373 protein-coding genes, 5 tRNA genes, 3 rRNA genes, 13 pseudogenes and 2 riboswitches (2 of these 396 cut by a window edge) are annotated in these 461,373 nt (G+C 70.2%); of the genes and pseudogenes, 125 read left to right on the plus strand and 269 right to left on the minus strand.

What is annotated here, in order from left to right; all coding sequences use genetic code 11:
• A protein-coding gene (locus tag KQY30_RS13470; RefSeq protein ID WP_217307038.1) for a transcriptional regulator crosses the window boundary here: on the plus strand, window positions 1-1,497 show its 3' portion. Its footprint begins 18 nt before the window's first position; 1,497 of the gene's 1,515 nt are visible here — the last part of the coding sequence; its start codon lies off the left edge, out of view; it ends in the stop codon at window positions 1,495-1,497.
• Between the two features lie 177 nt (window positions 1,498-1,674).
• Here KQY30_RS13470 and sucD read toward each other — a convergent pair whose 3' ends face one another.
• From sucD to KQY30_RS13500, 6 genes are all read right to left on the minus strand, one after another.
• A complete protein-coding gene (sucD, locus tag KQY30_RS13475; RefSeq protein WP_046500959.1) occupies window positions 1,675-2,559 on the minus strand; it encodes a succinate--CoA ligase subunit alpha in 885 nt (294 codons plus the stop codon).
• 46 nt (window positions 2,560-2,605) lie between these two features.
• On the minus strand, window positions 2,606-3,781 hold the full coding sequence (gene sucC / locus KQY30_RS13480; RefSeq protein WP_217307039.1) for an ADP-forming succinate--CoA ligase subunit beta: 1,176 nt from the start codon (window positions 3,779-3,781) through the stop codon (window positions 2,606-2,608).
• 205 nt (window positions 3,782-3,986) lie between these two features.
• Window positions 3,987-5,120: a VWA domain-containing protein gene (locus KQY30_RS13485; protein WP_217307040.1), complete on the minus strand. Its 1,134-nt coding sequence runs from the start codon at window positions 5,118-5,120 to the stop codon at window positions 3,987-3,989.
• Window positions 5,121-5,246: 126 nt separating this feature from the next.
• Window positions 5,247-7,610, minus strand: a complete 2,364-nt coding sequence (locus tag KQY30_RS13490) for a DUF5682 family protein (protein WP_217311036.1) — start codon at window positions 7,608-7,610, stop codon at window positions 5,247-5,249.
• Between the two features lie 83 nt (window positions 7,611-7,693).
• A complete protein-coding gene (locus KQY30_RS13495) occupies window positions 7,694-8,815 on the minus strand; it encodes an AAA family ATPase (RefSeq protein ID WP_217307041.1) in 1,122 nt (373 codons plus the stop codon).
• A 177-nt stretch (window positions 8,816-8,992) separates the two neighbouring features.
• On the minus strand, window positions 8,993-9,412 hold the full coding sequence (locus KQY30_RS13500) for a hypothetical protein (RefSeq protein ID WP_217307042.1): 420 nt from the start codon (window positions 9,410-9,412) through the stop codon (window positions 8,993-8,995).
• A 168-nt stretch (window positions 9,413-9,580) separates the two neighbouring features.
• Here KQY30_RS13500 and KQY30_RS13505 point away from each other — a divergent pair.
• Window positions 9,581-10,937 (plus strand): annotated as a pseudogene (locus tag KQY30_RS13505) (SWIM zinc finger family protein).
• A 160-nt stretch (window positions 10,938-11,097) separates the two neighbouring features.
• Window positions 11,098-12,741, plus strand: coding sequence for a DUF5691 domain-containing protein (locus KQY30_RS13510; protein ID WP_217311037.1), 1,644 nt, complete (start codon window positions 11,098-11,100; stop codon window positions 12,739-12,741).
• Between the two features lie 69 nt (window positions 12,742-12,810).
• On the opposite strand, the gene KQY30_RS13515 is transcribed toward KQY30_RS13510, so the two are convergent.
• On the minus strand, window positions 12,811-13,224 hold the full coding sequence (locus tag KQY30_RS13515; protein WP_217307043.1) for a cobalamin B12-binding domain-containing protein: 414 nt from the start codon (window positions 13,222-13,224) through the stop codon (window positions 12,811-12,813).
• A 481-nt stretch (window positions 13,225-13,705) separates the two neighbouring features.
• Here KQY30_RS13515 and KQY30_RS13520 point away from each other — a divergent pair, with 481 nt between their 5' ends.
• Together KQY30_RS13520 and KQY30_RS13525 are read left to right on the plus strand one after the other, a co-directional pair.
• Window positions 13,706-14,602 (plus strand): triacylglycerol lipase, encoded by an 897-nt coding sequence (locus KQY30_RS13520; RefSeq protein WP_217307044.1) that lies wholly within the window; start codon window positions 13,706-13,708, stop codon window positions 14,600-14,602.
• 348 nt (window positions 14,603-14,950) lie between these two features.
• A complete protein-coding gene (locus KQY30_RS13525) occupies window positions 14,951-16,756 on the plus strand; it encodes a M23 family metallopeptidase (protein WP_254407114.1) in 1,806 nt (601 codons plus the stop codon).
• A gap of 116 nt (window positions 16,757-16,872) precedes the next feature.
• On the opposite strand, the gene pcrA is transcribed toward KQY30_RS13525, so the two are convergent.
• Window positions 16,873-19,377: a DNA helicase PcrA gene (gene pcrA / locus KQY30_RS13530; RefSeq protein ID WP_217307046.1), complete on the minus strand. Its 2,505-nt coding sequence runs from the start codon at window positions 19,375-19,377 to the stop codon at window positions 16,873-16,875.
• Window positions 19,378-19,755: 378 nt separating this feature from the next.
• Here pcrA and KQY30_RS13535 point away from each other — a divergent pair, with 378 nt between their 5' ends.
• The gene (locus KQY30_RS13535; protein WP_217307047.1) at window positions 19,756-20,967 is read left to right on the plus strand and encodes a C40 family peptidase; all 1,212 of its coding nucleotides are present in this window, start codon (window positions 19,756-19,758) and stop codon (window positions 20,965-20,967) included.
• 31 nt (window positions 20,968-20,998) lie between these two features.
• Here the strand turns inward: KQY30_RS13535 and KQY30_RS13540 are convergent, their stop codons facing one another.
• Window positions 20,999-21,352 carry a hypothetical protein gene (locus tag KQY30_RS13540; protein ID WP_217307048.1) on the minus strand — a complete coding sequence of 118 codons (354 nt, stop codon included), beginning with the start codon at window positions 21,350-21,352 and terminating at the stop codon, window positions 20,999-21,001.
• Window positions 21,353-21,602: 250 nt separating this feature from the next.
• On the opposite strand from KQY30_RS13540, the gene KQY30_RS13545 reads away from it, so the two are divergent.
• Together KQY30_RS13545 and KQY30_RS13550 are read left to right on the plus strand one after the other, a co-directional pair.
• On the plus strand, window positions 21,603-22,664 hold the full coding sequence (locus KQY30_RS13545; RefSeq protein WP_217307049.1) for an NlpC/P60 family protein: 1,062 nt from the start codon (window positions 21,603-21,605) through the stop codon (window positions 22,662-22,664).
• A 194-nt stretch (window positions 22,665-22,858) separates the two neighbouring features.
• The gene (locus tag KQY30_RS13550; RefSeq protein ID WP_217307050.1) at window positions 22,859-23,236 is read left to right on the plus strand and encodes a hypothetical protein; all 378 of its coding nucleotides are present in this window, start codon (window positions 22,859-22,861) and stop codon (window positions 23,234-23,236) included.
• Window positions 23,237-23,332: 96 nt separating this feature from the next.
• Here the strand turns inward: KQY30_RS13550 and KQY30_RS13555 are convergent, their stop codons facing one another.
• A complete protein-coding gene (locus KQY30_RS13555; protein WP_217307051.1) occupies window positions 23,333-24,058 on the minus strand; it encodes a response regulator transcription factor in 726 nt (241 codons plus the stop codon).
• Window positions 24,059-24,138: 80 nt separating this feature from the next.
• The gene (locus tag KQY30_RS13560) at window positions 24,139-25,449 is read right to left on the minus strand and encodes an ATP-binding protein (RefSeq protein WP_217307052.1); all 1,311 of its coding nucleotides are present in this window, start codon (window positions 25,447-25,449) and stop codon (window positions 24,139-24,141) included.
• A 314-nt stretch (window positions 25,450-25,763) separates the two neighbouring features.
• On the opposite strand from KQY30_RS13560, the gene KQY30_RS13565 reads away from it, so the two are divergent.
• Window positions 25,764-27,269, plus strand: a complete 1,506-nt coding sequence (locus KQY30_RS13565; RefSeq protein WP_217307053.1) for a PspC domain-containing protein — start codon at window positions 25,764-25,766, stop codon at window positions 27,267-27,269.
• A gap of 183 nt (window positions 27,270-27,452) precedes the next feature.
• On the opposite strand, the gene KQY30_RS13570 is transcribed toward KQY30_RS13565, so the two are convergent.
• From KQY30_RS13570 to guaA, 3 genes are all read right to left on the minus strand, one after another.
• Window positions 27,453-27,968: a DoxX family protein gene (locus KQY30_RS13570; RefSeq protein WP_217307054.1), complete on the minus strand. Its 516-nt coding sequence runs from the start codon at window positions 27,966-27,968 to the stop codon at window positions 27,453-27,455.
• 252 nt (window positions 27,969-28,220) lie between these two features.
• Entirely contained in the window at window positions 28,221-29,486 is a 1,266-nt protein-coding gene (locus KQY30_RS13575) for a hypothetical protein (protein WP_217307055.1), read from the minus strand.
• A 322-nt stretch (window positions 29,487-29,808) separates the two neighbouring features.
• Complete coding sequence (guaA, locus tag KQY30_RS13580) at window positions 29,809-31,392, minus strand: glutamine-hydrolyzing GMP synthase (protein ID WP_217307056.1); 1,584 nt, start codon at window positions 31,390-31,392, stop codon at window positions 29,809-29,811.
• Between the two features lie 436 nt (window positions 31,393-31,828).
• On the opposite strand from guaA, the gene KQY30_RS13585 reads away from it, so the two are divergent.
• Complete coding sequence (locus tag KQY30_RS13585; protein WP_367997478.1) at window positions 31,829-32,191, plus strand: chorismate mutase; 363 nt, start codon at window positions 31,829-31,831, stop codon at window positions 32,189-32,191.
• Window positions 32,192-32,684: 493 nt separating this feature from the next.
• On the opposite strand, the gene KQY30_RS13590 is transcribed toward KQY30_RS13585, so the two are convergent.
• The 8 genes and pseudogenes from KQY30_RS13590 to KQY30_RS13625 form a co-directional block, all read right to left on the minus strand.
• Window positions 32,685-34,481, minus strand: a complete 1,797-nt coding sequence (locus KQY30_RS13590) for a GMC family oxidoreductase (protein WP_217311038.1) — start codon at window positions 34,479-34,481, stop codon at window positions 32,685-32,687.
• A gap of 179 nt (window positions 34,482-34,660) precedes the next feature.
• Complete coding sequence (locus KQY30_RS13595) at window positions 34,661-36,361, minus strand: succinic semialdehyde dehydrogenase (protein ID WP_217307058.1); 1,701 nt, start codon at window positions 36,359-36,361, stop codon at window positions 34,661-34,663.
• 83 nt (window positions 36,362-36,444) lie between these two features.
• Window positions 36,445-38,130, minus strand: a complete 1,686-nt coding sequence (locus tag KQY30_RS13600) for a serine/threonine-protein kinase (RefSeq protein ID WP_217307059.1) — start codon at window positions 38,128-38,130, stop codon at window positions 36,445-36,447.
• Window positions 38,131-38,229: 99 nt separating this feature from the next.
• Complete coding sequence (locus tag KQY30_RS13605) at window positions 38,230-39,894, minus strand: serine/threonine-protein kinase (RefSeq protein ID WP_217311039.1); 1,665 nt, start codon at window positions 39,892-39,894, stop codon at window positions 38,230-38,232.
• 232 nt (window positions 39,895-40,126) lie between these two features.
• Window positions 40,127-41,824, minus strand: coding sequence for a serine/threonine-protein kinase (locus tag KQY30_RS13610; protein WP_302185364.1), 1,698 nt, complete (start codon window positions 41,822-41,824; stop codon window positions 40,127-40,129).
• Between the two features lie 268 nt (window positions 41,825-42,092).
• Window positions 42,093-45,475 (minus strand): annotated as a pseudogene (locus KQY30_RS37420) (serine/threonine protein kinase).
• A gap of 296 nt (window positions 45,476-45,771) precedes the next feature.
• The gene (locus KQY30_RS13620) at window positions 45,772-47,694 is read right to left on the minus strand and encodes a serine/threonine-protein kinase (protein WP_217307060.1); all 1,923 of its coding nucleotides are present in this window, start codon (window positions 47,692-47,694) and stop codon (window positions 45,772-45,774) included.
• Window positions 47,695-47,948: 254 nt separating this feature from the next.
• Window positions 47,949-49,655: a glycerol-3-phosphate dehydrogenase/oxidase gene (locus KQY30_RS13625; protein WP_217307061.1), complete on the minus strand. Its 1,707-nt coding sequence runs from the start codon at window positions 49,653-49,655 to the stop codon at window positions 47,949-47,951.
• 309 nt (window positions 49,656-49,964) lie between these two features.
• Here KQY30_RS13625 and KQY30_RS13630 point away from each other — a divergent pair, with 309 nt between their 5' ends.
• The 3 genes from KQY30_RS13630 to KQY30_RS13640 are packed head-to-tail and all read left to right on the plus strand — an operon-like array spanning window position 49,965 to window position 51,798.
• Window positions 49,965-51,227, plus strand: a complete 1,263-nt coding sequence (locus KQY30_RS13630) for a nucleotide sugar dehydrogenase (RefSeq protein WP_217307062.1) — start codon at window positions 49,965-49,967, stop codon at window positions 51,225-51,227.
• Window positions 51,228-51,283: 56 nt separating this feature from the next.
• Window positions 51,284-51,484 (plus strand): hypothetical protein, encoded by a 201-nt coding sequence (locus tag KQY30_RS13635; RefSeq protein WP_217307063.1) that lies wholly within the window; start codon window positions 51,284-51,286, stop codon window positions 51,482-51,484.
• The gene (locus tag KQY30_RS13640; RefSeq protein WP_302185315.1) at window positions 51,481-51,798 is read left to right on the plus strand and encodes a type II toxin-antitoxin system PemK/MazF family toxin; all 318 of its coding nucleotides are present in this window, start codon (window positions 51,481-51,483) and stop codon (window positions 51,796-51,798) included. The genes KQY30_RS13635 and KQY30_RS13640 overlap by 4 nt, the downstream gene beginning before the upstream one ends.
• A 108-nt stretch (window positions 51,799-51,906) precedes the next feature.
• Here KQY30_RS13640 and KQY30_RS13645 read toward each other — a convergent pair whose 3' ends face one another.
• From KQY30_RS13645 to KQY30_RS13660, 4 genes are all read right to left on the minus strand, one after another.
• Window positions 51,907-53,031 (minus strand): GuaB3 family IMP dehydrogenase-related protein, encoded by a 1,125-nt coding sequence (locus tag KQY30_RS13645; RefSeq protein WP_046500678.1) that lies wholly within the window; start codon window positions 53,029-53,031, stop codon window positions 51,907-51,909.
• Window positions 53,032-53,208: 177 nt separating this feature from the next.
• On the minus strand, window positions 53,209-54,711 hold the full coding sequence (gene guaB, locus KQY30_RS13650) for an IMP dehydrogenase (protein WP_217307064.1): 1,503 nt from the start codon (window positions 54,709-54,711) through the stop codon (window positions 53,209-53,211).
• 175 nt (window positions 54,712-54,886) lie between these two features.
• On the minus strand, window positions 54,887-55,462 hold the full coding sequence (locus KQY30_RS13655; protein WP_030351487.1) for a sigma-70 family RNA polymerase sigma factor: 576 nt from the start codon (window positions 55,460-55,462) through the stop codon (window positions 54,887-54,889).
• 391 nt (window positions 55,463-55,853) lie between these two features.
• Entirely contained in the window at window positions 55,854-56,465 is a 612-nt protein-coding gene (locus KQY30_RS13660) for a response regulator transcription factor (protein ID WP_003948568.1), read from the minus strand.
• Window positions 56,466-56,902: 437 nt separating this feature from the next.
• Here KQY30_RS13660 and KQY30_RS13665 point away from each other — a divergent pair, with 437 nt between their 5' ends.
• Window positions 56,903-57,289 (plus strand): WhiB family transcriptional regulator, encoded by a 387-nt coding sequence (locus KQY30_RS13665; RefSeq protein ID WP_217307065.1) that lies wholly within the window; start codon window positions 56,903-56,905, stop codon window positions 57,287-57,289.
• Window positions 57,290-57,386: 97 nt separating this feature from the next.
• On the opposite strand, the gene KQY30_RS13670 is transcribed toward KQY30_RS13665, so the two are convergent.
• On the minus strand, window positions 57,387-58,277 hold the full coding sequence (locus tag KQY30_RS13670; protein WP_217307066.1) for a LysR family transcriptional regulator: 891 nt from the start codon (window positions 58,275-58,277) through the stop codon (window positions 57,387-57,389).
• A 149-nt stretch (window positions 58,278-58,426) separates the two neighbouring features.
• Between KQY30_RS13670 and KQY30_RS13675 the strand changes: the two genes are divergently transcribed.
• The 3 genes from KQY30_RS13675 (at window position 58,427) to KQY30_RS13685 (ending at window position 61,653) form a co-directional block, all read left to right on the plus strand.
• Window positions 58,427-59,101, plus strand: a complete 675-nt coding sequence (locus tag KQY30_RS13675; protein ID WP_217307067.1) for an MOSC domain-containing protein — start codon at window positions 58,427-58,429, stop codon at window positions 59,099-59,101.
• A 242-nt stretch (window positions 59,102-59,343) separates the two neighbouring features.
• Window positions 59,344-60,858, plus strand: a complete 1,515-nt coding sequence (locus KQY30_RS13680; RefSeq protein WP_217307068.1) for a multicopper oxidase family protein — start codon at window positions 59,344-59,346, stop codon at window positions 60,856-60,858.
• 21 nt (window positions 60,859-60,879) lie between these two features.
• Window positions 60,880-61,653, plus strand: a complete 774-nt coding sequence (locus KQY30_RS13685; protein ID WP_217307069.1) for an SDR family oxidoreductase — start codon at window positions 60,880-60,882, stop codon at window positions 61,651-61,653.
• A 247-nt stretch (window positions 61,654-61,900) separates the two neighbouring features.
• On the opposite strand, the gene groL is transcribed toward KQY30_RS13685, so the two are convergent.
• The 4 genes from groL to KQY30_RS13705 form a co-directional block, all read right to left on the minus strand.
• Entirely contained in the window at window positions 61,901-63,526 is a 1,626-nt protein-coding gene (groL, locus tag KQY30_RS13690; RefSeq protein WP_217307070.1) for a chaperonin GroEL, read from the minus strand.
• Between the two features lie 99 nt (window positions 63,527-63,625).
• Entirely contained in the window at window positions 63,626-63,934 is a 309-nt protein-coding gene (groES, locus tag KQY30_RS13695; protein ID WP_023539274.1) for a co-chaperone GroES, read from the minus strand.
• Window positions 63,935-64,216: 282 nt separating this feature from the next.
• Window positions 64,217-64,645: a hypothetical protein gene (locus KQY30_RS13700; RefSeq protein WP_217307071.1), complete on the minus strand. Its 429-nt coding sequence runs from the start codon at window positions 64,643-64,645 to the stop codon at window positions 64,217-64,219.
• A 16-nt stretch (window positions 64,646-64,661) separates the two neighbouring features.
• A complete protein-coding gene (locus KQY30_RS13705) occupies window positions 64,662-65,558 on the minus strand; it encodes a polysaccharide deacetylase family protein (RefSeq protein ID WP_254407591.1) in 897 nt (298 codons plus the stop codon).
• Between the two features lie 263 nt (window positions 65,559-65,821).
• On the opposite strand from KQY30_RS13705, the gene KQY30_RS13710 reads away from it, so the two are divergent.
• The gene (locus tag KQY30_RS13710) at window positions 65,822-67,180 is read left to right on the plus strand and encodes a class I SAM-dependent methyltransferase (protein WP_217307072.1); all 1,359 of its coding nucleotides are present in this window, start codon (window positions 65,822-65,824) and stop codon (window positions 67,178-67,180) included.
• 97 nt (window positions 67,181-67,277) lie between these two features.
• Here the strand turns inward: KQY30_RS13710 and KQY30_RS13715 are convergent, their stop codons facing one another.
• Window positions 67,278-67,643 (minus strand): hypothetical protein, encoded by a 366-nt coding sequence (locus KQY30_RS13715; RefSeq protein ID WP_217307073.1) that lies wholly within the window; start codon window positions 67,641-67,643, stop codon window positions 67,278-67,280.
• Between the two features lie 98 nt (window positions 67,644-67,741).
• Entirely contained in the window at window positions 67,742-68,428 is a 687-nt protein-coding gene (locus KQY30_RS13720; RefSeq protein WP_217307074.1) for a hypothetical protein, read from the minus strand.
• 92 nt (window positions 68,429-68,520) lie between these two features.
• Between KQY30_RS13720 and KQY30_RS13725 the strand changes: the two genes are divergently transcribed.
• The 3 genes from KQY30_RS13725 (at window position 68,521) to helR (ending at window position 71,895) form a co-directional block, all read left to right on the plus strand.
• Window positions 68,521-69,039 carry a potassium channel family protein gene (locus KQY30_RS13725; protein ID WP_217307075.1) on the plus strand — a complete coding sequence of 173 codons (519 nt, stop codon included), beginning with the start codon at window positions 68,521-68,523 and terminating at the stop codon, window positions 69,037-69,039.
• Window positions 69,040-69,055: 16 nt separating this feature from the next.
• Window positions 69,056-69,583, plus strand: coding sequence for a transmembrane transport protein (locus KQY30_RS13730; RefSeq protein ID WP_254407118.1), 528 nt, complete (start codon window positions 69,056-69,058; stop codon window positions 69,581-69,583).
• Window positions 69,584-69,702: 119 nt separating this feature from the next.
• Window positions 69,703-71,895, plus strand: coding sequence for an RNA polymerase recycling motor ATPase HelR (gene helR, locus KQY30_RS36415; RefSeq protein WP_254407119.1), 2,193 nt, complete (start codon window positions 69,703-69,705; stop codon window positions 71,893-71,895).
• A gap of 128 nt (window positions 71,896-72,023) precedes the next feature.
• On the opposite strand, the gene KQY30_RS13740 is transcribed toward helR, so the two are convergent.
• The 5 genes from KQY30_RS13740 to tsaB form a co-directional block, all read right to left on the minus strand.
• Entirely contained in the window at window positions 72,024-72,380 is a 357-nt protein-coding gene (locus KQY30_RS13740; RefSeq protein WP_217307076.1) for a YciI family protein, read from the minus strand.
• A 113-nt stretch (window positions 72,381-72,493) separates the two neighbouring features.
• Complete coding sequence (locus tag KQY30_RS13745; RefSeq protein WP_217307077.1) at window positions 72,494-72,745, minus strand: hypothetical protein; 252 nt, start codon at window positions 72,743-72,745, stop codon at window positions 72,494-72,496.
• Window positions 72,742-73,956 (minus strand): tRNA (adenosine(37)-N6)-threonylcarbamoyltransferase complex transferase subunit TsaD, encoded by a 1,215-nt coding sequence (tsaD, locus tag KQY30_RS13750; RefSeq protein ID WP_217307078.1) that lies wholly within the window; start codon window positions 73,954-73,956, stop codon window positions 72,742-72,744. The genes KQY30_RS13745 and tsaD overlap by 4 nt, the downstream gene beginning before the upstream one ends.
• 105 nt (window positions 73,957-74,061) lie before the next feature.
• Entirely contained in the window at window positions 74,062-74,568 is a 507-nt protein-coding gene (locus tag KQY30_RS13755; RefSeq protein ID WP_217311044.1) for a GNAT family N-acetyltransferase, read from the minus strand.
• Window positions 74,569-74,651: 83 nt separating this feature from the next.
• The gene (gene tsaB / locus KQY30_RS13760) at window positions 74,652-75,365 is read right to left on the minus strand and encodes a tRNA (adenosine(37)-N6)-threonylcarbamoyltransferase complex dimerization subunit type 1 TsaB (protein ID WP_217307079.1); all 714 of its coding nucleotides are present in this window, start codon (window positions 75,363-75,365) and stop codon (window positions 74,652-74,654) included.
• A 103-nt stretch (window positions 75,366-75,468) separates the two neighbouring features.
• Here tsaB and KQY30_RS13765 point away from each other — a divergent pair, with 103 nt between their 5' ends.
• A complete protein-coding gene (locus KQY30_RS13765) occupies window positions 75,469-76,023 on the plus strand; it encodes a L,D-transpeptidase (RefSeq protein WP_217307080.1) in 555 nt (184 codons plus the stop codon).
• Window positions 76,024-76,076: 53 nt separating this feature from the next.
• Here KQY30_RS13765 and KQY30_RS13770 read toward each other — a convergent pair whose 3' ends face one another.
• The 7 genes from KQY30_RS13770 to glmS all read right to left on the minus strand — a co-directional run bounded on the left by KQY30_RS13770 (window position 76,077) and on the right by glmS (window position 83,525).
• Entirely contained in the window at window positions 76,077-76,280 is a 204-nt protein-coding gene (locus KQY30_RS13770; protein ID WP_217307081.1) for a hypothetical protein, read from the minus strand.
• A gap of 191 nt (window positions 76,281-76,471) precedes the next feature.
• Window positions 76,472-77,110: a tRNA (adenosine(37)-N6)-threonylcarbamoyltransferase complex ATPase subunit type 1 TsaE gene (gene tsaE, locus KQY30_RS13775; RefSeq protein ID WP_254407120.1), complete on the minus strand. Its 639-nt coding sequence runs from the start codon at window positions 77,108-77,110 to the stop codon at window positions 76,472-76,474.
• The gene (locus KQY30_RS13780; RefSeq protein ID WP_254407592.1) at window positions 77,082-78,332 is read right to left on the minus strand and encodes an alpha/beta fold hydrolase; all 1,251 of its coding nucleotides are present in this window, start codon (window positions 78,330-78,332) and stop codon (window positions 77,082-77,084) included. The genes tsaE and KQY30_RS13780 overlap by 29 nt, the downstream gene beginning before the upstream one ends.
• Before the next feature lie 151 nt (window positions 78,333-78,483).
• Window positions 78,484-79,644, minus strand: a complete 1,161-nt coding sequence (alr, locus tag KQY30_RS13785) for an alanine racemase (RefSeq protein WP_254407121.1) — start codon at window positions 79,642-79,644, stop codon at window positions 78,484-78,486.
• Between the two features lie 99 nt (window positions 79,645-79,743).
• The gene (locus KQY30_RS13790; protein ID WP_217307083.1) at window positions 79,744-81,234 is read right to left on the minus strand and encodes an NAD(P)H-hydrate dehydratase; all 1,491 of its coding nucleotides are present in this window, start codon (window positions 81,232-81,234) and stop codon (window positions 79,744-79,746) included.
• A 4-nt stretch (window positions 81,235-81,238) separates the two neighbouring features.
• Window positions 81,239-81,607 (minus strand): holo-ACP synthase, encoded by a 369-nt coding sequence (locus KQY30_RS13795; protein WP_046507169.1) that lies wholly within the window; start codon window positions 81,605-81,607, stop codon window positions 81,239-81,241.
• Between the two features lie 70 nt (window positions 81,608-81,677).
• On the minus strand, window positions 81,678-83,525 hold the full coding sequence (glmS, locus tag KQY30_RS13800) for a glutamine--fructose-6-phosphate transaminase (isomerizing) (protein ID WP_217307084.1): 1,848 nt from the start codon (window positions 83,523-83,525) through the stop codon (window positions 81,678-81,680).
• A 59-nt stretch (window positions 83,526-83,584) separates the two neighbouring features.
• Between glmS and coaA the strand changes: the two genes are divergently transcribed.
• Window positions 83,585-84,580 (plus strand): type I pantothenate kinase, encoded by a 996-nt coding sequence (gene coaA, locus KQY30_RS13805; protein WP_217307085.1) that lies wholly within the window; start codon window positions 83,585-83,587, stop codon window positions 84,578-84,580.
• A 70-nt stretch (window positions 84,581-84,650) separates the two neighbouring features.
• Entirely contained in the window at window positions 84,651-85,661 is a 1,011-nt protein-coding gene (locus KQY30_RS13810) for a DUF389 domain-containing protein (protein ID WP_217307086.1), read from the plus strand.
• A gap of 201 nt (window positions 85,662-85,862) precedes the next feature.
• Here the strand turns inward: KQY30_RS13810 and glmM are convergent, their stop codons facing one another.
• The 4 genes from glmM to KQY30_RS13830 form a co-directional block, all read right to left on the minus strand.
• Window positions 85,863-87,221 carry a phosphoglucosamine mutase gene (gene glmM / locus KQY30_RS13815; RefSeq protein WP_217307087.1) on the minus strand — a complete coding sequence of 453 codons (1,359 nt, stop codon included), beginning with the start codon at window positions 87,219-87,221 and terminating at the stop codon, window positions 85,863-85,865.
• Window positions 87,222-87,370: 149 nt separating this feature from the next.
• Window positions 87,371-87,898 carry a 30S ribosomal protein S9 gene (gene rpsI / locus KQY30_RS13820; protein WP_046507155.1) on the minus strand — a complete coding sequence of 176 codons (528 nt, stop codon included), beginning with the start codon at window positions 87,896-87,898 and terminating at the stop codon, window positions 87,371-87,373.
• A gap of 42 nt (window positions 87,899-87,940) precedes the next feature.
• Window positions 87,941-88,384, minus strand: coding sequence for a 50S ribosomal protein L13 (gene rplM / locus KQY30_RS13825; protein WP_046507153.1), 444 nt, complete (start codon window positions 88,382-88,384; stop codon window positions 87,941-87,943).
• A gap of 311 nt (window positions 88,385-88,695) precedes the next feature.
• Window positions 88,696-90,324 (minus strand): ABC-F family ATP-binding cassette domain-containing protein, encoded by a 1,629-nt coding sequence (locus KQY30_RS13830; protein WP_217307088.1) that lies wholly within the window; start codon window positions 90,322-90,324, stop codon window positions 88,696-88,698.
• A gap of 167 nt (window positions 90,325-90,491) precedes the next feature.
• Between KQY30_RS13830 and KQY30_RS13835 the strand changes: the two genes are divergently transcribed.
• The 3 genes from KQY30_RS13835 (at window position 90,492) to KQY30_RS13845 (ending at window position 95,872) form a co-directional block, all read left to right on the plus strand.
• Complete coding sequence (locus tag KQY30_RS13835; RefSeq protein WP_217307089.1) at window positions 90,492-91,364, plus strand: hypothetical protein; 873 nt, start codon at window positions 90,492-90,494, stop codon at window positions 91,362-91,364.
• A gap of 286 nt (window positions 91,365-91,650) precedes the next feature.
• The gene (locus KQY30_RS13840; RefSeq protein WP_217307090.1) at window positions 91,651-92,739 is read left to right on the plus strand and encodes a sugar phosphate nucleotidyltransferase; all 1,089 of its coding nucleotides are present in this window, start codon (window positions 91,651-91,653) and stop codon (window positions 92,737-92,739) included.
• 22 nt (window positions 92,740-92,761) lie between these two features.
• Entirely contained in the window at window positions 92,762-95,872 is a 3,111-nt protein-coding gene (locus tag KQY30_RS13845; RefSeq protein WP_217307091.1) for a glycosyltransferase, read from the plus strand.
• Window positions 95,873-95,935: 63 nt separating this feature from the next.
• Here KQY30_RS13845 and truA read toward each other — a convergent pair whose 3' ends face one another.
• The 31 genes from truA to rpsJ all read right to left on the minus strand — a co-directional run bounded on the left by truA (window position 95,936) and on the right by rpsJ (window position 113,229).
• Window positions 95,936-96,799: a tRNA pseudouridine(38-40) synthase TruA gene (gene truA / locus KQY30_RS13850; RefSeq protein WP_217307092.1), complete on the minus strand. Its 864-nt coding sequence runs from the start codon at window positions 96,797-96,799 to the stop codon at window positions 95,936-95,938.
• Between the two features lie 80 nt (window positions 96,800-96,879).
• The gene (gene rplQ, locus KQY30_RS13855) at window positions 96,880-97,392 is read right to left on the minus strand and encodes a 50S ribosomal protein L17 (RefSeq protein ID WP_217307093.1); all 513 of its coding nucleotides are present in this window, start codon (window positions 97,390-97,392) and stop codon (window positions 96,880-96,882) included.
• A 201-nt stretch (window positions 97,393-97,593) separates the two neighbouring features.
• The gene (locus tag KQY30_RS13860; RefSeq protein WP_003956430.1) at window positions 97,594-98,616 is read right to left on the minus strand and encodes a DNA-directed RNA polymerase subunit alpha; all 1,023 of its coding nucleotides are present in this window, start codon (window positions 98,614-98,616) and stop codon (window positions 97,594-97,596) included.
• 141 nt (window positions 98,617-98,757) lie between these two features.
• A complete protein-coding gene (gene rpsK / locus KQY30_RS13865; protein WP_003956432.1) occupies window positions 98,758-99,162 on the minus strand; it encodes a 30S ribosomal protein S11 in 405 nt (134 codons plus the stop codon).
• Window positions 99,163-99,229: 67 nt separating this feature from the next.
• Entirely contained in the window at window positions 99,230-99,610 is a 381-nt protein-coding gene (gene rpsM, locus KQY30_RS13870; protein WP_217307094.1) for a 30S ribosomal protein S13, read from the minus strand.
• A gap of 174 nt (window positions 99,611-99,784) precedes the next feature.
• Window positions 99,785-99,898, minus strand: coding sequence for a 50S ribosomal protein L36 (rpmJ, locus tag KQY30_RS13875; protein WP_003956441.1), 114 nt, complete (start codon window positions 99,896-99,898; stop codon window positions 99,785-99,787).
• A gap of 57 nt (window positions 99,899-99,955) precedes the next feature.
• Entirely contained in the window at window positions 99,956-100,177 is a 222-nt protein-coding gene (infA, locus tag KQY30_RS13880; protein WP_003956442.1) for a translation initiation factor IF-1, read from the minus strand.
• A gap of 196 nt (window positions 100,178-100,373) precedes the next feature.
• Window positions 100,374-101,210: a type I methionyl aminopeptidase gene (map, locus tag KQY30_RS13885; protein ID WP_217307095.1), complete on the minus strand. Its 837-nt coding sequence runs from the start codon at window positions 101,208-101,210 to the stop codon at window positions 100,374-100,376.
• 134 nt (window positions 101,211-101,344) lie between these two features.
• On the minus strand, window positions 101,345-102,010 hold the full coding sequence (locus KQY30_RS13890) for an adenylate kinase (protein ID WP_217307096.1): 666 nt from the start codon (window positions 102,008-102,010) through the stop codon (window positions 101,345-101,347).
• The gene (gene secY / locus KQY30_RS13895; protein ID WP_046504664.1) at window positions 102,010-103,329 is read right to left on the minus strand and encodes a preprotein translocase subunit SecY; all 1,320 of its coding nucleotides are present in this window, start codon (window positions 103,327-103,329) and stop codon (window positions 102,010-102,012) included. Before secY ends, KQY30_RS13890 begins: the two co-directional genes overlap by 1 nt.
• Window positions 103,330-103,508: 179 nt before the next feature.
• Complete coding sequence (rplO, locus tag KQY30_RS13900) at window positions 103,509-103,964, minus strand: 50S ribosomal protein L15 (protein ID WP_217307097.1); 456 nt, start codon at window positions 103,962-103,964, stop codon at window positions 103,509-103,511.
• A 1-nt stretch (window position 103,965) separates the two neighbouring features.
• Window positions 103,966-104,148, minus strand: coding sequence for a 50S ribosomal protein L30 (gene rpmD, locus KQY30_RS13905; RefSeq protein ID WP_217307098.1), 183 nt, complete (start codon window positions 104,146-104,148; stop codon window positions 103,966-103,968).
• On the minus strand, window positions 104,148-104,753 hold the full coding sequence (gene rpsE / locus KQY30_RS13910; protein WP_217307099.1) for a 30S ribosomal protein S5: 606 nt from the start codon (window positions 104,751-104,753) through the stop codon (window positions 104,148-104,150). Before rpsE ends, rpmD begins: the two co-directional genes overlap by 1 nt.
• 46 nt (window positions 104,754-104,799) lie before the next feature.
• A complete protein-coding gene (rplR, locus tag KQY30_RS13915; protein WP_217307100.1) occupies window positions 104,800-105,183 on the minus strand; it encodes a 50S ribosomal protein L18 in 384 nt (127 codons plus the stop codon).
• A 3-nt stretch (window positions 105,184-105,186) separates the two neighbouring features.
• Window positions 105,187-105,726: a 50S ribosomal protein L6 gene (gene rplF / locus KQY30_RS13920; RefSeq protein WP_046504651.1), complete on the minus strand. Its 540-nt coding sequence runs from the start codon at window positions 105,724-105,726 to the stop codon at window positions 105,187-105,189.
• A 21-nt stretch (window positions 105,727-105,747) separates the two neighbouring features.
• On the minus strand, window positions 105,748-106,146 hold the full coding sequence (rpsH, locus tag KQY30_RS13925) for a 30S ribosomal protein S8 (RefSeq protein WP_046504649.1): 399 nt from the start codon (window positions 106,144-106,146) through the stop codon (window positions 105,748-105,750).
• 232 nt (window positions 106,147-106,378) lie between these two features.
• Window positions 106,379-106,564, minus strand: coding sequence for a type Z 30S ribosomal protein S14 (locus KQY30_RS13930; RefSeq protein ID WP_003948630.1), 186 nt, complete (start codon window positions 106,562-106,564; stop codon window positions 106,379-106,381).
• A gap of 2 nt (window positions 106,565-106,566) precedes the next feature.
• Window positions 106,567-107,127 (minus strand): 50S ribosomal protein L5, encoded by a 561-nt coding sequence (rplE, locus tag KQY30_RS13935; protein WP_217307101.1) that lies wholly within the window; start codon window positions 107,125-107,127, stop codon window positions 106,567-106,569.
• Window positions 107,127-107,450, minus strand: a complete 324-nt coding sequence (rplX, locus tag KQY30_RS13940; protein ID WP_046504642.1) for a 50S ribosomal protein L24 — start codon at window positions 107,448-107,450, stop codon at window positions 107,127-107,129. The genes rplE and rplX overlap by 1 nt, the downstream gene beginning before the upstream one ends.
• A gap of 2 nt (window positions 107,451-107,452) precedes the next feature.
• Complete coding sequence (rplN, locus tag KQY30_RS13945; protein WP_003974257.1) at window positions 107,453-107,821, minus strand: 50S ribosomal protein L14; 369 nt, start codon at window positions 107,819-107,821, stop codon at window positions 107,453-107,455.
• A 99-nt stretch (window positions 107,822-107,920) separates the two neighbouring features.
• Window positions 107,921-108,205 carry a 30S ribosomal protein S17 gene (gene rpsQ, locus KQY30_RS13950; RefSeq protein WP_046504638.1) on the minus strand — a complete coding sequence of 95 codons (285 nt, stop codon included), beginning with the start codon at window positions 108,203-108,205 and terminating at the stop codon, window positions 107,921-107,923.
• Window positions 108,205-108,429, minus strand: coding sequence for a 50S ribosomal protein L29 (gene rpmC, locus KQY30_RS13955; protein WP_046504635.1), 225 nt, complete (start codon window positions 108,427-108,429; stop codon window positions 108,205-108,207). The genes rpsQ and rpmC overlap by 1 nt, the downstream gene beginning before the upstream one ends.
• On the minus strand, window positions 108,429-108,848 hold the full coding sequence (gene rplP, locus KQY30_RS13960; RefSeq protein ID WP_046504633.1) for a 50S ribosomal protein L16: 420 nt from the start codon (window positions 108,846-108,848) through the stop codon (window positions 108,429-108,431). Before rplP ends, rpmC begins: the two co-directional genes overlap by 1 nt.
• Before the next feature lie 5 nt (window positions 108,849-108,853).
• Window positions 108,854-109,699: a 30S ribosomal protein S3 gene (rpsC, locus tag KQY30_RS13965; protein WP_217307102.1), complete on the minus strand. Its 846-nt coding sequence runs from the start codon at window positions 109,697-109,699 to the stop codon at window positions 108,854-108,856.
• Entirely contained in the window at window positions 109,699-110,046 is a 348-nt protein-coding gene (gene rplV / locus KQY30_RS13970; RefSeq protein ID WP_004571827.1) for a 50S ribosomal protein L22, read from the minus strand. The genes rpsC and rplV overlap by 1 nt, the downstream gene beginning before the upstream one ends.
• Before the next feature lie 41 nt (window positions 110,047-110,087).
• Window positions 110,088-110,369, minus strand: a complete 282-nt coding sequence (gene rpsS, locus KQY30_RS13975) for a 30S ribosomal protein S19 (RefSeq protein ID WP_030742199.1) — start codon at window positions 110,367-110,369, stop codon at window positions 110,088-110,090.
• A 14-nt stretch (window positions 110,370-110,383) separates the two neighbouring features.
• The gene (gene rplB, locus KQY30_RS13980; RefSeq protein ID WP_217307103.1) at window positions 110,384-111,220 is read right to left on the minus strand and encodes a 50S ribosomal protein L2; all 837 of its coding nucleotides are present in this window, start codon (window positions 111,218-111,220) and stop codon (window positions 110,384-110,386) included.
• A gap of 47 nt (window positions 111,221-111,267) precedes the next feature.
• The gene (gene rplW, locus KQY30_RS13985) at window positions 111,268-111,585 is read right to left on the minus strand and encodes a 50S ribosomal protein L23 (protein ID WP_046504624.1); all 318 of its coding nucleotides are present in this window, start codon (window positions 111,583-111,585) and stop codon (window positions 111,268-111,270) included.
• On the minus strand, window positions 111,585-112,253 hold the full coding sequence (rplD, locus tag KQY30_RS13990; RefSeq protein ID WP_217307104.1) for a 50S ribosomal protein L4: 669 nt from the start codon (window positions 112,251-112,253) through the stop codon (window positions 111,585-111,587). The genes rplW and rplD overlap by 1 nt, the downstream gene beginning before the upstream one ends.
• Before the next feature lie 8 nt (window positions 112,254-112,261).
• Window positions 112,262-112,906 carry a 50S ribosomal protein L3 gene (rplC, locus tag KQY30_RS13995; RefSeq protein WP_030351433.1) on the minus strand — a complete coding sequence of 215 codons (645 nt, stop codon included), beginning with the start codon at window positions 112,904-112,906 and terminating at the stop codon, window positions 112,262-112,264.
• A gap of 14 nt (window positions 112,907-112,920) precedes the next feature.
• The gene (rpsJ, locus tag KQY30_RS14000; RefSeq protein ID WP_003948644.1) at window positions 112,921-113,229 is read right to left on the minus strand and encodes a 30S ribosomal protein S10; all 309 of its coding nucleotides are present in this window, start codon (window positions 113,227-113,229) and stop codon (window positions 112,921-112,923) included.
• A gap of 605 nt (window positions 113,230-113,834) precedes the next feature.
• On the opposite strand from rpsJ, the gene KQY30_RS14005 reads away from it, so the two are divergent.
• Window positions 113,835-115,145, plus strand: coding sequence for a ThuA domain-containing protein (locus KQY30_RS14005; RefSeq protein WP_217307105.1), 1,311 nt, complete (start codon window positions 113,835-113,837; stop codon window positions 115,143-115,145).
• Window positions 115,146-115,247: 102 nt separating this feature from the next.
• Here KQY30_RS14005 and KQY30_RS14010 read toward each other — a convergent pair whose 3' ends face one another.
• The 15 genes and pseudogenes from KQY30_RS14010 to KQY30_RS14080 all read right to left on the minus strand — a co-directional run bounded on the left by KQY30_RS14010 (window position 115,248) and on the right by KQY30_RS14080 (window position 136,944).
• Entirely contained in the window at window positions 115,248-118,553 is a 3,306-nt protein-coding gene (locus KQY30_RS14010; protein WP_254407593.1) for a glycosyl hydrolase 115 family protein, read from the minus strand.
• Between the two features lie 295 nt (window positions 118,554-118,848).
• Entirely contained in the window at window positions 118,849-120,042 is a 1,194-nt protein-coding gene (gene tuf / locus KQY30_RS14015) for an elongation factor Tu (RefSeq protein WP_046503245.1), read from the minus strand.
• Window positions 120,043-120,194: 152 nt separating this feature from the next.
• A pseudogene (gene fusA, locus KQY30_RS14020) lies at window positions 120,195-122,320 on the minus strand (elongation factor G).
• 38 nt (window positions 122,321-122,358) lie between these two features.
• A complete protein-coding gene (rpsG, locus tag KQY30_RS14025) occupies window positions 122,359-122,829 on the minus strand; it encodes a 30S ribosomal protein S7 (RefSeq protein WP_030742163.1) in 471 nt (156 codons plus the stop codon).
• Window positions 122,830-122,831: 2 nt separating this feature from the next.
• Window positions 122,832-123,203 (minus strand): 30S ribosomal protein S12, encoded by a 372-nt coding sequence (gene rpsL / locus KQY30_RS14030; protein WP_003948652.1) that lies wholly within the window; start codon window positions 123,201-123,203, stop codon window positions 122,832-122,834.
• Between the two features lie 316 nt (window positions 123,204-123,519).
• The gene (locus tag KQY30_RS14035; RefSeq protein ID WP_217307106.1) at window positions 123,520-127,425 is read right to left on the minus strand and encodes a DNA-directed RNA polymerase subunit beta'; all 3,906 of its coding nucleotides are present in this window, start codon (window positions 127,423-127,425) and stop codon (window positions 123,520-123,522) included.
• 127 nt (window positions 127,426-127,552) lie between these two features.
• A complete protein-coding gene (gene rpoB, locus KQY30_RS14040) occupies window positions 127,553-131,035 on the minus strand; it encodes a DNA-directed RNA polymerase subunit beta (RefSeq protein ID WP_046503214.1) in 3,483 nt (1,160 codons plus the stop codon).
• A gap of 579 nt (window positions 131,036-131,614) precedes the next feature.
• Window positions 131,615-131,998 carry a 50S ribosomal protein L7/L12 gene (rplL, locus tag KQY30_RS14045; protein ID WP_217307107.1) on the minus strand — a complete coding sequence of 128 codons (384 nt, stop codon included), beginning with the start codon at window positions 131,996-131,998 and terminating at the stop codon, window positions 131,615-131,617.
• An 84-nt stretch (window positions 131,999-132,082) separates the two neighbouring features.
• Complete coding sequence (gene rplJ, locus KQY30_RS14050) at window positions 132,083-132,643, minus strand: 50S ribosomal protein L10 (RefSeq protein ID WP_046503206.1); 561 nt, start codon at window positions 132,641-132,643, stop codon at window positions 132,083-132,085.
• Between the two features lie 287 nt (window positions 132,644-132,930).
• A complete protein-coding gene (locus KQY30_RS14055; RefSeq protein ID WP_217307108.1) occupies window positions 132,931-133,875 on the minus strand; it encodes a hypothetical protein in 945 nt (314 codons plus the stop codon).
• Window positions 133,876-134,069: 194 nt separating this feature from the next.
• A complete protein-coding gene (rplA, locus tag KQY30_RS14060) occupies window positions 134,070-134,792 on the minus strand; it encodes a 50S ribosomal protein L1 (protein ID WP_217307109.1) in 723 nt (240 codons plus the stop codon).
• An 85-nt stretch (window positions 134,793-134,877) separates the two neighbouring features.
• Window positions 134,878-135,312, minus strand: a complete 435-nt coding sequence (rplK, locus tag KQY30_RS14065; protein WP_046503201.1) for a 50S ribosomal protein L11 — start codon at window positions 135,310-135,312, stop codon at window positions 134,878-134,880.
• Between the two features lie 211 nt (window positions 135,313-135,523).
• On the minus strand, window positions 135,524-136,405 hold the full coding sequence (gene nusG / locus KQY30_RS14070) for a transcription termination/antitermination protein NusG (RefSeq protein ID WP_217307110.1): 882 nt from the start codon (window positions 136,403-136,405) through the stop codon (window positions 135,524-135,526).
• Window positions 136,406-136,477: 72 nt separating this feature from the next.
• On the minus strand, window positions 136,478-136,762 hold the full coding sequence (gene secE, locus KQY30_RS14075) for a preprotein translocase subunit SecE (RefSeq protein WP_046503197.1): 285 nt from the start codon (window positions 136,760-136,762) through the stop codon (window positions 136,478-136,480).
• 109 nt (window positions 136,763-136,871) lie between these two features.
• A tRNA-Trp gene (locus KQY30_RS14080) sits at window positions 136,872-136,944 on the minus strand.
• 237 nt (window positions 136,945-137,181) lie between these two features.
• Between KQY30_RS14080 and KQY30_RS14085 the strand changes: the two genes are divergently transcribed.
• Window positions 137,182-138,408, plus strand: coding sequence for a pyridoxal phosphate-dependent aminotransferase (locus KQY30_RS14085; RefSeq protein ID WP_217307111.1), 1,227 nt, complete (start codon window positions 137,182-137,184; stop codon window positions 138,406-138,408).
• Between the two features lie 199 nt (window positions 138,409-138,607).
• On the plus strand, window positions 138,608-139,657 hold the full coding sequence (locus tag KQY30_RS14090; RefSeq protein ID WP_217307112.1) for an adenosine deaminase: 1,050 nt from the start codon (window positions 138,608-138,610) through the stop codon (window positions 139,655-139,657).
• 104 nt (window positions 139,658-139,761) lie between these two features.
• Here the strand turns inward: KQY30_RS14090 and KQY30_RS14095 are convergent, their stop codons facing one another.
• The 8 genes from KQY30_RS14095 to KQY30_RS14130 all read right to left on the minus strand — a co-directional run bounded on the left by KQY30_RS14095 (window position 139,762) and on the right by KQY30_RS14130 (window position 144,667).
• The gene (locus tag KQY30_RS14095; RefSeq protein ID WP_217307113.1) at window positions 139,762-140,817 is read right to left on the minus strand and encodes a UDP-N-acetylmuramate dehydrogenase; all 1,056 of its coding nucleotides are present in this window, start codon (window positions 140,815-140,817) and stop codon (window positions 139,762-139,764) included.
• A gap of 71 nt (window positions 140,818-140,888) precedes the next feature.
• Window positions 140,889-142,328 carry a DHA2 family efflux MFS transporter permease subunit gene (locus KQY30_RS14100; RefSeq protein ID WP_217307114.1) on the minus strand — a complete coding sequence of 480 codons (1,440 nt, stop codon included), beginning with the start codon at window positions 142,326-142,328 and terminating at the stop codon, window positions 140,889-140,891.
• Window positions 142,329-142,441: 113 nt separating this feature from the next.
• Window positions 142,442-143,020: a TetR/AcrR family transcriptional regulator gene (locus tag KQY30_RS14105; protein ID WP_217307115.1), complete on the minus strand. Its 579-nt coding sequence runs from the start codon at window positions 143,018-143,020 to the stop codon at window positions 142,442-142,444.
• A 200-nt stretch (window positions 143,021-143,220) separates the two neighbouring features.
• Window positions 143,221-143,649: a MaoC family dehydratase gene (locus tag KQY30_RS14110; protein ID WP_217307116.1), complete on the minus strand. Its 429-nt coding sequence runs from the start codon at window positions 143,647-143,649 to the stop codon at window positions 143,221-143,223.
• Window positions 143,650-143,654: 5 nt separating this feature from the next.
• Window positions 143,655-144,107, minus strand: coding sequence for a MaoC family dehydratase N-terminal domain-containing protein (locus tag KQY30_RS14115; protein ID WP_217307117.1), 453 nt, complete (start codon window positions 144,105-144,107; stop codon window positions 143,655-143,657).
• 108 nt (window positions 144,108-144,215) lie between these two features.
• Window positions 144,216-144,380, minus strand: coding sequence for a 50S ribosomal protein L33 (gene rpmG, locus KQY30_RS14120; protein WP_003956487.1), 165 nt, complete (start codon window positions 144,378-144,380; stop codon window positions 144,216-144,218).
• A 92-nt stretch (window positions 144,381-144,472) separates the two neighbouring features.
• Window positions 144,473-144,545, minus strand: a tRNA-Met gene (locus KQY30_RS14125).
• Window positions 144,546-144,594: 49 nt separating this feature from the next.
• Window positions 144,595-144,667: transfer RNA gene (locus KQY30_RS14130), tRNA-Thr, on the minus strand.
• A gap of 429 nt (window positions 144,668-145,096) precedes the next feature.
• Here KQY30_RS14130 and KQY30_RS14135 point away from each other — a divergent pair.
• A complete protein-coding gene (locus tag KQY30_RS14135) occupies window positions 145,097-146,356 on the plus strand; it encodes an amidohydrolase family protein (protein ID WP_217307118.1) in 1,260 nt (419 codons plus the stop codon).
• 197 nt (window positions 146,357-146,553) lie between these two features.
• Complete coding sequence (locus KQY30_RS14140) at window positions 146,554-147,207, plus strand: SDR family oxidoreductase (RefSeq protein WP_217307119.1); 654 nt, start codon at window positions 146,554-146,556, stop codon at window positions 147,205-147,207.
• A 183-nt stretch (window positions 147,208-147,390) separates the two neighbouring features.
• On the opposite strand, the gene KQY30_RS14145 is transcribed toward KQY30_RS14140, so the two are convergent.
• Window positions 147,391-147,472 (minus strand) — tRNA-Tyr (locus KQY30_RS14145).
• Window positions 147,473-147,713: 241 nt separating this feature from the next.
• Here KQY30_RS14145 and KQY30_RS14150 point away from each other — a divergent pair.
• The 3 genes from KQY30_RS14150 (at window position 147,714) to KQY30_RS14160 (ending at window position 149,482) form a co-directional block, all read left to right on the plus strand.
• The gene (locus tag KQY30_RS14150; RefSeq protein ID WP_046497806.1) at window positions 147,714-148,202 is read left to right on the plus strand and encodes a YajQ family cyclic di-GMP-binding protein; all 489 of its coding nucleotides are present in this window, start codon (window positions 147,714-147,716) and stop codon (window positions 148,200-148,202) included.
• A 120-nt stretch (window positions 148,203-148,322) separates the two neighbouring features.
• A complete protein-coding gene (locus KQY30_RS14155; RefSeq protein WP_217311048.1) occupies window positions 148,323-148,826 on the plus strand; it encodes a methylated-DNA--[protein]-cysteine S-methyltransferase in 504 nt (167 codons plus the stop codon).
• A complete protein-coding gene (locus tag KQY30_RS14160) occupies window positions 148,823-149,482 on the plus strand; it encodes an alpha-ketoglutarate-dependent dioxygenase AlkB (protein WP_217307120.1) in 660 nt (219 codons plus the stop codon). Before KQY30_RS14155 ends, KQY30_RS14160 begins: the two co-directional genes overlap by 4 nt.
• A 16-nt stretch (window positions 149,483-149,498) precedes the next feature.
• Here KQY30_RS14160 and KQY30_RS14165 read toward each other — a convergent pair whose 3' ends face one another.
• The 13 genes and pseudogenes from KQY30_RS14165 to KQY30_RS14225 form a co-directional block, all read right to left on the minus strand.
• Window positions 149,499-149,768: a GlsB/YeaQ/YmgE family stress response membrane protein gene (locus tag KQY30_RS14165; RefSeq protein WP_217307121.1), complete on the minus strand. Its 270-nt coding sequence runs from the start codon at window positions 149,766-149,768 to the stop codon at window positions 149,499-149,501.
• Between the two features lie 252 nt (window positions 149,769-150,020).
• Window positions 150,021-150,413, minus strand: coding sequence for a YccF domain-containing protein (locus tag KQY30_RS14170; protein WP_217307122.1), 393 nt, complete (start codon window positions 150,411-150,413; stop codon window positions 150,021-150,023).
• Window positions 150,410-151,273 (minus strand): zinc metalloprotease HtpX, encoded by an 864-nt coding sequence (gene htpX / locus KQY30_RS14175; RefSeq protein WP_217307123.1) that lies wholly within the window; start codon window positions 151,271-151,273, stop codon window positions 150,410-150,412. The genes KQY30_RS14170 and htpX overlap by 4 nt, the downstream gene beginning before the upstream one ends.
• A gap of 208 nt (window positions 151,274-151,481) precedes the next feature.
• Window positions 151,482-153,041, minus strand: a complete 1,560-nt coding sequence (locus KQY30_RS14180; RefSeq protein WP_254407122.1) for an NADH-quinone oxidoreductase subunit N — start codon at window positions 153,039-153,041, stop codon at window positions 151,482-151,484.
• Entirely contained in the window at window positions 153,038-154,627 is a 1,590-nt protein-coding gene (locus KQY30_RS14185) for a NuoM family protein (protein ID WP_217307124.1), read from the minus strand. Before KQY30_RS14185 ends, KQY30_RS14180 begins: the two co-directional genes overlap by 4 nt.
• A gap of 3 nt (window positions 154,628-154,630) precedes the next feature.
• Window positions 154,631-156,637 carry an NADH-quinone oxidoreductase subunit L gene (locus tag KQY30_RS14190; protein WP_217307125.1) on the minus strand — a complete coding sequence of 669 codons (2,007 nt, stop codon included), beginning with the start codon at window positions 156,635-156,637 and terminating at the stop codon, window positions 154,631-154,633.
• Entirely contained in the window at window positions 156,634-156,987 is a 354-nt protein-coding gene (gene nuoK / locus KQY30_RS14195; protein WP_217307126.1) for an NADH-quinone oxidoreductase subunit NuoK, read from the minus strand. Before nuoK (KQY30_RS14195) ends, KQY30_RS14190 begins: the two co-directional genes overlap by 4 nt.
• Window positions 156,987-157,619 (minus strand): NADH-quinone oxidoreductase subunit J, encoded by a 633-nt coding sequence (locus KQY30_RS14200; RefSeq protein ID WP_217307127.1) that lies wholly within the window; start codon window positions 157,617-157,619, stop codon window positions 156,987-156,989. Before KQY30_RS14200 ends, nuoK (KQY30_RS14195) begins: the two co-directional genes overlap by 1 nt.
• Window positions 157,616-158,143 (minus strand): NADH-quinone oxidoreductase subunit I, encoded by a 528-nt coding sequence (locus tag KQY30_RS14205; RefSeq protein WP_217307128.1) that lies wholly within the window; start codon window positions 158,141-158,143, stop codon window positions 157,616-157,618. The genes KQY30_RS14200 and KQY30_RS14205 overlap by 4 nt, the downstream gene beginning before the upstream one ends.
• Window positions 158,143-159,111, minus strand: a complete 969-nt coding sequence (locus tag KQY30_RS14210; RefSeq protein ID WP_217307129.1) for a complex I subunit 1 family protein — start codon at window positions 159,109-159,111, stop codon at window positions 158,143-158,145. The genes KQY30_RS14205 and KQY30_RS14210 overlap by 1 nt, the downstream gene beginning before the upstream one ends.
• A 260-nt stretch (window positions 159,112-159,371) precedes the next feature.
• Window positions 159,372-160,139, minus strand: a pseudogene (locus tag KQY30_RS14215) (NADH-quinone oxidoreductase subunit C); the annotation flags it as partial.
• Complete coding sequence (locus KQY30_RS14220; protein ID WP_217307131.1) at window positions 160,139-160,798, minus strand: NADH-quinone oxidoreductase subunit B; 660 nt, start codon at window positions 160,796-160,798, stop codon at window positions 160,139-160,141. The gene KQY30_RS14220 and the pseudogene KQY30_RS14215, both read right to left, overlap by 1 nt.
• Entirely contained in the window at window positions 160,789-161,181 is a 393-nt protein-coding gene (locus KQY30_RS14225; protein WP_217307132.1) for an NADH-quinone oxidoreductase subunit A, read from the minus strand. The genes KQY30_RS14220 and KQY30_RS14225 overlap by 10 nt, the downstream gene beginning before the upstream one ends.
• Before the next feature lie 179 nt (window positions 161,182-161,360).
• Here KQY30_RS14225 and KQY30_RS14230 point away from each other — a divergent pair, with 179 nt between their 5' ends.
• From KQY30_RS14230 to KQY30_RS14250, 5 genes are all read left to right on the plus strand, one after another.
• The gene (locus tag KQY30_RS14230; RefSeq protein WP_217307133.1) at window positions 161,361-162,545 is read left to right on the plus strand and encodes a sensor histidine kinase; all 1,185 of its coding nucleotides are present in this window, start codon (window positions 161,361-161,363) and stop codon (window positions 162,543-162,545) included.
• 136 nt (window positions 162,546-162,681) lie between these two features.
• Window positions 162,682-164,088, plus strand: a complete 1,407-nt coding sequence (locus KQY30_RS14235) for a sensor histidine kinase (protein ID WP_217307134.1) — start codon at window positions 162,682-162,684, stop codon at window positions 164,086-164,088.
• A gap of 157 nt (window positions 164,089-164,245) precedes the next feature.
• Complete coding sequence (locus KQY30_RS14240) at window positions 164,246-164,905, plus strand: response regulator transcription factor (protein WP_302185365.1); 660 nt, start codon at window positions 164,246-164,248, stop codon at window positions 164,903-164,905.
• 386 nt (window positions 164,906-165,291) lie between these two features.
• Window positions 165,292-167,259, plus strand: coding sequence for a 2-oxoacid:acceptor oxidoreductase subunit alpha (locus tag KQY30_RS14245; protein ID WP_217307135.1), 1,968 nt, complete (start codon window positions 165,292-165,294; stop codon window positions 167,257-167,259).
• Window positions 167,252-168,310 carry a 2-oxoacid:ferredoxin oxidoreductase subunit beta gene (locus KQY30_RS14250; RefSeq protein WP_217307136.1) on the plus strand — a complete coding sequence of 353 codons (1,059 nt, stop codon included), beginning with the start codon at window positions 167,252-167,254 and terminating at the stop codon, window positions 168,308-168,310. Before KQY30_RS14245 ends, KQY30_RS14250 begins: the two co-directional genes overlap by 8 nt.
• A 77-nt stretch (window positions 168,311-168,387) precedes the next feature.
• On the opposite strand, the gene KQY30_RS14255 is transcribed toward KQY30_RS14250, so the two are convergent.
• Window positions 168,388-168,822 carry a helix-turn-helix domain-containing protein gene (locus tag KQY30_RS14255; protein WP_217307137.1) on the minus strand — a complete coding sequence of 145 codons (435 nt, stop codon included), beginning with the start codon at window positions 168,820-168,822 and terminating at the stop codon, window positions 168,388-168,390.
• Window positions 168,823-168,923: 101 nt separating this feature from the next.
• Here KQY30_RS14255 and KQY30_RS14260 point away from each other — a divergent pair, with 101 nt between their 5' ends.
• Together KQY30_RS14260 and rarD are read left to right on the plus strand one after the other, a co-directional pair.
• Window positions 168,924-169,784, plus strand: coding sequence for an SDR family oxidoreductase (locus KQY30_RS14260; RefSeq protein WP_217307138.1), 861 nt, complete (start codon window positions 168,924-168,926; stop codon window positions 169,782-169,784).
• A gap of 231 nt (window positions 169,785-170,015) precedes the next feature.
• Window positions 170,016-171,053 carry an EamA family transporter RarD gene (gene rarD, locus KQY30_RS14265; protein WP_217307139.1) on the plus strand — a complete coding sequence of 346 codons (1,038 nt, stop codon included), beginning with the start codon at window positions 170,016-170,018 and terminating at the stop codon, window positions 171,051-171,053.
• A 34-nt stretch (window positions 171,054-171,087) separates the two neighbouring features.
• Here rarD and KQY30_RS14270 read toward each other — a convergent pair whose 3' ends face one another.
• Together KQY30_RS14270 and KQY30_RS14275 are read right to left on the minus strand one after the other, a co-directional pair.
• Window positions 171,088-172,008, minus strand: coding sequence for a DUF2637 domain-containing protein (locus tag KQY30_RS14270; RefSeq protein ID WP_217307140.1), 921 nt, complete (start codon window positions 172,006-172,008; stop codon window positions 171,088-171,090).
• Window positions 172,001-172,216, minus strand: coding sequence for a hypothetical protein (locus tag KQY30_RS14275; protein WP_217307141.1), 216 nt, complete (start codon window positions 172,214-172,216; stop codon window positions 172,001-172,003). The genes KQY30_RS14270 and KQY30_RS14275 overlap by 8 nt, the downstream gene beginning before the upstream one ends.
• 584 nt (window positions 172,217-172,800) lie before the next feature.
• On the opposite strand from KQY30_RS14275, the gene KQY30_RS14280 reads away from it, so the two are divergent.
• Together KQY30_RS14280 and KQY30_RS14285 are read left to right on the plus strand one after the other, a co-directional pair.
• Entirely contained in the window at window positions 172,801-173,025 is a 225-nt protein-coding gene (locus KQY30_RS14280; protein ID WP_217307142.1) for a hypothetical protein, read from the plus strand.
• A 242-nt stretch (window positions 173,026-173,267) separates the two neighbouring features.
• Complete coding sequence (locus KQY30_RS14285; RefSeq protein WP_217307143.1) at window positions 173,268-174,644, plus strand: M28 family peptidase; 1,377 nt, start codon at window positions 173,268-173,270, stop codon at window positions 174,642-174,644.
• Between the two features lie 136 nt (window positions 174,645-174,780).
• Here the strand turns inward: KQY30_RS14285 and KQY30_RS14290 are convergent, their stop codons facing one another.
• The 4 genes from KQY30_RS14290 to KQY30_RS14305 all read right to left on the minus strand — a co-directional run bounded on the left by KQY30_RS14290 (window position 174,781) and on the right by KQY30_RS14305 (window position 179,613).
• On the minus strand, window positions 174,781-175,731 hold the full coding sequence (locus tag KQY30_RS14290) for an ABC transporter permease (protein WP_217307144.1): 951 nt from the start codon (window positions 175,729-175,731) through the stop codon (window positions 174,781-174,783).
• Window positions 175,718-176,731: an ABC transporter ATP-binding protein gene (locus KQY30_RS14295; protein ID WP_217307145.1), complete on the minus strand. Its 1,014-nt coding sequence runs from the start codon at window positions 176,729-176,731 to the stop codon at window positions 175,718-175,720. The genes KQY30_RS14290 and KQY30_RS14295 overlap by 14 nt, the downstream gene beginning before the upstream one ends.
• Window positions 176,732-176,953: 222 nt before the next feature.
• Window positions 176,954-178,246 (minus strand): DUF2092 domain-containing protein, encoded by a 1,293-nt coding sequence (locus tag KQY30_RS14300; RefSeq protein ID WP_217307146.1) that lies wholly within the window; start codon window positions 178,244-178,246, stop codon window positions 176,954-176,956.
• A 356-nt stretch (window positions 178,247-178,602) separates the two neighbouring features.
• The gene (locus KQY30_RS14305) at window positions 178,603-179,613 is read right to left on the minus strand and encodes a polyprenyl synthetase family protein (RefSeq protein ID WP_217307147.1); all 1,011 of its coding nucleotides are present in this window, start codon (window positions 179,611-179,613) and stop codon (window positions 178,603-178,605) included.
• A gap of 479 nt (window positions 179,614-180,092) precedes the next feature.
• Between KQY30_RS14305 and fahA the strand changes: the two genes are divergently transcribed.
• Window positions 180,093-181,316, plus strand: coding sequence for a fumarylacetoacetase (fahA, locus tag KQY30_RS14310; protein ID WP_217307148.1), 1,224 nt, complete (start codon window positions 180,093-180,095; stop codon window positions 181,314-181,316).
• Between the two features lie 105 nt (window positions 181,317-181,421).
• On the opposite strand, the gene nuoN is transcribed toward fahA, so the two are convergent.
• The 14 genes from nuoN to KQY30_RS14380 are packed head-to-tail and all read right to left on the minus strand — an operon-like array spanning window position 181,422 to window position 197,346.
• Entirely contained in the window at window positions 181,422-183,074 is a 1,653-nt protein-coding gene (nuoN, locus tag KQY30_RS14315; protein WP_217307149.1) for an NADH-quinone oxidoreductase subunit NuoN, read from the minus strand.
• Window positions 183,071-184,648, minus strand: coding sequence for an NADH-quinone oxidoreductase subunit M (locus tag KQY30_RS14320; RefSeq protein ID WP_217307150.1), 1,578 nt, complete (start codon window positions 184,646-184,648; stop codon window positions 183,071-183,073). Before KQY30_RS14320 ends, nuoN begins: the two co-directional genes overlap by 4 nt.
• 6 nt (window positions 184,649-184,654) lie before the next feature.
• Entirely contained in the window at window positions 184,655-186,550 is a 1,896-nt protein-coding gene (gene nuoL, locus KQY30_RS14325; RefSeq protein ID WP_217307151.1) for an NADH-quinone oxidoreductase subunit L, read from the minus strand.
• Window positions 186,551-186,564: 14 nt separating this feature from the next.
• Window positions 186,565-186,864 (minus strand): NADH-quinone oxidoreductase subunit NuoK, encoded by a 300-nt coding sequence (gene nuoK, locus KQY30_RS14330; RefSeq protein ID WP_046505044.1) that lies wholly within the window; start codon window positions 186,862-186,864, stop codon window positions 186,565-186,567.
• The gene (locus KQY30_RS14335; RefSeq protein ID WP_217307152.1) at window positions 186,861-187,709 is read right to left on the minus strand and encodes an NADH-quinone oxidoreductase subunit J; all 849 of its coding nucleotides are present in this window, start codon (window positions 187,707-187,709) and stop codon (window positions 186,861-186,863) included. Before KQY30_RS14335 ends, nuoK (KQY30_RS14330) begins: the two co-directional genes overlap by 4 nt.
• Window positions 187,706-188,311, minus strand: a complete 606-nt coding sequence (nuoI, locus tag KQY30_RS14340; protein ID WP_217307153.1) for an NADH-quinone oxidoreductase subunit NuoI — start codon at window positions 188,309-188,311, stop codon at window positions 187,706-187,708. The genes KQY30_RS14335 and nuoI overlap by 4 nt, the downstream gene beginning before the upstream one ends.
• Complete coding sequence (gene nuoH, locus KQY30_RS14345) at window positions 188,304-189,704, minus strand: NADH-quinone oxidoreductase subunit NuoH (protein WP_217307154.1); 1,401 nt, start codon at window positions 189,702-189,704, stop codon at window positions 188,304-188,306. The genes nuoI and nuoH overlap by 8 nt, the downstream gene beginning before the upstream one ends.
• Window positions 189,701-192,196, minus strand: a complete 2,496-nt coding sequence (locus tag KQY30_RS14350; protein WP_217307155.1) for an NADH-quinone oxidoreductase subunit G — start codon at window positions 192,194-192,196, stop codon at window positions 189,701-189,703. Before KQY30_RS14350 ends, nuoH begins: the two co-directional genes overlap by 4 nt.
• A complete protein-coding gene (gene nuoF / locus KQY30_RS14355; RefSeq protein WP_046505034.1) occupies window positions 192,193-193,548 on the minus strand; it encodes an NADH-quinone oxidoreductase subunit NuoF in 1,356 nt (451 codons plus the stop codon). Before nuoF ends, KQY30_RS14350 begins: the two co-directional genes overlap by 4 nt.
• The gene (gene nuoE, locus KQY30_RS14360) at window positions 193,548-194,324 is read right to left on the minus strand and encodes an NADH-quinone oxidoreductase subunit NuoE (RefSeq protein ID WP_217311051.1); all 777 of its coding nucleotides are present in this window, start codon (window positions 194,322-194,324) and stop codon (window positions 193,548-193,550) included. The genes nuoF and nuoE overlap by 1 nt, the downstream gene beginning before the upstream one ends.
• A gap of 35 nt (window positions 194,325-194,359) precedes the next feature.
• On the minus strand, window positions 194,360-195,694 hold the full coding sequence (locus KQY30_RS14365) for an NADH-quinone oxidoreductase subunit D (RefSeq protein ID WP_046505031.1): 1,335 nt from the start codon (window positions 195,692-195,694) through the stop codon (window positions 194,360-194,362).
• Complete coding sequence (locus KQY30_RS14370; protein WP_217307156.1) at window positions 195,694-196,416, minus strand: NADH-quinone oxidoreductase subunit C; 723 nt, start codon at window positions 196,414-196,416, stop codon at window positions 195,694-195,696. The genes KQY30_RS14365 and KQY30_RS14370 overlap by 1 nt, the downstream gene beginning before the upstream one ends.
• On the minus strand, window positions 196,413-196,967 hold the full coding sequence (locus KQY30_RS14375) for an NADH-quinone oxidoreductase subunit B family protein (protein WP_046505025.1): 555 nt from the start codon (window positions 196,965-196,967) through the stop codon (window positions 196,413-196,415). Before KQY30_RS14375 ends, KQY30_RS14370 begins: the two co-directional genes overlap by 4 nt.
• 19 nt (window positions 196,968-196,986) lie before the next feature.
• On the minus strand, window positions 196,987-197,346 hold the full coding sequence (locus KQY30_RS14380; protein ID WP_046505070.1) for an NADH-quinone oxidoreductase subunit A: 360 nt from the start codon (window positions 197,344-197,346) through the stop codon (window positions 196,987-196,989).
• 769 nt (window positions 197,347-198,115) lie between these two features.
• On the opposite strand from KQY30_RS14380, the gene KQY30_RS14385 reads away from it, so the two are divergent.
• Together KQY30_RS14385 and KQY30_RS14390 are read left to right on the plus strand one after the other, a co-directional pair.
• Entirely contained in the window at window positions 198,116-198,979 is an 864-nt protein-coding gene (locus tag KQY30_RS14385) for a C40 family peptidase (protein WP_217307157.1), read from the plus strand.
• A gap of 285 nt (window positions 198,980-199,264) precedes the next feature.
• Complete coding sequence (locus KQY30_RS14390) at window positions 199,265-199,813, plus strand: glycoside hydrolase family 25 protein (protein ID WP_217307158.1); 549 nt, start codon at window positions 199,265-199,267, stop codon at window positions 199,811-199,813.
• 33 nt (window positions 199,814-199,846) lie between these two features.
• Here KQY30_RS14390 and KQY30_RS14395 read toward each other — a convergent pair whose 3' ends face one another.
• Complete coding sequence (locus KQY30_RS14395) at window positions 199,847-201,133, minus strand: geranylgeranyl reductase family protein (RefSeq protein ID WP_217307159.1); 1,287 nt, start codon at window positions 201,131-201,133, stop codon at window positions 199,847-199,849.
• Between the two features lie 151 nt (window positions 201,134-201,284).
• On the opposite strand from KQY30_RS14395, the gene KQY30_RS14400 reads away from it, so the two are divergent.
• Window positions 201,285-201,806 (plus strand): GNAT family N-acetyltransferase, encoded by a 522-nt coding sequence (locus tag KQY30_RS14400; RefSeq protein ID WP_217307160.1) that lies wholly within the window; start codon window positions 201,285-201,287, stop codon window positions 201,804-201,806.
• Between the two features lie 167 nt (window positions 201,807-201,973).
• On the opposite strand, the gene KQY30_RS14405 is transcribed toward KQY30_RS14400, so the two are convergent.
• The 5 genes from KQY30_RS14405 to KQY30_RS14425 form a co-directional block, all read right to left on the minus strand.
• Window positions 201,974-202,666 carry a demethylmenaquinone methyltransferase gene (locus KQY30_RS14405; RefSeq protein WP_217307161.1) on the minus strand — a complete coding sequence of 231 codons (693 nt, stop codon included), beginning with the start codon at window positions 202,664-202,666 and terminating at the stop codon, window positions 201,974-201,976.
• A 337-nt stretch (window positions 202,667-203,003) separates the two neighbouring features.
• Window positions 203,004-203,657, minus strand: coding sequence for a hypothetical protein (locus KQY30_RS14410; RefSeq protein ID WP_217307162.1), 654 nt, complete (start codon window positions 203,655-203,657; stop codon window positions 203,004-203,006).
• A 7-nt stretch (window positions 203,658-203,664) separates the two neighbouring features.
• Entirely contained in the window at window positions 203,665-204,879 is a 1,215-nt protein-coding gene (gene mqnC, locus KQY30_RS14415; RefSeq protein ID WP_217307163.1) for a cyclic dehypoxanthinyl futalosine synthase, read from the minus strand.
• 109 nt (window positions 204,880-204,988) lie between these two features.
• The gene (locus KQY30_RS14420) at window positions 204,989-206,803 is read right to left on the minus strand and encodes a serine/threonine-protein kinase (RefSeq protein WP_217307164.1); all 1,815 of its coding nucleotides are present in this window, start codon (window positions 206,801-206,803) and stop codon (window positions 204,989-204,991) included.
• Window positions 206,804-206,892: 89 nt separating this feature from the next.
• The gene (locus KQY30_RS14425) at window positions 206,893-207,762 is read right to left on the minus strand and encodes a menaquinone biosynthetic enzyme MqnA/MqnD family protein (protein ID WP_217311052.1); all 870 of its coding nucleotides are present in this window, start codon (window positions 207,760-207,762) and stop codon (window positions 206,893-206,895) included.
• A 370-nt stretch (window positions 207,763-208,132) separates the two neighbouring features.
• On the opposite strand from KQY30_RS14425, the gene KQY30_RS14430 reads away from it, so the two are divergent.
• Window positions 208,133-208,336, plus strand: coding sequence for a cold-shock protein (locus KQY30_RS14430; protein WP_017948713.1), 204 nt, complete (start codon window positions 208,133-208,135; stop codon window positions 208,334-208,336).
• 227 nt (window positions 208,337-208,563) lie between these two features.
• On the opposite strand, the gene KQY30_RS14435 is transcribed toward KQY30_RS14430, so the two are convergent.
• The 6 genes from KQY30_RS14435 to KQY30_RS14460 form a co-directional block, all read right to left on the minus strand.
• Entirely contained in the window at window positions 208,564-210,567 is a 2,004-nt protein-coding gene (locus tag KQY30_RS14435; RefSeq protein WP_254407594.1) for a long-chain fatty acid--CoA ligase, read from the minus strand.
• Window positions 210,568-210,683: 116 nt separating this feature from the next.
• Window positions 210,684-210,980 carry a DUF4229 domain-containing protein gene (locus KQY30_RS14440; RefSeq protein WP_046499780.1) on the minus strand — a complete coding sequence of 99 codons (297 nt, stop codon included), beginning with the start codon at window positions 210,978-210,980 and terminating at the stop codon, window positions 210,684-210,686.
• A 68-nt stretch (window positions 210,981-211,048) separates the two neighbouring features.
• Entirely contained in the window at window positions 211,049-211,585 is a 537-nt protein-coding gene (locus KQY30_RS14445; RefSeq protein ID WP_217307165.1) for a GNAT family N-acetyltransferase, read from the minus strand.
• Window positions 211,586-211,597: 12 nt separating this feature from the next.
• Window positions 211,598-212,761, minus strand: coding sequence for an aminofutalosine synthase MqnE (gene mqnE / locus KQY30_RS14450; protein ID WP_217311054.1), 1,164 nt, complete (start codon window positions 212,759-212,761; stop codon window positions 211,598-211,600).
• A gap of 143 nt (window positions 212,762-212,904) precedes the next feature.
• Window positions 212,905-213,357, minus strand: coding sequence for an Lrp/AsnC family transcriptional regulator (locus tag KQY30_RS14455; RefSeq protein ID WP_046499778.1), 453 nt, complete (start codon window positions 213,355-213,357; stop codon window positions 212,905-212,907).
• 168 nt (window positions 213,358-213,525) lie between these two features.
• Window positions 213,526-214,230 carry a UbiX family flavin prenyltransferase gene (locus KQY30_RS14460; RefSeq protein ID WP_217307166.1) on the minus strand — a complete coding sequence of 235 codons (705 nt, stop codon included), beginning with the start codon at window positions 214,228-214,230 and terminating at the stop codon, window positions 213,526-213,528.
• A gap of 111 nt (window positions 214,231-214,341) precedes the next feature.
• On the opposite strand from KQY30_RS14460, the gene KQY30_RS14465 reads away from it, so the two are divergent.
• A complete protein-coding gene (locus tag KQY30_RS14465; protein ID WP_217307167.1) occupies window positions 214,342-214,944 on the plus strand; it encodes a rhomboid family intramembrane serine protease in 603 nt (200 codons plus the stop codon).
• Between the two features lie 72 nt (window positions 214,945-215,016).
• Here KQY30_RS14465 and mqnP read toward each other — a convergent pair whose 3' ends face one another.
• Window positions 215,017-215,931, minus strand: coding sequence for a menaquinone biosynthesis prenyltransferase MqnP (gene mqnP / locus KQY30_RS14470; RefSeq protein WP_217307168.1), 915 nt, complete (start codon window positions 215,929-215,931; stop codon window positions 215,017-215,019).
• The gene (locus tag KQY30_RS14475) at window positions 215,928-217,379 is read right to left on the minus strand and encodes a menaquinone biosynthesis decarboxylase (RefSeq protein WP_217307169.1); all 1,452 of its coding nucleotides are present in this window, start codon (window positions 217,377-217,379) and stop codon (window positions 215,928-215,930) included. The genes mqnP and KQY30_RS14475 overlap by 4 nt, the downstream gene beginning before the upstream one ends.
• An 88-nt stretch (window positions 217,380-217,467) precedes the next feature.
• On the opposite strand from KQY30_RS14475, the gene KQY30_RS14480 reads away from it, so the two are divergent.
• On the plus strand, window positions 217,468-217,863 hold the full coding sequence (locus tag KQY30_RS14480; RefSeq protein WP_217307170.1) for a PLD nuclease N-terminal domain-containing protein: 396 nt from the start codon (window positions 217,468-217,470) through the stop codon (window positions 217,861-217,863).
• 151 nt (window positions 217,864-218,014) lie between these two features.
• Here the strand turns inward: KQY30_RS14480 and ccsB are convergent, their stop codons facing one another.
• From ccsB to hemL, 7 genes are all read right to left on the minus strand, one after another.
• The gene (ccsB, locus tag KQY30_RS14485) at window positions 218,015-219,106 is read right to left on the minus strand and encodes a c-type cytochrome biogenesis protein CcsB (protein ID WP_217307171.1); all 1,092 of its coding nucleotides are present in this window, start codon (window positions 219,104-219,106) and stop codon (window positions 218,015-218,017) included.
• Entirely contained in the window at window positions 219,103-220,899 is a 1,797-nt protein-coding gene (locus tag KQY30_RS14490) for a cytochrome c biogenesis protein ResB (RefSeq protein WP_217307172.1), read from the minus strand. Before KQY30_RS14490 ends, ccsB begins: the two co-directional genes overlap by 4 nt.
• 4 nt (window positions 220,900-220,903) lie before the next feature.
• Window positions 220,904-221,641, minus strand: coding sequence for a cytochrome c biogenesis CcdA family protein (locus KQY30_RS14495; RefSeq protein ID WP_217307173.1), 738 nt, complete (start codon window positions 221,639-221,641; stop codon window positions 220,904-220,906).
• 72 nt (window positions 221,642-221,713) lie between these two features.
• Window positions 221,714-222,337, minus strand: coding sequence for a TlpA disulfide reductase family protein (locus KQY30_RS14500; protein ID WP_217307174.1), 624 nt, complete (start codon window positions 222,335-222,337; stop codon window positions 221,714-221,716).
• 107 nt (window positions 222,338-222,444) lie between these two features.
• Window positions 222,445-223,788: a hypothetical protein gene (locus KQY30_RS14505; RefSeq protein ID WP_254407123.1), complete on the minus strand. Its 1,344-nt coding sequence runs from the start codon at window positions 223,786-223,788 to the stop codon at window positions 222,445-222,447.
• 254 nt (window positions 223,789-224,042) lie between these two features.
• Window positions 224,043-224,771, minus strand: a complete 729-nt coding sequence (locus KQY30_RS14510; RefSeq protein WP_217307175.1) for a histidine phosphatase family protein — start codon at window positions 224,769-224,771, stop codon at window positions 224,043-224,045.
• Window positions 224,768-226,114, minus strand: coding sequence for a glutamate-1-semialdehyde 2,1-aminomutase (gene hemL / locus KQY30_RS14515; RefSeq protein ID WP_217311055.1), 1,347 nt, complete (start codon window positions 226,112-226,114; stop codon window positions 224,768-224,770). The genes KQY30_RS14510 and hemL overlap by 4 nt, the downstream gene beginning before the upstream one ends.
• A gap of 116 nt (window positions 226,115-226,230) precedes the next feature.
• Between hemL and KQY30_RS14520 the strand changes: the two genes are divergently transcribed.
• Window positions 226,231-226,815 carry a hypothetical protein gene (locus tag KQY30_RS14520; protein WP_079023189.1) on the plus strand — a complete coding sequence of 195 codons (585 nt, stop codon included), beginning with the start codon at window positions 226,231-226,233 and terminating at the stop codon, window positions 226,813-226,815.
• A gap of 104 nt (window positions 226,816-226,919) precedes the next feature.
• Here KQY30_RS14520 and KQY30_RS37425 read toward each other — a convergent pair whose 3' ends face one another.
• On the minus strand, window positions 226,920-227,078 hold the full coding sequence (locus tag KQY30_RS37425; protein WP_217311056.1) for an excalibur calcium-binding domain-containing protein: 159 nt from the start codon (window positions 227,076-227,078) through the stop codon (window positions 226,920-226,922).
• 166 nt (window positions 227,079-227,244) lie between these two features.
• Between KQY30_RS37425 and KQY30_RS14530 the strand changes: the two genes are divergently transcribed.
• Entirely contained in the window at window positions 227,245-228,930 is a 1,686-nt protein-coding gene (locus tag KQY30_RS14530) for a hypothetical protein (protein ID WP_217307176.1), read from the plus strand.
• Window positions 228,931-229,061: 131 nt separating this feature from the next.
• On the opposite strand, the gene cobN is transcribed toward KQY30_RS14530, so the two are convergent.
• Window positions 229,062-233,213 (minus strand): cobaltochelatase subunit CobN, encoded by a 4,152-nt coding sequence (gene cobN / locus KQY30_RS14535; RefSeq protein WP_367997420.1) that lies wholly within the window; start codon window positions 233,211-233,213, stop codon window positions 229,062-229,064.
• Window positions 233,169-233,324: riboswitch (cobalamin riboswitch) on the minus strand. Its footprint overlaps the gene before it by 45 nt.
• A 324-nt stretch (window positions 233,325-233,648) precedes the next feature.
• On the opposite strand from cobN, the gene KQY30_RS14540 reads away from it, so the two are divergent.
• The 3 genes from KQY30_RS14540 to KQY30_RS14550 all read left to right on the plus strand — a co-directional run bounded on the left by KQY30_RS14540 (window position 233,649) and on the right by KQY30_RS14550 (window position 237,697).
• On the plus strand, window positions 233,649-235,067 hold the full coding sequence (locus KQY30_RS14540; RefSeq protein WP_254407125.1) for a cobalamin biosynthesis protein CobG: 1,419 nt from the start codon (window positions 233,649-233,651) through the stop codon (window positions 235,065-235,067).
• Window positions 235,068-235,349: 282 nt separating this feature from the next.
• Window positions 235,350-236,039, plus strand: coding sequence for a precorrin-8X methylmutase (locus KQY30_RS14545; RefSeq protein ID WP_217311058.1), 690 nt, complete (start codon window positions 235,350-235,352; stop codon window positions 236,037-236,039).
• Window positions 236,040-236,071: 32 nt separating this feature from the next.
• Window positions 236,072-237,697, plus strand: coding sequence for a precorrin-2 C(20)-methyltransferase (locus KQY30_RS14550; protein WP_217307178.1), 1,626 nt, complete (start codon window positions 236,072-236,074; stop codon window positions 237,695-237,697).
• On the opposite strand, the gene KQY30_RS14555 is transcribed toward KQY30_RS14550, so the two are convergent.
• A complete protein-coding gene (locus tag KQY30_RS14555) occupies window positions 237,682-238,494 on the minus strand; it encodes a cobalt-precorrin-6A reductase (protein WP_217307179.1) in 813 nt (270 codons plus the stop codon). The genes KQY30_RS14550 and KQY30_RS14555 overlap by 16 nt on opposite strands.
• A gap of 17 nt (window positions 238,495-238,511) precedes the next feature.
• Here KQY30_RS14555 and KQY30_RS14560 point away from each other — a divergent pair, with 17 nt between their 5' ends.
• A complete protein-coding gene (locus KQY30_RS14560; protein WP_217307180.1) occupies window positions 238,512-239,630 on the plus strand; it encodes a cobalt-precorrin-5B (C(1))-methyltransferase in 1,119 nt (372 codons plus the stop codon).
• Window positions 239,631-239,794: 164 nt separating this feature from the next.
• Here the strand turns inward: KQY30_RS14560 and cobM are convergent, their stop codons facing one another.
• The 4 genes from cobM to KQY30_RS14580 form a co-directional block, all read right to left on the minus strand.
• The gene (gene cobM / locus KQY30_RS14565) at window positions 239,795-240,586 is read right to left on the minus strand and encodes a precorrin-4 C(11)-methyltransferase (RefSeq protein WP_217307181.1); all 792 of its coding nucleotides are present in this window, start codon (window positions 240,584-240,586) and stop codon (window positions 239,795-239,797) included.
• The gene (cbiE, locus tag KQY30_RS14570; RefSeq protein WP_217311059.1) at window positions 240,583-242,217 is read right to left on the minus strand and encodes a precorrin-6y C5,15-methyltransferase (decarboxylating) subunit CbiE; all 1,635 of its coding nucleotides are present in this window, start codon (window positions 242,215-242,217) and stop codon (window positions 240,583-240,585) included. Before cbiE ends, cobM begins: the two co-directional genes overlap by 4 nt.
• Window positions 242,218-242,421: 204 nt before the next feature.
• Window positions 242,422-243,246, minus strand: coding sequence for a CbtA family protein (locus tag KQY30_RS14575; protein ID WP_217307182.1), 825 nt, complete (start codon window positions 243,244-243,246; stop codon window positions 242,422-242,424).
• A 21-nt stretch (window positions 243,247-243,267) separates the two neighbouring features.
• Entirely contained in the window at window positions 243,268-243,504 is a 237-nt protein-coding gene (locus KQY30_RS14580; protein ID WP_217307183.1) for a CbtB-domain containing protein, read from the minus strand.
• A 39-nt stretch (window positions 243,505-243,543) separates the two neighbouring features.
• Window positions 243,544-243,702: riboswitch (cobalamin riboswitch) on the minus strand.
• Window positions 243,703-243,870: 168 nt separating this feature from the next.
• Here KQY30_RS14580 and KQY30_RS14585 point away from each other — a divergent pair.
• Complete coding sequence (locus KQY30_RS14585) at window positions 243,871-244,635, plus strand: histidine phosphatase family protein (RefSeq protein ID WP_254407126.1); 765 nt, start codon at window positions 243,871-243,873, stop codon at window positions 244,633-244,635.
• Between the two features lie 148 nt (window positions 244,636-244,783).
• Here KQY30_RS14585 and KQY30_RS14590 read toward each other — a convergent pair whose 3' ends face one another.
• Window positions 244,784-245,353 carry a TIGR03086 family metal-binding protein gene (locus KQY30_RS14590; protein WP_217307184.1) on the minus strand — a complete coding sequence of 190 codons (570 nt, stop codon included), beginning with the start codon at window positions 245,351-245,353 and terminating at the stop codon, window positions 244,784-244,786.
• Between the two features lie 85 nt (window positions 245,354-245,438).
• On the opposite strand from KQY30_RS14590, the gene KQY30_RS14595 reads away from it, so the two are divergent.
• The 3 genes from KQY30_RS14595 to KQY30_RS14605 all read left to right on the plus strand — a co-directional run bounded on the left by KQY30_RS14595 (window position 245,439) and on the right by KQY30_RS14605 (window position 248,066).
• Window positions 245,439-246,395 (plus strand): helix-turn-helix domain-containing protein, encoded by a 957-nt coding sequence (locus tag KQY30_RS14595; protein WP_217307185.1) that lies wholly within the window; start codon window positions 245,439-245,441, stop codon window positions 246,393-246,395.
• Between the two features lie 141 nt (window positions 246,396-246,536).
• Window positions 246,537-247,070, plus strand: coding sequence for a GNAT family N-acetyltransferase (locus tag KQY30_RS14600; protein ID WP_217307186.1), 534 nt, complete (start codon window positions 246,537-246,539; stop codon window positions 247,068-247,070).
• Between the two features lie 261 nt (window positions 247,071-247,331).
• On the plus strand, window positions 247,332-248,066 hold the full coding sequence (locus KQY30_RS14605; protein ID WP_217307187.1) for a Mut7-C ubiquitin/RNAse domain-containing protein: 735 nt from the start codon (window positions 247,332-247,334) through the stop codon (window positions 248,064-248,066).
• Between the two features lie 36 nt (window positions 248,067-248,102).
• On the opposite strand, the gene KQY30_RS14610 is transcribed toward KQY30_RS14605, so the two are convergent.
• Window positions 248,103-248,645 carry a hypothetical protein gene (locus KQY30_RS14610; protein ID WP_254407127.1) on the minus strand — a complete coding sequence of 181 codons (543 nt, stop codon included), beginning with the start codon at window positions 248,643-248,645 and terminating at the stop codon, window positions 248,103-248,105.
• Window positions 248,646-248,732: 87 nt separating this feature from the next.
• On the opposite strand from KQY30_RS14610, the gene KQY30_RS14615 reads away from it, so the two are divergent.
• Both KQY30_RS14615 and KQY30_RS14620 read left to right on the plus strand, forming a co-directional pair.
• Window positions 248,733-249,083: a YnfA family protein gene (locus KQY30_RS14615; RefSeq protein WP_217307188.1), complete on the plus strand. Its 351-nt coding sequence runs from the start codon at window positions 248,733-248,735 to the stop codon at window positions 249,081-249,083.
• 230 nt (window positions 249,084-249,313) lie between these two features.
• Window positions 249,314-250,087: an SDR family NAD(P)-dependent oxidoreductase gene (locus KQY30_RS14620; protein ID WP_217307189.1), complete on the plus strand. Its 774-nt coding sequence runs from the start codon at window positions 249,314-249,316 to the stop codon at window positions 250,085-250,087.
• A gap of 128 nt (window positions 250,088-250,215) precedes the next feature.
• Here KQY30_RS14620 and KQY30_RS14625 read toward each other — a convergent pair whose 3' ends face one another.
• The gene (locus KQY30_RS14625) at window positions 250,216-251,409 is read right to left on the minus strand and encodes an RtcB family protein (protein WP_217307190.1); all 1,194 of its coding nucleotides are present in this window, start codon (window positions 251,407-251,409) and stop codon (window positions 250,216-250,218) included.
• A gap of 208 nt (window positions 251,410-251,617) precedes the next feature.
• On the opposite strand from KQY30_RS14625, the pseudogene KQY30_RS14630 reads away from it, so the two are divergent.
• From KQY30_RS14630 to KQY30_RS14640, 3 genes and pseudogenes are all read left to right on the plus strand, one after another.
• Window positions 251,618-252,560 (plus strand): annotated as a pseudogene (locus tag KQY30_RS14630) (DUF3558 domain-containing protein).
• A gap of 271 nt (window positions 252,561-252,831) precedes the next feature.
• Window positions 252,832-253,590, plus strand: a complete 759-nt coding sequence (locus tag KQY30_RS14635; RefSeq protein ID WP_217307191.1) for a DUF3558 domain-containing protein — start codon at window positions 252,832-252,834, stop codon at window positions 253,588-253,590.
• Between the two features lie 380 nt (window positions 253,591-253,970).
• A complete protein-coding gene (locus KQY30_RS14640; RefSeq protein ID WP_217307192.1) occupies window positions 253,971-255,599 on the plus strand; it encodes a DUF2637 domain-containing protein in 1,629 nt (542 codons plus the stop codon).
• 108 nt (window positions 255,600-255,707) lie between these two features.
• Here KQY30_RS14640 and lysS read toward each other — a convergent pair whose 3' ends face one another.
• On the minus strand, window positions 255,708-257,528 hold the full coding sequence (lysS, locus tag KQY30_RS14645; protein WP_217307193.1) for a lysine--tRNA ligase: 1,821 nt from the start codon (window positions 257,526-257,528) through the stop codon (window positions 255,708-255,710).
• Between the two features lie 184 nt (window positions 257,529-257,712).
• Between lysS and argS the strand changes: the two genes are divergently transcribed.
• A complete protein-coding gene (gene argS, locus KQY30_RS14650) occupies window positions 257,713-259,536 on the plus strand; it encodes an arginine--tRNA ligase (RefSeq protein ID WP_217307194.1) in 1,824 nt (607 codons plus the stop codon).
• A 142-nt stretch (window positions 259,537-259,678) separates the two neighbouring features.
• On the opposite strand, the gene hemB is transcribed toward argS, so the two are convergent.
• From hemB to KQY30_RS14680, 6 genes are all read right to left on the minus strand, one after another.
• A complete protein-coding gene (gene hemB / locus KQY30_RS14655) occupies window positions 259,679-260,674 on the minus strand; it encodes a porphobilinogen synthase (RefSeq protein WP_217307195.1) in 996 nt (331 codons plus the stop codon).
• Between the two features lie 301 nt (window positions 260,675-260,975).
• Complete coding sequence (locus tag KQY30_RS14660) at window positions 260,976-262,634, minus strand: bifunctional uroporphyrinogen-III C-methyltransferase/uroporphyrinogen-III synthase (protein WP_217307196.1); 1,659 nt, start codon at window positions 262,632-262,634, stop codon at window positions 260,976-260,978.
• Window positions 262,631-263,608, minus strand: a complete 978-nt coding sequence (gene hemC, locus KQY30_RS14665; RefSeq protein WP_217307197.1) for a hydroxymethylbilane synthase — start codon at window positions 263,606-263,608, stop codon at window positions 262,631-262,633. Before hemC ends, KQY30_RS14660 begins: the two co-directional genes overlap by 4 nt.
• The gene (locus KQY30_RS14670) at window positions 263,605-264,960 is read right to left on the minus strand and encodes a glutamyl-tRNA reductase (RefSeq protein WP_217307198.1); all 1,356 of its coding nucleotides are present in this window, start codon (window positions 264,958-264,960) and stop codon (window positions 263,605-263,607) included. Before KQY30_RS14670 ends, hemC begins: the two co-directional genes overlap by 4 nt.
• Entirely contained in the window at window positions 264,957-265,757 is an 801-nt protein-coding gene (locus KQY30_RS14675; protein WP_217307199.1) for a redox-sensing transcriptional repressor Rex, read from the minus strand. The genes KQY30_RS14670 and KQY30_RS14675 overlap by 4 nt, the downstream gene beginning before the upstream one ends.
• 252 nt (window positions 265,758-266,009) lie before the next feature.
• Window positions 266,010-266,354, minus strand: coding sequence for a glutaredoxin family protein (locus KQY30_RS14680; protein WP_217307200.1), 345 nt, complete (start codon window positions 266,352-266,354; stop codon window positions 266,010-266,012).
• A 142-nt stretch (window positions 266,355-266,496) separates the two neighbouring features.
• Between KQY30_RS14680 and KQY30_RS14685 the strand changes: the two genes are divergently transcribed.
• The 3 genes and pseudogenes from KQY30_RS14685 (at window position 266,497) to KQY30_RS14695 (ending at window position 270,230) form a co-directional block, all read left to right on the plus strand.
• Entirely contained in the window at window positions 266,497-267,426 is a 930-nt protein-coding gene (locus KQY30_RS14685) for an HAD family phosphatase (protein ID WP_217307201.1), read from the plus strand.
• 445 nt (window positions 267,427-267,871) lie between these two features.
• A complete protein-coding gene (locus tag KQY30_RS14690; protein ID WP_217307202.1) occupies window positions 267,872-268,666 on the plus strand; it encodes an ECF subfamily RNA polymerase sigma factor, BldN family in 795 nt (264 codons plus the stop codon).
• A 341-nt stretch (window positions 268,667-269,007) separates the two neighbouring features.
• Window positions 269,008-270,230 (plus strand): annotated as a pseudogene (locus KQY30_RS14695) (DUF5667 domain-containing protein).
• Between the two features lie 123 nt (window positions 270,231-270,353).
• Here KQY30_RS14695 and KQY30_RS14700 read toward each other — a convergent pair.
• The 11 genes from KQY30_RS14700 to KQY30_RS14750 form a co-directional block, all read right to left on the minus strand.
• Window positions 270,354-271,475 (minus strand): lysophospholipid acyltransferase family protein, encoded by a 1,122-nt coding sequence (locus tag KQY30_RS14700; RefSeq protein WP_217307203.1) that lies wholly within the window; start codon window positions 271,473-271,475, stop codon window positions 270,354-270,356.
• A gap of 1 nt (window position 271,476) precedes the next feature.
• Window positions 271,477-272,514, minus strand: a complete 1,038-nt coding sequence (locus tag KQY30_RS14705; RefSeq protein ID WP_046496985.1) for an NAD-dependent epimerase/dehydratase family protein — start codon at window positions 272,512-272,514, stop codon at window positions 271,477-271,479.
• A 190-nt stretch (window positions 272,515-272,704) separates the two neighbouring features.
• Window positions 272,705-272,803: an AURKAIP1/COX24 domain-containing protein gene (locus KQY30_RS14710; RefSeq protein WP_003948845.1), complete on the minus strand. Its 99-nt coding sequence runs from the start codon at window positions 272,801-272,803 to the stop codon at window positions 272,705-272,707.
• A gap of 110 nt (window positions 272,804-272,913) precedes the next feature.
• The gene (locus tag KQY30_RS14715) at window positions 272,914-273,126 is read right to left on the minus strand and encodes a helix-turn-helix domain-containing protein (protein WP_014046653.1); all 213 of its coding nucleotides are present in this window, start codon (window positions 273,124-273,126) and stop codon (window positions 272,914-272,916) included.
• Window positions 273,127-273,253: 127 nt separating this feature from the next.
• A complete protein-coding gene (locus tag KQY30_RS14720) occupies window positions 273,254-274,069 on the minus strand; it encodes a phosphatase (RefSeq protein ID WP_217307204.1) in 816 nt (271 codons plus the stop codon).
• Between the two features lie 95 nt (window positions 274,070-274,164).
• On the minus strand, window positions 274,165-275,337 hold the full coding sequence (locus KQY30_RS14725) for an acetoin utilization protein AcuC (RefSeq protein ID WP_217307205.1): 1,173 nt from the start codon (window positions 275,335-275,337) through the stop codon (window positions 274,165-274,167).
• Window positions 275,306-276,574: an MFS transporter gene (locus KQY30_RS14730; protein ID WP_217307206.1), complete on the minus strand. Its 1,269-nt coding sequence runs from the start codon at window positions 276,572-276,574 to the stop codon at window positions 275,306-275,308. The genes KQY30_RS14725 and KQY30_RS14730 overlap by 32 nt, the downstream gene beginning before the upstream one ends.
• Window positions 276,575-276,641: 67 nt before the next feature.
• Complete coding sequence (locus tag KQY30_RS14735; protein WP_217307207.1) at window positions 276,642-277,286, minus strand: HAD family phosphatase; 645 nt, start codon at window positions 277,284-277,286, stop codon at window positions 276,642-276,644.
• Between the two features lie 81 nt (window positions 277,287-277,367).
• Window positions 277,368-277,484: ribosomal RNA gene (rrf, locus tag KQY30_RS14740) — 5S ribosomal RNA — on the minus strand.
• 80 nt (window positions 277,485-277,564) lie between these two features.
• Window positions 277,565-280,687: ribosomal RNA gene (locus KQY30_RS14745) — 23S ribosomal RNA — on the minus strand.
• A 304-nt stretch (window positions 280,688-280,991) separates the two neighbouring features.
• A 16S ribosomal RNA gene (locus KQY30_RS14750) occupies window positions 280,992-282,517 on the minus strand.
• The 16S, 23S and 5S rRNA genes sit together here, the layout of an rRNA operon.
• A gap of 744 nt (window positions 282,518-283,261) precedes the next feature.
• Here KQY30_RS14750 and trpS point away from each other — a divergent pair.
• The gene (gene trpS, locus KQY30_RS14755; protein ID WP_217311062.1) at window positions 283,262-284,260 is read left to right on the plus strand and encodes a tryptophan--tRNA ligase; all 999 of its coding nucleotides are present in this window, start codon (window positions 283,262-283,264) and stop codon (window positions 284,258-284,260) included.
• A 114-nt stretch (window positions 284,261-284,374) separates the two neighbouring features.
• On the opposite strand, the gene proC is transcribed toward trpS, so the two are convergent.
• The 6 genes from proC to KQY30_RS14785 all read right to left on the minus strand — a co-directional run bounded on the left by proC (window position 284,375) and on the right by KQY30_RS14785 (window position 288,945).
• The gene (gene proC / locus KQY30_RS14760) at window positions 284,375-285,184 is read right to left on the minus strand and encodes a pyrroline-5-carboxylate reductase (protein WP_217307208.1); all 810 of its coding nucleotides are present in this window, start codon (window positions 285,182-285,184) and stop codon (window positions 284,375-284,377) included.
• 130 nt (window positions 285,185-285,314) lie between these two features.
• Complete coding sequence (locus KQY30_RS14765) at window positions 285,315-286,109, minus strand: ABC transporter permease (protein ID WP_217307209.1); 795 nt, start codon at window positions 286,107-286,109, stop codon at window positions 285,315-285,317.
• On the minus strand, window positions 286,106-286,876 hold the full coding sequence (locus KQY30_RS14770; RefSeq protein WP_217307210.1) for an ABC transporter ATP-binding protein: 771 nt from the start codon (window positions 286,874-286,876) through the stop codon (window positions 286,106-286,108). The genes KQY30_RS14765 and KQY30_RS14770 overlap by 4 nt, the downstream gene beginning before the upstream one ends.
• 106 nt (window positions 286,877-286,982) lie before the next feature.
• Window positions 286,983-287,729: a class I SAM-dependent methyltransferase gene (locus tag KQY30_RS14775; RefSeq protein WP_217307211.1), complete on the minus strand. Its 747-nt coding sequence runs from the start codon at window positions 287,727-287,729 to the stop codon at window positions 286,983-286,985.
• A gap of 258 nt (window positions 287,730-287,987) precedes the next feature.
• Complete coding sequence (locus KQY30_RS14780; protein ID WP_254407595.1) at window positions 287,988-288,452, minus strand: EamA/RhaT family transporter; 465 nt, start codon at window positions 288,450-288,452, stop codon at window positions 287,988-287,990.
• Window positions 288,453-288,609: 157 nt separating this feature from the next.
• Window positions 288,610-288,945: a peptidase gene (locus tag KQY30_RS14785; protein ID WP_217307212.1), complete on the minus strand. Its 336-nt coding sequence runs from the start codon at window positions 288,943-288,945 to the stop codon at window positions 288,610-288,612.
• A 123-nt stretch (window positions 288,946-289,068) separates the two neighbouring features.
• Between KQY30_RS14785 and KQY30_RS14790 the strand changes: the two genes are divergently transcribed.
• Entirely contained in the window at window positions 289,069-291,417 is a 2,349-nt protein-coding gene (locus tag KQY30_RS14790; protein ID WP_217307213.1) for a protein kinase, read from the plus strand.
• Window positions 291,418-291,559: 142 nt separating this feature from the next.
• Here the strand turns inward: KQY30_RS14790 and ilvD are convergent, their stop codons facing one another.
• The 4 genes from ilvD to KQY30_RS14810 all read right to left on the minus strand — a co-directional run bounded on the left by ilvD (window position 291,560) and on the right by KQY30_RS14810 (window position 296,280).
• Window positions 291,560-293,410 carry a dihydroxy-acid dehydratase gene (gene ilvD / locus KQY30_RS14795; RefSeq protein WP_217307214.1) on the minus strand — a complete coding sequence of 617 codons (1,851 nt, stop codon included), beginning with the start codon at window positions 293,408-293,410 and terminating at the stop codon, window positions 291,560-291,562.
• A 125-nt stretch (window positions 293,411-293,535) separates the two neighbouring features.
• Window positions 293,536-294,147 carry a TetR family transcriptional regulator gene (locus tag KQY30_RS14800; protein WP_217307215.1) on the minus strand — a complete coding sequence of 204 codons (612 nt, stop codon included), beginning with the start codon at window positions 294,145-294,147 and terminating at the stop codon, window positions 293,536-293,538.
• A gap of 49 nt (window positions 294,148-294,196) precedes the next feature.
• Window positions 294,197-295,204, minus strand: coding sequence for a sugar phosphate isomerase/epimerase (locus KQY30_RS14805; RefSeq protein WP_254407128.1), 1,008 nt, complete (start codon window positions 295,202-295,204; stop codon window positions 294,197-294,199).
• A 140-nt stretch (window positions 295,205-295,344) separates the two neighbouring features.
• Window positions 295,345-296,280: a Ppx/GppA phosphatase family protein gene (locus KQY30_RS14810; protein WP_217307216.1), complete on the minus strand. Its 936-nt coding sequence runs from the start codon at window positions 296,278-296,280 to the stop codon at window positions 295,345-295,347.
• Window positions 296,281-296,320: 40 nt separating this feature from the next.
• On the opposite strand from KQY30_RS14810, the gene KQY30_RS14815 reads away from it, so the two are divergent.
• On the plus strand, window positions 296,321-297,160 hold the full coding sequence (locus KQY30_RS14815; protein WP_217307217.1) for a hypothetical protein: 840 nt from the start codon (window positions 296,321-296,323) through the stop codon (window positions 297,158-297,160).
• Between the two features lie 154 nt (window positions 297,161-297,314).
• Here the strand turns inward: KQY30_RS14815 and KQY30_RS14820 are convergent.
• Window positions 297,315-299,245 (minus strand): annotated as a pseudogene (locus tag KQY30_RS14820) (hypothetical protein).
• Window positions 299,246-299,445: 200 nt separating this feature from the next.
• Between KQY30_RS14820 and radA the strand changes: the two are divergent.
• Entirely contained in the window at window positions 299,446-300,855 is a 1,410-nt protein-coding gene (gene radA, locus KQY30_RS14825) for a DNA repair protein RadA (RefSeq protein ID WP_217307219.1), read from the plus strand.
• A 44-nt stretch (window positions 300,856-300,899) separates the two neighbouring features.
• Complete coding sequence (disA, locus tag KQY30_RS14830; RefSeq protein WP_046507681.1) at window positions 300,900-302,024, plus strand: DNA integrity scanning diadenylate cyclase DisA; 1,125 nt, start codon at window positions 300,900-300,902, stop codon at window positions 302,022-302,024.
• Between the two features lie 252 nt (window positions 302,025-302,276).
• Here disA and KQY30_RS14835 read toward each other — a convergent pair whose 3' ends face one another.
• The gene (locus tag KQY30_RS14835) at window positions 302,277-303,230 is read right to left on the minus strand and encodes a hypothetical protein (RefSeq protein ID WP_217307220.1); all 954 of its coding nucleotides are present in this window, start codon (window positions 303,228-303,230) and stop codon (window positions 302,277-302,279) included.
• A gap of 367 nt (window positions 303,231-303,597) precedes the next feature.
• Between KQY30_RS14835 and KQY30_RS14840 the strand changes: the two genes are divergently transcribed.
• The 5 genes from KQY30_RS14840 (at window position 303,598) to cseC (ending at window position 308,306) form a co-directional block, all read left to right on the plus strand.
• Entirely contained in the window at window positions 303,598-304,614 is a 1,017-nt protein-coding gene (locus tag KQY30_RS14840; protein WP_254407130.1) for an A/G-specific adenine glycosylase, read from the plus strand.
• Between the two features lie 203 nt (window positions 304,615-304,817).
• Window positions 304,818-305,513: a SigE family RNA polymerase sigma factor gene (locus tag KQY30_RS14845; protein ID WP_217307221.1), complete on the plus strand. Its 696-nt coding sequence runs from the start codon at window positions 304,818-304,820 to the stop codon at window positions 305,511-305,513.
• A 92-nt stretch (window positions 305,514-305,605) separates the two neighbouring features.
• On the plus strand, window positions 305,606-306,217 hold the full coding sequence (locus KQY30_RS14850; protein WP_217307222.1) for a hypothetical protein: 612 nt from the start codon (window positions 305,606-305,608) through the stop codon (window positions 306,215-306,217).
• Between the two features lie 11 nt (window positions 306,218-306,228).
• Entirely contained in the window at window positions 306,229-306,939 is a 711-nt protein-coding gene (gene cseB / locus KQY30_RS14855) for a two-component system response regulator CseB (protein ID WP_217307223.1), read from the plus strand.
• Window positions 306,940-306,986: 47 nt separating this feature from the next.
• Window positions 306,987-308,306 carry a two-component system sensor histidine kinase CseC gene (gene cseC, locus KQY30_RS14860; protein WP_217307224.1) on the plus strand — a complete coding sequence of 440 codons (1,320 nt, stop codon included), beginning with the start codon at window positions 306,987-306,989 and terminating at the stop codon, window positions 308,304-308,306.
• An 81-nt stretch (window positions 308,307-308,387) separates the two neighbouring features.
• Here cseC and KQY30_RS14865 read toward each other — a convergent pair whose 3' ends face one another.
• The 3 genes from KQY30_RS14865 to KQY30_RS14875 all read right to left on the minus strand — a co-directional run bounded on the left by KQY30_RS14865 (window position 308,388) and on the right by KQY30_RS14875 (window position 311,164).
• Window positions 308,388-308,834 carry a VOC family protein gene (locus tag KQY30_RS14865; protein ID WP_217307225.1) on the minus strand — a complete coding sequence of 149 codons (447 nt, stop codon included), beginning with the start codon at window positions 308,832-308,834 and terminating at the stop codon, window positions 308,388-308,390.
• Between the two features lie 73 nt (window positions 308,835-308,907).
• Window positions 308,908-309,366 (minus strand): helix-turn-helix transcriptional regulator, encoded by a 459-nt coding sequence (locus KQY30_RS14870; RefSeq protein WP_217311065.1) that lies wholly within the window; start codon window positions 309,364-309,366, stop codon window positions 308,908-308,910.
• Between the two features lie 232 nt (window positions 309,367-309,598).
• The gene (locus KQY30_RS14875) at window positions 309,599-311,164 is read right to left on the minus strand and encodes an MDR family MFS transporter (RefSeq protein ID WP_217307226.1); all 1,566 of its coding nucleotides are present in this window, start codon (window positions 311,162-311,164) and stop codon (window positions 309,599-309,601) included.
• A 186-nt stretch (window positions 311,165-311,350) separates the two neighbouring features.
• Between KQY30_RS14875 and KQY30_RS14880 the strand changes: the two genes are divergently transcribed.
• Window positions 311,351-311,929, plus strand: coding sequence for a TetR/AcrR family transcriptional regulator (locus KQY30_RS14880; RefSeq protein ID WP_217307227.1), 579 nt, complete (start codon window positions 311,351-311,353; stop codon window positions 311,927-311,929).
• Here KQY30_RS14880 and KQY30_RS14885 read toward each other — a convergent pair.
• Window positions 311,919-312,575, minus strand: a complete 657-nt coding sequence (locus KQY30_RS14885; protein WP_217307228.1) for a M23 family metallopeptidase — start codon at window positions 312,573-312,575, stop codon at window positions 311,919-311,921. The genes KQY30_RS14880 and KQY30_RS14885 overlap by 11 nt on opposite strands.
• 432 nt (window positions 312,576-313,007) lie before the next feature.
• Entirely contained in the window at window positions 313,008-315,527 is a 2,520-nt protein-coding gene (locus KQY30_RS14890; protein ID WP_217307229.1) for an ATP-dependent Clp protease ATP-binding subunit, read from the minus strand.
• Window positions 315,528-315,960: 433 nt separating this feature from the next.
• Here KQY30_RS14890 and KQY30_RS14895 point away from each other — a divergent pair, with 433 nt between their 5' ends.
• The gene (locus tag KQY30_RS14895; RefSeq protein ID WP_254407131.1) at window positions 315,961-316,629 is read left to right on the plus strand and encodes an SCO3374 family protein; all 669 of its coding nucleotides are present in this window, start codon (window positions 315,961-315,963) and stop codon (window positions 316,627-316,629) included.
• Here KQY30_RS14895 and KQY30_RS14900 read toward each other — a convergent pair.
• From KQY30_RS14900 to KQY30_RS14945, 10 genes and pseudogenes are all read right to left on the minus strand, one after another.
• A complete protein-coding gene (locus KQY30_RS14900) occupies window positions 316,608-316,943 on the minus strand; it encodes an Lsr2 family protein (RefSeq protein WP_217307230.1) in 336 nt (111 codons plus the stop codon). The genes KQY30_RS14895 and KQY30_RS14900 overlap by 22 nt on opposite strands.
• A 144-nt stretch (window positions 316,944-317,087) precedes the next feature.
• Window positions 317,088-317,627 (minus strand): amino-acid N-acetyltransferase, encoded by a 540-nt coding sequence (locus KQY30_RS14905; RefSeq protein WP_217307231.1) that lies wholly within the window; start codon window positions 317,625-317,627, stop codon window positions 317,088-317,090.
• 9 nt (window positions 317,628-317,636) lie between these two features.
• Window positions 317,637-318,116: a BlaI/MecI/CopY family transcriptional regulator gene (locus KQY30_RS14910; RefSeq protein ID WP_254407132.1), complete on the minus strand. Its 480-nt coding sequence runs from the start codon at window positions 318,114-318,116 to the stop codon at window positions 317,637-317,639.
• Window positions 318,117-318,302: 186 nt separating this feature from the next.
• On the minus strand, window positions 318,303-318,488 hold the full coding sequence (locus KQY30_RS14915) for a hypothetical protein (RefSeq protein ID WP_217307232.1): 186 nt from the start codon (window positions 318,486-318,488) through the stop codon (window positions 318,303-318,305).
• A gap of 14 nt (window positions 318,489-318,502) precedes the next feature.
• Window positions 318,503-319,285 carry a hypothetical protein gene (locus tag KQY30_RS14920; protein ID WP_217311067.1) on the minus strand — a complete coding sequence of 261 codons (783 nt, stop codon included), beginning with the start codon at window positions 319,283-319,285 and terminating at the stop codon, window positions 318,503-318,505.
• 188 nt (window positions 319,286-319,473) lie between these two features.
• The gene (locus tag KQY30_RS14925) at window positions 319,474-320,271 is read right to left on the minus strand and encodes a type III pantothenate kinase (RefSeq protein ID WP_046508850.1); all 798 of its coding nucleotides are present in this window, start codon (window positions 320,269-320,271) and stop codon (window positions 319,474-319,476) included.
• Complete coding sequence (gene nadC, locus KQY30_RS14930) at window positions 320,271-321,296, minus strand: carboxylating nicotinate-nucleotide diphosphorylase (RefSeq protein ID WP_217307233.1); 1,026 nt, start codon at window positions 321,294-321,296, stop codon at window positions 320,271-320,273. The genes KQY30_RS14925 and nadC overlap by 1 nt, the downstream gene beginning before the upstream one ends.
• Window positions 321,297-321,415: 119 nt before the next feature.
• Window positions 321,416-323,233: pseudogene (locus KQY30_RS14935) on the minus strand (L-aspartate oxidase); the annotation flags it as partial.
• Window positions 323,230-324,255 (minus strand): pantoate--beta-alanine ligase, encoded by a 1,026-nt coding sequence (panC, locus tag KQY30_RS14940; protein ID WP_217307235.1) that lies wholly within the window; start codon window positions 324,253-324,255, stop codon window positions 323,230-323,232. The pseudogene KQY30_RS14935 and the gene panC, both read right to left, overlap by 4 nt.
• Complete coding sequence (locus KQY30_RS14945) at window positions 324,252-325,205, minus strand: Rossmann-like and DUF2520 domain-containing protein (protein ID WP_217307236.1); 954 nt, start codon at window positions 325,203-325,205, stop codon at window positions 324,252-324,254. The genes panC and KQY30_RS14945 overlap by 4 nt, the downstream gene beginning before the upstream one ends.
• Before the next feature lie 158 nt (window positions 325,206-325,363).
• Between KQY30_RS14945 and KQY30_RS14950 the strand changes: the two genes are divergently transcribed.
• A complete protein-coding gene (locus KQY30_RS14950) occupies window positions 325,364-326,668 on the plus strand; it encodes a low specificity L-threonine aldolase (RefSeq protein ID WP_217307237.1) in 1,305 nt (434 codons plus the stop codon).
• Window positions 326,669-326,794: 126 nt separating this feature from the next.
• Here KQY30_RS14950 and KQY30_RS14955 read toward each other — a convergent pair whose 3' ends face one another.
• Together KQY30_RS14955 and KQY30_RS14960 are read right to left on the minus strand one after the other, a co-directional pair.
• Entirely contained in the window at window positions 326,795-327,466 is a 672-nt protein-coding gene (locus KQY30_RS14955; protein ID WP_217307238.1) for a response regulator transcription factor, read from the minus strand.
• An 81-nt stretch (window positions 327,467-327,547) separates the two neighbouring features.
• Entirely contained in the window at window positions 327,548-328,747 is a 1,200-nt protein-coding gene (locus tag KQY30_RS14960; RefSeq protein WP_217307239.1) for a sensor histidine kinase, read from the minus strand.
• Window positions 328,748-328,908: 161 nt separating this feature from the next.
• Here KQY30_RS14960 and KQY30_RS14965 point away from each other — a divergent pair.
• Window positions 328,909-329,894, plus strand: a pseudogene (locus KQY30_RS14965) (SAM-dependent methyltransferase); the annotation flags it as partial.
• Between the two features lie 115 nt (window positions 329,895-330,009).
• Complete coding sequence (locus KQY30_RS14970; RefSeq protein ID WP_217307240.1) at window positions 330,010-331,161, plus strand: NADH-quinone oxidoreductase subunit D; 1,152 nt, start codon at window positions 330,010-330,012, stop codon at window positions 331,159-331,161.
• A 189-nt stretch (window positions 331,162-331,350) separates the two neighbouring features.
• Here KQY30_RS14970 and KQY30_RS14975 read toward each other — a convergent pair whose 3' ends face one another.
• The 4 genes from KQY30_RS14975 to KQY30_RS14990 all read right to left on the minus strand — a co-directional run bounded on the left by KQY30_RS14975 (window position 331,351) and on the right by KQY30_RS14990 (window position 335,108).
• Complete coding sequence (locus KQY30_RS14975; RefSeq protein ID WP_217307241.1) at window positions 331,351-332,448, minus strand: hypothetical protein; 1,098 nt, start codon at window positions 332,446-332,448, stop codon at window positions 331,351-331,353.
• Between the two features lie 165 nt (window positions 332,449-332,613).
• Window positions 332,614-333,597: an ABC transporter substrate-binding protein gene (locus KQY30_RS14980; protein ID WP_217307242.1), complete on the minus strand. Its 984-nt coding sequence runs from the start codon at window positions 333,595-333,597 to the stop codon at window positions 332,614-332,616.
• A 36-nt stretch (window positions 333,598-333,633) separates the two neighbouring features.
• On the minus strand, window positions 333,634-334,344 hold the full coding sequence (locus KQY30_RS14985; RefSeq protein ID WP_217307243.1) for an ABC transporter permease: 711 nt from the start codon (window positions 334,342-334,344) through the stop codon (window positions 333,634-333,636).
• Window positions 334,345-334,346: 2 nt separating this feature from the next.
• Window positions 334,347-335,108: an ABC transporter permease gene (locus tag KQY30_RS14990; protein ID WP_217307244.1), complete on the minus strand. Its 762-nt coding sequence runs from the start codon at window positions 335,106-335,108 to the stop codon at window positions 334,347-334,349.
• A 154-nt stretch (window positions 335,109-335,262) separates the two neighbouring features.
• Between KQY30_RS14990 and KQY30_RS14995 the strand changes: the two genes are divergently transcribed.
• A complete protein-coding gene (locus KQY30_RS14995) occupies window positions 335,263-336,432 on the plus strand; it encodes an ABC transporter ATP-binding protein (protein ID WP_217307245.1) in 1,170 nt (389 codons plus the stop codon).
• Window positions 336,433-336,529: 97 nt separating this feature from the next.
• On the opposite strand, the gene KQY30_RS15000 is transcribed toward KQY30_RS14995, so the two are convergent.
• A complete protein-coding gene (locus KQY30_RS15000) occupies window positions 336,530-337,642 on the minus strand; it encodes an esterase family protein (protein WP_217307246.1) in 1,113 nt (370 codons plus the stop codon).
• A gap of 210 nt (window positions 337,643-337,852) precedes the next feature.
• Here KQY30_RS15000 and folP point away from each other — a divergent pair, with 210 nt between their 5' ends.
• The 5 genes from folP to KQY30_RS15025 all read left to right on the plus strand — a co-directional run bounded on the left by folP (window position 337,853) and on the right by KQY30_RS15025 (window position 340,886).
• Window positions 337,853-338,716 (plus strand): dihydropteroate synthase, encoded by an 864-nt coding sequence (gene folP / locus KQY30_RS15005; RefSeq protein ID WP_217307247.1) that lies wholly within the window; start codon window positions 337,853-337,855, stop codon window positions 338,714-338,716.
• Window positions 338,713-339,171 (plus strand): nuclear transport factor 2 family protein, encoded by a 459-nt coding sequence (locus tag KQY30_RS15010; protein ID WP_046497667.1) that lies wholly within the window; start codon window positions 338,713-338,715, stop codon window positions 339,169-339,171. The genes folP and KQY30_RS15010 overlap by 4 nt, the downstream gene beginning before the upstream one ends.
• A 191-nt stretch (window positions 339,172-339,362) precedes the next feature.
• The gene (gene folB / locus KQY30_RS15015; RefSeq protein ID WP_217307248.1) at window positions 339,363-339,722 is read left to right on the plus strand and encodes a dihydroneopterin aldolase; all 360 of its coding nucleotides are present in this window, start codon (window positions 339,363-339,365) and stop codon (window positions 339,720-339,722) included.
• Window positions 339,719-340,333, plus strand: a complete 615-nt coding sequence (gene folK, locus KQY30_RS15020) for a 2-amino-4-hydroxy-6-hydroxymethyldihydropteridine diphosphokinase (RefSeq protein ID WP_217307249.1) — start codon at window positions 339,719-339,721, stop codon at window positions 340,331-340,333. Before folB ends, folK begins: the two co-directional genes overlap by 4 nt.
• Window positions 340,334-340,382: 49 nt before the next feature.
• The gene (locus tag KQY30_RS15025) at window positions 340,383-340,886 is read left to right on the plus strand and encodes a DUF3180 domain-containing protein (protein WP_217307250.1); all 504 of its coding nucleotides are present in this window, start codon (window positions 340,383-340,385) and stop codon (window positions 340,884-340,886) included.
• Window positions 340,887-340,935: 49 nt separating this feature from the next.
• On the opposite strand, the gene folE is transcribed toward KQY30_RS15025, so the two are convergent.
• From folE to dacB, 6 genes are all read right to left on the minus strand, one after another.
• Entirely contained in the window at window positions 340,936-341,541 is a 606-nt protein-coding gene (gene folE, locus KQY30_RS15030; protein WP_217307251.1) for a GTP cyclohydrolase I FolE, read from the minus strand.
• A 112-nt stretch (window positions 341,542-341,653) separates the two neighbouring features.
• A complete protein-coding gene (ftsH, locus tag KQY30_RS15035) occupies window positions 341,654-343,681 on the minus strand; it encodes an ATP-dependent zinc metalloprotease FtsH (RefSeq protein ID WP_217307252.1) in 2,028 nt (675 codons plus the stop codon).
• Window positions 343,682-343,910: 229 nt separating this feature from the next.
• Window positions 343,911-344,450 carry a hypoxanthine phosphoribosyltransferase gene (gene hpt, locus KQY30_RS15040; protein WP_217311068.1) on the minus strand — a complete coding sequence of 180 codons (540 nt, stop codon included), beginning with the start codon at window positions 344,448-344,450 and terminating at the stop codon, window positions 343,911-343,913.
• An 89-nt stretch (window positions 344,451-344,539) separates the two neighbouring features.
• A complete protein-coding gene (gene tilS / locus KQY30_RS15045) occupies window positions 344,540-345,583 on the minus strand; it encodes a tRNA lysidine(34) synthetase TilS (RefSeq protein ID WP_217307253.1) in 1,044 nt (347 codons plus the stop codon).
• Window positions 345,584-345,814: 231 nt separating this feature from the next.
• Entirely contained in the window at window positions 345,815-346,942 is a 1,128-nt protein-coding gene (locus tag KQY30_RS15050; protein ID WP_217307254.1) for a zinc-dependent metalloprotease, read from the minus strand.
• A 273-nt stretch (window positions 346,943-347,215) separates the two neighbouring features.
• Entirely contained in the window at window positions 347,216-348,607 is a 1,392-nt protein-coding gene (dacB, locus tag KQY30_RS15055; protein ID WP_217307256.1) for a D-alanyl-D-alanine carboxypeptidase/D-alanyl-D-alanine-endopeptidase, read from the minus strand.
• A 187-nt stretch (window positions 348,608-348,794) separates the two neighbouring features.
• Between dacB and KQY30_RS15060 the strand changes: the two genes are divergently transcribed.
• Together KQY30_RS15060 and KQY30_RS15065 are read left to right on the plus strand one after the other, a co-directional pair.
• Window positions 348,795-349,289 (plus strand): inorganic diphosphatase, encoded by a 495-nt coding sequence (locus KQY30_RS15060; RefSeq protein ID WP_046504875.1) that lies wholly within the window; start codon window positions 348,795-348,797, stop codon window positions 349,287-349,289.
• A 302-nt stretch (window positions 349,290-349,591) separates the two neighbouring features.
• Window positions 349,592-351,139, plus strand: coding sequence for a threonine/serine exporter ThrE family protein (locus tag KQY30_RS15065; protein ID WP_217311069.1), 1,548 nt, complete (start codon window positions 349,592-349,594; stop codon window positions 351,137-351,139).
• A 78-nt stretch (window positions 351,140-351,217) separates the two neighbouring features.
• On the opposite strand, the gene KQY30_RS15070 is transcribed toward KQY30_RS15065, so the two are convergent.
• On the minus strand, window positions 351,218-351,931 hold the full coding sequence (locus KQY30_RS15070; RefSeq protein WP_217307257.1) for a DedA family protein: 714 nt from the start codon (window positions 351,929-351,931) through the stop codon (window positions 351,218-351,220).
• Window positions 351,932-352,162: 231 nt separating this feature from the next.
• Here KQY30_RS15070 and KQY30_RS15075 point away from each other — a divergent pair, with 231 nt between their 5' ends.
• The gene (locus KQY30_RS15075) at window positions 352,163-353,596 is read left to right on the plus strand and encodes a glutamate decarboxylase (protein WP_217307258.1); all 1,434 of its coding nucleotides are present in this window, start codon (window positions 352,163-352,165) and stop codon (window positions 353,594-353,596) included.
• 81 nt (window positions 353,597-353,677) lie between these two features.
• Here KQY30_RS15075 and KQY30_RS15080 read toward each other — a convergent pair whose 3' ends face one another.
• From KQY30_RS15080 to KQY30_RS15100, 5 genes are all read right to left on the minus strand, one after another.
• Complete coding sequence (locus KQY30_RS15080) at window positions 353,678-354,508, minus strand: ABC transporter permease (RefSeq protein WP_217307259.1); 831 nt, start codon at window positions 354,506-354,508, stop codon at window positions 353,678-353,680.
• Window positions 354,505-355,560 carry an ATP-binding cassette domain-containing protein gene (locus KQY30_RS15085; RefSeq protein ID WP_302185316.1) on the minus strand — a complete coding sequence of 352 codons (1,056 nt, stop codon included), beginning with the start codon at window positions 355,558-355,560 and terminating at the stop codon, window positions 354,505-354,507. Before KQY30_RS15085 ends, KQY30_RS15080 begins: the two co-directional genes overlap by 4 nt.
• Window positions 355,561-355,666: 106 nt before the next feature.
• On the minus strand, window positions 355,667-356,308 hold the full coding sequence (locus KQY30_RS15090; protein ID WP_217307260.1) for a PadR family transcriptional regulator: 642 nt from the start codon (window positions 356,306-356,308) through the stop codon (window positions 355,667-355,669).
• 98 nt (window positions 356,309-356,406) lie between these two features.
• Window positions 356,407-357,873, minus strand: coding sequence for an aldehyde dehydrogenase family protein (locus KQY30_RS15095; RefSeq protein ID WP_217307261.1), 1,467 nt, complete (start codon window positions 357,871-357,873; stop codon window positions 356,407-356,409).
• Window positions 357,874-357,927: 54 nt separating this feature from the next.
• Window positions 357,928-358,809, minus strand: coding sequence for a helix-turn-helix transcriptional regulator (locus KQY30_RS15100; protein ID WP_217307262.1), 882 nt, complete (start codon window positions 358,807-358,809; stop codon window positions 357,928-357,930).
• A gap of 316 nt (window positions 358,810-359,125) precedes the next feature.
• Between KQY30_RS15100 and KQY30_RS15105 the strand changes: the two genes are divergently transcribed.
• A complete protein-coding gene (locus tag KQY30_RS15105) occupies window positions 359,126-359,620 on the plus strand; it encodes an ATP-binding protein (protein WP_217307263.1) in 495 nt (164 codons plus the stop codon).
• A gap of 159 nt (window positions 359,621-359,779) precedes the next feature.
• Here KQY30_RS15105 and KQY30_RS15110 read toward each other — a convergent pair whose 3' ends face one another.
• Together KQY30_RS15110 and KQY30_RS15115 are read right to left on the minus strand one after the other, a co-directional pair.
• Window positions 359,780-360,022 carry a DUF397 domain-containing protein gene (locus tag KQY30_RS15110; RefSeq protein ID WP_046504855.1) on the minus strand — a complete coding sequence of 81 codons (243 nt, stop codon included), beginning with the start codon at window positions 360,020-360,022 and terminating at the stop codon, window positions 359,780-359,782.
• A 287-nt stretch (window positions 360,023-360,309) separates the two neighbouring features.
• Window positions 360,310-360,485 (minus strand): annotated as a pseudogene (locus KQY30_RS15115) (30S ribosomal protein S18); the annotation flags it as partial.
• Window positions 360,486-360,547: 62 nt separating this feature from the next.
• On the opposite strand from KQY30_RS15115, the gene KQY30_RS15120 reads away from it, so the two are divergent.
• A complete protein-coding gene (locus tag KQY30_RS15120; RefSeq protein WP_217311071.1) occupies window positions 360,548-361,081 on the plus strand; it encodes a hypothetical protein in 534 nt (177 codons plus the stop codon).
• A gap of 203 nt (window positions 361,082-361,284) precedes the next feature.
• Here KQY30_RS15120 and KQY30_RS15125 read toward each other — a convergent pair whose 3' ends face one another.
• Window positions 361,285-362,496, minus strand: coding sequence for a DUF2786 domain-containing protein (locus tag KQY30_RS15125; RefSeq protein ID WP_217307264.1), 1,212 nt, complete (start codon window positions 362,494-362,496; stop codon window positions 361,285-361,287).
• A gap of 219 nt (window positions 362,497-362,715) precedes the next feature.
• Between KQY30_RS15125 and KQY30_RS15130 the strand changes: the two genes are divergently transcribed.
• Window positions 362,716-363,276: a sugar O-acetyltransferase gene (locus tag KQY30_RS15130; RefSeq protein WP_217307265.1), complete on the plus strand. Its 561-nt coding sequence runs from the start codon at window positions 362,716-362,718 to the stop codon at window positions 363,274-363,276.
• Between the two features lie 97 nt (window positions 363,277-363,373).
• On the opposite strand, the gene KQY30_RS15135 is transcribed toward KQY30_RS15130, so the two are convergent.
• Together KQY30_RS15135 and KQY30_RS15140 are read right to left on the minus strand one after the other, a co-directional pair.
• Window positions 363,374-363,919, minus strand: a complete 546-nt coding sequence (locus tag KQY30_RS15135) for an ATP-binding protein (protein ID WP_217307266.1) — start codon at window positions 363,917-363,919, stop codon at window positions 363,374-363,376.
• 100 nt (window positions 363,920-364,019) lie between these two features.
• A complete protein-coding gene (locus KQY30_RS15140) occupies window positions 364,020-364,934 on the minus strand; it encodes an NADP-dependent oxidoreductase (RefSeq protein ID WP_217307267.1) in 915 nt (304 codons plus the stop codon).
• Between the two features lie 138 nt (window positions 364,935-365,072).
• On the opposite strand from KQY30_RS15140, the gene KQY30_RS15145 reads away from it, so the two are divergent.
• Window positions 365,073-366,788, plus strand: coding sequence for a bifunctional 3'-5' exonuclease/DNA polymerase (locus KQY30_RS15145; protein WP_217307268.1), 1,716 nt, complete (start codon window positions 365,073-365,075; stop codon window positions 366,786-366,788).
• Window positions 366,789-366,859: 71 nt separating this feature from the next.
• Here KQY30_RS15145 and KQY30_RS15150 read toward each other — a convergent pair whose 3' ends face one another.
• A complete protein-coding gene (locus tag KQY30_RS15150; protein WP_217311072.1) occupies window positions 366,860-367,870 on the minus strand; it encodes a zinc-binding alcohol dehydrogenase family protein in 1,011 nt (336 codons plus the stop codon).
• Window positions 367,871-368,115: 245 nt separating this feature from the next.
• On the opposite strand from KQY30_RS15150, the gene KQY30_RS15155 reads away from it, so the two are divergent.
• The 7 genes from KQY30_RS15155 to KQY30_RS15185 all read left to right on the plus strand — a co-directional run bounded on the left by KQY30_RS15155 (window position 368,116) and on the right by KQY30_RS15185 (window position 382,070).
• On the plus strand, window positions 368,116-368,370 hold the full coding sequence (locus KQY30_RS15155; protein ID WP_217307269.1) for a hypothetical protein: 255 nt from the start codon (window positions 368,116-368,118) through the stop codon (window positions 368,368-368,370).
• Window positions 368,371-368,529: 159 nt separating this feature from the next.
• Window positions 368,530-371,682, plus strand: a complete 3,153-nt coding sequence (locus KQY30_RS15160) for a SpoIIE family protein phosphatase (protein ID WP_254407133.1) — start codon at window positions 368,530-368,532, stop codon at window positions 371,680-371,682.
• Window positions 371,683-371,962: 280 nt separating this feature from the next.
• Window positions 371,963-373,303 carry a glycosyltransferase family 2 protein gene (locus KQY30_RS15165; protein ID WP_254407134.1) on the plus strand — a complete coding sequence of 447 codons (1,341 nt, stop codon included), beginning with the start codon at window positions 371,963-371,965 and terminating at the stop codon, window positions 373,301-373,303.
• The gene (locus tag KQY30_RS15170) at window positions 373,300-375,309 is read left to right on the plus strand and encodes a right-handed parallel beta-helix repeat-containing protein (protein WP_217307270.1); all 2,010 of its coding nucleotides are present in this window, start codon (window positions 373,300-373,302) and stop codon (window positions 375,307-375,309) included. The genes KQY30_RS15165 and KQY30_RS15170 overlap by 4 nt, the downstream gene beginning before the upstream one ends.
• Window positions 375,310-375,470: 161 nt before the next feature.
• Window positions 375,471-376,673 carry a right-handed parallel beta-helix repeat-containing protein gene (locus KQY30_RS15175; protein WP_217307272.1) on the plus strand — a complete coding sequence of 401 codons (1,203 nt, stop codon included), beginning with the start codon at window positions 375,471-375,473 and terminating at the stop codon, window positions 376,671-376,673.
• 273 nt (window positions 376,674-376,946) lie between these two features.
• Window positions 376,947-378,275 carry a UDP-glucose/GDP-mannose dehydrogenase family protein gene (locus KQY30_RS15180; protein WP_217307273.1) on the plus strand — a complete coding sequence of 443 codons (1,329 nt, stop codon included), beginning with the start codon at window positions 376,947-376,949 and terminating at the stop codon, window positions 378,273-378,275.
• A 342-nt stretch (window positions 378,276-378,617) separates the two neighbouring features.
• Window positions 378,618-382,070 (plus strand): CARDB domain-containing protein, encoded by a 3,453-nt coding sequence (locus tag KQY30_RS15185; protein ID WP_217307274.1) that lies wholly within the window; start codon window positions 378,618-378,620, stop codon window positions 382,068-382,070.
• Between the two features lie 323 nt (window positions 382,071-382,393).
• Here the strand turns inward: KQY30_RS15185 and KQY30_RS15190 are convergent, their stop codons facing one another.
• Window positions 382,394-382,867, minus strand: a complete 474-nt coding sequence (locus tag KQY30_RS15190) for a hypothetical protein (RefSeq protein WP_217307275.1) — start codon at window positions 382,865-382,867, stop codon at window positions 382,394-382,396.
• 14 nt (window positions 382,868-382,881) lie between these two features.
• Complete coding sequence (locus tag KQY30_RS15195) at window positions 382,882-390,186, minus strand: polymorphic toxin-type HINT domain-containing protein (RefSeq protein ID WP_254407597.1); 7,305 nt, start codon at window positions 390,184-390,186, stop codon at window positions 382,882-382,884.
• Window positions 390,187-390,774: 588 nt separating this feature from the next.
• Between KQY30_RS15195 and KQY30_RS15200 the strand changes: the two genes are divergently transcribed.
• The 5 genes and pseudogenes from KQY30_RS15200 (at window position 390,775) to KQY30_RS15225 (ending at window position 410,134) form a co-directional block, all read left to right on the plus strand.
• Window positions 390,775-394,236: a DNRLRE domain-containing protein gene (locus KQY30_RS15200; RefSeq protein WP_217307277.1), complete on the plus strand. Its 3,462-nt coding sequence runs from the start codon at window positions 390,775-390,777 to the stop codon at window positions 394,234-394,236.
• 303 nt (window positions 394,237-394,539) lie between these two features.
• Complete coding sequence (locus tag KQY30_RS15205; protein WP_302185317.1) at window positions 394,540-398,808, plus strand: amino acid adenylation domain-containing protein; 4,269 nt, start codon at window positions 394,540-394,542, stop codon at window positions 398,806-398,808.
• Window positions 398,808-408,319: pseudogene (locus KQY30_RS36425) on the plus strand (amino acid adenylation domain-containing protein); the annotation flags it as partial. The gene KQY30_RS15205 and the pseudogene KQY30_RS36425, both read left to right, overlap by 1 nt.
• A gap of 150 nt (window positions 408,320-408,469) precedes the next feature.
• Window positions 408,470-409,066, plus strand: a pseudogene (locus KQY30_RS37430) (thioesterase domain-containing protein); the annotation flags it as partial.
• Between the two features lie 171 nt (window positions 409,067-409,237).
• Window positions 409,238-410,134, plus strand: coding sequence for a TauD/TfdA family dioxygenase (locus tag KQY30_RS15225; protein WP_217307279.1), 897 nt, complete (start codon window positions 409,238-409,240; stop codon window positions 410,132-410,134).
• A 103-nt stretch (window positions 410,135-410,237) separates the two neighbouring features.
• On the opposite strand, the gene KQY30_RS15230 is transcribed toward KQY30_RS15225, so the two are convergent.
• Window positions 410,238-412,526, minus strand: a complete 2,289-nt coding sequence (locus tag KQY30_RS15230; RefSeq protein WP_217307280.1) for an N-acetylmuramoyl-L-alanine amidase — start codon at window positions 412,524-412,526, stop codon at window positions 410,238-410,240.
• Window positions 412,527-412,922: 396 nt separating this feature from the next.
• On the opposite strand from KQY30_RS15230, the gene KQY30_RS15235 reads away from it, so the two are divergent.
• From KQY30_RS15235 to KQY30_RS15250, 4 genes are all read left to right on the plus strand, one after another.
• Window positions 412,923-413,465 carry a GNAT family N-acetyltransferase gene (locus KQY30_RS15235; protein WP_217307281.1) on the plus strand — a complete coding sequence of 181 codons (543 nt, stop codon included), beginning with the start codon at window positions 412,923-412,925 and terminating at the stop codon, window positions 413,463-413,465.
• Between the two features lie 103 nt (window positions 413,466-413,568).
• Window positions 413,569-414,345 carry a DUF4232 domain-containing protein gene (locus KQY30_RS15240; protein ID WP_217307282.1) on the plus strand — a complete coding sequence of 259 codons (777 nt, stop codon included), beginning with the start codon at window positions 413,569-413,571 and terminating at the stop codon, window positions 414,343-414,345.
• Window positions 414,346-414,604: 259 nt separating this feature from the next.
• Window positions 414,605-417,367 (plus strand): helix-turn-helix transcriptional regulator, encoded by a 2,763-nt coding sequence (locus KQY30_RS15245; RefSeq protein ID WP_217307283.1) that lies wholly within the window; start codon window positions 414,605-414,607, stop codon window positions 417,365-417,367.
• A gap of 100 nt (window positions 417,368-417,467) precedes the next feature.
• Window positions 417,468-420,248, plus strand: coding sequence for an AAA family ATPase (locus KQY30_RS15250; RefSeq protein ID WP_217307284.1), 2,781 nt, complete (start codon window positions 417,468-417,470; stop codon window positions 420,246-420,248).
• Between the two features lie 123 nt (window positions 420,249-420,371).
• Here the strand turns inward: KQY30_RS15250 and KQY30_RS15255 are convergent, their stop codons facing one another.
• The 14 genes from KQY30_RS15255 to KQY30_RS15320 form a co-directional block, all read right to left on the minus strand.
• A complete protein-coding gene (locus KQY30_RS15255) occupies window positions 420,372-421,226 on the minus strand; it encodes an alpha/beta fold hydrolase (RefSeq protein ID WP_217307285.1) in 855 nt (284 codons plus the stop codon).
• Window positions 421,227-421,309: 83 nt separating this feature from the next.
• A complete protein-coding gene (locus tag KQY30_RS15260) occupies window positions 421,310-421,786 on the minus strand; it encodes a cupin domain-containing protein (protein WP_217307286.1) in 477 nt (158 codons plus the stop codon).
• A gap of 60 nt (window positions 421,787-421,846) precedes the next feature.
• A complete protein-coding gene (locus KQY30_RS15265; protein WP_217307287.1) occupies window positions 421,847-422,896 on the minus strand; it encodes an alpha/beta fold hydrolase in 1,050 nt (349 codons plus the stop codon).
• A gap of 62 nt (window positions 422,897-422,958) precedes the next feature.
• Window positions 422,959-423,765, minus strand: coding sequence for an SDR family NAD(P)-dependent oxidoreductase (locus KQY30_RS15270; RefSeq protein WP_217307288.1), 807 nt, complete (start codon window positions 423,763-423,765; stop codon window positions 422,959-422,961).
• Window positions 423,762-424,571, minus strand: a complete 810-nt coding sequence (locus KQY30_RS15275) for an alpha/beta hydrolase (protein ID WP_217307289.1) — start codon at window positions 424,569-424,571, stop codon at window positions 423,762-423,764. Before KQY30_RS15275 ends, KQY30_RS15270 begins: the two co-directional genes overlap by 4 nt.
• A gap of 69 nt (window positions 424,572-424,640) precedes the next feature.
• On the minus strand, window positions 424,641-425,849 hold the full coding sequence (locus tag KQY30_RS15280) for an MBL fold metallo-hydrolase (RefSeq protein WP_254407135.1): 1,209 nt from the start codon (window positions 425,847-425,849) through the stop codon (window positions 424,641-424,643).
• A 264-nt stretch (window positions 425,850-426,113) separates the two neighbouring features.
• Window positions 426,114-427,874, minus strand: a complete 1,761-nt coding sequence (locus KQY30_RS15285) for a type IV secretory system conjugative DNA transfer family protein (protein ID WP_217307290.1) — start codon at window positions 427,872-427,874, stop codon at window positions 426,114-426,116.
• Entirely contained in the window at window positions 427,871-429,340 is a 1,470-nt protein-coding gene (locus tag KQY30_RS15290; RefSeq protein ID WP_254407600.1) for an ATP/GTP-binding protein, read from the minus strand. The genes KQY30_RS15285 and KQY30_RS15290 overlap by 4 nt, the downstream gene beginning before the upstream one ends.
• A gap of 47 nt (window positions 429,341-429,387) precedes the next feature.
• Window positions 429,388-430,878, minus strand: a complete 1,491-nt coding sequence (locus KQY30_RS15295; protein WP_217307291.1) for an SCO6880 family protein — start codon at window positions 430,876-430,878, stop codon at window positions 429,388-429,390.
• Between the two features lie 228 nt (window positions 430,879-431,106).
• Entirely contained in the window at window positions 431,107-432,237 is a 1,131-nt protein-coding gene (locus KQY30_RS15300) for a hypothetical protein (RefSeq protein WP_217307292.1), read from the minus strand.
• 1 nt (window position 432,238) lies between these two features.
• Window positions 432,239-433,015, minus strand: coding sequence for a hypothetical protein (locus KQY30_RS15305; protein WP_254407136.1), 777 nt, complete (start codon window positions 433,013-433,015; stop codon window positions 432,239-432,241).
• 19 nt (window positions 433,016-433,034) lie between these two features.
• Complete coding sequence (locus KQY30_RS15310; RefSeq protein ID WP_217307293.1) at window positions 433,035-433,298, minus strand: hypothetical protein; 264 nt, start codon at window positions 433,296-433,298, stop codon at window positions 433,035-433,037.
• A 77-nt stretch (window positions 433,299-433,375) separates the two neighbouring features.
• The gene (locus tag KQY30_RS15315) at window positions 433,376-433,651 is read right to left on the minus strand and encodes a hypothetical protein (RefSeq protein WP_217307295.1); all 276 of its coding nucleotides are present in this window, start codon (window positions 433,649-433,651) and stop codon (window positions 433,376-433,378) included.
• The gene (locus KQY30_RS15320) at window positions 433,648-434,259 is read right to left on the minus strand and encodes a DUF6668 family protein (protein ID WP_217307296.1); all 612 of its coding nucleotides are present in this window, start codon (window positions 434,257-434,259) and stop codon (window positions 433,648-433,650) included. Before KQY30_RS15320 ends, KQY30_RS15315 begins: the two co-directional genes overlap by 4 nt.
• Window positions 434,260-434,899: 640 nt before the next feature.
• Between KQY30_RS15320 and KQY30_RS15325 the strand changes: the two genes are divergently transcribed.
• The 7 genes and pseudogenes from KQY30_RS15325 to KQY30_RS15355 all read left to right on the plus strand — a co-directional run bounded on the left by KQY30_RS15325 (window position 434,900) and on the right by KQY30_RS15355 (window position 444,305).
• On the plus strand, window positions 434,900-435,688 hold the full coding sequence (locus KQY30_RS15325) for a lytic transglycosylase domain-containing protein (protein ID WP_254407137.1): 789 nt from the start codon (window positions 434,900-434,902) through the stop codon (window positions 435,686-435,688).
• A gap of 2 nt (window positions 435,689-435,690) precedes the next feature.
• A complete protein-coding gene (locus tag KQY30_RS15330) occupies window positions 435,691-436,713 on the plus strand; it encodes a hypothetical protein (protein WP_217311538.1) in 1,023 nt (340 codons plus the stop codon).
• Between the two features lie 172 nt (window positions 436,714-436,885).
• The gene (locus KQY30_RS15335) at window positions 436,886-437,638 is read left to right on the plus strand and encodes a hypothetical protein (RefSeq protein ID WP_217307297.1); all 753 of its coding nucleotides are present in this window, start codon (window positions 436,886-436,888) and stop codon (window positions 437,636-437,638) included.
• Between the two features lie 441 nt (window positions 437,639-438,079).
• Window positions 438,080-438,597, plus strand: a pseudogene (locus tag KQY30_RS15340) (M23 family metallopeptidase); the annotation flags it as partial.
• A 445-nt stretch (window positions 438,598-439,042) separates the two neighbouring features.
• Window positions 439,043-440,026 (plus strand): hypothetical protein, encoded by a 984-nt coding sequence (locus KQY30_RS15345; RefSeq protein WP_217307298.1) that lies wholly within the window; start codon window positions 439,043-439,045, stop codon window positions 440,024-440,026.
• Between the two features lie 154 nt (window positions 440,027-440,180).
• A complete protein-coding gene (locus KQY30_RS15350; protein ID WP_217307299.1) occupies window positions 440,181-441,206 on the plus strand; it encodes a serine protease in 1,026 nt (341 codons plus the stop codon).
• Between the two features lie 252 nt (window positions 441,207-441,458).
• Window positions 441,459-444,305, plus strand: a complete 2,847-nt coding sequence (locus tag KQY30_RS15355) for a BTAD domain-containing putative transcriptional regulator (protein ID WP_254407138.1) — start codon at window positions 441,459-441,461, stop codon at window positions 444,303-444,305.
• 474 nt (window positions 444,306-444,779) lie between these two features.
• Here the strand turns inward: KQY30_RS15355 and KQY30_RS15360 are convergent, their stop codons facing one another.
• Complete coding sequence (locus KQY30_RS15360) at window positions 444,780-445,217, minus strand: hypothetical protein (protein WP_217307301.1); 438 nt, start codon at window positions 445,215-445,217, stop codon at window positions 444,780-444,782.
• A gap of 326 nt (window positions 445,218-445,543) precedes the next feature.
• Here KQY30_RS15360 and KQY30_RS15365 point away from each other — a divergent pair, with 326 nt between their 5' ends.
• On the plus strand, window positions 445,544-446,533 hold the full coding sequence (locus KQY30_RS15365; protein WP_217307303.1) for a hypothetical protein: 990 nt from the start codon (window positions 445,544-445,546) through the stop codon (window positions 446,531-446,533).
• Between the two features lie 140 nt (window positions 446,534-446,673).
• Here the strand turns inward: KQY30_RS15365 and KQY30_RS15370 are convergent, their stop codons facing one another.
• Both KQY30_RS15370 and KQY30_RS15375 read right to left on the minus strand, forming a co-directional pair.
• Complete coding sequence (locus tag KQY30_RS15370; protein WP_217307304.1) at window positions 446,674-447,720, minus strand: hypothetical protein; 1,047 nt, start codon at window positions 447,718-447,720, stop codon at window positions 446,674-446,676.
• Between the two features lie 103 nt (window positions 447,721-447,823).
• Window positions 447,824-448,723, minus strand: coding sequence for a hypothetical protein (locus tag KQY30_RS15375; protein ID WP_217307306.1), 900 nt, complete (start codon window positions 448,721-448,723; stop codon window positions 447,824-447,826).
• A 347-nt stretch (window positions 448,724-449,070) separates the two neighbouring features.
• Here KQY30_RS15375 and KQY30_RS15380 point away from each other — a divergent pair, with 347 nt between their 5' ends.
• Together KQY30_RS15380 and KQY30_RS15385 are read left to right on the plus strand one after the other, a co-directional pair.
• Complete coding sequence (locus tag KQY30_RS15380; RefSeq protein WP_254407139.1) at window positions 449,071-449,679, plus strand: sigma-70 family RNA polymerase sigma factor; 609 nt, start codon at window positions 449,071-449,073, stop codon at window positions 449,677-449,679.
• A gap of 41 nt (window positions 449,680-449,720) precedes the next feature.
• The gene (locus tag KQY30_RS15385) at window positions 449,721-450,014 is read left to right on the plus strand and encodes a hypothetical protein (RefSeq protein ID WP_217307307.1); all 294 of its coding nucleotides are present in this window, start codon (window positions 449,721-449,723) and stop codon (window positions 450,012-450,014) included.
• Between the two features lie 135 nt (window positions 450,015-450,149).
• On the opposite strand, the gene KQY30_RS15390 is transcribed toward KQY30_RS15385, so the two are convergent.
• Window positions 450,150-450,860: a DUF3379 domain-containing protein gene (locus KQY30_RS15390; RefSeq protein ID WP_217307308.1), complete on the minus strand. Its 711-nt coding sequence runs from the start codon at window positions 450,858-450,860 to the stop codon at window positions 450,150-450,152.
• The gene (locus tag KQY30_RS15395) at window positions 450,857-451,417 is read right to left on the minus strand and encodes a sigma-70 family RNA polymerase sigma factor (RefSeq protein ID WP_217307309.1); all 561 of its coding nucleotides are present in this window, start codon (window positions 451,415-451,417) and stop codon (window positions 450,857-450,859) included. The genes KQY30_RS15390 and KQY30_RS15395 overlap by 4 nt, the downstream gene beginning before the upstream one ends.
• Window positions 451,418-452,124: 707 nt before the next feature.
• Between KQY30_RS15395 and KQY30_RS15400 the strand changes: the two genes are divergently transcribed.
• Window positions 452,125-453,357 carry a peptidoglycan recognition family protein gene (locus tag KQY30_RS15400; protein ID WP_217307310.1) on the plus strand — a complete coding sequence of 411 codons (1,233 nt, stop codon included), beginning with the start codon at window positions 452,125-452,127 and terminating at the stop codon, window positions 453,355-453,357.
• Window positions 453,358-453,383: 26 nt separating this feature from the next.
• Here KQY30_RS15400 and KQY30_RS15405 read toward each other — a convergent pair whose 3' ends face one another.
• From KQY30_RS15405 to KQY30_RS15440, 8 genes are all read right to left on the minus strand, one after another.
• A complete protein-coding gene (locus tag KQY30_RS15405) occupies window positions 453,384-454,610 on the minus strand; it encodes a DUF418 domain-containing protein (RefSeq protein ID WP_217307311.1) in 1,227 nt (408 codons plus the stop codon).
• Between the two features lie 65 nt (window positions 454,611-454,675).
• A complete protein-coding gene (locus KQY30_RS37435) occupies window positions 454,676-455,473 on the minus strand; it encodes a DUF4913 domain-containing protein (protein WP_367997421.1) in 798 nt (265 codons plus the stop codon).
• A 369-nt stretch (window positions 455,474-455,842) separates the two neighbouring features.
• On the minus strand, window positions 455,843-456,463 hold the full coding sequence (locus tag KQY30_RS15415) for a PadR family transcriptional regulator (protein WP_217307312.1): 621 nt from the start codon (window positions 456,461-456,463) through the stop codon (window positions 455,843-455,845).
• A gap of 338 nt (window positions 456,464-456,801) precedes the next feature.
• On the minus strand, window positions 456,802-457,299 hold the full coding sequence (locus KQY30_RS15420; RefSeq protein WP_217307313.1) for a DUF4188 domain-containing protein: 498 nt from the start codon (window positions 457,297-457,299) through the stop codon (window positions 456,802-456,804).
• Between the two features lie 341 nt (window positions 457,300-457,640).
• Window positions 457,641-458,495, minus strand: coding sequence for an alpha/beta fold hydrolase (locus KQY30_RS15425; RefSeq protein WP_217307314.1), 855 nt, complete (start codon window positions 458,493-458,495; stop codon window positions 457,641-457,643).
• 455 nt (window positions 458,496-458,950) lie between these two features.
• Window positions 458,951-459,024 (minus strand) — tRNA-Thr (locus KQY30_RS15430).
• A gap of 97 nt (window positions 459,025-459,121) precedes the next feature.
• Entirely contained in the window at window positions 459,122-460,663 is a 1,542-nt protein-coding gene (locus KQY30_RS15435) for an alpha/beta hydrolase (protein ID WP_217307315.1), read from the minus strand.
• Window positions 460,664-460,804: 141 nt separating this feature from the next.
• Window positions 460,805-461,373: the end of a DNA polymerase III subunit delta' gene (locus tag KQY30_RS15440; RefSeq protein WP_217307316.1), read on the minus strand. The gene runs 637 nt beyond the window's last position; the window shows 569 of its 1,206 coding nt (coding positions 638-1,206); its start codon lies off the right edge, out of view; the stop codon is at window positions 460,805-460,807.

Below are 461,373 nucleotides of genomic sequence, written 5' to 3' on the forward strand. Positions count from 1 at the left end.
CAGAGCACCGCGGACGGCTCCTCCAGCGTCCCGCCGCTGCCTCCGCCCAAGGAGCGCCGCAGACTGCGGGAGTCGAAGTCGATGACCGAGAAGCAGGTCGCGACGGCGGTGGGGGTGTCACGGGCGACGATCCGTTCCTGGGAGGCCGGCCGTACGACTCCGCGCGGGCGCAAGGCGGAGATCTACGCGAAGCTGCTGGCCGCCCTCGGCGCGGAACTGCGGGAGAAGGAAGCACAGACCGAACGGGCGGCGCGCAGGGCGGCCATGGAACGCTCGGCCGCACGGCAGCGGAACACGTCAGCCACATCGTCGGCGTCGTCGTCGGCCTCTTCGGCGGCGTCGGCGCCTTCAGCGGGCTCGGCGGCGTCCGCGCCCCAGGTCCGCCGAAGGGCCGGACCACCGCAGGCATCGCCGTCGGCGCCGGCTTCGCCGGGCTCGCGGTCGCCCTGGCCGACCGTCGGTCCGTCACTCGATCCCTCCCGCGACCGGGCGACGGCCAAGGCGCCCGTGGTGCCCCGGACACCCGCGCGGACCCCGCCGCCCTGGGCCACCGCCGCCCCAGCGCCGGCTCCCGCTCCCGCCTCTTCTTACGCACCCGCGCCCGCTCCTGCCGGGGCCGGCCCCGCAGCGGACACGGGCACCACGGACACCACGGACACCGCCGCCGACACGCCGGACAACGGGCCGCGCACCGCCGACCAGGCCTTCGACGCCCTGTACGCGACCCACGCCCCCGCCCTCGTCTGCCAGGCATATCTACTGACCGGACGACGTGCCCTCTCCCAGGAGTCCGTCGAGCGGGCCTTCCGGCTCGCCTGGCAGCGCTGGCCCGAGGTCGCCGTCGACCGGGACCCGGCGGGCTGGATCCGGGCCGCGGCCCATGAGTACGCCCTGTCGCCATGGCACCGGATGCACCGCCGCAACCGCAAGCGGCCCCGGCCGGTGCCCGGTGAAGGGGACCCCGAGGGCGGGCTGGCGCTCCGCGAGGCGTTGCTGGCCCTGCCTCCGTCGTACCGCCGCGCCCTGCTGCTCTACGACGGTCTCGGCCTCGATCTGCCGGACACCGCGGCCGAGATCGAGGCGAGCACCCCGGCCACCGCGAGCCGGCTGACACACGCCCGCGAGGCGGTCGCCGCGAGAGTGCCCGAATTCGCCGAGATCGCGCTGCTGAACGAGACCCTGAGCGCCCTGACCCGTGCGGTGACCCCGTCGGCGGTCGCTCCGCCCCGCTCCGTGCGGACGGGCTGCGAGCGCCGGGCCAGGTTCTGGACCCGGACGGCCATCGCCTTCACCGCGCTGATCGTGGGAGCGACGAGCTTCACCCTGGCCACCGCTCCGTCGCGGTACGAACCGCCGCTCGCCCCGGGCGAGCAGATCGGCGACGTACCGGTGCCCAGCGGCCCGGAGCGGCTGTCCAAGGAGGACCGGAAGCTGCGCGACAAACTCCGCGGCGAGCCGATGAACGGGCCACCGCGGCTCGTACCGGAGGCGTTCTGACCGCGCTCCGATCGCGCACCCATCGCACTCTGATCGCGTTCTGGCCGTTCTGATCACGCACGACCGGCCTGCGATCGCTGTGCGACTCGGCGGCGACGCGCGTGGGCCCGCACCCCTGACCGAGGTGCGGGCCCACGCGCGTAGTGCCGTACGGAGACGGCGGCGGGGATACGGAGGTCAGCCGGCCAGAATGGCGCGCGCCAGCCCGGCCGTCTCGGTCGGCGTCTTGCCGACCTTCACACCCGCGGCCTCCAGGGCCTCCTTCTTCGCCTGGGCCGTACCGGAGGAGCCGGAGACAATGGCGCCGGCGTGGCCCATGGTCTTGCCCTCGGGCGCGGTGAAGCCCGCGACATAGCCGACGACCGGCTTGGTCACGTTCTTGGCGATGAAGTCGGCCGCACGCTCCTCGGCGTCGCCGCCGATCTCGCCGATCATCACGATCAGATCGGTGTCCGGGTCGGCCTCGAACGCGGCGAGCGCGTCGATGTGCGTCGTACCGATGACCGGGTCGCCACCGATGCCGACGGCCGACGAGAAACCGATGTCGCGCAGCTCGTACATCATCTGGTACGTCAGCGTGCCGGACTTGGAGACCAGACCGATACGGCCGGGCTTGGTGATGTCGCCCGGGATGATGCCGGCGTTGGACTGGCCGGGGGTGATCAGTCCGGGACAGTTCGGACCGATGATGCGCGTCTTGTTGCCCTTGCTGCTGGCGTACGCCCAGAAGGCGGCGGAGTCATGCACCGCGATGCCCTCGGTGATCACCACGGCCAGGCCGATCTCGGCGTCGATCGCCTCGATGACCGCGGCCTTGGCGAAGGCCGGCGGCACGAAGAGAACGGACACATCGGCGCCGGTCTTCTCGATGGCCTCGGCCACGGTGCCGAAGACGGGTACGGAGGTGCCGTCGAAGTCGACGGACGTGCCTGCCTTGCGGGGGTTCACACCGCCGACGATGTTGGTGCCGTCCGCGAGCATGAGCTTGGTGTGCTTCATGCCGGTGGCACCGGTCATCCCCTGGACGATGACCTTGCTTTCCTTGGTGAGGAAGATAGCCATGGGGTTGGAGTCCCTCGTTCTGTGTCGTGTCGGAGACGCGTGAAAGTCAGCGTGCCGCGGCCAGCTCGGCGGCCTTGTCGGCGGCGCCGTCCATCGTGTCCACGCGCTGCACGAGCGGGTGGTCGGCGTCGGAGAGGATCTTGCGACCCAGCTCCGCGTTGTTGCCGTCGAGTCGCACGACCAGCGGCTTCGTGACGTCCTCGCCCTTGGACTTGAGCAGCTCCAGGGCCTGGACGATGCCGTTGGCGACCTCGTCGCACGCGGTGATGCCACCGAAGACATTGACGAACACGGACTTGACGTCCGGGTCGCCGAGGATGATCTCCAGCCCGTTCGCCATGACCTCGGCGGAGGCGCCGCCGCCGATGTCCAGGAAGTTGGCGGGCTTCACACCGTTGTGGGCCTCACCGGCGTACGCGACGACATCCAGGGTCGACATGACCAGACCCGCGCCGTTGCCGATGATGCCGACCTCGCCGTCGAGCTTGACGTAGTTGAGGTTCTTGGCCTTGGCGGCGGCTTCCAGGGGGTTGGCCGCGGCCTTGTCCTCCAGGGCCTCGTGCCCGGGCTGGCGGAAGTCGGCGTTCTCGTCGAGCGAGACCTTGCCGTCCAGCGCGATGATCTTGCCGTCACCGGACTTGATCAGCGGGTTGACCTCGACGAGGAGCGCGTCCTCGGCGATGAAGACGGTCCACAGCTTCTGCAGGACCTCGGCGACCTGGTCCGCGATCTCGGCCGGGAACTTCGCGGCGGCGACGATCTCGGCGGCCTTCTCGGGGGTGCAGCCCTCGTTGGCGTCGACGGGGATCTTCGCGAGCGCGTCGGGGTTCTCCTCCGCGACGACCTCGATCTCCACGCCGCCCTCGACGGAGGCCATGGCCAGGAAGGTGCGGTTGGTGCGGTCGAGCAGGAAGGAGACGTAGTACTCCTCCGCGATGTCGGCGGTCTCGGCCAGCATCACCTGGTGGACCGTGTGGCCCTTGATGTCCATGCCCAGAATCTGGCCGGCCTTCTCGACGGCCTCCGCCGGGTCGGCGGCCAGCTTCACACCGCCGGCCTTGCCCCGGCCGCCCACCTTGACCTGCGCCTTGACAACGGCCTTGCCGCCGAGACGCTCGGTCACCTCGCGGGCCGCCTCAGGCGTCGTGATGACTTCACCGGCCAGCACCGGTACACCGTGCTTGGCGAAGAGGTCCCTCGCCTGGTACTCGAACAGGTCCACGCGTGTCCGTCCCTTGTGTCTTTTAACCGCAGCCTGGTGATCGCGGGTTCGTTGTCTGCGTGGGCGTGCCGCGAAGGGCAACGTGACTGCGCCGTCACAGAGGGAGGCGTACTCGCTGTCCGGTACGCGGCATGTCCGTCTTGCAGGTTATCCCCGTGGGCCATGGCTCCCTAAATCGCAGATCACGCCTGAGCGGTGATACCTGTCACATGAGTGGCGTACCCGGCAGATCACCGTCCGGCACGGGTATCGGGCGCTTCTCGATCGCCGCCGCCATCACCTCCGGGAAGAGGTCCGGCGTACACGCGAACGCCGGTGCGCCCAGGGCCGCGAGGGCCGCCGCGTGCTCCCTGTCGTACGCCGGAGCCCCCTCGTCGGACAGCGCGAGCAGCGCCACGAACTGGACGCCCGAGGCCTTCATGGCCGCGACCCGCTTGAGCATCCCGTCCCGTATCCCGCCCTCGTAGAGATCGCTGATCAGGACGACCACGGTGTCGGCGGGCCGGGTGATCCGTGACTGACAGTAGGCGAGTGCGCGGTTGATGTCGGTGCCGCCGCCGAGCTGGGTGCCGAAGAGGACGTCGACGGGGTCGTCGAGCTGGTCGGTGAGATCGACGACGGCCGTGTCGAAGACGACGAGCCGGGTGGCGATGGAGCGCATCGACGCGAGGACCGCGCCGAAGACCGAGGCGTAGACGACGGACGCGGCCATCGACCCGGACTGGTCGATGCAGAGAACGACCTCCTTCTTCACGGACTGCGACGCGCGGCCGTAGCCGATCAGCCGCTCCGGGACGACCGTGCCGTGCTCGGGCAGGTAGTTCTTGAGGTTGGCGCGGATCGTACGGTCCCAGTCGATGTCCCGGTGGCGCGGGCGGCTGATCCGCGCGGACCGGTCGAGCGCGCCGGACAGGGTCGCCCTCGTACGGGTGGCCAGCCGCTTCTCGATGTCCTGGACCACCTTGCGGACCACCGAGCGGGCGGTCTCCCTGGTGGTCTCGGGCATCGCCTTGTTGAGCGAGAGCAGGGTGCCGACGAGATGGACGTCGGCCTCGACCGCCTCCAGCATCTCCGGTTCGAGCAGCAGCGCGGCAAGACCGAGCCGGTCGATCGCGTCGCGCTGCATGACCTGGACGACGGAGCTGGGGAAGTACGTACGGATGTCCCCGAGCCAGCGCGCGACCGAGGGCGCGGAGGCGCCGAGCCCGGCGGAGCGGTCGGTGCCGCCGCCGCGCTCCTTGCCCGCGCCGTAGAGAGCGGACAGCGCGCCGTCCATCGCCGCGTCCCGGCCGGAGAGCGCGTGCCCCGTGCCGTCGGCGCTCTCCCCGCCGAGCACCATCCGCCAGCGGCGCAGGCGCTCGTCGGCAGAGGAGCCGCGGGCCGGCGCGTCAGCCGTGGTTTCCGCGGTGGTCGGGTCCGGGTCGGTCGTGCCTGCGGTGATGGGGGGGCGTGCCCGTAGCGTTGGTCATTCGGTCACCTCCGTGGGGGCCTGGGCGTGATCCAGGGCTGGTGCGGTTTCCGGAGCGGTGCCGAGGAGCAGATGGAGCACCGGCAGTACGGCGTCGGCGCGCGCCTCGTCGAGTCCGGGGCCAAAACCGGGTGCGGCCGCCTCCTGCTCCACCAGTTCCCCGGCGCCCGGCCCTCGCCGGACCAGCTCGCCCAGCGTCCGGCGGACGCCCGGCTCGTACGCGGAGAAGGTACGGCGGAGCAGCGGGAGCACATCGGTGAAGGAGCCGGGCGACACCGCGGTCAGCCAGCGGTCCATGAGACCGAGCAGGCGCTCGTCGTGGACCAGCAGCAGGCCTCCGCCCGAGGCGCCGCCGACGAAGCCCTCGATCCAGGCGGCGGCGTCGGTGGGCGGGGTGCCGGGTGACAGGGCGAGCCCCATGAGCCGTGCGGCGTCGTCCTCCGCGAGCCGCCCGTCGTCCAGGAGCAGCCGGGCGGCCCGCCCGCGTATCTCCCCCGCCACGGTGTCCCGCTCGGCGAGCGTGCGCAGGACGCCCGCCCAGCGTCCGGCCGGATCGGCGCCCCGGCTGCGGCTGTTGTTCTCCGGGAGGAGGCCGATCGCCGTGTGCACGCTGTCGAGGTGCTTGCGCATCCCGGCGGCGCCGTCCGCGTCGAGCCCGGCGCAGGCGGGCGGCAGGCCGACGCAGATCCGCTCGGCGAGCCCGGCCGCCACATCCCCGAGGGCCGCGGTGCCGGTGGACCGTACGTCTCCGTACCGCAGCGAACGGGCGAGCGCGGGCAGTGCCTGGGCGAGGTGCGCGACATCGGTGTCGAGGGCGGCGCGGTCGGCGAGGGCCCGCATCACCAGCGGCAGGGCATCGGGCAGTTCGGCCAGCAGGCAGCGCTCGGCCAGCGCGGTGACCTCGGCGAGCGCCGTCGCGGACGCGGCCCCCGACTCGGCCCTGGCGGTGGCGGCGGAGAGCACGGTGGTGCCCCATACACCGGCCTCCGCGACCCGTACGTACAGCTCGGGCTCCCAGTGCAGCCGCCAGCTCTCACGGAAGGTGCCGGTGCTCCCGCGCCCGGCGGCGGGCTCGCCCCAGCCGAGGCCGAGCAGCCGCAGCCGGTGCAGCAGTCTGCTGCGCGCGGTGTCGGTCTCCTTGCGCAGATCGAGGTCCACCTGACGCTCCAGCGCCTCGGGCTTGAGCCGCAGGGACTTCTGGAGCCGGGTGAGATCGCGCTGCAGAGGCACGGCGGGCGCGGTGTCCGGGACCTCACCGAGCACATCGCCGACAACGAGCCGGTCCCGGACGAGTTCGAGCGGTACGTCCGATCCCTCGCACATCACGGCCCGTACCGCGTCCATGGTCTCCCCGAGACCCGCCAGCGGACGGCCGCGCATGGCGGCCAGGGTCTCGGCGAGCCGTACCGCCTCGATGACATGCGCCGAGGAGACGGTCCAGTCCTCCTCCCGGAGCAGACCCGCGACCTTGGTGAGCCATCGCTCCACCGGGCGGTCGGGCGCGGCGAAGAGATGTCCGTACCAGCCCGGCGAGTCGATGCCCGCGCCATAGCCGCTGTGCCGGGCGAGCCTGCGGTGGGTCCAGGGCACCCACGTCAACTCGGCCTTGACCTTGGGCAGCCCCTTCAGGAGGGCACGGTCCGCGGCGAGGGTCGTCTTCGCGGTCAGCGCGGGCACATGCCAGGCCCCGCAGACGACCGCCACCCCTCCGTCGCCGAACTCCTTGCGGGCCGCGCGCAGTTGGATACGCATATGGGCCTCGCGGACGAGATCCCGGTGGTGTCCGCCCGCGCCGTACTCCTCGCGCAGCGCGCCCATGGCCTCGGCGACGGCCTCGAACGGCGTGCGGGGATCCTCCGCACGGCCGGGCCCGCGGTGCTCGACGACGTCCTCCCACCAGCGCTCCGGATCGTCGTATCCGGCGGCCTCGGCGAGAACGGCGAGGGGATCGATCCGCAGCCCGTCCGCCTCTTCTTCGCCCCTCTCTTCTGCCTTCTGTTCTGCCTTCTCTTCGGCCTTCTTCTTCTCGGCCGCCTCCTCGGCTTCGGCCGCCTGTGCCAGGGAGTTGGCCGCGGGCAGGTCGATGAACCGCACCGGTACGGCATGAGCGAGCGCCCAGCGGATCGCGACCCACTCCGGCGAGAACTCGGCCAGCGGCCAGAACGCGGCCCGCCCCGGATCGTCCACCGCGTGCGCCAGCAGCGCGACGGGCGGCCGCATCGCCTCGTCCCCGGCGAGCCCCACCAGCGCGTCCCCCTCGGGCGGTCCTTCTATGAGGACGACCCGTGGCTCCGCGGCGTCCAGCGCCGCCCGGACCGCCCGCGCGGAACCGGGACCGTGGTGCCTGACCCCGAGCAGCAGCGGCTCGCGCCGGCCGACATCGGCTGTACCCCCTACCGCACCGGGTGCGGCGCGGGGAGCAGTCCGTACCGGCGTGGGCGCGGTCACGCGGTCACCTCGCGGCAGGCGCGATAGAAGTCCTTCCAGCCGTCGCGCTCGCGGACCACCGTCTCGATGTACTCCTGCCAGATCACCCGGTCCGCCGCCGGGTCACGGACGACCGCGCCGAGGATCCCGGCCGCCACATCGCCCGGCCGCAGCACTCCGTCGCCGAAGTGGGCGGCCAGCGCGAGGCCATGGGTGACCACCGAGATGGCCTCGGCCGTGGAGAGCGTCCCCGAAGGCGACTTGAGCTTCGTACGCCCGTCGGCCGTGAGGCCGTCGCGCAGCTCACGGAAGACCGTCACGACCCGGCGGATCTCGTCGAGCCCCTCGGGTCCGGCGGGCAGATCGAGCGCGCGCCCGATCTGGCCGACGCGCCGCGAGACGATGTCGACCTCGGCCTCGGGCGTGGCGGGCAGCGGCAGGACGACGGTGTTGAAGCGGCGGCGCAGGGCGCTGGAGAGCTCGTTGACCCCGCGGTCGCGGTCATTGGCCGTGGCGATCAGATTGAAACCCCGGACGGCCTGCACCTCCTGGCCCAGTTCGGGAACGGGCAGGGTCTTCTCGGACAGGACCGTGATGAGCGAGTCCTGCACATCGGCGGGGATACGGGTCAGCTCCTCGACCCGCGCGGTCAGCCCCTCGGACATGGCCCGCATCACCGGGCTGGGCACCAGCGCCTCGCGGCTGGGGCCGTGGGCGAGCAGCCGCGCGTAGTTCCAGCCGTACCGCACCGCCTCCTCCGGCGTACCGGCCGTGCCCTGCACCAGCAGTGTGGAGTCACCGCTGACGGCCGCCGCGAGATGTTCGGAGACCCAGGTCTTGGCCGTGCCCGGCACACCGAGCAGCAGCAGCGCCCGGTCGGTGGCGAGGGTGGTGACGGCGACTTCGACGATCCGGCGCGGGCCGACGTACTTCGGGGTGATCACCGTCCCGTCGGGCAGCGTGCCGCCGAGCAGATAGGTGGCCACGGCCCAGGGCGACAGGCGCCAGCGCGCGGGCCGCTGCCGGTCGTCGGCCGCGGCCAGGGCCTTCAGCTCATCGGCGAACGCGTCCTCGGCGTGCGGGCGCAGCACCTCGCCGTCGGTGGTCGCGGCGGCGGCGGTGTTTTCGGGCACGGTCATGGATCCCCCTCCAGATCGGTCGACCGGATGTGGTACCCACCGTGCACCACGCCACTGACAATCGGTCGTTTCCGCAGGCCGGAGCCTGTGGACAAGCCGGATCCGGGCCCCGTGGGCACGGCGGCCGTCCGGCGGGCGCCGGACGGCCGTGCGGGGAGCGGGAGTTCGAGCGGGAACTCAGTCGGCGATCGGGGAGACCGCGACGCAGCCGCCCGCCGTGGCCAGGCCCGCGCCCGTCTCCTGCTTGATGACCTCGCCCTTGTAGATGATCTTGCAGGTGACCTCGGCGCCGGTGATGTCCACGGCGATCGGCATGACCGCGGGCGGCATGATCCCCCGGAGCGTGACCGTCTTCTTCCATGGCAGCGTGGGCTGTTCGACCGTTTCGATCTTGGGCTCCATGGCCTTGCCTCCGCCACCGTGGTAGTCGATCGTGTCGACGCCGTCGCCGGTCACCTCATAGGTGACTTCGTAGGTCTCGTTGACGGCCTTGTCCACCTGGTCGACGGTCTCGGAGCAGGCGGTCAGTCCCAGCGCGAGTCCGGCGGCGGCGAGCGCGCCGACGGCGGCGCGGACGGTGCGAGTGGTGCTGTTCATCGGTGATCCCCCCGGTCGTTCATGTGCCCGCCGGCTCGCGGACACCTCTCGCGACCAATCGTAAAGGAAATGCAAAACCAAAGCGCCGAGGCGTCGCGAAGTCCGGCCCGGCCCCTTGAAATCGCAGGTCAAGGGCGATTGTCAGTGGGGGGTCCTAACGTCGTGGCCATGAATCCAACGGGGGTCCGCTGGACGACGGAACAGGTGCTTGCCCTGGCTCCTGACGACTCGTCGCGCAGAGCGGGGACACGACTGGGCACGGCCGGGCCGTGGTCGGAGGCGGGAGCCGACACCGCGGGGGCCGTGTGGGGGCTGTGCAGGGGCAGCGGGAGCAGGCCGTATCAGACGGTGGTGGACACCACGGGTCCGGCGTACTCGTGCAGTTGCCCCAGCCGGAAGTTCCCGTGCAAGCACGCGCTGGGCCTGCTGCTGCTCCGGGCGTCCGACGAGCGGGCGGTGGGGGAGGCGAAGGCGCCGGGGTGGGCCGAGGAGTGGCTCGAAGGGCGCAGGAGGCGGAGCGAGGAGGGGGACGGACGCCGGAACGGCGGGCGGGGGCGGGGCGGGGAAGCCGGCCGATCCGGAGGCCGCGCGGCGCAGGGCGGAGCGCCGGGCCGCGCGGATCACGGCGGGGACGACGGAGCTGGAGCAGCGGCTGGCGGATCTGCTGCGGGGCGGGCTGGCCGCGGCGGAGCAGTCGGGGTATGGGCTGTGGGAGGAGACGGCGGCCCGGATGGTGGACGCGCAGGCACCCGGACTGGCCAGCCGGGTGCGGGAGTTGGGGGCGATCCCGGGATCGGGGGCGGGCTGGCCGGTGCGGCTGCTGGAGGAGTCCGCGCTCCTGCATCTGCTCAACACGGGCTGGCAGGGGCTCGGCCGGCTGCCCGAGCCGCTGGCGACGACCGTCCGCACCCGGGTCGGGCTGCCGTCGCCCGCCGGGGGTCCGCCGGTCCGGGACCACTGGCTGGTGCTGGCGCAGTGCGACTCCTCGGACGGCAAGCTGATCACCCGTCGTATCCGGCTGTACGGACGGGAGTCGGGGCGGTCGGCGCTGCTCCTGTCCTTCGGGGCGGCGGGCCGGTCCCCGGAACTGGGCCTGCCGGTCGGCCTGGTGATCGACGCGGAGGTCACACCGCATGCGGGCGCGGGGCAGCTACGGGCGGACTGGGGGCAGCAGTTCGGTGTCCCCGGTCCGATCGAGGAGCCGCCGCCCGGCGGATCCACCGTCGAGGCGATGGAGGCGTACGGGGCGGCGCTGCGGGCCGACCCCTGGCTCGACGCGTGGCCGGTGACGCTGCGGGACGTCATCCCGGTGCCCGGCGAGGGGGGCGGCTGGCAACTGGCGGACGCCGACGGCGAGTCCGCGCTGCCCGTCGCGGCCACGGCGCTGGGACGTTCCGGGCTGTGGAAGCTGGCGGCGGTCTCCGGTGGCGGCCCGGTCACGGTGTTCGGCGAGTGCGGGCACCGGGGGTTCCATCCGCTGACGGCCTGGGCCGAGGACATATCGGAGACGGTCCCCCTCACCTGACCGCGCCGCACGCGGTCGCCCGCACACCTTCGGAGGACGCGATGTACGGACGGAGGACCCTGTGAACAGCACAGCCGACGGCACGCTCAGCAACACCCACGCCACAGTCCCGAGCACCCGTCGCACAACGGGCAGTGGCGCCGGATCACCCTGGGAAGACCTGGTCACCTCGGCACTGCTCGGTACGGACCGGCGTACTCCACCGGCCGGGATCATGACACCCGGCCGGGACGCCCCGGTCGCCCTGCTGGACGCCGCCGCGCTCCACACCGTACGGCGCAGGGCCGGCCTGCGCCCCGCGCGCGCCGCCACCCGGCCCGAGCGGGCGCCCCACGACGGCCGGAAGCGGCTGCCCGAACCGGCCGCGAGACGGCTCGCGCAGTTGCTGGCCGACCGGTCGGCGCCCTCGGGCGGCGGCCGTCGCGGTACGGCTCCCGATCTCACCGAGCTGCTCCCCCAGTGGCTGGCCGCCGCCAACGAGCACGGCTATCAGGCGCCCGCGCCCGTACTGCCCGCGCTGCTCGACGCGGCCCGCGCGCGTACCGACCTGCGGCCCGCGGCCCTGGCCTTCGCCGGGCCGCGCGGCCTCTGGCTCGCCCGGCTCAACCCGGAGTGGAAGTTCGCCCTGCGCGGCGGATCCGGCGGGACCCTGCTGCCCGATGTCCGGGACGACGAGGCCGTGCGGCGACTCTGGGAGGAGGGGCTGTTCGCCGAGCGGGTCGCGCTGCTGGCCGCCGTACGGGCCCATGACGGCGAGGCGGCCCGGGCGCTGCTGGCGTCGACGTGGCAGACGGAGCGCGCCGAGGACCGGCTGATGTTCCTGGACTCCCTGCGGACCGGGCTGTCCGGGACGGACGAGCCCTTCCTGGAGCGGGCCCTGTCGGACCGCAGCCGCAATGTCCGTTCCACCGCGGCCGAACTGCTCTCGGCGCTGCCGGAGTCGGCGCTCGCCGGGCGGATGGCGGCACGGGCCGCGACCTGCGTGAGCATGGACCGTACGGGCGGCGGCCAGGTCATCGCGGTCGAGGCCCCGCACGAGTGCGACGCGGACATGCAGCGCGACGGAGTGGTCCCGGCGCCGCCCGCCGGACGGGGTGAACGGTCCTGGTGGCTGGGCCAGTTGGTGGAGGCCGCCCCGCTGAGCACCTGGCCGCGCAGGCTCGGCGGCCGTACGCCGGAGGAGATCGTCGCGCTGCCCGTCCTGGACGACTGGGCGGACGAACTGCACGCGGCCTGGTGCCGGGCGGCCGTCCGGCAGCGGGACGCGCGGTGGGCGGCGGCCCTGCTCGGTACGCCCGTGGCCGCGCGGGCCGCCGGTCCCGGCACTCCGTCCCTGGCGGAGCGGGCGAAGCTGCTGGCGACCCTGCCGGCCGCCGAACGGGCCACCTGGGTGGCCGCGTTCATATCCGCGCACGGTCTGTCGGAGGCGTTCCAGGTCCTCGGCGTCTGCGCGGTGCCCTGGGCGGAGCCGCTCGGCCGGGCGGTGGTCGACGCGCTCGACATCGCCCGGGACGGCGGAAGTTACCCCTGGAGCTTCAGCGGGGTCATGGGACTGGCGGAGCGCTGCCTCGACCCGGCGGCGGCCAGCCGGCTGGAGCTGCTCACGGCGACCCCGGACGAGGGTGAGAACGCGTCGCCGGGCGCGGGCGGCTACTGGTCGGAGGCGTTCCAGCGGCTGGTCTCCACCCTGCGCCTGCGCGCGGCGATGCTGTCGGAGCTGGCCGAGCCGCCGGAGCCGCCACGCATGTCCGCGCGGGCGGCAACAGCGGAGATATCCGAACCACCGGAAGGAGCAAAGCCGTAGCACGGCACGCGCGTGGCATACGCACGGCACGCCTGCGGCGCCCGGTGGCACGCTGCCGGGCGCCCGGTGTCACGCGCCGGTCGGCTGGCGGATATTGGCGTTGACCCAGGTGACGATCGACGTGGTCGTCGCACCGGGGGTGAAGATCTCGGCGACGCCCAGCTCCTTCAGCGGAGGGATGTCCTCCTCGGGGATGATGCCGCCGCCGAAGACCTTGATGTCCTCCGCGTCCCGTTCCTTCAGCAGCTCGATCACCTTCGCGAAGAGGGTGTTGTGGGCGCCGGACAGGATGGACAGGCCGATCGCGTCGGCGTCCTCCTGGATCGCGGTGTCCACGATCTGCTCGGGGGTCTGGTGGAGCCCCGTGTAGATGACCTCCATGCCGGCGTCACGCAGCGCACGCGCGATCACCTTCGCCCCGCGATCGTGGCCGTCGAGACCCGGCTTGGCCACCACCACACGGATCGGACCGGTCACACCCATCGTTGCCTCCACATACCGAATACCGACTGCACATACCGACGACTGCACATACCGACCGACCGGCCATACGGACCGCGCGCACCGACCGTCTGCCACATACCGACTGCGCCGCCATCAGTACGGGTTCCCGCGGCACGGGTTCCCGCGCCCGCGCGGCCCGGAGAGGTGAACGAACGTTATCCACAGCATCCCGCACCCGGCTGTTTCGCGGCGGGCGGCGAGGGGGAAATCACACCTGGGACAAGTTCGCTTTGCGGTGTTCCGGTAGCACTCGGCCCCCGGGCCGGGGCGGACAGCCGCAAGGGGAGCCGCAGAGGAGCCGCCACATGGGCGCGGTTCCACCGGGCCGCCGGTCGGGTGGCGCGGTGGTTCGGCTTGTGCGTCGGCTCCGGCACGTCGGCCGCGGATCCGCCGTGAGCGGCGCCCCATGAGGGCACACGGGGGGCAGAGCCGCCTGCCGGGTGCCGTTCGGAGGTCGGCCATGCAGATCCAGCCGTTCTTTCCGCTGTCGCCGCTCCTGCCTCCGCTGCTGCGTCAGGTGAGCCGCGTACGCGAGGCGTCACCGCCCCCCGCGCTGCTCCGCGCCACCGCGCTCGACCTCGCGATCCTCACCGGGCATCTCGTCCTCTACCCGGCCGGAATCATCCAGGAGCGCCGTGCCGCCCCGCTGCCCCCGGAAGCCCCGCAGGTCCCCGCCGACGGCCGCGAACGGCCCCCTGTCGTACTGCTCCACGGCCTGGTCGACAACCGCTCCGTCTTCGTCATGCTGCGCCGCTCCCTCGCCCGGAACGGCTGGGACCGGCTCATCTCGCTCAACTACTCCCCGCTGACCTTCGACATACGGTCGGCCGCCGAGCTGCTGGGGCAGCACATCGAGGAGATCTGCGTCCGCACCGGCCACCGCCAGGTCGATGTCATCGGGCACAGCATGGGCGGCCTGATCGCCCGTTATTACGCACAGCGACTGGGCGGCGATAGCCGGATCCGTACGCTCGTCACCCTCGGCACGCCCCACGAGGGCACCACCGTCGTACCGTTCGCGGACGCCCACCCGGTGGTGCGGCAGATGCGCCCGGGATCGGGCCTGATCGACGAGCTGCGGCTGCCCGCGCCCGGCTGCCGCACCCGCTTCGTCAGCTTCTGGAGCGACATGGACCAGCTCATGGACCCGGTGGAGACGGCCCGTATCGAACACCCCGATCTGCTCGCGCAGAACGTCCGGGTGAGCGGCCTCGGGCATCTGACCCTGCCGGTCCATCCCGCGGTCGCGGCGGGTGTCCGGCACGTCCTCGAATCCGGTTTTCTGCCCGATCTCGGGTCGGGTATCGACCTCGGCGAGGGTCCGCCCACCACCGAAGGACCCGCGTCCGTCGCCTGACCGCCGGAACCCGCCGGCCGGAACCGACGCACGTAACCCGGCGCCCGACGCCCGGTCCGCGGCCAACCTCCGCGATCGCCACCGCAATCACCACCGCGATCGCCGCCGATCGCCGCCCGCGACCGCACTCGCCACTCGAACACGCTTCGAACGTACGGCCAAGCCTGTGCCCGCAGTCCCCCGAAACACGGCCGAATGCCCGTTTCCGCTGGGCCCAAAACCTGCGGAAGATTGTCGCCGTCGCATACCGCCGGGTACAGTCGCGGCCACTGCTTTCCCTCTGAGGTCCTTCTCCCACAGGACCGGATCTCAGACCCTGGTCCTGCTGCCGAGGCGAGAGAGAAGTTGGTGAACGACCAGCACGCCCACGCCGGGTACGCCGGATACGACGGTTACCAGAACGGCAGCTACACGGCCGACCCGCTCTTCGGCTCCCTGCCGGGCGGTTACGAGGGGACTCCGGCCCACAACGGGCCGTACGAGCAGCAGTACGACACCGGCGGCCAGTGGGACAGCGCCGCGCACCAGCAGCAGGGCGCCGGATACGACGCCTACGCCACGCCGCAGTACGAATCGCAGTACGGGCAGTACGACACGAACGGCCAGTGGGCGGACCCCACCGTCGGCGGCACCGGCTACCAGCAGTCCCCGGACTACCAGCCGTTGGCGGACATCCCGGTCCAGGCGGCCGGGCCGGACGCGACGGGCCAGTGGGACGCCGACGCCTGGAACCAGGCGAATCAGCTCAACGGCACCGGCCACGCCGGGCAGTTCGAAAACGCCCCGCTCGGCCATGCCTCCTTCGAGAACGGCCAGTTCGAGAACGCGCCGTACGGATACGACGCCCTGGGCCAGCCCGTCGCGGCGCCGTTCGCCCCGGCGCAGGCCGCGCAGTTCGAGACCGCGCCCTTCGACGCCCAGCAGTTCGCGGCCGCGCCGCTCGGGTACGAGCCGACCGCGCAGTGGATCGCGCCCACCTTCGACTCCGGGGCGTACGACGCCACCGCGTGGAACTCGGCCGGGACAGCACCGGACCCCGCGCAGGACACGCTCCTCGTGGACGCGGATGTCGCGGGCGTACAGGACCAGTACGGCCACCAGTACGCGGCGGACGGCGCGTACGACGCGCAGGAGCAGTACGCCGCGGACCCGGCCGACCCGTACGACCCGGCTCCGTACGACGCGGACGCCGAGTACGGAGCCCCCGGGCCCGAACCTGAACCCGGTGCGGAGGCCGACTTCGACGCCGAGTCCGTCCATGAGGCCGAGGACGGTATGGACGCGGGCGACGCTCCCGGCTCCGGCGACTTCGTCTCCGAGGCCGACTCGCTGCACATGGCCCCGACCATGACCGTGCCCGCCGTGACCGTGACGCCTCGTCCGGTAGGCCGGTCCGGCGGCGGAAACGGCAGCCGGGGCCGCCGCCGTACCCCCGCCAAGCGCTCCGCGCTTCTCACGGTCGCCGTCCCCTCCGCCTGTGTGATGGGCGTCGCCGGTATCGCCGCCGCCTCCGTCGGCGGACTCGGCGAGGAGGCCCCGGAGGAGACCAGGACCACCGCGACGGCCGCCGACCCGTCCACCGTCAAACCCGTGGCCGCCAACAACAAGCTGGACACCCAGCTCGCCGCGCTCAGCGCCGACGCCCGGGACTTCGGTGACCGGGCCAGCCGTACGCAGGAGCGCATCGACCTCAAGGCGCGGCAGGAGGCCGAGCGCAAGCAGCGCGAGGCCGAGGCGGCGCGCAAGGAGGCCCTGCGCCCCAAGTTCGCGCTGCCGGTCGCGGCACACGGCCTCAGCGCGTACTACGGCCAGGCCGGCATCAACTGGATGTCCGTGCACACCGGGATCGACTTCCCGGTCTCGTACGGCACACCGGTGATGGCGGCGACCGACGGGACCGTACGGACGCAGTACAACAGCGCGTACGGCAACATGGCCATCGTGACCTCGCCCGACGGCACGGAGACGTGGTACTGCCACCTCAGCAGTACGAAGATCCGTTACGGCACGGTCAAGGCCGGCGACGTCATCGCCTATTCGGGGAACTCGGGCAACTCCACCGGTCCGCATCTCCACTTCGAGGTACGGCCCGGCGGCGGCTCTGCGATAGACCCGTTGTCCTGGCTCCGCAGCCACGGCCTGGACCCGACGTAACGAGGCGCGCCGGACGGCGCGGGCCGGAACGGAACCGCCCGCCCCAGCCCCCCGCGCCGGGTGCCACTACAGCTTTTCCGTCCCGCCACAGCTTTCCCTACCGCACGGCAGCGCCGCTACAGCTTTTCCACCGGCGCGTACCTCAGCAGCAGTTGCTTGGGCTTGGGGTCTCCGAAGTCGACCGTCGCCTGTGCGTTCGCCCCCGTACCCGTCACCGCCATGACCGTGCCGAGGCCGAACTGGTCGTGGGTGACCCGGTCTCCGACCGCCAGCGAGATCACCGGCTTGTCGCTCATACGCCGGGTGGCGAAGCCCGAGGCGCCGGACCGCGAGCGCGAGCCGGAGCCGGTTCCGCCCGCCGCCGCGGACAGTGAGGACGCGATCGAGGTGGTCGGCCCCGCCGGGATCTGCGCCCCGGTCCGCTTCCACTCCAGGTGCTGGCCCGGGATCTCCTCCAGGAACCGCGACGGCGGGTTGTACGCGGGCTGCCCCCACGCGCTCCGCATCGACGACCGCGTCAGATAGAGCCGTTCGCGGGCGCGGGTGATGCCGACGTACGCCAGCCGCCGCTCCTCCTCCAGTTCCTTGGTCTGGCCCAGGGCGCGCATGTGCGGGAAGACGCCGTCCTCCATGCCCGACAGGAACACCACGGGGAACTCAAGGCCCTTGGCGGTGTGCAGCGTCATCAGGGTGATGACACCGGAGCCGTCCTCGTCCTCGTCGGGGATCTGGTCGGAGTCGGCGACGAGCGCCACCTGCTCCAGGAATTCGGCGAGCGTGCCCGTCGCGGCCGGGGCAGCCGCCGCGCCCGTGTCGTCGGCCGCCGCTGCCGCCTGGGCGCGCTCCTGCTCGAATTCCAGCGCCACCGCCGCCAGTTCCTGGAGGTTCTCGATACGGGTCTCGTCCTGCGGGTCGGTCGAGGCCTGCAACTCGGCCAGATAACCGGTCCGTTCGAGCACCGCCTCCAGCACCGTCGCGGGCCCGGCGCCCGACTCGACGACCGTGGTCAGCTCCTCCATCAGCGTGTTGAAGCGCTTGACGGCGTTGGCGGAGCGTGCCGCCATGCCGTACGCCTCGTCCACCCGGCGCAGGGCCTGCGGGAAGGTGATCCGCTCCCGCTGCGCGAGGGCGTCGATCATGGCCTCCGCGCGGTCCCCGATGCCTCGCTTGGGGACGTTGAGGATACGGCGCAGCGGGACGTTGTCCTCCGGGTTGGCGAGGACCCGCAGATAGGCCAGCACATCGCGGACCTCCTTGCGCTCGTAGAAGCGCACTCCGCCGACGACCTTGTAGGGCAGGCCGACCCGGATGAAGATCTCCTCGAAGACACGGGACTGCGCGTTCGTACGGTAGAAGACGGCGACATCGCCCGCCTTGGCCTCGCCCGCGTCCGTCAGCCGGTCGATCTCGTCGGCGACGAACTGCGCCTCGTCGTGCTCCGTGTCCGCGACATAGCCGGTGATCCGGGCGCCGGCACCGGCCTTTGTCCACAGATTCTTCGGACGGCGGCTCTCATTGCGCTCGATGACCGCGTTGGCGGCGCTGAGAATCGTCTGCGTGGAGCGGTAGTTCTGCTCCAGCAAAATCGTGGTCGCGTCCGGGTAGTCCTCCTCGAACTGGAGGATGTTACGGATAGTGGCGCCGCGGAAGGCGTAGATCGACTGGTCGGCGTCGCCGACGACACACAGCTCGGCCGGGTCGTGGTCCTCGCCGGACGGGCCCACCAGCTCGCGTACGAGCGTGTACTGGGCGTGGTTCGTGTCCTGGTACTCGTCCACCAGCACATGGCGGAAGCGCCGCCTGTAGTGCTCGGCCACATCCGGGAACGCCTGGAGCAGATGGACGGTGGTCATGATGATGTCGTCAAAGTCCAGCGCGTTGGCCTCGCGCAGCCGCGCCTGGTACATCCGGTACGCCTCGGCGAGCGTCTTCTCGAAGCCGTCGGCGGCCTGTCCCGCGTACGTCTCCTCGTCGATCAGCTCGTTCTTCAGATTCGAGATCTTGGCGCTGAAGGACTTCGGCGGATAGCGCTTGGGGTCGAGGTCCAGATCACGGCAGACCAGGGCCATCAGCCGCTTGGAGTCGGCGGCGTCGTAGATCGAGAACGACGAGGTGAAGCCGAGCCTCTTTGACTCGCGGCGCAGGATACGGACGCAGGCGCTGTGGAAGGTCATCACCCACATGGCGCCGGCGCGCGGGCCGACGAGCTGCTCGACCCGCTCCTTCATCTCGCCCGCGGCCTTGTTGGTGAAGGTGATCGCCAGTATCTGGCCGGGGTGGACGCTGCGGGTGCCCAGCAGATGCGCGATCCGGTGGGTGAGGACCCGGGTCTTGCCGGAACCGGCCCCGGCCACGATGAGCAGGGGCGATCCCGTGTGCACCACGGCCGCGCGCTGCTCCTCGTTCAGCCCTTCGAGCAGCGCGGCGGGGTCCACGACGGTCCGCGGAGAGCCGTCGCGGTGGTATGCGTCGCGCGCCGGGGGCATGTCGTACGCACCCTCGAAGAGATCGTCGGGCACCGCCTCCTGGGCGTGCTCGTCATGGTCCTCGGGCGGCGGCGGGGGCTCGTCGCCGGAGGGCTGGAGGTCCGCCAGGAAGCTGTCGTCAAAGAGGCTGCTCATCGCTTTCCGAGTCTATTGCGCCGCACTGACAGCCCGCGCCCGCCTTGGGAAGACTCCGGCGCGCCCGCCTCGGCAGGACCGCGCCACTCCGAAGTCCGGGCGGACCGCGCCACTCCGAAGTGCGGCGACCGCCCGCTCACACAAGGTGACGAAAATGCCCTCGCGACCCCCGTTCGACCCTTTGCAGCGACCTTCTCGCATCGCATAAGCAAATGGTCACGAAAATGTATCGGGCATATCGCCCATCGTCCTTCACATGAGGACCACAGTTTGGCTAGCGTGCTCGCTCAGGCAGCCCGAACCCCCCAAGGCGATCCGCGCCGAGCGGGCGACCTTTGCTGAAATCGGACATTCCAGAAGGAAGTTCGACGGAAGGAGATGCTGGCCTTGGCGTCGCATCGCAAGTCGCGCACCCGTGGCGGAGTACGCACCAACTCCCCCGCCGTCGGTCTCACGACGGCCGCCCTCGCTTCGGTCACGCTGCTCTCGACGCAGAGCGCGAACGCCGCGCCCGCCGAGCCCAGGCCGTCGGTCGAAGAGGTGCAGAAGAAGGTCGACGACCTGTACCGCCAGGCCGGTGGCGCCACGCAGCAGTACAACAAGGCCAAAGAGGCCACGGAGAAGCAGAAGCGCACGGTCGGCCGGGTGCTGGACGAGGTCGCCAAGCGCGCGGACAAGCTGAACGAGGCCCGCCGTACGCTCGGCGGCTTCGCGTCCGCGCAGTACCGCGAGGGCGGGCTCGGCCAGACCGCCGCGCTGCTGTTCGCCGACAGCCCGCAGGCGTACTTCGAGCAGACGCAGATGATGGACCGGCTGGCGGACCGTCAGCGCGGTGTCCTCGCCGACTACCAGGCACAGCAGGCCGCGGCGGCGAAGGAGCGGGCCCAGGCGGCGAAGAGCCTGGAGTCGCTGACCGCGTCCCAGGCCGCCCTGCGGACCAGCAAGGAGAACGTACAGAAGAAGCTCGGGGCGGCCCGTGCGCTGCTGTCGCGGCTGACCGCCGAGGAGCAGCAGCGGCTGGCGGCGCTGGAGCGCAAGAAGGAGGAAGAGGCCCGCAGAAAGGCCGAGGCGAGAGCCAAGGAGGAGGCCCGCGCGAAGGCCGAGGCCGAGCGGCTGCGCGAGCAGCAGCAGGCCGCGGAGCCGCCTTCGGCCGGTACGGACACGGGCACGGACACCAGCCCTGGTACCGGCACCGGTACGGGCACGGACACCGGCTCCGGCACCTCCGGCGGCGGTTACGCAACCAAGGCCGCCAAGGTCCTCGCCTTCGCACGCGCGCAGATAGGCAAGCCGTACGTCTGGGGCGCGTCGGGACCCAGTTCGTACGACTGCTCCGGTCTGACCCAGGCCGCGTGGCGGGAGGCGGGCGTACAGCTTCCCCGTACCACCTGGGAGCAGGTCGAGGTCGGCACGCGCGTCTCGACCGGGGATCTGCTCCCCGGCGACCTGGTCTTCTTCTACGACGACATCAGCCACGTCGGCATCTACATAGGCGACGGCATGATGATCCACGCCCCCAAGCCGGGCGCGAACGTGCGCGAGGAGTCGATCTACTACATGCCGATCTACGGGAGCGTCCGCCCGGCCTGACAAGGCCCGGGGGCCCGGGCCGGAGCGCCGGTCAGGTCCAGAGCGTCGCGATGAAGATATTGGCGAGCGTCAGGCCGCCGACCGCGCCGAACAGGCCCTTCGGCGCGGTCTCGTCGTCCCGCTTCACATAGACCACGCCCAGGATCACCACCAGGACCGCCAGCTTGATACCGATCTTGATGTTGTTCACGGGGTTGTCGTCGGCCTGGTTGAGGCCCACCAGGGCGACGCCCGTGACCAGCATCGTCAGCGCCCCGTGCAGCATCGCCGGGCTGAACCGGGCCGTGCCGGCGCTCATCGACTTCATCTGGGTCAGAAAGCCGCCGAGCAGCGACGCTATGCCGATGATGTGCAGGGCGACAAAGACATTGATGAGTACGTCCATGGCGGGAGCGTAGCCCGGCCCATATCACCTCTTGGTGGTGAGGTGGGGCTCTCTTTCCCTATCGGCCGGGTCGGACCGGAAGAGCGCGGTTCCGCCGGGACCCGCCCGGTCACAAAGCGGTCCGGAAGTTTCACCTCCAGCCAATAGCGGCCATGCCGTCACCGGGCTGTGACCTCTCGTCCTAGCGTCCCTCTCCGGGCGGCCGACTCGTACCGCCCGACCGCACGGACGTGAGGAAGTGGACGCCCCCGTGGCAGCGCACCGAAAACGCAAGCAGCGCCGGCTCACCGGCCCGACCGGCCGTACCGCCGCCACCTTGGCCATCGCCGGGGCCGCGACCGCCGGCGCGGCCACCCCCGCGCACGGGGAGCCCCGGCTCACCCCCGCCCAGGTCAGGGCGAAGATCGACGGCCTGTACGAGGAGGCCGAGGCGGCGACGGAGCGGTACAACGGCGCCAAGGAGAAGGCGGACGAGGCCCGCGCCTCCCTGACGGAGCTGCGGGACGAGGCGGCCCGCAGGACGGACCGGCTCAACGCCGCGCGCGACGCGCTGGGTTCGGTCGCCGCGGCGCAGTACCGCGGCGGTACGGGCGGCCTCGACCCCGCCGTACAGCTCGCCCTCAGCTCGGGGCCCGACGAGTTCCTGGAGCGAGCGGGGCTCGCCGAACGGGCCGGGGCCCGGCAGGCCGCCATGGTCACCGGGATCCGCAAGGAACTCGCGTCGGTCGCCCAGCTCCGCGACCGCGCCGAGGGACGGCTCGGCGAGTTCGAGGCCCGCCGGGCGGAGCTGGCCCGGCACAAGGCCACCGTCCGGAAGAAGCTCGACTCCGCACAGGCGCTCCTGGACCGGCTCACGGCGCCGGAGCGCGCCCGGTACACGCAGGAGGTCAGGAACAGCCCGTACGGCGCGTACACGGCCCACGCGGGGCGTGCGACGGCCAGGGGCGCGCTGCTCGCGCCCGACTCGCGCGCCGCGGCGGCCGTGGCGTACGCGTACGGGGCGATCGGCAAGCCGTACGCCTGGGGCGCGACCGGGCCCGGCGCGTTCGACTGCTCGGGGCTGACGCAGGCCGCCTGGCGCGCGGCGGGCGTCGCCCTGCCCCGTACCACCTACACGCAGATCAGCGCGGGGCGGCAGATCACGCGCGACCGGCTCGCCCCCGGCGATCTGGTGTTCTTCTTCTCCGGTGTCAGCCATGTCGGCATCTATGTGGGCGGCGGGCAGATGATCCACGCGCCGCGCCCGGGCTCGGCGGTGCGGATGGCACCGGTCGACGAGATGCCGTTCGCGGGCGCGACGCGGCCTGCCTGAGAAGGCCGAAGGCCGCCCGGGTCCGTCCGGGACACCGGCCCCGCCAGTCCCGGACACCTGGGCCGCTGTCCCGGACGTCTGCCCCTCTCTCCCGGACACCGGCCCCGTAACCGGTACGGACCACCCCGGGTGCCCCTTTCCGGCCTTCGCGTCACGATGAGCAGCAGTACGCCGTCGGCCGCGAAAGGGAAGCCGTGAGACGAGCCACCGCCGTCCGAGCCTCGGTCCTCACCGCCGGCGCGCTCTTCGTACTGGCACCGGTCGGTGTCACGCCCAAGGGCTGCGGCGACCTCTCCGGCGGCCGGCTCTGCATCGAGGGCCCGATCGGCGGTGCGGGCCGGTTCACCACGCGGTACGTCCAGCACACGGACCGGCCGGGCACCGCCGTACGCCTCGGCTATCAGCGCAAGGACGACCGGATCGTGGCGTTCCCGGGGTGGTTCGGGACACGGCACACCCGGCACGGCCGCGCCGAGCTGGCCCGTACGCTCGACACCGCGCCGGGCGAGTGCATCCGCGGTCTGATGGAGCACCGCAACCGGACATACATCACCCAGTGGCGCTGCTCCTAGTGGGTGTCTTGCCGATCTTGCCGGGCTCGCGGGGCCCTGCACGCACGCTCGCGGCGTTGTCGTCGGTCGCCAGGACACCACCCGTACGGCCGCCGCTCAGACGAGTCTGCGGGCCGTCGCCCAGCGCGTCAGCTCGTGCCGGTTGGAGAGCTGGAGTTTCCGCAGAACCGCCGAGACATGCGACTCCACGGTCTTCACCGAGATGAAGAGCTGTTTGGCGATCTCCTTGTACGCGTATCCACGCGCGATCAGCCGCAGCACCTCGCGCTCCCGCTGGGTGAGCCGGTCCAGGTCCTCGTCCACCGGCGGCGCGTCCGTCGACGCGAAGGCGTCGAGGACGAACCCGGCGAGCCGCGGCGAGAACACCGCGTCGCCCTCCTGCACCCGGAAGATCGAGTCGACCAGGTCCGTGCCGGTGATCGTCTTGGTCACATAACCACGGGCACCGCCCCTGATCACACCGATGACATCCTCGGCCGCGTCCGAGACCGACAGGGCCAGGAACCGCACCGGGTTCTCGGGCGCCGCCATCATCGGCGCGCAGCGCCGCAGCACCTCCACCCCGCCGCCGCCCGGCAGATGGACATCGAGCAGGACGACCTCGGGGCGGGTCGCCGTGATCACGGTCACCGCCTGGTCCACATCGGCCGCCTCACCGACGACCTCGACACCTGTCTGTTCGGTGCGGCCGATCTCCGCCTGTACTCCCGTACGGAACATCCGGTGGTCGTCGACGAGCACGACCCGTACACGACGGCCGTCCCCGGCCGGGGTCCCGCCGCTGTCCGCCGGACTGCCGTTGGCCTGTACGCCCTCGCTCATGGTCTCTGCCCCTCGTCCTCGTCATTCGGTCCTCGCCGCGCGGTCATTCGGTCCTCGTCGCGCGGCGGGATGCCACGGGTTCATCCGTCCGCCCGTTCCATCTCCAGCTCGACCTCCGTGCCGCCGCCGGGCACCGAACGCAGTCTGGCCGTCCCGCCGTTGCGCTGCATCCGGCCGATGATCGACTCCCGTACGCCCATCCGGTCCGCCGGCACGGCGTCCAGGTCGAACCCGGGGCCGCGGTCCCGTACGGAGAGGAAGACCGTACGGCCCTCCACCTCCGCGAAGACCTGTACCGCGCCCCCATCGCCACCGTACTTGGCGGCGTTGACCATTGCCTCGCGCGCGGCCTGCATCTGTGCCGCCAGTTTCTCGTCGAGCGGGCAGTCGCCGACGACCACGACCTCGATCGGCGCTCCGTGGTGGTCCTCCACCTCGGCCGCCGTCCGTTTCACCGCCTCGGCGAGGGTGGCGGGCTCGTCCTCCTCGTCCTTGCCGCGGCCCTCCGGCCGGTAGAGCCAGGCCCGCAGCTCCCGCTCCTGGGCGCGGGCGAGCCGGCGGACCTCGCCGCCGTCGTCGGCGCTGCGCTGGATCAGGGTGAGGGTGTGCAGCACGGAGTCATGGACATGGGCGGCGACCTCGGCACGCTCCTGCGCGCGGATACGCATCAGCCGCTCCTCGGACAGGTCCTGGGTCATGCGTACGAGCCAGGGCCCGGCGAGCAGGGCGACCCCGGCGACGACGGCGATGGCCCCGGTCAGTACGTTCCCGAACTGGGCTGCCGAGCCGCGCACCACCATGAACACGGCGAGACCGAGGCCGACCAGGGCGACACCGGCGAGGGTGCGCGCGAGCTGGAAGAGCCGGCGGCGGCGGCCGACCTCGGTCCAGCGGGCCCGGCGCGCGTTGTCGGCCTGACGCCATACCAGGACGACGCCCGCACCTATCAGCAGCAGCGGCCAGATGTAGCGGTCGGCGTGGCTGCGGCCGAGATTGACATTGCCGACGAAGATCCCGGCGCCGATCACCAGCGCGATCAGCGCGAAGATCTGGCCCTTGTCGGGCTTGCGCAGCCGGCGTCTGCCGTCGGGGCTGATCTCGAACAGGGTGCGGGGCTCGACCGCCGTGCCGCCGACACCGAGCGGTACGACGATCCAGAAGACGGCGTAGAGCAGGGCGCCCAGGCCCTGCGCCATGAAGAGGCCGAGGAAGACCAGCCGGACCCAGACGACCGGCAGCCCGAGATGCCCGGCGAGCCCGCGCGCCACACCGCCGAGCAGCCGGCCGTCCGCGCTGCGGTACAGCTTGCGCGTCGGCTGCTCGTCCGGCGCGGGGGCGCGGTAGGAAGAGGACGCGGTGGGCGCGGCAGGGCGCGGCGGGGCGGCTGGCATGCCTTCGATGGTCACATGGCGGGGCACGGGGGTACATCAGGGTCGGGCCCCTGAGGCGACCCTGATGCGCGTACCTGACAACTCCGGCCGGTGTACGGCGCGGTGGATGCCTTGCGGGTACGGATCCGGTACGGGGCGGTGAGGCGCGGTACGGGCCGGTCCCCCGGCGGCGCCCGGCGGCCCGCGTGGCATCCCTCCGGAACGACCGGATCACAAACGTCCATGATCCCTGAGGTTGTCCGCCGGCCAATATCAGGGAGAGCCCAGGGTCGGGGTGGCTGGAGGCACGGGATCCGGGCCGTCACCATGGACGTATGACCCAGCCGTCGGCCCAGTCGCCTCCCGACCCGCGCACCGCGCCGCCCGCCGCCGGGCCGTCCTCGCCGGACGCCTCCGCCGCGGGTGCCACAGCCGCGGGCACGTCCGGCGCGGGCAACGGGGGCACGTCCGGTGCCGGCAGCGCGGGCACGTCCGGCGCGGGGGGCGCGGGCCCGGCGGACGACGCCACGGCGCCGCAGCTTCAGCGCAGTCAGCGGCAGAAGGTGATCGCGGGCGTGTGCGGGGGGCTCGGGCGGTACTGCGATGTGGATCCGGTGATCTTCCGGATCGTCATCGGGGTGCTCTCGGTCACCGGCGGCATAGGGCTGATCTTCTACGGCTTCGCCTGGCTGCTGATCCCGCAGGAGGGCCAGGAGGAGAACGAGGCGCGCCGGCTGCTGTCGGGGCGTGTCGACGGCGCCTCGCTGATCGCCGTGCTGATGGCGCTGATCGGCTGCGCGCTGTTCCTGTCGATGCTGGGCAACGACGGCACCCTGGGCTTCGCGGCGATGCTGTCGACGGCCGTCGTGGGCTCCGCGGTGTGGTCGCAGCGCCGCCGTGCCGCCGCACCCCATGGCAGCGTGCTGGACCCGGCGACGGCGCAGGCGGTGGCGGAGGCGCCGCCGGAGACCATGGCGCCGCCGGTCCCGGGCCTGCACTCGTGGTGGCGCGATCCCATCGTCAAGGACGGCACCACGGGCCCGGCCTCCGCGCAGACCTATCTCTGGGGACCGGAGGACACCGAAGCCGATACGGACAGGCGCTGGCAGCCGTGGCACCACATGGGGTGGCACGGCATGGGGTGGCACGGCATGGGGCTCTGGCACCACATGGGCAGGAGCGCTCAGGAGCGACAGGCCCGCCCGTCGGGGCCGCGCGGGATCGGCGGCAGTGTGCTGTTGCTCGCGCTGATGGCGGGCGGCCTCGGCACCGGTCTGTCGTGGCAGAGCCGGCCGTTCGGCACGAGCCTGCAAATAGGCCTGACCGCCGCGCTCGCGGTCTTCGGGCTCGGCCTCGCGGTCAGCGCCTTCCTGGGCCGTACGGGCATCGGGACGGTCTTCCTGACCGTCGTCACCGCCGTGCTGCTCGCGGGCGCGACGGCGGTCCCGAAGAACATCACCACGGAGTGGGGCCGCCAGCACTGGATACCGGTGTCGGAGGCCGCGGTGAAGCCGCGGTACGAACTGGGCTCCGGCGTCGGCACGCTCGACCTGACCCGGCTCACGGTGCCCAGGGGCCGTACGGTCAGCACATCGGCCGAGGTGGGCGCCGGACAGCTCAAGGTGGTCGTACCGCAGGGCGTGACGGTGAAGCTGCGGGCCCAGGCGGGGCTCGGGGATGTGCGGCTGCCCGGGGACCCGCCGAACGACGTGGACATCGCCCCCGACCAGTCGCGGCAGCGCACGCTCACCCCGCGGGCGGGCTCAGCCCCGGCCGGCACGCTCGATCTGAGGCTCGAAGTCGGTCTGGGACAGGTGGAGGTGACCCGTGCAGCGTCATGAGATGCGCCATGAGATGCGTCCCGGCCGGCTGGTGGCGGGACTGTCGGTGCTGGCCGCGGCCGCCGCGTACGGAGGCGACGCGGCGGGCTCCTGGCACACCCCGTGGTACGCGGTGTTCCCTGTGGTGTTCGGCGGCCTGTTCCTCGCCATGTGGGTGGCCGCGGCTGACTACCTCATACGCCGCTACATACGCGGCCGTCGGCTGGCCAGCGCGGAGTCGAGCGAGAACACCGGAGCACCGGCGAGCACTAGCGGCAGCCACGCCATCAGATAGGCGAGGTCGTTGCCGTAGTAGTACGGATCGCTCTGCCAGCTCACGGTCAGCCAGAGGCTCAGGGAGATCACTGCACCGCCGAAGGCGGCGAGCCGGGCCAGCACTCCGAACAGGGTGCCCAGGCCCACGGCGAGTTCACCGATGGCGATGGCATAGCCGAACCCGGCGGGGTTCTTGAGGGCGAGATCGACCAGCGCGGGGATGGCCGAGCTGTCTCTGACCGCCCGCATCATCTCGCCGACCGACCCCGTACCGGTCGACGCGAAGAAGCCGCCCTGGGTCAGCTTGTCGATTCCCGCGTAGATGAAGGTGACGCCCAGGAATATCCGCAGCGGAAGCAGCGCGTAGCGGCCGGCGTTCTCACGCCAGCCGCGGGGCTCACCGCCGAGTTGCCCATAGCTGTCCGTCCGGTAGCCATACGTCATCGCCCGTCCGCCTCTCCCCTGTCCCACACCGCTGCCGCGGGAGCGTATGCCCACGCGGCCCCTCGCCCATGCATACGCAGCAGACGCGCCGGGCGCTCAGTCCTGGCAGGGGATCACGGCCGCGGCCCGGCTTCAAGAGGAAGGACCAATGGCCTGGAAAGGATGACCGGGGCGCAAAGCCAAGGGCAAGGTCAAGGGCAGGGACAGGGGAAGGACAGGGGTCGATGGCCGGGAGGCCTCGGCCGACACCCCTCAGTCCATGACCTCGACGATCACACGGTTGGTCTCGACGCCCGCCGCCGTGACGACCTGCACCTCCACCGAGCCCGGTTCCACCTCCACCGGGACGGGCACGGTGAGGCAGGTGTCCGACGGGTTGGCGAAGCCGCCGGGGACCGGCACCAGGGGGACATGGACATGGACGGAGCCGATCCGAACGACCATCCGGGCCAGCCGGTCCGGAGTGCCGGCGCCGGGCGGTACGAAGCCCGCGCCGCGGATCTCGATGTCGTCGCCGGTACGGATGGGGGCGTCCAGATCGCCCGCCTCCCTGGCCCGTACGACCGACAGCACGAGGGGCCGGCCGCCCTCGGCGTACTTCCCGGTGAAGTAGGTGGCGGCGGAGACCGCGACCAGCAGGGCCAGCGCCCAGGGCAGATCGGGGAGTTGCTCGGGCCGCCGGGCGAGGCGTACGGCGGAGAAAACCAGGGCGGCGGCGTTCACCACGACGTACTGGACATCGGTGAAGCTGCCGCGCCCGCCGTCGTCGCAGAGCAGATCGGCCAGCCGCGGGCGCTCGGCCCGTACCTTCTGGAGCCGCTGGGCCAGGACCCGTACGGCCACCACCCGGCGTACGACCACGGCGATGGCGCACACCACGGCCAGGACGGTCACCATGCCCGCGCCCCGGGCCAGATCGAGCCCGGCGATCAGCTCGTCGCGCCTCTTGTGCCCGGAGGCGCCCGCGAGCTGGAGGGCGAGCACGAGCACGGAGAAGACGACCAGCAGCACCCAGGACGAGGCGACGGTCCGCGAGGTGGACAGCCGGTTGTCCTCACCGATCAGCGGCGCGAGGAGCCCGCCGCGGGCCCGGTGGAATCGGGCCGCCACGGTCAGCAGGGCTCCGACGACCAGCGCGGCGACCAGCCCTGCCGTACGGGCGGCGCTCCAGCCGGCCCCTATCGCGGTCACGGACTGCGCCAGCGCGAGCGCCACGACGGCGCCGCCCACCACGAACAGGGTGTGCCGCCACACCGCGTGGAGCCAGGCGTCGCCCGCCTCGCGGCTGCGTTCGGCCACCGCCCTCGCGGACTGGGTGAGTTCGTCGGACACCCACTGGCGGGAGGCGCTCGCGGAGTACGCGACCGCGGCGGGCAGGCCCTGGCCCGCGGCCAGTTCGTCCCGCTTCGCCAGGAAAGCCGCCACGGCCCGCCGGTGCCCCTCGCGCGCTCCGTGCGGGCAGTCACCGCACATACAGCCCCCGCCGTGCGTACCCTCTCGCGCCACTTGCACCGCCACGCCGTCTGCCGCCTTCCCCGCCCCGCCTGCCCGTGAACTTCCTTGCACCGTCTGGGAATTGTGCCGTACGGACGGAGGTCCGTACGCAGTCGCCCCGGTCGCGGCGGGTGAGAACACGGTTACGGTGTTGACTCACGCGCACCATCGGCACCACGGGCCCCGGCGCCACCGGCACCGGCTCAACCGGCACCAGTCAACCGGCTCAACCAGCTCAACCGGCTCAACCGACGCTCGGCTCAAGCGGCCCGGCCACCCCGGCGGCCCCGCCGCTCCAGGACCCGGCAACCGGCCCCGGCCTCCGGCCGTCATTCCCCGCCCGGGGTCACTCCCACTCGATCGTGCCCGGTGGCTTGCTCGTCACATCGAGGACCACACGGTTGACGTCGGCCACCTCGTTGGTGATCCGGGTCGAGATCCGGGCCAGCACCTCGTACGGCATCCGCGTCCAGTCCGCCGTCATCGCGTCCTCGGACGAGACGGGCCGCAGCACGATCGGGTGGCCGTAGGTCCGTCCGTCGCCCTGGACGCCGACGGACCGTACATCCGCGAGCAGGACCACCGGGCACTGCCAGATGTCCCGGTCGAGACCGGCGGCGGTCAGCTCCTCGCGGGCGATCGCGTCCGCCTCGCGCAGCAGGTCCAGCCGCTCGCGTGTGACCTCGCCGACGATCCGGATCCCGAGGCCGGGCCCCGGGAAGGGCTGGCGGTGGACGATCTCGTCCGGCAGCCCCAGCTCCTGGCCGACCATCCTGACCTCGTCCTTGAACAGCTTGCGCAGCGGTTCGACGAGCTGGAACTCGATGTCGTCGGGGAGCCCGCCGACATTGTGGTGGGACTTGATGTTGGCGGTGCCGGTGCCGCCGCCGGACTCGACGACATCCGGGTAGAGCGTGCCCTGCACCAGGAACGCCACGTCCTCGCCCTCGGCGCCCGCCTCGGCCACGATCTCGGCCTGGGCCTGCTCGAAGACCCGGATGAACTCACGGCCGATGATCTTGCGCTTCTGCTCGGGGTCGGAGACCCCGGCGAGCGCGGTGAGGAAGCGCTCCTGCGCGTCGACGACCTTGAGCTGGACGCCCGTGGCGGCGACGAAGTCCTTCTCGACCTGCTCGGTCTCGCCCTTGCGCATCAGCCCGTGGTCGACATACACACAGGTGAGCTGGGAGCCGATGGCCCGCTGGACCAGCGCGGCGGCCACGGCCGAGTCCACACCGCCCGACAGACCGCAGATGGCGCGCTTGGTGCCGACCCGCTCCCTGACCAGGGCGATCTGTTCGTCCAGCACATTGGCGGTGGTCCAGGTCGGCTCGATGCCCGCGCCCCGGTAGAGGAAGTGCTCCAGGACCTGCTGGCCATGGGTGGAGTGCATGACCTCGGGGTGGTGCTGGACTCCGTACAGCCGCTTCTCGTCGTTCTCGAAGGCCGCCACGGGCACGACATCCGTGGACGCGGTGACGGTGAAGCCCGCGGGCGCGGCGGAACAGGCGTCGCCGTGCGACATCCAGACCGCCTGCTCGGCCGGGGTGCCCTCGAAGAGGGTGGAGCCGGTCTTGGAGACATGCAGCGGGGTACGGCCGTACTCACGCGCCCCGGTGTTGTCGACGGTGCCGCCGAGCGCGGTCGCCATGAGCTGGAAGCCGTAGCACATGCCGAAGACCGGGACACCGGCCTCGAAGAGCGCGCGGTCCACGCTGGGGGCGTTCTCCGCGTACACGGAGGACGGGCCGCCGGAGAGGATGATCGCCTTCGGGTTTCTCGCCAGCATCTCGGCCACGGGCATCGTGGACGGGACGATCTCGCTGTAGACCCGGGCCTCCCGGACGCGACGGGCGATGAGCTGGGCGTACTGCGCACCGAAGTCGACGACGAGGACGACATCGGGGGCGGCGGGGGGCGCTGCTGGCACGGGACGGCCTTCCGGCGGTGAACACGAGCGGGAGTGATTGTCTCGATTCTACCGGGGAGGGCCGATGCCCTCGGTCCACCGGATGCTCCGGGCCCAACAGGGAGGGTTGTTACGGCGAGGGGCCGCTGGTATGGAGAGGGGCCGCGTATGTCCCGCCGGCGGTACGTCTCACCATCCGAACCCCCGTGCTCCGCGCGACGGCGCCCGGTCCATACTGGGCTCATGCGCGAGCAGCTCACCTTCGTCTTTACCTATGGCACCGGCCCGTCCGGCTGCCATGGTCGTGCTGCTTGAGCTGACAAGCGACCTCCCAGGCGCCCCGGGCCGACAAGGCCCGGGGCGCCTGTCGCGTTCGGGCCGGTAGGACCCGTGGGGCGCAGACTCCCCCGACAAGGACCTCACGATGCAGACCAGCCCCACCCCCGACCCGTCCGCCGTGCCTGCCACCGGTGCCACCTCCGACCCGGCCGCCACGCCTGACCCGGCCGCCGCACCTGTCACTGGCACCGCTCCCGCCACGACGGCCGCGGACACCACCGGTGCGCGTACGGACGAGGCCGCCGCGGTGATCGGCGGCGCGCGGGAACGTATCGACGCGCTGGACGACCGGATCATCGGTCTCGTCCAGGAACGGGTGGCGGTCTCGGCCGTCGTCCAGGACGCCCGGATCCGCTCCGGGGGCCGCCGGGTCAGCCTCTCCCGCGAGATGGAGATCCTCAGCCGCTACCGGGACGCCCTCGGCAAGCCGGGCACGGCACTGGCGATGACCCTGCTGGAGCTGAGCCGGGGCCGCATCTGAGTTCGGGCCCGCTCTCACCCGTACGGCGCGTGACCGGGTCCGGAGGGGCTTCGTTGGACCAGGCGTCCGTGCCACCCAGGGGCGGGCTCGCAGAGAAGAGAGCACCACGCGTGGCTCCGCCGGGGCGTGCGACGTACCGCAGATACGTCGTGGGACCTCGTCCCGGCGCCAGTGACCGGCAGGCAGGGGACAGCAGCCCGGTCACCCAACGGCGGTCGGATCCGGGGACGCCCGGGCCCGGCCGCCCCGGTCCTCCGTCCCCTCCTCACCCCGCCCCCTCACCGTTCCGTGACGCGGCGCCTTTGTGACGCAGGCCACTTAAAGATTTCGTGAAGTCGCCTGCAACCATCTCCCCGTGCCGCGGGTCTTGTTTGCGTGAAGACCGGCCCCACCAGTGACATCCGTATCTGGAGGATCTGGAGGGCCTCACGACGGCGCTGCACTCGGAGGGGGGTGCAGCGCCTCTGTGTGTCTCCCGTCCGAACGCCCCGGCTCAGGCGCCCCGCTCCCCCGGCTTCTTCGGCGGCACCGCCGGTATCCCCAGGAACGGCAGTCTCAGCGCGCCGAACGCCTCCGCCGGAACCGCCAACGCCTCCGCCGGAACCGCCGGCGACCTCGGTGCCACCGGCCCGGTCCGTACATACGCCGCGCCCTGCTCCGGCCGGGGGTCCGGCTCGCCCTTGTTCGGCCAGAGGGCCATCGCGCGCTCGGCCTGAGCGGTGATCGTCAGCGACGGATTGACGCCGAGGTTCGCCGAGACCGCCGAGCCGTCGACGACCGAGATCCCGGGGTGTCCGTACAGCCGGTGGTACGGATCGATCACGCCGTCCGCCGCCGTTGCCCCGATCACGCAGCCGCCCAGGAAGTGCGCGGTCAGCGGGGTGCCCATCAGCTCGCCCACATTGCTGCCCGCGAAGCCGTTGATCTCCTCGGCGAGGAGCGTCGCGGCCCGGGTCGCCTCCGGTATCTGCTTCGGGTTGGGCGCGCCGTGCCCCTGGCGCGCGGTGAGCAGCCCCTTGCCCGGGCCGCGCGGCCTGCGGTGCGTCGTCAGCGAGTTGTCCAGCGACTGCATCACCAGACCGATGATGGTCCGCTCCGACCAGCGGCGGTTGGAGAGCGAACGGAGAAGCTGTACGGGATGCCTGGCCGCGTTAGCGAGCCAGGCCCGTATCCGCCGTTCGCTCAGCGGCACTTGGAGGATGGACAGCGCGCCCATCGCGTTCGAGCCCCTGCCGTAGCGGACCGGCTCGATATGCGTCGAGGAGTCGGGGTGGACCGAGGAGGTGATGGCGACGCCCCGGGTGAAGTCGGCCCTGGCGGCGGCGCCGTACCGCCTGCGGTAGCGCCGGTCGTCGGTCTGCGCGCCCACCAGGGCCTCGGAGTTGGTACGGGTCAGCTCACCGAGCCTCGCCGGGATCCGCGGCAGCAGCCCCCGGTCGCGCATGGTGTGCAGCAGGGTCTGCGTACCGTACGTACCGGCCGCGAGCACCACATGGCGGGCGCGCAGGACGGCCGGGCGCCGCTGCCCGCGGCCCCAGGGGCGGGAGTTGGTGGGGACGGTGGTGACGCGGTGGCCGCCGGCCGGGTCCTCCTCCACGGCGATCACCGAGGTCATCGGGTGGATGACCGCTCCGGCGCGCTCGGCGAGATGGAGGTAGTTCTCGGTGAGGGTGTTCTTCGCGCCGTGCCGGCAGCCCGTCATGCACTCGCCGCACTCGGTGCAGGCGCGGCGAGCGGGTCCGGCACCGCCGAAGTACGGATCGCCGACGGACGTGCCCGGCCGGGCCTTCGACGTTCCGTCGGCGTCCTCGCCGTCCCCGAAGAACACCCCGACCGGCGCCGGGTGGAAGCTGTCGCCGGCGCCCATCGCCTCCGCCGCCGCCCTGAGATGGACGTCGGAGGGGGTCGTGGTCGGGTTGAGCCGTACGCCGAGCATCCGGCGCGCCTGGTCGTAGTACGGCCTCAACTCCCGCTGCCAGTCGGTGATGCCGGCCCACTGGGGGTCCTCGAAGAACGCGGCGGGCGGGACGTACAGGGTGTTGGCGTAGTTGAGCGAGCCGCCGCCGACCCCGGCGCCCGCCAGCACCATCACATGCCCGAGCAGATGGACGCGCTGGATGCCGTAGAGGCCGAGGGCCGGGGCCCAGAGGTAGTTCCTGATGTCCCAGGAGTTCTTGGGGAGGGTCTCGGGGGTGAAGCGGCGGCCGGCTTCCAGGACACCGACGCGATAGCCCTTCTCGGTCAGCCGCAGCGCGGAGACCGAGCCGCCGAAGCCGGAGCCGACGACGATCACGTCGTAGTCGAAACCGCGGGCATCGTCGGAGTCGAAGGCGTCGGAGTCGCGGGCATCGTCGGGGTCGGAGGCGTCGGAGTCGCGGGCATCGTCGGGGTCGGAGGCGTCGTCGAAGCCGTCTCCGTCCCGGGCGTCGTCCTGTGCCACTGGCGCGTTCTCGCTCTCCTCGTCGGGAACTACCGCAGCCTCAGGGCCTTCATCGCCCGCAGACCACGGCTCATCAGGGCCGCGTACTTCTCGTCGTCCATCCCGAAGGACGGCGCCATGGGCAGGAGCCGCTGCTGCGCGACGGTCTGGGCCTCGGTGTACTTGAGGATGCCCTCGGCGCCGTGCCGCCGCCCCAGCCCGGAGTCCTTCATGCCGCCCATCGGCGACCGCGCGCTGCCGTACGCCGCCGCGTACCCCTCGTTGATATTGACCGTGCCCGCCCGCAGCCGGGCCGCCACCGCGCGGCCACGGGCGGCGTCCCTGGTCCAGACGCTGGCGTTGAGGCCGTACGGTGTGGCGTTGGCGAGGCGGATCGCCTCGTCCTCGTCGCTGAACCGGTAGACGGACACGACCGGCCCGAAGGTCTCCTCCGTACACACCGCCATCGGCGCCTCGACGCCTTCGAGGACGGTCGGCTCGTAGAAGTACGGTCCGATGTCGGGGCGGGCGGTGCCGCCCGCGAGGACCGTGGCGCCCTTGGCGACGGCCTCGTCCACATGACGTACGACCGTGGCGAGCTGGCGTTCGCCCGCGAGGGAGCCCATGTCGGCGCCGTACGCCAGGGAGTTGCCGAGCCGCATCGCCTTCGTACGGGCGGCGAACCGCGCCAGGAAGACATCGGCCACCGACTCATGGACGTACAACCGCTCGATGGATATGCACAGTTGCCCGGCAGAGGAGAAACAGGCGCGTACCGCGCCCGCCGCCGCCTTCTCCACCTCGGCGTCCCCGAGGACCAGCATGGCGTTCTTGCCGCCCAGTTCGAGCGAGACGCCGACGAGCCGGTCCGCCGCGCCCTTCGCGACCTCGCGGCCGGTACGGGTCGAGCCGGTGAAGGACACGTAGTCGGCGTGCCTGACGATCTCGGGGCCGATCACCGGGCCCTCGCCGAGGACCACATGGAGGACCTCGGGCGGCAGCCCCGCCTCGATCAGCAGGTCACGGCCCCAGAGCGCGGTGAGGGCGGTCTGGGTGTCGGGCTTCAGCACCACGGCGTTGCCGGCGGCCAGCGCGGGCAGGGCGTCGCTGACGGACAGCTCGAACGGGTAGTTCCAGGGCGAGATCTGACCGACGACCCCGCGCGGCTGGCGCAGCTCGGTGACCTTGGTGAGGGCGGGTACCGCGCCCATGTGGCGCTTCGGCCGCAGATACGAGGGGGCCGAGCGCCCGTAGTGGCGGGCGGCGACGGCGACGCCCTGGAGTTCTTCGTGGGCGTGCGACCGGGCCTTGCCGGTTTCGAGCTGGATCAGATCGAGGATCTCGGCCTGGCGGGCCAGGACGAGATCGTGGAAGCGGAGCAGGACGGCGGCCCGCTGCCGTACGGGGACGGCGGCCCAGCCGGGCTGGGCGGTACGGGCCCGCTCGAAGGCGGCGGCGACGTCCTCGGGGGTGGACTCGGGCAGGTCGGCCAGCTTCTGCCCGGTGAAGGGGGCGTGGCCGGCGGTACGCCCGGAGCCGGTGACACCGTGGGTGAGCCGGGCGACCACCTCGGGGGTGACCACATCGGCCGCGGTGCGCGCTCCGGCCGGGGCGGCGGCCACCGGGTTGGTGCCGAGGGTGCCGGGGGCGGGGCCGGTGCCGGAGGTGCCCGGGCTGCCAGGGGTGTCAGGGGTGCCCTTCGGGTCAGGGGCGCTGCCGGAGTGGGCGGCGGGAGCCTGCGAGTCCGTCATGGGGCCGAGGGTAGGCCGCGTGCCGGACTTTGGGTACCCGTCGGTAACACCTTTTCACCGGCCCCTGAGCGGCCGGGCGGTGCCTATCCCTGCTCGGCCTGCCCCTGCTCGATGTCGAGGTGCTCGACCACATTTCCGTACAGTTCCTCGCCGTCCGTCACGGCCGCGCCCTCCGCCGGCATCGCGACCCGCAGCCGCAGATGGACATTGTTCTCCTCGGGGATGACGAGTTCGTGCCAGCGGTAGCGGATCGGGTCGTCGTCCGAATCGCCGTATGCCGTGTAGTCGACGACCGTCTCGAAGCCCGGCCGGCCCTGGTGCTCGACGTTCTTGGTGGTGACCTCGGCGTCCTTGATCTCCGTACCGTTGTCGCCGCCGCGCTCGTAGTGCGACTTCCAGACGTCCGCCTCCGGCGCCAGGATGTCGTCCGTGTTGTCCGCAGTTCGCTGGACCCGTTCCAGATAGATGTAGAACACGCCGCTGGGGTCGCGGTAGGTGACGCCGGTGTCGCTGATGTCCTGGGTGCGCTTGTACTCGTCGGGGACGCCGACCTTCGCGCCGAGGATCTCGTTCTCCGGGCGGATGCCCCAGCCCTCGGGCAGTTCGGCGCCCGCGAACGGCCTGGCGAAGATCAGGAACAGGGCCAGCGCCACCGCGAGCACCCCGCCACCGAATCCGTACCGCGCCGCGCGGCTCCCGTACAGCACGAGCGGCACCCAGGCGGCGGCGCCGGTCGGCCTGCCCGCGCCGGGGCCCCCGGACAGCAGGGTCGCGGCCGGCACGGGGTGCGGCGGCCGGGCCACCGAGTCCAGGACGGCCCGTATCTCCGCCGGGTCCGGCCGCGCCGCCGGATCCTTGCGCAGCAACTGCATCACCAGCGTGCCGAACGGCCCGGACCCGCGGGCGGGCATCTGCGGTTCCGCGGAGAGTACGGCCTGAAGCGTGGCGGGGACGTTGGAGCGGCGGTACGGGGACATGCCCTCCACCGCCGCGTACAGCACCACGCCCAGCGACCACAGGTCCGACTCGGGCCCCGGCCGCTGGCCCAGCACACGTTCGGGCGCGATGAACTCGGGCGAGCCGACGAACGAACCGGTCTCGGTCAGCCCCTGCTCGCCCTCGGTCTGGGCGATGCCGAAATCGCTCAGCACGACCCGGCCGCCGCGGCCCAGCAGGACGTTGTCCGGCTTGACGTCGCGGTGCAGCACGCCCTGTTCATGGGCGGCGGTGAGGCCGTCCAGTACGTCGATTCCGATACGGGCGGCCTCGCGCGGGTCGAGGGTGCCCTCCTGGAGCCGGTCGGCGAGCGACTGGCCGCGCACCAGCTCCATCACGATCCACGGCTTGTCGTCCTCGATCACCACATCGTGCATGGTGACGACGGCGGGGTGGTCGATCCGGGCGGCGGAGCGGGCCTCGCGCTGCATCCGCAGATAGACCCGGTCCCGGTCCCGGTCGCTCAAGTGGTCCGGAACGCGTGGCTCCTTGACCGCCACGTCCCGGTCCACGACCTCGTCGTGCGCGCGCCAGACCGTACCCATGCCGCCGTGCCCGAGGCGGGAGACCAGCCGGTAACGGCCGCCGAGCAGCCGCCCCACCGCCGGATCGGCCACGGTGTGCCCGGGGCCAGCGGTATGGCCGGGGCCCGCCGGGTGGCCGGGGCCTGCCGGGTGGCCGGGGCCCGCGCTCTGCGGCGGGATCCGCGGGGCGTTCGGCGGCTGGAGTTCGTAACTGGTCGGCTCGTTCGCCCGTCCCCCGTTGTTCGTCATGCCCACATCCTTACGAAGAGTGATCGCGGTCGCCACCGCGGAAGCGGAGCAGATGCAGAGCCGTGACAGTGCGCGTACTCGGTGCGGGGCGCACGGCGCTCAGCGCACCGGACTGGGCAGCGGCACACCCGCCGGCGGGGGTACGAAGGAGTCCAGGGCGGTGTCGAAATGGGCCCGCGCCATGTCGAGCCGGCCCAGCGGAGCCGACACCCACACGTCGTACAGCCGTCCGTCCTGGCCCCAGCAGAGGTCGAAGGTGTGGCGCTCGCCCTCCGCCCGCGAGAAACCGCTCCAGGTGAACTCCCAGAGCGCGGCCGGGAATCCATTGTGGGTGGTGGCCGTGACACTGCTGTCGTGGTAGCCGGGGTTGGTGTCCGGGCCGTCGGCGTCGGAGCGGCGCATGGCGGCGAGCGGTCCGCCGGGGACCGGGCCGCGGAAGCGGATGCCGATCCGGAACGCGCCGTCCGCCGACATGTAGAAGATCCGTTCGCCGTCGTGGGAGCGGGTGAAGCCGTCGGGGACGGCGAGGGTGAAGCCCATCGGGTCGTTGACGACGCGATATCCGACAGGAGCGGGCGGAGAGACGGGCGTCCGTACCGTGCCGACCGGCGGAGTGCTGCCGGGGGCCGGGACCGTACCGGCGCCGGAGGCGGTCGTACGGCCGGGGCGCCCGTCCGTACGGTCCACCTGCCCGCCGCCCTCCCTGAGCAGCAGGACCGATACGGCGCCGCCGGCCAGCGCGGCGACCACCGCCCAGGCGACGAGGGCGGTACGGCGGCGGACGCGCGGGGCGTCGGAAACGGCGGGGGCGAAGGTGTCGGCCGGGCGGCGGGGCTCCGGGCCGGGGTGCGCCTTCCGGGACTTCTGGGGCTTCTGGGATCGCCGGGACTTCTGATGCCAGCGGAGCTGCTGATGTTGCTGTGGCTGCGGGGACTGCGGAGACTGCGGAGACTGCGGTTCGGAGTCCGGGTGCGTGGCGGTGGCGAGGTACGCGCGCAGCAGCCGTTCCGCCTCCGCCGCGTCCATCCTGCTCGCCGGATCCCGGTCCAGCAGCCCCCGTACGACGGGCAGCAGCGGCCCGGCGGCCCCGGGCGGCCGGATCTCGGCCTCCACCACCGCGTGCAGCACCCCGGCCAAGGAGTCGCGGTGGAAGGGCGATTCGCCGCTCAGCGTCGCGCACAGCAGCGCGCCGAGCGACCAGAGGTCGGAGGCCGGTCCCGCGACATCGCCGTCCAGTACCCGCTCGGGCGCGGTGTATTCGGGCGAGCCCACGAACGAACCCGGATCGGTGATCGTGGTGGCGCCCACCAGACGCGCGATCCCGAAGTCGGTCAGCACGACCCGCCCGGTGCCCTCCTCCAGCAGCACATTGGCGGGTTTGAGATCGCGGTGCAGCACCCCGAGACCGTGCGCGGCGCGCAGCGCGCCCAGCAGCGCGAGCCCGATCCGCGCCGCCTCGGCCGGACCGACGGGACCCCGCGCCGAGAGCCGGTCGGCGAGGGAACCGCCCTCGACCAGTTCCATGACGATGTACGGGCGGCCGTCCTCCTCCACGACGACGTCATGGACGACGACCACATGCGGATGTTTGACCCGGGCGACGGCACGAGCCTCGCGCAGGGTCGCGGCCCCTTCGCCGTCGTGCGCGGCATGGAGTTCCTTGACGGCCACACGCCGGCCCAGGAGTTCGTCGTCGGCGCGCCATACGACACCCATGCCGCCGCGGCCGAGCCTGCTGCCCAGCCGGTAGCGCCCGGCGATCAGACGGGGGACATGGTCCGAGGCCTGGTGACCGGGCGGCCGATCGACCCGCTGCCCGATCCACTGACCGCTCTGCCGATCGGGCTGCCGATCGCGCTGCCGACCGGGCTGCTGACTGGATGAAACCTGGTGACTGTCCGGGGACTGACTGCCGTCCATGGGATCGTCGGGATTGTCTACGGGCTGACCGCTGTCCGCGGGCTGCCGGTCGTCGGGCAATACCGTCCCCTTCCGCTCACTGGGCGGAATCGCCGTCCGGCGGCTGCCAGCTCCGCAGCACGGCGTCGAACTGCTTCCGCGTCGTGGCCCAGTCTTCCTCAGGACTGGACATATAGATCGCATACTCGGTGCTGTTGTCGTCCGAGTAGTAGATCTGGTCGATCGCGTGGCGCGGGCCAGGGTGCCCCTGCCCCTCCGCCTCGGTCCAGGTGAACTCCCAGAGCGCGGCGTTCGTCTGGTCGCGGAAGGTGTCCGGAGCGAGTTTGATCCGGGTGTACTCCGGCAGCGACTGAAGCGTCTTCTCCATGTTCTGCATGTGCAGATACGGGTTCTCGAAGTCGGGCGGGCTGATGCTGATCCGGATGAGATGGCGGCCGTTGTCCGGGGTGAAGTCGATCTGGTCGCCCTCCATCTGGCGCTCCCAGCCGGGCGGGACACTGAGACTGAAGCCCTCGGGGGCGTCGACACGTACCCAGCCGTCGGTTATGGAGCCGTCGGCCGTGCCCTCCGAGGTGCCGCCGTCCGGGGTCCCGCCCTGACCCGTACCGCCGCTCTGACCCGTACCGCCGTCCGCCGTCTGTCCGTTCGAGGTGCCCCCCTCCCGCGCGCCGTCCGTGCCGTCGTCGTTCCCGCCGAACTTCAGTGCGGCGAAACCGGCGCCGCCGCCGAGGACCGCCGCGGCGACCACGGCCACGACGGCCGTACGCCAGCGACGACGACGGGCGGGACGGACCCGGACGGTGCTCCCCGGCCCCGGAGCGCTGACGGGTGCCGGGGCGGATGCCGCGGCGGGTACCGGTGCGGGTATCTGTGCTGGTATCTGTGCGGACGGGGGCAGTTGCGCGGTGGCCGAGCCCCGCTCCCCGTACGGCACGGCCTGGGTCGGTACGTACGCCTGCGCCTCGTCGGGCCGCCGCCCCTCCAGCACCGCGCGCAGCATCCGCTCGGTCTCGGTCACCCCGGGCCGCGCCGCCGGGTCCTTGCACAGCAGCGCGGTGATCACCGGCGCCAGCGGGCCCGACTGGGCGGGGTGCGGCGGTTCCTCCGCGACCACGGCCTGCATGGTGGAGAGCGGCGAGGTACGGCGGAACGGCGAGGTGCCCTCCACCGCCGAGTAGAGCGTCGCGCCCAGTGACCACAGATCGGAGGCGGGGCCGGGGTCGGCGCCCCGTACCCGCTCGGGCGCCAGATAGTCGATGGAACCGACGAGTTCACCGGTTCTGGTGATCGTCGTATCGCCCTCTATCGCGGCGATGCCGAAGTCCGTGAGCAGCACCCGGCCGTCGCGCGCGAGCAGGACATTGCCCGGCTTCACATCGCGGTGCAGCACCCCGGCGGCGTGGGCGGCCCGCAGGGCGCCGAGCACCTCGATCCCGATCCTGGCGGCCTCGCGGTAGTGGACCGGGCCGGTCCGCTTCGCGGTGTCGGCGAGCGAGGGGCCGTCGACGTACTGCATGACGATCCACGGGCGGCCGTCGTGGTCCAGGACATCGTGGACCGTGACCACTCCGGGGTGGGTGATCCGGGCCGCGGCCCGCGCCTCCTTCTGGGTGCGCTGGTGCAGTACGGCGCGGTCGGCCTCGGAGACATAACGTCCCGCGGTCAACTCCTTGACGGCGACGGTCCGGTGCAGGACCTCGTCGTGTGCGCGCCAGACCTTGCCCATGCCGCCGGCGCCGATGGACTCGGCGAGGCGGTAACGCCCTGCGAGCACCAGCCCGGCGCCGTTGCCCGTACCCGGTCCCGGGCCTCCGTCCGTTCCGGCCCCCGAGCCCGCCCTTGGGTCGGCCCCCGGCCCTGAGCCCGCGGTTGTGCCCGCGCCCGCGCCCGTTCCCTGTGACTGATCCACGTTCCCTGCCCCGTTCCTCGGCACCACAGAGTACGGAGGTGACGGTCGGACACGGAACCTCGGGTGGCGCACGGAAACAGCACTGTGACGCGGGCGGTCCGACCGGGCCGCCCGCGCCCCTGGCCGCGACCGCTCAGCCGGTCACCCGGTAGGCGGTGGTGGCCTGTTGGTAGATCTCGTCGACCTTGTCACGCTGGCTGTCGGGACCGATGACCTGGATGATGTGGTACCGGCCGTCGACAATCATCGCGAGGTTCCGTACGAAGACATCGCGCCCGCTGCTGTCCTGCCAGGTGTACTGGCCCTCGGCCATGGCCTGCCGGCCCACGTCGATCCTGCGCACCCCGGAGGCCGTGGCCCAGGAGGAGTCCCGGAACGGCTGGAGCTCGCGCTCCTTGTCCCGCTGGTACGCCACCGGGTCGCCGCCGTTCTCCGCGACGCTGTCCCGGCCGGGGACCACGATCAGGGTGAAGTCGCCGCCGACATAGCGGACTTGCCCGCTGTCGTTGATGGGCCGGCGCTGCCAGTCCTTGTCGACCCCGATCCGGAAGCCCTCGGAGTCGTCGCGCAGCGCGTATCCCTCGGCGAGTTCGACGGCCGGACCGGTGGCCGGCGGGGCCGAGTCGTCGGGGTCGGAGGGCGCCTCGTCCGTGGGCGTACCGTCCTGGTCCCCGTCGTCCGGGGGCGCCGGCGCGGAGGACGCGCCGGGGGTCGCCTCGCCCACGCTCTGACCCTGCTGACCCGTATCGGCCTTGGGCATGAACATCACGGCGAACACGATCGCCCCGACGACCAGCAGCAGTATCAGCACCAGCAGGACACGGCCCAGGGAACGCGGGCCCCGGCCACCGCCGCCGCCCCGTCCGGAGCCGCCCGCCTGCCCCCGGTCCAGCATGCCCTCCAGCCGGTCGTACGACTCCTCGGACTCGTGCGAGCGCGGGTGCGCGTGGGACTGGACATGGGACTGGGACTGGGCACGGGGCTGGGGGTGGGCACGGGGCTGCTGGTGGCGGGGCTCGGGCGGCTGCTCGGGCTGATACTGGCGCTGCTCGTCGAGCCCGCCGTCGACACCCTTGTCCTTGCGCGGCTCCTTGCCCTTCTTGTGGCGGTGGCGCCCCGCGTCGCCCTTGCGGCCCCAGCGCTTGCGCACCAGTTCGCCGCGGCGGCGCTTTATCGGCAGCTTCGTCTCGTCCGCCGGTATCGGTACGACATCCTGGCCGGCCTCCGGCTCGGGCGCCGACCGGATCAGCGACCGCAGCCAGCCGCGCAGCTCCTCGAAGTCCGGCCGCTCGGTCGGGTCCTGACGCAGCAGCGACTCGACGACGGGACGGAGCGGACCGCACTCCTCGGCGAAGGCGGGCGGCTCGGCGCAGACGAGCTGGACCAGCTCTATGGCGCTTTCCTCGGGGTACGGGGCGTGCCCCTGCACCGCGCGGTAGAGCAGCGCGCCGAGCGCCCAGAGGTCGGTGGCGGGTCCGATGGGCGGCGCGAGCTGCCAGTTCTCATGGACGGGCCCGGCCTGCTCGGGCGCCCACCGCTCGGTGACCGCGCCGACGACGGCGATACGGGCCTGCCGGGCGCGCTCGGCGGCGAGGGGGTGGCGGGCCCGCGATAGGCGGGCACGGCGGCACTCGCCACGACCTCGTCCCACCGCCCGGCCCCGGCACCCTGCCCGGCCACGGCGGGCAGCCGGGCATCCCGCCGGGCGTCGGCCCGCAGTGCGTCACTGGACCCGCCGGGAGCCCAGCCCCCGGATCCGGGCCCGGAGTAGGGGTTCTCACCGCCGCGGGCGACCACGACATCGGCACGGGGCGTCCCGCCGCCGGCGCCGGTCGGCGAGGATGCGGGCCGGCCCGCTGCGTAGGGGTCGCCGGACGGGGGCGTACCCCAACTGCCCTCGGCGGCACGGGGTCCGGGCACCTCGCCGGAGCCAACCGCACCGGAACCACTGGCACCGGAACCACCCGCGCCGGGCGGAAGCGCGGGCGCGTCGGCGCCCGGCCTGGCCGGACCGGGCTCGTCCGGTGCCGTCGACGGGGAGTCCCAGCGGTCGCCCGTGGCCGGGAGGCCGGTCGTCCGGGGCGCTTCGGTCCGGTCCTGGCCGGGGGCCGCGGGCCCCGGCCGGTCCGTACCGCCGCCCTGGGACGGGATGCCCGTCGTGCCCGACACGAAGGGGCCCGGGGAGTTCGGGCCGTACGGGCTGCCGCCCGCGGGGACGGAGCCCGAGGCGTCGTTCCACTGGTTCGGGCCGTCGCGCCAGGTGCCGGCAAGCTGCGCGCGGTACGGCGTGGGCGGGTCGTCGTCCTCGTCGGTGTCCTGGTCCTGCTCCTCGAACGCGCGGGGCTGCGCCCACCAGTCCGGGTCCCGGCCGCCCTCGTGCGGCGGCTCCTGCGGGCCCTGCGGGCCCTGCGGGCTCTCCGGCCCTTGCGGCCCCAGGCCGCCGCCCGTGCCGGGCTCCGGCAGCGGCGGCACCGCGGCGCCGCGCTGGTCCTCGCTGGCACGCGCGGCGGCGCGCGCTCCCGCGCGGTACGCGGCGATCGCTCCGGCGCGCGCGGCCCGGATGTCCCCCGAGGCGGTCCCGCCGGGCAGGGCGGCACGCCCTCCGTACGGAGCGGGTATCCCGGGCGTACCGGTGTGCGGACGCGGCATCGCGCCGGACGTACCGGACGAGGTGCCGTCGCCGTACGGGCTCTCCGCGGCGTGGCCCGTGCCCAGCGCGGGGCGGCCCGGCGCTCCTGGCACCCCTGCCGTCGGCCCCGGGTCGTATCCCAGCGCCCGTGTGGCGTCCTGGGTCTCGGGCCCCGGCAGTCCGTCCGACGGGCCGAACCGCTCGCGCTGCCCGAGCTGTTCCGTACCGCCGGTTCCCTGGCCGGAGACCGACTCGGGTCCCGGGCCGACGCCGGGGGCCGGCCCGTCCGAGTCCGGCGGCTCCGGCACCGGCGCGTATCCGCAGAGCGCCTCCTCCGCCGCGCCGGCCGCGAGCCCGGTCAGCACGACCCGGCCGTCGTCGCAGACGAGCACCGTACGGACGGTGATGTTCCGGTGGGTCCAGCCGTGCGCGTGCACGACCCGCACGGCGGTGAGCACATCGGACGCGATCTCGGCCGCGCGGAACGGATTCAGCGGCTTCTCGGCGAGCAGCGCGGCCAGCGGTCTGGCGGCGACGAGTTCACTGACTATCCACAGCGAGCCGCCGTCCGCGAAGACGTCGAAGACCTGGTCGAGCCGCGGATGGTCCGGGATCTGCGCGGCGCTCTGCGCGGCCTCTATGGCCCGTCGCACCGCCGGATCGCTCGCTCTGCGCGGCGCCCGCCCGGGGACCCGGCGCGGTACGGCGGATCCGTCCGCGTCGACGACCTCGGCCTCCACGACCTCCGGCAACGGCACTTGCCTGACGAGGACTTCCTGCCCGCTGTACGTGTCAAACGCCCGGGTCTCGACGAGTTCGTACTCGTCGGACGGCGGCAGCGGCAGGCGATAGCGGTCGGCCAGCACCCGCCCCGCGTAGTCGTCCACAACGCCTCCCCCACAAACACGCTGTCTCCCGGTCCCGGAGACTCGCGAAACCGCCAATTCCGGTCGTTTACCGGCTCATTGTGGCTGCGTACGGTTCGCGGGTTCTCACGATACGTGGCCGCAGGCGAACATGCCTCAGGGTCGCGGCAACCCGCTGCGGAACGTTTACATCCGGTCCCGGAAAACGGTCACCACAACGGCCTGAATTCCGCGGTCCGTTCAGTCCCTTCGGCCGGTCAGTCCCGGAAGTCCCGACAGGTTCCTGGTCGATCCCCGGGCGGCCCCTCGGCCCCTGGTCAGTCCTTCGGCCGGAACGTCGCGAACGCCGTCTCGCGCAGCGTCCGGCACTCCTGCCCGTCCCACTCGCTCGACCTGCAACTCACCATGATCGAGTAGCCATGCGTCGCGTCGACCTTGAAGCCGCGGTTGAGCACCTTGATCCGCCGGCCGTTCTGATCGCGCTCGAAGCTCCAGTCGGCGACGGTGGGATAGCCCCTGTAGTCGACCTTCTTGATACCGAGAAGCTTGTAGTTGGTGCTGGAGCCGCGGACCGCGGACTCAAGACCCTGCCAGGCGGCCACCGCGTCATCGGTCGGGCTGTCGTTGAAGTCGACCTGGACGCGCGGGAATCCGCCGCTCGCGCTGTATATGCCACCGGAGTTCTGCCCGGCTATGCCGGTTCTCTTGAACCCTTCGGGCATCGCCATCGTGAACCGGAACCGCCCGTCGCTGACCTTGGTGTACCCCGCGGGCAGAGCGCCGCCCCCGCCCTCCTTGCCGCCGGAACCACCGGAGCCACCGGAACCGCCCGAGCCGCCGGAACCACCGGAGTCACCCGACGTGTCGGCGCCCGAACCGGAACCGGAATCCTCGGACTCCTTTCCCGCCGAAGCCGGAGTCTCCCCTTGCCCCTTGCCGTTCTCGGCCGCGCCCTGGTCCGGACCCGTCGCCTTGTCCAAGCCCTTGGCGCCGTCGTCGGCACCGGCCGACGACGCCGTACCGTCCGAACCGTTGTCGGCCGTGTGACTGTCGCCGCCGGTCAGGGCGACGGTCAGGACGGTGGAGATCAGGGCCACCGCGGCAACGATCGCGATGATCACCAGGGTGCGCCGGGGCACCACATCGGTGAGCGACGCCCGCGGCGGCGCGGGCCGCGCGGGATCGGGACGGTGCGCCGCCCCCGCCCCGACAGCCGCCGCACCCGCCCGGTCCGCGCTCGCGTCGCCGGCCGAACGCACCTGTGTCCGGCCGGACTTGTCCTCCACGGGCAGCGGCGGCAGCGGTACGACCCGGGTGGCGTCGGGACCCGGCTCGGGCAGCCCCGGGGCCGGCTCGGGTGCCTCGATGATCTCCTTGAGCAGCGCCCGCGCGCCCGCGTCGTCGAGCCGCTGCGCCGGATCCTTGGCGAGCAGCCCGTAGATGACCTCCTCCAGCGGGCCCGCGTTCTTCGGCGGGTCGAGCGGCTCGGTCATCACCGCGGTCAGGGTGGCGATGGCGGAGCCCTTGTCGTACGGCGGGCAGCCCTCCACCGACGCGTACAGCAGGCCGCCCAGCGACCAGAGGTCGGCGGCGGGCCCCGGCTTGTGGCCGCGGGCGCGCTCCGGCGAGATGTACGAGGGGGCGCCGACGAGCATCCCGGTCGATGTGACCGAGGGGTCGCCCTCGACCTGGGCGATGCCGAAGTCCGTGAGCACCACGCGCCCGTCCTCGGCGATCAGCACATTGGACGGCTTCACATCGCGGTGCAGGATGCCCTCGCGGTGTGCCGAGCGCAGTACGTCGAGGATCGCCAGGCCCACCTCGGCGGCGCGCCTCGGGGTCAGCGTGCCGTCCTCGCGGACCGCCTCGGCGAGCGACTTGCCCTCGATCAGCTCCATGACGATCCAGGGCCGGTCGTCCTCGTCGACGACATCGAAGACCGTGACCGCGCCGTTGTTGCGGATCCGCGCGATCGCCTTGGCCTCGCGCAGGGTTCGCGTGATGAGCCGGCGCTTCTCGTCCTCGTCGATGCTGGAGGGGAAGCGCAGTTCCTTCACCGCGACCGTGCGCCCGAGGGTCTCGTCCAGGGCCCGCCAGACCGTACCCATCCCGCCACGGCCGAGCACCCCGGTGAGCCGGTACCGGCCGGCGAGCAGACGCCCCTCCGGGCTGCCGGCGCTCTTCTCCTTGTCCCGCTGGGGCTCCCGCGCCGTGTCCCGCGACTGCTCCGACTCCGACATGCGTCCCCTCTGCGATCCCTGACCTTGGCCCGCGACTGCCGCCCGCCCGCCCGCGCGGTGCCGTAACGCGCCCTGACAGAGCCTTCATTGTCCCTCACCCCGGGACCGCCGCCGCTCCCGGGTCCTGGGTACATCATGGCCTTGTTCGTACTTGACACAAATGTGCTGGGTGCGCGTGTGCCGGATGGGGACGGAGTGAGTGAAGACACGGCGAGCACGGGTGTTGGCGCATACCCGCCGGTGTTGGCCGGACGTCAGATCGCCACGATGTCCGGTGCGCCGAGCCGGGCCGCGTCCGCCGTCTGGTCGTCCGGCTGCCGCTGAGACTCCCGCTCCGCCTCGACCCTCTTCTCGTAGTACTCCACCTCCCGTTCGATCTTGTCCTTGTCCCAGCCGAGCACCGGCGCCATCAGCTCCGCGCATTCCCGGGCGCTGCGGGTGCCCCGGTCGAAGGTCTCGATGGAGATGCGGGTCCGCCGGGTGAGCACGTCTTCGAGATGGCGCGCTCCTTCGTGCGAGGCCGCGTACACGACCTCGGCGCGCAGATAGTCCTCGGCCCCGCCCAGCGGTTCGCCCAGACCGGGATCGGCGGCGATCATCTCCAGCAGCTCCTCGACCAGCGTCCCGTACCGGTTCAGGAGATGCTCCACGCGCGCCACATGGATACCGGTGCGCGCGGCCATCCTCGCCCGCGCGTTCCACAGGGCGTGATAGCCCTCGGCACCGAGCAGCGGCACATCCTCCGTGACGCACTCCGCCACCCGCAGATCGAGGCCGTGCACCGCCTCGTCCACCGCGTCCTTGGCCATCACCCGGTACGTCGTGTACTTGCCGCCCGCGACGACCACCATGCCGGGCACCGGATGCGCGACGGTGTGCTCGCGCGAGAGCTTGCTGGTGGCGTCCGACTCCCCGGCGAGCAGCGGGCGCAGCCCGGCGTACACCCCCTCGACGTCGTCCCGCGTCAGCGGAACGGACAGCACGGAGTTGACCCGCTCCAGCAGATAGTCGATATCGGCGCTGGAGGCCGCCGGATGGGACTTGTCCAGGTCCCAGTCGGTGTCGGTGGTGCCGACGATCCAGTGGCGGCCCCAGGGGATGACGAACAGCACCGACTTCTCGGTCCGCAGGATCAGCCCGGTCGAGGAGTGGATCCGGTCCTTGGGCACGACGAGATGAATCCCCTTGGAGGCGCGGACATGGAACTGCCCCCGCTCGGCGATCAGCCCCTGGGTGTCGTCCGTCCACACCCCGGTGGCATTGACGATCTGCTTGGCCCGGATCTCGTACTCCCCGCCGGCCTCGACATCCTGCACGCGCGCGCCGACGACCCGCTCGCCCTCCCGCAGAAAGCCGATGACCCGCGCGCCCGAGGCCACTTGGGCGCCATACGTCGCCGCCGTGCGCACCAGCGTCGCCACATAGCGCGCGTCGTCCATCTGCGCGTCGTAGTACTGCAACGCCCCCACCAGCGCGTCCTTCTTCAGACAGGGCGCCACCCGCAGCGCGCGCCGGCGCGAGAGATGACGGTGCACCGGCAGCCCGCGCCCATGCCCCGACGACACCGACATCGCGTCGTACAGCGCGACGCCCGTGCCCGCGTAGAGCCGCTCCCAGCCCTTGTGCTGCAAGGGATACAGAAACGGCACCGGCTTCACGAGATGCGGCGCCAGCTTCTCCAGCAGCAGCCCCCGCTCCTTCAGCGCCTCCCGTACGAGCGCGAAGTCGAGCATCTCCAGATAGCGCAGCCCGCCATGGATCAGCTTGCTGGAACGGCTCGACGTGCCCGCCGCCCAGTCGCGCGCCTCGACCAGCCCGGTCGACAGACCTCTGGTCGCGGCGTCGAGCGCGGTCCCGGCCCCGACCACACCCGCGCCCACCACCAGTACGTCCAGTTCCCGCTCGGCCATCGCCGCGAGCGCCTGGACCCGCTCCGCGGGTCCCAGTGTCGCTGTCCTCACCGCTGCCTCCCGTAGTCCCCCGACTGATCGGGCCCCGTCCGAGCCCCGTCCGATGCGGGCAGGCCCCGACTGATCGGGCTCCCACCATCGATTCTGTCCGCACCACGCGACTTCAGCCACCGGCTGTGGATAACCCCGGTCACACCGGCCGTCACAGGGGAACCGCTCGGTGGAGAAACGGGCGTGCCCGGCCGCGCAATACCACAGAACGGTCATATTTACGCCTAGTCTGACATTGCGCTTCCCCATTCTGTCCACCGGGCTTGCGCTCTCTGTCCACTTCGGCTAAGGGAAGGACGGCCCACCTCCATGCCCGCAGATCTCGCCGTCATCGGACTCGGTCACCTCGGGCTGCCGCTCGCCCAGGCCGCCGCGGCCGCCGGTATCGACACCATCGGCTACGACACCGACCCGCGGCCCGTCGCCGAGCTGGCGGCGGGACATCCGCCCGTCGAGGGCTCGCTCACCGCCTCGGAGATCCGCCGGATGCTCTCGGGGGGCTTCCGGCCGACCACCAACCCGACCGAGCTGGGCCGGGTCCGTACCGCCGTCATCTGCGCCCCCACCCCCCTCGGCGCCGACGGAACCCCGGATCTGAGCGCGGTCGGCGACGCGGCCCGCGCCCTGGCCGCGCGGCTGCGCCCGCACACAACCGTGCTGCTGGAGTCGCCCGCACCGCCCGGCACCACCGAGGGCTTCCTCCGCACCCTCCTCGAAGAGGGCTCGGGCCTGCGCGCCGGGCGCGACTTCCACCTCGCGTACTCCCCCGGCCGGCTCGACCCCGGCAACCGCACCCATGGCTTCGCCAACACCCCCAAGGTGATCGGCGGCCTCACCCCCGCCTGCACCGAATCGGCCGCCACGTTCTACGGGCGGCTGACCGACAAGGTCGTACGGGCGCGCGGCCCGCGCGAGGCCGAGACCGTCAAACTCCTCGAAACCAACTTCCGGCATGTCAACATCGCGCTCGTCAACGAGATGGCCGTGCTCTGCCACGACCTCGGCGTCGACCTCTGGGACGTCATCCGCTGCGCCGAGACCAAGCCCTTCGGCTTCCAGGCGTTCCGGCCGGGACCCGGCGTCGGCGGCCACGGCGTACCCATGGACCCCAGCCATCTGCCGTACGCGGGGAGCACGCCCGGGCATCCGCTGCGCATGGTCGGGCTCGCGCAGGAGATCAACGCACGGATGCCGCGGTACGTCATCCAGCGCTGCGCCGCCCTCCTCAACGAACACGGCAAGTCGGCACGCGGCGCGCGGATCCTGCTCCTCGGCGTCACCTACAAACCGGACCTGGCCGACCAGGAGAGCTCACCGGCCACGGAGATCGCCTGCCGGCTGATGGACCTGGGCGCGACGGTCAGCTATCACGACCCGTACGTCCCGGACTGGCGCGTACGTGAACTCCCCGTGCCCCGCGCGGACTCGCTCTACGAGGCGGCGGCCCAGGCGGACCTGACACTGCTGCTCCAGCACCACCGCACGTACGACCTCCAGGGCCTGGCGGTCAAGGCACAACTCCTGCTGGACACAAGAGGAGCAAGCCCAGCGGGCACAGCACACCGGCTCTGAGCTGCGGGTTGTACATTTGTTGGACAGTTGCCGCACACCAGGCTAGCCTGGACGGCATGGCAGCGACCATAGGGTTCAGGCCCACCGAAGAGGACGAGCGCATCATCCGGACATCGATGCGCGAGGGTGAGCGTACGAGCGATGTCATCCGGCGCGCCCTGCGGCTGCTGGAGCGGGAGTCCTGGCTCGCCCAGGCGCGGACGGACGCCGAGCGGCTGGCCGACGAGGACGTCTCGTCCGACGAGGACGCCTGGTGATCCGCGGCGCCGTCTATCGCGTCGACCTGGGCGACGCGAAGCGCGGGCACGAGCAGCGGGGCAGGCGCTACGGGCTTGTCATGAGCCCGAGTTCGATGCCCTGGAGCGTGGCCACGATCATCCCGACATCCACCAGCGCGCAAGCGGCCGTCTTCCGTCCCGAGCTGGAGATCGCCGGCTCCCTCACCCGCCTGCTCGTCGATCAGATCCGCACCGTAGACGTCGCGTTCATCCACGGAGACCCGGTGCACTTCCTCGACCGGGACGAACTGGCCGAAGTGGAGCACGCGGTCAGCCACTTCCTCGGCCTCTGACGTATACGCGAAAGTGCCCGGACCGGGGCCGTATGCCTGGTCCGGGCACCCTTCCGTACGCACGCGTCCCGTACGCACCCCGTACGCACAGAACCCGCGGCACCGAACTCAGCGGCGGTGCTGGGAGTCCGCCACCGTCACCTCCACCCGCTGGAATTCCTTGAGTTCGCTGTAGCCCGTCGTCGCCATCGCCCGCTTCAGCGCGCCGAAGAAGTTCATCGAGCCGTCCGGGATGTGCGAAGGCCCCGTCAGGACCTCCTCCGTCGTCCCCACGATCCCCAGATCCACCAGCTTGCCGCGCGGCACGTCCTCGTGGACCGCCTCCATGCCCCAGTGGTGCCCCTTGCCCGGCGCGTCCGACGCCCGCGCCAGCGGGGAGCCGATCATCACCGCGTCCGCTCCGCACGCGATCGCCTTGGGCAGGTCGCCGGACCAGCCGACCCCGCCGTCCGCGATGACATGCACGTACCGGCCGCCGGACTCGTCCATGTAGTCCCGGCGGGCCGCCGCCACATCCGCGACGGCCGTGGCCATCGGCACCTGGATGCCCAGCACATTGCGGGTGGTGTGCGCGGCGCCGCCGCCGAAGCCGACCAGCACGCCCGCCGCGCCCGTACGCATCAGATGCAGCGCCGCCGTGTACGTGGCGCAGCCGCCGACGATGACCGGCACATCCAGCTCGTAGATGAACTGCTTCAGGTTCAACGGCTCGGCGGCGCCCGAGACATGCTCCGCGGAGACCGTCGTCCCGCGGATGACGAAGATGTCCACCCCGGCGTCCACCACGGCCTTGGAGAACTGCGCGGTGCGCTGCGGCGAGAGCGCGGCCGCCGTGACCACGCCCGAGTCCCGCACCTCCTTGATGCGCTGCCCGATCAGCTCTTCCTTGACCGGCTCGGCGTAGATCTCCTGGAGCCTGCGGTTGGCGCTCGGCCCGTCGAGACCGGCGATCTCGTCGAGCAGCGGCTGCGGGTCCTCGTACCGGGTCCACAGACCTTCCAGGTTGAGCACACCCAGACCGCCCATCTCACCGATCCGGATGGCGGTCGACGGGGAGACGACCGAGTCCATGGGAGCGGCCAGGAAAGGCAGCTCGAACCGGTAGGCGTCGATCTGCCAGGCGATCGAGACCTCCTTCGGGTCCCGGGTGCGCCGGCTCGGGACGACGGCGATGTCGTCGAAGGCGTACGCCCTGCGGCCGCGCTTGCCGCGCCCGATCTCGATCTCAGTCACGATGTGTGGCCTTTCCCTCTGCGTCTGCGTTGTCCAGTATCCCCGAACCGCCCGGCGCACCCCCGGCGCACCCGCGAGGGGCGGCCCCGGACCGCCGGGACCGCCCCTCGATGTTTGCGCGGTGTGCGTGCGCGCCCAGTCCGTGAGCGCTCAGCCCAGGTCGTCGGCCCTGGACGCTCAGCCCTTGGTGTAGTTCGGTGCCTCGACGGTCATCTGGATGTCGTGCGGGTGGCTCTCCTTGAGCCCCGCCGAGGTGATCCGTACGAACCGGCCGCGCGCCTGGAGCTCGGGCACCGTCCGCCCGCCGACATAGAACATCGACTGCCGCAGCCCGCCGGTGAGCTGGTGGACGACCGCGGAGAGCGGGCCCCGGTAGGGCACCTGGCCCTCGATGCCCTCGGGCACCAGCTTCTCGTCGGACGCCACGCCCTCCTGGAAGTAGCGGTCCTTCGAGTACGAACGCTGCTCGCCGCGGGACTGCATCGCGCCCAGCGAACCCATGCCGCGGTACGACTTGAACTGCTTGCCGTTGATGAACAGCAGTTCACCCGGCGACTCCTCGCACCCCGCGAGCAGCGAGCCCAGCATCACCGTGTCCGCGCCCGCGACCAGCGCCTTGGCGATGTCGCCGCTGTACTGGAGGCCGCCGTCGCCGATGACCGGCACCCCGGCCTCCTTGGCGGCGAGCGAGGCCTCGTAGATCGCGGTGACCTGCGGGACGCCGATCCCGGCGACCACACGCGTCGTACAGATCGAGCCGGGGCCGACCCCGACCTTGATGCCGTCCGCGCCCGAGTCGATCAGCGCCTGGGCACCGTCACGGGTGGCGATATTGCCGCCGATGACATCCACCGAGGAATTGGACTTGATCTTGGCGACCATGTCCCCGACCAGCCGGGAGTGGCCGTGCGCGGTGTCGACGACAATAAAGTCCACACCCGCCTCGATCAGCGCCTGGGCCCGCTCGTACGCGTCGCCCGCGACCCCGACGGCCGCGCCGACCAGCAGCCGGCCGTCCTTGTCCTTGGCCGCGTTCGGGTACTTCTCCGCCTTGACGAAGTCCTTGACCGTGATCAGGCCCTTGAGGACTCCGGCGTCGTCGACCAGCGGCAGCTTCTCGATCTTGTGGCGGCGCAGCAGCTCCATGGCGTCCACACCCGAGATACCGACCTTGCCGGTGACCAGCGGCATCGGTGTCATGACCTCGCGCACCTGGCGCGTACGGTCCGCCTCGAAGGCCATGTCACGGTTGGTGACGATGCCCAGCAGCTTGCCGCCGCGGTCGGTGACCGGGACCCCGCTGATCCGGAACTTGGCGCAGAGCCGGTCGGCCTCGACGAGCGTCGCGTCCGGGTGGACCGTGATCGGGTCGGTCACCATGCCGGACTCGGAGCGCTTCACCAGGTCCACCTGGTTGGCCTGGTCGACGATCGAGAGATTGCGGTGCAGCACCCCGGCGCCGCCCTGCCGCGCCATGGCGATCGCCATCCGGGCCTCGGTGACCTTGTCCATCGCCGCCGAGAGCAGCGGGATGTTCACCTTGACGTTCTTGGAGAGGTACGAGGAGGTGTCGATGACGTCGGGCGACATGTCGGACGCGCCCGGCAGCAGCAGCACGTCGTCGTATGTCAGCCCGAGCGTCGCGAATTTCTCGGGCACTCCGTCGACGTTAGCGGTCATGACACCTTCTCCATATGGCCTTGATCGGTGCGGATGTCCATGCTAACGGGCTTCATGGGCCTCACATTCCACGCCCGTACCGATCCGGACCCCGCCCCGCGCCGATCGGATCGCCGCGAGGCGGCGGGCCGGCCGCCCGTGGACCGCCGGGTGACACCGGCCGGACCGTCCGGGCTCACTGCTCGGCCAGTGCCCGCAGCCTGCTCAGCGCGCGGTGCTGGGCGACCCGGACCGCGCCCGGCGACATCCCCAGCATCTGTCCCGTCTCCTCCGCGGTCAGCCCGACCGCGACCCGCAGCACCAGCAGTTCGCGCTGGTTCTCCGGAAGATTGGCGAGGAGTTTCTTGGCCCACTCGGCGTCGCTGCTGAGCAGCGCCCGCTCCTCGGGCCCCAGGGAGTCGTCGGGGCGCTCGGGCATCTCGTCGGACGGCACGGCCGTGGATCCGGGGTGGCGCATGGCGGCCCGCTGCAGATCGGCGACCTTGTGCCCGGCGATGGCGAAGACGAAGGCCTCGAAGGGTCTGCCGGTGTCGCGGTAGCGCGGCAGCGCCATCAGAACCGCGACACAGACCTCCTGCGCGAGGTCCTCCACGAAGTGCCGTGCGTCGCCGGGCAGCCTGTTCAGCCGCGTACGGCAGTAGCGGAGCGCGAGCGGATGAACACGGGCCAGGAGATCGTGCGTGGCCTGTTCGTCGCCGTCGACGGCACGGTGAACGAGCGCACCGATCACCGTGGTCTCGTCATCGCGCATCGGACCATGGTGCCTTGGCCGCTGCTGATCGGTGGCACCGCGTCCGTAGTTGTGCACCGAAGCGTTATGAGCGGGTGCGGCAGAACTCATCCCCTGCGCCCTCCCCTCGCGCTCGTCCGACTCGTCCCCGAGGAACTCCACACCTCAAGGATGCGGCATCGCGCGGGAAACGGGCGCCCACGGGCGTACGTTGTCCCGCTCCGCCAAGGGCGTGTCCGGCTCGGCCGGGGCCCGGCCCTGCCCGGCTCGGCACCGGATCCGCCCGGTTCCGCCCGGGTCCTGTCCGGCTGGGCCCCGTCCGGCGGGCACGCCCTGGGGCGCGTCGTGTGGATCGGGCCGGACAGGACGTGGACGGGACCCGGCGGCGGGCGGGGAGTGCGGGCCCGCTGCCTCAGCGGACCAGGCCCCAGCGGAAGCCGAGCGCCACCGCGTGCGCGCGGTCCGAGGCGCCGAGCTTCTTGAACAGGCGCCTGGCGTGCGTCTTGACCGTGTCCTCGGAGAGGAACAGCTCACGGCCGATCTCCGCGTTCGACCGGCCGTGGCTCATACCTTCCAGCACCTGGATCTCGCGCGCGGTGAGCGTGGGCGCGGCGCCCATCTCGGCGGAGCGGAGCCGGCGCGGCGCGAGCCGCCAGGTCGGGTCGGCGAGCGCCTGGGTGACGGTGGCGCGCAGTTCGGCGCGCGAGGCGTCCTTGTGCAGATAGCCGCGGGCACCGGCGGCGACCGCGAGCGCGACCCCGTCCAGGTCCTCCGCGACCGTGAGCATGATGATCCGGGCGCCGGGATCGGCCGAGAGCAGCCGCCGGACCGTCTCGACGCCGCCCAGACCGGGCATGCGTACGTCCATCAGAATCAGGTCGGACCGGTCGGCGCCCCAGCGGCGGAGGACTTCCTCCCCGTTGGCCGCGGTCGTCACGCGCTCGACGCCGGGCACGGTCGCGACCGCGCGGCGGAGCGCCTCTCGGGCAAGCGGGGAGTCGTCGCAGACGAGGACGGATGTCATGACCGTCCTCCGCAGCTAGTGCGCGTCACCTTGAGCCTCCAGGCTGGGTACATATCGTCACCTGTGCGATTGACGCCCTCGGACATGTGCCCGAGCGCTCGTTCTCTCAACCGCCTCGCACACTCAACGACGGTCACTCGAAAGAGTTACGGGTCGGACGGTGGAGTTCGGCACTCCCTGTGAGGGGTCGCGCACAGAGGAGAGCGACGGCGCTCTTCCCGGGTTCTCCCGGCTTCACGCAGAGCTAATGCCCCATTTAGCGGCTTTTCTTCACTTTTGCTGGTGTCTGTGGCTAGATTCGCAATGAGTCATATTTACATCTACTTGGATAGTAGATGTACGGTCGTGAGCACCGGTGCGAGTTGCGCGTCGGGCTCGTACCCGGCGTCCACAGCGGCCCGTATCCGCCTCAGCACGGTTTCAAGGGGACATGAGCAATGGCAGATTTCTCCCGCCTTCCCGGACCGAACGCCGATCTGTGGGACTGGCAGCTCCTGGCGGCTTGTCGTGGCGTCGACAGTTCACTCTTCTTCCACCCCGAAGGCGAAAGGGGAGCCGCACGCAGCGCGCGAGAGAACTCGGCGAAAGAGGTGTGCATGCGCTGCCCGGTACGAGCGGAGTGCGCGGCGCACGCGCTGGCGGTGCGCGAACCGTACGGCGTGTGGGGCGGGCTGACCGAGGACGAGCGCGAGGAACTCATGGGGCGAGCCCGCACCCGGCTGATCACGGCGTCGGCCTCGGCCCCCTCGTCGTCGGCCCCCAATTCGGCGCCCCCGTCGGCCAACGGCAGCGGCAGCGGAGCCAACGGCCACTCCGACGATTGACGGAAGCCTGACGAAATCAGCGAAGAAACGTTCCTGCAATCTCGGCTCCCGCTCTCCAGGAGCCCACCGCACTCCTGCCGCTCACGCCCGCGGGGCATCAGCGCGCGGCGGCCAGGACCAGTTGATCCAATGTCGCCGCGACCGCCGGTACGGACGCCAGATCCGGCAGCGTCAGCGCGACGATCTCCCGGCGCACCGACGGCTCGACCGCGAGCGTACGGACCCCCTTGGGGCGTACGGACTCCAGCGCCAGCTCCGGCAGCATCGCCACCCCGAGACCCGCCGCGACCAGCCCGATCACGGCCGGATAGTCGTCCGTGGCGAAATCGATCCGGGGCGTGAACCCCGACTCCTCGCAGGCGTCGACGAGTTGACCACGACAGCGCGGACAGCCCGCGATCCACGGCTCGTCCGCCAGCTCCCCGAGCCGTACCGTCCCCGTGTCCGCGAGCCGGTGCCCGTCGGGGACCACCGCGACGAGCCGGTCCACCAGCAGGGGGCGTACGACCAGGTCGTCCCACTCCCCCGCGGAGCCGCCGTACCGGAACGCCAGCGCCACATCGCAGTCGCCGTCCCGCAGCAGCGCCGCCGAGGCGGGCGGCTCCGCCTCGACGAGCGAGACCCGGGTGCCGGGGTGGGCGGCGCGCAGCGCGGCGAGCGCGGCGGGCACCAGCGTGGAGCTGCCGCTCGGGAACGACACGAGCCTGACCCGGCCCGCCCGCAGCCCCGCGATGGCCGCCATCTCCTCCTCGGCGGCGGTGAGTCCGGCGAGTATGCCCGTCGCGTGCCGTACGAGCACTTCCCCGGCCTCCGTCAGCCGGGTCTCACGGCCGGTACGGACGATCAGCGGGGTGCCCGCGGACGATTCGAGCGTCTTCATCTGCTGGCTGACCGCCGGCTGTGTGCAGCCCAGCTCGCGCGCCGCCGCCGAGAACGAGCCGGTGGCGGCCACGGTGCGCAGTACGCGGAGATGGCGGGCCTCAATCATTTCTTCACCATAAGCGACTCTTTGGGAAGCTGCCAGATAATGGCGGATTAGTTTGAGAAGCATGGGAGTTGGAACACGGGAGTTCCGGGAGTCGGCGGGGCGCGGGAATTCAAAGGGCGCGGCAGAAGACGGCGGATAGCGTGGGGCGTATGAAACTTCTGACCGTGAATGTGGGGCGGCCGAAGGCCGTCGAGTACTCGGACGCACCGGGCGGCCTCACGGGTATCGACAAGCGTCCCGCCGACGGTCCCGTGCGGGTGGCGGATCCCGGTCCCAAGGGCGCGGGCGGCAGCGGGATCGTCGGGGACTCGGTCTGCGATCTGCGCCATCACGGCGGCAATGACCAGGCGGTGTACGCGTTCGCGCGGGAGGATCTCGACTTCTGGGAAAGGGAGTTGGACCGGCCGCTGCCCAACGGGATCTTCGGCGAGAATCTCACCACCTCCGGGATGGACATCACCGGCGCGAGGATCGGGGAGCGCTGGCGGATCGGCCCCGATGTGGTGCTGGAGGCGACGAGCGGCCGGATTCCGTGCCGTACGTTCCAGGGGTGGCTCGGCGAGCGCGGCTGGATCAAGCGGTTCACCGGCCAGGCGGTGACGGGAGCGTATTTCCGGGTCATCACTCCGGGTGAGATCCGTGCGGGCGATCCGATCGAGATCGTCCACCGGCCCGCGCACGAGGTGACGGTGTCCCTGGCCTTCCGTGCCGTCACGACCGAACGGGATCTGCTGCCGCGTCTCCTCGCGGCCGGTGAGGCGCTCCACTCGGAGAAGCTGAAGAAGGCACGCGAGTACGTCGAGCGGTACGGGCAGGGCGTCTGAGACGGGACACTCAAGCGGCCGGCGCGGAACGCCTCAAGCCGTGCCCGGCAGGCGCCCGGCCCTTGCTCGCGGCGACACCCCCTAAGGGTTGGTGCCCGTGGTGAAGTGGCCCTGACCTGGGGCGGGTTGGACGGAATACTTCATGCGTAGGGGATGCCCCTGAGAGTGACGGGCGGGGTCTCGGGGGTGCCTCGGGGGCGCCCCCGATGAAGCGGGACCCGGCCCGCCGGGACGCTCGGATCATGTCTGGGTTCAAGCGTCTCCTCATCATTCTCGTGTCCTTCGGGATCGTCCTGACCGTGGCGGCCGGCGGCGGATTCCTCTGGGTGTACTCCGGCGCCAAGGTCTCCACGGCCGGCCGCGGCACCTTCCGTAACCAGCTCGCCGTACCACCGCTCGCCAAGTCGTCGGTCGGCCCCGACGGCACCCGGGTCTTCGACCTGCGGATGCAGGCCGGCGAGACCGAGTTCACCGCCGGGCAGAAGACCCCGACCTGGGGCTTCAACGGCAGCTATCTGGGGCCCACACTGCGCGCCCAGCGCGGTGAGAAGGTCCGGATACGGGTCAGCAACACGCTGGACGAGGCATCGACCGTGCACTGGCACGGAATGCGGCTGCCCGCGGCGATGGACGGCGGCCCGCACCAGCTGGTCGCCCCCGGAGCGACCTGGTCACCGCACTGGAAGATCGACCAGCAGGCCGCGACGCTGTGGTACCACCCGCATCCGCACGGCGAGACCGAGGACCATGTCCAGCGCGGTCTCGCCGGGATGTTCATCCTCGACGACGCGAAGTCCCTCGGGCTCGGACTGCCCGACACGTACGGGGTCAACGATCTGCCGCTGATCGTCCAGGACGTGAAGTTCGACGGGGCCCGCTTCGACCACGGCCACGGGCTGTTGCAGACCGTCGGCTTCCTCGGGGACCGGACGATGGTGAACGGCACCCTCGACCCGTACCGCGTGGTCGGCGACGAACTCGTACGGCTGCGGCTCCTCAACGCCTCGTCCGCCCGCACCTATGACTTCGGCTTCGACGACGACCGGGAGTTCTCGCTGATCGCCACCGACGGCGGGCTGCTGGAGAAGGCCGCGCCCATGAACCGGATCCAGCTCTCGCCGGGCGAGCGCGCCGAGATCGTGGTACGGGTACGGCCCGGGGAACGCACCGTACTGCGCAGCTACCCGCTCTCCATCGGCCAGGACTTCTACAACCAGCGCTTCAACGGCGGCGACGACACCTTCGACGTACTGGAACTGCGCGCCCAGAAGCGGCTGCGGCACTCGCCGGCGCTGCCCGCCACCCTGGAGAAGCCCGAGATACCGGACGGTTCGCATGCCGCGCGCGGGCGGTTCTTCAACCTCCAGGTGACGGGGATCAACGGCAGGCCCATGAGCATGGGCCGGATCGACGGCACGGTCACACGCGGGGCCACGGAGATCTGGACCGTACGGAACACCAATGGGATGCCGCACAACTTCCATGTCCACGGGGTGCAGTTCAGGGTCCTGTCGGTGAACGGCCACGCACCGGAACCGGCCCTGCGCGGCGCCAAGGACACCGTCTTCCTGCCGGACCGTACGACGGTGAAGCTGGCGATACGGTTCGACGGGCCGGCCGACCCGAATGCCCCGTACATGTACCACTGCCATCTGCTCTACCACGAAGACCAGGGGATGATGGGGCAGTTCGTGGTGGTCGACAAGGGGCAGCGGGCAGGTCGTCCATCTGCCGTCCACGCACATCAGGGCCACTGATCCAGGCACTAACGTGCCCGTATGACGACTGCTTTGATTACGGGCGCGACGGCCGGGATCGGCGCGGCCTTCGCGCGCCGGCTGGCGGCGGACGGGCACAATCTCGTCCTCGTGGCGCGTGACACCGCACGCCTGCGGGACCAGGCCACCGAGCTGCACGACCGGCACGGCATCGAGGCCGAGGTACTGACCGCCGACCTCTCCACCGACAGCGGGATCGCGTCGGTGGAGAGGCGGCTCTCGGACCTCAGACAGTCCGTCGATCTGCTGGTCAACAACGCGGGATTCGGCAACAAGGGCCGTTTCCTCGAAGTCTCCATGGCCGACGAGCTGACCATGCTGAAGGTGCACTGCGAGGCGGTACTGCGGCTCACCTCGGCGGGCGTGGCGGGCATGCGGGAGCGGGGCCGGGGCGGAGTCGTCAATGTGGCGTCCGTGGCCGCGTTCGTACCGCGCGGGACGTACGGCGCCTCGAAGGCCTGGGTGGTGCAGTTCACCCAGGGCGTGTCCCGGGATGTGGCGGGGACGGGGGTACGGCTGATGGTGCTGTGCCCGGGGTTCGTACGGACCGAGTTCCATGAGCGGGCCGGGATGGGCACGGACAACATCCCGGGCTGGATGTGGCTCGACGCGGACCGGGTGGTGGAGGCGGCGCTGGCGGATCTGGCCCGCGGCAAGACGGTGTCCGTACCGGACCCGCGGTACAAGGCGCTGATGGGCGCGGTAAAGCTGGCGCCGCGCGGCCTGCTGGGCGGAGTCACCTCGAAGACGGGCCGCAAGTACGGACCGCAGTAGACGACGCGCCGAGGCCGCCGGCGCACCGGCATGGTCGCGGGGGCGGGGAGCTGAGGCGTGAGACGGTCCGGGACGCGGTGACGCGCACGGGCCCGCGCGTCGGGCACCGGTACGAGGAGCCCCCGGGCCCGCCGACGTGCCGGAGCCCGGGCACCGGTGCGGGCCGGTCGTGGGACGCGCCGAGGCCCGGCGCCCCTGAGCGGGGTGCCGGGCCTCGGTGTGACCGTACGGGCGTACGCGCCGGGTCTCAGTGGCTGTGGCCGTGGCCGCCCTGAGCCGCCTCGGGCTCGTCCTCGGCCGGCTTCTCGACGACCAGCGTCTCGGTCGTGAGCAGCAGCGACGCGATGGACGCGGCGTTCTCCAGCGCCGAACGGGTGACCTTGACCGGGTCGATGACACCGGCCTTCACCAGGTCGACGTACTCGCCGGTCGCGGCGTTGAAGCCGTGGCCCTTGTCCTGCTCCGCCACCTTCGCGGTGATGACGTAGCCCTCGAGGCCCGCGTTCTCCGCGATCCAGCGCAGCGGCTCGACGACGGCGCGGCGGACGACCGCGACACCGGTGGCCTCGTCGCCCTCCTTGCCGAGGTTGCCCTCCAGCACCTTGGCGGCGTGCACCAGAGCGGAGCCACCACCGGAGACGATGCCCTCCTCGACCGCGGCGCGGGTCGCGGAGATGGCGTCCTCCAGACGGTGCTTCTTCTCCTTCAGCTCCACCTCGGTGGCGGCGCCGACCTTGATCACGCACACGCCGCCGGCCAGCTTCGCGAGGCGCTCCTGGAGCTTCTCGCGGTCCCAGTCGGAGTCCGTGGACTCGATCTCGGCCTTGATCTGGTTGACGCGGCCCGCGACGTCCCCGGCGTTGCCGCCGCCGTCGACGATGGTCGTGTCGTCCTTGGAGATGGTGACGCGGCGGGCGGAGCCCAGCACGTCGAGACCGGCCTGGTCGAGCTTGAGGCCGACCTCCTCGGCGATGACGGTCGCACCCGTGAGGGTGGCGATGTCGCCGAGCATGGCCTTGCGGCGGTCACCGAAGCCGGGGGCCTTCACCGCGACCGCGTTGAAGGTGCCACGGATCTTGTTGACGACGAGGGTGGAGAGCGCCTCGCCCTCGACGTCCTCGGCGATGATCAGCAGCGGCTTGGAGCCACCCGCCTGGATGACCTTCTCCAGCAGCGGGAGCAGGTCCTGGATGGAGGAGATCTTGCCCTGGTGGACGAGGATGTACGGGTCGTCGAGGACGGCCTCCATACGCTCCTGGTCGGTCACCATGTACGGCGACAGGTAGCCCTTGTCGAAGGCCATGCCCTCGGTGAAGTCCAGCTCCAGACCGAAGGTGTTGGACTCCTCGACAGTGATGACACCGTCCTTGCCGACCTTGTCCATCGCCTCGGCGATCAGCTCGCCGACCTGCTGGTCCTGCGCGGAGAGCGCGGCCACGGCGGCGATGTCGGACTTGTCGTCGATCGGACGGGCGGTCGAGTGCAGCTCGTCGGAGACGGCCTTGACCGCGGCGTCGATGCCCTTCTTCAGGGCGGCCGGGGACGCGCCCGCGGCCACATTGCGCAGGCCCTCGCGGACCAGCGCCTGGGCCAGCACGGTGGCGGTGGTGGTGCCGTCACCCGCGATGTCGTTGGTCTTGGTCGCCACCTCCTTCACGAGCTGGGCACCGAGGTTCTCGTACGGGTCGTCGATCTCGACCTCACGGGCGATCGTGACACCGTCGTTGGTGATGGTGGGGGCGCCGAACTTCTTGTCGATGACGACATTGCGGCCCTTGGGGCCGATCGTCACCTTGACCGTGTCGGCAAGCTTGTTGACGCCGCGCTCGAGGGCGCGACGGGCGTCCTCGTCGAACTTCAGGATCTTCGCCATGGGAGCTTCTCTGTCCTCTCACATGAACCGCGCCCCTGTCCGCCCGGCAATCGCAGGGCGGCCAGGGGCGCGGTTCACAAGCAAACTCGAACTGGGTGATTACTTCTCGATGATCGCGAGCACGTCGCGAGCCGAGAGGACGAGGTACTCCTCGCCGCTGTACTTCACCTCGGTGCCGCCGTACTTGCTGTACAGAACGACGTCGCCGACGGAAACGTCGAGCGGAAGCCGCTCGCCGTTCTCGAAACGGCCCGGACCGACGGCCAGGACGACGCCCTCCTGGGGCTTCTCCTTGGCGGTGTCCGGGATAACCAGGCCAGAGGCCGTGGTCTGCTCGGCGTCGAGCGGCTGGACCACAATGCGGTCCTCGAGCGGCTTGATGGCAACCTTGGTGCTGGCGGTCGTCACGATCCGACCTCCCCCTTCGGAGATCTCACGGGGTTGACTGTCTGAGGGTGGCGAAAGGGTCGATCCGTCGTCGCGGGTGCCGGACCTGCCAGTCGCGCTTTGGCACTCTCCATGGGGGAGTGCCAGACCCGAGACTATGACCGCGATTAGCACTCGGTCAAGCGGAGTGCCAATACGGCTGCGCGTGGCGGTTCGGTCTCGATAGGAGAACGCCGTCACCAGGGGCTTGATTCCGTACGACTGTACGAACAGCGCACACGCCTGTGGACAACGCGGCGACGTTCACAGCCGTCCCCCGGCGCGCACGCCCGGGCCCCCGGGCCCCGGCTCCGTGTCCGGCCGCTCCGTGTCCGCGCCCCCGGTCCACCGCTCCGTACCGCCCGCGGTCGCCGTTTCCGTACGACCCGCGGACTTTTCCGTACCGCCCGCGGACTCCTCCGTACCGCCCGCCGATCGTTCCGCACCCATGAGCGGCCGTTCTCCGGGGCACATCTCGCGCGGCTGGCGGGCGAGGCGTACGGCTCCTCGCCCGGCCGCGCCCGGTGCGGGGTGCGAGGCGTGCGGGGCGACCTTCTGTGCCGCTTTCTGTGCCGCCTTGCGGCCGAGCCGTTCGATCGGGTCCACCGGGTCGGACGTCTGCGCGCAGCCGGCGGCGACGAGTGCGCCCACCGCCAGTGCTCCGGCCGCCATCAGCCGGTTTCCGAGCTTCATCGGAGCACCTCCCGCCTCATACGTAGTCCTCCAGCCGGCCCACGGAATACCCCTTGTCCGTGATCACCTTCATCACATGCCGGATCATGTCGGGCATGGTGCCCGGCCACTCGTCCTGCCCCCGGAAGTGGGTCAGGATGATGTCCCCGGGGTGGATGTCCTTGTCCCACTCACGCCACTCCATGTGGTCGGGGAACGCCTCCGACGCCCAGATGGGTGCCGCCTTCACACCGCACTCCTTGGCGGCCACGAGGGTGTCGCGGTTGTAGTTGCCGAAGGGCGGCCGGAAGAGCGTGGGACGGTGCCCGTACCGCTTCTGGAGTTTGTCCTGCTGACCGCAGATTTCCCGCTTCTGCTCCTCGTACGACAGGCCCGGCATGTAGGGGTGGTTGAGGGTGTGGTTGTTGAGGGTGACCCCCTGGTCCTGCATCTGCTTGAAGTAGCCGTAGTTGTCCTTGATGACGTAGTCGCTGAGGAAGGCGGAGTACGGGATCTTCAACTCGCTCATCATCCGGAGCAGGTCGGGATCCTTCTCGGAGCCGTCGTCGATGGTCAGGAAGACGACCTTGTCCTTGGTCGGGACGGTGGTGAAGATCGGCGGCAGATTCTCGCTGTCCTCGACCTCGAAGCCCTTGCGGGTGGTGATGACCGGCTTGACGCTCGGCGGTCTGGGCGCCGGCAGCGGGGTGGCGTCGAGCCCCCACTTCTTGGCTGCGATCGCACGGGCGGCCTGATTGCGGCGGAGGTTGTCGGCGTAACCGGCGATCATCCCGGCCGGGGCCTCCTCCTGCGCGTCCGGCCCGCCATGGCCGGGGGCGCCCGGCTGGCCGGGGTGCGCGCCCGCGGGCCTGGGCACCTCGCCGGTGCCGGCGGTGCATCCGCAGACGACCGCGCCGACGAGGAGTGCGGCCAGTACGGCGCGGCCGCGTCTGCCTCGCGCGCGCGGCGCCGCCGCGGCCGTGGCCGTGCTTGCCCCTGCGCTCTGTCCGCCGCTTGTGGCGGCGTCCGCGCCCCGCCTGTCCCCCGTACCGCCCCTGCCTCCCTTCGCCGTCACCCTTGTCATCATTTCTTCGTTTTGTCGTACTAGTTGCATGGTGTCGGATCCTGTCAGCGCGGGGTGCCCGCGCCCGGACGACAGCGCCGCCGGGGCGCCCACCATCGCCCGGCTGGCCCACAATGGACCGGGTGACCGACCGCGCCTCCGCACCCCCGCACACCGCCTCTCACCAGAGCGCCCCTGCCTCCCTCGGCGCCGACTCCCCGCTGCTCGCGCCGCTGCTCTCCGCCGAGGGCCAGGCGCTCCTCGCCGAGCTGCGCGACCACGACCCCGCGGGGGAACTCGCCGTCGCCACCCGGCTGCGCCGCGAGCACCCGGCCGAGCTGGTCTCGGCGGCGCTGACCCAGGCGCGGCTGCGCCAGCGCGCGGTGGCGAAGTTCGGCGCGGAGGACGCGTACCGCATGTACTTCACGCCGAACGGAATCGAACAGGCCACCCGCTCCACCGTCGCCGCCCACCGGGCCGCCCGGTTCCGCGCACTGGCCCCGGAGCGCCGGATCACCGACCTCTGCTGCGGCATCGGCGGCGACGCGATCGAGCTGGCCCGCGCGGGCTTCGCCGTGACGGCCGTCGATCTCGACCCGCTGACCTGCGAGATCGCCGCCGCGAACCTGCGCATGCTGGCTCCGGGCGCGCAGAGCGCGCAGGCCACTTCGGCCACCCGGGGCACTTCGGCCGCTCCGCCCGGTCCGCCGGGTCCGCCCGCTCCGCCCGCGACGGTGACGCGCGCCGATGTCCTGGAGTACGACCTGGCCGGGGCCCGTACCGTCTTCATCGACCCCGCCCGGCGCGGCGGCCGGGGCAGGATCTTCGATCCGGAGGCCTACTCACCGCCACTGTCGTGGGCGGTCGAGGCGGTACGACGGGCCGGCACGGGCGCGGTCAAGATCGCGCCCGGCATTCCGCACGAGCTGATCCCCGACGACTTCGAGGCCGAGTGGATCTCGGACTCCGGGGACGTCAAGGAGGCGGTGCTCTGGTACGACGGCCGCAGCGGAACGTCCGGTTCCGTCACCCCCGGTGCCCGCCGCGCCACCCTGCTCGCCCCCGGCCGACCCACGGTGACCCTCACCGGCCGCGGCCTCCCCGACCCGCCCGTCCGCGCCACCGGCCGTTTCCTCTACGAACCGGACGGCGCCGTCATCCGCGCGCATCTGGTCGCCGAGGTGGCCGAGGAGCTGGAGGGCGGCCTGCTGGACGAGACGATCGCGTACATCACGGCCGACGAGCCGCGCCCCACCCCGTACGCCACCGCCTACGAAATCACCGACGAACTCCCCTTCGGCCTCAAGAAGCTCAAGGCCCTGCTGCGCGAACGCGAAGTCGGGATCCTGACGGTGAAGAAGCGCGGCTCGGCCGTGGAACCGGAGGAACTCCGGCGCCGGCTCAAACTCAAGGGTCCGCACTCGGTGACGGTCTTCCTGACCCGCGTGGCGGGCGCCCCGACGATGCTGCTGGGGCATCCGGTGGAGGCGTGAGAGGCCCGTCCGGGCAGGGGCCAAGGGCGAGGACAAGGGGCGCGGTGGGGCAGGCGCCAGAGGGCCGGTGGGGCAGGCGTGAGACGCCCGGTGGGGCTTACTGGAGGTCGGTCAGGTCGTCCGCGTAGATCTGCGACAGCGGCTGCGGGCCGATGTACTGCTGGCAGTTGCACTGCCTGCGTTCGTAGTGGAGTGGCTTCTTGTTCTCGTCCCACTCCGTCGCCACCTCGACATCCTCATGACACTTGCCCCGTTTGTCATGCTTCGCAAGGTGGTGCGTGCAGCCGCAGACCGGCACCGGGGGCTTGTGGGCCTGCTCCAGGGCCAGCCGTTCCTTCTCCTCAAGCCTCAGAAGCTCGATTCTGCGCTCGTGGCGGGTGCGGAGCGCGGTGCGGCCGGTGTCGGCGATCCAGCCGAAGCCGCCGACGATGAAGAAGACGAATATCCACCAGAGCCATTCCATCCGCCGCCCCTTCACCGTGAATGGCGCATGCGTTCTCCCTTCAGGATAGGACGGACACTCGCGGAACTCAGGACAGGACGGTCACCCGGGGCACCGGCTCAGCGGTGCGCGCCTCCGCCCCAGCGTTCGGGGACCGGGCTGAGGAACCGCCCCGACCAGCTCTGATGCGCGTACGACTGGACGGCGCCCAGCACCCCGGTCGCCAGGACCGTGAGGCCGAGACCCAGCGCGTAGACCGTCTCGCCCACGGTGGGCGAACCGGGTCCAGCGCTGGCGGAGGACCAGGCGGCGGCCGTCGCCCACATCCCCAGCAGGCAGAGCGCCACGGACGGCAGCAGCCACAGCACGCACCGGCGGTGGGCCCGTACGCGTACATCCACCGCGGGGTCCCGGGCGAGGTCGGCCCAGGCCTCCAGGAGCAGCCGTACGGTACGGCCCCGCTCCAGCCAGAAGCCGAGCGCGACCCCGGTGGGTATCAGCAGTAGCGCGGCGAGGAACAGCGCGACCAGACCGGTCACCTGGTTCAGACCGCCCTGTTCGAAACTCTGGATGGCCAGTCCGACGGCGGCCCAGCCGACCACGCCGACCGCGCCCAGCAGCCAGAGCAGCACGAGCCGGCCGATCCCGAGCCGCCGTACGGTCAGCGTGGCCAGGGCGGCGGCCCGGTCCGCGAGCAGCGCTTCGTGGTCGGGCCAGGTACGGAGATGGAGGGGCGGCGGGGGCGGCGGCAGGCGGGTGGCGGCGGAGGCAGCGGAGGGGCTGGTCCTGCTGGTCCTGCTGATCATTGGGCAGAGGGTAGCGGTGCGCAGCGTGGGGCGCCGACGAGGGTGTGTGTCAGGGGCGGGGCCGGCGGCCGACCACGAGTAGCTTCGGGGCCATGCCGCCGATCTCCTTCGCGTACCTGCTGAAACGGCTGCTGAGAGGTGAGCACTGGCAGCGGCTCCATGTGAAGGCCGCCATCTGGGCCGCGCTGCTCCTCGTACTCGTGCTGCTGATCGGCTCCTGGATCATCGTCCCGGTCGAGACCTCGGCGCCCCGCGCGACGATCACGTCCTTCCCGGTCGCGCTGTGGTGGTCCGTCGAGACGGCCACGACGGTCGGTTACGGGGACTTGTATCCGGTCACTCCGTGGGGGCGGGTCATCGCGGGTGTGGTGATGTTCGTGGGCATCTCGGTCTTCAGCATCGTGACCGCGTCGCTGGCGACCTGGTTCGTGAGCAACGCCGTCCACCGGATGCGCCGGCTCGCCCTGGCCGTCGAACACGCCGGGCGCGAGGGGGAGGCGGAGGTCGCGGACGAGCTGCGGGCGATGCATGAGCGCTTCGATCGCCTGGAACGGCTGGTCAGCAGGGCAGGCGGGGGCGGCGGCGGGCGCGAGCGGCGCGACAGCGGCTGAGGGGGCTGTTCAGGCCGTGAACGAGCGGACGTACGGGAGTGGGTCCGGAAGCGGCAACGGGGCCGGCCGAGAGGTGCCGGAGAGCCTGGAGCGGATGCTGGCGGCGGAGGTCTCGCTGCCGTCCCGGATGAGGCATCTCGCGGTGGGGCTGGCGGGCTTGTGCGGGGCGGGGCTGATCACGGTCCTGTGGGCCACGGAGCCGGAGACGCTGCCGGTGCGCACCCAGGCCGCCTTCGGTGGCCTGATCACGGTGGGCCTGGCCTGGGCGGCGTTCGCGGCCCGGGCACTCGGCAGGCGCCGCCCGCTGTACGCCCAGGACCGCGTGGTGGGCGCCGGCCTCGCCCTGACGGCGACGGCCACGACAACGGTCGCGGGAATCGCACTCGCTGCTGTACGAGCCACCCCGGCAGCGGCCCTGAGCACAGGCCTGACGGGGGCACTGCTGACGGCGGTGGCGGGGGCGGCGATGGTACGGGCGAGGGGAAGGCGGAGAGAACTGCTGCGGGTGAGGGGGGAGTTGGAGGGGATGCGGGAGGGGGTGTGAGACCCCCCGCCACCTTCAACCTATAGCGCACCCGGGGGCTTGCGGCAAGGCCCCCGCCGTACCGCAGAATCACTGGCCAAGCCCAGAACCTGCGGAAACGGGAGATTCACGAAGTGCGTGTGCAGTTCAAAGCTGATGACGGGAACTCCCCGGGCACCAGCGCGTTCGACCTCCCCGCCCATCTCTCCCCCAAAGCCGCCACAGCACTGATCGCCGACGACGAGCGGCACTTCGCCGCCATCGCACAGAGCCTTCAGCAGGCGATCGCCGAACTGTCCGGCCGCCTCGACGCCGAGCGCAAGGCGCCCGGCGGCATGGGGCGGCAGGCGATGGACCGGGATGTGGAGATCCACCGGCTGACCGGTCGTCTGCGCGCCCTGCGCCGCTTCGGTTTGGACCTGTGCCTCGGACACATGGTCAGCGCCGACAGCCCCGAGCCGGTGTACGTCGGGCGGCTCGGCCTCACCGACAGCTCGGGGCGCCGGCTGCTGCTCGACTGGCGCTCCCCCGCCGCCGAGCCGTTCTTCGGAGCCACCCACGCCAACCCGATGGGGCTGGCGAGCCGCCGCAGATATCGCTGGACCCGCGGCCGGATCAGCGACTACTGGGACGAGGTGTTCACCGCCGACGGACTCGAAGGGCACGCCGCGCTCGACGACCAGTCCGCCTTCATCGCCAGCCTGGGCGGCAACAGGTCGGCACGGATGCGGGACGTGCTCGGCACCATCCAGGCCGACCAGGACGCCATCATCCGGGCCGGATCCCGTGGCGCTCTCGTCGTCGACGGCGGTCCGGGTACGGGGAAGACCGTCGTCGCTCTGCACCGCTCCGCCTACCTCCTCTACTCCGACCCCCGCCTCGGTCACCGCCGCGGCGGCGTACTGTTCGTCGGTCCGCACCGGCCCTATCTGGCCTATGTGGCCGACGTCCTGCCCAGCCTCGGCGAAGAGGGCGTACAGACCTGCGTCCTACGGGACCTCGTCGCCGAGGGAGCCGCGGCAGCGACCGAGACCGACCCCGACGTGGCCCTCCTGAAGTCGTCCGCGGACATGGTGAAGGCGATCGAGAAGGCCGTCCGGTTCTACGAGGAGCCGCCCGCCAAGGGGATGACGGTCACGACCCACTGGTCCGACATCCGGCTGAGCGCCGACGACTGGGCCGTGGCGTTCGATGCGGCAGAACCTGGTACTCCGCACAACGAGGCGCGCGACCAGGTCTGGGACGAGCTGCTCACGATCCTGGTGGACGCGCACGACGGCGACGTCTCGCCCGACCTGCTCCGCAGGTCACTGCGGCAGAACAGGGAGCTGCTCACGGCCTTCAACCGCGCGTGGCCGCTGCTCGAAGCGGCCGACCTCGTCGGAGACCTCTGGTCGGTCCCCGCCTATCTGCGGATGTGCGCTCCCTGGCTCGGCCCCGACGAGGTCGGGAAGCTACAGCGCAAGGAGGCCCCCCAGGCCTGGACGGTGTCCGACCTGCCTCTCCTTGACGCCGCACGGCAGCGGCTCGGCGACCCGGAGGCGGCCCGACGCAAGCGCCGGAACGAGGCCGTCCTCGCCGCCCAGCGCGAGCACATGACGCGGGTCGTCGACAACCTGATCGACGCCGCGGCCGACTCCGGCGCCGACGGTGACGACGGCGAGGGCCTGGTGACGATGCTGCGCGGCAAGGACGCCGAAGTCAGCCTGGTCGACGAGACAGTACTGCCCACCGCCGAACCGGACCTGCTCGCCGGCCCGTTCGCGCACATCGTCGTGGACGAGGCCCAGGAACTGACCGACGCGGAGTGGCAGATGCTGCTGCTCCGCTGCCCGTCGCGGAGCTTCACCATCGTCGGGGACCGCGCCCAGGCCAGGCACGGGTTCACGGAGTCGTGGCAGGAGCGGCTTGAACGGATCGGCCTCGACCGGATCGACGTGGCCTCCCTGAGCATCAACTACCGGACGCCGCAAGGAATCATGGCGGAAGCCGAGCCGGTCATCCGGGCCGCGCTCCCCGACGCCAATGTGCCGACCTCCATCCGCAGCAGCGACATCCCCGTCGTACACGGATCCGTGTCCGATCTGCACTCGATCCTCGATGACTGGCTCGCCGCACACGCCGACGGAATCGCCTGTGTCATCGGCGATCCCGCGTTCCGGGCGACGTCCCGCGTCCGGTCACTGACGCCGGAGCTGTCGAAGGGGCTTGAGTTCGACCTGGTCGTCCTCATCGACCCGGAGGCGTTCGGCAAGGGCATCGAGGGAGCGGTCGACCGCTATGTCGCGATGACCCGGGCGACCCAGCAACTCGTCATCCTCACGAGCTCCTGACAAGCTCCTGACACCACCCAGGACAACGCGATCGCCGGCCTGACCGCGCCGGACCCCGCCGCACCCGCGTCGGCTCCCGCCGCTCACCCCCGTCGGCCCCGCCGCTCACTCGCGCCGGGCTCCACCGCTCACGGCTCGACGATCTCGCGGAGCTCGGCCGTGATGTCGTACTCCTCCTCGTGGATGTCCACGAACCGCCGGACCCACTCGGCGGCCTGCTCCTTGTCCTTCGCCTGGAGGATCGCGTACCCGCCGACGACCTCCTTGGCCTCGGTGAACGGGCCGTCCGTGACCGTGAGCTCCCCGGCGGTCTGCCGGTACCGCACACCATGGGCGGACGGCGTCAGCCCGGCGGTGTCCAGCAGCACCCCGGCCTTGGTCATCTCCTCGATCAGCTCCCCCATCCGCCGCATCAGCTCAGGACTCGGGCCGCCCGTGGGCGCCTTCTTCTCGTCAGTGCTGATGATGGACAGAAAGCGCGGCATGGTGCCTCCTCAGTAGGACGCGGGCTGTTCCCGCCTCTCACTGATACGTCGAACAGAATCCGCCCCGATCGACACACGCCCGGAACTTCTTCGTCCGGCCCGCCCGCCGCCCGCTACTCCACCGCCTCGAAGCGCCAGCGGTGGACCGGGCGGGCGGTCAGATGCGGAGGGGGGTCGGGAAGTTCGGGGGGCTGGTGGGCGTGGGGGGCGGGCCACCAGGTGATGATCAGAACCCGGTCCTCTGGGGCCCGGAGGAGGTCCTGACGGAGGGGGGTGTGCGGGAGGGGCTGGGAACGGGCCCAGGCCAGGAGTTCCGCGCCGCGGCCAGGGGCCGCCTTCGCCTCCCACATCACGGCCACGGTCATACGTGCCTCGGCCTCATCGAGTACAGGTTCTCCTTGCTCAGCTCATGCAGGTGATCATGTCCGTGCCCGCCATGCCCGTGCCCGCCATCGCCGTGCCCACCGTGGCCGTGCTCGCCACGATCATCACCGCCGTCGTCACGCCCTCCATGGGCGTGCCCGCTGTCGTCGTGCGACGGTACGTGCGGCTCCGTCACCGGCAGCGACGAGTCCGCCGACAGTTGCCAGTCCGACGCCGACCGGTTCCTGGCGACCATTTCCGCGCCCAGTGCCGCCACCATCGCGCCGTTGTCCGTGCACAGGCCCGGCCGCGGGACCCGCAGGCGGATGCCCGCGCGTTCGCAGCGGTCGGCGGCCAGCGCGCGCAGCCGGGAGTTGGCCGCGACGCCGCCGCCGATCATCAGATGGTCCACGCCCTCGTCCTTGCAGGCGCGGACCGCCTTCCGGGTCAGTACGTCGACCACCGCCTCCTGGAAAGAGGCCGCGACATCGCGTACCGGCACCTCCTCGCCCGCGTTCCGCTTCGCCTCGATCCAGCGGGCCACCGCCGTCTTCAGACCGGAGAAGGAGAAGTCGTACGCCGCGTCGCGCGGCCCGGTCAGCCCGCGCGGAAACGCGATCGCCGCCGGATCGCCCTCCCGCGCGAGCCGGTCGATCACCGGACCGCCGGGGAAGCCGAGATGCAGCACCCGCGCGATCTTGTCGAACGCCTCACCCGCCGCGTCGTCGATCGTCGCCCCCATCGGCCGTACATCGCTGGTGATGTCCGGCGCGAGCAGCAGCGACGAGTGTCCGCCGCTCACCAGCAGCGCCATCGTCGGCTCGGGCAGCGGACCGTGTTCGAGCTGGTCGACGCAGATGTGGGAGGCCAGGTGGTTCACGCCGTACAGCGGCTTGCCGAGGGCGTACGCGTACGACTTTGCCGCCGAGACCCCCACCAGCAGCGCCCCCGCCAGGCCGGGGCCGGCGGTCACCGCGATGCCGTCCAGGTCGCGGGCGGAGACACCCGCCTCCTTCAGCGCGCGCTCGATCGTCGGCACCATCGCCTCAAGGTGCGCGCGGGACGCGACCTCGGGCACCACCCCGCCGAAGCGCGCGTGCTCGTCGACGCTCGACGCGATGGCGTCGGCGAGGAGCGTCGTCCCTCGGACGATGCCGACCCCCGTCTCGTCGCAGGACGTCTCGATACCGAGAACGAGAGGTTCGTCAGGCATGGATCTCAGTTCCTCGATGGGTCGTGTGGGCCTGTGGGTCGTATGAGTCGTACGTACGGGTCGGACGGGTCGGACGGGTCCGACGGGTCGGGCAGGTCCGGCGGATCAGCCCGGGACTTCGTCCTGCCGGGCCTTCATATGGAGGCGCATGACGAGCGCGTCGACATTGCCGGGCTGGTAGTAGCCGCGCCGGAAGCCGATCGGCTCGAAGCCGAACCGCTCGTACAGCCGCTGCGCCCGTGGATTGTCGACCCGCACTTCGAGCAGCACCTCCTCGCACTCGAAGGCGGTGGCGTGCCGGAGCAGCTCGGTGAGCAGCCGGGAGCCGAGGCCGGTGCCCCACTGGTCGCGGGCCGCGGCGATGGTCTGTACGTCACCGATGCCACCGGCGGCGGCGAGCCCGGCGTAACCGACGATCCGGCCACCCGGCGCCCCCTCCTCCCGTGCGTCCTCCGCCCCGGCGTCCCGCGTCTCCGCCACCACATAACTGCGGGTGGCCCGCGGACCGCGCGCGTGGGCCAGCTCGGACCAGAACATGCCGGGCGACCAGGCGTCCTCGGGGAAGAGGTCGTGTTCGAGGGCGAGTACGGGCTCGATGTCCCACCAGCGCATCTCGCGCAGGGAGACGGCGGGAGCCGCCGTCGCGCCGGCCGCCTCCGCCACTCGCTTCTCCCCTGCCCCGTCGGTCGCGTCGGTCACTTCGGCGTGACCACCTTGTAGTTCTTGGGCACTTCCGCGTCGGGACGGCGCAGATACAGCGGAAGAGCGGGCAAGAAGCCCTCGCCAGGACCCCCGGCTCCGGCCTCGGTCCCGACCCCGTCCGCCGCCCCTGCCCCGGCCGCCGCCAGCCTCTCCGCCGCCAGCGACGCGAGCGCCGCCGCCGACTGGTGCTCAGGCCCCCGCGCGTCCGGGAAGACCTCCGGGTAGAGCCGTGCCCCGGCCCCGACCGCCGGCACCCCCGCCACCTGCTCGTGCCCGGCGATATCGGCCGGGCGGTCGACCGCGGGCTCGGTCAGGCGCGTACGGGCATCCGCATAGCGCGCCCAGTAGACCTCCTTGCGCCGCGCGTCCGTCGCGACGACGAACGGCCCGTCGAGTCCGGAGGCGTACGCGAGCCCGTCCAGCGTGCAGAGCCCGCGCACCGGCACCCCCAGCACCGAGCCGAAGGTCAGGGCGGTGACCAGCCCCACGCGCAGTCCGGTGTACGGCCCCGGCCCCACCCCCACGACCACATCCGTCACGGCCTCCAGTTTCAGCCCGGCCTCGGCGAGGACCCGGTCGACGGCGGGGAGGAGCAGCTCCCCGTGGCGGCGCGCGTCGACCTGGCTCTCGGCGGCCAGGACGGAGCTGCCGTCGTGGAGAGCGACGGTGACGGCGGGCGTGGCGGTATCAACGGCGAGCAGAAGCACGCAAACAGCCTACGGCTCCGGCGCCCGGGGCACGGCGCCCCGCCCCGTCACTCGGCTGCTGCTACCGTCACCGAGAAGTCATACGTACGAGAGGTGGATCAAGGTGTCCAGGAGCAGCTCGGGAATCGTGGCCGGGCTCACCGCGGCGGCGGTCGCGGTGGTCGGCTTCCTCGCCTACCAGGCGGCCGCGAACGTTCCGAAGGCGGTCGGAAAGCCCGCCGCGCCCTCCGCCTCTCCGTCCGCCCCGGGCGCCGCCGTACCGAAGAAGAAGGACCCGAAGGCGATCCCGCCGGAGTCGGGCACCGGCGCGCGGGTCGTGTACGCGCTGGCCCAGCGGCGGGTGTGGCTGGTGAACCAGAACGAGCAGGCGACCCGGAGCTTCTCCGTCATGCCGAGCACGGTCAGCCCGATGCCCGGTTCGTACCGGGTGACCTCGCGCTCCGGCATGGTCACCGGAACGGACGGGGTACGGGTCGAGCATGTCGTACGGTTCACGACCGTCAACGACGTGACCATCGGATTCGGCTCCGCGGCGGACGGCTCGCTGTCCAAGCCCGATCCGACGCTGAAGACGGGCGGGGTCCGGATGAAGAAGGCGGACGGCAACGCGGTGTGGACGTTCGCGACGGTCGGCTCCCCCGTGGTCGTCGTCCCGTAGCCACCAGCCGGTACGCCCCCGGGTACGGCTCTCCTCAGGGGGTACGGCTCTCCTCAGGCCGCGTCGGGCCGCCGTTCCAGTTTGTCCGCCTCGGTGGCCGTGACCGCCGACGGCTCCCTCGGCGGGGTCGATACGGCAGCGGCAGCCGCGCACGACGCCAGCAGCGCGCTCATGGATACGGACGGTGCCGAAGCCGGGGGCGAGGGTGACCGGGGCGGAGAGGACTGGGGACGCGATTCGCGCTCTGACGCCGACATGGATGCCTCCTGAGGCTCCGGGGGCAGGCGTGGTCAGGTACTAGTTAGGCAGGCCTAACCATGTCTCGATTACCATGTGACCACGCTGGGCATGGCACGCGCAACATTTTGCCGACGTCTTGTCGGAACGTACGGAACGGCTGGCCGAATCGCGGACAAATCCTCCGACGGGGTCAGCGGGAACGGCGGGGTCAGCGGACGAGCGCCCCGAAATCGGTCTCCGACCAGCGGCGTCCGAATCCCGTCAGCGTGACGGTCCGCCGTTCGTCATATCCAGTGGTTTCGCCCGCGCCCCCGGGTACCGCGCCCCCCGGTTCGGTGGTTTCGCCCGCGCCTTCGCCCGGACCACCGGGCTCCGCGCCGCCCACCACCCGGTGGATCATCACGCGCAGCCGGTCGTCCGACAGTTCCTCGACCTTGCCGTCGCCCCACTCCACGACCACCACGGACTCCGGCAGCGAGACATCCAGGTCGAGGTCCTCCATCTCGTCCAGCCCCCCGCCGAGGCGGTACGCGTCCACATGGACCAGCGCGGGTCCGCCGGTCAGCGACGGGTGGACGCGGGCGATCACAAAGGTGGGCGAGGTGACGGCGCCACGGACGCCGAGGCCCTCGCCGAGACCGCGGGTCAGGGTCGTCTTCCCGGCGCCGAGTTCGCCGCTGAGCATCACCAGATCACCGGGGCGCAGCAGGGCCGCGAGCGCGCGCCCCAGCTCCTGCATCCGTTCGGGCGAGTCGATGGTCAGGACCGGGCCGGCGGTCTCCGGGGCTGCGGTGGCGCGGGCGGCTGCTCCGAGGGTGTCAGCCGCCGGGCTGTGCGGTGCTTCCATGTCTGCCAACGTTAGCCTCAGAAGGCATCGCGCCCACCCTTGCCAGCAGGTCGGCGAGCCGGTCCGTGACCACCTCCGGATGCTCCAGCATCACGAGGTGCCCGGCGTCCGGCACGAGCACCAGCTCCGCGTCCGGCAGCAGATCGGCGATGGCCTCGCTGTGCGAGCTGGGGGTGACGAGATCGCTCTCCCCCGCCAGCACCAGGGCCGGAACCTCCAGGAACACCGAGAGCGCCTGCACCTTGTCATGGTCGGTGAAGGCCGGGTAGAACTCCGCGACCACATCGATCGGGGTGCCCTCGATGAGCCGCTCGGCGAACCGTACGACCGCGGGATCCACGTCCTTCGAGCTGAACGAGTACCGCTTGATCAGCCCGGCGAAGAGATCGGCGGTGGCCCGCCGGCCGCGCTCCACCAGCTCCGCCTGGGAGCCGAGCGCCCTGAGCACGCCGGGCAGGACGCGGCGTACGGCGTTGACGCCCGCGACCGGCAGACCGTAGTTGACCTCGCCGAGCCTGCCGCTCGACGTACCGACGAGCGCGATGCCGACGACCCGTTCCCGTACCAGCTCGGGGAACTGGTCGGCCAGGGCCATCATCGTCATCCCGCCCATGGAGTGGCCCACCAGCACCAGCGGGCCTTCGGGCGCCGCCGCGTCGATGACGGCCTTGAGGTCGCGGCCGAGCTGGTCGATGGTGACGGGGACGGCGCCGGGGCCGCTCTGGGAGACGCCGCGGGCTGAGCGACCATGGCTGCGCTGGTCCCAGTGGACGGTACGGACGAGCCCGCGCAGGGCGGCGCGCTGGAAGTGCCAGGAGTCCTGGTTGAGGCAGTAACCATGGCTGAAAACCACGGTCACGGGGGTCGGGGCCTTGCGCCCGAAGAGCCGTCGCCTGCGGGGTCCGGACGAGGTGCCGGCGGCCCCGTTCGCCTCGGGGCCCTCGTCCACCGGCTCGGTGTCCTCGACCTCGTAGTACAGCTCCGTGCCGTCGTCGGCGAGCGCTTTGCCCGGGGCGCCGCGCAGTGCTCCGTACGGTCCCGACGCGTCCAGCGCGAGCCGTGCCCTCCTGCGCATGCCCCGGCCGACGGTCATCCTCTCGATCGCGACACCGGCGGCGGCTCCGGCGGCGATCACGCCTATCGCGGCACCGGCGATACCCGCCTTGCGCCAGTTGCCGGTGACGGCCGCCGTGGCCGCGGTGGCCGCCGAGGCCGTCGCCACCGCGGCCGCCGCCGTCACCGCCGCTTCCCCCGCCGGGCTCTTCTCGCTCACCGTCACTCCTCGTCGTCCAGGGTCCAGGCTTGCCTTCCCCGCCGTGCCGGGCTTCACCCCGGAGAGATCACTCAGGTTGCCGGTGCGCGCCCGCGCCCCGTCATTCGTCCTCGTTCAGATAGACGCGGGGGACGCGGGAACCGATGCGGGTGACGATTTCGTACGCGATGGTGTCCGCGGCCTCGGCCCAGTCCTCGGCGGTCGGCTCGCCCCGGTCACCGGGGCCGAACAGGACGGCGGTGGTGCCCGGTTCGGGGGTGTCCCCGCCGAGGTCGACCACGAACTGGTCCATCGCGACCCGCCCGGCCACCCGCCGCCTGACCCCGCCGACCAGGACGGGCCCGCGGCCCGAGGCGTGCCGGGGGATGCCGTCGGCGTATCCGAGGGGGACGAGCCCGAGGGTGGTCTCGCGCGGGGTGAGGTAGTGGTGGCCGTAGCTGACGCCGTGGCCGCCGGGGACCTGCTTCACCAGCGCGACCGAGGCGGACAGGGTCATGACGGGCCGCAGGCCGAAGTCCTGGGAGGTGCCGACCTGGGGGCTGGGCGAGATGCCGTACATCGCGATGCCCGTCCGTACGAGGTCGAAGTACGACTCGGGGACGGTGAGCGTGGCCGGGGAGTTGGCGATGTGCCGTACCTCGGGCTGGGCGCCCTCCTTCTCGGCGTACGCGACCATCTCGTGGAACGCGTCGAGCTGGGCGGTGATGGAGGGGTGGCCGGGCTCGTCCGCGCAGGCGAAGTGCGACCAGAGGCCGGTGATCCGGACCTCGCCGGCGGCCTGCGCGGCGAGGGCGGCACCGACGAGTTCCGGCCAGTCGGCGGGCTGGCAGCCGTTGCGGCCGAGGCCGGTGTCGGCCTTGAGCTGGATACGGGCGGGGCGGGCGGCCTCGCGGGCTGCGGCGGTGAGTTCGCGCAGGGCCCACATACCGCTGACGGACATGTCGAGATCGGCCTCGATGGCCTCCCGCCACGGGTCGCCCGGGGTCCACAGCCAGCAGAGCACCCGGCTCCGGATGCCCGCGGCGCGCAGGGCGAGCGCCTCGTGGGGGGTGGCGGTGCCCAGCCAGGTGGCCCCGGCGGCGAGCGCGGCGCGGGCGACGGGCAGCATGCCGTGGCCGTACGCGTCGGACTTCACGACCCCCATCAGCGCGGTGCCGTCGCCCACCCGGGCGCGGAGCGCGCGCACATTGGCACGCAGGGCGGCGAGATCGACCTCGGCGCGGGCCCTGAGGTGAGTGGATGTCTGCATCATTCCGGTCATCACGGCCAGTCTCTCAGAGCCCGCGCCCGGCCCCGGTCCGGTGCGGGTGGCGGGCCGACCGGGGGATTCCGGTTCCGGCCGCGCCGGCGGACCGGATCGTCACCCGCGTACGTTCCGCCATGCCTCCGGCAGGCTCCCCGCCACGTCCAGGGCCGAGATCGGCGCGCCCCTCGAAGCCAGCCGCGCCGACAGGCCGTGCATGTAGGCACCCACCGAAGCCGCGTCGCGCGGGGCGAGGCCCGCGGCCAGAAGGGAGGCCGACAGGCCCGAGAGGATGTCGCCGCTGCCCGCCGTGGCGAGCCAGGACGTGCCCGTGGGGTTCACCCGGACCGGAACGTCCTTGTCCGGGGCGGCGATCAGCGTCGTCGAGCCCTTGAGCAGGACCGTCGCGCCGAAGCGGGACGCCAGTTCCCGTACGGCCGTGAGCCGGGACGACTCGACCTCCTCCCGGGGCACGCCCAGCAGCGCGGCGGCCTCGCCCGCGTGCGGGGTGAGCAGGGTCGGCGCCGTACGGCTCCGCACCGTCGCCGCGTCCAGCAGCCGCAGCCCGTCCGCGTCCACCAGGACCGGCACGTCCGAGGCCAGCACCTCCGCCACCCCGTGGCCCCCGCCGGCGTCGGCGCCCTCGCCCAGTCCGGGACCGACCGCCCATGCCTGCACCCGGCCCGCCTTCGACGGCGGTCCCTCGTGCACCAGCGTCTCCGGGAAACGCGCGATCACCGCGCCGCTTCCGGGCCCCACGTACCGTACGGCGCCCGCGCCACCGTGCAGCGCGCCCGCCACGGCCAGCACCGCCGCGCCCGGATAGCGCGCCGAGCCGGCCACGATCCCGACGACCCCGCGCCGGTACTTGTCGCTCTCGGCCGTCGGCGCCGGCAGCAGCCGCGCCACATCGGCGTGCTGGAGCGCCTCGAACTCGGGCACGGCCGGCAGATGCGGTACGAGCCCGATGTCGACGAGCCGTACCGCGCCCGCGTGTTCGCGCGCCGGATCGATCAGCAGGCCCGGCTTGTACGTGCCGAAGGTGACGGTCACATCGGCGCCCACCGCCTCGCCCGCCACCTCCCCGCTGTCCGCCTCCACCCCGCTGGGCAGATCGACGGCCACGACCACCGCGCCCGATTCCCGGGCCGCCCGTGCCACCGGGGCCGCGTCGGCGCGCAGCCCGCCGTGGCCGCCGATGCCGGTGATGCCGTCCAGGACGAGATCGGCGTCGGCCAGGACACCGGAGGCCCGCACACCGGAGGCCGGCGCTCCGGAGGGGTCGTCGGCGACCCGGCCGCCCGCGCGCAGCAGGGCCGCGAGTCCGCCGGCGTGCGCCCGGCCCGGGGCCAGCAGCACGGCCACGACCCCGGCGCCCCTGCGGGCGAGGCGGGCCGCGGCGTACAGGGCGTCACCTCCGTTGTCCCCGCTGCCGACGAGGACGACGACCCGCGCCCCGTACACCCGTCCCCGCAGGTCACCCAGCAGGCCGGCACAGGCGACGGCGAGGCCGTGGGCGGCGCGCTGCATGAGGGTGCCCTCGGGGAGCCGTGCCATCAGCTCCCGTTCGGCGTTTCTGACGGTCTCCACGCTGTAAGCGATACGCATACGGTCAACCCTCCGCGATCACCACGGCCGACGCCACTCCCGCGTCATGGCTGAGCGAGACATGCCAGTTCCGTACGCCCAGTTCGGCGGCGCGGGCCGCGACCGTGCCGAGCACGCGGAGCCGCGGCTGCCCGCTGTTCTCCGTATAGACCTCGGCGTCGGTCCAGCGCAGTCCGCCGGGCGCGCCGAGTGCCTTGGCCACGGCCTCCTTGGCGGCGAACCGCGCCGCCAGGGAGGCCGTACCGCGCCGCTCCCCGCTCGGGAGGTACAACTCCCGCTCGGAGAAGAGGCGTTCGACCAGTTTCGGGGTCCGCAGCAGCGACTCCCCGAACCGGTCGATCTCCGCCACATCGATCCCCACCCCGATGATCACTCGCTCACTCCCGCTCCCCACCGCGCTGTCCGCGGTGCCGACTGCTCCGGGCTGCCCCGGACTTCTCCGCCTACTCCACCGTGACGGACTTGGCCAGGTTCCTCGGCTGGTCGACCTCGTTGCCGCGCGCCGTCGCCAGCTCGCACGCGAACACCTGCAACGGCACAGTCGCGACCAGCGGCTGAAGGAGCGTAGGCGTCGCCGGGATGCGGATGAGATGGTCCGCGTACGGCACCACCGCCTCGTCCCCCTCCTCCGCGATCACGATCGTCCGCGCGCCCCTGGCCCGGATCTCCTGGATGTTCGACACGATCTTGTCGTGCAGGACCGACCGTCCACGAGGCGACGGTACGACCACGACCACCGGCAGGTCCTCCTCGATCAGTGCGATCGGGCCGTGCTTCAGCTCACCGGCCGCGAAGCCCTCGGCGTGCATGTACGCCAGCTCCTTGAGCTTGAGCGCGCCCTCCAGGGCTACCGGATACCCCACATGACGGCCCAGGAACAGGACCGTCCCCTTGTCCGCGAGGGAGCGCGCGAGGGCCCGTACCGGCTCCATCGTCTCCAACACCCGCTCCACCTCGCCCGCGATCTGCGACAGGTCCTTGATGACGGCCCGGATCTCGTCGCCCCACTTCGTGCCGCGCCGCTGGCCCAGATAGAGCGCGAGCAGATAGCAGGCGACGAGCTGGGTCAGGAACGCCTTGGTGGACGCGACCGCGACCTCGGGTCCCGCGTGGGTGTAGAGGACCGCGTCGGACTCCCGCGGAATGGTCGAGCCGTTCGTGTTGCAGACGGCGAGCACCTTCGCGCCCTGCTCGCGGGCGTGCCGCAGCGCCATCAGGGTGTCCATCGTCTCGCCGGACTGCGAGATGGCGATCACCAGGGTGCGCCGGTCCAGGATGGGGTCGCGGTAGCGGAACTCGCTGGCCAGCTCGACCTCGCAGGGCAGCCGGGTCCAGTGCTCGATGGCGTACTTCGCGATCAGCCCGGCGTGGAAGGCCGTACCGCAGGCCACGATGACGACCTTGTCGGCCTCGCGGAGCACCGACTGCGGGATGCGCAGTTCGTCCATGGTCAGCGCGCCCTGGGCGTCGATCCGGCCGAGGAGAGTGTCGGCGACGGCCTTGGGCTGCTCGGCGATCTCCTTGAGCATAAAGTAGTCGTAGCCGCCCTTCTCAGCGGCCGAGGCGTCCCAGTCGATGTGGTACGAGCGGACCTCGGCCGGGTCGCCCGCGAAGTCCGTCACGGTCACCCCGTCCCGGCGCAGTTCCACGACCTGGTCCTGGCCCAGCTCGATCGCGGACCGGGTGTGGGCGATGAACGCGGCGACGTCCGAGGCGAGGAAGGACTCGCCCTGCCCGACACCGACCACCAGCGGCGAGTTGCGACGGGCGCCGACCACCACGTCCGGTTCGTCCGCGTGCACGGCGACGAGGGTGAAGGCGCCCTCCAGACGGCGGCACACCTGCCGCATCGACTCGGCGAGGTCGCCGCTCGACGAGAACGCCTCGGCGAGCAGATGCGAGACGACCTCGGTGTCGGTCTCGGAGCCCAGGTCATGGCCGCGGCCGGCCAGTTCGGCCCGGAGCACGGCGAAGTTCTCGATGATCCCGTTGTGTACGACGGCGACCCGGCCGGCATTGTCGAGATGGGGGTGCGCGTTGGCGTCGGTGGGCGCGCCGTGCGTGGCCCACCGGGTGTGCCCGATGCCGGTGACCCCGGCCGGCAGGGGCCGTTCCACCAGTTCCTTCTCCAGATTGACGAGCTTGCCCGCCTTCTTCGCCGCGGCCAGCCCGCCGTCGGCGAGGACCGCGACTCCGGCGGAGTCGTACCCGCGGTATTCGAGCCGTCTGAGGCCCGCGATGACCACATCAAGCGCCGACTGTCCGCCGACGTAACCCACAATTCCACACATACCGGCACCCTAAGGGGCCCGCCCCCGCGCCCCCCGTAACCGATCCGGGACAATGAAGTGTGATCACATCGTCGCCACACACTGTCCCCCGCCGGGCGGAGCACGGTCCGACCCCGTTCGTGGACCTGAGCCGGGACGAGTGGAGCGCGCTGCGGGAGCGGACGCCGCTGCCGCTGACCGCGGAGGAGGTGGAGCGGCTCCGGGGGCTGGGGGATGTGATCGACCTCGACGAGGTACGGGACGTCTATCTGCCGCTCTCCCGGCTGCTGAATCTCTATGTGCAGGCCACGGCCGGGCTGCGCGGCGCGCTCAACACCTTTCTCGGGGACGCGGGCAACGGGCACGGCGCACAGCGCGGCACCCCCTTCGTCATAGGGGTGGCCGGGAGCGTGGCCGTCGGGAAGTCCACCGTGGCGCGGCTGTTGCAGGCGCTGCTCGCGCGGTGGCCGGAGCATCCCCGGGTCGAACGCGTCACCACGGACGGCTTTCTGCTGCCCATGGCGGAGCTGAAGGCGCGCGGGCTGATGTCGCGCAAGGGCTTCCCCGAGTCGTACGACCGGCGGGCCCTGACCCGGTTCGTCGCCGACATCAAGGCGGGCAAGGACGAGGTCACCGCGCCCGTCTACTCGCATCTCATCTACGACATCGTGCCGGGCGAACGGCTCACCGTACGGCACCCGGACATCCTGATCGTCGAGGGGCTCAATGTCCTCCAGCCCGCCCTGCCCGGCAAGGACGGCAGGACCCGGGTCGGGCTCGCGGACTACTTCGACTTCAGTGTGTACGTGGACGCGCGCGCGGAGGACATCGAGAGCTGGTATCTGAACCGGTTCCGGGCGCTGCGCGCGACCGCGTTCCAGGACCCGTCCTCGTACTTCAGGAAGTACACCCAGGTCTCCGAGGAGGAGGCCCTGGACTACGCCCGTACGATGTGGCGGACCATCAACAAGCCCAATCTCCTGGAGAACGTGGCGCCCACCAGGAGCCGTGCCACCCTGGTGCTGCGCAAGGGTCCTGACCACAAGGTCCAGCGGCTCTCGCTCCGTAAGCTCTGACAGCCCAGAAGGCCCGGAAAGCCCTGAAACGAAACTCCCGAGCGCCCGCGAACCCCGAGGAGCCGTCCGCATGCTGCATCTGCGTCTGCTCGTGCCGGACGACCGTACCGACGAGGTGGTACGGGCCGTCGAGCGCACGGTCGGCACCGCGCATCTCGTCGTCGTCCCCGGCGCCGCGCGCGATCCGCTCGGCGATCTCGTCATGGTCGATGTGGCGCGCGAAGCGTGCGACGGGCTGATCTCGGATCTGCGCGAACTCGGGCTCGACAGGAGCGGCTCCATCTCCGTCGAGAACATCGATCTGTCGCTGTCCGAGCGGGCGGAGAAGGCGGAGGAGGAGGCTCCGGGCGAGGGCGTCGACGCCGTGCTGTGGGAGCAGTTGGAGGATGTCACCCACGAGGAGTCCACGCTCTCCTTCACCTATCTGGCGTTCCTGACCCTGGCGACGATGATCGCGGCCTGCGGTGTGGTGCTGGACAACGCGATCCTGATCGTGGGCGCGATGGCGGTCGGCCCGGAGTTCGGGCCGCTGGCCGGGGTCTGTACGGCGCTGGTGCAGCGCGCCCCGAAGCTGGCGTGGCGCTCGCTGGTCGCGCTGATCGGCGGTTTCGCGGTGGCGATGGCGCTGACGACGGGGTTCGGTCTGCTGATGGACGGCTTCGGGCTCTTCACCCGCTCGATGCTGGAGGCGGAGCGCCCGAACACCTCGTTCATCTGGAACCCGGACCCGTTCTCGCTGGTCGTCGCCGTCCTCGCGGGAATCGCCGGGATGCTCTCGCTGACCTCGTCGCGCTCGGGCGCGCTGGTCGGCGTCGCCATCTCGGTGACCACCGTCCCCGCCGCGGCCAACGCGGCGGTCGCGCTGGGGTACGGGGACTACAACCAGGTCTGGGGCTCCAGCAGCCAGCTCCTGCTGAACCTGGCGGGAATCCTGGTCGCGGGCACGCTCACCCTGATCGCCCAGAAACTGATCTGGGCGAGCCAGCGGGAACGGGTACGGCGGACGGAGGACCGAGCGGACCGCGTCACGGACCGCCAGGCGGACGGGGCGGGCCGGGCGGAGCCCCGTACACGCATATGACCTGGCCCAGGCATCGCACGCGGACCTGACCCCGGCCCGACGCGCCGCACGCGGACCTGATCGCGCTTCGGTACGGGCACCACTTCCGTACGGATACCGCTCCCGCGTGTGTACCGCGGCGGCTCCCGCCGGACCCGGCAGTGCCCGGCCCGGCAGGCAAATCGTTCCTTCCGGAAGGCTCGGCGGCTACGAGCCCGCTCTTCAGCCCAGCGCCGACTTCACCGCGTCCGCCAGGCGGCTCGCGACCGACCTGGCCTGGTCGATGTCCGGGGCCTCGACCATGACACGTACCAGGGGCTCGGTGCCCGAGGGACGGAGGAGGACGCGGCCGGTGGAGCCCAGTTCGGATTCGGCCTCGGACACCGCGGCCGCCAGTTCCGCCGAGGTGTGCACCCGGGTCTTGTCGACATCGGGCACGTTGACGAGCACCTGGGGCAGCCGCCGCATCACGCCCGCGAGGTCCGCGAGGGTACGGCCGGTCGCCGCGACCCGGGCCGCCAGCAGCAGGCCGGTGAGGGTGCCGTCGCCGGTGGTGGCGTGGTCGAGGGCGATGACATGGCCCGACTGCTCGCCACCGAGCGCGTAGCCGTGCTCCTTCATCGACTCCAGTACGTACCGGTCACCGACGGCCGTCTCGACCAGGTGGATGCCCTCGCGCTCCATCGCCAGCTTGAAGCCGAGGTTGGACATGACCGTGCCGACCACCGCGTTTCCGCGCAGGGTGCCCGCCTCGCGCATCGACAGGGCCAGCACCGCGAGGATCTGGTCGCCGTCGACCTCCCGGCCGGACGCGTCCACCGCGAGACAGCGGTCCGCGTCGCCGTCGTGGGCGATGCCGAAGTCCGCGCCGTGCTCGACGACCGCGGCCTTGAGCGGGCCGAGGTGCGTGGAGCCGCAGCCGTCGTTGATGTTCAGCCCGTCCGGCTCGGCGCCGATCGTGATCACCTCGGCACCGGCCCGCGCGAAGGCCTCGGGGGAGACCCGGGCCGCCGCGCCGTGCGCCTCGTCCAGGACGACCTTCAGCCCGTCGAGCCTGTTCGGCAGCACCCCGATGAGATGCGCCACATACCGGTCGAAGCCCTCGTCGTACGTACGGACGCGGCCGACGCCCGCCCCGGTGGGCCGCTCCCAGGGGGCGCCGGTGCGGTGCTGCTCGTACAGCGCCTCGATACGGTCCTCCAGCTCGTCCGCGAGTTTGTGCCCGCCGCGCGCGAAGAACTTGATGCCGTTGTCCGGCATGGCGTTGTGGCTCGCGGACAGCATCACGCCGAGGTCGGCACCCAACGCGCCGGTGAGATACGCCACCGCAGGGGTGGGCAGCACACCGACGCGCAGGACGTCCACTCCCGCGCTGGCGAGTCCGGCCACGACCGCGGCCTCCAGGAACTCGCCGGACGCCCGGGGATCCCGGCCGACCACCGCGGTGGGCCGGTGCCCGTCGAACGTCCCCACCTCGGCGAGCACATGCGCGGCCGCGACCGACAGACCGAGCGCCAGCTCCGCCGTCAGATCGGCGTTGGCGACACCGCGCACACCGTCCGTACCGAAGAGTCGTCCCACAGCTCTCCCTCCGAAAAAAACACGAAAACGCAAAAACACTGATCGTCTGATGCTGTTATACGCCCGAGATCACCAATAAAACGAACGCCCCGGCAGCACGGAGTGCCGCCGGGGCGAACGATTGCCGTAGAGGCGTAACGCAGCAGCGATTAACGCTTGCTGTACTGCGGGGCCTTGCGCGCCTTCTTGAGACCGGCCTTCTTGCGCTCGACGGCACGGTCATCGCGGCTCAGGAAGCCGGCCTTCTTCAGCGGGGCGCGGTTGTTGTCCACGTCCGCCTCGTTCAGCGCGCGGGCCACGCCGAGGCGCAGGGCGCCGGCCTGGCCGGAGACGCCGCCGCCGGCGATCCGGGCGATGACGTCGTAACGGTTGTCCAGTTCGAGCACCTTGAAGGGCTCGTTGACTTCCTGCTGGTGCACCTTGTTGGGGAAGTAGTCCTCAAGGGTGCGCCCGTTGATCTTCCACTTGCCGCTGCCCGGGACGATCCGGACCCGGGCGATGGCGTTCTTGCGGCGGCCCAGGCCGGCCGCCGGCTGCGGGTCGCCGAAGCGCGACGCCAGGGACTCGGAGGTGTACTCGCCCTCGACGGGGGTCTCCGACTCGAAGGTCGTCACCGCGTCGAAGGTCTCCTCGCCGTCGGCGCCTTCGACAGGGTTCTCAACAGTGGTCTCGGCCACGATGCTCCTCAGATTTCTTTTCGTCTTAGGGGGTGGCCGGAATTACTGCGCGACCTGGGTGATCTCGAACGGGACCGGCTGCTGGGCGGCGTGCGGGTGCTGGTCGCCCGCGTAGACCTTCAGCTTCGAGAGCATCTGACGGCCCAGGGTGTTCTTGGGGAGCATGCCCTTGACGGCCTTCTCGACGGCCTTCTCCGGGTTCTTGTCGAGCAGCTCGTCGTAGCGGACGGAACGCAGACCGCCGGGGTAGCCGGAGTGGCGGTAGGCCATCTTCTGGGTCCGCTTGTTGCCGGACAGGTGCACCTTCTCCGCGTTGATGATGATGACGAAGTCACCGGTGTCGACGTGGGGCGCGTAGATCGGCTTGTGCTTGCCCCGGAGAAGGGTTGCGGCGGTGGTCGCCAGACGGCCCAGGACGATGTCCTGCGCGTCGATGATGTGCCACTGGCGCGTCACATCGCCGGGCTTGGGGCTGTACGTACGCACGGTCGTAGCCTTCGCTTCTTCAGTGATGGGGTCTCCCCCGGCCACTAGGGCGCAGGGGACGGTCCTGACAAGGCCACCCGGCGATCACGACAGCCCTGACCTGCATACGGGGACGCAACCCGCTGCCTGTCGCTGGTCATCGGCCCGGTGGACCGGCGTAAGGGCCCCTCGCGTGAGAACGACCAAGCCAATACGCATAACGAACCAGAAGGATACCGTCGGCGCGCCGCACGGGTCAAAACAGGGGTGCCGGAAAAACAAGCCCGTCCGGCGATTGAGGACCGGGGGTCCGGGGGCGGAGCCCCCAGCGGCTACCGCGCCCGGTCCACCCGGCGCTCGTCCCAGACCGGCTCCGGCGTCTCACGGACCACTCCGTCCGCGCCGAAGACCAGGTACCGGTCGAAGGACCGCGCGAACCAGCGGTCGTGCGTCACCGCCAGCACTGTCCCGTCGTACGCCTCCAGCCCCTCCTGAAGCGCCTCCGCCGACTCCAGGTCCAGGTTGTCCGTCGGCTCGTCCAGCAGCAGCGCCGTCGTACCCGCCAGCTCCAGCAGCAGGATCTGGAAGCGCGCCTGCTGCCCGCCGGAGAGCTTCTCGAACGGCTGGTCGCCCTGGCGCTCCAGCTCGTACCGGCGCAGCACGCTCATCGCACCGCCCCGGTCCTTCGCGTGCTCGGTCCACAGGATGTCGACCAGGGTGCGCCCCAGCAGCTCCGGGTGGGCATGGGTCTGGGCGAAGTGTCCGGGTACGACCCGGGCACCCAGTTTCCACACCCCCGAGTGCCGGACGTCCTGCCCGGCGAGCAGCCGCAGGAAGTGGGACTTGCCGGAGCCGTTCGAGCCGAGGACGGCGACCCGCTCCCCGTAGTAGATCTCCAGCGAGAACGGCTTCATCAGACCGGTCAGCTCCAGGCCCTCGCAGGTCAGCGCCCGTACCCCGGTCCGGCCGCCGCGCAGCCGCATCGTGATCTCCTGCTCGCGCGGCGGCTCCGGCGGCGGCCCCGCGTCCTCGAACTTCTTGAAGCGCGTCTGCATCGCCCGGTAGCGCGAGGCCATGTCCGGGCTGATCGCGGCCTGCTGCCGCAGCCGGTGCACCAGCGCCTTCAGCCGGGCGTGCTCCTCGTCCCAGCGCCGCTTCAGCTCCTCGAAGCGGGCGAAGCGCTCCTTGCGCGCCTCGTGGTACGTACCGAAGCCGCCGCCGTGCACCCAGACGTCCGAGCCGGCCGGGCCCGGCTCCACGCTCACGATCTTCTCGGCGGCCCTGGCCAGCAGCTCCCGGTCGTGGGAGACGAAGAGGACCGTCTTACGGGTCTCCTTGAGGCGTTCCTCCAGCCAGCGCTTGCCCGGTACGTCCAGATAGTTGTCCGGCTCGTCGAGGAGCAGTACCTCGTCGGGGCCGCGCAGCAGTGCCTCCAGCACCAGCCGTTTCTGCTCGCCGCCGCTCAGCGTGCGCAGCTCGCGCCACTGCGCCTTCTCGTACGGGACGCCGAGCGCGGCCGTGGTGCACATGTCCCAGACCGTCTCGGCCTCGTAGCCGCGCGCCTCCGCCCAGTCGCTGAGCGCCTGCGCGTACCGCATCTGCGCGGCCTCGTCGTCCACGGTCATGATCGCGTGCTCGGCCGCGTCGACGGCCGCCGCGGCCTCCCTGATCCGCGGCTGGGCGACCGAGACCAGCAGGTCACGGACCGTACGCTCATCGCGCACCGAGCCGACGAACTGCGACATCACGCCGAGCCCGCCGCTGACCGTGACCGTGCCGCCGTGCGGCTCCAGCTCCCCCGCGATCAGCCGGAGCAGTGTCGTCTTGCCCGCGCCGTTGGCGCCGACGAGGGCGACGACGGCGCCCTCCCCGACCCGGAACGAGGCGTCGCCGAGCAGCACCCGTCCGTCGGGGAGGTAGTACTCCAGGTGCGCGGCCTCAAGATGTCCCATGGTGCGCATTGTCGGGGCAGCGGGCCCCTGGGCCCAATCGTTTTCCGGTTCGTGACCGTTCGGCCCGGTCCGCGTTTCCGCCTGCGCTCCTTCCGTGCTCCTTCTGTGCACCTTGGCTGCGGGCTGTTCCCGCTCCGGGGCACAACACCCGTGCGGGCGGCCTTAAACTGCGCGGCATGAGCTTTGGGCAGGGGGGACCCTGGGGCGGCCCCGGTGGCCCCGGACAGGACCCGTACGGAACGCAGACACCGGACTGGGCGGCACTGGCGGACGCCTCCGCCGCCCGTGCCCGCCGCAAGCGCTGGCTGATGATCGGCGGCGGGGTGCTGGCGACCGCCGCGGTCGGCGCGATCGTGGCGACCGCGGTCGTCTCGATGAACGGCGGCGACGACCGGGCCTCGGACAGCGCCGCCACCGAGCTGCCCACCGCCCCCGAGCTGCCGAGCGAGAGCGCGGCGCCGGAGCCGACCTTCTCCTCGGTCGATCCGCTCCCCCCGCCGGACCCGCAGGACTTCATCGCCAGCGCCGACAAGGACAGGGCGCCGCTGAGCGCGGAAACCCTGTTCCCCGGCGGCAAGCTGACGATGGGCGACCGCGTCTACCAGAAGGGCGCGACGGCCCGTACGACCAACTGCGCCGCGGCCGCGCAGGGCGCGCTCGGCTCCATCCTCGCCTCGAACGGCTGCGACCAGGTCATACGCGCCACCTACAGCAAGGACGGGGTGGCGGTGACCGTCGGTGTCGCGGTCTTCGAGAAGGAGGCGCAGGCGCTGAAGGCCAAGGAGGAGGCGGAGGACGGTATCGCCTCGCTCTCCGGGGAGGGCGTCCCGGTCTTCTGCCGGGCTCCCTCGGTCTGCCGCAAGGTCACCAACTCCATAGGCCGGTACGTGTACTTCACGGTCGGCGGCTTCACCAGCGGCAAGGACGTCACCGAGTCGGACAAGAACGTGTACACGACCGGTGACGACATAGCCGAGTTCACCTTCCGGCAGATCCTCGGCCGGGGCCGCGCCCAGGCCTCCGCGGCGGCCACGGCCCCCGCAACCTGACCCACGGCCCCCGCAACCCGACCCCCGGCACAGACATCACGCACAACGGGCCCTAATCGCGCGTATCTTCGCATTCGGCCTTCCCGAACCGCCCACATGTGCCACGATGTGGCTTCTGTCGGCCTCCGCCGAACGGGTACCGGGGGGTGCCTGGCGGCCGGCGGACCAGGCAGAACATCGAAGGCGTTGGGGGGGGACCCGGAGCCGGGCCGGACGCGCGAGGAAGCGTGCCCGGCCGCGCCCATCTGTTCCGCCCCGCCCCGCGGGGGAAGGCGGAGCACACCGTATGACCGAGGCGATCCTTCTCGTCGGTGGCCAGGGGAGCCGACTCCGGCCGCTGACCAGCCACACTCCCAAGCCGCTGCTTCCGGTGGCCGGCGTCCCGTTCCTCGCCCACCAGCTCGCGCGCGCGGCGGCGGCCGGGGTCACCCGGGTCGTCCTCGCCACCTCGTACCTCGCCGAGCTGTTCGAACCGTACTTCGGCGACGGCGCCCGGTTCGGGCTGTGCCTGGAGTACGAGACCGAGGCCGAGCCGCTGGGCACCGGCGGCGCGATCCGCAACGCGGCCCGGCGGCTGCGCGGCGGGCCCGAGGAACCGGTGCTGGTGTTCAACGGGGACATCCTGTCCGGACTGGACATCGCCGCCCTGCGCGAGGGCCACCGTGCGTCCGGCGCGGCGGTCACGCTGCATCTCACACGGGTGTCCGATCCACGCGCCTTCGGCCTGGTGCCGACCGCCCCGGACGGGCGGGTGCTGGCCTTCCTGGAGAAGCCCGAGTCGCCCGAGCAGATCGTCACCGACCAGATCAACGCGGGCTGTTATGTCTTCACCCGCTCCGTCATCGACCGGATCCCGGCGGGCCGGGTGGTGTCCGTGGAGCGCGAGACCTTCCCCGGACTGCTGGCGTCGGGCATCCCCGTCCGGGGCGTGGTGGACGACACGTACTGGCTCGACCTGGGCACCCCGGCGGCCTTCGTCCAGGGCTCCGCCGATCTCGTACGCGGGATCGTGCACTCCCCCGCGCTGCCGGGACCGGCCGGCGAGGCCCTCGTCCTGCCCGGCGCCCGGGTGCATCCGCGGGCGGTGCTGGGCGGCGGGACCGTGATCGGCGAGGGGGCGGAGATCGCCGGGGGTTCGGTGGTCGAGGGCAGCGTCGTGCTGCCGGGCGCCAGGATCGCGGCGGGCGCGTGCGTACGGCGCAGTGTGATCGGCCGGCGGGCCATGGTCGGTGCCGACAGCAGCCTGGACGCGGTGGTCGTCGGGGACGGCGCACGGGTCGGCGCGGGCAACGAACTGCCCGCCGGCCTCCGGATCGACTGCGGGGCCGAGGTGGCGGCCCGCGTAAAGTCTGTGCGGCACGTAGGGAAATGGTGAGCGACGCGAAGGTGTGGGGCGGATGACGGTCAAAGTCACGGTGGTGGTCCCGACGTACAACTCGGGCAGCCATATCGAGCCGCTGGTCGACTCGATGCTCCGGCAGACACTGCCCAGCTCCGAGTTCGAGGTGCTCTTCGTCGACGACGGTTCGACCGACGGCACGCCCGCCCGGCTGGCGGCGCTCACCGCCGAGCACCCCCACTTCCGTATGACCCGCATCCCCAACTCGGGCTGGCCCGGCAAGCCCCGCAATGTCGGTGTGGAACAGGCGAACGGTACGTACGTCCAGTTCGCCGACCACGACGACCGGCTGACGCCCGAGGCGCTGGAGCGGCTGTACGGGATGGCGCACCGCAACGGCTCGGACATCGTGATCGGCAAGGTCGCCAGCAACTTCCGCAGCAGGGGCGTGCCGTACGGCCTGATGAGCCGCACCCGCGAGAGCTGCACGGTGTGGGACGCGCCGCTCATCGACAGCCTCACCCCGCACAAGATGTTCCGTACGGCGTTCCTGCGCGAGCACGGCATCGTGCACCCCGAGGGCCCCTGGATCCTGGAGGACCAGCTCTTCATGGTCCGCGCCTATCTCAAGGCGTCCGTCGTCTCCGTACTCGGCGACTACGTCTGTTACGCGTACTGGGCGCGCGAGGACGCCGAGAACGCGGGCACCTCGGCCATGGACCCGCGGTGGTACTACGGGAATCTCCGCCGGATCATGGCGACCGTCGTCGAGGGCACCGAGCCGGGGGCCCAGCGCGACCGGCTGCTGCGCCGCTTCTACCGGGTGGAGATGCTGCACCGGCTGGGGGTTCCGCCGAGCGGTCTGCTGATCGACCCGCCGTTCCGCGACGATCCGTACGAGGTGGTGCGCGAACTGGCCGAGGAGTTCATGACGGACGGGGTGCACCGGGGGCTGGCCGCCGTACAGCGCACCAGATCCGAGCTGCTCCGGCAGGACAGACCGGCGGAGCTGACCGAGTTCACGCGCCGCCAGACGGATCTGGTGGCCCGCTGCACGGTCGGTGAACCGCGATGGAACCGGAACAGGTTCAAGGCTGCCTTCAGCGCCCGCTTCGAGGGCGGCCCCGACGGCACGGGGCTGCTGCTGGCGCGGCGCGGCGAGCGGTACTTCCTCGCTCCCGCCCTGACCGACGGGATCCTCGCCGAGCCGGTCGAGGTGACCGGGGAACTGAAGAGCTTCCGGGCGGATGTGCTGCTGCACCACACGGAGACCGCGCATGTGTGGGTCGTTCCGTGCGAGACCTCTCTGGTCCTGGAGGAAGAGCCGGAGCCGAGCGACGGCACGGTCCTCGTACGGCCCGTCGTGACCGGCACCTTCGCCGTCGACCCGCTGCGCGCGGCAGGTGGCGCTCCGCTGGGCGAGGGGGTGTGGGAGGTACGGATCCGGCTCATGGGCGCCGGATTCGACCGGTACGCGCGGGTCGGCGAGAGCACCGCGCCCGACGGCATCGGCCTGCCCGCGCCGGAGATCCTCGACGGCCATGAGACCGGCAATGAGACCGGCCATGGGACCGGCCATGAAACCGCCGCCGCGCTGGACGGCGAGGGGCTGGCCCTGACCATGCGCGCCACCGACGCGGCGCCCGGCCCCCGGCCGCCCAAGGTCAGCGTCGTCGTCCCCACCGCCGGGGCCGACCCGGAAGCCGTCGCGTCCACGCTCGCCTCGCTGACCGCCCAGACCCTGCCCGCCCGGGACATCGAGGTGATCCCGGTGGACACGGCCCCGCCCGGCACGGAGCCGCGCAACGCCGGGGCCGACGCCGCCACCGGCTCGTACGTCCTGTTCATGGAGCCGGGCGACCGCCTGACCGCCGACGCCCTGGAGCGCATGTACGCGTACGGCATCGAGCACGACGCCGACATCGTCGCCGGGAAGCCCGCGGGCAAGGGCCGGCCGGTCCCGCGCGAGCTGTTCGTACGGGACCGCCCGCGGGCCACTCTCGCCAAGGACCCGCTGGCCGACAGCCTCACCCCCGACAAGCTCTTCGACCGCGCCTTCCTCACCCGGCACGGCATCCGCTTCCCCGAGGGCTCTCCGCTGTCCGGGCAGGCGTTCACGGCCGAGGCGACGCTGCGGGCGGGGCGTACGGCGGTCCTGGGAAGCCGTGTCTGCTACCAGTACGGGCCGCCCCGCGCCGCCGGCACACCCGTACCGCCCGCGGCGTTCTACGGCGCGCTGAGCGGGCTTCTGGAGCGGACCGACGCACTCACCGGGCCCGGCGCCGCGCGGGACCGGCTGCACCGGCGCTGGCTGCGGGTGGAGATCCTGGACCGGCTGAGCGGCAAGCGGCTGCTCGATCTGGACGACAACGCCCGGCGCGAGCTGTTCTACGAGATCCGCAAGGTCGTCGTGCACCGCGTTTCGCCCACGGCCGTGGCCGGGCTGCCGGTCGCGCGCCGGCTGGCCGTCGGGCTGATCACCGACGACCGTCCCGAGGAGCTGACGGCACTCGCCCGCTGGGACGCCTCGGTCGCCTGCCGGGCCCGTCTGGACGCGCTGTCCTGGGACGAGGAAGGCGCGCTCCGGGTCGCTTTCACCGCCGAGCTCCTCGCCGCGGAGGGCCTCGTGGGCCTCACCACCACAGGCGAAGGCGAACCGGCCCTCAGCCCGGCCGGCCTCTCCCCCGCTCTGCTGGAGCGCTTCGCCCGCGAGCCGCTCACCGGCGGGGCCGCACCCGGCAAGGCCACCGCCGTCCTCGTCCTGCGCGAGCGCGCGGGCGGCGCCGAACACCGCCTGACCACCGGCCTCACCGTCCGCCACGAGGACGGCGCGCTGAGTGTCGCCGGGACCGCGCTCCTCGATCCCGCCACCGCCGTGGACGGGTCACCGCTCGGCGACGGCGTCTGGGACCTGTACGTACGGTTCACCGCGCTCGGCTGGACCAGGACCGCCCGGCTCGGCGCGCTGCGCGGCCCCGACGTCCCCGAGCGGCTCGCGCCCGTACCGCACCCCACCGCGCCGGACCGCCGGATCACGCCGTACTGGACCAATCCCCAGACCGATCTCTCGCTGCGGGTGGCGGTCCCCAAGGCGCCGAAGCCGCCCGAGCCCGCGAAGCCGAAGCCGGGGCTGCTGCGGCGGGTGGCCCGGCGCCTGCGCCGCCCCTGAACCGTCCCCCGGCCGGCAACGGCCAGTCCCTGTCCGGCGGATCTTCGCGGGCCCGGACAGGGCCTAACAGCAGAAAGAACTGCCGCCCAGCGTCCGCTTGTTGCGCGCCTCCCGGTTGCGGGAGGCCAGCAACGCGTCCTCGGGATAGCCGACTTCCTCCAGCGTCAGCCCGTGCGGCCGTACGACATGGACCGCCGAGTCCCGCACCCCTGCCGCCAGCACCTTCGCCGGCCACTCCACCGGCCGGTGCCCGTCGCCCACGAACAGCAGCGCGCCCACCAGCGACCGCACCATGTTGTGGCAGAAGGCATCGGCCCGCACGGTCGCGGTGATCACCCCGTGCGCGTCCCGCTCCCACTCCAGCCGCTGGAGCGTACGGATCGTCGTGGCGCCCTCGCGCCGCTTGCAGTACGCCGCGAAGTCGTGCTCGCCGAGCAGCCCGGCCGACGCCGCGTTCATCGCGGCCACGTCCAACGGCCAGTCGTGCCACAGCACATGACCCCGCAGCAGCGGATCGACACCGCCGGGGTGATCCACCACCCGGTACGCGTACCGCCGCCAGAGCGCCGAGAAGCGGGCGTTGAACCCCGCCGGCGCCTCGGCGACCTTCCAGACCCGGACATCATGGCCCAGCCGCCCCGCGAGCCGCCGCAGCAGCCTCTCCCGGTGCTCGGCCCACACGGACTCCGGCAGATCGACATGCGCGACCTGCCCGCGCGCGTGGACGCCCGCGTCCGTACGTCCGGCCACGGTCAGCTCGTACGTACGCGAGGAGCGGGTCACCGTACGCAGCGCGTCCTCGATCTCGCCCTGGACGGTGCGCCGGCCGGCCTGTTTCGCCCAGCCGGAGAAGTCCTTGCCGTCGTACGAGAGGTCCAGCCGCACCCGTACGAAGCCGGGCTCCGCTCCCTCGATGTCCTCACTCACCTGCTTGTTTCCCCTTCACAGCGGAACGGGCCCGCCCCCACCGCGGGGAGCGGACCCGTCCGTCAGCGTCGTCCGTACGCTCAGGCGTCCTTGGACTCGACCCCGTCGGCCTCGGCCTCGGCCGGCTTGGCGTCCTCGACGGCCTCGGCCGGAGCCTCGTCCTTCTTGAGGGCGTCTTCCTTGACCGCGCGCTTGGTGGCCGCCTCGGCCTCACCGGTCGCCTGCTGCGCCACGGTCAGGGCCTCGACCAGCTCGATGACCGCCATCGGGGCGTTGTCGCCACGACGGTTGCCGATCTTGGTGATACGGGTGTAACCACCGGGGCGGTTCTCGTACCGCGGCGCGATCTCGGTGAAGAGCGTGTGCACCACGCCCTTGTCCGTGATCGAACGGAGCACCAGGCGACGGTTGTGGATGTCGCCCTTCTTCGCCTTGGTGATGAAGCGCTCCGCGACCGGACGCAGGCGGCGGGCCTTGGCCTCGGTCGTGGTGATGCGGCCGTGCTCGAAGAGCGACTTCGCGAGGTTCGCGAGAAGCAGCTTCTCGTGCGCGGCGCTGCCGCCCAGACGGGCGCCCTTGGCGGGCTTCGGCATGGTGTTTCTCCTAGTGTCTGCACCGGCCGTATCAGGTACCGGTGTCAGTGACCGGCGAGCTGCTGCCCACCGGAAGCGTTCACATTCAAGCCCGAGCCCGGGAAATCCAAGCCCCGAGCCCGGCAAAATCAAGCCCGAGCCCGGCAGAACCGAGCCCGTCCGGCGATTGAGGACATAGCCTCAGCCCCGGGCGGCGGGGCCTCAGTACTGCTCGGTCTCCACGAAGCCCGCGTCCGCGTCGTCGTCCGCGCCGAACGCGTCCGCCGCGGCCGTCGGGTCGAATCCGGGCGGGCTGTCCTTGAGCGCCAGCCCCATCCCCGCCAGCTTCGCCTTGACCTCGTCGATCGACTTCGCGCCGAAGTTGCGGATGTCCAGCAGATCCGCCTCGGAGCGCGCCACCAGCTCACCCACGGAGTGGATGCCCTCGCGCTTGAGGCAGTTGTACGACCGGACGGTCAGCTCCAGCTCCTCGATCGGCAGCGCCAGATCCGCGGCGAGCGCGGCGTCCGTCGGCGACGGGCCCATGTCGATGCCCTCGGCGTCGATGTTCAGCTCGCGCGCCAGGCCGAACAGCTCGACCAGGGTCTTGCCCGCGGACGCCATGGCGTCACGCGGCCGCATGGCCTGCTTGGTCTCGACATCGACGATCAGCTTGTCGAAGTCGGTGCGCTGCTCGACTCGGGTGGCCTCGACCTTGTACGTGACCTTGAGCACCGGCGAGTAGATCGAGTCGACCGGGATACGCCCGATCTCCTGGCCCACCTGCTTGTTCTGCACGGCGGAGACATAACCGCGGCCACGCTCGACCGTCAGCTCCATCTCCAGCTTGCCCTTGCCGTTCAGCGTCGCCAGGACGAGGTCCGGGTTGTGGACCTCGACACCGGCCGGCGGGGCGATGTCGGCGGCGGTGACCAGGCCGGGACCCTGCTTGCGCAGGTACATCACGACCGGCTCGTCGTGCTCCGAGGAGACGACGAGCTGCTTGATGTTGAGGATGAGGTCGGTGACGTCCTCCTTGACGCCCGGCACGGTGGTGAACTCGTGCAGGACCCCGTCGATCCGGATGCTGGTGACAGCGGCGCCCGGGATCGAGGAGAGGAGCGTACGGCGGAGCGAGTTGCCGAGCGTGTAGCCGAAGCCCGGCTCCAGCGGCTCGATGACGAACCGCGAGCGGTATTCGTCGACGACCTCTTCGGTCAGCGACGGACGCTGAGCGATAAGCATGCGTGAATCCTTCAGTTGGGGACGCCCGCTATTTGACGTCCTTCGGTACTGCTCCGTTCAAGAGTACGGGCGGCACGGCACGAAAGCGCCGAGCCGCCCATACCGCACATCAGCCTCAGATGCGACCAGCCGCACCCAAGGTCAGACGCGCCTCCGCTTCGGCGGGCGGCAGCCGTTGTGCGGGGTGGGGGTGACGTCCTGGATCGAACCCACCTCCAGGCCGGTGGCCTGGAGCGAGCGGATCGCGGTCTCACGGCCGGAGCCGGGACCCTTCACAAAGACGTCGACCTTGCGCATGCCGTGCTCCTGCGCGCGGCGGGCGGCCGACTCGGCGGCCATCTGCGCGGCGAAGGGGGTGGACTTGCGCGAGCCCTTGAAGCCGACGTGGCCGGCGGAGGCCCAGGAGATCACATTGCCCGAGGGGTCCGTGATCGAGACGATCGTGTTGTTGAACGTGCTCTTGATGTGGGCGTGCCCATGAGCGACGTTCTTCTTTTCCTTGCGGCGCACCTTCTTGGCTGCACCCTGTCGGCCCTTAGGAGGCATGTTTTGACTTCCTGCGAGGAGGTGATCGGTCCTACAGCGAAGACCGCTGATGAGCGTCCGCTGAGGACTACTTCTTGCCCGGCTTCTTCTTGCCGGCGATGGCGCGACGCGGGCCCTTGCGGGTACGGGCGTTGGTGCTGGTGCGCTGGCCGTGCACCGGCAGGCCACGGCGGTGGCGCAGACCCTGGTAGCAGCCGATCTCCACCTTGCGGCGGATGTCGGCGGCGATCTCGCGACGGAGGTCACCCTCGGTCTTGAGGTTGGCGTCGACGTATTCGCGGATCTTGACGAGGTCTTCCTCGGCGAGGTCGCGGACGCGGACATTGGGGTCGATGCCGGTGGCGGCGAGCGTCTCCTTGGACCGGGTGCGCCCGATACCGAAGACATAGGTGAGGGCGACCTCGACGCGCTTCTCGCGCGGAAGGTCAACGCCTGCAAGGCGTGCCATTCATGGCTCCTGTTGATGTTCGGAGGTCTTCCGCAGTGACTGTCCCGGAATCGGTGCGGTCCGGGTCCCCGGCCTCCGCCGGAGGTGTCGGTCCCCTCGTACGGGAACCGGACACTGCGTAATTACGATGTGCTCGCGTCGCGCGAAGTACTGCGAGAGGCAGGCGGTCGTGCGTCAGCCCTGGCGCTGCTTGTGGCGCAGGTTGTCGCAGATGACCATGACCCGGCCGTGACGGCGGATCACCTTGCACTTGTCGCAGATCTTCTTGACGCTCGGCTTGACCTTCATGGGATTGAGGTTCTCCGGGTCAGTGCGAACACCCCGGGAAGGGGTGATCAGCAAGATCTACTTGTATCGGTAGACGATCCGGCCACGCGTCAGGTCGTAGGGAGACAGCTCCACCACGACCCGGTCATCGGGGAGGATCCGGATGTAGTGCATCCGCATCTTGCCGCTGATGTGCGCGAGGACCTTGTGACCGTTCTGGAGCTCCACCTTGAACATGGCGTTCGGGAGGGACTCGATCACGGTGCCCTCAATTTCGATGGCACCTTGCTTCTTGGCCACGCTTCGCCCTTCGAATCGGCTACCTTGATCAACTCCGGCAGCCGCGTAGCCGTAACAGCCGTAACACTCAACAACGGCAAACGAACACACGGGTACACCAGAGCCGACGCGTCAGTCTACGGCAGCACACCCGGAAAGACGAATCCGTGAAGTTTGCCCTGTGGACGAGATCCTTAAGCGGAACCGCGGCCGGCCCTTACGCGAGCGGGTCCGGCGCCGCCGTCACGCCCAGCTCCGCCAGCTTGGCCCTGCCGCCGTCGGGCGCCGTCAGCACCAGCGGGCCCTGCTCGGTGAGTGCCACCGAGTGCTCCCAGTGGGAGGCCCAGGTGCCGTCCGTCGTGATCACCGTCCACTCGTCGGCGAGCACCTCCGTACGGGGCGTGCCCAGCGAGACCATGGGCTCGATCGCCAGACAGAAGCCGGGGACCAGCCGGGGGCCCTTGCCGCGCTTGCGCGAGACGTAGTTCAGCAGATGCGGGTCCATGTGCATCTGCGAGCCGATGCCGTGCCCGCCGTAGTCCTCGATGATCCCGTACTTGCCGCCGCCGGGACGCGGCTGGCGCCGGATGTACGTCTCGATCGCACGGGAGACGTCCACCAGCCGGCCGCCGTTCCTCATCGCGGCGATCCCGGCCCACATCGACTCCTCGGTCACCCGGGACAGCTCGACCAGCTCCGGAGCGTGACCCGAGCCCACGAAGGCCGTGAAGGCCGCGTCGCCGTGCCAGCCGTCGATGATCGCGCCGGCGTCGACGGAGATGATGTCGCCGTCCTTGAGCACGGTCCTGTCGTCCGGGATGCCGTGGACGACGACCTCGTTGACCGAGGTGCAGATGGTCGCGGGGAACCCGCCGTATCCCAGGAAGTTCGACTTGGCGCCGTGCTCGGACAGCACCTTGCGCGCGACCTCGTCCAGATCCCTGGTGGTGGCACCCGGCACCGCGGCCTCGCGGGTGGCCGCGTGCACGGCGGCGACGACCAGTCCCGCCTCGCGCATCTTCGCGATCTGCTCGGGCGTCTTGATCTCCACCATCGTTCTGCCTTCCGCCCGGTGCCCGGACTCGTCATGACCCGTCGAGTGCGGGAGCCACGCTCCCGTACCCGCTCAACACTACGGCCGTGGTGCCCGGGGGACGCCACGGCCGTAAGCCGGCTTGCCTTGCTCGGTCAGGCCTGTGCGGCCCGGTCCTTCTGGAGCGCCTCCATCGCACGCTCGGTCACCTCGGTGACCTTGCCGAGCGCGGAGATCGTCACCACCAGGCCCTGGGCCCGGTAGTGGTCGATGATCGGCTCGGTCTGGGTGTGATAGACCTCCAGCCGGGTCCGTACCGTCTCCTCGGAGTCGTCGTCCCGCTGGTACAGCTCGCCTCCGCAGTGGTCACAGACGCCCTCCTTCTGCGGGGGGCTGTACGTCACGTGAAACACATGCGCGCTGTCGTTGCGGCAGATCCGCCGGCCGGCGATCCGCCGTACGACCTCGTCCTCGGGGACCTCCAGGTCCAGCACCGCGTCCAGCTTCAGGCCCTCGCGCTTGAGCGCCTCGTCCAGCGCCTCCGCCTGCGACACATTCCGTGGGAAACCGTCCAGCAGGAAGCCGTTCACGGCGTCCTGCTGGGCCATCCGGTCCAGCGCCATCGCGATGGTCACCTCGTCGGGCACCAGGTTCCCGGCGTCCATGAACGCCTTCGCCTGCTTGCCCAGCTCGGTGCCCTGGCTGATGTTGGCCCGGAAGAGGTCGCCCGTGGAGATGTGCGGTACCGAGAGGTTCTTGGCAAGGTACGCAGCCTGCGTTCCCTTGCCGGCACCGGGCGGTCCGACGAGGACGATTCGCATCAGCGGAGGAACCCTTCGTAGTTGCGCTGCTGAAGCTGGCTCTCGATCTGCTTCACGGTCTCCAGACCCACACCCACGATGATCAGGATGCTTGTCCCGCCGAACGGGAAGTTCTGGTTCGCGCCTCCGAAGCCCGCCAACGCCATCGTCGGTACAAGAGCGATCAGACCCAGGTACAGCGAGCCCGGCCAGGTGATCCTGTTGAGCACGTAGCTCAGATACTCGGCTGTCGGGCGACCTGCCCGGATACCCGGGATGAACCCACCATACTTCTTCATGTTGTCCGCGACTTCTTCGGGGTTGAAGGAGATCGCCACGTAGAAGAAGGCGAAGAACACGATCAGCAGGAAGTACGTCACGATGTAGTACGGATGGTCACCCTTGACGAAGTGCGCCTCGATCCAGGTCTTCCAGCCCGCGTTCGAGCTGGAGAACTGCGCGACCAGCGCCGGGATGTAGAGCAGCGACGACGCGAAGATGACCGGGATCACACCCGCCTGGTTCACCTTGAGCGGGATGTACGTCGACGTACCGCCGTACGACCGCCGGCCGATCATGCGCTTCGCGTACTGCACGGGGATACGGCGCTGTGCCTGCTCGACGAAGACGACCAGGCCCACCATGACGAAGCCGATCAGGATGACCGTACCGAACTCGATCCAGCCCTTGGCCAGCGTGCCGCTCTGCTTGATGGCCCAGAGCGCGCCCGGGAAACCGGCCGCGATCGAGATGAACATCAGGATGGACATGCCGTTGCCGATACCGCGGTCGGTGATCAGCTCGCCGAGCCACATCACGGCCGCGGTGCCCGCGGTCATGGTGATCACCATGGTGACGGTGACGAAGATCGACTGGTCGGGCACGATCTCCGAGGCGACCGGGCAGCCGCTGAAGAGCGCGCCGCTGCGGGCGGTGGCGACCAGGCCGGTGCCCTGGAGCACGGCGAGGGCGACGGTCAGATAGCGGGTGTACTGAGTGATCTTGGCCTGACCGGACTGCCCCTCCTTCTTGAGGGCCTCCAGCCTGGGGATGACCACGGTCAGGAGCTGGAGGATGATGCTCGCGGTGATGTACGGCATGATGCCGAGCGCGAAGATCGTGATCTGCAGCAGCGCTCCGCCGCTGAACATGTTCACCAGGCCGAACAGGCTGTTATTGCCCTTCTGGGCCGCGTCGACACAGGTCTGGACATTCTCGTAGCTGACACCTGGCACGGGGATGTGCGCCCCGAGCCGGTACAGCACGATGATGCCGAGCGTGAAGAGCAGCTTCTTGCGCAGGTCGGGCGTCTTGAACGCCCGGGCGAACGCGGTGAGCACGGTGCCTCCTGCGACCCCCGCGCTACTGCGTCAAGGGTGACGGTCTTGAGGATCGACGGATAAGGAACAAGCAACAATGCACGCCACCTTACCGGCGACTGTGCCCCCTAGGAACGACCAACCGGGGATGCCTCGTGTGAGAGACATCCCCGGTCGGGTGTTCAAGCCATCGATCCGCCTCAGACGGACTCGGTGACGGTGCCGCCCGCGGCGGCGATCTTCTCCTTGGCGGACCCGGAGACGGCGTCCACCGTCACCGTGAGTGCCACGGAGATCTCGCCCTGGCCGAGGACCTTGACGAGGCTGTTCTTGCGTACCGCGCCCTTGGAGACCAGATCGGCCACCGTGACCTCGCCACCCTCGGGGTAGAGGACGGCGAGCTTCTCCAGGTTCACCACCTGGTACTCGGTGCGGAACGGGTTCTTGAAGCCCTTGAGCTTCGGGAGGCGCATGTGGAGGGGCATCTGGCCACCCTCGAAGCGCTCCGGAACCTGGTAGCGGGCCTTGGTGCCCTTGGTGCCACGACCCGCGGTCTTGCCCTTCGACGCCTCACCACGGCCCACACGGGTCTTCGCGGTCTTGGCGCCCGGGGCAGGACGGAGGTTGTGGACCTTCAGCGGGTTGTTCTCCGCCATGTCAGTCGACCTCCTCAACCGTCACGAGGTGGCGGACGGTGTGCACCATGCCGCGGAACTCGGGACGGTCCTCCTTGACAACCGTGTCGTTCAGGCGCTTGAGCCCGAGCGAGCGCAGGGTGTCGCGGTGGTTCTGCTTGCTGCCGATGTACGACTTCGTCTGCGTGATCCTGAGACGGGCCATTACGCACCCGCTCCCGCACGTGCCCGCAGCAGGGCCGCGGGGGCGACGTCCTCGAGGGGCAGACCGCGGCGGGCCGCGATCTCCTCGGGGCGCTGGAGGTCCTGGAGGGCCGCCACCGTCGCGTGCACGATGTTGATCGCGTTGTCCGAGCCGAGCGACTTCGACAGGATGTCGTGCACGCCCGCGCACTCCAGCACGGCACGCACCGGGCCGCCGGCGATCACGCCGGTACCGGGGGAAGCCGGCTTGAGCAGAACGACGCCCGCGGCCTTCTCGCCCTGGATCGGGTGCGGGATGGTGCCCTGGATACGGGGGACCTTGAAGAAGTGCTTCTTGGCCTCCTCAACGCCCTTGGCGATGGCGGCCGGCACCTCCTTGGCCTTGCCGTAGCCGACACCCACGGTGCCGTCACCGTCGCCCACCACGACCAGCGCGGTGAAGCTGAAGCGACGACCACCCTTCACAACCTTGGCGACACGGTTGATCGCGACGACACGCTCGACGTACGCGGTCTTCTCGGCGGCCGCCGAACCGCCGTCACGGCCCTTCCGGTCCCGCCGCTCGCCGCCACCGGCACCGCTCCCGCGGCGCTGGGGTCCAGCCATTGGATCTACCTCTCTCTGTTACGTCCGCTAGCTCCGGAACCGGGGCCTAGAACTTCAGCCCGGCCTCGCGGGCGGCGTCGGCCAGAGCGGCGATCCGCCCGGCGTACTGGTTGCCACCACGGTCGAACACGACGGCCTCGACACCGGCCGCCTTGGCACGCTCGGCGACCAGCGACCCGACCTGCTTGGCCTGGGTGCTCTTGTCGCCCTCGGTGCCACGGATCGAGGCGTCCAGGGTCGACGCCGACGCGAGCGTGTGGCCCGCGATGTCGTCGATGACCTGGGCCACCATGTGGCGGTTGGAACGCGTCACGACGAGGCGCGGGCGCTCCTGCGTGCCCGAGACCTTCTTGCGGACGCGGATGTGGCGGCGCTTGATGGCAGCGGCCTTGTAGGCCTTGCCCTTGGCGATCTTCACACCGTATGCCATGGCTTACTTACCAGCCTTTCCGACCTTGCGGCGGATGACCTCGCCGGCGTACTTGACGCCCTTGGCCTTGTACGGGTCGGGCTTCCGCAGCTTGCGGATGTTCGCCGCGACCTCGCCGACCTTCTGCTTGTCGATGCCCTCGACGGAGAACTTCGTGGGCGACTCGACCTTGAAGGTGATGCCTTCGGGCGCCTCGATGAGGATCGGGTGGCTGTAGCCCAGGGCGAACTCCAGATTGGAGCCCTTCGCCTGGACGCGGTAACCGACACCGCTGATTTCGAGCGCCTTGACGTATCCCTGGGTCACGCCGGTGATCATGTTCGCCACCAGCGTGCGGGACAGGCCGTGCAGGGCCTTGTTCTGACGCTCGTCGTTGGGGCGCGACACCGTGAGGATGCCGTCCTCGCCCTTGGTGACCTCGATCGGCGCTGCGACGGTGTGCGAGAGGGTGCCCTTGGGACCCTTCACGGCGACCGTACGGCCATCGATGGTGACGTCCACACCAGCGGGAACCTGGATGGGGAGCTTGCCGATTCGCGACATGAGCCTTTCCTCCGTTCCCGACTACCAGACGTAGGCGAGGACTTCCCCACCCACGCCCTTCTTGCTGGCCTGCTGGCCGGTCAGGAGACCGTGGGACGTGGAGATGATCGCCACGCCCAGGCCGCCCAGGACCTTCGGCAGGTTGGTGGACTTCGCGTACACACGCAGACCCGGCTTGGAGATGCGCTTGATGCCGGCGATCGAACGCTCGCGGTTCGGGCCGAACTTCAGCTCCAGGACGAGGTTCTTGCCGACCTCGGCGTCCTCGACCTTCCAGCCGGTGATGAAGCCCTCCTGCTGGAGGATCTCCGCGATATGCGACTTGATCTTGCTGTGCGGCATCACGACTTCGTCGTGGTATGCCGAATTCGCGTTGCGCAGACGCGTGAGCATGTCTGCGATGGGATCAGTCATGGTCATGAATTGGCCTTCGGCCTCTCTCGCCGGGGTTTCCTGTATGCGCCATCCCTCTCCCCGGTGAGTACCGGGACGGGTGCGGTGCGGGGACCTACGGCGTAGTAAGTCTGAATGGACGGCAGGCGCCCAACCCCACAAGCCTACGGCATGCGAGGCAGGGCTCCGGCCGGCCAATTGCTTACCGAGAGCTTCTGGTTGGTTCCCTTACGGGGAATGCGATTCCCCCGCGGGGGAACTACCAGGAGCTCTTGGTGACGCCCGGCAGCTCGCCGCGGTGGGCCATCTCACGAAGGCACACACGGCACAGGCCGAACTTGCGGTAGACGGAGTGGGGACGGCCGCAGCGCTGGCAGCGGGTGTAACCGCGCACACCGAACTTCGGCTTGCGGGCGGCCTTAGCGATCAGAGCCTTCTTCGCCACGGTCAGTTCTCCTTGAACGGGAAGCCGAGGTGACGAAGGAGGGCACGACCCTCGTCGTCGTTGGTCGCCGTGGTGACCACGGTGATGTCCATGCCCCGGACCCGGTCGATCTTGTCCTGGTCGATCTCGTGGAACATGACCTGCTCCGTGAGACCGAAGGTGTAGTTGCCACGGCCGTCGAACTGCTTGGGCGACAGACCGCGGAAGTCACGGATACGCGGCAGCGCGAGCGACAGCGTACGGTCCAGGAACTCCCACATACGGTCCCCGCGGAGGGTGACGTGGCAGCCGATCGGCTGCCCCTCGCGCAGCTTGAACTGCGCGATGGACTTCCGGGCCTTGGTGACGGACGGCTTCTGGCCGGTGATCGTGGTGAGGTCCTTGATGGCACCCTCGATCAGCTTGGAGTCGCGGGCGGCGTCGCCCACACCCATGTTGACCACGATCTTGACGAGGCCGGGGATCTGCATGACGTTCTCGTACGAGAACTGCTCACGCAGCTTGCCGGCGATCTCCTCGCGGTAGCGCAGCTTCAGACGCGGCGCGGTAGTGGTCGCAGTCATCAGATGTCCTCACCGGTCCGCTTGGCAACGCGGATCTTGTTGCCCTCGTCGTCAAAGCGGTAGCCGACGCGGGTGACGACCTTCTTGCCGTCCTTCTCCACGACGAGCTGAACATTGCTGACGTGGATGGGGGCCTCGGTGGTGACGATGCCGCCGGTCTGCGAACCGCGGGCCGTCTGGCCGGCCTTGGTGTGCTTCTTGACCCGGTTGACACCTTCGACGAGGACCCGGTCCTGGCGGGGGTAGGCCACGATGACCTTGCCCTGCTTGCCCTTGTCCTTGCCTGTGATGACCTGAACCAGGTCGCCCTTCTTGATCTTCATGCCTACAGCACCTCCGGCGCGAGCGAGATGATCTTCATGAACTTCTTCTCGCGCAGCTCACGGCCCACCGGGCCGAAGATACGGGTGCCGCGAGGGTCGCCGTCGTTCTTCAGAATGACGGCGGCGTTCTCGTCGAAGCGGATGTACGAGCCGTCCGGACGGCGGCGCTCCTTGACGGTGCGAACGATGACCGCCTTGACGACGTCACCCTTCTTCACGTTGCCACCGGGGATCGCGTCCTTGACGGTGGCGACGATGACGTCACCGATGCCCGCGTAGCGGCGGCCGGAGCCACCGAGAACACGGATGGTGAGAATCTCCTTCGCACCCGTGTTGTCGGCGACACGCAGTCGCGACTCCTGCTGGATCACGTCTATCTCCTGATCGTCTGCCGGTTCCCCGGGGGCCGGTCACTCGGCCCCCGGAGCCTGGCGGAACTGTTCCGAGGAGGAACTCCCCCTCGGAGGGGTTTACTTGGCCTTTTCGAGGATCTCGACGATGCGCCACCGCTTGGTGGCGGACAGCGGCCGGGTCTCCATCAGGAGGACGCGGTCGCCGACGCCGGCGGCGTTCTGCTCGTCGTGCGCCTTGAGCTTGTTCGTACGGCGGATGACCTTGCCGTACAGCGCGTGCTTGACGCGGTCCTCGACAGCGACGACGACGGTCTTGTCCATCTTGTCGCTGACGACCAGGCCCTCGCGGGTCTTGCGGAATCCGCGGTCGGTCGTGGTCTCGGTCACGTTGTTCTCAGTCATCAGGCGCTCTCCACCGTCTCGATGCCCAGCTCGCGCTCACGCATCAGGGTGTAGATCCGCGCGATGTCCTTACGGACGAGCTTCAGCCGCCCATGATTCTCAAGCTGGCCGGTCGCCGCCTGGAAGCGGAGATTGAACAGCTCTTCCTTGGCCTCGCGGAGCTTGTTCACCAGCTCCTCGTCGCCCAGCTCGCGCAGTTCGGACGCCTTGGTCACGGCCGCCATCACGCCTCACCTGCCTCGCGCCGGACGATGCGGCACTTCATCGGAAGCTTGTGAGCAGCGCGGGTAAGCGCCTCACGCGCAATCTTCTCGTTCGGGTAGGACAGTTCGAACATCACCCGGCCGGGCTTGACGTTCGCGATCCACCACTCCGGGGAGCCCTTACCGGAACCCATGCGGGTCTCGGCGGGCTTCTTGGTGAGCGGGCGGTCCGGGTAGATGTTGATCCAGACCTTGCCGCCACGCTTGATGTGGCGGGTCATCGCGATACGGGCGGCCTCGATCTGACGGTTCGTCACATAGGCCGGGGTCAGCGCCTGGATGCCGTACTCGCCGAACGAGACCTGCGTGCCGCCCTTGGACATGCCGCTGCGCTTCGGGTGGTGCTGCTTGCGGTGCTTGACCCTACGGGGGATCAGCATGTCGGTCAGGCCTCCGTTCCACCGGTAGAAGAGGACGTCGCCTCGGCCGGCGCGGCGGTGGCGTCGGCCTTGGGGGCCTCGGCCGCCGGGTTCTGCTGCGGCTTGCGGCCACGGCCGCCACGCTCGCCACCGCGGCCGCCACGGCCGGCGGGACGGTCGTTGCCGCCGCCACGGGCCGGGCGGTTGCCGGCGCGGGCCGCGGCGTTCTCGGCGCGCACCTCGGCGATGTTCTTGACGTCGCCCTTGTAGATCCAGACCTTCACACCGATCCGGCCGAAGGTGGTCTTGGCCTCGAAGAAGCCGTAGTCCACATTGGCGCGGAGCGTGTGCAGGGGCACCCGGCCCTCGCGGTAGAACTCCGAGCGGGACATCTCGGCGCCGCCGAGGCGGCCACCGCACTGGATCTTGATGCCCTTGGCGCCCGCCTTCATCGTCGACTGCATGCTCTTGCGCATGGCACGACGGAAGGAGACACGCGAGGAGAGCTGCTCGGCGACGGCCTGCGCCACGAGCTGCGCGTCCACCTCGGGGTTCTTGACCTCGAGGATGTTGAGCTGGACCTGCTTGCCGGTGAGCTTCTCCAGCTCGCCGCGGATACGGTCGGCCTCCGCGCCGCGGCGGCCGATGACGATGCCCGGACGCGCGGTGTGGATGTCGACACGGACCCGGTCGCGGGTGCGCTCGATCTCGACCTTCGAGATACCGGCCCGCTCCATGCCCTTCGTCATCATGCGACGAATGGCGACGTCTTCCTTGACGTAGTCCTTGTACAGCTTGTCGGCGTACCAGCGGGACTTGAAGTCCGTGGTGATACCGAGCCGGAACCCATGCGGGTTAACCTTCTGGCCCATTACCGGGTTCCTTCCTTGCTGCTGACGACCACGGTGATGTGGCTGGTCCGCTTACGGATCCGGTAGGCACGGCCCTGGGCACGCGGACGGAACCGCTTCAGGGTCGGGCCCTCGTCCACGTACGCCTCGCTGATGACCAGCGAAGAGGCGTCGGTGTGGTCGTAGTTGTGCGCGGCGTTGGCGATGGCGCTGTCCAGCACCTTGCCGACCGGCACGCTCGCGGCCTGCGGGGCGAAACGCAGGACCGCCTGAGCCTCCGTGGCGTCCATGCCACGGATGAGGTCCACCACGCGGCGGGCCTTCATGGGCGTGACGCGGATGTACCGCGCCTGGGCCCTGGCTTCCATGGTTGTCCCTTCGGTGTGAGTCATAGTCGTTCCACCCCGCGTCAGCGGCGCTTCGACTTCCGGTCGTCCTTGACGTGGCCGCGGAAGGTGCGAGTCGGCGAGAACTCGCCGAGCTTGTGGCCGACCATGGACTCGGTGATGAACACCGGGACATGGATCTTGCCGTTGTGCACCGCGATCGTGTGGCCCAGCATGGCCGGGACGATCATCGAGCGACGGGACCAGGTCTTGATGACGTTCTTGGTGCCGGCTTCGTTCTGGACATCCACCTTCTTGATCAGGTGGTCGTCGACGAAGGGCCCCTTCTTGAGACTGCGCGGCATCTGAAAACCCGCTCCTAGCGCTTCTTGTTCGTCTTGCGGCGGCGGACGATGTACTTGTTGCTCGCCTTCTTGGGAGAACGAGTACGACCCTCCTTCTGACCCCACGGGCTGACCGGGTGGCGACCACCGGAGGTCTTGCCCTCACCACCACCGTGCGGGTGGTCGACCGGGTTCATGGCCACACCGCGGACGGTCGGGCGGACGCCCTTCCAGCGCATACGGCCGGCCTTGCCCCAGTTGATGTTCGACTGCTCGGCGTTGCCGACCTCGCCGATGGTGGCGCGGCAGCGGACGTCGACCAGCCGGATCTCACCGGACGGCATACGGAGGTGGGCCATGGCGCCCTCCTTCGCCAGAAGCTGCACGGAGGCACCCGCGGAGCGGGCGAACTTCGCGCCGCCGCCGGGCCGCAGCTCGATGGCGTGGATGGTCGTACCGACCGGGATGTTGCGCAGCGCCAGGTTGTTGCCGGGCTTGATGTCGGCGGTCGGGCCGTTCTCGACACGGGCGCCCTGCGCCAGGCCGCGCGGCGCGATGATGTAGCGCTTCTCGCCGTCGGCGTAGTGCAGCAGCGCGATGCGCGCGGTGCGGTTCGGGTCGTACTCGATGTGCGCGACCTTGGCGGGCACGCCGTCCTTGTCGTGCCGACGGAAGTCGATCACACGGTAGGCGCGCTTGTGGCCACCGCCCTGGTGGCGGACGGTCACACGACCGGCGTTGTTACGGCCGCCCTTGCTGTGCAGCGGGCGGACCAGCGACTTCTCCGGCGTGGACCGCGTGATCTCGACAAAGTCGGCGACGCTGGAGCCACGACGGCCCGGGGTCGTCGGCTTGTACTTGCGGATACCCATTTCTCAGTCCTCGGAAGATTCCGGACTTCTGAACGATCCGTCCTCCGTCAGGAGGCCGGGCCGCCGAAGATGTCGATACGGTCGCCCTCAGCGAGGGTCACGATGGCGCGCTTGGTGTTCGCGCGCTTGCCGAAACCGGTGCGGGTGCGCTTGCGCTTGCCCTGGCGGTTGATCGTGTTGACCCCGGCGACCTTGACCGAGAAGACCGCTTCCACGGCCTGCTTGATCTGGGTCTTGTTGGCGTGGGGCGCGACGATGAACGTGTACTTGTTCTCGTCGAGCAGCGCGTAGCTCTTCTCGGAGACCACGGGCTTGACAAGAATGTCGCGCGGGTCCGTGAAGGTCTTGCTGGTGACCTCGGCCATCAGGCTTCGCTCCCTTCGGTGTCGGTGTCGGCGCTGGTCCGCTGGTCGGCGGGGCCGGACACGAAGGACTCGAAGGCGGCCTGGGTGAAGACCACGTCGTCGGAGACGAGCACGTCGTACGTGTTGAGCTGGCCCGGCGCCAGGATGTGCACCTGGGGCAGGTTGCGGGCGGACAGCCACGCGGCCTCGTCGGCGCGCTCGGCGACCAGGAGCAGGTTCTTGCGCTCCGAGATCTTGCCGAACAGCGTCTTCGCGGCCTTCGTGGACACGTCGCCGTCGACCACGCCGGAGACGACGTGGATACGGGAGTGCCGGGCCCGGTCGGTGAGGGCACCGCGCAGGGCGGCGGCCTTCATCTTCTTCGGGGTCCGCTGCGAGTAGTCACGCGGTACGGGACCGTGCACGACGCCACCGCCGGCGAACTGCGGGGCGCGGGTCGAGCCCTGACGGGCGCGGCCGGTGCCCTTCTGGCGGTACGGCTTCTTGCCACCGCCGCGGACCTCGCCACGGGTCTTGGTCTTGTGCGTGCCCTGCCGGGCGGCCGCGAGCTGGGCGACGACGACCTGGTGGATCAGCGGGATGCTGACCTTGGCGTCGAAGATCTCCGCGGGGAGCTCGACGGTCCCGGTCGTTTCGCCGGCCGGCGAAAGGATGTCAATGGTACTCATCGGTTACCTCAGGCCCCCTTGGCCGCGGTACGGACCAGGACGAGGCCGCCGTTCGGACCGGGGACCGCGCCCTTGATCAGGAGCAGGCCCTTCTCCGCGTCAACGGCGTGAACGGTCAGGTTCTGGGTGGTGACCCGCTCGTTGCCCATGCGGCCCGCCATGCGGAGGCCCTTGAACACCCGGCCGGGGGTGGCGCAGCCACCGATGGAACCGGGAGAGCGGTGCTTGCGCTGGGTGCCGTGACCGGCGCCGAGGCCCTTGAAGTTGTGACGCTTCATGACACCGGCGAAGCCCTTGCCCTTGCTCTTGCCCGTGACGTCGACCTTGACGCCGGACTCGAACGTGGCGGCGGTGATCTCCTGGCCGAGCGTGTACTCGGCGGCGTCGGAGGTGCGCAGCTCCACCAGGTGGCGGCGGGGGGTCACGTCGGCCTTGGCGAAGTGGCCCTTGAGGGGCTTGTTCACCTTGCGCGGGTCGATCTCGCCGAAGGCGATCTGGACCGACTCGTAGCCGTCGGAGTCATTCGTACGGACCTGGGTAACGACACAGGGCCCGGCCTTGACGACGGTCACCGGGACGACACGGTTGTTCTCGTCCCAGACCTGGGTCATGCCGAGCTTCTCGCCCAGGACACCCTTGATCTGCTTAGCCATCTCTTCCGCGCCTCTCAGAGCTTGATCTCGATGTCGACGCCGGCCGGAAGGTCCAGGCGCATCAGCGAGTCAACGGTCTTGGGCGTCGGGTCGAGGATGTCGATCAGGCGCTTGTGCGTGCGCATCTCGAAGTGCTCGCGCGAGTCCTTGTACTTGTGCGGCGACTTGATGACGCAGTACACGTTCTTCTCAGTGGGCAGCGGCACCGGGCCCGCGACCGACGCACCAGTACGCGTCACCGTCTCGACGATCTTCTTCGCCGATGAGTCGATGACCTCGTGGTCGTAGGCCTTGAGCCGGATGCGGATCTTCTGTCCCGCCATGGCTGCTTCGTAGTCCTGTCTCTCGTAACGCTCTGGAACCCTGGTGGCACTGCGCTCTGCTCCGACCCACGCGGTCGGGCGTGTCGCATCCCCTCTATTCAGAACTCCCGAAGGATTTCCCAGCCGAGGGGGTGCGGCCCAAAAGTCCGCGAAGCCGGTCACAGGCCGCATGTGCGTGCACTGACCACCGGGCGCCTGGCCGGGGCCCCGCTGACGCTTCCCGGAAGATTCCCGTACGTCCGTCCCAGCGCTGCCCGTAAGGCAGTTGGGACGACGAGTACTGTGGGACTCGCTTCCGGTCCCCCCGGCGGGAGGCGCGCAGCATCGGCACTCAACCGAGCAACCTGGCTAGTGTGCCACAGCGGCCTGGGCCATAGCCAATCGGGCCGGAAAGCGTACCCCACGGCGATGACGGGCAATCCTCGGCCCGCGCGCGGGGCCGCGCGGACATTGGTCCATACCAGGGCCTTGACGTGGGGTGGGTTCACTTCTTAAATCACGAGCAGGCCACACCTACCGGTCGGGATGTCATATCCATGACAGCTTCACCTCCCCGGCCGGTTCGTGCGCCACCCCCCACCGGCAGAGGAAGGGACCATCCCCCGATGACCAGAGACAGGGTCCGCCTGAGGAGTGCCGGTGTACGGCTCCTCGCGCTGCTCGCCGTACTGCTCGGCCTGACCGCCGCGCCCGCCGCCCAGGGCGCGGTACGGGCCGAGGGCGCCGCCGCCGCGCCCTTCAAGGTGCTGGCGTTCTACAACGGCACCTGGGACGACGCGCACATCAGCTTCGTACGGGAGGCCAACACCTGGTTCCCGCAGCAGGCCGCCGCCAACAACTTCACGTACACGGCGACGAACAACTGGAACCAGCTCACCAGCATCACCAAGGACCAGTACCAGGTGGTGATCTTCCTCGACGACGCACCGCAGACCGCCGCGCAGCGCGCCGGCTTCGAGCGCTACATGCGCGGCGGCGGGGCCTGGTTCGGCTTCCATGTCTCCGCGTTCACCACGAACGCCGGGGGCTGGTCGTGGTACTACAACGACTTCCTCGGCTCGGGGAACTTCCGCTCCAACACCTGGGGCCCGACCACCGCGACGCTCAAGGTCGAGGACCGCACCCACCCCACGACCACCGGCCTGCCGGCGACCTTCACCTCCTCCGTCAGCGAGTGGTACAGCTGGAGCAACGACCTCAGGACCCGGTCGAACATCAAGATCCTGTCCTCGGTCGACCCGGTGAGCTTCCCGCTCGGCACGGACCCCAACCAGTCCTGGTACAGCGGCTATTACCCGATCATGTGGACCAACACGGGCTACCGGATGATCTACTCCAACTTCGGGCACAACGCCATGAACTACGAGACGGGCCAGACGCTCTCGTCCACCTTCGGCAGCGCCACCCAGAACCGGTTCATCCTGGACAGCCTCAAGTGGCTCGGTACGGGCGAGACCGGCAACCCGACGCCGCCGGGACCGATCAACGAGTCCGCCTGGTACGCGCTGGTGAACAGCGGCAACAGCCTGTGCGTGGACGCGCGGGCCGCGGCCACGGCGAACGGCACGGCGATCCAGCAGTACACCTGCAACAACACGCTCGCGCAGCAGTACCAGATCCGCGCCACGGACAGCGGCTTCTCGCGCATCGGACCGCGCGGCAACGCCCAGCAGGCCGTCGACGTCACCGATGTGTCGACCGCCGACAACGCGCCGATCCAGCTCTGGAACTACGCCGGCGGCCTGAACCAGCAGTGGCAGGCGGTCGCCGAGGCATCGGGCCGCTACCACTTCACGGCCCGCCACAGCGGCAAATGCCTGAGCGCCCCACCCACCACCGCCTCCGGCACCCAACTCGTCCAGAGCCCCTGCAACGGCTCGGCGGCCCAGTCGTTCCAACTGATCCAACAGCCCTGACCACCTCCCCCGACCGTTCCGCCGCGCGGCTACGGAGCCTTGCCACTCGTTACCATGAGTGGCAAGGCTCCGCCCGCGCGGCGAGCGGGCCGCCCTGGACCCTCAGCCCGTGCGGAAGCTTTCCGGGGGGCCCAGGTAGGTGGGGTGGAGGCCGCCCGTGTCGATGATCAGGCGTTGGAGGATCACCGTCGGGTCCACCATCCAGAAGACCAGGCGGTGCCGGCCCGGTCTGGGCAGGATGTGCTGGGTCGCCGTGCGGTTGATGTTGTCCGACGTGTTGCGGGCCCACTGCGGGTTCATGAGTCCGTCGTCCGCGCCCGTCGCCGCGATGATGTCGACCGTACGCGGCACCTCGTCGTCGAAGGAGACCGCGTACCGGAGCCCGGCCACCGGCAGTGCCGGGTTGCGGGGCGAGACGTACGCCCACACCGTGACAGGACCGGACGCCAGCAGGCTCAGCTCGTACTCCAGCCGGGGCGAGCCCCCGCCCCGCCTCGGGGTGCGGCTCGCGGCGGTGACCGGGAAAGGTGTCATGCCCGCGCCCGTACGGCCGATGCCCTCGACGCGCTGCCAGCGGACACCGTCGGCCCCGACCGCACGGCTGAAGTGCTCCGCGTCGATGGCCACATGGCCGCCCGCCTCGACGAAGCCGTTGACGCCCGCGAGACCGTCGAGACCCGGCACCCGCCGGTGGTCGACGACCGCGGTGACCGGGACCGCCGTGCCCTCCGGCCCGTACACCACGATCTCCGCCTCGGTCCTGCCGCGCGGCGCCCGTGACCAGTCCACCCGCAGCGCCGCCCGTATCTGCTGGTCGACCCGGCCCCGCGGGCGGTCCACGGTGATCCACGGCACGGACGGCTCGATGCGGTAGCCGAAGGGGCTCAGGCCCCGGTTGAAGACCTCGATGTACGGGTCGGGCCCGGTACGGTACGGGCTGAACTCGGGCAGCACCGCCCGGCTTCCCGCCCCGGGCCACCACTCCTCCGAGCCGTCCACCGCCACGCCCAGCCGCGCCGCCTCCGGCAGTTCGATGCGTCTGACCGCCGGGAACAGCTCGTCGGGCAGGGCGACATTGTCCAGCTCGGGCTGCTGCCAGGGCGCGTTCGGACCGTACCGCTCGATGTCCCCGTACCCGATGTGCGGCTGGGTCTGGAAGCCGCGCCACTTGCCGCCCGCGATCCGGCTGTTGAAACGTTCGGCCAGGGCGAAGTCCTCGGCGAGCCCGGCCTCGGCGGCGGCCGCGCGGTCGTTGGTGGCGGCGCGGCCCTGCCGGGCGTAGAGCAGATTGGTGAACTCGGCCTCGCGCAGCACATACACATTGGCGGTGGCCCGGACCGCGTACCCCGCCAGTTCGTACCACGCGTCCTGGTCCGCCGCCGGCAGCCGCCGGGCGATCCGGTCGGCGTCCCTGGCGAGTTGCCGCCACTCCTCCGTGACCCGCTCCAGCTCGCGGTGGGCGGAGAGCGAGAAGGGCGTGGCCTGGTCGTCATAGACCACCGCCGAAGAATCGGTGGCGGGGTCCTTCGCCGGGTCCAGGGTGATCCTGCGGTTGAGCAGCTCGGGCTTGCGGCGGGACTGGAGCCGGCCGTACGCGGCGAGTACGGAGGCGATCGCGGCGGCCTGCGCCTCGCCGAAGTTCTGCCGCGCGTACCGCCGTTCCCACTCGGGCAGGTCCGCGAGCGTCCAGCGGTCCGGGTTCCAGGCGTAGTCGAGGAAGAACTGGGTCGGCAGCTCATTGCCCTTGAGATCACCCACATTGGTGACCCACAGCCGGTTGTTGCCATACGCGACGGCCTGGTGGAGCTGGTCCCACATGTTCGGCAGGGAGGTGGTGTCGACCCACTTGTAGTTGCGGCCGAGGCCGACATAGTCGAAGTGGTAGTACAGGCCGTAGCCGCCGCTGCGGGCGGGCTCGGCCGGGTCGGGGTGCTTGCGGATATTGCCCCAGTTGTCGTCGGTGAGGACGACGGTGACATCGTCGGGCGCGCGCAGTCCGCGGTCCCAGTAGTGCTGGACCTCCTTGTAGAGGGTCCACACCTGCGGGACGGAGGCGGGAGCGGTAGGGGAGGCTCCTTCGGTACGGGCGGTACGGGAGGCTTCTTCCGTACTGGCGATACGGGCCGTACGAGAGGCCCCCGCTGCGGCCCCCTCACCCCCGGCCTCCCCCAGGACCTCCGCCAGGATCTGCCGCTGCGCCGCGATGATCTCCCGCATCAGCTCGATGCCGTCGCCGTCCGGCAGGCTCGTATCGCCGTTGCCGCGCATGCCGAGCGTGACCACGCCCTCGAAATCCTGGTCGGCCATGCGCCGGATCCCCTCGGCCCAGTACACCTTGATCGCGTCGGCGTTGCGGAGGAAGGACCATTCGCCGGTGCCGCCGTACGGATCGTGTCCGGGGGTGACGATCGCGCCGTCGCTGTCGCGTACGGCGGGCACGGCATGGCGGTTCCACTCCTCGATGCCCCGCATCATCGGAGCCTCGTGGGATGTGCCCATGACAATCCCGTACTCCTTGGCGCGAGCGTGGTTGAGCGGATCGTCCTCGGCGAAGGCCCGCCCCCAGACCGCGGGCCAGAGATAGTTCGCCTTCAGACGCAGCATGACCTCGAAGACCTTGGCGTAGAACCCGGCGTTGAAGCCGCCGGGGTGGCCCTCGGCCTTGCCGGGGCCGAAGAAGGCCGGGGCCCAGGTGCCGAGCGCCGGGTTCTCGTCGTTGATGAAGATCCCTCGGTACTTCACGGCGGGCGTGCCCTGGGTGTGGCGGCCCGGCAGGGCGTAGAGGGCCTCGCGATGGACCGGCCGTACGTCGTCCCACCAGTACCAGGGCGAGACGCCGATCCCGAGGGACACGTCGTACACCCCGAAGATCGTGCCTCGCTGGTCACTGCCGGCCACCACGAACGCGCGGTCCACACCCGGCAGCGGGTCCTCGACCACGGTCTGGAGTGAGGTCTCCCAGGCGCCCTCGATCCCGCTGACATCGAGCTTTCCGGCGGCGATCAGCCCGTCGACCAGCGGGGAGCGCCCGATCGTACCGACGAGGGTGATCTCGCGGTGGCCCCGTGGAACACCGCGCCTGGCGAGTCCGGGGCGTACTCCGGTGACCCGCTCGATGTCGTCCCGCAGATCGCCCACCGCACGGACCACCCCGGGGTGGTCGTCGGCGCTGACCACGAGCGGTGCCGCGTCCCCGGACCGTACGAGCGGGAAGGCGCCGGTCCGCGGGGTGAAGGAGATGTACGCGCCCGGGTCCGTGGGCCGGGCGCCTCCGACTCCGGAGGAGGCCACCGCGGCCGGAGCGGCGAGGCCCGTCGTACCGAGACCGACCGCCGCCCCCGCGCCGATCCCGATCCCGGTGCCGAGAACGGCTCTGCGGCTGGGCTCGCCAGGGACCGCGCTCTCCATGGCACCCATGAATCTCCTCCAGTCGCCGACGCCCTTTGGTGAGTTCTTTGCATACTGGATCGGAGAATTCCCCGAAACAATGGGCGTGCACAACCGAAAGTTTTTCGAAGCCCAAAGCCCAAAGCCCAAAGCCCGAAGCCCGAAGCCCGAAGTCTGACGCCCGAAGTCTGACGCCGACGCCCCAAGCCTCGAAGCCGACCTCCGGCACCGAACCCCCGCCCGGCACGACAAAGGCCCCGCACCACCGTCCTCATCGGGACGGAATGCGGGGCCCTCGCGGACCAGGTCGGTGTAACTACTTGTTGATCTTGGTGACCTGGCCGGCGCCGACGGTCCGGCCACCCTCACGGATGGCGAACTTGAGGCCTTCCTCCATGGCGACCGGCTGGATCAGCTCGACCGTCATGACGGTGTTGTCGCCCGGCATGACCATCTCGGTGCCCTCGGGGAGGGTCACAACGCCGGTCACGTCCGTGGTACGGAAGTAGAACTGCGGGCGGTAGTTGTTGAAGAACGGGGTGTGACGGCCACCCTCGTCCTTCGACAGGATGTAGGCCTGGGCCTCGAAGCTGGTGTGCGGCGTGACCGAACCCGGCTTGATGATGACCTGGCCGCGCTCGACGTCCTCACGCTTGATACCACGCAGGAGCAGACCGACGTTCTCACCGGCCTGGCCCTCGTCGAGCAGCTTGCGGAACATCTCGATGCCGGTGACCGTGGTGGTGGTCTTCTCGGTCTTGATACCGACGATGTCGACGGTCTCGTTGACCTTGAGGACACCACGCTCGATACGACCGGTGACGACGGTGCCACGACCGGTGATCGTGAAGACGTCCTCGATCGGCATCAGGAACGGCTTGTCGACATCGCGCTCGGGCTGCGGGATCGCCTCGTCGACGGCGGCCATCAGGTCGAGGACCGTCTGGCCCCACTCCTTGTCGCCCTCGAGCGCCTTGAGCGCCGAGACCTTGACGACCGGCAGGTCGTCGCCCGGGAACTCGTACTCGGAGAGAAGCTCACGGACCTCGAGCTCGACGAGCTCCATGATCTCCTCGTCGTCCACCATGTCGGCCTTGTTCAGGGCGACAACGATGTACGGCACGCCGACCTGGCGGGCCAGGAGCACGTGCTCCTTGGTCTGCGGCATCGGGCCGTCGGTGGCGGCCACCACGAGGATGGCGCCGTCCATCTGCGCCGCACCCGTGATCATGTTCTTGATGTAGTCCGCGTGACCGGGGCAGTCGACGTGCGCGTAGTGACGCGACTCGGTCTGGTACTCGACGTGCGCGATGGAGATGGTGATACCGCGCTGGCGCTCCTCAGGAGCCTTGTCGATCTGGTCGAAGGCCGAGGCCTCGTTCAGGTCCGGGTACGCGTCATGCAGCACCTTGGTAATGGCGGCCGTGAGGGTCGTCTTACCGTGGTCGATGTGACCGATGGTGCCGATGTTGACGTGCGGCTTAGTCCGCTCGAACTTCGCCTTCGCCACTGGGGTCCTCCTGTGGAGTGGTTCTGTACGCCTTACTCATCGGCGCCAGGTGATCTTTGCTGGGATGCCGGGGCCCGGGGCGTTTCCTCCGTACGCGGTGGAAACGCCCCAGGGCTTGCCGGTGACAAGCCTAAAGCGTGAACTCGGGAGAGTTACTCGCCCTTGGCCTTCGCGATGATCTCCTCGGCGACGTTCCGCGGAACCTCGGCGTAGGAGTCGAACTGCATCGAGTAGCTTGCGCGACCCGAGGTCTTGCTTCGGAGGTCTCCGACGTAGCCGAACATCTCCGAGAGCGGCACCAGGCCCTTGACGACCCGGGCGCCGGCCCGCTCCTCCATGGCCTGGATCTGGCCACGGCGGGAGTTGATGTCGCCGATGACATCGCCCATGTAGTCCTCGGGCGTGGTGACCTCGACGGCCATCATCGGCTCCAGGAGCACGGGGGACGCCTTGCGGGCACCCTCCTTGAACGCCTGCGAACCGGCGATCTTGAACGCCAGCTCGGAGGAGTCGACCTCGTGGTACGCACCGTCGAGCAGCGTGATACGTACGCCGGTCATCTCGTAACCGGCCAGGATGCCGAACTGCATGGCTTCCTGCGCGCCCGCGTCCACCGAAGGGATGTACTCCTTGGGGATACGGCCACCGGTGACCTTGTTCACGAACTCGTACGAGGCGTCGCCGCCCTCGATCGGCTCGATCGAGATCTGCACCTTGGCGAACTGGCCGGTGCCACCGGTCTGCTTCTTGTGGGTGTAGTCCACCCGCTCGACGGCCTTGCGGATCGTCTCACGGTAGGCGACCTGCGGCTTGCCGACGTTCGCCTCGACGCGGAACTCGCGCTTCATGCGGTCGACCAGGACTTCGAGGTGAAGCTCGCCCATACCGCCGATGACGGTCTGGCCGGTCTCCTCGTTGGTGTGCACCTGGAAGGAGGGGTCCTCCTCCGCGAGCCGCTGGATGGCGACACCCAGCTTCTCCTGGTCACCCTTGGACTTGGGCTCGATCGCGACCTCGATGACCGGCGCCGGGAAGTCCATGGACTCCAGGATCACCGGGTTCTTCTCGTCGCAGAGCGTCTCACCGGTGGTGGTCTGCTTCAGGCCCATCACGGCGACGATGTCACCGGCGCCCACGGCCTCGATCTCCTCACGCTTGTTCGCGTGCATACGGTAGATCTTTCCGATGCGCTCCTTGCGGCCCTTCACGGAGTTCAGCACGGCGGTGCCGGACTCCAGACGGCCGGAGTACACCCGGACGAAGGTGAGCTTGCCGAGGTGCGGGTCGCTCATGATCTTGAACGCCAGCGCGGCCAGCGGCTCGTCGTCGGACGGCTTGCGGCGTACGACCTGCTCCGAGTCCTTGATGTCGTGGCCCTCGATGGCCTCGACGTCCAGGGGGAGGGCAGGTAGCGCACCACGGCGTCGAGCAGGGGCTGAACGCCCTTGTTCTTGAACGCGGTTCCGCAGAAGACCGGGGTGACGGTGGTGCCGTCGCCCTTGCCCGACGCGATGGTGATGCGGCGGATCGCCGCGTAGAGCTGCTCCACGGAGGGCTCGACGCCGTCCAGGTACAGCTCCATCAGCTCGTCGTCGTTCTCGGAGACGGTTTCGAGCAGCTTGCCGCGCCACTCCTCCGCCGCCTCGGTGTGCGTGGCCGGGATGTCGACGACGTCGTACATCTCGCCCTTCGCGGCCTCGGCGGACCAGACAAGAGCCTTCATCGTCACGAGGTCGACGACGCCCTTGAAGTCCATCTCGGCACCGATCGGAAGCTGCATGACGATCGGGGTCGCGCCGAGGCGGTCCGAGATCATGTCGACGCAGCGGTGGAACTCCGCGCCGGTCCGGTCGAGCTTGTTGACGAAGCAGATACGGGGCACGCCGTAACGGTCGGCCTGGCGCCACACCGTCTCGGACTGGGGCTCCACACCCGCCACACCGTCGAACACGGTGACCGCGCCGTCGAGGACGCGGAGCGAACGCTCCACCTCGACCGTGAAGTCCACGTGCCCGGGGGTGTCAATGATGTTGATGGTGTGGTCGACGTCCTCGAGCGGCCAGTGGCAGGTGGTCGCGGCGGACGTGATCGTGATGCCGCGCTCCTGCTCCTGCTCCATCCAGTCCATCGTGGCAGCGCCGTCGTGGACCTCACCGATCTTGTAGCTCACACCGGTGTAGAACAGGATGCGCTCGGTGGTCGTCGTCTTGCCCGCGTCGATGTGGGCCATGATCCCGATGTTGCGGACCTTGGCCAGGTCAAGCGAAGTGGTGGCCATGAGGCTCAATCTTCTCTCGGTCTCGATGGGGGTAGCGACTACCAGCGGTAGTGCGCGAAGGCCTTGTTGGACTCGGCCATCTTGTGCGTGTCCTCACGCTTCTTGACCGAGGCGCCGAGACCGTTGGAGGCGTCGAGCAGCTCGTTCATGAGGCGTTCGGTCATGGTCTTCTCGCGGCGGGCGCGGGAGTACCCGACGACCCAGCGGAGTGCGAGGGTGGCGGCGCGACCGGGCTTGACCTCGATCGGCACCTGGTAGGTGGCGCCACCGACACGGCGGGACTTGACCTCAAGCGTCGGCTTGACGTTCTCAAGCGCGCGCTTCAGCGTGATGACCGGGTCGTTGCCGGTCTTCTCGCGGAGACCCTCCATGGCGCCGTACACGATCCGCTCGGCGGTGGAACGCTTGCCGTTGAGCAGGATCTTGTTGATCAGCGAGGTGACAAGAGGAGAACCGTAGACCGGGTCGATGATGACCGGGCGCTTCGGGGCGGGGCCCTTACGAGGCATTCTTACTTCTCCTTCTTGGCGCCGTAGCGGCTGCGGGCCTGCTTGCGGTTCTTGACACCCTGGGTGTCGAGGGAGCCGCGGATGATCTTGTAACGAACACCAGGCAGGTCCTTCACACGGCCACCTCGCACGAGCACGATGGAGTGCTCCTGAAGGTTGTGTCCCTCACCCGGAATGTAGGCCGTGACCTCGATACCGGAGGTCAGACGCACACGCGCGACCTTCCGGAGGGCCGAGTTCGGCTTCTTCGGGGTGGTCGTGAACACACGCGTGCAGACGCCCCGGCGCTGCGGGGAACCCTCGAGCGCGGGCGTCTTGTTCTTCTCGACCTTGTCCTGCCGGCCCTTGCGGACCAGCTGCTGGATCGTAGGCACTACTTCTCCGGTTTCTGTGTGCCGTCAGTACAACTAACCTGGAACGACTCCGACCCACGCGGTCGGGTGTGTCGAATGCTGCATGACCCCGCCGCAAGCGAGGAAAGCGCAGATTACGGTGGCCGATACTCGAACTCGCCATGCGGCTGAAGACACGCACAGGAGCCCAGGCACACCCCAGGCACAAGGTCTGAGCGTACCTACCTCATCGACTCCGGTCAAAACAAATGCCCTGGACCAGACACGCCGTACGCACCCCGCATGCCGGAGGGCGGCCACCCCCTGGGGGATGGCCGCCCTCCAGTGCTCTCACGCCTTACTGGTTGTACGGACCGTAGTCGTAGTCCTCCAGCGGGACGGCCTGGCCGGAGCCGGTGCCGAACGGCGAGTAGTCGATGTCGTCGTAGCCGACGGCCGAGTACATCGCGGCCTTGGCCTCCTCGGTCGGCTCGACCCGGATGTTGCGGTAGCGGGACAGACCCGTACCGGCCGGGATGAGCTTACCGATGATGACGTTCTCCTTGAGGCCGATCAGGGAGTCCGACTTGGCGTTGATCGCCGCGTCGGTGAGGACCCTGGTCGTCTCCTGGAAGGACGCCGCCGACAGCCACGACTCGGTGGCCAGCGAGGCCTTGGTGATACCCATGAGCTGCGGACGGCCGGAGGCCGGGTGGCCGCCCTCCGTCACCACTCGCCGGTTCTCGGTCTCGAACTTCGAGCGCTCCACCAGCTCGCCCGGCAGCAGCTCCGCGTCGCCGGACTCGATGATCGTCACCCGGCGCAGCATCTGCCGGATGATGATCTCGATGTGCTTGTCGTGGATCGACACACCCTGCGAGTTGTAGACCTTCTGGACCTCGCCGACCAGGTGGACCTGGACCGCGCGCTGACCGAGGATCCGCAGCACGTCGTGCGGGTTGGTGGCACCGACGGTGAGCTTCTGGCCCACCTCGACATGGTCGCCCTCCTCCACCAGCAGACGGGCGCGCTTCGAGATCGGGTACGCCGTCTCGTCGCTGCCGTCGTCCGGGGTGACGACCAGCTTCTTGGTCTTCTCCGTCTCCTCGATACGGACGCGGCCGGCCGCCTCCGAGATCGGGGCGACACCCTTGGGCGTACGGGCCTCGAACAGCTCGACCACACGGGGCAGACCCTGGGTGATGTCGTCACCGGCCACACCACCGGTGTGGAAGGTACGCATCGTGAGCTGGGTACCGGGCTCACCGATGGACTGGGCGGCGATGATGCCGACCGCCTCACCGATGTCGACCAGCTTGCCGGTGGCCAGCGAACGGCCGTAGCAGAAGGCACAGGTGCCGACCGCGGACTCACAGGTCAGGACCGAGCGGGTCTTGACCTCCTCGACCCCGGCGTTCACCAGCGCGTCGATCAGGACATCGCCCAGGTCGACATTGGCCGGCGCGATGACCTTGCCGTCGATGACGACGTCCTCGGCGAGCATCCGCGCGTACACGGACGTCTCGACGTCCTCCGTCTTGCGGAGGACCCCGTCGGCGCCCTTGACCGCGATCTTCAGCTTGAGGCCGCGGTCGGTGCCGCAGTCCTCCTCGCGGATGATCACGTCCTGCGAGACGTCCACCAGACGACGGGTCAGATAACCCGAGTCGGCGGTACGCAGGGCGGTGTCGGCCAGACCCTTACGGGCACCGTGCGTGGAGATGAAGTACTCCAGCACGGACAGGCCTTCACGGAAGGACGCCTTGATGGGACGCGGGATCGTCTCGTTCTTGGCGTTGGACACCAGACCACGCATACCGGCGATCTGACGCATCTGCATCATGTTTCCGCGCGCACCCGAGTTGACCATCATGAAGATGGGGTTGGTCTTCGGGAAGTTCGCGTTCATCGCCTCGGCGACCTCATTGGTCGCCTTGGTCCAGATCGTGATCAGTTCCTGGGTGCGCTCCTGCTTGGTGATCAGACCGCGCTCGTACTGCTTCTGGACCTTCTCGTCCTGCGCCTCGTAACCCTGGACGATCGCCTTCTTCGCCTCGGGCACGACCACGTCGGAGATGGCCACGGTGACACCGGAACGGGTCGCCCAGAAGAAGCCCGCCGCCTTCAGGTTGTCGAGCGTCGCCGCCACGATGACCTTGGGGTAGCGCTCGGCCAGATCGTTGACGATCTCGGAGAGCTGCTTCTTGCCCACCGAGTAGTCGACGAACGGGTAGTCCTCGGGCAGCAGCTCGTTGAAGAGCGCGCGGCCCAGGGTCGTACGCAGCCGGAAGCTGTCGCCCTGCTGGTACGTCTCGGCGTCCTCGCCGTCCGCGGGCACCGGCGGGGTCCAGCCGCGCGGCGGGATGGTGCCCACCGGGAAGCGGATGTCGACCTTCGCCTGGAGCGACAGCTCACGGTTGTCGAACGCCATGGTGGCCTCGGCGCTGGAGCCGAAGGACCGGCCCTCGCCCTTGACCTCGCGCTCCTCCTCGTCCGTGGTGAGGAAGAAGAGACCGAGCACCATGTCCTGGGTGGGCATGGTGACCGGACGGCCGTCGGCCGGCTTGAGGATGTTGTTCGAGGACAGCATCAGGATGCGGGCCTCGGCCTGCGCCTCCGCGGAGAGCGGCAGGTGGACGGCCATCTGGTCACCGTCGAAGTCCGCGTTGAACGCGGTGCAGACGAGCGGGTGGATCTGGATGGCCTTGCCCTCGACGAGCTGCGGCTCGAAGGCCTGGATACCGAGGCGGTGCAGGGTCGGCGCACGGTTCAGCAGCACCGGGTGCTCGGCGATGACCTCTTCGAGCACGTCGTACACGACCGTACGGCCGCGCTCGACCATGCGCTTCGCCGACTTGATGTTCTGCGCGTGGTTCAGGTCGACCAGACGCTTCATCACGAACGGCTTGAACAGCTCCAGCGCCATGGCCTTCGGCAGCCCGCACTGGTGCAGCTTGAGCTGCGGGCCGACGACGATCACGGAACGGGCCGAGTAGTCGACGCGCTTGCCCAGCAGGTTCTGGCGGAACCGGCCCTGCTTGCCCTTGAGCATGTCGCTCAGGGACTTCAGCGGGCGGTTGCCGGGACCGGTCACCGGACGGCCGCGGCGGCCGTTGTCGAACAGCGCGTCGACGGCCTCCTGGAGCATGCGCTTCTCGTTGTTCACGATGATCTCGGGGGCACCGAGGTCGAGAAGCCGCTTCAGGCGGTTGTTACGGTTGATCACCCTGCGGTACAGGTCGTTCAGGTCGGAGGTCGCGAAGCGGCCACCGTCGAGCTGCACCATCGGACGCAGGTCCGGCGGGATCACCGGGACGCAGTCCAGCACCATGCCCTTGGGGCTGTTGCTGGTCTGCAGGAACGCGGAGACGACCTTGAGGCGCTTGAGCGCCCGGGTCTTCTTCTGGCCCTTGCCGGTACGGATGATCTCGCGGAGGCGCTCGGCCTCCTCCTCCAGGTCGAAGGACTCCAGGCGCTTCTGGAGCGCGGCGGCGCCCATCGAGCCGTCGAAGTACGTGCCGAAGCGGTCACGCAGCTCGCGGTAGAGCAGCTCGTCGCCCTCCAGGTCCTGGACCTTGAGGTTCTTGAAGCGGTTCCACACCTCGTCGAGACGGTCGATCTCGCGCTGCGCGCGGTCGCGGAGCTGCTTCATCTCGCGCTCGGCGCCCTCGCGCACCTTGCGGCGCACATCGGCCTTGGCGCCCTCGGCCTCCAGCTCGGCCAGGTCGGTCTCGAGCTTCTTGGCGCGGGCTTCCAGGTCGGCGTCGCGGCGGTTCTCGACCTGCTGGCGCTCGACGGAGACATGCGCCTCCAGCGAGGGCAGGTCGCGCGTACGGCGCTCCTCGTCCACGAACGTGATCATGTACGCGGCGAAGTAGATGACCTTCTCCAGGTCCTTCGGCGCGAGGTCGAGCAGGTACCCCAGGCGCGACGGGACGCCCTTGAAGTACCAGATGTGGGTGACGGGCGCGGCCAGCTCAATGTGGCCCATCCGCTCACGGCGCACCTTGGCGCGCGTGACCTCCACGCCACAGCGCTCACAGATGATGCCCTTGAAGCGGACGCGCTTGTACTTGCCGCAGTAGCACTCCCAGTCCCGGGTGGGGCCGAAGATCTTCTCGCAGAAGAGTCCGTCCTTCTCGGGCTTGAGGGTGCGGTAGTTGATGGTCTCCGGCTTCTTCACTTCGCCGTGCGACCAGGTCCGGATGTCGTCCGCGGTGGCGAGGCCGATCCGCAGCTCGTCGAAGAAGTTGACGTCGAGCACTTGTCGTCAATCCCTCTTTCGGGGGTTCGAGCCCCCTCGCGTCAGCGAGAAATATGGGGCACTTCAGCAATGGTCTGATCGGGTCCGGGGAGAGCCGGCCGGATACGGGATCCGGCCGGCCAACCCGTCAGACCTCTTCGACGCTGCTCGGCTCGCGCCGGGACAGGTCGATACCGAGCTCCTCCGCCGCGCGGAAGACGTCCTCGTCCGTGTCGCGCATCTCGATGGACATACCGTCCGAGGACAGCACCTCCACATTGAGGCAGAGCGACTGCATTTCCTTGATGAGCACCTTGAAGGACTCGGGAATACCGGGCTCGGGGATGTTCTCGCCCTTGACGATGGCCTCGTAGACCTTCACGCGGCCGGTCACGTCGTCCGACTTGATCGTCAGCAGCTCCTGGAGGGCGTACGCGGCGCCATAAGCCTCCAGCGCCCACACCTCCATCTCTCCGAAGCGCTGACCGCCGAACTGGGCCTTACCACCCAGCGGCTGCTGGGTGATCATCGAGTACGGGCCGGTCGACCGCGCGTGCAGCTTGTCATCGACCAGGTGGTGGAGCTTGAGGATGTACATGTACCCGACCGAGATCGGGTCCGGGAACGGCTCACCGGAGCGGCCGTCGAACAGGTGCGCCTTGCCGGACGGCTGCACCATCCGGTTGCCGTCGCGGTTGGGGATCGTGGCCTCGAAGAGACCGGAGATCTCGTCCTCGCGGGCGCCGTCGAACACCGGGGTGGCGACATTGGTGCCGGGGGCGACATCGTCGGCGCCGATGGCCTTGAGCCGCTCCATCCACTCCTCGCTGCCCTCGACCTTCCAGCCCTGGCTGGCGAGCCAGCCGAGGTGGATTTCGAGGACCTGCCCCGGGTTCATACGGGACGGCACGCCCAGCGGGTTGAGGATGATGTCGACCGGGGTGCCGTCCTCCAGGAACGGCATGTCCTCGATCGGCAGGATCTTCGAGATGACGCCCTTGTTGCCGTGGCGTCCGGCGAGCTTGTCGCCGTCGGTGATCTTGCGCTTCTGAGCGACGTACACCCGCACGAGCTGGTTCACGCCCGGCGGCAGTTCGTCGCCCTCCTCGCGGTCGAAGACCCGTACGCCGATGACCTTGCCGGTCTCGCCGTGCGGCACCTTCAGCGAGGTGTCACGGACCTCACGGGCCTTCTCACCGAAGATCGCGCGGAGCAGCCGCTCCTCCGGGGTCAGCTCCGTCTCGCCCTTGGGCGTGACCTTGCCGACCAGGATGTCCCCGGCGACGACCTCGGCACCGATCCGGATGATGCCGCGCTCGTCGAGGTCCGCGAGGACCTCCTCGGAGACGTTCGGGATGTCCCGGGTGATCTCCTCGGGGCCGAGCTTGGTGTCCCGGGCGTCGACCTCGTGCTCCTCGATGTGGATCGAGGAGAGGACGTCGTCCTGGACCAGCCGCTGGCTGAGGATGATCGCGTCTTCGTAGTTGTGGCCCTCCCACGGCATGAACGCCACGAGGAGGTTCTTGCCGAGCGCCATCTCGCCGAGCTGGGTGGCCGGACCGTCCGCCAGCACCTGGCTCTCGACGACCCGGTCGCCCTCGTTGACGACGACTTTCTGGTTGACCGAGGTGCCCTGGTTGGAGCGGGAGAACTTGGCGATGCGGTACGTGGTGTACGTGCCGTCGTCGTTGGCCACCGTGATGTAGTCCGCGGAGACCTCCTGGACCACACCCTCCTTCTCCGCCTTGATGACGTCCCCGGCGTCGACCGCGCAGCGGTACTCCATGCCGGTGCCGACGAGCGGGGCCTCGGAGGTGATCAGGGGCACGGCCTGACGCATCATGTTCGCGCCCATGAGGGCACGGTTGGCGTCGTCGTGCTCCAGGAACGGGATCATGGCGGTCGCGACCGACACCATCTGGCGCGGCGAGACATCCATGTAGTCGACGTCGTTGCCGGGAACGTAGTCGACCTCGCCGCCACGGCGGCGGACCAGGACCCGGGGCTCGGTGAAGCGGAGATCCTCGGACAGGGTCGCGTTCGCCTGGGCGATGACGAACCTGTCCTCCTCGTCGGCGGTCAGGTAGTCCACCTCGTCGGTGACCTGGCCGTCGGTGACCTTGCGGTACGGGGTCTCGACGAAACCGAACGCGTTGACCCGGCCATACGAGGCGAGCGAGCCGATCAGACCGATGTTCGGGCCTTCGGGGGTCTCGATCGGGCACATGCGGCCGTAGTGCGACGGGTGCACGTCGCGGACCTCGAAGCCGGCCCGCTCACGGGAGAGACCACCCGGGCCAAGAGCCGACAGACGGCGCTTGTGGGTGAGACCCGACAGCGGGTTGTTCTGGTCCATGAACTGCGAGAGCTGGCTCGTGCCGAAGAACTCCTTGATGGAGGCGACGACCGGCCGGATGTTGATCAGTGTCTGCGGCGTGATCGCCTCGACATCCTGGGTCGTCATGCGCTCGCGCACGACGCGCTCCATCCTCGCCAGACCCGTACGGACCTGGTTCTGGATCAGCTCGCCGACGTTGCGCAGACGGCGGTTGCCGAAGTGGTCGATGTCGTCGGTCTCGACCACGATCGTCGAGCCGTTCTCCCCGACCGTCTCGGTCTCACCGGCGTGCAGCTTGACCAGGTACTTGATGGTCGCGATGACATCGTCGGTGGTGAGCACGCCGGCGTCCAGCGGCTCGTCCGCGCCGAGCTTCTTGTTCACCTTGTACCGGCCGACCTTGGCGAGGTCGTACCGCTTCGGGTTGAAGTAGAGGTTCTCCAGCAGCGTCTGGGCGGCCTCACGCGTCGGGGGCTCGCCCGGGCGCAGCTTGCGGTAGATGTCGAGCAGCGCGTCGTCCTGGCCCTGGGTGTGGTCCTTCTCCAGGGTGGCGCGCATCGACTCGTACTCGCCGAACTCGTCCAGGATCTGCTCGGTCGTCCAGCCGAGAGCCTTGAGGAGGACGGTCACGGACTGCTTGCGCTTGCGGTCGATACGGACACCGACCATGTCGCGCTTGTCGATCTCCATCTCCAGCCAGGCACCCCGGGACGGGATGATCTTGGCGGAGTAGATGTCCTTGTCGGACGTCTTGTCGATCGACGAGTCGAAGTAGACACCCGGCGAGCGGACGAGCTGCGACACCACGACACGCTCGGTGCCGTTGATGACGAAGGTGCCCTTGTTGGTCATGAGCGGGAAGTCGCCCATGAAGACCGTCTGGGACTTGATCTCGCCGGTCTCGTTGTTGGTGAACTCGGCGGTGACGAAGAGCGGGGCGGCGAAGGTGAAGTCGCGCTCCTTGCACTCGTCGATCGAGTTCTTGGAGGGCTCGAAGCGGTGGTCGCGGAAGGTCAGCGACATCGACCCGGAGAAGTCCTCGATCGGGGAGATCTCCTCGAAGATCTCCTCCAGACCGGACTTCCTGGGGACGTCCTGCCCGTTCTCGAGAGCCGCCTCGACACGAGCCTTCCAAGCGGCATTGCCGAGCAGCCAGTCAAAGCTCTCGGTCTGCAGCGCAAGGAGGTTCGGAACCTCGAGGGGCTCCTTGATCTTTGCAAAGGAGATGCGCAGCGGGGCGGTGCTGGCGCCGTTGTTCGTATTCGCGGTCGAGGCGTTGCGCGAGGCGGCCAAGAGGGGGTCCTTCCGAGGGCTCGGACTCACTACGCGCGTACCGGTCCCAAGCTGCGCACGGAGGCAGAAAGCCCAGTTCAGGGCCTTTCAACCACCGATGCTCATACGAGGGGGTGCCCCTGGTGACGGGCAGGGAGCAGCTAACAGGCAGCGCAAAGGGTCAGTGTAGCCACTTGGCACACTGATGTCCAGACCGGGTTTTCCGACACCCTCGTTGTTCTCAACACCCTTGTCTCAACCGCTGAAGCCTTCGCGCCGTAGGCGCACATCGATACTGCCCTCTTCGTCGTCGATCCATGCCTCGGATCCGGATCGATTGTGCCGACGCGTTCCTGAGAATTGCGCGCTGCGTGCGGTTCGTCAAGGCCCCCCACCCCCTGCGGAGCGTTACCGGGCGTACGTGAGAACGGCGATGATCACGATACTCGCCGCCGCCGGAAGAGCAAGGCAGCCCCCACGTGAACGCGGAAGGGCGACCACCCGACTGGGTGATCGCCCTGCGCGTCAACATCGCGCCTCAGGGGCGCCGAGACTGCCTCCGTACGCCCTGGGGGCGGGCGGTGGCGGACTCGTAAGGGGTTACTTGACCTCGACGGAGGCGCCGGCGCCCTTGAGGGACTCGGCGGCCTTCTCGGCGGCCTCCTTGGCGACCTTCTCCAGGACGGGCTTCGGGGCGCCGTCCACGAGGTCCTTGGCCTCCTTCAGACCCAGGGAGGTCAGCTCGCGCACGACCTTGATGACCTGGATCTTCTTCTCGCCCGCACCGGTGAGGATGACGTCGAACTCGTCCTGCTCCTCGACGGCCTCGGCCGGAACACCGGGGACACCGGCGACCGGGGCGGCGACCGCGGCGGCGGCGGTGACGTCGAACTTCTCCTCGAACGCCTTCACGAACGCGGAGAGCTCGATGAGGGTCATGTCCTCGAACTGCGCGAGCAGGTCTTCCTGGCTGAGCTTCGCCATGATGGCGGTCCTTCCACTATGTCGGCTGGTGCCGTACGTACAGTTCCGCGGGCGTACCGGCCCGCTCCGACCGAACGAGCGTGATTACTCGGAGTCGGCCTCGACGGGAGCCGGCGTACCGGCACCGTCCTGCTCTTCCTTCTTGACACGAAGCGCTTCCGCGGTGCGGACGAACTTCGACGGAAGCGCCTGGAAGAGGGAGGCAGCCTGGGACTGCTTGCCCTTCATGGCACCCGCCAGCTTGGAGAGCAGAACCTCGCGGGACTCGAGGTCCGCGAGCTGCTTGATCTCATCGGCGCTGAGCGCCTTGCCGTCAAGGACGCCGCCCTTGATGATGAGATTCGGGTTGTCCTTGGCGAAGTCACGAAGACCCTTCGCCGACTCCACCGGGTCACCGGTGACGAAGGCAACCGCCGTCGGACCCGCGAACAGGTCGTCCAGCGTGCTGATCCCGGCCTCGTTGGCCGCGATCTTGGTCAGCGTGTTCTTCACCACGGCGTACTGGGCGTTCTCACCGAGAGAACGGCGCAGCTCCTTGAGCTGCGCCACGGTGAGACCCCGGTACTCGGTCAGCACGGCGGCGTTCGAGCTGCGGAACTTGTCCGTCAGCTCCGCCACCGCGGCAGCCTTGTCGGGCCTTGCCATGAGCGTCGGCCTCCTTCCGGGTGATGAGGACCGCTCGGAAGGGGCTGGGCACAACGAAACGCCCCGGCGCAGGCGCACGGGGCGTAGCTCGACCGAATGGAATCCGGGAGCTCTCCACAGTCACCTGCGCAGGTCGTCCGCGGCTAGCGGATCCTTCGGCCACCGCGCCCTCGTACGAGCACACGGCAACGACCAGCGGTCTTTGGCTTCCTGGTGAGAGTACGTGAGCGGGGTATCACAAGCAAATCCGTCACGGACCTGCGGTCAGGTCCGTGACGGACCTGAGGTCAGGCGCCCGGGCCCCCGTCGGCGCCCTGCCCCACGGCCGCGAGATCCCCCAGCATCTTGAAGACATCGGCGGTCTGCCCGGCGGGCGGGGCCTGTACGTCGGTCTTCACTCCGTAGTCGGTGTAGCTCGCGGTCACACGCACCGTGCCCTCCGGGGTGTCCATGCCGATGTCCATCTTCACCGGGTAGCTGTCGGCGTTCACCCAGACCTCGGTGTCGTACGCCTTGAGACCGGACTTCTTCATCGCGGCGAGGAGATCCGTCCGCTCCTTCGCGCTGAGGACGGCGAGCGACTTGTTGGACTTGAGCATCTCCTCCAGCGTGAGCCGGCCCTTGTAGTGCTCGGTCGGGATCCCGCCGATCTTCTCGCTGCCGACGTGCTTGAGGCTCGGGGATTCGAGCAGGATGCCCAGTTGCTGCGCCGGGTCCTGGTTCATGTTCTCCAGGCCACCGGCCATCGCCTCGGCGGCCTTCGCGTCACCCGAGGCCTTGGCTATCGCGGCGAAGTCGAGCTTCATCCAGCGCTTGCCGTCCATCTCCTTGGCGCTGGCGGCACCCATGTCCATGTACATGACGTTGTTGATCCACACCATACGGACCTGCTCGGGCCCCTCGGGGTCGGACGCCAGCGCCGTCCCCGACATGGTCACATCCATCACGGTCGGGCCCCAGCCCATCACGCCGGACATCTCGATCGTCCCGGCGTCAGGTCCGGTCCCCGGCGTCTCCATCGTCATGGTGACCCTGGCGGACTTGGCCTCGGCCGTCTTCTTGTAGGCGGCGGCGATCACCTCGGTCGCGGGCGCGGCCTGTGCCTTCACGGCGCCGGTCGTCGCCTTCCCGCCGCCCGCGGCGCTCCCCTCGCTCTGACAGCCGGCGACAGCCACCATCACGGCCACCGCCGTCACCGCCACACCGGCGCGCACCCTTGTCGACTTGCTCATTCCCCACCCCAAGTGTTGTCCCGGGCCACCGGTTCGGTCCGGTTTCCCCTGCCAGCACGCTAACCCACGCCTCTGACAGCTCACACAAATTAATCTCGCAGCTCACACGGCGGAGAGCCGGTCCGCGCGCCTCTGCCGAGGTGCGCGGACCGGCTCTTGCCACGCATACGCGTGCCCCGGGGCTGCCGTCAGTGTCAGACGGCGGCCGGGTCCTCCTCGACGAGGAGGTTACGGGTGCGGTTGGCGTCCAGCGGGATGCCGGGGCCCATCGTCGTGGTGAGGGTCGCCTTCTTGATGTAGCGGCCCTTCGCGGCGGACGGCTTCAGACGGAGGATCTCCTCCAGCGCCGCGGCGTAGTTCTCGACCAGCTTCGTCTCGTCGAAGGAGACCTTGCCGATGATGAAGTGCAGGTTCGAGTGCTTGTCGACGCGGAACTCGATCTTGCCGCCCTTGATGTCGGTCACGGCCTTGGTGACATCAGGGGTGACCGTGCCGGTCTTCGGGTTCGGCATCAGACCACGCGGGCCGAGGACACGGCCGAGACGGCCGACCTTGCCCATGAGGTCCGGGGTGGCGACGACGGCGTCGAAGTCCAGACGGCCCTTCGAGACCTCGTCGATCAGTTCGTCGGCGCCGACGATGTCGGCGCCCGCGGCGCGCGCTGCCTCGGCACGGTCACCGGTCGCGAAGACCAGGACCCGGGCGGTCTTGCCGGTGCCGTGCGGAAGGTTCACGGTGCCACGGACCATCTGGTCGGCCTTGCGCGGGTCGACGCCCAGCCGCATGGCCACCTCGACGGTGCCGTCGAACTTGGTGGTGGTGGTGTCCTTGGCGAGACGGACGGCTTCGAGCGGGGCGTAGCTGCGCTCCCGGTCGATCTTGGCGTCCGCGCCGCGGAGAGCCTTGCTGCGCTTCACTTCTTCTCCTGGTGGTTCTTCATACAAGGGTGGAGGGTGTGGTCCGGGCCGCGCAGGGCCCTGCCACGGGGCGTGACCGGTGGGGTCAGCCCTCGACCGTGATGCCCATGGAACGGGCGGTGCCGGCGATGATCTTCTCGGCGGCGTCCAGGTCGTTCGCGTTCAGGTCGGGCATCTTGGTCGTGGCGATGTCGCGCACCTGGTCGCGGGTGAGCTTCGCGACCTTCTTGACGTGCGGCTCGCCGGAGCCCTTGTCCACACCCGCGGCCTTGAGGATCAGCTTGGCGGCCGGCGGGGTCTTGGTGACGAAGGTGAAGGAACGGTCCTCGTAGACCGTGATCTCCACCGGCACGACCATGCCACGCTGCGACTCGGTCGCGGCGTTGTAGGCCTTGCAGAACTCCATGATGTTGACGCCGTGCTGGCCCAGCGCGGGGCCGACCGGCGGAGCCGGGTTGGCCGCGCCGGCGCTGATCTGGAGCTTGATAAGCCCCGTGACCTTCTTCTTCTTGGGAGGCATGTGCTCTCTCCGGGTCCTAGTGAGAGTTTTCAGCCGGCCATCCGGTCATCCGGTTGGAGGCATACCGCACAACGATAACGGGTATAGGTGCGCGGCTAAAAACCGACAGGTCAGACATCTGCGGAAGCCTGTCTGACCTGGTCGGAAGCTGTGGTTCCAGAAAGCGAGAGGGCCGTCCCGGCGGGCGCGCGGCGCCCGGCCGGTCCCGTGCTCAGTTCTTCTGGATCTGGTCGAAGCTCAGCTCGACCGGGGTCTCGCGGCCGAAGATCTCGACCAGGCCCTTGACCTTCTTCGAGTCGGCATTGATCTCGTTGATGGTCGCCTGGAGCGTGGCGAACGGGCCGTCCGTGACGGTGACCGAGTCGCCGACCTCGAAGTCCAGCACCTGGACCTCGACCTTGCGGGCCGGCATCGGCTTGCCCTCGGCCTCGGCCGCCTCGCGGGCGGCCTTCTCCTCGGCCTCCGGCGCGAGCATCTTGACGATCTCGTCCAGGGTCAGCGGATACGGGTCGTACGCGTTGCCCACGAAGCCGGTGACGCCCGGGGTGTTGCGGACGACGCCCCAGGACTCGTTCGTCAGGTCCATGCGCACCAGGACATAGCCCGGGAGCTTGTTCTGGCGGACGTTCTTCCGCTCGCCGTTCTTGATCTGGACGATCTCTTCCTCGGGGACCTCGGCCTGGTAGATGAAGTCCTCGACGTTCAGCGAGACGGCGCGCTGCTCCAGGTTGGCCTTCACGCGCTTCTCGTAGCCCGCGTAGGTGTGGATCACGTACCACTCGCCGGGCAATCCGCGCAGTTCGTCGCGGAGCGCCGCGATCGGGTCGGCGGGCACATCGGCCGAAGGCTCGGCGTCCGTTCCGTCGGCCCCGGCCTCGTCGTCGGCGTCGTGCGCGTCCTCGGCGGAGTCGTCGTCCGCTCCGGTCTCGTCGTCCTCGACATGGACGGCGGCCTCTTCGGCCGGCTCGCCCGCGGCGACATCAGCGGCTTCGGCCTGGTCTGGCTCGACAGCGTCCGCCGCCTCGACGATGCCGGTTTCGTCCTCTCGGGACTCCTCCGACTCGCTGGCGTCGTTCAGTTTCGGGTCAGACACGGTGGCTGCTTCTTCCTGGCTCAATGGGTGGAACACGCGAAAGGGGCGCCGCGCCGGGCGCCCTCCGCGGGATCAGCCGAAGACGTACTTGATTGCTTGCTGGAAGCCATAGTCAATCACGGTCACCAGACCGATCATGATGACAACGAAGACAATCACCACTGTGGTGTACGTCGTCAGCTGATTGCGAGTCGGCCAGACGACCTTGCGCAGCTCGGCGACGATCTGACGGTAGAAGAGCGCGAGACGGCCCAGAGGACCCTTCTTTCCGCGCTTGCCACCCTTGCGTGGCTTCTTCGACTCCTCGGACTCATCGTCGGCATCAGGCTTGTCGATGGAGCCCACGGCGTCCGTCACGCTCTCTCACCTGATTCCCGGTCGTGGCCGTGCCGCGCCCGGGGGAGCCGCACGGCGATGCGTTGAATATACGTACATGCGCACACAGCCTAGGCGAAGGTGTGTGTAGCAGGGCCGGAGGGACTTGAACCCCCAACCGCTGGTTTTGGAGACCAGTGCTCTACCAATTGAGCTACGACCCTTTGTGTCAACCTCAACCTACCGCATCCGACCGGGTGCACGGAGTGCCTGGTACGGACCTGTCTGCCGAGAGCCAACGACGAGTGAGTGTACGTGGTCCCGGCGCCCGCGTCGAACAGCTTGCGCCGGATCCGTCGAGGACCGGTCCCCGACCGGTCCCGCGGGCAGCTCGTCGCCTGATGTGTCCATCATGGGAAACCTGTGTGCCGACGCGGTTTCGGGTCTGGGACCATGGCCGTATGAGCGCTGCAATCCCACCCACCGAGCGCCGGGTCTCCGCCCGAGTCGGCGCGATCTCCGAGTCCGCGACCCTCGCCGTGGACGCCAAGGCCAAGGCCCTCAAGGCCGCCGGGCGTCCGGTGATCGGCTTCGGCGCCGGCGAGCCCGACTTCCCGACGCCCGGCTATGTCGTCGACGCGGCGGTCGAGGCCTGCCGCAACCCCGCGTACCACCGCTACACCCCGGCCGGCGGGCTCCCCGCGCTGAAGGCCGCCATCGCCGAGAAGACGCTGCGCGACTCCGGCTATGAGATCGAGCCGTCCCAGGTCCTGGTGACCAACGGCGGCAAGCAGGCGATCTACGAAGCGTTCGCGGCCATACTGGACCCGGGCGACGAGGTCATCGTCCCGGCTCCGTACTGGACGACGTACCCCGAGTCGATCCGGCTGGCCGGCGGTGTCCCGGTAGAGGTCGTGGCCGACGAGACCACCGGCTACCGGGTCTCCGTCGAGCAGTTGGAGGCGGCCCGTACGGAGCGTACGAAGGTCGTCCTTTTCGTCTCGCCGTCGAACCCGACGGGCGCGGTCTACAGCCCCGCCGACACCGAGGCCATCGGCCGCTGGGCCGTCGAGCACGGGCTGTGGGTCATGACGGACGAGATCTACGAGCACCTCGTCTACGGGGACGCCGAGTTCACGTCGCTGCCCGCCGTCGTACCGGAGCTGCGCGACAAGTGCATCGTGGTCAACGGGGTGGCGAAGACCTACGCGATGACCGGCTGGCGGGTGGGGTGGGTCATCGGCCCCAAGGATGTCGTCAAGGCCGCGACCAACCTCCAGTCGCACGCCACGTCGAACGTGTCGAATGTCGCGCAGGCCGCGGCGATCGCGGCGGTCTCCGGCGATCTCACCGCCGTCGCCGAGATGCGTGATGCCTTCGACCGGCGCCGCCAGACGATCGTGCGCATGCTCAACGAGATCGACGGCGTGGTCTGTCCGCGGCCCGAGGGCGCCTTCTACGCGTACCCCTCGGTGAAGGGCCTGCTCGGCAAGGAGATCCGGGGCACGCGTCCGCGGACCACGGTCGAGCTGGCCGCGCTGATCCTGGAGGAGGTGGAGGTCGCGGTCGTACCCGGTGAGGCCTTCGGTACCCCCGGCTATCTGCGGCTTTCGTACGCGCTCGGCGACGAGGACCTGGTGGAGGGCATCGCCCGGATCCAGAAGCTGCTCTCCGAGGCCCAGGACTGACTTCGGCCAGGGCCGACATCAGGACCGACATCAGGACCGACGTCACGCGAACTTCGCGCGGACCAGCTCCGGGAAATTCGCGAAAGCTGTGCGAGAACGGGCTCCCGACAAGGACCGGGGGCCCGTTTTTGCGTTCGAGCAAGATCTCGATAGGGGAAAGAGGCTGTCGGCCGGCCCTCACGTGCGGCAGGATCCTGGAATGGAGAGCACCACCCGACCCCGCGATCTCGGTCGTCTGCCCAAGGCCCATCTGCATCTGCACTTCACCGGCTCGATGCGGCCCACGACCCTGCTGGAACTCGCCGAGAAATACGGCGTCCATCTCCCCGACGCGCTGACCAGCGGCGAACCGCCGCGGCTGCGTGCGACCGACGAGCGCGGCTGGTTCCGTTTCCAGCGGCTGTACGACATCGCCCGGTCCTGTCTGCGTACCCCTGAGGACATCCAGCGGCTGGTGCGCGAGGCCGCCGAGGAGGACGTACGGGACGGCTCCGGCTGGCTGGAGATCCAGGTCGACCCCACGTCGTACGCCCCCATGCTCGGCGGGCTGATCCCGGCTCTGGAGATCATCCTGGACGCCGTGGACACGGCCGCCCGGGAGACCGGTCTCGGGATGCGGGTGCTGGTCGCGGCGAACCGGATGAAGCATCCGCTGGAGGCCAGGACCCTGGCGCGGCTCGCCGTGCGGTACGCGGACCGTGGCGTCGTCGGCTTCGGTCTCTCCAACGACGAGCGGCGCGGCATGGCCAGGGACTTCGACCGGGCCTTCGCGATCGCCCGGCACGGTGGACTGCTGGCCGCGCCGCACGGCGGCGAGCTGACCGGGCCCGCGTCCGTACGGGACTGTCTGGACGATCTGCGCGCCGCCCGGATCGGGCACGGCGTCCGGGCGGCGGAGGACCCCCGGTTGCTGCGCAAGCTCGCGGAGCGGGAGGTGACCTGCGAGGTCTGCCCGTCGTCCAATGTGGCGCTGGGGGTGTACGAGAAGCCGGAGGACGTGCCGCTGCGGACGCTGTTCGAGGCCGGGGTGCCGATGGCGCTCGGCGCGGACGACCCGCTGCTGTTCGGCTCCCGGCTGGCGGCCCAGTACGAACTGGCCCGCGCGCACCACGGGTTCAGCGACAACGAACTGGCGGAGCTGGCACGGCAGTCGGTACGGGGCTCGGCGGCGCCGCCGGAGGTACGGGAGAAGCTGCTGGCGGGGATCGACGCCTGGCTCACGGACGAACCCGCGGGGTCCGACGCGTAACCGGTGCCGCGCCGCGCAATCGGTGTCGTCTGTCCGTGTCCTCTTCAGAGGGCCACGGTCTACTTCAGAGGCTCACCGTCTTCTTTAGAGGGCCACGGTCTTCTTTAGAGGGTCACGCCTACCGTCACCGGTTCGTTGACGAGCGTGATCCCGAAGGCCGCGTGGACCCCGGCCACCACTTCCCGGGCCAGCGTGAGCAGATCCTCGGTGGTCGCCCCGCCCCGGTTGGTGAGGGCGAGGGTGTGCTTGCTGGAGATACGGGCCGGGCCCGTGCCGTACCCCTTGGTGAAGCCGGCCTTGTCGATCAGCCAGGCGGCGGAGGTCTTCGTACGCCCCTCCCCCGCCGGGAACGCGGGCGGTGTCACCTCGGCGCCGAGAAGGGCTCTCGCGCGGCCGAGGAACTCGGCGTACTCCTCGTCGGCCAGGACCGGGTTGGTGAAGAAGGAGCCGGCCGACCAGGTGTCGTGGTCCTCCGGGTCCAGCACCATGCCCTTGCCCGCCCGCAGCTTCAGGACGGTGTCCCGGGCGACTGCGGCGGGGACACGGTCGCCGGGTTCGACACCGAGGGCGCGGGCCGTCTCGGCGTACTTGAGCGGGGCGGAGAGCCCGTCGGCGTCCTCCAGCGCGAAGCGGACCCGCAGGACCACATAGCGCTCGGGGTGCTCCTTGAAGCGGCTGTGACGGTACGAGAAGGCGCACTCGGCGCTGGTGAGCGTGACGGGGGCGCGCGTGGCGCGGTCGTAGGCGACGACCTCGGTGATGGTGCTGGACACTTCCTGGCCGTACGCCCCGACGTTCTGGATGGGGGTGGCACCGGCCGATCCGGGGATGCCCGCGAGGCACTCGACGCCGGCCAGGCCCGCTTCGACGGTACGGGCGACCGCGTCGCTCCAGATCTCGCCCGCGGCCAGCTCCAGTGCGGTGCCGTCGAGGGCGAAGCCCCGCGTGGCGATGCGCAGTGCGGTGCCCTCGAATCCGCGGTCCCCGATGACCAGATTGCTGCCGCCGCCGATGATCAGGAGCGGGGTGCCGGCCGCGTCGGCTTGCCGTACGACGTCGATGACCTCGTCGTCGGTGGTGGCCGTGACGAGGCGGGTCGCGGGGCCGCCGAGCCGGAAGGTGGTGAGGGGGGCGAGAGGCGCGTTGTGGAGTTCCTGCACGGGACAAGACTACGGGCCGTCGCAATCGCGGGTGCGATCGCAACGGCCCGTAGGCAGGGCGGTGTGGCGCGTCAGGCAGCGGCGGGCTCGTACTCCTCCACCCCCTTCGCCCCCTCCCCGGCCGGGGCCGTCCGCCGGGCGCGCCGCCCCGGGATGAGCAGGGCGGTCAGCGCCGCGAGCGCCACCGCCCCGGCGCCGATCCAGAGGGCCGGGACGGTGCCGTCGACGAACGCGTCGCCGGACTCGTATCCCCCTCGCGCCGCGAAGACCGCGCCGAGGACCGCGACCCCGAGCGCTCCGCCGACCTCGCGCAGGGCGTTGTTGGCGCCGGAGGCGATGCCCTGTTCCGCGGGGCGGACGCTGGACATGACCAGGCTGGCGGCCGGGGCGAAGTACATGCCCATGCCGATACCGCTGATGATCAGGGCCGGAAGCTGTGCCGAGTAGGCCACCCCCGGCTCGATGACCAGCGCGAACCAGCCGAGCCCGATGGCCTGGAGCGCCAGTCCCGCCGCCACGACGGGACGGCCGCCGATACGGTCGGAGACCACACCGGCGATCGGCGAGACGAGCAGGGGCATCGCCGTCCAGGGGAGCATCCGCAGACCGGCCTCGGTGGGCGAGTAGCCGAGAACGCCCTGGAGGAACTGGCTGAGCAGGAAGATCGAGCCGAACATGCCGAGGAACATCAGCAGGCTCGCCGCGTTGATCCCGGTGAAGGCACGGCTCGCGAAAAGGCGCATGGGGAGCATCGCGTCGGGGCGGCGCAGACCGTGGAACACGAAGGCCACGAGCAGCGCCGTCCCCGCGAACAGGCCGAGCAGCACGGTGTTGCTGGTCCAGCCCTCGGCGTTGGCGTTGACCAGGGCGTAGACGATGCCGAAGAGACCGGTGCTGATCAGGATGGTGCCGGGCATGTCGAGCCGGGCGCCGGGGCCGTGCGATTCCTTGAGGCGCAGCCGGGCGAGCGGCAGCAGGGCCAGGCCTATCGGCACGTTCAGCCAGAAGATCCAGTCCCAGGAGAGATGCTCGGTGAGGCTTCCGCCGACGAGCGGGCCACTGGCGACGGCGAGGCCGGTGATGGCTCCGAAGATCCCGAGGGCCGCGCCGCGCCGTTCCGCGGGTACGGCGGCGGTGAGGAGGGTGAGCGCCAGCGGCATCATGATCGCCGCGCCGACGCCCTGGACGGCACGCGCGGCGATCAGCGCGTCGATTCCGGGCGAGAGGGCTGCGGCGGCGGAGGCGCCGGTGAAGATCGTCAGGCCGGTGAGGAAGAGCCTGCGGCGGCCGAACCGGTCACCGAGGGACGCACCGAACATGAGGAGCACCGCAAAGGTGAGCGTGTACGCGTTGACCGTCCACTCCAGGTCCTCCAGCGCGCCGCCGAGGTCCTCGCGGATGGAGGGCAGGGCCGTGGTGACGACGAGGTTGTCCAGGGCGGCCATGAAGCTGGCGGCACCGGTGACGACAAGGGCCCAGGCGGCGGAGCCGCGGGCTGCTGACTGGGGCATGGCTCTCCCTTTCGGGTTAGTTATTGATTACTAATTTTTTGGGGCAGAAGACTTCTGGGGCAGAAGAACGGGGCGTGCGCGGGCAGGGCCGCGCACGGGCGAGTGAGCGCGGTTCAGCCGTCTGCCGGCCGCTCCGGGTCCACCGGGCGTGCCGAAGGGAAGAACCCGGACCAGACACGGTCCTGAGACGGAAAGCCCAGCGAGACAAGGGTGTTGATCAGCATCCCGTAGGCCAGGAAGTCGGTGGTCGTGTCGACGTCGGCCCCGAGCGCGAGATGGACCATGTCCCAGAGCTCCATCCAGCCGGCCCGTACGGAATCGCCGAAGGCGTGGTCGCCCGCGGCCTCGGCTGCCGCCACCGCGACATACATCTGCATCTGCATGTGCAGCTTTTCCGGGTCCTCGGAGATGAGCTGCTGGTAGGCGGTGGCCATGGAGTGGAGGGCCTCCTCGCCCTCCAGCCCCTCGGACGCCTGCCGGAGGACGCGAGTGGTGTCCGCGAGACTGCGCTGGGCGGCGCCGAGGAAGATGGCCTCTTTGTTGGGGAAGAGCCGGAAGAGGTACGGCTGCGAGACACCGACCCGGCGGGCGATCGCCTCCGTGGAGGTGCCGTTGTACCCGGCGCGGGCGAACTCGGTGATCGCCGCGCGGACGACGCTCTCGCGCCGCTCTTCTGCGCTCATCCTGACCATACGAGAAAGTTATTGAGTACTTACTAACTCTGTCAACCCTCGGTATGGGCGAGGTCCCGGCGTAAGGGGCGCCCGTAATGGCCGGCGCCCCTTACCTACGCGCTGTGATCCTGACGTACGTGGTGTGGTTTTTGCTGCGTACGCGGCGTGATGCCCACCTGCGTGATGTGGGCCCACCTGCGTCGACCTGGTGGCGCCGGTCAGGCCAGCCGTACGACCGCGCGGGACATGCCCAGCACCTTCTGGCCCGCGCTCATGGCCGTCAGGTCCACTCGTACCCTGCCGTCGTCCAGCTTGGCCGCGACCTTGGCGCTGACCTCGACCAGCGCGCCCTTGTCGTCATTGGGCACCACGACGGGCTTGGTGAAGCGGACACCGTACTCGACGACGGCCCCCGGGTCGCCGACCCAGTCGGTCACCACCCGGATCGCCTCGGCCATGGTGAACATGCCGTGCGCGATGACGTCCGGGAGACCGACCTCCTTCGCGAACTTCTCGTTCCAGTGGATCGGGTTGAAGTCCCCCGACGCACCCGCGTACCGCACCAGCGTCGCCCGGGTGACGGGGAAGCTCTGCGCGGGCAGCTCCGTACCGACCTCGACCTCGTCGTAACCGATCTTCGCGGTCATCGGTCTCATGCCTCCCCGGCGGCCCGCGCCACCAGCTTCGTCCACGCGGTCACCACATGCTCGCCGGCCTCGTCGTGCACTTCGCCCCGTACGTCGATGATGTCGTTCCCGGCCAGGGACTTGATCGTCTCGATGGTCGAGGTGACGGACAGCCGGTCCCCCGCCCGTACGGGACGGGTGTACGCGAACTTCTGGTCGCCGTGCACCACCCGGCTGTAGTCAAGGCCCAACTGCGGATCCGCGATGACATCGCCCGCCGCCTTGAAGGTGATCGCGAACACAAACGTCGGCGGGGCGATCAGGTCGCTGTAACCAAGCGCCTTGGCGGCCTCGGGGTCCGTGTACACCGGATTGGGATCGCGCACCGCCTCGGCGAACTCGCGGATCTTCTCCCGGCCGACCTCGTACGGCTCGGTGGGGGGATAGCTCCGCCCCACGAAGGACTGATCGAGCGCCATGGACTCGCTCCCTCCTGATGGATGTGACCACTACATAACGACACGGGGGCCGCCACAAACGACACGAGGCCGTCCCCCAATGGGGACGGCCTCGCAGACGAGCCTGATTCAGCGCGTTTCGCGGTGCGCGGTGTGCGAGTTGCAGCGCGGGCAATGCTTCTTCATCTCAAGACGGTCCGGGTTGTTGCGCCGGTTCTTCTTGGTGATGTAGTTCCGCTCCTTGCACTCCACGCAGGCCAGCGTGATCTTCGGGCGGACGTCGGTGGCAGCCACGTGAGTGCTCCTTGGACGGACAACGGATGAACAGATGAACGCAGAAAAGAGTAGCCGATCGAAGGACCGACCCCACAATCGGCTACTGTGTGTAGCGGTGACCGGACTTGAACCGGTGACACAGCGATTATGAGCCGCTTGCTCTACCGACTGAGCTACACCGCTGCGATGTTGGATCTCCTCGCCCGGACGGGCGAGGATCACCGAACATCTGAGCCCCAATACGGAATCGAACCGTAGACCTTCTCCTTACCATGGAGACGCTCTACCGACTGAGCTATTGGGGCGAGCGATGAAGACATTACACGGTCGATTGCCGTTCGCCCAAATCCGTTTCCCGGCCACTTTCCCGGCTCTGGCCCGGTCTCGCCGTCGTCTCGCCGCTGTGTCACCGCTGCTCCGGTGACGCTGTGTCCGCGGCCACGCAGCGGCCCGTCAGTGGCCCCCTCAACGGCCCCTCAGTGACCCCTCAGCCGCCCGTCGGTGGCTCCTCGGTGGCTCCTCGTTGATCCCTCCCGGCACTTCTCCGGACTCCTGTCCCAGGTGCCCCGACGGCCCCTGGACGCTCATGAGCCACCGGACGGGCGCGCCGGTACGACTATTGCGCTCCTCCTCGAAGCACGGCGGGGCCGCCCCTAGGCTCGACTCACGCTGCGCGGGCTCGCCGCGATGCCCGTACGCCCGAGCCCGCCCAGACAGTCCCGACCAGGAGCCCGATGCCCGACAGCCAGCCGCAGCCGCCCGGCGGCGCCACGGCCGATCCCGCCGCGCTGGTGCTCTGCGGCGCCCGTCTCACCGACGGCCGTACCGTCGACGTACGGCTCAGCGGGGGCCGGATCGAGGCGGTGGGCACGGCCGGCAGCCTCAGCGCGCAGGGCACCCGGGTGGATCTCGCCGGTTATCTGCTGCTCCCCGCCCCCGCGGAACCGCACGCCCACAGCGACACCGCGCTCACCGCGCCCGCCTGCGACGGCCCGGTGTCGTACGCCCCCGAGGACGTCCAGCGCCGCGCCACCGAGGCCACCCTGCTCCAGCTCGGGCACGGCGCGACCGCGCTGCGTTCGCATGTACGGATCGGGGACGCGCAGGAACTCGGCCGGATGGAGGCGGTCCTCCAGGCCCGGCGCTCGCTACGCGGCCTCGGCGATCTGACCGCCGTCGCGGTGCCGCGGCTGCTGACGGGGCTCGCGGGCGCCGACGGGCTCGCGATGCTGCGGGACGCGGTGAAGATGGGCGCGGGGGTGGTGGGCGGCTGCCCCGATCTCGACCCTGATCCGGCGGGTTATGTGGAGGCGGTGCTGGGGGTCGCCGCCGAGCACGGCTGTCCGGTCGATCTGCATACGGACGGTGACAATCCGGCGCGGCTCGCCCGGCTGGCGGCGATGGCGGGCGGCATGCGGCCCGGTGTGACACTCGGGCCGTGCGCGGGGCTGGCCCGGCTGCCGACCGAGGTGGCGGCCCGGTCGGCCGCCCAGTTGGCGGCGGCCGGGGTGACGGTGGTCTGTCTGCCGCAGGGAGGCTGCGGCGGTGTCGAACGCGGCGGTCCCGAGCAGCGGGGCGTCGCCCCCGTGTCCCTGCTGCGCGCGGCCGGGGTCCGGGTCACGGCGGGCAGCGGGGCGCTGCGGGACGTGTCGAATCCCGTGGGGCGCGGAGATCCGCTGGAGGCCGCGTATCTGCTGGCCTCGCAGTCCGGGATGCGGGCGGCGGACGCGTACGACGCGGTGAGCGGGGCGGCTCGGGCGGCGATGGGGCTGCCGGAGGTACGGGTGGAGGCGGGCTTTCCCGCGGAGCTGCTGGCGGTGCGCGGGGAGCGGATCGCGGACACGCTGTCGCTGGCGTACAGCAGGATCGTGATCCACCGGGGGCGGGTGGTGGCGCGGACGAGCGCGGTACGGGAGTACTGCGACACGGCGGCGACGGTCGCGCTGGAACTCCCGCGCCAGGGACGCTCCGACCCGGCGCACGGCGGTCCTTGACGGACGCGGGGACGGCGTCCCGTGGGGAGCGGGGGCGGGGTCTGCGCGGAGGCCGGCGGCAGGTTCGAGGTTCGGTGAGGGGCCGGTGGCAGGGTCCGTGAAGGAGCCGGCGGCAGGGTCTGTGCGAGGGCCGACGGCGGGGGTGGCGCGGCCCGGTCGCTCGGACGGTCATGACCATCCGGCGTACGGTCGTGTCCATGCGAATTGTGATCGCCGGAGGGCATGGTCAGATCGCGCTACGGCTGGAGCGGTTGCTCGCCGGGCGCGGAAACGAGGTCGCGGGGATCATCCGCGACCCGGATCAGGCGGAGGATCTGCGGACCGCGGGCGCCGAACCGGTCGTCCTGGACCTGGAGTCGGCCTCGGTCGAGGAGGTCGCCGCGGTCCTGGAGGGCGCGGACGGCGCGGTGTTCGCGGCGGGCGCGGGCAGCGGGAGCGGCGCGGCGCGCAAGGACACGGTGGACCGCGGCGCGGCGGTCCTCTTCGCGGACGCCGCGGAGCGTGCCGGCGTACGGCGCTATCTCCTCGTCTCCTCGATGGGCGCCGACCCGGATCACCGCGGGGACGCGGTCTTCGACGCGTATCTGCGCGCCAAGGGCAAGGCGGAGGTGTACGTACGGTCCAAGCCGGGCCTCGACTGGACGGTGCTGCGTCCGGGGATGCTGACGAACGACGCGGGCACGGGACTTGTCCTGCTGGCGGAGTCGGTGAAGCGGGGCGCGGTGCCCCGCGACGATGTGGCGGCGGTCCTCGCGGAACTCCTGGACACCCCGGCCACGACGGGCCTCACCCTGGAACTGACCAGCGGGCCGACCTCGGTGACGGAGGCCACGAAGACAGCCGCCCGCTGAGCCGGGGCCGAGCCGCAGGACGCCTTCCTCAACTCCCCGATCGGCCATGCCTGTTCGGCGCCGAGCGGGACCTGCGGGGCGCGGGCCATGACTCGGCCCGTGCAACACCGTCCATGGCCATAGCGCACAAAAATGGCCCCTGGCCTGCGTTTCCGCAGGTCAGGGGCCATCTCTTTTATCGCGTGGCGGCGCCAGGATTCGAACCTGGGTAGGCTAAGCCGACGGATTTACAGTCCGCTCCCATTGGCCACTCGGGCACACCGCCATGGGATGTCGCTGCCGACCGGGTGGGCCGCTGTGAGGCGGTGCTCCGTGGCAACGACGTAAACGATACCCGATGCCCAGGGGTGCTCCGCCACCGGATTGATCAGCGCTCCGGGCGGGTGCGGGTGACTAGGCTTTACGGCAGCGACCGGCGGTGTCCGGCCGCGCAGCGAGCATGCGACGAGCACCCGATGTGCACCCGGTGAGCATCCGGGCCGCACCGATACAAGGAGCCACAGGACATGGCCGACTCCAGTTTCGACATCGTCTCGAAGGTCGAGCGGCAGGAGGTCGACAACGCCCTCAACCAGGCCGCGAAGGAAATCTCTCAGCGTTACGACTTCAAGAACGTCGGAGCCTCCATCGGCTGGTCCGGCGAGAAGATCCTGATGGAGGCGAACTCGGAGGAGCGGGTCAACGCGATCCTCGATGTCTTCCAGTCGAAGCTGATCAAGCGCGGGATCTCCCTGAAGGCGCTGGACGCCGGCGAGCCCCAGCTCTCCGGCAAGGAGTACAAGATCTTCGCCTCGATCGAGGAGGGCATCTCCCAGGACAACGCCAAGAAGGTCGCGAAGATCATCCGCGACCAGGGCCCCAAGGGGGTCAAGGCCCAGGTGCAGGGCGACGAGCTGCGGGTCAGCTCGAAGAGCCGCGACGACCTCCAGACGGTGATCGCACTGCTGAAGGGCCAGGACTTCGACTTCGCCCTCCAGTTCGTGAACTACCGGTGACCATGTGATCCGACCCGCACGGTGGTGTCCGAATTCCGCCAGCTTCGCGGGCTCCGGAGGCAGAGACTCGTCACTGAGGCACCGAAGACCACGGTGCGAGGAGAGGAGCGGGTCATGGCTCTGACCGTGTACACGACGATCGGCAGTCCGCTGGGTGAACTGCTGCTGGTCGGCCGGGAGTCCGCCACCGCCAAGGGCGGTGTCGCGCTCGCCTCGGTCTCCCTGCCCGGGCAGAAGGGCGCGGCCGTCGTGCGGGACGGCTGGGTCCGGGCGCCCGAGGCTTTCGAGGAGATCGCCGGGCAGTTCAGGGCGTACTTCGACGGCACGCTGACGCGGTTCGATCTGGAGTACGCGGACGTCGGCACGGACTTCCAGCGGCGGGTCTGGCGGGCGCTGGACACCATTCCGTACGGCGAGACCGTGACGTACGGGCAGATCGCCGCGCGGGTCGGCTCCTCCGGGGCCGGGGTTCGGGCGGTGGGTACCGCCATCGGGCGGAATCCTCTGCTGGTCGTACGGCCGTGCCACCGCGTGATCGGCGCTGACGGAGCGCTGCGCGGGTACGCCGCCGGTCTGGAGCGCAAGGAGCGCCTCCTCGGCCTGGAGGGTGCTCTCGTGTCATGAGCGGAGAACTGTTCCCGAGGCCACGGGCGGTCATCGCGCCCGGGGCCGTGCATGTCCCCGACTGGCTGTCGGAGGAACGGCAGCGGGAGCTGGTGAGCGCCTGCCGCGAGTGGGCCCGCGGGCCGGTGCCGATCCGGCACACGGTGCTGCCGAGCGGCGGGGTCATGTCCGTACAGACCGTCTGCGTGGGCTGGCACTGGCAGCCGTACACGTACACCCGTACCGCCGGGGATGTGAACGGGGCCCGGGTCGCCGAGTTCCCCGACTGGCTCGTACAACTGGGGCGTGCCGCGGTCACCGAGGCGTACGGCGACCCGGCGGCCGGTGCGGCGTACACCCCGGACACCGCGCTGATCAACTTCTATGAGGGCGGCGCGAAGATGGGGATGCACCAGGACAAGGACGAGAAGTCCGGCGCGCCGGTGGTGTCCCTGAGCATCGGCGACCGTTGTGTCTTCCGCTTCGGCGGTACGGAGAACCGGGGGCGGCCGTACACCGATGTCGAACTCTCCTCCGGCGACCTCTTCGTCTTCGGAGGAGCGTCCCGCTTCGCCTACCACGGCGTGCCCAGGGTCTTCCCCGGTACGGCCGACCCGGCGACCGGCCTGCGCGGCGGACGGCTGAACATCACCCTGCGGGAGACGGGCCTCGGCTGAGGCCTTTCCTGCCGGGTCAGCGGGACCGGGAGTGGCCGAAGAGGAGCCTGTATATGACGAGCAGGACGAGCGCCCCGCCGATGGCGGCGCCCCACGTCGCACCGTCGTAGAAATCCGCGGATATGGGCCGGTCGAGCCACCGGGCCGAGATCCAGCCTCCGATGAAGGCGCCGGCGATACCGATGACCGTCGTGCCGATCAGCCCGCCGGGGTCGCGGCCGGGAAGCAAAATCTTGGCGACGGCTCCGGCGATCAGTCCGAGAATGATCCAGCCGAGAATGCTCATACGCTGAACCTGCCTTTCCTGCTGTTGCCCCTCAGGACGCCGGGGAAGCCGGGCGCGGTTGCGACACGGCCGCCGTGAACGGCGACGGTGGCCCGGCGCACGGCGTACCCAATACACTTCTGCCCCCGCGGGCGCGCAACAGTGGCGGACTTCTGTAACTGCTCGGTCTCGGTCATGAGTTCATGGTGGACCATGGCACGGACAGTCGGCCCGCCCTGTGGACAACTCCGCGCCGCCCGCCCCTGACCTGGGTCAGCGCGTCCCGAACCGCTGGTCGGTGGGCACGATTTCCTTGCCGAGCGGCATCAGCGAGATCGGGATCAGCTTGAAGTTGGCGAGGGCCAGCGGGATTCCGATGATGGACACGCAGAGCGCGATGCCCGTGAGGACATGGCCGAGGGCGAGCCACCAGCCCGCGAGAATCAGCCACAGCACATTGGCGACGCACGACGGCGCCCCGGCGCCGGGCCGCTCGACCGCGGTGTAGCCGAACGGCCACAGCGCGAAGAGTCCGATGCGGAAGGCGGCCACGCCGAACGGGATTCCGATGATCGTGACGCACAGCAGCACGCCCGCCAGCAGATATCCAAGGCACATCCAGAAGCCGCACAGGACGAGCCAAATGATGTTGAGGATTGTCTTCATGGTCGGCGACCTGCCATCTGTTCCAGTCGGGCGATGCGCTCCGCCATCGGCGGGTGCGTCGAGAACAGCTTCGCGAACCCCTGTCCCGGGCGGAAGGGATTCGCGATCATCATGTGGCTGGCGGTCTCGATGCGTGGCTCGGGCGGCAGCGGGAGCTGTCTCGTCCCCGCGTCCAGCTTCCGCAGCGCGCTCGCCAGGGCGAGCGGATCGCCGGTGATCTGCGCGCCCGAGGCATCCGCCTCGTACTCCCGGGACCGGCTCACCGCGAGCTGGATGACCGAGGCCGCAAGGGGTCCCAGGATCATGATCAGGAGAAACCCGACGATGCCGGGCCCGTCATCGTCGTCGGAACGGCCCACCGGGATGAGCCAGGCGAAATTGACCAGGAACATGACGACCGAGGCGAGGGCTCCCGCGACCGAGGAGATCAGGATGTCGCGGTTGTAGACATGGCTCAGTTCATGGCCGAGCACTCCACGCAGCTCGCGCTCGTCGAGTATCTGGAGGATCCCCTCCGTGCAGCAGACCGCGGCGTTACGGGGATTGCGGCCCGTGGCGAAGGCGTTGGGCGCCTGGGTCGGTGAGATGTACAGCCGCGGCATGGGCTGGCGGGCCGCGGTCGACAGCTCGCGGACGATGCGGTAGAGCTGCGGCGCCTCGAACTCGCTGACGGGGCGGGCGCGCATGGCGCGCAGCGACAGCTTGTCGCTGTTCCAGTAGGCGTACGCGTTGGTGCCGATGGCCACGACAAGCGCGACGATCAGGCCCGTACGGCCGAAGACGCTGCCGATCCCGATGATGAGTGCGGACAGTCCCCCGAGGAGTACGGCGGTCCTCAACCCATTGTGCCGGCGGTGCACGGTACGCCCTCCAGGTCGTGCGGCAGGGGAACCCTTTTCTGGTGCTTCTCCACTCTCCAGTGGACCCTTCCGTACTGGTCAACGCCAGGCGAGCGGTGCGGGTTCCCTTGCGCGCGCGGACCCGGGCGTACGCCGTCCGGGTGGTGCGGCACGGAGGAGAGCGGTGTGACGGGACGGGGTTCGTGGTCCCGGTGGTCTTCGGCTGGTCTCAGAACAGGCCGGTGGCGGCGAAGCGCAGCACCAGTTGGGGCGCTCCTGAGAGGGCGAGCGCTGCCACGGCGGTCAGGGCGATGGCCGCGGTGAGTGCTGCCGGGGCGGGGCGTATGACCAGTTCACCCGCCCCTGAGGGCTCGCCGGAGCCGTCACCTGTGGGAGTGCCCTCCGGGGCGCGGAAGAGGGCCGCGGTCCACTGGAGGTAGTAGTAGAGCGCGATCACCACATTGACCGCCATGACGACCGCCAGCCAGCCGAGCCCCGCGTCGACGGCCGTCGAGAAGACGGTGACCTTGGCGAACAGGCCGATGATGCCGGGCGGCAGCCCCGCCAGGCAGAGCAGGAAGAAGCCCATCGCGAGGGCGACGGCCGGTCGCTGGGAGGCGAGGCCCCGGTAGTCGGAGAGGCGGTTCAGCGGCTTCGTACGCGTCACCAGAACGACGACGGCGAAAGCACCCAGGTTGACGATGGCGTACATCAGGGCGTACGCGACGGTCGACCCGATCCGTGCCGTGTCCGCGTAGCCGGCGGCGGCGATCGGCACCAGGAGGTAGCCGGCCTGGCCGACGGACGACCAGGCGAGCAGCCGTACGGCGCCGCCCGCGCGCGTGGCCGACTGGCGCAGCGCCGCGGTGTTTCCGACGGTCATGGTGAGCGCGGCGAGCACCGCGAGGACCGGCCCCCAGACGTGCGCGTACGAGGGGAAACCGACGACGGTCACCAGGATGAGGCCCGAGAAGCCGACCGCCTTGCCGACGACGGAGAGATACGCGGCGATGGGCAGCGGCGCACCCACATAGGTGTCGGGGACCCAGAAGTGGAAGGGGGCCGCGGCCGTCTTGAAGGCGAATCCGACCAGGGTCAGGGCAACGCCCGCCGTGGCGAGGGTGACCAGTTGGGCGGGGACGCCGCCGTCCAGCCGGGCGGCGACCCGAGTGAGGTGGAGGCTGCCCGTCGCGGCGTACACGAAGCTGACGCCCAGGAGCATCACGGCCGTCGCCGTGACCGAGGAGAGGAAGAACTTCAGCGCGGCCTCGGAGGAGCGCCGGTCGCCGCGCCTCAGTCCCACCAGCGCGAAGGCGGGCAGGGAGGCGACTTCGAGTGCGACGACCAGGGTGGCGAGATCGCGCGAGGCGGGCAGCAGGGCCGCGCCGGCCGCGGAGGCGAGCAGCAGAAACCAGTACTCCCCCACGGGGAGTTCCCGGATACCGCTGAGCGAGAGCAGTGCGGTGAGCAGCGCCCCTCCGAGCACCAGCAACTGGATGACCAGCGCGAAGTGGTCGGCGGTGTAGCTGCACACCGTGGGGTCGGCGGGAAGACAGAAGGTTGAGCGGCCACCGTCACGCAGAGGCAGCAGCGTGAGGAGGGCGGCGACGAGACCGGTGACCGTCAGGGCCCCGAGGAGCGGTTTGCGCTGCTCCGGTACGAAGAGATCGGCGACCAGGACGACCAGAGCGGCCACCGCCGTGATGGTGGGGGGCGCGATCGCGAGCCAGTCGATGGACTGGACGAGCCCGGCGGCGCTCGCGATGCTCCCGGCGGCGGCCACGGTCACGACTTGCCTCCTGCGAGAAGCTGCTGCACGGCGGGGTCGGTGAGGCCGAGGAGGGCCGCGGGCCAGAGTCCGGCGAGTACGGTCAGGGCGACGAGCGGGGTCCAGGCGGCGAGTTCGTACGTCCGGACATCGGCGAGGTGCGGCGCTTCCGGCGGTTTGACGCCCATACAGACCCGGCGTACGACGATCAGCAGATACGCGGCGGTGAGCAGGGTGCCGAAGCCCGCGATCACCATGAAGGTGAGGAATGCGGGACGGCTCAGCCCGTCCGCGGGGTCGAAGGCACCGAACATCGTGAGCATCTCGCCCCAGAATCCGGCGAGTCCGGGCAGTCCGAGCGAGGCGACGGCAGCGAACGCGAGCAGACCGCCGAGGCGGGGCGCACGGCCGTAGAGCGCGGCTCCGGTGGCGCCGGCGAGGGTGTCCAGGTCGGCGGTGCCGTACCGGTCCTTGACCGCTCCGACCAGGAAGAACAGCAGGCCGGTGATCAGACCGTGGGCGATGTTGGCGAAGAGCGCGCCGTTGACGCCGGTGGGGGTCATGGTCGCGATGCCGAGCAGGACGAAGCCCATGTGGCCGACGGAAGAGTAGGCGATCAGCCGTTTGAGGTCGCCGCCCGCGCCCTGCCCGGCGAGTGCGAGACAGGCGAGGGATCCGTAAACGATGCCGACGACGGCGAAGGCGGCGAGGTACGGCGCGAAGATCCGCATCCCGTCCGGGGCGATGGGCAGGACAATGCGGACGAAACCGTACGTACCCATCTTGAGCAGTACGCCGGCGAGGAGTACGGAACCGACGGTCGGGGCGGCGGTGTGAGCATCCGGCAGCCACGTGTGCAGCGGCCACATCGGAGTCTTCACAGCGAGCCCGACACCGATCGCCAGAACGGCGATGACCTGCACGGATGTGCTCAGCCCCCGGCCGTTGTCAGTGGCGAGTGCCATCATGTCGAATGTGCCTGCGCGGAGCCCGATGAGCAGCAGGCCGAGCAGCATGACCACGGAACCGAGCAGCGTGTAGAGGATGAACTTCCAGGCGGCGGCCTGCCTGCCGCCGGTGACTCCTTCCGATCCGCCCCAGCGGGCGATCAGGAAGTACATCGGGATCAGCACCATCTCGAAGGCCAGGAAGAAGAGGATCAGATCGAGGACGGCGAACGTCGCCAGGGTGCCGGACTCGAGGACGAGCAGCAGGGCGACGAATGCCTTCGGCGAGGGGCCGACAGGCGGCTTGAAGTAGCTGTAGAGCGCGCAGAGGAAGGTCAGCAGCGCGGTCAGGACCAGAAGGGGGAGTGAGATGCCGTCGATGCCGAGGTGGATCCGGATGTCCAGTGCCGCGATCCAGCTCACGTCCGTCGTGGCCTGCATCCTCGACGGCTGGTCGTGGTCGAAGCCGAGTGCCAGGACGATCGCGGCGATGAGAATCGCGCCGGTCACGGTCACGCCGTGGCGCAGCACGGCTTGGTCGGGGCTCCTGCCCCGCAGTCCGGGCGGGGCCGGGAGGAGCGCGGCCACGGCGCTGATGAGCGGCCCGGCGACGATCAACGCGAGAAGGAACTGCATCACGGACTCACTGATATCGATCACGGCTCACGCTCCGGCGGCGACGAGTACGGCGGCGACGGCCAGGACGACGGAGCCGGCGAGCAGGGCGCTCACATAGGTCTGCACATTGCCGGTCTGCGCGCGGCGTACGGCGGCGCCGAGCCAGCGTGTGCCCGTGCCCGCTCCGCGTACGTAGGTGTCGACGACCTCGCGGTCCAGGAAGCGGACCAACCGGGCGGCGGCCAGGACGGGGCGTACGAACAGGCGGTGGTAAACGGCGTCGAGATGAAAGCCGGTCGCGGCATGCCGGTGGAGCGGGCCCAGCAGCAGCCGGCTGGGGTCGGCCGGGTCGGGGGCCGTCGCGGGCGAGCCGTAGACACGGGTGTGGATCTCCATTGCCTCCACCTCGGCGAGGGCGGGCTCGGCGTCCGGGTGCGCGATGACGGCGTCGATCGGGGTGCGGGCCGCGAGCGCGGTGGTGTGGCGCCAGCAGCCATAGGTGACCAGACCACCGACGAGGACGACTCCGGTGCCGAGGACGGAGGTGGTGAGGTTCGGGGCGAGGCTGTGGCCGTCGAACCATTCGGGGAGATGGCCGACGGCCAGGCCGAGGCCGATGGAGGGGATGGCCAGCACCCAGAGAACGGCGTTCATGGCGAGGGGCTGCTTGCCGTGGTCGGGGGCCTCGGCGCCGCGGCCGCGGAAGGCCAGCAGCCACAGGCGGGTGGCGTAGGCGGCGGTGAGGAGGGCGGTGAGGAGTCCGGCGATCAGTACCGTCCAGCCGGCGGCGCCGGGGCCGTTGCCGTACTCGCCCAGGGCGGCGTGCTCGGCGGCGACGAGGACCGATTCCTTGGAGAAGAAGCCGGCGAAAGGAGGGATCGCGGCGAGGGCGAGCAGGGCGACCGCCATCGTCCAGTAGGCGTCGGGGATGCGCCGGGGAAGGCCGCTCATCCGGGACATGGCGGCCAGTGAGTTGGTGCCGGCGGCATGGATGATCACACCGGCGCCGAGGAAGAGGAGGGCCTTGAAGACGCCGTGCGCGAGGAGGTGGAAGACGGCCGCGTCGCGGTCGCCGACGGCCAGGGCGCCCGACATGTAGCCGAGTTGGCCGATGGTCGAGTAGGCGAGGACCCGCTTGATGTCGTCCTGGGCGAGGGCGGCGAGCGCCGAGCCGACCATGGTGACCGCGGCCAGCGCGCCCAGGACCACCATCGCGGCCGTGGAGGCGGCGAAGACGGGGAGGAGCCGGGCCACGAAGTAGATACCGGCGGCGACCATCGTCGCGGCATGGATCAGCGCGGAGACGGGCGTGGGGCCCGCCATCGCGTCGGGCAGCCAGGTGTGCAGCGGGAACTGGGCGGACTTGCCGGCCACGCCCGCGAGCAGCAACAGCGCGACCAGGGTGGGGTGGTCCAGGCCACCGCTCGTGACGGCGTTCAGGATGCCGGTGATCCGGAACGTACCGGCGTCGGCGGCGAGTGCGAACAGGCCGAACAGGAAGGGGACATCGCCGAGCTTGGTGACCAGGAACGCCTTGAGGGAGGCCGCGCGTGCCTCGGGGGTCTCCCAGTAGTGGCCCACGAGGAAGTACGAGCAGATGCCCATGACCTCCCAGCCGACCAGCAGCACCATCAGATCGCCGGAGTAGACGACCAGCAGCATCGCAGAGGTGAAGAGGGAGACGAGCGCCGCGTACGAGGGGTAGCGGGCGTCGCCGCGCAGATAACCGGTCGAGTAGATCTGCACGCACGACGCGACGACACCGACGAGTACGGCGGCCAGAGCGGCGAAGCCGTCGATGAAGAGGGCGAGGTCGATGGGGACCGAGCCGGTGGGGGTGAACCGGGTCGCGGCTTCCAGCGGCGCCGTACCGCTGCCGGATCCACCGCCCTGGCGGATGGCCACGACGATGGCGAGGGCGGCGGCGGCCAGGGTCGGCAGCACGGCGAGGGGGCGTACGAATCCGGGCGAGGTGCGGCCGAGGAGCAGTCCCGCGACCGCGCCGAGGAACGGAAGCAACGGGACCAGCACGGCGAGGGTCGTGGTGTTCACGCGATGACCTCGGCCTTCTCTGCCGCCGGTGCGTCGGGCTCCGCACGTTCAGCGGTGTCGCGGAGCCGGTCGACGTCCGAGCTGCCGCGGTTGCGGTAGACCATCAGGACGATCGCCAGGCCGATGCCGATCTCCGCGGCGGCGATGGCGATGACGAAGAGGGTGAGCGCCTGGCCGGTGTGCAGGGTGTCGCGGATCCAGACGTCGAAGGCGACGAGATTGAGATTGACGGCGTTGAGCATCAGCTCGACGGACATCAGGACGAGGATCGCGTTGCGGCGGGCGAGCACGCCGTACAGCCCGGTGCAGAACAGGAGGGCCGCGAGCACGGCGGGATAGGCGAGATGCATCAGCGCTGCTCCTTACCGCTGCCGCCGGGGGTGCCGCTGTCTTCGTCGGCCGGGCTGCCGTCCTTCGCCGCGCCGCTGTTCTTGCGGGACAGGACGATCGCGCCGACGAGTGCGGCGAGCAGAAGAACGGAGAGGGCTTCGAAGGGCAGCACCCAGTTCCGGAACAGGAACCGTCCCGACACCTCGGTGGAGCCCTGGGCCGGACCGCCCAGGTCGATCCAGGTCGTACGGAACGCGTCGACGACCACCCAGACCAGGGCGGCCGCCGCGGCGAGGGCCACCGCGAGCGCGACCGGGCGGTTGCCCGAATCGGCGTCCGGGGAGCGGCCGATGGGCGCCTTGGTGAGCATCAGACCGAAGAGCAGGAGGACCACGACGGAACCGATATAGATGAGGACCTGCACCCAGGCGATGAACTCCGCCGTCAGCAGCAGGTATTCGACGGCCAGGCCGCCGAGCGCCATCACCAGCCAGAGGGCCGCGTGCACCAGTTGGCGGGTGGTGACGGTGACTATGGCCGCGCCGAGGGTGACCAGGCCGACCAGCACGAAGGTGATCTCAACGCCGGTCGGTGAGAGGAAGCCGCGTTCTGCCGCCGCGGTGGCGGTCGCCGCGGTCGCCGCGAGGCTCACTCGCCGGCCTCCCGCTTCTCGGCTGTCTTGCGGGCCGCGGTGACCTCTTTCGGCTCCTCCGCGCCCGGGTCCAGCGCGGGTGGCGCCGGCACCGTCCACATCCATTCGCGGAGCCGGTCCCGCTCATGGGTGAGGTCGCGGATGTCCGTCTCCGCGTACTCGAACTCCGGTGACCAGAACAGCGCGTCGAAAGGACACACCTCGATGCAGATACCGCAGTACATGCAGAGCGCGAAGTCGATGGCGAACCGGTCGAGGACATTGCGGCTGCGCTCGCGGCCCCCGGGGACCGCGGCCGGCACGGTCTCCTTGTGGGAGTCGATGTAGATGCACCAGTCGGGGCACTCACGGGCACAGAGCATGCAGACCGTGCAGTTCTCGTCGAACAGCGCGATCACGCCCCGGCTGCGGGGCGGGAGTTCGGGCTGCGTCTCGGGGTACTGCGCGGTGACGGACTTCCTCGTCATCGTCCGCAGGGTGACGGCCAGGCCCTTGGCCAGGCCCGAGCCGGGGATCGGGGACACTAGTCGATCGCCACCTTCACGATGCCGGTGAGCGCGATCTGCGCGAGAGCGAGCGGGATGAGTACGGTCCAGGCGAGCCTCTGGAGCTGGTCCTCGCGCAGCCGCGGATAGCTCACCCGCAGCCAGATGACGGCGAAGGCGAGGACGGCCACCTTGAGGAGCGTCCAGACCCAGCCGAGGCTGTCGGCACCGAACGGGCCGTGCCAGCCGCCGAGGAAGAGGACGGTGGTCAGTGCGCAGAGGATGACGATCCCCGCGTACTCGGCGAGGAGGAACAGGGCGAAGCGCAGACCGGTGTATTCGGTGTAGGCGCCGAAGATGATCTCGGAGTCGGCGACCGGCATGTCGAAGGGCGGGCGCTGGAGTTCGGCGAGGCCCGCCACGAAGAAGACCAGAGCGCCGACGATCTGCCAGGGCAGCCACCACCACTCGAAGGCATCGAGGATGCCGGGGAGCGAGACGGTGCCGGCCGCCATCGCCACCGAGGCGGCGGCGAGCAGCATCGGCAGCTCGTACGCGAGGAGTTGAGCGGCGGTCCGCAGTCCGCCGAGAAGGGAGAACTTGTTGGCCGAGGCCCAGCCCGCCATGAGCGAGCCGAGCACACCGACACCCATCACGGCGAGGACGAAGAAGATGCCCGCGTCCACGACCTGGCCGACCGCGCCCTCGCCGGGGCCGACCGGGATCACAACCAGGACGAGCAGATACGGGAGGAGAGCGACGGCGGGGGCGAGCTGGAAGATACGGCGGTCGGCGTCGGCCGGGACCACATCCTCCTTCTGTACGAACTTCACACCGTCGGCGATGAGCTGCGCCCAGCCGTGGAAGCCGCCCGCGTGCATGGGGCCGAGGCGGCCCTGCATATGGGCCATCACCTTGTGTTCGGTCTGCCCGACCACCAGGGGGAGGACCAGGAACACGGCGAAGACGACGACCAGCCGGAGGGCGACGTCGAGTACGTCGTTCACGCGTCTCCTCCGGAACGGTCGTTCTCGGCGGAGTCACCCTCGGAACCGCCGCTCTCGGGACGGCCGCTTTCAGGACGGCCGCTCTCGGACTGATCGCTCTCCGGGCGGGGCTTGTGCCAAGGGGCGTCCGGGGTGGGCGGTGCGGGCGGTGTCCCGCCCCGCTGGGAAGCGGAGCCCTCCCCCGCGCTGCGCGACCGGCGGGCCGGGCCGGTACCCGGTGTCTCCGCCGGCCCGGTGCCGCTGTCCTCGGCACCGGCGGGGCGGCTCGCCGAGCCTTCCGAGGCGCTCCGCGTACGCCGTACGGGACGGTCACCGGCAGCGCGGGCACCACGGGCCGGCGCTGCGGGGAGCCGGCCCTTGAGGGGGCCCCACTCGTTGGGGTCGGGTACGCCGGGCGGAAGCATCTGGCGGCGCTTGGGGCCGCCGTGTTCGGACTCTCCCGGCTCCTTGGCGCCCGGCCACGCCTTGACGACCCGGGCCGCGAGAACGAAGTCCTTGCGCAGCGGGTGGCCTTCGAAGGTTTCCGGGAGAAGGAGCGGGACCAGGTTCGGGTGGTCGGTGAAGGAGACACCGAACATCTCGTGCGTCTCACGTTCGTGCCAGCCCGCGCCCGCGTAGACGCCGACGGCCGTGGGCAGGACGGCCGCCTCGTGCGGAACGGTCGTACGGACGAGCAGGCGGCGGACCGTACGGCCCGTACCGCCGCCCAGGGCGACGACATGGGCGCAGACGCGGAAGCCCGTGCCCGGTTCGTCGACGGCGCTCAGCCAGTCGAAGTAGGTGCAGCCAAGGCGGTCGCGTGCGGTTTCGAGGGCGGTGATCCAGGAGGTGACGGGGACATCGACCGTGAGCAGGTCGTACGCCCGCTCGGCCGTGGCCTCCTCGCCGAAGATCTCGGCGACGGCCTCGGGGAGCCGGTCGTAAGCGGCAGCCGCGTCCCCGGCGCCGGGACCGCCCGCGCCCTGAGCCTCCCGGTCCCCCTGATCCCGGCCGTCCGTGCCGTCCGGATCCCGTCCGTCGGCGGCCATCAGGCGCCCTCCCCCGGTGTCGGCGGGGCGGGGACCAGGCCGCTGCGCAGCGCGGCGGGCGAGGGCCGGCCGGCCGAGGCGTAGCGCTCGCCGAGCGATTCGCGGGCGATCTTCTCCTGGAGCTTCAGGATCCCCTGGAGCAGCGCCTCGGGCCGGGGCGGACAGCCCGGCACATAGACGTCGACGGGGATGACCTGGTCGACGCCCTTGGTCACGGAGTACGAGTCCCAGTAGGGGCCGCCGCAGTTGGAGCAGGCGCCGAAGGAGATCACGTACTTGGGCTCGGGCATCTGCTCGTACAGCCGCTTCACCGCGGGAGCCATCTTGTCCGTGACCGTGCCCGAGACGACCATCAGATCGGCCTGGCGCGGCCCCGGGGCGAAGGGGATCACCCCGAGCCGGATGAAGTCGTGCCGGGACATGGAAGCGGCGATGAACTCGATCGCGCAGCAGGCGAGACCGAAGTTGAAGACCCAGAGGCTGTAGCGGCGGCCCCAGTTGAGGACCACCTTCATGGGCTTGGGGGCCAGCCGGGAGAGGACCCCCAGCCGTCTGGGCTCCGGCAGCGTCTGAGGCCCGGCGCCGGATCCGGGTGCGGCCCCGGACTCGGACCCGGAAGCGGAATCAGCAGCGAACGCCGAGGCAGGGGTCACGTCCATTCCAGGACGCCCTTCTTCCATGCGTAGAGCAGTCCCACGGCCAGGAAGCCGAGGAAGACGAACATCTCGACCAGCGTCGTGGCACCGTACCCGGGAGCGGCGAAGACGGTCGCCCACGGAAACAGGAAGATCGAGTCGACCGCGAAGATCACATAGAGGAACGCGTAGACGTAGTAGCGGACCTGGGTGTGCGCCCAGCCCTCACCGACCGGATCCACTCCGCACTCGTACGTGAGCAGCTTCTCCGGCGTCGGCACCACCGGCCGCAGCAGCCGGCCCGCGCCGAAGGCCACGGCGACGAACAGCACACCGACGACCGCGAGCAGTCCGACGACCGAGTAGCTCCGGAAGTAGTCCGCCGCGAGAACGGTCGATCCCGACACGTCCGCCCCTCGCTCCCTGACCTCGTAGCAGTTCTTCTCGACGATCTGTACGGACGGGAGTCTAGGCCCTGTTAAAGAGACGGTAAGCAGCCCCGTCTCAGAGAGTGGGGTTATCCCTACTCTCCCCCACCCAGCAACCCCATGGCGTCCGGCATCGCAGGCGTGCAGGCTTGAGCCTTATGACCGTGAGCAACAGCCTCCCCGACGACGACCGGCCGCCCGCCGCGCGCATCGCGTACGACCGGCACACCTGGAAGGAGATCGCACATCTCCTCGCGAACCTTCCGGTCTCGCTGATCGGATTCACCTATGTGATATTCACCGTCTCGACCGGTGCGTCGCTGTCGGTGACGGTGATCGGTCTGCCCTGGCTCGTCGCCGGTCTCACGGGCGCGCGGCTGCTCGGCCGTGCGGAGCGTGCGCGGGCGCGCGCGCTGCTGGGCATACGGATCGAGGAGCCGAGCCCCCTGTTGGGACGCCGGGGCGCGCACCGCTCCGACGGTGTGCTGAGCTGGGTATGGGCGGGGCTCAAGGATCCGGTGGCCTGGCGGACGGTGCTGTACGAATTCATACGGCTGCCCTGGGGCGTGCTGACCTTCGCCGTTACCTTGGTGGGTCTCTTTGTCTTCTGGCCGTTCCTCCCCTTTGTCGTGCGCGGGCTGGCCAATGTCGACCGGGCGATGGTGCGGGGGCTGCTCTCGCCCTCCGACGAGCTGGAGCGGCGGATAGCCGAGCTGGAGTCGGACCGGGGTGTGGTCGTGGACACCGCAGCCGCCGACCTGCGCCGGATCGAACGCGACCTCCACGACGGCGCCCAGGCCCGACTCGTCGCCCTCGCCATGGACCTCGGCCTGGCCAAGGAAAAACTCACCGAAGACCCCGAAGCCGCAGCACGCATGGTCGACGAAGCACACGGCGAAGTAAAAACAGCCCTCCAAGAACTACGCGACCTCGCACGCGGCATCCACCCCGCCGTCCTCACCGACCGCGGACTCGACGCAGCACTCTCCTCCATAGCCGCCCGCTGCACCGTCCCCGTAACCGTCACCGTCGACCTCACCCAACGCCCCGCACCCGCCATCGAAGGCATCGCCTACTTCACCGTCTCCGAACTCCTCCAGAACATCAGCAAACACAGCGGCGCCCGCACCGCGTCCGTCGATGTGTGGCAGGCGGAGAACCGGCTGCTGGTCCAGGTCCAGGACGACGGGCGCGGCGGCGCGCGGCTGGACGGCGGTACGGGCATGTCCGGGCTGGCCGAGCGGCTCGGCGCGGTCGACGGGCTCTTCGTCCTCGACTCACCGGCCGGCGGGCCGACGGTCGTGACGGCGGAGCTGCCGTGGCGGCAGCGCGGCAAGGACTGACCGCACCGCGGCGGGGGTCCCGGGGGTAGGGAAAACCCCAGGGCGAAGACGGAGACCGGCCTCATGGTGCGGGCGCGGCGGCCCCAGCAGCATGGAGATATACGGAAACCGCCCGCTCGCAGAACGGACACCGCCGATGGCCACGGACCACGGATACGGCGACCACGGATATGGCTACGGCCCCGAATCCGCGCATGCGGCCGGCCCTGGCCACGACTACCGATACGGCTATGAACGGGGGCGCGGATCGCGCCGACGGCCCCCGTTTCTCCCTCCCGCCCTGCGCGCGCCCATAGAGGCTCGCACCTGGCGCGAGTTCAGCTATCTGCTGCTCAGCCTGCCGATCAGCACGCTCCTGTTCGGCTACGCGATAACGACGCTCTCGCTCGGTGCCGGCCTGCTCGTGACCTTCATCGGTATTCCGCTGCTGGCGGTGGGGCTGGCCGGCTGCCGCGGCTTCGGCATGGTGGAGCGGGCCCGGGCGCGCAGTCTGCTGCGGCTGGACGTACCCGAGCCCGAGCCCGTACGGGGCAAGAAGAGCGGAGTGATGTCCTGGGTCGGCGCGGTCCTGAAGAGCGGGGTGTCCTGGCGGCATCTGCTCTACGGGGTGCTGCACTTTCCCTGGGCGCTGTTCGGATTCGTGGTGTCGGTGACGTTCTGGACCACCGGGTGGACGCTGTTCCTGTATCCGCTGTGGCACTGGGTGTCCCCCAGGTATCTCGGCCAGCCGGGTATCGCGCTGTACAGCGACGTCGACGGCAATGACTTCTATGTCGACACACCGTTCGAGATCGGTATCACTTCCGCGATCGGGCTGGTGATCGTCCTTGCCTCGCCCTGGGTGATACGCGGCCTGGTGAGCGTGGACCGGCTGATGGTCTCCGGGCTGCTCGGACCGTCCCGGCTGGCCACCCGGGTCTCGGAGCTGGAGTCGGACCGGGGTGTGGTCGTGGACACCGCAGCCGCCGACCTGCGCCGGATCGAACGCGACCTCCACGACGGCGCCCAGGCCCGACTCGTCGCCCTCGCCATGGACCTCGGCCTGGCCAAGGAAAAACTCACCGAAGACCCCGAAGCCGCAGCACGCATGGTCGACGAAGCACACGGCGAAGTAAAAACAGCCCTCCAAGAACTACGCGACCTCGCACGCGGCATCCACCCCGCCGTCCTCACCGACCGCGGACTCGACGCAGCACTCTCCTCCATAGCCGCCCGCTGCACCGTCCCCGTAACCGTCACCGTCGACCTCACCCAACGCCCCGCACCCGCCATCGAAGGCATCGCCTACTTCACCGTCTCCGAACTCCTCCAGAACATCAGCAAGCACTCCCAGGCACGGCGGGCGGCGGTGGAGGTGTGGCAGACGCACGACCGGCTGATGCTCCAGGTCACGGACGACGGCAAGGGCGGCGCGGACACCTCGGCCGGCAGCGGTCTGGCGGGGCTGACCGAGCGGCTGGACGCCGTGGACGGGATTCTGGTCATCGACTCCCCGCCCGGCGGCCCGACCACCGTCACGGCGGAACTGCCCTGGCGAGGGTGAGTCCGACCGTCGGCTTTACCTGGCTGCCCCGGCTGTCGACCGGTTATCCACAGGCTGCGCGAAGCGATCCGAATACTGCGATGCTGGGACGCGCGACAGCAGATGGACGGACGACGGACTTCGACAGTGGGGGCGCGACATGGTCGTGGAGGACAGGGTGCGGGTGGTCATCGCCGAGGACTCGGTGCTGCTCCGGGAGGGCCTGACCCGGCTGCTGACCGACCGCGGCCACAATGTGGTCGCCGGAGTCGGTGACGGGGAAGCGCTGATCAAGACGGTGGGCGAGTTGGCGGACCAGGACGCCCTGCCGGATGTGGTGGTCGCGGATGTGCGGATGCCGCCGACCCACACCGACGAGGGGGTGCGGGCGGCGGTGCGGCTGCGCCGCGATCATCCCGAGATCGGGGTGCTGGTGCTCTCGCAGTATGTGGAGGAGCAGTACGCCACCGAGCTGCTGGCCGGCAGCAGTCGGGGCGTCGGCTATCTGCTCAAGGACCGGGTGGCCGAGGTCCGGGAGTTCGTGGACGCGGTGGTCCGGGTGGCCAGGGGCGGCACCGCGCTGGACCCCGAGGTGGTGGCTCAGCTTCTGGGCCGGAGCCGCAAGCAGGACGTGCTGGCCGGGCTGACCCCCCGGGAGCGGGAGGTCCTCGGTCTGATGGCCGAGGGGCGGACGAATTCGGCGATCGCGAGACAGCTTGTGGTGAGCGACGGCGCGGTCGAGAAGCACGTCAGCAATATCTTCCTGAAGCTGGGGCTGTCCCCGAGTGACGGGGATCACCGGCGGGTTCTGGCCGTGCTGACCTACCTGAGAAACTGACCGCGCCCGGCCCCGTCCCGCCCGCGCTGTCCGCGCTCTGCTCCTCCATACGGCACCGGCGCCCACCGCCGTACACACCCCGCCCTCACCTTCCGCTCACTCCCCTCCACTGCCGCCCCGTCAGATGTGTGGCGGCCCCCACGGCCCGGGCAGGACCAGGCAGGATCCGGCGAGGACCTAGACCCAAAGGATGAGAGCCGAGCGACGGCCATGAAGGACTTCAGGCGCAGACAAAATACGACAGACAGGTACGCCGGTTTATCTCGGACTGGCGTCCACCATACGATCGGTCCGGGGAAGGCGACCCTTACCGACGTAGGGTTGCCACTGGGAGTGCCGGGTGGCCGGCATCTCCCGAGCCGCCGCCTCGAGGGAGGTCCAGTTCAGTGACCAGCCAGGTCAGTAGCCCAGCAGAGCACGCCGATGAGGCCGACGACGCCGGCAGTAGCGTGCGCGCCGCCGGTGATCGGCATGCCTCTCTGTCTGGCGAGAAGTCCGGCGAGAAGGAAGTCCGTCGTCTGGACCGGGTCATCATCCGCTTCGCCGGCGACTCCGGGGACGGAATGCAGCTCACGGGCGACCGGTTCACCTCGGAGACCGCGTCGTTCGGCAACGACCTGTCGACGCTGCCGAACTTCCCGGCCGAGATCCGGGCGCCCGCCGGGACCCTGCCGGGTGTCTCCTCGTTCCAGTTGCACTTCGCCGACCACGACATCCTCACCCCCGGCGACGCGCCGAACGTCCTGGTCGCGATGAACCCCGCCGCGCTCAAGGCGAACATCGGCGATGTGCCGCGCGGCGCGGAAATCATCGTGAACACCGATGAGTTCACCAAGCGTCCGATGGCCAAGGTCGGTTATCTGACCTCGCCGCTGGAGGACGGCTCACTGGACGGGTACCAGGTCCACCCGGTGCCGCTGACGACGCTGACGATCGAGGCGCTCAAGGAGTTCGGGCTCTCCCGCAAGGAGGCCGAGCGCTCGAAGAACATGTTCGCGCTCGGGCTGCTGTCGTGGATGTACCACCGGCCGACCGAGGGCACCGAGAAGTTCCTGCGCGCCAAGTTCGCCAAGAAGCCGCAGATCGCCGAGGCGAATGTGGCCGCGTTCCGCGCCGGGTGGAACTTCGGCGAGACCACCGAGGACTTCGCGGTCAGTTACGAGGTGGCCCCGGCCGGTACGGCCTTCCCGACCGGTACGTACCGCAACATCTCCGGGAATCTGGCCCTGGCGTACGGCCTGATCACCGCGAGTCACCAGGCGGAGCTGCCGCTCTACCTCGGCTCGTACCCGATCACCCCGGCCTCGGACATCCTGCACGAGCTGTCACGGCACAAGAACTTCGGTGTACGGACCTTCCAGGCCGAGGACGAGATCGCCGCCATCGGCGCCGCGCTGGGCGCGTCCTTCGGCGGTTCCCTCGCGGTGACGACCACCTCCGGTCCGGGTGTGGCGCTCAAGTCGGAGACGATCGGGCTCGCGGTCACCCTGGAGCTGCCGCTGCTGGTCGTCGCCATCCAGCGGGGCGGCCCCTCCACCGGTCTGCCGACCAAGACCGAGCAGGCGGACCTCCTTCAGGCGATGTACGGACGCAATGGCGAGGCTCCGGTGCCGGTGATCGCGCCGCAGACTCCGGCGGACTGCTTCGACGCCGCCCTCGAAGCCACCCGGATCGCGCTGACCTACCGCACGCCGGTCTTCCTGCTCTCCGACGGCTATCTGGCCAATGGCTCCGAGCCCTGGCGGATCCCGGAGACCGCGGAACTGCCCGATCTGCGGGTACGGTTCGCGACGGGCCCGAACCATCAACTGGCCGACGGCACCGAGGTGTTCTGGCCGTACAAGCGCGACCCGCAGACCCTGGCCCGCCCCTGGGCGGTGCCCGGCACCCCCGGTCTGGAACACCGCATCGGCGGGATCGAGAAGCAGGACGGCACGGGCAATATCTCGTACGACCCGGCGAACCACGACTTCATGGTGCGCACCCGCCAGGCCAAGATCGACGGCATCCAGGTACCCGATCTGACCGTCGACGACCCGGACGGCGCCCGTACGCTGGTGCTGGGCTGGGGCTCGACCTATGGCCCGATCACCGCCGCCGTCCGCCGGCTGCGCCGGGCCGGCACACCCGTCGCACAGGTGCATCTGCGCCACATCAACCCCTTCCCGCGCAACCTCGGGGAGATCCTGGCGCGTTACGACAAGGTCGTGGTGCCGGAGATGAACCTCGGCCAGCTCGCCGCCCTGCTCCGGGCCAAGTATCTGGTGGACGCGCACTCGTACAATCAGGTCAACGGCATGCCGTTCAAGGCCGAGCAGCTCGCCACCGCTCTCAAGGAGGCCATCGATGTCTGATGCCAACGAGTTGCTGACGCTGGTGCCCAAGGCCGCGGCCAAGCAGACGATGAAGGACTTCAAGTCGGACCAGGAGGTCCGCTGGTGCCCCGGCTGCGGTGACTACGCGGTGCTGGCCGCGGTCCAGGGCTTTATGCCCGAACTGGGCCTGGCCAAGGAGAACATCGTCTTTGTCTCCGGTATCGGCTGCTCCTCCCGCTTCCCGTACTACATGAATACGTACGGGATGCACTCCATCCATGGCCGCGCCCCCGCGATCGCCACCGGACTGGCCACCTCGCGCCGCGATCTGTCGGTCTGGGTGGTCACGGGCGACGGTGACGCGCTCTCCATCGGCGGCAATCACCTGATCCACGCGCTGCGCAGAAATGTCAATCTGAAGATCCTGCTGTTCAACAACCGGATCTACGGACTGACCAAGGGCCAGTACTCCCCGACCTCCGAGCTGGGGAAGATCACCAAGTCGACGCCGATGGGCTCGCTCGACGCGCCCTTCAACCCGGTGTCGCTGGCGATCGGCGCGGAGGCGTCATTCGTGGCCCGTACGGTCGACTCCGACCGCAAGCACCTCACCGAGGTGCTGCGTCAGGCCGCCGACCACCCGGGCACCGCGCTGGTGGAGATCTACCAGAACTGCAATATCTTCAACGACGGCGCCTTCGAGGTGCTGAAGGACAAGCAGCGGGCGGAAGAGGCCGTGATCCGGCTGGAGCACGGGCAGCCGATCCGCTTCGGCGCCGACGGGTCCAAGGGCGTGGTGCGGGACCCGGCCACCGGTGATCTCCAGGTGGTGGCCGTCACGCCCGAGAACGAGTCGCGGGTCCTTGTCCATGACGCGCACGCCGCGAGCCCGACGACGGCGTTCGCGCTGTCGCGACTGGCGGACCCGGACACCCTGCACCACACCCCGATCGGGGTGCTGCGCAGTGTCGAGCGTCCGGTCTACGACACCTTGATGTCGGACCAGCTCGACCAGGCCGTCGAGCGGAACGGCAAGGGCGATCTGGCGACGATGCTCGCGGGCGGCGACACCTGGACCGTCGTCGGCTGAGCCACCGGCCGGGGCTGAGCCGCTGGCGGGTATCCGCCCGGTATCACGACGCCGGTAAACGACAGGGCCCGGATCTCTCAGGAGGTCCGGGCCTTCGCGTATGCCTCGGGGCGCCCGTCGGGCCGGGGCGCCTCGTCGTGCGCCTCATGGGCCTCGTTGTACTTCTCGCGCGCCCCGAACACCTCGTCCAGCCGCTGTTCCACCCAGCGGGCCAGCCCCCACACCTGCTCGGCGGCCTCCCGCCCCAGCGCGGTCAGCGAGTAGTCCACATGCGGCGGGATGACGGGCCGGGCGTCGCGATGGACAAAACCGTCGCGCTCCAGCGTTTTCAGCGTCTGCGCGAGCATCTTCTCGCTGACACCGCCGATCTCGCGCCGCAGTTCGCTGAAGCGGTACGAGCGCTCCAGCAGGGCGGCCAGCACGAGCACGCCCCAGCGGCTCGTGACGTGCTCCAGGACCACCCGGGACGGGCACATCTGCCGGTTGACGTCCGGCATGTTGCTTACGGTCATACCAGTACCTTACTTCAAAGTGGGTACTTTCACTTGGTTAGTGCAGCCCCTAGGGTGAGTGCCAGAGCGCAATGAAATCGCATGAACTGGAGAAATCACCCATGAGCATCGTTGTCACCGGAGCCACCGGACACCTCGGCCGGCTGGTCGTCGAGTCCCTGCTCACCGCCGGCGTCCCGGCCGACGGAATCGTCGCGGGCGTCCGGAACGAGGAGAAGGCGGCGGGTCTGGCGGCACGCGGAATCGAGGTACGGGTCGCCGACTACGACCGTCCCGAGACGCTGGCGGCGGCGTTCCGCGCGGGCGACCGGGTGCTGCTGATCTCCGCGAGCGAGCCCGGCAGGCGCGTACCGCAGCACAGTGCGGTCATCGATGCCGCACGGGCGGCGGGCGTGGCCCAGCTCGCGTACACGGGCGTCCTGGGCGGCCCCGAGGCCGACTTCGACCTGGCCGCCGACCACAAGGAGACCGAGCGGCTGATCCTCGGTTCCGGGCTGCCCTTCACCTTCCTGCGCAATGGCTTCTACACCGAGGTCTACACGGAGAACCTCGCTCCGGTACTGGAGCACAGTGCCGTCGTGGCCAACGCGGGCGAGGGCCGGATCGGCAGCGCCGCCCGCGCGGACTTCGCGGCAGCGGCGGCGGCCGTACTGACCGGTGAGGGGCACCTCAACACGGCGTACGAGCTGAGCGGCGACACGGCGTGGTCGTTCGCCGAGTACGCGGCGGAGCTGTCGCGGCAGACCGGCCGGACCATCCGGTACGACAATGTGCCGGGCGAGGTGCGGCTCGGGATCCTGACCGGCGCGGGGTTGCCCGAGGCGCTGGCCGCGATCCTGGTGGATGTGGACCACGCGGCGGAACGGGGACGGCTCGCCGGCGGTACGGGCGATCTGGCCCGGCTGATCGGCCGCCCGACGACACCGCTCGCCGAGTCGGTCGCCGAGGCGCTCAAGGCCTGACGTACCGTCACCACCCCTTTCGCGACCCGCCCCGCCTCCGTACCGCCTTCCGCGTCGCGCTCGCCCCGGGCCCGTACGTGACCGGGTTCCTGTGCTCGTACCGCGCCCGTACCGTCATGACCGTATGACGGTACGGAAATGACATGCGGCCCCGCCCGGCGCTACTTTCATGGCGGGACGGCGCCGGCGGCGCGGGGCCGCGCGGAGACGGGGCGGGAGCGGGGAGGGCCAGTGAAGGCGGACAGCGAGCAGCGAAGCGGACTGCTGTACGGGATCGGCGCCTACGGGATGTGGGGCTTGGTCCCGCTCTTCTGGCCACTGCTCGAACCGGCCGGCGCGACCGAGATCCTCGCCCACCGGATGGTCTGGTCGCTGGGCGTGGTCGTGATCTGGCTGCTGGCGCTGCGCCACTGGGGCTGGGTCCCCGGGCTGATACGCGAGCCCCGGAAACTGGGGCTCATCGCCGTGGCCGCGGTCACCATCTCCCTCAACTGGGGCTTCTACATCTGGGCGGTCAACAGCGGCCGGGTCGTGGAGGCCTCCCTCGGCTACTTCATCAACCCGCTGGTGACGATCGCCATGGGCGTGCTGCTGCTCAAGGAGCGGCTGCGGCCCGCCCAGTGGACGGCGGTCCTCATCGCCCTCGGCGCCGTGCTGGTCCTGGCGGTGGGGTACGGGCAACCGCCGTGGATCTCGCTGGTGCTGGCGTTCTCGTTCGCGACGTACGGCCTGATCAAGAAGAAGATCAACCTCGGCGGTGTGGAGTCGCTGGCTGCGGAGACCGCGGTCCTGTTCCTGCCCGCGCTCGGCTATCTGATCTGGCAGGGCGCGACCGGTTCCGCCACCTTCGGCCACGAGGGCACGGGCCATATGGCGCTGCTCGCCGCGACGGGCGTGGTCACCGCCCTGCCGCTGGTCTGCTTCGGCGCGGCGGCGATCCGGGTGCCGCTGTCGACGCTGGGGCTGCTGCAGTATCTGGCGCCGGTCTTCCAGTTCCTGCTGGGCGTTCTCTACTTCCATGAGGCGATGCCTCCGGAGCGGTGGGCGGGTTTCTCCCTGGTCTGGCTGGCGCTGGCGGTTCTGACCTGGGACGCGCTGCGGAATGCCCGCCGTACGCGGTCGGAGGCGCTGCGCCTGGCGGCGGCAGCGGCTGCCTCCGCTGCCGCCGCTGCCGCCGCGGAGAACCGCCCGGCACGGGAGCCGGGCGCGGGGCAGGAGAAGGGCGCGGCGCGGGAGCCCTCCCCGAGCCCCCGCGAACCTGCGACCTGACACCTGGCCCGCTCGCGTCCGTCATCGATGCCGGTCATTTCTTGGGTACGGTCCCTCTGCGCGGGACCGAGCGCGGTGTGAGGGTGTGGCGGGGCTCGGGGAAACGCGTCAAGGCGATCTGCCGGATGAACTGGTAAAGGCACGCGCAGGCCGAGATGGGCGGGAGCGCCGCCACCGCGATCCCGGGCAGGGTCTTGGGGGCGGCGCTCACGCACAGCGTCACCGCGACGGACGAGAAGAGCAGCAGGATCAGCCAGGGATGGGTGATCCTGCGGCGGAGCAGCGCGGAACGCAGGATCGAGAACGTCGCCACCAGCCAGGGGCCGAAGACCAGCAGCGGCCACCACCGTGCCAGGCCCGGTGGCGCGACGGTCAGGGCCATCTGTTCGAGCGGCTGGTACGAGACGCTCGCCCCGAGCGCGCTGATGACCGTGACGGCCGCCGCCGTCAGCGTGGACAGCAGCAGACTGAGCACCTTCACCCATGTCCCGGAACCCAGCCGCGGCTCCTTGGGCTTGCGCCGGTTGTGGGACCGCGGGCGCGGTACGCCCATCGGCGGTGGCGGGGCGGCGGCGGCAGGCGCACCGTCTGCCGCCGAGGCGCGCAGAAGCTGGGCCAGCCCCTCTTCGAGACTGATCGTGTCCACGACCGGATCGAATCCGGGCTCCTGGCCGAACCTGGCCTCCGTACCGGGGCCGGCGCCGAGACCGGAAGCGGGGCCGGGGCCGGAGCTGAGGCCAGGGCCTGAACCGGAACCGGAGAGGGAACCGAGACCGGACTCCGGATAGGCGCCGGCCTCGGGAAACGTGACGGATTCCGCATAGGCGCCGGGATCGGGATAGGCACCGTAATCCTGCGGCGAACCGGTCTCCTGCGACAGGCCCGTTCCGAAAGGCTCCCTGGACTCGGCGAAACGGATGTAGTGCGGATCATGGAAATCGGCGTGATCATGCATGGCGCACCTGTCCGGGCCCGCTGTCGGATCCGGAGGCGGCGGCCCGGGGCGCCGGCATGCCGATATGGCTGTGGAAGCCGTCCTCGATACGGTCCATCACCCGCATGAAGTCGTCCAGCAAATCCCCGCAATGGCCTGGTTCCACCAGGTCGGCGCCGTGCACCGGCACTTCCGCGTCACCACCAGGCTCCGCCCTCGTTGGGGACACAACCATGCTTCTGGTAGTGGCGCCCAGGCTCCAACTAATGGGCCAAGAATGCGAATTCGGTGATGTCATACGCAGTAAACGAACGAACACCTTACGACAGTTGCCCGGCAATAGAGTGACCCAAGAACACATGACCATACCGGCGCCTTTCATGGGCGCGGAGTATGCAACAAATACCATCCGCCTAATCGGCCACTCGTATCGATATCGCCCCGATGACGACCGGTCGTGGTCGTATCCGGTCAGGCGCCTGACTGGATCCGGCAGGAAGCGGACATCGTCGGATTCCCAACAGCGGCCGCCGCAGGGGTGGTTCAGACCTCCCGTACCACGCCTGTGACGCACTTCACCCGCAGGGTGGTCAACACGTCAGTCACGGTCACCCCCGGCGACACCTCCGAACGGATGACCGCAGGAACGATTCTTCAGGCGGCCATTCGGGCGCAGGCGGCGTGCACGCGCGGACCGGCCCGAGCGTTGCTGGTTCTGTGTCCCCCCGTCGCACGAGCCACCCGCCGCACGGGCCGCAAAGGGCGCACCGGGCATATGAGCCGTACGAGTCGCACGGGGTCAGGAGACAAGGCATGCAGTACGAAATGCGCGCGCAGTACGCGGACGACTCATCGCCCCGCGACCGGTATCCCCGGCTGGAGGTGTGGCACATGACACGGCTCAACGAGGCGACCGCGCTGTGCGGGCGCGATCTGGACGCCGATGCCCTCACCCAGTCCGAGGAGGCGTGGGGCACCCCCGCCGGACAGCCCCTCTGCCACGCCTGCGGCGCCCTCTACATCCACCAGGTCCCGTAGGACATCCGCCAGGCCCCTGGGCCTGCGCTGTCGGGCCGGACAGGACCTGGCCCGCCCGTCGGCAGCACCCGCGTCCGCACAGCGGACACCCGTGTCCCGATCGCACTCTTGACGGAGAGTCAAGCTCTCACTCACCATTCAGCACGCACAACGCACCAACAGCTCCAACGCCCCACGCCGCAGTCGCCGTGGGGCGTCTTGCACGTTCCGTCCTGTCCCCGTTCGGAATCCGGAGCCCCCACATGAAACTCTCCGTTCCCGGAGTGCGCCGAATACCGGCCGTATCTTCCCGATTCGCCCGAGTCGTCCTGCCCGCCGGGCTGGCCCTCGCCGGACTGGCCGCCGCCACGGCGCCCAGTGCGACCGCGGCGCCCGTGGACTCGCTGAGACCGGCGCAGTCGGCGTCGGCGGCCGTCCTCGCGGCCCCCGACATCCCGCTCGCCAACGTCAAGGCGCATCTGACCCAGCTCTCGTCGATCGCCGCCGCCAACGGCGGCAATCGCGCCCATGGCCGGCCCGGCTATCTGGCGTCCGTCAACTATGTGAAGGGCAAGCTGGACGCGGCCGGGTTCACCACCACCGTCCAGCAGTTCACCTCCAGCGGCGCCACCGGCTACAACCTGATAGCCGACTGGCCGGGCGGTGACCCGAACCAGATCGTCATGGCGGGCTCCCACCTCGACTCGGTCACCGCGGGCGCCGGCATGAACGACAACGGCTCGGGTTCCGCGGCCATCCTGGAGACCGCCCTCGCCGTCTCCCGCGCCCAGCTCCAGCCGGCCAAGCACCTCCGCTTCGCCTGGTGGGGCGCCGAGGAGCTGGGCCTGGTCGGGTCCAGGTACTACGTGACCAACCTGCCGACCGCCGACCGCGCGAAGATCACCGGCTATCTGAACTTCGACATGATCGGCTCCCCGAACCCGGGCTACTTCGTCTACGACGACGACCCGACCATCGAGCAGACCTTCAAGGACTACTACGCGGGCCTCGGTGTCCCGACCGAGATCGAGACCGAGGGCGACGGCCGCTCCGACCACGCCCCGTTCAAGAACGCGGGCGTACCGGTCGGCGGGCTCTTCAGCGGCGCCGACTACATCAAGACCGCGGCCCAGGCCCAGAAGTGGGGCGGCACCTCGGGCCAGGCCTTCGACCGCTGCTACCACTCCTCCTGCGACACCACGGCGAACATCAACGACACCGCGCTCGACCGCAACAGCGACGCCGTCGCCTACGCGGTCTGGGCCCTGTCCGCCGCCCCCGTCCCGCCCACCGGCCCGACCTTCGAGAACCTCACGGACGTCGCCATCCCGGACAACGGCGCCGCCGTCACCTCGGCGGTGACCGTCACCGGCCTTTCGGGCAACGCCCCGCCCACGCTCAGGGTCAGCGTGGACGTCAGGCACACCTGGCGCGGTGATGTGGTCCTCGACCTGGTCGGCCCGAGCGGTACGGCCTACCGGCTCAAGAACTCCAGCAGCAGCGACTCGGCGGACAATGTGATCGCCACGTACACGGTCAACGCGTCGAGCGAGCTCGCCAACGGCACCTGGCGGCTCCGTGCCCAGGACGTCGCCTCCCAGGACACCGGCTACATCAACGGCTGGAGCCTCACCTTCTGAGCCTTGGGCTCACAGCGCCTCACAGCGCCTCAGCCACGCACCGTGCACCGCGCCACCGCATGACCGCGTAACCGCAACCACCGCTGCCCGCCCGGGCCTTGAGCCACCGCCCGGGCGGGCAGCGGCCGTCCACCGCTCAGGCCGTGATGTCCTTCGCGGTGAAGCGGGCCCAGGCCGCCGAGCCGAAGACGGCCGCGTACAGCGCCTGAAGGCCCAGGTTCCTGGCTATCCCGTCCCAGTAGACCGGTTCGCGGAGGAGGTCCGCGAAGGACAGCCAGTAGTGCGGGAAGAGATAGGGCTGTATCGCGTGCAACTGCGGGATCGTGTCCAGGATCTGCGCCGTGATCAGCAGCCCCACGGTCGCCGCCATCGCCGCGATCCCGCTGTTGGTCAGGGTGGAGATGAACAGGCCCAGGGCCGCGAGCCCGGTGAGGGAGGCGGCCACGATCACCGCGATCAGCAGGGCCCGTATCAGCCCGTCCCCGAAGGAGATCCGCGTGCCCGAGATGGTGGTGACCTCGCCCAGCGGGAAGAGCAGCGCTCCGACCGCGAGTGCCGAGGCGGCCACGACCAGGGTGGCGACCAGGCAGAAGGCCATGGTGGAGGCGTACTTGGCGAGCAGCAGCCGGATACGGCCGGACGGCGCGACCAGGAGATAGCGCAGTGTCCCGCCATGCGCCTCGCCCGCGACCGCGTCGCCCGCGATCACTCCGACCGCCATCGGCAGGAACACGGGCAGGGTCGCGGCGAGCGCGGCGAAGACCAGGAACAGGCCGTTGTTGGTGATCTGCGTCAGAAAGGCGGGCCCGCCACCGCCCGGACCGCCGCCGGGGCCGCCGCCCGCTCCCCCGCCGTCACTCGTCTCGATCTTCACCGCGATACCGATGAGGACAGGAACGGCCGCCAACACGCCCAGCAGCGCGAGGGTGCGCCAGCGTCTGAAGGTGGTGGTCAGCTCGGAGCGGAACAGCCCCAGCGTCCACCACAGCCGCACCTCACGGCCCCCCGCGCCGCCCGCCGGTGACTCCGCCCGCGTACTCGCCGCGTCCAGCACCTCCGCGCCCGTCCCGCCCTCAGCCCGCGACATCGAAGCCCTCCCCGGTCAGCGCCACGAAGGCGTCCTCCAGCGAGGCCCGCTCGATCCCGAAGGCCCGCACCCGCACCCCAGCCCCCACCAGCGCGGCATTGAGGTCCGCCGGATCCAGCGGCTCCCCCTCGGCCGTGGGCAGTTCCCCGGTCACCCGGTCGTCCGTCATGACCACATCGGTCACTCCGCGCTCCTTCAGCACCCGCGCGGCCTCGCCCGGGTCGGGGGTGGTGACGGCCAGCCTGCCCCGGGTCCCTGCCGCCAGATCGGCGACCGGGCCCTGGATGATCAGCCGCCCCTGGGCCATCACGGCGGCGTGCGTGCAGACCTGCTCGATCTCGTCCAGGAGGTGCGACGAGAGAAAGACGGTCGTACCGTCCGCGGCCAGTTCCCGCACCAGGGTCCGGATCTCCCGCATGCCCTGCGGGTCCAGCCCGTTCGTGGGCTCGTCGAGCACCAGCAGCCGACGCGGTTGCAGCAGGGCCGCGGCGAGCCCGAGCCGTTGCTTCATACCGAGGGAGTACGCCTTGGCCTTCTTGCCGGCCGCCGCCGTCAGCCCGACCCGGTCCAGGGCCTCGGCCACCCGGGTGAGGCGGGTACGGGGATCGGCGGTCGGATCGGCCGAGTCGTACCGTACGAGATTGTCGCGGCCGGTGAGGAAGCCGTACAGCGCGGGCCCCTCGATCAGCGCCCCCACCTGCGGCAGCACGGCACGGGCCGCGCGCGGCACCGGGCGGCCGAGGAGTGTCGCCGAGCCCGCGGTCGGCTGGATCAGCCCCATCAGCATCCGGATGGTGGTGGTCTTGCCCGAGCCGTTGGGGCCGAGGAAACCGAAGACGCTGCCCGCGGGCACGGTCAGATCGAGGCGGTCGACCGCGAGCTGCCCGCCGCGGAAGCGCTTGGTGAGCCCACGCGTCTCGATCACATGAGGCGCGTGCGGTGCGTGCGGCACGGGCGGCGTGCCCGGATCGCCCGGCACCGCTCCGATGACGGCTGTCATCCCGCTCCCCCTTCCCGCTCCCGTTCTTGTCCCGCTCCCGTTCTCCGGCGGGCGCGCCGCCTGCGGTGCTCCCGCCGGCCTCACTGCTCCCGCCGGCCTCGCCAGCCTCGCCGGTCCGCCGGAGGTGATCCTCGCGCGCCCTTTCGAGACAAGAACGGACCGGCCCCGGTCAGCGTTCCGCCCCGCCGCACACAGTGCGCGACGGGGCGGTCCGCTACGGCGTCACTTGGCCTCGTTGGCCGCCTTGACCAGCACGTCCTTCGTCACGGCACCGACATAGACCTTGCCGTCATCCGTCAACAGAGCGTTGACCAGGCGGGTCTTGTAGACGGTGCCCGAGCCGAACTTGCCGCTGACCTTGTCGCCCAGCGCGTCCAGGAACGACTGCGCCTCGGCCGGCAGGTCGCCCGCCCCCGCCGACGACGCGGCCGCCGAAGGTACGTCCGTACCGCCCGGAGTCGTCAGCTCGTAGACCGCGTTCCAGCCCTTGCCGATGACCTTCTGGCTGCCGGACTCCTTGAAGGCGTCCACATCGCCCTTGGGGATCTCCGGCGCCTCGTGCTCCTCACCCTGCGTCACCTTCGCGCCCTTGGGAGGCGTGAAGTCGAAGGTGGAGGCGGCGGGCTTGGCGAACTCGACCGTGGTGAAGCCGATGTCGAGTACGGCCTTGCCGCCGCTGCTCGGCGTGAGCGTGAACTTGAGCGGGGTGCCGGTCTCCGCGTCGACCGCGATCTTGATCGAGCCGACCGTCGAACCGCTCTGCTTGGGCTTGATCAGGAGCTGGTAGGCGTCCCGCCCGGCGATCCGGGCCGTACCGTCGACGCTCACCGAGGTGGTGTCGCCGGAGGCCTTCAGTGCCTGCTCGGCGAAGTCCTGCGGGGTGGCGGGAGCGCCCTCGGCACCCGCGCCCTTCTCGCCCCACTGGTGCTTCCCCTTGCCCGCGCCCGCGTCCTTCCAGGCGTCCTTCCCCGCGTCCTTCCCGTCGTCCTTGGGGGAAGTCGCGTGGTACGCCTCGTTGGAGGCGCTGTCGTACGCCCAGACCTCGTCGCCGTTGCGGATCAGGCTGTACTCGGCGGCGTCGTCCAGGACCGAGATCCGCTGCTTGTCGGGGCCGTCCGCCGCGATCCGCAACGTGTGCGTACCGGAGGTGAGCTCCATCAGCTTGGCGTTCGGGTCGGCGGTGGAACCGCCCGCGCCCGCGTCGCCCTTGGGCATGAGCGCGCCGCCCGCCGCGCCGCCGAGGCCGCCCAGCGAAGGCAGGCCCAGATCCGTGGTGATCTTCACCGAGCCGGAGAGCTGCTCGGTGTCGGACGCGGCGATCTTCTCGATGAGTTCCTGTGCGCTGATCTTCGGCAGCTCGGGGTCCCCGGTCGCGGCCAGTGCCGGGACGAGCCCGATGGTCGCCGCAGCCACCCCCGCCACCGCGACAGGGACCGCGTAACGCGCCGCCATGCGGCGGCCCGCGCCGGGCTCCCTGTCCTCCTCGGTGGTCTGTGCGCTGTCGTTCGGTGCCATGTGTGCCCTACCTCCGTGGTCGGCGGCCTTCCGTCCTCTGCACGTGTCCACCCCGCGCCGCCATTCTCACCCGAATTGGTCAGGAGTGGTGTTGTCCATCTGACCAAATCGGCCGCCTGTAGGCGTCAGACCCCGGAAGCAACTTCAGGTACTGCTCAGGGATGACATTTCGAGGAGATGCCTCTCGCGGCCCGTAGGGGACGGCCGTTGACCGGCGCGAAGACCCCGCGGGAGCACCGTTACGCGCCGCCGTCACCGCCACCACCTGAGTGATGAGGGGCCGTCAGCCCGCTCGGGGGACAGGCCCGGAGGGCGTCATCCGAACGGACGCGGTCGGCGTCAGAACGCGACCGACGTCAGCCCGCCCGGTGGACCACCGCGTCGCACAGCTCCACCAGCGCCGCCTTCGCGTAGCACTCCGGCAGCGGTGCCAGCGTCGACCGCGCCTCCTCCGCGTACCGCACCGTTTCGCGCCGCGCCTGCTCCAGCGCGGGATGCGCGCGCAGCCGCCGCAGCGCCTCCGCGTGCCGCGCCTCGTCCGCCAGATCGCCGTCCAGCAGCTCGACCAGCGCCAGGTCGTCCGGGAGCCGGTGGGCCTCGGCCTGCGCCCGCAGCAGCAGCACCGGCAGCGTCGGGATGCCCTCGCGCAGGTCCGTGCCGGGGGTCTTGCCGGACTCGTGCGAGTCGCTGGCGACGTCGAGGACATCGTCGGCGAGCTGGAAGGCGACACCGAGCCGCTCGCCGTACTGGGTGAGGATGTCGACGACGGTCTCGTCCGCGCCGGACATCATCGCGCCGAACCGGCCCGAGACCGCGATCAGCGAGCCCGTCTTGCCGCCGATCACATCGAGGTAGTGCGCGACCGGATCGCGTCCGTCGCGCGGCCCGGCCGTCTCCAGGATCTGGCCGGTCACCAGCCGCTCGAACGCCTCCGCCTGGATACGGACGGCCTCGGGGCCCAGGTCCGCCAGGATGTGCGAGGCGCGGGCGAAGAGGAAGTCACCCGTGAGGACGGCGACCGAATTGCCCCAGCGGGCGTTCGCGCTGTCCACCCCGCGGCGGACCGTCCCCTCGTCCATCACATCGTCGTGGTACAGCGTCGCGAGATGGGTCAGCTCGACGACCACGGCCGCGGGGACGACCCCGGGCGCGTACGGGTCGCCGAACTGCGCGGCGAGCATCACCAGCAGCGGCCTGAACCGCTTGCCCCCGGCCCGTACGAGATGCTGAGCGGCCTCCGTGATGAAGAGCACCTCGCTCTTGGTGGCATCGAGCAGCCCCGCCTCGACGGCCGCCAGTCCGGTCTGGACATCGGCCTCAAGAGCCTGGTCCCGCACGCTCAGCCCGAACGGCCCGACGACGGTCACGAGAGGTACTCCTGTCTGCTGACGATCACACGGATTGTCGATGTGTCGCTGTCATCACTCAAGTCAGCGTATCGGGTCGCCTTTCGATCACCATGGGCGCCTTCCCGGCACCGCCGGTATGTTCGGGATCAGTCATACGACCTGGAGCAACGGTTTTGTCCGGAACGGCTGCCGACGCCCAGGCGAACACCGAGCGGCCTCCGCCGGTCGCCGGACTTGCCGCGCCGTACCCCGTCACACGGCCGCACCGCACCCCGCCACCCCGCCTCCGGCACCCCCGGCGACAGGGTGCCCGCCGTGTCCCACGTGCTCTCCACCGGCGCGTACCGACCGCGCCCGGAGGGCTACCGCCGGTACGGTCCGCACACCTCCCCGCCCACCTGGTACTTTCCGGTCGAAGCGGGCTTTTCGCCACTGCCGCGCCGGGGCGGCGTCGACGTAACGTGTCCTGCACCGATCCGGAAAGCGAGGCAGCACCGATGCCCGAGCAGAGCCCGCTCGTACCGGCCGAGGGCGACCCCTTCGGCCCGCACAACCTGCCGTACGGAGTCTTCTCCACGGCCGACGAGCCCGACCGCCGCCGGCTGGGGGTCCGTATCGGCGACCAGGTGCTCGACGCGGGGGCCGCTGCGCACGCCCTGGGCTCCCCGTACGCGGCACTGCTCGACCGGCCCGGCCTCAACCCCCTGATGGCGGCCGGGCGCACGGCCTGGCGCGATGTACGGCGGGCGCTGACCGCGTGGGTCACCGTCCCGGCGCACCGCGCGGACATAGAGCCCCTCCTCCACCCGCTCGGCTCCGTCACCCTGCATCTGCCGTACGAGGTCGCGGACTATGTCGACTTCTACGCGAGCGAGCACCACGCCGCCAACGTGGGGCGGATCTTCCGGCCCGGCGGCGCCGCGCTGACCCCCAACTGGAAGCATCTGCCGATCGGTTACCACGGCCGGGCCGGCACGGTCGTGGTCTCCGGTACGGACGTGGTGCGCCCGTCGGGGCAGCGCAAGGGCCCGGCCGACCCGGTGCCCGTCTTCGGTCCTTCCACGAAACTCGACATCGAGGCGGAGGTCGCCTTCGTCGTCGGCGCGCCCTCGGCGCGGGGCTCCGCGGTCGAGTCGGCCGCCTTCCGCGACCATGTCTTCGGGCTCTCCCTGCTCAACGACTGGTCGGCGCGCGACATCCAGGCGTGGGAGTACGTACCGCTCGGCCCGTTCCTCGGGAAGTCCTTCGCCACCTCCGTATCGGCCTGGGTGACCCCCCTGGAGGCCCTGGACGCGGCCAGGGTGGCGCCCCCGGCCCGTACCGAACCGCTGCTCCCCTATCTGGACGACGCGGACGACGAGGAGCCGGGCGGCTTCGACCTGCGGATCACGGTGTCCCTCAACGGCCGGGTGATCTCGGAGCCGCCGTTCTCGGCGATGTACTGGACGGCCGCCCAGCAGCTCGCCCATATGACGGTCAACGGCGCCTCGCTCCGTACGGGCGACCTCTTCGCGTCCGGTACGGTCAGCGGCCCCGCGCGCGACGAGCGCGGCTCTTTGCTCGAACTCACCTGGAACGGCACCGAGCCGCTCGAACTGCCTGACGGCAAGCGGACGTTCCTGGAGGACGGCGACGAGGTCACCCTCACCGCCTGGGCGCCGGGCCCCGACGGCACCCGGGTCGGGCTGGGCAAGGTGACGGGTCGGGTCGTCTCCGGCTGAGACACGCACAGGGCCCGGCACCTCGGTGAGGTGCCGGGCCCTGCTGTCCGTCCGTACGGACACACACGGAGCCGTACGGAGATGCCCCGGCCGGGGCGGAGAGGCTCAGCGCACAAAGCCCCCGGCCTGGCTCGCCAGATCCAGGAAGTACTGCGGCGCCACGCCCAGCACCAGGGTGACCACCACCCCGACCCCGATGGCCATGGTCGTCAGCGCCGAGGGCACCGCGACCGTCGGGCCCTCGGGCCTCGGCTCGCTGAAGAACATCAGCACGATGACCCGGATGTAGAAGAACGCCGCGATGGCCGAGGCGATCACACCGACCACCACCAGCGCGCCCGCGCCGCCGTCGGCCGCCGCCTTGAACACCGCGAACTTCCCGGAGAAGCCCGAGGTCAGCGGGATACCGGCGAAGGCCAGCAGAAAGACCGCGAAGACCGCCGCCACCAGCGGTGAACGCCGCCCGAGCCCGGCCCACTTGGACAGATGCGTCGCCTCGCCGCCCGCGTCGCGCACCAGCGTGACGACCGCGAACGCGCCGATCGTGACGAAGGAGTACGCCGCCAGATAGAAGAGGACGGACGAGATGCCCTCGGGGGTCGCGGCGATCACACCGGCCAGGATGAAGCCCGCGTGCGCGATGGAGGAGTACGCCAGGAGCCGCTTTATGTCGGTCTGGGTGATCGCGACGATCGCGCCGCCCAGCATGGTGACGATGACCACGGCCCACATCACCGGCCGCCAGTCCCAGCGCAGCCCCGGCAGGACCACGTACAGCAGCCGCAGCAGCGCGCCGAAGGCCGCCACCTTCGTCGCGGCGGCCATGAAGCCGGTGACGGGGGTGGGGGCGCCCTGGTAGACGTCCGGGGTCCACATGTGGAACGGGACCGCGCCGACCTTGAACAGCAGCCCCATCAGGATCAGCGCGCCGCCGATGAGCAGCAGCGCGTCGTTCCCCATGGTGTCGGCGAGCGCCGGGCTGACGTTCTGGACGGTGCCGTCGACGACCTCCGCGATCCGCGCGTACGACACGGAGCCCGCGTAGCCGTACAGCAGGGCGATCCCGAAGAGCAGGAAGGCCGACGAGAAGGCGCCCAGCAGGAAGTACTTCACCGCGGCCTCCTGCGACATCAGCCGCTTGCGGCGGGCGAGGGCGCAGAGGAGATAGAGCGGGAGCGAGAAGACTTCCAGGGCGATGAAGAGTGTCAGCAGATCGTTGGCCGCCGGGAAGACCAGCATGCCCGCGACGGCGAACAGGGCCAGCGGGAACACCTCGGTGGTGGTGAACCCGGCCCTGACCGCGTCCTTCTCGCTGTCGCTGCCGGGCACGGCCGCGGCCTGCGCGGCGAACGAGTCGACCCGGCTGCCGTGCGACTCCGGGTCGAGCCTGCGCTCGGCGAAGGTGAACACGGCGACGACCGAGGCCAGCAGGATCGTGCCCTGGAGGAAGAGCGTCGGGCCGTCGATGGCGATGGCGCCCATGGCCGCGAGGTGCTTCTTGGTCGTGCCGTATCCGCCGGCCGCCAGGGCGACCACCGAGGCGAAGGCGGCGGCCAGGGCGACCAGGGAGAGGAAGAGCTGCGCGTGGTAGCGCCCCTTGCGAGGGATGAACGCCTCGATCAGGATCCCCAGGACCGCGGCGCCCGCCACGATCAGGGTGGGGGCGAGCTGCGCGTATTCGATGGTCGGGGCGGGGATCTTGTCGATCCCGCCCGCCGCCGTCGTTGTCCACAGGCTGTGGACGGCTGTCGCACTCACGGGGCGGCCTCCACCTCGGGCTTGGGGTCGGTCTGCTGTACGTCGGACATCGTGTGCTCCACCGCCGGGTTGACGATCTCGGTGAGCGGCTTCGGATAGACGCCCAGGAACAGGAGCAGCGCGATCAGCGGGGCGACCACCACCAGCTCCCGGACCTTCAGATCGGGCATGCCCTGGACCTCGGCCTTCACCGGTCCGGTCATCGTGCGCTGGTAGAGCACCAGGACATAGAGCGCGGCCAGCACGATGCCGATGGTGGCGATGATGCCGACCACCGGATACCTGCTGAAGGTGCCGACCAGGACCAGGAACTCACTCACGAACGGGGAGAGCCCCGGCAGCGAGAGGGTCGCGAGACCGCCGACCAGGAAGGTGCCCGCGAGGACCGGGGCGACCTTCTGCACCCCGCCGTAGTCCGCGATGAGCCGCGAGCCGCGCCGGGTGATCAGGAAGCCGGCCACCAGCATCAGCGCGGCCGTGGAGATCCCGTGGTTGACCATGTAGAGGGTGGCGCCGGACTGGCCCTGGCTGGTCATGGCGAAGATGCCCATGATGATGAAGCCGAAGTGCGAGATCGAGGCGTAGGCGATCAGCCGCTTCATGTCGCGCTGGCCGACCGCGAGCAGTGCTCCGTACACGATGCTGATCAGCGCCAACACCAGGATCACCGGGGTGGCCCACTTCGACGCCTCCGGGAAGAGCTGGAGGCAGAAGCGCAGCATCGCGAACGTGCCGACCTTGTCGACCACCGCGGTGATCAGGACTGCGACGGGCGCGGTGGACTCGCCCATGGCGTTGGGCAGCCAGGTGTGCAGCGGCCACAGCGGCGCCTTCACGGCGAACGCGAAGAAGAAGCCGAGGAAGAGCCACCGCTCGGTGCTGGTCGCCATCGACAGGGAGCCGCTGGCGCGGGCCTCGGCGATCTCGGAGAGCGAGAAGCTCCCCGCGACCACATACAGCCCGATGACCGCGGCCAGCATGATCAGACCGCCGACCAGGTTGTACAGGAGGAACTTGACGGCAGCGTACGAGCGCTGGGTCGCCGCCGCCTCGTCCCCGCCTGCGTGCGCGCGGTCACCGAAGCCGCCGATGAGGAAGTACATCGGGATGAGCATGGCTTCGAAGAGGATGTAGAAGAGGAAGACGTCGGTGGCCTCGAAGGAGAGGATCACCATCGCCTCGACCATCAGGATCAGCGCGAAGAAGCCCTGGGTCGGCCGCCAGCGGCGGTTCGGGTTCACATCCTCCAGCGGGTCGGCGTCATGCCAGCCGGCCAGGATGACAAAGGGGATCAGCAGCGCGGTCAGGGCGAGGAGCGCCACCCCGATGCCGTCCACGCCCAGTTCGTACCGCACCCCGAAGTCGGAGATCCAGGCGTGCGACTCGGTGAGCTGATAGCGGGCACCGCCCGGCTCGAAGCGGACCACCGCCACGGCGGCCAGCACCAGGGTGGCCAGGGAGAAGAGCAGGGCCAGCCATTTGGCGGCGGAGCGCCGGGCGGCCGGGACGGCCGCCGTGGCGATCGCGCCGACCGCGGGCAGCACCGCCGTGGCCGTCAGAAGGGGGAACGACATATCCGGTTACACCGCCCTCATCAGCAGGGTCGCGGCGATGAGCACTGCCGTACCTCCGAACATCGAGACCGCATAGGTGCGGGCGTAGCCGTTCTGCAGCTTGCGCAGCCGGCCGGAGAGCCCGCCGAACGACGCCGCCGTGCCATTGACCACTCCGTCGACCAGGGTGTGGTCGACATAGACCAGGGAGCGGGTGAGGTGCTCGCCGCCGCGGACCAGGACCACATGGTTGAAGTCGTCCTGGAGCAGATCGCGGCGGGCGGCCCGGGTGAGCAGCGAACCGCGCGGGGCGGTCACCGGAACCGGCTTGCGTCCGTACATCAGCCAGGCCAGGGCGACACCGAGCACCAGGACGACCATGGTGGCGCCGGTCACGGTGGCGGCGCTGATCGGCGCCTCTCCGTGGTGGTATCCGGTGACGGGCTCCAGCCAGTGCACGAACCGGTCGCCGATGGAGAAGAACCCGCCCGCGAAGACCGAACCGACGGCCAGCAGGATCATCGGGATGGTCATGGACCGGGGCGACTCGTGCGGATGCGGCGCGTTCCCGTTCTCGTCGGGCTGCCAGCGCTTCTCGCCGAAGAAGGTCAGCAGCATCACCCGGGTCATGTAGAACGCGGTGATCGCCGCGCCCAGCAGGGTGACGGCGCCGAGGATCCAGCCTTCCGTACCGCCCTTGGCGAAGGCCGCCTCGATGATCTTGTCCTTGGAGAAGAAGCCGGACAGACCGGGGAAGCCGATGATCGCCAGATAGCCCAGGCCGAAGGTCACGAAGGTGACCGGCATGTACTTCCGCAGGCCGCCGTACTTGCGCATGTCGACCTCGTCGTTCATGCCGTGCATGACCGAACCGGCCCCGAGGAACAGCCCGGCCTTGAAGAAGCCGTGCGTCACCAGGTGCATGATCGCGAAGACATAGCCGATCGGGCCGAGGCCCGCCGCCAGGATCATGTAGCCGATCTGGGACATCGTCGAACCGGCGAGGGCCTTCTTGATGTCGTCCTTGGCGCAACCGACGATCGCACCGAAGAGGAGCGTCACCGCGCCGACCACCACGACCACGAGCTGGGCGTCCGGGGCCGCGTTGAAGATCGCTCCGGACCGGGTGATCAGATAGACGCCCGCGGTCACCATCGTCGCCGCGTGGATCAGGGCCGAGACCGGGGTCGGGCCCTCCATCGCGTCACCGAGCCAGGACTGGAGCGGCACCTGCGCCGACTTGCCGCACGCGGCGAGCAGCAGCATCAGACCGATCGCGGTCAGCTTGCCCTCGGTGGCGTCCCCCGTGGACCCCAGGACCGGCCCGAAGGCGAAGGTCCCGAAGGTGGTGAACATCAGCATGATCGCGATCGACAGACCCATGTCGCCGACGCGGTTGACCAGGAAGGCCTTCTTGGCGGCGGTGGCCGCGCTGGGCTTGTGCTGCCAGAACCCGATGAGCAGGTACGAGGCGAGACCGACGCCCTCCCAGCCCATGTACAGCAGCAGATAGTTGTCGGCGAGGACCAGCAGCAGCATCGCCGCCAGGAACAGGTTCAGATAGCCGAAGAAGCGGCGGCGCCGCTCGTCGTGCTCCATGTACCCGATCGAGTAGATGTGGATCAGTGTGCCCACACCGGTGATCAGCAGGACGAAGGTCATCGACAACTGGTCGAGCTGGAAGGCGATGTCCGCCTGGAAGCCCTCGACGGGAATCCAACTGAACAGGTGCTGGTGCAGTGTCCGTCCGTCACCGCTCTTGCCGAGCATGTCGCTGAACAGCACCACGCCGACCACGAAGGACGCGGCCGCCAGCAGTGTGCCGAGCCAGTGGCCCACGCGGTCGAGCCGGCGGCCCCCGCAGAGGAGGACCGCTGCTCCCAGTAGAGGCGCCGCGATGAGCAGCGCGATCAAGTTCTCCACGATTCAGCGACCCCTCAGAGCTTCATCAGGCTGGCGTCGTCGACCGAGGCCGAGTGGCGGGAACGGAACACGGACACGATGATCGCCAGCCCGACCACGACCTCCGCGGCGGCGACGACCATGGTGAAGAAGGCGATGATCTGCCCGTCGAGATTGCCGTGCAGCCGCGAGAAGGTCACGAACGCGAGATTGCAGGCGTTGAGCATCAGCTCGACACACATGAACACCACGATCGCGTTCCGCCGGATCAGCACACCGGCGGCCCCGATGGTGAACAGCAGGGACGCGAGATAGAGGTAGTACACGGGGTTCATGAGTTGACCTCCTCCTCGTCGCGGCCCAGCCGCTCCGCCGACCGCTGCTCCAGGGCCTTGAGGTCCGCGATCGCCTCGTTCGACACATCGCGGATCTGGCCCCGGGCCTTCAGCGTCTTGTTGACCGTCAGCTCGGAGGCCGTGCCGTCGGGCAGCAGCCCGGCGATGTCCACCGCGTTGTGCCGGGCGTAGACACCGGGCGCGGGCAGCGGCGGAAGCTGGGTGCCCTTCCGTACCCGCTCCTCCGCCATCTCCCGCTGCGTCATGGCCCGTTCGGTGCGCTCGCGGTGCGTGAGCAGCATCGCGCCGACGGACGCGGTGATCAGCAGGGCGCCGGTGATCTCGAAGGCGAAGACGTACTTGGTGAAGAGGAGGGCGGCCAGTCCCTCGACATTGCCGCCGGCATTGGCCTGGCCCAGCCCGGTGAAGGAGTTCAGCGAGGCATTGCCGATCCCCGCGATCAGCAGGACGCCGAAGCCGATCCCGCAGAGGGCGGCCAGCCAGCGCTGGCCCTTGAGCGTCTCCTTCAGGGAGTCGGCCGCCGTGACGCCGACCAGCATGACCACGAAAAGGAACAGCATCATGATCGCGCCGGTGTAGACGATGATCTGGACGACGCCCAGGAAGTAGGCGCCGTTGGCCAGATAGAAGACCGCCAGGACGATCATCGTCCCGGCGAGGCTGAGCGCGCTGTGCACGGCTTTCTTCATCAGGATCGTACAGAGCGCGCCGACCACCGCGACGGTGCCGAGGATCCAGAACTGGATGGCCTCGCCCGTCGAGGTGGCCGAAGCGGCGGAGGTGACGGACGCCAGCGAGCCGGCGGAGGCTGCGAGCGTGCTCATGCGCGCGCCTCCTCGTCGGACGGCTTCTCGCCCTTGCTCACCGCGACCTGCCGGACCGTGCCGGGCGCGGCCTCGGTGACCAGGCCCCGGTAGTAGTCCTGTTCGTCCGTGCCGGGGAAGATCGAGTGCGGAGTCTCGACCATTCCTTCCTCAAGCCCCGCGAGGAGCTGCTCCTTCGTATAGATCAGGTTCTCGCGGGAGCTGTCGGCCAGCTCGAAGTCATTGGTCATGGTGAGCGCCCTGGTCGGGCAGGCCTCGATGCACAGTCCGCAGAGGATGCAGCGCGCGTAATTGATCTGGTACACGCGGCCGTACCGCTCACCCGGGGAGTAGCGCTCCTCCTCGGTGTTGTCCGCGCCCTCCACATAGATGGCGTCCGCCGGGCAGGCCCAGGCGCACAGCTCGCAGCCGATGCACTTCTCCAGGCCGTCCGGATGCCGGTTGAGCTGGTGCCGGCCGTGGAAGCGCGGAGCCGTCACCTTCTGCTGTTCCGGATACTGCTCCGTCAGCCGCCTCTTGAACATGGCCTTGAAGGTCACGCCGAAGCCGGCCACCGGATTCCGGGGAGGACGGGGGATGTCCCCGTGCGAAGAGTCAGACACCGTCAGCCTCCTTTCCGTCACTCTCGGTACCGTCACTCACAGTATTGCCCCCGCCACTGACAATGAGTTCGCGCTCGCCCCGCGGCCGCCTGCGCGGTACGGGCGGGAGCGTCTGTCCTGGCAGTGGTGGTACGGGGAATCCGCCTGCCATCGGATCGAAGGCGGGGGGTTCGGGCTCCCTCGCCGCGGCGGCCTTCTCCTGCCTGTCGCGGAAGACGTCCACCACGAAGGAGAGCAGCAGCAGTGCGATGACCGCCCCGCCGACGTACAGCACGATCGACTGGAAGTCGTAGTTCTCGTTCCGCAGGGCCCGGACGGTCGCGACGAGCATCAGCCAGACCACCGAGACCGGGATCAGGACCTTCCAGCCGAGCTTCATGAGCTGGTCGTAGCGGACCCGGGGCAGGGTGCCGCGGAGCCAGATGAAGAAGAACAGGAGGAGCTGGACCTTGACGACGAACCAGAGCATCGGCCACCAGCCGTGGTTCGCGCCCTCCCAGAAGGTGGAGATCGGCCAGGGGGCGCGCCAGCCGCCGAGGAAGAGGGTGGTCGCGACGGCCGAGACGGTCACCATGTTGACGTACTCGGCGAGCATGAACATCGCGAACTTGATCGACGAGTACTCGGTGTTGAAGCCGCCGACCAGGTCGCCCTCGGACTCCGGCATGTCGAAGGGGGCGCGGTTGGTCTCGCCCACCATGGTGACGATGTAGATGATGAAGGAGACCGGCAGCAGCACGATGTACCAGCGGTCGGCCTGGGCCTCGACGATCGCCGACGTCGACATCGAGCCGGAGTAGAGGAAGACCGAGGCGAACGCGGCGCCCATGGCGATCTCGTACGAGATCATCTGCGCGCACGAGCGCAATCCGCCGAGCAGCGGATACGTCGAGCCGGACGACCAGCCGGCGAGGACGATGCCGTAGATCCCGACCGAGGCGACGGCGAGGACGTAGAGCATCGCGATCGGCAGGTCGGTGAGCTGCATCGTGGTGCGGTGGCCGAAGATCGAGATCTCGTTGCCGGACGGGCCGAACGGGATCACGGCGATCGCCATGAAGGCCGGCACCGCGGCGACGATCGGCGCCAGGACATAGACGACCTTGTCCGCGCGCTTGACGATGACGTCTTCCTTCAGCATCAGCTTGATGCCGTCGGCGAGCGACTGGAGCATGCCCCAGGGACCGTGCCGGTTGGGGCCGATCCGGAGCTGCATCCACGCGACGACCTTGCGCTCCCACACGATGGAGAAGAGCACGGTCACCATCAGGAACGCGAAGCAGAAGACCGCCTTGATGGCCACGAGCCACCAGGGGTCGCGGCCGAACATCGACAGGTCCTCGGCGGCGAGGACCGTCTGAGGAGCCGTCGCGAAGTGGGCGAGGGCGGTCATGCGCGCACCTCCGGTGCCGGGTTGGCCGGGCCGATACGGACCAGCGTGCCGGGGCGTGACCCGGTGTCCGCGAGAACACCGCCGCCCGTGGAGTTCAGCGGCAGCCACACGACCCGGTCGGGCATCTCCGTCACCAGCAGCGGCAGAGTGACCGTGCCCGCGGGGCCTGTGACAGCCAGTTCGTCGCCGTCCTTGACGCCCGTCTCGGCGGCCGTCGTGGCGGAGAGCCGGGCGACCGCGGCGTGGCGGGTGCCCGCCAGTGCCTCGTCGCCCTCCTGGAGCCTGCCCAGGTCGAGCAGCAGACGGTGGCCCGCGAGAACGGCCTCGCCGTCGCCGGGGCGCGGCACCGGACGGGACGATTCCAGCGGTTCGGCGGCGCGCTCCCCGTCCCAGCCGCCGAGCCGGTCGAGTTCGGCTCGTACGGCCCTGAGGTCGGGCAGCGCGAGATGCGTGTCCAGCGCGTCCGCCAGCATGTGCAGCACCCGCGCGTCGCTCGGCGCGAGCCGCCGGGTCATCTGCTCGGGCTTGAGCGCGGCCTCGAACGGCCGGGCCCTGCCCTCCCAGTTGAGGAAGGTCCCCGGCTTCTCCGCGACCGCGGCGACCGGGAAGACCACATCGGCCCGCTCGGTGACCTCGCTCGGCCGCAGCTCCAGCGAGACGAGGAAGCCGACCGCGTCCAGCGCCGCGCGCGCCGCCGCCGGGTCCGGCAGGTCCGCGACCTCGACGCCCGCGACGACCAGGGCGCCGAGCTGCCCGGTGGCGGCGGCCTCGATGATCTGGCCGGTGTCGCGCCCGAAGTGGTGCGGCAGTTCGCGTACGCCCCAGACCGCCGCGGTCTCCTCGCGGGCCCGCGGGTCGGTGGCGGGGCGGCCGCCGGGCAGCAGCGCGGGAAGCGCGCCCGCCTCGAGCGCGCCGCGCTCGCCCGCCCGCCGGGGGATCCAGGCCAGCTTGGCGCCGGTCGCGGTGGCGGCCCGCGCCGCGGCCGTGAGCCCGCCGGGAACGGCCGCGAGCCGCTCGCCGACGACGATCACCGCGCCGGACGCCCGCAGCGCCTCGGCGGCGCGGATCCCGTCGCCCTCCAGTCCGGTCTGCGAGGCGAGCGCGTCCAGCCACTCGGTCTCGGTGCCGGGCGCGGCCGGCAGCAGCGTGCCCCCGGCCTTCTCCAGACCGCGGGTGACATGGGTGGCGAGCGAGAAGGTGCGCTGGCCGTGCTTGCGGTGCGCCTTGCGCAGCCGCAGGAAGACCCCGGGCGCCTCCTCCTCGGACTCGAAGCCCACGAGCAGGACCGTCGGCGCCTGCTCCAGCGTGCCGTAGGTCAGGCCCGTACCGTCCAGGTCACGGCCCCGTCCCGCGACATGCGCGGCGAGGAACTCGGCCTCCTCGGCGCTGTGCACGCGCGCGCGGAAGTCGATGTCGTTCGTGTCGAGGGCGATCCGGGCGAACTTGGCGTACGCGTACGAGTCCTCGACGGTGAGCCGGCCGCCCGCCAGCACACCCGCCCGGCCGCGGGCGGCGCCCAGACCGCGGGCCGCGGCCTCCAGCGCCTCGGGCCAGCTCGCCGGTTCCAGGACGCCGTCCTCGTTCCGTACGAGCGGAGTGGTGAGCCGGTCGGGCTTCTGCGCGTAACGGAAGCCGAACCGCCCCTTGTCGCAGATCCACTCCTCGTTGACCTCGGGGTCGTCCGCCGCCATCCGCCGCATGACCTTGCCGCGCCGGTGGTCGGTACGGGTCGCGCAGCCGCCCGCGCAGTGCTCGCAGACACCCGGCGAGGACACCAGGTCGAACGGGCGGGAGCGGAAGCGGTACGCCGCCGAGGTCAGCGCGCCGACCGGGCAGATCTGGATGGTGTTCCCGGAGAAGTACGACTCGAAGGGGTCGCCCTCGCCGGTGCCCACCTGCTGGAGGGCGCCGCGCTCCAGCAGCTCGATCATCGGGTCGCCCGCGATCTGGTTGGAGAACCGGGTGCAGCGCGCGCAGAGCACGCACCGCTCGCGGTCGAGCAGCACCTGGGTGGAGATCGGTACGGGCTTCTCGAAGGTGCGCTTCCTGCCCTCGAAGCGGGTGTCCGGGTCGCCGACCTGCATCGCCTGGTTCTGGAGCGGGCACTCGCCGCCCTTGTCGCAGACCGGGCAGTCCAGCGGGTGGTTGATGAGCAGCAGCTCCATCACCCCGCGCTGGGCCTTCTCGGCGACCGGCGAGGTCAACTGCGACTTGACGACCATGCCGTCGGTGCAGGTGATGGTGCAGGAGGCCATCGGCTTGCGCTGGCCCTCGACCTCGACGATGCACTGCCGGCAGGCGCCGGCCGGGTCGAGGAGCGGATGGTCGCAGAAGCGCGGGATCTCGATGCCGAGCAGCTCGGCGGCGCGGATCACCAGGGTCCCCTTGGGGACGGAGATCTCGATGCCGTCGATCGTCAGCGAGACGAGGTCCTCGGGCGGGACCGGGGCCTCACCGCTCCCGGAGTGGGCGGCCGACGTGGTGACGGTCATGCGTTCACCTCCAGGTGGTTGTCCGCCCAGACGGTCGACTTGGACGGGTCGAAGGGGCAGCCCTTGCCGGTGATGTGCTGCTCGTACTCCTCGCGGAAGTACTTCAGCGAGGAGAAGATCGGGGCGGCGGCGCCGTCGCCGAGGGCGCAGAACGACTTGCCGTTGATGTTGTCGGCGATGTCGTTCAGCTTGTCGAGGTCGGACATCCGGCCCTTGCCCGCCTCGATGTCGCGCAGCAACTGGACGAGCCAGTACGTCCCTTCACGGCACGGCGTGCACTTGCCGCACGACTCGTGCGCGTAGAACTCGGTCCAGCGGGTGACGGCCCGTACGACACACGTGGTCTCGTCGAAGCACTGGAGCGCCTTGGTGCCGAGCATGGAGCCCGCGGCGCCCACGCCCTCGTAGTCCAGCGGGACATCGAGGTGCTCGTCGGTGAACATCGGGGTCGAGGAGCCGCCCGGCGTCCAGAACTTGAGCCGGTGGCCCTTGCGGATGCCGCCGCCCATGTCGAGGAGCTGGCGCAGGGTGAGGCCGAGGGGCCCTTCGTACTGGCCGGGGTTGGTGACATGCCCGCTGAGCGAGTAGAGCGTGAAGCCGGGGGACTTCTCGCTGCCCATGGACCTGAACCAGTCCTTGCCGCGGTGCAGGATGGCGGGAACCGACGCGATCGACTCGACGTTGTTCACCACAGTGGGGCAGGCGTACAGACCCGCGACCGCCGGGAAGGGGGGACGCAGCCGGGGCTGTCCGCGACGGCCCTCCAGGGAGTCCAGCAGCGCGGTCTCCTCGCCGCAGATGTACGCGCCCGCGCCCGCGTGCACGGTGACATCGAGATCGAGTCCGCTGCCCAGGATGTTCTTGCCGAGATAGCCCGCCGCGTAGGCCTCGCGGACCGCTTCGTGCACCCTGCGCAGTACGGGGACGACCTCGCCGCGCAGATAGATGAAGGCGTGCTGCGAGCGGATCGCGTAGCAGGCGATCACGATTCCCTCGATGAGGGAGTGCGGATTGGCGAAGAGAAGGGGGATGTCCTTGCAGGTGCCGGGTTCCGACTCGTCCGCGTTGACGACGAGATAGTGCGGTTTGCCGTCGCCCTGCGGAATGAACTGCCACTTCATTCCGGTGGGGAAGCCGGCGCCACCGCGTCCGCGCAGCCCGGATTCCTTGACGTACGCGATGAGGTCGTCGGGCGCCATCGCGAGAGCCTTCTTCAGGCCCTCGTATCCGTCGTGCCGCTCATAGGTGGCCAGGGTCCAGGATTCGGGCTGGTCCCAGAAGGCGGACAGAACGGGTGCGAGGAGCTTCTCGGGACTCGTCCCGTTCTCGTCCAGCTCGGCTGTCATGGTCATCACTCCCCCTCCTCAGCGGGTCCGGCCGGGTCGGCGGGGTGGTCGGCGGCCGGCGTCTGCGGCGGTGCGTCGTGCGGGGCCTCCGAGTCGCGGGGGCGGACCACGCGCGGCCGGGGCGGCTCGCCCTTGGCCAGCCGCAGTCCGGTCAGCGACGCGGGTCCGGCGCCGCCGGTGGCCTCGACGGCGCCGGGGCGCTCGTCGGGGAAGCCGGCCAGGATGCGCGCGGTCTCCTTGTACGTGCAGAGAGGGGCGCCACGGGTGGGCGCCACGGGACGGCCCTCACGGAGGTCGTCGACGAGCCGCTTGGCGCTCTCGGGCGTCTGGTTGTCGAAGAACTCCCAGTTGACCATCACCACGGGCGCGAAGTCGCAGGCCGCGTTGCACTCGATGTGTTCGAGGGTGACCTTGCCGTCCTCGGTCGTCTCGTTGTTGCCGACGCCGAGGTGCTCCTTCAGCTCGTCGAAGATGGCGTCGCCGCCCATCACCGCACAGAGCGTGTTCGTGCAGACACCGACCTGGTAGTCGCCGCCCGGCTTGCGCCGGTACATGGAGTAGAAGGTGGCGACGGCGGTGACCTCGGCGGTGGTCAGGTCCAGCAGTTCGGCGCAGAAGGCCATGCCCGTACGGGACACATGGCCCTCCTCCGACTGCACGAGGTGCAGCAGCGGGAGCAGCGCGGAGCGCGAGCCGGGGTAGCGGGCGATGATCTCCTTGGCGTCCGCTTCGAGCCTGGCCCGTACATCGGCCGGGTAGTCGGGGGCGGGGAGCTGGGGCATTCCCAGGCTGACCCCGGAGTTGGGCGGTGTGGCGGTCACCGGTCGACGCCTCCCATCACGGGGTCGATGGACGCGACGGCGACGATGACATCGGCGACCTGGCCGCCCTCGCACATGGCCGCCATGGCCTGAAGGTTGGTGAAGGACGGGTCGCGGAAGTGGACCCGGTAGGGGCGCGTGCCCCCGTCGGAGACGACATGCGCGGCCAGCTCGCCCTTGGGCGACTCGACCGCCGCGTACGCCTGTCCCGGCGGGACCCGGAAGCCCTCCGTCACCAGCTTGAAGTGATGGATCAGAGCCTCCATGGACGTGCCCATGATGTTCTTGATGTGGTCGAGCGAGTTGCCCAGACCGTCGGGGCCGAGGGCGAGCTGCGCGGGCCAGGCGATCTTCTTGTCGGCGACCATCACCGGGCCCGGCTCCAGCCGGTCCAGGCACTGTTCGACGATGCGGAGCGACTGGCGCATCTCCTCGAGACGGATGAGGAAACGGCCGTACGAGTCGCAGGAGTCGGCGGTCGGGACGTCGAACTCGAAGGTCTCGTAACCGCAGTACGGGTCGGACCTGCGCAGATCGTGCGGGAGCCCGGCGGAGCGCAGGATCGGGCCGGTGGCGCCCAGCGCCATGCAGCCGGCCAGGTCGAGATAGCCGACGTCCTGCATACGGGCCTTGAAGATCGGGTTGCCGGTGGCCAGCTTGTCGTACTCCGGCAGGTTCTTCCGGAGTGTCTTCACCAGCTCGCGGAGATGGTCGACGGCGCCCGGGGGCAGGTCCTGGGCGAGTCCGCCGGGCCGGATGAACGCGTGGTTCATCCGCAGGCCGGTGATCAGCTCGTAGGCATCGAGAATCAGTTCACGATCGCGGAAGCCGTAGATCATGATCGTGGTCGCGCCCAGCTCCATACCGCCGGTGGCGATGCAGACCAGATGCGAGGAGAGCCGGTTCAGCTCCATCAACAGGACCCGCAGCAGCGTGGCGCGGTCCGGGATGTCGTCCTCGATGCCGAGCAGCTTCTCCACGCCCAGGCAGTACGCCGTCTCGTTGAAGAACGAGGTCAGGTAGTCCATGCGCGTGACGAAGGTGGTGCCCTGCGTCCAGTTGCGGAATTCGAGGTTCTTCTCGATCCCGGTGTGCAGATAGCCGATGCCGCAGCGGGCCTCGGTGACGGTCTCGCCCTCGATCTCCAGGATCAGCCGGAGCACCCCGTGGGTGGAGGGGTGCTGGGGACCCATGTTGACGACGATCCGCTCGTCGTCCGCCTTGGCCGCGGACTGGACGACCTCGTCCCAGTCGCCGCCGGTGACGGTGTAGACCGTGCCCTCGGTGGTCGCCCTGGGGGTGGCGTGCGGGGTTTCGTGGGGTGCAGACATCAGGAGTACGACCTCCGCTGGTCCGGAGCCGGGATCTGGGCGCCCTTGTACTCGACGGCGATACCGCCGAGGGGGTAGTCCTTGCGCTGCGGGAAGCCCTGCCAGTCGTCCGGCATCATGATCCGGGTCAGCGCGGGATGGCCGTCGAAGATCAGGCCGAAGAAGTCGTACGTCTCGCGCTCGTGCCAGTCGTTGGTCGGGTAGACCGCGACCAGGGACGGGACATGCGGGTCGGCGTCCGGCGCGGTGACTTCGAGCCGGATCAGCCGGCCATGGGTGAGCGAGCGCAGATGGTAGACGGCGTGCAGCTCACGGCCCTGGTCACCGGGGAAGTGGACGCCCGAGACCCCGGTGCACAGCTCGAAGCGGAGCGCGGGGTCGTCACGGAGCGTGCGCGCCACTTGTACGAGGTGTTCCCGGGCGATGTGGAAGGTCAGCTCGCCGCGGTCGACGACGGTCTTCACGATGGCGTTCCCGGGGACGAGCCCCTGCTCCTCCAGAGCGCCTTCGAGCTCGTCGGCGATCTCGTCGAAGACACCGCCGGGGCCGCCGTACGGACGGGCCGAGGCGCCCGGCAGGGTCACGGTCCGTACGAGACCGCCGTAGCCGGTGGTGTCGCCGCCGTTGTTGGCGCCGAACATGCCCTTCCGTACGCCGATGACCTCACCGGTGTCGTCGCGGGGGGACGGAACGTTATTTCCGGATCGCTGCTCGTCGCTCACCGCAGCAGCCCCTTCATCTCGATCGTCGGGAGCGCCTTGAGCGCCGCTTCCTCCGCCTCACGGGCCGCTTCCTCGGCGTTGACCCCGAGCTTGGAACTCTGGATCTTCTGGTGGAGCTTGAGGATGGCGTCCATCAGCATCTCGGGGCGCGGCGGGCAGCCGGGCAAATAGATGTCAACAGGGACGATGTGATCAACACCCTGGACAATCGCGTAATTATTGAACATCCCGCCCGAAGACGCACAAACCCCCATGGAAATCACCCACTTGGGGTTGGGCATCTGGTCATAGACCTGCCTCAGGACCGGCGCCATCTTCTGACTCACCCGTCCGGCCACGATCATGAGGTCGGCCTGCCGCGGGGAGCCGCGGAAGACCTCCATGCCGAACCGCGCCAGGTCGTACCGTCCGGCGCCGGTCGTCATCATCTCGATGGCACAGCAGGCGAGGCCGAAGGTGGCGGGGAAGACGGACGACTTCCGCACCCAGCCCGACGCCTGCTCGACAGTGGTGAGCAGAAAACCGCTCGGCAGCTTCTCTTCGAGTCCCATTGGTGCCCCCTTGGCCCCTTTAGTCCCATTCTAGGCCGCCGCGCCGCCATACATAGGCGTAGGCGACGAAGACGGTGAGCACGAAGAGCAGCATCTCCACGAGCCCGAAAATCCCGAGCGCGTCGAAGGTGACGGCCCAGGGGTAAAGGAAGACGATCTCGATGTCGAAGACGATGAAGAGCATCGCCGTCAGGTAGTACTTGATGGGGAAACGGCCGCCGCCCGCCGGTGTGGGCGTGGGCTCGATACCGCACTCGTACGCCTCAAGTTTCGCCCGGTTGTACCGCTTTGGGCCGATAAGCGTGGCCATGACCACGGAGAAGATGGCAAACCCAGCCCCGAGGGCGCCGAGCGCGAGGATCGGCGCGTAGGAATTCACGCTCCTCAGCTCCTTCCAGTCGTCCTTGACCGTTGGACCGCACCGGGCGTTCACCTCGCCGCCCCACCCCCGATCATTGAAGATCGCGTACATGTGAGGCAGTTCACAAGCCCGACTGCCCCGCATCCTATGCCCGGTGGTCTGTGATCTGCGACACGGGGTACAGCAACACCTTTGTGATCTCCACCACCTGACGAACGATCATGAAGTCGGATGAGCGGTGATCTTCGTACGCGAAGCGGCCGGGCCCTCACGAGATGTGACATCCGAGCCCGTTCGCGCTGGTCGGAGGCGTGCGCCACTACCAAGAGATGCACCGTACAGGCAAATTGGCAATGAGATGCCACGGAGTGGTATGGGCCCGGGATCCCCTCGGGCGAGGGAGCCCCGGAAAGCGAAGTGGACACGTGCGCGCGTTCACGAGCAAGCGGGACGGCCCCGCGGGCGCCCTGGCTCGCCCGCGTACGGCGGGCCGCCGGACTCCGTGATCGTTCCGACCGTGGGCGGTGACCATCCTGTGACCTGCACCACTTCACATCACCCCCAACAGAAGCGGGCTTGGCCATGAACGTAAAGGGGTGGTAAGCGGCGGGCAATTCGGACCTTTTCTCGAAAGACCGCGATCAACGCCATGATCGCTCGCGTCCGTTTTGCCCCTTACGGCGTCAATAAGTGTTCCAAGAAAGCGGATTCACAGATTCCGAACGTAACTGTGGCGCAATACACGATGCTTGACGGGAACCAGGTCACTCCTGATAGCGGTGTACTCATGTCCCACACCGCTCACATACCCAGCCACCGGAAACCCCGCCGCGGAGCCTCCAAGAGCTCGCTCCGTGCCGGAGTCGCCGGTGGCGTCCTCAGCACGATCGCGGTGGCCGGTGCCGCCGGGCCGGCGCACGCCGAGCCGGTGACCGAGACCATCGAAATGCCCACGCTCACATCCGGGCTCGCAAGCGCCGTCGCACAGTCCGCCGACGCCACCCAGAGGGTCGCGTTCAACCTTGAGCTGACCGCCCAGGAGAACGCCGCGGCCACCAAGGCCGCGCAGACCGCCAAGACGGCCAAGGCCGAGGCGCAGCGCAAGGCGGAGGCAGCGGCCAAGAAGAAGGCCGCCGAGGCCGCCGCCCGCGCGGAGGCCGCCGCCAAGGCCCGGGCCGACGCCGCCGCACGCGCGTCCCGCACCGCCGAGCGCACCAAGCTCGCCGCGTCCTCGTCGAGCAGCGACTCGGGCTCCGGCACGGCCAGTACGGCCACGAAGAGCGCCACGAAGGCGACGGGCTCCGCGGCTTCGGTCATCGACTTCGTCCAGGCGCAGCTCGGCGACGCGTATGTGATGGGCGCCACGGGCCCCAACACCTGGGACTGCTCCGGCCTGGTGCAGGCCGCGTACAAGCAGATCGGTATCGACCTGCCGCGCGTCTCGCAGGACCAGTCGACGGCCGGCACCCAGGTCTCGCTGAGCAACCTCCAGCCCGGCGACATCCTCTACTGGGGCAGCGCGGGCAGCGCGTACCACACCGCGATCTATGTGGGCGGCGGCGAGTTCATCGGCGCGCAGAACCCCAGCTCCGGTGTGGTCCAGCACGCCCTGGACTGGGACGAGCCGACCGGCGCGGTGCGCGTGCTCTGAGACACACCGGCCGGCACGCCGGTACCCGTACAAGCACGAGTGCGAGTACGTGTACGGGCGCCACGACCGTACGGCGAAGGCCCGCATCCCGCTCGGGGGGTCGCGGGCCTTCGCCGTCGGCTCGGCTCCATGGCCGACCGGAGTTCATGCCGGGGTCGTTCACCGATTCAGCATTCGCACATATCACCGCCGACCCCGTCGTGATGGGTGCCAATCGCTCCTGGGTAGGACAGGCATGAGCGCTTAGCAGCGTTGCCCGACCCCCCACTACAGGAGCCAGCGCACATGACCGTCCATGGGATCGACGTTTCGTCGCATCAAAGTTCGACCTTCAGTACGAGCGGCCTCTCGTTTGTGTTTGTGAAAGCCACCGAGGGGGTCTCGTACATCAATCCGCGGATGGTCCAGCAGGCCGCCCATGGGCGGAAAGCGGGGCTGGTGGTGGGGTTTTACCATTTCCTGCGGCCCGGGGACATGAAGGCGCAGGCGCGGTATTTCGTGGAGGAGTGCGCCAGCGTCGAGAGGGATCCGCTCTTCGCGGACTGGGAGGACACCGGGGTGTCCTGTGCCGAGAAGGACGCGTTCCTCGCGGAGGTGAAGCGGCTGCGCGGGGAGACCCATCGGGTGGGGCTCTACTGCGGGCAGTATTTCTGGCTGCACCGGGACACCACCAGCAATGCCGGCGACGCCCTGTGGATCGCGGACTATGTGACGCCCGGCGAGCCCCGGATCAAAGCCAAGTGGAAGTTCCACCAGTACACCGACAGCCCGGTCGACACGAACGTCGGCGCGTTCGCGGACCGGGCCGCGCTGCGGAAGTGGGCCGAGGGGTAGCTCCTGTCGGCGGCGGATGGTTCCCGCCCCGGCTCAGGCCTTCGGGGCCACCTTCGACAGGCCGTTGATGATCCGGTCCATCGCGTCGCCGCCCGTCGGGTCCGTCAGATTCGCCAGCATCTTCAGCGTGAACTTCATCAGCAGCGGATGCGTCAGCCCGCGCTGGGTCGCCAGCTTCATGATCTTGGGGTTGCCGATCAGCTTCACGAACGCCCGGCCCAGCGTGTAGTAGCCGCCGTAGGTGTCCTTGAGGACCTTCGGGTAGTGGTGCAGGGCCATCTCGCGCTGGGCGGGCGTGGCGCGGGCATGTGCCTGGACGATGACGTCCGCGGCGATCTGGCCCGACTCCATGGCGTACGCGATGCCCTCACCGTTGAACGGGTTGACCAGCCCGCCCGCGTCCCCCACCAGCAACAGCCCGCGCGTGTAGTGCGGCTGGCGGTTGAACGCCATCGGCAGCGCGGCGCCGCGGATCGGCATCGTCATGTTCTCCGGGGTGTAGCCCCAGTCCTCCGGCATCGAGGCGCACCACGCCTTCAGCACCTCGCGCCAGTCCAGCTCCTTGAACGAGGCCGAGGTGTTCAGGACGCCCAGGCCGACATTGGACGTACCGTCGCCCATCCCGAAGATCCAGCCGTACCCCGGCAGCAGCCGGTCCTGGCCCGGGCCACGCCGGTCCCAGAGTTCGAGCCACGACTCCAGATAGTCGTCGTCGTGCCGGGGCGAGGTGAAGTACGTACGGACCGCCACGCCCATCGGCCGGTCCTCGCGCCGGTGCAGGCCCATCGCGAGCGACAGCCGCGTCGAGTTGCCGTCGGCCGCGACGACGAGCGGCGCGTGGAAGGTGACCGGGGTCTTCTCCTCGCCCAGCTTGGCGTGCACACCGGTGATACGGCCCGTGCGCTCGTCGGTGATCGGGGCGCCGACATTGCACCGCTCGTACAGCCGCGCGCCCGCCTTCTGCGCCTGCCGGGCCAACTGCTCGTCGAAGTCGTCCCGCTTGCGGACCAGTCCGTAGTCCGGGTACGAGGCCAGATCCGGCCAGTCGAGCTGGAGCCGCACGCCGCCGCCGATGATCCGCAGCCCCTTGTTGCGCAGCCAGCCCGCCTCTTCCGAGATGTCGATGCCCATCGACACGAGCTGCTTGGTGGCACGCGGGGTGAGCCCGTCGCCGCAGACCTTCTCACGCGGGAACGCCGTCTTCTCCAGCAGCAGGACGTCCAGGCCTGCCTTGGCGAGGTAGTACGCGGTCGTGGAACCGGCGGGACCGGCGCCGACGACGATCACGTCCGCAGTGTTCTCGGAGAGGGGCTCGGTCACGGCGGGTTCTCCCGAAGACTCGAAATTGCGTACCGGACGGCACGGGACATGTGCAGTCTATGGGGGCGCACCGACACCCCCGCCGATGCCTCCGGTGATGCGTCGATGCGTCCGGCGATGCCTCCAGCGAAGGGCTGTCCCTGTGAACGACATGACCACACCGCTTCCCGTCCCCGTGGTGCGGCTCCGGGTCCCCACCGACGAGGACGCCCTGAGCTGGCACCGGGTCTTCGACGATCCCGAGGTGATGGAGTTCCACGGCGGGGTGGCGGCGGAGCTTTCGGTGTACGAGGAGCTGACCGCCCGGCAGCGCAAGCACGACGCCCAACTCGGCTTCTGCTTCTGGACGATGCTGGACGAAAACGGCGAGGTGACCGGCTTCACCGGCGCGCAGCCCTGGCCGCACGAGTCGTTCGGGCCGGTCGGCGAGATCGAGATCGGCTGGCGGCTGGGGCGGGCGCACTGGGGCCGCGGTTACGCGACAGCCGCCGCGCGGGCCACGCTGGAACGGGTACGGGCGGCGGGCGTCGGCCGGGTCGTGGCGATGGTGAACGCGCGCAACGAACGGTCGGTGGCGGTGACGCGGCGGCTGGGGATGGAGCTGGTGGAGACGTACCCGTTCACGGCGCGGGGGGTCGAAGAGCGGGCGTACTGCTTCCGGTTGGAGCTGTAGGCCGCCCGGCTCCGGGGGTGTGGTGCGCGGGGCCGCGCCGCGGGGCCGGGGGCGCGGTGCCGCTGTGCGCGGTGCCGCTGTGCGCGGTGCCGGGGGCGGATCAGTTCGGTTCAGTGCGGTTCGGTTCGGTGCGGTTCAGTGCTGACCGAATTGGCGCCGGGTGCGGATCAGTTGCGTACGCCCCTGTGCAGGGCCACGATCCCGCCCGTCAGATTCCGCCACGCCACCTTGGACCAGCCCGCCGCCTGGAGCCGGGCGGCCAGCGCGGGCTGGTCCGGCCAGGCCCGGATGGACTCGGCGAGATAGACGTACGCGTCGGGGTTGGAGGAGACGGCGCGCGCGGCCGGCGGGAGCGCGCGCATCAGGTACTCGGTGTACACGGTCCTGAACGGCGCCCAAGTCGGATGCGAGAACTCGCAGATCACGATGCGTCCGCCGGGCTTGGTGACGCGGTACAGCTCGCGCAGCGCGCGGTCCGTGTCCTGGACGTTGCGCAGGCCGAAGGAGATCGTCACCGCGTCAAAAACCTCGTCCGCGAACGGCAGCCGGGTCGCGTCGCCCGCCGTGAACGGCATCCAGGGGTGGCGCCGCTTGCCCTCGCGCAGCATGCCCTGGGAGAAGTCGCAGGGGACGACATAGGCGCCGGTGGCGGCGAAGGGCTGGGAGGAGGTGGCGGTGCCGGCGGCGAGGTCGAGGACCTTTTCGGCGGGGCGGGCGTGGACGGCCCTGGCGACGGCCTTGCGCCAGACTCTGTCCTGGCCGAGCGAGAGCACGTCGTTGGTGAGGTCGTAGTTGGCCGCCACGTCGTCGAACATGGAGGCGACTTCGTGCGGCTGCTTGTCCAGGGATGCGCGGGTCACTGGGCCATTGTGTCCCCCACCCCGCCCCTTCCCGAAGCCGGGGGCAAGCCCCCGGACCCCCGTTTTGTCCTCAATCGCCGGACGGGCTGAAAAAGAAAGCGCCGGGCGGGCTGCTGTGTTGTGTCTTCAGTCGCCGGACTGGCTGCTGTGCTCTGTCCTCAATCGCCGGACGGGCTGAAAAGAAGCCCGCCGGGCAGGGCGGGCGGGGGCGGGCGCGCGGGCCCGCGAAGATTCGCCGACACTGCCTGGGCCGTGTCCGGCGGATCCCGTCTGGCGCGCGACGCTTGCGATCACGCGCGCCAGACCCCCGAGCCCGGCAAGATCGGCGAGACGCCCCCTAGCGGCGGCGGTGGAGTAGGCGGCCTGATATGACCGTCGCTATGCAGGTGGTCGCGGCGTGGGTGGGCAGGGTGGGGTACGGGGCGTCCTCCGGCGGCATCGCGAAGATCGCGAAGTCCGCCGGGGTGCCCTCCGTCAGGGGCCGCATGAAGACCTCCCCCGCCGGGCGGTTCCCCGCGAAGGGGTCCAGCGTCGGCGGGCCCGGGGGCTGCTCGTACCGGGGCTCGATGCGCAACCCCGTGCGCGTCACCGCGTCCCGGACCGCCTCGCGCCTCAGCTCCCCCGCCACCGCGACCGTGCCGTGCGCCAGCAGCCGCTGGACCCCGCGGCGCGCGCTCGCGCCCCAGCGAGCCTCCGGCATCTCCAGCGCCGCGAGCGCCTCGCCCGTCAGCGGCTCGGTGCCCAGTGCGCCGGCCTCGCGCGGATCAGGGTGGTACGCCTGCTCCAGCAGCTCAGGGCCGTACGGATTGCGCAGCCCCGGTGTGAGCACGCCCGGCCAGTCCCGGACCCGCGCGCCCGGGCTCGCGGCGGCGAGCTTCTCGTACGGGCCGACGGCTGCGACCGTACGCCCCTCGACCAGCACCGCCCCGCCGGGCACGGGCTCGCGGTCCGCGCCGGGCAGCAGCAGGCCGACGCGGTGAATGACCAGCACAGTCGGCTCAGTTGGCGCTGAGCAGCTTCAGCTCGGGGTGTGCCGTGCCGCCCTCGATCGCCGTCGACGAGATGTGCGAGGCGACACGGTCGTCGACCGGATCGTTCGCCGGGTCGTCGTGCACGACGAGGTGTTCGTACGTCGTGGCGCGCTGCGCCGGCACTCGGCCCGCCTTGCGGATCAGGTCGATGATCTCCAGCCGGTTGGAACGGTGCCTGGCGCCGGCCGACGACACCACGTTCTCCTCCAGCATGATCGAGCCCAGGTCGTCCGCGCCGTAGTGCAGCGAGAGCTGGCCGACCTCCTTGCCCGTGGTCAGCCAGGAGCCCTGGATGTGCGCGACGTTGTCGAGGAAGAGCCGCGCGATCGCGATCATCCGCAGATACTCGAAGAGCGTCGCCTGCGTCCGGCCCTTCAGATGGTTGTTCTCGGGCTGGTAGGTGTACGGGATGAAGGCGCGGAAGCCGCCCGTCCGGTCCTGCACGTCGCGGATCATCCGCAGGTGCTCGATCCGCTCGGCGTTCGTCTCGCCCGTCCCCATGAGCATCGTGGAGGTCGACTCGACACCCAGCCGGTGCGCCGTCTCCATGATCTCCAGCCACCGCTCGCCGGACTCCTTGAGCGGTGCGATCGCCGTACGCGGCCGGGCGGGCAGCAGCTCGGCGCCCGCGCCCGCGAAGGAGTCCAGACCGGCGGCGTGGATGCGCCGGATCGCCTCCTCGGCGGAGACCCCGGAGATCCGGGCCATGTGCTCGACCTCGGAGGCGCCGAGGGAGTGGATGACGAGCTGCGGGAAGGCCTGCTTGATGGCGCTGAAGTGCTCTTCGTAGTACTCGACGCCGTACTCCGGGTGGTGTCCGCCCTGGAACATGATCTGTGTGCCGCCCAGCTCCACGGTCTCCGCGCAGCGGCGCAGGATGTCGTCGAGGCCGCGGCTCCAGCCCTTGCCGGTGTCCTTCGGCGCGGCGTAGAAGGCGCAGAACTTGCAGGCCGTCACACAGACATTCGTGTAGTTGATGTTCCGCTCGATGATGTACGTCGCGATGTGCTCCGTGCCGGCGTATCTGCGGCGGCGTACGGCGTCGGCCGCGGCGCCCAGCGCGTGCAGCGGCGCCGAGCGGTACAGGTCGAGCGCCTCCTCGGGGGTGATACGGCCGCCGACCGCGGCGCGGTCGAGGACGCCAGTGACATGTACGGACGTGGGGTCGGCCTTCTCGGTCACCGGCGGGTCCTTCCCAGAGGGGCTGTGACGCCAAGGAGCTATGACGCCGATCCACCCTACGTCAGGGGTACGACACGCCTCGCGGCCGGCCGTACGGCGCGGGCGCCGCTCAGCGCTTGGTGAGCGTGCCCGTGGGGGTGCCCGCCGCCGCCTCGTCGGACTCGTACAGCACCGTGCCGTCCTCCTTGAGCGTGAAGGTCAGCCCGGCTTCGGCGCCGGTGCACAGGCCCTCGGTACTGGAACCGCTCTCGTCGGTGCGCTCGGTGACTCGGAGCTGGCGGGCCGTGCCCGAGACGAAGGTGCCGATGCTGCGGCACTCGGTGTCGACGCCGAGGATCGAGAAGGTGTACGTCATCCGCACCACGTCCTCGCCCTTCGCGCCCTCGCTGATCACCGCGGTGGCGTCGCCGTGCGTCACCCCGCTGCTCTCCTTGGTCGGCCCTTTCCAGGTGCCGACGAAGGCCGCGGGCACCTCGGTGACCTGCGGGCCCGTGTCCTGGTCCGAGTCCGCGGTGGAGCCGGAGGGCGCGGGCGTGTCCGGCGAGGCCGGATACGAGTCGGCGGGCGCTCCCGAGGAGGCGCCGACGGACGGCCCGGTCGCCGCCGAGTCGTCGGAAGGGGTGTTCCCGCTGCCCGGGAAAAGGTCAAAGAGGAACGCGCTGCCGATCGTCACGGCGGCCAGCGCGCCCGCCACGGTCAGCGCCACGGTGCAGCTCACCCTGCGCCCGCGGCGGCCGGTGCCGCCCGCGCCGGTACCCGTACCGGTCGCCGTGCCGCCCGGGCCCGTACCCGTAGCCGTACCGGTGTCGGTCGTGAAGGAGACGGACAGCCGCCCGTCGTTCGACCGTTGGCCCGGGAGCGAGCCGTTCGGCGCGGGGTCCGTTCCCTGGAGCCCTGCCGGATCGACGGGCGGGCCGAAGACACCGAGCGCCGCTGCGCCGTTCCCCGTACCCCCGCCGTTGCTGCCCAGGGACGGGTTGCTGAACGGTACGGGCCCGGTCTGCACCGGCCCCGCCGCCTCCAGGTCCAGCAGCCGCACCGCCGCCCGGCTCACTTCCTCGACCAGCGGCCCCGGCAGCCAGCCCGCGGCCACCAGCCCGGCGGCGCCCTCCGGCGCCAGCGCACTCGCGACCTCGCGCGGCGCGGGCCTCGCGGACGGGTCCTTGGCGAGGCAGCGCGCGACCAGATCCCGCAGATCGCCCTCCAGGGCGCCCAGCTCGGGCTCCTCGTGCACCACCTTGTAGAGCAGCGCGGCCGAGGAGTCGCCAGGGAAGGGGCTCGCGCCCGTCGCCGCGTACGCGAGGACCGCGCCCAGCGAGAACACATCGGCCGCGCCGGTGACGCCCTTGCCGAGGATCTGCTCCGGCGACATATAGCCCGGCGAGCCCACCGAGACCCCGGTGGAGGTGAGCGAGGCCGTGCCGTCGGTGGCGCGTGCGATACCGAAGTCGATCAGCCGGGGGCCGTCCAGCGCCAGCAGGACGTTCGACGGCTTGACGTCCCGGTGGACGAGCCCCAGCCCGTGGACCGCCACCAGCGCCTCCGCGAGACCCGCGCCCAGCGCCCGTACCGAATGGCCCGGCAGCCGCCCGTGTCCGGCGACCGCCTGGGTCAGCGAGGGGCCCGCCACATAGGCGGTCGCCACCCACGGAACGGCCGCTTCCGGATCGGCGTCCAGCACCGGCGCCGACCAGCGTGGCCCGTCGGGGCCCGTAGCGACGCGCCGCGCCGACTCGACCTCGCGCCGGAAGCGGGCCCGGAACTCCTCGTCCATCGCGAAGTGCGGATGGACGACCTTCACCGCGACCGTACGGCCGCCCGCCGAGCGCGCCAGATAGACCCGGCCCATCCCGCCCGACCCCAGCCGTCCGAGCAACCGGTACGGACCGATGGCCGGCGGCTCACCTGCCTCCAGCGGCTGCATGCCCGTCCCCCCTCGTCATGTCCACGCGCTTGCACTCAGCAGCCTAGGGGGTGGGGGTGGCGAGGGGGTTGAGGAAGGGTGGCGCGGGCTCAGGCGGTGAGCAGTTCTACGTTCACCGTCGCCGGGAATCCGGTCGTCGGGCCGGTCCTGCGCGCGAACTCCCGTACCCCCGCGAGCTGGTCGGGACCGAACCGGAAGTCCAGCGTCGTGAAGTAGCGCTCCAGCAGTTCCGCGTCGAAGGCCTCCCAGCGCGCCGCCTGCTTGGCCACCTTCGCGACCTCCTCCAGGGACAGGTCCCGGGACGCCAGGAACGCCTCATGGACCTTCCGTACGACCACCGGCTCACGCGCCAGATAGTCCTTGCGGGCCGCCCAGACCGCGAAGACGAACGGCAGCCCCGTCCAGTCCTTCCACATCAGCCCCAGATCGTGGACCCGGAGGCCGAGCCGGGGCGCGTCGTGCAGGGAGGCACGGAGCGCGGCGTCGCCGATCAGCACGGCCGCCTCGGCCTCCTGCATCATCAGTCCGAGATCGGGCGGGCAGGTGTAGTACTCGGGCGCGACCTTGTACTGCTCGGCGAGCAGAAGCTGTGCGAGGCGCACGGAGGTGCGCGAGGTGGAGCCGAGGGCGACCCGGGCGCCGTCGAGCTGTTCCAGCGGCACCTGCGAGACGATCACACAGGACATGACAGGGCCGTCGCAGCCGACCGCGAGATCGGGGAATGCGACAAGGTCATCCGCGTTCCGGAGGAATTCGACGAGGGTGACCGGAGCGATATCCAGCTCGCCGCGCACGAGCTGTTCACTGAGCATCTCCGGGGTGTCCTTCGTCAGTTCGAGATCGAGAAGGGTTCCTGTCCTCGCGAGCCCCCAATAGAGCGGGAGGCAGTTCAGGAACTGGATATGGCCGACTCTCGGCCGGCTGCGCGAGTCCGCCGCCACGGGCCCTGTTTCGGCCACGGACTCCCCCACCGGCGCCGCCAAGGGCTCCGTCACGGACCCGGCCGTCTCGGGCACTGTCACCGGCGCTGTCGCCGCCTCTGTGTTTTCCACGGGACTGTCCACAACCGCGAGGCTAGACCCGCGGAGTACGGGCGATGTCCTCGGGGCAGGCCTTCGTCAGCACGTCAGACGCCTATACAAACGTCCGGGTGACGTGATCTTTACCTCTACCGCTGCGCGCGGAGTGCGTGCTAGGCTCGCCGCAAGTTGCAGTTTGGTTTCCCTTGCAGTACAGAGCCTGCGGAGCATGTGACCCGCAGGCTTTTGTAGTTTTCAGACTTCTTTGCAGGTTCTGGAGCAGGGCAACCCTTTGGCCCAAGGAGGGCTTATGGCTACCGGAACCGTCAAGTGGTTCAACGCTGAAAAGGGCTTCGGCTTCATCGCCCAGGACGGCGGCGGCCCGGATGTCTTCGTCCACTACTCCGCGATCAACGCGACCGGCTTCCGCTCCCTCGAGGAGAACCAGGTCGTGAACTTCGACGTCACTCAGGGTCCGAAGGGCCCGCAGGCGGAGAACGTCACCCCGGCCTAGTTGCCCGGGTCGGCGATCGCGAACGACTTACGCAGTACCAAGGAGCTCTGCTTTCCCCACTCGGGTGGGGTAAGCGGAGCTCCTGCCTTTTTCCGGCCCGCCCGGACCGTACGGACTTCCCGGCCGGGTTTTCCCGGCCGGGCGTGTCGGCGGGCCTTTCGATCAGTGCATCGGCAGTACACCGGCGCGCGGCGGTCCGGCAGTCCGCCGCCGCGGTGACGGGCGCGCTACGGCCCGTACAACTTCTCGATCTCCCCGGCGAAGTCCTCCGCGATCGCCCCGCGCCTCAGCTTGAGCGACGGCGTGAGATGGCCTGCGGCCTCGGTGAAGTCCACCGGCAGGACCCGGAACCGGCGGATGGACTCGGCGCGCGAGACCAGCCGGTTGGCCTCGTCGATCGCGCGCTGGATGGCGGCGCGCAGCTCGTGGTCCTCGGCCATGGCGGCGAGCGGGACACCGGGCTTCCGCTTCATCATCCGCCAGTGATCGAGACCGTCCTCTTCGAGGGTGATCAGGGCGGTGATGTACGGACGGTTGTCGCCGAGCACCATGCACTGGCTGACCAGGGGATGGGCCCGCACCCAGTCCTCCAGGGGCGCGGGCATGACGTTCTTGCCGGCCGAGGTGATGATCACGTCCTTCTTGCGGCCGGTGATGGTGAGATAGCCGTCCTCGTCCAGGGAGCCCAGGTCCCCCGTGACGAACCAGCCGTCGTCGGTCCAGGCTCCCCAGTCCTCCCGGTCCCCGCGCTCGGTCAGGTCCCCTCGTACGCCTCGTACGGCCGCCGCGCGCTCCGCGTCCCAGTACCCCGCGCACACCTGCCCCCCGCGCAGCAGCACCTCGCCGTCCGCGGCGATACGTATCGCCGCACCCGGCAGCGGCCAGCCGACCGTGCCGAGGCGGGGCTTGTGCGGCGGGGTGACGGTCGAGGCCGCGGTGGTCTCCGTCAGGCCGTATCCCTCGAAGATCTCGATGCCCGCGCCCGCGTAGAACGCGGCGAGCCGGCGGCCCAGCGGTGAGCCGCCGCAGATCGCGTAGGTGACCTTGCCGCCGAGGGCGGCGCGGATCCGGCGGTAGACCAGCGGGTCGTACAGCGCACGGGCCGTGCGCAGCGCGAACGAGGGCCCGGGTCCTGTGCCGTGCTCCATCGCCTCCACGGCTTCCCCGTACCGCCGGGCGATCTTCGCGGCACGGTCGAACGACGCGGCGCGGCCCAGCTTCTCGGCGGTGGCGCGGCCGGTGTTGAAGACCTTCTCCAGGACATACGGAATGGCCAGCAGGAAGGTCGGCCGGAACCCCGCCAGATCCGCGAGCAGGTCCTGGGTCCTGATGGAGGGCGCGTGTCCGAGCCGTACCCGGGCGCGCAGACAGCCGACTGCGACCATCCGCCCGAAGACATGCGAGAGCGGCAGGAAGAGCAGGGTGGAGGCGGGCTCCTTGCTCACCGTCTTGAAAATCGGGTGGAGAAGCTCGATGGCGTTGTCCACCTCGGCGAAGAAGTTGGCGTGGGTGAGGACGCAGCCCTTGGGGCGTCCGGTGGTCCCCGAGGTGTAGATGAGCGTGGCGGCAGAGTCAGGGGTGAGGGCGGCACGGCGCTCGCTGACCGCCTCGTCCGGGAGGTGTTCGCCCGCGCGGCGCAGGGTGTCGACGGCGCCGGAGTCGAAGGCCCAGAGGTGGGTGAGACCGGGGAGCTGGCCGCGCTCCTGGCCGATCAGCCAGGCCTGCTGGGCGTCCTCCACGGCGCAGGCGACCGCGCCGGAGTCCTGGAGGATCCAGCGGGCCTGGAAGGCGGAGGACGTCGGGTAGATCGGGACGGTGATCAGTCCGGCGGCCCAGGCCGCGAAGTCGAGCAGGGTCCACTCGTAGGTGGTACGGGACATGATCGCGAGGCGGTCGCCGGGGCGCAGGCCGGCCGCGATCAGGCCTTTGGCGACGGCTCGTACCTCGTCGGCGAAGGCGGCGGCGGTGATGTCCTGCCAGCGGACCTTCCCCTTGGCCCCTTTTGCCTTGTTTGCCGCATTCGCCTTTGCCGTACTCGGCGTTGCTGTACTTGCCTTCGCCGTACTCGCCTTCGCTGTACTCGGCCCGCTTGTCTTGCGGCTCAGGACCGCTTCGTCCGGTGCCTCGCGGGCGTTGTCGAAGGGGATGTCGGCGAGCGAGCCGGTGGTCACGGGCGGGACCAGCGGCGCTACGGACACCTCCCTGACGACGCCGTCCTCCCGTACCTTCACGGGCTCGATCAGCGACAGGGGCGGGAACGGCAGACGATCGGGAGCGGCATTGGCATGGGCATCGGCGGGCAAGGAGGGGAACGGCGAGGGCGAAGCGGACACGTGCGGGGCCGCGCCTACTGGGTCGCGCCGTCTTCCTGGGAGCGGTTGGCCTCAAGTTTGGCCTTGGCGCCGTCGACCTTCGTGACAAGCTGCGCGGACATCTCGTCGCGCTGCTTGCGCAGCAGGACCAGGCTGAGGGGCGCCGAGATCACCAGCGCGAGCAGCAGCACCCAGATGAAGTTGGAGTCGCCGAGCCCCTTGGGCAGCAGACCGACCTGGACCAGCCCGGCGACGACCACGAAGCAGCCGACGAAGATGCCGAGGCGCATCACGGTGTAGCGGATCGTGGCGCTTGCCTTCGGAGCGGTCACAACGGCCCTTCTCTCTTTCCGGGATCTTCCTGCCGGGAGTCCTGACCCACCAGTCAAGCACGACCCGTTCAGTGCCGGTTCAGGGGGAGCAGCATCGTGATGTCGTCGCGGTCGTCACCCGGGGCGACCCTGATCGCGTCGGGTACCCGGCCGACTTCCTTGTAGCCGCACGAGGCATAGAACCGTTCGAGTCCCGCGCCGCCCCGGCAGGTGAGCCGGATCGCCTCGATGCCGTCGATGCCACCGGCCGCTTCCGCCGCGGCGGCCAGCAGCTCGCGGCCGTATCCCTTGCCCTGGTGGCGGGGGTGGACCATCACGGTGTAGAGCCAGAGCCAGTGGCGCATCAGCCGGTGGGGGTTGAGTGTGAGGAACGCCGTCGCGGCGACGGCGCCCGCGCCCTCATCGTCATACCCCACCAGCAGCCGGCAGCGGCCCTCGGCCATCGCCGTGAGATGCCTCACCAGATCGGGCCGGATCTCCTCGGCCGTCACCGGGGGGACAAAGCCGACCGCCCCGTCGGCGTTCGACACGTCCGTCCAGAGCGCCAGGACACCGTCGCGCAGGGCGCGGTCCACCGGCGGGTCCAGTTCGAATACGAGCGACATCGGCGTGCCCTCTCAGACCCGCATCGGCTGCGGGGACTCGCGGCGGTCGGGATCCGGCCCCGGGTAGTCGCGGATGATCTCGTACCGGGTGTTCCGCTCGACGGGCCGGAAGCCCGCGTCCCGGATGAGTTCGAGCAGGTCCTCACGGCCGAGCTTGTTGGGCGTGCCGTAATTGTCCGCGTCGTGCGTGATCTTGTACTCGACGACCGAGCCGTCCATGTCGTCCGCGCCGTGCTGGAGCGCCAGTTGGGCAGTCTGGACGCCGTGCATCACCCAGAAGACCTTGACGTGCGGGACGTTGTCGAAGAGCAGCCGGGAGACCGCGAAGGTCTTCAGCGCCTCCGCGCCGGTCGCCATCGACGTACGCGCCTGAAGGCGGTTGCGGATCTTGCCGTCCTTCATGTCGACGAAGTCGTGCTGGTAGCGCAGCGGGATGAAGACCTGGAAACCGCCGGTCTCGTCCTGGAGTTCACGCAGGCGCAGAACGTGGTCGACGCGGTGGCGCGGCTCCTCGATATGCCCGTACAGCATCGTCGACGGGGTCTTGAGCCCCTTGGAGTGCGCGAGGCGGTGGATGCGCGACCAGTCCTCCCAGTGGGTGTTGTGGTCGACGATGTGCTGCCGGACCTCCCAGTCGAAGATCTCGGCGCCGCCGCCGGTGAGCGACTCCAGGCCGGCGTCGATCAGTTCGTCGAGGATCTCGGAGGCGGACAGCCCGGAGATCGTCTCGAAGTGGTGGATCTCGGTGGCGGTGAAGGCCTTGAGGGAGACCTGCGGCAGGGCTTCCTTGAGCGCGCTGAGCGAGCGCGGGTAGTAGCGCCAGGGCAGCGTCGGGTGGAGGCCGTTGACGATGTGCAGCTCGGTGAGGTTCTCCCCCTCCATGGCCTTGGCGAGGCGCACGGCTTCCTCGATGCGCATCGTGTACGCGTCCTTCTCGCCCGGCTTGCGCTGGAACGAGCAGTAGGCGCAGGAGGCGGTGCACACGTTCGTCATGTTGAGGTGGCGGTTGACGTTGAAGTGGACGACATCGCCGTTCTTCCGCGTCCGCACCTTGTGGGCGAGACCGCCGAGCCAGGCCAGGTCGTCCGACTCGTACAGGGCGATGCCGTCCTCGCGAGTCAGCCGCTCACCGGCTTCGACCTTCTGCTCCAGCTCGCGCTTGAGACCCACATCCAGTGCAGATGCAGTCATCAGGCCGCCTCCCATATGTCTGCCAATCGGGCCAGTCGAGCCTACGCCCCCGGTCGGACAGTCCCGACGCGGCCCTCCGCTCGCCGGCCCCGCTCCTCGGCGCCGCGCCGCTTCTCCCGCTCCGGCCCTCACTCCTCCGGGAGTTCACCGACTCTGTTCTCCCACTTCGTGGAGAGAACGATGGTGGTGCGGGTACGGGAGACGCCCTTGGTGCCGCTCAGCCGGCGGATGGTCTTCTCCAGTCCGTCCACGTCGCCCGCGCGCACCTTGAGCATGTACGAGTCGTCGCCCGCGATGAACCAGCAGTCCTCGATCTCCCCCAGATCCCGCATCCGGCGGGCCACGTCCTCGTGGTCGGCGGCGTCGGAGAGCGAGATCCCGATCAGCGCGGTGACGCCGAGGCCCAGCGAGGCCGAGTCGACCGTGGCGCGGTAGCCGGTGATGACGCCGGCCGCTTCGAGCCGGTTGATGCGGTCGGTGACGCTGGGGCCGGAGAGCCCCACGAGCCGACCCAGCTCGGCGTACGAGGCCCTGCCGTTCTCCCTGAGGGCCTGGATGAGCTGCCTATCCACGGCGTCCATATGCCTGAAGCCTTCCATTATTCAGCAATCTCGCAAGCTTATATCTAGAATCTAAGGCATGCAGGGTTGGCGCCCTGCGAATCTTTTGAGCCATCAAGCAAGCCGCCCATAGGCCACCGGCCGGCCGTGGGCATCCCGTCAAGTGGGCATGCCGTCGAGAAGGTCCGGTCAGTCACCGCGAGAGCCGCCCAGCTCTCCCTTCCAGCGGCGGTACAGCCGGTGCTCCACCCCCGCCGCGTCCAGCACCCGCCCGGCGACGAAGTCCACCAGGTCCTGGATGTGCGCCGCCCCGGCGTAGAAAGCGGGAGAGGCGGGCAGCACCACGGCCCCCGCCTCGTCCAGCGCCACGAGATGCTTCAGCGTCTGGCCGTTGAGGGGTGTCTCCCGTACGGCGACGACCAGCGTCCGGCGCTCCTTGAGGGTCACGCTCGCCGCGCGCTGGAGCAGGTCCTTCGAGAGGCCGAGCGCCACTCCGGCCGCACAGGCCGTGGACGCCGGCACGATCAGCATCCCCTGGACGGGGTACGAGCCGGAGGAGGGCCCGGCCGCCAGGTCCCCGGCGGCCCAGTGCCGTACGAGGCCGAGGGCCGCGTCGTCGACGTCCGCGGCGAAGCGGTCGGGTTTGCCGTCCGCGCCACGGGACAGCCAGGCGCGGAGATCGTCCCGCCAGTGCGCGTCCCGGAAGGCGATCCCGGTCTCGTCGAGCAGGGTCAGCCGCGCCGTGCGCGACACCACCAGGTCCACGCTCTCCCCGGCCGCCAGCAGCGCGCGGAGCACGGCCGCGGCGTACGGCGTACCGGACGCACCGGAGACACCGACGACCCAGGGCCGCCGTGAGGGGGGTGGCTGGTCTGCGTACGGTCCGGACTTCACGGATCCGAGCCTATCCGGCACCCTCTGCCGGGAACCGGGTAAGGTGCCCCGTCCGTTCCCCCCGGTGAAGAGCGAGTGAACCGAAGAGGAGACCGCGAACGGGGGGGAATCATGGCCGGTACGGGATCCGGGTGGGCAGGGACCGCGCGGGCGAAGGCCGCCGCCAAGCTGATGGCGGGATGGATCGCCCTGCTGTGGGTGCTCGAACTGGTGGACGTCCTCACCGCGCATTCCCTCGACGGCTACGGCATCGTCCCGCGCGAGCCGTCCGAGCTGGCCGACATCGTCCCGGCGTCCTTCATCCACTTCGGCTTCGCCCATGTCGCGGCGAACACGGTCCCGCTGCTGGTCTTCGGCTTCCTGGCCGCACTCGGCGGCATCCGCCGCTTCCTGGCCGTATGCGCGGTGATCATCGTGGCCGACGGTCTGGGTGTCTGGCTGATATCACCGTCGCACACCAATACCGCGGGCGCGTCCGGACTGATCTTCGGGCTGTTCGGCTATCTCCTGGTCCGCGGCTTCGTCGAGCGCAAGCCCGCCGGCATCGTCGTGGGTCTGGTGATCGGCGCGATATGGGGCAGCTCGATCCTGTTCGGCATATCCCCGGCCAATACGACGGTGAGCTGGCAGGGCCATCTCATCGGCCTGCTCGCGGGCGTCGCCACGGCGTTCATGTTCCGCCGCCCGGCCGCCCGGACGGCGCTCATCCCGTAACGACGCCGCGACATCAGGCCGTTGCGCCGGTGTGCCGGTGTGCCATGTGAGCACCGGCCCCCGGTCATGCCCTCACCCCGTGAGGCCGCGCACCACCAGGTCGAGCAGCGCGCACACGAACAGGGCGATGCCGATGAAGCCATTGACCGTGAAGAACGCCCTGTTGAGCCGGGACAGGTCGTGCGGCTTCACGATCGAGTGCTCGTACAGGAAGGCACCCGCCACGATCACCAGACCGGTCCAGAAGAACACCCCGGCGTCCGTGGCCAGTCCGTACCACACCAGCAGGGCGGTGGTGACGGCATGGCAGGCGCGCGCTCCGTACAGCGCCCCGGGGATACCGAAGCGGGCCGGCACCGACATCACTCCGTGAGCGCGGTCCGCCTGGACGTCCTGGCAGGCGAAGATCAGATCGAAGCCGCCGATCCAGACCCCGACCGCCAGGCCGAGGATCACCGCGTCCCAGGACCAGGTGCCGGTGATCGCGATCCAGGCGCCCACCGGGCCCATGGCCTGCGCGAGTCCGAGAATGGCGTGCGGGAAGTTGGTGAACCTCTTGCCGTACGGATAGACCACCATCGGGATCACGGCGATCGGCGCGAGGGCGAGACAGAGGGGGTTCAGCGCGGCGGCGGCCGCGAGGAAAATCACCACGGCGATCCCCGCACCCGTCCAGGCGGAGCGTACGGACATCGCGCCCGTCACCAACTCCCGCCCCGCCGTGCGCGGATTGCGGGCGTCGATCTCGCGGTCGATGATCCGGTTGCAGGCCATCGCGAAGGTGCGCAGCCCGACCATCGCGACGGTGACCAGCAGCAGCCGGCCCCAGTGGACATTGCCGTCCAGGCCGAACATCGCGGTCAGCGCGGCGATGTATGCGAACGGCAGGGCGAACACCGAGTGCTCGATCATCACCAGCCGCAGGAACGCCCGGGTTTTCCCGCCCGCCCGCGCCGGTTCGGGCCCGAGGACTTCCGCTGCGCTCACAGGCCGTACTCCCTCCACCGGCGGTCGACCTTCGCCGCCGTCTCCGGGTCGGACTCGACCATCTCCGGCCAGCCGCCGTCCCGTGTGTACCCCTCCTCGGGGAGCTTGCGCGTCGCGTCGATCCCCGCCTTGCCGCCCCAGAACTGCTGGTACGACGAGTGGTCGAGATGGTCGACCGGGCCCTCGACGACCGTGAGGTCCCGCGCGTAGTCGGTGTTGCCCAGCGCGCGCCAGGACACCTCGTGCAGATCGTGCACATCGCAGTCCGCGTCGACGACCACGATCAGCTTGGTCAGCGACATCATGTGCGCCCCCCAGATCGCGTGCATCACCTTCTGCGCGTGCTTGGGATACTTCTTGTCGATCGAGACGATCGCACAGTTGTGGAAACCGCCCGACTCGGGGAGGTGGTAGTCCACGATGTCCGGCACGATGATCTTCAGCAGCGGCAGGAAGAACCGTTCCGTCGCCCGTCCCAGCGGCCCGTCCTCCGTCGGCGGCCGGCCGACCACGATCGACTGGAGCAGCGGGCGTCTGCGCATGGTCACACAGTCGATGGTGAGCGCGGGAAAGGGTTCCTGCGGGGTGTAGAAGCCGGTGTGGTCCCCGAACGGGCCCTCCGGAAGCGTCTTTCCGGGCTCCAGCCAGCCCTCGATAACGACTTCGGCGTTGGCCGGGACCTGGAGCGGCACGGTCTTGCAGTCGACCATCTCGATCCGCCGGCCCTGTACGAAGCCCGCGAACAGATACTCGTCGATGTCACCGGGCAGCGGCGCGGTGGAGGCGTACGTCACAGCGGGCGGACAGCCGAACGCGATCGCGACGGGCAGCCGTTCACCGCGGCGGGCGGCCACCTGGTAGTGGTTGCGGCTGTCCTTGTGGATCTGCCAGTGCATGCCGATGGTGCGCCGGTCATGGCGCTGGAGCCGGTAGAGCCCGAGATTGCGGACGCCGGTCTCCGGGTGCTTGGTGTGCGTCAGGCCGAGGTTGAAGAAAGACCCGCCGTCGTGCGGCCAGGTGAAGAGCGCGGGGAGCTGGTCCAGATCGACGTCGTCGCCGGTGAGGACCACTTCCTGGACGGGCGCGTCCTTGATCTTCTTCGGTGGTACGTGCGCCATCGCGCCGAGCTTGCCGAACGCCTCGCGCAGCCCCATGAAGCCCTGGGGAAGCTCCGGTTTGAGCAGTCCGCCGATCTTGTCGCTGATCTCGCCGTACGAGGTGAGGCCGAGCGCCTTGAGGAGCCGGCGGTCCGTGCCGTACACGTTCATGGCCAGCGGCATCGAGGAGCCCCGGACATTCTCGAAGAGCAGGGCGGGGCCGCCGGACTTGTTCACCCGGTCGACAATCTCCCCGACCTCCAGATACGGGTCGACTTCCGCCTTGATGCGCTTGAGGTCGCCCTCGCGCTCCAGCGCCCTGAGCAGCGAGCGAAGATCGTCGTAAGCCATGCGTCCCAGTATCGGCCACCCGGTACCCTGGGCCGGTCACCGGGGCCGTCGCACGGCCCCCAACCGCTCCCGGGGAGTCCGTCCAGCCATGCTCAGGTATCTGCCGTTCCTGCTGGTCCTGGCGCTGTGGATCTATGCCTTCATCGACTGCCTCAACACCCCTGAGGAAGAGGTCAAGGGCCTTCCCAAGGTGGTCTGGGTCATCATCATCCTGCTGTTCGGCGAGGTGCTGGTCGGTCCGGTCGCCTGGCTGGTGGTGGGCAAGGTGCGGCGCGGTCCCGCGGGCGGTTCGACACCGTCCGAGTGGCACCGGAACCAGCGCGGGAAGTGGACGGCGCCGGACGACAATCCGGCGTTCCTGGACTCCCTGAAGGAAGAGAACAAGAAGGACGAGGCCCTGCTCAAGGACTGGGAGGCGGATCTCCGCCGCCGCGAGGAGGAGATCAAGCGCCGCGAGCGGGAGCAGGGCGGCGGCGACAACTGAGTTCCTCACGTACGCGAGTGCGTACGGCAGGTGCCCCGCGCGGAACCGGTCCGCGCGGGGCACCTGTTGTATTGGCAGGCGTACGACTGCCGTAGCACCTGCCGTACGAGCGGGCCTCGGGCGCCCGGTGACGCCGGACGCCCGCGCGGCCTCAGACGCCCGCGTACGAGTGCTTGCCGGTCACGAAGATATTGACGCCGTAGTAGTTGAACAGCCAGCAGCCGAAGGCGATCAGCGCCAGATAGGCGGCCTTGCGGCCCTTCCAGCCGGCGGTGGCGCGGGCGTGCAGATAGCCGGCGTACGCGACCCAGGTGATGAACGACCAGACCTCCTTGGGGTCCCAGCCCCAGTAGCGGCCCCAGGCGTCGCCCGCCCAGATCGCGCCCGCGATGATCGTGAAGGTCCAGAGCGGGAAGACGGCGGCGTTGACGCGGTACGCGAACTTGTCGAGCGTCGTGGAGGCGGGCAGCCGTTCCAGTACGGAGGTGGCGAAGGAGCCGGGCGTGAGGCCGGTGGCGAGCTTCGTCTCGTACCGCTCCCGGAACAGGTAGAGCAGCGTGGCGACCGCGCCGACGTAGAAGACCGCGCCGCAGAAGATCGCCGTGGAGACATGGATCCACAGCCAGTACGAGTGGAGCGCCGGGACCAACTGGTCGCTGTCGGTGTACAGCACGGTGACGGCGAGACCGAGATCGAGCAGGACCGTGGTGATGAGCGGCAGCCCGATCCAGCGGACGTTCTTCTTCAGTGCGAGAAGGACGAGATAGACGGTGACCGCGACGGTGGAGAAGGTGATGTTGAACTCGTACATGTTGCCCCACGGCGCCCGCTGCACGGACAGCGCGCGGGCGACCACACCGGCGGCCTCGACCAGCCAGGCGAGGACGGTGAGGGACACGGCGATCCGGCCGTACAAGTCGCCCTGGGCGTCTCCGCCGTGCGCGCCGGGGCCGTCCGGGATGTTCCTCGTACCGGCCGCGGAGCGGGTGATGATCTTCGGCCGTTCCAGTACGGCTGTCGCGCCGCCTTGCTGCGCGACCTGGATCTCCACCTGGCCCGCCGCGGACTCCTGGGCGCCGCCGGTCAGCGCGGCGGCGGTACGGGCCACCCGGCTGCGGCTGCCGAACAGCCACTCCGCGATATGCGCGAAGAAGGCCAGCGTGTAGACGGCCATGGCCGAGTAGATCAGCACATTGCTGGTCTGTGCCAGGCTCTCATTGGTTGCTGCGGCGGCGAGACTCACTTCTCAGCCCCTTCGGCTTCGACGGTCCGTTCCGCGGAACTGCCCGCGGGATCAGGCGCGGTGGGCGCCTCTGAATGGAGGGTGCCGGCCAGCTCGGCCAGTTCCTCGGGGAGCTTGGCGGACTCGCTGCGGCCGAGTCCGGCCATCTCGACCACGGTGACGCCGTCGGCGCCCCGTACGGCCCGGACCCAGATCCGGCGCCGCTGGATGAAGAGGGAGCCCGCGAGGCCCGCGATGGCGGCGACGGCTCCGGTCAGGGCCCAGGCGTCACCGGGCTGGTGCGAGATCTGGAAGCTCGCCCACTCCTTGACGTCCTTCTCGAAGGTGATCGAGCCGGCGCCGTCGGGCAGGGTGAGCTTCTCGCCGGGCAGCAGGGTCGTCTTCAGAAGGTTGCCCTTCGCGTCCTTGAAGGGCTTCAGCTTCCTGGTGTCCAGTTGGTACACATTCTGCGGAAGCCCGGAGTCGACGCCCAGACTGCCGTGGTACGCGCCGATGTTGAGCACCGGGAAATCGAGCGCGGGGAACTGGGAGAACATCTGCCCCGAGTTCTTGCCGCCGTAGGTCGGTACGAAGAAGGCGGCGAAGCCTAGTTGATCCCTTTTGCCGTTCTTGTCCCGGTAGCCGTCCATCACCTTGATGGCACCGGTGGACGAGACGTTGTTGTCGATGGGCAGCAGCGGGACCGCGCCCTTGAAAACCACCTGACCGCGGCCGTCCCGGACGGTGACGACCGGGGCGTAACCGTGCGAGATCAGATAGACCTTCGAACCCTGCACTTCGAGCGGCTTGTTGACCTCGATCACCGAGGTGCGTTCGGGGCCGCCGGCCGAGGTGGTGTAGCGGACCTTGGCCTCGAAGGTGCGCGGGGTGCCGAGCTGCGGTCCGCTGCGCTCGTACGTCGCCGTGAACGAGTCGAGGCTGAAGGTGAAGGGCGCCAGATCGTCCGTGTTGAAAAGCGAGCCCGACTTGAAGTCGTCGTACTGGGTGAGGGTGTTGGAGAAACCGTCGCCCTCGACGACCAGTTTGCCGCCCTCGGACTTGAAGAGCTGCCCGGTGGCGAAGGCCACCAGCAGCACGATCAGGGCGATGTGGAAGATCAGATTGCCGGCTTCGCGGAGATAGCCCTTCTCGGCGGCGACCGCGTCGCCGGAGATGTGCGTACGGAAGCGGTGCCGCTTGAGTATCGCGAGCGCGGCCTCGCGAGCGGCCTCGGGTGCGGCCGAGGTGCGCCAGGTCGTGTACGCGGGGAGCCGGGTGAGGCGGCGGGGCGCGGCCGGCGGGCGGGAGCGGAGCTGGCCGACGAACTGCCAGGTGCGCGGGACGATACAGCCGATGAGCGAGATGAACAGCAGGATGTAGATCGCGGAGAACCACACCGAGCTGTAGACGTGGAAGAGCTGGAGCTTGTCGTAGATCGGCGCCAGCGTCTCGTGGCGGTCCTTGAAGTCCTGGACCTTGAGTTCGTCGATGCTGGTCTGCGGGATCAGCGAGCCGGGGATGGAGCCGAGGGAGAGGAGGAAGAGCAGGATCAGCGCGACGCGCATGGAGGTGAGCTGGCGCCAGAACCAGCGGAGCCAGCCGATGAGGGAGAGGGTCGGGCCGCCGAGGGCGGTCTCCTCACGGGGGGCGGTGGAGAGCTGGGAGCCGGCGGCGCCGAATTCGCCCGCGTCGTCGCGGGCTTGGCTGTCCGGGGCCGCGGCCGCGTCGTCGCGGGCCGCGGAAGCCTCCGCAGCATCCGCCTTGTCCGTTGTTGTCCCACTGCTCGTGGACGTGTTCGTGGACGCCTTGCTCATGGCACTAGATCCCCACCGTGTAGCCGTCGGACCAGCCCTGCATCTCCTGCACGATGCTGTCCCACGCACCGGTCAGCAGCAGCAGACCGGTCGCGATCATCATCGCGCCACCGATCCGCATCACCCAGGCGTAATGCCGCTTTATCCAGCCGAACGCGCCCAGCGCCCTGCGGAACGCCACCGCCGCGAGGACGAAGGGGACACCGAGGCCCAGACAGTACGCCACGGTCAGTACGGCCCCGCGCCCCGCGCTCGCCTCGTTGAACGCCAGGGCCTGTACGGACGAGATGGTCGGCCCGAGGCAGGGCGTCCAGCCGATCCCGAAGAGCGCGCCCAGCAGCGGCGCGCCCGCGAGGCCGGTCACCGGACTGCGGTGGAAGCGGAATTCGCGCTGGGTGAGCCAGGGCATCAGCCCCAGGAAGAACACGCCCATCAGGATCATCAGCGCGCCGAGCACCTTGGAGAGGATCTCCCGGTGCCCCTGGAGCGTCGCGCCGAAGTAGCCGAAGAGCGCGCCGCCCGAGACGAAGACCGCGGTGAAGCCGATCACGAAGAGTGTGGCGCCGACCACCATCCGGCCACGTCTCGCCTCGGCCAGATCGGTGCCGCTGACGCCGGTGACGTACGACAGATAGCCGGGTACGAGCGGCAGCACACAGGGCGAGAAGAACGAGACGAGCCCGCCGAGCAGGGCGATCGGCAGCGCGAGCAGCAGCGCTCCGCTGTAGACGGTCTCATTCATGTACGGACCGTTCCATCCATGCCGGGGACCGGGGCGAGAACCCCGGGGACCGGGGCGAGAACCTGCACGCGATCACTTCTCCGCGATCAGCGGGTCGATCATCGAGCGCAGCTTCTCCTCGTCCAGCGCCATCAGCGAACGGGCCGCGATCTTCCCGTTCCGGTCGAGCACGACGGTGGAGGGGATGGCCTGCGGGTTGAGACTGCCCTTGGGGAAGCCGTTGACGATCAGCTTGCCCATCGGGTCGTACAGGCTCGGATACGGGACGCCGTAGTCCTTCTCGAAGGCGACCGCGGCGCCCTTGTTGGCGTCGCGGGTGTTGATCCCCACGAACGCGACGCCCTGCGCCTCGGTCTCCTTGGCGGCCTTCGCGAAGTGCTTGGCCTCCTGGCGGCAGGGCCCGCACCAGGAGCCCCAGACGTTCAGAACGACGATCTTGCCCTTGAGGTCGGCGACATCGAGCTTCGTGCCGTCGAGGGTCTCGCCCGCGATCTTGTTGACGGGCTGCCGTTCGGACTTCGCGACGGTGGAGATACCGCCGGTGTTGGTCACGAAGTTGGTGTCGCCCCCGCCACCGGACTTGCCCCCGCCACCGCACGCGGAGAGCGTGAGCGCCGCCGCGACGACGAGGACCGGCGCGAGGGCGGCACGGAACCGGCGGTCGGAGCTGCGTGGGAGGGCGCGGCCTGAGTTCATGTGAAAAGTTTCGCATGGGCGTTTCGGGGATCTTGGGCGCCCCCTGGGTGCCGGCGGGGCCCCATCTCCGGGGCCGTTGCCGGACTGTGTTTCTCGGGCCGCGTTTCTCAGGCCGCCTTTGCCGGGGTGCCCTTCGGTCCGGCATTCGGGGTGCCTTGGGGACTGCCTTTCCGGGCGGGCCGGAGGAAGGTGCTCCAGCCGCCGGCCGGGGACTGACCGACGTCGAGCGTACGGAGCTTGGCGAGTACGGCGGGATCCTGCGCGTCGAGCCAGTCGGTGAACTGGCGGAAGGACACCAGCCGTACGTCCTTCTTGCCCGCCATTCCCTTCAGCGCCTCTTCGACGGCGTCCATATAGATTCCGCCGTTCCACTGCTCGAAGTGGTTGCCTATGAAGAACGGCGCGCGATTCGTCTCGTACGCCCGGCGGAATCCGCCGAGATATGCCTCGGTGGCCTGCTTTCGCCAGCCCGCGTACCGCGATTTCATTCCGTTCGTCGAATTCCGGGACTGGTTGGCGAGCATGTTGTAGTCCATGGAGAGGACTTCGAAACTGTGGCCGGGGAACGGTACGGCCTGAAGCGGGAGATTCCAGACGCCGTGCAGCTTGTCCGGCCATATCTGGGTGCCGCCCGGCGAACTCGCGTCGTAACGCCAGCCCAGTTTCCGTACCGCCGGAAGGAGTTTGTCCTGGCCGAGCAGACAGGGCGTACGGCCGCCGGTCAGTTCCTTGCGGTAGTCGAAGGGCAGCGGGTCGATCTCGGTCCAGCCGCTGTTCGTACGCCACTCGGTGACAAAGGAGACGGCCTGGTCGATCTCGCTGCGCCACTGCCGCGGGGTCCAGCGGTCCACCGATCCCGAGCCGCCGCAGAAGTGCCCGTTGAAGTGGGTGCCGATCTCGTGGCCGTCCAGCCAGGCCCGGCGGAGGCTGGTGAGCGTGTCCTTGATGTGGGCGTCGGTGAGATATCCGATGTCGGAGGCGCCCACGGGATTGTTGGGCGGGCGGTAGAGCGTCTTCTTCGACTCGGGCAGCAGATAGACGCCGGAGAGGAAGAAAGTCATCGCGGCGCCATGGTCCCTGGCGAGTTCGAGAAAGCGGGGAAAGAGTCCGTTGCCGACTTCGCCCGCGCCGTCCCAGGAGAAGATCACGAACTGCGGCGGGGTTTCACCGGGTTCGAGTGGAACGGGCGGGGGCGGCTGATGGGGCTGTTTTCCGGTGTCGGAGGTGGAACCGTCGCCTATGAGCCGGACGTCCTTTCCGGCGGGGCGAGCGGTGGCCGTCGGCTTTCCGCCCGTACCGCCCGTACCACCGCCGTCGCCCGCACCGGAATGGTGCGGTTTCGCGGCGCGGGCGGGACCGGCGGAGCCGGTGGTGCCGCACCCCGCGATTCCGATCGCGGCGGCGGCGCCGATACCGGCTCCGAGCAGATTCCTTCGGCTGATGTCGCGCATACAGGTCCCATCCGCGCTCGACTCGTGCGTACGCCGCTCATACGGGTCCTACAAGCGGCAACACAAGAGATGTCGTGCCGGACACGGAGGTTCCAGGGATTCCAGAACTTGTCACATCTTTACTGACGCACCGGTCACGCACTGATCACACACAGATGATGCGTTGATGATGCGCTGGTGATGCGCTGAAGCAGTCCCGATCACGTACCGATGACGTGCTGTGCGGGGGATATGGCTCTATGCGCCGGGCCGCCTTATGCGCCGAAGGCTTTCGCGCCGCCCTTCACGGGTTTGGCCCCGGCGAGGAGATGCGCGGGGACCAGATCCCGGGCCGGCTCGGTGTAGGCGACCGCGACGATCTTGTCGCCGTGGTACGTGAAGCTCGTCAGGGACGCGAGCGTGCACTGCCGCCGGCGCGGATCGTGCCAGAGCCTGCGCCGCTCGACGAAGCTGCGCACGATCCAGATCGGCAACTGGTGCCCGACACAGACCGCCTCATGCCCACGGGCCGCGTCCCGGGCGGCGTTGAGCGCGCCCATCATCCGTACGACCTGGTCGACGTACGGCTCGCCCCAGGACGGGCGGAAGGGGTTGGTGAGGTACTTCCAGTTGGCGGGCTTGCGCAGTGCGCCGTCGCCGACGCCGAAGGACTTGCCCTCGAAGATGTTCGCCGCCTCGATCAGCCGGTCGTCGGTGTCGACGGTCAGCCCGTGGATCTTGGCGATGGGCGCGGCGGTCTCCTGGGCACGCTCCAGCGGGGAGGCGACGACGTGAGCGATGTCACGGTCGGCGAGATGCTCGGCGACCCGGTCGGCCATGCGGCGGCCCAGGTCGGAGAGGTGGTAGCCGGGGCGGCGGCCGTACAGGACACCGTCGGGGTTGTGGACCTCGCCGTGCCGCATGAGATGGACGACGGTCACTTCGTTCGGCTCGCTCACTCCGTACGGCTCGGTCACTCCGTACGGCTCACTCGACTCGCTCATGAGGTGCTCTCCGGCTTCTCCGGTGCGGTGGCTTCGGCGGCGGCCCTGGCGGCGGCCGGCAGTGCGGCGGCGATGCGCTCGATCGCGCGCTCGTCGTGGGCGGTGGAGACGAACCACGACTCGAAGGAGGACGGTGGCAGATACACGCCATCGGCGAGCAACGAGTGGAAGAACGCTGTGAAGCGGAAGGACTCCTGCTTCTTCGCGTCCTCGTAGTCGCGCACCTCGTCGGCCGTGAAGAAGACGGAGAACATGTTGCTCGCCGACTGCACGCGGTGAGCGACCCCCTCCTTGCCGAGCGCCTCCGTCACCAGCTCCTGGATCCGGAGCGAGACCGCGTCGACCTTCTCGTACGCCGCGTCGTCCAGCAGCCGGAGCTGTGCGAGCCCGGCGGCGGTGGCGACGGGGTTCCCGGAGAGCGTGCCCGCCTGGTAGACGGGCCCCGCGGGGGCGAGCCGCCCCATGACATCGGCCCGGCCGCCGAAGGCCGCGGCCGGGAAGCCGCCGCCCATGACCTTGCCGAAGGTCATCAGGTCGGGCGCGACGCCGTCGATCCCGTACCAGCCGGATCTCGACGTACGGAATCCGGTCATGACCTCGTCGGAGATGAACAGCGCGCCGTCGGCGGCGCAGATCTCCTTGAGCCCGGCGTTGAAGCCGTCCCGTGGCGGTACGACGCCCATGTTGCCCGGCGACGCCTCGGTGATCACACAGGCGATCTCGCCGGGGTGCGCGGCGAAGGCCCGCCGTACCGCGTCCAGATCGTTGTACGGCAGTACGAGGGTGTCGCCGGCCTGGGCACCCGTCACCCCGGGCGTGTCGGGCAGCCCGAAGGTCGCGACCCCGGAGCCGGCGGCGGCGAGCAGCGCGTCGACATGCCCGTGGTAGCAGCCCGCGAACTTGACGATCTTCGCGCGGCCGGTGAACCCGCGGGCGAGCCGGATCGCGGACATGGTCGCCTCGGTGCCGGAGGAGACGAGCCGTACCTGCTCGACGGGCGCGACCCGCGCCACGATCTCCTCGGCGAGCGCGACCTCGCCCTCACCCGGCGTCCCGAAGGACGTACCCCGGGCGACCGCCGCCTGGACCGCTTCGACGACCTCCGGGCGGGAATGTCCGAGGATCATCGGCCCCCAGGAACAGACGAGATCGACATACTCGCGGCCGTCCGCATCGATGAGGTATGGACCGTTACCGGACACCATGAACCGGGGTGTACCGCCCACCGCCCGGAAGGCGCGGACAGGAGAGTTCACGCCGCCGGGTGTCACGACAGCCGCGCGGTCGAAAAGCGTCTGCGAAACTGGGGCGTCATAGTCATAGGGGAAGCTCACGCAATCAATGGTGTCAGAGCCTCGGACGTTCTTGCGGACAGGTGTTTCACCGCACGTTCGTGGGGGAGGTCACTGTCACGATGATCGGGTTGCGCGGCCGGGGCCGCGAGTGGTCGGGTGGAGATATGCATCGCGGTGGCGGACTGGGTGAGGGGACCGACGACCTGGGTCCCGAGCCTGCCCGGCGTGGAAAACACCGACGCCGCGAGCGCGAGGCCCGTGAGCAACCTCCGGGAAGCGAACGACGTCCGGAGAGCAGGAGTGGTGGCCGGGTGGGGGTGACCTACAAGTACTTCGGCGCGCCCGACGGAGCCACGGCGGCCCGCGTCCCGATCTCGATGCGCCCGGAGGAACTGGGCGGCGACGAGTTGGGCATGGGTGGCATGTTCACCAAGATCAAGCCCGAGACGATAGCGGCGATGGTCCTCACGGGCATCCAGGGCATGCCCCTGCACAAGGTCCCGCCGCTGGAACTGGTGGTCCTGCACCCCGACTACGCGGTCGTCAAACTGCCGATGACGGTCGTCGACCCGCTGCGCGGCATCGGCGAGGAATCGGTCGGCGCGGCAGCCTTCATCTGGTCGACGGTCCCGGACCGCGGCGGCCCGAGGGACGCGTACAACGTGTACCAACTGCTGCACGAGTGGCAGGACTTCAGCCACCGGCTGCACGAGGCGGGGCATCAGCCGTACTGCTTGGTGTGGCCGTGAGCTGAGGCGCCCCGGGGCAGGGGCGGCTTTGTCGGTGTGGTCGAACAGCGTTACGCCCCCTCCCTCGGAGGGGGCGTTTGGGTGTGCTGTTCAGGCGGGCCGGGCTATTCGCATCCGACTCCGTCGCCGTCTCTGTCCAGATGAGATCCGTAGCCGCGGCGACGGTGACCCGGACCGTCTTCTTCTTCGTGACCGTGGGCTGAGCAACTCTCGTCCGGGGCCCGGGGTGGTGTCTGTGTGGCGGACGGAATGGTGCCTTCCAGGGTTCATGCGGTCGTCGGGCCGATTCCACTTCCGGCGCCTATGAAACGGCCCTGACCTGCGGAAACTGGGCCCCTCAACTGGGCCCAGGGGCCCTCCGGATGGGCCCGTCACCGTACCTAGGCTGCAGTCGCTCGGGGGATCGGGGACGTGTGGCGAGGAGATGTGATGACGGGCGCCGGCAGGTTGCGCGAATGGCGTGGACGCAGCCATGGGTTGGTCGACCGCACACATCGCGACCGGGGGCAGAGCGGGGCCGAGTACGCCGCCATGGTCGGGGTCGTGTCGCTGGTCGTCGCCGCGATCGTCGGCCTGAGCGTACCCACCGACACCGCGACCGGGCTCAAGACCCAGGTCTGCCGAATACTCCATCCGCTCAGCGGCGCGGACGCCTGTGCCACCGGCGACTTCGCCGACGGCGGGAACGGAGGCGGCGGAGGCGGGGACGGTGGTGGCGGTGGCGGGGACGGCTTCGTCCCCAACGGCGACCCGTTCGAGCCCGCGAGGTGTCTGCTGTCGCAGGACCAGACCAAGACCACCGTCGTCATCCAGATCTTCTTCATCAAGATCAGCAACTCGGAGACGGTCAAGCTCCAGCAGTGGTCGGACGGCACCGTCACCCTGGAACGCGTGACCGAGACCTCGGGCGGCGTCACGGCGAGCATCTCCGCTGGCATTCCCGGTCTCAAGGACTGGGGCGGCAGCGCCAAGCTGAGCGGCACATATCTGGCGGGCAGCGGCAGCGGCGGCCAGTGGCTGTTCAACGGGAACAAGACCGGCAACCCCCAGGCGGACCTGGAAGCCAACCTCGCGGACGCCCAGCAGTTCGCCGAGTACCTCAAGGCCATGGACGACTGCAACAAGACGACCGGCCCCCGCGCCTCCGAACTCGGGATGATCTGCGGCTACCACGCCGGCAAGAAGAAGCCCGACCTCCCGCCCGAGCGCGCACCGGACGTCGACATCACCAAAACCAGCACCGAGGCATCCGGCAACGCCAGCTTCGGCGGGAAGTTCAAGAGCAACGGCAAGAGCGGCAAGGACTCCGGGAAGAGCGACGGCCCCAAGGACCTCGGCAAGATCTCCGGCGAGGTCCTCTCCGGCACCATGACCGAAGACGTCGTCGTCATGCGCCACAACACCGGGATGAACGCCGGAAAGATCACCTTCATCTACACCTTCACCGTCAAGGGCACCGCCGGCGCGGGCGGCCAGGCCACCGGCGAGAGGATGCAGCAGGTGGCCGTGACGTACGACGCCGCCGCCTACGACCAGGAAGAGGCCGACGGCGCCGCGCACCACCCGGAGAAACTGGTCATCACCACCAGCCAGGAGGCCGGGGGCGGCGGCGGCTTCAAGGGCGAGGCAGGCGCCAACGCCGGGCCCGTCACCATTGACGTCGGTGGCGGCGGCGGAAGCTACGAATCGCAGATACACACCGAAACCGCCGAACTCATCCTCGACAACGACGCCGACAGCACCACCGTCGAGGACTGGCTGCGCGGCAACGGCGACCCCGCGAAAAACCCCTTGCCCTCCCCCTCCGACGCCGCCGAAGCACCGGACGACGACGCCAGCCCCCTCGAACGGCTCCTGCACGACAAGGGCAAACTCAGCAAGCTGGACTACAAGGCCAACACCGACTGGTGGAACGCCTCGCTCGGCATCGGTTTCGGTATCTCCGCCGGCCAGTTCACCCTCGGCTTCAAGCTCTTCGGCATCGACATCACCCACGAGAGCAAGACACAGACCATCACCGGCGACCCGACCTACGCCACGGGCCCCACCAGCGGCGGCACCCGCCCCTGGGTCGAATGGAAGAACTGCACCCGGACGAAGCCCATCCCCACCTGACCGGTGGGCGATCGGAGCCCGTAAGGACGGCGGAACGGGAGGTACGGGCGGTACGGCGGGGCCTGCGCGCGAGGTCGCACCGTACCGCCGACCCCGCCGTCCCGCCCGTACCGCGAGAGGGACCCAGTTCCTCAGCCCTCCTCGTCCTCCAACTCCCCCTCTGTTTCGAGGAAGACCTCCCTCAGCGCCTCCAGGACCGCCGGGTCCGGCTTGGCCCACAGGCCTCTCGACTCGGCTTCCAGGAGGCGTTCCGCTATGCCGTGGAGGGCCCAGGGGTTGGCCTGTTGGAGGAAGGCGCGGTTTTCGGGGTCGAGAACATAGGTCTCGGTGAGCTTGTCGTACATCCAGTCGGCGACCACGCCCGTCGTGGCGTCGTACCCGAAGAGGTAGTCGACCGTCGCGGCGAGTTCGAAGGCGCCCTTGTAGCCGTGGCGCCGCATCGCCTCGATCCAGCGGGGGTTGACGACCCGGGCGCGGAAGACGCGGGAGGTCTCCTCGACCAGGGTGCGGGTGCGGACGGTCTCGGGGCGGGTGGAGTCGCCGATGTACGCCTCGGGGGCCGTGCCCTTCAGCGCGCGGACCGTGGCGACCATGCCGCCGTGGTACTGGAAGTAGTCGTCGGAGTCCGCGATGTCGTGCTCGCGGGTGTCGGTGTTCTTGGCGGCGACGGCGATGCGCTTGTACGCGGTCTCCATCTCGTCGCGTGCGGGCCTGCCGTCGAGGCCGCGGCCGTACGCGTAACCGCCCCACACCGTGTAGACCTCCGCGAGATCGGCGTCCGTACGCCAGTCGCGGCTGTCGATGAGCTGGAGGATGCCCGCGCCGTACGTACCGGGCCGGGAGCCGAAGATACGGGTCGTGGCGCGGCGTTCGTCACCGTGCGCCGCGAGGTCGGCCTGGGCGTGGGCGCGGATGTGGTTGGCGTCGGCCGGTTCGTCCAGGGAGGCGGCCAGCCGTACCGCGTCGTCCAGCAGCCCGACCGCGTGCGGGAAGGCGTCACGGAAGAAACCGCTGATGCGGAGGGTGACGTCGATACGGGGACGGCCCAGCTCGGACAGCGCGATCGGCTCCAGGCCGGTGACCCGGCGCGAGGCGTCGTCCCAGACCGGCCGGATCCCCAGCAGGGCGAGGGCCTCGGCGATGTCGTCCCCGGAGGTGCGCATCGCGCTCGTACCCCACAGAGACAGGCCGACCGAGGCGGGCCAGTCGCCGTTGTCGGTGCGGTAGCGGTCGAGGAGGGAGTCGGCGAGGGCCTGGCCGGTCTCCCAGGCGAGCCGGCTGGGGACGGCCTTGGGGTCGACGGAGTAGAAGTTGCGGCCCGTCGGCAGGACGTTAACGAGTCCGCGCAGCGGCGATCCGGAGGGGCCTGCCGGTACGAATCCGCCGTCCAGGGCGTGTACGACATGGTCGATCTCGTCGACTGTACCGGCCAGCCGCGGCACGACCTCGCGGGCCGCGAAGTCGAGGACGGCGGCGACCTGTCCGGCGTCGACGGCCCCGGCGTGGGAGCTGCCGAAGTCGCCGAAACCGCCGAAGCCGCCGGAGCCGCCGGAGCCCCGGGACGGAACACCGGCCGCCTCGCCTGCCCCGGACGCGCCCTCCGGCTGCCCGGACGCGCTCTCCAACTGCCCGGACGCGCCGCCCTGCCCGGACGCGTCACCGGAGGCGTGACCGGAGGAGGCGTGACCAGTGGAGGCATCACCGATGGAGGCATGACCGGTCGCGCTGTCCGCCCCCGCCGCGACGCCCAGCGCCGCCACCACCCCCGGCACCGCCGCCGGGTCCCACTCCGCGTCCTCCATCGCCTGGACCAGCGCGCGGGCCCGGGCCTCCGTCTCGTCGGCGCCGCTGCGGGTCGCGGCCGACTCGTCCAGGCCCAGTGCCTCGCGCAGACCGGGGAGGGAGGCCGTACCGCCCCAGATCTGACGGGCGCGCAGGATGGCGAGGACCAGGTTCACCCGTGCCTCGCCGACCGGCGCACCGCCCAGCACATGCAGTCCGTCACGGATCTGCGCGTCCTTGACCTCGCACAGCCAGCCGTCGACATGGAGCAGGAAGTCGTCGAAGCCGTCGTCGTCGGGACGGTCGTCCAGCCCGAGGTCGTGGTCGAGCTTGGCCGCCTGGATCAGCGTCCAGATCTGCGCGCGGATCGCGGGCAGTTTCGCCGGGTCCATGGCGGCGATCGCCGCGTGCTCGTCGAGGAGTTGCTCCAGGCGCGCGATGTCGCCGTACGATTCGGCGCGCGCCATCGGCGGTACGAGATGGTCCACCAGCGTGGCGTGTACGCGCCGCTTGGCCTGCGTGCCCTCGCCCGGGTCATTGACCAGGAACGGGTAGATCAGCGGCAGATCGCCCAGCGCGGCGTCGGGGGCACAGGCGGCGGAGAGCCCCGCGTTCTTGCCGGGCAGCCACTCCAGATTGCCGTGCTTGCCCAGGTGGATCATGGCGTCGGCGCCGAACCCGCCGTCCTCGCGCGCGGCCTGGATCCAGCGGTACGCGGCCAAGTAGTGGTGCGAGGGTGGCAGATCGGGGTCGTGGTAGATCGCGATGGGGTTCTCGCCGAAGCCGCGCGGCGGCTGGATGAGGATGAGGAGATTGCCGCGGTGGAGGGCGGCGAGGACGATGTCGCCGTCCGGGTCCCCGCCCGTGGCGACCCGGCTGCGGTCCACGAACATCCCGCCGGGCGGCGGGCCCCAGTGCTCCTCGACGGACTCCCGCAGGGCGGCGGGGAGCCGGCCGTACCAGCGGCGGTAGTCGGCGGCGGGGATACGGACGGGGTTGCGGGCGAGCTGCTCCTCGGTGAGCCAGTCCTGGTCGTGGCCGCCGGCTTCGATGAGGGCGTGGATGAGTTCGTCGCCGTCGCCGGATTCGAGACCGGGGACGGGCTCCGTACCGAAGTCGTAGCCCTCGTCACGCAGTTCGCGCAGCAGGGCCACGGCGCTGGCGGGGGTGTCCAGGCCGACGGCGTTGCCGATACGGGAGTGCTTGGTCGGGTACGCGGAGAGCACCAGCGCGATGCGCTTGTCCGCGTTCAGGCGATGGCGCAGCCGGCCGTGGCGTACGGCGATCCCGGCCACCCGCGCGGCCCGCTCGGGGTCGGCGACGTACACCGGGAGCCCCTCGGGGTCCAGCTCCTTGAACGAGAACGGGACGGTGATGAGCCGGCCGTCGAACTCCGGTACCGCCACCTGCGACGCCGCGTCCAGCGGCGACAGCCCCTCGTCGGAGGCCTCCCAGTCGGCACGGCTGCTGGTGAGGCAGAGGGCCTGGAGGATCGGTACGTCGAGCGCGGCCAGGGCTCCCGCGTCCCACGCTTCGTCGTCGCCGCCCGCCGAGGCCTCGGCGGGCCGGGTGCCGCCCGCGGCGAGCACGGTGGTGATGATGACGTCGACGCCGCTCAGTGCCTTCAGCAACTCCGGCTCGGGGGCGCGCAGAGAAGAGACGAAGATCGGCACGGCACGGCCTCCCGCCTCCTCGACGGCCTCGCTCAGGGAGTCGATGAAAGCGGTGTTCCCGCTGAGATGGTGCGCGCGGTAGTAGAGCACCGCGACGATCGGCCGGGCGGCGCTGACGAAGGTGAGGGTCTCCACCCGGCGGTGGACGCGGCCCCAGGTGGGCGCGGCGGCCGGCGGCTCGAAGCCGTGGCCGGTCAGCAGGACCGTGTCGGAGAGGAAGCGCGCGAGCTGCTCCAGATTGGCGGGACCGCCGTGGGCGAGGTACGCGTGGGCTTCGGCGGCGATACCGATGGGGACGGTCGAGGCCTCCATGAGCTGCGCGTCCGGGGCCTGTTCACCGGTGAGTACGACGACGGGAGGACGGGCGGGGAGGCCGCGCAGGGCGTCGGCGAGGGGGTCGTCGTGGGGGGACGAGGGGTGCTGGCCGGGCAGGTGGTGCTGGGCGGGCGAGTGGTGGCCGTCGGCGGCGGAGACCCGGTCGGGGGCCGGGCCCGGGCCGGCCGGCGGGCGCCCGTCGGATGCCGGGCCCCGGTCGTCGAGGGGCGTGTTGCCGAGCAGGAGGTCGATCCCGTCCTGCCAGGCGCGCAGCCCGCCCAGGAGGCGTACGACCACGAGGTCCACGCCCTCCAGCAGCCCCGGCAGTTCGTCGAGCGCGAGCCGGGCGGGGTTGGCGTACCGGTACGGAACCGGCCCGCCCGCCGCACGGGCACTGAGCAGATCGGTGTCGGACGTCGACAGGAGCAGGATCATGCGGCGTCTGCCTTCCTCGGGGTCCGCGCCCCGGGCGGTAGGGAGGACGGCGGGAGTTCCTGGCTCACCCGGCGGCATACGGATGCCGGGCTCACAGTGGCGGGACCGCGCCGGATTCACACCGGGCTTCCTCCCCTGACGCCGTCACTGGCGTTGACGGGCACCGGACCCGCCGTCTGCATAGTAAGTGCAGCAGGTCACGGGCGGGGAGGGCGCCAGGACGGGCAGAAGGGGACGCGGGGGTACGTGGGTATGCTCGCCGCCATGCCGCCCACCTCGCCAACACCCGCGAACCGGGACGAAGCCCACCCGCGGGACGGGGGAACCGCTTCGGCCCCGGAGCCGCTGCGGGATCCGCCGCCGGGTCCTGTCGGGGGCCCGCTCGCGGATCCTGCCCGGGATCCGCTGCCGGGTCCTCTTCGGGGTTCCCTTCAGGGTCCTCTTCAGGGTCCTCTTCGGGGTCCTCTTCGGGGTCCTCTTCGGGGTCCTCTTCGGGGTTCTCTTCGGGGTCCCGTGGCAGGTGTCGTTCCGGATCTCGCGGACGCCGCGGGTCCCGTCCGCGAGGGCGGTGACGCCTGTCCCGGTGCGCTGCGGCTGCACACCGCGGACGACGGGCGGCTGGCCCGACTACGGCTGCCCGCAGGGCTGCTGACGTACCGTCAGGCCGAGACGCTGGCGAGCGCGGCCGAGCGCCTGGGCGACGGGCATCTCGACATCACCTCCCGGGGCAATGTGCAGCTCCGGGGCCTGGGCGCGGCCTGCGGCGACGAACTCGCGACGCTGCTGCGCCAGGCCGGACTGCTGCCCTCCGAACGGCACGAGCGGATACGGAACATCGTCGCGTCACCACTCTCCGGACTCGACGGATACGGCCACGGCCACGGCGACAGACTTGGCGACGGATATAGCGACCGACACGGTGACGGGTATGGCGACGGGCGTGGCGATGGGCACGGCGTCGGGCGCGGCGACGGGCGCCGTGAAGTCGGGCCCCCGAGCGTGCAGTTGTGGGCGCGCGAACTGGACGGGCTTCTCTGTGCGAGCGAGCCCTCGACCGCGCTCTCCGGGCGCTTCCTCTTCGCCCTGGACGACGGCCGCGGGGATGTCGCGGCGCTCGGCGCGGATGTGACGTTGCTCGCACGCCGAGACGGTACGGCGATGGTACGTACCGGGGCGAACCGGGCGGGCCTCCTCGTACCCGCCGCCGACGCCCCGAGAGCCGCGCTGCTGGCCGCAGAGACGTTTCTCACGGTGGCGGAGACGGGTGGCTCGGGGGCTTGGCGGGTACAGGAATTGCCGCCCGGCCACGGGCTGGACAGGGCGGTGGCGGCGCGGCTGGCGGACGCGGGGATCACGGCCGGGTACGCGGCGGAGATGCCCGTGATCCCGGCTACGGCAACCGCAACCCCCGCAGCAACCGCGGCAGCGGGCGCGGGCGCGGAACCACCGGCTCCCGGGGTGATCCGCTCCCCCGACGGAACCGTGGCACTGTCCGTGTACGCACCGCTGGGACGGCTGAGCGCGGCGCAGTGGCGGTTGCTGACGACGGCGGGAGGCGAAGCAGCCGGGGGGCGCGCTACGGGTCACCCCCTGGCGCGGCATCATCGTCCCCGGACTCGAACCGGCCGCCGCCGACGAGCTGCTGGACCGTCTCCGTACCGCCGGACTGATCACCGACCGCCACTCCCCCTTGCACGGCGTCGGCGCCTGCACCGGCCGGCCGGGGTGCGCGAAGGCGCTCGCGGACGTACGGGCGGACGCGGCCGGAGCGTTGCGCCCGCCGCCGACGGCGGGCCATGGGGCCCTGCCGGTCTACTGGTCGGGCTGCGCCCGCCGCTGCGGCCATCCGCAGGGCGCGCATGTGGATGTGGTCGCGACGGCCGGGGCCCTGGGCGGCTATGTCGTATCCGTACGGGACAGTCTTCCGGCTGATACGGCCGGTGCAGGCAGTACGGCTGGCGCAGGCGGTACGGCCACGGATACGGCACCGCAGTCGGCAACGACCGCAGCAGGACCCGAACTCGCCGACGCGGTGGCGGCGGCACGAAGACCCCCAGTGACGAGATGAGCGAGCCCACAGTGCCCAACGAGCCCACGGTGAACCGGCACATGGTGTCCGACCCCATGGAGTCGGCCCCTATGGCGTCCGGCCACACAGCCTCCGCCCCCATGGTGTCCGGCGACACGGCGTCCGGCCCCATGGGGGCGGACCACATGGTCCACAACCACACAGGGTCCGGCCACACAGCGTCCGACCACACGCCGTCCGGCCACACCACGTACGCGTACGAGAAGGATGGCGCGGCCATATACCGCCAATCCTTCGCCACCATCCGCGCCGAGGCGGACCTCGCCGGGCTGCCCGCCGATGTCTCACAGGTAGCGGTGCGGATGATCCACGCCTGCGGGATGGTCGACCTCGTACGCGATCTGGCCTTCACGCCCGGCGTGGTGGCCCGCGCGCGCGAGGCGCTGCGGGCGGGCGCGCCGGTCCTGTGCGATGTGGCGATGGTCGCCAGCGGGGTCACCCGCAAGCGGCTGCCCGCGGACAACGAGGTGATCTGCACCCTGTCCGACCCGGCCGTGCCCGCGCTCGCCGCCGAGCTGGGGACCACACGCAGCGCCGCCGCCCTGGCGCTGTGGCGCGACCGGCTGGAAGGCGCGGTGGTGGCTGTCGGGAACGCCCCGACCGCGCTCTTCCGGCTGCTGGAGATGGTCGCGGCGGGGGCGCCGAGGCCGGCGGCCGTCATCGGCGTACCGGTCGGATTCATCGGCGCGGCCGAGTCGAAGGACGCGCTCGCCGGAAATCCGGCCGGACTTGAGTATCTGGTCGTACGAGGACGACGCGGCGGCAGCGCGCTCGCTGCGGCGGCCATCAACGCGATCGCGAGCGAGGAAGAGTGAACGCGAAGAGCACACCTGCCGGGAACACCGACATGACCGGCATTGGCACCGGCCGCGAGACGACCACCGGCACCGGCACCGGCCACGAAACAACCCTCGGCAAGCTGTACGGCGTCGGGCTCGGGCCTGGCGATCCGTCGCTGATGACCGTACGCGCCGTCCAGGTCATCGCCGAGGCCGATGTGATCGCGTACCACAGCGCCCGTCACGGCCGTTCGATAGCCCGTTCCATAGCCGTCGACCACATAGGTCCCGACCACATAGAAGAGCCGCTGGTCTATCCGGTAACCACCGGCACCACCGACCATCCCGGCGGTTACCGGGGCGCTATGGAGGAGTTCTACGCCGAGTCGGCCGCCCGGCTCGCCGTCCATCTCGACGCCGGGCGCACCGTCGCCGTACTCGCCGAGGGGGACCCGCTCTTCTACGGCTCGTACATGCATATGCACAAGCGGCTGGCCGACCGTTATCCGACCGAGGTGATCCCCGGTGTCACCTCGGTCAGCGCCGCCGCGGCCCGGCTCGGCACCCCGCTCGTCGAGGGCGAGGAGGCGCTGACGATCCTGCCCGGCACCCTGCCCGAGGAGGAGCTGACGGCCCGGCTGGCCTCGGCGGACTCGGCGGTGGTGATGAAGCTGGGCCGTACCTTCCCTGCCGTACGGCGGGCCGTCGAGCGGGCCGGGCGGCTCGCGGACGCGCGGTACGTCGAACGCGCCACCATGAGCGGCGAGCGCACCGGCCCGCTCGCCGACACCGACCCGGACTCCGTGCCGTACTTCTCGGTGGCCGTGCTGCCGAGCCGGGTGGACGCACGGACGGACGCACGGGCGGACGCACAGTCGGCCCCCCGTGACCCCCGTGACCCCGGTGAGGTCGTCGTCGTCGGGACCGGACCCGCGGGGCCGCTCTGGCTCACGCCCGAGACGCGCGGCGCGCTCGCGGCGGCCGACGATCTGGTCGGGTACACGACCTATCTGGACCGCGTCCCGGTCCGGCCGGGCCAGCAGCGGCACGGTTCGGACAACAAAGTGGAGTCGGAGCGCGCGGAGTTCGCGCTCGAACTGGCGCGGCGGGGGCGGCGAGTGGCCGTCGTCTCGGGCGGGGACCCGGGGGTGTTCGCGATGGCCACGGCCGTACTGGAGGCGGCGTCGGTCGACCCGTACACCGAGGTCCCCGTCCGCGTGCTGCCCGGCGTGACCGCCGCCAACGCCGCCGCCGCGCGTGCGGGCGCGCCGCTCGGGCACGACTACGCCGTCATCTCCCTCTCCGACCGGCTCAAGCCCTGGGACGTCATCGCGGAACGGCTGCACGCGGCAGCGGCTGCCGATCTGGTGCTCGCGCTCTACAACCCGGGCTCGCGCACCCGTACCTGGCAGGTCGGCAAGGCTCGCGAACTGCTGCTGGAACACCGGGCCCCGGACACCCCGGTCGTCGTCGGGCGCGATGTGGGCGGGGCCGAGGAGAGCGTACGGATCGTGCGGCTCGGCGACCTCGATCCGGCGCAGGTGGACATGCGGACGATCCTGCTGGTCGGGTCGTCGCAGACAGTGGCGGTACGGCGCGGGGGCGCCGGAGCCGGGGAGGGTGAAGCGGGGGGAGGCGAAGCCGGGGGCAGCGAGGAGGTCGTCTGGACGCCGCGCCGCTATCCGCCGAGCTGACGCACCCACCGCACCGCCTCGTCGGGTGTGGCCGCCACACATATCCCCTCGGGCATCGGCGGACGGCGTACCACCACGACCCGCACCCCGGCCTCGCGGGCCGCGGTGAGCTTGGGCGCGGTGGCGGCGCCTCCGCTGTCCTTGGTCACGACGGTGTCGACGCGATGCCGGCGCAGGAGTTCCCGCTCGCCTTCGAGCGTGAAGGGCCCCCGGTCGAGGATCGTCTCCATGCGGGCGGGGTACGGGGGTTCGGGCGGGTCCACGGACCGTACGAGGAACCACGGTTCGTCGAGGCCCGCGAAAGCGGCGAGGCCCATCCGGCCCGTGGTGAGGAAGACCCGTCGGGCATCCAGGGCGGCCAGCGCCTCGGCGGCGCCGGCCAGGGAACCGACCGTATGCCAGTCGTCGCCCTCGGCCGGGACCCAGGACGGGCGGCGCAGGGCCAGCAGGGGAACATGGGCGTCGGCGGCGGCAAGGGCCGCGTTCCGGCTGATCGTCGCGGCGAAGGGATGGGTGGCGTCGATGACCGCGTCCACATGGTGCGCGCGCAGATGGCGCGACAGGCCTTCGGCGCCGCCGAAGCCGCCGATCCGTACCTCCCCGGGCGGGAGCACGGGCCGGGCGACGCGCCCGGCGAGGGAGGTGGTGACGTGGATGGCGCGGCCGTACGCCGATTCGCCGTGCGGCGGTTCGCCGTGGAGCGGTTCTCTGTGCAGCACTTCGCCGTGCAGCAGTCCGGCGAGGCGACGCGCCTCAGTGGTCCCACCGAGAAGCAGCACATGGAACGTCTCACTCATCGGCGTCGGGTCTCTCCATGACTGAGGGCGAGGGCGGGGGGCGCGGTGCCCAACTCAAGCACACCGGTCTGCGGCACGGCTGGACGACTGGCGCTTGCGCGACGGCCGCAACGAAAGCGGCATATACCGCGCTGCTGACGGGCGCGTTCCCGAACCCGGTGACGATCACCCTCCCCAAGGGGCAGGAGCCGGTCTTCGCTCTGGCGCGCGAAGAGCTGACCGCTGATCGTGCGATGGCGGCGATCGTCAAGGACGCGGGTGACGACCCGGACGTCACACACGGCGCGCTGATACGGGCGACGGTACGGCTGCTGCCGCCCGGCTCGGGGGTCGTCTTCCGGGCGGGCCCGGGGGTGGGTACGGTGACGCGGCCCGGCCTGCCGCTGGCGGTCGGCGAACCGGCGATCAACCCCGTTCCGCGCCGGCTCATGCGCGCGCAGGTCGCGGAGGCGGCGGAGCGCCACGGCGGTACGGGCGACGTCGAGATAACCGTCTCGGTGGACGACGGCGAGGAGATCGCCCGCTCCACCTGGAACCCGAGGCTGGGCATCCTGGGCGGCCTCTCCATCCTCGGTACGACGGGGATCGTGGTCCCGTACTCCTGCTCCGCCTGGATCGACTCGATCCGCCGGGGCGTGGATGTGGCGCGGGCGGCGGGACGTACGCATGTGGCGGGCTGTACGGGTTCGACGTCCGAGCGGACGGTACGCCAGGCCTACGCCCTGCCCGAGGACGCGCTGCTGGACATGGGCGACTTCGCGGGCGCGGTCCTCACGTACCTCCGCCGCCACCCGGTCCCCCGCCTCACACTTTGCGGCGGCTTCGCGAAACTCTCCAAACTGGCAGCGGGCCACCTGGACCTCCACTCGTCCCGCTCCCAGGTCGACAAGCCCTTCCTGGCGACCCTGGCCACCACGGCGGGCGCCGACGCCGCACTGGCGACAGCGGTGTCCGAGGCCAACACGGGCCTGGCGGCACTGCAGTTGTGCCAGTCCCAGGGCATACGCCTGGGTGACGCGGTCGCCGAACACGCCCGGGACGAGGCACTACGGGTCCTGCGGGGCGCACCGGTGGTGGTGGACGTCATCTGCATCGACAGAGCGGGCACGGTGGTGGGACGAAGCGAGCTGCGATAAGAGCCCCGCGGACGCGGGGAACACACGTGGCTCAGCGCCGCGCAGCACGGTGAAACGGGACCAACCCCGCACACGCGGGGATCACCGGCTCAACGTGGGCCTCGGCCGGATCGAGATGGGGTCGGACCCGCACGCGCGGGAACCACTCTTCCTGAACCAGCAGTTTACGAGCCGGTCGCGCCCGCCTCGGCCGCCATCGCCGCATCCGCCTCGCACGACCGGTCCCGGTCCCGCGAGTACAGATGGCTGTCGCGGAACTGTTCCGCCGCCAGGGTGCTGCCCACCAGGATCACCGCCGTCCGTACCACCCCCGCCTCCTTCACCTGGTCCGCGATGTCCGCCAGTGTGCCGCGCAGGATCAGTTCGTCCGGGCGGGACGCCATCGCGACCACCGCGGCCGGGCAGGACGGGCCGTAGTGGGGGAGCAGTTCTCGTACCACGCGGTCGATGTAGCGCGCCGCGAGGTGCAGGACCAGCAGGGCTCCGCTGCGGCCGAGTGTCGCCAGGTCCTCGCCGTCCGGCATGGGGGTGGCCTGCTGGGCGACGCGCGTGAGGATGACCGTCTGGCCCACCGTCGGCACCGTCAGCTCGCGCTTCAGCGCCGCGGCCGCCGCCGCGAAGGCCGGTACGCCCGGGATCACTTCGTACGGCACACCCGCCGCATCCAGCCGCCGCATCTGCTCCGCGACCGCGCTGAAGACCGACGGGTCGCCGGAGTGCAGCCGGGCGACGTCCTGGCCCTCGTCGTGGGCGCGGACCAGTTCCGCGGTGATCGCGTCGAGGTCCATCCGCGCGGTGTCGATCAGCCGGGCGCCCGGCGGGCACTCGGCCAGCAGTTCGCGCGGCACGAGGCTGCCCGCGTACAGGCACACACCGCAGGCGGCGAGTCTGCGGGCGCCGCGCAGGGTGATCAGATCGGCGGCACCGGGGCCGGCGCCGATGAAGTACACGGTCATCGTTGTTCTCCTGAGGGGACGTACGGAGGACCTGCCTGCGGGTCCGAGGCCGGACCGGCACCCGGACCGGGCCCTGGGCCGGCACCCGGACCGGGCCCTGGGCCGGCACCCGGACCTGGGCCTGCCGCCGGGGCCGAGTCCGGCTGCGGCGCCACGGCGGACCCCGGGCCTGCACCCGGCACCGAGCCCGGACCCACAGCCGAGGTCGGCCCCGGCACCGAGCCCGAGCCCGGACGCGAGGCCAGCGCCAGCCCCGGTGCCGCATCCGGTCCCGGCGCCCCGGCCGCGCCCTTCGTCACCGACCACTGCGTCACCGGCATCGCCTGCCGCCAGCCCGTGAAACCGCCCACCGGTACGGCGTGGGCGACCGCCAGCCGTACCAGTTCGCCGCCGAAGCGGCCGTACCAGCGCGCCAGCAGCGCCTCGGACTCCAGCGTCACCGTGTTCGCCACCAGCCGGCCGCCCTCCGGCAGCGCGTCCCAGCAGGCGTCCAGCAGGCCCGGCGCGGTCAGCCCGCCGCCGACGAACACCGCGTCCGGCACCGGCAGCCCCGCCAGCGCGCCGGGCGCGGCTCCCGTGACGACCCGCAGGCCGGGGACGCCGAGCGCCCGCGCGTTGCGGCCGATGCGCTCCGCCCGTACGGGATCCCGCTCGACGGACACCGCCCGGCAGGACCGGTGCGTACGCATCCACTCGACCGCGATCGAACCCGACCCGCCGCCGATGTCCCACAGCAGTTCCCCCGGCGCGGGCGCCAGCGCGGCCAGCGTGGCGGCGCGGACATGGCGCTTGGTGAGCTGGCCGTCGTGCTCGTACGCCTCGTCCGGCAGGCCCGGCACGGCGCCGAGCCGGACCGCGCCCGGCGCACGACGGCACTCGACCGCCACCACATTCAGCGCATCGAACGCGGAAACAGGTACGGACACGGAAGCAGGTACAGACTCGGGAAGAGGTACAGACTCGGGAACAGGTACAGACGCGCGATCGGGATCAGACGCGGGAACGGGATCAGACGCACCCGCCCGCTCCTGCCAGTCCTCCGCGAGGCTCTCCGTCCGCCGTTCCCTTTCCCCGCCGAGCTGTTCGAGTACGTGCATACGGCTCGGCCCGTACCCCCGGTCCCGCAGCAGCGCCGCCACCTCGGCCGGTGTCGCCGCGCCCGCGCTCAGCACCAGGACCCGGCGGCCGTCGTACAGCGCGGCGGCGAGCCGCTCGACGGGCCGACCGACCAGGGTGACGACCTCCGTCTCTTCCACCGGCCAGCCGAGCCGGGCGCAGGCGTACGAGACGGACGACGGATGCGGCAGTACGCGCAGCGTCCCGGTCCCCGCGTCCGCCCCCACAACTTCCATGAGCGTGCGCCCGATCCCGTAGAACATCGGGTCCCCGCTGGCCAGTACGCACAGCCGCTGCCCGGCATGGGCCGCGAGCACCCCGGGTACGGCGGGCCGCAGCGGCGAGGGCCACACCACGCGTTCCCCCGCGCACTCGTCGCGCGGCAGCAGCTCCAACTGCCGGGCGCCGCCCACGATCACCCCGGCCGCACGCAGCGCGTCCCGCCCGGGCGCGGAAAGCCCGGCCCAGCCGTCGGCACCGATCCCGACGACGGTCACCGGGGGCGGGACGGTCACCGAGGGCGGAGGCGAGGCGGAGGTGAAGGACGGTGCGCTCACCGGGGGCAAGGCGGAGGCAGGGGGTGGTGCGCTCACCGGGAAACACCTCTGAGCTGGAACATGCTGGAAAAAGACCGACCTTGCACTCTACTGTCCGTATTTCACTGCCCGTACTTCTCCAGCATGTTCCCGCCGTCCCCCGCGCCCGCCGCGCCCGTCAGGTCAGGGCCGTACGGATCCGCTCAAGCCCGCTTCCGCGCCCGAGGCGGCCCGCGCGGCACGCGGCATGAGCACCCGCTCCGCCATCGCCCCGAAGATCAGCCCGAAGGCCGTCCACAGCAGCGCCTGCACGCCCAGCGAGGCCAGGCGGAATTCCCAGAGGAGAGCCGCCGGGAAGGTTTCCCGTACGGCATCGGAGTTGGCGGGCAGGACAAGACAGGCGACCGCCACGGCGGCCACATATCCGGCTCCGGCGACGACGGACGCGTTCCAGTTGCCCAGCCGCGGAGCGAGCCTCCGGCCCGCGATGACGGCGATGACGGCCAGCAGCACGCTGAGCACGATCATCAGGAAGAAGAGCGTGGTGCGCTTGCCGATGGTGTCCGGGTTGCCCACCGCGGGCGGGGTCGCCGGATACTTCAGGAACGGCACCAGATAGACCGTGGTGAAGGCCGCGCCCGCGATCAGTGCCGCGGTCGCCCTCGGCCCGAACCGGCCGATCCTGCCCAGACAGACGGAGAAGACCAGCGAGGCGATGCCGCCCAGGGCCACTCCGTACACCAGGACACCGGTGGCCAGCCCGAACGTCGACTGGACCGGCCTGCTGACCAGTTCCTCTTCCTCTTCCTCTCCCTCTTGCTCCGCTGCCGCCGCGGTGTGCCCGGCGTGCTCGTTCGCCGCCGGTGCGGACTGTGTCTCCTCCAGCGCGATGGAGTCCCGTACGGAGGGCTCACCGGCCACATACGCCAGCGCGAACGCGAAGAGTCCGGCCAGCACGCCCGCGATCATGCCGCGGACCAGGAGAGTTCTGACGGTGGAGGCATGCATGTGCGTGATCTCCGTCAGCGGTCAGTGGCAGGGGAAACCGAGCAGATGACGGCCGTCGTGCACCCATTCGTGCACTTCCGCTCCCGAGAACACCGAGGTGGCGCCCTGTTCGGCGCCGACGAAGTAGAGCAGGACCAGCATCAGGGTGCCCACGAACACGGCCCACGGCAGCACCGCGCGCAGTGGAAGCGGTGTCACCGGGTGGGTGGCGCCGGTGGCGACGGACGGAACGACCGGCGGCGCGATGGACTCAGCCATGACGGAACCTCCTTGGGGAACTCGCGTCCCATTCAGTGGAGCTCGAACGACGGCCGTCGGGTCTGACTCACCGGGCTCCGTACCGCCTGCGCGCTGTTACGCGGCGGCCGGCACCCGGCATACAGTGGCGCGACCGTGCCGGACTCTCACCGGACTTCCGTCTTGCCGTCGTATATACCGACGTGAAGGTACCGCGATCCGGCAGACCGGCCAAGAGGCCCTCGGCGCGGCCCCGACCGGCGACGTGCCCGGAGTAACCCGCCCGGGGACCGGCCCGGAAACCGGCCCGACGGGGAGCCCGGCCCAACTGGCGGGCCCGGCAGGCCTGGAGTGCGGGCCCGGCAGCCCTGGAGCGAGGAGAGCCGTATGACGACCCGGGTGATGTTCATCTCACCGGCCATCAGCACAGCACTGCGCGAGGCGCGTTTCGCCACCGTCGAGGACGTCGAGGCCGACATCGCGGCGTCCGGGACCGCGACGTCCGGGACTGTGACCTCCGGAACCGCGGCGTCCGGGAGCGCGGCGTCCGGAACCGCGACCTCCCGTAGCGACACGACCGGGACCGACAGCTCCAGGACCGGGACCGGCACCTCCGGAATCGCGACCGACGTGCTGGACGCTCTCGACCCGCTGGGGCTCCGGCAGGCGGAAGCGGTACGGGAGAGCTTCCCCCGTACCGCCGCCCTGTACGTCTCCCCCTCGGCGCGCTGCCGCCGTACCGCCGAGGTCCTCGGTCTGGACGCCAAGCCACTGCCGGACCTCGCGCCCTGCGCGATGGGCCGCTGGCAGGGCCGGACACTCGACGAAGTGGCCGCCGCGGAACCGGAGTCGGTGGCCGCGTGGCTCTCCGACCCGGCCGTCGCGCCGCACGGCGGGGAGTCCCTGCGGACCTTCCACACCCGCGTCGCCGACTGGCTGGACACCCTCGGTTCCGAAACGGTCGCCGGCGGGCGCGTCATCGCCGTGGCCGAGCCGGACGTCATCCGCGCCGCCGCGGTCCACGCCCTCGGCGCGGGTCCCGGGTCGTTCTGGCGGATCGACATACAGCCGCTGTCCGCCGTCGAACTCAGCGGGCGCGGCGGCCGGTGGAATCTCCTCGGCGGCCGCCCCCTGCACACTGCCACCCCCTGAGGCCACCCCCTGCGCGCCACGGGTTCCGGCACGCGCCGGCCGCCCAGCGCACCCCGCCGGACAGCGCCGCGAGCGTGCGTGCCGGGCCACGCGAGCCCCGCGAGCCCGGGCCAGATCAGCGAGATCGGCAAGATCGGCAAGACACTCCCTAGCGTCGCGTCCAGCCCGGGTCGCGGCCCGTCTCGGCGAGCAGTACCTCGAACGGACCCGCGTCCTCCGCGACCGGCACCGGTTCCCCGAACATCCCCATCTCCCGTCCCATCGGCGCCAGAGCCCTGAACTCCTCCCCGACCACGTCCAGAAGCACCCCGGCCGGCTCGTACGGCTGCCCCGTCGCCCGCGCCAGGTCCCATCCGTGCACCGTCAGATCGCCGAGCACCATCGCGCCGACCGTCCTGGCCGGCAACCCCATGGCCCCCGTGGTGCCCTCGTCCGCGCCCGGCACGGCCCACGCCTCGACGAGCCGTACGGTCTCCTCCGCGAACCGCTCGCGCCACGCCCCCTCCAACGGCTCGGGCGGGACCGTGAAATCGGCGTCCTTCTTGGCCGCGAGCGCCTGGAAGTTCACGACGACCTGGAAGAGATGGGCCGCCAGCGCGCGTACGTCGTACTCACTGCACGGCGTCGGCGCGCCGAGCTGCTCATCGGTGATGCCACGGACGACGGTGACGGTACGGTCGGCCGCCGCCTCCAACATGTTGCTGATCTTGTCGCTCATGGCCCGACCGTACGAATCGCCGCCGCCCGCCGTCTTGAACAAACACGACAGGTCACGGCGGACAAACGCGGCATAGGATCCGGCCATGGCAGGTCCGCGGCGCGACACCCGGGGCATCGTCGACGCCCCGGGGCTTTTCGCGCGCGTACGGTTCCGGCGCCGCGCACCGGCGCCGTCCCTGCGGCCGTATCTGGAGCACTACTGGCTGATCGACTGGGATCTGGACCAGCCGTATGTCTCGCAGGTGGTACCGCACCCCTCGGTCAACGTGGTCTTCCAGCGGTTCGGGTACGGGCCCGGCGGCTCGTCCTTCGCGGAGGTGGCGGGCATCGGCCTGGAACTGTTCAGCCAGCGGCTGGAGGGGCGGGGCCGGGTGTGCGGGGTGCAGTTCAGGCCGGGCGGCTTCCGGCCGTTCGCGCCACGGTGGCCCGTATCGGAGTGGACAGGGCGGCGGGTGCCGCTCGGCGAGGTCATGCCGGCGACGGACGCGGACATCGAGACGGTGCTCGGCGACGATGAGGCCGGTGGGACCGGAGAGGCTGCCGGGGCCTGTGGGGCCGGGGAGGACGCCCGGGTGGCCGCGCTCGACACGTATCTCCTGGGCATCGGGCCGCGCCCGGATCCGCAGGCCGACCAGGCCATGGCACTGGCCGACCGGATCAGGACGGACCGTACGATCCGGCGCGTGGCCCAGCTCGCCACGGCGGAGGGGGTCTCGACGCGCTCGCTGCAACGGCTGTTCGCGGCGTATGTGGGGGTGGGGCCGAAGTGGGTGATCCTGCGCTACCGCATCCATGAGGCGCTGGAACGGGCCGAGTCGGACGCGGGCGGAGGGACCGGCTCCGGTACGGGGTCAGGGACGGGCACGGGCACAGACCCCAGCAGCGGCACCGGCACGCGCACGGGCACCGGCAGTGCCTCGGCGGTCGACTGGGCCGAGCTGGCCTCCGAACTCGGCTACAGCGACCAGGCCCACCTCGTCCGCGACTTCACCGCGACGGTCGGCGTCCCCCCGACGGCGTACGCCCGCCAAGGTCCGTAACGGCTCCGCCACCCCAGGCCCTCCACCACCCCGCCCCATCCGCAGTCCGAACCGTCCGGCGCCCTGGGTTGTCCACAGCCCCGCGCCGCTCCCCTCACCGATTCGGGCCGAATGTCAGACCCTCGTCCTACAGTGCGTGACATGGAGAGCAAAGCACCACGCGTACGGCTCGAACCATGGTCGGAGACCGATCTCGATCTTCTGCGCGCCACGAACGCGCCGGAGCTGATGACCCACCTCGGCGGCCCCGAGACCGACGAACAGGTGGTCAAGCGGCACAGACGGTATGTCGACCTGAGCGCCGACCAGACGGGCAAGGGCCGGATGTTCCGCGTCGTACTGCTCCCGGGCGGCGAGGCCGTGGGCACGATCGGGTTCTGGGAGCAGACCTGGCAGGGGCGGCTGGTGTACGAGACGGGCTGGGGCGTCCTCGCCGCGTACCAGGGCAGGGGCATCGCCGCCGCGGCAGCCGCCGCCGTGATCGAGCGGGCGCGCGCCGAGAAGAAGCACCGCTATCTGCACGCGTTCCCCTCCGTCGACAATCCGCCGTCGAACGCGCTGTGCCGCAGGGCGGGCTTCTCCTTGCAGGGCGAATGCGACTTCGAGTATCCACCGGGGCAGGTGATGCGCTGCAACAACTGGAAACTCGACCTGGAGCGCCCCGAGACACGCTGACGCAAGCCGAAACACGCTGACGCGGGGCGGGGCGGACCGGCCGCGCGCTGACGCCAGCCAGGCCGGACTGACGCCGACCGGACGCGGCTGACGCAGCCCGGCAGGGCTGACGCAGGGCGGACCGGCCGCGCGCTGGCCCCGACCGGACGGGGCTGACGCAAGCCGAACCACCCCGGACCGAGGTGCGCTCAGCCGTGTCGTAGACCCGAGCGGCCCTGAATCCCCTGGCCCGTCCCCCTCGTCCAGTGACATCCTGACGGCGTGAACGGACCGGAGATCGAGATCAGCTTCGCCCCTGAGCTGCGCCTCTTCGTCGCGGCCGAGCGGCGTCAGGGACGTACGGCCGTGCTCACCGACGGCTCGTCCACGCTCGGCCATGCCGTCGAGTCGCTCGGCGTCCCGCTCACCGAGGTCGGGCGGCTGGTCGTCGACGGCCGTGACGTGTCCGTCGCGCACATCCCGGCCGCGGGCGAGTCGGTCGAGGTACGGGCCGTGAGCCGGCCGCAGCGGGTGCCGGGCGCGCCCCTGCGCTTCCTGCTCGACGTCCATCTCGGCACGCTCGCACGGCGGCTGCGGCTGCTGGGCGTCGACGCGGCGTACCAGAGCGAGGACCTCGGCGACCCGGCGCTGGCCACCCTCTCCGCCGGTGAGCGCCGCGTGATGCTGTCCCGGGACCGGGGGCTGCTGCGGCGGCGGGAGATCTGGGCAGGGGCGTACATCTACAGCGACCGCCCCGACGACCAGCTCCGGGACGTGCTGGAGCGCTTCGCGCCGGCCCTCGCGCCCTGGACGCGCTGCACCGCCTGCAACGGTGAACTGGGCGCGGCAGACAAGGACTCCGTGCAGGAGCAGCTCGAACAGGGCACCCAGCGTTCGTACGACGTCTTCGCCCAGTGCCGGGCCTGCGGGCGGGTGTACTGGCGGGGCGCGCACCACGCCCGGCTGGCGGCGATCGTCGAGGAAGCGGTACGGGAATTCGGCGACGCGGCCGCGTGAGCGGCGTGCCCGGGTCGTGCCCGGGTCGTGCCCGGGTCAGAAGGCGTACCGGTCGCCCGTGTCCGGGGCCAGGACGCGATGCTCGTTGTTGCCGGGGTTGTCGTCGCTCGCCCCGCCGTTCCAGGCCGTGCCGATCCGTACGACCACTTCGTCCGGCCGCCCCGCGGTTCTGAGGCCGAGCGTGATCCCCGAACCGCGCTGAAGCGCCCGGAGCCGTCCCGTACGGCACAGCACCGTCCGGTCGCCGGCCCAGACGCACGCGGCCGGGAGTTCCTGGCCGGGCGGCAGGGGCGCCGAGAAGTCCAGCCGTACGGTCGCGTCCGGCAGCGGGGACGGGCCGTGGTTCTCGGACCGGAGCCGGACCGTCAGCACGCCGTGCGACAGCGACACATGTCCGTGGTGCGACAGGTCGGCTTCAGGCGCGGCAGAACCGGGGCGAGGGGCGCCGGTGGCCCCGGCACCCGGATCCGCGGCCGTCACCACCGCCGCGGTGGCCGCGGTACCGACCAGCAGCACTTTGCCCATGACACCCATGACACCCATGACCCGCATGACACCCACGACCCGCATGACACCCATGGGTGGAACATACTGATCATCACACCGCAATATCGACAAACCATAGGCCCGGCACAGGTCCGGTCACCCACATGGCACGCTGTCGGAATGCTCGTGCTCCGTTCCGCCGCCCTCTTCGTCGTCGCCGCCGTCTTCGAGATCGGCGGCGCCTGGCTCGTCTGGCAGGGGGTGCGCGGCGACGGCTCCGGCGGTGGCCGCGGCTGGATCTGGATCGGCGCCGGAGTGATCGCTCTCGGCGCGTACGGCTTTGTCGCCACGCTCCAGCCGGACGGCGAGTTCGGCCGGATCCTCGCCGCGTACGGCGGGATCTTCGTCGCAGGCTCGATCGTCTGGGGCATGGTCGCGGACGGCTACCGCCCGGACCGCTGGGACGTCACGGGCGCGCTGATCTGTCTGGCCGGTATGGCCGTGATCATGTACGCGCCCCGCGGCCACTGAGGAGGTCTCCGCACCGGCCGCTGCGGAGACCTGCGCAGCGGCCCGGAGACCCCCGTACCGGCCGCCGGGGAGACCCTCGCACCGGCCACGAAGACGCCTTCGCACCACGGCCACGAGGAGACCCCGCACCGCCGGCCACGGGGCCGCCCGCGCCCCGGACACCGTAAGCAGCGGCCCCCTGCCCCCGCCTATCCTGGCCCCACATCGATCACACGCGCGAGGAGTACGTCATGAGCGCCGCGGGGACCCCCATCGCCGTCATCACCGGAGCGAGCAGCGGCATCGGCGCCGCCACCGCGCGGCAGCTCGCCGCGGCCGGCCACCATGTCATCGTCACCGCCCGCCGTAAGGACCGCATCGAGGCCCTCGCCGCCGAGATCACCGCCGCCGGCCACCGCGCCACCGCCTACGCCCTCGATGTCACCGACCGCGCGGCCGTCGACGCCTTCGCCGCCGAACTCGGCGGCTACCCCTCCGTGAACGTCCTGGTCAACAACGCCGGAGGCGCGCTCGGCGCCGACCCGGTGGCCACCGGGGACCCGGCCGACTGGCGGCGGATGTACGAGACGAATGTCATCGGCACCCTCAATGTCACCCAGGCCCTGCTCCCGGCCCTCACCGCCGGCGGCGACGGCACGGTCGTCGTCCTCTCCTCCACCGCCGGCCACGGCACCTATGAGGGCGGCGCCGGTTATGTGGCCGCCAAACACGGCGCCCATGTCCTCGCCGAGACCCTCCGCCTGGAAATCGTCGGCACCCCGGTCCGCGTGATCGAGATCGCCCCCGGCATGGTCAAAACCGAAGAGTTCGCCACCACCCGCTTCCACGGCGACACCGAACGCGCGGCCAAGGTCTACGCGGGCGTCGCCGAACCCCTCACCGCCGACGACGTGGCCGACACCATCACCTGGGCAGTGACCCGCCCCAGCCACGTCAACATCGACCTCCTCATCGTCCGCCCACGGGCCCAGGCCTCCAACACCAAGATCCACCGCGAGCTGTAGTCGCGGCCGTACGCGAGAAGCCCTGCCCCGGACCGATGAACCCTCGGTCCGGGGCAGGACTTCTGGACCGGTCCTCCCAGGTGACGGACACGCCCCGTCGGGTGACGGGCACGCCCCCGTACGTCGCGTCAGCCCTTCACGCAGATGACCTGCTTCAGCTTCGCCACCACCTCGACCAGATCCCGCTGCTGGTCGATGACCTGCTCGATCGGCTTGTACGCCGCCGGGATTTCGTCCACGACACCGGAATCCTTACGGCACTCGACGCCCCGCGTCTGCTCCTCCAGGTCCCGTGTCGAGAAGCGGCGCTTGGCGGCGCTGCGACTCATCCTCCGGCCCGCGCCGTGCGAGGCCGAGTTGAACGACGCCGCGTTCCCCAAGCCCTTCACGATGTACGAACCCGTGCCCATCGAACCCGGGATGATCCCGAAGTCCCCGCTGCCCGCGCGGATCGCGCCCTTCCGCGTGACCAGCAGATCCATGCCGTCGTACCGCTCCTCCGCCACATAGTTGTGGTGGCAGGAGATGACCGGCTCGAAGGTCACCCTGGCCTTCTTGAACTCCTTGCGTACGACGTCCTGGAAGAGCCCCATCATGATCGCGCGGTTGTACTTCGCGTACTCCTGCGCCCAGAAAAGGTCGTTCCGGTACGCCGCCATCTGCGGGGTCCCGGCGATGAAGACGGCCAGGTCCCTGTCGACCAGACCCTGGTTGTGCGGAAGTTTCCGGGCCTCGCCGATGTGGTGGTCCGCCAGCTCCTTGCCGATGTTCCGCGATCCGGAGTGCAGCATCAGCCAGACCGAATCCGACTCATCGAGACAGAACTCAATGAAGTGGTTGCCGGATCCGAGCGTTCCCATCTGCTTTGTGGCTCGCTCCTGGCGGAATTTGACCGCTTCCGCCACTCCCCCGAACCGCTCCCAGAAGTCGTCCCACCCCGCCGTCGGGAAGCCGTGCAGGCGTGCCGGGTCGATCGCCGTGTCGTGGAGGCCCCGGCCCACCGGGATGGCCTGTTCGATCTTGGAGCGGAGGCGGGAGAGGTCGCCCGGCAGGTCGTTCGCCGTCAGGGACGTCTTGACCGCCGACATGCCGCAGCCGATGTCCACGCCCACCGCCGCCGGGCAGACCGCGCCGTGCATCGCGATCACCGAGCCGACCGTCGCGCCCTTGCCGTAGTGGACGTCCGGCATGACCGCCAGACCCTTGATCCACGGCAGGGTGGCAACATTGCGGAGCTGCTGCATCGCGCCGTCTTCGACCGTCGCCGGGTCCGCCCACATCCGGATGGGCACCTTCGCACCCGGCATCTCTACATACGACATAACCCCTCGATTCCCCCGAAAATCCGAATAGCGCAAAAACCGGAACCGGGGCCGTCAAAAGAGACAGCCGACCAGCGTCGACGGCAGTGCGTGCGATAGACATTGTGTCCACCGACCGTCATCCGGCGGCAAGCAGTTTTCGCGCGGAACCCCGCGCGGAACCCCGTACAGAAGGGAGCCCGGAACCGTGCAGCCCAAGGCGCGTCACGTGTACCTACCCGGCTTGGCGGCGCTCCTCGTCGCGGTCGTCGCGGGGTGCTCCGGAGGCGGCGGCGACGGCTCGGCCGCCGACCCCAAGCCGGGCGGCCCCACCACCGCGACCGCCGCCGCACCCGGCAAGTACCGCACGCTCCGCGAGGCCCTGCGGGACCGTGCCGCGCCCCATGCTCCAGGATCTGCTGCCCGGCGCGGACTCGCTCCCCGAGGACCAGCAGGCGAAGGTGTACGAGGGCACGGCGTCCGTCACGTACGACACGGACCGGCGCGTCGGCTGTAGCTGGAAGGCGGACGGCACCGACGCGTCGCACCAGCTCGTGATCGACCTCGAACGCGTGGTGTCGTACGACCCGGAGGTCAGCGACGACGACCGGGCGCAGGACGTGTACACGCAGAAGGAGACCGCCGCCGAGCTGCCGCCGCCCAGCACCGGCGGCGGAAGCCCGTCCGGCACGCCCAGCGGATCGCCGCCCTCCACGTCCGGAACAGGGACGGGAGGAACAGGAACAGGTACGGGAACCGGCGCCGGGACCGGGATCGGCACCAGCGCCGGAACCGGCACGGGCGCCGGGACCGGCACCAGCGCGGGAACCGGGACAAACCCCAACACCACCACCCAGACCGGCTCCGCCCCCTCCCTCACCCCGTCCGGAGCCCCGTCCGTCTCCCCCTCCGAGACCCCGCCCGCCGAAGGCCTGGAGCCCCGCGTCCTCGACGGTCTCGGCGACGCGGCCTTCCTGGACGATGTCCTCGCCCGCTCCGGTTCGGCCGCGCAGCACCGCACCGTGAGCGTGGTGTTCCGCACATCCAATGTGATCGTCACCGTCCGGTACACCGAGCAGCCCGCGTTCCCCGCCGTCGTACCCGACAGCGGAGAACTGCAGGACAAGGCACAGGCGCTGGCCAAGCGGCTCGCCGAGGAACTCGACGAATAACGGTCCCCGTCCGTGCGCCCGGCGGGCCCCGCGCCGGGCGCGGACTCCGGTTCCCGGCCCCGCGGGCCCGGCTCGCCGGTTACCGTGGCCGCTCTGACCGTACGAAAAAACGACGGCATGACTGTACGCAGTACGACGGCACGCCAACGCAGCGCGACCGCACGCCGCACGACCGCGCACCGCACGCGCCGCACGACCGCACGCCGCGTCACCGCACGCCGTATGTCCGACCGAGTGACCAGCGACCGACCGAGTACCGACTGAAGGAACCATGCACCGATCAGCCTCGCGACTCCCCCGCATACTCGCCTGCGCAGCCGTTCCGGTGATGCTCGCCGTGGCCGGCTGCTCGTCCGACTCCGGCGGTACGAGCGACGCCGACGCCTCCTCGGCGAGCCCCAGCACCAAACCGTCCGCGACCGTCGCCCCCGCCAAGTTCACCGGGCTGCCCGACGCCTGCGCGACGGTCGGCCGCAAGACGATCGACTCGCTCGTACCGAAGGCCAAGGTCAAGGGCGGTACGGCCGGCAAGTCCAGCGATGTGGCCACGCGGGCGAGCTGCTCCTGGAACGGCCTGGACGACAACGGCGTCAAGGGCTCGCAGTACCGCTGGCTCGATGTCTCCCTCACCCGGTACGACTCCGATGTGACGCTCGGCAGCGGCGCCGAGCGCGCCACCGAGTTCTACACCAAGGAGGTCGCGGGCGCGCGGGCCACCGAGGGCGCCAAGGAGATCAAGGCGACCCCGGCGAGCGGGACCGGCGACGAGGCGACGACCGTCACGTACTCGCTCACGAAGACGGACGCGGACTTCTCGTACGCCACGGTCGTGGCCCGTACGGAGAACGTCGTCGTGACCGTCAACTACAACGGCGCCGGATACGCGGGCGCCAAGTCGCCCGGCATCTCCGAGGTCTCGGCGGACGCGGTGAAGGCGGCCAAGGAGGCGGTCGCGGCGGTCGCGTCCGGCTCGGGCCAGGCCCCCGCCGCGAGCGGATCCGCCAGCCCCAAGGCATCCGCCGCCGAATAGCCGAACAGGCACACGGGAACAGGCTCGCGGACGCACATGCCCGGAGCGCGGTACGGACGTACGGGCACGGCGCCCCGGCGCGAAGCGGGACGCACGGACACACGGGCCCCGGGCCACAGGCCTACGAGCCCCGGTTCCTGAACTCGCTTCCACGCGGGGCGTTTTCTTCGCTTTTCCATGGGGTCCGGCCCTTCTCGGAGGGGGCCGGCTCCGCTCCCCGCGCCACGCCATGCGCACACATGTGCCAGGCTGTGCCCGCCAGATGTCGGGCCGTCGGGTATCGGTTGTCGAGTACCTGACCGAGTGCCCGGTGTCGCACACGACGTCGCGGGGCGTCGCACGGCGTCATAAAAGGGGTCGATTACGGGAGGGGATCGCGGGTGGCCGCGATGCAGCTCACACGCACGCACCGAATACTCGTCGGGGTCGTGATCTTCGGAGCGGTCATCATCGCCGCGATCGGCTTCGCGGGCTCGTACGCAGCCGTACGCGTACTCGCCGAGGAGAAGGGCTTCGGGAGGTTCTCGCTCGTCTTCCCGATCGGTATCGACGCGGGCATCTGTGTCCTGCTCGCACTCGACCTCCTGCTGACCTGGATCCGGATCCCCTTCCCGCTGCTGCGCCAGTCGGCGTGGATCCTGACGGCCGCCACCATCGCCTTCAACGGAGCGGCGGCCTGGCCGGACCCGCTCGGCGTCGGTATGCACGCGGTGATCCCCCTCCTCTTCATCGTCTCGGTCGAGGCCGCGCGGCACGCGGTCGGCCGGATCGCGGACATCACCGCCGACAAGCACATGGAGGGTGTGCGCCTGACCCGCTGGCTGCTGTCGCCGGGGCCGACGTTCATGCTGTGGCGCAGGATGAAGCTGTGGGAGCTGCGCTCGTACGAGCAGGTCATCAAGCTCGAACAGGACCGGCTCATCTACCAGTCGCGCCTCCAGGCGCGGTTCGGCCGCAACTGGCGGCGCAAGGCGCCCATCGAGGCGCTGATGCCGCTGCGGCTCGCCAAGTACGGCGTCCCGCTGGCGGACACCGCGGCCTCGGGTCTCGCCGCCGCCGGTATCGAACCGGTGCTGCTGCCGCCCGCACCCCCGGTCGCCGAACTCCCGCAGGCCCGAACCGAGATACCGGCCAACGCCAACGCCCAGGTGCCGGACCCCCAGGGAGCCACGCAGCGGCAGGACCAGCAGGAGCACCAGCAGGACCGGTACGAGCAACTCCCGTCGCACCAGCAGCCCGAGCCCCAGCAGCATCAGCAACCGCAGGGACAGGCCCAGCAGCACCCGCAGCCCGAAGCCGAGCCGCAGGGCCAGCCCCAGCACCAGCCCCAGCCAGATCCGCAGTTCCAGCCGCAGCCCCAGCCCGTGTCCCACACGAGCCCCTGGTTCGCCGCGCCGCAGGTGCCGGAGGGCGCGTACGAGGGCGCCTACAACCCCACCTATGTGGAGGGCCTGGAGCCCACCCCGGTGATGATCCCGTCAGGCCCGGGCCGCAGCCGCCCGCTCGGCGGAGTCGGCGTCCCCGGCCCCCGGATGGACGGGCAGTACGGTCCGCAGGCCCAGGCCCAGGCCCAGGCGCCGCAGCAGGCAGCGGCACAGGCCGAGGCCCAGGCGTACCAGCAGCAGCCGTACCAGCAGCCGCAGTACGCCGACCAGACACAGCAGGCGGCGGGGCCCGGCCCCGGCCCCGCCCAGGGTCCGGCCCCGGGCCCCGGAGGACCCGACGACCGGATCCCGGAACCGCCCGGGCAGGCCGACGACGAACTGCCCGTCCCCGGCCTGCCCGACGACGTCTCCCGCGAGGAGGCGTACTTCGGCGCCTTCCGCAAGTACGTCAGTGAGCACGGGGACTTCCCCAACGCCCGTCAGTTCGGCCTCTACCTCATGGACCTCTACGGCGTCACGGGCCGCACGGGCGGCCCGCTGAGCGAGAGTTCGCTCCGGACCTATCTGCGCGACTTCCGCCACCGCTTCCAGTCCAACCTGGACGGGGCGGAGCACATCGCGTAGCCGGACCGGCCGGCCCGCGGAACCGGGCCCGCAGGGTCCCCTCGCGGAACCGGGCCCGCGGGCAGGCCATGGGCAGCCCGCGAGCAGACCCGCCCGGCCCCGCGCCCGTCACGCGCCGAGCAGTTTCCGTACCCGGTCCGTCCCCACCGCCAGCAGCAGTGTCGGCAGCCGCGGCCCGGTGTCCCGGCTCACCAGCAGCGTGTACAGCAGCGCGAAGAACTGCCGCTGCGCGGTCTTCAGCTCCGGCGTCGGCTTCGCGTCGGGCTCCAGGCCCTCCAGCACCTTCGGCACCCCGTACACCAGCGTGGTCAGCCCGTCCAGCGACCAGTGGCTGTCCAGGCCCTCCAGCAGCAGCCGCAGCGACTCCCGCCCCCGCTCGTCCAGCGAGGCCAGCAGCTCCTGGTCCGGCTCGGACCGTACGACCGTGCGCGCCTCGGCCGGCACCTGGCTGGTGATCCAGTTCTCCGCGCGGTCCAGCCGGGGGCGCGCCTCGTCCAGCGAGGTCAGCGGCCGGGCCGGGTCCAGCTCGCTCAGGATCCGCAGGGTCTGCTCCTCGGCACCGGCCGTGATGTCCACGACCGAGGCCAGCGTGCGGTACGGCAGCGGGCGCGCCGTACGCGGCAGCTCACCGGCGGCCGTGCTCGTGGCGCGCGCGTACGCGGCGGCGTCGGCCGGCAGCACCGAACCGTCCGCGACCTTGCGCTCCAGCGCGTCCCACTCGTCGTACAGCCGCTGGATCTCCTGGTCGAAGGCGATCTTGAACGACTGGTTGGGCCTGCGCCGCGCGTAGAGCCAGCGCAGCAGCGGCGCCTCCATGATCTTGAGCGCGTCGGCCGGGGTGGGCACGCCGCCCTTGCTCGACGACATCTTCGCCATGCCGGAGATCCCGACGAAGGCGTACATCGGGCCGATCGGCTGCACCCCGTCGAAGATCTCGCGCACGATCTGCCCGCCGACGACGAACGAGGACCCCGGCGAGGAGTGGTCGACCCCGGACGGCTCGAAGACCACGCCCTCGTACGCCCAGCGCATCGGCCAGTCGACCTTCCAGACCAGCTTGCCGCGGTTGAACTCGCTCAGCCGCACGGTCTCGGAGAAGCCGCACTCCGCGCAGGTGTAGGTCAGCTCCGTCGTCTCGTCGTCGTACGCGGTGACGGTGGTCAGGTCCTTGCCGCAGCCGCCGCAGTACGGCTTGTACGGGAAATAGCCCGCGGAGCCGCCGCTGCCGTCGTCCTCGGAGGCCGCGCCCGAGCCCTCCTCGGCCGCCAGCTCGGCCTCCTCGGCCTTCTTCTGCCCGCCCTTGGCCTGAGCGGCCTGCCCGGCCTGCCCGGCCTGCGCCTGGCCCTTCGCGGTGCCCTTGTCCTGGCTCTTGTCCTTGTCCTTCGTCCGGTAGCGGTCGAGGATCGCGTCGATCTCGGCGCGGTGCCTCATCGCGTGCAGGATCTGCTCGCGGTACGCCCCCGAGGTGTACTGCGCGGTCTGGCTGATCCCGTCGTACTCGACCCCCAGCTCGGCCAGCGACTCGGTCATCGCGGCCTTGAAGTGCTCGGCCCAGTTCGGGTACGGGGACCCGGCCGGGGCGGGCACGGAGGTCAGGGGCTTGCCGATGTGCTCCGCCCAGGACGGGTCCGTACCGGGCACACCCGCGGGCACCTTGCGGTACCGGTCGTAGTCGTCCCAGGAGAGCAGGTGCCGGACCTCGTACCCCCGCCGGCGGATCTCGTCCGCGACCAGGTGCGGGGTCATGACCTCGCGCAGATTCCCCAGGTGGATCGGGCCGGAGGGGGAGAGCCCGGACGCGACGACGACCACCGGGGCGGCGGCGGGTGATTGTTTCGCGCCAGACGCACGCCGCTCCGACTCGGCGATGACATCGTCCGCGAAACGGGAGACCCAGTCGGTCTCGGTGCTCTGAGCCACGATCGGCACGTCCTTCTTTCTGCTACGCCCTGCCTGAGAAACCGGCGGACCGGTGGTCATCCGGGTGGACCGGTGGCCATGAGGAACCGGTGCCCCTCATTGTCCCAGGTCCCTCGGACAGAGCGAAAACCCTTTGCGGCCCCATGGGATACTGGGGATTGCTCACCGCACTCGACAGGAACGGCACCAGCCCATGGCCCCGGTCTCTTCCCTCGCTTCGACCGTCGATCAGCGCATCGCGGACGCCCTCTCGGCAGCCCTGCCGAAGGCCGGTTCCGCCGCCCCGCTGCTCCGACGCAGCGACCGGGCCGACTTCCAGGCCAATGGCATTCTGGCGCTCGCCAAGCAGCTCAAGGGCAATCCGCGCGAGCTGGCGTCCCAGGTCGTGTCGAAGGTCGCCGCCGGTGATGTGATCAAGGAGATCGAGGTCTCCGGACCCGGATTCCTGAACATCACCCTCACCGACCGGGCGATCATCGAGACCCTGGCGGCCCGCGCCGCGGACACCCGGCTCGGTGTCCCGTACGCCGAGCAGCCGGGCACGACGGTGATCGACTACGCGCAGCCGAACGTCGCCAAGGAGATGCACGTCGGGCATCTGCGGTCGGCGGTGATCGGCGCGGCGATGGTCGAGATCCTGGAGTTCACCGGCGAGAAGGTGATCAGGCGGCACCACATCGGCGACTGGGGCACCCAGTTCGGCATGCTCATCCAGTATCTGATCGAGCACCCGCACGAGCTGGACCACAGGAGCGGCGGCGACCACGGCGGTCAAGGCGGCCCGAGCAGCGACGCCGTCGGCACCGACGCGGGCGCCGCCGCCGACGGCGAGACCGCGATGTCGAACCTGGACCGGCTCTACAAGGCCTCGCGCGCCCTCTTCGACTCCGACGAGGAGTTCAAGGACCGCTCGCGGGACCGCGTGGTGGCCCTCCAGGCGGGCGACGAGGAGACCCTCGCCTTCTGGCAGAAGTTCGTGGACGAGTCGAAGATCTACTTCTACTCGGTCTTCGACAAGCTCGACATGGAGATCCACGACGCCGACATCGTCGGCGAGTCCGGCTACAACCACATGCTGGAGGAGACCTGCCGGATCCTGGAGGAGACGGGCGTCGCCGTCCGCTCCGAGGGCGCGCTCTGTGTCTTCTTCGACGATGTGAAGGGCCCGGACGGCAAGCAGGTCCCGCTGATCGTCAAGAAGAGCAACGGCGGGTACGGATACGCCGCCACGGACCTCTCCGCGATCCGCGACCGGGTGCGGAACCTGGACGCCACGGCTCTGCTGTACGTGGTGGACGTCCGGCAGTCGCTGCACTTCAAGATGGTCTTCGAGACGGCGCGGCGGGCCGGCTGGCTGGACGAGCGGGTGCATGCCTTCCAGTTGGCGTTCGGCACGGTCCTCGGCAAGGACGGCAAGCCGTTCAAGACACGTGGCGGCGAGACCGTACGGCTCCAGGACCTGCTCGACGAGGCGGTCGAGCGGGCGACGGCGGTGGTGCGGGAGAAGGCCGAGAAGGCCGGTCTCAGTGAGCGGGAGATCGTCGAGAACGGGCGGTATGTCGGGATCGGCGCCGTGAAGTACGCGGACCTGTCGACGTCGGCCGTACGGGACTACAAGTTCGACCTGGACCAGATGGTCTCGCTGAACGGCGACACCTCGGTCTACCTCCAGTACGCGTACGCCCGTATCAAGTCGATCCTGCGCAAGGCGGGCGACACCGGGCCCGCCGCCCACCCGGAGCTGGAACTGGCTCCGGCCGAGCGTGCGCTGGGTCTGCATGTGGACGAGTTCGGGCAGGTCCTGGCCGAGGTCTCGTCCTCGTACGAGCCGCACAAGCTGGCGGCGTATCTGTACCAGCTCGCGTCGCACTTCACGACGTTCTACGACCAGTGCCCGGTCCTGAAGGCGGACACCCCGGCCCAGGTCGAGAACCGTCTTTTCCTCTGCGACCTGACGGCCCGCACGCTCCAGCAGGGCCTGGCCCTGCTCGGCATCCGGGCCCCCGAGCGCCTCTAGAGGGGTGTCTCGCCGATCTTGCCGGGCTCGCGGGGCCCGGCCACCGATCCGGCCTGATCGACAAGACACCCGCTAGTACCCACTGAACCGTTCGCCCGCCCGTCCGGCCTGACCGACGGGCGGGCGAGCGGTTCAGCCGACGTCAGCGGGCGAGTTTCTGCGCGACCTCCGTCGCCCAGTACGTCAGGATCATGCCCGCGCCCGCGCGCCTGATCCCGGTGAGGGTCTCCATGATCGCCGCGTCGCGGTCGATCCAGCCCTTCTCCGCCGCCGCCTCGACCATCGCGTACTCGCCGGAGATCTGGTACGCCGCGACCGGCACGGCCACCTCGGCGGCGATCCGCGCCAGGACGTCCAGATACGGGAGGGCCGGCTTGACCATCACCATGTCGGCGCCCTCTTCGAGGTCGAGCGCCAGCTCGCGCAGGGCCTCCCGGACATTGGCGGGGTCCTGCTGGTACGTCTTGCGGTCGCCCTTGAGCGAGGAGCCCACGGCCTCGCGGAAGGGCCCGTAGAACGCGGACGAGTACTTCGCGGTGTACGCGAGGATCGACACGTCCTCCTTGCCGATGCCGTCCAGCGCCCGGCGGATCACCCCGATCTGGCCGTCCATCATGCCGCTGGCGCCCACCACATGGACGCCCGCGTCGGCCTGGACCCGGGCCATCTCGGCGTACCGTTCGAGCGTCGCGTCGTTGTCGACGCGCCCTTGGTCGTCCAGGACTCCGCAGTGGCCGTGGTCGGTGTACTCGTCCAGGCACAGGTCCGACATGACGATCAGCTCGTCGCCCGTCTCCTCCTTCACCGCGCGGATCGCGGTCTGGAGGATGCCGTCGGGGTCCGTGCCCGCCGTGCCCGCCGCGTCCTTCTTGGTGTCCTCGGGGACACCGAAGAGCATGATCGCGGAGACGCCCGCGGTGGCGGCCTCCACCGCTGCCTTGCGCACGGTGTCCAGCGTGTGCTGGACGACACCGGGCATCGCGGCGATGGGCGCGGGGCGGGTGATCCCCTCCCGTACGAACGCGGGGAGGATGAGGTCCGCCGGGTGCAGCCGGGTCTCCGCGACCATGCGGCGCAGCACCGGGTTCACCCGCAGCCGCCGGGGCCGCGCGCCGGGAAAGGATCCGTACTGAGTCATCGTCTGTCGCCTCTTGGGTGTGTGCTCGGTGTCCGTGAGTGCTCGGTGTCGGTCGTTCGGTGTCCGTGGCCGTTCGGTGTCCGTGGTCCGCTCGTGTTCCGGTGTCGTCGGGGTCGGTCAGGACATCCGGCCGGCCCTTGGACCACCTTCGACCATAGCCCCGGGCACCCCGCCGCCTTACCGACACAGCGACCGGAAAGACCGGCCACAGGAGCGGGCACGGGACCGGGCACAGCAGTGGGGGGTCCGGCCGCGTAGACGGCCGGACCCCCCACCACACACACGCTCGGCTCAGGCCGGCTCAGGTCGTCGTACGCCGCCTGCGGCTCCCCGGCCTGCGCTCGCTCGGCCGCGTCACCGGATCACCGGCCTCCCGCGCCGACTCCCGGCGCTGCGTGCCGAACGCGGCCAGCGCCTCGGCCAGCTTGTGCACCGACGGCTCCGGCGCGAGGACATCGACCCGCAGACCGTGCTCCTCGGCGGTCTTCGCCGTGGCCGGGCCGATACAGGCAATCACCGTCACATTGTGCGGCTTGCCCGCGATACCGACGAGATTCCGCACGGTCGAGGACGAGGTGAACAGCACCGCGTCGAAGCCGCCGCCCTTGATGGCCTCCCGGGTCTCGGCCGGCGGCGGCGAGGCGCGCACGGTGCGGTACGCCGTGACGTCGTCGACCTCCCAGCCCAGCTCGATCAGCCCCGCCACCAGCGTCTCGGTGGCGATATCGGCGCGCGGCAGGAACACCCGGTCGATCGGGTCGAACACCGGGTCGTACGGCGGCCAGTCCTCCAGCAGCCCCGCGGCCGACTGCTCGCCGGAGGGCACCAGATCGGGCTTCACCCCGAAGTCGACCAGGGCCGCGGCGGTCTGCTCGCCCACCGCCGCCACCTTGATCCCGGCGAACGCGCGGGCGTCGAGACCGTACTCCTCGAACTTCTCCCGCACCGCCTTGACCGCGTTGACCGAGGTGAAGGCGATCCATTCGTACCGTCCTGTGACCAGGCCCTTGACCGCGCGCTCCATCTGCTGGGGCGTACGCGGCGGCTCCACCGCGATGGTCGGGACCTCGTGCGGGACCGCGCCGTACGACCTGAGCTGGTCGGAGAGCGACGCGGCCTGCTCCTTCGTCCGCGGCACGAGCACCTTCCAGCCGAACAGCGGCTTGGACTCGAACCACGCGAGCTGGTCGCGCTGCGCGGCCGCGCTGCGCTCGCCGACCACGGCTATGACGGGCTGATGCCCCTCCGGGGAGGGCAGCACCTTGGCCTGCTTCAGGGTCTGCCCGATGGTGCCGAGGGTGGCCGTCCAGGTGCGCTGGCGCGTGGTCGTACCGGCGACGGTGACCGTCATCGGCGTGTCGGGCTTGCGGCCCGCCGCGACCAGTTCGCCCGCGGCGCCCGCGACCGACTCCAGGGTGGTGGAGACGACGACCGTGCCGTCGCTCGCGCCGACCTCGGTCCAGCAGCGGTCGCTGGCGGTCCTGGCGTCCACGAGGCGTACGTCCGTGCCCTGCGCGTCGCGCAGCGGCACCCCGGCGTATGCCGGCACCCCGACGGCGGCGGCGATACCGGGGACGACCTCGAAGGGAATCCCGGCGGAGGCGCAGGCGAGCATCTCCGTGCCCGCGTCGCCGTCGAGACCGGGGTCCCCGGTGACCGCACGGACGACCCGCTTGCCGCCCCGCGCGGCCTCCATGACAAGATTGGCCGCATCCCGGATCGCGGGAATTCCGGCGGCTGTTGACGCATCGTCGACAACCGTCAGTGCAGGGGTGCTCACTCCCGCCCTGGCATGGCTGCGTACCACAGCGAGCACATCCGGCTCGGCGATCAGTACATCCGCTCCCGAGAGCGCCTCGACGGCGCGGAGTGTCAGCAGACCCGGATCTCCGGGTCCTGCACCGAGGAAGGTGACGTGCCCCGATGCGGCGAAGGCTGGAAGGTCAGTGGTGGGGCTCAATGTGCTCGCTCCCCCATAAGACCGGCCGCACCCTTGGCGAGCATCTCGGACGCGAGTTCGCGACCGAGCGCGATGGCGTCGCCGTGCGACGTGGGTACGGGACCGGTGGTGGACAGCAGCACCAGCGTCGAGCCGTCGAGCGTGCCGACGGCGCCGCGCAGGCGCATTTCGTTGACAACCTGTCCGTCGGCCAGCAGGTCGGCCAGGGCACCCACAGGTGCGCTGCAGCCGGCCTCCAGGGCGGCGAGCAGGGATCGCTCGGCGGTCACGGCGGCCCGGGTGTGCGGGTCGTCGAGTCCGGCGAGCAGGGCGGCGAGGTCCACGTTGACCGCGGCGCACTCGACGGCGAGGGCCCCCTGGCCGGGGGCGGGCAGGACGGTGTCGACCGGAAGGAAGTCGGTCACCTCGCCGGTTCTGCCGATCCGGTGCAGTCCGGCGGCGGCGAGCACGACTGCGTCGAGCCTGCCCCCGTGGACATGCCCGATCCGCGTGTCGATGTTCCCGCGGATCGGTACGGTCTCGAAGGCGAGGCCGTGACTGCGGGCGTACGCGTTGAGCTGGGCGGCGCGGCGCGGCGACCCCGTACCGACGCGGGCTCCGGCCGGGAGCCGGTCCAGGGTCAGCCCGTCCCGTGCGATCAGCGCGTCCCTCGGGTCCTCGCGGCGCGGCACGGCGGCCAGCGTCAGCTCGTCGGGCTGGGCCGTCGGCAGGTCCTTGAGGGAGTGCACGGCGAAGTCGATCTCGCCTCTGAGCAGCGCGTCGCGCAGCGCGGTGACGAAGACGCCCGTACCGCCGATCTGTGTGAGGTGCTCGCGCGAGGTGTCGCCGTACGTGGTGATCTCGACCAGCTCCACCGGCCGGCCGGACAGCTCGCGCACCGCCTCGGCCACCAGCGCGGACTGGGCCCTGGCGAGCGTGCTGCGCCTGGTGCCGAGCCTCAGTGCCTTCTCGGGCCTCAATGCCTTGTCGGTCATACTCGCCCTCTGCCTACACCGTCGGTGTCATTCAGGTCGGCCCGGCTGACGGCGGCGACCGTCTGCGGGTCGAGGTCGAAGAGTTCACGCAGCGCGTCCGCGTACCCGGCGCCGCCGGGCTCGCTGGCGAGCTGCTTGACCCGCACGGTGGGCGCGTGCAGGAGTTTGTCGACGACACGGCGCACGGTCCTGGTGACCTCGGCGCGCTGTCTGTCGTCGAGATCGGGGAGCCGGCCTTCGAGCCGCGCGACCTCGCTGCTCACCACATCGGCGGCCATGGCGCGCAGCGCGACCACGGTGGGTGTGATGTGCGCGGCGCGCTGGGCGGCGCCGAAGGCGGCGACCTCGTCGGAGACGATGGTGCGCACCTGATCGACATCGGCGGCCATCGGGGCGTCCGCCGAGGCTTCGGCCAGCGACTCTATGTCCATCAGTCTGGCACCGCCGAGGCGGTGCACACCGGAGTCGATGTCCCGGGGCATGGCCAGATCGAGGAGCGCCTGCGGAGCCGTACGGTCCTGGAGCGCGGCCCCGACGACCGCGGCGGTCAGCACCAGGCCGGTGGAACCGGTGCAGGACACGACGATGTCGGCGTGTGCCAGCTCGGCGCCGACGGCCGCCATGCTCACGGCGCGCGCCCTGACACCCGTACCGCCGGGCTGGTTGAGGATCTGTACGAGCCGGTCGGCGCGGGCGGCCGTGCGGTTGGCGATGACGATCTCGGCGACCCCGGCGCGGGCGAGTGTGGCGGCGGCCAGGGAGGACATCGAGCCGGCGCCGATCACCAGCGCCCGCTTGCCTCCGGCCCAGTCCTCGACCGCCCGGCCCGCCGCGAGCTGCTCCAGACCGAAGGTGACGAGGGACTGCCCGGCCCGGTCGATGCCGGTCTCGCTGTGGGCGCGCTTGCCGACGCGCAGCGCCTGCTGGAAGAGGTCGTTGAGGAGGCGGCCCGCGGTGTGCAGCTCCTGCCCCAGGGCCAGCGCGTCCTTGATCTGGCCGAGGATCTGGCCCTCGCCGACGACCATGGAGTCCAGACCGCAGGCCACCGAGAAGAGGTGGTGGACGGCGCGGTCCTCGTAGTGCACATAGAGATACGGGGTGAGCTCGTCCAGTCCCGCGCCGCTGTGCTGGGCGAGAAGCGTGGTCAGCTCGGCGACCCCGGCGTGGAACTTGTCGACGTCGGCGTACAGCTCGATCCGGTTGCAGGTCGCGAGAACGGCGGCCTCGGTCACGGGCTCCGCGGCGAGGGCGTCCTGCAACAGCTTGATCTGTGTGTCGGTGGGCAGCGACGCCCGCTCCAGCACACTCACCGGCGCGCTGCGGTGGCTCAGTCCGACGACCAGGAGACTCATGCCGGCATCACCGCCGGAACGTCCCCGTCGGGCCCCTTCCGGCTCGCGGCGCCGTCGACCGCGCCGTCCGCCGGGCCCTCGGCTGCGGTGTCGCGCTCGGCCGCCGCGGCCAGCGCGGCTTCGGTGGCGGCTTCCTCACCGGCCTTGCGCTGCTCGTGGAAGGCGAGGATCTGGAGCTCGATGGAAAGGTCGACCTTCCGTACGTCCACTCCGTCGGGAACGGAGAGCACGGTCGGCGCGAAGTTGAGGATCGAGGTCACCCCGGCGGCGACCAGCCGCTCACAGACCTGCTGGGCGGCGCCCGCGGGGGTCGCGATGACCCCGATCGAGACGCCGTTGTCACTGATGATCTTCTCCAGCTCGTCCGTGTGCTGGACCGGCATCCCGGCGACCGGCTTGCCCGCCATCGCGGGGTCGGCGTCTATCAGCGCGGCGACCCGGAACCCCCGGGAGGCGAACCCGCCGTAGTTGGCGAGCGCGGCGCCGAGGTTACCGATGCCGACGATGACGACCGGCCAGTCCTGGGTGAGCCCCAGCTCACGGGAGATCTGGTAGACGAGGTACTCGACGTCGTACCCGACACCCCGTGTCCCGTACGAGCCCAGGTAGGAGAAGTCCTTGCGGAGCTTGGCGGAATTCACCCCGGCCGCGGTCGCGAGCTCCTCGGAGGAGACCGTGGGGACGGAACGCTCAGACAGAGCGGTCAGCGCCCGCAGATACAGCGGAAGCCGGGCGACGGTGGCCTCGGGGATTCCTCGGCTGCGAGTCGCCGGTCGGTGAGTTCGGCCAGTTGCCACGGTGCTCCTGCGGGATGAGCGAGGCTGCAGGCGGCCGTATGTCCCAGGACCGCCCCGTCGAATGCAGGCTATGTCTTTGTGAACGCGTGCACAAAGATTGTGTCCACTTTGTCCGAGCAAAGTGACCGGGGTCACGCATCCCGATCGGGCGGTCCCGGAACCGGCGACCGCGTCAAGCCGTTGCACACACGAAGGGGGCAAAACCGCACACACTCCTTACCCAGCAAAGCGCCCACGATGGTAACCGTCTTTTCAGTCAGCCCCCAGTTCCCGTCGGAGCCGATCGGCGTCCACCCGCCAGAACGTGTGCTGTTCGCCGTCCACCAGCACCACCGGAATCTGCTCCCAGTAAGCGCGATACAGCGCCTCGTCCTGAGTGATGTCCTTTTCCTCCCAGGATGCTCCCGCCTCCGCGCACACGGCCGCGACCACCGCACGCGCATCGTCACAGAGATGACACCCCGGCTTCGAGAGAAGTGTCACCACCCTCTCGCCGGCTTCCTTCCGCGCATTCTTCGATTCCTTCGATTTCTTCTTCGGCGCATCGTCCGGCTCCGCCTTCGCCGTACGCCGCAACAGAGGACTCATGCGGCCCATTCTGCTCCCGGGCGGCCCTGGAGACGGCCCGCTGTCCACAGGCAACCGCTGATCGTCCGATTAACGCACCGGTCGGACAGAGTTCACCCCATGGCATCCTCACCCGTCAGGCAGTTCCGAACAGACTGGCTATGCTCACGCTATGGCCGCACTGGGATGGCTCACCCCTCGCAAGCGCTCCGCGACGGCGCGGAGCGTGCTCGCGGGCGAGGCCGCAGCCGAGGCAGGACTGAAGTCCACGCAGGAGACCCCGGAGCCGCGGGAGCCCCGCGAGGAGACCCCGGAATTCCCGGTCGTCGGGGACGCGCGCGCCGCGGCGTTCTTCGACCTCGACAACACCGTGATGCAGGGCGCCGCGCTCTTCCACTTCGGCCGCGGCCTGTACAAGAGGAAGTTCTTCCAGCGCCGCGAGCTCGCCCGGTTCGCCTGGCAGCAGGCCTGGTTCCGGGTGGCCGGGGTCGAGGACCCCGAGCACATGCAGGACGCCCGCGACAGCGCCCTCTCCATCGTCAAGGGCCACCGGGTCGCCGAGCTGATGTCCATCGGCGAGGAGATCTACGACGAGTACATGGCCGACCGCATCTGGCCCGGCACCCGTGCCCTGGCCCAGGCCCATCTCGACGCCGGCCAGCAGGTCTGGCTGGTGACGGCCGCGCCCGTCGAGACCGCGACGATCATCGCCCGCAGGCTCGGTCTGACCGGCGCGCTCGGCACGGTCGCCGAATCGGTCGACGGCGTCTACACCGGCAAGCTCGTCGGCGAGCCGCTGCACGGCCCGGCGAAGGCCGAGGCCGTCCGCGCCCTGGCCGCCAGGGAGGGCTTCGACCTGGACCGCTGCGCGGCCTACAGCGACTCGCACAACGACATCCCGATGCTGTCGCTGGTCGGCCACCCGTACGCCATCAACCCGGACACCAAGCTCCGCAAACACGCGCGCCGGCTCGACTGGCGGCTGCGCGACTACCGGACCGGCCGCAAGGCGGCCAAGGTCGGCATCCCGGCGGCAGCCGGAGTGGGTGCCCTCGCGGGCGGCACGGCCGCCGCGGTCGCCCTGCACCGCCGCCGCCGCTGACACCGGACGCTCCAGACCCGTAACCCAGCGGCGGCCCCGTAACCCGGCGGCCCGTGTCCCCGCCGCTTCCGCGCTCCCGTACCGCCGCGCTCCCGGTGTGCCTCCGGCCGTGCCCGTACAAGGCCGAACCGGCCGTTCTACCCGCGCGCCCCGGCCGCCAGTCCCCGGGACCGCCCGTGGCGCGACACAGGTCATCACCCGCCACAACCCATCACGACACCAGGCAGATCTTGACGCAATCCGATCAATAAACGGTCACGATGTGCTACTTGATACGCCGCCTAGGCGTCACGGAAGCGACGTAATCGATGATTTGAGCAACTGGGTGTAGCACTGCCTGTACGAAGCGTTATTCTCCTCAGACGCATACCGGACCCCACACGTCGCCACGACGAGTGAATGGTCCCGCACTGCACGTGATGGAAGCTCTGCCTCTGGGAGTCCCGTGTACCCACACGTCGGGGTTGACGCCTCGGGCCTGGCTACGCTGCGCGCAACGGTCCTCGACCACTTGCGCGGCTTCGTCCCCACCGCGTACGCCGTCCCCGCCCTCGCCGCACCGGCCCCTGCCGTGAGCGGCCCTATCGGTCCTTGTTATGCCCTGGCGAACGGCGGTGCGGCGGTCGGCAGACGGGGAAGCCGCGGCGCCACCGCCGCCTCGTCCCCCGCACGCCGCCCCACCGCCGACAGCGACAGCGCCCGCATGATGGAACTCGTCGAGCGCGCCCAGGCCGGCGAGGCCGAGGCCTTCGGCCGGCTGTACGACCAGTACAGCGACACCGTCTACCGCTACATCTATTACCGCGTGGGCGGAAAGGCGACCGCGGAGGACCTCACCAGCGAGACCTTCCTGCGCGCCCTGCGCCGTATCTCCACCTTCACCTACCAGGGACGCGACTTCGGCGCCTGGCTGGTCACCATCGCCCGCAACCTGGTCGCGGACCACTTCAAATCGAGCCGATTCCGGCTCGAAGTGACCACGGGCGAAATGCTCGACGCCAATGAGGTGGAGCGCAGCCCGGAGGACTCGGTCCTGGAGTCCCTGTCGAACGCGGCACTGCTGGAAGCCGTACGGAAACTCAACCCGCAGCAGCAGGAGTGCGTCACCCTGCGCTTCCTCCAGGGCCTCTCGGTCGCGGAGACGGCCCGGGTCATGGGCAAGAACGAAGGAGCGATCAAGACCTTGCAGTACCGGGCCGTCCGTACGCTGGCCCGGCTCCTCCCGGAAGACGCCCGCTGACCGCCGCCGTCCCTCCGCGTGGCCACCCGCCTCCCCTCCCCCCGTACCCGCACCGCCCCCTCGCCCGCCCCTCACGAACACCCCCTCGCACACCCGCCGTACCCCCTCCTCGTCTCTCGCCGCAAGCGTCAACTCACCCTCGGTGACGCCTTGATGACGCGCTGGTCGGATCATCCTCCGCGCGTAACCCATGTGCCGCGACGCTCGTTGTGCGGGATGCAGGCTCCCTGCGGTCACGCCATGCCCGCAGCCACTCACTCGATCGTGTGGATGCGCTCAAGGCGTGCAACCTTCCGGACCCCCAGGGGAGTCGATCGTCATGACGAGAGGAGGTGCCGCCAGTGATCGCGAACGTTTCGGCACACCGGCGGGCGAACGCCTTCGCCCAGGCCCTGGAAGACCAGACGGTCCAGGGCGCGGCGGCCGGACAACAGCCCGCCGAGTCGGCCGAACCGGCCGAACAGGGGCGGCTGTTGGCTCTGGCGAAGGGCCTCGGCGAACTGCCGAAACCCACGCTGGACCCCGAGGTCAAAGTGGCACAACGGGCCCAGCTCGTGGCGGCCATGGAGGCCATGCTGCTGGAGGGCACAGCGGCCGGGGGGTGTCCCCGGGCCCTACGGTCCCTGAGCAGCGGACCTCCGGCCGGGGCGCCCACCGGGCCTCCCGGTTCAGGAAGCTGCGCCCCAGATCCCGCTGGTCCAAGGGACTCGCGGCCGGCGGGCTCACGGTCGGCGTGGCGGCGGGCGCGTTCGGCGGGGTGGCCGCGGCCAGTTCCGACGCCCTGCCCGGCGACTCGCTGTACGGGCTGAAGCGCGGCATGGAGGACTTCAAGCTCAATCTCGCGGACGGCGAGTCCGACCGCGGCGAGCTGTATCTCGACCATGCCTCGACCCGGCTCGGCGAGGCCCGGCGGCTGATGGAGCGCGGCCGCTCCGGCCGGCTCGACCACGAGTCCCTGACCGAGATCCGGCGCACCCTCAACGGAATGAAGCACGACGCCGCCGAGGGCCACCGCCTGCTCCATCAGGCATACGAACGGGACGGCTCACTCGGCCCGATCGCCACGCTCTCCTCGTTCTCCGCCTCGCACCGCGACACCTGGAACGGACTCCGCGACCGGCTGCCCGTACAGCTCACGGATGTCGGGGACGAGGTCAGTTCGGTGTTCGACGCCATAGACGAAGAGGTCGCCCCGCTCCAGTCGCTGCTGCCCCGCGCCCCCGAGACTCAGCAGGGCATCACCCGCCCCGGCGCCACCCAGGACTCGGCCGCCGCCAACCGCCCCGACCGCCCCTCGCCGTCCTCACCGAGCACGAGCGGCGCGGGCTCGCACCCCAGCGAGGAGGCACCGCACCCGCCCGGCCAGCACTCGGAAAGCTCGTCCGAGGAAGGGCTCCTCGGCGGCAGCACGGGCGGACTGCTCGACCCGCCGTCGAACAGCGCCACTCCGTCCCCGACCGAGAACCAGAGCGGTACGGAGCGCCCGGCCCCGGATGTCACCATCCCGCCGCTGCTGCCGGATCTGCTGCCGGGCCTGGGCATCAGGGCCGAAGACGCCGACTGACACGACCGACGCGCCGGCCCTCGAGGCGTGGTGCTCCCCAAGCCAGACAGGAAGCACCACGCCTCGCACAGCAACAGCAACAGCGGCAACGGCAACGGCAACGGCAACGGCAACGGCAACGGCTCAGAAGAACACCGAGCGGCGCTGCACCAGCAGCTTGTACAGCGTGTGCTGGATCTGCTCCCGCACCTGATCCGTCAGATTGAACATCAGCATCGGATCGTCCGCCGCCTCCGGCGGATAGCCGTCCGTCGCGATCGGCTCACCGAACTGGATCGTCCACTTCGTCGGCAACGGCAGCACACCGAAGGGCCCCAGCCAGGGAAACGTCGGCGTGATCGGGAAGTACGGAATGCCCAGCAGCCGCGCCAGCGTCCGCGCGTTGCCGATCATCGGATAGATCTCTTCCGCCCCGACGATCGAGCAGGGCACGATCGGCACCCGCGCCCGCAGCGCCGTGGACACAAACCCGCCGCGCCCGAAACGCTGGAGCTTGTAGCGGTCGCCGAACGGTTTCCCGATGCCCTTGAACCCCTCGGGCATCACGCCGACGACCTCGCCGCGCAGCAGCAGCCGCTCCGCGTCCTCCGCGCACGCCAGTGTGTGCCCGGCCTTCCGCGCCAGCTCGTTGACCACCGGCAGCACAAAGACCAGATCGGCGGCGAGCAGCCGCAGATGCCGCTCCGCCGGATGGTTGTCATGGACGGCGACCTGCATCATCAGACCGTCCAGCGGCAGCACCCCGGAGTGATTGGCCACCACGAGCGCCCCGCCGTCCGACGGGATGTTCTCGATGCCTTTCACCTCGACCCGGAAGTAGTTCTCGTAGAACGGCCGGATCAGCGACATCAGGACCTGGTCGGTGAGTTCCTTGTCGTAGCCGAACTCGTCGACCTCGTACTCCCCCGTGAGCCGGCGGCGCAGAAACGCCAGCCCGCCCGCCACCCGCCGCTCCCAGCCGCTTCCGCCGCTCCGCTCCGGCTCGCGTTCCTGGTCCTGCTCGCGCACATCCCGCTCCCGTACGTCATGCTCCGGTACGGGCTTCAGCGGACCCGCCGTACGCCCAGGACCCGTACCCGGACCCGCCGTACCCGCCCCCGTACCCGATCCCGAGCCCGCCCCGGCCCCCGGGCCCTGGCCCGCGCGCTTCGCCGCCGCCTCCTTGGCGTGCTGCCGCCGGCCGGCGCCGGAGCCACGCCTCGACCGCGGCTCATCACCGAAGGGGATGACCTTGGCATCAGGCATGTCAGGTGCGCTCCTTGCTGACGAGACCGGTGAGCCGGTCGACCGTACGGGCCACTGCCTCGGGCGGCAGCAGCCCGGCGCCCCGGCCGCGCGCGAAGTCCGTGAAGGCCTCCGCGGTCGAGTACGTCGGTTCAAAACCCAGTGTCTCGCGCATCTGGTCCGTGCTCACCACCCGGCCATGAGTCAGCAGCCTGATCTGCTCAGGCGAGAAATCCGTCATCCCCACCGTGCGCAGTGCCGTGCCGACCCAGGTCACCGCGGGCAGCGGCACCGGCACCGTCGGCCGCCCCAGCCGCCGCGAGCACTGCGACAGCAGCAGCACCCCCTCCCCGGCCACATTGAAGGTCCCGCTGTTGAGGGTGCCGCGCCGCGGCTCGTCCGAGGCGATCATCAGTACGTCGATGACATCGTCCTCATGGACGAACTGGAGCCGCGGGTCATAACCGAAAACCGTCGGCAGAACCGGCAGGGACAAATACTCGGCGAGCGGTGAATCGGCCGCGGGCCCCAGGATGTTCGCGAAACGCAGTACGCAGACCGCCACATCGGGCCTGCGCCGCGCGAAGCCCCGTACATACCCCTCGACCTCCACCGCGTCCTTCGCGAAGCCGCCGCTCGGCAGCGACTTGGGCGGAGTGGTCTCGGTGAAAACCGCCGGATCGCGGGGCGCCGATCCGTACACACTCGTACTGGACTTGACGACCAGCCGTTTCACGGACGGCGACTTCTGGCAGGCGCCCAGGAGCTGCATCGTGCCGATGACATTGGTCTCCTTGACCGTGGCCCGGCCACCCGTGCCCAGCGGAGTACCCGTCACATCCATATGCACGACCGTGTCGACGGGATGCTCGGCCAGCACCCGCGCGATGGCGGGCCGGCGGATATCGGCGCGGACGAATTCCGCGTCGCCCAGCTCATGGGCGGGCTCGACCGCGTCCACCGCGATCACCCGCTCGACACCGGGATCGCGTTGAACACGCCGTACGAAACGGCCTCCGAGCTGCCGGGCCGCTCCCGTCACGAGCACGACCTTGCCCACGAATCAGCGCCTTCCGCTAGAAAAGCTCTCTCTGAAGGACTCCCCGAAGGTCTCCTCTACGCGTCACCGTAGCCGGTCGGTATTACGCGGCGACGACCGTACGACGCGTCGCACAGTACTTTCACCGGCAAACACCACGGCCCTCCCACCAAGCCGGTGGAAGGGCCGCGAATGCGCGAACAGCAGTCGCCTACTTCTTGTTGCGACGCTGAACACGGGTGCGCTTGAGCAGCTTGCGGTGCTTCTTCTTGGCCATCCGCTTGCGCCGCTTCTTGATAACAGAGCCCACGACTACCCTCGCTCACTTCTCTTCACTCGGTGCGGGGCGTCTGGGCCCACACGACCTACGTCGGCCCAGCCTACCCGTCACCGAGTGAGGGACGTAATCCGAGGGATGCCCTAGGCGGACTCAACCCCCACAAAGGACTCGCGGAGATACTCGTGAACCGCTTGCTCCGGAACCCGGAATGACCTTCCCACCCGGATCGCCGGCAGATGACCGCTGTGCACCAACCGGTACACGGTCATCTTCGACACACGCATCACCGAGGCGACTTCCGCCACGGTAAGGAACTTGACCTCGTTGAGAGGCCTCTCGCTGCCAGCAGCCATGACCCACCTGTACCTTCCGCACCCGACGGTCACCGGCTTCCCCTCCGGTAACTCTTCGTCGCTGTGCGCTCACATCCAGACTAGGGGCGGGTGATACGAGTGGGGAAGAGGAGCAGCCTCCGGCCGCCTACTGTGACAGACACGCCCGATTGAGTACATAGCGCGTAAGCGGCAGGTAGTAAGGCGACCGTGCGCCTCCCCAGAGCGGAACGGCCACCGACACGCGCCCCTCGGCCTCTCCGACGAACAGCGCGGGATCATCCGTATCGGCAGGACCGATGGCCTCAATGCCGAGCTGACCTGCTCCGCAGGCCCATCCGTGATCGCCGACGACCAGTCCGGGAAGCGGCCCGCCGGACCGCGCCAGACCGTCCAGAGCCACCCGGACCGGCAGCGGCGAGTGGGTATGTGCGCCGGTCTCACGCCCGCCGGACCGCACGCCCGCCTTCCGCACCAGCGCGACTCCCCGTACGTAGTCCAGGCGGTACGTGCGTACTCCGAACCGGGTCGTTATGTCGATACATCGCCCCTGCGCCGGGCTGAGTACGAGACATCCCGCCGCCGACAAAGCGTCTGCGAGAGCCGCGTAGAAACCGAGCAGCCGCTCCGGGTGCCCCGTCCCCAACAGCACCGGAGCCCCGCACTCCACGGCCGCCCGCAGCCGCCCCGCGAACGCGTCCAGCGCACGCAGCGTCAGCTCGGGGTCGATCGCGTCAGTGCCCGTCACCCGGCCGGGATCGCGCGACACCCCGCATCTGTCGGCCATCAGACCGAGTACATCCCGCTCGCCCCATGCCCCTTCGGGCTCGAGACCGAGCATGACACGCGGATCCCGGGCAGCGAAGAGACGGTAGCTGCGCAGGCTGTCCTCCCGCGAGGTGGCCACGGGCCCGGCCAGACCGGCCGCCAGCAGATGCGCCCGCAGCGCTCCGGTGCTCAACACCCTGCTGATGCTTCCGCGTCCGGCGCCCGCCCGGGCCGGAACCCCGCGTACACCGCACAGTTGGCGTAACGGACGGGCCACCGGACACCGAGCCGCTACGGCAGCAGCCCCCGCAGCGGGAACACCGCTTTCCGCGTCGCCAGCACCGCCTGATCCAGCCGGTCCGCCGGATCGTAACCGGCCTCCCACGGCTGCCAGGCCGGCGTCCGCCCGTCCGTCATCCGACCGGGGCCCAACTGCCGTGTCCGCGCGTACACCTCGCTCTTCCACGACTCCGGCACCGCGGACTCGGGGTCGACGGGCGCGTGCGCCGCGATCCCCACGAGATGCGTCCAGGAACGCGGCACCACATCCACCACCGCGTAACCGCCGCCGCCGAGCGCCACCCACCGCCCGCCTTCGACATACTCGTGCGCCAGCTCGTGGCACGACGCCTGCACCGCGCGCTGCGCGTCCAGCGACACCGCGAGATGCGCCAGCGGATCGTCGAAGTGCGTGTCCGCGCCGTGCTGGGTCACCAGCGCCTCCGGCCGGAAGTCCGCCAGCAGTTCGGGCACCACCGAGTGGAACGCCCGCAGCCAGCCCTCGTCCCCGGTCCCGGCCGGCAGCGCCACATTCACCGCACTGCCCTCACCCGCACCGCCGCCGGTCTCCTCCGCCCAGCCCGTCTGCGGAAAGAGAGTCCGCGGATGCTCGTGCAGCGAGATCGTCAGTACCCTCGGATCCTCCCAGAACGCCGTCTGGACCCCGTCGCCGTGGTGCACATCCACATCGATGTATGCGACACGCTCCGCGCCCAGCTCCAGCAGCCGGGCCACCGCCAGGGCCGCGTCGTTGTAGATGCAGAACCCGGACGCCGACCCCGGCATGGCGTGGTGCAGCCCGCCCGCGAAGTTAACGGCGTGCGCGGCCTCCCCGCGCCACACCGCCTCGGCCGCGCCGACCGACAGCCCGGCGATCAGCGCCGACGCCTCGTGCATCCCCTCGAAGGCCGGATCGTCCATCGTGCCGAGCCCGTACGATCCGTCAGCGGCACGCGGATCCAGCGAGACCCGCCGTACCGCGTCCACGTACTCCTGGTGGTGGACCAGCCGCAGTGTCGAGTCCCCGGCCACCGGCGCGGAGGTCACCTCCACCGCTCTGTCGAGTTCGTACGCCCGCACCAACCCCATGGTCAGCGAGAGCCGTACCGGATCCATCGGATGGCTGGACCCGAAGTCGTATCCCGTTACCCCGTCATCCCACATCAACCGCGCGCGAACGCTCATGCCCGCCACCGTATAGGGCCGGATCCGCCCCGAACGAGCGGGCGTACGCCAGAGTCACCAGAACCATCACCATCGGTACGAGCATCGCTCCGCGGTAACTCCACGCGTCCCCGAGCGCTCCCACCAGCGGCGATCCCACCAGAAACCCCACATAGTTGAAGACGTTGAGCCGCGCGACAGCGGCATCGCTGGAGGCGGGAAACAGTCGCCCGGCCGCCGCGAACGTCTGCGGCACGACCACGCACAGCCCGAGCCCCAGCAGCGTGAACCCCAGGATCCCCACCCAGGCGCCGGACGCCAGCGCGACCAGCCCGAACCCGGCCCCGGCCAGCAGCGACCCGCACCGCACCACAGCTACAGGACCGAACCGCCGCACCCCCAGATCCCCCACCGCACGCCCCAGCAGCGTGGTGACCATATAGGCGTTGTACGGAACGGTCGCCAGCTCCTCCGAACCGCCCAGCACGTCCTGAAGATATTTGGCACTCCAGTTGGACACGGTGGAGTCGCCGATATAGGCGAAGGCCATCACCAGACAGAGCGGCAGCAGCAGCCTGAACGCCACCGGTCGGGCAGCCCTGCCCCGATCGTCTTCCGCCACCTCGACTTGGGCTTCAGACCCTTCAGCCTCGGACGCTTTGGCGTTGGATTCCCGGGCGGCATCCGCGTACCAGCGGCTTCCGGCCAGCGCCGCCGGCAGCAGCACCGCCACCACCGGGAGGTACGACAGCAGCAGCGGCAGATCCCAGTGCGCCCCCGCCCACGCCAGCGAGGCCCCGGCGATACCACCCAGGCTGTACGCGGCATGAAAGCCCAGCATGATGCTGCGCCCGTACGCCCGCTGAAGACTCACCCCGAGCATGTTCATGGACGCGTCCAGCGCCCCGACCGCGAGCCCGAACACCCCGAGGGCGAGGGCGAGCTGCCACATCGTGTCCCCGGCCCCGACGCCGAGCAGCGCGAGCAGGACGACGGGCTGGGTCCACCGCAGCACCACCCCCGGCCGCACCCGCGCGACCAGATTCTCGGTGGCGACACTGCCGATCCCGGCGAGGACGGGAACGGCGGCAAGAAACAGGGGCAGCAGCCCGTCGGACACTCCGTACCGGTCCTGGATGGCGGGGATACGGGTCACGAGCAGAGCGAACGTCGCGCCTTGGACGAAGAAGCTCAGCGCCAGCGACACCCGGCCGCGCCGCAGCCGAGCAGACTCCTTCGCGCCCGCCGTGTCTGTCATGGCCGGACAGCGTAGGGCGCTCCCCTACCGGTGGATAGATGGGCCGAGCCCAGGATCAGGCAATGGATCAGCCAAGCAGTCCGGGCAGTTCCGCCATGGCGGAGAAGTACGCGGTGGCGCCGGCGAGCTTCTCGGCCGGCGTCATCGCCGTGAACGCGTACACATCCATACCGGCCGCTCTGGCCGCCGCGACACCGAGCGGACTGTCCTCGACGACCGCACAGCGCCCGGCGGCAACGCCCATCCGCTCGGCGGCGTACAGGAAGAGATCCGGTGCCGGCTTGCCCCGCCCGACATCCTGCGCGCTGAAGACGACCCGGTCCTCGAACCACCGGTCGAGCCCGGTCTTGCGATGTCCTACGCGGATACGTTCATGGCTCCCCGACGAGGCGACGCAGTACGGCATACCGTCCACGGCGAGCTTCCCCAGCACCTCGACCACGCCTTCGACCGGCTCCAACTCCCGCTCGAATGCCGCGAAAACACGGGTGTGGAAGGTGTCGTCGAAGTCCACGGGAAGACGGCGGCCGGTCCGCTCCTCGACCAGGTCGTGGACGCGGTGGATGGCGGCCCCCATGTAGTCGCGGAGGGAGTCCTCGTACGAGGTGGGATGCCCCAGCTCGGTGAGATAGGCGGCGAGGATGGTGTTGGAGAGGGGCTCGCTGTCGACGAGGACGCCGTCATTGTCGAAAATGATCAGTTCGTAGCGCATACTCCGACCTTAGATGCAGGCCCTGAACGCAGAAATGCCCTGTACCAAAACCTCTGGTACAGGGCATTTCTCATAAAGTTTGTTCGGCGGCGTCCTACTCTCCCACAGGGTCCCCCCTGCAGTACCATCGGCGCTGTAAGGCTTAGCTTCCGGGTTCGGAATGTAACCGGGCGTTTCCCTCACGCTATAACCACCGAAACACAATGAAACACACAACCCGCCGGAAGAAGTCACGGCTGTTCGTGGTCTCAGAACTAACACAGTGGACGCGAGCAACTGAGGACAAGCCCTCGGCCTATTAGTACCGGTCAACTCCACCAGTCACCTGGCTTCCATATCCGGCCTATCAACCCAGTCGTCTACTGGGAGCCTTACCCCCTCAAGGGGATGGGAGTCCTCATCTCGAAGCAGGCTTCCCGCTTAGATGCTTTCAGCGGTTATCCCTCCCGAACGTAGCCAACCAGCCATGCCCTTGGCAGAACAACTGGCACACCAGAGGTTCGTCCGTCCCGGTCCTCTCGTACTAGGGACAGCCCTTCTCAAGACTCCTACGCGCACAGCGGATAGGGACCGAACTGTCTCACGACGTTCTAAACCCAGCTCGCGTACCGCTTTAATGGGCGAACAGCCCAACCCTTGGGACCGACTCCAGCCCCAGGATGCGACGAGCCGACATCGAGGTGCCAAACCATCCCGTCGATATGGACTCTTGGGGAAGATCAGCCTGTTATCCCCGGGGTACCTTTTATCCGTTGAGCGACGGCGCTTCCACAAGCCACCGCCGGATCACTAGTCCCGACTTTCGTCCCTGCTCGACCCGTCGGTCTCACAGTCAAGCTCCCTTGTGCACTTACACTCAACACCTGATTACCAACCAGGCTGAGGGAACCTTTGGGCGCCTCCGTTACCCTTTAGGAGGCAACCGCCCCAGTTAAACTACCCATCAGACACTGTCCCTGATCCGGATCACGGACCCAGGTTAGACATCCAGCACGACCAGAGTGGTATTTCAACAACGACTCCACAACCACTGGCGTGGCCGCTTCACAGTCTCCCACCTATCCTACACAAGCCGAACCGAACACCAATATCAAACTATAGTAAAGGTCCCGGGGTCTTTCCGTCCTGCTGCGCGAAACGAGCATCTTTACTCGTAATGCAATTTCACCGGGCCTATGGTTGAGACAGTCGAGAAGTCGTTACGCCATTCGTGCAGGTCGGAACTTACCCGACAAGGAATTTCGCTACCTTAGGATGGTTATAGTTACCACCGCCGTTTACTGGCGCTTAAGTTCTCAGCTTCGCCCCACCGAAATGGAGCTAACCGGTCCCCTTAACGTTCCAGCACCGGGCAGGCGTCAGTCCGTATACATCGCCTTACGGCTTCGCACGGACCTGTGTTTTTAGTAAACAGTCGCTTCTCGCTGGTCTCTGCGGCCACCCCAAGCTACCGGCAGCACGTGCCTTGACCTGGTGTGGCCCCCCTTCTCCCGAAGTTACGGGGGCATTTTGCCGAGTTCCTTAACCATAGTTCACCCGAACGCCTCGGTATTCTCTACCAGACCACCTGAGTCGGTTTAGGGTACGGGCCGCCATGAAACTCGCTAGAGGCTTTTCTCGACAGCATAGGATCATCCACTTCACCACAATCGGCTCGGCATCAGGTCTCAGACTTATGTTGCACGGATTTACCTGCACAACGCCCTACACCCTTACCCCGGGACAACCACCGCCCGGGCTGGACTACCTTCCTGCGTCACCCCATCACTTACCTACTACCACCTTGGATCGACGGCTCCACCACTCCCCTTTGCCCGAAGGCTCCAGGGCGGCTTCACGGCCTTAGCATCAATGGATTCGATACTGGGCGTTTCAAAGCGGGTACCGGAATATCAACCGGTTGTCCATCGACTACGCCTGTCGGCCTCGCCTTAGGTCCCGACTTACCCTGGGCAGATCAGCTTGACCCAGGAACCCTTAGTCAATCGGCGCACACGTTTCCCACGTGTGAATCGCTACTCATGCCTGCATTCTCACTCGTGAACCATCCACCACTCGCTTACACGGCGGCTTCACCCGGCACACGACGCTCCCCTACCCATCACAGCAGGCGTTGGCCCTCATGCTGCAATGACACGACTTCGGCGGTATGCTTGAGCCCCGCTACATTGTCGGCGCGGAATCACTTGACCAGTGAGCTATTACGCACTCTTTCAAGGATGGCTGCTTCTAAGCCAACCTCCTGGTTGTCTCTGCGACTCCACATCCTTTCCCACTTAGCATACGCTTAGGGGCCTTAGTCGATGCTCTGGGCTGTTTCCCTCTCGACCATGGAGCTTATCCCCCACAGTCTCACTGCCGCGCTCTCACTTACCGGCATTCGGAGTTTGGCTAAGGTCAGTAACCCGGTAGGGCCCATCGCCTATCCAGTGCTCTACCTCCGGCAAGAAACACACGACGCTGCACCTAAATGCATTTCGGGGAGAACCAGCTATCACGGAGTTTGATTGGCCTTTCACCCCTAACCACAGGTCATCCCCCAGGTTTTCAACCCTGGTGGGTTCGGTCCTCCACGACCTCTTACAGCCGCTTCAACCTGCCCATGGCTAGATCACTCCGCTTCGGGTCTTGAGCGCGCTACTAAAACGCCCTATTCGGACTCGCTTTCGCTACGGCTCCCCCACACGGGTTAACCTCGCAACACACCGCAAACTCGCAGGCTCATTCTTCAAAAGGCACGCAGTCACGACCGTATGTGCAAGCACACACAGCGACGCTCCCACGGCTTGTAGGCACACGGTTTCAGGTACTATTTCACTCCGCTCCCGCGGTACTTTTCACCATTCCCTCACGGTACTATCCGCTATCGGTCACCAGGGAATATTTAGGCTTAGCGGGTGGTCCCGCCAGATTCACACGAGATTTCTCGGGCCCCGTGCTACTTGGGAAATCTCCAAACGAGCCGTACAAATTTCAGCTACGGGGGTCTTACCCTCTACGCCGGGCCTTTCGCATGCCCTTCGCCTACCCATACGGTTTCTCACTCGCCGACCGGCCGGCAGACCGATCAAGAAAACTCCCACAACCCCGCATGCGCAACCCCTGCCGGGTATCACACACATACGGTTTAGCCTCATCCGGTTTCGCTCGCCACTACTCCCGGAATCACTGTTGTTTTCTCTTCCTGAGGGTACTGAGATGTTTCACTTCCCCTCGTTCCCTCCACACTGCCTATGTGTTCAGCAGCAGGTGACAGCCCATGACGACTGCCGGGTTTCCCCATTCGGACACCCCCGGATCACAGCTCGGTTGACAGCTCCCCGGGGCCTATCGCGGCCTCCCACGTCCTTCATCGGTTCCTGGTACCAAGGCATCCACCGTGCGCCCTTAAAAACTTGGCCACAGATGCTCGCGTCCACTGTGCAGTTCTCAAACAACGACCAGCCACCCACCACCCCACTGCTAGACAGCGAGTTCACTGGGACCGGCACTGAAGAAACAGACCAACGGCCCGTACCCTCAGACACCCAACAGCGCGCCCGACCCGACCAGCACCAGATACCCGTGTTCCACGCCGAAGCAGTACTAACAGTCACCTGAACCAGTCGTGCCGAATAGTCAACGTTCCACCCATGAGCTGACCACCGCCGGACGTTTGCCGGCGTAGTGGCTCTGGACCCCGTTGGGGGTCTAGATGCTCCTTAGAAAGGAGGTGATCCAGCCGCACCTTCCGGTACGGCTACCTTGTTACGACTTCGTCCCAATCGCCAGTCCCACCTTCGACAGCTCCCTCCCACAAGGGGTTGGGCCACCGGCTTCGGGTGTTACCGACTTTCGTGACGTGACGGGCGGTGTGTACAAGGCCCGGGAACGTATTCACCGCAGCACTGCTGATCTGCGATTACTAGCAACTCCGACTTCATGGGGTCGAGTTGCAGACCCCAATCCGAACTGAGACCGGCTTTTTGAGATTCGCTCCGCCTCACGGCATCGCAGCTCATTGTACCGGCCATTGTAGCACGTGTGCAGCCCAAGACATAAGGGGCATGATGACTTGACGTCGTCCCCACCTTCCTCCGAGTTGACCCCGGCAGTCTCCTGTGAGTCCCCATCACCCCGAAAGGCATGCTGGCAACACAGAACAAGGGTTGCGCTCGTTGCGGGACTTAACCCAACATCTCACGACACGAGCTGACGACAGCCATGCACCACCTGTACACCGACCACAAGGGGGCTGACATCTCTGCCAGTTTCCGGTGTATGTCAAGCCTTGGTAAGGTTCTTCGCGTTGCGTCGAATTAAGCCACATGCTCCGCTGCTTGTGCGGGCCCCCGTCAATTCCTTTGAGTTTTAGCCTTGCGGCCGTACTCCCCAGGCGGGGAACTTAATGCGTTAGCTGCGGCACCGACGACGTGGAATGTCGCCAACACCTAGTTCCCAACGTTTACGGCGTGGACTACCAGGGTATCTAATCCTGTTCGCTCCCCACGCTTTCGCTCCTCAGCGTCAGTAATGGCCCAGAGATCCGCCTTCGCCACCGGTGTTCCTCCTGATATCTGCGCATTTCACCGCTACACCAGGAATTCCGATCTCCCCTACCACACTCCAGCCTGCCCGTATCGAATGCAGACCCGGGGTTGAGCCCCGGGCTTTCACATCCGACGCGACAAGCCGCCTACGAGCTCTTTACGCCCAATAATTCCGGACAACGCTTGCGCCCTACGTATTACCGCGGCTGCTGGCACGTAGTTAGCCGGCGCTTCTTCTGCAGGTACCGTCACTCACGCTTCTTCCCTGCTGAAAGAGGTTTACAACCCGAAGGCCGTCATCCCTCACGCGGCGTCGCTGCATCAGGCTTCCGCCCATTGTGCAATATTCCCCACTGCTGCCTCCCGTAGGAGTCTGGGCCGTGTCTCAGTCCCAGTGTGGCCGGTCGCCCTCTCAGGCCGGCTACCCGTCGTCGCCTTGGTAGGCCATCACCCCACCAACAAGCTGATAGGCCGCGGGCTCATCCTCCACCGCCGGAGCTTTCAACCCTCCCCCATGCAGAGAAGAGTGTTATCCGGTATTAGACCCCGTTTCCAGGGCTTGTCCCAGAGTGAAGGGCAGATTGCCCACGTGTTACTCACCCGTTCGCCACTAATCCACCCCGAAAGGCTTCATCGTTCGACTTGCATGTGTTAAGCACGCCGCCAGCGTTCGTCCTGAGCCAGGATCAAACTCTCCGTGAATGTGCACCGGATATCCGGTATCACACACGAGAGCGGAACCACCGGCCGGAATAGGACCAGTGGTTCACAGCGTCCTCGCTGTGTTTCTTTTCAAAGGAACCTCAACCTGCCGGAACAGAAAACCGTTCCCGCTGGTCGGGGTATCAACATATCTGGCGTTGACTTTTGGCACGCTGTTGAGTTCTCAAGGAACGGACGCTTCCTTTGTACTCACCCTTCCGGGCTTTCCTCCGGGCTTTTCCCTTCGGTCTTGCGTCTCCGACTCTATCAGATCCTTTCGGGCCTGATTCCCAGTCAGCGGGGTTTGCCTTCCCGGCCCTTCGGCCGTTCCGACGTTTCAAACTCTAGCGGTATCCAGGGCCTCGACACCAATCGGGGCCGCGTTCCTTCGAACACTGGATTCCACATTCCGCGAGAGCGCACGCAAAACAATGCGACCGGTCGCCGCACGTTTGTAGTGAATCCTGCGAAATGACTGCCCGGGGACCGACTTGCGCCGGTACTCACGTCGGACAGCCCGGAGAACATTACGGATCCATGTTTGGCATGTCAACTTCGTGGGTCGGCCGCTAGTCTGGACGCATGACAGCGCATCCACATGTCCTTCAGTGGTGGCCCGCCTGACGGCGGCCGCCCGACATGTATGCGCTCAACGGCCGCCGCTCCGGCGGCCGTTTGTTTTCTCCCCTCCGGGAGTCCGGCCGCTGGGCGCGGTGGCTCCGATTCAGGAGGGTGATGAGAGAGATGACGCGGGTCTTCAGCGGGGTCAAGCCGACCGGGCATCTGACGCTGGGCAACTACCTCGGGGCCGTACGGCGGTGGGCCGAGGTGGATCAGTACGGGGCCGAGGCGCTGTTCTGTGTGGTGGATCTGCATGCGCTGACCGTCGAGCACGATCCGGCCCGGGTGCGCAGACTCAGTCGTCAGGCCGCCAGTCTGCTGCTGGCGGCCGGGCTCGATCCGGCGCTGTGCACCGTATTCGTACAGAGCCATGTGGATGAGCACACGCGGCTCTCGTATCTGCTGGAGTGCACGGCCACCGACGGGGAGCTGCGGCGCATGATCCAGTACAAGGAGAAGAGCGCGCGGGCGAAGGCGTCGGGGGACGGTGTTCGGTTCTCACTGCTGTCGTATCCGGTGCTGATGGCCGCGGACATCCTGGCGTACCGGGCCGACGAGGTGCCGGTCGGCGACGATCAGGCGCAGCATGTGGAGCTGACACGGGACCTCGCGGTGCGGTTCAACCAGCGGTACGGGCACACCTTCACCGTGCCGCGGGCGACCCGGCCGCCGGTGGCGGCGCGGGTGATGGACCTTCAGGACCCGCTGTCGAAGATGGGCAAGTCCCATGAGGCCGGCGCGGGGATCGTCTATCTGCTGGACGACGCCGACGTCGTGCGGAAGAAGATCATGCGGGCGGTCACGGACAGCGGGCGGGAGGTCGAGTACGACCGGGAGAACCGGCCGGGCGTGGCGAATCTGCTGGAGATCCTCGCGGCCTGCGGGAACGGGGACCCGGCCGAGCTGGCCGGTGCGTACGAGTCGTACGGCGCGCTCAAGAAGGACACCGCGGAGGCGGTGGTCGAGTTGCTGCGGCCGTTGCGCAAACGGCATGCGGCGCTGGTGGCGGATCCGGGCTATGTGGACAGCGTGTTGAGGGACGGGGCGGAGCGGGCCAGGGGGATGGCCAGGCCGGTGGTCGACGCGGCGTACCGGGCGATGGGCCTGCTCCCGGCCGGCTGAACCGTACGGAAGCCGTCCCCCGGCAGCGAATCCGCGGGCGGCCGAGGCTCGGCCACCGGGCCGCCCCCGGTCGGTCGGACCGCGGCGGCTCGGCCGGTGCCGGACGTCTGCCGCTCAGCCGGTGCCGGTGGCCAGGGCCCGGCTGCGGTCGCGGGCCGCTTCGATGGCGGCGATGAGGGCCGCTCGTACCCCGTGGTTCTCCAGCTCCCGGATGGCGTTGATGGTGGTGCCCGCCGGGGAGGTGACGGCCTCGCGGAGCTTGACCGGGTGTTCGCCGCTGTCGCGCAGCATGATGGCCGCGCCCAGTGCGGACTGGACGATCAGCTCGTGGGCCTGGGCGCGGGGCAGACCGAGGAGGATGCCGGCGTCGGTCATGGCCTCCACGAGGAAGTAGAAGTACGCCGGGCCCGAGCCGGAGAGGGCGGTGGCGGCGTCCTGCTGGGATTCGGGGACTCGGAGGGTCTTGCCGACGCCGCCGAAGATCTCCTCGGCGTGCGCGAGATGGGTGGCGAGGGCATGGCTGCCGGCGGAGATGACGGACATGCCCTCGTCGACCAGGACGGGGGTGTTGGGCATGACCCGTACGACCGGGGTGCCGTTGGCGAGGCGTTCCTCGATGAAAGCGGTGGTGATGCCGGCGGCGGCGCTGATGATCAGGCGGTCGGCGGTGACATGGGGGGCGAGCTCGTCGAGGAGCTTGCCCATGTCCTGGGGCTTGACGGCGAGGATGAGGATGTCGGCGCGCTTGGCGGCGTCGGCGTTGGTGACGATCTCCACGCCGTACTGGCCGCGGATCTCTTCCGCGCGCTCGGCGCGGCGGGTGGTGGCCAGCAGGTCGGCGGGGCGCCATCCGGCCCTGATCATGCCGCTGAGCAGGGCCTCGCCGATCTTTCCGGTGCCGAGGACTGCGACTGTCTGGGGCATTGCGGGGTCACCTCGCCGGTGGGAATGAGTACATCTGTCGTTCGCGTCCCATCCTCGCACCGGGGCCGGACAGCGGGGGTGAGGTGTCCGATGGGCGGTACGGCGGGCCGTACGGAGCCCGCGGGGGCCGCTATGCCGTACGGCGGCGGAGGGTCGCCGCGCCCAGGGCCAGGACGAGTACGGCGCAGCCCGCGACGATCAGGGTGTCGCGGACGAAGTCGCCGGTGATGTCGGGGTGGCGCAGGACCTCGTTCATGCCGTCGACGGCGTACGACATGGGCAGGACGTTGGAGATCGCCTCCAGGACGGGCTGCATGGCGGGGCGTGGGGTGAACAGGCCGCAGAGGAGAAGCTGCGGAAAGATCACCGCGGGCATGAACTGGACCGCCTGGAACTCCGAGGCGGCGAAGGCGGAGACGAAGAGGCCGAGGGCCGTGCCGAGCAGGGCGTCGAGCAGCGCGACGAGCAGCAGGAGCCAGGCCGATCCGACGACATCCAGGCCGAGGGCCCAGACGGCGAGGCCGGTGGCGAGCGCGGACTGGACGATGGCGAGGAGCCCGAAGGCCAGGGCGTATCCGGCGATCAGGTCGGCCTTGCCGAGGGGCAGGGCGAGCAGGCGTTCCAGGGTGCCGGAGGTGCGTTCGCGCAGGGTGGCGATCGAGGTGACCAGGAACATCGTGATGAGCGGGAAGATGCCGAGGAGCGAGGCGCCGATGGCGTCGAAGGTGCGCGGGCTGCCGTCGAAGACGTACCGGAGCAGGAACAGCATCACGCACGGTACGAGGATCATCAGGGCGATCGAGCGCGGGTCGTGGCGGAGCTGGCGCAGTACGCGGGCGGCGGTGGCGAGGGTGCGGGCGGCGGAGACGGGAGCGGGTGCGGCGGGGGCCGTGGCCGACTGCGTGGCCGGGGTGCTGGTGGTCATCGGGCGCTCTCCTGGAGTGCGTTGGCCTGGTCGACGAGGTGGAGGAAGGCCGCTTCCACGGTCTCGGAGCCGGTACGGGCGCGCAGGGCGTCCGGGGTGTCGTCGGCGAGGATCCGGCCGTCGCGCATGAGGAGGAGCCGGTGGCAGCGTTCGGCCTCGTCCATGACGTGGGAGGAGACGAGGATCGTCGCGGCGCGCTCGGCGGCGATGCGGTGGAAGAGGTCCCACAGGTCGCGGCGGAGTACGGGGTCGAGGCCGACGGTCGGTTCGTCGAGGACGAGGAGTTCGGGGGTGCCGAGGAGGGCGACGGCGAGGGAGACGCGGTTGCGCTGGCCGCCGGAGAGCCGGCCGGCGAGGGCGTCGGCGTGTGAGGCGAGGTCGACGTCGGTGATGGCGCGGGTGACGGTTTCGGCGCGGGCGTCGCGGCGGGCGCGGCCGGGGTCGAGTACGGCGGCGAAGTATTCGAGGTTCTGACGGACCGTCAGATCGTCGTAGACGGAGGGCGCCTGAGTGACATAGCCGATCTGGGCGCGCAGCGCGGCGTCGCCGGCGGGCCGGCCGAGGACTTCGAGGGTGCCGGTGACCTTGGCCTGGGTGCCGACGACGGCGCGCATGAGGGTGGATTTGCCGCAGCCGGAGGGGCCGAGCAGGCCGGTGATCTGGCCGGGCGGTACGGAGAAGTCGAGGCCGCGGAGGACGGTGCGGTCGCCTCGTTGGACGGTGAGGCCGTGTGCGCGGACAGCGGCGACCCCGATGGAATTCATCATGTGATGAATAATCGGGGTCGCCGGGCGGCGGCGTCAAGCAGCGGGGCGGGCTGCCGTCTGCTGCCATCTGCTGTCCGTCGGCTGAAGCTTTGGGCTGTGCGGCGCTTCAGAGGTTGCGGGCGACGATCAGTTCCACGGCGTATGCCTCCTCGACGAGGCCGTCGGGGAAGACCGTCAGCAGTTCGGCGCGCTCGTCGGCGAGGAAGCGGGCCGTACGGTCCTCGCCGAGCACCCGGAAGACGGAGTGGGTGGCGAGGTTGTCGAGGTGGGTGTCGAGGGTGACCCGGCGGGTCCAGGGCAGCCGGCGCTCCGCGAAGCGCACCCCGTCCGGGAGGTGGCGGTCGGGGCGGGCGGTGCCGTGGGCGCCATGAGCGCCGTCGTGGGCGTGGCGGCGGATACGTTCGTCCTGGGCGGCGATCCAGGGCACTTCGGCGTCCGAGACGTTCCACCAGAGGGCGAGCGCGCCGCCCGGCGCGAGGACGCGCAGGGCCTCGGGGAGGGAGCGGTCCCGGTCGGTCCAGTGCCAGGACTGGGCGTACGTGATGAGGTCGGCGGAGCCGCCGGCGAGGGGCAGGGCATCGCCGGAGCCCCGGACGAGCGGGACGTCGGGGAGGCCGCGGTGGAGCCGGGCGGCCATGCCGGGGCCGGGTTCCACGGCGACGACCCTGGCACCGCGTTCGCGGAGGAGGCGGGTGGCGATCCCCGTACCGGCGCCCACGTCGACGACACGGGAGCCCCGGAGGGGGCGGGCCGCGAGGTCTTCGACGGCGTCGAAGAGGGCGGGTGGGTAGCCCGGGCGGGAGATGTCGTACTGGTCGGCGACGGCGTCGAAGGACAGGGCGCGATTGGTCATACGTCCATCCTGACGGCGCGGGGGCGCGGGGCGCCGGGGCGGACGGTGACGGGGGTGCGGTGCTGCGCGGGGGCGGCCGGTGGCGGGGGGTGCTGCTGCGCCGGGGCGGCCGGCTGCCGGTCTGTCCTCTCAAACACTGCACGGGCCCGGACGAGCTTCGTGTGGTGTCCTCACACGCCGGACGGGCCCGGTCCGGCCGCCGGACGGACTTGGCACCGCCGCCGGACAGGCGTGGCTCGATCGCCGGACCGGTCCGGATCAATCGTTGGACGGGCGTGACCTGGCCGCGCGGGACTTCTCGTACTCGCGGCGGCGCAGCGACTCGCCGGGCGCCTCCTTCAAGGAGCGGAGGAAGTAGGCCGCCAGGGAGCCGATGAAGCCGATCGTCATCGCGCCGCGCAGGGAGTCGTCGCGGTCGGCGTCGGCCGGGCGGCGGAGATAGCCGTCCCAGGTGTGGCGGAAGGCGATCGCGCCGCACACCCCGAACATCACCACGACCAGCCAGCCCACGAAGCCGCCCACGTTCGCGGACTCCAGGCCCTGGTACGCGAAGCGGAGGACGAGGCAGGCGGCGACGGTGGCGGCGAGCGAGCCGAAGGAGACCGCTATGCGCCGGGCCGGATAGCCGCGGTCGTGGGCGAGCCAGCTCGTACCGAAGAAACGGATCGCCTCGGGCTCGGGGCCGCCGCGGCCACGGCCGCCGTCATCGGCGTCCACGGCCACGACGGCCCCGGCGTGTCCCTGCTGCTCGCGCGCTTCTCGCTGTGCGCGCAGCTCGTGCTGCTCACGCTGTTCGGAGTGATCGCTCACGGGCCGATTATCCCCGTGCTATTCCCGTGCGCGATTCACTCCCGCGTGAGCATCGGTATCGGATGAGGCATCAGGTGCAGCGGACGGTGATATAGCCGTCGCTGCCCGTGTGCACATAAGCGTCCGACACATACTGGCCGTTGGCGATGTTGTCCCAGATGTTGGTGGTGCCGTAAGGGCCGGTTACCCATTCCCCCGGCTTCTGACAGTTGATCGGGACGCTCGCGCCATAGGCGAGCACCCTCACGAGCTGGTAGTTCGTACCCGGGCCGCTGCGCACATTCACCCGATAGCCCGGCGCGATCGGATAGCGTGTGGCACCGGTCGTCTGCACCGCCGCCTGTACTTCCACCTCCGTGTCATTCGCAACGTTCTCCACGGAGTTGTCAACCTCTTCGACTGCCATTCGGTCCTCCCCCATTGAAGGTGCACAATCTGCTCGGCAGGCTAGCAACCCATGGCTGGATCGCACGCATCATCGACTAGGCTCCGTGCGTCGCGCTCGCGCACGAATACACGGGGGTGGGCGATGCCACCACTGCGCCATACCGGGTCGGCCCCGGAAGCGGAACGTCCGGAATACGCCGGTCAATACCTGCTCGAAGCTGCCCTGGGATCGGGCGGCATGGGGGTGGTCCATCTCGCCACCTCCGCTTCCGGGTTGCGGCTGGCCGTCAAAGTCATCCACACCAACCACGCTTCGGATCCGGAGTTCAGAGCCCGGTTCCGCCAGGAGGTCACCGCCGCGCGCAGAGTGAGCGGGGCGTTCACCGCGCCCGTCGTGGACGCGGATCCGGAGGCGGAACGGCCCTGGATGGCAACGCTGTTCATCGAAGGACCGACCCTTTCCGAGCGGGTGAAGCGGAACGGGCCCATGAACGCGGCGGAATTGTTCCGGCTCGGCGCGGGACTCGCCGAAGGACTGCGGGACATCCACCGGGCCGGAGTGGTGCACCGCGATCTCAAACCGAGCAATGTCCTATTGGCGTCGGACGGCCCCAAGGTCATCGACTTCGGTATCTCCCGCCCTACGGACAGTGATCTCCGCACGGAGACGGGCAAGCTGATCGGCACTCCGCCGTTCATGGCGCCCGAGCAGTTCCAGCGTCCGCGTGAAGTCGGGCCCGCGGCCGATGTGTTCGCGATGGGCGCGGTGCTTGTGCACGCGGCGACCGGGCGCGGGCCCTTCGACTCGGACAGCCCGTACATCGTGGCGTACCAAGTCGTGCACAACGAGCCGGACCTGGCCGGGGTTCCGGCGAGCGTGCTGCCGCTGATCAGCCGGTGTCTGGCGAAGGACCCGGCGGAACGGCCCACGCCGGACGAGCTGATGGCCGCGCTGCGCGCGCCGGCGCACGACACGGGGGAGATACGGGGCGTACGGCCGCTCGTACCGGCGCCGAGGCGCGGGCCGGGGCCGGCCGGGGGCGAGGATCCGGATTCCACGCACCACTCCGGGGGTGACGAGTCCGGGTCTCCTACGACGCGGCTCAGGGCGGGGCGGACCCCGGCCGACGAGGACGCTCCGGGTGCGCGGGGCGCTTCGGACGCGGCGAGCGCTTCGGGTGCGGCGGGTACGGCAGGGGCCTCGGGTGTGTCGGGCACCTCGGGTGCGGCAGGCGCCTCGGACGCTTCGGAGGGCTCCGCCGTCCCGACCCGCAACCGCCGCTTCCCGCACGCCCGTTGGCTCGCGGTCGGAGTGGCGGTGGCGGCGCTGGCCGGGGCCGGTTTCCTCGGGGTGCAGGGGGCGGGCGAAGACACCGCGCCCCCGCCGCCGCGCACCCAGGCGGACGAGGCGTCCCGCCCGTGGACCGCCGTGCTGGGCACCGGCAAGGGCACGAACCCCATGCCCGTCTGCTCCGCCGGGGGCGCCGCCGTCTACTGCACGGCCCCCGGCTTCAAGGCCGCCCGGCTCAGCGCCACGGACGGCGGAATGGACTGGTCGGTGAAGGACGGCCGCGCCACGACCGACGCCGACGCGGGCGCGGCTCCGGTCCTCTCCGGCGGGCTGCTGCATGTCATCACCCCGGGCGGCGGCAGCCTGGAGGCACTGGACCCGGACTCGGGTGCCAAGCGCTGGGACGTCGACGTCTCCTCGTACGCCACGGTCCGGCACACCGCCGATACCGTGCTGCTCGTCTCGTACGACGGGCTGGTACGGGCGCTGGACAGCGCGACCGGCGACGAGCGCTGGGAGGCGCGGCGCGGCGGGACCGGTTCGGTGTGGACGGCGGGGAGCGGCGCCGAGGACCCGCTGTTCGCCGTGACGCCGTCGCCGGACGGGACGGCCACCGAGGTGAGCGCCGTCGACCCGGTGGACGGCAGGCCGCTGTGGGCGAAGCGGCTGCCCGGGACGCTGACCCCGGCGGGTGCCTCGGACGACGCGCTGTTCCTGCTCTCCAGCGGCACCAATGACATGACGAACGCGGTCGTACGGCTCGACGCCGAGGACCAGGCGGTACGGCGTGTCCCGCTGCCCTCGCCGGTCGACCAGGCCCAGGCGACCGTGGCCGACGACATGGTCTATGTGGTCGGCTACACGGGTTCGCTGGTGGCGGTCGACATGAGTGCCGGTGGGAGTGCCGGCGGGACCGCCAGTCCTGGCCAGCGGTGGCGGCTGGAGACCTCGGTCACCCGGGCGTCGCGCCCCACGGCCGAGGGGAAGTGGCTCTTCATGAGCGCGGGCGACGGGCGGCTGCTGGCCGTGGACTCCGGGCGCGGTGTGCTGGTGGGGCAGACCAGGCCGCGGATGGGCGAGGGGCGCGACACGCTGTCGGGGGCCCTGCCGACGCCGGTGACCGTGCCGGGCAAGGTCCTCGCGAGCGCGCCGGACGGGTCGGTCTTCGCGGTCGACAGCCGGGATCCCGCGCGCTGGTGACGACGCTTCGCGCTCCCGCGTGCGAGCCGTGCGCCCCGGTCCCTGAGCAGGATCCGGGGCGCACTGTCGTCTCGTACAGGAGGCGCGTGCCGAAGGTCGTACCGAAGTACCAAAGCCGGACCAGAGGCTGGAGCCCGAGGGCTCAGCCCAGCCGGGTCACGTCCCGCACCGCGCCCCGGTCCGCGCTCGTCGCCATCGCCGCGTACGCCCGCAGCGCCACCGAGACCTTGCGGTCACGGGCGGCCGGTGCGTACACCCCGTTCAGCGCCTCGCGGCGGGCCGTCAACTCGTCCTCGGGGACGAGGAGTTCGATCGTACGGTTCGGAATGTCGATCCGGATCCGGTCGCCGTCGTGGACCAGCGCGATCGTGCCGCCCGACGCCGCCTCGGGCGAGGCGTGGCCGATCGAGAGGCCCGACGTGCCGCCCGAGAAGCGGCCGTCGGTGACCAGCGCACAGGACTTGCCGAGGCCACGGCCCTTCAGATACGAGGTCGGGTAGAGCATCTCCTGCATACCGGGACCGCCGCGCGGACCTTCGTACCGGATGACGATCACATCGCCCTCGGTGATCTCCTTGCGGAGGATCTTCTCCACGGCGTCCTCCTGCGATTCGCAGACGACGGCCGGGCCCTCGAAGGTCCAGATCGACTCGTCGACGCCCGCCGTCTTCACGACACAGCCGTCGACGGCGAGATTGCCCTTGAGGACCGCCAGCCCGCCGTCCTTGGAGTAGGCGTGGGCGACATCGCGGATACAGCCGTTCGCGGCGTCCGTGTCGAGCGTGTCCCAGCGCTCGGACTGCGAGAAGGCCTCGGCGGAGCGGACACAGCCGGGGGCCGCGTGCCACAGCTCGACGGCCTCGTCGGAGGGCGTGCCGCCGCGTACGTCCCAGGTGTCGAGCCACTCCTTGATGCTCGGCGAGTGGACCGTGTGCACGTCCTCGTTGAGCAGCCCGCCGCGGTACAGCTCGCCGAGGATGGCGGGGATACCGCCCGCCCGGTGGACGTCCTCCATGTAGTACGTGCCGCCGGGGGCGACATTCGGGGCGACCTTGGCCAGGCAGGGGACGCGGCGCGAGACGGCGTCGATGTCGGCGAGACCGTAGTCCAGCTCGGCCTCCTGGGCGGCGGCGAGCAGATGGAGGATCGTGTTGGTCGAGCCGCCCATGGCGATGTCGAGCGCCATGGCGTTGTCGAAGGCGGCGCGGGTGGCGACGCTGCGCGGCAGGACCGAGTCGTCGTCCTGCTCGTAGTACCGCTTGGTGATCTCGACGACCGTACGGCCCGCGTTCTCGTACAGCGCCCTGCGGGCGGTGTGCGTGGCGAGCACCGAGCCGTTGCCGGGCAGCGAGAGGCCGATGGCCTCGGTCAGGCAGTTCATCGAGTTGGCGGTGAACATGCCGGAACAGGAGCCGCAGGTCGGGCAGGCGTTCTCCTCGATACGGAGGATGTCCTCGTCCGAGACGCTTTCGTTGACGGCGTCGGAGATCGCGTTGATCAGGTCGAGCTTGCGGACCGTACCGTCCACGAGGGTGGCCTGGCCGGCCTCCATGGGGCCGCCGGAGACGAAGACCGTGGGGATGTTGAGGCGCAGCGCGGCCATCAGCATGCCGGGGGTGATCTTGTCGCAGTTGGAGATGCAGATCAGCGCGTCCGCGCAGTGCGCCTCGACCATGTACTCGACGGAGTCGGCGATCAGATCGCGGGACGGCAGGGAGTAGAGCATCCCGCCGTGGCCCATCGCGATGCCGTCGTCGACGGCGATGGTGTTGAACTCGCGGGGCACGGCGCCCGCGGCCTTGATCGCCTCGGAGACGATCCGGCCGACCGGGGCGAGGTGCGTGTGGCCGGGCACGAACTCGGTGAAGGAGTTGGCCACCGCGACGATCGGCTTGCCGATGTCCGCGCTCGCTACGCCCGACGCTCGCATCAGGGCGCGGGCGCCCGCCATATTGCGGCCGTGGGTGACAGTGCGGGACCTCAGCTCGGGCATCGTCGCTCGCTCCTTCAGCGGATCCTTCGGCGGATATGGCTCTGTCCGAGCCTACGCCCCGGCTCCAAGATCTGGACGCCTCGTCCGGTATACGGACCGGGTGTGCGTACGGACCGGGGGGCTGCTCAGGCCTCGGTCAAGTACCGCTGGATCGTGGGCGCCACCATCGCGACGATCGCCTCGCCGTCCGCGGAGGCCAGCGGCTCGGCCTTGATCACATACCGGAGGAACGCGATGCCGATCATGTGCGAGGCGGCCAGTTCGGCGCGGAAGGTCGGATCCGGTACGTCCAGCTCCTCCGCGATCCGCTCCAGCAGCCGGCGCAGCACGAACGTGCGCAGCACCTTCGCCGCCGTCTCGTGGGTGAGCGCGGAACGGATGATCGCGAGCAGCGGGGCCCTGGTCGCGGGGTTCTCCCAGACGCTGAGGAAATAGCGGGCGAGCCGCTCCCCGATGCCCTCCGGACCGCCCGCCAGCAGGGTGGGCACCACCAGGGCCGGTTCGAAGGAGACCTCGACGGCGGCCTCGAAGACATCGTCCTTCGTACCGAAGTAGTGGTGGACGAGGGCGGGGTCGACGCCCGCCGCCTTGGCGATGCCGCGGATGGAGGTCTTGTCGTACCCGCGTGCGGCGAACTCCGTACGGGCCGCCTCAAGGATCTTCTGCCGGGCGCTGGGGCCGGTGTCGGAGTCCTTGCGGGCGGGGCGGCCGCGGCGGCGCGGTGCCGTACCGGTCATAACGTGGTGCCGATCGTGGTCGTGGGGGTGGTACGGGGGGTGGTACGGGTCATGAGGGGTGCGCTCCGGAGGCCCCGGGCGTACGGGACTCGCACGCCGCGGACGTGCCTCCGGACGCCGCGGACGTACCTCCGGAGGCCGCGGACGTACCTCCGGAGGCCGCGGACGCTCCCCCGGAAGCAGCGGCGCCCCCGGAGGCCGACGCCCGGGAAGCCTCGGAGGCCGGCGCCTTGGAAGCCGCCGGCCGGCTCCCGGGCCGTGCGAGATGCAGCCGTGTGAAGGCCAGCGCCTCCGCCAGATCCGCCTCGCGCTCCGCCGCGGACATCGCCCGGCGGGTGTTGACCTCGATCACCACATGGCCGTCGTACGCGTTGGCCGCCAGCCGTTCCAGCAGTTCGGCGCAGGGCTGGGTGCCCCGGCCCGGTACGAGGTGCTCGTCCTTCGCCGAACCCTTGCCGTCCGCGAGATGCACATGCGCCAGCCGGTCGCCCATCCGGTCGATCATGGCCATGGCATCGGTGCGGGCGGTCGCGGTGTGCGAGAGGTCGACCGTGAAGTGGCGGTAGTCGTCCTTGGTGACGTCCCAGTCGGGCGCGTACGCGAGCATCTCGCGGTCCCGGTACCGCCAGGGGTACATGTTCTCGACGGCGAACCGTACGTCCGTCTCCCCCGCCATCCGCCAGATACCGGTGACGAAGTCCCGTACGTACTGCCGCTGCCAGCGGAAGGGCGGATGGACGACCACCGACGAGGAGCCGAGCCGCTCGGCCGCCGCCCGCGCCCGCTGGAGCTTCACCCAGGGGTCGGTCGACCAGACCCGCTGGGTGATCAGTAGACAGGGCGCGTGGATGGCGAGTACCGGCACCTGGTGATAGTCGGACAGGCGGCGCAGCGCCTCGATGTCCTGGCTGACCGGATCGGTCCAGACCATGATCTCGACACCGTCGTAGCCAAGGCGCGCGGCGATCTCGAAGGCGGTCGCCGTGGACTCCGGATAGACCGAGGCCGTCGACAGGGCGACCTTCGTTTCCGGGACCCGCACCACTGGTTCTGCCACGGAGACAGCGTAAGGGCACCTTCTGGTCCGCCGTGAGCCGATCGGGGCCGCTCGCGACAGCCGTTCACCGGCACCGGTCGCCGAGACGACCGCTTCCACGTCTCGTCTGCTACGGCTCGTCTGCTACGCGTCGAAGCCTGCTACGTCGTCGTCGGGAGCTGGTCGAGCCTGCGCAGGATGATGCCCTCGCGCAGCGCCCACGGGCAGATCTCCACCACCTCGATCCCGAACAGGTCCATCGCGCCCTCCGCGACCAGCGCCCCCGCCACGAGCTGGGGCGACCTGTCCTCGGACACCCCGGGCAGCCCGGCGCGCTGGCCCGCGGTCATCGCGGCCAGCTTGGGGACCCACTCCTCCAGTGACGTACGGCTCAGTTCGCGCTGTACGTACAGGCCGTCGGCGGAGCGCGCCGCCCCGGCGAGACGGGCGAGCTGCCGGAAGGTCTTGGAGGTCGCCACCACGTGGTCCGGTGCGCCGAACCGGGCGAATTCACCGACCGTACGGGCGATCTGAGCCCGTACATGGCGGCGCAGGGCCTTCACGTCGACCGGGTCGGGCGGATCGCCGGGCAGCCAGGCGGCGGTCAGCCGGCCGGCGCCGAGGGGCAGGGACACGGCGGCGTCCGGCTCCTCGTCGAGTCCGTACGCGATCTCCAGGGAGCCGCCGCCGATGTCCAGGACCAGCAGTTTCCCGGCGGACCAGCCGAACCAGCGGCGGGCCGCGAGAAAGGTGAGACGGGCCTCCTCCTCGCCGGTGAGCACCTCCAGGTCCACCCCGGTCTCGCTCTTGACACGCCCGAGGACCTGGTCGACGTTGGTGGCCTCCCGTACGGCGGAGGTCGCGAAGGGCAGGACGTCCTCGCAGCCCTTGTCCTCGGCGGCCTGGAGCGCGTCTGCGATCGTCGCGACGAGCCGGTCGACGCCCTCGGGGCCGATGGCGCCGTCCGTGTCGAGCAGTTCGGCGAGCCGCAGCTCGGCCTTGTGCGAGTGCGCGGGCAGCGGGCGGGCGCCGCGGTGGGCGTCCACCGCCAGGAGATGAACGGTGTTCGAACCGACATCGAGGACTCCGAGTCTCATGAACCGAACGCTACTGCGACCGCGCGCATACGCTGGACCTGTGCCAAAGACGAAAAAGGCGAAGCCGGGCAAAGCCAAGCGCCCGAACCCATATGTTCCGGTGTCCTCCTCCGAGTACGGCCCGGACTCCGACGAGAAGGGCCTGGACTTCGCCCGTGCCTGGGTCGAATTCCCCGACCCCGCCGACGAGGACCAGGTCTTCCGCTGCGACCTGACCTGGCTCACCTCGCGGTGGGCGTGCGTTTTCGGCAGCGGCTGCCAGGGCATCCAGGCGGGCCGCGCCGACGACGGCTGCTGCACGCTGGGCGCGCACTTCTCCGACGAGGACGACGAGAAGCGGGTGGCAGGGCATGTGGCGCGCCTCACCCCGGAGCTGTGGCAGTTCCACGACGAGGGGGCGGCGAGCGGCTGGACGCAGACGGACGAGGACGGCGAGCGCCAGACGCGGCGCTGGAAGGGGTCCTGCATCTTCCAGAACCGCCCCGGTTTCGCGGGCGGGGCCGGCTGTTCGCTGCACATCCTGGCGCTGCGCGAGGGGCGCGAACCGCTGGAGACCAAGCCGGACGTGTGCTGGCAGTTGCCGGTGCGGCGGACGTACGACTGGATCGAGCGGCCCGACGACACGCGGGTGCTGCGGGTGTCGATCGGTGAGTACGACCGGCGCGGCTGGGGTCCCGGCGGCCACGATCTGCACTGGTGGTGCACCTCGGCGACCTCGGCGCACGGGGCGGGGGATCCGGTGTACAAGACGTACCGGCCGGAGCTGACGGAGCTGATGGGCAAGGCGGCGTACGACGAGCTGGTGGAGCTGTGCGAGCGGCGCATGGCGAGCGAGCTTCCGCTGGTGGCACCGCACCCGGCGGACCCGCCGCAGGCGTAGGCGTAGCGGGGGGGACCCGGCGCAGGCATGGGTACGGGTCCTGGCGCAGGCATGCGTACGGTCCGGCTCAGGGGTCGTACGGGGCGGCCGGGCGTGGGTGCGGGTCTGACACAGGGGTACGGGGCCGGCTCAGGGTCACAGGTCCGGCTCGGGGTTACGGGTCCGGCTCCGGTCGGCTCGTCAGACGGGCGTGCCCGGTGACGGGTCCGCGGCGCTCGGTGCGGGGGATCCCGGGGCGGAAGGTCCTGGGTCCTGCGGTGTGGGATCGCCGGGGGCCGTCGGTGTCGGATCGCCCGGGACGGGGCCGGGGCGCGTGGGACCCGTGGTCGGATCCTTCGCGGGGCCCTGGGTCGGATTCCCGGCCGGGTCTGTCGGGCGCGGCCGGGACGGTCCGCCGGGCGCGGGGCGGCCCGGGTGCCGGCCCGGACCGGGCGGGCGGGCCGTGGACGGCGGCCTGGAGCCATGACCGTAGATCTTCACCACCGAGCCCGCCGGGCGCAGCGCGATCCCCGCGCTCCAGGGCCCCGACGGTTCGCGCCTGCGGTCCACCGACACCCGGATCGTGCACGACTCGCCCGGCGCGAGCGTGCCGTGGCGGCGGCTCAGCCCGAGCCAGGGCTCGGTGGCGCGCGCCGACCATTTGACCGGGGCGCCGCCGGACGCCCTGAGCGTGATCAGTGTCGTACGGCCGTCCGGTCGCGCCTCGACGGTGATACGGCCGGAAACGGGCTGCCACAGGCTCGCCGAGGCCACCGTCGTACCGTCGCCGACGACCTCGACGACAAGGGAGTCCGGGGTGTCGCCGCGGTCGGCGGCGCCTCCGGTACGCGAGTGGCTCCTGTCGTGGCCGTAAGCCCGCCGCTCCGGTTCCGGGGCACTGATGGCGGGGTCCTCGGTGGGCGCGGTGCGGTACGCCGTCCCGAGCGCGAGCAGGGGCGCGGCGATGACGGTGGCCACGACGGTGCCGGTCATCACCCGCGTCCGCGTCCGCTCACGGCGCGCCGCCCGCTCCTTGGGGTCCAGCGGGAATCCGTCCCGCCCGAACCGCGGCGCCGCCCGCCGGCCCTTCGGGGCGCGGGCGGCGGCGACGTACGCGGCGGTCCTGGGCGCCTCGACGAGGGGCAGCGGTCCCGGGGAGACCGCCAGGGCGGAGGAGGCGGAGGAGGCGGCCGTGCCGGAAGGAATCGTTTCGCCAGGTGAGACGGGCGAGGAGGGCGGGTCGGCCGGGGCGGCGGCGCCGGTCCGGCCGGTGGTATCGGGCGGATGGGACACACCGGGGGCAGCCGCGCCGAGCGCGTCCGGCTCGCCCAGTGCCGCCGGCTGAGGGTGGGAGCCCGGCCAGGGGCCTGCCGCTTCCGCGCGTTCGGCTCTTCGGCGGCAGCGGGGGCAGTCGTCGACGTGGCGGACCAGTTCACGGCGGAGGGCCGCGGAGAGACGTACCTCGCTGTCACCGGTGAGACGGGCGACCGACGGACAGTCGCCGGTGGCGACCACCGCGAGTGCCGCGCGGGTGCGCTCCACCTCGCAGGCGGCGGAGGAGAGCAGTTCGCGGGCGGCCGTCGGCCGCATGGACAGTACGGCGGCGACCTCGCGCGCGCCGAGCCGGTGCCGTACCGCCAGTTCCAGGACCTCCCGCTGCTCCGGGCTCGTACCGGCGGCCTCGGGCCAGGCCAGCAGGGCGAGTTCGCGCCGACGGCGTGCGGCGGTCTCGGGCGCGACCTCGGCTGCCGGAGCGGGCTCCGGCGCGCGCTGGCCCGAATGCGCCCCCAGGCGCTCGCGGCGCCGTTCCGCGAGCGTGCGCAGGCATGCCCAGCGGGCCAGCGCGTACAGCCACACCCTGCGCTCCCCCGTGTCCGAAGGGCACCGGGCGTGCTGCCGCTCGGAGACCGACAGAACCGCGCCGAGCGCCTCCGTCGCCGCGTCGTGGTCGCAGAGCACGGAGAGGCAGTACGTGAACAGGCCATCCAGATGGGGCTCGTACCGCCCGTACCGCGCGGACGGGCGCCGCGCCGTCGAACGGACCGCCCGACGGGGCGCGCGATGTGCGCCGGTGGTGTGCGAGAAGGAATCGGAGCTACTGCTCATCACCCGGCGACGGTAGACAGCGCGGCCCGCGCCCTTCACACCCCTTGAGCACATTTAATCCATTCGGGTGAATGTATCGCTCATAAGGGGACACAAAATGTGCACACCGAGGGCGGCGGGCCACGACCGGCGTCGGAGCGGGGCAGGCCCTGTCCGGCGGCTGTGGCCGTGTTGTCGGTGGAGCCCGATACGGTGACGCCATGGCTGCCCGTACGAAGACCGCCAAGGACCGGCCGTCCTACCGCTGTACCGAATGCGGCTGGACGACCGCCAAATGGCTCGGCCGCTGCCCCGAATGCCAGGCCTGGGGCACGGTCGAGGAGTACGGCGCGCCCGCGGTACGGACCACCTCGGCCGGCCGTGTCTCCACCGCCGCGCTCCCGATCGGCGAGGTCGACGTCCGTACGGCCACCGCGCGCTCCACCGGGGTGGCCGAGTTGGACCGGGTGCTCGGCGGCGGGCTGGTCCCCGGCGCCGTCGTGCTGCTGGCGGGCGAGCCGGGTGTGGGCAAGTCCACGCTGCTGCTCGATGTCGCGGCGAAGGCGGCCGGCGCGGAGCACCGCACCCTCTATGTGACGGGCGAGGAGTCGGCCAGTCAGGTGCGGCTGCGCGCGGACCGGATCAAGGCCATCCACGACCATCTCTATCTCGCCGCCGAGACCGATCTCTCCGCGGTCCTCGGCCATCTCGACGCGGTCAAGCCCTCGCTGCTCGTGCTGGACTCCGTACAGACCGTGGCCTCGCCGGAGATCGACGGCGCGCCGGGCGGAATGGCCCAGGTCAGGGAGGTCGCGGGCGCGCTCATCCGGGCCTCCAAGGAGCGCGGCATGGCCACCCTGCTGGTGGGCCATGTCACCAAGGACGGCGCGATCGCCGGCCCGAGGCTGCTCGAACACCTGGTGGATGTGGTGCTGTCGTTCGAGGGCGACCGGCACGCCCGGCTGCGGCTGGTGCGCGGGGTGAAGAACCGCTTCGGGGCCACCGACGAGGTCGGCTGTTTCGAACTGCACGACGAGGGGATCACCGGCCTCGCCGATCCGTCGGGCCTCTTCCTCACCCGGCGCGACGAGCCCGTACCGGGCACCTGCCTCACCGTCACCCTCGAAGGCCGCCGCCCGCTCGTCGCCGAGGTGCAGGCGCTGACCGTCGACTCGCAGATCCCCTCGCCCCGGCGCACCACCTCGGGCCTGGAGACCTCGCGGGTCTCGATGATGCTCGCCGTGCTGGAGCAGCGCGGCCGGATCAGCGCGCTCGGCAAGCGGGACATCTACAGCGCGACGGTCGGCGGGGTGAAGCTCTCCGAGCCCGCCGCCGATCTGGCGATCGCCCTCGCGCTGGCCTCCGCCGCCAGCGACACCCCGCTGCCGAAGAACCTGGTCGCGATCGGCGAAGTGGGCCTCGCGGGCGAGGTGAGACGGGTCACGGGCGTGCAGCGCCGGCTCGCGGAGGCACACCGGCTCGGCTTCACGCAGGCCCTTGTTCCGACCGATCCAGGGAAGGTCCCCGCCGGTATGAAGGTCATAGAAGTCGCCGACATGGGCGATGCTCTCAGGGTGCTGCCGCGCCGGGGTCGTGCGGACGCCCCACGGGAGGACAACGCTCGCCGGTAGACTTTGCCCTGGTCTCGCCCATCCGTACGAGCCGGAGGAGTGCAGTGGCAGCCAACGACCGGGCATCAGCACCCGGAAAGTCCGGCGCGGGCTCCGGCAACGAAGCGCTGATGCGCGCCTCCCTGAGCGCGGTCGCGCCGGGTACGGCCCTGCGCGACGGGCTGGAGCGGATCCTGCGCGGAAACACCGGCGGTCTGATCGTCCTGGGCATGGACAAGACCGTCGAATCGATGTGCACCGGCGGTTTCGTGCTGGACGTGGAGTTCACCGCGACCCGGCTGCGCGAGCTGTGCAAGCTCGACGGCGCGCTCATCCTCGACAAGGACATCACCAAGATCCTGCGGGCCGGTGTCCAGTTGGTCCCCGAGTCCTCCATCCCCACCGAGGAGACCGGCACCCGCCACCGCACCGCGGACCGGGTGTCCAAGCAGTGCGGCTTCCCGGTGGTCTCCGTGTCCCAGTCGATGCGGCTGATCGCGCTGTACGTGAACGGGGAGCGCCGGGTCCTGGAGGAGTCGGCGGCCATCCTGTCCCGGGCGAACCAGGCCCTGGCGACCCTGGAGCGCTACAAGCTCCGCCTGGACGAGGTCGCGGGCACGCTCTCCGCGCTGGAGATCGAGGACTTGGTGACGGTCCGCGATGTGACGGCCGTCGCGCAGCGGCTGGAGATGGTGCGCAGGATCGCCACGGAGATCGCGGAGTACGTGGTCGAGCTGGGCACCGACGGACGGCTTCTCTCACTCCAGCTCGACGAGTTGATCGCGGGTGTGGAGCCGGAGCGGGATCTGGTCGCACGCGACTATGTGCCGGAGCCGACCGCGAAGCGGGCCCGTACGGTCGACGAGGCACTCGGCGAGCTGGACTCGCTGACCCACTCCGAGCTGCTCGAACTGCCCACCGTGGCACGGGCGCTGGGGTACAGCGGGGCACCGGAGACACTCGACTCCGCGGTCTCGCCGCGGGGTTACCGGCTGCTGGCGAAGGTGCCACGGCTGCCCGGCGCCATCATCGAGCGGCTGGTCGAGCACTTCGGCGGGCTGCAGAAGCTGCTCGCGGCGAGTGTGGACGACCTCCAGACGGTGGACGGCGTCGGCGAAGCGCGGGCACGCAGCGTGCGGGAGGGTCTGTCGCGGCTGGCGGAGTCGTCGATCCTGGAGCGGTACGTCTAGGTCCTGTCCGGCGGATCTTCGCGGATCAGCCCGGGGCGGCTGGTGCGGTGCATCGCAAGGCGGAGGATCGTCCTCGTACTGGACGTACTCGGACGACTCCGACAACGCAGCGAGGTGCCGTGCCAGGCGTTCCGGGCCCGCGAAGATCCGCCGGACAGGGCCTAGGTCCTGTCCGGACCGTGTCGCCGGAGGGGCGGGCGAACCAGCCCGTCCGGCGATTGAGGACACCACGGCCGGGCGGCGGCCGGAGGCTCAGTCCTTGTCCAGGCGGATGGACTGCTGGCCCAACTGGACCACGGCCCGCGATGTCTTCGCCTCGACCAGATACGTACCGGGGCCCACCGCCCCCGCGGGCGGCGTGGCGCACTGCGGGGCGCTGCGCGCCCGGTTCCACTGCACGGTACGGATGACGGTCTGTCCCGCCGGGACCTCGAAGTAGAGCCCCCCGGTCTTCGGGCAGTCCGCGGAGGACCAGACCTGCTCGTCCTCGGCGTCGGTGACGGTCAGCACCATGGCCTTCGGCCCGAAGTCCGCCTTGCAGGTGGTGTCCGAGGTGTTCCGCACGCTCAGCCGGAACGCGGGCTTCTCGCCCGGCGCGTAGGCGACCTTTGTGGTGGTGAGGCTCAGGGTCAGCGACTTGGGGGCGCAGTTGGGGAGCGAGGAGCTCGCGCCGACCAGCCGGCCCGAGGTGGTGCTGCCGTCTCCGGTGCCCGTACCGGTACCCGTGCCCGTACCGGCGCCGCCCGCACCGCCGTTCGCCGTGCCGCCGGTCGCGCCGCCCGTACCGGTGCCGCCGGCGCCGCCCGCGCCGCTCGTACCGGCCGCGCCGCCGGTACCCGCGCCCGCACTGCCCGTGCCGCCCGCGCCGGCGGTGGTGGTGCCGGGGTCGCCGTTGTTGCCGTCGGCGGTGCCGGAGCCCGAACCGCCCTCCGTACCACCGGTGTTCTCGTCGGCGTCGCCCGACTCCTCGCGCCCGCCAGGCTGTTCGCTTATGGCCGGTCCGGAACCGGAGGGTCCGGGTGTGATGGACGTCGCGGGATTGGCGCCGTCGGAGACGTCGCCCTTCTTCTTGCCGTCACTGCCACCGAAGTTGACCATCCATAGGACAAGCAAGGCCAGCAGCGCGATCAGCGCCGCTGCGATGGCCCTCCGTCGCCAGTAGATGGTGGAGGGAAGCGGCCCGACCGGATTGCGCAAAGATCCCACGGCGCAAACTGTACGAGAGATCAGGGCCTGCTCCCGCCCTACATGCCGCCCGTCTTGGCAAGTTTTACGGATCATCATCCCGGAACGGTCGCCAGCCGCAACGGACTTGAGATGAATGGCACCTTTTGCACCCATCCGGGACCCGCTCGGGATACATCAGGGGCGACTTCCCGGTCATCGAACCATCGGACCGTATGGCCATCAGACATCATTCATAGGTTGATCACATCAACGGCGCTACAACCGGACGATCAGCTCGCGGACCCCCCGCGGCTGAGCCACCCGGACGCGGCCGTGCGACAACCTCCGGCGCACGCTCGCCCGCTGCACCGTCAACGCTTCCTGACGTGCCAGGATCGGTGGTGCCATGACTGCTACCTCCGCGCACTCCGCGACTTCCCCCACCACGCCCGCCCCCGCCGTCACTCCCACCTCACCCGTCACCGCCACCCCGCCCGTCCCGGCCGCATCCGTGGCGCCGCAGGCCGCCGCGGTCCTGGCCGGCACCGATCCGGCCGCCCTGCACACCCCCGTCATCGCGTGGTTCGAGTCGAACGCACGCGATCTGCCGTGGCGCCGCCCCGAAGCGGGCGCCTGGGGTGTGATGGTCAGCGAGTTCATGCTCCAGCAGACCCCGGTCAGCCGGGTCCTCCCGGTGTACGAGCAGTGGCTCGCCCGCTGGCCGCGCCCCGCCGACCTGGCCGCCGAGGCCCCCGGCGAGGCGGTACGCGCCTGGGGCCGGCTCGGCTACCCGCGCCGCGCGCTGCGGCTGCACGGTGCCGCGCAGGCGATAACGGAGCGGTACGGAGGCGACGTACCCCGCGAGCACGCCCAGCTCCTCTCGCTCCCCGGGATCGGTGAGTACACGGCCGCGGCCGTGGCCTCGTTCGCGTACGGACAGCGCCACGCCGTGCTCGACACCAATGTGCGGCGGGTGTTCGCCCGTGCCGTGACCGGTGTCCAGTACCCGCCGAACGCGACCACGGCCGCCGAGCGCAAGCTGGCCCGCGCCCTGCTGCCCGAGGACGCGGCCACCGCGTCGCGCTGGGCCGCCTCCTCCATGGAGCTGGGCGCGCTGGTCTGCACGGCGAAGAACGAGGCGTGCGGACGCTGTCCCATCGCCGCGCGGTGTGCCTGGCGACTGGCGGACAAGCCGGCGCACGACGGCGCGCCCCGGCGCGGCCAGTCGTACGCGGGTACGGACCGCCAGGTGCGGGGAAGGCTTCTCGCCGTACTGCGCGAGGCGGTCGGGCCGGTGCCGCAGACGGCGCTCGACGCGGTGTGGGACGAGCCGGTGCAGCGCGCCAGGGCGCTGGACGGACTGGTCGCGGACGGACTGGTCGAGCCCCTGGAGAACGGTGTCTACCGGCTCCCGCAGAGCTGACCGGATCCGGGTACGTACCGCACCGGCCGGCTCTCCGCCGGCTCCGGCCGTTACACAACCGATGGACAGCCGTGCGTCCGCCGACGGCTGTCCCGCACAGCCCCGTGACAAGCGCTCCGTAATTTCGCCGCCGTAAGGACTTCGCTGCCGTCCGCGAACGGCGGCGAACAGCGAGGACGGTCACGGGGTCGGAGGCGGTCGGCATGGCGCAGGGCGAGGTGCTCGGATTCGAGGAGTACGTCCGTACCCGGCAGGAGGCCCTGCTGCGCAGCGCCCGCAGACTGGTGCCCGACCCCGTCGACGCGCAGGACCTGCTCCAGACCGCCCTCGCCCGTACGTTCGGACGCTGGGACGGCATCGCCGACAAGTCGCTCGCCGACGCCTATCTGCGCCGCGTCATGATCAACACCCGTACCGAGTGGTGGCGCGCCCGCAAGCTCGAAGAGGTCCCCACCGAGGAGCTGCCCGACGCCCGTGTCGAGGACGGCGCGGAGCAGCACGCCGACCGCGCCCTGCTCATCGAGATCCTCGGAGTCCTGGCTCCCAAGCAGCGCAGTGTCGTGGTGCTGCGACACTGGGAGCAGATGAGTACGGAGGAGACGGCCGCCGCGCTCGGAATGTCGGTGGGTACGGTGAAGAGCACACTGCACCGGGCGCTGGCCCGGCTGCGTGAGGAGCTGGAGAACCGGGAGCGGGAGAGCGGGAAGCCGGCGCGCCCGCGGCCCCGCGCCCGCGCCAGGAGGCGTACGGATCTTCAGCGCACGGATCGACAACATGCCGGTCTTCAGCGTGCGGATCTTCAGCGTGGGGATCTCCGTCGCGACGGGCGGGGCGGGCAGGACGGGCGGGACAGGGGTGACGGGCGTGACGAACGGGGGCGGGCGAGGTGCGCGGCCTGAAGGTCCCTGACCGGCCGGGGGTCCCCTCCGGGAGCAGATCTCCCGGGGGCCGGTGTCCGGAGGGCGGATCATTCGCGGCGGCTGCCACGGCCATGGCCGGGCTCGCCGCCTTCTGCGTGCTCGCGACCGGCTGCTCGGCCGGGGGTACGGGCACCAGGGACGAGGGCGCGGCGATGACCACGCCGGTCGAACGCGGGATCCCCGCCCCCCAGTCGGCGTCCCCCGAGCCGAGCCCGGCGAGGACCGTGGACGCGGTGGCGCTGCTCCGCCACGATCCCAAGGTCAGCCGGCGGATCAAGGCCGATCTCAAACCGTGCGCCGAGGACGCCTATCCGGTGGACACCTCGTACGGAAATCTCACCGGCGGTACCGCGCCCGATGTGGTGATCAACGTGATGACCTGCGGTGACGCGGTCGGCATCGGAACGTACGTATACCGCTCGCAGAACCACCGGTATGTGAACGTCTTCGCCAACGAGCAGCCCGCCGTCTACTCCACCATCGACCGCGGCGCGCTGGTCGTGACGCAGCAGGTGTACGCGCAGGGCGACCCCATGTCGTACCCCTCGGGGGAGGATGTCGTGACCTATAGCTGGGGGAACGCCAAGTTCAGCGAGCGCTACCGGGTGCGCAACAGCTACAGCAGGGCGGTGGGCGGCGGAGTCAAGGCGACGCCCGTCCCGCTCGCACCGGACCAGGGCTGAGGGGCCGCGGGATGGCCGGAACCCATGTGCTGTTCGTCGAGGACGACGACGTCATCCGCGAGGCCACCCAACTCGCCCTGGAGCGGGTGGGTTTCGTGGTCACCGCCATACCGGACGGGCTGTCCGGCCTTGAGGCGTTCCGCGCCCGTACACCGGACATCGCGCTGCTCGACGTGATGGTGCCGGGTCTGGACGGCGTCAGTCTGTGCCGCCGTATCCGCGACGAGTCGACCGTGCCCGTGATCATGCTGTCGGCGCGCGCCGACTCCATCGATGTGGTGCTCGGCCTGGAGGCGGGGGCCGACGACTATGTGACCAAGCCCTTCGACAGCGCGGTCCTGGTCGCCAGGATCCGGGCCGTACTGCGCCGCTTCGGCCACGCCGGCGGCCTCGCGGGCGACGAGCGGAACGGGCAGGACGAGCCCGGCGGCAGCGGCGGAGTGCTGACCTTCGGCGATCTGGAGGTCGATACGGACGGCATGGAGGTGCGCAGGGGCGGCGAGCCGGTGGCGCTGACGCCGACGGAGATGCGGCTGCTGCTGGAGTTCTCCGCCGCGCCCGGGACGGTCCTCACCCGCGACAAGCTGCTGGAACGGGTCTGGGACTACGGCTGGGGCGGGGACACCAGGGTCGTGGACGTGCATGTCCAGCGGCTGCGCACCAAGATCGGCCAGGACCGGATCGACACGGTCCGCGGCTTCGGCTACAAGCTCAAGGCATGAAGCGGCGCGGCTCATGAAACGGCACAGCTCGTGAAACGGCGCGGCTCATGAGGCGGCTCGCTCTGCGCACCGGGGTCCGGTGGAAAATCAGCATCGCGATCGCGGCGGTGGGCGCGCTGGTCGCGCTGGCGCTGAGTCTCGTCGTACACAACTCGGCCCGCGTCTCGATGCTCGACAACGCGCGCGAAGTGCAGCTCGAACGGCTGCTGTTCGCGGAGCGGATGTACGACTCGACCAACGAGCCCAAGTTCGGTACGAAGATCAATGATCCCGGGCTGCCGTACGAACTGCGGGACAAGATGCGGCAGGGCCGGCGCGCGACCTATGTGGAGGAGGGCGCCAACGGCGTGCCCGATGTCTGGGCGGCCGTGCCCATGGGCAATGGCACGGTCCTGTCGCTGCACAGCCGGTTCGCCGACCGAAGCGCGACGATCATGCAGGATCTGGACCGCTCCCTGATCATCGGCTCGGCCTCGGTGGTCTTCGGGGGCTGCGCTCTGGGCGTGCTGATCGGTGGGCAGCTCTCCCGGCGGCTGCGCAGGGCCGCGGGTGCGGCCGGCCGGGTCGCCGAGGGACATACGGAGGTACGGGTCGGGGACGCCGTCGGCGGAGTCGTACGCGACGAGACGGACGATCTGGCGCGCGCGGTGGACGCGCTGACCGACGCGCTGAACGAACGCATAGAGGCGGAACGCCGGGTCACCGCCGATATCGCCCATGAGCTGCGGACACCCGTGACCGGGCTGCTCACGGCGGCCGAACTGCTGCCGCCCGGCCGCCCGAGCGAGTTGGTACGGGACCGGGCCCAGGCCATGCGCACCCTGGTCGAGGACGTCCTGGAGGTGGCCAGGCTCGACAGCGCGTCGGAGCGTGCCGAACTCCAGGAGATCGCGCTCGGCGAGTTCGTCGGGCGGCGGGTGGCCCTGCTGAACCCCGAGATCGAGGTCACGGTCGTGCACGAGTCCTGGGTCAGCACGGACCCGCGGCGGCTCGAACGCATCCTCGGCAATCTGCTGGCGAACGCGGCCAAGCACGGTGCCGCGCCCGTCGAGGTCACGGTCGAGGGCCGGATCGTACGCGTACGGGACCATGGCCCCGGCTTTCCCGAGGCGCTGCTGCGCGAGGGTCCGAGCCGGTTCCGTACGGGCGCCACCGACCGTGCCGGCCATGGCCACGGTCTGGGCCTGACCATCGCGGCCGGCCAGGCCCGGGTCCTGGGCGCCAGACTGACGTTCCGCAACGCGGGCCCGGAAGGCGCGGAAGGGGCGAAGGGCGCGGAAGGGGCGGGCGGCGCGATCGCGGTCCTCTGGCTCCCGGAACACGCCCCGACGACCACGGGCAGCTTCCCGATCCTCAAGATCCCCTAAGGGGTGTCCCGCCCGTGTCCCCGCCGATCGGGCCGGGCCCCGCGAGTTCGGCAGGATCGGCGGGACACCCCCAGGTCCTGCCTAGTGCGCCCACTCCTTGTCCAGGTCCAGGTCTCCTTGCCGGGTCTGGGTGAGGGAGAACCAGTTGCCCGAGTCGTCCCGCAGCAGCGCCTCCGTACCGTACGGACGCTCCTGGGGCGGCTGGACGAACTCCACCCCGCGCGCCTTCAGCCTCTCGTAGTCCCCGTGGACATCGTCCGTGGTCAGCACACCCGCGCCCAGGACGCCCTTGACGACCAGCTTCCTGAGCGCCTCGGCGGACTCCTCGTCCATCGCCGGGGTGCCGGGCACCATCAGGGTCAGCACCATGTCCGGCTGGTCCTTCGCACCGACGGTCAGCCAGCGCATCCCTCCCTCGCCCATGGTCATGTCCGTACGGACTTCCAAGCCCAGCTTCTCGGTGTAGAACTTCTTCGCGCGGTCCTGGTCGAGGACCCAGACGGTGGCGATCGAAAGACCTTTGATCATGACGTGCTCCCTCGGTGGTGCGTGGCTCCGGCGGTCGGTGCCGCCTGCTCCGTCACCGTAGGCAGGACGGCCCTCAGCCCGCTTCTCCAGAATTGCGGTGCTGCGAACCGCTGTCCCTGCTGTCCCCGCGCTGCTGCGGGCCCTCGCTCGCCGGTGTCGCCCCGGTCGTGTCCGTGGTCCCCCTGGCCGGGAATCCGCCGGCCCAGAGCATCGCGTAGCACCCCGGTATGAGCGCGGCTCCGCGCCCGGTGTACCGGGCCCGGTACTCACCCGGTGTGCAGCCCGTCTGCTGCTTGAAGCGCGAGGTGAAGGTGCCGAGGCTGGTGAAGCCGACCAGCGCGCAGATCTCCGTGACGGAGAGATCCGCCGTACGCAGCAGGTCCTCGGCCCGCTCGACGCGTCTGCGGGACAGATAGCGCCCCGGGGTCTGTCCGTAGACCGCCTTGAACGCCCGCACGAAGTGGTACCGCGAATATCCGGCATGGGCCGCGACCGCGTCCAGGTCGAGCGGCTCAGCCCAGTCGCGGTCCATGGCGTCCTTGGCCAGGCGCAGTCGCCGCAGATGGGCGAGGTGCGCGGGCCCAGGACCCGTCCCCGTACTCTCCACGTCCCGATCCTGACACGTACCACTGACAACGCGCCCGGTCCCGCACAGGCGCCCGGACGGCGAAGGCCCCCGGCGCGATACGCCGGGGGCCATGGCCGCGAGCCACGAGTGAGCCGCGGTGTGAGTTACGGATGCGGAAGTGCGGACGGACCGGGGATCAGGCGGACTGCGGGACCTTGCCGTCCAGGGCCGGTGCCTCCTCCGCGGCCGGCTTCGTTCCGGCGCCCCGCAGCGGGACCTCCTTGACGAAGAAGGCCGCGACGAATCCGATCACCGCGATCGCCGCACCCAGCGTGAACGCCGCGTGCGTACCCGACGAGACCGCGACCTGGTACGCCTCGCGCACCGCGTCCGGCAGCTTCGCCAGGCTCGCCGCGTCGAGCTGCGCGGACTGCTCGGTGACACCCCCGCCGCCCCGGGCGGCCATCTCGTCCTGCACCCGGCTCGTGAACAGCGCCCCCATGATGGCGACACCGAACGAGTTCCCGAGCGTACGGAACAGGGTGGTCGAGGAGGAGGCGACCCCCATGTCCTTCAGCTCGACGCTGTTCTGCGCGACCAGCATGGTGATCTGCATCAGGAAGCCCATACCGGCACCGAGGACGGCCATGTACACGCTGGACGTCAGCCGTGAGGTCTCCGTGTCCATCTGCGCCAGCAGGAACATCCCCGCCGTCATCAGTCCGCCGCCCACGATCGGGAAGATCTTGTACTTGCCGCTGCTGGTGGTGACCCGGCCCGCGATCAGCGAGACGACCATCATCGACAGCAGCATCGGCAGGAGCAGCAGCCCGGAGTTGGTGGCGGAGGCGCCCTGTACGGACTGCTGGTAGAGCGGCAGGAAGAGCACCGCGCCGAACATCACGAAGCCTGTCAGGAACCCGATCACCGACATCAGGGTGAAGTTGCGGCTGCGGAAGATGTGCAGCGGCATGATCGGCTCGGTGACCCTGGTCTGTACGAAGACAAAGCCGACCAGCGAGACCACGCCGATCGCGATCAGCTCCATGATCATGGCCGAGTCCCAGGCGTACTCCGTGCCGCCCCAGGTGGTGACCAGCACGATCGCGGTGATGCCGACCGTCAGCAGCGCGGCGCCGAGGTAGTCGACCGTCACCTTCGACCGGTCCTTCGCCGGCAGATGCAGTACGGCGGTGACCATCACCAGCGCCAGCGCGCCCAGCGGCAGATTGATGTAGAAGCTCCAGCGCCAGCCGAGGTGGTCGGTGATGGTGCCGCCGACCAGCGGTCCGCCGATCATGGCGAGCGCCATCACGCCGGCCATCATGCCCTGGTACTTGCCACGCTCGCGGGGCGGTATCAGATCGCCGATGATCGCCATCACGCCGACCATCAGACCGCCGGCGCCCAGGCCCTGGACAGCGCGGAAGCCGATGAGCTGGCCCATGTCCTGGGCCATGCCGCTGAGCGCGGATCCGATCAGGAAGATCACGATCGAGGTGAGGAAGACGCTCTTGCGCCCGTACATGTCGCCGAGCTTGCCCCAGATCGGGGTGGAGGCGGCGGTGGCCAGGGTGTAGGCGGTGACCACCCAGGAAAGATGCTCCAGGCCGCCCAGCTCGCCGACGATGGTGGGCATCGCCGTACCGATGATCATGTTGTCGAGCATGGCCAGCAGCATCGCGATCATCAGCGCGAGCAGCACCACGCGCACACTCCGCGGCTGCGGTTCGGCCTTGGCCTTGGTCGTCTGCGCGGCCATGGACGCTTCGCCGTCGCCGCCGATTGACGCGCCCTTCCCCGTCTGTTTCCCGGTCGGACTCATATTCCCCACTCCCCTGCACTCCCCTGACACTTACTTGCCGCCCGGCAAGCCGACTACACTGGGGAAGGTAGACCTTCTACTTGTCGGGCGTCAAGTAAGTTATTTCCCGGGAGAGAGAGCACCATGGGCAGCGCACAGCACCCGCGGCGGGGCGACACCCGTCAGCGCATCCAGGACATCGCGCTGGAGCTCTTCGCCGAGCAGGGGTACGAGAAGACCTCGCTGCGGGAGATCGCCGAGCGGCTGGATGTCACCAAGGCCGCGCTCTACTACCACTTCAAGACCAAGGAAGACATCCTGATCAGCCTCTTCGAGGATCTGATGCGCCCGATCGACGAACTGATCACCTGGGGCAGGAGCCAGCCGCACACGCTGGAGACCAAGCGGGAGATCCTGCGCCGCTACAGCGAGGCGCTGGCCGGCGCGACACCGCTCTTCCGCTTCATGCAGGAGAACCAGGCGACGGTGCGCGATCTGAGCATCGGCGAGACGTTCAAGGGCCGCATGGTGGACATGCGCGATCTGATCCAGGATCCCGACGCGTCCCTGACCAACCGGGTCCGCTGCATGACCGCGCTGTTCACCCTGCACGCCGGGCTGTTCGCGCTCAAGGACATCGAAGGAGACCCCGAGGAGAAGCGGCTCGCCATCCTTGAGGTCTCCACCGAATTGATGATCAGCGCTCACACGGTCACACCTTGACGCCCACCGAGCGCAGGAAGTTCACCGGGTTGACGGCCGAGCCGTAGTTCGGGGTCGTACGGATCTCGAAGTGCAGGTGCGGGCCGCTGGAGTTGCCGGTGTTGCCGGACAGCGCTATCTGCTGGCCCGTCTTCACGTACTGGCCCACATGGACCTGGATCTTCGACAGGTGCGCGTACTGCGAGTACGTGCCGTCGCCGTGCTTGATCACTATCGCGTTGCCGTACGCGGGACCGTCACCGGCGCCGGACGAGCCCGCCTTGACGACCGTACCGCCGTGGACGGCGTGCACCGCGGTGCCGATCGGTACGGCGAAGTCCTGGCCGGAGTGTTTCGCGGACCACATGTTGCCGGCCCTGCCGAAGCCCGCGCTCAGCGTGTACTGGCTGACCGGATCGATCCACGACGGGACCGCGTTGGCCTTTGCCTTGGCCGGTACGGAGGTCTGGGCGGAGGTCTGGACGGCGGCCTGGTGCTGGACGGCGGCCGTGGCGACGGCCGGGGCGGCGGGCGCGGCACCGCCGGTCGCGGCGAACGCGGCCCCGGTTCCGGCCGCCAGCGACACCCCGAGTCCGGCAGCCAGGACACCGGCACGGGTACGAAGGGCGGACGGGCGGGTCAGACGGGACAGCTTGCGCGGCGACATTCCGAAAACCTCCGGGCATCAAGGGACCCGGCACCTTTGCGCCGGGCTGGCCACACCTTGGTAACCCGGACCCCATCTCATGCCAAAACACCCCATCTACGACATCTCGTCGTAGGGGTGCCCCTGAACTCCCTTGCTAAGACCCCGGTCAAAGGCTTCGATCGCCCGCGCAAAGGCCCCGGCCGGTGCCAGGACCGGCCACTAATCCGGCTCGTAGGGACGGAATCGCCTGTGCGGCATGTCACGGGCGCCGGGCAGAAGGCCCGTCCGATTCAGGACCAAAGTCCTGACCCCAAGAGGCGGCAATGACAATGCAGTTAATGGGCCCGCGCTCCGGAAGAAATGAAAGAAGGCTGCCCCGGAACCGTAAGAAGCGGTTCCGGGGCAGCCCTTGGGTCAGTGCTTTTCTGTCCCTGTCGGTCCTTCGGCGCGTCAGTCCTTCGTCAGGTTCGGACCGCCGCCCGCGGCCTGCTCGATCGGCGGGACATCCGGCAGAGGCGACTTCTCCTCGCCGCGGAAGGTGAACGCCTTTGTCTCGCCCTCGCCTTCGGTGTCCACGACCACGATGTGACCGGGGCGCAGCTCGCCGAAGAGAATCTTCTCGGAGAGAACGTCCTCGATCTCGCGCTGAATCGTCCGGCGCAGCGGTCGGGCGCCCAGCACCGGGTCGTAACCCTTCTTGGCGAGAAGCGACTTGGCGGACGGGCTGAGCTCCAGGCCCATGTCCCGGTCCTTCAGACGCTCATCGACCTTGGCGACCATCAAGTCGACGATCTGGATGATGTCTTCCTCGGTGAGCTGGTGGAAGACGACCGTGTCGTCGACACGGTTGAGGAACTCGGGCCGGAAGTGCTGCTTCAGCTCTTCGTTGACCTTGTTCTTCATCCGCTCGTAGTTGGTCTTGGTGTCGCCCTGCGCCGCGAAGCCCAGGTTGAACCCCTTCGAGATGTCCCGGGTCCCGAGGTTGGTCGTCATGATGATGACCGTGTTCTTGAAGTCCACGACGCGGCCCTGGGAGTCGGTCAGGCGACCGTCCTCCAGGATCTGCAGAAGGGAGTTGAAGATGTCGGGGTGGGCCTTCTCGACCTCGTCGAAGAGGACGACGGAGAACGGCTTCCTGCGCACCTTCTCGGTGAGCTGGCCGCCCTCCTCGTATCCCACGTAACCGGGAGGCGAACCGAAGAGACGCGAGACGGTGTGCTTCTCGCTGAACTCCGACATGTCGAGGGCGATCAGCGCGTCCTCGTCGCCGAACAGGAATTCGGCGAGCGTCTTGGACAGCTCGGTCTTACCGACACCGGACGGGCCGGCGAAGATGAACGAGCCACCGGGGCGCTTGGGGTCCTTCAGACCCGCTCGCGTACGGCGGATGGCCTGCGAGAGAGCCTTGATGGCGTCCTTCTGCCCGATGACGCGCTTGTGCAGCTCGTCCTCCATGCGGAGCAGACGCGAGGACTCCTCCTCGGTGAGCTTGAAGACCGGGATGCCCGTCGCCGTCGCCAGGACCTCGGCGATCAGCTCCTCGTCCACCTCGGCGACAACGTCCATGTCGCCGGCCTTCCACTCCTTCTCCCGCTTGGTCTTCGCGGCGAGGAGCTGCTTCTCCTTGTCACGGAGGGAGGCGGCCTTCTCGAAGTCCTGGGAGTCGATCGCCGACTCCTTGTCGCGGCGGACGCCCGCGATCTTCTCGTCGAACTCGCGGAGGTCCGGCGGCGCGGTCATCCGGCGGATCCGCATCCGGGAGCCGGCCTCGTCGATCAGGTCGATCGCCTTGTCCGGCAGGAAGCGGTCCGAGATGTACCGGTCGGCGAGGGTCGCGGCGGCGACCAGCGCGGAGTCCGTGATGGACACGCGGTGGTGCGCCTCGTACCGGTCGCGCAGGCCCTTGAGGATCTCGATCGTGTGCGGCAGGGACGGCTCCGCGACCTGGATGGGCTGGAAGCGGCGCTCCAGGGCCGCGTCCTTCTCCAGGTGCTTGCGGTACTCGTCGAGCGTGGTCGCACCGATGGTCTGCAGCTCACCGCGGGCCAGCATCGGCTTCAGGATGCTCGCCGCGTCGATCGCGCCCTCGGCGGCGCCGGCGCCGACCAGGGTGTGCAGCTCGTCGATGAACAGGATGATGTCGCCGCGGGTGCGGATCTCCTTCAGGACCTTCTTCAGGCGCTCCTCGAAGTCACCGCGGTAGCGGGAGCCGGCGACGAGCGCGCCGAGGTCGAGGGTGTAGAGGTGCTTGTCCTTGAGGGTCTCGGGCACCTCGCCCTTGACGATGGCCTGGGCCAGGCCCTCGACGACCGCCGTCTTGCCGACGCCGGGCTCGCCGATGAGGACCGGGTTGTTCTTCGTACGGCGGGAGAGCACCTGCATGACCCGCTCGATCTCCTTCTCGCGCCCGATGACCGGGTCGAGCTTGGATTCACGGGCGGCCTGGGTGAGATTCCGGCCGAACTGGTCGAGGACCAGGGACGTGGAGGGCGTGCCCTCGGCAGGACCGCCCGCTGTGGCGGCCTCCTTGCCCTGGTAGCCGGAGAGCAACTGGATGACCTGCTGCCGCACCCGGTTGAGATCGGCGCCCAGCTTCACCAGGACCTGGGCGGCGACGCCCTCGCCCTCGCGGATCAGGCCGAGCAGGATGTGCTCCGTACCGATGTAGTTGTGGCCGAGCTGAAGGGCCTCGCGGAGCGACAGCTCCAGGACCTTCTTGGCCCGGGGTGTGAAGGGGATGTGGCCGGACGGGGCCTGCTGGCCCTGGCCGATGATCTCCTCCACCTGCTGGCGGACCGCCTCGAGCGAAATCCCGAGGCTCTCCAGGGCCTTAGCGGCGACACCCTCACCCTCATGGATAAGGCCCAGGAGGATGTGCTCGGTGCCGATGTAGTTGTGGTTGAGCATCCGGGCTTCTTCCTGAGCCAGGACGACAACCCGCCGCGCGCGGTCGGTGAACCTCTCGAACATCGTTAATCGCTCCTCAGAGCGGTCAGGCAGTAAAGGGGTCGGTCCCCTCCCTGTCCTTCCGCAGCTTAGTCCCGCAAGCGGGGACCGCTCATTCCAACTGCCGACTACCTGTCCCAGGCTCCCAGCCCCGAACGCCGGACAACAGCTCCAACCCGATGGTGCGAGACGATGTTCCCGCAGGCCAGGCAGATACCCTCGCCATCACTACGCCGATGGCGAACGCAAGACGCCCGGAACCGCGTGTCGTCCCTTCCCACTAGGAATGTCTTACCCGTAAGCACTGACACTCCATGCGGCGCACCCCAGTTCCCTCCGCTACGGGCGAACACCCTTGCGCTCCTGAATGCGCCCGCACGCCCCCGATTCCGGCACATTGAGCGATCGGGCACGGACGTAGCGTAACTCCGCGCGAGGGTCGGGAGTTGCTCCGGGCATGGCCCCCACTGTCCCGCCCCCGCGCGGTCACCTCCCGCGTGGTCACCTCCCGCGTGGTCACCTCCCGCGTGGTCCGCTCCCTGGCGGTCGCATCGGTACGGAGGAGAGCTGTCTCGCGCGGTGGTACGAGGAGGGGCTCGGCTGGGCCGTGGAGGCGGGGCCTCCCGTACGGCTGCGGACCGGGCTGCGTTTCGATGTGCTGGAGCTGCCCGCCGACGCGGGCGCGGCCCTGCTGCGGCGGATCGGCCCGACGGGGCCCGTGGCGCTGCTCGGCGGGCGGATGGCCCTGCTGGTGGCCGCGGGGAGCGCGGACGAGCTGCCGGGGCTGCTCGACTGGCTGGAATGGGGCGGAATCGCCCTGGGGCTGACCGCTGTCGGCGCGGGCGGGCGGATCACCGCTCCCGCGCCACCGCGGTGGCCCGGCGTCACCGCGCAGGGGGCCGCCACGTGGTTGCGGCCCCCCGGGCCCGGACGCGAGACGGAGCCGACGCTGCCGTCACTCGCCCCCCTGGGGCGGAGCGGCGGCAGCGGGGGCAGTGGTGGGGGTGCCCCCGATCTCGTACGACTCGTGGACGCGGCGGCGACTGAGTGCCACCGGGCCCGCTTGTTGCGTATGCCGCGCAGAAATGCCCTTCGTACGAATACTCAGCCGTTGGCCTTCTCGTAGGCTTCACGGATCTCGGCGGGAACACGGCCGCGGTCGTTGACGCTGTAGCCGTTCTCCTTCGCCCACTTGCGGATTTCCGCGGTGTCCTTGTTACCGCCCGTGGCGACTCGGCCCTTGCCGCGGCTGCCCGCGGCGCGGCCACCGGTACGCCGGCCCCCCTTGGTGTACGGATCGAGGAGGCCCCGGAGCTTGTCCGCATTGGAGGTGGTGAGGTCGATCTCGTAGGTCTTGCCGTCCAGAGCGAACGTCACCGTCTCGTCCGCCTCGCCGCCGTCGAGGTCATCGACAAGAAGGACCTGAACCTTCTGTGCCACCGGATTTCCTTTCATCGAAAATGCAGTACGCGGAAAGGAAACCGCTTTTCTCAGGAAAACACAAACCCCCGGCAGAGGTTCAGCAGCGCGAGAACACGGGAAACGTGCGCGATTCGGACATAGGGATCCGGCTGAGTCGGGCGATCACAGGTGCAGAAGCATCCGGCTGTTGCCCAAGGTGTTCGGCTTCACCCGTTCGAGACCGAGGAACTCCGCAACACCCTCGTCATAGGAACGCAGCAGCTCTCGGTAGACATCTCCGTCGACCGGCGTCTCTCCGATCTCCACGAAGCCGCGCTTCGCGAAGAACTCGACTTCGAAGGTCAGGCAGAATACCCGGCGCACTCCGAGCCAGCGGGCGGTCTCCAGCAGCTTGTCAAGCAGTTGATGCCCCACTCCGGCACCCCTGACCACGGGATCCACGGCGAGTGTGCGTACTTCGGCGAGGTCTTCCCACATCACGTGCAAGGCACCACAGCCGATGACACTGGCGTCCCCGTCGCGTTCCGCGACCCAGAACTCCTGGATGTCCTCGTAAAGCGTCACGGGCGCTTTGTCGAGCAGGATGCCTTCGCTCACGTAAGGGTCGACGAGACGGCGGACAGCCGGTACATCCCTGGTCCTGGCCCGCCGGACGGTGATGGCATTTGCTTCGGCATTGGGAAGCGGAAGGGCTGAGCGCATGCCGGGACGCTATCGCCCCGCCTCCGGGGGGCGATCGGCGCCCCGCAGCCCGGCGCCTTCGGCCCGCGGGGCTTCCGGTTCGGCTTCCTCCGGTGGCCCTGCGGCTTCCTGGCGTTCGCCTTCCGTGCGGTCGACGCGCACCATACGGACGGCGTCCTGAAGTGCTTCGCGCTGCTCGGGCGACATCATCCCGAAGAAGGCGACGAGGGCGGCGGCGGGGTTGTCGCTCTTCGACCAGGCTTCGTTCATCAGGGCCGCGGCGTAGGCGGCGCGGGTGGAGACCGCCGTATATCGATAGGCGCGGCCCTCGACTTCCCTGCGCACCCAGCCCTTCTGATGGAGATTGTCCATTACCGTCATGACGGTGGTGTAGGCGATGGACCGTTCCCGCTGAAGGTCTTCGAGGACTTCCCGGACGGTGACCGGCCGGTTCCATTGCCAGACGCGTGTCATGACGGCGTCTTCCAGGTCTCCCAATTGGCGGGGCACCTCTTCACCATAGTGCGAGATGTCCGAATGGCCGGTTATTGACGGAACAAAAAGGACGTACGACGGGAATCAGTCGTACGTCCTGGTCATACGGTGAATACGCGCCGCGGCGGCCGGGGTCGCGCTAAGCGCCCGGGGTGCGTGCGCGGGGTGCCGCGGGATGCCGCCGGGTGCGGTGTCCGGCGGTCAGGCGTTGCCGGTGCCGGGGGTACGGTCCTGCGACTGGGCCTCCGCGCGGGCGAGGGCCGCGTCGACCGCGGCGTCCTCCTTGGCCTTGTTGGGGCCGCCCTGGCTCTTGACGATCGTCACGACGAGGCCGATGAAGAAGGCGGCCATCACCACGGGAGGTACGAGCGCGGATACGTAGTCCATGGCGTCCAGCGTAGCTATCCGACGGCCAGCTTCTCCGGCGGGGGCGCCGGGCGGCGGCGCGGCGGGAACACCTCGGACGGCTTGGGCATCGGCTTGCCGGGCGCGGGGCGCTGGGGCGGGCCCGGTTTCCGGGGCGGCTTCGCCGGCTCGGCGGGTTCTTTGCCGGACTCCTTGTCGGGCTCCTTGCCGGGTTTCTCGTCCGGTTTCCTGTCGGGCTCCTTGGGCTGTGCCGGTTCGCCGGACCCTGAGTTCGAATCCGAGCCGGAGTCCGATCCGGAGTCCGGCCCGGAACCGGAGCCGGTGTTCCCGCCGGTGTTCGCGTCGCTGTCGGCGTCGGCCGAGAGGCCGCCGGGGAGCGCGCGGAGCCTGGTGCGGGGCGCGGGGGCCGCCGTGACCGCGGGCCCGACGGGGGCGGCGGCGGTGACGCGGGCGGCGAGACGGGCCCGTACGGACCGCTCGGCCAGCGCCTGGCAGCGGTCGAGCAGGGCCGCGGCGGCCGGATTGCCGCGAAGGGCGCGCAGCGCCGTGAGATCGTCGGGCAGCGGGACATAGCCGGCGGCCAGGGCCTCCTGGAGCAGTTCCAGATAGCCGGTGAGGGACCCGGGGAGCGCCTGCCGGTACCGGACGAGGTCGGCCATCAGAAAGTCCCGCAGCCGCCCGGCCTCCCGTACCGCCTCGTCCACGGACTCGGCGAGCCGGAGACAGGCCCGTACGTCCTCGTTCGGCAGCGGGACGGGATGAAGGGCGACGGCAAGGGCACGTCGGAGCACACGCAGCTCCTCCGCACCGAACGCCATGCCGCCGCGGGATCCGTATGGCGTGGGCATGCGGCGACACTACGCGCCAAAAGGACAAAATCCGCTTAACACCTCCCCTCGGGCGCGGCCCACCCGCCGAACGGGGGACCGGGGTGGGCGGCGCGCGGAGGCCCGGCGCCACGGTGCGGCGCCGGGCCCGGCCGGACGGGGCGCGGGCCCCGCGTCGGCTACATGCGGGAGACATTCCGTTCGTAGACCAGGCGCAGGCCGATCAAGGTCAGCCAGGGCTCGTGTTCGTCGATCACCGAGGCCTCGCCGAGGACCATCGGGGCCAGGCCGCCCGTCGCGAGGACCGTCACCTCGCCCGGGTCCTCCGCCAGCTCACGGGCCATCCGCCGGACCACGCCGTCGACCTGGCCCGCGAAGCCGTACAGGATGCCCGACTGCATCGCCTCGACCGTGTTCTTGCCGATCACACTGCGCGGCCTGGCGATTTCGATCTTGCGAAGCTGGGCGCCCCTGATACCGAGCGCCTCGACCGAGATCTCGATGCCCGGGGCGATCACACCGCCCGCGTACTCGCCCCGCGCGCTCACCGCGTCGAAGGTCGTCGCCGTACCGAAGTCGACGACGATGGCCGGGCCCCCGTACAGCTCGACCGCCGCGACCGCGTTGATGATGCGGTCCGCGCCGACCTCCTTGGGGTTGTCCACCAGGATCGGTACGCCCGTCTTGATGCCCGGCTCCACGAGGACCGCCGGGACATCCCCGTAGTAGCGGCGGGTCACCTCACGCAGTTCGTGCAGCACGGACGGCACCGTCGAACAGATCGCGATGCCCTCGATCCCGTCGCCCAGTTCCTCGCCGAGCAGCGGGTGCATGCCCATCAGGCCCTGGAGCAGTACGGCGAGTTCGTCGGCCGTGCGGCGCGCGTCCGTGGAGATGCGCCAGTGCTCGACGATCTCCTCGCCGTCGAACAGACCGAGCACGGTATGGGTGTTGCCGACGTCGATCGTCAGGAGCATCAGGCGCCGGCCTCTCGCAGGTCGAGGCCGATGTCCAGGATCGGGGAGGAGTGGGTGAGCGCGCCGACCGCGAGGAAGTCGACGCCCGTCTCGGCGTAGGCCCGCGCGTTGTCGAGGGAGAGCCGCCCGGAGGACTCCAGGAGCGCGCGGCCGGCGACGACGGCGACCGCCTCGGCGGTCTCCTCGGGCGTGAAGTTGTCCAGCAGGATCAGATCGGCGCCCGCGTCCAGGACCTCGCGCACCTGGTCGAGCGTGTCGGCCTCGACCTCGATCGGTACGTCGGGGAAGTGGTTCCGTACGGCCTTGAACGCCTCGGCGACCCCGCCCGCCGCGACCACATGGTTGTCCTTGACGAGGGCCGCGTCGGACAGCGACATCCGGTGGTTGACACCGCCGCCGCACCGCACCGCGTACTTCTCCAGCGCGCGCAGCCCCGGCGTGGTCTTGCGGGTGTCACGGACCTTGGCCCCGGTGCCTTCGAGCGCGTCCGCCCATGCGCGGGTGGCGGTCGCGATACCGGACAGCCGGCACAGGAGATTGAGCGCGCTGCGTTCGGCGGTGAGCAGATCGCGGACGCGCGTGGTGACGCTGAGCAGCTTCTGTCCGGCCTCGACGCGGTCGCCGTCCGCGGCGTGCCGCTCCACGGCGAACTCCTCCGTACAGACGACGGACAGGACGGCCTCGGCGATGTGCAGTCCGGCCACCGTACCGCTCTGGCGCGCGGTGAAGTCGGCGGTGGCGACGGCGTCCTCGGGGACGGTCGCGACGGTCGTCACGTCAGCGCCGTGGTCGAGATCCTCCTCGATGGCCACATGCGCGATGTCCTCGACCTGTACGGGGTCGAGTCCGGCGTCGACGAGCAACTGGGCGAGGGCGGGGTCGAGGCCGCATTCCAGGTCGAAGGCCTCGTCGGCGGAGCAGCCGCAGCCGTCGCCGCAGCCGCCAGTGGCGGCGGCCGGGGCGCCGATCTGGATCAGCGGTACGTCCACGGGCTCGGGGCGTGGACTGTCTTCGGGCGTGCTCACGGTGTATGGCTCCCTGGGGGCGTCGGCGGGATGTGGGGTGCGGGGGCTACGGGGCGTACGGAGCGGGGCAGTCCGGGGCCGACCGGCGGGAAGGCGGCCGACTCGGTGCGGTGGAGCGCCAGGCTGCGGTCGGGCAGCAGGCGTACGACGAGATGGCGGCGCCAGTCGGTGTCGTTCCGCTCGGGCCGGTCCTCGCGCCAGTGGCAGCCCCGGGTCTCCTCGCGCTCCCGCGCGGCGGCGACCAGGACGCGGGCGACACAGAGGAGGTTGGAGGTCTCCCAGGACTCGACACCGGGCACGGCGGGCTTGCCGAAACCGTCGTCCGGGCCGTCCTCGCCGTTTCCGGAGGCATCGGCGAGGGCATCCGGGAAGGCACGCGCGGAGGCGTTTCCGACGCTTCCGGAGCCGCGTTCCGAGCCGCTTCCGGAGCCGTTCGCGGAGTCGTTCGCTGAGTCGTTTCCGGAGCCGGTCGCGGCAGTTCCGGGGGTTTCCCTGAGCGCGCGCTGGAAGGTGGTCTCCAGGGCTTCGGCGGCGGCCGCCAGGCTCGCGGCCGACCTGAGCACGCCCGCGCCCTCGGACATGATGCGCTGGATTCCGGTCCGTGCCTCGGGTGTGATCAGCGGCACCAGGCTGGTGGCGGCGGGCTCGGCCGGGACCACCGCGCCGGACCGCCAGGACGCGGGACCGGCATCCGCCGCGATGTCCGCCGCGATCCGTTCCGCGAAGACCAGGCCTTCCAGCAGGGAGTTGGAGGCCAGCCGGTTCGCGCCGTGCACTCCCGTACAGGCGACCTCGCCGCACGCGTACAGCCCCGGCACCGTGGTCCGTCCGCGCAGATCCGTACGGACACCGCCCGACGCGTAGTGCGCGGCGGGCGCCACCGGTATCGGCTCCGTGACCGGGTCGATCCCATGGGCACGGCAGGCGGCCAGGATGGTGGGGAAGCGGGTCTCCCACATCTCCGCGCCGAAGTGCCTGGCGTCCAGATACATGTGCGTGACGCCCTGCTCGCGCATTCTGCGGGTGATGGCCTTGGCGACGATGTCGCGGGGCGCCAGCTCGGCCAGCTCGTGCTGGTCGAGCATGAACCGTATGCCGTCGGCGTCGACGAGATGGGCGCCCTCTCCCCGTACCGCCTCGGAGACCAGGGGCTGCTGGCCCTCGGAGCCCGCGCCGAGGAACAGCACCGTGGGGTGGAACTGGACGAATTCCACGTCCGAGATCTCCGCGCCCGCGCGCAGCGCCAGCGCCACCCCGTCGCCCGTGGAGACGGCGGGGTTGGTCGTGGCGGAGAAGACCTGGCCCATGCCACCGGTGGCCAGCACCACCGCGGGGGCGTGGACCGCGCCGACGCCGTCGTGCTGGCCCTCGCCCATGACATGGAGGGTGACACCGGACGTACGGCCCTGATCGTCCGTCAGCAGATCGAGGACCAGGGCGTTCTCGATGGTACGGAGGGCCGCGTCCCGTACCGCTTCGACCAGGGCTCGCGAGATCTCGGCGCCGGTCGCGTCGCCTCCCGCGTGGGCGATCCGGCGGCGGTGGTGGCCGCCCTCGCGGGTGAGCTGGAGCTCGCCGGTGGCATGGGTGTCGAAGTGGGCGCCGGTGCCGATCAGTCGCCGTACGGCCGCGGGGCCCTCGGTGACGAGGGTACGGACGGCCTCCTCGTCGCAGAGGCCGGCGCCCGCGACGAGAGTGTCTTCGAGATGCTGCGCGGGGGTGTCGCCCTCGCCGAGCGCCGCCGCTATGCCGCCCTGGGCCCAGCGGGTGGAGCCGTCGTCGAGCCTGGCCTTGGTGACCACGACCGTACGGAGCCCGGCGGCGGTGCAGCGCAGGGCCGCGGTGAGACCGGCGACGCCGGAGCCGACCACGACGACATCGGCGTCGATGGCCCAGCCGGGTGCGGGGGCGGTCAGCCGTATTCCGGTTCCGGTCACTGGGACGCTCCGAAGGTCAGAGGGATGTTGTCTATCAGCCGTGTGCCGCCGACGCGGGCGGCGACGGCGAGGATCGCCTCGCCGGTGTGGTCGTCGGGGACCTCCGTGAAATCGGCGGGATCGACGAGGGCCAGATAGTCGAGGGCGAGGGGCGGCATGGAGCGGGCCGCCTCGTCCAGTACGGCGCGGGCCGCTGCCCGTACGGCATCGGGCCCGCAGGGACGGGCCCGCGCGGCCGGGGTCCCCGCGACGGCCACCGCGTGGGCGTCGGCCGCGAGGCGGGCCTCGCCGAGCGCGGAGAGCGCGGCCGCGCGGGCACCCGGTGCGGGGGCGGACTCGGCGCGGGCGCGCAGGGCGTGCAGCGCCGCGAGGCGGTCGCGCGCGGCGAAGAGGGCGCCGGAGAGCGCGAGGGCGGTACGGCGCTCGGTCCGGGAGAGATAGCGGTTGCGGCTGGAGAGCGCGAGACCGTCCTCTTCCCGGACGGTCGGTACGCCGATGATCTCGGCCCGGAAGTTCAGATCGCGGGCCATTCTGCGGATCAGGGCGAGCTGCTGGGCGTCCTTGCGGCCGAAGAAGGCGGCATCGGGCCGGGTGAGATGGAGGAGTTTGGCGACGACGGTCAGCATGCCGTCGAAGTGGCCGGGGCGCGAGGCGCCTTCGAGGCGCTCGCCCATGGGGCCCGCGGAGATGGTGACCTGGGGGGCGCCGCCGGGATAGACCTCGTCGGCGGCCGGGGCGAACACGGCGTCGGCGCCGGCCGCCTCCGCGGTCTTCAGATCGGCTTCGAGGGTGCGCGGATACCGGTCGAGATCCTCCCCCGCGCCGAACTGGAGCGGATTGACGAAGACGGTGACCACGACCAGACCGGTGCGGCCGGCATGGGCGCGGGCGGCCCGTACGAGACTGGCGTGGCCTTCGTGCAGCGCGCCCATGGTCATCACGACGGCGGTGGGGCCGCCGCCCGTGTGCCCGTCCAGCACGCGGTCCAGCTCCGCGACGGTGGAGGCGAGGACGAGGCTCATCGGGCGCCCCCGCTGCCGCCGCCCCGGGGATCTCCGAGGGCGTCCCCGTCAGCGAGGACATCCAGGAGGTCTTCCGCCAGCTCGGCCTTGAGCAGCCCGTGCGCCAGCGCGCGGTCCGCGGTCGTACGGGCCATCGCCAGATATCCGGCGACGGCGCCCGGCGCGTGGGTGCGCAGCTCGGCGACATGCGCGGCGACCGTGCCCGCGTCACCGCGCGCGACCGGTCCGGTCAGGGCGGCGTCGCCGGAACGCAGGGCGTTGTCCAGGGCGGCGCCCAGGAGGGGGCCCAGCATCCGGTCGGGGGCGGACACCCCGGCCGTGCGGAGCAGCTCCATCGACTGTGCCACCAGCGTGACCAGGTGGTTCGCCCCCAGCGCGAGCGCCGCGTGGTAGAGCGGGCGGGACTCCTCGGCGACCCACTCGGGCTCGCCGCCCATCTCGATGACCAGTGCCTCGGCGGCGAGGCGCAGCTCCTCGGGGGCGGTGACGCCGAAGGAGCAGCCGGCCAGCCGCTGGACGTCCACCGAGGAGCCGGTGAAGGTCATGACGGGGTGCAGGGCGAGCGGCAGGGCACCGGCGCGCAGGGCGGGGTCCAGGACCCTGGCGCCGTACCGCCCCGAGGTGTGTACGAGGAGCTGTCCGGGCCGTACGGCACCGGTCTCGGCGAGCCCCTCCACCAGACCCGGCAGCGCGTCGTCCGGAACGGTCAGCAGGACCAGCTCGGCGCGGGCGAGCACCTCGGCGGGGGTGACCACCGGAACGTCGGGGAGCAGCGCGGCCGCCCGCCGCCGGGACGCGTCGGAGACCCCGGAGACGGCGACCGGGCGGTGCCCGGCGAGGCGGAGGGACGCGGCGAGCGCCGGGCCGACGCGGCCCGCTCCCACCACACCGACGGTGAGCCGGGCCGGGCGGTCCCGGGGGTCCAGGGATTCCTGTGCAGTGGGATTCACGCGGCGGGGCCTTCCGTTCCAGTCCGCGAGGGGTACCGGACGATTTCTCGCCATGCTACGCCAGCGTCCGGGCCCGCCAGTCAGTTGTCCACAGGGCCTCGGCACTTGGTTGTCCACAGGCTGTGCGCGGCGGGCGACGGGTGGGACATGATCGGGCCATGGGAAAGACGAACGAAGAGGACAAGCAGGCCGGCCGGGCCGATCGGGCCCGCGAGGATAGTGCCGAGACGTCCGGGAGCACGGACGGAGCGGCGAACGAAAAGAACGGGAAGGACGGGCGGGACCAGCGGGACGGGAAGGACGGGAAGACCGACGACGCGGCCCGGCGGCGCAGGCTGGCCGCATGGGCCGCGGCCGAGCGCATACTGACGCGGCCCGGGGTGAACCAGCGGCTGGGCGAGCGGCTGGCCGCGCTCGCGGCGGACGCGGAGTCGGTGTACGACCTGGACGAATGGTCCGATCTGTACGGGAACGGGATCGTCGCCGAGCTGGAGCGGCGGGTCGCCTCACTGCTCGGCTTCCCCGCGGCGGCCTTCTTCCCGACGGGCACGATGGCGCAGCAGGTGGCGCTCCGGTGCTGGGCGGGGCGTACGGGCAACGCGACGGTGGCGCTGCATCCCCTCGCGCACCCCGAGGTCCACGAGGGCGGCGCGCTGTCGGCCGTCAGCGGGCTGCGTACGGTCCATCCGACCACCGAGCCGAGGCTGCCGACCGCCGAGGAGGTCCGGGGCCTGGCCGACCCCTTCGGCACGCTGATGCTGGAACTGCCGCTGCGGGACGCGGGGTTCGTCCTGCCGTCCTGGGACGAGCTGGTCGCGGTGGTGGACGCGGCGCGCGAGCGGGACGCGGTGGTGCACTTCGACGGCGCGCGTCTGTGGGAGTGCGAACCGCACTTCGGGCGCACGCGGGCGGAGATCGCCGGGCTCGCGGACAGTGTGTACGTGTCCTTCTACAAGTCGCTGGACGGGCTGTCCGGCGCGGCGCTGGCGGGGCCGGAGGAGCTGGTGGAGGAGGCGCGGGTCTGGCGCCACCGTTACGGCGGGCAGCTCTTCCAGCAGTTCCCGGCGGCGCTGTCGGCGCTGCTGGGTCTTGAGCGCGAGCTGCCGCGGCTGCCGTCGTACGTCGCACACGCGCGCGTCGTCGCGGCGGCGCTGGCGGAGGGGTTCGCGGAGTCGGCGGCGCCGTGGTCCCGCGTACACCCGCGGCCCCCGCACACCCACCAGTTCCAGGTCTGGCTTCCGTACGCCCCGGAGGTCCTGAACGAGGCGTCGGTCCGGCAGGCGGAGGAAACGAAGACGTCGCTCTTCCGCGTCTGGTCGGCGCCACGATCGGGCCCGCCGGGCGTCTCCTTCACGGAGATCACGGTGACGGAACCGGGGCTGGAGTGGACGGCGGAGGACGTACGGAAGGCGGCGGGGGAGTTCATGACGCGGGTGAGGGAGGAGGCGGCAGCGTCCGCGTAGGCCGTGCGGGCGGGTCCCGTCGGCTTGCGGGGTACGAAATTCAGCCCGTCCGGCGATTGAGGACGAACCGGCACCCCGGGCGGGCCCGGCGGAAACAACCCGCCCGGCACCACGACCGCCCAGGACCTAGCCGGGAGGCGACCCCGCTCGGACCAGGCCCGACTCGTACGCCAGTACCACCACCTGCACCCGGTCCCGCAGCCCCAGCTTCGTCAGGATCCGGCCCACATGCGTCTTCACCGTCGCTTCCGACAGCACCAGCCGCCCCGCGATCTCGCCGTTCGACAGCCCCTGCGCGACCAGCAGCATCACCTCGCGCTCGCGGTCGGTGAGCCGGTCCAGCTCCTTGTTGCGCGGCTTCGTGCTCGTCGGGAGCATCGGCGAGAAGCGGTCGAGCAGGCGCCGGGTCGTGGACGGGGCGACCACCGCGTCCCCGCTGTGCACCGAGCGGATCGCGCTGAGCAGCTCGCCGGGCGGCACGTCCTTCAGCATGAAGCCGCTCGCCCCGGCCTTGAGCCCGGAGAAGGCGTACTCGTCGAGATCGAAGGTGGTCAGGATGAGCACCTTCGGCGCACCCGGTTCCGCGCAGATGCGGCGGGTCGCCTCGACGCCGTCGAGCCGGGGCATCCGGACGTCCATCAACACGACGTCCACGGTCACGGAGCGGAGGTTCTCGATCGCCTCCGCGCCGTCCCCGGCCTCCGCGACCACCTCCATGTCCGGCTGCGCGGCCAGCACCATACGGAAGCCGGTACGCAGCAGGACCTGGTCGTCGACGAGCATCACACGGATCGTCATCTGCGGGTTCCTTAATCGGTGAAGGCTGCGGGTTCCTTGTCGGTGAGGGCCGGGCCCGGTGCCCCTCCCGGTCCCCGGAAGCTAGTGCGCGGGTTTCAGCGGGAGCAGCGCGCTGATCCGGAAGCCGCCGCCCGGCCGCGGACCGGCGTCCAGCGTGCCGCCCACCATCCCGACCCGCTCGCGCATACCGATCAGACCGTGACCGCGCCCGTCGGCACCGCCGTCCTCGTACAGTTCGTGCGCCGCGCCCCGGCCGTCGTCCTCGACGAGCAGCCCGAGCCCGTCGTCGAAGTAGACCAGACGCACGCTGGCGCCGACATCCGGGCCGCCGTGCTTGCGGCTGTTGGTGAGGGCCTCCTGCACGATGCGGTACGCGGTCAGCTCCACCCCGCTGGGCAGCGGCCGCGGAGTGCCCTCAATCTTGAAGTCGACGCGGAGGCCGGCGCCCCGTACCTTCTCGACCAGTTCCTCGATCTGCCCGACATCGGGCTGCGGCACGTACTCGCCGCTCTCCTTGGCGTCGCCGGTCCGCAGCACCCCGAGCAGCCTGCGCATCTCCGCCAGCGCCTGCCGGCCGGTGCTCGAAATCGTCTCCAGGGCCTCTTTCGCCTGGTCGGGCGCCGCGTCCAGCACATAGGCCGCGCCGTCCGCCTGGACCACCATCACCGAGACATTGTGCGCGACGACATCGTGCAGCTCACGCGCGATCCGGGCGCGCTCGGCGGCCACCGCCACCTTGGCCTGCGCCTCGCGCTCCTTCTCCAGCCGGGTGGCGCGCTCCTCAAGCTGGTCGAAGTAGGCGCGGCGGGTACGGAAGGAGTCCCCCAGCACCCAGGCGAGGGCGAACGGCACGCCCATGATCACGGAGACGACGACCCGCCCCGCGATGCTGGACTCCTCCTGGGGCCAGCGCACCTGGGAGATCGGAGCGGCCAGCAGCCCGCCGATCAGCCCGAGTTGGGAGGCCCAGCGCGGTCCGCCCTGCGCCGCGACGGTGTAGATGGCCACCAGCATCGCGAAGTCCGCCGGGTTGACCGGCACATCGAGCGCGACCTGCACGACCCCCAGCGCCAGCACCAGGACCAGCGTCTTCTCCGGCGCCCGGCGGCGCAGCGCCACGGCGAGGCTGAGCAGCGCGACCGTCGGGATGGCCACCAGGCGCGGCCCCACCCCCGAGGTCTGCTGGACCGCCCACAGCAGAGAGAACCCGAAGAGCAGGACAGCCCAGAAGCTGTCGACGCCCGTCGGGTGTCTGCGGAGAAAGTCGTAGAAGCGCTGCACGTAACCCAGCGTAGGTAAATGGAGACGACGGAAGGGTCAACCGGAGGGTCGATCCGGTCGGCGGAAGCGTACTCCCCAAGGTGGAGACTTGGCTCCGTGACGGATGAGACAGGCGGGCCGCGGACGATCCGGGGGTCCGGAACGGGCCACGGCCCGAGCGCTGGCGCACGGCGGCCGAGGCCGCGCTCTACGGTCCCGGGGGCTTCTACCTGCGGCCCGAGGGTCCCGCCGGGCATTTCCGTACCTCGGTGCACGCCTCCCCGCTGTTCGCCACCGCCGTCGCCCGGCTGCTCGCCGCGACCGCCGGGCGGCTCGGTACGGACGAGGTGGCGCTGGTGGACATCGGCGCGGGCCGCGGCGAACTGCTGACCGGAATCCTGGCCGCGCTCCCCGGCGTACTCATGGAGGGACTCCCCGGCGTACGCACGGAAGGGCTCGCGGTCCGGCCGTACGCCGTCGAGCGCGCCCCGCGCCCCCGGGGCTGGATCCGCGGATCGAGTGGTGCGCCGAGCCGCCGCCCGGAGTCAGCGGGCTGGTCTTCGCCAATGAATGGCTGGACAACGTCCCCGTCGACATCACGGAGACCGGCACGGATGGAACCGTGCGGTATGTCCTGGTACGACCGGACGGCTCCGAGGAGCCGGGCGAACCGGTCGACGGGCCGGACGCGGAGTGGCTCGCCCGCTGGTGGCCGGAGGCCGGGCCGGGCAGCCGGGCGGAGATCGGCCGGCCGCGCGACGAGGCGTGGGCGGCGGCCGTCGCCACACTGGAGCGGGGGCTCGCGGTGGCCGTGGACTACGCGCATGTACGGGACGCCCGGCCGCCCTTCGGTACGCTGACCGGCTTCCGCGCGGGCCGCGAGGTGCCCCCCGTACCGGACGGGAGCTGCGACCTCACCGCCCATGTGGCACTGGACGCCTGCGCGCTGCCCGGCGCCGTACTGCTCAGCCAGCGCGAGGCGCTGGGCGCACTCGGAGTGAACGGTTCGCGTCCGCCGCTGTCCCTGGCCACCGCCGACCCGGCGGCATATGTACGGGCGCTCTCGGCGGCCGGCGAGGCGGCGGAGCTGACCGCGCGCGGCGGTCTCGGCGACTTCGGCTGGCTGATGCAGCCCGTCGGCATCGAACCACCGGACCTCGGAGCCTGATCCGGAGACCGGGCTCAGCGCCGGGCTCCAGGCCCCAGCACCCCAAGGCCTCAGCACCGCTGGGCCCCAGCACCGCTAGGGCAGTCCCCAGCCGGCCTCTGAGAGACTGTCGCCCATGACGGAGACCACCCGGACGACGGTCGGCATCGGCGGCGCCGCGGAGAGCACCGACATGGTGCTCAACATCGGGCCGCAGCACCCCTCCACCCACGGTGTGCTCCGCCTCCGCCTGGTGCTGGACGGCGAGGTGATCCGCAGCGCGGAGCCGGTCATCGGCTATATGCACCGGGGTGCGGAGAAGCTCTTCGAGGCGCGCGACTACCGGCAGGTCGTGGTGCTCGCCAACCGCCACGACTGGCTCTCGGCGTTCTCCAACGAGCTGGGCGTGGTGATGGCCGTCGAGCGGATGCTCGGCATGGAGGTGCCCGAGCGCGCCGTCTGGACCAGGACCCTGCTGGCCGAACTGAACCGCGTACTGAACCACCTGATGTTCATCGGCTCATACCCTCTCGAACTGGGCGGTATCACCCCGGTGTTCTATGCCTTCCGGGAGCGCGAGGAACTCCAGGCCGTGATGGAGGAGGTCTCCGGCGGCCGGATGCACTACATGTTCAACCGGGTCGGCGGCCTCAAGGAGGACCTGCCCGCGGGGTGGCTCGGCCGGGCCAGGCACGCGGTCGCGGAGGTCCGCTCGCGGATGGACGTGTACGACCGGCTGGTCCTCGGCAACGAGATCTTCCGGGGCCGCACCCGCGGGGTCGGGGTGCTGTCAAGGGAGGCGGTGCACGCGTACGGGGTGTCCGGGCCGATCGCCCGTGCCTCCGGGGTCGATTTCGATCTGCGCAGGGACGAGCCGTATCTCGCGTACGGCGAACTCCAGGACACCCTCAGGGTGATCACCCGCCAGGACGGCGACTGTCTGGCCCGCTTCGAATGTCTGCTGGACCAGACGCACAACGCGTTGGAACTGGCGGACGCGTGTCTGGACCGGATCGCGGAGCTGCTGCCCGGGCCGATCAACCAGCGGCTGCCGAAGGTGCTGAAGGCGCCCGAGGGACACACTTACGCCTGGACCGAGAACCCGCTCGGCATCAATGGCTACTACCTGGTCTCGAAGGGCGAGAAGACTCCGTACCGGCTGAAGCTCCGCTCGGCCTCGTTCAACAACATCCAGGCGCTGACCGAACTGCTGCCCGGGACGCAGGTCGCGGACATGGTGGCGATCCTGGGTTCGCTCTTCTTCGTGGTCGGCGACATCGACAAGTAGCCGGCACACCGCCGTCAAGCGAACAAGCACCCGTCAAGCAGCCAAGCGGCGCTCAGGCAGACACGTAACACTCACCCAGACACGTAACGGTCACGCAGACACGCAGCGGTCAGGCAGCGGGCGAGCCGACCGGATCGCCCGGCGGCCCCGGGCCGCTGGGCGCGGACCGCCGCCCGGCGCCGACCGCTTTCACGTGCTGACGGCGTCGCGCAGCGCTTCCGCACCGACCGGCCCGGTCTCGTCGTGCTCCGTCAGATCGATGACCTGGCCCACGGCCCGCTCATCGGTCCTGCGGCGCTCCGCGAGTGCCTCCTCACCCACCACATCGGCGAGGTCCTCGCTCTCCGCCCGCTCCAACTCGGCGGCGGCCGGGGCGGGCTCCTCCGGCTCGGCCGCGGACTCCGCGTCCGCCGCCGGCTTCTTGTGCTGGCCGCCGCTCTGCGCCGGCGCCTGCCCGTGGCCGTGCCCGGTCTGCGTACCGAAGAAGTCGAAGCCGCCCTCGGGCCGCCGCACCGGGTGGCGCTGCGGGGCGTACGGAACGATCGCCGAGGCCCCCGGCACCCGGGGAGCGGGCAGGGCGGACGACGGGCGGCTGTGCTGCTGGTCTCCCCCGCGCTGCTCTCCCGCGGCCGCGTGCTTCTCCTGCGGCTCCGCCGCCTCGGCGGCCGTCTCCGCCGCCCGCTCGGCGAGATCGCGTGCGCGAGCCGCCTCGACCAACTGCTTCGCCTGCTGGGCCGCGCCATTGCGGGACAGCTCGTCCAGGGCGCGCGCGGCGCTGAGATACGCCGCCGAAGTGGGCGAACCGCCCGCCGTCAGGGCCTTCGGCACGGCCGAGGCCTCGATGGCGAGCTGACGGCGCCCCTCCAGGGCGGTGGCCCGCTCGGTCTCCGCGGTGGCGTACCGGCGCAGCAGCGCCGCGTGCTCCCCGCGCAGCCCGGCCAGCTCGATCCGCTTGGCGCGCAGCTTGGCCTCCAGCTTGAGGCGCAGCTCACGCGACTCCTCGACATCGGCCTCCAGCTCGGCCGTACGCTCCTCGGCCCGCCACTGGTCGCTCTCCCGGCCACGGGTCAGCTCGGCGACCTGGCGGCCGGCGCCGCGGTCCCAGCTACGCATGAGGACCGCGCCGCTGACGGCGACAACCGCCGTGGCCGCGACCAGACCGCGGAGCACCACGGGCTCCGTGAAGAACCAGGCGCCCGCGGCGCAGAGAACCGCGGCTCCGGCGACCGCCGAGGGCGGCAGAAGCTTGTGGAGGGGTGGGGAATGGCGGTGGCGTCCACGTGGCATGGCCTGAAATTTACCGTGTGCCGAGACGGATTGGGGGGCCGGTCGAACAATCAAACCAACCCCTCTTACCGAAGCCGCCGATCCCTTTCCCCTCTTTCCTCTACAGAACTCCGTTTTGCCTGCCGTCACTTACCTGCCGACGGCCGCACGGCCGCCGTTCCACGACTACTTCTTGACCAGACCTTTGGACTCCAGATACTCCTTGGCCACATCCTCGGGCTTCGCGCGCTCGGCATCGACCTTCAGGTTCAACTGCGCGAGATCATCGGTCGTCAGCGCGGCGGTCAGCTTGCCGAGGACATCGGCTATCTCCTGCGACCCGGCGTCCTTCGCATTGACCACCGGCAGTACGTTGTCGGCGTTCTGGAGCTTCTTGTCGTCCTCCAGCACGACCAGTCCGAAGCTGTCGAGCGTGCCATCGGTGGTGGAGCTGAGAACCACCTGGTCCACACCGTCCTTGACGGCCTGCTTGGACTGCGGAGTGCCGACGCCCTTGGGGTCGATACCGGCGACGTCGATGCCGTACGTCTTCTTCAGGCCCGGCGCGCAGAACGGCCGCACCTCGCACTCGTCGCCCGCCGCGATCTTCACTTTGATCTTGGACTTTCCAAGATCGGAAAGGGTCTTGAGGCTGTTCTTCTCGGCGAATTCCTTGGTGACGGCGAAGGCATTCTGGTCGACGGCCTGGCCAACGGCCAGGACCTTCAGTCCGAGCGGCTCCGCGAGCTTCTTCAGCTCGGCGACGGTCGCGTCCGCGTCGCTGCTCGCGAGCGGCTTCGCCAGGGCCGCGTCCGCCCCGTTCACCTTGGCGTTGAGGAATTCGGTGATCGTCGCCGCGTATTCCGGTACGACGTCGATCTCGCCCTTCTCCAGGGAGGGTTCGTACAGCTCGCGGTTCTTCACCGTGGTCACGGAGGTCGAGTAGCCGGCGTCGCCCAGGATCTGGGCGTACAGCTCGGCGAGCACCTTGGACTCGGTGAAGGCCGCGGCGCCTATGACGAGCGAGCCCTTCTCTCCCGAACCCGAGCCGGAGCCGGCCGCGGAGCCGCCCTTGTCCTTCTCCAGGCTGTCGCCGCCGCATGCGGCGAGCGAGACGGTCAGCACCGCCGCCCCCAGTACCGCACCCGCGATACGCGTGGTCTTGCTCATCAGGTCACCATCTCCAAGAAGCCATGAGGTCGGTCGTCACGCGGTCGTGCGGGACGGGGTCCTGCCGCCGGAGGACCGGGGGGCGAGGGCCGGGGCCGGGTCGATCACCCGGTCCAGCGCCACCAGCACGCCTTCGACGAACAGCGCGAGCAGCGCGACGAGGAGTGCACCCGCGACCACCTGCGGAGTGTTGTACGTGTTGAAACCGGCCGTGATGATCCGGCCGAGCCCGCCCTGGCCGACCATCGCCGCGATGGTGGCGGTCGCCACCACCTGGACGGAGGCGGACCGCAGGCCGGTCATGATCAGCGGGTACGCGAGGGGCAGTTCGACCCGTACGAAGAGCTGGCGCCCGGACATGCCCATCCCCCGGGCGGCCTCGACGACCGCGCCGTCCACCTCCCGCATCCCGACATAGGCGTTGGTCAGCAGCGGCGGCACCGCGAACAGCACCAGGGCGATGACCGTGGGCACCGAGCCCGCGTTCCGCAGTGGCGAGACCATGAACAGGGCCAGCACCGCGAAGACGGGGATCGCCCGGCCCACATTGGAGATATTGACCGCGAGCGCGCCGCCCCTGCCGATGTGCCCCAGATACAGCGCCAGCGGCAGGGCTATCGCACAGGCCACCGCGAGCGAGACCCCGCTGACGAGCACATGCTCCCCCAGCCGGTGCCACACACCGCTGTCGCCCTTCCAGTTGGCACCGGTCGCCAGCCAGCTCCAGGCGTCTCCCAGAACCCCCATGGTCAGCCCACCGCCTTCACCGGCTCGGGCGCGGGCGCTGCGCCGCCCTCACGAGGAGCGGCCGGACCCGCTCCGGAGCCGCGCACCGGGCGCGCCGTACGTATTCGGGTCCACGGCGTGAGCAGCCGCTGTACCCCGAGCAGCAGCAGGTCGGCGACAACCGCGAGCAGCACACAGAGCACCGAGGCCGTCAGCACCTGCGCCTTGAAGAAGCTCGGCAGCGCGTCCTCGATCAGATTGCCCAGACCGCCCCGGCCGACGATCGAACCGACCGTGGTCAGCGCGATCGTCGACACCGTGGCTATTCGGAGGCCGGCCATCAGCGCGGGCAGTGCCAGCGGAAGCTCGACCTCCCAGAGCATCCGCCCCGGTCCGTACCCCATCCCGCGGGCCGCCTCCCGTGCCTCTTCCGGCACCGAATCGAGCCCCGCCATGATGTTCCGCACAAGAATGGTCAGCGAATACAGCACCAGCCCCGTGATCACGAGTCCGGCGGAGAGTCCGAAGAGCGGAAGCAGCAGCGAGAACATCGCCAGCGACGGAATCGTGTAGAGCAGGGTCGTCAGCCCCAGCACCGGTCCGGCGAAAGAGGGCCTGCTCCGCGCCAGCAGCGCCAGCGGAAATGCCACGAGCAGTCCGATCACGACGGAGACCGCGGTGATCCACACGTGCTGGACGGTGGCATCGATCAACTCCTGGCTGCGGGAGCGGAGATATTCCCCGCAGATCCAGTCGTTCGCCGCCAGGCAACTCTGTGTCGTCATGCGTTCCCACCTCCCCGTCTCCCCGAACGGTCTCCCCGGACGTATGGCTGGTTCCTACTGTCTGGCGACCCTATCCCCGACCACTGACATTCGCGGAAGCCCGCCACATTCCAGCAACATGGCCTTCACACAACACGCCGCACAATGGGGAACCATGATCCGATTCGAGCACGTCACCAAGCGGTACGCGGACGGCACGACCGCCGTCGACGACCTCTCCTTCGAGGTCTCCCAGGGCGAACTGGTCACACTCGTCGGACCCTCCGGCTGCGGCAAGACCACCACCATGAAAATGGTCAACCGCCTGATCGAGCCGACCGAGGGGCGGATATTCCTCGACGGCGACGACATTTCCGCCATCGACCCGGTCCAGCTCAGGCGCCGTATCGGCTATGTCATCCAGCAGGTCGGTCTCTTCCCGCACAAGACCGTCCTGGAGAACACCGCGACCGTTCCGCATCTCCTCGGCTGGCAGCGCGCCAAGGGCCGCGCCCGCGCCGCCGAACTCCTCGATCTCGTCGGTCTCGACCCGTCCGTCTACGGCGACCGCTACCCCGAGCAGCTCTCCGGCGGCCAGCGCCAGCGCGTCGGGGTGGCCCGCGCGCTGGCCGCCGACCCGCCCGTCCTGCTGATGGACGAGCCCTTCGGCGCGGTCGACCCGGTCGTACGCGACCACCTCCAGAGCGAGTTCCTCAAGCTCCAGGCGGCGGTCCGCAAGACTGTGCTGTTTGTCACGCACGACATCGAGGAAGCGGTACGGCTCGGCGACCGTATCGCTGTCTACGGGCAGGGCAGGATCGAGCAGTTCGACGCCCCCGCCGCCGTGCTCGGTGCCCCCGCCACCCCGTATGTCGCGGACTTCGTCGGCGCCGACCGCGGGCTCAAGCGGCTGTCCGTCACTCCCATCGAGGAGGGCGACCTGGAGCAGCCGCCCGTCGTGCATCTCGACGACCCGCTCGGGCGCGCGGCCGCGAAGCTCGCCGAGGAGGGCGCGCGCTGGGCCGTCGTCCTGGACTCCGAGGAGAATCTGCACGGCTGGATCTCCACCGACAGCACCGGGGCCTCGGGGACGGTACGGGAACACGCCCGCCGGATGGAGGCCTGGCTGCCCGTCGGGGCTTCGCTCAAGCAGGCGTTCGCCACGATGCTCCAGCACGACGCGGGCTGGATCGCGGTCATCGACCAGGAGGAGACCGGCCGCTTCCTGGGGGTCCTCACCCCGGCCCGGCTGCACGAGGCGCTGCGCCGCTCCATCGACGCGGACGCGCAGGACATCCCCCGTACCGCCGTGGAACTGGAGACCGTCAGCCTCATCGCGCACTGAGCCGACCGCTCACGCCCCCCTCAACGACCCCTTCAACGACCCCTCAACCGGACCTCGACGGACCCCGGGCCGGACTTCGGCCGACCCCTTGAGCCGGTCACTCCGCGCTGAGCCGACTGCTCATCCACTCCAGCGCCGACGGGATCTCCCTGCGCCAGGTGTTGAAGTTGTGCGCGCCGCTGTCGAGGATGATCGACGCGACCTGCGCGGGCGGTCTGACCTTGCTGATGAACTCCTTGGTGGCGCGCAGGTTCCGCTCGCCCTTCTTGGAACTGGTGACCAGCAGGGACGAGTTGCCCTGCGGCAGATGCTCCAGGCTCCACAGCAGGTTGGCCCGGTTCCGCAGCCGCTGGTCGCCGTGGAACAGATCACCGGTCGTCGGGTCCTCCGCCGCCTTGTAGTCCGCCGAGAGGCCGGCGCCCACCGAGTAGCGCTCCGGGTGGTGCAGGGCGATCTTCAGAGCGCAGTAGCCCCCGGTGGAGTTGCCGATGATGCCCCAGTTCCGCGGCGCCGTCTTGACGCGGTACGCCCGGGACACCGCCAGCGGCAGATCCCTGGCGAAGAAGGTCTCGGTCTGCGGGCCCCGCGGGACGTCCACGCACTCGGTGTCCCTGGGCGGTGCCACGGTGGGCCGCAGCATCACCAGGATCATCGGCTGCATCTTGCCCTTCTTCGCCAGCTCCCAGGCGGTCCTGGGGTAGTTCAGGCCCTTGATCAGGTTCTCCGCCACCCCGGGATAGCCGGTGAGGACCACGGCCGCGGGGAACGACAGGGTCTGGAAGTGCCGCTGGAAGTACTCCGGCGGCAGATAGACGTACGCCGTGCTGTCGATCCCGGATCTCGGGCCGCCGATGGCGATCTTCTGGATCTGGCCGGCCACGGTGGGCTGTTTGCTGCCGGGTACGGGTGAGCGCTCCGTGTCCATGATGGTGATGTCCTTGCCGTTGGCCGCCGGGCCGACCACCGTCCCCAGCTCCTGCTCCTGGCCGAAGAGGTCCCGCCAGGAGCCGTAGAAGAGGAAGTACTGGTTCGCGACCAGGCCGACGGCCATGAAGAGGCTCACCTGGGTGGCGAACAGCAGCCCCACCCGGCCGAGCACCGCGCGCGCCGTACGGGCGGACAGCCTCGGCCACAGCCAGATCGTGGCGACGAACAGCAGGACGGCCAGCAGGACGGCCAGGGCGAGAACTTTACGGCTGGTAAGACCCATGTCCACCGAGCTTTCTCCCGTGAGATTTTCCGGAACGCTGAGGAACCCTCCCCGAATCGGCCGCGGCACACCACGGGGATGCCCCCGTTCGGCGGACGCGCCGTCCGGGCCGTACCGGGAGGAGGCACGCCGTACCCCGCTGTCCCCCCCGAGCGGCCTTCCGGCACCGGGGCCCGGGAAGATCCACCGGGCACCCCCTACTGTGGGCATATGAGTACGTTGCGTGGACGGGGCACCGTCGAGGGCCTGCCGGAGTGGGACCGCTGCGCGGTCATGGGTGTCGTCAATGTGACGCCCGACTCGTTCTCCGACGGCGGCCGCTGGTTCGACACCACCACCGCCGTCAAGCACGGCCTCGATCTCGTCGCCGAGGGCGCCGACCTGGTCGACGTCGGCGGTGAGTCCACCCGCCCCGGCGCCACCCGGGTCGACGAGGACGAGGAGCTGAGACGCGTCGTACCGGTCGTACGGGGCCTGGCCGCCGAGGGCGTCACCGTGTCCGTCGACACCATGCGCGCCTCCGTCGCCGAGCAGGCGGTCGCCGCCGGAGCCGTCCTGGTCAACGATGTCAGCGGCGGGCTCGCCGACCCGGCCATGGTGCCCGCGGTCGCCGCCGCCCGCGTGCCCTTCGTGGTGATGCACTGGCGCGGCTTCAGCGAGACCATGAACAGCCGCGCCGTCTACACGGACGTGGTCGCGGAGGTCCTCGGCGAACTGCGCGCCCGCATGGACGCGGTGATCGCCGGGGGCATCGACCCCGAACACCTCGTCGTCGATCCCGGCCTCGGCTTCGCCAAGCAGGCCGGCCACGACCTCGCGCTCCTCGCCCATCTGCCGGAACTGCGCTCCCTGGGCCGCCCGCTGCTGGTCGCCGCCTCCCGCAAGCGATTCCTCGGCCATGTTCTCGCGGGCGGCGAGGGCTCCCCGCCGCCCGCCCGCGAGCGCGACGCGGCCACCGCCGCGGTCTCCGCCATAGCGGCCCACCAGGGCGCCTGGGCCGTACGGGTCCATGAGGTACGGGCGACCGCCGACGCCGTACGGGTGGCGCGCGCGGTCGAGGGCGCCGCCCGGTGACCGCCCTCACGGACCAGGAACAGGTCGAGCAGGCCAACACGACCTTCTACGAGGCCATGGAGCGCGGTGACCTCGATGTGCTGTCCGGGCTCTGGCTGGAGGGCGAGGACGACGAGATCTCCTGTGTCCACCCCGGCTGGCCCGTGCTCACCGGCCGGGGCGATGTGCTCCGCTCGTACGCCCTGATCATGGCGAACACCGAGTACATCCAGTTCTTCCTCACCGATGTCACGGTCGCCGTCGCCGCGGACACCGCCCTGGTGACCTGCACCGAGAACATCCTGAGCGGCGGCCCGGCCGAGGAGAGCGGCGAGCTGGGACCGCTCGTCGGCCAGCTCGTCGTCGCCACCAATGTGTTCCGGCGTACCCCTGAGGGCTGGAAACTCTGGTCCCACCACGGTTCACCCGTTCTGACCGAAACCGACGAGGAACCGGACGACGAGACACCGGCCTGAGTGGGTAGGCGCCCCTTTGTGAACCGGTTGCCGGAGGCCGTGCGCGAGGACGGCCTCCGACGGCGCGGCGCCGCGCCCGTCACCCCCTCGGGGTAGAGCTGTCGGTGCCCGCGAGTAGATTCAGGCGAGGGCACGCGGCCGCCCGAACGCGGTCAGGTGCCCCCGGACCAACGACAGCAGGAGTGATTCGCGTGGATCGTGTCGCGCTGCGCGGCCTCAAGGCCCGTGGGCACCATGGCGTCTTCCCCCGGGAACGGGAGGAGGGCCAGACCTTCATCGTGGATCTGGTGCTCGGCCTGGACACCCGTCCCGCGGCGGCCGACGACGACCTGGCGAAGACCGTGCACTACGGGATCGTGGCCGAGGAGGTCGTGGAGGTCGTGGAGGGGGAGCCCGTCGACCTGATCGAGACCCTGGCCGAGCGCATCGCCCAGCGGTGCCTGAAGCACAACGGCGTCCAGGAGGTCGAGGTGGTCGTCCACAAGCCCGACGCCCCGATCACCGTGCCGTTCGACGATGTCACCGTCACCATCACCCGGAGCCGAGTATGACCGTGTTCTCTACCAATGGGCCGCAGAGCGACCCCACCGTGCAGCCGGTACCCGCCTCCGTGGTCGCGCAGGTGGACGCGGCGGACACCACGCTCTCCAATCCGAAACGCGCCGTGGTCTCCCTCGGCTCCAATCTCGGCAACAGACTGGAGACCCTCCAGGGCGCCATCGACGCGCTGGAGGACACGCCCGGCCTGCGGGTCAAGGCGGTCTCCCCGGTGTACGAGACAGAGCCGTGGGGTGTCGAACCGGGCACCCAGCCGTCGTACTTCAACGCGGTCGTCGTGATCAAAACGACGCTGCCGCCGTCGTCCCTGCTGGAGCGCGGGCAGGCAATCGAGGAGGCGTTCGACCGGGTCCGGGACGAGCGCTGGGGACCGCGCACCATAGACGTGGACATCCTGGCGTACGCGGATGTCGTCTCGGACGACCCGCAGCTCACCCTCCCTCATCCCCGCGCCCATGAACGCGCCTTCGTGCTCGCTCCGTGGTACGACGTGGAGCCGGAGGCACAGGTGGCCGGCCATGGCGCGGTCGCCGAGCTGCTCGCGCGGATCGGCCGCGGCGGTGTGCGGACCCGGGAGGATCTGGAACTCCGCCTCCCCGAGTAGTCGTTAGGCTCAGCGGGTCGGTACGGCAAGGCGAAGGGCGGCTCTCTCGGTGAAGCAGTTGCGGATCGGCGTCCTGGCCGGCCTGTTCGTGGTGGCCGGTGTGCTCGCCTGGGCCGGTGCCCGGCTCTGGGACTCGTTCGGCACGCTGCCGAGCGTCCCGCTCGCGGCGCCCATCGTCCTGGCCGTGATCGCCGCCGTGCTCACCGCCACCGCCCTGTCCCTGCGCGCCCGGCTCAAGGCCCAGCGCGAACGCCGCCCCGACGCCAAGGGGGTCGATCCGCTGATGGCGGCCCGCGCGGTCGTCTTCGGCCAGGCCAGCGCCCTGGTGGCGGCCCTGGTCTCAGGTATCTACGGCGGTACGGGCGTCTATCTTCTGGGCCATCTCGACATCCCCTCCCGCCGCGACCAGGCGATCTATGCGGGCTTCTCGGTTCTGGCGGGCATCGCGGTGATCGTCGCGGCCTTCTTCCTGGAGCGCGTCTGCAAACTCCCCGAGGACCCGGAGGACAAGAACCACAACAACCACGGCGCGGCCCCCGCCGGTCCGGTCTGAGCCACGACGGCCCCTGAGCGCCACGGCCGGCCGACAGCGGCCGGCCGTGTCAGCGGGCCATGATCAGGCTCATGGCCTCCGCGCGGGTCGCCGGCACACGCAACTGCCCGCGCACCGCCGACGTGATCGTCTTGGCCCCCGGCTTGCGCACCCCGCGCATGGTCATGCACATGTGCTCGCACTCGATGACCACGATCACCCCCCGCGGATCCAGGATCTCCATCAGGGAGTCGGCGATCTGTGTGGTCAGCCGCTCCTGGACCTGCGGCCGGCGGGCGTAGACATCCACCAGCCGGGCCAGCTTCGAAAGACCCGTGATCTTCCCGTCCGCCGACGGGATGTAGCCGACATGAGCAACCCCCACAAAGGGGACAAGGTGATGCTCACAGGAGGACATCACTTCGATGTCCTTCACCAGCACCATTTCGTCATGGCCGAGATCGAACGTCGTCGTCAGCACGTCCTCGGGCGTCTGCCACAGTCCCGCGAATATCTCCTTGTACGCGCGGGCCACACGGCCGGGGGTCGCTCGCAGCCCCTCGCGGTCCGGGTCCTCCCCGACGGCGATGAGGAGTTCGCGCACCGCATTCTCCGCCCGCTTCTCGTCGAATTCGCGTATGGGGTTCTCACCCTCCAGCGTCACCGGGTCGGTCATGTGTGCCTCGTTCCTGTGCCGTCCTCGTGGGCGGGCAGACGAATGCCGCGCTCCCACAGGCTAAAACCTGGGGGGCGCGGCATCCATTCCGGGCCGTACGAGGGGCCGGGCCTCAGCTCTCCGGACGGTCCTCGGGGAGCGCCTCGGCGGAGGTGTCGCCGTTGGTCACGGCGGGCATTCCGCCGTTCGACCCTGCCGCGCCATTGGTCAGTGCCAGCTCCTTGGGCGAGAGAACCGGCGGGCGTGTCGAGGGCGTACGACGCGACGAGCCGGTCCACGCCGGGCGGGCCGGACGCTTGACGACGGTCGCGAAGACCTCCGCGATCTGGTCCTTGTTGAGCGTCTCCTTCTCCAGGAGCGCGAGCACCAGATTGTCGAGAACGTCACGGTTCTCGACGAGGATCTCCCAGGCCTCGTTGTGCGCGGTCTCGATGAGCTTCTTGACCTCTTCGTCGACCAGCGCCGCGACCTCTTCCGAGTAGTCGCGCTGATGCGCCATCTCCCGGCCGAGGAACGGCTCCGTGTTGTCGCCGCCGAACTTGATCGCGCCGAGCCGCTCGGTCATGCCGTACTGCGTGACCATCGCGCGGGCCGTGGCCGTGGCCTTCTCGATGTCATTGGCCGCGCCCGTGGTCGGGTCGTGGAAGACCAGTTCCTCGGCCGCGCGCCCGCCCAGCATGTACGCGAGCTGGTCGAGCATCTCGTTGCGCGTGGTCGAGTACTTGTCCTCGTCGGGCAGGACCATGGTGTAGCCCAGCGCCCGGCCACGGGAGAGGATCGTGATCTTGTGGACCGGGTCGGAGTTCGGAGACGCCGCGGCGACCAGGGCGTGTCCGCCCTCGTGGTACGCGGTGATCTTCTTCTCCTTCTCGGACATGATCCGGGTCCGCTTCTGCGGGCCCGCCACGACGCGGTCGATCGCCTCGTCCAGGGAGTGATTGTCGATCAGCTTCTTGTCGCTGCGCGCCGTCAGGAGCGCCGCCTCATTCAGCACGTTCGCCAGATCCGCGCCGGTGAATCCGGGCGTACGACGGGCGACCGCGCCCAGATCGACGTCCGGGGCGACCGGCTTGCCCTTCTGGTGGACCTTGAGGATCTCCAGCCGGCCCTGCATGTCCGGGCGGTCGACGGCGATCTGCCGGTCGAAACGGCCGGGGCGCAGCAGCGCCGGGTCGAGGATGTCGGGCCGGTTCGTGGCGGCGATCAGGATCACGCCGCCCTTCACGTCGAAGCCGTCCATCTCGACCAGGAGCTGGTTCAGCGTCTGCTCGCGCTCGTCGTGACCGCCGCCGAGGCCCGCGCCGCGGTGCCGGCCGACGGCGTCGATCTCGTCGACGAACACGATCGCCGGGGCGTTCGCCTTGGCCTGCTCGAAGAGGTCGCGGACGCGGGACGCGCCGACACCGACGAACATCTCGACGAAGTCGGAGCCGGAGATCGAGTAGAACGGCACCCCGGCCTCACCCGCGACCGCGCGGGCGAGCAGCGTCTTGCCCGTACCGGGCGGGCCGTACAGCAGCACACCCTTCGGGATCTTGGCGCCGACCGCCTGGAATTTCGCCGGCTCCTGGAGGAACTCCTTGATCTCGTGGAGTTCCTCGACCGCCTCGTCGGATCCCGCCACATCGGCGAAGGTCGTCTTGGGGGTGTCCTTGGTGATGAGCTTGGCCTTGGACTTCCCGAACTGCATGACCCGGGAGCCGCCGCCCTGCATCTGATTCATCAGGAACAGGAAAACCACGACGATCAGGACGAAGGGCAGCAAAGACAGCAGCACCGAGACGAACGGACTCTGCTTCGACGGCGAGACCGTATAGCCCTTGCTGATGTCGCCGTTCTGGAACTTGACCTGAAGCGTCTTGGCCAGCGTCGATCCCTGGCTGCCGATATAGCTCGCCTGGATCTTGTCGCTGCCCTTGACCTTCAGGCCGTCCTTGAGGTCGACCTTGATGATCTGTTCGTCGCCGGTGGTCAGTCTGACCTGCTCGGCCTGGTTCTTGTCGATCGCCTGGACGACCTCACCGGTGTCCACCGTCTTGTAGCCGCCCGACGAGCCGACGACCTGCATCAACACGACCACGGCGAGGACGGCCAGCACGATCCACATGACCGGCCCACGGAAGTATCGCTTCACGTCCATCCATACGGAGCGAAGTCGCCCCGTCCCTCCTGCCCGTAGGTAAATGCTGCTGTGAGAAAAAGACTGTTCTTCGGACGGTACCCCAGCATTGTGGCCCGCGATGGCACGGGACGGCTGACAAACCCGTCTTCCCATGCTTCAACGGCGTGAGAGCCCCTGGGGTTCCCGGCGGCGGAGCCTTTCCGGCGCCGGGGCCGGGTTGTGCCGTGCTGCCGCATCAGCCGCCGTACTAGCCGCCGTAGACGTGCGGTGCGAGCGTCCCGACAAAAGGCATGTTCCGGTACTTTTCCGCGTAATCCAGGCCATATCCGACGACAAACTCATTCGGAATGTCAAAGCCGATCCATTTGACGTCGATCGCGACCTTCGCGGCGTCCGGCTTGCGGAGCAGGGTGCACACTTCGAGCGAGGCGGGCTCGCGGGAACCGAGGTTGGAGAGCAGCCAGGACAGTGTCAGGCCCGAGTCGATGATGTCCTCGACGATCAGGACGTGCTTGCCCTTGATGTCGGTGTCGAGGTCCTTGAGGATCCGGACCACTCCGGAGGACTGGGTGCCGGCCCCGTACGAGGAGACGGCCATCCAGTCCATCGTCACGGGGGTGGACAGCGCGCGCGCCAGGTCCGCCATGACCATCACGGCGCCCTTGAGGACCCCGACGAGAAGCAGATCCTTGCCTGCGTACTCCGCGTCGATCTTCGCGGCCAGGTCGGCCAGCTTCGCGTCGATCTCTTCCTTGGTGATGAGCACCGACTGGAGGTCGCTGCCCATGTCCTTGTCGTCCACCCGTATCACTTTCGTTGTCGGCCGGGGGTCCGGGACTCACGCCCCGGGAGACACAGCCGTAGTGCTTCCGCGCTTCAGCCCTGCCGGACGACCAGTCTGCCACCCTGCCTCATGGCCTCCACTCGGCCGGGCAGATTGATGGCTCCCTGGCCGCGCCAGCCCGTGATCAGGCGGTCGACCTCTTCGATGTGACGGGCGAACAGGGAGCCCGCGGGGGCGCCCGCGGCGATGACCGCTCTGCGCAGCACCCGGCGGCGGACGGCGGGCGGCAGCGCGTACAGCTTCGCGCAGTCCAGCAGTCCGGTCTCGTCCCGTACGGCGTGGTCCGCGTCGGCGGCCCAGGCGTCGAGGGCGTCGGCGTCGTCGCGGGAGAGCTGTGCCGTACGGGCCAGGGCTTCGACGACACCCTTGCCGAGACATTTCTCCAGCGCGGGCAGGCCTTCGTGGCGCAGCCGCGAGCGGGTGTAGGCGGGGTCGCTGTTGTGCGGGTCGTCCCAGACCGGGATCGACTGGACCAGACAGGCCTTGCGGGCGGTCTGGCGGTCGAGCTGGAGGAAGGGACGCCGGTAGCGGCCGGCCGTCCCCGAGACGGCCGCCATACCGGACAGGGAGCGGGTGCCCGAGCCGCGGGCGAGGCCCAGCAGGACGGTTTCGGCCTGGTCGTCACGGGTGTGGCCGAGCAGGACGGCCGTGGCGCCATGGCGCTCGGCCGCGGCGTCGAGGGCGGCGTAGCGCGCGTCACGCGCGGCGGCTTCCGGACCGCCGTCGCGGCCCACGGTCACGGCGACGGACTCGACGGGGTCGAGCCGCATGGCGGCGAGCCGGGCGACGACTTCGGCGGCGCGGAGGTCGGAGCCGGTCTGGAGGCCGTGGTCGACGGTGATCCCGCCGGCCCGTACGGAGAGCTTGGGGGCCTCGAAGGCGAGCGCGGAGGCGAGCGCCATGGAGTCGGCGCCGCCGGAGCAGGCGACAAGCACGAGCGGCCGCTCGCCGAACAGGCGTGCGGCGGAGGCCGGGGAGGCGGTGGGGGACGAGACGACCGCGCTGTCGGTCAGAACGTCGTGGAGTACGCGGCGTACCGCCAGGCGTATCGCCGCGACCGCAGGATGGGGACCCATATCCGGTGCCCTTCGTGATGTGTTTGGGGGGTGCCTCGCTCGGTGTCCCGACCGCTGTACAGACGGAGAGCGTCACTCAGAGTGCGTCGATGGTGACAGAACCGAGCCATTACCCGAGCATTGCACGCCTATCCCTCACTCACGGTCCCTCGGATGGGTGATACATGGGGCGTTCATCTGCCACGGGCCGCGGGCCACGGTCGTGGGCCGCCGTGAGCCGGGCCCGGGTCATCAGTCCGCCCTCCGGTGCACCCGTGCGATCCAGTCGGCCGGTTCGGCGATCTCCGCCTTGGTGGGGAGGGTGTTGGGCGAGGTCCAGACCCGGTTGAAGCCGGCCATGCCGACCTCCTCGACAACGGTCCGTACGAACCGCTCCCCGTCCCGGTACTGGCGGAGCTTGGCGTCGAGGCCGAGCAGCTTGCGCAGCGCCTGGTCGAGCCGGCTGGCACCGCGCGCCCTGCGCTGCTGGAACTTCTCGCGGATCTCGGCGACGGTGGCCACGACATCGGGCCCGACCCCGTCCATCACATAGTCGGCGTGGCCTTCGAGCAGGGACATCACGGCGGTCAGCCGGCTGAGGATCTCGCGCTGGCCGGGGGTCTGGACCAGCTCGACGATGCTTCTGCCGTGCTCGTCCTCCTCGCCCTCGGGCCGGCCGCCGGCGAGCGACTGGGCGGCCTCACGAAGCCGCTCCAGCACGGTCATCGGGTCGACCTCGGTCTCGTCCAGGAAGGACTGGATCTCGCCCTGGAGGTGGTCGCGCAGCCAGGGCACTCCGGTGAACTGGGTGCGGTGGGTCTCTTCGTGGAGGGCGACCCAGAGCCTGAAGTCGTGCGGATCGACGTCCAGTTCGCGCTCGACATGGACGATGTTCGGGGCGACGAGCAGCAGCCGTCCGGCGCTGTGTTCGCCCGCGGGGAGATCGCGGGTGGCGGGGGCGAAGGTCTCGTACTGGCCGAGCACCCGGGAGGCCATGAACGACAGCAGCATGCCCAGCTCCACGCCGGTCACCTTGCCGCCGACCGCGCCGAGCACGGCACCGCCGGGGGTGTTCGAGCGGCGCTCCAGCATCTTTTCGAACAGGGGCTTGAGCAGCTCGCGGAACCCGGCGACGTTCGCCTTCACCCAGCCGGCCCGGTCGACGACCAGGACGGGGGTGTCCGGGGGTTCATGGCCGTCCGGGACCATCCGCGTGTATCCGCGTACATGTTCCTCGGAGGCCTTGGCATGCCTGCGCAGCTCGGCGACGATCGCGCGGGCCTCGTCCCGGGTCACCTCGGGCCCGGGCCGTACCAGGCGGGTCGCGGTCGCCACCGCGAGATTCCAGTCGACCATCTCGGCACCACCGATGCTCGTCATGTGTCAACCGTACGTGGTCGGCCCGCGGAGCGGTGAGGTGTCAGGGACCCGGATCTTCCGTCGCACCGTCCCCTAAGGGCTCGTCGGCACCCGGGAATCAGGCCCGGAACCGGGCGGGACGGGGGCCCCGGCGCCGGTTGGGCCGTCGGAGGGCCGGGCGGAGTACGCGGACGGGGCTACGAGAGGGCATTACGGGAGGGCGTGCGGCGGGGCGTGCGGGACGGGCACGCGGCGGCGGTACGAGGAGGGGCGCGCGGGTTCTGTGGACACCCCTTAGCCGATCAGGGCGGCCGAGAGCCGGTCCAGAGCCGTCTGCGCTTCCCCGGGGGCCGTGGTCGAACCCGCCATGAACGCGAAGGCCAGCAGCCGGCCCCGGTCGTCGACGACGGTGCCGGCCAGGGTGTTCACCCCGGTGAGCGTGCCCGTCTTGGCGCGAACGAGTCCGGCCGCGGGGGCGGCGTCCGCGTACCGGCTCCGGAGCGTGCCGGTGAACCGGGCGATGGGCAGCCCCGTCAGAACGGACCGCAGCTCGGGGTGGTCCGGGTCGGCCGCGCGCGCCAGCAGCGCGGTGAGCAGCGCGGCGCTGGCCCGGTCCTTGCGGTCCAGGCCGCTGCCGTCGGCGAAGCGGGCCCCGGTGAGCGGCAGGCCCAGCTTGCCGAGCTGGACGCGGACCGCCCGGTCCCCGCCGTCGAAGCTGGCGGGCATGCCCAGGGCGATCGCGGTCTGCCGGGCGAGGGCCTCCGCGGTGTCGTTGTCGCTCTCGGTCAGGGTGCGTTCGACCAGGGCGGAGAGCGGCTGGGAGTGGGTGCGCGCGAGGGGCTTGGAGTCCTTGGGGGCCCTGCCCTCGGTGGGGGCCGCGGTCGTACGGATGCCCCGCTCGCGCAGCAGCTCCGCGAATTCGCGGGCGGCGGCGCCCGCGGGATCGCCGCCGCGGAGCGCGGGTCCGCGGGTGGAGCCGTCGAGGCGGGCCTGCCGGGTCATCAGCGCGGTGACGGGGGCGATGTTGTCGTTGGGGCCGATGGGGTGCAGCTTGGGGCCCGAGTAGAGGGAGATGTCGTAGCGGAGCTCGGCCTTGGCGACCCCGCGGTCGCGCAGCGCGCGGGCGGTGTCGTCGGCGAGCGCGCTCAATCCGGTCCGGTCGAGGGTGGAGTCCCCGCCGCCGACGAGGGTGAGCCGTGTGGCGTCGGGCGAGGCCCTGACCGTGGTGGCGATGCGGTGGTCGGGGCCGAGGGCGGAGAGCGCGGCCACCGTGGTCGCGATCTTGACGGTGGAGGCGGGGGTCATCGGGGTGTCCGCGGCCCTTCCGTACAGCGGTTTGCCGGTGGCGGCGTCGACGACCGAGGCGCTGCGCAGCCGGCCGAGGTCCTGGTCGTCGAGCAGCGGCCCGAGCCGCTCCCTGAGGTCCTCGGACAGTTCCGCGGGCTCGGCGGCCGGGGCGGTGAGCGCGGAGAGCACCCCGGGAGCGCTGGGGGCGGGTGCGGGCGTACGGGGGGCGGGCGTTTCGTGATGTGCGCCACCCGTGCGGCTGTGCGCCGCCGCCCATGCCCGCTCGGACCTGCGCTGACCGGATTCCCAGGGGCCGGCCGTGGCCACGGCGACGGCCGCGAGGGCCAGGCCGACAACGGCGGAACCCGCCGTGAGCTGCCACACTTTCGGCTCAAGCACGGCCGACCAGCCCCTTTCGCGATCACACTGCTGCGTGGGGGACACTTAATCACTGCGCCTTGCCACGAGCATGGCACCCCGGCCCAGCGGCGGCCCCTCAGTCCGCCGGTCCGGGGGCCCTCCTCCGCGAAGACGCAGCACTCAGCAGTATGACCGGACAGATGTGTTGATCATGGAGGAGCCACCCGTGGAGTTCGACGTCACCATCGAGATCCCTAAGGGTTCGCGGAACAAGTACGAGGTGGACCACGAGACCGGCCGGATCCGCCTCGACCGGCGTCTCTTCACCTCGACCAGCTACCCGGCCGACTACGGCTTCGTCGAGAACACCCTCGGCGAGGACGGCGACCCGCTGGACGCGCTGGTCATCCTGGACGAACCGACCTTCCCGGGCTGCCTGATCAAGTGCCGCGCCATCGGCATGTTCCGGATGACGGACGAGGCGGGCGGCGACGACAAGCTGCTGTGCGTCCCGGCCTCGGACCCCCGGGTGGAGCACCTGCGTGACATCCACCATGTCTCGGAGTTCGACCGGCTGGAGATCCAGCACTTCTTCGAGGTCTACAAGGACCTGGAGCCCGGCAAGTCCGTCGAGGGCGCCGAGTGGGTGGGGCGTGCCGAGGCGGAGGCCGAGATCGAGGCCTCGTACAAGCGACTTGAGGCGCAGGGCGGCGCGCACTGACGGCGCACTTCTGACCGCGCACTCCTCCGGATGACCGGCCGGACGGCCGGGGCGGACGACGGGCGGCGCACCTCTTCGTGAGGTGCGCCGCCCGTCCGTGTGCGGGGGTGCTGGGCTCCCGGGTCCGCCGACGCGGGTGTGGCCTCTCATGTCCGTGCTCATACTGGGCAGACGCGGGACTGCGGAACACGCGGACGAGCAACGGACGAGCGGACGAGCACGGCAAGGGCGCGTGCATCGCAGAGGCGTGCACCACAAGGGCGACAGGGAGCGGGGGGCGTGAGGGCGTGACGGCGAGGACAGTGGCGGCCGAGCCGGACGGCCCCGACGAGCGCAAGCCCCAGTCGGACGAGGCGCACAGTGCCTTCACTCCGCCGCACGGGATGGAACGGCTGGCGCTGACCGGCGGCGACCGTCCCGGATCGGGGTTCGTGCTGCCCGAGGCGTGGGCCAAGGGGGCTCCCTGGCAGGACCGGATGCGCACCCTGCTGCGGATGCCGGCCGGCGAACGGCCCGTACCGGAGCCGGTGCAGCGGCACGACGACAACGGGCCCGCGGTGCCCCGGGTGCTGGACCTGACGCTCCGTATCGGTGAACTGCTGCTGGCGGGCGGCGAGGGCGCGGAGGATGTCGAGGCCGCGATGTTCGCGGTGAGCCGCGCGTACGGACTCGACCGCTGTGAGCCGAACGTCACCTTCACCCTGCTGTCGATCTCCCATCAGCCGTCGCTGGTGGAGGATCCGGTGACGGCCAGCAGGACGGTACGGAGGCGGGGCACCGACTACACGCGGCTGTCCGCCGTCTTCACGCTCATCGACGACATCACCACCGCGAACACGGATGTCACGCTGGAGGAGGCGTACCGGCGGCTGGCGGAGATCCGGCGCAACCGGCATCCGTACCCCGGGTGGGTGCTGACGGTGGCGAGCGGGGTGCTGGCGGGCTCCGCCTCGGTGCTGGTCGGCGGCGGGTTCCTGGTGTTCGTGGCGGCGGCGTTCGGCGCGATGCTCGGGGACCGGCTGGCCTGGCTGTGCGCGGGGCGCGGGCTGCCGGAGTTCTACCAGTTCGTGGTGGCCGCGATGCCGCCCGCGGCGATGGGGGTGGCGCTGACGCTGGTGGGCTCGGCGGCGCAGTGGGAGGTACGGCCCTCGGCGGTGATCACCGGCGGTCTGTTCGCGCTGCTGCCGGGGCGCGCGCTGGTCGCGGGGGTGCAGGACGGGCTGACCGGCTACTACATCACCGCGTCGGCGCGGCTGCTGGAGGTCATGTACTTCTTCATCGCGATCATCATCGGTGTGCTGACCGTGCTCTATCTGGGGGTACAGCTCGACGCGCAGCTCAACCCGGACGCCGCGCCGCACACCGCGGAGCGTCCGGTGGTGCAGATACTCGCGGCCGTGGTGCTGAGCTTCACCTTCGCGATCCTGCTCCAGCAGGAACGTTCCACGGTGCTGATGGTGTCGCTCAACGGCGGGATCGCCTGGGTCGTCTACGCGGCGATGCACGATACGGGCGGGATCTCGCCGGTGGCCGCGACGGCGGTGGCGGCCGGTCTGGTGGGGCTGTTCGGGCAGCTCTTCTCGCGCTACCAGTTCGCCTCGGCGCTGCCCTATGTCACGGCGGCGATCGGGCCGCTGCTGCCGGGCTCGGCGACCTACTTCGGGCTGCTGGGGATCGCGCAGAACAATCCGGACCGCGGGCTGGCCTCGCTGTCCAAGGCGGCGGCGCTGGCCCTGGCGATCGCGATCGGGGTGAATCTCGGGGGCGAAATCTCCCGGCTGTTCCTCACCGTGCCGGGAGCGGGCCGGGCGTCGAGCCGCCGCGCGGCCAAGCGGACGCGCGGCTTCTAGACGGCTTCCTGTCCGTCGGAGACGGCTTCCGGACCGTACGGCTGCCGGCGGAGACGGCTTCCGCGCCGTCCGGCTCGGTCAGCGCTTGGCGTGCCGGCCGCGCTGGCCGCCGGCGCCCGGGCCGTCCGGCTGCGCCGTACCAGGGTCCTCGCCGGCCGTGAGCGCGGCCTTCTTGGACTTGGAGCGGGCCCGCAGGAACTCGATCACGATCGGCAGCACCGAGATCAGCACGATCAGGATCAGGATCATCTCGATGTTCTTGTGAACGAACTCGATCTTGCCGAGCGCCGCTCCCAGCAGGGTGACCCCCGCGCCCCAGAGCGCGCCGCCGAGGATGTTGAAGATGATGAACGAGCGGTAGTTCATCCGGCTCACACCGGCGATGATCGGCGTGAAGGTCCGTACGACGGGCACGAAGCGGGCCAGCACCAGGGACTTGGGGCCGTACTTCTCGAAGAACTCGTGCGCCTTCTCGACGTTCTCCTGCTTGAAGAGCCTGGAGTCCGGGCGTTTGAAGAGCGCGGGTCCGACCTTGCGGCCGAAGAGATAGCCGACCTGGTCACCGATGATCGCCGCGAGTACCACCAGGAGACAGACGAGCCAGAGCGGGTGGTCGAGCGTGCCGGCCGTCACCAGCAGGCCGGTGGTGAAGAGCAGCGAGTCGCCGGGCAGGAAGAACCCGATCAGAAGGCCGGACTCGGCGAACACGATGACCAGGACACCGATGAGTCCGAAGGTCCCGATCAGATAGTCCGGGTCCAGCCAGCTTGGTCCGAGCGCAAGGGGGGTCACGGGTTCCGGACTCCTGTGTTGTGTCGATAGTCGGTCGATCGTCAATTCGGCGTGGTCGGCCGCGCACAAGCTATCAACGCCCGCCTGCTCCTCCAGGTTCCACCCGGCCCTGCGGACATGCACCACGGATGCACCACAGCACCATTTCGGGCATAAATGAAGAAAGCTGAACGGAAAAAGGCCGGTCCCGAACAGATCAGGCCGCGCCGACGCCCCCGAGGAGAACCGCCGATGCCACTCCACCGAGGCGCGGACCTGACCGGCATGCCCGAGGCCGAGCGTGCCGAACGGCAGCGGCTGTCGATCAACCCCTTCTACGGGGAGGCCGACCCGATCAGCGGAATGACCTCGGCCCCGCCCGTCCACCGGCTGCCCGACGGGCCGATCCCGCCCGCCGTCGCGTACCAGCTCGTCCATGACGAGCTGATGCTGGACGGCAATTCGCGGCTCAACCTCGCCACCTTCGTCTCCACCTGGATGGAGCCGCAGGCCACGACCCTGCTGTCGGAGTGCCGGGACAAGAACATGATCGACAAGGACGAGTACCCGCGCACGGCCGAACTGGAGCGGCGCTGTGTGGCGATGCTCGCCGACCTCTGGAACGCGCCGGACCCCGCGGCGGCCGTCGGCTGTTCGACGACCGGGTCCAGCGAGGCGTGCATGCTCGCCGGAATCGCGCTCAAGCGCCGCTGGACCAAGCGCAACGCGGGCCGCTACCCGGCGACCGCCCGGCCCAATCTGGTGATGGGCATCAATGTGCAGGTCTGCTGGGACAAGTTCTGCAATTTCTGGGAGGTCGAACCGCGCCAGGTGCCCATGGACGGCGAGCGCTTCCACCTCGACCCGCGGGCCGCCGCCGATCTCTGCGACGAGAACACCATCGGGGTGGTGGCCGTACTGGGCTCCACCTTCGACGGCTCGTACGAACCGGTCGGCGAGGTGTGCGCGGCGCTGGACGCCCTCCAGGAACGTACGGGCCTCGACATCCCCGTCCATGTCGACGGGGCGTCGGGGGCCATGATCGCGCCGTTCCTCGACGAGGAGCTGGTCTGGGACTTCCGGCTGCCGCGCGTCTCCTCCATCAACACCTCCGGGCACAAGTACGGGCTCGTGTACCCGGGTGTCGGATGGGCGCTGTGGCGCTCGGCCGCCGAACTGCCCGAGGATCTCGTCTTCCGCGTGAACTATCTGGGCGGCGACATGCCCACCTTCGCCCTGAACTTCTCGCGCCCCGGCGCCCAAGTGGTCGCGCAGTACTACACGTTCCTGCGGCTGGGCCGTGACGGCTACCGCGCGGTCCAGCAGACGGCACGGGACATCGCCACCAAACTGGCCGGGGAGATCGAGGGCCTCGGCGGCTTCCGGCTGCTCACGCGCGGCGACCAACTGCCCGTGTTCGCGTTCACCACCGCGCCCGGCAACGAGAACTTCGATGTCTACGACGTCTCGGCCCGGCTGCGCCAGCACGGCTGGCTCGTGCCCGCGTACGCCTTCCCGGCCAACCGGCAGGATCTGTGCGTGCTGCGGATCGTCTGCCGCAACGGCTTCTCGGCCGATCTCGCCGCACTGCTGATGGACGATCTGGACCAGATCCTCCCCGCGCTCCGCGCCCAGCCGCATCCGTCGGTGCGGGACAAGTCGCTGGCCACGGCCTTCCACCACTGAGCGCACGGGGCTGTACGGAGGCCGTGGCGGGCGGTGGGCCGTCTCGCGCGGCCCACCGCCCCCACGTGTACGTACGGCTCCTCAGCGGCTGAGCCGGGCGAACCTCCGCACCGCCAGCGGGAAGAACACCGCGAGCAGGGCCACCGGCCAGAGCACCGCCAGCAGTCCGGCGTGCTCCGCGGCCCACGAGCCGCCCGCCGCGGCCGGGTTGCCGAAGAGGTCGCGTACGGCGGTGGCCGTGGCCGACATCGGGTTCCATTCCACGACCGCGCCCAGCCAGCCCGGCATGGACTCGGGTGTCGCGAACGCGTTGGAGAGGAAACCGATCGGCCAGACCAGGATCTGCACCGCCTGCACCATCTCGGGGCGGCCCGCCACCATCGCGAGCTGGATGCCGAGCCAGAGCATCGCGAACCGGAACAGGAGCAGCAGCCCGACGGCGGCGAGGAAGGACGCGCTCCCTTCGTGCCAGCGCCAGCCGAGGGCGCTTCCGACGCCGATCATCACGCACAGGCCGAGCACGGACTGGAGCATGTCGGCGACGCTCCGGCCCACCAGGACCGCGGAAGGCGCCATGGGCATCGAGCGGAACCGGTCCACCACGCCCTTGTTGAGGTCCTGTGTGACGGCGAGCATCGTGGACTCGATTCCGAATGCCATCGTCAGCGCGAGCATGCCGGGGACGAGGAACTCGACGTACTCCCCCTGGATCCCCCGGCCGCCGCCGATCAGATAGCCGAACATCAGCAGGAGCATCACCGGGAAGACCAGTCCGACGACGACCTGGACGGGCTGCCGTGCCCAGCGGGCGAGTTCGCGGCGGGTCATGGTCCAGGAGTCGGCGAGGGCCCAGCGGAGCCTGCTGCCGGCGGTTTCGGCGGGCACGGGTGCCGGGGCGTGCAGGGCCGTCATGCCCGTACCTCCCGTTCCTGCCGCTGCTCCTGCTGCTCTGCCTGCTGCTCCTGCTGTTTCTCGTGCCGCTGGTCATGACCCTGGGTGCTGTCCCCGCCCGTCAGCCGGAGGAAGACCTCGTCCAGCGTGGGCCGCCGCAGCGCCATGTCCTCCGCCTCGATCCCCTCCTCGTGCAGAGCCCGCACGGTCTCCGTCAGCGCCGCCATCCGGTCGGTCACGGGCGCGCTGATCAGCCGCCGGTCCACATCCGTACTGACCGCGTACGTGCCCGCCGTACGCGCCAGGGCCCGCGCACCGTCCGCGAGCCGGTCCGCGTCGCGCAGGACGACATCGATCCGGTCGCCTCCGGTCCTGGCCTTGAGCTCGTCCGCGGTGCCCCCGGCGATGACCCGGCCGCCGTCCACGACCGAGATGCGGTCGGCCAGTTGGTCGGCCTCCTCCAGATACTGCGTGGTCAGCAGTACGGTCGTACCGCCGCCGACCAATGAGCGCACCGCGCTCCACACCTCCGCCCGTCCGCGCGGATCGAGCCCGGTCGTCGGCTCGTCCAGGAAGAGCACCGCCGGGCCGGTGATCAGGGACGCGGCCAGATCGAGCCTGCGCCGCATGCCGCCGCTGTACTGCTTGACGGGCTTGCGGCCGGTGTCCAGGAGGCCGAACCGTTCCAGCAGGGTGTCGGCCCGCTCCCCCGCGCGCCGGGCGCCGAGGTGGTGGAGCCGTCCGAACATCTCCAGGTTCTGCCGGCCGCTCAGATCCTCGTCGAGCGCCGCGTGCTGGCCCAGCAGCCCGATCCTGCGCCGTACCCCACGGCCCTCGGTCCGTACGTCCAGGCCTGCCACCCGCACCTGCCCCTCGTCGGGGCGGAGCAGCGTGGTCAGCACCCTCACGGCGGTGGTCTTGCCCGCGCCGTTCGGGCCGAGCAGACCATGGACCGTGCCACGGGCCACCGTCAGATCGAACCCGTCCAGGGCCCGCTTCTCTCCGTACCGCTTGTGCACGCCGGCCGCAACGATCACGTCGGTCGCTTCGGCCACGTCGGTCACTTCGGTCACGTCCTCGCCTCCCCGCTTCCTGCCATTTCCGCACCCCTATGCAGTAATCAAACTTGACTACCGGCTCGCGAAGAGTAGTCCCCACCCCTGGATTGGTCAAACTTGATTAGTACGTGTCGCCCTCGTCGGGAATCCCCGTCGCGTACGGGTTCTCCTCGCCGTCGCCGAGCACGCCCACCCACGGTTCGCCCTCGCCCGCGAAGGTGTAGGCGCCGCCCTCGATGCGCTTGATCAGACCGCGCGTCCACTCGGCGCCGGTGTCCGCCGAATGCACCCAGAGGTTCATGATCTCGCCGATGTGCCCGAGCTGTTCCGGACCGTCCTCGGGTACGTAGTGCTCGGTCACGGCGGACCGCCAGGCCTCTATCCCGGCCACGCGTTCCTTGAGCAGTTCAACGACCTCGGCACGCGGCAGATCGACGATGGAGCCGAGCCCGGCGGACAGTACGTCCATCTTCTGGTCGTATGTGGTGAGCGATTCACGCAGCAGCCGGAAGTACTCCTCGCGGCCCGCGTCCGTGATCTCGTACTCGGTCCTCGGCGGTCCGCCCGCCGTGCTCGGCGCCACCTCGTGCGCCAGCAGCAGGCCCTGCTTCGCCATCTGCTTGAGCGCGTGGTAAATCGAGCCGGGCTTGGCGGTGGACCACTCGTGGGCGCCCCAGTACTCCAGGTCGTTGCGCACCTGATAGCCATGGGCCCGGCCGTGCTGACGGACCGCGAAGAGCACGAGCAAACGGATCGCTGACATGGCTCCAGGTTATGGCCCCGGCGGACGGCACCGTGGCCGGTGCCCGCGCGGGGCCCGTCCCGCCGCCGGCCCGCCGGAGCAGGGGCTCGGAGCAGGGCTCAGAGCGGGAATTCCGTACGGCCGTGCTGCACCGAGATCCACTTCTGCGTGGTGAACGCCTCGACCGTGGAGTCCCCGTTGAGCCGGCCGAGACCCGAGAACTTCTCCCCGCCGAACGCCACCATCGGCTCGTCCTGCACCGTCGAGTCGTTGACGTGCATCATGCCGGTGACGATCCGCTTGGCGAAGGCCACGCCGCGCTCGACGTTCGAGGTGTGCACCGCCCCGCTCAGTCCGTACGGGGTGTTGTTGGCGAGCCGTACCGCCTCTTCCTCCCCGTCGAACGGCAGCAGCACCACCACGGGTCCGAATATCTCCTGCTGCATCAGCGGCGAGTCCTCGGCCAGCCCCGCCAGCACCGTCGGCTCCACGAGATTGCCGCGCGTCCGCCCCCGTACCAGCGCCGTGGCGCCCTCCGCGAGCGCCTGGTCCACCAGGGCCGTCAGCGCGTCCGCCTGGAAGGTGTTGATGACCGGGCCGATCTGGGTGTCCGGGTCGCGCGGGTCGCCGGTCCTGAGCGCCGTCACCTTCGCGATGAACTTCTCGGTGAACTCCCGCTCGATGCTGCTGTCCACCAGGATGCGGTTGGCGGCCATACAGACCTGCCCCTGGTAGATGAACCGGCTGGCGACGGCCGCGTCCACCGCGTAGTCGAGCCCCGCCTCGTCGAGATCGTCCAGGACCACCAGCGCGCTGTTGCCGCTCAGTTCGAGGATGGCCCGCTTGAAGTTGCTGCCCGCGACGGCGCCCACATGGCGGCCGACGCGGTCGGAGCCCGCGAAGGAGATCACCTTCGGGACGGGGTGCTCGATCAGCGCGTCACCGACCTCGGCGATGTCCGTCACCAGCACATTGAGCAGTCCGGCCGGCAGCTCCGCGTCCTCGAACAGCTTGGCTATGAGCCCGCCGCCGACCACCGGCGCGTTCTGGTTGGGCTTGATCACCACTGCGTTGCCGAGCGCCAGCGCCGGCGCCACCGACTTGATCGTCACCAGGAAGGGGTAGTTGAAGGGGCTGATCACCCCGATGACCCCCACCGGCAGCCGGTAGACCCGGTTCTCCCGGCCGTCGACCGGGGACGGCAGGATCCGGCCCTCCGGGCGCAGGGCGAGCTGGATGGCCTCGCGGAGGAACTCCTGCGCGCTGCGCACCTCGTACTCCGCCTTGACGCGCGTGCCGCCCAGCTCGTCGATGATCGCCTCGACGATGTCGCCCTTGCGCTCCTCGACCAGTCTGAGCACCCGCTCGAAGACCAGCCTGCGGGCGTACGGATTGGTCTCGGCCCAGTCGCGCTGCGCGCGTTCGGCGGCGCGGTAGGCCTCGTCGACCTCACCGACGGTGGCGATCGTGATGGCTGCGAGCTTCTCCCCGTTGTACGGGTTGAAGTCGATGATGTCCCACGAGCCGCTGCCGGTCCGCCACTCGCCGTCGATGTACTGGTGGGCCAGATCGGTGAAGTAGGACATGCGATCCCTTACTGCAGGTGCAAACTCCTGATGTGAGGTCATCGTACTGATGTCTCAGATCACTTGGAGCAGCTCGCGGAGGACATCCCGGCTCTCCTCGGGCCCCGGGCTGTCGACCTGTAGCCGCCCCATCACCCGTTCGTACTGAGCGACCTCCTCGCTCTTGTCGAGATAGAGCGCACTGGTGAGCTGTTCCAGGAATACGACGTCGGAAAGGTCCGACTCCGGGAAGCTCAGCATGGTGAACGCGCCGCTCTCGCCCGCATGTCCGCCGAAGCTGAACGGCATCACCTGGAGCGTGATGTTCGGCTGCTCGGAGATCTCGATGAGATGTTTCAACTGGCCCTGCATCACCGAGCGGTCGCCGTACGGACGGCGCAGCGCGGCCTCGTCAAGAATGGCGTGGAAGCGCGGTGCCCGCTCGGACACCAGAACCTTCTGCCGCTCCAGCCTGAGAGCCACGCGGCGGTCGACCTCACCGCGCGGCGCGTCCGGCTGGCCGCGGGTGACGACAGCGTGCGCGTACGCCTCGGTCTGCAGCAGACCGTGCACGAACTGCACCTCGTAGATACGGATCAGTGAGGCGGCGCCCTCCAGACCGATGTACGTCTGGAACCAACCGGGCAGCACATCACCGAAGCTGTGCCACCAACCCGCGACATTCGCCTCTCTGGCGAGGCCGAGGAGGGCAGAGCGTTCGCCCTCGTCAGCGACACCGTAGAGGGTCAGCAGGTCCTCGATGTCTCTGGCCTTGAAGCTCACCCGTCCCAACTCCATACGGCTGATCTTGGACTCGGAAGCGCGGATCGAGTAGCCGGCGGCTTCACGTGTGATGCCGCGCGTCTCGCGCAGCCGCCTGAGCTGTGAGCCAAGCAGGATGCGCCGCACCACGGAACCGCCCGATTCGGCTGCGGTCACGTCTCCAACCCTCCCCATCGCATGTTGTTCTGCCTGGAGCACCCCCGGACCCCAAGTGCCGGATTCTGCCATCAAAACGCTTCAGCCCGTACTCATTCGATTACGGAAATAAGAAGCCTTTGCGTAGCGACCAAAACTGGTCACGAGGAGAAATGTGCCAGAACCGGTACGGTCGTGGTCAAGTCCGGCGCGTGCACGTGCATCTGCCCTTGCATCTGCCCTACGCATTGGGAACCATGGTCCTCGCGCACCTGCGTGCTCGTTCGTGATTGACGTGATGTGACTCTGGACCACCGCAGTATCGCTACGGCCGCGAATCCCGGGAGTGCCTCGCATGGGGATGAATGGATCGACCATGCTCGAGCCGTTAAGGCAGGGGCTTCCCCCGATCGATCCCGCGGGCGCCGCGGGGTCCGCGTCGTGTGCGCTGCCGGCCCGCTATGAAGCGGTGCGCGGGGCCCGGCAGTTCACCCGGACGACACTCAGCCGCTGGGAGCTGGACGACCGCTTCGACGATGTCGCCCTGGTCGTCTCCGAGCTGGTCACCAACGCCCTGCGCCATGCCCTGCCCGCGGACACGCCGCGGGAGCCGCAGGACCCGCCCGTACGCCTGCACCTGATGCGGTGGACGTCGCGGCTCGTGTGCGCGGTACGGGACCCCAGTCACTCGGGGCCGGCGGCGCGCGAGGCCGGCGAGGACGGCGCGGCGGAGTCGGGGCGGGGACTGTTCCTGGTGGAGTCGTTCAGCGACACCTGGGGCTGGCATCCACTGGCGGGGTCGCTGCACGGCAAGGTCGTCTGGGCGCTGTTCCAGTTGCGGACCGACTGAAGTCGACCAGGACCCACCGCTCTGGGCGCGGTCACTCAGGCGAGTGGCTGAAATCTAACTGTTGAGACGGCGGCGGTACGGGCTTCAGGACCCGGGACACGCCTCTGCGGCGACGCCGGTTGCCGGGCGTGGCGCCTGCCGGAACGTTCCGGCAGGCGCTCAGGCGCCCGTCGCCAAGTGATCGAACTCCCCGTCCTTGACACCCAGTAGCAGTGCCTCTATTTCGGCGGGCGTGTAAACCAGAGCGGGACCGTCGGGGAAGCGTGAGTTACGTACCGCCACTTCCCCGCCAGGCAGCTTCGCGAACTCCACACAGGACCCCTGCGAGTTGCTGTGCATGCTCTTCTGCCAGACGACTCCGTGAAGCTCTGTGGCCGTTATGCCGTTGTACACGTGGTGCACAGGTCGCTCCCCGAGTTTCAAGGTGCAGTAGTCAACTGTCTCGGATCATAGCTGTGTTTCATGTGCTGATGCATGAGCAAATGCACGTGCACGCGGGGTGGTCCTTTGATTACAGACGCCGCACCGAGGCGGCCGTCCGGAGCGAATCCCTCGTGCTCTAGGAACAGACGCGTTTCATGCCCATTCGGATCCCAATTCCGGCCATGGTCTATGGGTTTGAGACCGGTATGAGACCGGTTCAACACAATGGGGCCCCTCCTGACCTGCTCAGGAGGGGCCCGCGGGGTTCAGCGCGCCGCCCGGCCGTACAGCGGCGGCGCCAATTCCGGGGCGTTCTTGACCGCCCGCGCCGGCGCACGCTGTTGCCGGGCCGTCACCCTCGTCGCACGGAGGCTCCGAATCCGCCCGCGGCCGGAGATGAATTCCGCGACAGATCCGTGTCCTTGTAGTCGATATAGGGCACGCAAGTGCTCCTGGTAGCTTGGCGCGGTCCGGTATCCGGTACCCGACAAGGGGGACTTGAACGTGCAGAAACTCGTACGAACCAGCGCCGCCACGGCCGGCCTCGTCGCCGCACTCGCCTTCGCGCTCACAGGCTGCGGCGGTGACGGCGCGGACGGCGACTCGGGGAAGGACAGCAGCAGTTCGGGGACGCCGAGTGCGACGGCGTCCGGCTCGGGTTCCAGTTCGGGCTCCGATTCGAATTCCGGCTCCGGTTCCGGCTCCGGCGGGGACGCCGGCGGCGGTGTCGAGGGCACCTGGGCCGGACTGACCGACGGCAAGGCGGTCGCGCTGTCCGTCAAGGCGGGGAAGGTCGCGCTCGTCGCCGACAACCATGTGTGCCAGGGGTCGGTGGAGGACATGGGCGAGCCGATGCTCTCCCTCACCTGCGCCGACGGGAACACCGACCGCACCATGGGGTCGATCGAGTCCAACGACGGCAAGACGCTGGTGATTTCGTGGGGCAAGGGCACGAAGGACACACTGACGAAGACCGAGACCGGGGTGTTCCCCGAGGGCCTGCCGACGGATCTGCCCACGGCTGTGCCGACGCCGTAGCGCGGGGGCGGTGTGTCCTCGGTCGCCGGACGGGCCGGTCCTGAGCGGAACCGTCCGACGGCCGTGGGCAGCGGCGGCCGTGAGCAACGGCAACAGAGGACAGCAGCCGAGGACGGCGGCCGTGGGCAGCGGCGGCTGTGGGTAACAGCGACACAGGACAGCGGCAGAGGGCGGCGCTTGGGGGTCGCTTGGAGGGGGGACCGTCAGTGCGGCACGCGTGCCGCGTCCGCCGCCGAGGTCCCGTGGTGCCAGCCCTCCGCGTCCGTCACTCCGCGGACGCGGGTCGCCACCGTCTCCGGGAACATCCGGTCCGTACGGTCGGCCACCGCCACATCCCGCGCCGCGAGCACGGGCAGCAGCCCGCCACCCTGCCCGCCATCCCCGTCCCCGTCCCCCTCGCCGCTCGCGCTCGCCTCCCGCGTCGTACGCTCCGTGGCCTCCGCCAGCCGCTCGCCGATGCGGTGGGCGTACGCCATCAGGAACGACTGCCGGAACGTCTTCGTCCGCTTGCGACCGCCCGCACGCTGGGCGGCCTCGGCACGGGTCATCGCGGACGTCCCCTGGAGCAGCAGCGAGGTGTGGAGCAGTTCGACGGCCTCCAGATCGGGTTCGAAGCCGACGACCGTCGAGAAGCCGTACGCGCTGTTCCAGACGGCGCGGCAGCGGTTCGCGGAGGCGACGGCGTCGAGCAGGATCGCCTTCGCGGTCTCGTACGGGGCGTCCACCCCGATCCGGCAGGCGCCCGGCACGTCGCCCCGTTGCGTACGGTCGGCGAGCAGGGCCTCGTCGATGCTGTGCCGGGCCATCAGCTCCTGCGCCTTGGCGGTGAGGGCCTCCGCCTCCTGCGGATAGCCGGTCGCCTCGGCCTTGGCGAGCAGTGCCCGGATCCGGGTGAGCATGCGCGGCTCGCCCTCGGCGGGAGGCAGATGGACGGGCGTACCGGGCACCGGACCCACCGGCTCGATCGCGGGCAGCCGGACGAGCTGCACGTACAGCTCCAGTACGGCGGTGGCGTACGAGAAGCGGTCGGTCCTGCGGGACCACGAGCCGCCCTCGTCGTCCGGACCGGCGGACTCCGCGAGGTCCGCCAGTTGCGCGGTCCAACGGGGTGGCAGCCGCTCGTACCGTTGCACCTCAGCGGTTATCAGCTCGGCGAGCAGCCGCAGATGCGGGGCGTCCAGATCGCGGCGAACCAGCCGTACGAGATCGGCGGGCTGCCAGCCGCGCTCCCAGGCGAGCCGTACGAACCCCTCACCGCGCAGGCGCAGTTCGGCGTCGGCCGCGGGGTCGGCGGCGAGCAGGGAGGCGCCGGAGTCGATGCCCCGGCTGCGCTCTCCGTCCGGCGCGGAGAGCACGGTGTGCAGGGCGCGCTCGACGGTTCGGGCACCCGCGGCGGTGGCATCCGTGTCACTCATGGACCCGATGATCCCAGGTCCGGCGGGAGCGACGGCGGGACGGGCGGTTTCCGGGACGGACCGATCCCGGAAGGGAAGGGGCGGTTCTTGGGGTGGGCGGGTCTGTCCACAGGCTGTGGATATCCGGGCGCTGTGCGTGGCGGGGCGACTACCGTTGCTGTCTCCAACACCTGATCCGACAGCGCCTGGTCCGACGGTCCGGCGCGGGGAAGGACTTCCATGGGCGAGAACAAGCGCCGCATGCTGGCCGGGGAGTGGTATCTCCCGGACGACGAGGAGCTGGGCGCGGACACCGAGCGCCGGTTCGCGCTCTGCGCGGCGTACAACGCCAATGGCGGGGCCCCGGCGGGCGAGCGTGCCAAGATCCTCGCGGAGCTGCTGGGTTCGGTGGGCGAGGGCGTGCGCATCCGGCCGCCGTTCCAGTGCGACTTCGGCCGTTACATCAGCATCGGCGACCGTACGTTCGTCAACTTCAACGCGGTCTTCCTGGATTGCGCGCCGATCACCATCGGCTCCGACGTCCAGATAGGCCCGAATGTGCAGTTGCTGACCCCGATCCATGAACTCGCCACGGAACGCCGCCGGGCGGGCTGGGAGCGGGCCGCTCCGGTGACCATCGGCGACAACGTCTGGCTGGGCGGTGGGGTGATCGTCTGCCCGGGGGTGACGATCGGCGAGAACACCGTGGTGGGCGCGGGAGCGGTGGTGACGAAGGACCTTCCGGCGGGCGTGCTGGCGGTGGGGAATCCGGCGCGGGTGATCCGGACGCTGGAGATATGACTCTGCAGATATGAGAAGGAAGGCCCCGGGGGAGCAGAGCCCCGAGAGGCGGGTCCAGTGACGGGTCGCCGGCACGGGGCGTGCCGGCAGACACGGCCTAGCGGCCGATGAACTCGCACCACACCACCTTTCCCCGCACCGGGCCCGCGTGGTCGCCCCAGTCCGCCGCCAGGGCGGTGACCAGCAGCAGACCGCGGCCTTCCTCGGGGTCCGCCATGTCCGTACCGGCCGGACCGGTGCCGATGGGCCATCGCGGGGGCGTACGGGACGGATCCGCGACCTCGACACGGAGCCGGTTCCGCAAGCGGAAGTCCGCGCGGAAGTCGGCGCGAAAGTCCGTGCGCATGTCCGTGTGGTCTTCGGTGCGGTCCTCCGTGCGCAGGATGCTGAGTGAGACCGGCCCCCGGGTGCAGCCGCAGAGGCAGACACCGTGTCGTACGGCGTTGGTCACCAGCTCACTGACCACCAGCTCGACGGTGGCGCTCAGTTCGGCGTCCACCCGGCGCAGCGCGAGCACCTCACGGGCGTGCCTGCGCGCCCTGGGGGCCGCTTCCGGCTTGTGGGGAAGCGGGATTCGGGTCAGGGGCAGCCAGGATCGGCCGGGGTCGTAGACGTCGTGCACAAGTCCACTGTCGGTGGGCATCGTTACTCTCTGGAATCAAGAATTACTGAAAGCAACCTATGGTGCATGAGAGGAGTCCGCCGTGCCATGTCACCCGTATCAGCGCCTGCTCCGGCGATTGTCAAGGCGTGATCACCAACTTGCCGCTCGCGTGACCGCTCTCGCTCGCTTCCTGGGCCTTCGCCGCGTCCGCCAGCGGGAAGGTCCCGGCGACCCGGAGGCGCAGTTTCCCCTCCGCCGCCAGCCGGACGTTCTCGGCGAGGGCGGCGCGCTTCCTGCCGGGGGCGGTGACGCCGGAGGAGAAGGCCACTCCGTGGTCGGCCGCTCCGGGGTCGGCGATGGTGATGATCCGGTCCGTGGTGCCGCCGCGCAGTTCGATCGAGTCGGGCAGCGCGCCTCGGCCCGCGGTGTCGAAGACCGCGTCCACGCCCTGGGGCGCGACCGCGCGGACGCGCTCGACCAGTCCTTCGCCGTACGCCACCGGCACCGCCCCCAGCGAGCGGAGGTAGTCGTGATTGGCCGGGGACGCCGTGCCGATCACGGTGGCGCCGCGGGCCACCGCGAGCTGTGCGGCCACGGAGCCGACCGCGCCCGCCGCGCCGTGCAGCAGCAGGGTCTCGCCCCTGCGCAACGCGAGCTGGTCGAGCACCCGGCGGGCCGTCTCGCCCGCGACGGGGATCGCCGCGGCCTCCTCCCAGCCCAGGGAGGGCGGCTTGGGCACCACGGTCTCGGTGAGGGCGTACTGGGCGTAGGCGCCGGTGGCGGTCCACCCCACGACGTCGTCGCCGACCGTCATGTCCGTGACGCCTTCGCCGGTTTCGTCCACGACTCCGGCGAACTCCAGGCCGGGCACGGCGGGCAGCCGGGTGGAGAAGAGCTGTTCCATCCATCCGTGGCGGATCTTCCAGTCCATCGGGTTGACGCCGGCCGCCCGGACGGCCACCCGGACCTCACCGGGGCCGGCGTGCGGTTCGTCGACGTTCTGGGTGTGCAGGACGTCCGGGCCGCCGAACTTCTCGAACACAGCCGCTCGCATGTCGGTCTCCCTTCCGCGCGGGCCACGGTCATGGCCACATTTCCGATACTCCCGGCGTCCGGCCCCACGCGCCTTCCGAGCGGTTCGCGGGGACGCGGGGGACCCGCCGTTGTCAGACCCGGCTGCGAGACTCGGCGTATGACCGGGAGATGGGCCCTGGCCCCCGCGGAGGGCGGTGGCGCGCTGCTGGCTCCGCTGGGCGCGGACGGCCGGGCGGCGGGGCCCGTGCTGCGGGAGCCCGATCTGGTCGCGGCGGTCGGGGCCCGGCTGGCCGACGCCGGGCGATGGGTGTGGCGGTCCAGCGCCGAGGTGTATCCGCGGCTGCTCGCGGCGGGGGTGCGGATCGAGCGGTGCTACGACATCGAGGCCGCGGAGCTGCTGCTGCTCGGCCATGAGGGGCGGCTCGGGGAGCCCCGGTCGGCCGCAGCGGCCTGGGCGCGGCTGCGGAACGCGCCGGTGCCGTCCGATCCGCCGGCGCGCTCGGCGGAGCCGGGCTCGCAGTCCTCGCTCTTCGAGCCGCACGCCGGGGCGGAGATTCCGTTCGAGGCGCTCCTCGATGTGTACGCGGAGCAGCAGCGCCGGCATCTGGCGGCCGAGCATCCGGGCCGGATGCGGCTGCTCACGGCGTCCGAGTCGGCGGGAATGCTGGTCGCCGCAGAGATGCACCACGCGGGGCTGCCCTGGCGGGCGGATGTGCACCGGGAGGTGCTGAACGAGCTGCTGGGCGAGCGGTACGCGGGCGGCGGCGAGCCACGGCGGCTGGCCGAACTGGCCGACGAGGTGTCGGCGGCCTTCGGGCGGCGAGTGCGGCCCGATCTGCCCGCGGATGTGGTGAAGGCCTTCGCCCAGGCCGGTGTCAAGGTGCGGTCGACGCGGCGCTGGGAGTTGGAGAAGATCGGCCATCCGGCGGTGCAGCCGCTGATCGAGTACAAGAAGCTCTACCGGATCTGGACCGCGCACGGCTGGAGCTGGCTCCAGGACTGGGTGCGGGACGGCCGGTTCAGACCGGAGTACCAGCCCGGGGGTTCGGTCTCGGGCCGCTGGACCACCAATGGCGGCGGGGCACTCCAGATACCCCGGGTGATCCGGCGCGCGGTCGTCGCCGACGACGGCTGGCGGCTGGTGGTGGCGGACGCCGACCAGATGGAGCCACGGGTGCTGGCCGCGATCTCCCGTGATCCGGGCCTGATGGAGGTGGCGGGGCACGGCGGCGATCTGTACACGGCCCTGTCCGACCGGGCGTTCTCCGGTGACCGCGCCCACGCCAAGGTGGCGCTGCTGGGCGCGATCTACGGGCAGACGTCCGGCGACGGGCTGAAGAATCTGGCGGCACTGCGCCGGAGGTTCCCGCTGGCCGTGGCCTATGTGGACGACGCCGCGCGGGCGGGCGAGGAGGGCAGGATCGTACGGACCTGGCTGGGCCGGACAAGTCCCCCGGCGGCGGGCGCGGAGGACGACGGCGAGGCCGGAATCCCCCAGGAGATACCCGGCGCGCCGGGCCCGGGCATGGACGAACCGGACTCCGGCGGCGGCGAGTTCACCCCGGGCTACGCCTCGTCGAACGGCCGGGCGCGCGGCCGGTTCACCCGTAACTTCGTCGTGCAGGGCAGCGCGGCCGACTGGGCCCTGCTGATGCTGGCGGCCCTGCGCCGGTCCATCGCGGGCATGCGGGCCGAGTTGGTTTTCTTCCAGCACGACGAAGTCATCGTCCACTGCCCGCAGGAGGAGGCCGAGGCGGTCGTGGAGGCGATCCGCGAGGCCGGTGATCTGGCCGGACGGATCGCCTTCGGAGAGACCCCGGTGCACTTCCCCTTCACGACGGCGACGGTGGAGCGCTACTCCGACGCGAAGTGAGAGGAGTCCGGAAGTGACCGGAAGTGAGAAGAAGCCGGCAGGAGAGGGGGCCGTGAGGCGGGGCCGGTGGCTCAGAAGCCGGTGAGGGTGATCTTTCCGATGGAGGTGCCGGACTCCTGGATGCGGTGGGCCTCGCGGAGGTTGGCCGCGTTGACGGGGCCGAGGTCGCGCCCGACGGTGGTGGCCAGGGCGCCCTGGTCCACCAGGCGGGCGACCTGGCTGAGGATGTGGTGCTGCTTCTGGCGGTCGGGGGTCTGGAAGAGGGAGCGGGTGAACATGAACTCCCAGTGGAAGGAGACGCTCTTGGCCTTGAGCACACCGATGTCGAGCGAGTCGTAGTCGTCGATCGACACGAGCTGGCCGAACGGGGTGAGGATCTCGGCGTACGAAGTGATGTTCCGGTGGGTCGCGGCCGTACTGAAGATGTAGCGGACCCCGCCCGGCGCGATGTCCTTGACCTGCGCGGCGAGCGACTGGTGGTGGTCGATGACATGGTGGGCGCCCATGCGGCGGGCGAAGGCGGTGGTCTCCGGCCGGGAGGCGGTGCCGATCACCGTCAGGCTGGTCAGTGACCGGGCGAGCTGTACGACCATGGCGCCGACACCGCCCGCGGCGGCCGTCGCCAGCAGCACGCCTTCCTGGTCAAGGGCGCCATTGCGCAGGCCCATCCGGTCGAAGAGGCCTTCCCAGGCGGTCAACGCGGTCAGCGGGAGAGCGGCGGCCTGGGTGAAGGTGAGCGTGGCGGGCTTGGGGCCGACAAGACGCTCGTCGACGGTGTGGAAGCGGGAGTTGGCGCCGGGGCGGTCGATCGCGCCGGCGTAGTAGACCTCGTCACCGACCGCGAACAGCTCGACCTCGTCGCCGACGGCCACGACCGTACCGGCCGCGTCCCAGCCGAGCACCTTCGGGTGCCCGCCGGGGTCGGTGTTCTGGCGGACCTTGTAGTCGACCGGGTTGGTGGCGATGGCCTCGACCCGTACGAGCAGATCGTGCGGGCCCGGCTCGGGGACGGGCAGCTCGATGTCCACCAGGCTCTGGGGGTCGTCGATGGGGAGGCTCTCGCGGTACGCGACGGCGGGCATGGGCGTACCGGGGCGCGCCTCTTGGGAGTTCGGATTCTGGTCCTTGGTCACGTGTCCACGCTAGGAGGAAGCCGGTGGTTACCCGCAAGGGCAACTAGTACCCATGGGAAAGCATGGAGGTCAACGGCGCGAGCCATACCGCCGTTTGTGGTCCGGGGGTGCCTTGGGAAGGTCACCGCGGGGGCGCGGAACGGAGTGCTCCGGCGACCGCGTGCCCTCCGGCGTCCCCGCGCGTTGTACCGATCATGAACACGCATCGTTTTCTCCTCGCCTTCGCCGGCTCCGCCTTCCTCACCGCCGTCGCCCCGTCCGCGGCCCACGCCGATCTCGGCGAGACCCTGAGCAGTACGGCCCAGACCGCGTCGGCGGTCGGCGAAGAGGCCGGTCCGGTGGTGGAGGGAGTCATCGGAGACAAGGTGGGCCAGAAGGTGAAGGCCGCCAAGGGCGTGGTGAAGGGTGGCGCCGACGCGATGAAGTCGGGCAGGGACCTCCTGAGCTGAGCGTCCCGGCCCGGAGGGCCGCAGCCACAACCGCAGCCGCCGTCACAGCCCGGGTCCGCGCCGCCCGGACGCTCGGCAATGAGTGGTGCTCGTGCGTAGCAGAGGACACGATGGACACGCGAGTACGCTTCTCATCCGATTTGTATATGATTGGCGCATATGAACGAGCGGCTGGCTTTGCTGAACGCCGTGGACGCCGTTCTTCCGGAGACCGAAGTGCTGCGGCTCGCTCTTCAGCAGGCGGTCGCGGAGTTCAGCGGTCTCGGCGGTGTGATCCATGTCCGTGGGTCAGTGAACGCTCACCGTATGTATCTGGTCACTGCCAGCGGGCTTCCGCGTGCGCTCACACGTGCCTGGGACGGAATACCGGACGACGGGCCGGAGGCTCCGGCGCTGGCCGTGCGCGGGGGATCCACCGTATGGCTGCCCGCCTCCTCGGGCCCGGGCACGGGCATGGTGTCGACGCCGCTGCTCTCCCCGAAGGGAACGTTCGGGGCGCTCTCCGTCGTCACCACGGCCCCGGGCGAACCGACCACCGCGCAGAAGGACACCCTCCGAGCCGTCGCGGGCTGGGCCGCCGACCGGCTCCGACGGGCCGAGGAGCCCACTGTCCCGCCCCCGGAGCAGACGGCACCGGGGGCGCGGGACGTCACGGGCGGACGGGACGGCCACCCGCGCCACTGGTCCAGGAACGGCCTCACCGTCACGGATCCACCACCATCCGCCGGAGCCTCAAGCGCCCCAGCCGCCCCGGCCACACCTGAAACCCCGGAAGCCCCGGCCACCCCGGAGACTCGCAAAGCCCCGGCCACCCCCGAAGCCCCGGCCGCCCACGAAACCCCCGTACCCCCGGTCGCCCCCGAAATCCCGGTCGCCCCCGTAACCCCGGAAACCCCCGAAGCCCCCGGCATTCCGCGGCTCCCCGATGTCCCCGACATCCCCGGGGCCGGGGCGCAGGACGTCCTCAAGGCCACCCGGGTCGGCTCCTGGGAGCTGTACGCGCCCACCGGGCGCCTCCATGTCGACCAGACCCTGCTCGATCTGTTCGGCTTCGACCCCGAGACCTATGACGGCCGTACCGAGACCTGGCTCGGCATCATCCACCCCGACGACCGGCCCTGGGTGGTCAACGAGTGGAAGCAGGCCGTCAACACCTTCGGGCTGATCGACCTGGAGTACCGGGTGCGCCGCCCCGCCGACGGCACCCTGATGTGGGCCCATATCCGGGGCCGCGCTGAACCGGGCACGGAAGACCGCCCGTACCGGATCGTGGGCACGGCCTGGGACAGCACCGAGACGGGTCTCAGCCGCGATGCCATCCGTCGCGCACTGCGCCATATGAGTGACGGGTTCCTCTCCCTCGACAGTTCCTGGCGGATCGCCTTCGTCAATGTGGAGGCGGAGGGCCTGCTGGGCTGCCCCTCCCGGCGGCTGGTCGGCAGCGTGCTGTGGGATCTGCCGGTGGTCCACCGGGTGCCGGGGCTGGAGGCCCGCTGCCGCGAGACCGCCGCCGGGACGACCGCAGTCGGCTTCGACGCCGAGTGGCCGGACACCGGGCGCTGGTTCCATATCCGGCTCGTCCCCCTCCCCGACGGCCTGGCCTGCTACTTCGCCGACATCACCGAGCGCAGGCAGCGTGAGGCGGACCGCGAGGCGGCCGAGCGTCAGGCCGCCGAACGGGCCGCCCGTATCCAGGAGCTGACCGCCGATCTGGCCGAGGCCGTCACCACCCAGGATGTGACCGACGCCGTCGCCCGGCGGGTGCTGCCACCCTTCGGCGCCTCCGGTCTGGTCATCCAGGTCAATGAGAACGACCGGATGTGGGTCGTCGGGATGGTCGGCTACCCCGAGGAGTTCCGCCAGGAGGTCAATGGTGTCTCCGCGTCGCGCAGGGCGCCGGCCGCCGACCGGCTGCGTACCCGTACCCCCTGGTTCTGCGGCTCGGTGGAGGAGTACACCGAGATCTACCCGGAGTACGCGGCGCGGCCCGAGGCGATCCACAAGGAGGCGTTCGCGTTCCTGCCGCTGATCGTGTCCGGGCGGGGCGTCGGTGTCTGTGTGATCGCCTTCGACCGGCCGCACGAGTTCACCGGCGAGGAGCGGACCCTGCTGATGGCGGTCAGCGGTCTGGTCTCGCACGCGCTGGAACGGGCCCGGCTGTACGACGCCGAGCACAGCCGGGCCCAGCAGCTCCAGCGCACCCTGCTCCCCCGGGCGCTGCCCACCCTGCCCGCCGTCACCGCCGCCGCCCGCTATCTGCCGGCCGGGCAGGGCATGGACGTCGGCGGCGACTGGTACGACGTCATCCCCGTCTCCGGCTGCCGGGTCGTGCTCGTCATCGGCGATGTGATGGGGCACGGCCTGTCGGAAGCGGTCACCATGGGCCGCCTCCGTACCGCCGTACGGACCCTCACCGACCTCGAACTGCCGCCCGAGGAGATCCTCAACCACCTCAGCGAGCTGATCTCCGGTCTCGACGACGACTCCTTCGCCACCTGTCTCTACGCGGTGTACGACCCGACCAACGGCATCTGCACCTTCGCGCGGGCCGGCCATCCGCCGCCCGCCGTGGTGCATCCCGACGGCTCCGTGACCTTCCCCGAGTCGGCCCCCGACCCGCCGCTCGGCGTGGCCGAACCGCCGTACGAGACCGTGGAACTACAGGTCCCCGAGGACAGCCTGCTCGTCCTCTACACCGACGGCCTGATCGAATCGTCCTGCCGTGACATCGACACCGGCATGGACCGGCTCGCGCAGCTCCTGGCCGCCCATCACGACGGCGACCTCGACGATCTCTGCGACCGGCTCACCTCGGACCTGCTCCCCGCCGACCAGCAGAACGCCGACGACGCCGCGCTGCTCGTCGTGCGCTCCCACCGGCTGGCGCCCGACGACATCGCCACCTGGTCGCTGCCCGACGATCCCCAGTCCGCGGGCACCGCGCGGAAGTTCGTCGGCGAGCAGCTCGCCGCCTGGCATCTCGACGAGTTGGTGACCACCACGGAACTGCTGGTGAGCGAGCTGATCGCCAATGTGGTCCGGCATGCCCGGGGGCCCGTACGGCTGCGGCTGCTGCACTGTACGACCCTGGTCTGCGAGGTCTACGACGGCAGCCCCACCACCCCGCGGATCCGCCGCGCCAGCGAGACCGACGAGGGCGGGCGCGGCCTCCAGATGGTCGCGGCGCTCTCCGAGCACTGGGGCATTCGCTACACCGGCAGCGGAAAGTGCATCTGGACCGAACAGGCGCTGCACGTACCGGAGACCGCGGCCCCCAGTACATCCGGTTCCAGCCTCGACCAAGTGGCCTGACGCACCCGGCACCCTCTACCCGGTGGCCTGAACTCGGCCCGACCGACGCCCGAATTGCGGCATTAGCCAGGAATTGATGTCCGAGGTGCGCCGGTTCACGGAGAAGAGTGAGTGAATCCTGCGTTTCATGTGTGAAGAGGTACTCACACTGCCTCTACTTTCTTTCGTACAGTAGCGCTCCACGCGCATATCTGGCGCAAAAGCACATCACCACGTGGGGTGGGGGCCGGGTTCGGTGTCGGGGTTTTTTGATGAAATATGGTCATGGATCGTCACAGCGGTGGGGGAGACTTCATGGCGTGAGGTGATGCCACTCGGCCTGGCCGGCGCCTTCGTCTGGGCACTGTGGCTCTACCGTGCGGTCCTCTCGCGGTTCGCCCGGCCGGTGGTGAACGAGTTCCGTACGACGGTGTCGGTCGTGGTCCCGGCCTACCGCGAGGATCCGGACATCCTTCTGGACTGTCTGAAGACCTGGCTGGATCAGGACCCCACCGAGATCATCATCGTCCCGGACGTCGAGGACACCGAAGTCCTGCGCAGGCTGGCGCTGGTGGAGGATCCGCGGGTGCGGGTGCTGGCGTTCGAGCACCGCGGCAAGCGGTCCGCGCTGGGCGTGGGGATACGGGCGGCGACCAGCGAACTCGTCGTCCTGGTCGACTCGGACACCCGCTGGCAGCCGGGGCTTCTCGCGGCGGTCCAGATGCCGTTCGTGGACCCCGAGGTGGGCGGCGTCGGCACCCAGCAGAACGTCTATCTGCGCGGCACCAGTGTCTGGCGGCGGGTGGCCGACTGGCTGGTCAACCTCCGTTACTACGACTACGTTCCGGCCATGGGACGCGCGGGCGCGGTGGCCTGTCTCTCCGGCCGTACGGCGGCGTACCGGCGCGCGGCGATCGAACCGGTGCTGGAGAACCTTGAGAACGAGTTCTTCCTCGGCCGCCGGTGTGTCGCCGGGGACGACGGGCGGCTGACCTGGCTGGTGCTGGCGTCCGGCTACCGGACCGTGCACCAGTCCTCCGCACGGGCGCTGTCGATGTTCCCGGCCTCGCTCTCGGCGTTCGTGAAGCAGCGGGTGCGCTGGAGCCGCAACTCGTACCGCTGCTATCTGACCGCGCTGTACAAGGGCTGGCTCTGGCGAGTGCCCATGGTCACCAAGATCACGGTGCTCCAGATCCTGCTGACGCCGGTGACGATGGGGATGGCGCTGGGCTATCTGCTGTTCAGCAGGCTGGAGTTGAACGGGCGCGGGGTGGTGCTCGTCCTGATCTGGCTCATCGCGGGACGCGGTATCCGCGGCTACTCGCATCTGCGCAGATATCCGCAGGACCTGGTCCTGCTGCCGCTGCTGGCGCTGGTGGTCATCATGATCTCGCTGCCGATCAAGCTGTACGCGTTCGTCACCATGAACAAGCAAGGGTGGCTTACCCGTACGAGCGACAGCGTGGGCGGCGAGGGGCAGGACGCGGCGTCGCTCATCAACTCCGGGCGGTCGGGCGCGATTCCGGCGCACGCGGGTGCTTCCACCGGCGCTCCTGTCGGCACGAGCGCTGCCGCAGGCGCTGCCGTCGCGCGCCCTGTGCACACCGATTCGGCTTCTCCGGCAGAGGCGGTCCAGCGATGAGTCACTCGTACACGCCGTCCGCCGCGCGGAGACCGCGACGTCTCCGTGCCGCCGCGCGCCTCACGGCCGTACTCCCCGTGGCCCTGGCCCTGTTCCTCGGCTCTCCCGCGCCCGCGTCGGCCGACGGCTCGGACGGGCAGGACGACCGGCCGGTCACCACCGCCGAGGACGCCGAGAACGAGACCGCGCTGGTCGCCGAGGAGGACCACCGGCTGGACCAGGTCCGCGCGGTGGCCGCCGTCGCCCCGCTGAAGGGCGAGAAGTGGACCCGCCCGTACCGGCTGGAGACCGCGGGCGGCTACACCCTGGTGTTCACCCCGCGTACCCAGCCGTACGGCGTCTCCGACCTGCTCAAACTCGCCCCGCAGACCTTTGTGCGCAGCAAGCGCGACGGCTCGTACCTGCTGACCGAGAACATCTATCTGCTCGCCGGGGCGAAGCTGAAGCTGTCCAGTCCGGGCGGGCTGAACCTGCGGCTGGCGAGCAACACCAGGGGCTTCGTGTCGATCGTCTCGTTCGGCGGCCGGCTCACCCTGGAGGGCACTCCGCAGGCACCGATGAAGATCAGTAGCTGGGACCCCGCCGCCAACAAGCCCGACACGGACGTACGGGACGGGCGGGCCTATGTGCGTGCCATCGGCGGCCAGTTCTCGATGGACCACGCCCAGGTCTCGGATCTGGGGTTCTGGAGCGGCCGTACGGGCGGCCTCAGCCTCACCGGCACGGACCGGCCCGACACCGGCAACATCAAGTACACCGACGGCGATCAGGATCTCAACCGCCGGGAGCTGGCGGCGGCCGACGACAAGGCCGAGCGCGAATCCGAGCAGACGCCCCACGCGGGCGGTGTGATCGCCCAGCCCGCGGGTGAACTGGCGGCTCCGGACAGCCGGTTCTCGGTGCCCGATCTCTCCTATGTCTCCGCGGAGATCAAAAACTCCACCATCACGGGCAATCTGTACGGGCTGTTCCTCTCCGGCGCCACCGGGGCCAACATCATCCGCACCAAGGTGATCAACAGCCTTGAGGACGGGGTGGTGCTGCACCGCGGTGTCACCAATGTGGTCGTGGACCGCACGGTCTCGCAGGGGAACGGCGGTGACGGCTTCGTCCTGTCACGCGCGACCCAGCAGGTGCGGGTCACCGGTTCGAAGGCGCTGTCCAACGGCGGCAACGGCTTCACGCTCAGCGGCCGGCCGCTGGCCAACGGCCCCTCCGCCTCCGGCGAGTCCACCAGCAGCTACGGCTCCAACTCGGTGTCCGACAGCACCGCGAGGGACAACGGCCGGTACGGCATCGAGGTCTTCGGCGGAGTGAACGTCGGCGTCCAGAACAACGAGGTCGACGGCGGCGACATGGGCATCGTGGCCCGCGAGGACGCCACCAAGGTCGCCATCACCGGCAATCACCTCACCGGTCAGACACGCCAGGGCATCTCGGTGCGCGACGGGGTGTCGGCGGCCACGGTCACCGGCAACATCATCGAGGGTACCGAGACCGGCGTGTACATCCGTGACTCGCAGGCGGAGGTACGGGGCAACACCGTCCAGGACGCCACCAACCACGGCATCTCACTGGTGGGCGGGATCGACAAGTCGACCGTCTCGTACAACGTCGTCGCCGGGGTCGGCCCGAGCGCGGTGGACACGAGCCGGGCGCACGGCGGGGTCACGCTCAAGGAGAACCAGACCTTCGCGTGGCACGACACCAGTGCGTTCTGGGTCAAGTTCAAGCACTACGCCAGTCCGATGACACTGCTCTGGGTGTCCATCCTGGTGCTGATCCTGGTGTCGGCGGTGCTGGGTGCGCGCCGGCGCGCTGAGCGGGACGGGCGGCCGAGGGTCCATCCGTACGCGGACAAGATGCCGCTGCCCAGCGCGCCCGCCACCGAGGTGCGGGCGGCGGGTACGGGTGCGGGCACGGGCTCGGGCTTGGGCGATACGGAGGCGAGGCCGAGGGGGCGGCACAGGATCCCGGCGATGACGGGCGGTCCCGGGCCGACGTAGACCTGCTTCCCGGTCCGGGCCCTGGAGCCTGGCCTCCGGGCGCCCGGCCTCCTGGCTTCAGGCGCGTAAGGCTTGGCGCCCGGAGGCACCCCAGTGGCCCGGACCCGTATCCGAGACCCTGACCCCGACAACTCATTCCCGCGAAGCCGGAGTTACCGCCGATGTCATCCACGCCACCTCCGCCCGATCTGCCCGAGGCGCCCGAGCCGCCCCGCAGGACCGGGCTGCCCAGCGGGCCGGCCCTCTGGCTGTCCGGGGGCGCGTTCCTGATCGCCCTCGCCGCGCTCGTCGTGGCCATCGCCGGGAGCGGCGACAGCTCGGAACCCGAGGTGACCGCCGGCGCCACCACGGCCGGGCCCAACGCCACCTGGTCCGTACGGCCCGGGACCCTGCCCGACGACCCGGCCGAGCCGGACCCGGTGGTGACCGACGGGGCGAGCACCGGTTCCGCCTCGCCCGCGCCCTCCGGCCAGGTCGACTGCCCGCCGGCCTCGGTCACGGCCTTCGACGCGCCCTCGCTGGAGGAGGCCCTCGCGCAGGCGGGGCCCGGGGACAGCATCCGGCTGGCGGACGGCACGTACACCGGCCGTTTCACCGCCAAGACCCCCGGCCTTGCCGAGAATCCGGTCTTCCTGTGCGGCGGCCCCGGCGCGGTCGTCGACGGCGGCGGCACGGACGGCGGGTACGCGCTGCACCTCGACGGCGCGTCGTACTGGCGGCTGGTCGGCTTCACCGTACGGAACGGCCAGAAGGGCGTGATGGCGGACCGGGTACGGGGAACCGTCATCCAGGGCCTCACCGTCGAGCGGATCGGCGACGAGGCCATCCATCTGCGGAACTTCAGCTCCGACAACATGGTCCGGGACAACACCATCCGGACCACGGGACTGCGCAAGGAGAAGTTCGGCGAGGGTGTCTACATCGGCTCCGCCGAGTCCAACTGGTGCACCGTCAGCCAGTGCAAGCCGGACGCGAGCGACCGTAACGCGGTGGTCGGCAACCGCATCAGCGACACCACCGCCGAGGCCGTCGACATCAAGGAGGGCACCACCGGCGGCCGGATCACCGGCAACTCCTTCGACGGCTCGAAGCTCGACGGCTCCCACAACGACTCCTGGGTCGATGTGAAGGGCAACGGCTGGCTGATCCAGGGCAACACCGGCCGCCACTCCCCCGAGGACGGCTTCCAGACCCACGAGATCCTCAAGGGCTGGGGCAGCGGGAACACCTTCAAGGGCAATACGGCGCAGGTGGACGGGCCCGGCTGGGGCTTCCATCTCACCTCGGACGGCAATGAGGTGGCCTGCGACAACAAGGTGACCGGGGCGGCCAAGGGGCTCGCGAACGCGGCCTGCACGCCCTGACCTGCTCGCGCTGGCCGGCCTGGCTGGCCGACTGACTATCAGGCTGCCTGATCGGCCGCGCGGCCGGCTGACTGACCGGTCGGCTGACTGCTCGCGCTGCCCGGCCGGGGTGCCTGCTCGCTTCACCTGGCCGGGCTGTGGGCCGGGCCTCACGACAGGGCCCGAGGCCTGCGCCCCGTACCCCCCGTACCACCCGCTCGACCCAGTCACCCCGCTTTCTCCGCTCAGGCGCCCGACCGCTCGCGCGCCATCCGTACGCCCCTGGAGGCCGGCATGACCACTCCCGCTCCCCGCATCACCGTCATCGGCACCGGCTATCTCGGGGCCACTCATGCCATCTGCATGGCCGTCCTGGGCTTCGAGGTCCTGGGCGTGGACGTGGACCCGGCCAAGATCGAGCGGCTGCGCTCGGGCGAGGTGCCCTTCTTCGAGCCCGGGCTGCCGGAACTGCTCGCCAAGGCCCTGGACTCCGGCCGGCTGCGCTTCACCACGAGCCCCGAGGAGGCCGGGGAGTTCGGGGACATCCACTTCATCTGTGTGGGGACGCCGCAGCAGCGGGACTCGTACGCCGCGGACATGACGTACGTCGACAGCGCGGTCGGCGCGCTCGCCCCGCATCTGCGCAGACGCGCGCTGGTGGTCGGCAAGTCGACCGTGCCGGTGGGGACCGCGGCCCGGCTGACCGAACTGGTGCAGCGGACCGCCCCGGCCGGTACGGAGGTCGAACTGGCCTGGAACCCGGAGTTCCTGCGCGAGGGCTTCGCGGTGGAGGACACCCTGCGGCCCGACCGGCTGGTGTTCGGCACGGCCTCGGAGTGGGCCGAGGAGCAGCTACGGGCCGCCTTCGAGCCGGTCATCGCGCAGGGCACCCCGGTGGTGGTCACCGATCTGCCGACCGCCGAACTGGTCAAGGTCGCGGCCAACTCGTTCCTCGCCACGAAGATCTCGTACATCAACGCGATGGCGGAGGTCTGCGAGGCGACCGGCGCTGATGTGACGGGTCTGGCCACGGCCCTCGCGTACGACGACCGGATCGGCGGCCGGTTCCTCAAGCCGGGCCTCGGCTTCGGCGGCGGATGCCTGCCCAAGGACATCCGCGCGTTCAGCCACCGGGCCGAGGAGCTGGGCGTGGGCCAGGCCGTCGCCTTCCTGCGCGAGGTGGACGGCATCAACCAGCGCCGCCGCGCCCGTACGGTCGATCTCGTCCGCGAACTGACGGGCGGCGAGCTGGCCGGGGTACGGGTGACCGCGCTGGGCGCGGCGTTCAAGCCCGACTCCGACGACATACGCGACGCCCCCGCGCTGGATGTCGCCAGGACCCTGCACCGGGCGGGCGCGCATGTCACGGTCGTGGACCCGGCGGCCACCGGGAACGCCCGCCGCGCCTTCCCTGAGCTGGAGTACGCGACGGACGCGATACCGGCCGCGACCGGGGCCGATGTGGTGCTGCTGCTGACCGAGTGGTCCCAGTTCCGCGAGATCGACCCGTATGCGATGGGCTCGGTGGTCGCGCGGCGCCGGATCGTCGACGGGCGGCACGCGCTGGACCCGGCCCAGTGGCGGGCGGCGGGGTGGGAGTACCGGGCGCTGGGCCGCCCCTGATCCCCGGACCCCGCCCCTGACCTCACCACCGGACACTCATCCGCACAGGACCCCAGCCCGCCTCCGCCAGGCCCTCACCGGCCCGGCGGAGGCGGGTTTCCTCATGTCGCCGACCGGTCCGGCCGCGTCGGCCGAGCGGCAGGCGTGCGAGAACCGTTGACAAAACGGTGACACGACTGCAACCTGTGACTCGCAAAAAGATGGTTATACAGCTCAATTTTTTGCACTGCTGATGAAACTTCGCAGCATGGGCCCACGGCCGGCCCGGTCCCGCGGGCTGTCCGCTCTCGTCGATCTTCTCGTTCCGAACGTTCCGACCGTTCCGACAGGACAGAGGACACCATGAAACGGAAACAGCTCCGCTGGCGGCTGATCATCGGCGCGGTACTCGCCGGTCTGATCGCCGTCGGGCTCCTGCCCGTCTCCGCCTCGGCGGCCGCCGGCCCCAATCTGGCGCTGGGGAAGACGGCCACGGCGAGCGGCTCGGAGGGGAACCACCCCGCCGCCAATGTCACCGACGGCAGCCAGCCCTCGTACTGGGAGGGACCGGCCAACTCGTTCCCGCAGTGGATCAGGGTCGATCTGGGCAGCAGCGCAGAGGTCGACCAGGTGGTGCTCAAACTGCCGGCCTCGTGGGAGGCCCGCACCCAGGCGCTGAGCGTCCAGGGCAGCACCGACGGGGTCAACTTCAGCACCCTGTCCGCCTCGCAGGGCCGGTCCTTCGCCCCGGCCTCGGGCAACACCGTGACCGTCGACTTCCCGGTCTCGTCCGTCCGGTACGTACGGGTGAACATCACCGGCAACACGACCTGGCCCGCGGCGCAGGTCTCCGAGTTCGAGATCTACGGTCCTGACAACGGCGGCGGCGAGGGAGGCGAAGGGGGCGAAGATCCCCAGGGCACCAACCTGGCGGTCGGCAAGCCGATCGAGGCCTCTTCCTCGGTCTTCACCTTTGTCGCGCGCAACGCCAACGACGGCAATGTGGGCACCTACTGGGAGTCCGCGGGCCACCCGTCGAACCTGACGGTGAAGCTCGGCGCCAACGCCGACATCACCGGCGTGGTGCTCAAGCTCAACCCCGACGCGGTCTGGGGGACCCGGACCCAGAGCATCCAGGTCCTGGGCCGCGACCAGGCCGCGACCGGCTTCACCTCGCTGGCCGCCCGCGCCAACTACACCTTCAACCCGGCCACGAACCAGAACTCGGTCACCATCCCGGTCACCGGACGCGCCGCCGACGTACAGCTCCAGATCTTCAGCAACACCGGCGCGAGCGGCGGACAGGTCGCCGAGCTCCAGGTCATCGGAACCCCGGCGCCCAACCCGGACCTGACCGTCACCGGACTGTCGTGGACCCCCGCCGCCCCGGTGGAGAGCGACACGGTCACGGTCAACGCGACCGTACGGAACGCCGGAACGGCCGCCTCCGGAGCGACCACCGTCAATGTCAGCCTGGGCGGAACGGTCGCGGGCAGCGCCGCGGTCGGCGGGCTCGCGGCGGGCGCCTCGGCCACCGTCCCGGTGAGCGTCGGGAAGCGGCCGATGGGCAGCTACCGGGTCTCGGCGCTGGTGGACCCGACCGACACGGTCGTCGAGCAGGACAACGACAACAACAGCTTCACCGCGACCCCCGAGCTGGTGGTCGCGCAGAGCCCCGGACCCGATCTCCAGGTCCTCGGTGTCGAGACCAACCCGCAGAACCCGGCCGTCGGAGCGGCGGTCCGCTTCACCGTGGCGGTGAAGAACCGCGGAACCACCAGCTCCGCCGCCACCACGGTCACCCGGGTGGTGGTGGGCGGCACCACGCTCAACACGGACACCCCGGCGATCGCGGCGGGCGCCACGGTGAATGTCAGCGTCAACGGCACCTGGACCGCCACCAACGGCGGCGCCACGATCGTCGCCACCGCCGACGCGACCAACACCGTCGCCGAGACCAACGAGACCAACAACGCGTTCTCGCACTCGATCGTGGTCGGGCGCGGGGCGGCGGTCCCGTATGTCGAGTACGAGGCCGAGGCCGCGCGGTACCAGGGCACCCTGCTGGAGACCGACCCGCTGCGCACCTTCGGGCACACCAACTTCGCCACCGAGTCCTCAGGGCGCAAGTCGGTACGGCTCAACTCCACCGGCCAGTTCGTCGAGTTCACCTCGACGAACCCGTCGAACTCGATCGTGGTGCGCAACTCGATCCCGGACGCCCCGAACGGCGGCGGCGCCGAGGCCACCATCAGCCTCTACATCAATGACACCTTCTCCAGGAAGCTCACCCTCTCCTCGAAATACAGTTGGCTGTACGGCGACACCGACGGCCCCGAGGCGCTGACCAACACGCCCCAGGCCGACGCGCGGCGCCTCTTCGACGAGTCGCACGCCCTGCTGCCGACGACCTACCCGGCCGGCACCAAGTTCCGCCTCCAGCGCGACGCCGCCGACTCGGCCTCCTTCTACATCATCGACCTGATCGATCTTGAGCAGGTCGCTCCCCCGGCGGCCAAGCCCGCCGAGTGCACCTCCATCACCGCGTACGGCGCCGTCCCCGACGACGGCATCGACGACACGGCCGCCATCCAGCGGGCGGTGACGGCCGACCAGGAAGGCGCCATCGCGTGCGTCTGGATCCCGGCGGGGCAGTGGCGGCAGGAGAAGAAGATCCTGACGGACGACCCGCTGGACCGGGGCCAGTACAACCAGGTCGGCATCCGCGATGTCACGATCCGGGGCGCCGGAATGTGGCACTCCCAGCTCTATACCCTCACCGAGCCGCACCAGGCCGTCGGCAGCATCAACCACCCGCACGAGGGCAACTTCGGCTTCGACATTGACGACAACACCCAGATATCCGACATCGCCATCTTCGGCTCCGGCACGATCCGCGGCGGCCCGGGCGGCGCGGAAGGCGGCGTCGGCCTGAACGGGCGGTTCGGCAAGAACACCAAGATCTCCAATGTCTGGCTGGAACACGCCAATGTGGGTGTCTGGGTCGGCCGTGACTACGACAACATCCCCGACCTCTGGGGACCGGGCGACGGACTCCAGTTCAGCGGTATGCGTATCCGCAACACGTATGCCGACGGCATCAACTTCACCAATGGCACCAGCAATTCGCGGGTGTTCAACTCGTCCTTCCGCAATACGGGCGACGACTCGCTGGCGGTCTGGGCCAACCGGTATGTGAAGAACCCGTCGGTGGACATCGCGCACGACAACCAGTTCCTCAACAACACCATCCAACTGCCCTGGCGGGCCAATGGTGTCGCGGTCTACGGCGGCTACGGCAACAAGATCGAGAACAATCTGATCTACGACACCATGAACTACCCGGGCATCATGCTGGCGACGGACCACGACCCGCTGCCCTTCTCCGGCCAGACCCTGATCGCCAACAACGCCCTGCACCGCACGGGCGGCGCGTTCTGGAACGAGGACCAGGAGTTCGGCGCGATCACGCTGTTCCCGCAGGCCAGGGATATCCCGGGGGTCACGATCCGGGACACCGACATCATTGACTCGACGTACGACGGAATCCAGTTCAAGACCGGCGGCGGCAATATGCCGAACGTCGCGATCACGAACGTACGGATCGACAAGTCGAACAACGGAGCCGGAATCCTGGCGATGAGCGGCGCGCGGGGCAACGCGACGCTGACGAATGTGACGATCACGAATTCGGCGGACGGCAATGTGGTCACGCAGCCGGGATCGAGCTTCGTGATCACGGGCGCCACGTCCACGGCGTCCGGGGGCAAGGCCCCGCGCCCGACCCAGGCGGTCCGCTCCCGCACCCGGGACTGACCCGCACCACGCCCCCGCCGGGGACCTCGGCCACCCGCGCCGACGGTCCCCGGCGGCCCCACCCGCACAGACCGCTCTCCCCACCGAGCCTCCCCAGCCCCGGGCCCGGTGGGGAGAGCTTTGTGGTTTCACATATCGCAGACTGCGGACCGCGGATCAGCAAGCATGATGCCTTCGTCTTTTTCTATGGCGCGGAAGGTTCGATCACGATCGGCCCGCCCGGGCCGAACAAAGGACGAATCCAGCCTTATGGCCCAGCCGCAAGCGAGCATGACCGAACATCCTCAAGCAAATAAGTTGGGAGTAGGATGCGGCCATTTTCCCTAAGACTGCCTCAAACGAGCAAGCAGCAAGACTGGAGAGTCTTCATCGGCATGGGCAACCCCTATCGAGAGATAACCACGCACAATCCTCCAGCACCCACTTTCAACGAAGTCGACGGAATCTTCTCTGACTTCCGACAACTCATCGAATGCGATCTCGACGGACAAAAGCTCAAGCACTTCATCACGAATGCGATGGAATCTATCAATCTGCGGAGAGTAATCCCCATTGACCGCGTCAACAAACTCCGCCCTACCCAAATCCGGGGGGATCATCTCGAAGATGAACTCCATGAAATCCTCAGCCCCTTCAGAGAAAATGGCGGCTAGCAGATTTCCATGACCCAATCTTCGAGGAAACGGCTCTACCGTGGCCCCAATCGGCACCCAGCCAGCTTGCGCACACAATTCCGCCAGGGACTCCGCAGGCAGGTCTCGAGTCGAGCGCACAATGCGCTCAATCACTTCAACCACGGGCTCTACAGTCATCACATCCCATTTCCCGGCACGTGCCAAACGGCTAGAGTTCCATTTCTCATCTCATTTGGGAACCACTCGCGAAATACTGCACCAAAGAACGCAGCACCCTGCGAATTTGACACCGCATATCGAACCCCATTACCACCCAGGGCCGAGTTCAATCCCAGCAACTTTCCAGCCTGATCAACGACGCCATCTTCATTGAAGTAGTTGGATGGATGATAGGGAGAACTTCCCCACTGATTTTCATTGCCAGCCCATTTCGCTTCAACCATATAGCCCTCAGATGTCGGCCCTCCATCAACCTTGATTATCCGCCCATCGTTTCGCCAAACTTGTTCGAAATCTTGCCCCGTGACTCGCACCTGGTAACGGAAACCCGGCCTTGCCAACTCCTTCGGTGTAAGTTTCTGATTCTTAACAAAAGTCGGGCCGCAAGTATTGTGGACCAGGACCGGCGTGGTGCCTGCCAGCACATAGTACGTGTGGAGTTTGGCGACGGTGAAGTTGTACGTGCGGACGTGGTCCGTGTAGGCGCGGTTGCCGACGATCCTCGCCGTGGTGCCATCCGCGGTGCTCAGCGTTGTGCCGGGTTTGAGGTCGGCGGCGTTGACCCAGGCGTTTTGTTTGGGGACCCAGAAGGGGTGTTCGGCCGTGGCGGTGATCTTCTTCTTGCCGCCGGCCGTCGTGATCGTGAGCTCGTTGAGCTTTTTCTCGCCCTCGGACGGGAGGAGTTCGGTGACGGGCTGGGCGCTTGTCTCGCCCGTTGCCGGGTTGGTGGCGAGGACCTTGTCACCGACCTCGATGTCCTCGATGTTCTTCGAGGTGCCGTCGGCGAGAAGGACCGGAGTGCCGGCGAGGAAGCACTGGGCCGTGCCCGCCCCGGCTCGTGCTGACGCTCCGCCCTTGCCGGGAAGCTTCGAGACCGCGGCTTTGACGCCCTTGCCGATCGACTGGCCGACGGCGGTTTGGGCGATCTTGCCGACCGCCATGCCGGCGAGCTTGCCCACGCCCGCGCCGACGATCCCGCTGACCGCTCCGACCGCGGCACCCTTGCCCGCCGCGGACACATATCCACCGAGGCTGTGGTCGGCCTTGGGATCGATGGCGTTCCCGACGGCTCCGGCCACCGCGCCCGCGGCGGCTCCGCAGGCCGTTCCCACGACGACGGCACCGACTCCTGCGGTGGCCGCGCCCGCAGCGGCTGCGCCGATGCCGCACCCGACCCCGACGACGACCTCGGTGACGACGGTGATGACGGTGACGTGTTCCCGTGCGAAGCCCTTGACCCTGCACAGCCAGTCGCACGGGGCGGGCTTCGTCACCGTGACGGTCTTGGTGGTGGTGTAGGTGACGGTGGTGGCGCTGCCCGAGGAGGGCCCCGGGGGCGGGGGCGGCGGAGCGCTGTAGCTCGGGCCGCCGCTGCGGTTGGCCATCGCCATCAGGCCGGTGGGGTCACTGCTGCTGATGGGGCTGTTGTTGGCGTACGCGTACCCGTTCATCTGGAGCGGGTCGGCGATGTCTATGACCGGGTCCGCGGAGAGGAATCGACCTGCGGCCTGGTCGTACTCACGGGCGCCGATATGGGTCAGGCCGGTGGCGGCGTCGTCGATTCCGACGCCGAGGTAGCTGCGCTTGTTCGGCCAGGTCGACGGCTTGGGGCCGCGAGACTCTCCGTACGGCTTGAAGGCCCGTCGGGTGACCGTCTGGGTGCCGCCCAGTTCGACGGTGGTGTTGGCGGTGCCGAGGTGATCGGCGAGGAGGACGTTGAGTTTGTGGCCGGTGGTCGCGCCGTCAACGGTGGTACGGACGACCGTGGGAGCGCCCGGATGGGCGTAGGCGCGGGAGGACCGGATGATCTTGCCGGTGCTGTCCGTGGTCAGCTCGGTCTCGCCCAGATACAGGGTCGACCCGGTGGGCGAGTTCTCCAGAATCCGGTTGCCGTCGGCGTCGTAGACGTATGTCGTCTTGACGCCGTCGTCGGTGATCGTGGAGAGCTTGTTCTCGGCCGTCCACTCCAACTGCTGTGTGGTGGCAGCGAGATCGCGGACCTTGGTATTGCCGACCGCGTCATTGGTGTAACTGCTGCCCTTGCCCGAGGGCGTGGAGCTGACCCAGGCCAGCGTGTGCGGCTGGCCGGCAGGCGGACCGGTCAGGCCGTAGCCGTACTTGTACGTGACGTTCTTGGCGGCGTCGGCCGTGTCGTGCTCGGTAAGGGTGGCGCGGTTGCCGAGCCAGTCGAAGGTGAAGGACTGGCGGTAGGCGGTGGCCCCGGTGGAGACCGTGCCGGTCGCGGGTGCTGCGGCGGCGAGGGAGGCAGTCAGTCCGGCGTCGGGGCTTGTGGTGTCGGCAGCCGCGTCAGGAGCATCGCTGACCGGCCCGCTGGAGGCCGTACCGTCCTCCTCGTAACCCCAGTTGGTGCCTCCGGAGGAGCGGCAGCCCGTTCCCGAGCCGCCAGGGGTGATGTTCGAGGTCCAGGCGTGGACCAGTTCACCCAGCGCGTCGTAGGTGTAGCACTGGTTGTCCCAGGTAGAGCCGGTGGCGTCGGTGAGCTTGCGGGCGTTGGAGGTGATGGTGCCCGAGGCGTCGTAAGAGTAGTAACTGTCCGCTATTCGGTGGCTGTTGGCGGTTTCCCGGTCCGCGACCGTGCGCTGGAGAGTCCCCGTGTGCTGATCGACGAAGTTGGTCGTCCACACTCGGTTCGGCTGCGCTCCGCTGACCGTACGCAGCACCTCTCCATAGGGCGAGAAGGTGACATCCGAGGTGTACCAGTCGAGGCCCGAAGTCGACTCCGCCAATCCGTCGGAGTCATAGCGGGTGACGACCTTCTCGGCCGCGAGACCACCCTTCGCCGGGAGGGTGACCGACAGAGGCTTTCCAGCGGGGGTGTACGCGTACGAGTAGGCGTACGTGCCGGACAGGCCCGCGGTCATTCCGTTGGCAGGGATGACCGTTTCGCGGCCGGTGGGCCGGTAGTCCGTGTCGTAGCCGGTGACCTGGTTGATGTAGTCGCCGCCGGAGTCGTGGCGGATCGAGGCGACCGGCTGCCCGACCGCGCCGGGCAGGGTGTCGTAGGTGAACTCCTTGACCGGACTGGCCGTCGCCGAACCCTCACGAACGGCTATGACACGGTCCAGCTTGTCGTACTGGGTGTGAACTGTCTTGCCCAGCGCGTCCTCGGACCTGATCTGACGATCGGCGTCGTCGTAGCCGAAAAGCGACGTGCCGGCGTCGGGGTCGGTGGACTTCGTCAGCCGGCCACGGACGTCGTACGAGTAGAGCCAGGCGTTGCCCGCCGGATCGGTCACCTTGGCGCGGTTGCCGCGTGCGTCGTACTGGTAGCTCGTTGTCCGGCCGGCGTCGGGGCCGGCGCTGGTGGTGTAGTGGTCGATCGCGCTGACGCGGCCCATCGCATCGGTATGTGTCTCGGTCGAGGGAGCGGTCGCGCCGGCAGGGTCGTTGTAGACGTAGTCGTCGCCGTAGTAGGTGTACGAGGCGTACTGGTAGTCGGCGCCGTGGTACTCGGACTCGCGGACCACACGTTCCAGTCCGTCGTAGCGCGTCTTGATCCTGCTCGGGACCAGGCTCTCGGATGTACGGGCGAACGGCTTGGTGGTCGGATTCCCCTTGGCGAGATAGCCTCCGGTCTTCTCCCACACCAAGCCGTGATCGTCGTACTTGGAGTCGGTGATAATCCGGCCCGCTCCATGGGCCTCCGTCTGGGTCTGCACCTCACGTGCCAGGCCGTCGTAGATGGTGACCTGGCTGCTGTAGCCGCCGTCGTCCTTGAGGGTTTTGACGGTGACGGCGGCCGGCTTGGTCTCCGTGGCCGTCGCGACGGCCGTCTGATAGGAGATCTGGACGTCCGGGTCCTTGCCTCCGGAGGAACGGGACGGAGACCAGCCTCTGACCAGGCGTCCGAGCCCGTCGTACTCGGTGCGGGTGACCCGGCCGTTGGTGTCGGTCACGGTCAATGGCAGGGCCCGGCCAGGGTCATAGGCCGTGATGGACGAGTGCCCCATGGCGTTGATCGTCTTGATCGATGTCACCGGACCACCGGTGTCGGCGGGGGTGTACTGCGTCTCACTGGTGCCGGTGAGAGGCGCGGTGACCTTCCGCACCCGGCCCAACGGGTCGTACGTCGTCGTGGTCACCAGGGAGTGGGAGGTGCCCTCGCCGTTGATGTCCGCCACCGAAGTGGGCAGTCCCTTGGTCGGGGCGTCTCCCCAGGCTTGATCGTCGTACGAGGTCTGGACCGAACTCAGCAACTGGGTCTTGGCGTCCGCGGTGGCGAAGCCGGAGCAGGGCGTCGCGGTGGACCGGGTGTCCTTCGGCTTGCCGATGATCCAGTCGGTGACGTTGTGGACGTAACTGGTCCGCATGCAGACCTGGTTGCTCAAGGCCTCGCCGGTGCCCTGGGGTTTGACGATCGACATCTGGATCTGGGTCGGCAGACCGTACGTGTCGTCCACCGTGGTCTCGGTCCGTATCGCTTGCCAACTGGTCTCGACGGTCTGGATGGCGTCCGTGCGCGCGACCCAGGTGCGATGGGCAAGCAGCGGGTCGAGATCGGTGCCGTCCTCGGCCTCTCGGGTGCGGGAGGCGGTCTGCTTGGACTTGGGGAAGGTGAGAGCGCGCTTGAGGAGCCGCCCCTCGGAGTGCTCGTAGGTCAGGGTCTCGGCGGTCATTCCGGCGAACTGCGGAGCGTCGTCGGCGAGCAGTTCCACCGCGCCCTTGGAGTCCTTGACCGCGCCGCCCGTGCCCTGGAAGTAGCGGGAGACCGAGTACGACTGCGACTCAGGGTCACCCTGCTGGGAACTGGATTTGCTGCCCTTGACGGTGGCGACCTGGCGGTAGCCGCGCCAGACGCTGTAGGTGCGCAGGGACGGCCGGGCGAGCTCGTCGTCGCTCTTGCTCCAGGCCGGGGAAGTGTACTTGTACGAAATCACGACGGGCTTGCCGTGTGTGGTTACCTTGTCGGTCTCGGTGACCGAGGCGACCACGTATTTGTTGAACCACGCCTTGGCCGGTGTCGTCTCCTCGCCATCGGGCGACCAGCGCACCGGATAGCACGTGCCGTTGTCCCTGCCCTTGTCGGTGGCCGGTTCGGCGGAGCAGCCGCCGGTGTACTCGACCTCGATGTCACCGCCGTTCTCGGTGGCCACGGTACCGATACGCGGCCGGGTGAACCCGGGGCGCTTGTCCCCCGGGCCGCTGGGCACGAGGTTGGGGAGCTGACGGTCCAGCAACCGCGTCTTCAGGGGCGAGGAGGAGCCAACCGTGTACTGGGCGAAGCTGACACCGTCCTTGGACTGGACGGTTCCTGTGCTGTCGCCGGGTGCGAAGCCGGTACGCGTCAGGGAGTTGAGCCACAGACCGGGGGACGTGTCGTACCAGTCGGCGGGGAAGGACTGGTGAAGCGTGTACGTGTCGACCTTGCCCAGCCCGGTCTGGCCCGGGCGGGCGGCCTTCGTCGTCACCGTGTCCAGACGCAGCCGGGTCCAGAAGGACGGGAAGGAAGGGCACAGCTTGGACGTGGACTTGCAGTTGAGGTTGCCGGGGGTGTCCCACCAGGGGCGGTAGGCACCGGGGTCGTCGGTCTTGTCGAAATTCGCCGCGTCACAGGCGCTGCCTTCCTTGAGGCAGCGCTGTTTGACGCCGAACTCGACGACGGCCGAGGGCTTGGTCAGGTCGGCGGTGCGTATCCCGTACTCGATGGAGACGGGGTAGGCAGCACGGTTGTAGCCCTCCGGTGAATTGTGCTTCTTGTTGACCGCGTAGTAGTTGGTCTCCTGCTTCCAGTTGACAATCATCGCGTTGCCGTGGACGTCGACGACCTTGTCCATGCCCCACTGCCACGCCTGCTGCTTGCCCGCACCGCAGCGGGAGTCGGCGAAGACGGCCGCGTGGCAGGGCTCTTCGGGGTGGTTGCCGTAGACGGGAACGGTGGAGACGGATCCGGTGTTGGCATGGCCGCCACCAACGGCGTTCAGACCGTAGTAGTACGTCGTACCGTCGGCAGTGGTGACAACCCAGTACTCGCCGTCGTTGTCACCGTTCGCCGCGCCGGTCTTCCGCTCGACGCGAGTACCGTCGTCGTTCTGCGGACGGTAAAGGTCACTCGTGCCGACCTGGACCAGCTCGGTGGTGCGGCCGTTCAGCGACATCACCGCGTTGTAGGACACCCAGCACAGGTCGGACGTCTTGTCCTTCTTGGCGGTGTTGTTGGGAGTCCCCGCCTTGAGGGGCTTAGTGTCGTCCTTGCAGGAGCGGTAGCGCCGCTCAATATGGCCCGGTTCGTAGTCCCAGCCCTCACCGATCCATGACGCCTGCGGCGATGAGACGGCCGTCTTGCCGTCCACCGCCTGCGAGTTGTACTCGAAGGAGATGTTGGGGGACGGACCGGCCGGAGTCGGCGGAATCGTCAGCGGATACGACCAGGTGAAGGCGCCGGAGGAACCACCGGCCGCCCACGTACCGCTGGAGGCCAGCGGAGTCGCCTTGAAGGAGCCGCCCGCTCCCGCGCCCGAGTCGGTGACCCCGAGCACCGCCGTGTCGCCGCCGGCCGCTGCCGCCTTGGTGCGGTAACCGGCCTGCACGACGGCCGTACCGCCGTTCCGAGCGGCCGAGGACGCCGAGGCGGGCGTGACCGTACCGTCCGCGGCCGGGTCCACGGTCGCGGTGACCGTACCGGTTCCGGTGTCGTTGACCGTCGCCAGTTCCTCGTACGCCTGGCACTCCTCAAGTCCGGGCGTCGCCAGATAGCACTCGGGGAACTGGACGAAGCGCAGGCGGGAGGCCCAGTCCGCACCATAGAGGTTCTTGAACTTCGCGTAGTCGAACTGCACCGACACCGGCACCGACCCGGTGGATGGCGCCTGCACGGTGACCACCGCGCCGTCCACGCCCTGCGCCACCGCGTCCGTGCGGCCGGCCACGGCGACCTGCCAGGTGCCGGTCGGCGCCGCCTCGCCGGGTGCCTGGCCCAGGCTGACGGGCAGGTCCTCGACCGGAGTCGTGGCTGCCTGTACCGCACTGTTGGAGCGCATGGAGGCGGTGAGCGCGCCGGAGCCGAAGGTGACGGCACCGCTGTCGGCGGGCGGGACGGTGGTCGTACCCGCCGGGGCCTGCGCCAGGTCCTCGGGCGTCTCGGTCTTGAGGCTGTCGAGATTCCGGTCGGCGGTCCTGCCCGGCACGAGCTGGTCCTGATCGAGCTTCTCCAGTACCAGTTCCTCGCGCCCGTCTTTGCCCGGCACCGGCGGAATCGCCAGCGCCTGTGTGGGCAGCAGGGCCACCAGCAGGGCCACGCCCAACGCGGGTACCACGGTGTGACGGACACGGCGCCGGCGACGGCGAGCTTCGGATTGACGAGACACGCCAGGATCCCCCCGGACCACCAGGCGCGGCACCGGGGTTGGGGCCGCACAGAATGTCGTGCAAGACGCGCCGATTCTGTGGGGGATCTGTAACGAAAGGCCAGAGAAGATGTGATCAAGTGATCATAGTCACGCCACGTATTGGATCAATCACCCATTCTATCGCGGGGAATGCCGGATAGATGGCCATAAGTGATCAGCGAGGTACACCTGAGACGCAATCCGGATCTAGCGCCCAGGAGGTGACTTTGGCATCCAACTAACCCGATGGGACAGCAGGATTCATTCGATTTTCCACCAATTTATGAGCAGCAGCAGCGCTGTTGAGTGAGGTCAGAGGATCAAGGGCACCCCAGCCCCGACGGTGCACTCCGAAGCCCGTCCGAAAATCCACAGGGTGACGGCTGCTCACTCATGGGTCATGATCTGCTCGCTCGTCCCGTGTGCTCAGGCCCGCGCGAGGAGCTCCGTATCTCCGGTCGGCGATCCGCCGAGTGCCGGGGCCGAGGGGGAGGGGTCTCACTCATGTCGCAACGCCGGTACCGACTGCCGGGCCAGCGCACCATCGCCCTGGCCTGCGCGGCGGCTGTCGCCGCGACCGGCCTGACATACGCCGGGCTACGGCTCGCGGATCCGGAGCCGGGCCCCGAGCCGACCACCGGTTCCGGAACTTCCCAGGTGAGCGAGTCGGATGCCATCACCCGGGCCGCGAAGACCGGCAAACCGGTGGAGGCCACCGCACTCCGGACTCCCTACTCGACAACCTGGGCGCGCCCGGACGGCCTGATGTCCCGTCGGGTTCATGTGTCGCCGGTCCGCGCCAAGGTCGGCGGCGAGTGGAAGCCCATCGACCGGTCGCTGCGGCGCACCGGCCGGGGCTGGGAGCCCAGAGCCACAAATACGAGCATGGTGTTCTCGGCCGGATCGGCGGGCGGCGCAGAACGTGACGAGCGCGCTTCCCGTACGACGGCTCTCAGGGCCCCGCTCCTGAAGGGCGCGGTCTCCGGGGCCGATGCGGCCGGAAATGCCCTGGTCACACTGCACTCCGACGGCCATGACATCCAGCTCACCTGGCCCGGTCCCGTCCCCGAGCCGATCATCGATGCGAACCGGGCGTTGTATCCCGAGATCATCCCGGGCGCGGATCTGGTCCTCACCGCGGACGACGACGGATTCGCCCAGCTCATCGTGGTGAAGAACCGTACTGCCGCCGCTGATCCCCGTATCGCCCAGCTCTCCTACGGTCTGTCCTCGCCCACCCTCACCTTCCGGCTCGACCCGAGATCCGACATCGTCAGCGCCGAGGACCCCTACGGCGACGAGGTGGCGATGTCCCCCTCACCGGTGATGTGGGACAACGCCGGCGCGACCGCCGTCACCGACGGACAGGTCGGCGCCACCGCCCAGCCCACCGCCCCCGAGGTCCTCCCCTCCGAAACGGCGACGCCCTCCGACGAGCCCTCGCCTTCGGCCAGTGCCGACGACGAAGTCGAGGCGGACGAGCAGACGGACCCCTACGCCGAGGTGCTCCCGTCCGCGAGCGACGAGTCCGCGCCACCCGTATCGGAATCGCCGCTGCCGCCGGCTCCCGCCGAGCCCACGCCCGCCCCCTCGCAGACCGGGCCGGACGCCACACTGTCTTTGCCCGGGCTCGACGGCCCGTCCCCCGACTCGCACGGCGCACTGGTCGACGCCGACCTGTCGGGCACCAACTGGGTGCTCACCCCTGACGCGGAGTTGCTGTCCGACCCGTCCACCGTCTTCCCGGTCTTCATCGACCCCTCTGTCAAGAAGCACACCCAGAACTGGACCACGGTCTACAACCGCTACCCGAAGGCCACCTTTTACAACGGGAAAGGCTTCAACAAGGGCGGCACCCACGAGGCACGGGTCGGCTTCGAGTCCGACACCTGGGGCACCTCGCGCTCGTTCTTCAACATCGATTTCGACGAGTCCCTGAAGGGCGCGGTCATCTCCAAAGCGACGCTCCAGGTCCTGGAGACCTACTCCTGGTCCTGCGACAGCCGTGCGATGAGTGTGCACCTCACCGACCGCATCGATTCCAAGAGCAACTGGAGCAACGCCCCCAGACTCCACGACGGCAACAAGATCGCCACAAAGAGCTTCGCACACGGCTACAAGTCCGGCTGCCGGGACGCGTATGAGACCTTCGACGTCAAAAAGGCCGCGCAGAAGACCGCCGACGCAGGCGGAAACAGCATCACCTTCGGCATGCGCGCCGTGAACGAGAAGTCGCAGTACTCCTGGAAGAAGTTCACCGCCAACGGCGAGAACGCCCCTGTCCTCGTACTCGTCTACAACCGTCGTCCCGGCGCGCCGACCTCCCTCGACCTCGGGCCCGAAGCCAAGTGCACCACCACCGAGCCATATGTCCGAATGGGCGCCGGTGAAATCACCTTCACCGCGTCTGCCGCCGACAAGGACAAGAACCTCGACCGCCTGGACTTCGATCTGTGGCCGACCGGCAAATGGGACACCACCGGCGATCTCCTCAAGGCCACCGGCAACAAGTCCGTGGGCGGGAACACCGACAGTGCCCGTGTCACCACTTCGGCATTCTCCACCAGCAAACTCACCAACAACACCGTGTACTCCTGGCGTGTACGAGCCTTCGACGACGCGAACGCCAGCTCCGCCTACTCGCCCAAGAACACCCCCTGCCGCTTTGTCCTGGACACAGCCGCGCCCAAACCGCCCAGAGTCTCCTCCACCGACTTCCCCAACGCCGACAGCAACGAGAACGGCTTCGGCACCCAGCCGGAGGACTCCATCTGGAGCGAGAAAAAGTTCGGCACCCCCGGCTCCTTCACCGTCCGTGCCCTCAACACCGACGTCGTGCGCTACGAGTACGGATTCAATTCCCCCAGTTACCCGTTCTCCCTGCCCCGCACCGCCGGCACCGCAACGACCGTCAGCGCCACGCTCTCCAACACCAAACCGCCCACTGCCGGCCCCAATGTGCTCTACGTACGGACCGTCGACGGCGCCGGCAATGTCTCCGAACCGACCAAATACTTCTTCTACGTCAGCCCCAGGGACCAAGCCGATGCACCCGGCGACTTCACCGGCGACAGACTGCCCGACCTGCTGACCGTCACCGAAGGCGGCAGTCTCTCCGTATACCCCTCACAGGCGACCAACGACCTCACCAAGGGCAGCGGAGACCTGGACTACGCCATGTCGGGCGCCTACCGCGACAACCCCGACAAGGACCCCAACGGCGACGACCTCCCGTACTACGTCAGCGCCTCCGGCCACTTCGACGGCGCACTCATCACCCACAACGGAGACATCTACGGCGGTGACGGCCTCCAGGACCTCGTCGCCCGCGTCGACGGCAAGCTCTGGGTCTACCCCGGAGACGGCTACGGCGCCGTGAACATCGACAAACGCCGCGAGATCCTCCTCCCAGCCGGAGCCCCCGACCCCAGCACCTTCACCCAGATCGTCTCCGCCGGCGACGCCACCGGAGACGGCAGAGCCGACTTCTTCGTCACCGTGGGAGACACGTTCTGGGTCCTCACGGGCTACAACGGCGCCACCGTCGAAAAGGCAACCAGGCTCGCCGGCGCCTCATGGACGCCCCGGGACATCGTCACCGTCCTGGACGTCACCGGTGACGGCGTCACCGACATGATCTTCCGCACCGACGAGACCGGACGGCTGATGCTCCGCACCGGTATCAAAGCGGCATCCGGCGGGGTCGACCTCAATTCCCTTGCCCAGGCCGTCAACTCGGCCGGTGGAGCGGACAGCCAGTACGGAGCCTCCGGCTGGTCCAGCACCGCCGTCCCCCACATCATGGGCACCCCCGACACCAACGGCGACTCCATCCCCGACATCTGGACCGTACGCTCCGACGGTTCCGTCCACCTCCACACCGGCAGCAGAACCGCCCTCACCGGCAACGGCACGGAGATCATCGGAGCCCAGAGCTGGTGGAAGACCCGCCAGACCATCGGCTGACCACTGACCCGCCGTACGAGACGGCCTCCGGCACTCGCCGGAGGCCCCGGCTCGGCTTTGGCTGGTGTCGATTGCGGCTTGAACTTCCCTATAACAAGGGCCCATTGACAGGGTCTTGGGGGGTGATCGATTATCGCGGAGCATGTGGTTCCGGGAGTGTCGCGGTACCCCGTGCCGCAGTCGTTCCGTACGTTCGGGGCGGCTGGTGTCTGGTGATCCATTACTCGATGGCAACGTTGTCGTCATATGCCCGGCGCGTGTTGCCCCTCCCCAGTGAGACACCCGCGGACGAGGAGAGCCAGCTTGTCGCCCAGAGAACTCATCCACGCGTCGGCCGTCACCTCCTTTCAGCAGCAGCGGCTCTGGTTTCTGTCGCAGATGCCGGGGGCGAGTACGGCGTACAACGAGGCCATGGCGTTCGAGCTGCGCGGGCCGCTCGACCGTGAGGTGCTGGCGCGGGCGCTCGACGCGCTGGTGGCGCGGCATGAGGCGCTGCGGACCCGGCTGGTTTCCGAGGAGGGGGAGGTACGCCAGCTCATCGGGCCGGTGGACACCGGATTCGCCCTGGAGATTGATGATTTAAGCGGTCTGGTCGATGCCGAGGGCTGTGCTGAGGGCGATGCCGATGGCGGCGCCGAGGAGCGGGCCGGGGGCCGCACCGCGAGCCGCGTCGAGGACCGCGTCGCCGAGCTGCGGGTCGCCGAACTCACCACGCCCTTCGACCTCGCCAACGGGCCGCTCGGGCGGGGGCGGCTGATCGTACTGGGCAGCGATCACAACATCCTGCTGCTGACCATGCACCACAGCGTCTACGACGGCCAGTCCATGGATGTGATGCTGCGCGAACTCAGCGCGCTCTACACCGCGTTGGCCCAGGGCAGCACCGGCGATCCGCTGCCGCCGCTGCCCCTCCAGTACGCCGAGTACGCCGCCGAGCAGCGGCGTTGGGCGGCCGGGGACGTGCCCGGCGCGCAGGCGGCTTACTGGAAGGAGCAGTTGGCCGACGCCCCCTCGTTGCTGGAACTGCCGACCGACCGGCCCCGGCCGCCCGAGCAGGACCACCGCGGGGGCCGGGTGAGTTTCTCGCTGGACGAGGAGCTGACCGCGCGGCTCGCGAGTGTGGCGCGGCGGCAGGGCGGGACGCTGTTCGTGGCGGTCCTGGCCGGGTGGGCGGTCGTGCTGTCGCGGCTGACCGGTCGTACGGACATCGTTGTCGGCACCCCCGCGGCCAACCGCCGCCGCCCGGAGGTCCGCAAGCTCATCGGCTTCTTCGTCAACTCCCTTGCGCTGCGGGTCGATCTGTCCGGTTCACCGACGTCGGCCGCGCTGCTGAAGCAGGTGCGCGGGGTGGTACGAGGGGCGCTCGACCACCAGGACCTGCCGTTCGAGCGGGTCGTGGAACTGGTCAACCCGCCGCGCAGCGCCGCGCACACCCCCGTCTTCCAGACCATGTGCGCCTGGGTTCCGGACAGGAAGGGCCTGCTGGATCTTCCGGGCATCGACGCGGGGCCGCTCGCCATCCCGCACGCGGCGGCGAAGTTCGATCTGGCACTGTCGCTGAGCGAGACCGACGGGCGGATCGAGGGCCAACTCGACTACGCGACCGCGCTGTTCGACCACGAAACGGCCGAGCGGTACGCGGGGTATCTGGGCCAGGTGCTGGCCGGGATGGCGCAGGATCCGGACCGGCCGGTCGACGATCTCGACCTGATGGACGCGGACGAGCGCCGACGGCTGCTGACGGACTGGAACGGCCTGGCCGAGCCCGGGTCGCCGCCGGCACAGTCGCCGCTGCCGCTGCCGTCTCAGTCGCTGTCGCTGGCACAGTCACAGTCGCCATCGCCGGAAAGCGCAGCGCCCCGCCCACAGCCCCCAAGCCCCGGCCTCGTCGAACGGTTCAAGGAGCAGGTGCGCATACGCCCCTCCGCCCCCGCCCTCGTCGCCGGCGAGGAGCAGCTCGACTACGCCACCCTCGACCGGCGCGCCAACCGCCTGGCCCACGCCCTCATCGCCCGTGGAGTCCGCCCCGATCAGGTCGTCGGGCTGCACACCGGGCGGTCGCCCGAACTGGTCGTCGGCATCCTGGGGATCCTGAAGGCAGGCGCCGCCTATCTGCCGCTCGACCCCGGGCAGCCCGCAGAGCGGCTGGCGGTCATCGTCGAGGACTCGGCTCCGGCCCTGGTCCTCACCGACGCCACCCCGGACGCCTCACCGGACTCCTCACCGGAGGACGCGCCCGAAGGCCGGCACGCACTCACCGCCGTGGAAGACGAGGGCCAGTCCGACCACTCCCCCGCCGTCCCCGTCCCGCCCTCCCGCCTCGCCTACGTCATTCACACCTCCGGATCCACCGGCCGCCCCAAAGGCGTCGCCGTGACCCACGCGAGCGTCCTCAACCTCTTCGACTCCTGGCGCGCGCTGATGGGCGACGAGCCCGGCGAGGCGCATTCCGCCTGGTCCAGCATCGGTTTCGACGCGTCCGTGCACGAGATCCTCATGCCGCTCACCACCGGCGGCACCCTCCATCTCGTCCCCGAAGAGCTGCGCGGCGACCCCGAGGCGCTGATGGGCTGGCTGCGCGAGCGCCGTGTCGTCCAGGCCTTCCTGCCCCCCTCGTACATCAAGTGGATCGACGAAGCGCCGGAGGAGCGGCTGCGCGGTCTGGCCCTGCGCCAGGTGCTGACCGGGGTGGAGAGCCTGCCCGAGACGGCGCTGTACCGGATGTGCCGGGCGCTGCCCGGTCTGCGGATCCGGTACGGGTACGGGCCCACCGAGGCCACCCTCTACAGCACCGCGTACACCGCTCCACAGCCCCTGGACCGCCCCTGCCCGATCGGCCGGCCGCTGGACGGGACCCGGCTCTATCTGCTGGACGAGCGGCTGCGGCCGGTACCGGCCGGAGTGACGGGCGAGGTCTTTCTGGGCGGCGCGAGCCTGGCCAGGGGGTATCTGCACCGGCCGGATCTGACAGCCGAGCGGTTCGTCGCCAATCCCTTTGTGCCGGGCGAGCGGATGTACCGTACGGGCGACCTCGCGCGCAGACTGCCCGACGGCAACGCCGAGTACGCGGGCCGGAGCGACGACCAGGTCAAGCTCCGGGGCTTCCGTATCGAGCCGGGCGAGATCGAGGCGGCGCTGCTCGCGCTGCCCGGGGTCCGCGAGGCCGCGGTGCTGGCCGACCACGACCCGGCCGGTCAGCCGCGCCTGGTGGCGGGAATCGGCCACGGTGACGCCGAACCGCGCGGGCCGCACGCATGGCGTGCCGCGCTGGCCGAGCGCCTGCCAGACTACATGATCCCTGCCGCCTTCGTCGAGCTGCCCTCCCTGCCCCTCACGCACAGCGGCAAACTCGACCGGGCGGCCCTGCTGCGGCGCATCGGGGCCGACGGCCAGGGACAGGTCAACCAGGCCAGTCCCCGCGACCATATCGAGCTAACGCTGTATCAGATATGGCGGGACATTCTGCTGCACCCCGACATAGGTATAGGGGACAGCTTCTTCGACCTCGGCGGCACTTCCCTGTCGGCGATCAAGATGGCCCATGCCGTACGCGAGAGCCTGGGCGTGCCGCTCCCCGTACGCGACATCCTGCTGCATCCGACCATCGAGTCCCTCGGCGGACTCCTCAGGCACGGCGCTCCGGACCGCCCGGGGAACGGCCTCATCGAGTTCCGCGCGGGCGAGGACCAGGGCCGGGGCCAGAGCCGGGACCAAGGCCGGGACCAGGGCCGGGACCAGGGCCGGGACCAGGGCCGGGACCAGGGCCGGGACCAGGGCCGGGTGGTGTGCGTCCATCCGGCCGGGGGCACCGCCTTCTGCTATCTGTCACTGGCCAAGGCGCTGCCCGAGTCCATCGGTCTGTACGGGATCCAGTCCCCAGGACTGAACCCGGGCGAGGCGTTCCTGCGCTCCGTCGAGGCCATGGCGGAGGCCTATCTGCGGCTGGTCGAACCGCTGCCCGCCGGACCGCTGGTCCTCACCGGCCTCTCGTACGGCGGTCTCGTCGCCCATGAGATGGGGCGGCGGCTGGCGCTGAGCGGCAGGAACGATGTGAGCGTGGTCCTGCTCGACACGCAGGCCAGCGACGATCCCGCAGACCGCGCGGCGGTCGCGCCGGTGGACATGGCGGAGTTCCGCGACAAGCTCGTGAGGTTCAACGGCATGTATCCCGGGATCGACGACGCGCAGATCGAGCGCTACTTCCGCGTCTACAACCACAACCGGATGACCGCCCGCGACCATCTGCCACTGCCCTCACCGGCCCGGCTGGTGCTGGTCCAGGCCGTGGAGGGCGCCGATGACACGCCTTTCCACCGCGCGGTACGGGAGTTCTGGCAGCGGCGGGCCGAGGGGGGCTGGCAGGTGGAGCCGGTGGACTGCGACCACTGGGAGCTGCTGGAGAGCGGCGAGGTGGTGCGTGTGGCGGCGGTGATCGAGAAGGAGCTGCGGCGGCTGGGGGCGGGGCCCCGGGCAGAGGCCGGGGCTGGGGCTGGGGCCTCTCCGATCGCGATCGATGAACGGGCCGCAGCCGGTGAGCGGTCGGCCGTACGGTTCGAGGGGCGGCAGGCGTGATGGATCGGGCTTCCGCAGTTCCGGACCGGGCCGTTCCCCGGAGCCTCGCCGGGTCGGTCCTCGCACAGGCGCGCCGTACGCCGTCGGCCACCGCGGTCGTGGACGGTGGCCGGCGGATCGACTACGCCGAACTCGACCGGCGCAGCGCGGCCGTCGCCCGTGCGCTGCGGAGCGAGGGGGTACAGCCCGGACAGGCGGTCGCGGTGTGCCTGCCGCGTTCGTGGTCCCTGGTGTGCGTGATGCTCGGCATCCTGCGGGCGGGGGCGACGGTCGTGCCTCTCGACGCGCAGAGCCCGCCCGCCCGGCAGCGCCACATCCTGGAGGATTCGGCGAGCGTGGCGCTCGTACATGCGCGTGGGCACGGATACGGAAACGGGAACGGGAACGGCCAAGACGAGCAACCGCCCGGCGGACTCGCACCGGCCGTGGTGTCACTGGCGGCGGACACGCTGCTGGGGGCGGGTGCGGAGGGCCAGGACGTACCGTACGAGACGCCGGGGCCCGAGCCGTACGACGAGCAGCCCCACCCGGGCTTTCCGGAAGCCGACGGGCCCGGGTCGGCCTGTTCGTTCCTCTTCTACACGTCCGGAACCACCGGCCGCCCCAAGGGCGTTGAGGTCCGGGACGCCGGCATTCTGCGGCTCGCGCGGCCCGGTTACACGCAGTCCGGCCACACCCAGCCCGATCACGCACAGCCCGGTCACGCACAGCCCGGCCGCACAGCACCGGCCGACGGCTCCCGTTACGCCTGCCTCGCCAACCCCGCCTTCGACGCCCTCAGCTTCGAAGTCTGGGTGCCCCTGCTGACCGGCGGCTGCTGTGTGATCCTCGGCGACACCGAGGTCCAGACCCCGCGGCTGCTCCCGGCGGCCCTGGAGCGCGAGCGCGTCGACACCCTCTTCGTGACCACGGCCCTCTTCAACGCGGTGGTCGACGAGGTGCCCGACTGCTTCGCCACCGTCGACCGGGTCCTGATCGGCGGTGAGCAGCTCAACGCGGGGCTGATCCGCCGCTGGTACCGCGACAACCCCACCAGCACCACCCGCCTCCACAATGTCTACGGCCCCACCGAGTCGACCACCTTCGCCCTCTGCCACCCCATTCCGCGCGGCTTCGACGCGGATGTCGTACCGATCGGCGCACCCCTGCCCGGCACCGAGGCGCTGCTCGTCGCCGACGGCACGCGCGTGGCCGGGCCCGGCGAGATCGCCGAACTGCACCTCGCCGGGGAGGGGCTGGCCGCGGGCTACCGCGATCTGCCCGAGGAGACGGAGCGCCGCTTCGTCCGGCTGCCGTGGTACGAGGGCGGCGACCGCGTCTGGTACCGGACGGGCGATCTGGTGCGCCGCGACGACGCCGGGCTCATCACATACGTCGGACGCGCCGACCGGCAGGTCAAGGTACGCGGCTTCCGGATCGAGCCGGGCGAGATCGAGCGGCACATCCTGTCCCACCCGGCGGTGCGGCAGGCATACGTCTGCACCCGCCGCGACACCGCCGGGGCGAACGAGCTGCTGGCGTATCTCGTTCCGCGCGGCGATCTGCCGTTCGACGACTTCGACGGCCATCTGACGGCCGGACTGCCGGTCTACATGCGGCCCCACCGGATGTATCTGGTCGACGCGCTGCCCCTGAACGCCAACGGCAAGGTCGACCAGGACGCGCTTCTGAGGAGCGGGGCCGAGCCATGGCGCCGACTCGCCACCCGCTCCAGCGACGGCAAAGGCAAAGGCGGCAGCGAAGGCGACGCGGGCGGCGACGGCGAACCGGTCTCCGCCTGGCAGCGGGAGGTCCTCGATCTGGCCGCGGGCGTTCTCGGCGTACCGGATCTGCGTCCGGACGACCGCTGGATCCCGCAGGGCGGCGACTCGCTCAAGGCGCTGCGGCTGCGCCACGAGGTGAGCCGCCGCTGGGACCGCGACCTGCCGCAGGCGCTCGTCCTGCGCGCCGACTTCGCCGCCCTGGCCGCCGCGATCGCCGAGGGGCGGCAGGGGCCGAGGGAGTCCGGGTATCCGTCCGCGCCGGCGCCGTCCGGGGCCCGGTCCGCGCCCGCCACCTCCGAGCAGCAGCGGTTGTGGCTGCTCCAGCAGCGGGACCCGGGCTCGCGCGCGTACAACGTGCCGCTCGCCTTCCGGCTCCGTGGCGCCCTCGACATCGCGGCGCTGCGTGAGGCGCTCCGGCGCCTGGTGGCGCGCCATCCCGCGCTGCGGACGTCGTTCCGGACGACGCCGGAGGGGCTGCGCCAGAAGGTGGGCGAACCGTACGACCCGTGGGTCTCGGCGCCGGATCCCCGGGACGCGACGCCGGACGCGGGCGGCTCGGACGGCTCCGCCGGGCGCTTCCTCTTCGACGCGCCTTTCGACCTGGCCGAACCGCGGATGCTGCAAGCCTCCTGGCTGCCCGCTCCGGAAGGCGACGGCGGAACACTCCTGCTGCATCTGCACCACATCGCCGTCGACGGCTGGTCGCTGACCGTCCTGTTCCGGGACCTCTCGGCGTACTACCGAGCCGCGCTGTACGGCGAGGAGTCCGGCCCGCCCGAGGACGCCGGCGCCGTCCCCACCCCCTGGACTTCGCCGACTGGCAGGCGGGCTGGCTCGCCCGTACCCCCTACCTCGACCAGCGCACCGCCCTCAAGGAGCACTACGCGGGCCGCCCGGCCGTATCGCCGCCCCTGCTTCCCGTACGGCCCGTCCGCCCGCCGGACCGTGCCGCCGGACGGCTCCTCCGTACCTCCCTCGGCCAGCACCACCGCACCGCGCTCGACCGGCTCGGCGCCGAACTGGGCCTCACCCGGTTCCAGCTCCTGCTCAGCGTGTTCGCGTGGAGTCTGTACGGGGTGACCGGCGACGCCCGGCCGCTGATCGCCACTCCGGTGGCCAACCGGCCGCTGCGCGCATTCGAGTCGTCCGTCGGCATGTTCGCCAACACCGCGCTGGTGCCGCTGGAACTGGGCCCGGCGGAGGATCTCAGGGCCCAGCTCGCCCGGCAGGGCGCCGAGGCTCGGGCGGTCCTGGACCGGCAGGACGTGGTCCTCGCCGATGTCCTGGCCGACCATCGTTTCCGTACGGACGGGCCCCCTTTCGATTTCCTCTTCGTGCTGGAGAACACCGAGTTCGGCGCGCTGGCGCTGCCGGGCTGCGAGATCCGTCCCGAGTGGCCGGAACCCGCCGAGGCCAAGTGCCCGCTGACCCTGTCGGTGGTCGAGCACGAGTCCGGCTTCGACTGCCTGTGGGAGTACGCCGACGATCACTTCGGCCGTGCCGAGGCCGAGGCGGCGGCCCTGCTCTTCCGGCAGGGCGTCGAGCGGCTGGCGGAGGGGCGTCCGGCCACGCTCACCGAGCTGATCGCCCCGTACCGGCGCGGTCTGGCCGATCCGGGGCGCGGCCCCTCCGTAGCGCTCCCGTTCACGACCGTGGCCGAGGGGTTCGCGCGGCAGGTCCGCAGGACCCCGGACGCGCCGGCGGTGACGGCGGAGGGGCGGACCCTGAGTTACGCCGAACTCGACGCCCGGGCCGAGGCGTTGGCGGCGGTCCTGCGGGCCCGTCATCCGGTGCCGCTGGACGACGGTTCCCCGGCGCGGGTCGCGCTGCACCTTCCGCCGTCACCGGAACACGTGGTGGCGCTGCTGGCCCTGGCCCGGCTGAACCTCACCGCCGTACCGCTCGATCCCGCGTACCCGCCGGCTCTGCTGCGGCGGATCCTGGATCAGGCACGGCCGCTGTGTGTCCTCGTACCGCCGGGCGGGGAGGACGTACTCGACGTTCCTCATGACGATCTGCCGCGGTACCCGGTGGCGCTGGCGGCGCTGGCGCGGTCCGTGCCCGTCGAGTCTTCCGTACCCGTCGTGCCCTCTGTGCCCGGTGCGCCGTCCACGCCCGGTGCGGTCCATGGGAGCGCGGCGTTTCATGAGGGCCGACGGCCGCTGTACACCCTGTTCACCTCGGGGTCGACCGGTACGCCCAAGGGCGTCGACGTACCCGACCGCACCCTGTGCAATCTGCTGGAGTGGCAGTCGGGGGCGGGCGGACTGGCGGGGCCCGCGGTGACGCAGCAGTTCTCGATGCTGTCCTTCGACGTCTCCTTCCAGGAGATCTTCACGACCTTGTGCGGGGGCGGGCAGCTCCATCTGGTGCGGCCGGGCTGGCGGCACGATGTCCCGGCGCTGCTGGAACAGCTCGAAACCGCGGGTGTCGAGCGTCTCTTCATGCCCTTCGTGGCGCTTCAACTCCTGGCCGAGCACGGTGTCCGGCTGGGGCGCCATCCCTCCCGGCTGCGCGAGGTGATCACTGCGGGCGAGCAGCTCGTATGCACCGATGCCGTCCGGCGTTGGTTCGCGGGGATGCCGGGGGCGCGGCTGTTCAACCACTACGGTCCGACCGAGACGCATGTGGTCAGCGGGCTGTGCCTGGAGGGCGACCCGGCGCGGTGGCCCGCCCGTCCGGCGATCGGCCGGCCGGTGGGCGGGGCGTGGCTGCGGGTGGTCGACGAGGCGGGCGAGGCGGTGCCACCGGGGCGTACGGGGCAATTGCTGATCGGCGGGACGATGGTCGCGCCGTGCTATCTCGGCGACGAGGAGCTGAACCGTACGAGGTTCGTGGAGCTGCCGGGGACGGGGTCGGCGGGGGAGGCGGCAGCGGCGGGGTCGGCGGCGGCCGGGCTGGGGCTGGCGGAGCCCGGGTTGGAGCAGGGGGCGGGGGCGGAGCCCGGGGCGGTGCGTTTTTACCGCAGTAGCGACCTCGCCCGCTTCGACCGGCACGGCCTGCTCCACTACATGGGCCGCGACGACGAGCAGATCAAGGTGAGCGGCCACCGGCTCGAACTGGGTCAGGTGGAGGCGGCCCTGCTGGAGCACCCCCGGATCGTCAATGCGGTGGTGACCAGGGACGGCGAGGACCTCGTGGCGTGCCTGGAGTGCCACGATCCTGGCCCGACGGCACAGGAGATGGCGGAGCATCTCGCCCCACTGTTGCCATCTTTTGTGCGGATACGCCGTTTCCGCCGTATACGGTCGCTTCCGCGCACTCCGAGCGGCAAGCTGGATCGCAGGGCGGTACTGACGGCGCCGGGCGAGGAGTTGGAGGCGTACGGGTCGGACGAGCCGGTGCTGTCGGCGGGGGAAGCGCGGCTGGCCGGGCTGTTCGAGACGGTGACGGGCAAGCGGGTGGGGCCCGATCAGCGGTTCTTCGACGCGGGGGCGACAAGCCTGGACCTGATGCGTTTTCATCTGCGCTGTACGACTGAACTGGGGGTGGCCTTCACCGTCGCCGACCTGTTCGAGCATGTGACGGTAAGGGGGTTGGCACGGTTCCTGGAGGGGTCGGCTTCTTCGAATCCGGCTGCGGAATCGGATTTGGCTGCGGAATCGGTTTCGGTTCCGGAGCGGGAATCGGTTTCGGAGTCGGTTGTGGAACCGATACCGGGACCGGCTTCAGCTTCCGCTTCGGCCGGTGGTCCAGCGGGTTCGCCGGACGAACCGATCGCCGTCGTCGGGATGGCCGTACGACTGCCCGGTGCCCGGGACCTGGCCGCCTTCTGGGACCTCGTACGGACGGGCGGCAGCGGTATCGAACACTTCGAGGCCGCCGAGGGGCTCGTGGGCGCCCGCAGCCAGATGGACGGTCTGCTGTCCTTCGACCCCGGGCACTTCGGCATCAGCCCGCACGAGGCGCGGCTGATGGACCCGCAGCAGCGGCATCTGCTGATGAACTGCGTCGAGGCGCTGGCACATGCCGGTATCGCCACTCCTGACGGGGTCCGTGCCGTATCGGACGGGCGGCGGAGCGCCCCGGCCGAGCGGCGGCGCGGCGAGCGGGTCACGCGCGTCGGTCTGGTCGCGAGCTGCGGCGAGAACACGTACTACCGGGCCATGCTCCGCGAGGCCGACCCCGCCGGCCTGCCGGACGAATTCCAGCTCGCGCTCCACCACGACAAGGACTTCCTCGCCACCAAAGCCGCCTACCACCTCGGTCTGACAGGACCGGCGTTCACGGTGCAGGCGGCCTGCGCGAGTTCGCTGGTGGCCGTGCATGTGGCGGCCGGTCTGCTGCGGCAGGGCGACGCCGACGTGATGCTGGCCGGCGGCGTGCTTGTCGACACAGGGCTGAGCGAGGGCTACCACTACCGCCCGCAGCACATCTTCTCCCCGGACGGACACTGCCGCCCGTTCAGCGACGACGCCGGGGGCACGATCGGGGCGAGCGGGGTGGGCGTAGTGGTGCTGAAGCCGCTACGGCTGGCCGAACGCGACGGGGACACGGTGTACGCGGTCATCACCGGCTCCGCCCTCAACAACGACGGGGCCGACAAGCTCGGTTACAGCGCCCCCTCGCTGGCCGGCCAGCGCGAGGTGATCCGCTCCGCGCTGCGGCGCAGCGGCCGTACGGGTGCCGAGGTCGGGTACGTCGAAGCCCACGGCACCGCCACCCGCCTCGGCGACCCGGTAGAGTTCGCCGCCCTACGCCAGGCCTTCGGCACCACCGGCCCCGCCGCCCACTGCGCCCTGTCCTCGGTCAAGAGCCAACTGGGCCACCTGGGCGCGGCGGCGGGGGTCATCGGTCTGATACGAGCCACCCTCGCCCTCCACCACGCCGAGATCCCCCCGACTTTGGGCTTCCGGCGGCTGAATCCTCAGATCGGCGAGGACGCGACGCCGTTCTACATCCCGGAGCGTTCGCTGCCGTGGCCGGCGGACCGTGAACGGGTGGCGGCGGTAAGCAGCTTCGGAATCGGCGGCACGAACGCGCATGTGATCGTGGAGGCGGGAGGTGGGGGCGCGGGGGCGGCTCGGAGCGCGGGCTGTGGCGCCCGGGGCGCGAGCGCCGTCAACCGCTACGAGTCCGGGGCTCCGGGCACACGCGTAGGCACGGGCAGCCAGGGCAGCGCGGACAGGGCCGACAGCCGGGACAGTCGGGTCAGGACGGACAGCCGGGGAAGCCGGGGCAGTTATGAAGGCACCAGCAGCCACGAAGGCTTCGGCGATCCCGACGCCATCCCGTGCCTCGTACTCTCCAGCAGCAGCCCCACGGGGCTGCGCGCCGACGCCCAACGGATCGGCGACTATCTGGCCGCCCGGCCCGAGGCCTACGCGCAGGTGTTGCGGCATCTTCGGTCCGGCCGCCCCACTCATCGTTGGCGGGCCGCCGCAGAGTGCGCTGACGCCGGCGCCGCGGTGGACTGGCTGCGGACCGTTGCCGGGGGCGTCTCGACCGTACCGGACGGGCAGACGAAGCCGCCCGCGCCGGACGAACCCGGCCTCACCGCCGCAGACCGTACCGCCGGCGAACTCGCCGCGGCCTGGGCCTCCGGCCGTACGATCCACTGGCCCGCCGGTACCGCGCAGGCACCCTGGGACTTCCCGCCGCCCGCTTTCGAACTGACCGACTACGACTTCCCCCGTGCCACGCCGAACGCGGAGCCCGACGCGACGACACCGCAACGGCTGTCCGAGGACCAGTGGTTGCACCAGCCGCACTGGGTACGACTCCGCCGCGCGACCTCCCGTACCCCGGCCGGTACTCCGGCCCAGACCCCGGCCGGTACTCCGATCCGTACCCCGGCCGGTGCCTCCACTCGTACGACAGCCGGGGCAGCAACTGCCCGCACCCTGGTCGTGCTCACCGCCGTCCCATCCACCTCGGCGGCCTGGCAGCCCTTCGAGCGGACGCACACCCGAGTGATCCGCGTCAGCGCCGCCGACGGTTTCGCCCGGCTCGCGGACGACATCTACGAGGTGGACCCGGCCGACCCCGCCTCGCTCCGCCTCCTCCTCACCGCCCTGACCAGCACCGGCACCGGCATACCGCCGTCCGGCATCGACTGGCTGCACGCCCTTCCCTTGGCCATCGACGGCACAGGCGACGAGCACACACTCGCCCGCGCCCAGTGGGCCTGCCTCGACACCCCCGCCGCCCTGCTCCGGGCGATCGCGGAAACACCCGGGTTCCCGAAGCCCCGCCTGTGGTGGCTCTCGTACGGCGCACAGCCGGTCGACGGATTCGTACAGCGCCCCGAACTGGGCCTGCTGGCCGGCGTGGGCGAGGTGGCACGGCAGGAGACCGGCGCGGACAGCCACTGGCTGGACCTGCCGAACCCCGACCCGACACCCACCGACCCAACGGCCTCCAACACAACCGCTCCCGATACGACCGCTCCTGCTCCCGCCCCCTGGGTGCCCCTGCTCGCGGCACTCCTCGCAGAGGACGGCACCGCCCTCCCCCACCGACTCGCGCTGCGCCAGAACTACTGGTGGCACCAGACCGTCCAACCCGTAGCCGGCTTGGCGGTCAGCCCCGAAATCAGCCCAGTAGTCGGCTCCGTAGTCGGTCCCGTGTCCCAGCCGGAAGACCAGCCGGCCCAGCCGGCCGAGCCGGTCCGCACCACCCACCTCATCCTCGGCGGCACTGGTGGCATCGGCACCGCCATCGCGGCCCTTCTTCTCGAACAGACCGCTTCCGACGTCGTCCTGCTGGCGCGCCGACCGTACCTCCCGTCCCAACTGACCCAGTGGGCCGACCGCGTCACGCTGGTCGAAGCCGACCTGGCACAGGAGGGGCTCGACACGATCCTCGCCCGTGTCACCCCGTACCTCGGCCGGCTCGAAAGCGTCGTGCACGCGGCGGGTACGGCTGCGGGCAGCCTGATCCTGCGGCGCGAAGCCGACTCCATGCGGCAGGCGATGGCGGCCAAGGTACGCGGGGCCCTGCTCGTCGAGCGGCTGATCGTCGACCGCGATCCGGCGTACGCGGTGTACTGCTCGTCGATGTCCGTACTGTTCGGCGGCGTCGGGCAGTTCGACTACGCGGCCGCCGCCGGGCTCCTCGACGCCTTCGCGCGCCACCAGGCCGGCCCGGACGAGAGCACCGTCCGTATCGGCATCGACTGGGACGTCTGGCGGGAGGTCGGCATGGCGGGCAACACCCTGCGTACGGACGCCCGCCACCGGGCGCATCTCGCCACCGGGCTGAGTACGGAGGAGGGCCGACGCCTGTTCGCGCGAGCTCTGCGACTCCAGTTGCCGCAGCTCATGGTCTCGACGGTCTCCATGGACGAGGCGCGTGTCTTCTACGAGCCGCCGGCCACCGCGGCCACCGAGTCCGTGCATGAGACCAGAACCGTCTCGCCCGCCGAGCAGTTGGCCGACAGCCTGCGCCGACGTCTGGGCGTCGACGAACTCGACCCGTCGACTTCCCTGTACGACCTGGGCGCGGACTCGCTGACCCTGCTGGATCTGATCTCCGAGGTCAAACGGCTGTACGGGGTCGATCTGGAGCTGTTCGAACTCAGCCACCGGGTCAGCCTGAACGAGGTGCTGAGCAGGCTGGACCAGGAAACGGAGGTCGACTCCGGCGACGCCGACCCGGTGCCCCTGGACATCTGGCAAACCGGCACGGGACACGATCTCGTGTGCCTGGTCCACCCGGTCGGCGGTGACATCCAGGCGTACCGGGCGCTGGTCTCGGCGCTCGACCCCGGCCCGACCGTCTGTCTGATCGCCGACCCGGCGCTACGGCACACCGACTCCGCCCGCGTCGGCTCCGGCCCGGCTCACCTTGACTCCGGCCCCGGCCTCCCGGCTCCCGGCGACACCGCGCCCGACGACACCACGCTCGACGACACGGAGCCAAGCAACACGAAGCCGGGCGACACGGATCGTCCGGCCTGGACACTCACCGAACGCGCCCGCCGCTACCACGCCGCCCTCCAAGCCCGCTTCCCGCACGGGACATGGCGCTGGCGGCTCGCGGGCTGGTCCTTCGGCGCGTGGGTCGCGCAGGCGATGGCGGCCGAGGCGGAAGCCGCCGGGCGGCCGGCGGACGCGCTGTATCTGCTCGACCCGCCACCCCCCGACGCGGGACCGCGGCTCGGTGGCTACGACGAGGGTCAACTCCAGGAGGTGTTCGCACGCGAGCTGAACCAGAACGCCTCCGGCGACCCGCTGGGCGAGGGCCCGCAGGCGTACGCCAAGCGCCTCGCGCAGTGCTGCCGGACCAATCTGACCAGTATGCGCGACCACCGGCCGCCCCGGCTGACCCGTACCCCCAGCACCCTGTGGCTCGCGGCCCGTTCCGTATCCGGCCTGCCGGCCCCCGAACCGCCGGAAGCCCAGCTCGGAGCATGGCGTACCCGTCTGCCAGAACCCGCGGAGGGGCATGTCGTGGACACCACGCACTACGGCCTGGTGCAACCGCCGTACGTGAAGGACGTGGCCGACGCCATCAACGCGGCAACGTCCCGGCAGTCCCCCGCCGCCGACTGACCCATCGCCGACCGACCCGCCACGACCACCACCATCACCGCCACCACCACTGCCACGCACGGAACGTCCGCCCCAGCACCACCCCGTAGGCCCCGGCACCGCCCCGCACGCCCACGCCCCGTCCGCCCACGCCTGGTACGCCCCGCCCATCCGAGAGGACATCTGGACACCATGGAACAGTTCGCTTTGGACGCCATCGAACGCGTCACCACGAGGCCGCCGGAGGTCTACGACAGCATCGTGGTCGAGCCGCTGACCCCGCTGCTCGGCGCGGAGGTGTTCGACCTGGACCTGTCGAAGGAACTGACCCCGGCCGAGACGGACGACGTACGGCGCGCGTTTCTGACCCACCACGTGCTGGTGTTCCGCGACCAGGACCTGAGCGACGAGGACCACAAGCGCTTCGCCGGCCTCTTCGGCGAACTGCACCCCGTGACCCCGCCCCCGCCGGACTCCGACCCGTACATCCTGGAAGTCAGCGCGAACAAGAACTCGCGGGTCGTGGCCGGCAACGGCTGGCACGCCGACGGCACCGCCGACGCCCTGCCGTCCCTGGGCTCCATGCTCTACGTCACCCGCACCCCCGAGATCGGCAGCGGCGGCGACACCCTGTTCGCCAATATGCACCTGGCGTACGAAATGCTCTCCCCGCCCATGAGGACCTTCCTGGACGGCCTCACCGCCATCCACGACGGCCTCCTGGCCTGGCGCGGCCACACCCCGCCGCCCGGGCTGGTCATCCCGAAGACGGAACACCCGGTGGTGGTCCGCCACCCCGACACCGGCCGCCAACTCCTGTACGTCAACGGCGCCTACACCTCGCACATCCCCCAGCTCTCCCGCGGCGAGAGCGAGGCGATCCTCAAAACCCTGTACGACTACATCGCCACAACCCCCCTCCTCCACTGCCGCGTCCGCTGGACCCCCAACACCCTGGTCCTCTGGGACAACCGCTGCGTCCAGCACCACGCGACATGGGACTACTACCCCCACACCCGCTACGCCCGCCGAGTAGCCATCAACTCCCCCACACCCCCCTCCGCCACCACCCCGCCCCACACCCTTTGATCCCGCCAACCCTTCGATCCGGCAATGCCGGCCCGGACGTGGGCGCGGACAGCGGGAGGGCCCGGACATGTCCTGTCCGGGCCCTCCTGTGCCTATCCGTAGGTTACTTGAGGTACACCAGGCCGTCCGTGGTGATGGCCGGGCGGCCGGTGGTGCCGACCACGACGATCTTGACGGTGTGTTTGGCGCTGGTGGACCAGGTTTTGGTCCAGATCGCGTCGCGGTACTTGGTGGTGGAGGACTTCAGGTCGACCGTCGCGGCCTTGACCCCGTCCACGTACACGTACGCCTGGCCGGACGTGGTGGCGCGGGAGACGACCCAGGCCGCGGACTTCCCGGTGAAGGTCCAGGTCAGGCTCGCGTTCTTGGTCGAGCTGGAGTAGGACTTGCCGCCGAGGTAGCTGGTGGAGGACTTCGTCGTCCACGTGCCGCTCCGGACCGCCGACGTCTCCTGGAGGATGACCGGCGTCGCGGACACGGACGCGGTGGCCGAGTTCCCGGCCTGGTCGTACGCCGTCATGCTCCAGGCGGTCGCCGCGCCCGACTTGGCGGTGTGCGCGGCGCTGTAGGTGGTCGGGCCGTACGTCCTGGCCACCGGCGCGGTCAGCCGTACCTCCTTCAGCGCGGCGGTGTCCGTCGCCTTCCAGCTCAGTGTGACGGGTACCGCGGCGGTGTTGACCGTCCCGGCCTTCAGGGCAAGAGCCGGCTTCGTGCTGAAGGTGGGGGCGGTCGTCTCCGCCACGACGGTCGCTGTCGCCGTGGTGCTGGTCCTGCCCGACTGGTGGACCGCCCGTACGGCGACCTTGTGGCTCCCAATGGCGAGGTTCGCCTTGGCGGAGGTGGCGCTGCCCGCGGCGGTGGCGGCGACCTTGCCGTCCACGAGGAGCTCGTACTGCTTGACCAGGGCGGCGGGCGTCGTGGCCGACCAGTTCACGGTGATCGCGGACTTCGTGTAGTGGGTCGTCCCGGAGACCCCCGCGCCGGTCACGGACTTCAGTGTCAGCCCCGCGACGGGTCCGCCGGCCCAGGAGCGGATCGTGGCGAGCTGGTTGTAGAAGGCGTCGCCGGGGCACTGCGTGTTGTAGCCGTCCCGGTGCCCGTGGATCGTGGGGAAGGAGAGCTGGGCGCCCTTGGCCCAGGTCTTGCCCGTGTAACTGCGGCCGCTGTCACCGGCCGTGAGGGTGGTGGTGCCGGTGGGGTCGACCCCGTACTGTCCGAGCTTCCACGCGGCGACGCGCGCCACCGAGACCATCGCGGCCTGGGACGGAGCGGTGTCGGTGTACGTGCCGAGGACGGATATGCCGGTTGTCTCGGTGTTGAAGCCGTAGGCGTGCGCGCCGAGTACGGGGCGGTCGACTCCGCCCTTGCGGCCCTCGTAGACCGTGCCGCACTTGTCGACGAGGAAGTTGTAGCCGACGTCCTTCCAGCCCAGTTGCTGGACGTGATACGCGTAGATACCACGCACAACGGCGGGGGCCTGTTCACAGGTGTACGTGTTCGACTCGGCGGTGTGGTGCACGACGACGGCCTTGATCCTGCCGTCGGGCAGATAACCGGGCTCCTCGGGGCTGATCGACTCGTCCGCTCCCCAGCCCGCGCGGGAGACGATCGGCGGCTTCGGCGCGGTCGAGGGCGGCGCGGGCGGAGTCGTCACGGTCGCCGTGGGACTGACCGGCGGCGAGACCGAGGGCGACGGGGTACCGCTGCCCGTCGGAGACGCGGACGGCGACTCGACGGCCGGCGGAGGCTGCGTCGTCGGTGACTCGCTCATCGTCTCCTCCGGGGACGACGTTGGTGACGCGGGGTCACTTGGCTCGGCCACTGTGCCGGTGGGCGCGGGCGGATCGCTCTCCTCGACGGAGAACGCGGCGGGCTCCATACCGGTGACCTTGCCGGTTCCGGGATCGACCATGTCCAGGCGCAGACCGGCCGGCAGTGCCGTGGAAGTCCCCTTGCCGGAACTCACCCGCACCTCAACCGCGTCGGACGGGCCGACCCAGGCCGGCTCCGTACCGCCGCGTGCGGCTCCCGATTCCCCCTGACCGCTGTCGCCGTCGAGCCGGAGCCACGGCGACCACTGCCCTGAGCCACTGGCGCGGGTACGGGCCTCGACGGTCCCCGCGATATGCGCACCGGGATCGGTCCAGGTCACGCCGAGCATGCTGAACTGACCGGTGTCCCGCCGTACGAGCGACGCACTGCGCCCGCCGTCCTCCGATGTCAGCTCGGCGGTCTCCGCCTTCACTTTCACCGGGGCGGGCTTGCCGCCGGCCACCGCGGGGCCCTCATCACTGCCGGTCACCCCTTGCAGGACGAACACCCCGGCCAGACCCGCCACGGCTGTAGCCGCGGTCACCCATATCCGACGCCGCGTCACGCAGCCCCACCCCATTGTCAGTTACTCGCCGAAAGAAACAGCAGATGGCGGCCTGAGAAGGAAACGTGGTCAGTGCCTCACATCCCCATGACCACCCCGCCGGGAACGCGCACTGCCAACATCCGGCCCCACCACGCGGACCGGCCTCAAGCCGACTTGATTCAACAAAAGCCAGGTAATCACACAGGTCTACCCGACGACTGTGATTGATGTCACGCAGCGTTACGTGGAGTAATGCCCGGACTGCACCCTGTGCGGAATGCGGCCCTCGACGCCCGAGGATTGGTTCGGCGTCGCGGGCAATCCAGCCTCGTGCGCCATTCACTGGGCCATCCCGCCTCGCGGGCCGTCCGACTGGGACGACCGCATATTGGATTGCGGCCCGTCGGTCCGGCCGGATAGGAAACCTGCATGCTAAGAGGCGGCAAGGTCGGGCTCAGGGCCCGGCACGAGGACGACGTCCCGGTCCTGCGGGCCGAGCTCTACGACGACGTGGTCAACTCCTCACGGTCCGAAAGCAAGCCGTGGCGGCCGATCACGCCCGGCTCGAAGGACCCGCGGCTCGTGGTGGACGACAACGAGGAGAGGCGCGTCCCGTTCTCCGTGGTGGAACTGGCGGGCGGCACGCTGGTCGGCGCCGCGGCGCTGTGGGGCATCGACACCCACAACAGGTCCGCGCACATCGGGCTGGGGCTGTTCCCGTCCTGCCGAGGCAAGGGGTACGGCACCGACGTGGTCGCGACGCTGTGCCACTACGGCTTCGTCGTACGCAGCCTGCACCGGCTACAGATCGAAACGCTCGCGGACAACACCGCAATGCTCCGCTCCGCCGAGCGCAACGGCTTCATCCGCGAGGGCGCGCTGCGCTCCTCGGCGTGGGTGATGGGCGAGTTCCTGGACGAAGTGCTGCTCGGGCTCCTCGTCCAGGACTGGAAGCCGAACTCGAAGGCGTAGGAGAAAGGCCGGGGCCGGGGAGCGGTGAACGCGCGATGAAGAATGTCAGGCCGAATTCCTGGTCGGCTCGTGCGGAGCCGGTCACCTGCCTATCGTGCGAGCGGTGACACATCCCCGGGGCATCACCGCCCTCCTGTTCTGCCTTCTGGCAGCCTTGACCGCCGTCGCGTGCGACGTCACGCCGCCGCCCGACGACGACACCGTCGTGGCTCCGGCCCCGCGCTCCAGCGCGCCGCCGCACACCGCGGTCACCCCGTCGGCGGCCCCGGTCACCCGGTCGGCGGTTCCCACACGGACGGCCCGGCGGAGCGCTACGCCCGCCCCGAGCGCGTCCCCGACGCGATCCACCGTGTCCCCGTCCCCTGCCGTCGTCTCCGGGGGACAAATGGAGAACGGCTGCGCCGCCCGCGATCTGGTACTCACTTCCGACAAGCCGAGGAAGGCAGTCCTGGGCAACCCGGGGGACGTGGCCATGGACGTGCGGCTGCGCAATCGCTCCGGCATCAGGTGTGTGCTCGACGGGTGGCCGGGGGTCGTCTTCATCGGCGGGGAAGAGATCCCCATAACATGCATGCCGAGCTATCCGGGTCCGCAGTGCCTCGGCCGCATCGACACGACGACCCGGCGGCCCCTGTCGGTCACGCGCTACGGTCCGGGGCGCCCCACGGCTGTCCGGCTCGCTCCCGGGCAGAGCACTCCGTTCAGCATCGTCTGGAAGTCGGCCACGGCCACGGTCTGCAACGGCGCCGACTTCTACTACCCGCCGTACGCTGCGGACATCTGGGTGCCCGACGACTCCACGCCCCTGGTCCTGACCTGGCCGCGCATCTCGCCCTGCCACGGAAAGATCGGAATCACCCCGTTCGGGGTCACCGGCTGACACCCCTTGCCCCCGCCATCGCCGGCATCGGACCGTACCGGCCACCGTGCCGACAACAGGTCCGCGGCCCGCGTCGGCACGCGCTCAGCCTCGTCTCCTCCGCCGAGCCGTGCGAGACCGGTGGCGCTTCGAGGTGGATCACCGTCATGTGACGCTCGATTACGACATCCCCGCGCGCCTAGCGTCTTCTCACGTCAGGGTCTCGACGACAGGGGATTCCATGGTGTGGCGCGGGTCTCGTCCCGGGGCGGTGCGGCCGATGGTCGGCCGCTTCGCCGAACGCGAGGCGATCGAACAACTGATCGACGCGGCTCGGGAGGGACTCAGCGGTGTCCTGGTGCTCGTGGGCGAAGCCGGGATCGGCAAGACGCGGCTGCTGGAACACGCGGCGGCCCAAGCCGCCGGTGTCGGGCTGACGCGGCTGGTCGGCGTCGAGGCCGAGCAGCTTCTGGGCTACGGCGCGCTGCACCGGCTCCTGCGGCCGCACCTCAACCGCATCGACCGGCTTCCCGCCGTACAGCAGGACGCGCTGAACGCCGCCCTCGGCCTGGCCGACATCTCGCACTCGGACCGGTACCTCGTGGGTCTGGCGACCTTGGCGCTGCTGTCCTCCGCCGCGTCGGAGCTGCCGATGCTGTGCCTGATCGACGACGTCCACTGGCTCGACCGGGAGTCGGCCGAGACGCTGGCCTTTGTCGCCCGGCGGCTCCACGCCGACTCGCTGGGCTTGATCTTCGCGGCCAGGAACGACCTCGCCGACCACAGACTGTTCGACGCCATGCCTTCCCTGCATGTCGGCGGGCTGCCCGCCGCCGACGCCCGGGAGCTGTTGTCCCTCGCCGTCGACGGGCATCTGGACACGGCGGTCGCGGACTCCATCGTGACCGGCACCGGCGGCAATCCGCTGGCGCTCATCGAGCTGGCGTCGCGTCTCGGTGCCGAGCAGTTGGCCGGGGTCGCGCCGATGCCCGAGCCGCTGCCGGTGAGCAGGCTTCTGGAGGAGCACTTCCGGCAGTCGGTGGCCGCGCTGCCGTCGGACACCCGGATGCTGCTCCTGCTCATGGCCGCGGCGCCGACCGACGACATGGCGGTGGTCTGGCACGCGGCGGGCGTGCTGGGCCTGCCGGCCAGGTCCGCGGTCGCGGCGGTCGAGGCCGGGATCCTGGACCATGGCGCCGGCCTCGGGTTCCGGCATCCGCTCATCCGGTCCTCCGTCTACGCGGCGGCTTCCGGGGACGACCGGCGGCGGATCCATGCCGCCCTTGAGGCGGCCAGCGATCCGGCCCGTGTTCCCGACCGGCGGGCCTGGCACCGTGCCCAGGCGACCATCGGCCCCGACGACGCGGCGGCCGCGGACCTGGACGCCGCTTCGGACTGGGCCCGGGCCAGGGGCGGCTACTCCGCCCAGGCGTTGTTCCTGTCCAAGGCCGCGGAGCTCACCGTCGAGCCGGCCCAACGCGCCGAGCGCTATCTCGCCGCGGCCCAGGCCCATCTGACCTCCGGCGACCGCGCCGCGGTGCACCCCCTGCTCGACCTCGCCGTACCGGCCCTGCAACACCCCTCCGCCCGCGCCCGGGCGCTCCGGATCCGGGCCACGGCAGAGCTGTTCGACACCGGCAACAACCGCGTCCCCGCCATGATGCTCGACGCCGTGGCCGAACTCGCCGACGCGGATCCCCGTATGACCTGGGAACTGCTCTACGAGGCCATGCACGCCGCCGTCATCGCCCGCGACCCCATGCACCGCACGACCCTGGCGGACGTGGCCAAGGCCGCGATCGCCGCCCCGCACCGCCCGGACGCCCCGGCCTGGAGCCCCGACGAGCTGATCAAAGGCCTGGCTCTCCGTACGGTCTACGGCTACGAGAGCAGCGTGGCGACGATCCAGGAGGCCCTGGCGAAACTGCGCGCCTCGGCCGAACTGCACGACGTGGCGAGCCCGTTCAGCATCATCGTGAGCCTCGCGGCGGACGACGTGTGGGACATCGAGGCATCCGTCGAGATCGTCGGCCGGCTCGCGGCCGAGGACCGCGGCCAGGGAGCGCTGTACGGGCTCAGCCTGTCCTTGTCGGTCCTGGCGTACACCGAGATCCGCAACGGGCGGCTGACCGCGGCGGACGCGCTCTTCGCCGAGTCCGACGACTACGCCACCGCCATCGGACTGACCACGCAAGGAGATCTCAACAGGGCCCTGCTGTACGCGTGGATGGGCAGGGAGAGCGATGTGCGCGCCGTCGTGGCGATGATGGATGCCGTCGCCACGACATACGGACTGGGCATGATGCGCCACCTGGCGCTGCACGCGCTCTGCGTTCTCGACCTGGGCATGGGGCGCTACGACGAGGCGCTGCGCCACGCGCTGCCCGTGTACGAGGAGGACGTGCCGTCGCAGGGCAACCTCGTACTGCCGCTTCTCGTGGAAGCCGCCGTCCGCGCAGGCGACCGGCACACGGCGGACCTCGCGCTGAAGCGGCTCGAAGACCGCGCACGGCGTGCCGGAACGCCGTGGGCGCTGGGGCTCCTGGCCCGGTGCCGGGCCCTGACGGACGAGACCGCCGACGCCGAGATCCGGTACCGGGAGTCGATCGACCTTCTGGCGACTGTCCCCGTCGCCGCGGAACACGCACGGTCACGCCTGTTGTTCGGCGAGTGGCTCCGCCGGCGCAAGCGCCGGTCCGAGGCCAGGGTCCATCTGCGGGCCGCGTACGAGTCCTTCGACGCGTGGGGTGCGTCACTGTTCGCCGAACGAGCCCGGATCGAGCTGCTCGCGACAGGGGAGACAGCGCGCAGACGCGTCCCGGAAACCAGATTCGATCTGACGCCCCAGGAACGGCAGGTGGCCCTGCTGGCCGCTTCGGGACTGACCAACGCCGAGATCGCCTCGCGGCTGTTCATCACGACCTCGACGGTCGAGTTCCATCTGAACAAGGTGTTCCGCAAACTCGGGCTCACCTCGCGGAGACAGATCGCCGCCGCACTCGACCGGCCGGGATTGGATGACGGTCCCCCAACGTCGGACTAGGTCCTGTCCGCCGGGCTGGACCTGGTTCTGACCAGCGTGTCCGAGCAGTTTTGCCCAGCTCATGGTGGACAGCGGGCACTGCCGATCGCACGATCGTTCTGTGTGCACGACCAACGGCCGGCGTCTCGTCGGGCGCGACGACCAGCTTCGATCCCTGTTCGGACACCTGGACGAGATCGATTCCAGGGGGCGCGCGATCGGGCTCTTCGGAGAACCCGGGGTCGGCAAGAGTGCCTTGCTGGCAGAGGTCGTGGAGCACGCGCGGTCCGCCGGATTCACCGTGCTCACCGCGCGGGGCAATCAGTCCGAGTCGCGCCTCCCGTTCGCCGGACTCCATCAGCTACTGCGGCCCCTGCTGCCCCGCGTCGACCGGCTTCCGGCCGTGCAGCGCGACGCCCTCCTCGCCTGCTTCGCGATGAGCGATGCGACCGAGGTGCAGCCGTTCTTCACATCCCTGGCCGTTCTGGAACTGCTCGTCGACTCGGCGGAACACCTGCCGGTCCTCGTGTGTCTCGACGACCTCCACTGGATGGACCAGCCGTCGATCGACGTGCTGGCCTTCGTCAGCCGTCGCATCGCCAGTGAGCGGGTGATCGTACTGTGCACATCGCGGCCCGAGTCGCTGCCGTTCGCCGACGCCCACACGATCGAGTGGGTGGAGCTGGAAGGCATCGACGAGGCCGCGTCGGCCGCGTTGCTGGACGCGCGGGCGCCTCGGCTCGTCCCGACCGTGCGCGATCGCGTACTGCGGGAGGCCCGCGGCAATCCGCTCGCCCTGATCGAGTTCGCCAGCGCGCTGGAGTCGGGTCGGTACACATGGACCGAGTTCGACCAGGACCTGCCCATGACCACCCGCCTGGAACGTACGTTCGCACGGCATGCCGAGCACCTCGCCCCGGCCGTGCGCGCGGTTCTGACCATTGCCGCGGTCGACGACGGCGACGACCTCGACGACGTCCTCGCGGCCGCGGGGATCCTGTTCGGTTCGCCGGTCGACCTCGTCATGGCGCAGCCCGCCTTCGAGCAGGGGCTCCTGACCGTGCTCGGCGAGCGGTACCGGATCGCCCACCCGCTGGTCGGTTCGGCCCTCCGGCAGGGCATGCCGCCGGCCACCCGCCTGCGGGCGCACGCGGCGCTCGCGCGTGTCCTGGCCGATCAACCGGACCGCGCGACATGGCACCGGGCCTCCTCGGTGTCGGGCCGCGACGAACACATCGCGGCCGAGCTGGAACGGGCGGCCGAGAACGCCCAGCGCCGCGGCGCGGTCGCCTCGGCCGCCGCGTGGCTCGAGCGGGCGGCCGCGCTGAGTCCGGACCCTCGGTCACAGGCCGCCCGTCTGCTCAGCGCCGCTGAACTCGGTTATCAGCTCGGCCGGTTCCGCCAGGTCGAGCAGATCAAGGCGCAGGTCACGGGGATGACGCTCCGGCACCGGGACCAGTCGAGGCTGGCCGCGCTCGAAGGCGTCTTCCACGACGGCTCCACGGGTGAGCCCGCGGAAGTACGCCACCTGGTCGGCCTGGCGCGGCACGCCATCGGCGCACAGGACGTCGACCTCGCCATGCAGTTGCTGGTCGGCGCGGCCCGGAGGGTGTGGTGGCGCGATCCCGGTCCGACGGTGCGGCACGAGATCGTCCGGGCGGCGCAGCAGGTGAGCCTGCCGGCCGACGACCCCGGGCTGCTGGCCATCTACGCCCTCTCCCAGTCCGACGAGCAGAGGCCGGTGGTCGTCGAACAGCTCGCGCGGTGGCCGGCCGACGCCGGCGGACGACCGGATCTGGCCGGCCTGCTGGGCATCGCCGCGTTCTGCACCGGCGATTTCCGCCATGCCGTCGCCTTCCTGTCCACACCCGTCCAGGAGCTTCGCGCCCAGGGCCGCATGAGCCTGCTTGCCGAGGCGCTGGCGATACGGGCCTGGGCCGAGGTCTACCTGGGGGTCTTTGACGCGGCCCGCTCGGCCGACGAGGCCATGCGGCTCGCGGACGAGACGGGTCAGTCGCTGTGGGCCGCCACCGCACGTATCGCCGTGGCGCTGATCGACGCGGTCCGCGGAGACCGGGACACCCGCCACGGTCTGCTGTCGGAGGCCGAGCACGCCGCGCTGCGGACCCCGAATGCCGCGTCGTCGCTTCTGGCCGGCGTGCAACTGACCCGTGGCATGTCCGAGTTGGGTGCGAACCGGCACGAGCAGGCGTACGGCGAGCTTCGCCGGGTGTTCGCGCCCGCCGACCCCGCGTTCCAGCGGACGCAGCAGGTGTGGACACTCAGCTACCTGGCCGACGCCGCCGTCCGCGCCAATCACCGGGCCGAGGCGAGATCCGTGCTGGCCTCCATCGAACAGATCGCGGGGACGTGCCCTCCCACGGGCGCGGCCATCGCGCTGGAGTACGCAAGAGCGGTGCTGGCCGACCGCGCCTCGGCCGAGCCGCTCTTCCGGGCGGCCATGGCCGGCGCGGCTCGCGAGCTGCCCTGGCACCGGGCCCGTGTCGAGCTGGCTTACGGCTCGTGGCTGCGGCGGCAACGACGCGTCGTCGAGTCCCGTGAACCGCTGCGGGCGGCGAGGACCGCGTTCGACGCCGTAGGTGCTCGCACCTGGGCGCGGCGGGCCGACCAGGAGCTCCGTGCGACGGGCGAACGCGGATGGCAGCCGACGTCGAGCCCGCGCGAACTGCTTTCGCCGCAGGAGACGCAGATCGCCGAGCTGGCCGCGCAGGGGCTGTCCAACCGCGAGATAGGACAGCGGCTGTTCCTGTCGCACCGTACGGTCAGCTCGCATCTGTACCGGATGTTCCCGAAGCTCGGAATCGCCTCCCGCAATCAGCTCGCCGCCGCGCTGGCCGACCACGGCGATCAGTCCTCGCCGCGGCCGCCTTCGGCCGGTTGACCTCCTTCGGTCGGCTGAACGGCTGACGCCACCGCCCGGGCAGGGGTCGTTCTCCTTCCGGACGAAGCGGCGGGACCGCGCCGTGGCCGCACGGTCCCGCCGATCGCTGGTCAACGCAACCGGTCAGCCGGTGGCCCGCGCCGCCGCCTCGACGAGGTCCGCGACGGCTTCCGGGTGGGAGACCATCACGGCGTGCGAGGCTCTCGGGACGGTCACGGTGTGCGCGTGGGCGCGCCGGGCCATGGCCCGCTCGGCGGCCGGCGGGATGGCCTGGTCGGCGCCGGCGACCAGGTACCAGGACGGGATGGTCCGCCAGGCCGGCGCACTGCTGGGAGCGGCCAGCGCGGCGAGCGCGACGGGGCGTTGTCCGGCCGCCATCAGGCGGGTCTCGCGGGCCGGCACATCCGCGGCGAAGACCTTCTGGAAGGCGGCCGGGTCGATGTAGGCGTCCTGGCCACCGCCGGGGAAGGGCCGCACCACGAGGGACGAGGGCAGTTGGCTGCCCGGGTACTCGCCTGTGATCTGCAGGCTGCTCTCGCCCTGGTCGGGCGCGAAGGCCGCGATGTAGACCAGGGCTTTGACGTTGGCGTGGCCGGCGGCGGCGTTGGTGATGACCGCGCCGCCGTAGGAGTGCCCGACCAGGACGACCGGACCGGGGATGGTGTCCAGGACGCTGGACAGGTAGGCGGCGTCGCCGGGCAGGTCGCGCAGCGGGTTCGCCAGGCCGAGTACGGGGTAGCCCTCGCGCTCCAGCCGGGCGACGACGCCGTCCCAGCCGGAGGAGTCCGCGAAGGCGCCGTGCACCAGGACGATCGTCGGCTTGGCCGTTTTCACGGCGGCGGCGGCCGGGGCCGGGTTCGGGGCGGCCTGCGAGCTCGCCGGGATGGCGAGCAGGGCCGCGGCCACCAGCGCGGGGATCACGACGCTCTTGCGCCGCAGCAGGGCCCGGCCGGACAGCACGGGCTGGGGGTACGTCATGTCGTCTTCCTTCAAGGTCTCAGGGACTCGGGACTCGGGACTCGGGGGCTCGGGGTCTCGGGGTCTCGGGGCTCGGGGGCCGGTCACAGCGTCGGCGGCGGCCCGGTGACACGCAGGCGGAATGCCTCCGCCGAACCCACGACGGCCGCCAGGTCGAAGGCCGGCGGAAGGTCACCGGTCTCGGCGACCGGAGTGCCGTTGGCCTTGAACCACTCCTCGATGAGGGCCGGGCTGAAGACGACGGCGAGCCGGGCGCCCTCGGAGCGGACCAGATAGCTGTGCGGCACACCGCGCGGGCCATGGGCGACCTGTCCGGCGGTCAGGTCGTGGCGCTCGTCGCCGACGAAGAACGACACCTCGCCGTCAAGGACGAACCAGAGTTCTTCCTCGTTCTCGTGCACATGGCGCGGCGGCGCGTGGCCTATCGGGTCCGAGAACTCCATGAGGCTCACGGCGTTGCCGGTCGCGGAGCCGGGAAGCAGGATCCTGGCCTGCCCGCCGAGGAACCAGAACGGCTCGCGCTCGGGGGTGGACTCGAAGCCGGGGAAATTCTTGATCATGATCGTTCCTAGGGGCGTACGACGGTGAGGTGCGTACAGCGGTTCAGGGGCGTACGGCGGTCAGGGGCGGCCGAGGAAACCGAGCAGCGTGGTGGTCAGCTCCTCGGGGTGTTCCTCGTAGATCCAGTGGCCGGAGTCGGGAACCGTCACCCCGGTGACGTCCGTGGCGTACTGCGCGGCCTGATCGCCCACCGCGCTGCCGAGGCTGCCCGAGGCGCCGACGGCCAGCACCGGCATCCGCAGCGGGGTCTTCTGGAACTGCTCGTTGTCACGGATGTCCTGCGGGAACACGCGGAACCACGCCAGGCTCGCCTCCAGGTGCGCGGGGTCGCGCAGGTAGTGGGCGAACACCCGGATGTCCGCCGGGCTCACCGCGCCCTGGACTCCCTCGAACCCGCCGATGAAGCCGGCGGTCCAGGCGACCTCGCGGCCCTTGATCATGTTCTCCGCCAGCCCGTTGGACAGGTTGAAGAACCCGAAGTTCCACACGCCGGGGCCCTTTTCGGTCAGCGAGGGGATCTGGTAGATGCCCAGGTCCGGGATCGGCGCCTCGCTCAGGACGAGCTTGGTGACGGTGTCCGGGTACTGGGCGGCGTAGGAGTAGGCGACCATCGAGCCGATGTCGTGGCCGACGACCCGTACGTCGTCGTCCTTGCCGAGCGATGCCAGCAGCGCGTGCAGCTTGGCGGCCATCGTCTTCTTGTCGTAGCCGGAGGGCGGGGCGTCGCTCTTTCCCGCGCCGGGCAGGTCGGGGGCGATGACCGTGTAGTGCTTCGCGAGTGCGGGCATGATGCCGTGCCACTCGTACCAGGTCTGCGGGTAGCCGTGGATGAGCAGCAGCGTCGGTCCGTGGCCGCCGATGACGTAGTTCAGACCGATACCGGCGACGCGGGTCTTGTGCTCGCTGAACCCCGCGGGCACCTTCTCGCCGGCGGACGAGGCGGACGTGCGGGCCGTGGGAGCCGCGTGGCTTGCGCGGGCCGCGTGAGTCGTGGGAGCCGCGTGAGTCGTGGGAGGTGCGGCCGCGGTGATCGTGGTCGCGCCCACGGCGACGGCCACGGCGAGGGCCACACCGAGCACGCGGCGCTTTCCGGGCAGGGGGAATCTCATTCGGTACTCCTGGATGGGGTGGTGGGTGACGGAACGTCGGCGGGCAGCGACAGCGCACGGGATCAGAGCGTGTCGGTCATGCCTCCGTCGATGGGGAAGTCGGCGCCCGTGACGTTGCCCGAACACCGGCCGGCCAGGAACACGACCAGGTCGGCCACTTCGGACGGCAGGGTGAAACGGCCGGTGACAGCGTCGGCCGCGGCCGTCTCGGCGACGGTGTCCGGATCGACGCCCAGGCCGGCGCCGACGGTCGCGGCCACCCCGTTCGCGCCCTTCCACAGCGCGGTCTCGACCGGCCCCGGGCTCACCGAATTGACGCGTACGCCCTGCGGTCCCACCTGCTTGGACAGTGCCTTGCAGAAGTTGGAGAGGGCCGCCTTCGCCGCGCTGTAGTCGATGACCAGCGGGTCGGGAAGCCGGGCGTTGACGGACGAGACGGTGACGATCCGGCCGTCGCCGGACGCGATCAGATGCGGCAGCGCGCTGCGGGTGGCCCTGACGGCGGCCATCACGTTGACCGTGAACGTCCAGTCCCAGTCCGCGTCGGTCGTGGCCAGAAAGCCGTCGACCCTCGGACGCACCGCGCCGACGTTGTTCACCAGGACGTCGAGACCGCCGTACAGCCCTGCCGCGGCGGCCACGAGCGTACCCGGGCCGTCGGGGGTGGCCAGGTCGACCTCCACGACGGTCAGATCGGCGCCCTCCTCGACCAGGTCGTCGAGTTCCCGGGTACGTTTCCTGGTCCCGGCGACGACACGAGCCCCGGCTGCCAGGAGGCCCTCGGTGACCGCCAGGCCGATACCGCGGCCCGCGCCGGTGACCACGGCCCGCTGACCGGCCAGGCCCAGGTCGAAGGCGGGCGCGGTCACCGCAGGGTCTCCAGGCTCTGCCGCCGGAGCCAGGCCAGCGCCGCGTCCGCGACCTCGCGCCAGCCGCCGTCGATCGTGAGCGAGTGCCCGCGGTCGGGGAAGCTCATGAACTCGGTGACGGCCTGCGAGTGCCGGTACTGCTTGAGCGTGGCACGGGTGACGGCCTCGGGGACGGTGTGGTCCTTGCCGCCGGACATCAGCAGCATCGGACCGCGCCCGGAGTTCGCGGTGTCGACCTTCGCCGGCGAATGGGGGTCGAAGTTCGCCGCGGCGGCCTCGAACAGCGGCTTGCCCGGCGCCGGGATGGTCCACTGCTCGTACAGCGCGTCGGACTCCGTCTCGGTCAGGGCGTTGCCGAACGCGAAGCGGAACTGCTCGGCGGTCAGGGACACGGCGCGGTGCTTGTTCGCCGGGTTCCTGAACACCGGCAGCGTCGCCCGCAGCGCGGACAGCGGCAGCGGCAGGACTCCCTTGATCTGGGCCGCGTCGATCGCCACGGCCGCCGCGGCCAGGTCCTGGCCGAGGAGCTTCTGGGCGATCATGCCGCCGAAGGAGTGGCCGATGAGGATCGGCGGTGTCTCCATGGAGCGGATGATCGCCGCGTAGTGCTCGACGACGTCGTCGATGCCGTGGTCGGCGATGCTCTCCGGGTTCTGGCGCGCCTCCTCCACGGTGTCGGGATCGCCGGGCCAGCCCGGCGCGGACGGAGCGTAGCCCTCCTCGCGGAACAGGTCGATCCAGGGCTGCCAGGACGTGCTGTGCAGCCACAGGCCGTGGATGAAGAGGACCGGGGTCGGACTGGTCATGACGGTGAGGCCTTTCTCAAGAGCGGCATCGGATCGGCGGACGCGGGTCCGCCGATGCCGGTGCGGGAATCAGGGGCGGGTGCTGAACGGGCCGAGCATCCCGGCGTCGATACGGAAGGACTCGACCAGGGCCGCCGCGTTGTCGAGGGTGAACACATCGGCGGCGGCGAGGACCCCGGTGTACTTCGCGATGACCGGCGCGGCGGCCTGCGCCGCCACCGCGTCGAGGTACGTCTTGAAGATCGCCCACGAGTTGCCCTGCGGGCCGTACTTCTCGAAGTAGGGCGTGGGGTCCAGGTTCATCGACGCCCGCGTGGAGGCTTCGAGGTCGGCCATGTAGGCGCGCTGGAGGTCGCCGTCCGCGCGCACGCCGAGCCGGCCGAGATGGCCGCCGACGAGGGTCCGCCACGGGTACCCCATGGCGATGTCGTGCGCCCGGAGCCAGGCCGGGATGTCCTGGGAGACCGCGAGGTTCTTGAACGGCACCCAGCCCGGGTACAGGATGTCGACGACCATCAGGGTCTTCTGTTCCGGCGCGTGGATGAAGATGTTGTCCGGGCTGTGGTTGGGGCCGTGGTAGGCCAGCTCCAGGCGCTCGCCGCCGACGTGGAGCGTGTAGCGGTCCTCGAAGGTGACGGACGGCGCCGGACGGTTCGGGTCGTTGTCCCGCCGCAGCAGGCGCCGGCATTCGGCATGGCCGATGCGCACGACGTCCTTGCCGAAGATCGACGAGGCCCCGATGTGGTCGGCGTGCGAGTGCGAGTAGACCAGGTGCGTGACCTTCGACGGACGGCCGTTGGCCCGCGTCACCTCGGCGATCGCCCGCAGGAGGTTGTGCCCGATCGTCGGCGGCGCGTCGACCAGGACGACGCCTTCCCGGGTGCTGAGGAACATCGCCTGGTAGTAGCCGTCGGTGACCCAGTACAGGTTTCCGCCGATCCGGCCGACGAAGTACCCCGAGTCGTTGAGGTCCGGCCCGGTGGCGGCGGCCGGGACCGGTGCGAAGTCGGGAAGGCCTGGAGCGTCGGCCGCGGCGGCGGTGCCCTCCAGGGCGGCGCCGGCGACGGCTGCGAGGGGCAGCGCGGCCGCCGTACGCAACAGGGTCCGGCGGTTCGCCTGGGCGTTCCAGGGCATCGGGTTCATGGACTTGCCTTTCCGGCTCGGAGGTGCGGCGCTGAGGGGTTCAGGCGCTCGCGGCGGACCGCCGGCCGTGCCGAGCACGATCGCGGCCACCGCGGGCCAGACCGATGCGAGGCCCGCCACGGGCATCGATGTCATCGGAGTTCCACTCGACTGCCCCCAGCACAGCAGCAGGCCCGGTCCGTTCGAACCGGGGTCGGACCCCTGTCCCGGCACGCCGTGGCCGGACGGCACGGCTGGGGACCGGCCCCGGTGCGAAGCCGGTCCGATGCCGGCCCGGCAGAGCCGCCCGGCCGGGTCCCGCAGCCGGGCACGCCCCACGCGGCCCTCGTCGACGGGGCCATGCGTCGTACGGGGCCATGCGTCGCACCGGGCCACGCGGCTGGACGCGTGCTCCCGCCCTCAGAATTCGGTGCCCTGTCCCGTCCACTTCTCTGCGGCGCGTCGGGTGATGGCCTCCGCCTCCTGGGCCGCCGCCGCGGAGATGGCCGCGGCGCCCGGCTCCTTGAACCAGGGGCGCAGCCGGATCATCGCGGGCTTGACGCCGGTGGCCAGCAGGAGCGCGGTGCCCTTGGGCAGGGCGCGGATGCGGTCGGGCGGCAGGATGGGGTCGAGCCGGTACGACGTCGAGCGTGACGTGCCGTCCTTGCTGCGGGAGACGCTCACGGTGGCCACTTCCTGCTGGCCCACGAGTTTGGAGACCTTGTCGACGAAGTCGGCGTCGTCCAGGCCCGCGCCGAGCAGTTTGATCGTGGCGGCGCTCCACAGGGCGTCCATGCCCGCCTCGCCCCAGACCCGGCTGCCCTGGCGGTAACTCTGGAGCAGCGTCACGACGTTGATGCCACGAGAGCCCAAGTGGCTGTAGAGGTCGGGGAGATCGGAGATACGGCAGACGTTGGCGGCCTCGTCCAGGACCGCGGTCATGGGCGGGTCGAGGCGGCCGCCCATGCGTTCGGCGGCCATCACCCCGGCGCGCATCGTGCCGTCGGCGATGCCGGCGACGACACCGGCCGCGGAGCCTCCGCCGTCCTTGGAGAGCAGGTACAGGGTGTCCCGGGTGAGGACGTGGTCGTGCGGCCGGAACTCGGGGATGCCGGGCTGCGGGGTGACCCAGGCGACGATCTCGGGGTCGAGCAGACAGGACACACACTGGCGGGCCGTCTCGTAGATGCCGTCCCGGGTCTCCACCGCGCCGCGGACCGTGCCCTGGAGCTGTTCGGCGAAGGCGTGCATGCCCATGTCGCGCAGCAGGTCGATCGGGGTGCGGTCGGCCGGGTCGGCGAGCCAGGCGAGCAGGTCGGTGACCTGCCGCTCACCGCCGGCGGCGGCGTGGAAGAGCGCGGTGAGGGTGTTCTGCGCGGCGGAGATCCAGAAGTCCTTCTTCGAGGAGTCGTCGTTGACGGAGGCGACGAAGTGTCCGGCGAGGCGGCGGGCGCCCTCGATGGTGACGCAGTCCGCGAGCATGTCCCACCACATCTCGCGGGGGGCGTGGGCGATGCCCTGCGGATCGAAGACCCAGACCCGGCCGGCCTCGGTGCGGGCGGCGCGGGTGACGGCGTAGACGTCGGACTTGTTGGAGGTCAGCAGGACGGCACCGCGGGCCCGCAGGACGCGCGGGATCGCGATGCCGGTGGACTTCCCCGCGCGTGGCGCCATGAGGTCGAGTTCGACGTCCTCGAAGGAGGAGCGCAGTTCGGGGCCGTCGGGTGCGAGGTCGCCGAGGAGGTTGCCGGTTTCGTCGGCGTGCAGTTCCTTGATCCCTTTGAGGGAGGGGCGCAGGTCGCGGGCGCGGGCGGCGATGCCCTCGGGGGCGAGCGCGGCGAGTTCGCGGGCACCGGCCAGTCCGGAGACGGGGCTTCGGCCTCCCCGTACGCGGGCCAGCACCACCACGACGAGGGCGACGATCGCGGCGAAGGCGGCGGCGATGCCGGCGTACACGGCGAGCGGCGCGGCACCGGGCCATGCTGTCCGCGTTCCGTGCGAGGCGAGCCCGGTGAAGGTGGACAGGGCGAACGGCGGCGGGTTCCAGCCCGCGCCGGTCAGGGCCGCGGCCGCGGTGCCACCGAGCCAGACGGTGCCGGAGAGCAGCAGGGCGGTGGCGGCGACCGCGACGATCGCCCAGGGGGCGAGTTCGTTGCCCGTCGGCCGGGGGCGGGCCGTCATGCCGTCCGCCCGCGGTCCGGGCCGGCGGGGCGGAGCGGTTCTCCGGCTGCCCAGCGGCTGTTGGTGTTGTGCAGGTCGCGTTCGGTCTGGGTGATGGCGACCTTGATGGGGATGCCGGGCCGGCCGCCGACCTTGATGAGGAACCGGCCCCGTCCCGGGGGTTCTTCGTGGCCGCCGGTGACGGCCCAGCCGGGCGGTGAGGACCAGGAGGAGACGAGGTCGATCTCCCGTTCGGAGAGTCCGACCACCCGGCCCAGTTCCTCCATCTCGGTGCGGGGCAGTCCGGCGCAGACGACCATGCCCGCGCGTTCCACGAAACCGCGCGCCTTCGCGCGGTCCGATTCGCTGCCGAGGGCCTCGGCGTCCTTCAGGGTGTGGGTGATCTTCGCGTCGCCCAGACCGAGAGACCGGTTGAGGCGGGTCAGCGCGTCGATGCGGTCGACGATGCCGGAGGCCGCGCGCAGCGGGCGCCAGAGTTCGTCCAGGACGGTGAAGTACCAGCGGCGGGGGGTGAGTCCGGCGTCGGCGAGGGCGTGCGCGGCGGCGACCGTGCCGAGTCCGTCGGACCAGGCGGCGAGCATGGCGGCGGCGGTGAGCTGGGTGTCGGACTCGCCGATGCGGGAGATGTCGATGCATACGGCGGGGGCCGCGGGGTCGATACGGGTGGAGGTCGGCGAGGAGAAGGTGTCACCCAGCGGTCCGTCGAGAATGCCGAGCAGGGAGCGGTGCAGGGGGTCGACCGCGTCGCGGTAACGGGTGTCGTCGCCGCGGTCCAGAGTGACGGCGCGGACCCGGTCGGGCCCCTGCTGGAGGACGGCGAGCAGGTCCGGCAGCAGGGGCGCCCGGCCGGCCGGCGTACGTTCCCTGAGGTGGTGCAGGGCGGCGGCGAGGACGGACTGCTCATGGTCGTCCATGGGGCGGCTGCGGACGACGGAGATGAGCGCCGCGACCATGTTGAGGACGCGGCCGTGCGCCTCGGCGGCCAGACTCTGCCCCGCCTGGCCGCCGAGGCGGGCGGCGGCGGCACCCATCGCGCCGGGGTCGAGGATGTTGATGCCGCCGACTCCGCGCCCGATCGAGATGACCTGCCCGCCGAGCGCGCGCACGGTGTCGGCGTAGTCCGGCTTGAGGTCGCCGAGGACGAGGGGCACGACTCCCGTCGCGGCGAGGCCGATCAGCATACGGTTGACGAGCGTCGACTTGCCCAGGCCCGGCATGCCGAGCATGAACAGCGACGGGTTGGAGATGTAACGGGCCCTGGTGAACCAGGAGATGGGGTCCCCGCACACCGTGGCGCCGGTGCCCATGTGCTGGCCGAGCGGCACTCCCGTCATCGGCGAGCCCGATCCGGCGGCGAACGGCCAGAGCCCGCAGGCCTGTACGGTCGTGGCGCGCCACATGGTCGGCGGGTCGAGGTGCCCGACCTCGCCGCCGCCGGGGCCGGGCCAGCCGCGCGCGCCGGGCAGCCCCGGCGACGGGGACTTGGGGGTCGCGGGCCGGGAGCCGGTGCCGCTCACAGTGCCTCCTGGAGTGTCTGCGGGACGAGGGTGTGCTCCCACGGCAGAACGCCGACCGGGAGCGTGCAGGTGAAGGCCGCCGCCTGCATACGGTCGGCCGGGCGCAGCGAGAGCCGGGCGGCGGCCTGGAGATTGCGTACGGTGACGGCCGCGTCGGCGAGCTGCTCCTGGGTGTCGACGGTCACGGTGACCATGAGGGAGAACTCCACGAGTCCGGCACCGGCGGCCTCCTCGGCGGCGGTCTGCTCGGCGGCGCGCATCTCGGAGGCCGCGCGGGCCTGGACCATGCCCTTGCCCGAGGTGGCCATGAACTGCGCGGCGCGGCGGTCGGCCTCGACGATCCGGGCCGAGGTCGCCGGGTCGATCGGCCGGTAGAGGAGGGCGACCCGCTTGCGGCGGGTGTTCGGGGCGGCCTCCAGCAGGCCGCGCAGCACACTGGAGCGCACGGTGCCCCGGGGCGCGAGGGTCAGCAGCCAGGTCCGGGAGATCCCGGAGTCGTGCTGGTAGGAGCCGACGGTCTCGACCGCGGCGGCGGGGCCAGCGTCCTCCCAGACCAGTCCGGTCCCGCCGTAGCGGGCGCGCGCGTCGAGGACGTCTCCGGCGATGTCGGGGTCGTAGGCGACGCGCACCATCTCGGCGATGCTCTCGGCCGACAGCGGTGCGGCCGAGCCGCCGCCCGCGCCGACGAGTCCGCTGAGCAGCCCCGGTATGCGCATGGCCAGTTCGGTGATGATCTCGGACTGTGCGCGCTTCTGGCCGGGGAGGACACCGTAGGTGAGGGCGATGTACGTGTGCATCTCGGAGGAGGCGGAGGGATAGCGTTCGACCACTTCCCGCATGACGGCCTGCGCCGCCGCCGGTGCGTCCTCCTTGATCCGCGGGAGGATCTCGTTGGCCAGCCGGGTCCCGGAGTCGGGCGCGGTCTCCACCACCACGCAGGCGCCGCGCAGTTGGGGTTCCTGGGAGAGCCGCGCCAGCCACTGTCCCCAGGCGGCGACCCATACGTCGGTCTGGTCGGGGTCGACGAGCGAGCCGCCGTCGGGTTCGCAGCCGAGCACGATGGTGTACGTGTTGCGGCCGGGGTGGTGCAGGACCCCGAAGGGACGGTCGTACGCGTCGCGGCCCTCGCTCATGGTGAGGCGGCTGAGCAGTCCGGGCGGGGCGAACCGGCCGCCGGGGCGGGTCGACAGCGGTCCGCTGACATAGATGTGGGCTCCCTTGGAGCGGCGCCGCAGCCAGCCGACGCGCAGGGCGAGCAACTGGTAGAGGTTGCGGCCGTCCTGGGTGCGCACCATGAGCGGCGCGATGACCGAGGCGAGCGGGAGCAGGACGAACAGGGCCGCCACGAGGGAGACCAGGGATACGAGCAGGGTGAGCACCAGCCCGCCGAACACCCCGAACGTGCCGAGCAGCCCGAGCGGGCCGAGTCCGGGGCGCCGGGGGCGGCGCCAGTTCCCGTACGTGGGGACAACCGATTCCGTCGACATGAGGGTTCCTGAGGTGGAAGTTGATGGTTCGTCCGGGACAGAGGCCTCCGCAGCGCGACCGCGGGACGGCGACTGTCCGGCCGTACGGTGCGCTGCGGGGATGTTTCGGCTACGACGGCGGCGTGCGCGTGGCCGGGGAAGCGCCCGGGGCGGTGGCGCCGGGCCCGCGTCCGGTCACCGTTGGCACCGGGCGGCCGTACGCCCTGTCGGTGCGTGCCCCGCGTCGCCTCACCGGTTGTGTCCGCGGTCGCCGTCGGCGCCGTCGATCGCTCCGGCGGCCACCCGTCCCACGATCTGACCGGCGGTCATCGCGGCGGCAGCGGCGGCACCCACCGGACCGGCGGCAGCGGCGGCGCGTGCTCCGCCGGCCCCCGCGGCACCCGCGGCCCCGGACCCGCCTGCCGCGCCGGACGGCCCGGCCGCACCGGACGGTCCCGCGGCGCCCGGCATCCCGCCGCCCCCGCCCGGTGAACCGCCCCCGCCGCCGATGGACTTGGCGCCCGAGGCGAGCGCGCCGACCACGGCACCCGTACTGCCCTGGGCTCCGCTGCCGAGCGCGGCGGTGGCCGGGACGATGAGCTTGAGCAGGGCGGGCAGGGCGAGCGCCGAGAGGAGCAGGACGCCGATGCCGGCGATCTTCTCGTGGATGCCGCCGTCGCTGTCGTTGGAGAGCATCGCTGCTCCGGCGAAGATGACGAGTCCCGCGGCGGGCTTGTAGAGCAGCCAGGCGACCATCCAGCCGATGTGCTTGCGCCACCAGCCGCCGCCCCAGTCGGTCATGGAGGCGGCGGCCGCCACCGGCAGGGTGCCCAGCAGGATGATCATGACGCCGAGCCGGATGTAGAGCAGCACGGTCTGCACGATCGCGGCGATCAGCAGCAGGAACGCGAGGACCAGCAGCAGGACCGCGGGAATGCCGTCGGCGCCGCTGCACCCGATGTTGGTGAGCTGCTCCTGGGCGCCGGTGGCGAAGAGATGGTCGGCGTACCGGTCGGAGAGGCTCGCCAGGGCGGTGACGACCGCGGTCGCGCCACCGGCCACGAGCACCACGCGCAGGAGCCCCTTGAGCGCTGCCGTGCCCGCCTCGCCGCGCCGTTCGAGCGCCATCCGTCCGGCGGCGAAGATGAGCGATCCGACGGCGGTGTAGACGACGATCCACTGGGTCTGCTGGTTGACCTTGTTCGCGGTGCCGTCGGAGACCAGGGTGGGGATGCCGGTGGTGAGGTCGCCGAAGACCGCGATGGCGCCGGCGAGCACCTTGTTGGCGATGACCTCCAGGATGGTGCCGATGGGGTCGCCGAGGAAGTCGAAGAAGCCCTTGATGACATCGCCGGGGCCGCTTCCCGTTTCACAGGCCATGTCACACCTCCCAGAGCGTGTAGCCGTCGGTGCCGCTCACCGAGGACAGTTCGGTGTGCAGTCCCCCGTCGTTGGCGGGCTGGACCTTCCAGTCGCCGCCGCTCCACAGCAGCCGGACCGAGGTGCTGAAGTACGGCCCGTCCGGGCTCTTGATCAGCACGTCGACCGTGGCGGCGGCGGGGCTGTACTCGGCGAGCAGGAATCCGGCGTAGGTGCCGTTCTTCCGGGTCTTGAGGCGCGCGTCGGAAATCGAGGCGCGCTGCGAGACGAACAGGTCGCGTCCGAATCCGGCCACCACCTGGTCCCGGGTCACCGCGCGCCAGTCGGGTGAGGTCATCTGGGCGGGGATGACATGGGCCGCCAGCACCGCGCCCGTCGGGGTACGGGGGAAGCACCACAGCACCGGTCCGGACTCCTGGGTGGGCCCGGCGGTCGCGGAGAGGGGGACGCGGGTGCCGCCGATGGTGCGCCAGCGGATGTCGGCGGGCGGTGCCTCGGGGGTGGCCCGGTCGCCGTCGTCGGTGGCGCAGCCCGCCGGCCGGCCCGTGGTGTCGGAGGCGGCCCGGGTCAACGGGCCGGGCGCGGACGCGGTTTCGAGAAGCGGCGGGGCCGCGTCGCGGGTGACGACGGTGAGGAGCGAGAGGGTGAGGGCCGCCGCGAGGAACCCGGCGGCGAGCAGCCATCCCCGCTGTCTCCAGAAGGGGACCGCGAACGGGTCCTCGCCCTCGTCCGGGGAGGGGGCGGGCAGGGGCCCGCCGCGGTCGGCCGGCGTGGACATGGGCTGTCTCCCCGCCGGTTCAGTTGAAGACGAACTGGACGAGAGGGCCCGCGGTGGCGACCAGGACACAGCCGCCCAGCACCATGCCGAGCCGGCTCATGTGCTCCGAACTCTCGCCGCGCTTCACGGAGATGGCCATCATCGCGCCCGTCACCAGCACTCCGGCCACCCCGGCCGCGGTACCGGCCCAGGCGGCGATGCCCAGTACGAGGTCGATCTTGTCGGTGAGGGCGGCGGGGGCCTGGCGCTGCGGGTCGGGGACGGCGGCGGCGAGGAAGGACATGACGGATCTCCTGACGAGCGGTGGGAAGGTGATGGGAAGGCTGATGAGAAATGAGACGTGGGGCCGGGCGGCCGTGGTCACAGCCCCAGAGGGCCGAGGAACTGCACGATCGGTCCGGCGGTCGCGGCGAGCACGCACCCGGTGAGCACGAAGAACAGGCCGCGCGCGTACGAGGCGCCCTCACCGGGTTCGCCGCGGCGTAGCTGGACGGCCATGAGGATGCCGGTGAAGATCACGCCGGCGACTCCGGCAGCGGAAGCGCACCAGGCGAGGACACCGAGGAGGAAGTCGGCGTCGGCGCCGGGGTCGAAAGTGGCGGCGACGACCTGGTGGGCGGCGGTGTCGCGGATCATGGTCCGTCCTTCGGTACGGGTCGGATGGATGGGGCGGGGTGGTCGAGCCGGTCCGGTGCTCCGGCACCAGCGCGGGTGTCGGCCCGGTCGGGGGCCCCGGAACGCGGGGGGATGAGCGCCGCGAGTTCCACGACGGACCGCGGTGCCTTGGGCGCGGGCCTGCCCACCCGCCACTGGGCGATCCAGGGCACGCTGAAGGTGCGTACGGCCGCTCGCAACACCCGTACGCGGCGCCACAGTTCAGTCGGGAGGCGGCCCGGCGCGTCGGCCACCAGAACGAGCGCGACCAGCCGTACTCCGGCGGGATGCCGGCCCGTGCGCAGGGAGTCCAGGGCCTTGGAGGCGGCCTGGAGGCCGGCCAGATGGGTCCGGGCGAGCAGCAGCATGTCGCCGGGGTCGCCCTGGGCGACGTCCGGCCAGGCATGACCGACGTCCGTCCCGCCGAGCGCCCCGGCGAACGTGGTCGCCCCGGCGCCGCCGTGCGCGCCGACCCAGCTCACGCCGGCGCCGGAGGCGAGTGGGGGCGCGGGCCGGACGACGGCGGGCGGGGCCTTCTCGAACGTCGCGGGCAGGGACAGGACGGCGGTGGGCGGGTCGAACCGGTCCACGGGGGCGGGGGCAGAGACGGAGACGCGGGCAGGAGCGGGGGCAGGGGCGGAGACGGAGGCAGGGGCAGGAGTAGGGGTAGGAGTAGGGGCAGCGACCGAGGCAGGGGTGGGCGGCTGGGGCGCGGGGCGCTCGAACGGCCGTGGTCCTGCCTCGGGCTGGCGCACCGTCACCGGCCCGCGGACCCAGGGGTCCGAGGCGGGTTTCGCGGCCGGGGTACTCATCGTGTCCCTTCTCCTTCTTCCGCACGGGGGTGTTTCCGGGCACGCCGCACACCGGGTCGGTGACGGCGGTTCGGGGAGCCCGAGGACATGTGCGGACGTCTGGCGTCCCGCCGGAGACAGGCGGGGCGCCGGGGTTCCGGGTCCCTCCGTCCGGCGGCTGCCGAGTGGCGGTGCCGGGCCGTCGGAGGTGGCCGGAGGAGGGTCGTTCGCCTCCGTGTGCTCCCTTACGACAGCCACCTACGGCCAGGGCCCCGCGGACAGTTCAATCCCGGATCCGATTGATCGAAATTGAACTGTCCGGGCGCTCCCGGCCGTTGCCGAGCACGAAAAGATCCGCGCCCGGCCCCGGCCACGGGGAGCGTGCCGGATCCGTTCGGGCCGGGCCGCGCGGGAACGGCCACGGGGAGAGGCGGGAGCGGTGAGCGGGAACGCGGGTGACTCCGGAGGGGGCACGGGCGCCGAAGGCATGGGGACCGCCGTGAAGGCCGGTATGGCGGTGGGCGGCCTGGGATGTCTGATGTCTCCGGTCGCCATGACCGTGGCGATCTCCGCCGTGTTCGTGATCGGCGGCTTCGGAGTGCTCTTCGCGCCGCTGATCGCCCTGATCCTCTTCTTCGGCGGCGGAGGGGGCGGCGGGGGCGACGGTGCTGGTGAGGCGCCCGACCCCGACCGCATCTCCGAGATCATCCAGGGCGACGGGAGCGGCGAGTTCGACCCGAAGTCGGTGCCGGAGGGCATGGCCGACCCCATCGCCGAGGCCGGCGCGCTCTGCCCCGGCATCGGTCCGATCGTCATCGCCGCCCAGATCGACCAGGAATCCGGCTTCCAGAACAACAAGACCGGTCCCGAGGGCGAGCAGGGCGTGTCCCAGCTCCCGCCCGACGTGTTCACCCGCCTCGGCGAGGACGACGACGACAACGGCGAGACCTCCGCGCTCGACGCGGCCGACTCGATCCTGGCCCAGGGCCGCTACATGTGTGAACTGGCCGACCAGATGCGGCCGTTGGTCAGTGCGGAGCCGCTGAACGATCTGGTGAGCCTGACCCTGGCGGCCTACGACGCCGGCCCGGACGCCGTACTCGAAGCGGGCCGCGTCCCCCGGACCAACGCCTCCCAGCAGTACGTCCTCGCGGTCCGGGCCAAGTTCGCGATCTACGAGGGCGCCGTGCCCGCGTCCCCGCCCGCCCAAGACACCGAAGGACAGTGAGAATGATGCTTCGACCGGAACGGCATGGCGCGAGGCCCGCACCGGCCGACCCCGGCGCCGACGCGGTGGCGCCGGCCGAGGGCGACGCCGAGCGGGGTGACCGCCCCGAAGGCGGGCCGTGCTCTGTCTTCGTCACCATCGCCGGCACCGTGGTGGTCGACGGCGAGGTCATCGCGGCGGCGGGCTCGGGCGACAGCGCCCAGACAGCCGTACTCGACCATCTGCACCGGCGGGCGCTGACGCTGGGCGCGCCGGTGGAGGCGTCGGTCCTGGATCAGCAACGGCGCACTGTTCTGCGTATCCGGGTACGGGAGGACGGAGCGAGCGAGCTGCTGGAGGACCCGCTCCCCCTGGACGGGCCCGAAGCACCGCCCGCTCCGCCTGCACTGCCCGCACCGCCTGCACCGCCCGCACCGCCTGCACCGCCCGCACTGCCTGCACCGCCCGCACCGGCCCCGACGCCCTCTCCGCAGCCGGATTCGAGTCCCCCGTCCCAGCCCGTCCCCGCGCCGAGCCCGCCTCCGCCACCGCCCTCGGCCCCCGCGCCTCCCGGGCCGCTTCCGGTGCCGGAGGAGATGATCGCGGGGGTGACGCTGGTCTGCGAGACCGTCACCACCGGCGAACTGGTTCTGGCCAAGGCCCAGGCGTCCGCACTGCAACGGCAGGCGGCCCGTCGCTTCGGGCCGGAGCACCTCTACACACTGGAGGCCCGCGCCCTCGAAGCGTATGTCGCCCATCTGATGGGCGATCACGCCACGGCGGCCACGCTCGCGTTCCAGGTGGCCGAGGAACGGCATCAGCAGGGCGATGTCCGGGCCCGTGAGGACGTCGAACGTGCCGTCGCCTCCTGGGAGTTGGTGTCGTCCCCGTTCACCGCCGTACCGCTCGGCAGACGGCTGCTGCCCCTGTGGAGTCTGATCTGCGCGGCCGACGGAACCGAGCGCCACGCGGCGGCCGAGCAGCGCCTGGCCGCGCTGTCCCAGGTGACCCCTCCTGCTTTCGCGGCGTCCCTGACGCTCCCGTGACAGCGAGAAGGCGGCCTGGCCTGGCGCCACCGGCGTACGACGTCCCCGGAAACTTTTTTGAACTGTCGACCGAGTATTCACGTCGTAAGAAATGAAACCTCGAAGACTTGGCCGAAGTGGTTTCGTCCAGGAATTTCACACACCACAAGGAATGACAATGAATCAGTCTCGAATGGCAGCGTACACGGCGGCTCTTCTGGTTGCCTCCTTCGGTCTCATGGCCTGCGGGGCCGAGAAGTCCGACCAGTCCGCCGGAAATTCTTCCGAGAAGCCCGGTCTGAAGGCGCTCAGCGGCGTGCAGCGCGTAGTGTCGGAGCAGGAGATCCCCCTGCCGAATTTCGATGCCAACCCGAACCCGCAGGGTCAGTCCGGTGTCACGATATGCCGGCATACCGGATTCCAGGAGTGCACGATGACGCCGCTGTTCGCGACCTCGGCTCCCGTGCTCAACGACGACATCAGCTCGATCCGCAACGACAACAACTTCAGCATGACTTTCTACGGCGACCGGGACTTCACGGGCGCCTCCATCACGATCAAGCCGCATGAGTCGATCGACAACCTCAGCACACCGCATTCGCCGGTCGAGTTGAACGACAAGATCAGCTCGTGGCAGCCGCAGGTGCAGGGCCGCGCGGCTGAGCGGGCCATAATCAACGTCTGCACCGAGGCGGGGCTGCAGGGCGAGTGCGAGGACGTTCCCGTCTCCCAGGCGAGCACCAAGCTCGACAACAAGATCACCTCGATCCAGAATCTCAGCGATCTCAACCTCGTGTTCTATACCGACAAGAATTTCCGAGGCGCGGCCATCAAGATGCCCTCGCGGACCTATCTGCGCACGCTGAACCCGGACGGGGAGGGCAACGGGCTCGACAACGCAATATCCTCCTGGCAGCCCGAGGCGAGTGACAACGTCGCACCGTAATACCCGGACTAAACGCAACTCCCCGAGATTCCCGTGGAATACTTCAGGCGGCCGATCTCCCCCGGCCTCACCCCCGACCGCGACGACGGCGGCAGCTCGGACATCGATCCGGAATCGGATTTCCTGCCGGACGAAAACTTCGGCATACCGAACCGCTCACGCCTTCGCGCCCGCCTTCGTGCGCGTCTCCGTGCGGGTTTTGGTACGCGATCCCGTGCGCGCTTCAGTGTGCGGCGCCCTCCGGGCGTCCCGCGTTCCGCTCGTTCCCCGCTCGTTCCCGGTCTCGACAAGAAGGCTCTGGCGATAGTGGCCGCCGCCTTTCTCCTCACCGCCGGGTCGGTCGCCGCGTTCGCCCTGTCGGGCGAGGAGCGGACCGTCGCCGGGGAGGTGCCTCCGCCGTCGACCGTCACCACGTTCCCCGCGTTTCCGACCGCGAGTGTGATGCCGCCGCCGGATGCCGACGAGCAGCCCGACGGCGGGGTGATCCGGGCACCCGAGCTGACGGGCGACGAGGACCGGGATCCCGTCGGGGACCAGGACGTTGACGCGGACCCGAACTCGGACTCCGTCGCGGTGCCACCGGAGGAGGAAGCGGGCGTGGAGCAGCCGGACGTGCTGGTCTCCGAACCCCCGACGACCGGGCGACAGCGCCGGGGAGCCTCGGGTTCGGGGTCGGGCGGGGCGGCGGCCGCACCGCTCCAGGGGTACGTGATCACCTCCACGTACGCCCAGGCGGGGAACTGGTCCACGGGACATCACACCGGAGTCGATCTGGCGGTACCGGTCGGCGCCCCCGTGGTGGCGGTGCGGCCGGGGATGGTGCTGGTGTCGGCCACCGACCCCAGTTACGGCCACTACGTACTGATCCAGCACGCCGAGCAGGAGTACAGCCTGTATGCCCATCTCTCCCGACTGGACGTGCGGCGGGGGAGACCGTGGCGGCCGGGCAGCGGGTCGGCCTCTCCGGGGCCACCGGCAATGTGACCGGACCCCATCTTCATTTCGAGGTGCGGACGGAACCGGTCTTCGGCTCGGACGTCGACCCGGTCGCCTATCTGGCCGCCCTCGGCGTCCAGCTCTGACCACCCCGCCGTCACCTTCGTCCCGTACCCCGTCCCGTACGCCGTCCCCGCCCGCCGTCACCCCGTCCCCGTACCCCGTCGTTCTGCGCACCACCGCTGTCGAGCACTTCCGGTGGAGCGCGGAGCGGCGGGGCGCACGTGTGTGAGCGGCGGGGCACACGTGCGCCCCGCGCGTACGGAAGCCCTGCCGCCCCCTCCGGATCACGTTCAGGTAACGCGGGCATTTTCTTAGAACTCGACACGAGGCGGCAGCCGTGTTGGGTGTGTCGACCGATCTGGAACGACCAGAACGGCAGAGTCATCTTCTATCGGGGGTTCTCCCATGTATCGCACTCGCATCGCCGCTTTCGCGGCGGCCGCAATGGCCGGCGCCCTGCTTCTCACCGCTTGCGGTGGTGGGGACGAGCAGGGCGGCGCGAAAGCTTCGGAAACCACGATCCCGGCGGATGAGGTCAGTTTCAAGGACGGCACAGCCAAGCAGAACAAGGCCGATCTGAGCACCGGAGATTTCGCCGCCAACGCGACCCCCGCCAAGCAGTCCAGGGAATCCAACCCGGTTATCCGTAAATGGGTGCAGCTTTCCGCCGCCTCTGCGGGTGACCTGGATCCCGTGGTGACGAACGCCGCCGGTTTTGTTCTCTACCGGTTCGACAAGGACGAGCCGTCGAAGTCCAACTGCTTCGACGCGTGCGAGAGGACGTGGCCGCCGTATCTCGTGAAGCCGGGCGGCAAGGTGTTCATCGACGGCATCAAGAAGGAAGACGTCGGTTTCATCCCGCGGGGCAAGGCGTTCCAGCTCACGCTCGGCAAGGCGCCGCTGTATCTGTTCAGCAAGGACGAGGCGCCCGGTGACACCAACGGCCAGGGTGTCGGTGGCACGTGGTTCGGTGTCACGCCCGACGGTCAGCGGGCCGGCCAGAACGGGGGCGACATGGCGGAGCCCGAGATCGAGGAGCCGGGCAACGCCGGCACCGGGAGCGGCACGGAAGGCGGCGGGACCGGCGGCACCGAGCTGGTCGAGCGCTCCGAGGACGGTCGCTACAAGTTCGTCGACGACCCCAACGACGCCGAGAGCGCGGCCGGTACGGTCTCCGGCAGGGGCTGCCAGAACACCTCCCTGGGCGGTGCCATCTCCGCGATCAGCCCGGACGACGACCAGTCGGTCGGCAAGCCGATCAAGCTGTGGGACGGCCGGAACTGCACCGGGAAGTCGCTCCTGCTGGAAAGGGGCGTCGCCGCGAATCTCGCCACGCTGAACTTTGACAACAAGACCCGCTCCGTCTTCATCGGGGAGTTCGCCTCCTGAAGCCGGTGACCCTCTCGGACAGCAGACGCTGAAAACCACCCCTGTCAGATGGTCCATTCCCTGACAGGGGTGGCCGCACGTGTATCGGACATGAATCGTGGATCACCAGTTCGGAGTGGCCGCAAAAGGCCGGCGAGAGGCGACGGGGGCCGGAATGCAGAGGAAGTACGGAACGCGCGGGTTGCTCGGGGCCCCGCTCGGCGTGATGGTCGCCGTTCTGCTCGCGGTCTCCGGCTGCCAGCTTCAGCCCGCCCCGGCATCGCAGGTGGTCGGGGAATTCACCCAGCCCGAGACCTGGTCGTCGTCGGACATGTCCGAAGCCACCCCGTACGACATGGCGATGCCGGACGACACCGAGATCGACCAGCGTGTTTCCGACCCCGAGCCGCAAGCCGTGCCCGCCCAGCCGGAGAAGGCGCCCTATGTCGAGAACGCGGCCGTGTTGGGAAAGGTCTTCTTCGACACTCCCGACGGCCCGCGCGTCTGTTCCGGAACCGCGGTGGCGGACCCCGAGGACCCCGGCGCGTCGAGCCTGGTGTGGACCGCGGGGCACTGTGTGCACACCGGCCGGACCGGCGTCTGGTACCGGAACATCGTGTTCGTGCCGTCGTACAACAACGAGGCGCTGTCCGGGGTCACCCGCAACGACACGAGTTCGGAGCGGATCTCACCGCTGGGCGTGTGGTGGGCCGACCGGGCGGGCGTGTCCACCGGCTGGGCCCGGGAGGGCGAGGAGGTCGGCGGCGCGGGCGCGCCCTTCGACTACGCGGTGCTGCACGTCCGCCGCTCGGGGGATCCCTCGGCGTCCCTGGAGGAGTCGATCGGGTACGTGATCCCGGTGGCGTTCGACGCGCCGGCCATCACCGGGATACCGACCCTCAAGATCTGGGGCTATCCGGCGGAGGCGCCGTTCGACGGGAACCTCCTGTTCTCGTGCCAGGACCGGCCCACGAGGCTGTCCATCGCCGCGGAGGACCCCACCCTCTATCGGATCGGCTGCACGATGAACGGCGGTGCGTCGGGCGGGGGTTGGTTCGTCCCCGGCGCCGACGGTTCGCTGCGGCTGGTCAGCAACACCTCGGTCGGGCCGAGCGATGCCCAGTGGCTCGCGGGTCCCCGACTCGACGCCGAGGCAAGGGAGTTGCTCGACACCATCGGCGCGGGCGGCAACGCGGGCTGACGCCGCCGCCGGGGACCCGGCGCGGCAGGCCGCGCCGGGAGCCGGCGGCAGGCCGCCATGACAGGCGACAGCGAAAACCCTCCGCCCCTGTCCGAGACCGATCTCCGTCCACCGTGTCGTGCGACGACCGCGAGGTGGCGAACGCCTCGTCAGCGCAGGTGGCCGCAGTCGTACACTCGGGCGAAGCGCGCGGGCGGCCGGATGCCGATCAGGCACGCCGGTTTCGCACGTGAACTGTCGGGGGGATGGCCGGTGGAAGAGGGGCTTCGTTTCGCGGTGCTGGGTCCGGTCCGGGCATGGCGCGGCTCCGAACAGATCAGGCTCGGTTCACCGCAGCAGCGCACCGTGCTGGCGGTTCTTCTGCTGGCCGAGGGTGCGCCGGTTCCGCGAAGCGCGCTGATCGAAGCGCTGTGGGGGCCCGCCGGTGAACCCGCCTCGGCGCCCAGCATCGTCCGGACCTATATCCATCACCTCCGCAGGGCGCTGGAACCCGCCGGGTACGCAGCGGCATCCGTCATCCGTTCCGTGGGAGACGGCTACCAGCTCGGCGTCCAGGCGGACGCGACGGATCTCGGTGCTTTCCGGCAACTGCTCGCGCGTGCCGAACAGGCGCGGCACGCGGGTGACACCAGGGCCGCGGCGAAGCATCTCCGTGAGGCTCTCGGGCTGTGGGAGGGCCCGGCCCTGGCCGATGTCCGGGGGGACTACGCGCAGGTCCACCAGCACCGGCTGGGCGAACTGCGGCTGGCCGCGCACGCGTCCGTACTCACGGCGGAACTCGACCTCGGCGCGCAGGAGAACGTGGCCGCGGAGCTGACCGAGCTGATCGCCCGGCATCCGCTGGACGAGCGGTTCCGGGCGCTGTCGATGCTTGCCCTGTACCGGTCGGGGAGGCAGGCGGCGGCGCTCGAAACCTACCGGGAGACGCAGGCGCTGCTCGCGGACGAACTGGGTGTCGATCCCGGCCAGTCCCTTCAGACGCTGTACCAGCGCATCCTGCGCGCCGACAGCGAACTGCTCGGATCCCCGGCCCCCTTGAAGCCGGCCCCGGTCCGGACCCACCCGTTGCCGGCCCAACTCCCGCCCGATCTGACCGCGTTCGTCGGCCGGGAGAGCGAACTGGCCGGCACGGAAGAGTTCTCGGTGGGCTCCACCGTGGTGGTGAGTGCCATCGCGGGTATGGCGGGCGTGGGCAAGACCACTTTCGCGGTGCACTGGGCCCGGCAGGTGGCACACCGTTTTCCCGACGGGCAGTTGTACCTCAATCTGAGGGGTTTCGACCCGAACAGCGCGCCGATGCCCGTGGAGCACGCGCTGCGCTTCTTCCTGGAGTCGCTCGGCGCGGACCCCCACGGACTCCCCCACGACGTCGACGCGCTGACCAGCCGGTACCGCACCCTGCTCAGTGGACAGCGCGTGCTCGTCCTGCTGGACAACGCCCACAACGCGGCACAGGTCCGGCCCCTGCTGCCCGGAGCGCCCGGCTGCCTGGTCATCGTCACCAGTCGCAACCAGCTCTCCGGACTGGTCGCCGTCGACGGGGCGGTCCCCCTGAACCTGGATGTGCTTCCTCCCGCGGAGGCCCGGGCACTGCTCGCCCGCCGCCTCGGGGAGCGGCGCGTGGCCACCGAGCCGGAAGCGGTCGAGGAGATCATCGCCCGGTGCGGGCGCCTGCCGCTGGCCCTGGCCGTCATCGCCGCCCGCGCGGCGCTGCGTCCGTCCTTCTCCCTGGCGGCCGTCGCCGAAGGACTCCGGGCCGGTGCCAGCGGGCTGGACGCGTTCCAGGACGGGGACGACGCCGCCGACGTACGCGCGGTGTTCTCCTGGTCCTACCGCGCGCTGCCCGCCGAGGCCGGACGCCTGCTGCGCCTGCTGGCCCTGCATCCCGGCCCTGACATCAGCCTGCCCGCCGCGGCGAGTCTGGCCGGGCGGCCCGCCGCCCGTACGAACCAGCTCCTGCTTCATCTCACCGAAGCGCATCTGCTGAACGAGAGCGCCCCCGGCCGCTACGTCTTCCACGACCTGGTCCGTGCCTACGCCGGCGAACTGGCCGAGGCCGTCGACCCTCCCGAGGAGGTCCGAGCCGCCCGGAACCGCATGTTCGACCACTATCTGCACACCGCGTACGACGCGTGCGCGCTGGCCTCCCCGGGACGACCGCTGATCTCCTTGCCGCCGCCCGCCGAGGGGGTGCGTGTGGAGGAGCTGAACGGAGATCCCGTCAGAGCCAAGGCGTGGTTCGCGACCGAGCTGATGGTGCTTCTGGCGGTCACCGAGGAAGCCGGCCGGCACCAGCACGATGTGCACACCTGGCAACTCGCCTGGAGCATGGCCAACTACCTCCATGGCCGCGGCCTGTGGCAGGAGGAAGAAGTCGTCCACCGTTCCGCCATGGACGCCGCCCGCCGGTTGGGCGACCCGACCGCGCAGGCGTACGCCCACCGCGGCCTCAGCACCGCCAAGACAGGCCAGGGAGACCTCGAAGAGGCACTCGCGCACGCCCATCGGGCGGTCGAACTGTTCAACGAGTTCAGCGATGAGGCCGTCCGCGCGGAGAGCTACCGCAGGCTTGAAGAAACAGCGGAGCGGAGCGGCGACCTGGACACCGCGCTCAACTCCGCGCGGCAGGCGCTCGCCCTCCTGCGGGAGGTGACCTCCCGGGACGACAGCAAGCGCCATCGGGTGGCGATGGCGTCCGCGCTCAACGCGCTCGGCTGGGAGCTGACCCAACTCGACCGGCACCAGGAGGCACTCGAGCACTGCCGCGAAGCCCTGGCTCTGTGCGAGGAACTCGACGACCACGTCAACGCGGCGAACACCTGGGACAGCATCGCGTACGCCCATCACTGTCTCGGACGGTACGACGAGGCGATCGCCGAGTACCGCAACGCCATCGCCCTCGACCGGGCACACGGCAGCCCGCCCTGGTACGCCGTGGAAACGCTTGAGCGTCTCGGTGACTCCTACGTGAGTGCCGGCGACCTGGACTCGGCACGCGCCGTGTGGGCGGAGGCACTCGACACCATGCAGACGCTCGGCCACTCGAACGCCCAACAGGTGAGCACGAAACTTCGGCAACTCGACGTACCGAAAAATTGAACCCGACCGCTGCCGTCGGCCGTTGTTCCGGATGTCAGGCAAGAACATCACGGAATTCGACGAAGCGAGGGGCCATGCATCTTCCGCCCACTCTTCATGGGCCGGGATCAGCGCATCGAAGGGCAGCGGAGATTCACGGATGACCTGAAGCGTCTGTTCCCCGAACACAGATGTGAAGGTGGACCTGGGACTGGGTCTGGGACTGGACCGGTGAAAAGCCGGCAACCCCGGGCGGAAGAACCGTTAAGGATTCCGCTTCCCCCAGTACGAAAACATCGGCACAGCGTTGAACCAAACAGGCGACGTGGCCGTCGGTACTTTCGCAGGGAAAAGTCGAACTCATCGAACCCGTGCGCAGTCGAGCGAGGAGAACAGAACATGATGCAGCGAAGCGTGGCCCCACCTACGAGGATTCAACAGTTGCAAGCCGAGCTCAGTGCAATCGGGACTGAGTTTAACCAAAATCATCAGCGGCTAAGCCAGCCTGCTAACGTCGCGAGCGTACGGCTGGCACGAGGCATCCTGGCGTGTCGGAATGTCGTCCTCCCCAGAGACCAATTCGTGGAGCACCTTGCAACACGAATGGGAATACCGTTCGATGAGCGTCGGGCACAGCAGGTGGCTGGTCTCACAGACGCGCTGAACCAGCGGCAGTGGATTCAAATGGCGGCCCTTGACGACATCACCGGCCAGATAAACAACGGAGTCTCTCAGGTAAACATTCCAAACGCCAACCGGAGATTCGCCGAGCAAGCTATCGGCTTCGCCGAAGCGACAGTCCAGAATAATAATCAGGAACTCGCAAGAATGCAGCAGATGACGAAAAGGATGCACGAAATCGCAGACCAGATCCGCGCTATCAATACCAGCGCCGCACACAGTATGCCGAATCATCAGGGGCACCACGGACATGGTCCGGGTTCATCTGGGAGCCGCGGCGGAGCGCCCGCCCGGTTCTGAGGGATCCCGACGGGGCGCGCGACCGCCATGGCCGCGCCCCGTCGTCCGGCGCTACGACATTCCTCCGGGCGGCCAGGGAGCCAAGGCGGGTGCCGCCCCGTACGGGCGGTACCCGGCGCCCGATCGCGTAACGGCCCAACCGCGCCCGGCACCGCACGGGCCGCCCGGCCGGCCCGTGCGGTGCCGGGCGGGCGGCCCATGTGAACGGCCTCTCAGCCACCGGGCATCCCCGAATCCCGTCCGCTCGCGCGGCATCCCTTTCACCCGTGGAGGCCCCAATGGCAGATCCCACCCGTCCAGATGGCGAAGCGACCGCAGACCGGCGAAGTACGGCATCGCTGGATCCCGAACTCCTCGACCTGTACCGGAACGGCGGGAGGGAGTGGCTCGCGTACCAGGACAGCATCGCCGAGGCGGACCGGATCGCACGCCATCGCCAGGAAACGCTGGCCGCGCTGTCGGGAGAGAGAGCAGCGCCCCGCACCGAAGTGCCGCCTCCTGGTGTTCCCGAACCGGAGCGTCCGCGGGCGGCCGTCCCTACGGCGATGCCCACGACACGGCCGCGCGTCGGGTTCGCCGAGGAACCACAGAGCAGGTTCAGAGAGGAGCTGGGCCCCGGAACACCGGTCTCCGTGGTCGGCGCCACCCCACGTCCGGCGCGCGGCAGTTCCCCGTCGGCGCCCGGCAGCCTGCTCGACCGGGCGACGCGCGGATGGCAGGCGGCGAACTTGGGCGACCGGGCGAAGCGCGCATGGCAGGCGGTGAAGCCCTTGGTGGACCGCGCCGCGCAGTTCGCCAAGGACAATCCCGGGCTCACGGCCGGGGCGGTCGCCGGAGGGGTCGGCGGTTTCCTATGGCTGGGCCCCGGAGGCGCGGTGATCGGCGCCGGGCTGGGTGCCGCAGTGGGCGCCGTGACGCAGCTCCTAGTGCGCGCTTACAAGAACTGGAGACTCGCCGGACAGAGTGTGCCCCGGGGAGAGCCGCAGGTGACGAGAGAGGCTCCGAGCGTCTCCTCCCCCCGTCAGGACACCAACCGAACGCGGACGCAGGCCGTGGGACCGGACCGGCCCCGCTCCCGGCAGTTCGACGGCCCCGCACGCTCCGACACCCACCGGACGGGGCTCAGGGCGAGCGGCGAGGTTGCCGGCTTCGCCGCATTGCGCGCCGGAGGCACGGAGCGGACCGCGTCCTCCAGCGCCTCGCGGGACTCGGCCACCCGACCTGTCACCCCTGTGGCCAAGACCCCGGGGCGCCGTCTGACCTCATGACCGGCATGACCTCAGAGACCGGTTCGGCCGCCCCCGGGGGCGGCCGAACCGGTCTCTGTGCTTCTTCGACTCCTACTGGTTGCCGCCCGAAGGTTCTGCCGCTCCCGGCTGTCGCGGGCCTGTCGCGCGGCTCCTCTCGGCTACTGGCCCGGCCTCCGTCCGTGCGGCCGGTACGGCTGGTTCGGTGCGAAGGCCGGGGCCGCTCCGTGCGGAACCCCGTACCGGGCGTCGTACTGGGCGGCCGCCCGAGGGGCCTGAGCACCTGCGGGCGCGTAGGCATGAGCCGCCGGGCGGGCGTAGAACTGCGGCAGAACAGGCACCGTGGCGTGCGGCCCTGCGGCGCGGGGCGGGTGAGCGGCAGCGGACGGGGCCATGACGGGGAAGACGCCGTTGGGCCGGTACGCCCCGGGAACCTGCTGATACGCCGAGGAAATTTGCCGCTGGCGGGCGGCAGCCAACTGCTGCCTCTGTACCTCGGCCATCTGCTGCTGGGCCGCGGCCATCTGCTGCCGCCGCACCTCAGCCAACTGCCGCTGGTGGGCCGCGGCCATCTGCTGCCGCTGCACCTCAGCCATCTCCTGCCGCCGCACCTCAGCCAACATCCGCTGGTACTCCGCGGCCAGTTGCTGCCGCTGTACCTCAGCCAACAGCCGCTGGTACTCCGCGGCCGCTTGCTCCACCCTCGCCCGGGCCACCAGGGGCTGTGCGAACCCGTCCATCCCCAGAGTCGCAGCCTGCTTCAACTTCGACTCCGCAATCGCTGTCCATTGCTCGGCCGTCGGGTACTCAGTCGTGGACTGGGTATCGATATGCAATGCGCGAGCACGCTGGATCCCGATGAGGTAGTGATCGGCGTACCGTCTGTCGTCAATCGCCCTGGCGGCCTCCTCGGGCCTGAGTGATTCCATCCCGTTGGATACTGCATACTCGGCCCGGAACATCCTTTCGCGGTGGTAGATCAGATCCGAGTCCGCCCCACTGGCCACTCGCGCTTTGATGTCCGCAAGGAGAAGGGCGACTTTTCCCTCTTCGGCCAGCCCGGCCTCCGCCAGTACCGCGGCGACCTTGGCATTGTCCAAAGATCCGCCCTTCGCATCGACGTGCCCTCGCTCGTCGACCAGCCGGTCGTAGAACCTGGCCAACGCGGTCACTATTCTCTTGTTCTCCATCTTTTCTTCCTCTGTCACGGAGCCATCTCTCGACGGCTCATCAATCCCGTTGGTCAACTGGTTCTACGGGCAGGGCCCTCTTCCGAGTTCAGCCTTTGGCCGAGGGGTTCGGCGCCGGATATCAGCGCCCTCCTCTGCCGCGCGAGTCGCGGGCAGGCCAGGAGTAGGCAGACGGCGACACTTCCGGAGCGCGGCGAGTGACGCCAGCCGCAGGGGCCCTCGTGGGCGAGGCACTCCGCAGCGCCGCTGCCACCGCCGTTCCCGTTGCCGCGTGAGCCTGGACGCGGGCGCCAGCGGGGGCGGGCCCGGGCGCCATGGGCCGTTCGCCCGACAAAAGCTGCCTTATGTAACGCTCGCTCTGTGTATTTTCGGAATAGCGACTTTCTGCTTTCGCCACCGAGTCGCGCATGGTCTCCAGTGCGCTCCCCAGTTCCTTGCTCCGCTCCAGCAGCCCATGGGTCAGGTCATCAACAAAATGACTCATCGCCGATTTGTCCGGACCCAGTCTCATCCCCTCAGCTATGAGACTTTGCATCTCGCCCACATTGCTCCGGACGCCATCATAAATCGAGTCCATGTCATTTACGGCAGACCCCAAGGCTTCCGCGAACTCGCGCCCGCCCGCCTCACTCGGACCTCCCGGGAGACCGCTTATCGCAATCCCTTGAAGAAGTACATCCCGACGCCGCCCGGCCTGGCCCATCTCTTTCCTGCACATCTCACTCATTCTTACGAACTCCCGATGGGCGGCGGCAAATTCCTGCTGCGCAACATACTCATTGATATGATCGCCAGCTTGTTTGTAAAATCGGGACCACCCTTCGTCGACAGGCCTCATCCCTTTCGAGAGAGACAAGTTGCGCTCTTCCTGACGCATACGCGCGGCCAATTTATCGGTCACATACCACATCGCGTCCTCCGGAATCACCAGTTTCTCCGAGAACAGCTCTCTCGCCGTAAGCGGGCCAGGCCGGCGGCTGTACGCGTACACGGCATCGACGACTTCGTCCAGGTACGCCATCTCTCTCCTTCTCACGAGGGACCTCGTCCGCCCCTGGCGTTCCCGAGGCTCATCGGGTGCTACGGCACACGCCGCCCCGCGCGTTCACTCGTCGGCGTCACGCCTGCTCACGAGCACATCCCGCGAGTGACGGTGCACCGGAGGGGGCAGGAAGGGGGTGGCGCGGAACGCCCGAAGCCTGACGGGCGCCGGCGTGCACGATCCGTAGACCAGTCCTCAACGGGACATATACGGGCGACTGGTTGCCTTGACCGGGAAATGGCCCTGCCGAACTCGGCGGTCGCGCCGCGGATTCTCCCCGCGGGCTGCCGCGCCGCCCCTCGCCATGCGATGAGTCGGGTTCCGGCATGCCGACGTTCCGCAACAGAAATCCGGTCACGATGAACACGCATGCCACGGCCCTCGGAAACCGCGAACTCGGTTCCGACCTGCTGGACGCCCTGATGGCCGAGCACTCCCCCGCCGTCATCGCCTACGCGGAGAGGATTCTCCGGGACCGGTATCTGGCGGAGGACATCGCCCAGGAGGCGTTCATCCGGGCCTGGCCGCACACGGAGCGGCTCTGTTCCACCGCCGGTTCCATCCGCGGCTGGCTGCTGACCGTGACCCGGAATCTGATCATCGACCGGTCACGCAGTTCCATGGCACGCAACGAGGTGGTCGGAGCCGGCGAAATGCTCGGGGCGGGCGCCGAGGAGACCACGGCGCCGGATCACGCCGAATCCGTCGCCACCTCCATGGAAACCCTCGCACTGCTGCACGGTCTGACCCGTGAACACCGGGAAGTCGTTCTCCATCTCTATGTGTTCGAGCACAGTGTGCAAGAAACCGCCGAACTGATCGGGATACCGGTCGGCACCGTGAAATCCCGTCACCACTACGCGCTCAACGCCCTCAGATCGAGACTTGCCGGCGAAGGGAACACGGCGGTGCGAAGAAAGTGCGCGACACGGTGACCCTGATCGGCTCCGGAACCGTTGCTTCTTATATGTATGGCATGGAATGGACCGAACTTGTCGAACTGCTGCTCCGCCGCCGCGTGGCCGCCTTCGAAGAGAGCCGCCTCACGGACACCGCGTCGGCGCACGACTGGCGACGGGCCCGTGCCGCCGCCGAGGCCGCGATCCGGCACGCGGTGCGGCGCCGTGAACGCGTGGTCCTGGTCTCGGATGTGGTGCGCCAGGCCCAGGAGCAGTTCATGCTGCGGCTGTCGACCGCCATGGCCTCGCTCGTCCTCAGGGAACGGATCGCCGCGCACCGCGGGCTCATGACCGACGCCACGGACCGCTGAGCGGCCCCCGCCGGACGCGGACGTGACGGCGGCCTGGCCCCGAAAACGCGGGCCAGGCCAGGGAGTTCATCCACAGGTCGTCGGACAGGGGTCACTCATCACCGGCCGGTCGACCGGTGACCCTGGGTGCTCGTTTCAGACTGCCACTTCCACGTACTGCTCGCCCTGGTCGTTCTCCACGGCCACGGATTTCACCTGGTCCATGGGTACGGCCGCGAAGCCCGTGAGTTCCAGGCCCTCCCCGTCGGCTGTCTGTTTCTGCTCCCCCACGACCCAACTGCCCGCGATCTCCCGCTCACCCGTCTCGGAGAGGACAACCAGCCGGCACTTCTCGCCAGGCTGAAGACCGCTGACCGCGGCATTGAGCCGGACCCATCCCGCGGCGGGTGTCAGGCTGACCTTCATCGCCGCGTTCGTGGTCGCGTCCGTCGCGGAAGCCGTCACGCCCCCGTCCGGGGCCGCCGGACCGGACCGGGAGGCAATCGTCTTGGACGGGTTCTGCGCCTGGCCCGCGACGAAGCCGCCGCCGAGCAGCACACCGGCCAGACACGCGGCGGCGAGACCGACCACAAGGGTCCGGCGCCGCCGGGTGACCGCATGCTCCTCCCGGACCTGCCGCAATGTGCGGTGGAGGAGCAGTTCGCCGTCGTCCGGTGGGCCCTCCAGGAAGAACTCGGGTGGCACCTCACCGAGTTCGGCCTCAAGCGCCCTCAGATCAGCCAGCTCCACTTGACACGCCTCACACGCCTCGATCTGTTCCTCGAGCCCGGATCGCGCGTCGGCGTCGAGGAGGCCCAGGGCATGGGCACCGAGGAGTCCGTCATGGGAGTGCTCCTGCGCGGTCACGCTGCCACCTTCCGAAGCTGAACGTCACTGCCGGGCTTGCCCACGTACACCTTACGGAGGGCTTTCAGAGCGTGATGGGCACGGGACTTGACGGTACCTTCCGGGATGCCGAGCCGTACCGCGGCCTCGGCCGCGCTGCGCCCGTGGTAGTAGACCTCCATCAGAACATTGCGGTGGTCGGCCTTGAGCTGGGCGAGCGCCTCCATCAGGACGACCGACTCGACGACGTTGTCCGCGTGGTCCTGCTGGACCGGCACCGTCGCCTCGCTCTCCCCCACCTCCGTCGGACGGGCGGTCTTGGCGCGATAGCGATCCGCCACGAGGTTGCGCGTCACCGTGATCAGCCAACCCCGCAGTGACGCACGGGGGTTGGAGACGACTTCGGGATGGCGCCAGGCACGGATCAGTGTCTCCTGGACCACATCCTCCGCGATCAGCCGATCACCGGTCAGACGTGTCGCGTACGCCAACAGGGCTTTGCCGTGCTCCGCGTAGAGAGCCCTGATGACCGCTTCGTGACTTGTGGCTTTTGTGGCACGCGGCCGCAGTATCGCCATTCACTGTCTCCCATGTGTCCCCGCTGGTTTGGTAGACACACCGAGCTGAACACCCTCCGGGTTCAACGGACGTTCGTGACATGGATCACCGGCCAACTTCCCTTCGTGGAGCGCTGGTTGCGTCGCACCGAGCTGCGCCTGTCGAGGCGGGCAAGGAGTCGCGACGAGGCAGCGGGAGACACCGGTCAGGTCTCGGACGGAACGGAGAAGAGGCACGAAGAAGCACACAACCGTCAGGCCCTGTCCGGCAGATCTTCGCGGGCCGACGGCTCGAAACGGCGCCGTGGCCCGCTCCGCAGGCGAATATCGGAGTCGGGCCACGGCCTTCCCGCCCGGGCGGGAGGGGCCGGGGCGGGGCTGGATGCCGAGAAGCGCGCGCCACCGTCCGCTACGGGGGATGCGGCCAGTGGTTCACCTCGGCGAACCCGGCATCCATGCGCTACTACGGCGGCCAGGTCGGCGGCAGTTCGATTCCCACCGCACAAGGCCGGAAATCACCGCTTGGCCGAATACCGATCAGGCCCACGCGCCCCGCGCCCCGCCCAGCGCGCCATGCGCCCGGCCTCGCCCCCGCGCCGGGCGGCCCCGCGCTGCCGCCACGGCGGGTCACGCCGCGCCGCTTCTGCGCCCTTTGCGGAGAAGAGTGAACTCACCTTCCGCGCCCCGCCGTAGGTGTCGGTAGAAGGCAGCCGATCTCGACGGAGCGCATGGTGAACAACACGTACCCCCGGCACCGGCCCAAGGCGGAGCGCGGGCTTCCCGCGTCACGCCGGCACTTCCTCACGGTCCTCGGTGCCGCCGCCGTCGGGCTGCCGCTGCTCGGAGCGTGCGGCACAGCCCAGGGCGGCTCGGCGGCGGCCACGGACCACCGGGGCCCGTCGGGCGGCGCGCCGCCCCGGGTCCGGGTGTCCCAGGCGGCCCGTCCGGGGAACGGGGTGAAGCGGACCTCGTTCCCGATCACCGCGGTCGGCCTCACCTGGACCGGCTCCCCGCGTGGTGTGCGGCTACGGCTGATCGACCGCGACGGCGAGCCCGGCGGCTGGCAGTACGTGACCGCCGGATGCCCGTGCGGCAAGGACGCCGGGATCCAACGTACGAAGTCGGCCACACCGCCGAACCGGACGCTCGTACCGGCCCACGGCACCTACGGCTACCAGCTCGACGTCGACTCCGGAGTGAAGGTCACCGAGGCGATCGCCATCGACGCCGGACGCCTCGTCCCGGAGCGGCGCCCCGCCCCGTCCCGCACGCCGGCTAGGAGCACCCCGTCGACTGCACCCGCCGCACCCGCCGTATCCGGGCCCCCGGCCGCCCCCGCTTTCCCGCCGACCGATCTGGTCCTCCGGGCCGCCTGGGGCGCCGACGAGGCGAAGCGGCTCACCGCGGACGGCCGGGAGTCGTCGCCCACCAGCTTCTCCCGGGCGCAGATGATCACCGTCCACCACACCGCCACACCCCTGGACGACCCCGACCCCGCCGCCACCGTACGCGCGATCTATGAGCAGCACGCCGTCTCCAACGACTGGGGAGACATCGGCTACAACTTCCTGATCGACGGTCAGGGACTCATCTACGAGGGCCGGTACAGCGGTGCGGACGGGATAGCCGCACACAACACACGCAACGAGGTCGTCACCGCCTTCCACACCTTCGGCTTCAATCCCGGGAACATCGGCATCGCCCTGCTGGGGGACTTCAGCAACGAGCAGCCGCCGCCCCGGATGCGTGACTCCCTGGTCCGGCTGACGGCCTCCCTCGCGGCACGGCACGAGCTGGATCCGCTGGCCGACATCACCTACCGCAGCCCCACCAGCGGCAAGTCCGCCACCGGACCCGCCCTCGGCGGCCACCAGGACTGGACGTCCACCGAGTGCCCGGGCTCGGCCGCGTATCTTGACCTCCCGGAGGCCCGCGAGCGGGCGGCCCGGCTCACCGGCTGACCGCACCACCCGACTCCCCGTTCCCCTCACACCCCCACGTGCCGACTGGCCGCCTCCGCCCCGGCCCCCACCTCCGGCACCGGCCGTCGGCGGCCGGTGATACGGCGCAGCAGTGTCTCCGCAGGACCGTGCCGCAGGTGAGCCATATGCCGGGCGGTGAAGGCGAGTTGGGCCGCCCAGAGGGCCAGGCAGCCGCAGGCCAGCGCGGCCGGGCCGACGGTGCCGTACAGGGCGAGGCCGTAGCCGGTGAAGACGAAGGCCAGGATGCCGGACTGGAGGAGGTAGTGCGTCAGGGACATACGGCCGGCCGGTGCCAGGAACCCGGCGATCCTCCGGCCGAACCTGCCGTGCAGCAGCGACAGCAGTACGGTCGCGTAGGCGGCGCTGAGCGCGGGCGCGGTGAGGATGTCGACCACCTGGCCGAGGTAGTAGAAGCGCGCGTCGAACGGGCCGTACGTGCACATCGCCGTCAGGACCCCGCCCGGCAGGCCGATCAGGAGGCCGCCGGCGAGCACGCGCCTGCGCACCGCGGACGCGGCTGAGAAGCGCGCGGCGTCCAGCCACCCCAGCCTGCCTGCGGCGAGGCCGGTCAGCATGGCGGCGAGGAGATGCGGGCCGTAGAGAAGCGCGCCGGCGAACGCCTGCCGGTAGGCGGCGAGGTTGGCGTGGACGACCATGAGAGGACCGCCCCGGTACCGCGCGCTCTGCCGCGCCTCCACCGCGCCGGCGGCGGCCTGCCCGGTGTCCTCCAGCCCCAGCGCCAGTACGGCGATGACGAGGAAGACCGCGGTCGTCAGGACGACCAGGGCCACGGCCGTCCACAGCAGGGCCCGCGCACCCAGCCCCCGTACCGCGAAAAGGACCAGGCCGAGAACCGCGTAGGTCATGAGGATGTCGCCGGGGTAGAGCAGGACCGCGTGGGCCAGGCCCAGCAGGAACAGTCCCAGGAGGCGACGGGCGTGACGGCGGGCGAAGGGCACTCCGTCGCCGTCCGCCGCCGCCTCCTGGAAGACAAAGCTGTAGCCGAACAGGAACGCGAAGAGCAGATAGAACTTCGTCGTGAACAGGGCCGTCACCAGCCAGGCGGCCGCCCGGTCCCACGGTTGTGTGCCGGCGCCCTCCGCCAGGATCCACGCGCCCGCGATCACCGGGGCGTTGACCACGCAGATACCGAGCAGCGCGAACCCCCGCAGCGCGTCGATCTGCGGGAGCCGGGACACCCGCACGAGCGGCACTCCCCCACCAGCCGTCATGGGCTTGCTTCCTCGGGTCCGGGGATTGATGGATGTACGAGTCGGACGGCCGGCGCCGGGCACCGTCAGGGTTCCTCGATCGGGGGTGACTCCTTCGGCCGGTGCTGGCCCGGCTTGCAGCCCGCGAAGATGCCCGAAGGGTCGCGCAGGGAGTTCATCGCGGGAGTCAGGAAGTCCCGGTGCCACATGGCGGGGCCGGTCAGCGGCGCCAGGCTCCCGGTGAGGTCCTGCCAGGCCATCCAGAGGCCGTACAACTGCCCGATGGCTTCGGTGTGTTCGTACCAGCGCGGGCACCAGGGGGCGGTGGAGGAGATCTCCCGGCCGTAGACCGGCAGCAGCAGCCCGTGCACCCACTGTGCGAGGTCGGCCACGGCCGCGCCGTACTCCTCGCCCGTCTTGTAGAGGATGAACGGCGGGTCGTCCGAGGAGGTGGGGGTCGTACGGGTGGGGGCCGGGGGAAGTTCCGGAAGCGCCCCAGACGGGGGTTCGACCGACAGATCGGCAGACAGACTGGCCAGCAGATCGGCCAGCGGATCGGCTTGGGGATCGGCCGTCGGATCGCCTGCCGGATCGCCTGCCGGCTCAGCGGAGGGGTCAGCGAAGAGGTCAGCGTAGGAGTCGGCCATGGGATCGGCAACGGGGTCGGCCGATGAACGGGCCGGGTCGTCGACCGGTTCATCGCCCCGGGCGTCGGCCGGGTCGTCGACCGGGGCGTCGGCCGGGTCCTCCGCCGCTACGGTGGCCGCGTCGCCCGGCTCCATGAGCGGCGCGGCGCGCACCCACCCCCCGGTGTCCCAGGCCCCCGTCCCCTCGGCGTCCACGTCCACGTGCACGTCCGTGTCCACGTCACTGTTCGATGCCATGTCCTGTCGTGTCCCCTCTTCTTCTCCCGCTCAGGGCGCTTCCGGGTACGCCGAACACCGGGGCGGTGTCGACGATCGGGGGAGCCGAGGACGTGTGCGTATGCCTCGCCGTTCGGGCGGGGGTGGCATGTGAGCGTGTGGCCGGAGGAAGGTCGTCCGCCTCCGTGAGCTCCCCACGGCAACCACCTACGGCTGCGGGCCCTCGCTCAGTTCAATCCCGCACCTGACCGGTCGGAACGGAACGGAATAGAACGGAATGGCACGGAACGAGGGCAGGCACGCCGACGCCCGCCCAGGTGTTCCCGGAGCGGGAACATCGACACCTGGTGCGGGCGGCATCGTCGGGAAGCGGAGTCGGCGCGGTCGCGTTCATCCGTCTTCAGGGGCACCCTCTGCGAAGAGATCCGCCGACGACGCGGCGACTTCGTGCCAGAAGTCGATGATCAGGCGCTCGAACCGCAGTCCCAGCTCCAATGTGGCTTTCTGCGGAGAGCCGGACGGGAGCGTTCCGGAGGTCACAAGCTCTTGGTAAACCGCGAGTCGCCCTTCGTGGGCCCGAATCTGCTCGGTGGCAAGTCGGCCGATGGCGTCTGCTGCATCTGCATCACCTGCATCACCCGAATCCGCATCGCCGTTTCCATCGGCGTCTTCGACTCCTCCCAGCGGCTGAAAATAGAGCCTGAGCAGCCCTTCATCGTGGATTTCGGTGACCGCCGACGTTGGAGCAGCGAGCCATTGCTGTAGCTCGTGTCGCCCCTTGTCGGTCAGGGAGAGAGTGCGGCGGCGACGCCCACCCTCCTCCTGGCGCTCGATGACCAGTCCGCGCCGCACCAGCCGCGCGGCTTCCGCGTACAACTGCGAGCGGGGGAAGGCCCAGAAGTGGCCGATGGTCTGGCGGATGTTCTGGTCGAGCTGGTATGGAGTCGCGTCGTTGTGCCTGCTCAGCAGGCCGAGCACGACATAGCCGCTCATGGGAAGCGTGGATGGCATCACTGCCCTCCTTCTGGTTCAGACGCCCTGACACTCGACGTTCCAAACGGGATCGTCCACACCGTACCGTAATTCTTGTCGGTCGATGGGGGACCGGAATGGAACGAGCATCACCGCGACCTCAGGGCGAGCGTTGTCGATCCGTGAACGTGAAGACTCGTAATTTCTCGCTATTGCTCGCCATTTACTGAGCCCGCACGGCACACCAAAGCCATTCGCGAATGTGGACCGGGACCAAAACGCATCCCGGTCGGGTCATCGACGGCCTCGCGCCGATAACCCGACCGGAAGAGGCAGCGGAACAGGCCGGACGCCAATCAAGCAGGTGGAGCCAGCCGTTACTTCTTTTTCTTCCCTGCCTCCAGGCGCTCGGCCGAAGTCTCACCACGTCGGCCGACCGGCACGTGACCGGTCGCCGCGCCGAGGCCGTACGCGGGCATGTCGACGTACACGGTCTCGTAGTTGCCTGCCTGGACGATGTACGTCTCGTGCCAGATACCCACGGCCTGCTTGCCGTTACGGGCCCGACGGTTGAACGCCGCCCATGCCGGCCGGTGCTGCTTGTCCTGCTGATACGCGTAGGCGAGGAGTCGTTCCTTGTCCGCCCAATACTGGACGATATAGAAGTCTCTCGGGCTGCCGTAGAGAATCTTGAAGCCGAGGAGGCCGCTGTCCTTGTCTTCGGACAGTTCCCGCAGCATGCGAGGCATGGACCTCAGGGCCGGCAGCCAACTGGATATCGCGCGCAGGCGGTTGAGGCGCAGGCCGATATGGAAGACGACGATGTCCCCCTCAACCGCTGCGGTGTTACGGCCGGGCACTATCTGTACGGACATGGTTTTCCTTCGACGTGAACGCCCTCGTGGGGCGGCGACGGTACGGGGACGACAACCGCTGAGGGGCCGGCCTGCCCGGGGGTACAGGCCGGCGCCTCTCCGCTGTCCAGAAGCCCACAGGGCAGCAAGGTGCCCAGGCGCCGCCGAACGTAGCGGGCGTAACAGTCAGTTCCTCGGGAGGAGGCTCCAGTCGAGGTCCTACCGCCATCGCCATGACAGTGAGACCCCCATTCCTTGCTACGCCCCCGAGCCCCTGGACCGTTCAAAGTCCGGCTCCCGGAGGCGCGCCGCGCCCCTTCGATGGGGCGGTGAGGGCGCCCGGTATCGATGTGCGCGGTGGGCTACTTGGTGGTTGCCGCGTCTTCGATGAGGCGGGTGACGGCGTCGGGGCTGGTGAGGGTCGCGGCGTGGGGGGCCTTGGCCTTGACGGTGCGGGCGTGGGCGCGGTCGGCCATGTACTTCTGTGCGGCCGGCGGGAGGGTGTTGTCGTCGGTGGCGATGAGGTAGTAGGAGGGGATGGTCTTCCAGGCGGGGGTGCCGGAGGGCTCGCCGAGGGCCTGGGGGGTGATGGGGCGCTGGCTCGCGGCGAGTGCGGCGGCGGTCTTCCTGCTGAGGGTGTTGCTGAGGAAGACGTCGCGGTATTTGTCGGGCTTGATGTAGAGGTCGATGCCGGTGCTGCCGTCGGGCTGGGTGAAGGGTATGGCGTTGAGGGCCGTGGGGACAGGGGCGTCGGGGTCGTCGGAGAGATGGCTGCCGGGGAACTTGGCGCCCAGGGCGGAGGCGCTCTCTCCCTTGTCGGGGGCGAAGGCCGCGACGTAGACCAGGGCCCTGACGTTGGGGTTGTCCGTGGCCGCGTTGGTGATGACAGCGCCGCCGTAGGAGTGCCCGACCAGGACGACGGGGCCGTTGATGGTCTTGAGGTAGTCGGCCAGGTATCTGGCGTCGCTGCTCAGTCCGCGCAGCGGGTTGGCCGGAGCGGTGACGGTGTAGCCGTCCGCCTGGAGGCGCTCTGTCACCCCGTTCCAGCTCGACGCGTCGGCCCAGGCACCGTGGACGAGAACGACGGTGGGCTTGAGGCGGTTGCTCGGCGAGTGCCCGACGGCTGTCGCGGAACCGGACATGGCCAGCGGGCCGGCCGCGAGAGCCACGCCGGCGACACCCGTTACGGCCAGGATGGCGGAACGACGATTGAGCATGACATATCTCCAAGTCAGTGGAAGCTGCGCGCCCTGGGAGAGGGACTCTCACAGCGGTTTCTCTTCGCGTTGCCGGACGGTCGGGGGTTGTAGCCGCTGTGCCGGTTACTCCCGACCGCCAAGATCGACGGTACAGGATGGACGGTCGCTGCTGGAATATTGAGATCTAGACCGTCTGAACAGGGAGACAGCCGACGCAACACCCCACACGCCCGGGCACGCACCAGGCAGCAACCCCCAGGGGCGAGAAGCCACTTCGAGAACGGGACGGGGACACGCCCTACGGCGAATTGGGCGCCCACCGGCTGAGCCCATTCATCAACCGCGACTGGGCTTTCACGCCAGGCGTCGTTACGGTCGCCCACGACCGGCCAACCAACGGCACGCCACCGGCTTCAGAGCCACCGAACAGCAAAAGGCCCAGGTCAGAAGGGATCTGACCTGGGCCTTGAATGAGCCGCCTTCGGGATTCGAACCCGAGACCTACGCATTACGAGTGCGTTGCTCTGGCCAACTGAGCTAAGGCGGCAGGCCGTGTGGACCATGGTGTGGTCTGCGGCGCCGCCAAGTCTACACAGTTTCCAGGGGTGCTCCGTACACCCCTGGGGCGGGGGTCTTTGTGCAGGTCAGGAGCACTTCTTGGCGGGAGGGGGAGGGGTGCCCTCCAGGAGGTAGGTGTTGATCGCCGTGTCGATGCAGTCGCTGCCGCGGCCGTAGGCCGTGTGGCCGTCGCCGTCGTACGTGAGCAGGGTGCCGGAGGAGAGCTGGGTGGCGAGGGACTGGGCCCATTTGTAAGGGGTGGCCGGGTCGCGGGTGGTGCCGACCACGACGATCGGCGCCGCGCCCTTCGCCTCGATGCGGTGGGGGGTGCCGGTGGCCTTGGTGGGCCAGTACGCGCAGTTCAGGGACGCCCAGGCGAGGCCCTTGCCGAAGACCGGGGAGGCCTGTTCGAAGGCGGGGAGGGCCTGGGTGACCTCTTCGGGGCTGGTGAAGGCGGCTGGAAGGTCCAGGCAGTTCACGGCGGAGTTGGCGTACATCAGATTGGCGTACGAGCCATCGCTCTCGCGCTCGTAGTACGAGTCGGCGAGCGCCAGGAGTGCGGAGCCGTCGCCGTCCATGGCCGAGGCGAGGGCTTCGCGGAGCTGGGGCCAGGCGGACTCGTCGTACATCGCGGCGATCACGCCCGTCGTGGCGAGGGACTCGCCCAGTGGGCGGCTCTCGCCGGTGGGAACCGGCTTGGCATCCAGCGTCAGGAAGAAGGCCTTCATCCGGGCCGAGACCTCGGCCGCGGTTGTGTTGCCGAGGGGACAGTCCGGCTGCTGGATGCAGTCCTGGGCGAAGGACTGGAAGGCTGTCTCGAAGCCTGCCGTCTGGTCACGGTTCAGGTCGCGGGCAGGCAGGGAGGGGTCCATCGCGCCGTCGAGGACGAGGCGACCGGTGCGCTGCGGGAACAGTTCGGCGTACGTCGCGCCCAGAAAGGTGCCGTACGAGGCGCCGACGTACGACAGCTTCTTGTCGCCCAGCACGGCACGGAAGATGTCCATGTCACGGGCGGCCTCGACCGTGGAGACATGCGGCAGGATCCCGGGGGACCGCTTCTCGCAGCCCTGCGCGAACTTCTTGAACGACGCGGCCAGCAGCCCGCTCTCGGTCTGGTCGTCGGGGGTCTGGTCGACCTGCGTGTACGCGTCCATCTCCGGGCCGGTGAGGCACTCGATGGGCTCGCTGCGGGCGACACCGCGCGGGTCGATGGCCGCCACGTCGTACTGGGCTCGGACCGGGGCCGGATAGCCGATGCCCGCGTACCCCTGGAGGTAGCCGATCGCCGAGCCGCCGGGGCCGCCCGGGTTGACCAGGAGGGAGCCGAGGCGCTTGCCGGGGCCGGTGGCCTTCTTGCGGGAGACGGCCAGCTCGATCTCGGTGCCGTCCGGCTTCGCGTAGTCGAGCGGGGCTTTCATCGTGGCGCACTGGAAACCCGGGGCCCCGCACGAACGCCACTTCAGCTTCTGGTCGTAGAACTTCTTCAGCGCCGCCGAATCCGGCGCCGACGAACCCGAGGCACGCGATTCCGGGGCCGCCGAGCCCGGGGCCGGAGTGCAGCCGAAGATCAGTAGACCGGCCGCGGCCAACGCGGTGGCGGTGGCACGGAACAGACGCCTGTTGTCCATTCCGGGAGCCTAGCCGCCGGATGGCGTACGCCGCCTGTCGGTACTCGTACGGGTGAATAGACCGCTCATCGGCCCGCATGCCCCGTCACCCCCGTCACGTGCCCTGTCAGCTTCCGCACGCCCCCTCTGCCCCGTGCCCCATCAACCCGCGCGCAGCGACACCGCCATCGCCTCCACCGCCAGCAGCGGCGCCACATTGCGGTCCAGCGCCTCGCGGCAGGCGGCGATCGCCTCTATCCGGCGCAGGGTCCGCTCCGGTGTCGAGGCACGGGCGACCCGGTCGAGCGCGTCCTGTATGTCCTCGTTGGCAAGCGCGATCCGCGAACCGAACTGGAGCGCCAGCACATCGCGGTAGAAGCCCGTCAGCTCGGTGAGGGCGAGATCGAGACTGTCCCGCTGCGTACGGGTGGAGCGCCGCTTCTGGCGATCGGCGAGCTCCTTCATCACCCCCGCCGTGCCCCGGGGCATCCGGCCGCCCGCCGAGGCGCCGAGTGCGGCCTTCATGTCCTCGGTCTCCTTGGCGTCCACATCCTCGGCGACCTGCTTGGCGTCCTCCGTCGCGGAGTCGATCAGCTCCTGCGCCGCCTTGAGGCAGCCGCCCATGTCGTCCACGCGCAGCGGCAGCTTGAGAACGGTGGCGCGGCGGGCGCGGGCCCGTTCGTCGGTGGCGAGCCGACGGGCGCGGCCGATGTGTCCCTGGGTGGCGCGGG

Source organism: Streptomyces sp. GMY02 (assembly GCF_019056675.1).
GTDB classification, from domain to species: domain Bacteria; phylum Actinomycetota; class Actinomycetes; order Streptomycetales; family Streptomycetaceae; genus Streptomyces; species Streptomyces odonnellii.

Coding starts and splice junctions, on each gene's coding strand:
- KQY30_RS14090 (WP_217307112.1), top strand. CDS start 138,608: ATGGAGAGCACCACCCGACCCCGCGATCTCGGTCGTCTGCCCAAGGCC.
- KQY30_RS15160 (WP_254407133.1), top strand. CDS start 368,530: ATGAACGAGCGGCTGGCTTTGCTGAACGCCGTGGACGCCGTTCTTCCG.
- tsaD (WP_217307078.1), bottom strand. CDS start 73,956: ATGCCTGACGAACCTCTCGTTCTCGGTATCGAGACGTCCTGCGACGAG.
- KQY30_RS14230 (WP_217307133.1), top strand. CDS start 161,361: ATGACCGTGAGCAACAGCCTCCCCGACGACGACCGGCCGCCCGCCGCG.
- KQY30_RS13700 (WP_217307071.1), bottom strand. CDS start 64,645: ATGAAGCTCGGAAACCGGCTGATGGCGGCCGGAGCACTGGCGGTGGGC.
- rpsG (WP_030742163.1), bottom strand. CDS start 122,829: ATGCCTCGTAAGGGCCCCGCCCCGAAGCGCCCGGTCATCATCGACCCG.
- KQY30_RS15075 (WP_217307258.1), top strand. CDS start 352,163: ATGCCACTCCACCGAGGCGCGGACCTGACCGGCATGCCCGAGGCCGAG.
- KQY30_RS15300 (WP_217307292.1), bottom strand. CDS start 432,237: ATGGCCTGTGAAACGGGAAGCGGCCCCGGCGATGTCATCAAGGGCTTC.
- rplO (WP_217307097.1), bottom strand. CDS start 103,964: ATGGCGGAGAACAACCCGCTGAAGGTCCACAACCTCCGTCCTGCCCCG.
- KQY30_RS14005 (WP_217307105.1), top strand. CDS start 113,835: ATGACCAGAGACAGGGTCCGCCTGAGGAGTGCCGGTGTACGGCTCCTC.
- KQY30_RS14895 (WP_254407131.1), top strand. CDS start 315,961: ATGGCCCCCACTGTCCCGCCCCCGCGCGGTCACCTCCCGCGTGGTCAC.
- KQY30_RS14505 (WP_254407123.1), bottom strand. CDS start 223,788: ATGCGCGACATCAGCCGAAGGAATCTGCTCGGAGCCGGTATCGGCGCC.
- KQY30_RS14150 (WP_046497806.1), top strand. CDS start 147,714: ATGGCCGACTCCAGTTTCGACATCGTCTCGAAGGTCGAGCGGCAGGAG.
- KQY30_RS14560 (WP_217307180.1), top strand. CDS start 238,512: ATGACTGAGGGCGAGGGCGGGGGGCGCGGTGCCCAACTCAAGCACACC.
- KQY30_RS14475 (WP_217307169.1), bottom strand. CDS start 217,379: ATGGCTTACGACGATCTTCGCTCGCTGCTCAGGGCGCTGGAGCGCGAG.
- KQY30_RS14800 (WP_217307215.1), bottom strand. CDS start 294,147: ATGACCGGTACGGCACCGCGCCGCCGCGGCCGCCCCGCCCGCAAGGAC.
- proC (WP_217307208.1), bottom strand. CDS start 285,184: ATGCCCCAGACAGTCGCAGTCCTCGGCACCGGAAAGATCGGCGAGGCC.
- KQY30_RS14270 (WP_217307140.1), bottom strand. CDS start 172,008: ATGCATGATCACGCCGATTTCCATGATCCGCACTACATCCGTTTCGCC.
- cseB (WP_217307223.1), top strand. CDS start 306,229: ATGGCCGGAACCCATGTGCTGTTCGTCGAGGACGACGACGTCATCCGC.
- KQY30_RS14530 (WP_217307176.1), top strand. CDS start 227,245: ATGACGGGCGCCGGCAGGTTGCGCGAATGGCGTGGACGCAGCCATGGG.
- KQY30_RS15305 (WP_254407136.1), bottom strand. CDS start 433,015: ATGTCCACGCCGGCCGACCGCGGCGGGCCCCTGCCCGCCCCCTCCCCG.
- KQY30_RS14160 (WP_217307120.1), top strand. CDS start 148,823: ATGAGCGGAGAACTGTTCCCGAGGCCACGGGCGGTCATCGCGCCCGGG.
- KQY30_RS14500 (WP_217307174.1), bottom strand. CDS start 222,337: ATGAACTCAGGCCGCGCCCTCCCACGCAGCTCCGACCGCCGGTTCCGT.
- KQY30_RS15180 (WP_217307273.1), top strand. CDS start 376,947: ATGACCACTCCCGCTCCCCGCATCACCGTCATCGGCACCGGCTATCTC.
- KQY30_RS13715 (WP_217307073.1), bottom strand. CDS start 67,643: ATGGAATGGCTCTGGTGGATATTCGTCTTCTTCATCGTCGGCGGCTTC.
- KQY30_RS15225 (WP_217307279.1), top strand. CDS start 409,238: ATGGAACAGTTCGCTTTGGACGCCATCGAACGCGTCACCACGAGGCCG.
- KQY30_RS13655 (WP_030351487.1), bottom strand. CDS start 55,462: ATGCGCGATGACGAGACCACGGTGATCGGTGCGCTCGTTCACCGTGCC.
- KQY30_RS15175 (WP_217307272.1), top strand. CDS start 375,471: ATGTCATCCACGCCACCTCCGCCCGATCTGCCCGAGGCGCCCGAGCCG.
- KQY30_RS14980 (WP_217307242.1), bottom strand. CDS start 333,597: ATGAGCAAGACCACGCGTATCGCGGGTGCGGTACTGGGGGCGGCGGTG.
- KQY30_RS15395 (WP_217307309.1), bottom strand. CDS start 451,417: ATGGCGATACTGCGGCCGCGTGCCACAAAAGCCACAAGTCACGAAGCG.
- KQY30_RS13680 (WP_217307068.1), top strand. CDS start 59,344: ATGTCTGGGTTCAAGCGTCTCCTCATCATTCTCGTGTCCTTCGGGATC.
- rpsQ (WP_046504638.1), bottom strand. CDS start 108,205: ATGACTGAGAACAACGTGACCGAGACCACGACCGACCGCGGATTCCGC.
- KQY30_RS13830 (WP_217307088.1), bottom strand. CDS start 90,324: ATGCGCACCATGGGACATCTTGAGGCCGCGCACCTGGAGTACTACCTC.
- KQY30_RS14810 (WP_217307216.1), bottom strand. CDS start 296,280: ATGAGACTCGGAGTCCTCGATGTCGGTTCGAACACCGTTCATCTCCTG.
- pcrA (WP_217307046.1), bottom strand. CDS start 19,377: ATGAGCAGCCTCTTTGACGACAGCTTCCTGGCGGACCTCCAGCCCTCC.
- rplQ (WP_217307093.1), bottom strand. CDS start 97,392: ATGCCGAAGCCCGCCAAGGGCGCCCGTCTGGGCGGCAGCGCCGCGCAC.
- KQY30_RS15095 (WP_217307261.1), bottom strand. CDS start 357,873: ATGTCCTACTTCACCGATCTGGCCCACCAGTACATCGACGGCGAGTGG.
- KQY30_RS14975 (WP_217307241.1), bottom strand. CDS start 332,448: ATGCCACGTGGACGCCACCGCCATTCCCCACCCCTCCACAAGCTTCTG.
- KQY30_RS14365 (WP_046505031.1), bottom strand. CDS start 195,694: ATGTCTGCACCCCACGAAACCCCGCACGCCACCCCCAGGGCGACCACC.
- KQY30_RS14775 (WP_217307211.1), bottom strand. CDS start 287,729: ATGACCAATCGCGCCCTGTCCTTCGACGCCGTCGCCGACCAGTACGAC.
- KQY30_RS14610 (WP_254407127.1), bottom strand. CDS start 248,645: ATGGGTGTCATGCGGGTCGTGGGTGTCATGCGGGTCATGGGTGTCATG.
- KQY30_RS14870 (WP_217311065.1), bottom strand. CDS start 309,366: ATGGACCGCGACTGGGCTGAGCCGCTCGACCTGGACGCGGTCGCGGCC.
- KQY30_RS15275 (WP_217307289.1), bottom strand. CDS start 424,571: ATGACCAGTCCGACCCCGGTCCTCTTCATCCACGGCCTGTGGCTGCAC.
- KQY30_RS15080 (WP_217307259.1), bottom strand. CDS start 354,508: ATGACGGCCCTGCACGCCCCGGCACCCGTGCCCGCCGAAACCGCCGGC.
- KQY30_RS14845 (WP_217307221.1), top strand. CDS start 304,818: ATGGCGCAGGGCGAGGTGCTCGGATTCGAGGAGTACGTCCGTACCCGG.
- KQY30_RS15385 (WP_217307307.1), top strand. CDS start 449,721: ATGGAATGGACCGAACTTGTCGAACTGCTGCTCCGCCGCCGCGTGGCC.
- KQY30_RS15050 (WP_217307254.1), bottom strand. CDS start 346,942: ATGACGAGCATCGGTGGTGCCGAGATGGTCGACTGGAATCTCGCGGTG.
- KQY30_RS15345 (WP_217307298.1), top strand. CDS start 439,043: ATGTATCGCACTCGCATCGCCGCTTTCGCGGCGGCCGCAATGGCCGGC.
- KQY30_RS14685 (WP_217307201.1), top strand. CDS start 266,497: ATGGCCGCACTGGGATGGCTCACCCCTCGCAAGCGCTCCGCGACGGCG.
- nuoK (WP_046505044.1), bottom strand. CDS start 186,864: ATGAACCCCGTGTACTACCTCTATCTCGCGTCCCTGCTGTTCACCATC.
- KQY30_RS14055 (WP_217307108.1), bottom strand. CDS start 133,875: ATGAGCAAGTCGACAAGGGTGCGCGCCGGTGTGGCGGTGACGGCGGTG.
- KQY30_RS14670 (WP_217307198.1), bottom strand. CDS start 264,960: ATGAGTCTCCTGGTCGTCGGACTGAGCCACCGCAGCGCGCCGGTGAGT.
- KQY30_RS13565 (WP_217307053.1), top strand. CDS start 25,764: ATGACCCAGCCGTCGGCCCAGTCGCCTCCCGACCCGCGCACCGCGCCG.
- KQY30_RS14865 (WP_217307225.1), bottom strand. CDS start 308,834: ATGATCAAAGGTCTTTCGATCGCCACCGTCTGGGTCCTCGACCAGGAC.
- rpsE (WP_217307099.1), bottom strand. CDS start 104,753: ATGGCTGGACCCCAGCGCCGCGGGAGCGGTGCCGGTGGCGGCGAGCGG.
- KQY30_RS13725 (WP_217307075.1), top strand. CDS start 68,521: ATGCCGCCGATCTCCTTCGCGTACCTGCTGAAACGGCTGCTGAGAGGT.
- KQY30_RS13665 (WP_217307065.1), top strand. CDS start 56,903: ATGGCAGATTTCTCCCGCCTTCCCGGACCGAACGCCGATCTGTGGGAC.
- KQY30_RS13635 (WP_217307063.1), top strand. CDS start 51,284: ATGGCAGCGACCATAGGGTTCAGGCCCACCGAAGAGGACGAGCGCATC.
- KQY30_RS14260 (WP_217307138.1), top strand. CDS start 168,924: ATGAGCATCGTTGTCACCGGAGCCACCGGACACCTCGGCCGGCTGGTC.
- rplW (WP_046504624.1), bottom strand. CDS start 111,585: ATGGCCGAGGTCACCAGCAAGACCTTCACGGACCCGCGCGACATTCTT.
- rpsH (WP_046504649.1), bottom strand. CDS start 106,146: ATGACCATGACTGATCCCATCGCAGACATGCTCACGCGTCTGCGCAAC.
- KQY30_RS14890 (WP_217307229.1), bottom strand. CDS start 315,527: ATGTTCGAGAGGTTCACCGACCGCGCGCGGCGGGTTGTCGTCCTGGCT.
- folP (WP_217307247.1), top strand. CDS start 337,853: ATGAGTACGTTGCGTGGACGGGGCACCGTCGAGGGCCTGCCGGAGTGG.
- KQY30_RS14680 (WP_217307200.1), bottom strand. CDS start 266,354: ATGGGCCGCATGAGTCCTCTGTTGCGGCGTACGGCGAAGGCGGAGCCG.
- guaB (WP_217307064.1), bottom strand. CDS start 54,711: ATGACCGCTAACGTCGACGGAGTGCCCGAGAAATTCGCGACGCTCGGG.
- cobM (WP_217307181.1), bottom strand. CDS start 240,586: ATGACCGTGTACTTCATCGGCGCCGGCCCCGGTGCCGCCGATCTGATC.
- KQY30_RS14335 (WP_217307152.1), bottom strand. CDS start 187,709: ATGAGCACGCTCGCAGCCTCCGCCGGCTCGCTGGCGTCCGTCACCTCC.
- rplD (WP_217307104.1), bottom strand. CDS start 112,253: ATGAGTACCATTGACATCCTTTCGCCGGCCGGCGAAACGACCGGGACC.
- KQY30_RS14165 (WP_217307121.1), bottom strand. CDS start 149,768: ATGAGCATTCTCGGCTGGATCATTCTCGGACTGATCGCCGGAGCCGTC.
- KQY30_RS15145 (WP_217307268.1), top strand. CDS start 365,073: ATGACCGGGAGATGGGCCCTGGCCCCCGCGGAGGGCGGTGGCGCGCTG.
- KQY30_RS15255 (WP_217307285.1), bottom strand. CDS start 421,226: ATGACGTACCCCCAGCCCGTGCTGTCCGGCCGGGCCCTGCTGCGGCGC.
- rplF (WP_046504651.1), bottom strand. CDS start 105,726: ATGTCGCGAATCGGCAAGCTCCCCATCCAGGTTCCCGCTGGTGTGGAC.
- KQY30_RS14850 (WP_217307222.1), top strand. CDS start 305,606: ATGGCCGGGCTCGCCGCCTTCTGCGTGCTCGCGACCGGCTGCTCGGCC.
- KQY30_RS15090 (WP_217307260.1), bottom strand. CDS start 356,308: ATGTCAGCGATCCGTTTGCTCGTGCTCTTCGCGGTCCGTCAGCACGGC.
- KQY30_RS15420 (WP_217307313.1), bottom strand. CDS start 457,299: ATGTCCGTACAGATAGTGCCCGGCCGTAACACCGCAGCGGTTGAGGGG.
- KQY30_RS14875 (WP_217307226.1), bottom strand. CDS start 311,164: ATGGCCGCGCAGACGACCAAGGCCAAGGCCGAACCGCAGCCGCGGAGT.
- KQY30_RS15245 (WP_217307283.1), top strand. CDS start 414,605: ATGGTCGGCCGCTTCGCCGAACGCGAGGCGATCGAACAACTGATCGAC.
- KQY30_RS13845 (WP_217307091.1), top strand. CDS start 92,762: ATGACGGTCAAAGTCACGGTGGTGGTCCCGACGTACAACTCGGGCAGC.
- KQY30_RS13810 (WP_217307086.1), top strand. CDS start 84,651: ATGCTGCATCTGCGTCTGCTCGTGCCGGACGACCGTACCGACGAGGTG.
- KQY30_RS14970 (WP_217307240.1), top strand. CDS start 330,010: ATGACGGAGACCACCCGGACGACGGTCGGCATCGGCGGCGCCGCGGAG.
- KQY30_RS14765 (WP_217307209.1), bottom strand. CDS start 286,109: ATGACCACCAGCACCCCGGCCACGCAGTCGGCCACGGCCCCCGCCGCA.
- KQY30_RS14170 (WP_217307122.1), bottom strand. CDS start 150,413: ATGAAGACAATCCTCAACATCATTTGGCTCGTCCTGTGCGGCTTCTGG.
- cobN (WP_367997420.1), bottom strand. CDS start 233,213: ATGCCGCCGGGTGAGCCAGGAACTCCCGCCGTCCTCCCTACCGCCCGG.
- KQY30_RS14615 (WP_217307188.1), top strand. CDS start 248,733: ATGCTCGTGCTCCGTTCCGCCGCCCTCTTCGTCGTCGCCGCCGTCTTC.
- KQY30_RS13595 (WP_217307058.1), bottom strand. CDS start 36,361: ATGACGGACTCGCAGGCTCCCGCCGCCCACTCCGGCAGCGCCCCTGAC.
- KQY30_RS13890 (WP_217307096.1), bottom strand. CDS start 102,010: ATGCGAATCGTCCTCGTCGGACCGCCCGGTGCCGGCAAGGGAACGCAG.
- rpsS (WP_030742199.1), bottom strand. CDS start 110,369: ATGCCGCGCAGTCTCAAGAAGGGGCCCTTCGTCGACGACCACCTGATC.
- KQY30_RS13520 (WP_217307044.1), top strand. CDS start 13,706: ATGCAGATCCAGCCGTTCTTTCCGCTGTCGCCGCTCCTGCCTCCGCTG.
- KQY30_RS14730 (WP_217307206.1), bottom strand. CDS start 276,574: ATGACAGACACGGCGGGCGCGAAGGAGTCTGCTCGGCTGCGGCGCGGC.
- KQY30_RS14600 (WP_217307186.1), top strand. CDS start 246,537: ATGGAGAGCAAAGCACCACGCGTACGGCTCGAACCATGGTCGGAGACC.
- rpsJ (WP_003948644.1), bottom strand. CDS start 113,229: ATGGCGGGACAGAAGATCCGCATCCGGCTCAAGGCCTACGACCACGAG.
- map (WP_217307095.1), bottom strand. CDS start 101,210: ATGGTGGAGATCAAGACGCCCGAGCAGATCGCGAAGATGCGCGAGGCG.
- KQY30_RS14725 (WP_217307205.1), bottom strand. CDS start 275,337: ATGAGCGTTCGCGCGCGGTTGATGTGGGATGACGGGGTAACGGGATAC.
- KQY30_RS14010 (WP_254407593.1), bottom strand. CDS start 118,553: ATGGAGAGCGCGGTCCCTGGCGAGCCCAGCCGCAGAGCCGTTCTCGGC.
- KQY30_RS14635 (WP_217307191.1), top strand. CDS start 252,832: ATGCACCGATCAGCCTCGCGACTCCCCCGCATACTCGCCTGCGCAGCC.
- KQY30_RS14400 (WP_217307160.1), top strand. CDS start 201,285: ATGACCACACCGCTTCCCGTCCCCGTGGTGCGGCTCCGGGTCCCCACC.
- KQY30_RS14995 (WP_217307245.1), top strand. CDS start 335,263: ATGATCCGATTCGAGCACGTCACCAAGCGGTACGCGGACGGCACGACC.
- folK (WP_217307249.1), top strand. CDS start 339,719: ATGACCGTGTTCTCTACCAATGGGCCGCAGAGCGACCCCACCGTGCAG.
- KQY30_RS14220 (WP_217307131.1), bottom strand. CDS start 160,798: ATGGACGTGACCCCTGCCTCGGCGTTCGCTGCTGATTCCGCTTCCGGG.
- tilS (WP_217307253.1), bottom strand. CDS start 345,583: ATGGGTCCCCATCCTGCGGTCGCGGCGATACGCCTGGCGGTACGCCGC.
- KQY30_RS14110 (WP_217307116.1), bottom strand. CDS start 143,649: ATGACCGCGAAGATCGGTTACGACGAGGTCGAGGTCGGTACGGAGCTG.
- rpmC (WP_046504635.1), bottom strand. CDS start 108,429: ATGGCGGCCGTGACCAAGGCGTCCGAACTGCGCGAGCTGGGCGACGAG.
- KQY30_RS14280 (WP_217307142.1), top strand. CDS start 172,801: ATGCAGTACGAAATGCGCGCGCAGTACGCGGACGACTCATCGCCCCGC.
- KQY30_RS14350 (WP_217307155.1), bottom strand. CDS start 192,196: ATGACCGTCACCACGTCGGCCGCCCACTCCGGGAGCGGTGAGGCCCCG.
- KQY30_RS14950 (WP_217307237.1), top strand. CDS start 325,364: ATGGGAAAGACGAACGAAGAGGACAAGCAGGCCGGCCGGGCCGATCGG.
- KQY30_RS14620 (WP_217307189.1), top strand. CDS start 249,314: ATGAGCGCCGCGGGGACCCCCATCGCCGTCATCACCGGAGCGAGCAGC.
- nuoE (WP_217311051.1), bottom strand. CDS start 194,324: ATGCCCCAGCTCCCCGCCCCCGACTACCCGGCCGATGTACGGGCCAGG.
- KQY30_RS15125 (WP_217307264.1), bottom strand. CDS start 362,496: ATGAGTGACACGGATGCCACCGCCGCGGGTGCCCGAACCGTCGAGCGC.
- KQY30_RS15155 (WP_217307269.1), top strand. CDS start 368,116: ATGAACACGCATCGTTTTCTCCTCGCCTTCGCCGGCTCCGCCTTCCTC.
- rpmJ (WP_003956441.1), bottom strand. CDS start 99,898: ATGAAGGTCAAGCCGAGCGTCAAGAAGATCTGCGACAAGTGCAAGGTG.
- KQY30_RS15200 (WP_217307277.1), top strand. CDS start 390,775: ATGTCGCAACGCCGGTACCGACTGCCGGGCCAGCGCACCATCGCCCTG.
- argS (WP_217307194.1), top strand. CDS start 257,713: ATGGCCCCGGTCTCTTCCCTCGCTTCGACCGTCGATCAGCGCATCGCG.
- trpS (WP_217311062.1), top strand. CDS start 283,262: ATGACGCGGGTCTTCAGCGGGGTCAAGCCGACCGGGCATCTGACGCTG.
- KQY30_RS15415 (WP_217307312.1), bottom strand. CDS start 456,463: ATGCCATCCACGCTTCCCATGAGCGGCTATGTCGTGCTCGGCCTGCTG.
- KQY30_RS14575 (WP_217307182.1), bottom strand. CDS start 243,246: ATGCATGCCTCCACCGTCAGAACTCTCCTGGTCCGCGGCATGATCGCG.
- KQY30_RS14285 (WP_217307143.1), top strand. CDS start 173,268: ATGAAACTCTCCGTTCCCGGAGTGCGCCGAATACCGGCCGTATCTTCC.
- KQY30_RS14320 (WP_217307150.1), bottom strand. CDS start 184,648: ATGTCGTTCCCCCTTCTGACGGCCACGGCGGTGCTGCCCGCGGTCGGC.
- KQY30_RS15400 (WP_217307310.1), top strand. CDS start 452,125: ATGGTGAACAACACGTACCCCCGGCACCGGCCCAAGGCGGAGCGCGGG.
- alr (WP_254407121.1), bottom strand. CDS start 79,644: ATGACCGGAATGATGCAGACATCCACTCACCTCAGGGCCCGCGCCGAG.
- KQY30_RS13555 (WP_217307051.1), bottom strand. CDS start 24,058: ATGAGCGAGGGCGTACAGGCCAACGGCAGTCCGGCGGACAGCGGCGGG.
- KQY30_RS14385 (WP_217307157.1), top strand. CDS start 198,116: ATGTCCCACACCGCTCACATACCCAGCCACCGGAAACCCCGCCGCGGA.
- KQY30_RS14990 (WP_217307244.1), bottom strand. CDS start 335,108: ATGACGACACAGAGTTGCCTGGCGGCGAACGACTGGATCTGCGGGGAA.
- KQY30_RS14555 (WP_217307179.1), bottom strand. CDS start 238,494: ATGAGTGAGACGTTCCATGTGCTGCTTCTCGGTGGGACCACTGAGGCG.
- KQY30_RS15170 (WP_217307270.1), top strand. CDS start 373,300: ATGAGTCACTCGTACACGCCGTCCGCCGCGCGGAGACCGCGACGTCTC.
- KQY30_RS13720 (WP_217307074.1), bottom strand. CDS start 68,428: ATGATCAGCAGGACCAGCAGGACCAGCCCCTCCGCTGCCTCCGCCGCC.
- KQY30_RS13685 (WP_217307069.1), top strand. CDS start 60,880: ATGACGACTGCTTTGATTACGGGCGCGACGGCCGGGATCGGCGCGGCC.
- KQY30_RS13860 (WP_003956430.1), bottom strand. CDS start 98,616: ATGCTTATCGCTCAGCGTCCGTCGCTGACCGAAGAGGTCGTCGACGAA.
- KQY30_RS14300 (WP_217307146.1), bottom strand. CDS start 178,246: ATGGCACCGAACGACAGCGCACAGACCACCGAGGAGGACAGGGAGCCC.
- KQY30_RS15330 (WP_217311538.1), top strand. CDS start 435,691: ATGATGCTTCGACCGGAACGGCATGGCGCGAGGCCCGCACCGGCCGAC.
- KQY30_RS14235 (WP_217307134.1), top strand. CDS start 162,682: ATGGCCACGGACCACGGATACGGCGACCACGGATATGGCTACGGCCCC.
- KQY30_RS14135 (WP_217307118.1), top strand. CDS start 145,097: ATGCCCGACAGCCAGCCGCAGCCGCCCGGCGGCGCCACGGCCGATCCC.
- KQY30_RS14290 (WP_217307144.1), bottom strand. CDS start 175,731: ATGTCGCGGGCTGAGGGCGGGACGGGCGCGGAGGTGCTGGACGCGGCG.
- KQY30_RS15380 (WP_254407139.1), top strand. CDS start 449,071: ATGCCGACGTTCCGCAACAGAAATCCGGTCACGATGAACACGCATGCC.
- radA (WP_217307219.1), top strand. CDS start 299,446: ATGGCTGCCCGTACGAAGACCGCCAAGGACCGGCCGTCCTACCGCTGT.
- nuoF (WP_046505034.1), bottom strand. CDS start 193,548: ATGACCATGACAGCCGAGCTGGACGAGAACGGGACGAGTCCCGAGAAG.
- KQY30_RS14915 (WP_217307232.1), bottom strand. CDS start 318,488: ATGGACTACGTATCCGCGCTCGTACCTCCCGTGGTGATGGCCGCCTTC.
- KQY30_RS14700 (WP_217307203.1), bottom strand. CDS start 271,475: ATGCCTGATGCCAAGGTCATCCCCTTCGGTGATGAGCCGCGGTCGAGG.
- KQY30_RS14480 (WP_217307170.1), top strand. CDS start 217,468: ATGCTCAGGTATCTGCCGTTCCTGCTGGTCCTGGCGCTGTGGATCTAT.
- KQY30_RS15350 (WP_217307299.1), top strand. CDS start 440,181: ATGCAGAGGAAGTACGGAACGCGCGGGTTGCTCGGGGCCCCGCTCGGC.
- KQY30_RS15315 (WP_217307295.1), bottom strand. CDS start 433,651: ATGATCCGCGACACCGCCGCCCACCAGGTCGTCGCCGCCACTTTCGAC.
- nuoH (WP_217307154.1), bottom strand. CDS start 189,704: ATGACCGCCCTCGCCCACTTCGCGACGGCTCCTCAGACGGTCCTCGCC.
- KQY30_RS15360 (WP_217307301.1), bottom strand. CDS start 445,217: ATGTCCGTGGTGCCCCTGATGATTCGGCATACTGTGTGCGGCGCTGGT.
- KQY30_RS15295 (WP_217307291.1), bottom strand. CDS start 430,878: ATGTCGACGGAATCGGTTGTCCCCACGTACGGGAACTGGCGCCGCCCC.
- KQY30_RS14905 (WP_217307231.1), bottom strand. CDS start 317,627: ATGCGCTCAGCCCTTCCGCTTCCCAATGCCGAAGCAAATGCCATCACC.
- KQY30_RS14955 (WP_217307238.1), bottom strand. CDS start 327,466: ATGACGATCCGTGTGATGCTCGTCGACGACCAGGTCCTGCTGCGTACC.
- KQY30_RS14925 (WP_046508850.1), bottom strand. CDS start 320,271: ATGCTCCTGACGATCGACGTCGGCAACACCCATACCGTGCTCGGTCTG.
- KQY30_RS15280 (WP_254407135.1), bottom strand. CDS start 425,849: ATGACATCGATGCCCGTGGCGGGCCTCGCATCGGTCTGGCCCGCGGTG.
- glmS (WP_217307084.1), bottom strand. CDS start 83,525: ATGTGTGGAATTGTGGGTTACGTCGGCGGACAGTCGGCGCTTGATGTG.
- KQY30_RS13495 (WP_217307041.1), bottom strand. CDS start 8,815: ATGACCGTGCCCGAAAACACCGCCGCCGCCGCGACCACCGACGGCGAG.
- ftsH (WP_217307252.1), bottom strand. CDS start 343,681: ATGGACGTGAAGCGATACTTCCGTGGGCCGGTCATGTGGATCGTGCTG.
- KQY30_RS13600 (WP_217307059.1), bottom strand. CDS start 38,130: ATGACGAACAACGGGGGACGGGCGAACGAGCCGACCAGTTACGAACTC.
- KQY30_RS15150 (WP_217311072.1), bottom strand. CDS start 367,870: ATGCCCGCCGTCGCGTACCGCGAGAGCCTCCCCATCGACGACCCCCAG.
- hemB (WP_217307195.1), bottom strand. CDS start 260,674: ATGACTCAGTACGGATCCTTTCCCGGCGCGCGGCCCCGGCGGCTGCGG.
- KQY30_RS14455 (WP_046499778.1), bottom strand. CDS start 213,357: ATGGACGCCGTGGATAGGCAGCTCATCCAGGCCCTCAGGGAGAACGGC.
- ilvD (WP_217307214.1), bottom strand. CDS start 293,410: ATGCCCGAGCTGAGGTCCCGCACTGTCACCCACGGCCGCAATATGGCG.
- hemC (WP_217307197.1), bottom strand. CDS start 263,608: ATGACCGACAAGGCATTGAGGCCCGAGAAGGCACTGAGGCTCGGCACC.
- KQY30_RS15335 (WP_217307297.1), top strand. CDS start 436,886: ATGGCAGCGTACACGGCGGCTCTTCTGGTTGCCTCCTTCGGTCTCATG.
- KQY30_RS14390 (WP_217307158.1), top strand. CDS start 199,265: ATGACCGTCCATGGGATCGACGTTTCGTCGCATCAAAGTTCGACCTTC.
- KQY30_RS14495 (WP_217307173.1), bottom strand. CDS start 221,641: ATGAATGAGACCGTCTACAGCGGAGCGCTGCTGCTCGCGCTGCCGATC.
- KQY30_RS14520 (WP_079023189.1), top strand. CDS start 226,231: ATGCATCGCGGTGGCGGACTGGGTGAGGGGACCGACGACCTGGGTCCC.
- rplC (WP_030351433.1), bottom strand. CDS start 112,906: ATGGCTAAGCAGATCAAGGGTGTCCTGGGCGAGAAGCTCGGCATGACC.
- KQY30_RS14880 (WP_217307227.1), top strand. CDS start 311,351: ATGGGCAGCGCACAGCACCCGCGGCGGGGCGACACCCGTCAGCGCATC.
- rpsC (WP_217307102.1), bottom strand. CDS start 109,699: ATGGGCCAGAAGGTTAACCCGCATGGGTTCCGGCTCGGTATCACCACG.
- KQY30_RS15230 (WP_217307280.1), bottom strand. CDS start 412,526: ATGGGGTGGGGCTGCGTGACGCGGCGTCGGATATGGGTGACCGCGGCT.
- KQY30_RS14445 (WP_217307165.1), bottom strand. CDS start 211,585: ATGTCGCTCGTATTCGAACTGGACCCGCCGGTGGACCGCGCCCTGCGC.
- KQY30_RS15105 (WP_217307263.1), top strand. CDS start 359,126: ATGGGGATGAATGGATCGACCATGCTCGAGCCGTTAAGGCAGGGGCTT.
- nuoK (WP_217307126.1), bottom strand. CDS start 156,987: ATGCATCTCGCCTATCCCGCCGTGCTCGCGGCCCTCCTGTTCTGCACC.
- cseC (WP_217307224.1), top strand. CDS start 306,987: ATGAGGCGGCTCGCTCTGCGCACCGGGGTCCGGTGGAAAATCAGCATC.
- KQY30_RS14785 (WP_217307212.1), bottom strand. CDS start 288,945: ATGGCAGTCGAAGAGGTTGACAACTCCGTGGAGAACGTTGCGAATGAC.
- KQY30_RS13500 (WP_217307042.1), bottom strand. CDS start 9,412: ATGAACAGCACCACTCGCACCGTCCGCGCCGCCGTCGGCGCGCTCGCC.
- KQY30_RS13515 (WP_217307043.1), bottom strand. CDS start 13,224: ATGGGTGTGACCGGTCCGATCCGTGTGGTGGTGGCCAAGCCGGGTCTC.
- groL (WP_217307070.1), bottom strand. CDS start 63,526: ATGGCGAAGATCCTGAAGTTCGACGAGGACGCCCGTCGCGCCCTCGAG.
- KQY30_RS14885 (WP_217307228.1), bottom strand. CDS start 312,575: ATGTCGCCGCGCAAGCTGTCCCGTCTGACCCGCCCGTCCGCCCTTCGT.
- KQY30_RS15285 (WP_217307290.1), bottom strand. CDS start 427,874: ATGACGGCCCGCCCCCGGCCGACGGGCAACGAACTCGCCCCCTGGGCG.
- KQY30_RS13630 (WP_217307062.1), top strand. CDS start 49,965: ATGCCCGCAGATCTCGCCGTCATCGGACTCGGTCACCTCGGGCTGCCG.
- KQY30_RS15260 (WP_217307286.1), bottom strand. CDS start 421,786: ATGATCAAGAATTTCCCCGGCTTCGAGTCCACCCCCGAGCGCGAGCCG.
- KQY30_RS14085 (WP_217307111.1), top strand. CDS start 137,182: ATGAGCGCTGCAATCCCACCCACCGAGCGCCGGGTCTCCGCCCGAGTC.
- KQY30_RS13620 (WP_217307060.1), bottom strand. CDS start 47,694: ATGTCGGAGTCGGAGCAGTCGCGGGACACGGCGCGGGAGCCCCAGCGG.
- rplP (WP_046504633.1), bottom strand. CDS start 108,848: ATGCTGATCCCCCGTAGGGTCAAGCACCGCAAGCAGCACCACCCGAAG.
- KQY30_RS15235 (WP_217307281.1), top strand. CDS start 412,923: ATGCTAAGAGGCGGCAAGGTCGGGCTCAGGGCCCGGCACGAGGACGAC.
- rpsK (WP_003956432.1), bottom strand. CDS start 99,162: ATGCCTCCTAAGGGCCGACAGGGTGCAGCCAAGAAGGTGCGCCGCAAG.
- rplX (WP_046504642.1), bottom strand. CDS start 107,450: ATGAAGATCAAGAAGGGCGACCTGGTTCAGGTCATCACAGGCAAGGAC.
- KQY30_RS15185 (WP_217307274.1), top strand. CDS start 378,618: ATGAAACGGAAACAGCTCCGCTGGCGGCTGATCATCGGCGCGGTACTC.
- KQY30_RS13770 (WP_217307081.1), bottom strand. CDS start 76,280: ATGTCGGCGTCAGAGCGCGAATCGCGTCCCCAGTCCTCTCCGCCCCGG.
- KQY30_RS14510 (WP_217307175.1), bottom strand. CDS start 224,771: ATGAGCGAGTCGAGTGAGCCGTACGGAGTGACCGAGCCGTACGGAGTG.
- KQY30_RS15000 (WP_217307246.1), bottom strand. CDS start 337,642: ATGGGTCTTACCAGCCGTAAAGTTCTCGCCCTGGCCGTCCTGCTGGCC.
- KQY30_RS14790 (WP_217307213.1), top strand. CDS start 289,069: ATGCCACCACTGCGCCATACCGGGTCGGCCCCGGAAGCGGAACGTCCG.
- KQY30_RS14255 (WP_217307137.1), bottom strand. CDS start 168,822: ATGACCGTAAGCAACATGCCGGACGTCAACCGGCAGATGTGCCCGTCC.
- KQY30_RS15365 (WP_217307303.1), top strand. CDS start 445,544: ATGGCAGATCCCACCCGTCCAGATGGCGAAGCGACCGCAGACCGGCGA.
- KQY30_RS13790 (WP_217307083.1), bottom strand. CDS start 81,234: ATGCGTATCGCTTACAGCGTGGAGACCGTCAGAAACGCCGAACGGGAG.
- rplL (WP_217307107.1), bottom strand. CDS start 131,998: ATGGCGAAGCTCAGCCAGGAAGACCTGCTCGCGCAGTTCGAGGACATG.
- rplJ (WP_046503206.1), bottom strand. CDS start 132,643: ATGGCAAGGCCCGACAAGGCTGCCGCGGTGGCGGAGCTGACGGACAAG.
- folE (WP_217307251.1), bottom strand. CDS start 341,541: ATGACCGACCCGGTGACGCTGGAGGGTGAGAACCCCATACGCGAATTC.
- KQY30_RS15435 (WP_217307315.1), bottom strand. CDS start 460,663: ATGGACAACAGGCGTCTGTTCCGTGCCACCGCCACCGCGTTGGCCGCG.
- KQY30_RS13660 (WP_003948568.1), bottom strand. CDS start 56,465: ATGACATCCGTCCTCGTCTGCGACGACTCCCCGCTTGCCCGAGAGGCG.
- KQY30_RS14465 (WP_217307167.1), top strand. CDS start 214,342: ATGGCCGGTACGGGATCCGGGTGGGCAGGGACCGCGCGGGCGAAGGCC.
- KQY30_RS13755 (WP_217311044.1), bottom strand. CDS start 74,568: ATGCGCTGGTGGGACATCGAGCCCGTACTCGCCCTCGAACACGACCTC.
- KQY30_RS15100 (WP_217307262.1), bottom strand. CDS start 358,809: ATGGGGAGGGTTGGAGACGTGACCGCAGCCGAATCGGGCGGTTCCGTG.
- KQY30_RS15140 (WP_217307267.1), bottom strand. CDS start 364,934: ATGCGAGCGGCTGTGTTCGAGAAGTTCGGCGGCCCGGACGTCCTGCAC.
- KQY30_RS14295 (WP_217307145.1), bottom strand. CDS start 176,731: ATGACAGCCGTCATCGGAGCGGTGCCGGGCGATCCGGGCACGCCGCCC.
- rplB (WP_217307103.1), bottom strand. CDS start 111,220: ATGGGTATCCGCAAGTACAAGCCGACGACCCCGGGCCGTCGTGGCTCC.
- KQY30_RS13670 (WP_217307066.1), bottom strand. CDS start 58,277: ATGATTGAGGCCCGCCATCTCCGCGTACTGCGCACCGTGGCCGCCACC.
- rplK (WP_046503201.1), bottom strand. CDS start 135,312: ATGCCTCCCAAGAAGAAGAAGGTCACGGGGCTTATCAAGCTCCAGATC.
- KQY30_RS14595 (WP_217307185.1), top strand. CDS start 245,439: ATGGCAGGTCCGCGGCGCGACACCCGGGGCATCGTCGACGCCCCGGGG.
- KQY30_RS14715 (WP_014046653.1), bottom strand. CDS start 273,126: ATGGCTGCTGGCAGCGAGAGGCCTCTCAACGAGGTCAAGTTCCTTACC.
- KQY30_RS15265 (WP_217307287.1), bottom strand. CDS start 422,896: ATGAGATTCCCCCTGCCCGGAAAGCGCCGCGTGCTCGGTGTGGCCCTC.
- rplR (WP_217307100.1), bottom strand. CDS start 105,183: ATGGCATACGGTGTGAAGATCGCCAAGGGCAAGGCCTACAAGGCCGCT.
- KQY30_RS15135 (WP_217307266.1), bottom strand. CDS start 363,919: ATGCCCACCGACAGTGGACTTGTGCACGACGTCTACGACCCCGGCCGA.
- KQY30_RS14430 (WP_017948713.1), top strand. CDS start 208,133: ATGGCTACCGGAACCGTCAAGTGGTTCAACGCTGAAAAGGGCTTCGGC.
- KQY30_RS14140 (WP_217307119.1), top strand. CDS start 146,554: ATGCGAATTGTGATCGCCGGAGGGCATGGTCAGATCGCGCTACGGCTG.
- KQY30_RS13840 (WP_217307090.1), top strand. CDS start 91,651: ATGACCGAGGCGATCCTTCTCGTCGGTGGCCAGGGGAGCCGACTCCGG.
- KQY30_RS13485 (WP_217307040.1), bottom strand. CDS start 5,120: ATGGTGCTCGGCGGGGAGAGCGCCGACGGCACGGGGCACGCGCTCTCC.
- panC (WP_217307235.1), bottom strand. CDS start 324,255: ATGAGCCTCGTCCTCGCCTCCACCGTCGCGGAGCTGGACCGCGTGCTG.
- KQY30_RS14250 (WP_217307136.1), top strand. CDS start 167,252: ATGTCTGATGCCAACGAGTTGCTGACGCTGGTGCCCAAGGCCGCGGCC.
- rplE (WP_217307101.1), bottom strand. CDS start 107,127: ATGACTGCGACCACTACCGCGCCGCGTCTGAAGCTGCGCTACCGCGAG.
- KQY30_RS14840 (WP_254407130.1), top strand. CDS start 303,598: ATGACTGCTACCTCCGCGCACTCCGCGACTTCCCCCACCACGCCCGCC.
- KQY30_RS13560 (WP_217307052.1), bottom strand. CDS start 25,449: ATGCCAGCCGCCCCGCCGCGCCCTGCCGCGCCCACCGCGTCCTCTTCC.
- KQY30_RS15375 (WP_217307306.1), bottom strand. CDS start 448,723: ATGGCGTACCTGGACGAAGTCGTCGATGCCGTGTACGCGTACAGCCGC.
- KQY30_RS14770 (WP_217307210.1), bottom strand. CDS start 286,876: ATGATGAATTCCATCGGGGTCGCCGCTGTCCGCGCACACGGCCTCACC.
- rpmD (WP_217307098.1), bottom strand. CDS start 104,148: ATGGCCCGTCTCAGGATCACGCAGACGAAGTCGTACATCGGCAGCAAG.
- fahA (WP_217307148.1), top strand. CDS start 180,093: ATGCCCGAGCAGAGCCCGCTCGTACCGGCCGAGGGCGACCCCTTCGGC.
- rpsM (WP_217307094.1), bottom strand. CDS start 99,610: ATGGCACGCCTTGCAGGCGTTGACCTTCCGCGCGAGAAGCGCGTCGAG.
- KQY30_RS14920 (WP_217311067.1), bottom strand. CDS start 319,285: ATGGCGTTCGGTGCGGAGGAGCTGCGTGTGCTCCGACGTGCCCTTGCC.
- KQY30_RS13710 (WP_217307072.1), top strand. CDS start 65,822: ATGGACCGGGTGACCGACCGCGCCTCCGCACCCCCGCACACCGCCTCT.
- KQY30_RS15425 (WP_217307314.1), bottom strand. CDS start 458,495: ATGCTCAATCGTCGTTCCGCCATCCTGGCCGTAACGGGTGTCGCCGGC.
- hpt (WP_217311068.1), bottom strand. CDS start 344,450: ATGGGCAGCGACCTCCAGTCGGTGCTCATCACCAAGGAAGAGATCGAC.
- KQY30_RS13835 (WP_217307089.1), top strand. CDS start 90,492: ATGAGCTTTGGGCAGGGGGGACCCTGGGGCGGCCCCGGTGGCCCCGGA.
- sucD (WP_046500959.1), bottom strand. CDS start 2,559: ATGGCTATCTTCCTCACCAAGGAAAGCAAGGTCATCGTCCAGGGGATG.
- tsaE (WP_254407120.1), bottom strand. CDS start 77,110: ATGGAAGCACCGCACAGCCCGGCGGCTGACACCCTCGGAGCAGCCGCC.
- KQY30_RS14490 (WP_217307172.1), bottom strand. CDS start 220,899: ATGAGCAAGGCGTCCACGAACACGTCCACGAGCAGTGGGACAACAACG.
- KQY30_RS14625 (WP_217307190.1), bottom strand. CDS start 251,409: ATGTCGTATGTAGAGATGCCGGGTGCGAAGGTGCCCATCCGGATGTGG.
- rplV (WP_004571827.1), bottom strand. CDS start 110,046: ATGGAAGCCAGGGCCCAGGCGCGGTACATCCGCGTCACGCCCATGAAG.
- KQY30_RS15310 (WP_217307293.1), bottom strand. CDS start 433,298: ATGTCCTTCCTCGCCGCCGCCGTCCCCGACCCGCAGCGCCAGGCCCCC.
- KQY30_RS14580 (WP_217307183.1), bottom strand. CDS start 243,504: ATGGCTGAGTCCATCGCGCCGCCGGTCGTTCCGTCCGTCGCCACCGGC.
- KQY30_RS13740 (WP_217307076.1), bottom strand. CDS start 72,380: ATGCCGCGCTTTCTGTCCATCATCAGCACTGACGAGAAGAAGGCGCCC.
- KQY30_RS15405 (WP_217307311.1), bottom strand. CDS start 454,610: ATGACGGCTGGTGGGGGAGTGCCGCTCGTGCGGGTGTCCCGGCTCCCG.
- KQY30_RS14420 (WP_217307164.1), bottom strand. CDS start 206,803: ATGCAGCCGCTGGAGGCAGGTGAGCCGCCGGCCATCGGTCCGTACCGG.
- KQY30_RS14100 (WP_217307114.1), bottom strand. CDS start 142,328: ATGCCCCAGTCAGCAGCCCGCGGCTCCGCCGCCTGGGCCCTTGTCGTC.
- KQY30_RS14375 (WP_046505025.1), bottom strand. CDS start 196,967: ATGGGACTCGAAGAGAAGCTGCCGAGCGGTTTTCTGCTCACCACTGTC.
- KQY30_RS14590 (WP_217307184.1), bottom strand. CDS start 245,353: ATGAGCGACAAGATCAGCAACATGTTGGAGGCGGCGGCCGACCGTACC.
- KQY30_RS15130 (WP_217307265.1), top strand. CDS start 362,716: ATGGGCGAGAACAAGCGCCGCATGCTGGCCGGGGAGTGGTATCTCCCG.
- KQY30_RS14985 (WP_217307243.1), bottom strand. CDS start 334,344: ATGGGGGTTCTGGGAGACGCCTGGAGCTGGCTGGCGACCGGTGCCAAC.
- KQY30_RS14115 (WP_217307117.1), bottom strand. CDS start 144,107: ATGGCGCTCGATCAGTCCTTCGTGGGGCGGAGCTATCCCCCCACCGAG.
- KQY30_RS13745 (WP_217307077.1), bottom strand. CDS start 72,745: ATGACCGTGGCCGTGATGTGGGAGGCGAAGGCGGCCCCTGGCCGCGGC.
- KQY30_RS13535 (WP_217307047.1), top strand. CDS start 19,756: ATGCTGGCCTTGGCGTCGCATCGCAAGTCGCGCACCCGTGGCGGAGTA.
- KQY30_RS13540 (WP_217307048.1), bottom strand. CDS start 21,352: ATGGACGTACTCATCAATGTCTTTGTCGCCCTGCACATCATCGGCATA.
- KQY30_RS13675 (WP_217307067.1), top strand. CDS start 58,427: ATGAAACTTCTGACCGTGAATGTGGGGCGGCCGAAGGCCGTCGAGTAC.
- KQY30_RS13570 (WP_217307054.1), bottom strand. CDS start 27,968: ATGACGTATGGCTACCGGACGGACAGCTATGGGCAACTCGGCGGTGAG.
- KQY30_RS14545 (WP_217311058.1), top strand. CDS start 235,350: ATGGTCCACAACCACACAGGGTCCGGCCACACAGCGTCCGACCACACG.
- KQY30_RS14585 (WP_254407126.1), top strand. CDS start 243,871: ATGACGACCCGGGTGATGTTCATCTCACCGGCCATCAGCACAGCACTG.
- KQY30_RS37435 (WP_367997421.1), bottom strand. CDS start 455,473: ATGGCATCGAACAGTGACGTGGACACGGACGTGCACGTGGACGTGGAC.
- KQY30_RS14550 (WP_217307178.1), top strand. CDS start 236,072: ATGACCGGCATTGGCACCGGCCGCGAGACGACCACCGGCACCGGCACC.
- KQY30_RS14735 (WP_217307207.1), bottom strand. CDS start 277,286: ATGCGCTACGAACTGATCATTTTCGACAATGACGGCGTCCTCGTCGAC.
- KQY30_RS14105 (WP_217307115.1), bottom strand. CDS start 143,020: ATGGTCAGGATGAGCGCAGAAGAGCGGCGCGAGAGCGTCGTCCGCGCG.